Here is a 444,182-nt window from a genome sequence, read left to right as displayed (position 1 = left end):
CTCCGCGGCGGTGGCCGATCCCGACCTGGTGCGCCGCTGCGCCGAGGCCTTCGGCAGCCAGGCCATCGTCGTGGCCATCGACGCGCGCAGGAAGGAGACGGGCGAGGGCTGGGAGGTCTTCACCCATGGCGGCCGCCGCGGCACCGGCCTCGACGCCGTCGAATGGGCAAGGCGCGTCGCCGCCCTCGGCGCGGGCGAGATCCTGCTGACCTCGATGGACCGCGACGGCACCAGGCAGGGCTTCGACCTGCCACTGACGCGGGCCGTGCGCGCGGCGGTGCGGCTGCCGATCGTCGCCTCGGGCGGCGTCGGCGCGCCGGAGCATTTCGTCGAGGGGGCGCGGGCGGGCGCGACCGGGCTGCTCGCCGCCTCGGTGTTCCATTACGGCGCATTCCGCATCGCCGAGGCGAAGGCGGCGCTGGCCGCGGCCGGCCTGCCGGTGCGGCGGCTGCGGCGCCGCATGGAGGGGGGCTGATGGGCAAGGCGGCGAAGAAGAAGCCGGCGGCGGCCAAGGCTGCGGCGGCCAAGGCCGGGCCGAAGAAGAAGGCGGCGAAGAAGGTGAAGCTGCCGCTGCCCGTCGCCGCCGCTCCGCCGGGCGGCCCGGCCAAAGGCAAGCTGCCGAAGCCGCTGCGCAAGGCGGAGAAGCGGGTGCTCGCCCCCCTCGCGCCGGATGTCGCCGGCGCGGATGCCGCCATCCTGGACCGGCTCTGGCAGGTGGTGGAGGACCGCCGGCTCTCGGGCGATGTCGCGCACTCCCATTCGGCGCGGCTGCTCGCCCGCGGCACCGCCAAGGTCGCGCAGAAGCTCGGCGAGGAGGCGGTGGAGTGCGTCATCGAGGCCGCGACCGGCAACCGGGACGCGACCGTGCTCGAGAGCGCGGACCTGCTCTATCACCTGCTGGTGGTCTGGGTGGATGCCGGGATCCATCCGCAGGAGGTCTGGGCCGAACTGGCGCGCCGGCAGGGCATCTCGGGCATCGCCGAGAAGGCGGCGCGGCCGCGCGGCATCATCCGCGCGGCAGGGACGACAAAACTGCCATAGGGCGAGCCCGCGCCGGCGCGCAGCGCCGGGCCGCCGCAAAAGGAAACCCGGCCGCGCGTGAGCACGGCCGGGCGATCTTTCCGTCCTCTCGCGGCCGGATCAGGCGGCGCGGCGGCGCATCGCCATGCCGAGGCCGGCGAGCGCGATGCCGAACAGGCCGAGCGCGGCCGGCGCCGGGATCCGCACCTGCTCCAGCGAGCCGATGCTGAAATCGTCGAAGCCGAAGAAGTCCGTGCCCGCGGCGGTGTTGCCGAAGGTGATGGCGGTGAAGGTCAGCGTCTCGATGATGCCGAAATAGAGCACCCCGCCGCCACGGCCATTCACGGTGTTCGGCACGTTGATGGTCTGCGCCCCGCCCCCGGCCAGCGTCAGCGTCACCTGGCCGCCGAAATCGCCGATGTCGATGCCGTAGAATCCGAAGGCCGCCACCGGGTCGGAGAAGGTGATGGTGAAGTTCTGCCCCGTCTCCCAGTACTTGTCGCCGGAGATCGGGTAGCGGCCGACGCCGTTGGTGCCGGTCGGCACGCTGGCCACGCTGCCGCTGCCACCGAGGGTCGCGGTGCCCGCGGCGCCGAAGCTGACCGCGAGCGGAGCGCCGGTGCCCGCCGCGAAGCCCTCGAAGGTCTCGGTGCCGACGCCGACGAGGTTCGCGAAGAAGGCGTTGCGCGCCGCATCCGCGTTCGGCGTCGCGGCGAGGCGGACAGTCTCGCCCTGGCCGAGATCCTCGCCGAAGAAGGTCAGCGGCGCGGCCGAGCCGCTGCCGGCGGTGCCAATCGTGAGGAGCAGCGCCGCCGATCCCGCCTTGATGATGTGCTGAAAGCCCATGCCGAAGATCCTTGAACGCTGGGGTGTGCGTGGCGCGGTTGTGCCTCGCCAGACCAAGTCTCTGCATGGTTCGTGCCGGAAATATTCGCGAGTGATTCCAGGGATTTGTCGCTGATTGCATGAACTCGGCCGCCCGGGTGTAAGGTTTTCCGACCGTGCAACCGGGGGTTCCCCGCCTTCCCTCGCCGGACGGACATGGCATGGTGCGCGGCGCATCCGCACCCCTTGCCCGGAACCCCGCCATGCCCGTGACCGGCCTGCCGCCATACGACGACGCGAACATCTTCGCCCGCATCCTGCGCGGCGAGATCCCCGCCAGGAAGGTGCACGAGGACGCCCATGCCCTCGCCTTCCACGACATCAACCCGCAGGCGCCGGTGCATGTGCTGGTCATTCCGAAGGGGCGCTACGTCTCGGTCGCCGATTTCGCGGCCACCGCCAGCGCCGAGGAGATCGCGGGCTTCTGGCGCGCGGTGGCGAAGGTGGCGAAGGACCTCGGGCTGGAAGGCCCCGGCTACCGCGTGCTGATGAACATGGGCCGGGACGGCGGCCAGGAAGTGCCGCATTTCCACGTCCACATCTTCGGCGGGCGGCCGCTGGGGCGGATGGTCGCCCGGTCCGAACAGGCCGCATCGGGTGCCGACGGCGATTGACCACGGCCGGCGCCTCCGCGGCGCTTCCGCCGTGAGGATGGCAAGACGCCGCATTCTGGCCGGGATCGCGTTCCTCCTGCCGGCGGCAGCCCAGGCCCAGCCGTCGCGGTCGGATGGGGAGCGGCCACGCGGCCAGGGCGGCGGGCCGCCCGGGGGGCGCGGCAACGCCGGCGGCGGCCAGGGCCGCGGCCAGCCCCAGCCGGGCGGGCCGGCGCAACGGCCGGGGCCGGCCGGCGGACCGCCGCGCCTCGGTGCCGATGCCCAGGGCATCGCGCGGGGCTGGCAGGCCGCCAATCCGGGCTGGTCGCCCCGGCCGCTGCCGCCGGGGCAGATGCGGCAATTGGCGCGCGGGCGCCCGCTGCCGCCCGGCATCGCGCGCCAGGCGGTCCCGCCGGGGCTGCTCGCGCAGCTGCCGGTTCATCCCGGCCATGCCTACGCGATGGTCGGCACCTCGCTCGTGCTGCTCGGCGCCGGCGGCGTGGTGGTGGACATCCTGGGCCTGTTCTGAGCTCGCGCGCCGGCGGTGCAGGGCCGCGGGCGATGGCCGGGGCGGTTCGCGGGCCGCCAGCGCGCACCGGCTCGCGGCGATCAGTCCTCCGGTTCGGCGCGGCCCCCGCCCATGTCCAGCGCCCGCCGGTACACCTCCCGCCTGCTCGCCCCGGTCGCCTCCGCCACGCTCGCCGCCGCGTCGCGCAGGCTGAGCCCCGCCGCCAGCGCCGCGCGCAGCCGGGCATCGAGTTCCTCCCCGCCAGCCGCCTCCGCCATGGCGGGCCCGACGACGATGCAGATCTCCCCGCGCGCCTCGTGCGTGGCGTAATGCGCGGCGAGGTCGCCGAGGCTGCCGCGCCGCACCTCCTCGAAGCGCTTGGTCAGTTCGCGCGCCACCGCCGCCGGGCGGTCCGCCCCCAGGCCCTCGGCCAGCGCCGCCAGCGCCTCGGCCAGCCGGTGCGGCGCCTCGTGGAACACCAGCGTCGCCGAAAGGCCCGCCCGTTCCACCGCCCGCAGCCGTGCCACCTCCGCCGCGCGCGGCCCCGCCTTGGCCGGCAGGAAGCCCAGGAACAGGAAGGGGTGCGGCGGCAGGCCCGAGAGCGCCAGCGCCGTCACCGCCGCGTTCGGCCCCGGCACGGCCGAGACCGCGACACCCGCGGCGATCGCCTCCCGCACCAGGCGGTAGCCGGGGTCGCTGAGCAGCGGCGTCCCGGCATCCGAGACGAGCGCGAAACGCTCCCCCGCCTTCATGCGGCCGACCAGCCTCGGGGCTTGCGCGGCCTCGTTGTGATCGTGCAAGGGGATCATCGTCGCCGCGATGCCGTGGCGCGCGAGCAGGCCGCCGGTCACGCGGCTGTCCTCGCACAGCACGGCGTCGGCGTCCCGGAGCGCCGCGAGCGCCCGCGCAGAGAGGTCGCCGAGATTGCCGATCGGCGTCGCCACGAGCATCAGGCCCGGCCGCGCCGCCGGGTCGTCGGGAGGTTCCGAGGACCGTGCCGCTTCCGCCCCGCCTTCCTCTCCCACGCCGCTTCTCCGTCCTTGCCCTCGGCGCCCTTGTGGGCCTTGCGGCCTGCGGGCCGCAAGCCTCGCCGGTCACGCGCGCCCCGCTGCAGGAGCCGCCGCGCTCGCGCATCGCGCTGCTGCTGCCGCTTTCGGGCGCGCAGGCGCCGCTCGGGGCGGCGATGCAGCAGGCGGCCGAACTGGCGCTGTTCGAGCGCGGCAGCCGCAGCGTGGATTTCCTGCCGATGGACACCGGCGGCACCGCCTCGGGCGCCGCCCAGGCGGCCCGGCGCGCCGCCGCCGAGGGCGCGCGGGTGATCGTCGGCCCGCTGACCGCGGCCGAGACCTCCGCCGCCTCCGGCCCCGCGCGGGCGGCGCGCATTCCGATCCTCGCCTTCACCAACGACGCCGCGCAGGCCGGGGCGGGGGTCTGGACCCTCGGGGTGACGCCGGCGCAGCAGGTGCGCCGGGCGATGGGCGCGGCGATGGCGGGCGGGGCGCAACGCTTCGCGCTGCTCGCCCCCGATGACGCCTTCGGCCGCGCGCTCGCCGCCGCCATGCGCGCCGAGGCCGCCGGCTGGGGCCTGCCCGAGCCGGTGGTGCTGCTCCATGCCCAGCGGGCCTCGGCAGCCTCGGTGGCGCAGGAACTCGCCTCCCGCGCGGGCGGCGGGGTGGATGCGGTGATGCTCGGCAGCACGGGGGCGCAGGCGCGCCAGATCGCCGCCGCACTCGGCCCGGCGGGCCTCGGCGAGCCGGCGCCGCGCATCCTCGGCCATGCGCTCTGGGCGCAGGATGCCGGGCTGGGGCAGGAACCGGCGCTGGTCGGCGCCATCTTCGCCGCGCCGGACCCGCGCAGCCGCGCCCGCTTCGTTTCCCGCTACGAGGGCGCCTTCGGGGAGCGCCCGCCGCGCCTCGCGGGCGTGGCCTATGACGCGGCCGGCGTCGCCGCGCGCGTGGTGCTGACCCCGCGCGGCCAGGCCGGCCCGAACACCGGGGAGGTGTTCGACGGCGTGGACGGCCCGCTGCGCCTGCAGCCCGACGGCGTGGTGCAGCGCGGCCTCGCCCTCTTCGCCGTGGAGCAGGGCGGCGAGCCGCGCATGCTCGAAGCCGCCCCGCGCCCCGGCGCCGCCGGGTCCTGAACCGCCATGCCGGGCGAGGGCCCCCGCCCGGGGGCCTGGCTGCGCGCGAGCCTCGTCGTCGGCGCCGCGCCGGCCACCGCGCTGCTGCTGCTGATGGCCAACGGCGCGCTGGCGCCGCGGCCGGGCCTCGCCGCGCTGCTCGCGACGCTGGCCGGCGCGGCGCTGGTGGCGCGGCTCTGGCTCGGCAACCTCGCGAGGCTCGCCGCGCGCATCCGCGCCGCCGCCGCGGGGGGCGAGGCGCCGAGCCTCTCCGGCACCTTCCTGCTGCCCTCGGTCCAGGAGGTCGCGGACGGGGTGGCGCGGCTCGCGCGCAGCCTCGCCGAGCGCGGCGCGCTGGTGGAGCGGCTGCGCCGCGCCGATGCCGCCATCATCGAGGCGCTGCCCGACCCGCTGCTGGTGCTCTCGGCCGAGAGGGCGGTGCTGCGCGCCAACCGCGCGGGGCGCGAGATGCTCGGCACGCCGGGGGAGGCCGGCGCGCCGCCGCCCGATGCCGCCGCCCTGCTGCGCCACCCGGCGCTGGCCGAGGCGCTGGACCGCGCGCTCGCCACGGGCGCGCCGGCCTCGGCGGACCTCGTGCTGCCGGTGCCGGTGCTGCGCGACCTCGTGGCGCAGGCGATCCCGCTCGACCCGCCGCTGGCCGATGGCGGACGGTTGCTCGTGATCCTCTCCGACCGCACGCGGGAACGCGCGGTCGAGCGCATGCGCGCCGATTTCGTCGCCAATGCGAGCCATGAGCTGCGCACGCCGCTCGCCTCGCTGATCGGCTTCATCGAGACCCTGCGCGGCCCGGCGGCGGACGACCCGGCGGCGCAGCAGCGCTTCCTCGGCATCATGGCCGAGCAGTCGGACCGGATGCGGCGGCTGATCGACGATCTGCTCGGCCTCTCGCGCATCGAGATGACCGAGCACCAGGCGCCTTCGGGCAGCGCCGATGTCGCGCTGATCGCGCGCGCCGAGGCGGAGGCCATGGCGCCGCTCCTCGCCGCGCGGCAGGTGCGCCTCGCGATCGAGGCGCCGGAGCGCGCGATCGCCGCGCCGGCCGATCCCGACCAGGTGGCGCAGGTGGTGCGCAACCTGCTCGACAACGCGATCCGCCACGGGCGGCAGGGGGGCGAGGTGCGCCTCGCCGTCGCCGCCGCGCCGGGGCGCGACGGACGGGCGGGCGTGCTGCTGAGCGTGGCCGATGACGGGCCCGGCGTGCCGCGCGAGCACATCCCGCGCCTGACCGAACGCTTCTACCGCGTGGACAAGGCGCGGGCGCGCAGCGCGGGCGGGACGGGACTCGGCCTCGCCATCGTCAAGCACATCGTCAACCGCCACCGCGGCACGCTCGCGATCGAGAGCGAGGAGGGCGTGGGCACGACGTTTCGCGTGTGGTGGCCGGGTGGCGCCTGATGCCCCGCGGACAAGGGTCGATCCTTCGTCCGCAGGGTGTCAGGGCTTGGTTCCGCGCGCGGCCGCCCCACCAACCCCGCGCGCTGGCATGAGGCCTCAGCGCGCCGGCAGGAAGCCCACGATCTCGCGCGCCTTCGCCACGATCGGCTCGGCGATCGCGCGCGCGCGCTCCGCGCCCAGGTGCAGCGCGGCATCGAGGGCGTAGGGGTCGTCGAGCAGCCGCTTCATCTCCGCCGCGATGGGCGTCAGATGCGCGACCAGCGCCTCGGTCAGCGTGTTCTTGAACTGGCCGAAGCCCTGCCCGCCATGCTCGCGCAGCACGTTCTCGGGCAGCGTGCCGTTGATGGCGGCGAGGATGCCGACGAGGTTGCGCGCCTCCGGCCGGCCTTCGAGGCCCGCGAGGTGGTCGGGCAGCGGCTCGGGGTCGGTCTTGGCGCGGCGGATCTTCAGCGCGATGGTATCCGCATCGTCCGTGAGGTTGATGCGCGACTGGTCCGACGGGTCGGACTTGGACATCTTCTTCGTCCCGTCGCGCAGGCTCATCACGCGCGCGGCGACACCCTGGATCAGCGGCTCGATGGTGGGGAAGAACGCCACGCCGTAGTCGTGGTTGAACTTCTGCGCGATGTCGTTGGCCAGTTCGAGGTGCTGCTTCTGGTCCTCGCCCACCGGCACCTTGGTCGCGTGGTAGGCGTGGATGTCGGCGGCCATCAGGTTCGGATAGACGTAGAGCCCGGCGGAGGCCGCCTCGCGGTCCTTTCCGGCCTTGTCCTTGAACTGCGTCATGCGGTTCAGCCAGCCGATGCGCGCGACGCAGTTGAAGATCCAGGCGAGCTCCGCATGGGCGCGCACATGCGACTGCACGAACAGGATGCAGCGCCGCGGATCGAGGCCGCAGGCGATCAGCGCGGCGGCCATCTCCCGCGTCTGGCGCGTCAGTTCCTTCGGGTCCTGCCACACCGTGATCGCGTGCAGGTCCACCACGCAGTAGATCGCCTCGTGCGTCTCCTGCAGCGGCACCCAGTTGCGGATGGCGCCGAGGTAGTTGCCGAGGGTGGGAACGCCCGAGGGCTGGATGCCGGAGAAGACGCGGGTCATGGAAGGCCTTGGCTGGACGGGTCCGGGCCGTGCATCCCGCGCCGCGGCGGGCGCGTCAAGCAGCGGCGGGGCGGTGCCCGAAGATCGCGGTGCCGATCCGCACATGCGTGGCGCCCTCGGCGATCGCCGCCTCGAAATCCCCGCTCATGCCCATGGACAGCACGCCGAGGCCGTGGGCGGCGGCGAGCGCGCGCAGATAGGCGAAATGCGGGCGCGGGTCCTGGTCCACCGGCGGGATGCACATCAGGCCGGTGACGGGCAGGCCGTATTCCTCCCGCGCGGCGCGGATGAAGGCATCGGCCCCGGCGCGCGGCACGCCGTTCTTCTGCGCCTCGTCGCCGGTGTTCACCTGCACGAGGCAGTCGGGGCGGCGGCCCTCCTTCGCCATGGCATCGGCGACGGCCGCGGCGAGCCGCGGGCGGTCGATCGTCTCGATCACGTCGGCGATGCGCACCGCATCGCGCGCCTTGTTGGTCTGCAGCCCGCCGATGATGTGCAGGCGCAGCGCCGGATGGGCGGCGCGCAGCGGCGGGAACTTCGCCGCCGCCTCCTGCACGCGGTTCTCCCCGAACACCGTCTGCCCGGCGGCGAGCGCGGCCAGCACCGCCTCGGCCGGATGGGTCTTGGAGACGGCGACGAGCGTGACCGCGGCGGCATCGCGGCCGGCGCGGCGGCAGGCCTCGGCGATGCGGGCGCGGATGGCGGCGAGGTTGGCGGCGATGTCGGGCAGGTCGGCCATGGCGGCGGACCCTAGATCACCTCGCGCGGGGCTGGAACCGCCCCGCCGCGCCGGCGCCGATTCCCGTCCCGGCCGATCTGCTCTACACCCCCCGCCGCACGCCACACCCAGGACCCTGCCCGGTGAACACGCCCGCCGACCATCTGCGCGCCGTCGATGCCGCCTTCCGCGCCGGCCGCCCGGCCGAGGCCGAGACGGCCGCCCGCGCCGCCCTGGCCGCCGCCCCGGACGACCCCGCCGTGCAGCACATGGGCGGCATGGCGCTGCTGCGCCTCGGCCGGGTCGCCGATGCCCTGCGCCCGCTCGGCCGCGCCGCCGCGCGGGAGGATGCGCCGCTCGCCTGGATCACCGCCCTGGGCAACGCGCAGATGATGGCCGGGCGGGCGGAGGAGGCGGAGGCCAGTTTCCGCCGCGGCCTCGCGCGCGAGCCGCAGAACGCGGTCCTGCTGCTCAATCTCGGCATCCTGCTGACCGGCCGCGGCGCCTTCGCGGAGGCCGAGCGCGCGCTCGAGGCCTCGCTCGCCGCCCGGCCCGGCCATCCGGGCGCGCTGCTCGCCCTCGGCAATGCCCGCAGCCAGGCGGGCGATGCCCTCGGCGCCGTCGTCGCCTGGCGGGAGGCGATCGCCGCCCGTCCCGACTTCGCCGAGGCGCACGCCAATCTGGGCGGGGCGCTGGCCGAGCTCGGCCAGGCGGCGGAGGCCGAGGCGGCGCTGCGCCGCGCCCTCTCGCTCAACCCGGCCCTGGTCCTGGCGCGGCACCGGCTGGGGGATCTGCTGCTCGGCCTCGGCCGCACCGAGGAGGCCGAGGCCGCGCTGCGCCAGGTGGTCGCGCAGGAGCCGAAGGCGGCGGGGGCGTGGAACAGCCTCGGCCTCGTGCTGCGCGCCCGCGGCCAGTTGAAGGAGGCGATCACCGCCTTCCGCAGCGCCATCGCCGCCGAGCCGGGGCTGGCCGAGGCGCAGGCGAACCTCGCCCTGCTGCTGGCCTGGCTCGGCGACGACAAGGCGGCGAGCGCGGCGGCGGCGCGGGCCGTCGCACTCGCCCCGGCCGACGAGCGCGCGCGCATGGCGAGCGCCGTGGCCGCCGCCGCGCGCGGGGACCTCGCGGCGGCGCGGGCGGATTCGCGCGAGGCGGTGCGGCTGCGCCCCTTCGTCCACATCCCCGCCCGCGGCGCGGCCGAGGCGACGGTGCTGGTGCTGCAGGCCCTGGGCGAGGGGCATTTCGCGCCCGCGCCGGGCGGCGTGAAACTGCCCGAGGGGCACAACAACGCGGTCGAGCATCTCGACCCGGCGCGCTTCGCGCGGGTGGAGCTCTTCGTGGACGCGCTGGAACAGGATCCCGACCTGCTCGACCGCCTGCCGCGCTGCGACGTCATCTACAACGCCATCACCGAGCCCGACGGGATGCGAAGCAGCCTCGCGCTGGCGGAACGGGCGGTCGCGCGGCTCGGCCTGCCGGTGATCAACCCGCCCGGCCGCATCGGGCAGGCGGCGCGCGACCTCGCGCCCGCGCTGTTCGAGGGGATCGAGGGCCTCGTCGTGCCGCGGGTGCTGCGCGTGCCGGCGGCGGCGGACACCGCGGCGGCGGTGCGCGAGGCGATGGCGGCGGCCGGGCTCGGCTTTCCCGTCATCGCGCGCCCGGCCGGCACGCATACCGGGCAGGGCATGACGCTGCTGCGCGATCCGGCGGGCCTCGCCGCGCTGCCGGCGCAGACCGAGATTTTCGTCACCGAGTACGTGGAGTTCCGCGACCCCGACGGCGTGTGGCGCAAGACGCGACTGCTCTGCATCGGCGGGCGCGTGCTGCCCGAGCACTGGGCGGCGGCGGACGACTGGAACATCCACCACCGCAACTCCCGCGCCTACATGGCGCAGCACCCGGAGGAGCAGGCGCGCGAGCAGGACTATCTCGACAACTTCCAGCAGCGCTTCGGCCTCGCGCGGCTGATCGCGGTGGGGGAGATGACGGACCGCCTCGGCCTCGACTTCTTCGGCATAGACGCCGCGCTTCTGCCCGGGGACCGGCTGCTGGTCTTCGAGGCCAACCCCTCGATGCGCGCGATGTTCGCCGAGGCGCGCGAGGGCTTCGAATACCTGCTGCCGCGCATCGGCCGCATCTCGGAGGCCTTCTGCGACCTCGTGCTGCAGAAGGCGAAGCGTGGGTGAGCGGACGCGCCTGATCGTCCTGCCCGGCGGCCGCGCGCGCCGCTTCCGCCCCGCCTTGCGGCGCGGGCGGCCGCTGCCGGCGCTCTGGCTCTTCTCCGACCCGCAGCGCCTGCCGGACCCGCTGGCGGCGGCGGCGCGGCTGCCGCGCGGGGCGGGCGTGGTGGCGCGCGGCGCCGCCCCCTCCGTGCTGCGCGCCCTCGCGTCGCTGGCGCGGCGGCGGGGGCTCGTGCTGCTCGTGGCGGGCGAGGGGCGCGCCGCGCTCGCCCTCCGGGCCGGGCTGCACCTGCCCGAGCGCCGCGGCGCGGCGGGGCTGCTGCCCTTCCTGGCGGCGCGGCGGGCCGGGGCGCCCTTCGCCGCGCTCAGCCTCGCCGCGCATGGCGGGGCGCGCGGGGCGGCGCGGGCGCGTCGGCTGCGGCCGGACCTCGTGTTCCTCTCCCCTCTGTTCCCGACCGCGAGCCATCCCGGCGCGCTGGCGCTCGGGCCGCTGCGCTGGCAGGCGGCGGCGCGGCGGGCGGGGGCGCCGGCGGCGGCGCTTGGCGGGGTGGCGGCGGCGCGGCTGCGGCGGGTGCCGGGGCGGGCGGCGGGGGTGGCGGCGATCGGCGGCCTCGCCACGGGGCCTGTGGCGGCGACGCCACAGTGTCTCAGGTAAGTCGCGAAGCCCCTGCCTGCGCGGTTGCCCGGCGCGGCGGGCTGGGGACATAGTCCGCCCAGGCCACGACGCCGTCCTTCCGTCCTGTCGCGGGAGGGAAAGCGGCGGCGCACCTTGTCCGGGGGGGCAGGGCGGCCGTGGGAACTGCCGGCTCGCCGGCCATGAGGAGGACTAGAATGCGAAAGATTCTCTTGGGGACGACGGCCGTCGTCGGCGCCGCGCTCATCGCGCCCGGCGCCTTCGCCCAGACGCCGCGCCCGGCGGGCACGCAGTCGCCCAGCCTCGCTCCGGGCTCGGCGCCCAGCACCCCGGTCGCCGCGGCGCCGACGCCCGCGCTGGCCGGCGCCGGCGGCGTGAGCGTCCGCCTCGGCGGCTTCTTCGACTTCCAGTACGGCATGATCCAGGACGACTGGGATCAGGGCCGCAGCCGCAACACGGTGGCGCCCGCGGCGAACAACCGCGCCGGCCGCCAGCGCACCGACATGCGCAACGACCTCGAGCTGCACGTGTTCGTTGACGGCCGCGCCGCCAACGGCATGCAGTACGGCGCCGTGATCGAGTTCCAGATGGACAACATCTCGGGCTCCGGCTCGACGGTGGACCTCGACGAGGCCTACGGCTTCCTGCGCTTCCCGAACCTCGGCGAGCTGCGCTTCGGCCAGGAAGACAACGCGGCGAGCCTGCTGCAGGTTCGCGGCCCGGCCTCCAACGCGCTCGGCGGCGACGGCGAGTGGTGGCGCTTCGTGAACAACACGGGCCTGCCCACCTCGTCGAACATGTACCTGACCTCGGGCATCAACGACGGCAACGACGCGACGAAGGTGATCTACCTCTCGCCGCAGTTCGCCGGCTTCGACTTCGCGCTCTCCTACGGCGCGAACCAGGGCGAGGGCCGCCGCACCGACACGCAGCGCGACCGCACGACGAACGAGAACGAGTGGTCGGCGGCCGTCCGCTACCGCGGCACCTTCGGCCCGGTCGGCGTCGCGGTCGGCTTCGGCGCGATGGGCGCCGACTCGCCCAAGCTGACGGCCGATGGCGCGATCATCCCGGCCAACCTGCGCGGCCAGCAGATCGTCGCCTACACCACGGGTGCGGCGATCCGCGCCTATGGCTTCGCGATCGGCGGCGAGTTCACCTGGGGCTCCTACAACGGCACGGTGGGCCGCAACGCCCTCGCGCCGGGTCTGGACGACAGCTACCACTACCTGCTCGGCGCGACCTACACGATCGGCCCGGTGGTGTTCGGCGGCGTGTTCGGCCAGGCCTTCCAGGACAACGGCGTGGCTGTGACCCGCAACGCGGCGGGCGCGATCACCTCGCTCCGCCAGGTCGAGGATCGCCGCCACACCATCTGGGGCATCGGCGCGGCCTACAACCTCGCTCCGGGCCTGATCCTCTACGGCTACTACAACAACGTGAACGACAAGAACGTGCCCGGCGTGGCGCCGTCCGACGGCCGCTACGTGGCCGGCGCGGCGACGGGCACCACCCTCGCGCAGTTCAACGGCGGCAACACCCGCACCATCAACGTGGTGGCCGTCGGCATCCGCATGGCCTTCTGATCAGGCCTGACGGTTGCGCCTCCAGAGGGGCGGCGGGAGCAATCCCGCCGCCCTTCGCCTTTGCAGCATGGCCGATCCGGCGCTAAAAGCCCGCTCATGACGCGTGCCATGCCTCGATCCACCCGCCGCCTGCCGGTTGTCTCATGCTGCCTCGGCGCGCTCGCGCTGCTGGCCGGCTGCTCCTCGGCCAATATCCGCGACGTCGGGCGGGACGAGTACAACACCGGCTCCCGGCGCGACCTCGTGCCCGGCCGCCTGACCGGCGCGGATGACGGCATCATCCTGGTCGGCACCTCGCGCAACCGGCAGGCCGATGCCGGCGGCGGCGCGGGGCTCGGGGTCAACGCCTTCCTGTGGCGCGCGACGCTCGACACGCTCGCCTTCATGCCGCTCGCCTCGGCGGACCCCTTCGGCGGGGTCATCATCACCGACTGGTATTCCCCGCCCGGCGCGACCAACGAGCGCTTCAAGGCCACCGCCTATGTCATGGGCCGCCAGTTGCGCTCGGACGGCGTGCGCATCGCGGTGTTCCGGCAGGTGCGCAGCGGCGCGGGCTGGGTGGATGCGGCGGTGACGCCGGCCACCGCCTCGGAGCTCGAGGACCGGGTGCTCGCCCGCGCCCGCGAGTTGCGGAGCCAGACCGCCAGCCGCTGAGCCGGCGCGGCCACCCCTTCATCCCGGTCCTGCACGAGATCCCCGCCCGGCTTCCCCGGGCGGCTTCCCTGCTGCGGACCGGCGTCCTTCCGGCCGCCTGCGCGCGCGCCTTGCCGCCAACCCTAGGAATCCGGCGCGGCGGGGCTTATGCATCGCTCTCCCTTCCGCTCCTGCATGGCACGAGACGCGCGCGCGCAATGAACGACACTCCCGCTTCCCAGGACAAGGCTGTCCCCCGCTACGATTTCCGCGCCGCCGAACCGCGCTGGCAGAAGGAATGGGAGGCGCGCGGCTGCTTCTCCGTGCCAGACGTGCCGCCGGCGGACGCGCGCAAGTACTACGTGCTGGAGATGTTCCCCTACCCCAGCGGCAAGATCCACATGGGGCATGTGCGGAACTATACGCTGGGCGACGTGGTCGCGCGCTACAAGCGCGCGCGCGGCCACCTGGTGATGCACCCGATGGGCTGGGATGCCTTCGGCCTGCCGGCCGAGAATGCAGCGCGCGAGCGCGGCGTGCATCCGGCGCAATGGACCTACGCGAACATCGCCAACATGCGCGAGGAACTGAAGCGCATGGGCCTGTCGCTGGAATGGGCGCGGGAGTTCGCGACCTGCGACCCGGAATACTACGGCCAGCAGCAGAAGCTGTTCCTCGATTTCTGGCGCGCCGGCCTCGTCGAGCGCAAGGAATCCTGGGTGAACTGGGATCCGGTGGACGGCACGGTGCTCGCGAACGAGCAGGTGATCGACGGGCGCGGCTGGCGCTCCGGCGCGCTGGTCGAGAAGAAGAAGCTCTCGCAGTGGTTCCTCGCCATCACGAAGTTCGCCCCGGACCTGCTGGAGGCGCTGGGCACGCTCGACCGCTGGCCCGAGCGCGTGAAGCTCATGCAGTCCAACTGGATCGGCCGCAGCGAAGGGGCGCGGCTGCGCTTCGCGCTGACGGAAGCGGTGGACGGCATCGCCGATGTCGAGGTCTTCACGACCCGGCCGGACACGCTGTTCGGCATGTCCTTCCTCGCGGTGGCCGCCGAGCATCCGCTGGCCGCCGCCGCCGCGGCGCGTGATCCAAAGGCGGCGGAGTTCGTCTCCGAATGCCGCCGCATGGGCACGAGCGAGGCCGCGATCGAGCAGGCGGAGAAGAAGGGTTTCGACACCGGGATCCGCGTGCGTCACCCCTTCACCGGCGCCGAATACCCGGTCTGGATCGCGAATTTCGTGCTGATGGAATACGGCACCGGCGCGATCTTCGGCTGCCCGGCGCATGACCAGCGCGACCTCGACTTCGCGCGGAAATACGGGCTGTCCGTCACGCCGGTGGTGCTGCCCAAGGGGGCCGATCCCGCAACCTTCAGCATCGGGGACGAGGCCTTCACCGAGGACGGCACGGCGTTCAATTCCGGCTTCCTCGACGGGCTCGACGTGGCCGCCGCGAAGCGCCGCGCGATCGAGGAGCTGGAGCGGCTCGGTGCCGGCACGGGCGTGGTGAACTGGCGCCTGCGCGACTGGGGCGTGTCCCGCCAGCGCTACTGGGGCTGCCCGATCCCCTTCATCCACTGCGACGCCTGCGGCGTGGTGCCGGTGCCCGACGACCAGTTGCCGGTGCGGCTGCCGGAGGATGTGGATTTCTCGAAGCCCGGCAATCCGCTCGACACGCATCCCACCTGGAAGCATGTCGCCTGCCCCGCCTGCGGCAAGCCGGCGCGGCGCGAGACGGACACCTGCGACACCTTCGTGGATTCGTCGTGGTACTTCGCGCGCTTCTGCTCCCCGCGCGCCGATGTGCCGGTGACGCGCGCGGCGGTGGATGCCTGGCTGCCGGTGGACCAGTACATCGGCGGCATCGAGCACGCGATCCTGCACCTGCTCTATTCGCGCTTCTTCGCCCGCGCGATGAAGGCGACGGGGCATCTCTCCGTCGAGGAGCCCTTCGCCGGCCTGTTCACGCAGGGGATGGTGCAGCACGAATCCTACAAGGGTGCTGACGGGCGCTGGCTCTATCCGGAGGAGGTGGAGTTCGCGAACGCGCCCGACGGAACGCGCATCGCCCGCGTGAAGGGCACGGAGGAGCCGGTGACGATCGGCCGCGTCGAGGCGATGTCGAAGTCCAAGCGCAACACGGTGGACCCCGGCGCCATCATCGCGAAATACGGGGCCGACACGGCGCGCTGGTTCATCCTCTCGGACAACCCGCCCGACCGCGACATGGAATGGACGGAAAGCGGCGTCGCCGGGGCCTATCGCTTCACCCAGCGCGTCTATCGCATGGTCGAGGCCGCGCTGTCCTCCCTGCCGCCCGCCGGCACGGCGCCGGAGGCCGAAGCGCGCGCGCTGCGCCGCGCCACGCATCGCTGCATCGCGACCGTCACCGAGGCGCTCGAGACCTTCGCCTTCAATGTCGCGGTCGCGAGGCTCTACGAATTCGCCAATGCCATCGAGGCGGCGAAGGACGCGCCCGGCGGCGCGCGGCGCGAGGCGCTGGAGATGCTCGCCCGCCTCTCCGCGCCGATGATGCCGCACCTCGCCGAGGAGGTCTGGTCGCTGCTGCGCCCGGGCGAGGGGCTGCTGGTCGCGCAACTGCCCTGGCCCGAGCCCGACCCCGCGCTGCTGAAGGCCGAGAGCGTCACGCTTGCCGTGCAGGTGCTGGGCAAGCTGCGCGCGACCATCGAGGTGCCGGTCGGCGCCTCCGAGGAAGCGATCTTCGCCGCCGCCGAGGCCGAGGAGAACGTGCAGCGCGCGCTCGGCGGCAAGCCCGTCAGGAAGCGGATCCACGTGCCCGGCCGGGTGGTGAACCTTGTCGTCTGAGCCCATGCGCGAGGCGCTGAGCGGGCAGCGCCGGGCGCTGCTCGGTCTGCTGCTTCTGGTCCCGGGCTGCGGCTTCCGCCCGCTGCACGGGCCGCGGCCGGAAGGCGCGGCGGCGCCGGGACTCGATGCGGTGCGGGTCGGCCTCATCCCCGAACGCAACGGGCAGTTGCTGCGGCGCGAGCTGGAAGCCCGCCTGGGCAGCCGCGACGGCGGTGCGGCGCGCTACGACCTCAGGGTCGGCCTCGCCTATGGCGTCGAATTGCAGGGCTTCGCGCGGGACGGCACGCCCTCCCGCGTGCGGATCACCGCGACGGCCAACTGGTTCCTCTACGACCTGAATGTGCCGCCGCGCCTTGTCGCCAACGGCACCGAGCGCGCCTTCGACGCCTACAACATCCCGGAGAACCAGTTCTTCGCAGCCGACACCGCGCGCGATGCGACGGAGCGCCGGCTGGTCGAGCAGCTCGCCGAGGACATCGTGCGGCGCCTCGCGATCCGGCTCGAAGCGGCGGCGACGGCAGCGCGCTGAGCCGTGGCGAAGCTCGACGCGCGGCGGATCGCGGGCTTCCTCGCCGATCCGGGTGCGGCGCGCGTGGTCCTGATCTTCGGCGAGGATGGCGGCCTCGTGCGCGAACGCGCCGATGCGCTGGCGCGGGCGGTCGCCGGCGAGGATCCCTTCCGGCTGGTCGAGATTCCGCGCGAGGCGGCAGCCAGGGATGCGGGGCTGCTCGCCGCCGAGGCCGCGACGCCCGCGCTGACGGGCGGGCGCCGGCTGGTGCGGGTGCGGGACGCGACGGATGCCCTCGCGAATGCGGCGAAGGCGGCGCTGGCCGGCGGCGGGCCGGGCGTGGTGCTGCTGGAGGCGGGCGCGCTCGATGGCCGCAAGGGCTTGCGCGCCGCGCTCGAGAAGGCCGGGCCCGAGGCGGCGGTGATCGCCTGCTATGCCGAGACGGGCGCGGCGCTGGAGGCCTCGATCGCGGCGCTGCTGCGCGAGTTCGGCGTCGCCGCGGACCCGCCGGCGCTCGCCTGGATGGCGCAGCGCCTCGGCGAGGACCGGGCGGTGATGCGGCGCGAATGCGAGAAGCTCGCCCTCTATGTCGGCGCCGGCGGGCGGGTGACGGAGGAGGATGCGCTGGCCTCGCTCGCCGAGGGCTCGGCGCTCGACCTCGATGCGGCGCTGCTCGCGGCGACCGAGGGGGATGCGGCGCGGGCCGACCGCGCGCTCGATGCCGCCTTCGCCGAAGGGGCGGCGGCGGTGCAGGTGGTGCGCGGCGCGCTGCGCCATGTGCAGCGGCTGGAAGCGGCGGCGCTGGCCGTGGCGAAGGGCAGCTCGGCGCGCGATGCGGTCGAGGGGCTGCGCCCGCCGGTCTTCTTCAAGTCCCGTCCCGCCTTCGAGCGGGCCCTGCGCCTGTGGCGGCCGGATACGCTCTCAGCCGCCGGCGCGGCGCTGCTGGAGGCGGAGCGCGCGATCAAGACGACCGGCATGCCGGCGGAGGCGGTGGCGCGGGCGGCGGTGCTCGGCCTGGCGCGCGAGGCGGTGCGGGCAAGGCGCGGCTGACCGGGCTGGGCATCGTGCCGGCAAGCGGTGAACGGGGGCCTGGCCTGCGCGCATCACGCGCGGGGCCTGCGGAACGGCCGGATGAAAGGCCAGGTACGGACCGCGTGGCGAGCGCCGGCCGCCCCTCGCCCGGCAAGCCGCGGGGTCTGCTACGGGCCGGAAGGCCGAGCGGGCGGCCGGTTGGCGGAACGGGTCCGGCGGCCAGCACGCCATGGCGGGGGTTGCCTGCCTGCGGGACAGAACGCCGCGACTTCGGGCGAGCGCCCGGCCGCCTGGATCCGCTTGGGTGGGCAGCCGTCATGTCCTGGCTCATGCCCGTGTGCGGGTGGGCGCCATTCTTGCCGAGGCCGGGCGCTGCATGGCCGCAGGGCCAATCGGAAGGCGAGGAGCTCGCCGAACGCGGCGCATCTCGTCAGACGCTCAGACGATTTCGTCAGATTGCCTGCCTGATTCGGTCCGAGGATCGGAAAGCCGCGGCCTTACGGGCCGGGCCGCGAATGGCGCCTCCGGCACGACGCCAAGGGCGGGTTCCGCCGCCCGCTATGCCATGTCCGGGTCGAGCAGCCGCAGCACGCCGTCGAGCTGGTCGAGGTCGCGATAGGTGATCGTCACCTGCCCGCCCTTGCCGCTCGCCTTGATGGCCACCTTCAGCCCGAGCCGTTCGGTCAGCCGCCGCTCGAGCGCGGCGGTGTCGGCGTCGCGCTTCGCGCCGCGGCGCGCGGCGGGGTCGCGCGGGGCGGCCGCGGCCAGCGCCTCGGTCTGGCGGACCGAAAGCCCGCGCACGACGACCAGCCCGGCCAGCCGCTCCGGATCCTGCGCGCCGAGCAGCGCCCGGGCATGGCCGGCGGAGAGCGCGCCGCCGCGCAGCATCTCCCGCACGCGCGGCGGCAGGTTCAACAGGCGCAGCGTGTTCGCGACATGGCTGCGCGACTTGCCGACGACCTGGCCGAGGCTGTCCTGCTTGAGCCCGAACTCGCTGATCAGGCGCGCATAGCCTTCGGCCTCCTCGAGCGCGTTGAGGTCCTCGCGCTGCAGGTTCTCGACCAGGCCGGCGGCCATGGCGGCGCGGTCGTCGAGGTCGCGGATGACGACCGGCACCTCGTGCAGCCTCGCCTGCTGGGCCGCGCGCCAGCGGCGCTCGCCGCCGAGGATCTGGAACCTCCCCGCCGCGCCGGGCTTGGGGCGCACCAGGATGGGCTGCAGGATGCCGTGTTCCTGGATCGAGGCCGCGAGCTCGGCGAGCGCGGCCGGGTCCGGCGCGCTGCGCGCCTGGAAGGGGCTCGGCTCCAGCGCCTCGATGGGCAGGCTGCGCGGGGCGCCGGAGGGCGTCGGGGCGGGCGCGGCGCTGTCGCCCATCAGGGCGGAGAGCCCCATGCCAAGGCGCGCGGGCTTCTTCATGCGGCCGATTTCCTCGCCTTGCGTTCGCGCTTCAGCACCTCGGCCGCGAGTTCCACATAGGCCTGCGCGCCGGCCGAGCGATGGTCGTAGAGGATGACCGGCAGGCCATGCGACGGCGCCTCGCTGATGCGGACATTGCGCGGGATGACGGTGGTGAAGACCTTGTCGCCGAAGAAGGCCCGCACATCGGCAGCGACGAGTTCGGAGAGGTTGTTGCGCTTGTCGAACATCGTCAGCACGATGCCTTCGAGTTCGAGCGTGGGGTTGAGGGCGCGCTTCACCCTGTCCACCGTGCGCGTGATCTGGGAGACGCCCTCGAGGGCGAAGAACTCGGTCTGCAGCGGCACCAGCACCGAATGCGACGCGACCAGCGCGTTGAGCGTGAGCAGCCCGAGCGAGGGCGGGCAGTCGATCAGGATGACATCCGTCCCGGCCAGCGCCGCCGATTGCGCATCGAGCGCGTCGCGCAGGCGGCGTTCGCGGTTCTCGAGGCCGACGAGCTCGATCTCGGCGCCGGCGAGGTCCGGGTCGGCGGGCAGCAGCGTCAGGCCCGGGATGCGGGTCGGCCGCAGAAGTTCGGCGAGCGGCTTCTCGCCCGTCAGCAGCGCATAGGAGCCCGCCCCGCGGTCCTGGCGCGACAGACCGAGGCCGGTCGAGGCATTGCCCTGCGGATCCAGGTCGATAAGCAGCACCTTGCGCTTCGCCGCCAGCGCGGTGCCGAGGTTGATCGCGGTCGTGGTCTTGCCGACGCCGCCCTTCTGGTTGGCCAGGGCGATGATGCGGAGGGACGGGCGCTCATGGGCCGGCACGGCGGATCTCGCTCAGGCGAAGGATGGTGGCCTCGGTGTCCGTGCGGCTCGTGAACCGCTCCGCCGTGAAGTGCCAGTGTGCGGCGGCGATCGTCAACTCCTCCTCGGCGCCGCGGCCCTTGAGCAGCAGGCAGACGCCCCCCGGCGCGAGATGCGGCGCGGCATAGGCGAGCAGGCGATCGAGCGGCGCCAGCGCCCGGGCCGTGATGGCCGCGCAGGGGGGCAGCGCCGCCCGCTCGATCCGCTGCGGATGCACCGTGACCTGGCGGAGCCCGAGCGTCGCCGCCGCCTCGACGAGGAAGGCCGCCTTGCGGCGGTCCGATTCCACCAAATGCACCGCCCGGTCGGGGAGCGCGGCGGCGATGACGAGGCCAGGCAGGCCCGCGCCGGACCCGAGATCGGCAATAGCCCCGGCGCCCGGGACCAGGGGCACCAGTTGCAGGCAATCGGCGATGTGGCGGCGTTCGAGCTCGGCGACGGTTCGCGCGGCGACAAGGTTGATCGTCGCGTTCCAGCGCAGCAGCAGGTCCCGATAGGCTGCGAGCCGCGCCTCCCGCGCGGGGTCGGGAGGCAGCGCCGGGATGGGCTGTTTCACGTGGAACACGCGCCCGCCCGCCGGAGCGCCACGGCCAGGGCCGCAACGGCCGCGGGCGTCACACCCGGCAGCCGCCCCGCTGCGCCGAGCGTCGCCGGACGGGCGGCGGCGAGGCGCTGGCGCATCTCCGTGGAGAGCCCCGGCACACCCGAGAAGTCCATCCCGTCGGGAATGCGCGTCCGCTCCTCCCGCTCGAGCAGGCGCATCTCCGCCTCCTGGCGCCGCAGATAGGGCGCGTAGAGCGCCTCGGCCTCGAGCTGGGTCCGCAGCCCGGGCGAGAGGTCGCGCAGCCAGGGGAAGGCCGCATCCACCTGGGCGGCCCTGACGCCAGGAAGCGCGAGAACCTCGAGCAGGCTTCGCCGCCGCCCGTCCTGGTTCACCGCAATGCCCGAGGCCGCGAGCGCCGCCGGCGTCGCGCCCTCGGCGCGCGCCCGGGCCAGGGCGTCGGCCAGCGCGGAGGCGAAGGTCCGGTGCCGCGCCGCGCGCTCCGCACCGACGCAGCCCCAGGCCATGCCGCGCTCCGTCAGCCGCAGGCCGGCATTGTCGGCGCGCAGCAGAAGCCGGTGCTCGGCCCGCGCGGTCAGCATCCGGTAGGGCTCGGTGACGCCCTGCAGCACCAGATCGTCCACCAGGACGCCGATATAGGCCTCGCCCCGCGTCAGCACCCGGTCGGGGTGCCCGCCCGAGGCGCGCTGCGCCGCATTCAGCCCCGCCATGAGGCCCTGGGCCGCGGCCTCCTCGTATCCGGTCGTCCCGTTGATCTGCCCGGCGAGGAACAGCCGCGGCACGGACCGGACCTCGAGCGAGGGGCCGAGCGCCCGCGGGTCCACATGGTCGTATTCGATCGCGTAGCCGGGGCGGAGGATGCGCGCGCGCTCGAGGCCCGGGATCGAGGCGATCATCGCCGCCTGGACCGCCTCCGGCAGGCTGGTGGAGACGCCGTTCGGATAGACCGTGTCGTCGTCGAGGCCCTCGGGTTCGAGGAACACCTGGTGGCGTTCCCGCTCGGCGAAACGCACCACCTTGTCCTCGATCGAGGGGCAGTAGCGTGGCCCAGCACCCTGGATGCGCCCGCCATAGACGGCGCTCTCCGAGAGATTCTCCCGGATCAGGGCATGGGTCGCCGGCGTGGTCGCGGTGATCCCGCAGACCACCTGGCGGTTGGCGATGCGGTCCGTGAGCCAGGACAAGGGCTCCGGCGGGTCGTCGCCGGGCTGGTGCTCGACGGCATCCCAGTCGATGGTCCGCCCGTCAAGGCGCGGCGGCGTGCCGGTCTTCAGCCGCGCGAGCGGAAGGCCCAGGCGCTCGAAGGCCTGGGCGAGGCCGATGGCGGGCTCGTCGCCCACCCGCCCGGCAGGAATCCTGCGGCGCCCGACATGGATCTCCCCGCGCAGGAAGGTGCCGGTCGTGACGACTGCCGCGCCGCAGGCGAGGCGCCGCCCATCCCCGGTCCGCACCGCAGCCACGGCGCCGTCCGGGCCGATCTCGATGTCCTCGGCCGTCCCGGCAAGGATCGTGAGCCCCGGCTGCGCCCGCAACAGGCCCTGCACCGCGGCACGGTAGAGGCGGCGATCGGCCTGCGCCCGCGGCCCCCGCACCGCCGGCCCCTTCGAGCGGTTGAGCACCTTCACATGGATCGCCGCGGCATCCGCCGCGCGGGCCATGATGCCGTCCAGCGCATCCACCTCGCGCACCAGATGGCCCTTGCCGACGCCGCCGATCGCCGGGTTGCAGGACATCTCGCCGATCGTCTCGATCCGCTGGGTCAGCAGCAGCGTGCGCGCGCCGCAGCGCGCCGCCGCGGCCGCCGCCTCGCAGCCGGCATGGCCGCCGCCGATCACGATCACATCGAAGCTTCCGGTCATGGGCCGCATATACGTCAGCAGGGTTGCGCGGGGGAGGTTCACCTCCCCCGTTCCCCCTCTCTTCTTCGGCCTTGCGCCCTTGACCGAGGCCGGGGCCTATTTGCCGATGCAGAAGTCGCGGAAGACGATGTCCAGCAGATCCTCCACGCCCACGCGCCCGGTCAGGCGGCCCAGGGCGCGCAGGGCGGCGCGCAGGGCCTCGGAGGCCAGTTCCGGCAGGGGGGCGCTTTCGGCCTCCTCGAGCCAGGCGACCGTTTCGGACAAGGCGGCGCGGTGGCGCGGGCGGGTCAGCAGGGCGGCATCGCCGCTGCCGGCAAGGCGCGCGGCCTCCTCGGCGAGGCGCGCGCGCAACGCGTCGAGCCCCGCCCCGGTCAGCGCGGAGACGGGCAAGGGCGCGGTGCCGCCGATGGCCGCGGGCGCAGGTGCCAGATCGACCTTGCTCGCCACCGGCACCGCCCCGCGCGCCACCCAGTCCAGCGTCACGGCATCGGGCGCCACATCCGCGGCGAAGACGGCGAGCACCAGATCCGCCTCCTCCGCCCGGCGGCGCGCGCGGCGGATCCCCTCCTGCTCGATCTCGTCGGCGGCCTCGCGCAGGCCGGCCGTGTCCGCGAGCGTCACCGGCACGCCGCCCAGCACCAGGCGCACCTCCACAACATCCCGGGTCGTGCCGGCGCGGGCGGAGACGATCGCCGCCTCCCGTCCCGCAAGGGCATTGAGCAGGGAGGACTTGCCGGCATTCGGCGCGCCCAGGATGGCGACCAGGAGCCCCTCGCGGAGCCGCTCCCCTTTGCGCCCGTCGGCGAGATGCGCCGTGATCTCGCTGCGCAGCGCTGCGGCCCCCGCCCGTGCCCGGGCGTCGAGATCGGTCGGCAGGCCGTCCTCGGCGAACTCGATCGCGGCCTCCTGATGGGCCAGCAGGCGGGCCAGACGCCCGGCCCATTCGTCGTGCAGCCGCGCGAGCGCCCCATCCGCCTGGCGCAGCGCCTGGCGCCGCTGCGCCTCGGTCTCCGCCGCGATGAGGTCGGCGATGCCCTCCGCCGCCGTCAGGTCCAGCTGGCCATTGAGGAAGGCGCGGCGGGTGAACTCCCCGGGCTCGGCGGGCCGGGCGCCGAGCGCGGCCAGCGCACTGGCCACAGCAGCCACCACGGCCGGGCCGCCGTGCAGATGCAGTTCGGCGCCGTCCTCCCCGGTGTAGGAGCCGGGGCCGGGAAACCAGAGCACCAGCGCCCGGTCGAGGGTTGCGCCCTCCGCATCGCGCAGGCGGCGCAGGCTTGCGCGTCGCGGGGGCGGCAGCCCGCCCGCGATCCCGGCCAGGATCGGTCCGGAAGCAGGCCCGCTCAGCCGCATCACCGCGACCGCCGCCCGGCCGGCCCCGCTCGCCAGGGCGAAGATGGTGTCGGTTGCCGCCATCAGCCCACCCGCGGGTGTTTCACGTGGAACATCACCCCTTCGGCGGGGGCACGTCCTTCTCCGTCAGCATCAGCCGCGCGACGCGCCCGCCGCCGATCACATGGACCTGGAGGATCTCCTCCACATCCTCGACGCTGGTCGGCCGGTACCACACGCCCTCGGGATAGATCACGAGCGCCGGGCCGAACTCGCAGCGGTCGAGGCAGCCGGCCGCATTGACGCGAATGTTCGGGATGCCGAGTTCCTTGGCCCGCGCCTTCATGTAGTCGCGCAGGCGCTCCGACCCGCGCGCCGCGCAGGAGCCGCGCCGGTGGTCATCCGGGCGGCGGTTGGTGCAGACGAAGAGATGCGCCGTGTAGAAGAGCGGCGGGTCCTGATGCGTCACGCTTTCGGCCTCCGGGGATGTGGCGCCGATGTAGCCCTCCCGCCTGCCCGCTCCAAGCCGCGCCGGCCCGCCACGCTTGACGGCCGCCCCGCCCGGGGTCTCACTGCCCGCCGCGAGGACCCATGCCCCAGCTCTCCCTCCTGACGCCGCTCGGCGAGATCACCGTCTCGGAGGAGGACGGCGCCATCGTCGCGCTCGACTGGGGCCGCGGCCGCGACCAGACCGAGACGACGCTGCTGCGCCGCGCCCGCGACCAGCTGCAGGATTATTTCGACGGCACCCGCACCGCCTTCGACCTGCCCCTTGCTCCGCACGGCACGCCCTTCCAGCGCCGCGTGTGGGAGGCGCTGCGCGCCATCCCCCACGGCGAGACCCGCTCCTATGCCGAGGTCGCCCGCGCCGTCGGCTGCCGCGCGGCCCGCGCCATCGGCCAGGCGAATGGCGCCAACCCCATCCCGATCCTGATCCCCTGCCACAGGGTCGTCGCGGCCGACGGCTCGCTCGGCGGCTATTCGGGCGGCGAGGGAGAGGCTACCAAGCGCTTCCTCCTGGACCACGAGCGCACCGCGCCCGCGGTCCCAACCCTGTTCACGGCCGCCCTGCCGGGGGCCCAGCCACGGAACCGCGCCAGATGACCCATGCCATCCGCATCCACGAAACCGGCGGCCCCGAGAAACTGGTGTGGGAGGAGATCCCCCTCCCCGCGCCCAAGCCCGGCGAGGCGCTGGTGCGCCACAAGGCGGTCGGCCTGAACTTCATCGACGTCTATTTCCGCACCGGCCTCTACAAGGCCCCCTCCCTTCCCGCGATCATCGGCATGGAAGGCGCCGGCGTGGTCGAGGCCGTGGGCGAGGGCGTCACCGAGGTCGCGCCCGGGGACCGTGTCGCCTATGCCACCGCCCCCATCGGCGCCTATGCCGAGGCCCGCTGCATCAAGGCCGACCGCCTGGTGAAGCTGCCCGAGGCCATCAGCTTCGAGCAGGGCGCGGCGATGATGCTCCAGGGCATGACCGCCGCCTTCCTCATCCGCAAATGCTATCCCGTCCAGGCGGGCCAGACCGTGCTGGTCCACGCCGCCGCCGGCGGCGTCGGGCTCATCATGTGCCAGTGGCTGAAGCACCTCGGCGTGACGGTCATCGGCGTGGTGAGCACCGAGGCGAAGGCCGCCCTCGCCCGCGAGCACGGCGCCGCCCATGTGCTGCTCACCAGCGAGGACATCCCCGCCCGCGTCAAGGAGATCACCGGCGGCGCCATGCTGCCCGTGGTCTTCGACAGCGTCGGCCGCGACACCTTCAACCTCTCCCTCGACTGCCTCGCGCCCTTCGGGATGATGGTCTCCTACGGCAATGCCTCGGGGCCGGTCGCCATTCCGGATCTCGGCATCCTCGCCGCCAAGGGCTCGCTCTACGTCACGCGCCCCACCCTCGCGACATACACCGCCAAGCGCGAGGACCTGATCGCCCGCGCCAACGACCTCTTCGAGGTGGTCGCCTCCGGCGCGGTCAAGATCCGCGTGAACCAGACCTTCGCGCTGAAGGACGCGGCGGAGGCGCACCGCGCGCTCGAGGCGCGCAAGACCACCGGCAGCACGGTCCTTCTGCCCTGAGGGCGCAGCCCCGCCGCATCACGACCGGCCGAAGCCGCCGTGCTTGCGACCGGGGCGCAGGGCATCACTCCGCCGGCTGCGCCAGCCCCGCCCGCTCGCGCGCGAATTCCGGCGCGCGGGCCCAGAGTTCGGGCTTCAGCTCCTCCTCGCGGTCGGGGAAGGCGAATGCGCAGACCAGCGTCACCATCGCCACCCCCGCCAGCACCACCATCGCGACCGCGAGCGAGCCCGTCGCCTCGTGCAGGAAGGCGATGAGCGGGGAGGCGATCGCCGCCCCCAGGAAGCCCACCGTGAAGCGGATCGAATAGAGCTTGGCCCGCAGCGCCGGCGCGACGTAGCGCGCCGTCATCGTCTCGTTCACCGTCACCTGGCCGAAGACGCAGGCCGCGACCAGCCCCGCCACCGGCAGCACCAGCCAGCCATCGAGGAAGGAGAGCGCGAGCATCCCCGGCACCACCGCGATGCCGAGCGGCATGAAGACGCGCTTCAGGGTGCGGGAATCGATCATCCGCCCCACCGTGTACTGCGTCGCCCCGCCGCAGATCGTCGCCAGGAAGGCCAGCAGCCCGACCACCGGCAGCAGGTCCGGGCTCCCGGCCAGCCGCTCCTCCATCAGCTTCGGGATCAGCAGCGTGTAGGCGTTGAACACGAGCCCCGAGACGGCGGCGATCGAGAGGAGGATGAACACCGCCCGCCGCACCAGCGCGCGCGGGATCTCCGGGAAGGGCCGCGCGCCGCCGCCCGCCTTCACCGCGTCGAAATCCGGCTCGCGCGCATAGAGCAGTCCGGTCAGGAAGCAGGCCACGCCGGGGATGATGAAGGCCCAGCGCCAGCCCAGGCTCGCGGCGATGAAGGCGGTGACGACCGGCGCCGTCGCCACCCCGATATTGCCGAAGACGCCGTTGATCCCCATGGCGCGGCCAACCCTCTCGCCCGCCGCCTCGACCAGCACGGCCGTGCCGATCGGGTGGTAGATCGCCGCGAAGCAGCCCATCAGCCCGAGCGCGATGCCGATGCCGAAGGGGCTGTCCATGAACCCCGCCGCCGCCATGAAGAAGCCCGTGCCGAGGAAGAAGGCCACCATCAGCGCCCGCCGGCCCAGCCGGTCCGCGAGCCATCCCATCGGCAGCGCGCCCAGACCGTAGGTGACGAACATGCCGGTCCCGAGGGCCAGGATCGGCCCGTAATCGGCCCCGAAGCGCTCGCGCTCCTGCGTGACCATGGCCAGCACGGCGGTCGCCAGGATCAGCAGGCAGTAGTGGGTGAAGGTATGGGCGGCGTTGATGAACACCACCTGGCGGGTCGCCGGTGTCATGGCAGGTCCTCTCGCGCGGGCTTCCGCCGCGCCGTGCCGTCAGGCTAGCCTCGTCCGCATGGCGACGTCAGGCCAATCCCTGTCGGCGGACGGACAAAGCGGCGCGCCCCGCCGCGACATCCCGGCGGACCGGGTCAACCGGCCGCTCGCCGCCTTCGCGCGGGACTACCCGGAAGGCGAGGCGGTGCCGCGCCATTCGCACGAGCGCGCGCAGCTCCTCTACGCCACCGCCGGCATCATGCGCATCGCGACCGACGCCGAACGCTTCACCGTGCCGCCCGCGCGCGCGCTCTGGATGCCGGCCGGCATGCCGCATGCCGTCGCCATGCCGCGCGGCCTCGCCATGCGGGCGCTGTTCCTGCGCGCCGACGCGGCGAAGGACCTGCCCTCGCACCCGGCGGTGCTCTCCGTCTCGCCGCTCCTGCGCGAACTCATCCTCGCCGCCTGCGAGGAGCCGCTCGAATGGGACGAGCACGGCCGCGGCGGCCACATCGCGGCGCTGATCCTCGAGGAGATCGCCCGCGCGCCGCGCCTGCCGCTCGCCGTGCCGCAGCCGCGCGACCCGCGGCTCGCGCGCCTCGCCGCCGCGCTGGCCGCCGATCCCGCCAGCCCGCTGACGCTCGAGGACTGGGCGGCGCGCAGCGGCGCCAGCGCCCGCACGCTGCGCCGGCTGTTCCAGGCGGAGACCGGGATGGGCTTCGCCCGCTGGCGGCAGGCGCTGCGCCTTGCCGAGGCCGCGGCGCTGCTCGCCAGCGGCGCGCCGCCCGCCCGCGCCGCCGCCGCCGTCGGCTATGCGAGCGCCCCGGCCTTCGGCGCCGCCTTCCGCGCCGCCTTCGGCACCACGCCCGGGGCCGAGCGGATCGCCGGCGGCGGACGCTCCCCCGCCGCGTGAGCGGGGATGCGGCCGACGGCTTCCCGCCGTGCGTGAAGCGCCGCACCATGGCGCCGTGCCTTCAGCCTTCCTCCCCGGCCTGCGCGAGGCGCTCGGCGCCCCGGGCGTCGCCATGGCCGCGACCTTCCTCGCCTTCGGCGCGGCCGTGCAGGAGGCCGGGCTCTCCCCCGGCTGGGCGCTTCTCGCCTGCTGGGGGATCTACGGCATGCCGGGCCAGCTCGTGCTGGTGCAGGCGGCCGCCACAGGCTGGGCGGGTGGCGTCGGCGCGGCGGTGATGGGCGCGGTCGCGGTCAATGCCCGGTTCCTGCCGATGGCGGTCTCCATCACGCCGGTCCTCGGCGCGAACAGCCGCTGGCGGCTCCTGCCCGCCGTGCCCTTCATCGCCGTCACGCCCTGGGCGGCGGCGATGCGCGCCCTGCCCGCGGTGGCGCGGCCCGAGCGCGTGTCCTGGTTCCTCGGCTTCGGGCTGACCTCCTGGGTGGTGGCAGGGCTTGCGGCGCTGTCGGGCTACCACCTGGCCGGCGCCATGGGGGCGGAGGCGCGGGCGGCGCTGCTCTTCGTCAACCCGCTCTACTACGCCCTGCTGCTCGCGGCCGATCTCGACCGGCCGGCGCCGCGGCGCGCGGTGCTGTGCGGGGCGGCGGCGGCCTCGCTCGCCCTGCTGCTGCCCGCGGCGACGGCCCTGCTGGCGGCGGGGCTGGTCGGCGGGACGCTGGCCTTCCTGCTGGGGCGGCGCCGTGGCGCCGGCTGACCTCGCGCTTGCGGCCACGGCGCTTGCCTGTCTCGCCCTGCGGCTCGCGGGCGTCTGGCTGGCCGGCGGGCTTTCCACCGAGCATCCGGCGATCGCCTGGGCGACCGCCGTGGCGCAGGCCACGCTCGCCGCCTTCGTCACCCTGGCGATCGTCGCGCCGGCCGGTGCGCTCGCGGAGGTGCCCCTGGCGGCGAGGCTGGCGGGGCTCGGCCTGGGGGTGGCCGTGTGCCTCGGCTTCGGCCGGCGCATGCTGCCCGCGCTGCTGGCCGGGCTGGCGGCGATGCTGCTGGTGCGGGCGCTGCTCGCCTGACCGCCCGGCAACGACGGACGCGCCCGCCCTCAGCCCCCCAGCACCCCGTGCTGGCGCAGGAAGCCGAGCAGCGGCAGCAGCGGCAGGCCCAGGATCGCCGCATGCTCCCCCTGCACCGAGGCGAAGAGCTGCACGCCAGGCCCCTCCAGCCGGTAGGCGCCGACCGAGGCGGTCACGCGTTCGCCCTCGGCGGCCAGGTAGGCGTCGAGGAACGCGTCTGAGAAATCGCGCATCACGAGGCGCGGCACCGCCACATGCTGCCAGATCCGCCCGCCCTGGCGATGGCAGACCACCGCCGTGACCAGCTCGTGCCGCCGCCCGCGCAGCGCGAGGAGTTGCGCGCGCGCCGCCGCGAGGTCGGCCGGCTTGTCGAACCAGCGCCCCTCGCAGACCAGGAGCTGGTCGCAGCCGATCACCAGCGCATCCGGGTCGCGCCGCGCGATGCGCTCCGCCTTGGCCTCGGCGAGCATGATGGCGGCATCGGCGGGTACGATGCCCTCCGCCTGGGCCGCTTCCTTGATCGCCGCCTCGTCCACCGCCGCGGCCTGCGCCTCGAAGCGCAGGCCGGCGGATGCGAGCAGGGCGCGGCGCGTCGCGGAGGCCGAGGCCAGCACCAGCCGCGGCGTCGCGGCCTGGATCACGCGCCCTCCGGCCGGCCGAGCACCGCGGCGGCTGGGTCCTCCGGGGCGGTCGCCACCGCGCCGTCCTTGCGGCGCGCGTGCCAGGCCTCCATGAGCTGCAGCACGGTCGCCGCCGTCTCCTCGATGCTGCGGCGAGTCACGTCGATCACCGGCCAGCCGCGCGATGTGCAGAGCCGCCGCGCGGCGATGATCTCCGCCTTCACCGCCTCGGGGTCGATGTAGTCCGTCGCGTCCTGCCGCACACCGCCGGCGCCGATGATGCGCAGGCGGTGGCGGCGGATCTCGATCAGCGCATTCACCTCGATATGCAGCCCCACCACCGGGCAGGGCGGTTCCTCCAGCGCGGCGGGCAGCGGCGCGCCCGGCACGATCGGCACATTGGCCGCCTTGATGCCCCGGTTCGCTAGGTAGAAGCAGGTCGGCGTCTTGCTGCTGCGCGAGACGCCGACCAGCACGACATCGGCATTGCGGATGCCCGCGGTGCCCTGCCCGTCATCGTGCGAGAGCACATAGTGCATCGCGTCGATACGGCGGAAATAGTCGGCGTCCATCACATGCTGCGCGGCGCGCTTCTCCTTCGCGCGCGCGCCGAGCGTGCCCTGCAGCAGCTCCATCACCGGGTCGAGCGGGGAGAGGCAGGGCAGGCCGAGCCGGCCGCAGGCCTCCTCGAGCGCCAGGCGCAGGCTGGAATCCGCCACGGTGTAGAGCACCGGGCCGGGCTCGTGCTCGATGCCTTCCAGCACGCGGTCGAGCTGCAGGCGGGAGCGGACCAGCGACCAGCGGTGATGGACGACATGCTGGTCGTCGAAGCGCGCGAGCGTGGCGCGGGCGATGGAGTTCAGCGTCTCCCCCGTGGAGTCGGAGACGAGGTGGAGGTTGATCTGTCGCGCGGGCATCGGCGGGAGAATAGCGTGGATCCTTGTGGATGACGTGGATGGAATCGCGCCTCGCCGCCGGCCTCCGTGCAGGCCGTGGACAAGCCCGGGGCCGCGCGCCTCCGTGGATGCGACCGGCGGCCTCCGTGCCCCGGATGCGGAAATCCGCGCGGAGCCCGCAGCCTGCCTCGCGCCGCGGCCGGGGAATGCGGTGGACAGGGCTGTGGATGGCTGCGGGACGGGCTGCGTCCCCGTCATCCACAGCCACCCATCACCATCCCTGCCTTTCTTCAATCCCCTTTATCTGCGTAGTTTGGTGCATGGACAGCGAACGACCCGCGGCGCCGGCCAAGCCGCTGCTGCGCGCCCTTTCGGGAGAGGCCGTGTGGCCGCCGCCCGCATGGCTGATGCGCCAGGCAGGACGCTACCTGCCCGAATACCGGGAACTGCGCGCCCAGGCGGGCGATTTCGTCACCCTCTGCATCACGCCCGCACTCGCCGCAGAGGTCACGCTGCAGCCGATCCGCCGCTACGGGATGGAGGCGGCGATCCTGTTCTCCGACATCCTGATGGTGCCCTGGGCGCTCGGCCAGCCGCTCCGCTTCGCGGAAGGCGAGGGGCCGCTGCTCGAGCCGTTGCGCGATGCCGAGGCGATCGCGGCACTCGACCCCGCCGTGGTCGCGGCGCGCGCGGCGCCGATCATGGAGACGGTCGCGCGGGTGCGCGCGGGGCTTGCGGCCGAGGCGCCGCGCACCACGCTGATCGGCTTCGCCGGCGGGTGCTTCACCGTCGCCTGCTACATGCTCGAAGGGCGCGGCTCGAAGGAGTTCGCGGCGGCGCGCGGCCTCGCCTATGCCGACCCGGCGCTGTTCGGCCGCCTCATCCGCACGCTGCAGGAAGCGACGGTCGAATACCTGGTCGCGCAGGTCGAGGCCGGGGCCGAGGCGCTGATGATCTTCGATTCCTGGGCCGGCATGCTCTCCCCCGGGCAGTTCCGGCGCTGGGTGATCGAGCCCACCGCTTCCATCACGCGCGCGCTCCGGCGCCGCTGCCCCGGCGTGCCGCTGATCGGCTTCCCGCGCCTCGCGGGCCCGCTGCTGGCCGACTACGCCGCACGCGCAGGCGTGGACGCGACCGCGATGGACACCGGGATGGACCCGCGCTGGGCCGCGCAGGCGGTGCCGGCAGGCATGGCGCTGCAGGGCAATCTCGATCCGCTGGCGCTGGTGGCCGGCGGCGCGGCGCTGGAGGCGGAGACGCGCTCCATCCTCGCGGCGATGCGCGGGCGGCCCTACGTGTTCAACCTCGGCCACGGGATCGTGCCCCAGACCCCGCCCGAGCATGTCACGGCGCTGATGCGCATCCTGCGCAGCGCCTGATCACCCCTGTCCTTCCGCGAAGGGCGGCTTCAGCCACAGCGCGTCCTTGACCTTGGCGGCGAGGAAGGCGCGGTGCGCGGCGGCGCTCTCCTCGGGCACCGGGATGGGAAGCGGCGTCCATTCGACCGCCTCGCCCGCCGCGACCGCCGCGCCGCCGGCGGCCAGCGTGGCGGCGAGTTCGAAGCCCGGCTGCTTGCCGCCCATCAGTTCGAGATAGACCTGCGCGAGCAGCCGGCAGTCGAGAATGGCGTTGTGCGCGGTCCGCATGGAGTTGTCCACGCCGAGCCGCCGGCACAGCGCATCGAGGCTGTTCGGCATGCCCGGGTAGCGCTGCTTCGCGAGCGCGAGGCTGTCCACCATCCGCGCGCGGTCGAGCGGTGGCAGGCCGCAGCGCAGCAGCTCCGCGTCCAGGAAGCCGAAATCGAAGGGCGCGTTGTGCGCGATGATCGGTGCGTCGCCGAGGAAGGCGAGCAGGTCCTGCACGATCTCCGCGAAGCGCGGCTTGCCTTCGAGGTCGGCATTGGTGAAGCCGTGCACCCGCGTCGCCTCGGCCGGGATGTCGCGCTCAGGATGCACCAGCCGGTGGAAGGTCGCCCCCGTCGGCAGCAGGTTCACGAGCTCGACCGCCGCGACCTCGATGATGCGGTCCCCCTGCAAGGGGTCGAGGCCGGTGGTCTCCGTATCCAGGACGATCTGGCGCATGCGCCGACTCTACCCGCCCCGGCCCGGGGGTCCATCCCGCAGGCGGCTGACCAGCCGGCGGATCGCGGCCTGGGCGAAGTGGCGGCTGAGCCCGGTCGGGATCACGAAGTCCGCGAGGCGGCGCTTGCGCGCATCGGGCATCTGGCGGGCGCGGATGGAGGCGAGCCGCTCCTCCGTCATGCCCGGCCGGCGCAGCACGCGCAGGCGCTGCACCGCGACGGGCGCCGAAACGACGACGACGCGGTCCACCCGCGCCTGCCCGCCCGTCTCGAGCAGCAGCGGCACGTCCAGCACCGCGATGCGCGCGCCGGCGCGCCGGGCACGGGCGAGGAAGCGCCGCTCCTCGTCGCGGACCAGCGGATGCACGATGGCCTCGAGGCGTTTCAGCGCCGCCGGATCGCCCAGCACGGCGCGGCGCAGCGCCTCGCGGTCCACCCGGCCGTCGCGCAGCGTGCCGGGAAAGGCCGCGCCGATCGGCCCCACGGCGCGGCCGCCGCGGGCCTGCAGCCGGTGCACCGCGGCATCGGCATCGAAGACCGGGATGCGCATGCGCCTGAGGCTCGCCGTCGCGGTGGACTTGCCCATGCCGATCCCGCCGGTGAGGCCGAGCACGATCATCGCGGCGGGATGTCCGCGGCGACCACGGCGCGCAGCGCCTCATCCACCCGCGGCGCCGCGCCGAACCAGGCCTCGAAGCCCGGGCGCGCCTGGTGGAGCAGCATGCCGAACCCATCCACCGCGGCGAGGCCGCGCGCGCGCGCGGCGGCAAGGAGCGGCGTCTCCAGCGGCACATAGACGATGTCAGCCACCACGGCGCCGGCCGGAAGCGGCGCGAGGTCCAGCACCAGCGGCGGCTGGCCCTGCATGCCGAGGGAGGTGGTGTTCACCAGCAGCGCGGCATCGCGCATCGGCGGGGCGTCGGCCACGGCGATGGGCCCGCCGAGCTCCCGCGCCAGCGCCTCGGCGCGGTCGCGCGAGCGGTTGACCAGCGTCACGCGCGGGCAGCCGGCATCGAGCAGCGCCGCGGCGATGGCCCGCGCCGCGCCGCCGGCGCCGAGCACCACCGCCGGGCCCGCCCCGGGCCGCCAGCCCGACGCCTGCTCGCGCACGCTTTCCAGGAAGCCGAAGCCGTCGGTGTTCGAGCCCTCGATGCGGCCGTCGCGGAAGACGAGGGTGTTCACCGCGCCTGCCCGGCGCGCCGTGGCGTCCACCGCGTCGCACACGGCGAAGGCCGCCTGCTTGTGCGGGATGGTCACATTGGCGCCGCGGAAGCCGAGATCGGCCAGCGCCCGCACGGCGCCGGCGAAGCGGTCGGGATGGACCGGCAGCGGGAGATAGGCGCCGTCGAGGCCGAGGGTTTCGAGCCAATAGCCGTGCAGCCGCGGCGAGCGCGAATGCGAGACGGGCCAGCCGAGCACCCCGGCGAGGCGCGCATGGCCGCTGAGCAGCCTCATGCCGGCAGCCCCGCGCGGCACCAGGCTGCGGGATGCGGGAGGAAGATCGGTAGCGACGCCATCATGCGCGCAGCAAGCCCCGGCGGCGCGGCCAAGGCAAGGCGGGTTCAGCCGAAGCGCAGCGGCGCGATCCCGTCCTGCGGGCGCACGCGGTAGGCGTAGCGATACGCCTCCTCCATGCCGAGGCGCGCATTCAGCGTCCGGGAGGGGCCGTTGGCGACCGCCACCTGGCAGAAGAGCCATTCCGCCCCCCGCGCCTGCGCCCAGGCGGCCGCGGCCCCGATGGCGCGGGCCGCAAGCCCCCGCCGCCGTTGCTCCGGCCGCACCACGAGGTCGAAATAGCCCGCGACCGGCCCGGCGGCGACGACCGAGACCACGGCCACGGCCTCGGCCCCCTCGCGCAGCGTGATCCACGCGCCGGGCACGGCGAGGAGCGAAGGGGTGCCCTGCTTCTCCTGCCGCCGGGCGGGGCCCTGGTGCTCGGCGGTGGCGATCACGGCCATCCAGTCCGGGTCCGGGGCGCCCAGGACCTCGGCCGCCGGATCGGGACGGGCGAGGCGGGCGACGGGGGCGAGCAGCACCGCCGTCTCGTCCTTCGGCACATAGCCGCGCGCGCCGAGCAGCCCGGCAAGCCCCGGCGGGTCGAGCGGCGTCAGCCGGAAGCGCGGCGGCAGGCCGAGCGCGGCGTAATGCGCCTCGATGCGCGCCACGCGTTCGGCAAGGGCAGGATCCGGCGCGGGATCGAGCGAGGAGGCGGCATTGGCGCGGCCCGTGCCGCCGGCGAAGGCGCGCAGCACGAAGGGCCCGTCGAAGGCGATGCGCGACGCCGGCACGGCGGTCAGCGCCGCGCGTTCCAACGAGGCCACATCCGGCTTCATGGCAGCAGGCCGAGCCGGCCGATCAGCATCTCCTCCATGCGCGTGGATTCCGCGAGGAAGGCGGCATAGGCCGCGCTGTCGCGGTGGTCCTCGGCCATGTCGAAGCGCAGCATCAGCGCGCGCACGGCATCGCTGCGCAGCGCGGTGAGGAAGGCGTCGTGCAGCGTCGCGACGATCCCGCCCGCCATGCCCGGCGGGCCGACGATGCCGAAGGGCGCGGTGACGACCAGGCGGTAGCCGAGCTCGCGCAGAGTCGGCGCATCGGGCCAGCGGGCAAGGCGCTGGGCCGTCCAGACATGCATCCAGACGGCCTCCCCCGCGGTGACGGCCTCCCCGATCACGGCGGGGCCGGCCATCAGGTCGATGTCGCCGGCGAGCAGGGCGTTCACCCCATGCGTCGCGCCGCGGAAGGGGACATGGACGGCCTGCACGCCCTCGCGCAGCAGCAGCCGCGCCATGGTCAGGTGCCCGTTCGAGTTCTGCCCCGCCGAGCCGTAGGAGAGCGCGCCCGGCCTCTCCCGCGCCTCGGCCAGGAAGCCGGCCCAGCCGCCGGGGAAGCGGCCGGCCTTGGCGATGCAGCCGAAGGCGCTGCCGGCAAGGCCGATGATGGGCGTGGTGTCGCGCGCGGCGTCGAAGGGCAGGTTCTCGAGCAGGGCGGTGCGGATGGCCGCCGCCGGCAGCAGCGCGATCAGCCGCCCGTCGGGCGGCGCGGCGACCAGCCCGGCGATGGCGCGCACGCCGCGGCGGCCCGGCTTGTTCTCGACCCTGATCGGCTGGCCGAGGCGACGGGCCGCCTCGGCGGCGAGCAGCCCGATCACCTCGTCAATGCGCCCGCCCGCGGCATAGGGGAGGATGAGCGTCACCGGCCCCGGCAGCGGCGAGGCCGCGCGCGCGCGGCGCGGGAGGGCGGGCAGGGCGAGGGCGACGGCGAGGACCACCCGGCGCGCGATCCCCGGCATGTGGCGATGACCCCAGGAGACGAACGGCGAGCCTATAGCGCGGGATGCCGGGGCTCCGCCAGCGACCGCGCGTTGCATGCCACCCGCGCGGCGGGCGCCGGCCGCCTTGCTTCCGCCCCGAAGCGGGGGCACAGGGCAGGCCATGCTGCGATCCGTGCTGACCGTCGGCGGTTGGACCATGGCGAGCCGGATCCTCGGCTTCGCGCGCGACATGCTGATCGCCGCGCGGCTCGGCGCCGGGCCGGTCGCGGATGCCTTCTTCGTCGCGCTGAAACTGCCCAACCTGTTCCGCCGCCTGTTCGGGGAGGGCGCCTTCAACAGCGCCTTCGTGCCCGCCTTCGCCGGCGCGCTGGCGAAGGAGGGGCGCGCCGCGGCGCAGGACCTCGCGGAACGCATGGGTGCGCTGCTTGGCCTGTGGCTGGCGGTGCTGACCATCGCGGGCATGGTGTTCATGCCGCAGGTGCTGGGCCTGCTCGCGCCGGGCTTCCGCGCGGATGCGGGAAAATTCGCGCTGGCGGTGGAGCTGACGCGCATCACCTTCGGCTACCTGCCGCTGATCTGCCTGACGGCGCTGGTCTCGGGCGTGCTGAACGGGCTCGACCGATTCGCCGCCGCCGCCGCCGCGCCGGTCTTCTTCAACCTGCTGCTGATGGCAGCACTTGTGGGCCTCGCGCCCTACGTCGCGACACCTGGCCATGCGCTGGCCTGGGGCGTGCTGGCCTCGGGCTTCGTGCAGCTCGCGATGGTCTGGGTCGCGGCCCGGCAGGCGGGGATGGCGCTGAACCTCCTGCGCCCGCCGGCGCTGACTCCGGAGGTGCGGACCGTGCTGCGGCGCATGGGCCCGGGCGTGCTCGGGGCGGGCGTGACGCAGCTCAACCTGGCGGTGGACGTGATCATCGCCTCGCTGCTGCCCTCGGGCGCGGTGTCCTTCCTCTACTACGCGGACCGCGTGGCGCAGTTGCCGCTCGGCGTGGTCGGCGCGGCGCTCGGGACGGCGCTGCTGCCGCTGCTCTCCCGCCAGTTGCGCGGGGGGCAGAGCCTCTCGGCCCATCGCAGCATGAACCGCGGGCTGGAACTCGCGCTGCTGCTCGCCCTGCCCTGCGCGGCGGGGCTGGCGGCGGCGGCCGGGCCGATCATCGCCGCCCTGTTCCAGCGCGGCGCCTTCGGCGAGGCGGCGGCGGCGGCGAGCACGGCCGCGCTCATCGCCTATGCCTTCGGGCTGCCGGCCTTCATCCTCGTGAAGGTCTTCGCGCCCGGCTTCTTCGCGCGCGGGGACACGCGCACGCCGGTCAAGATCGGCATCGCGACGGTGGCGCTGAACCTCGCGCTGAACCTGATGCTGATGGGGCCGCTCGGGCATGTGGGCATCGCGCTGTCCACCTCGCTCGCGGCCTGGGCGAATGCGGGGCTGCTGGCATGGCTGCTGGCGCGGCGGCGGCTGTTCGTGGCGGACCGGCGGACACGGCGCGTGCTGCCGCGGCTGGTGGCGGCGAGCCTCGCCATGGGGCTGGGCGTGGCCGCGCTCGGCGCGCTGGCGCCCGCGGCGGAGGGAACGGGGGCGCGCGCCGCGCTCGCCGCGGGGCTGATCGCGGCGGGTGCGGCGGGGTATTTCGCCGCGGCGATGGCGCTGCGCGCCTTCGACCCGCGGGAGGTGCTGCGCATGATGCGGCGGCGGGGCGCGAACGCCGGGACGTGACGGCATCGTGCAACCGAGGGTAGCAATACGCCACCGGTTGGGGCTCCGCGCCGGGCGAAGGATGCCTGTCTGCCTGGCCTTGGAGCCCGGATTCCGGCGCGCGCCCATCCCGCACGGCCTGCGCGGATGCGCGATTCGCCGCGGGGGAGAGGGTGCCGGGGCGACTGCCCCATCCGTCGGATTGCAGCCGCAAGGCCTGCTGCAACCTGATTCGGCGAGCCGCGGAACTACGAAAAAGAGACTGGCCCGCCGCGAACGGGAATGGCATTCACGGCGGGGCAAGACAGGGGTGACACCCTGCGCATCGTCCGGCTGGGCTACCTCACGGCCGCCAGATCCGGCCCGCTGCGGCGACATGCATTGACAGGCGCTTCACCAGGAGACGACCGGACCCATGCCCACCCAGGTCATCACGATGAACAGCGTCACGCCGCAACCGCTGGAGATTCCCGGCGGTCAGGCGACCGTGACCTTCACCATCACCGGGAACTACACCGCGACCATCCAGATCCTCGCCACGCCGGTGGGCGGCGGCACGCCGGTGGTGGTGGGCGAGGTCACCGTCAGCCAGTCCAGTGGCAACGTGACCTACACGCGCGTGATCAACCTCGACACGTCCGACCTCGACCCCAACCTCGACTACAACTTCTCGGCTCTCGACCCGATCAACGGCGTGACCAGCGTCAACGTCGTCGGCCCGGTGGAGGTGATCTGCTTCGCCGCCGGCACCATGATCGCGACCGCGCGCGGCGAGGTGCCGGTGGAGTCCCTGCGCGTGGGCGACCTGGTGGTGGCGCGCCATGGCGGCGCGGCGTTGCAGCCCGTCATCTGGCTCGGGCACAGCCGCGTGGACATCTCCCGCCATCCGCGGCCCGAGCGCGTGGCGCCGGTGCGCATCCGCGCGGGCGCGCTGGCCGAGGGCGTGCCGGCGCGCGACCTGCGCGTCTCCCCCGACCACGGCATCCTGCTCGACGGGCATCTCGTGCCGGCCGGGCTGCTCGTGAACGGCAGCACCATCGTGCAGGAGACCTGGTGCCCGGAAGTCACCTACTGGCACGTGGAACTGCCCGCGCACGGGCTGGTCGTCTCCGACGGCGCGGTGACCGAATCCTATCTCGACAACGGCAACCGCCACCATTTCGACAACCACCCGGTCACCGCCATGGTGAAGGATTTCGGCACGCCGCAGGCCGATGCGCCCCGCGCGCGGGGCTGCCTGCCCGTGCTGCGCGAAGGCGCGCTGCTCGACCGCATCCGCGCGCGCCTCGGCGCGCGGGCGGCGGCGGTGATGGAACCCGGGGCGCCGGCGCTGCGCAGCGCCTGACGCCCCGCGCGCTCAGCCGCGCGGCAGTTCCTGTTCCGCCAGCCGCGCGAAGAGCGAGGCGCCGAGCGGGATCAGGTCGTCGTTGAAGTCGTAGCGCGGGTTGTGCAGCGAGACGGAATGCCGCCCGCCGTCGCCCTGGCCGATGCTGATGAAGCAGCCGGGCCGCGCGAGCAGCATGTAGGAGAAATCCTCCGCCCCCATGCGCGGCACCGGCTTGCGGTGCACCTTCGCCTCGCCCAGCACCGCCGCCGCCGCGAGCGCGGCGCGCTCGGTCTGTTCCGCATGGTTCACCGTGGGCGGGTAGCCGCGCTGGTAGGAGAGTTCCGCCTGCGCGCCATGCGCCTCGGCGGTGGCGCGCACCACCTCGTGCAGGCGGCGCTCGATCATGTCCTGCACCTCGGGGCGGAAGGTGCGGACGGTGCCGCGCAGCTCCGCGGTTTCGGGGATGACGTTGGAGGCTTCCCCCGCGTGGAACTGGCAGATGCTGACCACGGCGGTGTCGATCGGGTCCATCGAGCGCGAGACGATGGATTGCGCCGCGACGACGATATGCGCGCCGACGAGGACCGGGTCCACGCATTGCTGCGGGCGGGAGGCATGGCCGCCCTTGCCATGCACCGTGATGGTGATGCGGTCGGCGGCGGCGAGGGCGGGGCCGGCGAAGATGCGCGCCTCGCCCAGCGGCAGTTCGGGCGAGTTGTGCATCCCGTACACGGCATCGCAGGGGAAGCGGTCGAAGAGGCCCTCCTCGACCATCACGCGGCCGCCGCCGCCACCCTCCTCGGCGGGCTGGAAGATGAAGTTCACCGTGCCGTCGAAGTTGCGCGTCTCGGCGAGGTGGCGCGCCGCGCCGAGCAGCATGGTGGTGTGCCCGTCATGCCCGCAGGCGTGCATCTTGCCCGGCGTGGTGGAGCGGTGCGGCACGTCCGAGGTCTCGGTCATCGGCAGGCAGTCCATGTCGGCGCGGAAGCCGATGGAGCGCCCGGAAGTGCCGTTGCGCAGCACGCCGACCACGCCGGTGCCGGCGATTCCGCGATGGACCTCGATGCCCCAGGATTCGAGCATCCGCGCCACCAGCTCCGAGGTGCGGTGCTCCTCGAAGCCGAGTTCCGGATGGGCGTGGATGTCGCGGCGCGTGGCGGTCAGCTCGCCATGGAACTCGGCGATGCGGTTCAGGATGGGCAAGGCGTTCTTCCCTCGGGCGGTTGCGGGCGGCGCGGACCTTGGCGCCGCGCGCGGCATGGGTCCATGGGCGCAGGATGGATACCGATTATGGCGTGATCGGGGTCACGCGCCGGATACCGCCGCCTCCACCGCCGCGCCGAAGCGCTCGACGATCATGGCGATCTCCTCCGCGGTGCAGACATAGGGGGGCGCGAGGATGACGTGGTCGCCATGCCTGCCGTCGATCGTCCCGCCCATCGGGTAGCAGGCGAGGCCGCGCGCGAAGGCCTCCTTCTTCACCCGCTCGTTCACCGCGAGCGCGGGGTCGAAGGTGGCCTTGGAGGCGCGGTCCTTCACCAGTTCCACCGCCCAGAAAAGGCCGCGGCCGCGGATGTCGCCCACATGCGCGTGGTTGCCCAGGCGCTCGTGCAGCCCCTGCTCCAGCAGCGCGCCCATGGCCTTCACGTTGTCGAGAAGCTTCTCGTCGCGGATCACCTCCTGCACCGCGAGCGCCGCGGCGCAGGCGACGGGATGCGCCTGGTAGGTGTGGCCGTGCTTGAAGGTGCCCGAGCCCCTGGTCAGCGCCTCGATCACGCGGCCATGGACGAGGATGCCGCCGATCGGCTGGTAGCCGCCGCCGAGGCCCTTGGCGATCACCTGGATGTCGGGGCTGATGCCCTCCTGCTCCCAGGCGTGCAGCGTGCCGGAGCGGCCCATGCCGGACATCACCTCGTCCAGGATCAGCAGCGCGCCGTGGCGGTCGCAGATCTCGCGCACCGCGCGGAAATAGCCCGGCACGGCCGTGACGCAGCCGAGCGTGGCGCCGACGATCGTCTCGGCGCAGAAGGCGATGACATTGCCGGGCCCGAGGCGCTGGAACTCGGCCTCGAGCTCCGCGGCGAGGCGCGCGACGTAGTCGGCGTCGCTCTCCCCATCGCGCCGGTCGCGATAGGCGTAGCAGGGCGAGACATGACTGAAGGCGTCCGAGAGGATCGGCGCATAGGGCGCGCGGCGCATGGCATTGCCGCCGGCGGCCAGCGCGCCGAGCGTGTTGCCGTGGTAGGACTGCCGCCGCGCGATGAACTTCGTCCGCTGCGGCTGGCCGCTCTCGATCGCCCATTGCCGGGCGATCTTCAGCGCGGCCTCCATCCCTTCGGAACCGGAGGAGACGAAATAGGCGTGCGTCAGCCCGCCCGGCGCGTGGCCGACCAGCATGTCGGCGAGGCGCTCGGCGCTCTCGGCGGTGAACAGCGCGGTATGGGCGTAGCAGAGCCGCTCGATCTGCGCCTTCATCGCCGCGACCACATGCGGGTGGCCGTGGCCGAGGCAGGCCACCGCCGCGCCGCCCGAGCCGTCGATCACCTCATGCCCCGAGGCGTCGCGCAGCCAGATCCCCCGCCCGGAGGCGGCGACGGGTGGCGCTTCGCGCAGGTTGCGGTGGACGATGTGGGTCATGGGACGGCTCCTTCGCCCCGCCATCCTGCCCCGGCTTCAGGGCGGCGTCAGCACCCCCACCACCGCGCCCGTCATGCAGCAGGCGATGGTGCCCGAGACCAGTGCCGGCAGGCCGAGCCGCACGATGTCGTGCCGCCGCTCCGGGCACATCGCCGTCATGCCGCCCACCATGATCCCGACCGAGCCGAGATTGGTGAAGCCGCACAGCGCATAGGTGAGGATCAGGCGCGAGCGGTCCGACAGCCCCGCCCCGCCCGAGCGCGCGAGGTCGAGATAGGAGACGAACTCGTTCACCACCATCTTCACGCCGAGCGAGGCGCCAACCGTCGCGGCCTCGGCCGCCGGCACGCCCATCGCCCAGGCCACCGGCCACAAGGCCCAGCCCATGACCTTCTGGAGAGTGAGGCCGGTCAGCGGCTCCAGCGCGAGGTTCACCAGCGCGACGATGGCGACGAAGACGATCAGCGAGGCCATGATGCCGAGCAGCAGGCCGAGCCCGTCCTGCGTGCCGCGCACCAGCGCGTCCATCGAGGAATCGTAGAGGCCGGTCGGGATGCCCTCCTCGCCCTCGGTCGCGGCCTCGCCGGGCGCGGGCGGGATCATCAGCAGCGCCGCGAGGATCGCCGCCGGCGCCGAGACCAGGGAGGCCGTCAGCAGCTGCCCCGCCGCATCCGGCACCACCGGGGCGATGACCAGCGCGTAGACCACGAGCGTGTTGCCGGAGATGGTCGCGAGCCCCGCCGTCATCACCACGAACAGCTCCGATCGCGTCAGCCGCGCGAGCCAGGCGCGGATCATCAGCGGCGCCTCGACCATGCCGACGAAGACATTCGCCGCCACGCCGAAGCCCGTCGCGCCGCCGAGGCCGAGCAGCGCGCGCAGCAGCCGCGCCATGCCGCGCACGATCGCCGGCAGCACGCCCCAGTGGTAGAGCACGGCCGAGAGCGCGCCGACCACGAGGACCAGCGGCAGCGCCTGGAAGAACAGGATGAAGGAGGCGCCGGGGAAGGGCTCCTCGAACGGCAGCGGCGCGCCGCCGAGATAGCCGAAGACGAGCGCGGTGCCGGCCTTGGTCGCGGTGGCGAGCGCGTTGACGCCGTCGCCGATCAGCGCGAAGGCGGCGCGCAGCGGCGGGATGTTGAGCAGCGCCGCGGCCAGCCCCAGTTGCAACGCCAGCGCGGTGGCGATCACGCGCGGCGCGACGCCGCGCCGGAAGCCGCCGAGCGCCCAGGCCAGCGCGGGCAGCAGCAGCAAGCCGGCGGCGGATTGCAGCTGCAGCGCGCTCACGATTCGTCGCCTTCGCCGAGGCTCTCCTCCGCCTCGGCCTCGATCTCCAGCAGCGCGGCGGCGCGCGGGCCGTCCAGCGCGTCCACGCCGCGCAGCTTGCGCGCCACGGCGCGGGTGCGGACCTGCGCCGCATCGAGGGTGTTGCCCACCGCCGTCACCTGCTTGCGCAGCCGCGCCAGCACCTCGTCCATCTTCGCCATCTCGGCCTTGGTGGCGCCGAGGAGTTCGCGCACGAGATCAGCCTTCTCGCCGAGCGCGATGGTGACATGCCCCATCTGGATGGTGCGCAGCATGGCCGGCAGCAGCGAGGGGCCGAGCACCATCACCCGGTTCACCCGGCCGATCTCCTCGATCGCGCCGGGGATGCGCGCGATCTCGGCATAGAGCCCCTCGGTCGGCAGGTAGAGCACGGCGAACTCCACCGTCAGCGGCGGGCGGATGTATTTGGCGGCGATCTTCGCCGCCTCGGCGCGGACGCGCTGTTCCAGGGCGCGGCGGGCGGCGCGCTCCGCCTCGACATCGCCGGCCTCGGAGGCGATGACGAGGCGGTCCCAGTCCTCGGTCGGGAACTTCGCGTCCACGGCGAGGAACACCTCGCGCCCGCGCTCGTTCGGCATGCGGATGGCGAATTCCACCGCCTCGGCCGTGTCCTCGGAGAGCTTCTTGTTCGTCTCGTAGGAGCCGGGCGGCAGGATGTCATCGAGCAGCGCGCGCACCTGCGCCTCGCCCCAGCCGCCGCGCGTCTTGACGTTGGAGAAGAGCCGCTTCACGTCGCCGATGCCGGCCGCGACCACCTGCACGTCCGTCATCGCCTTCAGCACCTGCGCGAACTGGTCGGAGACGCGCGCGAAGCTCTCGTTCATCTGCTTCTCGACCGCGCTGCGGAGCTGCTCGTTCACCGTCTTCTGGATCTCGCCGAGTTTCGCCTCGTTGCCCTCGCGCAGCTCGCGCAGCTTCGCGTCCATCAGGTCGCGGCCGCGGGCGTTCTCGGCGGTGAGCGTCTCCTGCAGCCGCGCGAGGCCCTCGGTCAGCGCGAGGCGGATCTCCCCGATGCCCTGCGTCACGTCGCGGCGCAGCAGGGCGGTGTCGTCCTTGTGCTCGGAGAGCGCCTTGACCACCGCCGCGCGCTGCTCGGCCAGCGCCTCGCGCCCGGCCTTCGCGTCGGCGGCGAGCCGGTCGGTCAGCGCGGCCTCGAGGGCGGCGATGCGGTCGGCGATGCGGCCGATGCCCTCGCCCAGCGCCCGGGTCTGGTCGAGCGCCCCGGCGGCCACGCGCTCGCCGATCGCCTGCGCCTCGCGCGCGAGGCCGCGCTCGAACTCCGCGGGCAGGGCGGCGACGCGCTCCCCCTGGCGGTCGAGTGCCGCCTGCAGGTCGGTCAGGCGCTGGGCCAGCACCGGGTCGGTCGGCGGGCGGCGCAGCAGCAGCGCGAGTTGCAGCACGGCGACGAGCGCGAGCGCGCCAAGGATCGCAAGGCCTTCCGGCGCCATTCCCCTTCCCCCGAATCCCGGTCGCGCCAGTCTCGCACCCCGCCCGCCGCGCCGCTACGGCGCGTGGGCGTCGAGCAGCGCGTCGGGCAGCGCCATCACCCGCGCCCCATGGGTCCAGACCAGCGCGCATGCGACCGGGCGGCCGGGGAAGGCGGCGCGCAGCAGGGCGCGATAGGCCGCCATCTGCCGCAGGTAGAGCGGCGCGACCGCCCCGGGCTCGCGCGGCGGCGGGCGGTTGGTCTTGTAGTCCAGCACCAGCACGCGGTCGGGCGCGACCAGCAGCCGGTCCACCTGCCCCGCGATCAGCCTGCCACCCACCCGGCCTGCGAGCGGCGCTTCCGCGAGGCTGCCCGGGCCGAGGGCGGCGGCGAGCAGCGGCTCGGCCAGCAGCGCCATCACCTCGGCCAGCACCTCCGCCTGTTCCGCCTCCTCCAGCCCGTGCCCCGGGCGGGCGAGGAAGCGGCGGGCCATCGCCTCGCGCTGCGCGGGCGGGTGCTCGGGCAGGTGCTGCAGCAGCGCATGGACCAGCCGGCCGCGGCGGAAGCGCAGCCCGCGCGGGTCGTCCGAGGGACGCGGCGGGGCGGCGGGCGTCTCCTCCTCCCCTGGCAGGGCGGAGGGCGCGACGGCGCCGGCGGGCGCCTCGGGCGGGGCGGGGCGGCGCGCCCAGCCGGGCAGGGCGGCGGCGCCGGCGCGGGCGCGGGGCGGATCCTCGCCACGGGGCGGCACCTGCTGCGGGCAGGCGAGGCGGCGCAGCACCCCCCCGGCCGGCACGCCATCGGCGGGCGCGCCGAAGGCGGCGGGGTCGAAGGGCGCCTCCTCCACGCCCGGGAGGCGGCCGAAGCCGGCCTCGACCAGGCGGTACCAGGCGCCGTCCGGCACCTCCTTCGCGCCCTTCCAGCCGCAGACGATCAGCCGGTCCTCGGCGCGGGTCAGCGCGACATAGAGCAGGCGGTGGCGCTCCTTTGCGTCCGCCTCCTGGTCCGCCGCGCGGCGGGCGGTGAAGGCGCTGGCGGCGAAGCCCTCCTGCCGCGGCGCCCAGGCGGGGATGTCCTCTGCCAGCCAGCGCAGCGCGGTCCGGTCGGGCGGCTCGGCGGTGGTGTCGGGCAGGATGACGATGGGCGCCTGCAGCCCCTTCGCGCCATGCACCGTCATGATGCGCACGGCATCCCCCGCCCCTTCGGATTCGCGCTTCACCTCCGCCTCACCCTGGCGCAGGGCATGCACGAAGCCCTGCAGGGAGGGCGGATGGGCGCGTTCATGCGCGAGCGCGGCCTCGAGGAACTCGTCCAGCGGATCGGCCGCGTCGGGGCCGAGCCGGGCGAGCATCCTCGCCCGCCCCGCCCGCGCATCGAGCGGCCCCGGCCCGCCCAGCACGGCCGCGAAGAGGGCATGCGGGCTCACGCGGTCGGCGAGCTCCATCCGCGCCGCGAGCCAGTCCGCCACGCGCCCGAAGCGGGAATCCGCCCCGCGATGCGCGGCGAGGGCGGCCCAGAGCGGGCCCGCCCGGGGCGGCGCGAGCGCGATCAGGTCGTCGTCGTCGAGCCCGATGAGCGGCGACTTCAGCAGCGCGGCGAGGGCGAGGTCGTCCTCGGGCAGCAGCAGCACCTCGGCGAGCGCGAGCATGTCCTGCACCGCGATCTGCTCGGCCAGCACCATGCGGTCCACGCCGCCCACCGGCACGTCGCGGTCCTTCAGCTCGCGCACCAGGGCGGCCATGAAGCCGCCGCGCGCGCGGGCGCGCACCAGCACGAGGATGTCGCCCGGCCGCACGCGCCGGCCGGCGGGCTGCTCGGCCTCGCGCCCCTTCTCGACGCGGGCGGGCAGCGTCTCGTGGTCGAGCATGTGGCGGATGCGCGCGGCGAGCAGGGCGGCGAGGCGCTGCGGCGCGCCGGTCGCGGCCTCGGGGCGCGCGGGCGGCGCCCAGGGCGGCGGCTCGGCGGCGTCCTCGGCCGCGAGCAGCGGCCAGATCTCGACCGCCCCGGCATGGCCGGCGCGGTCGGCGTAGTGGCGCAGGCTCGCCCCCGGCGCGACCACGCCCTCGCGCGCCGCGCCCTCGGCGAAGACCGCATCCACCAGCGCGAGCACCGGCGCGGTCGAGCGGAAGGAGACGTCGAGCGTGACCGCGCGGAACTCCTGCCCGGCGGCGGGCACGGCGGCGGCGTAGTGGCTGCGCTCCCGCGCGAAGCCGTCCGGGTCCGCGCCCTGGAAGCGGTAGATGGACTGCTTCTCGTCGCCCACGGCGAAGATGGTGCGCCCGGCCTCGCGCGCGCCGGTCCCGGCGAAGAACTCGCCGGTCAGCGCGCGCACGATGCCCCACTGGTCAGGGTTGGAATCCTGCGCCTCGTCCAGCAGCACGTGGTCGAGCCCGCCATCGAGCTTGAACAGCACCCAGGCGCTGCCGGGGTCCTCCAGCAGCCGCTCGGCGCCGCGGATCAGGTCGTCGTAGTCGAGCATCCCGGCGCGGCGCTTCGCATCGTCGTAGCGGCGCAGCACGGGCGCGCCGATGGCCAGCAGCGCCATGGTGGCGGCGAGCAGGCGCGTGGCGGCGCGGGCCTCCTCGGCCTCGGCCACGCGCGCGGCCTCGGCGGCCAGGATCTCCTGGATGCAGCCCTGCTCGGCCCCCGCCTGCCTGGTCGCGAACTGCTTGCGCGGGGTGTTGGCGTTGGTCAGCAGCAGGCCGCGCCAGTCCTCCCAATGCGTGGCGCGGCCGGCAAGGTCGCGGGCGAGCCAGGCGGCGATCGCCTCCCCGCGTGCGCGGTCATTGGCGTTGCCGGACAGGCGGAGCAGCGCGCCCGCGCGGGCGAGCGGCCCGTCATCGGTCGCGCAGGCGGCGCGCAGCACCGCCTCCTCGCTCGTCTGGCCCGGCGCGAGGCCGAGGGCGCGGCCGAGCGCGGGGGCGAGCCCGGCCAGCCCCTGCCGCCCCTCCACCGCGCGCAGCAGCCGGCCGCGCTCCTGCGCCAGCGTGCCGAGCACCTCGGCGAAGCGGCTGGGCGGCACCAGCCGCGCGAGATGCGCGAGTGCCGCACCATCCGGGGCGGCGGCCAGCACCGCCTCGCGCTCGCGCGCCAGCATCGCGCGCGCCTCCCGCTCCTCGACCACGGCGAAATGCGGGGCGAGGCCCGCTTCCAGCGGGAAGGCTCGCAGCAGGGATTGCGCGAAGGCGTGGATGGTGGAGATCCGCATCCCGCCCGGCTGCTCCAGCACGCGGGCGAAGAGGGCGCGGGCGGCGGCGATCTCCTCGGGCCCCGGCACGCGGCCGGTCAGCGCGGCGAGCGTGGCGGAGAGCGCCTGCCCATCCGCCGTGGCCCAGGCGCCGAGGGCGCGGGCGAGGCGCGTCGCCATCTCCGCCGCCGCCGCCTTGGTGAAGGTCAGGCACAGGATGCGCCCGGGCTCCACGCCCGCCAGCAGCAGGCGCAGCACGCGGTCGGTCAGCAGCTTGGTCTTGCCCGAGCCGGCCGAGGCCTCCACCCAGGCGGAGGCGGCCGGGTCCGAGGCGCGCGCCTGCGCGGCCTCGGCGCGCGCGCGGGGCGTGGCCGCGCTCATGCCGTCGGCTGCCGTCCCAGGTTGCGGCGGGCCCTCATGCCGGCGCGCAGGGCCGCTGCGCGCGGAAGTAGGGGTGGCTGCCTGGCGGACAAGGGTCCGGCGGCGCGGGTCAGAACGGCCGCCCGGCCAGCGACTGGCCGATCCACGGCGCGACGGCATTGGCGAGATGCGCGAACAGCGCCGCGTCGTCCGTGCCGTGGCGTTCGCAGCTCAGCATGGCGGTCCAGACCACGCGGCCCGAGGCGCGCTCCCGCAGGTCCACGATGCCGGAGACGCGCAGCGTCGGGATGCGGCGGCCGCCCATGCGCGGCAGGTCGTGCGTCCAGGAGAGGTCGTCGCCCTCGCGGAAGGCGCGGCCCTGCATGGTGTCGCCGAAGCCGCCGAAATTGTCACCCTCGGCCGAGATGCCGCCGCGCCAGGACAGGATGTAGGGCGCGTTCGCATCCACCCGCCGGCCGGCATTGGCGAGCGCGTCGAGCACGGCGGCGCGCAGGCGGCGCTCGTTCTCGGTCTGGGCGCGGTCGGGCACCGCGATGGCGGCGTTGCGAGGCACCGGGGCGAAGGCGTTGGCGGACAGGCGCCCCGGGCAGACGGATTGCGCGAGGGCCGGCGTGGCGGTGGCAAGCAGGGCGGCGAGGAGGATCGGACGCAGGACAGTGGCGCGCATGGGGTCTCCCCGTCGGGCGGCGTTGACCGCAGCCTAGAGGAGAGGGGCGCGGGGTGGGAACCGCGGGGCGGAACGGGCCCGGGCGCTGGCCGGCGCGAAGCCGGATGCCGGTGGAGAAGGTCCGGACCCCCTCGCCCGCCGGAAAGGGTGCCGGATGGCCCGGGAAGGGAGGGCCGGGGAAGCGCGGCCTCTCCCCCGGCCCGCGCGTCAGAGCGCCCCGCCGCGCCGGCCCGCCATCGCGCCGAGCCGCAGCCGCAGCGCGTTCAGCTTGATGAAGCCCTGGGCGTCGAACTGGTCGTAGGCGCCCTGGTCGTCCTCGAAGGTCACGTGCTTCATCGAGTAGAGGCTGTTGGGCGACTGGCGGCCCGTGACGATGGTGTTGCCCTTGTAGAGCTTGAGCCGCACCGTGCCGGAGACGCTCTTCTGGCTCTCGTCGATCAGCGCCTGCAGCATCCGCCGCTCGGGCGCGAACCAGAAGCCGTTGTAGATCAGCTCCGCATAGCGCGGCATCAGGCTGTCCTTGAGGTGCGCGGCCTCGCGGTCGAGCGTGATGGATTCCATCGCGCGATGCGCGACATGGAGGATGGTGCCGCCCGGCGTCTCGTAGCAGCCGCGGGACTTCATGCCGACGAAGCGGTTCTCCACCAGGTCGAGCCGGCCGATGCCGTTCTCGCGGCCGAGCGCGTTCAGCCGCGTCAGCAGCGTGGCCGGCGACATGCGTTCGCCATTGATGCCGACGGCGTCGCCGCGCTCGAACTCGATGGTGATCTCGGTGACCTCGTCCTTGGCGTCCATCGGGCTGATGGTGCGCTGCCAGACCATCTCGTCCGGCGCGTCCCAGGGCTCCTCGAGGATCTTGCCCTCGCTGCTGCTGTGCAGGAGGTTTGCGTCCACGCTGAAGGGCGCCTCGCCGCGCTTGTCCTTGGCGATCGGGATCTGGTGCGCTTCGGCGAACTCGATCAGCCTGGTGCGGGAGGTGAGATCCCATTCGCGCCAGGGCGCGATCACCTTCACGTCGGGCTTGAGCGCGTAATAGGACAGCTCGAACCGCACCTGGTCGTTGCCCTTGCCGGTCGCGCCATGGGCCACGGCATCGGCGCCGACGGCTTCGGCGATCTCGATCTGGCGCTGGGCGATCAGCGGCCGGGCGATCGAGGTGCCCAGCAGATACGTCCCCTCGTAGAGCGCGTTCGCGCGGAACATCGGGAAGACGAAGTCCTTCACGAAGGTCTCGCGCAGGTCGTCCATGAAGATGTTCTCGGGCCTGATGCCGAGCAGCAGCGCCTTCTCGCGCGCGGGGCCCAGCTCCTCGCCCTGGCCGAGATCGGCGGTGAAGGTCACCACCTCCGCGCGATAGGCGGTCTGCAGCCATTTCAGGATCACGCTGGTGTCGAGCCCGCCGGAATAGGCGAGCACGACCTTCTTCACGTCCTTCACGCGCATCGGGCGCTCCCAGGTCTCGGAAAACCGGGGCGGTATGACGCCGGGGAACGAAGGACGCAAGGCGGGGGGAGAATGGAACGTCTCCCCCCGGAGCCGCCCTCAACCTCCTTTTGAACGGGGCTGCGGGCGCCGGAGAGGTCTCCCCGCCCGGCCATTCGTCAAATCCGGAGCGTGCCGTTCCGCGCCGCCTCGTAGCGCGCCGCGATCCTCTCCCAGTTCAGCACGTTCCACCATGCGGCGAGGTAGTCCGCCCGGCGGTTCTGGTAGCGCAGGTAGTAGGCGTGCTCCCACACGTCGTTGCCCATGAGAACGCGCCCGCCTTCCATCAGCGGCGTGTCCTGGTTGGGCCGCGTCACGATGGACAGCCCGCCCGCCGGCGTGACCGCGACGAACACCCAGCCCGAGCCGAAGACGCGCATGCCCGCGGCGTTGAAGTCCGCGCGGAACTTCTCCATGCCGCCGAGGTCGCGATCGATCGCGGCCTTGAGCTCGCCCGAGGGCTCCCCGCCCTGGCCGCCCATGATCTCCCAGAACATGGCGTGGTTGGCGTGCCCGCCGCCATTGTTGCGGATGGCGGTGCGCACCGTGTCCGGCACCTGCGAGAGCCGCATCAGCAGGTCGTCGAGCGGCATCTGCGCCAGCGCGGAATGCTCGCGCAGCGCGGCATTGAGGTTGTTCACATAGGCCGCGTGGTGGCGCCCGTGATGGATCTCCATCGTCAGGGCGTCGATCGCCGCCTCGTTGGCGTTCGCCGGATAGGGCAGCGGGGCGAGCGTGTGCGGGCCCGCGGGCGCCTGGGCGAGGGCCGGGCGGCGCGCCGCGGCAAGGGCGGCGAGCCCGGCGGCCCCGAGCATGAGGCCGCGGCGGCTGGTCTGGTTCATGGCATCTCCCCTTCGTGCCGGATGGCGGGGGAGAGGTGGGCGGCCGGACCGGCCGGCGCAACGGGCCGCCGGCCTGTGCCCCGTGGACGAAGGCCGGGCCTTCGTCCGCCGGGGATCAGTTCTCCTCGTCGCGGTCGGCCTCGACCTCGATGTCCTCGCCGATGCCCTCGGCGTCGTCCTCGAGCTCCTCGGCGTCCTCGATCGCCTCGTCGCCCTCGACGTCCTCCACCTCGATGTCGTCGGCCTCCACATCCCCCGCGGCGGCGCGCTTCTTCAGCTTCTCGTCCGGGGCGGCGGTGGCCGCGGCGCGGCGCAGGCGGGGCTGCTCGGCCGGCTGCTCGGTGCCGCATTTCGGGCAGACGGCGGGCGTGCGGGCGAGGTCGTAGAAGCGCGTGCCACAGGCGACGCAGGTACGCTTGAGACCGAGTTCGGGCTTGGCCATCCGGCAGACCTCAATGGGCGACCTGCCCGCGCGCAGGCCTGGCGTGGCGGCTTCGCGCGGACCGGTCCGAAACGGGTGCGGCGCATTGCCACGCGATGCCGGGCCATGTCAAACGCCGCCCATGGCTCATTCCGAACCCCGCCCCTTCCGGGCCGCCGCGCCGTCCGCCCCGCTGGCCGGCAGGCTCGGCGTGCCCGGCGACAAGTCCATCAGCCACCGCGCCCTGATGTTCGGCGCCATCGCCGTCGGCACCACCGAGATCGCGGGCCTGCTGGAGGGCGAGGACGTGCTGCGCACCGCCGCGGCCATGCGCGCGCTCGGCGCGGAGGTCGAGCGCACCGGCCCCGGCGCCTGGCGCGTGGCCGGGCGAGGCGCGGGCGGGCTGGTGGAGCCGGCCGATGTGCTCGACATGGGCAATTCCGGCACCGCGGCGCGGCTGCTGCTGGGGCTGCTCTCGGGCCACCCGCTGTTCGCCGTGATGACCGGGGATGCCTCCCTGCGCCGCCGCCCGATGAAGCGCGTGACCGACCCGCTCTCGGCCACCGGCGCGCAGTTCTGGACGCGCGAGGGCGGGCGCCTGCCGCTCGCGGTGCGCGGCGCGGCCGACCCGCTGCCGATCGACTACGTGCTGCCGGTGGCCTCGGCCCAGGTGAAGAGCGCCTGCCTGCTCGCCGGCCTCTGCGCGCCGGGCACCACCCGAGTGGTCGAGCGCGAGCCGACCCGCGACCACACCGAGAACATGCTGCGCCATTTCGGCGCGACCGTCGCGGTCGAGGACACGCCCGAGGGCCGCGTCGTCACGCTGGAGGGCCAGCCGGAACTGGCCGCCGCACCGGTGCTGGTGCCGGGCGATCCCTCCTCCGCCGCCTTCCCCATCGTCGCGGCGCTGCTGGTCCCGGGCTCGCGCGTGGTGGTGGAGAATGTCGGGCTCAATCCGCTGCGCACCGGCCTCTTCACCACGCTGCGCGAGATGGGCGCGGCGCTCAGCATCGAGAATGCGCGCATCGCCGGCGGCGAGCCGGTGGGCGACATCGTCGCCGAACATGCCGAGCTGCGCGGCGTCGAGGTGCCGCCCGGCCGCGCGCCCTCGATGATCGACGAATACCCGGTGCTGGCCGTGGCCGCCGCCGCGGCGCGCGGGGTGACGCGCATGCGCGGCCTCGCGGAACTGCGGGTGAAGGAGAGCGACCGCCTCTCCGCCACCGCCGCCCTGCTGGCGGCCAACGGCGTGCGCGCCGAGATCGAGGGCGACGACCTGATCGTGCACGGCACGGGCGGGGCCATCCCCGGCGGCGGCACGGTCGAGACGCACATGGACCACCGCATCGCGATGGCCGCGCTGGTGATGGGCCTTGCCGCCCGCGCCCCGGTCGCGGTGGACGATGCGGCCTTCATCGACACCTCCTTCCCCGGTTTCGCGGCGCTGATGAACGGCCTGGCCGGCGGCGCGGCGATCGGGCCGGCCTGAGGCGATGCCACGATCCGCCGGGGCCGCGCGCGCGCCATGACGCAGGGCGCGACCGTCATCGCGGTGGACGGGCCCGCGGCGGCGGGCAAGGGCACGCTGGCCCGCCGCCTCGCCGAGGCGCTGGGCCTGCCCTTCCTCGACACCGGGCTGCTCTACCGCGCCGTCGGGCGGCGCGTGCTCGATGCCGGGGCCGACCCGCGCGACGCCGCCATTGCCGAGGCCGCCGCCCGCGCGCTGACGCCGGCCGACCTCGAACGGACCGACCTGCGCGGCCCGATGGCCGACATGGCGGCGAGCGCGGTGGCCGCCATCCCGGCGGTGCGCGCCGCGCTGCTTGACTTCCAGCGCGCCTTCGGCCGCGCGCGCGGCGCGGTGCTGGACGGGCGGGACATCGGCACCGTCGTCTTCCCCGATGCGCGGGTGAAGCTGTTCGTCACCGCCAGCGTGGAGGAACGCGCCCGCCGCCGCTTCCTGGAACTGCGCGGCCGCGGCGTGGCCGCCGACCCCGCGCAGGTGGAGGCCGAGATCCGCGACCGCGACGCGCAGGACGCGAACCGCCCGGTGGCGCCGCTGCGCCCGGCGGAGGATGCGGTGATCCTCGACACCACCGCGCTCGATGCCGAGGCGGCCTTCGCCAAGGCGCTGGCGCTGGTGCGCGAGAGGCTGGACGCGGGCCGGGCCTGACGCGCTGCGGCGCGCCGCGGTATAAGCCCGGGGCCCCAACGGGACCGCCGCACCGGCATGAAACGCTCCACCGCCGCGCTGCTCACCGCGCCGCTGCTGATCTTCCTGCTGCTCGCCTTCGTCGCGCCGATCATGGCCTTCCTCTGGCGCGGCGTCTCGGATGCCGAGGTGCGCCCGGTGCTGCCGCGCACCGTCGCCGCGCTCGCGCAATGGGACGGCGCCGGCCTGCCGGGCGAGGAGGCCTTCGCCGCCCTCGTCGCGGATCTGCGCGAGGCGCGCGCGGGCAATGCCGCCGGCCTCGCCCGCGCCGCGACGCGGCTGAACGCCGACCAGCCCGGCCTGCGCGGCCTGCTGCCCATGACCGCCCGCCGCCTTGCCGCCCCCTTCGACGGCCCGGCGCACGAGGCCGTGCTCGCGGTCAGCGAGGACTGGGCGCAGCCCGAGACCTGGGGCGCCATCCGGCGCGCCGGCGGGCCGCTTTCCGCCTTCCATCTGCTCGCCGCGCTCGACCTGCGCCGCGACGCCGCCGGGGCGCTGGTGCAGGCGCCGGAGGAGAGCCGCATCTTCCGCGCCGTGCTCGCGCGCAGCCTCTGGATCGCGCTGCTGGTGACGGCCTGCTGCCTCGCGCTCGGCTGGCCGCTCGCCTGGCTGATCGCGACCGCCCGCGGCTGGGTCGCGACGGCGCTGCTGGCGGCGGTGATGCTGCCCTTCTGGATCTCGCTCGTGGTGCGCACCGCGGCCTGGATGGTGCTGCTGCAGCGCGAGGGCGTCGTCAATGCCGCGCTCGGGGCCTTCGGGATCGGGCCGCTGCCGCTGATGATGAACCGCTTCGCCGTGGTGCTCGGCATGGTCCATATCCTGCTGCCCTTCATGGTGCTGCCGCTGGTCGCGGCCTTCCGCGCGCTCGACCCGCGCCTGCCGCGCGCGGCGGCCTCGCTCGGCGCGGCGCCGTGGCGGGTGTTCCTGCGCGTGACGCTGCCGCTCGCCCTGCCGGGGCTCGGCGCGGGCTGCCTGCTGGTGTTCATCCAGGCGCTCGGCTTCTACGTCACGCCGGCGCTGCTCGGCGGGCCGAACGACCAGATGCTCGCCTGGTTCGTCGGCTTCTATGCGACGCGCAGCGTGAACTGGGGGCTCGCCGCCGCGCTCTCGATCCTGCTGCTGGTCGCGGTCGGGCTGTGCGTGGCGCTCTACGGCAGGCTGGCCGGCTTCCGCCGGCCGGGGGCGGCGTGATGGCGCGCGCGGCGCTGTGGGCGGCAGGCGTGCTGGTGGCGCTGTTCCTGCTGGCGCCGATCCTCGCCATCCTGCCGCTGTCCTTCTCGGCCGGGTCCTTCCTGTTCTACCCGCTGCCGGGGCTGTCGCTGCGCTGGTATGCGGATTTCTTCGCCTCCGACTTCTGGCTGCCGGCGCTGTGGAACTCGCTGGTGATCGGGCTGGCGGCGGCGGCGCTGGCGACGCTGCTCGGCACGCCGGCCGCCTTCGGGCTGTGGCGCATGAAGGGCGCCTTCCGCGCGGTGGCGCTCGGCGTCGTGCTGGCGCCGATGGTGGTGCCGGTCATCGTGGTGGCGGTGGCGCTGCTGCTGGCCTTCGGGCCGCTCGGGCTGGTGGCGACGCATGCCGGGCTGATCATCGCCCATGCCGCGCTCGGCGTGCCCTTCGTGGTGGTGACGGTGCTGGCGTCCCTGGAGGGCTTCGACCCGGTGCAGTTGCGCGCGGCGGCGGCCTGCGGGGCGGGGCCGCTGCGGGCCTTCTTCCGCGTCTGCCTGCCGCAGATCGCGCCGGGCGTGGCGGCCGGCGCCGTCTTCGCCTTCGCGACCTCGCTGGACGAGGTGGTGGTGGCGCTGTTCATCGCCGGGCCGGCGCAGCGCACCCTGCCGCGGCAGATGTTCGCCGGGCTGAACGACCAGATCAGCCTGACCACCGCGGCGGCGGCGGGGCTGCTGGTGCTGGCCTCGGTGCTGCTGCTGCTGGTGGTCGCCTGGCTGCAGGCGCGCGGGGCGCGGCGCGGCGGGGGCTGAGCCGGGGATCAGCCCCGCGCGCGGCGCCGCGCGGCGGCGAGGCCGATCAGCCCCGGGCCGAACAGCGCGAGCGACATGGGTGCGGGCACCGGCGTGCCGCGCTCGCCCTCGAGGCGGAAGGCGGCCGACTGGTCCTCGTGGAAGCGGTTCCCCTCCTGATACAGCGACCGCCCCGGATTGGCGTAGCCGGGCACGCCGAGGTTCTCCGGGTTGTAGAAGCTGATGAAGTAGGTCCCGGCCCCGAGCGCCCAACCGCCGGCCGGCGCCACGCTGACCAGCGTGGTGTCGAAGGGCGTGTCCTGCGTGATCAGCTCGGCAGCCGCGAAGACCTGGGAGAACAGCGCCGCGTCCGGCCGCCCGTCCTCGACCCCGTGGATGCTCACCGTGACGTCGGTGGGGAAGTAGTAATTGGACAGCACGGCGAAGGTGATGCCCTGCACCACCGCATCCTCGCCCAGGGTGAAAAGGTCGAAGATCCGGAAATCGCCGAAGCAGGAGGAGCACCAGGCGTTCTGCACGGGCTCCACCGTGAGGTCCGGGATGGACTGGAAGAGCACGGCCGCGCGGGCCTGCGGCGCCGCCGCCATGCCGCCGACCAGGGCCAGAACGAGGAACAGACGCCGCATCACCGTCTCCTGCGAATCCCTCTGCCGCCGCCGGGAAATCCTCCGGGCCGCCCGGCTTCCTGGCCGCCGCGACGACCGCCTCGGGACCAGGCGGCCACAACTCCCGATTGCGCACTGCCGACCAATAGGCAACTCGCATGCCGCGCGGACAGACCTTTGAAAAATCAGCCATTCCGGTATCGCGTCAGCGTGAGCGGGCGGCGAGTGTAAGGAATCCCGACACCCTGACCGCCGGGGCGGCGCGGTCAGGACAGGCCAAGCGCCGCGAACAGCCGCGTGCTTGGCGGCCAGGCCTCCATGACCCGCGCCCGGAAGACCACCAGCGCCAGGGCGCCGAGCACCACCACGGCCACCGAGGCCGCCCAGGCCCAGGCCAGGGCGTCGGGCGGCGGGGCCTCCTCCACGCGGCGGGCGAGGGGCTGCGGCGCGGGCTCCTCGGGCGCCGGGGTCGTGGCCGGCACGGCGGGCGGGGCCGTATGCTCAGGCGCGGCGGGCTCCGGCGGAAGCGGTTCGGGTGGGGCGCCGGCCGTGCTGTCAGGCTGCGGCGGCGGGGATGGCGGGGCGGCGGGCTCGGGTTGCGCGGGCGGCTCGGCCGGGGCCGGCGCGGCCTGCGCGGGCAGGGAGAAGCTCGCCCCGCAGCGCGCGCAGCGCAGCAGGCGCGGCGCCCCGGCGAGCAGCCGGTCCGGCACCTCGTAGGCGGCCGCGCAGGCGGGGCAGGCGATGCGCATGGCCTTCCTATCCTCCTCCCGCGGCCCGGCGGCAAGCGGTGGTTGAGGGCGGGCGCGCGTGCAGGCACAACATCCCCATGGTGCGCTTCTCCCGCGTGGCCCTCGCCTATCCCGACGCACGCGGCCGCCCCGGTCCGGAGGTTCTGCGCGACCTCTCCTTCACGCTCGGTGAAGGCTCCTTCACCTGGATCCTCGGGCCTTCCGGCGCGGGCAAGACCTCGGTGCTGCGGCTGATGCAGGCGGCGCTGCGCCCGACGGCGGGGGAGGTCGAGCTGCTCGGCATCCCGCTCTCGCGCGCGCGGCGGCGGGATCTGCCGCCGCTGCGCCGGCGCATTGGCACCGTGCACCAGGAGTTCCGCCTGCTCTCCCACCTCTCGGCCTGGGACAATGTGGCGCTGCCGCTGCGCCTCGCCGCCATCCCGGAGAGCACGGTGCGCGAGGATGTCGCCGAGCTGCTCGACTGGATCGGCCTCACCGGCAAGGAGGACCGCCGCCCCGAGGAACTCTCGGGCGGCGAGCAGCAGCGCCTGACCATCGCCCGCGCCGTGGTCACGCGGCCGGCGCTGCTGGTGGCCGACGAGCCGACCTCCGAGCTCGACGCGAGGCAGGCGCGCCGCGTCCTCGCCCTGCTGACCGAGATGAACCGGATGGGCACCACCGTCGTGGTCGCGACCCATTCCGAGGACCTGCCCGAGCGCCATCCCGCCCGCATGATCGCGCTCGAGGGCGGGCGGCTGGTGGCCGATGGCTGAGCGCCGCCGCCGGCTCGCCCGCGACCCGCTCGGCCTGCGCCGGGCGCTGGCCGACCGGCTGCTGATCGGCCTGGTCGCGGCGATGGCGCTGCTCGCCGCGCTCGCGCTGGCCGGGCGCTCGGGCGCCGACCGCCTGGCCCAGCGCTGGCGCGAGGGCGCGGCCGCCGCCGTCACCGTGCAGGTGCCCCAGCCGAGCCCCGAACGGATGGAGCGCGCGCTCGCCGTGCTGCGCCGCCAGCCCGCGGTCGCCGAGGCCACCGCGGTGGACCCCGCCCGCATGGCCGAGCTGCTGCGCCCCTGGCTCGGCGGCGCGGAGGGCCTGCCGGTGCCCGGCGTGATCGAGATCCGGCTGGCCGACCTCTCGGCGGACACGGTGCTGCTGGGCGATGCGGTGGCCGCCGAGGTGCCCGGCGCGGTGACCGAGGCGCATGGCGTCTGGGTCGGCCACCTCGCGGCCCTGGCCCGCGCGCTGGAGGGCCTTGCCTTCGCCGTGCTCGCGCTGGTGGCGGGGGTGGCGGCGGCGGTGGTCGGCGTGGCGGTGCGCGCGGGGCTCTCGGCGCGGCGGGATGCGGTGCTGGTTCTGCACGGGCTCGGCGCGACCGATGCCGATGTCGCCGGCCGCTTCGCCCGCCGCGCGGCCTTCCTCGCCGGGATGGGCGCGGCGGGGGGCACGCTGCTCGCGCTGCCGGCGCTGGCGGCGCTGACCAGCCTCGCCGGGCCGCTCGCCGAGGGCCTGTCCTGGCACGGGCTGCCTTGGCTCGACCTCGCGCTCGTGCCGCTGATGGCGGCCGGTGTGGCCTGGCTGTCCACCCAGGCGACGGTGCGCCGCTGGCTGCGGCGGCTGCCGTGAGCCGGAGGCGGCTGCCGTGAGCGAGATGGCGGCGGCGCCGGGCCGCCGGTTGCGGTGGCTGCTGCTGCCGCTGGTGCCGCTGCTGCTGCTGCTCGCGGGCTTCGTCGCCTTCGTCGCGCGCGCGCTCGATCCGCCGCCGCCGCCGGGCGGGCGCAGCGAGGCGATCGTGGTGCTGACCGGCGGCAGCGAGCGCGTGGCCATGGGCTTCCGCCTGCTCGCCGAGGGCCGCGCGGACAGGATGCTGATCTCGGGCGCGCATCCCGAGGCGGGCCTCGCCGAGATCGCCGCGGCCGCCGGGCTCGACCCCGCGCCCTTCGCCGGCCGTGTGACCATCGGCCATGCGGCGGCGACCACCCGCGGCAATGCCGCCGAGACCGCCGCCTGGCTGCGGGCCGAGCCGGCGCGCTCGCTGCGCGTGGTCACCGCCGGCTACCACATGCCGCGGGCGATGCTGGAGCTGCGCCGGGCGCTGCCGGGGGTGGAACTGCTGCCGCATCCGGTGCCCTCGGCGGCGCTGCGCGCGCCGGGCGCGCTGTGGCGGCCGCGCATCTGGGGCCTTCTGTCCGGCGAATACGGGCGCTACCTGCTGGCCCGCGCCGGGCTCTCCGCCCTGGCGCCGCCGCGGCGGGAGGCGCGGGAGGGATGACCATTCTGCGCTCGGCGCTGTTCAATCTGCTGTTCCTGGGCGGCTCGGCGGCCGCGGCGGTGGCGGCGCTGCCGCTGCTGCTGGCCCCGACATGGGTGGCGATCGGCTATGTGCGCGCCTGGTCGCGGCTCGTGATCGGGATGCTGCGGGTGATCTGCCGCATCCGCGTCGAGGTGACGGGGCTCGAGCGCATCCCGCCGGGCGGCGCCATCATCGCCGCCAAGCACCAGTCGGCCTTCGACACGGTGGTCTGGCTCGCGCTGCTGCCCGCACCGGTCTACGTGTTGAAGAAGGAACTGCTGGCGGTGCCGGTCTGGGGCTGGTTCGCGCGGCGCTGCGGGCATGTCGGGGTGGACCGCGCGGGCGGCGGGGCGGCGCTGCGGCGCATGGTGCGCGAAGCGGTGGCGAGGCTCGCCGAGGGCCGGCCGGTGGTGATCTTCCCCGAGGGCACCCGCACCGCGCCCGGCCAGCGGCGGCCCTACCAGCCGGGCGTTGCGGCGCTGGCCGCGGCGGCGCGCGTGCCGGTGGTGCCGGTGGCCACCGACAGCGGCATCCTCTGGGGGCGCAGGGCCTTCCTCAAGCGGCCGGGGACCATCCATGTCGCGGTGCTGCCGCCGCTGCCGCCGGGCCTGCCCCGCCCTGCGCTGATGGCGGCCCTCGAAGAGGCGATCGAGGCCGAGACGGACCGGCTCTGCGGGCCTGGCCAGGCTGTGGAAAACTCTGGGGAAAGCGGGCCTGTCATTCCTCATTCCGACCGGGAGCGGGGCCCATCAACCATCTGAAAACACGCCGTTTTGCTTCGGCGCACGGCCCGTGTGGATGAACGGCGCTCACCCCGCCGGCAGCAGCCCGGCGATGCGATCGAGCCCGGCATCGCGCACCCCCATCTCGCGCAGGTGGCGCAGCGTGTTCAGCAGGTACTCGCGGTTGGGGCCCATCTGGCCGTGGCCGGCGGCGATCGCCGCCGCCGCGCGCTCGGGCGAGAGCCGCCCCACGTAAAGACGGCAGCCGCGGTTCGCGACATAGGCCACGGCCCGCACCATCCGCCCGGAATCGAGCAGCCGCAGCGGCAGCATGCGCCGGTGATAGACCTGCTCCGCCCCGTCCGGCAGTTCGCGGTCGTCGAGATAGGCGAGGACCGCCGCCGCCTCGCGCCCCGCCACCCGGTAGGCGAGGCCTCGGCAGGCGCCGCCGCGGTCGAGCCCGAGCACGAGGCCCGGGCGCTCGGGCGTGCCGCGATAGCGGTGCGACCACAGGCAGAAGCGGCGATGGAAGCCGCGCAGCAGCGCCGGATGCGCCGCCGCATGGGCGAAGCCCGGCCGCCAGATCAGCGAGCCGTAGGCGAAGATGTAGAGATGCCCGTCCGCATCGAGGCAATCGCCGATCGCGTGATCGTCGTGGCGCATGGCAGGTTCCGCAGGAAGCCGCGCGGGCGTCGCGCCGCCGCGGGCGCGGCGCTATACCGCCCGCCGCCATGAGCGCCAAGGCCGAGACGCGACGCCCCTCCCGACGCCGGCCGCTGCGCGGCGCGGCGCTGACCCTGCTGGTGCTGCTGGCGCTGGCGGCCGGCGCGCATGCGCTCGCCTGGCGCTGGACGACGGATGCCATCGCCGCCGGGCTGGCCGACTGGACGGCGCGGCAGCGCGCGATGGGCTGGACGGTCGAGCACGGCCCGCCGGCGCGCGCCGGCTGGCCCTTCGAGGCGCGGATCGAGCTGGCGGCGGTCACGGTCTCCGGCACCGCGCCCGCCCTGCCCCGCGGCTTCACCTGGGAGGCGGCGCGCGTCGCGCTTGCCGTCGCGCCGCCGCGGCTCGACGCGCTGGCGATCTCCGCGACGGGCGCGCAGCGGCTGCGCCTGGATGCGGCGGTGGTGCCCTTCACGGCCCATGCGCTGCGGGCGCGGGTGCCGCTCGACCCCGCCGCGCCGGCCGGCAGCGGCGAGATCCTTGCCGAGGGGCTGGTCGCGATGCTGCCCGAGGGGCCGCTGGCCGCGGCGCGGATCGCCGCCGTGGCGGCCCCGCGGCCGCTAGATGGCGCGCTCGCGCTCTCGGCGCGTGCCGAGGATGTGCTGGTGCCGCCGGTGCCTGCCGCCGCCGCCTTCGGCCCGCGCATCGCGCAGGCCCGGCTGGAGGCGGCGATGACCGGGCCGATGCCGCCGCCCGGGCCGCCGGCGCGCGCCGCCGCGGCCTGGCGCGATGCCGGCGGCGCGATCGAGCTCGGCGGCCTCGCGCTGCGCTGGGGGCCGCTGGCGGCGGAGCTGAACGGCGTGCTGCGCCTCGACGCCGCGCTGCAGCCGGCGGGCGAGGGACGGCTCGCCGTCGAGCGGCCGCAGGAGGCGCTGGCCGCGCTGGTCGAGGGCGGGTTGGTGCCGAGGCGCGAGGCGGGCACGCTGCAGGCCGTGCTCGCGCTGACGGCGCGCGCGCCCGCGGGCGGCGGCGCGCCGCGCGTCGAGGTGCCGGTGAGCGTGGCGAATGGCGCCATCGCCGCTGCGAGGATCCCGCTGCTGCGCCTCCCGCCGCTCGCCTGGCCCGGCGCGGCGCCCCCCACGCGCTGACCGGCCGGCCGACCAGCGGCCACGCCGCGTGCGCGCGCACGGCGCAACGAGAGCGATGGCCGCGCCCTCGGTTGCGATGCGCGCAATCCCGGCGGCGCGGGGAACCGACGGAACGCACGGCCGCGCCATGCGGCATTGGTTCGATACCCGGCGGACAGATCATCACCCTTGCTCGCCGGGCGCGAGGACTGGGCGTGATGCGCGGCCGCCCGATCAGCGCCGCGCGCATCGCCGGCGGCGACTGGGTCCATTCTTTTCTTTCGACTGCTGGCATGAACGCCCCGCTCGGCGTGGCCTTTCAGGCCGCGCCGAAGTCCGCGGGCGACGTGGTCGACAGGCGCCCTGCCTGCGACGCGAATGCCGCGGAGCGACAGCGCGCGCGCATCATTTCGCCCCTCGCGCGAGCGATCGCGAGAGCCCCGTTAAAACGCCGTCAATGCGCGTGGATCGCCCGTGATGGCCCTGTCGCCTGCCGCCAGCGCAGCGTTAAAGGAAGTATCACCCACCTCACACCTCTGTTCGCTGACCGGTGGGAAGGGGCATCGAGAGACGCGCATGACGACCGACGATTCATGGACCAGATTGGCGGGCGAAAGCGCCGACAGGGACGCCATGGTGGCGATCCTCGCGGAGATCGAGGCGGAGTGCCGCCGGCTTGGCGAGGCCGAGGCCGCCAGCCACCTCGCCAGCGCCATGTTCCTGCTGCCGCTGCCCGGTTCCTCGGGCGCGCAGCTCCGCTCCGCGGCCGGCGGCAGGCGCGTGGCGCGCTGCGCGATGCTGCCGATGCTCGTCTATGTCGCCGCGGAATGCCGCCGGCTCGGGGAAGAGATGCCCGCGCGCCATGTGCTCGAGGCGATAAGCCTGCTCGCGCCGCAGGAGACGGGCGGGGGCCGGGCGCATCTCGCCCCGCCGGTCGCCGACCGCCCGGCCGCGCCGCTGCATTGAGGCGCGCCTCGCCGCGCGGTGGTCAGCCCGCGCGGCGCAGCTGGAACAGGGCCTGTTCGCCGAACAGGTTGGCGAGGCGCACCGAGCGCCGCCACGGCGCCTTGAGCCCGCGCTCGTCCACCGCGAGCCATTTCTCCACGCGGTAGCCCTCCATCTCGCACAGCGCCATGAAGTCGAGGATGGTGCAGGGGTGGATGTTCGGCGTCTCGTACCAGGGGCGGTTCCAGGTCTCGGTGTCCGGCATGCGGCCGCTGACGAGCAGGCGCCAGCGCATCTGCCAGTGGCCGAAATTGGGGAAGGAGACGATGGCATGCGCGCCGATGCGCAGCATCTGGCGCAGCACCTCGCGCGGCTTCTCCACCGCCTGCAGCGTGCGCGAGAGCACCACGTAGTCGAAGCCGCCATCGGGATAGAAGGCGAGGTCGTGGTCGGCATCGCCGTGGATGACCGCAAGGCCGGAGGAGACGGCCCTCGTCACCTCGGCCATGTCGATCTCGATGCCGCGCGCATCCGCGCCCTTCTCGCGCGCCAGGTGCTCGATCAGCGCGCCGTCGCCGCAGCCGATGTCGAGCACCTTCGCCCCGTGCGGGATCATCTCCGCGATCAGGCGGAGATCGAGGCGCATGTTCTTCGCGACGTAGCGGATGTCGGCGGGGGCTTCGGGCATGGGCGGCACTTCGGATCGCCTGGGGCGGAGGCCGGTCAGGCGGAAGCGCCGGACCGGGCGACGACGCTCGTGGAAACAACCGGCCGGAGCCGCCGCCGCGCGCGCGGTCGGACGGGAGCAGCCCCGGCACCCCGGGCGTAGTCGGGACAGGCCGCGATGTCCAGCACGACGGCGCCGCCTTGTGGTGCGGATGCCCGCAAGCGGGCGCGGCTGCCTCCCGCCCGTGTCAGTCGGAGGAGGTCACCGCCGGCGCCAGCGCGGCGAGGCGGCAGGCCGGGTGCGAGGGGTTGCGGAAGCGCAGCTCGCCCTCCGGCGCCGCGTCGGGCGGGGCCATGCCGAACATTTCCATGCGCGAGGCGCAGGCGGCGGCGACCACGCGCCGGCCCGCCGGCTCGGTGAGGAAGCGGCGCACCGCGCCTTCCAGTTCCAGGGTCTCGCGCAGCGAGCGCCATTCGGCGCGGTCGAGGTCGTCCACGAAGACCGAGAGGATGCCCGGCGCCGCGCCGCTCAGCCGCGTCTCGGCCGCGAGGCGCATGCGCGCGGTCACGGCCTCGGCCACCGCGTTCTCGCGCCCCGCCCGCGCGGCCATGACGAAGACGCTGCCGCCCTTGGGGTCGGTGGTGACGGCGAGATGCGCCTCCGGCCCGAACTGCGCGCGCAGGCTCTGCGGCAGCGCCGCGCCGGCCTGCGCGCCGGCCAGCACGAGCGGGTCGAGCTTCAGCACCGCGTCCGCGCTGCTGTCCTGCCGCTTCTGCGCGGCGAGCAGGGCCATGATCCGCTCCTGCAGCGCGAGCGCCTTGCCGGGCCCGTCCAGCCCCTCGGGCAGCGTCATCTTCAGCAGGTAGCGGCCGGGATGGGCGGCGAGCCAGGTCTGCAGCCCGGGATGCACGCGGTCCACCAGCGCGCACCAGTCGCCGCGATGCACGGGGCGGCCTTCCTCGGCCGAGACGGTCTCGCAGGCCACTTCCGCCACCGTCCCGTCGCGCGTGATGCGCAGGTCGAAGGGCGCCTCCTCCGCGAGGCCCGCGAACTCCACCGCAAAGCCGCGCGCGCGATACAGCGCGGCGCTGCGCAGCAGGTGGAACAGCGGCATCAGCGTCGCCTCGCCCGTCAGCCCCTCCTGCAGCAGGGAGCGCAGGCGCGCGCGGGGCCCCTCGGGCAGGCTGCGCGCGAGGCGCACGGCCTCGGCCGCGAAGGCGAGCACGCGGCGCTCCGCCGGGCTCGCCTTGGCGAGCGCCGCCTGGTCCGCGGCGCGCCCGATCGCGAGTTCGAGGGCATGACGCTGCTGCGCCGCGCGGCCCGAGAGCGGCCCGGCCTGGGTGCGGCGGGCGATGTCGGCGAGGCGGCGGGACCACGCGCGGCTGCCCACGAGGCGGACGAAGGCGGCGGGGACGGAGGCGGCGGGCTCAGCATCGGTGAACGGCATGGCGCAACCTTCGAACACGTTGCGGTCCCCGCGGCGCGCAGGCGCGCGGAACACCAAGGTTTGCCTAGCCCACCCCCGATCGGCCGGGCCGCGGCTGCGGCCGATGACGGGCCCGGTCTTGCCGCCGGTCGCCCCTTCCTAGCCCGCCGGCCCGGGGGCGCGTCAAGCGCCGCGGGCGCGGCAACCGCGCGTCAATGCTTTTCGCCCATGCTGGCGCGGTGCGCCCCTTGCTGGCCCTGCTTGCGCTCGCCGCCCTTCCCGCCTTCGCGCAGGAGGCACCCGCCTGCGGCCCGGAACGCGAGGGGCAGACCGCCTGCCTCGCCGGCAAGCTCTGCCTCTGCCGATTCGAGCGCGGTGGGCAGCTCACCGGCCGGGGCGACCGCTTCGCCTGGGATTGCGGCGCGCTCAGGCCGCTCTGCCCGCCGGAGCAGAACGTCGTGCAGCCGCCGGGCTGGATGCCGCCCGCCGGCATCTGGGTGGCGCCTGGGCCGAGGCCGCGGCACTGAAACCCCGCGCGGCGGATCAGAACAGCAGGCCCTTGCGCAGCATCCCGTGCACGCCCTTCTCCCCGTTCACCGTCTGGGTGACGCGGAAATCCACCGCCAGCGAGCAGAACTGGTAGGCATCGGCGTCCGAGAGGTTGGTGCGCGAGCAGATGAAGGCGATCATCTCGCGCAGCGCCTGCTTCATCGCGAGGTCGAGATCCTCGTGCATGCCCATGGTGATGTAGTGGGTCTTCGTCTCCGCGCGCGGCCACTTCAGCACCGGGTCCCGCGGCCCGCCGCCCTTGACGAGCGAGAGGCGGAAATGCCCGGTCAGGCACATCTCGAGCGCGTTGATGCAGACCTCGCCGTCGCCCTGCACGCCGTGGCCGTCGCCGGCCGAGAACAGCGCGCCCTCGTTGAAGACCGGCAGGTAGAGCGTGGCGCCCTCGGTCAGTTCCTTGTTGTCGAGGTTGCCGCCGATGGCGCGCGGCTCCTTGGTGTTGATCATCCCCCATTCGCGCGGCGGGGCCACGCCCATCACGCCGAAGAAGGGGGCGAGCGGCAGGTCCATCCCGCCCTCCTTCGGGCCGAAGGGCAGGCGGCAGGTCATGGCCTGCCGGTCAACCGGGATGTGCAGCGTGCGGCGATAGGGGAAGTCCTCCGGCAGCGTGCCGAAGAGCGGGCGGAAGCCGCAGAAGCCCCAGTCGGCGCCGAGCTCGATCCTCTCGATGTCCACGCGCAGCGCGTCGCCGGGTTCCGCACCGCGCACCTCCACCGGGCCGGTGATGATGTGCGCGCCGAGGCGCGGGAGCTTCGCATGGATCTCCCGCAACGCCTCGGGCACCGCCATCATCTTCTCCTGCGGCGGCATCACCTCCGGCCCGCCCGAGAGGCATTCGAGGATGACGACCTCGCCCGGGTCGATCGAGGCGACCGGCGGGAAGGAGGCGTCGAAGGCGCCCCAGCGGCAGGTGGCGACGGAGGCGGGGACGCGGGTCGGTTCGGCCATGTGCTTCGGTGTCCTACAGCCAGCCCTTGCGGCGGAAATAGACGATGGGAAGGATCGCGCTGACGATCATCATGACGACGGCGAGCGGATAGCCGTAGTCCCATTTCAGCTCGGGCATCAGCTCGAAGTTCATGCCGTAGATGCTCGCGATCAGCGTCGGCGGCATCAGCGCGACGGACGCCACGGTGAAGGTCTTGATGATGTTCGACTGCTCGGCGTTGATCAGGCCGAGCACCGCATCGAGCAGGAACTGCGCCTTGCTGTTCAGCACGTTTGCGTGGTCCACGAGCGAGCGCACGTCGCGCACCAGCGTCTTGAGGATGTGCTGGTTCTCCTTGCGGATCGCGCTCGCCTTCTCGGCGCCGACGAAGGTGAGGATCCGCGTCAGGCCGAGCAGCGTGTCCGAGGCCCGCATCGTCATCTCCCCGACCTGGCCGAGCGTGACCAGCGTCATCTTGAGCTGGTCGTCCTTGCGGTTGGCCTTGAGGTTGGCGCGCGCGGTGCGGAAGGTGCGCTGGGAGGCGCGGTCCATGTCGGCGCCGATCTTCTCGAGCACGTCGGCGAGGCGGTCCACGATCTGCTCGAACAGGTGCAGCATCACCGCATCGGCCGAGCCGAGGAGCTGCGCCGGCTGGCGCTGCGCCCGCGCGCCGAAGACCGAGAAGGCCTTGGGCGTGGCGTGGCGCACCGTGATCAGGGAGGTGTTGGTCAGCACGAAGGAGATCGGCGTGGAGGCGTATTCCCCCTGCTCGACCCCGTGCAGGAAGTTCGCGGTCAGGAACAGCGCGTCGCCCTCGCGGTAGAGGCGGGAGGAGCTCTCGATCTCCTGCATCTCCTCGCGCGTCGGCATCTCGATGGCGAGAGCGGCCTCGACGGCGCGGACCTCCTCGGCCGTCGGGTTGAGCAGGTCTATCCAGACCGCGCGGCGCAGCGCCTCCGGGTCCGCCACGGCGGCGGCGGCGGCGCGCGCCTCGGGCGCGGGCAGGGCGGCGGTCACGGCCGAGATGGCGCCGTCGCGCACGCGGCAGGCCCCGTCCTCGACCGACCAGGTCGTCAGCATGGCGGGCCTCCTGCGGTTCGGGTTGCGGGGTGCTGGGCGGGTTCTAGAGCAGATCGCGCGCGGGCGGTATCGGCCCCGCGCGCCTCGCGGGCATCACGCCGCGGGCAGGCCATGCAGGCGCGCGACGGCGGGGAAGTCCGCCGCTTCCGCATGCCGGCCCGAGGCGCGCGTGCCGTCCGCCGCGCGCACGAGCTGGCAGGTCATGAGGCCCGCCTCGCGCGCCGCGTCCAGCTCCTCCGCCACGTCGGAGAGGAACAGGACCGCGCCCGCATCAAGGCCGAGCGCGGCGGTGATCGCGGCATAGGAGGCCGCCTCCCGCTTGCCCCCGACCCTGGTGTCGAAGAAGCCCGAGAGCAGCGGCGTCAGGTCGCCCGCGACGGAATGGCCGAACAGCAGCCGCTGCGCCGCGACCGAGCCAGAGGAATAGATGGCGAGCCGCACGCCCGCCGCATGCCAGGCGCGCAGGCAGGGCGCGACATCGGGCCAGAGATGGCCCTTGAGCCGCCCGTCCTCGAAGCCCGCGCGCCAGATCAGCCCCTGCAGCGTCTTGAGCGGCGTGACCTTCGCGTCCTCCGCCATCCAGCGGCGCAGCGCGGCGCGCGGCTCCTCGCCCGGTGCGGTCGCGCGCACCTCCTCGAGGATGGCGGCGACCTCCGGCTCCCGGCCATGGGCGTCGAGGAAGGCGTCCAGCTCGGCCTCGGCGAAGGGGAAGAGCGTCTCCTTCACGAAGGCGATGGCGCTGGTCGTGCCCTCGATGTCCATCAGGACGCAGGCGGGCGCCGCCACGCGCTCAGCCCACCGTGACCGGGATGCGGGAGGCGATGTCCGAGCCGGTGTAGTGCGGCGTCCAGCCCGAGGTGTCGGTGAAGACGCGCAGCGCGGTGACGTGCGGCACCTCGCCCGCGTCGAACCAGTGCCTGGTGTTGGCGGGCACGCTGATCAGGTCGCCGCGGGTGCAGTGCGCGTCGTAGATCTTCCCGTCCACATGCATGACGAAGTTGCCCGCGCCCTCGTGGAAGAAGCGGACCTCGTCCTCGGTGTGGATGTGCTCGGAGAGGAACTTCGCGCGGATCGCGTCCTTCTGCGGGTGGTCCGCGGTCAGGCGGATGACGTCGGCGGTGCCGGCCTTCGTCTCCTTCAGGAAGGCGTCGAGATGCGGGCGATAGGCTTCGAGCACCGCATCCGGCTCGGCGCCGGCGGGCAGGTCGGCGACCGGCCAGCGCTCGAAGCGCACGCCGATGGGCGCGAGCGCCTCGGCGATCTTCGCCGCGTCGTCGGTCTTGAGGATCTCGGCGCCGGTGGCGGCGTCGCGGATGGTGAGCAGGCTCATCGCATGGGCCTCCCTTCCTCGAGGTGACAGAGCAGCATGAACTCGAGCGCCTCGAGCCGGGCCATCGCCGCGTCCATGCCGGGGCCCCATACATAGACCCCGTGGCCGCGGATCAAATAGCCCGGAGGGGGCTCGGGCGTGGCGTCCCACAGCGCATCGAGCGCGGCCTGCAGGCGGGCGATGTCCTGGTCGTTGTCGAGCACGGGCAGGTCCACCGCCGTCTCGTGCGTCGGCCCGCCGGGAAAGACCTTCAGCAGTTCGTAGCCCGCGAGGCGGATCGCATCCCCCGCCCGCCGCGAGAGCACGGTATTGGCGACCGAATGCCCGTGCAGCACCGCCCCCGCGCCGGGGAAGCGGCGGTAGATGCCGCAATGGAGCAGCGTCTCGTAGGAGGGGCGCGCGCCCGGCTCGATCGCCGCGCCGGCGGCGTCCACCGCCATCACGTCGCCCGCCTCCAGCATTCCCTTGTGCCGGCCCGACCGCGTGATGGCGATGCGGTCCGGCCCGAGCCGGACGGAGATGTTGCCCGCCGTCGCCGGCACCCAGCCCAGGGCGTCCATGCGCCGCCCCGCCGCGACGATCGCCGCGGCGGCCTCCGCCGGGATGCTCATGCGCGCGCAGCGCCCCGATGGGCGCGCGCCTGCCAGGCGATGATGAGCACCGCGGCGGCGAGGCCGATCAGGTCAGTGGCCCTCTCGGGCACCATCAGCGCCATGGCGGTGACGGCGGCGACGATGCGCAACGGCCAGGCGAGCGGCCCGCGCAGCATCCACCCTTCGGTCGAGGAGGCGAGCAGCCAGACCCCGAGCAGCGCGGTGGCGACCGCCTGGACCACCTCCATCGTGGTGCCGTGGCCGAGCAGGGCCGGCGACATCCAGAACATGTAGGGCACGATGAAGGTCGCGAGGCCGAAGCGCACCGCGGTCATGGATGTCTTCCACAGGTCGCCCCCGGCCATGCCGGCCGCCGCGAAGGAGGCCAGGGCGACCGGCGGCGTGATGGCCGAGAGCACCGCGAAGTAGAAGATGAACATGTGCGCGGCCAGCGGCTCGATGCCCATGCGCGTCAGGCCCGGCGCGACCACGGCGGCGGCGATGGCATAGGCGGCGGTGGTCGGCACGCCCATGCCGAGGATGATCGCCACCAGCATGGCGAACATCAGCGCCGCGATCGGCAGGCCCGAGGCGATCTCGAGCAGCAGGGAGGCGAAGCGGCCGCCGATGCCGGTCAGCCCGATCACGCCCGCGACGATGCCCGCCGCGGCGCAGACCGCGATGAGCTGCAGCACCTCCCGCACCGAGCCGTGCAGCGCGCCGTAGCAGGCGCGGATCGTCTCCACCACCGCGGCCGGCAGGGCGGCGACGGGGTTCTGGCCCTGGATCAGGACGCGGTGCAGCAGCGCCGTCACCGCCATGATGACGATGGCGAGCGCGATGCCCCAGGCCGCCGCCCGGAAGGGCGAGAAGCCCGAGAGCAGCATGACGATCAGGATCACGAGCGGGCTCAGCAGGTAGAAGCGCCGCGCGAGGTCCACGAGGCGCGGCAGTTCCGAGCGCGGCAGCCCGTGCAGCCCCGCCTTCCGCGCATGCAGGTCGCAATGCATGTAGACCGCGAAGTAGAAGAGCAGGGCGGGAATGATGCCGGCCAGCGCGATCTCGGTGTAGGGCACGCCCAGCACCTCGGCCATGATGAAGGCGCCCGCGCCCATCACCGGCGGCGCGAGCTGCCCGCCGGTGGAGGCGGTGGCCTCGACCGCGCCGGCCGTCTCGCGGTCGTAGCCGCCGCGCCGCATCATCGGGATGGTGAAGGTGCCCGAGGCCACGACATTGGCCACCGAGGAGCCCGAGACGGTGCCGAACATGAAGGAGGAGACGACGGCCACCTTGGCCTGCCCCCCGCGCGCCCAGCCGACCAGGCCCATGGCCAGTTCGTTGAAGTAGTCCCCCGCGCGGCTGGCCTGCAGGAAGGCGGCGAAGGTGACGAACATGATGATGAAGGTCGCCGAGACCTGCACGATCGTGCCGAGCACCCCGTTGTTGTTGAACAGTTCGGAGACCGCCTGTTCGAGCGGCACGCCGCGGTGGAACAGGATGCCCGGCATCCAGGGCCCGACGAAGACGTAGGCGATGAACACGCCGGCGATGATCGGCATCGCGAGCCCGGCCGTCCGGCGGGCGAATTCGAGCACGAGCAGGATGCCGACGCCGGCCGCGATCACGTCGGCCTGGTTCGGGCCCATGAAGGTCCGCATCTCGATCCCCTCGGCATCCGTGATGTAGTGCAGCGGGATGGCGAGGCTGGCGGCGATCAGCACGAGGTCGAGGATGCCGATGCGGCGGCGCGCGGCGCGCGGCGTGGCGGCGAAGGCGGCGAAGCCGAGCGCGGCGCCGACGAAGACGTGAACGGCGCGCGAGACGGTCGGGTCGAGCGGGGCGACCAGCAGGATCCAGAGGTGCCAGAGCACGAAGATCGCCGCCAGCGCGCGCCAGAGATGGCCGTGCCAGCCCTCGAGGTCGCGGCGGAGGGAGCCGAACTCCGCCTCCTCGGCGGCCGCGGCCGCGGCGCGCGCGCTTGTCTCGGTCTCAGCCATGCTGTTCCGCTCTCCCCAAAGCCAATGCGCCGGCCCTGTCAGCCAGGGTCGGCGCGCTGGCCGGCGCTTGGCGCCGGCTCACGTCTCCCGGCCGTCCCTTAGACCACAATCGGTCCCGCGGGAACGGCCGGATGGGGATGCGGGGATCAGGCGGCGGGGCGGTTGCCGGCCTGGGGCTGGGCCTCGGTGGCCGCGGCCTGGCCCTGCTGCGGGCCGGGGATGGTGCCGGCCGGCGCCTGCGGGGCGGCCTGCGCCTCCATGGAGGCGTCCTTCTCGTCCTCCTTGATGTTCTGCTTGAAGGACTTGATGCCCTTGGCCAGGTCGCCCATCAGGCCGCTGATCTTGCCGCTGCCGAACAGCAGCAGGATGACCAGCAGCACGACAAGCCAGTGCCAGATGCTGAACGTACCCATGGCGGCGCCTCGATCCCGTTGCGGGCGCCCCCGGCGGGGCGGCCCTCCTGCGTATGAGCGGGGCGCAACCTAGTGGCCCGGCGGCGCCCATGCAAATCCACATGGGCCATCGCGGCCTTCGCCGCAACCGGTCTTGACGCGGGCGGGAGGGGAATCCATCTCCAGGGCTGATCCGGGCCCCTCTGGCGGCCGCGCGCGCTCCCGGCGCGGCGTCCGCGATGTCGGATCGCGTGGGAAGTCGCGCGATCACGGCCCCCTGCGGCGCGTCGTGTTCGTGCCGGAGCGGAGATCATAGGGGATGGAATTCCTGTTTGCCGAATGGATCGGCAAGCCCGTCTGGATGTGGACGGGCTTCCTGTCGGTCGTGCTGGTGCTGCTCGCCTTCGACCTCGGCGTGCTGAACCGCAAGAACCGCGAGCTCGGGATCGCGCAGAGCCTCTGGCTCTCGACCTTCTACATCGGCTTCGCCTGCGTCTATGGCGTGGGCATCTGGTGGGCCTACGAGACGGGGCGGCTGACCACCAGCGACGGCACCCATGCCGGCATCGCCTATTTCACCGGCTTCTTCATCGAGAAGGCGCTGTCCATCGACAACGTCTTCGTCATCAGCCTGATCTTCTCCTACTTCGCGATACCCCGGAAATACCAGTACCGCGCGCTGGTCTGGGGCATCATCGGCGTCATCGTGCTGCGCGGGATCATGATCGGCCTCGGCGCGGCGCTGGTGCAGCAGTATGCCTGGGTGCTCTACATCTTCGGCGCCTTCCTCATCGTCACCGGCATCAAGATGCTGGTGGTGCCGGAGGGCGAGCAGGACATCTCGCAGAATCCGGTGGTGAAGTTCATGCGCAGGCACATGCGCGTGTCCGACACCCTGCACGGCCAGAAGTTCTTCGTCCGCGAGGCCGACCCGAAGACCGGGCGGATGGTGCGCGTGGCGACGCCGCTGTTCCTCGCCCTCGTGGTGATCAACATCGCCGACCTGATCTTCGCGGTGGACAGCGTGCCGGCGATCTTCGCCATCACGACCGACACCTTCATCGTCTACACCGCGAACATCATGGCCATCCTGGGCCTGCGCGCGCTCTACTTCGCGCTGGCGGCCATGGTGCACCGCTTCCACTACCTGAAGTACGCGCTCGCGCTCGTGCTGGTGTTCATCGGGGCCAAGATCTTCTGGAACCAGATCGTGGGGAAGGTGGACCCGGCCATCTCGCTCGGCGTGACCATGGCGATGATCACGGGCGGCGTGCTGTTCTCCCTGTGGAAGACCCGCAGGGACTCGCCGCAGGCCGCCGCCTGAGCCCCGCCGGGGACGGTGCCTGCCGCGGCGGGCGCCGCTCTCCGGGCAGCGGAAGCCTTGCCACGGCGCGCGGTGCCTTGCCGCGCGCCGTTTTCGCTTCGGCGTGGCGTGCCGCGGGCGCGATCCGCGGCGCGATGGCGAGCGCCGCCAGGCCTCTGGGCAGGGGAGCAAACCTGTCGCCCGCCTGGATCGCGGCCCGGGCCTGCGGGGCGGCCGCGCGCGCAGGCAGGTCGTTGATGCCCGGCCGGCAACCGTGTCCGCAAGGGATCGCATCGGCCGGGTGAGGGCGTGCGCCCGTCGCCGGCCGGCATCGCGCATGGGAGCCCCGCCGGACCAAGGCAGGCGGCGGAGGATCAGGCGTTCCGCGCGCTGGCATCGCGCGCGGGGCTGTTGGGGCGGCCGCGCGCGGAACCAAGTCCTGATGGCCGCGGACAAAGGATCCACCCTTGTCCGCGCGGCATCAGCCCTCCGGCCGCAGCCCCAGCCGGCGGATGATGCCGCCCCAGCGCTCCACGTCGCTCGCCACCTGGGCGCGCAGCACCTCGGGGGCGCTGCCGACGACGACGAAGCCCGCCGTCTCCAGCGCGCGGCGCTGTTCGGGCTCGGCGAGCGCCCGGCCCGCCTCGGCGGCGACGCGGGCGATGCGCTCGGCCGGCGTGCCGGCGGGGGCGAAAAGGCCGATCCAGGCGACCACCGGATCGGCGTTCACCCCCGATTCCCGCATCGTCGGCACGTCCGGGATGGCGGGGAAGCGCTCGCTGCTCGTGACCGCCAGCGCGCGCACCTGGCCTTCGCGGATCTGCGGCAGCACGCCGCCCGAGGCGGCGAAGAAGGCCTGGATGCGCCCGGCCACGAGGTCGAGCACCGCCTGGCCCACCGCGCGGTAGGGCACATGCACCGCCTCGAAGCCCTCGCGCGCGGCCATGTCCTCCATGGCGAGGTGCGAGAGCGTCCCCGGCCCGGTCGAGGCGTAGGAGATCCGCCCCGGATTGGCCTTGGCATGGGCGACGAACTCGGCCGCCGTGCGCGCCGGCACCGAGGGATGGACCACCAGCACGAAGGGCAGCCGCGCCAGCAGCGAGACGGGCATGAGGTCCGTCACCGGGTCGTAGCCGAGCGCGGGGTTGAGGATTTTCCCGGTGCTGCCCGGCCCGCCGATGGTCACGCCGAAGGTGTGCCCGTCGGTGGCGCGGGCGATCGCCTCGGTGCCGAGATGCCCGCCGCCGCCGGGGCGGTTGTCCACCACCACCGGCTGGCCGAGCGCCTGGGCGAGATGCCCCTGCACCGCGCGGGCCGCGAGGTCGGGCGTGGAGCCGCCGGGGAAGGCGACGATGATGCGCACCGGCCGTTCCGGCCAGGTGGCCTGGGCGCCGGCGGCGGCGGGCAGCATGAGGGCGGGCAGCGCGGCGAGGCCGCGGCGGGTCAACAGGGCCATGACGTGTCCTCCGGCAGGCGCGCGGGCGCCGAATCCTCGGGCGGTTGCAGCACGGGGCGGGGCGGCTCGTCCAGCGGCGAGGAGTCGCCTGGCGCGGGGAACGGGCGGCCAGGATCGGCCCGTCCCGCGGCATGGGGGCGCGTCATGCCGGCACGGTTGCGGGCCCTGCTTGTCCTGGCTGCCCGCGGTGCGCCCCGCGCCTCGGCCGCGATGCCGGGCGAAGGACGGCGTCGGGTCATGCGCCGCGGTCAGTTCGCCTCGGCTATCAGCCGCCCGCCATGGATGAAGCCGTAGGTCGGGAAGGCCGTGCGCCCCAGACCGTTCGCCGGCGGATACCAGACCCGCACCAGCGACCAGTCGTTGTTCGGCGAGACATCCACCACCGGCTGGTCGCGCGCGATCTGCCCGCGCGCCCGGCCGCTCGCCCAGTTGGCGTGGTCCACGCGGATCTCGCGCGGCGAGACCACCCGCGTGACGACCGAAAGATGACCGCTGCGGTTGCGCGAGGTGCGCATGAACACCAGCACCGAGCCCACGCGCGGGCTGCGGGAGCGGTCGTAGCGCCCGCTCTGCGCCGCCGCGTCCCACCATTGCCAGGCATCGCCCTGCAGGGCGATCCCCGAACGCGCCCGCGCATAGGGCACGCAGGAGATGTCGCCGCCCGCATAGCCGGGCACGCCGCCACCCCCGCCGCGCGTGCTGCCGCAGGCGGCAAGGCCGAGCATCGCCAGCATCGCGATCATGCGAAGCACGTCGCGGAACCCCCTGATATCCCCCGTGAAACACTCTAGCACGGCACACGTGGCGATGCAGCAACAGCGGCCGGGAATCCACCGGGCGCATCGGCATGGGCGCCCCGCCGCGCAGGCCCGGCGCCCGTTGCCGCCTCGCCGGAATGGCGGCATCAAGCGGGGCAGCAGGGAGAGGGGCTCGCGTGGTCCAGGCGCTGTTCATCCACCAGAACTTCCCGGGCCAGTACCGGCACCTCGCCCCCGTCATCGCCCGCCGCAAGGGCGCGCGCGTCATCGGCCTCGGGGAGCGCGCCAATGCCTGCCCGCCGGGCCCGACGCATCTGCGCTACCCCGCCCCGGAAGGCGCGGGGGAGAAGACGCACCGCTACCTCCGCCCGGTCGAGGCCGCGGTGCGCCGCGGCCAGCAGGTCGCGCGCGCGCTGATGGGGCTGAAGCAGAAGGGCTTCGTGCCGGACATCATCTGCTGCCATCCCGGCTGGGGGGAGGGGCTGTTCCTGCGCGACGTCTATCCGGACGCGAAGCTGCTGCAGTACTGCGAGTTCTACTACCGCGCGGCCGGTGGCGATGTGGGCTTCGACGCGGCGCAGGAGGTCACGCTCGACGAGATGGCGCGCATCCGCGTGCTGAACATGACGCAGCTGCAGTCCCTCGAGGCGACGGACTGGGGCGTCTCCCCCACGCTGTGGCAGCGCAGCCGCTATCCGCGCTTCATCCGCGACAAGGTCTCGGTGGTGCATGAGGGGGTGGACGCCGCCTTCGCCACGCCGGACGGCCCGAGCACCGTGCGCCTGCCCGACGGCACGACGGTGGCCAAGGGCGACGAGGTGCTGACTTCGTCTCGCGCAACCTCGAACCCTATCGGGGCTTCGACGTGTTCATGCGCGCCCTGCCGGCGATCCTCGCCCGCCGGCCGCAGGCGCGCGCGGTCATCGTCGGCGGGGAGGAGAGAGGCTACGGCCGCATGCCGGCCGATGGCCGCTCCTGGAAGGCGGTGATGATGGAGGAGGTGGGCGCGAAGCTCGACATGGCGCGCGTGCACTTCACCGGCCGCATCCCGCATGAGGGGCTGGTGGCGCTGTTCCGGCTGACGCGCGCGCACATCTACTACACCTACCCCTTCGTCCTTTCCTGGTCGCTGGTCGAGGCGATGGGCTGCGAGGCGCTGATCATCGGCTCGGACACGCCGCCGCTGGCCGAGGTGATGCGCGACGGGGAGAACGGCATCCTCCTGCCCTTCTTCGACCATGAGCGCCTCGCGGATGCGGTGGTGGAGGCGCTGGCCCACCCCGACCGCTACGTGCCGCTGCGCAAGGCGGCGCGGCGGACCATGCTGGAACGCTTCGACCTGCACGCGCATTGCCTGCCCAAGCAGGTCGCGCTGTTCGACGCGGTGCTGGAGGGCAGGCCCGGCACCGATGCCATTCCCGCGCCGGAGACCGCGCCATGACCCTTCCCTTCGTGCCGATGGCCGAGATCCGCCGCGGCGGCATTGTCGAAAGCCTGCACCACGGCGCGGCCGTGGTGGCCGATGCCGAGGGGCGCGTGCTGCTCTCCTGGGGCGATCCGCGCTTCGTCACCTTCCCGCGCTCCTCGCTCAAGCCGTTCCAGGCGATCCCGCTGGTGGAAACGGGGGCGGCGGATGCGGCGGGGCTGACGGAGGAGCATCTCGCCCTCGCCTGCGCCTCCCATGCGGCGGAGGATTTCCAGGTCGCGCTGGTGCGCGGCTGGCTCGAACGGCTGGGGCTGACGGAATCGGCGCTGGTCTGCGGCCCGGACATGCCGCGCGGCCAGGCCGACCAGGCGAAGGTCTGGCGCACGGGCGGGGACCGCTCGCGCGTCTTCCACAACTGCTCGGGCAAGCATTGCGGCTTCCTGACGCTGTCGAAGCACATCGGCGCGCCGATCGCGGGCTATGACGACCCGGCGCATCCGGCGCAGCGCCTCTATCTCGAGGCCTTCTCCGAACTGCTGGGCGAGGATGCCGCGCGCCTGCCGCGCGGCGTGGATGGCTGCGGCCTGCCGGCCCTGGCGCTGCCGATCGCCGCGATGGCCAGGGCCGCCGCGCGCTGGGCCGCGGCGAAGGTGGCGACCGAGGCGCGCCGCGCCGCCATCCGCCGGCTGCAGGCGGCGATCCGCGCGTATCCTGACCATCTCTCGGGCCGCGGCTCCGCGACCGGGCAGGTGGTGCGGGCGACGCAGGGGCGCGTGCTGCTCAAGGGCGGGGCGGAGGGTTACGTGGTCGGCTTCGTGCCGGATCGCGGCCTCGGCATCGCGGTCAAGCTCGCCGATGGCGCGACGCGGGCGAAGATGGGCGTGTTCGTCGCCATCCTCGGCCGGCTCGGGCTGGTGGAGGCGGCGGATGCGCTGGCCGCGGCGGTCGAGGGCGAGATCCGCGACAGCAACGGCAAGCCGGTCGGCGCGGTGCGGGTGGTGCTGCCCGAGTGAGGGTTCCCGAAGGCCTTCCGGCCTGCGGGGGGCGGCGCCGCTGCAGCGCTCACGCGCTGGCGAGCACCTTGCGGAACACCGGCACCGCCGCCGCAAGATCGGCCACCGCCACGCATTCGCGCGGCGTATGCGCGGTGGCGATGGACCCCGGGCCGAGCACGATGCAGGGGGCGATTTCCTGCAGCTCGCTCGCATCCGTGCCGTAGGGCGCGGTGCGCGGCGCCTCTCCGGTGATCCCCGCCGCGAGGCGCACCAGCGGGTGGTCCTCCGGCAGTTCGGGCGGCGTGCCTTCGCGCTTCTCGGTCAGCGCCACGCCGGCGCGGGCGGCGGCCTCGCGCACCGCCGCCTCGATGGGGGCGTAATCGATGCGCCGGCTGCGGCGGAACTTGATGCGCGCGGTCGCCTTGCCGACCGTGACGTTCACCGCCGTGCCGTGGTTGTCGATGATCAGGTTGAAGTCGCTGAAGGGCGGGTCGTAGGCCTCGTCCCGGAAGGCGGGGTCGTGGCGCAGGCGTTCGAACACCGCCTTCATCTCGGCGAGGAACGGGATCAGCGCCCAGTTGGCGTTGGTGCCGAGGCCGGTGGAGGAATGCGCCTGCACGCCCGTCGCGACCGCGGTGTATTCGATGTGGCTGCGATGCCCGCGCACCGGCGCGAGGCCGGTCGGCTCCGCCACCACGATGCCCTTGAGGCCGAGCCCGCGCGCGGCCTCGGAGGCGGCGATGGCGCGCGCGCCCTGCTTCGTCGTCTCCTCGTCGGTGGTCAGCAGCAGCGTCACGGGCGTGCCCTCGGGCATGCCGCGCGCGGCGACGATGCAGGCGGCGAGCGGCCCCTTCATGTCCACCGCGCCGAGCCCGTGCAGCACGCCGCCCTCCGCGCGCGGGGTCCAGGGCTGGTCGGTCCAGCCGGTCTCGGGCACCGTGTCCATGTGGCCCGAGAGCGCATAGCCGCCGCGCGGGCCGCGATGGGCGACGAGCGCGCGCTTGGCCACGCCGTTCGCATCCGCATAGTCCACGCGCGCGATGTCGAAGCCGGGCAGTTCCGCCTCGATCCGTTCCGCGAGCGCGAGGTTGGAGACGGAGGAGCGGCTGTCGATCGCGACCAGGTCGCGCGCCAGGCGCAGCACGGCATCGGCATCGTCTGTCATGGCGCGAGCATCCCTTGCCCTGCGCGGCGCGGCAAGCGAGGCTCCGCCCCATGACCGACACCGCCTATCTCGACCCCCGCACGGGGCGGACCTGGCCGCTGGATACGCCGCGCTGGTGCGGCGAGGGCCGCGCGCCGCTGCTGCTGACGCCGCTGCCCGGCATCACGCGGGATGCGATCCGCACCGAGGAACGCTCGATCTGGCGCTATGCCGCCGCCCTGCCCTTCGCGCCGGAGGACCCGATCAGCATGGGCGAGGGCTGCACGCCGCTCGTGCCGCGCGTGATCGCCGGCGCCTCGGCGCTGCTGAAATGCGAATGGTTCATGCCGACCGGTTCCTTCAAGGACCGCGGCGCATCGGTGATGCTCTCGCTGCTGCGGGCGCAGGGTGTGACGGAGGTGCTGGAGGACTCCTCCGGCAATGGCGGCGCGGCCGTCTCGGCCTATGCCGCCGCGGGCGGGATGGCGGCGACGATCTTCGTGCCCGAGAGCACCTCGCCCGCCAAGACCGTGCAGGCGCGCGCGGCGGGCGCGGCCATCCGCCTCATCCCCGGCAGCCGCCAGGACTGCGCCGACGCCGCGCTGGCCGAGGCCGAGCGCATCTTCTACGCCAGCCACAACTGGCATCCCTTCTTCCTCGAGGGCACCAAGACGCTCGCCTACGAGCTGTGGGAGGATCTCGGCTTCGCCGCCCCCGACAATGTCATCGTGCCCTGCGGGGCGGGCTCGAACGTGCTCGGCTGTGGCATCGGCTTCGCGGAACTGGTCCGCGCGGGGGAGATCGCGAAGCCCCCGCGCATCTTCGCCGCCCAGCCCGCGAACTGCGCGCCGATCGCGCGCGCCTTCCTGGGCGAGGCGCCGGCCGCCGCCAGGCCGACCATCGCCGAGGGGACCGCCATCGCTGAGCCGCTCAGGCTTGCGGAGGTGAACGAGGTGCTGCGCCGGACCGGCGGCGGCGCGGTGATGCTGACGGAGGAGGAGATCGCCGCCGCCACGCTCGACCTCGCGCGCACGGGCATCTACGTGGAACCGACCTGCGCCCAGGCGGCGGCGGCCTTCGCGCGGCTGCTCGAGGCCGGGACCATCCGCGCCGACGAGACGACCGTGATCGTGCTGACCGGCACCGGCCTCAAGGCCACGCCGCGCATCGCGGAGCTGCTGGGCCTGGCGCTCTGATCGGCCGTGGGGGGTTTCCGGCGCTGCGCCGGCTGTGCTGCGCGGGGCTGGCGGGTCGGCTGATCGCGCAGCGCATGGCCGCGCGACGCGCGCGGCATGAGACCCTGTCCGGCCGGGAGGACCGCCCGCCTTGACACCGGAATCGCGCCTCGCCGCCCTGTTCCGGCTCGATGAGGAAGGCTGGGCGCGGCATTCCAACCCCTGGAGCGGCTGGACGCGCCTCGCCACCCTGCCGCTCCTGCCGCTGGTGGGCTGGAGCCGCGTCTGGATCGGCCATTGGTGGCTGCTGCTGCTCGTGCTGCTGGTCCTCTGGCTGTGGGCGAACCCGCGCCTGTTTCCGCCGCCCGCGCGGCGCGATGCCTGGATGACCCGCGGCGTGCTGGGGGAGAGGCTGTGGGCCGCGCGCGACCGCGTGCCGGTGCCCGCGCATCACCGCCTCGCGCCGCATCTGCTCAGCGCCGCCGCCCTCGCGGGCTTCGCGCTGATGATCTACGGCATCGCGGCGCTCGCCCCGTGGCCGATGCTGGCGGGGATGCTCGCGACGCTGATCGGCAAGCTGTGGTTCATCGGCCGCATGGTCCGGCTGCATGACGACATGACGAAGGATCCCGCATGACGCCCCGCATCGCCCTGCTCGGCTTCTCCATCGAGTGCAACCGCTTCGCCCCGCCCGCGACGCGTGCCGATTTCGATCGGCGCTGCTGGCTCGAAGGCGAGGCCATCCTCTCCGATGCGCGCGCCCCGGTGCCGCGCGCGCTGGCCGAGATGCCGGGCTTCGTGGCCGACATGGACGCGGCCGGCCCGTGGGAACCGGTGCCGATCCTGCTCGCCATGGCCGAGCCGAACGGCCCGGTCGAGGCCGGCCTCTTCGCCGCGATGATGGCGATCTGGCGCCGTGGCCTGGAAGCGGCGAAGGGGCGGGTGGACGGCGTCTATTGCGTGATGCACGGCGCGGGCCTGACCACCGCGGACCACGACCCCGAGGGCACGCTGCAGGCCCTGGTGCGCGAGGTGCTGGGCGATGTGCCCTTCGTCTGCTCCTACGACCTGCACGCCAATGTCTCCGACCGCATGGTGGAGACGGTGGACGCCTTCGTCGGCTACCGCACCAACCCCCATCTCGACCTGCGCGAGCGCGGCGCGGAGAGCGCGCAGCTCCTGCGCCGGCTGATCGCGGGCGAGCGCTTCCACCGCGCCTTCCGCCGCCTGCCCATGGTCGCGCCCACCGTCTCCCAGCTCACGGCGCAGGGGCCCTATGCGGAGGTGATCGGCCTCGGCCAGGACCTCGCGGCGCAGGATGCGCGCATCGCCAATGTCTCGGTGATGGGCGGCTTCGCCTATGGCGACACGCCCTTCAACGGCATGGCGGTGATCGTCACCGCGACCGACGCCGCGGCGGCCGAGGCCCTGGCCGACCGCCTGGCGCGGGCGGCCTGGGAGCGGCGGCACCGCTTCGTCGCGCATCTGACGCCGCTGGAGGAGGCGGTGCGCCGCGTCCTCGAAAGCCCCGTGCCGCTGGCTCTGGCCGATGTCGCGGACAATCCCGGCGGCGGCGCCGCCGGCACCACGGTCTGGATCCTCGAGGCGCTGCACGCGGCCGGGGCGCGGGACGTGCTGGTGGGCATGCTGCTCGACGCGCCCCTCGCCATCGAGGCGCATGGCCTAGGGCCCGGCGCGCGCTTCACCGCGCGCTTCAACCGCGACGCCGCGCCCGACGCCCCCTTCAGCCGCCCCTTCGCGGCCGAGGCGGTGGTGCGCGCCGTCTCCGACGGCCGGGTCACCGGGCGGCGCGGCATCTATGCCGGCATGGCGATGACGCTGGGGCGGACGGCGTGCCTCCAGATCGGCGGGCTCTCGGTGGTGGTGACCGAGGGCCGCGCGCAATGCGCCGACCCGGTCTTCTTCGAGCATCTCGGCCTCGACATCGGCGCGGCGCGGGCGGTGGTGGTGAAGTCGCGCGGGCATTTCCGCGGCGGCTTCGACGAGTTCTTCTCCCACGACCGGATCATCGAGGTGGATTGCCCGGGCCTCACCTCGCCCATCCTCTCGCGCTTTGACTGGCGGCACATGCCGCGGCCGGTGCTGCCGCTCGATCCGGAGGCGCGCTGGCCCTGAGAGACCGTTCGAGAATGCCGGCACCGGCCCGCTCCCCCACCCGGCCACCCATCCAGGATACTGTCGTTGGGTGGCCGGGTGGGGGAGCGGGCCGGTGCCGGACTGCAGAATGCGCCCGTCGGCGCATTCGCAAACGGTTTCCGAGGCCGCCTTGCCGCCGCGCCGGCCCGGCGCGACAAGGGCGCATGACCCTCGACGACCTGCCCACCCCCTGCCTCGTCCTCGACCTCGGCATCCTGAAGCGCAACCTCGCCCGCATGGCGGCGGCGGTGGCGCGGCATCCGGGCCTCGTGCTGCGCCCGCACATGAAGACCGCGAAGTCGCTCGCGGTGGCCGAGCTCGCCGCGCCGGGCAAGGGGCCGATCACGGTCAGCACGGTGGCGGAGGCCCGCTACTTCGCCGGCGGCGGCTTCCGGGACCAGATCTACGCGGTCGGCGTCACGCCGGCGAAACTCGACGCCATCGCGGCGCTGAACGCGCAGGGTGCCGATGTGAAGGTCATCACCGACGACGCCGATGCCGCCGCGGCCATCGCCGCCCATCCCGGGCTGCTGCGCGCGCTCGTCGAGGTGGATTGCGGCGAGGGGCGCGGCGGCGTCGCCCCCGACGGCCCGCTGCTGACCGAGATCGCCGGCCGCCTCGGCGCCCGCTGCGCGGGCGTGATGACCCATGCCGGGCATTCCTATGCCGAGCGCAGCCTCGCCGGCATGGAAGCGGTGGCCGAGGCCGAGCACCGCGGCGCCGTGCTCGCCGCGCAGCGCCTGCGTGCCGCCGGGGTGAGGGTGGAGGTGGTCTCGCTCGGCTCCTCCCCCACCGCGCTGCATGGGCGGGACATGGCGGGCGTCACCGATGTCCGCGCCGGGGTCTACATGTTCGGGGACCTGTTCCAGGCGCAGATCGGCACGCATGGCCTCGAGGACATCGCGGTGACGGTGCTCGCCGCCGTCACCGGCCGCAAGCCGGAGCGCAACGCGGTGCTGGTGGATGCCGGGGCCATCGCGCTGTCCAAGGACCGCAGCACCGAGAAGGCGCCGAAGGACTACGGCTTCGGCCTGATGCTCGACCGCGAGGGCCGCGCGACCTTCGGGGAGGCCATCGTCCAGCGCACCCACCAGGAGCATGGCGAGGTGCGCGGCGAGGCCCCCCTGCCCTTCGACCGCCTGCCCATCGGCGCGCTGGTGCGCATCGCGCCCAACCACACCTGCCTGACGGTCGCGGCCCATGACCGCTATTACGTGGTGGATGGCGGGGCGGAGGTGATCGCCGTCTGGGACCGGGTGAACGGCTGGTAGGCGCGGCGGCCTGTCAACCGCGCCGGACGGGTCCGGCCGCAATCGAGTGTTGCCTTCCGCCCGCGCGCCCCAACATCCTGGCGGTCGGAAACGGCTGGGAAGGCGACGGGCTATGCGTGTGGTTCTGGCGCAGCCGCGCGGGTTCTGCGCGGGCGTGGTGCGCGCGGTGGAGATCGTGGAGCGGGCGCTCGTCCGCTACGGCCCGCCCGTCTATGTCCGCCACGAGATCGTCCACAACCGCCATGTCGTCGAGGACCTGCGCGCGCGCGGCGCCGTCTTCGTCAAGGAGGTCGAGGAGATCCCCGAGGGCGCGGTCGCCGTCTTCTCGGCCCACGGCGTCTCCCGCCGGGTCGAGGGGGAGGCCGCGCTGCGCCGCCTCGACGTGCTGGACGCCACCTGCCCGCTGGTCACCAAGGTGCACAACGAGGGCCGGCGCTATGCCGCGCAGGGCCGCGCCGTCATCCTCGTCGGCCATGCGGGCCACCCGGAGGTGATCGGCACCATGGGCCAGATCGACGGGGAGGTGCACCTCGTCGCCACCCCCGCCGAGGTCGAGGCCCTGCCCATCCCGCGGGAGCGGCCCGTCTCCTACATCACCCAGACCACGCTTTCGGTGGACGACACGCGCACCGTCATCGCCGCCATCCGGCAGCGCTTCGACGACGCCGTCGGGCCGGACACGCGCGACATCTGCTACGCCACGCAGAACCGGCAGACCGCGGTCAGGGAACTGGCGCGGATCGCCGAGGTCGTGCTGGTGGTCGGTGCCGCGAATTCCTCCAACTCCAACCGCCTGCGCGAGATCGCGGCGGAATGCGGCGCGCGCGCCTATCTGATCGCCGACGCCTCGGCGCTCGATCCCGCCTGGCTCGAGGGCGCGGGCACGGTCGGCGTGACCGCCGGCGCCTCCGCGCCCGAGCGGCTGGTGGAGGAGCTGGTGGCGCGGCTCGGCGCGCTCGGCGCCACCTCGGCCGAGGCGCTGCCCGGCATCGTCGAGGACGTGACCTTCCGCCTGCCGTCGAAGCTCGCCGCCGAATAGCCGGCGCCGGCGCCATGCCCGGCGGGTGAGGGCGCACCCTTCGCGCGCTGGCATGGCGCGCGGGGCTGGCGGGGCGGCCGCGCGCGGCACCCGGTTCCGATGGCCGGCGGGGGAAGGTTGATCCCTTGTGCGCCGGGCATCAGCCCTGCGCGGCCGTGCCCTCGGGCGCGTGCGCGAATTCCGGCACCAGCCGGCCGAGCTGCGCCAGCGCGCTGCGCGGGTTGCCCGCCCGCGCCGCGGCGGCGATCTCGTCTATCGCGCGGCCCACCACGGCGGCGTCCGCCGTGCGCGGGGTCGCGACCAGCAGGCCCGGATAGGCGGTCGGCCGCGGCGCCTCCTTGCCGTGGAACAGCTCCTCGAACAGCTTCTCGCCGGGGCGCAGGCCGGTGAAGCGAATCTCCACATCCTCGTCCGGCCTGAGCCCGGCGAGGCGGATCATGCGCCGCGCGAGATCCACGATCTTCACCGGCTCGCCCATGTCGAGGACGAAGATGCCGCCCTCGGCGAGTTCGGGGGGCATGTTCTCGGGGTCGGTGGTGCCCACCACCGAGGCCTGCAGCACGAGGCCCACCGCCTCGCGCACGGTCATGAAATACCGCCGCATGTCGGGATGGGTGACGGTCAGTGGCCCGCCGCGCTCCAGTTGCCGGCGGAACAGCGGCACGACGGAGCCGGTCGAGCCCAGCACATTGCCGAAGCGGACGGTGATGCAGCGCATGCCGTCCCGCCCGTGCCGGGCATCACGGTCGAAGGCCTGGCAATACATCTCCGCCAGCCGCTTCGACGCCCCCATCACCGAGGTCGGGTTCACCGCCTTGTCGGTGGAGATGAACACCATCGCGGTGGTGCCCACCGCGCGCGCCGCATCGGCGACGATGCGCGTGCCGAGCGCGTTGGTGAGAAGCCCCTCGAGCGGGTCGTTCTCGACCATCGGCACGTGCTTGAGCGCGGCGGCGTGGAAGACGAGCTCGGGGCGGATCTCCTCGAACAGGCGCTGGATGCGCGGCTCGTCGCGCACATCGGCGAGCACGGCGCGGCGCGCGACCTCGGGGTGCTTCTCGCGCAGTTCGAGGTCGATCTCGTAGAGCACGAACTCCCCATGATCGAGCAGCGTCAGGCTCGCCGGCCCCAGCGCGGCGACCTGGCGGGCCAGTTCGCCGCCGATGGTGCCGCCCGCGCCGGTCACCAGAACGCGGCGGCCCTGGATCAGCCGCGCCATGCCCTCGCGGTCGAGCGGCACCTGCGGGCGGTCGAGCAGGTCCTCGATCGAGACCGGGCGGAGTTCCACCTGCCGCCCCTCCTGCCCGCCGGCCGGGGCGAGGGTGGTCGGCGCCGGGGCGCGGCGCACCGGCACGCCGTGGCGGTCGGCGGCGTCGAGCACGCGCTCCAGCGCCGGGCCGGGCAGGCCCGAGGCCAGCACGATCACCGCCGGCAGCCGCCCCTCGGCGCGCAGCGCATCGAGCACCGCCTCGGTCTCCTCGACCGTGCCGAGGATGGGCGTGCCCTGCATCCGCCGCCCGGCCTGGCGCGCGCGCAGCGAGAGAATGCCCGTGACGCGGTAGGGCGCGCGCCGGTCGCGCGAGAGGGCGCGCAGGAACAGGTCGGTGCCCTCGGCGGCGCCGATCAGCAGCACGTTCTGGGCATCCGGCGCCGCCTCCCCCGCGCGGCGGGCGGCCTGAAGCAGGCTCGCCACCCGCCCGCCGCCGAGGAGCAGGCCGAGGGTCGCGGCATGGATCAGCGGGAAGGCGTCGTTGGGCGGCCGCCAGGCGCCGGTGGCGAGCAGGCCGAGGCTGAACAGCAACGCCGCCGCGACGGCCGCCGCCGCCACCGCCATCAGGTCGCGCGGGCCGACGAAGCGCCAGTATTGCAGCGGCAGGCGCAGCGGCGCGCCGGCGGCGGCCAGCGCCAGCACCGCCCCCGGCAGCGCCCACCCCCACCAGCCCGCGGGCGGCCAGGCGCCGGGCGCGGCCGCCCAGACCGCCGCGGGCAGCGCCGCCGCGGCGAGCAGGCTGTCGAGCGCGAGGTTCAGCAGGATGCGGAAGGAAGGGCCGCGGGCCATGCCGGGGCTATAGGCCCGCCGCGCGTGCCGGGCCAGTCCCGGCTGGCCGGATGCCGAGGCCGCGATAGAGGGCGCGGAGCCGCGCCGCCTCCCCCTCCCAGGCGAAGGGGCCGCGCGCGGCGCGCCATCCGGCCTCCCCCATCGCCTGCCGGCGCGCCGGGTCGGCCAGCGCCGCGACCGCCCGCGCCACGGCGGAGGCGTCGGCGCTGTCCACCAGGAGGCCGCAGCCCGACCGCCGCAGCACGGCGGCGACCTCCTCGGCGAAGGCGGGGGCAATCACGGGCAGCCCCGCCGCCATGGCGTCGAAGAGCTTGTGCGGCAGCGCGAGGCGATGGTTCTCCTCGCGGGGCTGGAACAGCACCAGCGCGATGTCGCAGCCGCGCAGCCTCTCGATCGCCTCGGGCTGGGGCAGCCAGCCCGTCACCTCGACGCGCCCGGCAAGGCCCAGCGCGGCGGCGCGGGCGTGGAAGGCGGCCTCGCTGCCGTCGGTGAAGCGGCCGACCAGGCGCAGCCGCGTGCCGGGCGGGCAGAGCGCCAGCGCCTCCAGCATGCAGCCCCAGCCCCGGCCGGCCGTCATAGCGCCGAGATGGCCGAGGGTCAGCGGCCCCGGCCCATGGCGCCGCGGCGGCGCGACCGGCGCCGGGGCGTAGTTGCGCACCGCGACGATGCGCGCGCCGGGGAAGGCGTCGTCCAGCCCGTCCTTGGCCACCACCACGGCATCGGCCGCCCGCCCCATCGCCCGGCAGGCGAGGCGGATCGCCGCGCGCGCCAGCGGCCGCAGGGGCGCGGGCAGGCGGGCGTCGAGCCGCGAGGGGTAGTGCTCGTGCACGTCGAGCACCACGCGCGCCCCGCAGCGCCGCGCCGCGAGCAGCGCGGCGAGCCAGGCGTCGGGCTCCGAGGCGTGGATCGCCGCGGGGCGGAGCGCCGCGGCCTCGCGCGCCAGCGCCAGGAGGCCGCGCAGCCGTTTGTGGCGATGGGTGCGGATGGCCACACCCTCCACCGCCGCCGGCGCCGTCGCGTCGCCGGGCGCGAGGTGGACCACGCGATGCCCCGCCGCGGCCAGCGCCGCGCCCTCCTTGCGGACCACGCGCGTATCGGCGGGCGGATGCGCGGCCGAAAGCAGCAGCACCGGGCGCGGTGCCCCGTCCATGGCGGCGTCAGGCTGCACGGATCGCGGCCCCTCCCGGATGGGCCGGACCGACCGGGCGGATGCGGATGCCCGCGCAAGCGTGCGCGAAGCAGGCGCGGCGGCGCGCCGGGGCGACGGGCGCCGGCCGGCGCGCCGCCTTCAGCGGCATGGTGCGAGCACCTCGGCCAGATGCGCGCGCATCCGCGCCCCCGCCTGCCCGTCCCAGAGCGGGATGGGCGCCGCGCGGCCAGGCGGCAGCAGCACGGCGGCGGGCAGCTCCTCCGGCGTCACCAGCCGGTTGCCGCCGGCAGCCAGCGTGACCGGCCGCTCGGTCGAGGCGCGCAGCGTGAGGCAGGGCAGGCCGATCGCCGCCGCCTCCTCCTGCACGCCGCCGCTGTCGGTGGCCACCAGCCGCGCCCCTGCCATCAGCGCCAGGAAGTCGAGGTAGCGCAGCGGCGGCAGCATCCGCACGTTGCGCGGCGGCACGAGGCCGAAGGCCTCCATGCGCGCGCGGGTGCGCGGATGCAGCGGCCACGCGAGCGGCAGGCGCTCGGCGGCGCGCTCCACCGCCCCGATCAGGTGCAGCAGCCTCTCGCGCGAATCCACATTCGCCGGGCGGTGCAGCGTGACGATGCCGTAGCCGCCCGGCGCGAGGCCCGGCGGCAGCGGCCGCGCGCGGGCGGCGGGCAGGTGGCGCAGCAGGCTGTCCACCATGGCGTTGCCGACCGCGCGCACGCGCTCGGCGCCATAGCCCTCGGCGACGAGGCGCACCGCGGTCGCCGCGTCGGGCGCCCAGAGCAGGTCGCTGATGGCATCGAGCGCGCGGCGGTTGATCTCCTCGGGCATGTCCGCCTCGCCCGAGCGCAGCCCGGCCTCGAGATGCGCGAGCCGGATGCCCAACTTGCGCGCGGCGAGCCCCGCGGCGAGCGCGCCGTCCACGTCGCCCGCCACCACCACCAGCGCCGGGCGGCGCGTGCGCCAGGCGGCCTCGGCGGCGATCATGGTGCGGCCCGTCAGTTCGGCATGGCTGCCGCCCGAGACGCCGAGGGAGATCGCCGGCGCCGGCAGGCCGAGATCCTCGAGCAGGTCGCCGAACATCGCGCGGTCGTGGTGCTGGCCGGTATGGACCAGCAGCGGCGCGCAGATGGGCGGCGCCTCGGCCAGCGCGTGCCACAGCGCGGCGAGCTTGGGCAGGTTCGGCCGCGCGGCGGCGACGAGATGGACCTCCGGCAGCGGCGGCGCGCCGCCCTTCGGGCAGGCCCGCCCGCCCGCATCGGCGGGCGGCGTGCGGCCGGGCCCCTCGGGCGTCATGCCGCCGCCGCCTCGGCGATGGCGCAGAAACGCTCGGCAAGCAGGCGGCGGTCCCATTTCGCCACCGCCTGGCGCCGGGCGGCGAGGCCGAGGCGCTCGCGCAGCGCGGGCCCGGCGGCGAGCCGCGCCAGCGCCTCGGCGAGCAGCGCCGGTTCGCCGGGCGGCACGGCGATGCCGCACGGGCCCTCGGCCACGATGCGCGCGGCGCGGCCGGGCTGGTTCGTCACCACCGGCCGCCCGGCGGCGAGCCCGTCCATCAGCTTGTTGGGCGAGGTCCATTCGGCGAAAGCCGGCACGCCCGCGAGCAGGTGCAGCACGATCTGCGCCCCGGCATGCAGCGCGCCCACCGCGGCGCGCGGCTGGGCCGGGAGGAAGGTGACATTGGCCAGCCCCTCCCGCGCCGCGCGGGCCATCAGCGCGGGCTTCTCCGCCCCCTCGCCCACCAGCAGGATGCGCAGGCGGCGCTCGCCCCGCGCCTGCAGGATGGCGGCGGCGTCGAGGAGCGCCCCGAGCCCGTTCGCCCGCCCATGCGCCCCGGCATAGAGCGCGAGGCATTCCCACGGCGCCGCCTCGGGCGGGCGCCAGGGCGCGACATGCGGGCCGAAGAGGTGCAGGTCGCAGCCATTCGGCACGACATGCACGCGGGCGGGATCGGCGCCGCGGGCGATGGCGGTCTCGGCCATGCCCTCGGACAGGGCGATCACGGCGGCGGCGCGGCGGCAGGCGGCATCGGCCAGCCGCTCCATCGCCGCGAGCACCGGCCCCGGCACGCCGCCCATGGCGCGCGGCAGTTCCGGCCAGGGGTCGCGGATCTCGAACAGGAAGGGCGTGCCCGCCAGGGCCCGCGCGGCGAAGGCGGGCAGCGCCACGGTCAGCGGCGTGGAGGAGGCGACCACCAGGTCGAAGCGCCCGCCCGCGGCCAGCGGCGCGGCGCGCGCGGCATAACGCAGGAAGGCCGCAGAGCGTGCCGCGAGGCCCATGGCATTGCCGCAGGGGATGTCGAACTCCACCACCCGGTGCCGCCCCGCCGGCCCCTCGCGCCGCCCGCGCCGGAAGGGGCCGGAGAGGCCGGTCTCGGCGCCCTCGTAGCGGCCGCAGGCGATGGTGACGGCATGGCCGCGCGCGGCCAGCGCCTCGGCGAAGGCGTGGCTGCGCGTCGCGGTGCTGCCCGCAGGCGTGGAGTGGTGCTGGTGCAGGTAGAGGATGCGCAGCGGCCGTGCGGCCCCCTGCTGATCCCGTGCGCGCGCGGCCCCGTCGGCGTCGCCGGGCGGGTGCTCGCGCCGCGCGGGGCGGCCCCCGTCATGCTGCGCGTGGGAAGGGCCGTGCGCCGCGTGATCGGCGGGCGGCGCGGGTGCCGCCGCGACGCGGATGGCCGGCGCGGGCAGGCCCGTCGCGGGCGAGGGCAGGGCCGGCGCCTCCGCCGGCGCCGGACGGGTGGCGCCCCCCGGCATCACGCGCGGCAGGCCCCGCGGATGGCGGCGATCACGCGCTCCTGCTCGGCCTCGGTCATGCCGCTGCCCGAGGGCAGGCAGAGGCCGGCGGCGAAGAGCGACTCCGCCACCGCGCCCCCCGCGCGCGGCGCGTCGCGGAACACCGGCTGGGCGGGCAGCGGCTTCCACACCGGCCGGCTTTCCGCCCCCGCGGCGGCAAGCGCGAGGCGCAGCGCCTCCGGCCCCGCGCCGAAGCGGGCGGGATCCACCAGCACCGCGGAGAGCCAGCGCGTCGCGCGCCCCCAGGGAGCCTCGGGCATGAAGGCGAGGCCCGGCAGGTCCGCCAGCGCCTCGGCATAGCGCGCGAAGACCGCGCGCCGCCGCGCCACGCGCTGCGGCAGGGCGGCGAGCTGCGCGGCCCCCACGGCGGCGAGCAGCGAGGACATCCCGTAGGCATGCCCGGTCTCGCTGTGCTGGTAGTGCGGCGCGGGGTCCTTCGCATGGCTCGCGAGGTGGCGCGCGCGGGCGATCAGCACCGGGTCGTCGGAGGCCAGCGCCCCGCCGCCGCCCGCGGTGACGATCTTGTTGCCGTTGAAGGAGAAGGCCGCGAGCCGCGCCCCGCGCCCGGCATGGCGCCCGCGGATGGTCGCCCCCAGGCCCTCGGCGCTGTCGCTCAGCACCGGCACGCCCCAGCGGCCGCAGGCGGCGAGGATGGCGTCGAGGTCGGCCGCCTGCCCGTAGATGTCCACCGGCACCACGCAGCGCGGCAGCCGGCCCCGCCGCGCCGCCGCCGCCAGTTCCCGCCGCAGCAGGTCGGCATCGAGCGTCCAGGAGCCGGGCTCGACATCGAGGAAGCGCGGCACCGCGCCCATCTGCACCGCCGGGGCCACGGTGGCGACGAAGGTGAAGCCGGGCGCCCAGACCTCGTCCCCCGGCCCGATGCCGAGCACGCGGTAGGCGAGGTGCAGCGCCGCCGTCCCGGAGGCGGTGGCGAGCACATGCGGGAAGCCGGTGGCCGCCGCGACCGCGTCCTCGAACGCCGCGATGGCCGGCCCCGCCGGGGCCACCCAGCCGCTCTCGAGCACCGCCTGCAGCGCCGCGCCCTCCCGCCCCGTCAGATGCGGGGGCGAGAGCGGGATCGGCGCGCCCCGCGCGGCCGCGGGGGCCTCCGTCACCGGCGGCGATTCGAGCCGCAAGGGCGCCAGGACCGTCACCGGAAAAGGATAGAATCGAGTTTCTAAATCAACCAGAGGTTATTCCTCGCCGCCCGCGAATTCCGGCATCGAGGCATGGCCGGGCGCGGTCGCGCCGCGCGCGGCGAGCGCGAGGGCGGCGCAACGCAGCAGCAGCGCGGCGTCGCGGCGCAGGCGCGGCGGCGCCTCGGCATAGCGGGCGTCGAGTTCCAGCCGCTCGGCCCAGGGCACGGCGTTGCGGCCCGCCGCCTGCGCCAGCCCCGCGAGGCCCGGCCGCACCGCGAGCCGCAGCGCCTGGCGCGGCGAATAGCGGGCGATGTAGCGGCAGGGCAGCGGCCGCGGGCCGACGAGGCTCATCTCCCCGCGCAGCACGTTCACGAGCTGCGGCAGCTCATCCACCGCCACCGCCCGCAGAAAGCGCCCGAGCGGCGTCATGCGCGCCGCGTCCTCGCCCGGGCCCTCGCGCAGCGTCCGCAGCTTGAGCAGCGTGAAGGGGGCGCCGCCGCGCCCGGCGCGTTCCTGGCGGAACAGCACCGGCGGGCCGAGCGCGAGCCGCACCGCGAGCGCCGCCGCGCCGATCAGCGGCGCGAGCAGCGCGAGCAGCAGCGCGGCGAGGAGGATGTCGCAGGCCCGCTTGCCGAAGCGCGCATACATCGCCCGCGCCTCAGGCCCGCGCGTCCGCCTTGCGCGGGTGATCGGCCGCTGCGCTCACGGCCCGGCCTCGCGCACGGGTGGCAGCCGATGGGGTGCCGTCGCCGACGCTGCGACGAGTGGGACCGCCGCGGCCGCCTCGAACGTCGTTCGAGTCCCACCGCGCCCGGCATCGCGCGCCGCCGCTGCGGCAGTCGGGCGCTGCCGCGATGCTGGCCGCGCGCCGCGCCGGGCCGCAACGCATGCCGCCACGGTGCGGCAAGCGGCCGAGCCCGCGCGATCGCGCCCGGCCGGTCATCGGCCGCTGCTTCCCGCGCCTCGATCGCCGAGCGGCTCCGCCATGCCGCGCGGCCCCGCCGCGACGCCCAGGCCCAGCGCCAGGCCCAGCGCGAACCACGCCATGCGGTTGCCGAGGTCGGTCGAGACCATCACCGTCAGCGCCATCGGCAGCACCAGCGCGGCCACGCGCGCCGCCCGCCCCGGCGCGGCCCGCGCCCCGAAGCGCAGCGCCGCCGCGGCCGCGCCGCCGAAGGCCGCCAGCCACAGCGCGAAGCCCGGCAGCCCGCCCTCGGCCAGCGCCTCCAGCGCATGGTTGTGCGGGTGCAGCCCGCGCCGGTCCCCATGCCCCGCCGCGATGGTGAAGCCGCCGGTGCCGAGGCCCCAGGGCATCGCCGCGCCCCCCTGCCCCAGCGCCGCCTGCCACAGCGGCAGGCGGCCGGAGGATTGCCCGACCTCGCCCTCGGTCAGCCGCTCCACCGTGCGCAACCCGCTCGCCAGCGGGGGGTTCGCGAGCACCACGGCCAGCCCCGCCGCGGCACCCAGCGCCGCCGCCCCCGGCCAGAGCAGCCCCGCGAGCGGCCGCCCGCCGCGCCAGAGCAGGACCGCCGGCGCCAGCGCGACGGCGAGCGCCAGCGCCGCAAGCGCCGCCCGCCCGCCTGGCAGCAGCGCCGCCGCCCCCAGCAGCGCGACGAGGCCGAGCCAGCCCAGCCGCGCCGCGCCCCGCGCCTCGATCGCCCGGAGCGCGGCCAGCGCCGCGGCCGAGGCGATGGCGAGGCCGGCGATCTGGTACTGCACCCGCACCTGCTCCGGGCTGGCGCCGGGCGCGCCGCCGAGCACCACCCGGTCGGTCGCGATCCCCCAGGCCACCGACGCCGCGGTGAAGGCGCCGATGGCCAGCGCGGCGGCGGCGCAGGCGCGCAGCGCGCGCTCCTCCCCCGCCACCGCCATGCCGGCCGCGACCATCACGGGCCCGACCAGCACCGCATCGGCGAGCCGCGCCGGCAGCACGGCGCGCGAGGCGCTCCAGGCCCCCGCCAGCACCATCCACAGCCACAAGGCGCCGAGCGCGGCGAGCGGCAGGGCGAGCCCCGGCGCGAGCCGCCAGTCCCGCCCGGCGAGGTGCATCGGCAGCAGCGCGAGCAGCAGCAGCGCCGCCGCCGCGGTGAGGTCGAAGGGCAGCGCGGCGAGCGGCGGCGCCGATTTCAGCGCGCCCGCGAAATGCAGCACCGCCGCGAGCGCGCCGCAGCCGACGGCGAGCGCGCGCGGGAGGGCCTCCGCCGTCACGGCGCGCGGCCCGGCGGCGGCGCGACCGGCGGCGGCGGGCGCTCGGGCGGCCCGGCGGCGGCGAGGGCGGGCTCGCGGCGCGGGCGGGACGGCGCGGGCGCCTCGGCGGCGGCCGCGACCATCCGCACCGGGTCGTGGCGCGCCAGCAGCCAGGCCGCGGCGGCGAGCAGCACCGCGAGCGGCACCGCCACCGCCAGCAGCGCCAGCAGCAGCGGGCGGTTCGGCAGGGAGGGGCGCGCCTCGACCATCGGCGCCGAGACCAGCCGCGCCGCCACCGCCTCGTCCGCCGCCACCACCAGCCCGGCGCGCTGCTGCTGCGCCAGCAATTCGTAGAGGCTGTTGCGCAGGAACACGTCGCTCTCGCGCGCGATGCGGCGTTCGAGCGCGGCGACGCGGCGCGCCGCCTGGTCGGCGAGGTCGGCGCGCACCTTCGCCTCGGCGAAGCCGTGCAGGCGCTGCAGCACGGCGAGCGCCAGCGCCGGGTCGGCATGGGCGATCTCGATCGTCCAGGTCACCGAGGCGAGCGAGGGCGTGACCGCGAGGTTGCGCGTCAGCCAGGCCAGCACGTCGTCGGCATCGGCCTCGCGATCCGCGCCGAGCAGCGCGCGCAGCGCGGCGCCGGGGCCGGCGCGGCGCTCGGCGGTCAGCGCCTCGGCGATGCGGGTCTGCCCGGCCAGCATCCGCGCCGCCTCCGGGCTGCGCAGCGCGCCGAGATAGACGGCGAAATTGCCGGTCGGGCGCGTGTCGAGCAGCCCGCCCGGCGCGAAGGGCGTGGGCGCGAGCAGGGAGGAGACGGCGAAGGAGGTCGTCTCGGCCGGGGCCACCACCGCCTGCGCCACATGCGCGCGCGGCGCGAGCAGCACCGCCGCCGCCCCCGCCGCCCACAGCGCCGCCATCGCCGCGAGCAGGCGGCCGCGCCACCGCCACAGCCCGGCGAGCAGCAGCGGCAGCGGCATCACGCCGCCTCCACCACGGTGACGAGGCGCGAGACCGGCGCCGCCGCGCGCGCCTCGATCACCTCCGCGGGCTCGACCACGCCATAGGCCGGGCTGTGCCAGCCCTGGGCGAGGCGCAGGCGCAGCGGCGCATCGGCCTCGATGCGGATGCGCCCGCGCGGGCCCTCGGCGCCACGCGGGCCGGCGCGCCATGGCCCGGGGCCGAGCCGCCAGCGGAGCGCGAGGCCGGCGAAGGGCCCGCGCACCGTGTCCTCCACCACGAGGCTGCGGCCGATCAGGCGCAGGCGCCGCTCCTGCACCCGGCCGCGCGAATCGGTCAGCCGCGCGCCGGCGGGCAGCGCCTCGCAGCGTGGCCAGGCCGCGAGCAGGAAGCGGCCGAGGCGGGGCATCTGCTCCTGCCCGTCGAACTGGATGGTGTTGTGCGCGGCGGTGCCCCAGAGCGCCTCCATCCACCACGCATCCCCGGGGGCGGGGTTGTAGGCGCCGGTGCCGCCATCCATGAGCAGCGGCGCACCATCGGCCCAGAGATCCAGATGCAGCAGGTCGCACTGCGCGGGGCGGAAGGGCAGGCCCGCGCCGCTGCGCAGCAGCACGCGCAGCCGGCCGGCTTCCTCGCCCATCCATCCCGCGCTGCGCCAGGGCCCGCCGCGCGCAAGGCGGGCCGCGGGCGGCGGCAGGCCGAGCCAGGCGCAGCCGGGATCCTCCGGCACGTCGGCGCCCATGCCACAGAACAGCCGTGCCGCGCGCTCGACGCTGCCGCGCGCGTCCTGCGGGCCGCGCAGCGAGAGGTCGGCGAAGGCCGAATCATCCACCGCGCCGCAGCGCGGCAGGGCGCCGGTCGCGGGCTCGGCGACGCGGTGCAGCCAGCGCGTCGCCGCCTCGGCCCGCGCGGCGAAGGGTGCGGGGAACGGCGGCGCGCCATGGCGGCGGCGGAACCATTCGGCGATGGCAAGCGTGTCAAGCAGCAGCCGGTGATAGCCCGGCGAGGCCTGGGCGAAGGCCCCGCAGGGCAGCACGAGCCGCGCCACCGCGCGCGCGAGGCGCCGCGCGCCGCGCCGCGCCAGCGCGCCATCCCCGAGCACGAGGCCGATGACGAAGAGCCCCGCCGCCTCGCTGATGGCGTGGTTGTTGTCCTGCGCGGCGGCATAGGCCTGCGTCGCCGCGATGCGCCGGGCATGGGCGGCGAGCAGCGCGCGCATCGCCGGCCCCGGCGTGGCATCGAGCAGCGCGAGCGCGAGGCAGAGATGCATCGCGCGCAGCGCCGCCTCCTGCCCGCAGGCCCAGGCGGGGCCGCGGAAGGGGGGGTTGGCGGCGCGCCATTCCGCGAGCAGGGCGCGCGCCGCCGCCAGATGCCCGTCCGCCGGCGCGAGGCGCGCGGCCATGGCGAGCAGCGGCAGGGCGAGCAGGCGGTTCCTCTCCCAGACCGGCCTGATGTCCCCGGGGCCGAAGAGGTCGAGCCTCGCCGCCGGCGTCGCCGGGTCGAAGCCGCCATGCCAGTCGCGCGGGATCGCCGCCGCGGCGGCGGCGAGCGCCGCGGCATCGCCGGGCAAGGCCGCGGGTGCTGCGGATGCGGGCAGAAGCGGGCCGTCCGGCAGTGCCCGCGGGCGCAGCGCCCAGGCCACCAGGCCCGCCCGCAGGCGGAGCCGGTGCCAGGCGAAGAGCGCCGAGGCCCGAGGGCCGAGCCGCCAGGCGGCATCGGCCAGCAGGCGCGCGCGGCCGGGGCTGCCCGCGGGCGGCGCCGGGCGCGGCGCGGAGGACGCGATCAGGGCGCTTTGCGACAGGGCGCGCTCCGGAGACGTGACGGACTCACCAATAAGTTGTATATCTCTTTTCCAAATTGCCGCCAGACGTTTCGCCGCCCTTGCCCTTCGCCCCGATCGCCGCAGCCCTGCGCCGCCTGACACGCCCGATCCTGGCGGCGCTGGCGCTGGCCGCGCTCCCGGCGGGCGGGCTGGCGCAGACCGGGCCGCCCGCCTCGCCGCTGCTCGCGCCGCCGACCCTGCCCTCGCTGCTGCCGCAGGGCGGGCCGCTGCCGGTGCTGCCGCCGGGCGGCCAGGCCGAGGCGCTGCAGCGCCTGCTCGATGCCGGGGCGACGCGCGGCCCGCCGCCCGGGCTGCCGCGCACCGCCCCGGTGCCCGCCCCCGCCGCCCAGGCCCTGCCGCCGCCGCTGCCCGCCGGGCCGCCGGAGGAGCCGCTCTCCTCGGCCGAGGCCTTCTTCGCCGCCCGGATCGAAGGCCCGCCGCTGCGGCAGTTCGGCTACGAGACCTTCCGCCACGCCCCGCCCGCCCAGCAGGGTTTCGGGGCCCTGCCCGAGGACTACGTGCTCGGGCCCGACGACGAGCTGATCGTCGCCTTCCGCGGCCGCGCCCGGCAGACGCTGACCCTGCGCGTGGGCCGCGACGGCAACCTGCTGCTGCCCGACCTCGCGCCCATCCCTGCCGCCGGGCGCAGCCTGAAGGACCTGCGCGCGCATCTGGAGGGGCTCGCGACGCGCGACCTTGGCGGGTCGGAGGTCTTCGTCTCCATCGGCCAGGTGCGCCAGCTCAGCGTCTTCGTCGCGGGCGAGGTGATGCGGCCGGGATTCCAGCCCCTGAACGCGCTCTCGACCGTGCTCGACGCGCTCTCGGCCGCGGGCGGGGTGCGCAAGACCGGCTCGCTGCGCGCCATCCGCATCGAGGGGCCGCGCGGGCGGCGGGTGGTGGACCTCTACGCCGTCATCGCCGATGCGCCGGGCGAGGCCGATCTCAGCCTGCGCGAGGGCGAGCGCATCGTCGTCCCGCCGGTGGGCGGGACGGTCGCCATCGCCGGGGACGTGGCGCGGCCGGGCATCTACGAACTGCCCGCCCGCGCTTCCGGCGCGCCGGTCGCCGAGATGCTGGCGCTGGCCGGCGGCACCATCCGCCCCGGCGGCAACCGGCTGCTGGTGCAGCAGAACGACGGCGCCGGGCGGCGCGCCTTCGCCGAACTCGCCCCGGGCTCGACGCTCAGGCGCGGCGATGCGCTGCTGGTCCAGCCCGGTGCCGACGTGGTGGCGAACCAGGTGCGGCTCGCCGGGCATGTCGCCGTGCCGGTGCTGCGCGCGGCCGGCGGCGGGCGGCAGGGCCAGACGCTGCGCGGGCTGATCTCCGACCCGCGGCTGCTGCGCAACGACCCCTATGTGCGGCTCGGCGTCGTGTGGCGGGCGGATGCGCGCACCGGCAGCCGGCGCTTCATCCCCTTCGACCTCGGCCGCGTGCTGGAAGGCCGGGCGAACATGGCGCTGCAGGAAGGCGACGAGGTGATCGTCTTCGCCCGCTCCGACATCGCCTTCCTCGCCTCGCCCGCCGCGCTCACGGCGCTGCGCGGGGAGGCCCCCGCCCCGCCCGCGCAGGGCGCCGCGCCCGCGCCCGACTGCCCGGCGCTGACCGCCCTCGCGCTCGCCTCCCGCGCCTCGCCGCAGCGCTTCGCCCATGCCAAGGGGGCGGGCTTCCCGGAGATCGGCGCGGCCGCCTGCCCGCAGGTCTTCCTCGACTACCCCGACCTGCCGGCCTTCCTGCTCGACCAGGCGGTGGTGCTGACCGGGGAGGTGCGCTCCCCCGGCCTCCTGCCGATCACGGACGACACCGGGCTCGATCTCGCCATCGCGGCCGCGGGCGGGCTGTCGGACGCGGCCGACCTGCGCGTGGTGGAGTTCGCGCGCGAACCGGCCGACGCCTCGGGCAGCATCCCCCTGCAGCGCACGCGGCTCGACCTCAGCAGCCGCAACTTCGCCGCGATCCGCCTCTCGCCGCGCGACACCATCCGCATCCCGCGCGGCTTCGGGGACCGCGAGAACGGGCCGGTCATCCTGGTCGGCGAGTTCCTCCGCCCCGGCACCTACGACATCCGGCGCGGGGAGCGCCTGTCGGAGGTGATCGCCCGCGCCGGCGGCCTCACGCCCCAGGCCTATCCCTACGGCGCGGTCTTCACCCGCGAATCCGTGCGCCAGCGCCAGCAGGAAGGGTTCCAGCGCACCGCCCGCGAACTCGAGACCAGCCTGATCCAGGTCGCGGCGGGCCAGGCGGTGGCGGGCACGCGCGGCGCCTCGGTGGATCTGGGCTCGGCCATCACCGCCGGGCGGGAACTCGCCAACTCCCTGCGCGAGGCCCGCGCCGCCGGGCGGATGGTGGTGGAGGCCAACCCCGTCATCCTCGCCGCGCGGCCGGAACTCGACGTGCTGCTCGAACCCGGCGACGTCATCGCCATGCCCAAGCGGCCGAACGAGGTGACGGTGGTGGGCTCGGTGCTCAACCCGGGCTCGCTGCAGTTCCGCTCGGGCTGGCGGGCCTCGGACTACGTGCGCGCCTCGGGCGGGCCGCAGCGCTTCGCCGACCCCTCGCGCGCCTTCATCGTGCTGCCCAACGGGCAATCCACCGCCGCCGGCCTCTCTGCATGGCAGCAGGGCGGCCCACCCGTCCCGCCCGGCAGCCTGGTCGTCGTCCCGCAGGATCCCAGCCCATACGAAACCTGGGGCTTCGTGCGCGACCTGACCCAGGTGCTCGGCCAGGTCTCCGTCTCCGCCGCCGCGCTGGCCGTGATCGCGCGCGAGGCGAACCGGTAACGGGGAGGGCGGCGCGGATGGGGAGCGCGGATCGGGGGGCCAGCCCCCCGGACCCCCCGCTGGGGGGCCACCGCCCCCCAGACCCGGGGCCACTCGATGGCCGGTTCGCGGGAGGGGCATCGAGCGCCCTTCGCGACGGCTGCGCCGACGGGCCCCTCCCGCGAACCGGCCATTCTGTTCCCGCGCGTCCGGGGGCACGCATGCCCCCGGCGGGAGGGTTCGGGAGGGCAGCGCCCTCCCGATGCGCCCTCGCCCTCCTCGCCGTCCTCCTGTTCCCGGCGGCTCCTGCGCGTGGCCAGGGTCTGCCGGTGGAGGGGACGGGTTCGAACTGGGGTGGTGTCGGCCTGATCGAGATGCGCAATGCGCGGTTCCGTGCCGATGGCGTGCTCGAGGCGGGGGCGGCGTTGCGGCATCAGCGGCGGTTCTGGTTCCTCGGCTGGCAGGCGCTGCCGTGGCTCGAGACGACCTTCCGTGTGAGCGAGAGGCTGAACGGCACGACGGGTGCGGGGATGGTCTCGGACCGGTCCTTCGACGTGAAGCTCCGGCTGTGGCAGGAGAATGACTGGCGGCCGGCGCTCGCGGTCGGCATCCAGGACATCGCGGGGACGGGGATCTATGGCGGCGAGTATCTCGTCGCCTCGAAGCGCTTCTGGGATCTCGACCTCAGCCTCGGGATCGGCTGGGGGCGGCTCGGCACCTACGCCGATGGCGACAATCCGCTGACCGATCTGTGGTCGGGCTTCGGGGAGCGGCGGCGCGATGTCGGCCAGGGCGGGCGGCTGCGCTGGGGGTCGTATTTCCGTGGCGAGGATGTCGCGCTGTTCGGCGGCGTGGAGTGGACGGTGCCGCCGGCGGAGATGCCCTGGGGCGTGCTCGACGGCCTGCGCGTGAAGGTCGAGTTCAGCGGCGACCGGCTGCGCGACGAGCGCGGCGGCTATCCGGCGCGCACGGTGAACCTTGGCGGATATGCGCGGGCGCGGGTGAATGCCGGGCTGCAATGGTCGAATGACTGGCTCGATCTCGGCGTGCATTGGGTGCACGGGACGGATGTGCTGCTGCGCGCCTCCTTCCGGCTCGATCCGCAGGACCCGCCGCGCGCGCCGCCGCCCGCCCCGCCCGCCATGGCGCCGCGGCCCGATGGGGGCTCGGCGCGGGCGCGCGCGGCCGCGCCGGCCATTTTCGCCGCGCTGCGCGAGGCCGGGCTGCGCGGCACGGCGGTGGCGATCGAGGGGGCGGAGGCGCGCATCGCCGTCTCCGGCGGCCGCTTCCGCACCTTCGCGCAGGTGGCGGGGCGCGTGGTGCGCGCGGCGCAGCCGCACCTGCCGCCGGAGGTCGAGCGCGTGGTCATCGCCTGGTCGCGCGAGGGGCTCGAGGTCGGGCGCGTGATGGTGCTGCGCGCGGCGATGGAGGCGGCCGCGCGCGGCCATGGCAGCGCGGAGGAGGTCTTCGCCACCGCCCTGCTGATGGCGCCGGGCGAGGGCTTCGCGGATGCGGCGCGGGCGCGGGGCCCGTTCCTCGACTGGGGCGTCGAGCCGCGGCTGCGCCTCGTGCTGGGCGACCCGTCGCGCACCGTGCTGTGGCAGGCCTCGGTGGCGGGCCATGCGCGGCTCGGCCTCGGCGCGGGCTTCGCGCTGGCCGGCGCGGTGTCGCAGGTGGTGGCGCAGAACCTCGACGATGCCGCGCCGTCCGACAGCGTGCTGCCGCGCGTGCGCTCGGACTATGCGCGGTATGCGCGGGACGGGCGGAACCTCGCCATTCCCGCGCTCTATGCCGAGCGGCTGTGGTCGCCGGCCGAGGATGTCTTCGCGCGCGTCACCGCGGGTTATCTCGAGCCGATGTTCGCCGGCGTCTCGGCCGAGCTGCTGTGGCGGCCGCGCGAGAGGCCCTTCGCCATCGGGCTCGACATCAACCACGTCGCGCAGCGCGAGACCGACCAGCGCTTCGGCCTGCGGGACTATCGCGTCACCACCGGGCATCTCTCGGTCTATGCCGACCTTCCCTGGTGGAACCTGACGGCGACGCTGCGCGGGGGGCGGTATCTCGCCGGCGACTGGGGCGGGACGCTCGAGATCGGGCGCCGCTTCGACAGCGGCATCGAGGTCGGCGCCTTCGCCACCATCACCGATGTCTCGGCCGCGCGCTTCGGGGAGGGATCCTTCGACAAGGGGATCTATATCCGCATCCCGCTCGACCTGTTCGGGGTGCAGAGCCGGTCCTCGGTGGGCGCGGTGATCCGCCCGACGCAGCGCGACGGCGGGCAGCGCCTGGCGGTGGACAACCCGCTGTGGGAGCTGACGCGCGACGGGCGGGCGGAGGCGCTGGCGCGCGGCGCGGGCTGGTTCACGCGCTGATCGGGTCGCGCGGGAAGGCGCCGGGAGGCAGGCGCGGCCCGCGCTTCCGCCGGCCCGCCCAGCGTGCCGTCGCGGGCCGCCGGGCCCAGGTGGCGGGCCGCCGGCGGCAGAGGACACGCCGCGCCCTACCGCCCGAGCATCCGCGCCAGCGTGCCGCGGCCGCGCCGGTGGTGGTGCAGCGCCGCCGCCGCATGGCCCGCCGCGAGGAGGACGAGCGCCCAGGCCGCCCCCTGGTGGACGGGGCGGATCAGGGCGTGAAGCGCCTCGTCCGGCGGCAGCGCGTGCGGGACCGGCACCAGCAGGAACAGCGTGGTCTCGATCTGGCCCGGCGCGGTGCTGGCGGCGAGGTATCCGAGCAGCGGGACCGCCAACAGCAGCGCGTAGAGCGCGCCGTGCGTGGCCGCCGCCGCGCGGTGCTGCCAGGCCGGGATGGCGGGATCGGGCGCCGGCCGCCCGCGCCGCGCGCGCAGCCAGAGCCGCCACAGCACCAGCGGCGGCACCAGCAGCCCGAGCGTCTTGTGCGCCTGGTAGGCGATGATCTTCTCGAGCAGCCGCGTCAGCGGCAGCGCGACCATCACGAGGCCGATGGCGAAGGCCGCCGCGACCAGCAGCGCCGCGGCCCAGTGCAGCCGCCGCTGCGCCGCGCTCCAGCCCTCAGACGAGGATGCGGACACGGACCGTCAGGCGGATCTCGTCCGAGATCGCCGCCTGCTCCGCCGTCATGCCGAATTCCGAGCGGCGCAGGGTGCCGCCGGCGCTGAAGGCGGCGACCTCGCGCCCGAGCGCGGGGTCCTGCCGGCGCTCGACGAGCCGCGCCTCCATCCGGTGCGGGCGCGTGATGCCGCGGATGGTCAGCTCGCCGGCCAGGGCGAAGCGTTCCAGGCGGCCCTCGCCGGTGGCGCGGCCGGAGAAGCGCGCCTCGGGGAAGCGCTCGACATCGAAGAAGGCGGGCGAGCGCAGGAGGTCCACCGCGCCGGGATAGGCGAGCGCGACGGCGGCGGTCCGCACCGTGACCGCCACCTGGCTGGTCAGCGGGCGCTCGGGGTCGATCAGCAGCTCCGCCTCGAAATCCTCGAAGCGCCCGGTGGAGGTGAGCACGCCGAGATGGCGGGCGGTGAATTCGAGCTGCCCCGCGCGCGCATCGAAGACATAGCGGCTGCGCGCCGCGGCGGGCCGGGCCGGCGCCCCCGCCAGGGCGCCGAGGCCGGCGAGCAGGCCGCGCCGCGATGTCGCCCCCATCCGCATGCCCGAGACCCTCCTCGACCGGTGTCGCGGCCATGATCTCGGCCGGCCCGCCCGGCCCGCAACCCCCGCTTGCATCCGGCCGGGCGAAGTGTCATGAAGCGGTTCGACAACTCATCCGGACCGACGGGGGGTGGCCTTGAAAGGGGCCGCCTTTTTTGTTGCTTGAACGACACCGACGACCTGCCGCGCCATGAGGGCCTCGAGGCCCGCATCGCCGAGTCCATCCTGCCGACGCTGACGCATATGGGCTACGAGCTCGTGCGCGTGCAGGTCTCGGGCAAGGAGCGGCCGACGGTGCAGGTCATGGCCGACCGCGCGGACGGCGCCGCCTTCACCGTCGAGGATTGCGAGGCGATCAGCCACGCCATCGGCGCCGTGCTCGACGTGGCGGACCCGATCCGGGGCGAATGGAACCTCGAGGTTTCCTCGGCCGGGATCGACCGCCCTCTGACGCGCGCGAAGGACTGGAACCGCTTCGCCGGGCATGTCGCGACGGTCGAGCTCGCCATCCCGCAGGACGGGCGGAAGCGCTTCCGCGGCGTGGCGCTGGGCGCGGATGCCGAGCACGCGCGCCTGCGCCTCGACGACGGCAGCGAGATCGCCCTCCGCCGCGACAACATCCGCCGCGCCAAGCTGGTGCTGACCGACGAACTCATCGCCGCCACCGCGGCGCCGCCAACGAAGAACTGAGAGGGACACACCCATGGCCATCGATGTCGCCATCGCGAGGCCCGAACTGCTCCAGGTCGCCGACGCCGTCGCGCGCGAGAAGATGATCGAGCGCGACGAGGTGCTCGAGGCGATGGAGCAGGCCATCCAGAAGGCCGGCCGCGCCAAGTACGGCCACGAGAAGGACATCCGCGCCACCATCGACCGCAAGACCGGCGAGGTGAAGCTCTCCCGCTGGACCGAGGTGGTGGCCGAGGAGCCGGTGGAGAACGAGGCGACGCAGATCCCGCTGCGCATCGCGCAGAAGATCAAGCCCGGCATCCAGGTGGGCGAGTTCATCGTGGACCCGCTGCCGCCCATCGACTTCGGCCGCATCGCCGCGCAGACCGCCAAGCAGGTGATCGTGCAGCGCGTGCGCGAGGTCGAGCGCTCCAAGCAGTACCAGGAATACAAGGACCGCGTGGGCGAGATCATCAACGGCATCGTCAAGCGCACCGAATACGGCAACCTGATGGTGGACCTCGGCCGTGCGGAGGCGCTGCTGCGCCGCGACGAGACCATCCCGCGCGAGGCCTTCCGCAACGGCGACCGCGTGCGCGCCTACATCTACGACGTGCGCGAGGAGCCGCGCGGGCCGCAGATCTTCCTCTCCCGCACGCATCCGGGCTTCCTCGCGAAGCTGTTCGCGCAGGAGGTGCCGGAGATCTACGACGGCATCATCGAGATCAAGGCGGTCGCCCGCGACCCCGGCTCGCGCGCCAAGATGGCCGTGATCAGCCGCGATTCCTCCATCGACCCGGTCGGCGCCTGCGTCGGCATGCGCGGCTCGCGCGTGCAGGCGGTGGTGGCCGAGCTCCAGGGCGAGAAGATCGACATCATCCCCTGGTCGCCCGATTTCGCGACCTTCATCGTCAACGCGCTGGCGCCGGCGGAAGTCTCCAAGGTCGTGCTCGACGAGGAGAACAGGCGCTGCGAGGTGGTGGTCCCCGATGACCAGCTCAGCCTCGCCATCGGCCGGCGCGGGCAGAACGTCCGCCTCGCCTCCCAGCTCACGCGCTACGACATCGACATCCTGACCGAGGCCGAGGAGAGCGAGCGCCGTCAGGAGGAGTTCCGCAAGCGCACGGGCCTCTTCGTCGAGGCGCTGGACGTGGACGACGTGATCGCCGGCCTGCTGGTGCAGGAGGGCTTCTCGACCATCGAGGACATCGTGCAGGTCGAGGACGAGGAGCTCGCGAACATCGAGGGCTTCGACGAGAGCGTCGCGGCCGAGCTCAAGCGCCGCGCGGCCGCCTTCATCGAGAAGCGCGACGGCGAGCTCGACGCGAAGCGCCGCGAGATGGGCGTGGACGACGTGCTGGCCGAGATCGGCGGCTTCAGCCCGGCGATGATGGTCACGCTGGGCGAGAAGGGCGTGAAGACGCTCGAGGATCTGGCCGACCTCGCCGGCGACGAGCTGATCGAGATCCTGGGCGAGGAGGTGGTGGACGAGGAGACCGCCAACGCCATCGTCATGGAGGCGCGCCGCCGCGCCGGCTGGCTCGGCGAGGAGGAGGAAGGCGCTGAGCCGGGTGAGCCGAACGCCTGACGATCCCGCCGCGGGGCCGGAGCGGGAGGACGAGCCGGAGACCGGCCCGCTCCGCCGCTGCATCATGACCCGCGCCGTGCTGCCCAAGGAGCGGATGATCCGTTTCGTCCTCGGGCCGTCGCGCGAACTGGTGCCGGACCTGGCCGGCAAACTGCCCGGCCGGGGAATGTGGTTGAGCGCGCGGGGCGATGTGCTAGAAGGCGCGTTGAACCGCGGGGCCTTCATGCGGGCCGCGCGCGGGCCGGTCACGTTTCCCTCCGACCTTCGTGCGCGGATCGAGGACGGTCTGCGCGCCCGCATCCGCGACCTGCTGGGCCTGGCCCGGCGGGCAGGCCAGGCGGTTTCGGGCTGGCAGGCGGGCCGGGAATGGCTCCAGGCCGGCCGCGCGGGGCTGCTGGTCCAGGCGTCGGACGGCAGCCCGGCGGAACGCGCGCGCTTCGGCGGGCGCGGGCTTCCCGCGGTGCAGCCCCTGGCGGCCGCGGAACTGGGCATGGTCTTCGGGCGGGACCATGCCGTGCATGTCGTCGTGGCGCCCGGCCGGCTGGCGAACGCCATCCGGGACGAGGCGGAACGGCTGGCGGGCTTTGCCGGCACACCGCCGGGAACTGCGTGAGGGGCACGCGCCGCGTGTCCCTGGATGGTGTCTTTTGGGATCGGGTTCGGATCGGCGGATGAGCGACCAGAACGAGCAGGACGCGGGCAAGAGCAGGCTGAGCCTTCGGCCCGGCGGACGGCTTGAACTCGGCAAGACGGTGGATGCCGGCAGCGTGCGGCAGTCCTTCAGCCATGGCCGCAGCAAGACGGTCCAGGTCGAGGTGGTGAAGAAGCGCGTCGTCACGCCCGCGGCCAAGCCCGGCGTCGCTGCCCCTGCGGCGCGGCCGGCCGGCCCGGCCTCGGCGAAGCCCGCCGCGCCCTCCGCCCCCGCGGCGCGCGGGCCCGCGCCCGGCGGCCGCCCGCTGACCCAGGCCGAGATCGCGCTGCGCCAGAAGGTGCTCGAGGAGAATCGCCGGCTCGAGGCGCAGCGCCAGCGCGAGGAGCGCGAGCGCCAGGCGCTGATGGTCCGCTCCGCCGCCGAGGAGGCCGCGCGCCGCGCCGAGGAGGAGCGCCGCGCCGCCGAGGAGGCCGCCGCCCGCGCCGAGGAGGAGAAGCGCGCCGCCGAGGAGGCCGCCGCCCGCGCCAAGGCCGCCGAGCAGGCCCGCAGCGCCGCCGAGGCCGCCGCGGCCGCGACCGCCGCCGCCGCCAAGCAGGCCGGCGCGCCGGGTGCCCGGCCCGCCGCCCCGGCCGCGCCCGCCGCCCGCAAGGCCGATGCCGAGGCGCCGGCCGCGCGCCTCACGCTCAAGGCCCGCGCCCCGTCGGATGACGACGAGGAGACGCGCCGCCCCGCGCTGCGGCGCCCGGGCGGCCCGGCCGGCGCGCCCGGCCGCCGGCCCATGCCGGTGCCGGTCAAGAAGGCCGCGCCTACCGGCGACCGCCGGCGCGAGGGCCGCATCGACGTGCTGGCCGCGATCGAGGGCGAGGACGAGCGCACGCGCTCCATCGCCTCGCTGCGCCGCGCGCGCGACCGCGAGCGCCGGCAGCAGGAGCTCGCGCGCCTGCGCTCGGGCGCCGAGCGCGTGGTGCGCGACGTGGTGGTGCCCGAGACCATCACCGTGCAGGAACTGGCCAACCGCATGGCCGCGCGCGGCGGCGAGGTGGTGAAGGCGCTGTTCCGCATGGGCGTGATGGCGACGCTGACCCAGTCCATCGACGCCGACACCGCCGAGCTGGTGGTGCAGGAGTTCGGCCACCGCGTGAAGCGCGTGGCCGACAGCGACGTGGAGATCGGCCTCGAGGGCGCGGAGGACGCGGAGACCGACCTGCAGCCCCGCCCGCCCGTGGTCACCATCATGGGCCATGTGGACCACGGCAAGACCAGCCTGCTCGACGCGCTGCGCAAGACCGATGTCGCCGCGCACGAGGCCGGCGGCATCACCCAGCACATCGGCGCCTACCAGATCACGGTGCCGGACGGATCGAAGGTCACCTTCATCGACACGCCGGGCCACGAGGCCTTTACCGCGATGCGCGCGCGCGGCGCCTCGGTCACCGACATGGTGGTGCTGGTGGTCGCCGCCGATGACGGCGTGATGCCCCAGACGATCGAGGCCATCCGCCACGCCAAGGCGGCGGGCGTGCCGCTGATCGTGGCGGTGAACAAGATCGACAAGCCCGGCGTCCGGCCCGAGCGCGTGAAGCAGGAGCTGCTGCAGCACGAGGTCGTGGTCGAATCCCTCGGCGGCGAGACGCAGGAGGTCGAGGTCTCGGCCACCCAGCGCATCAACCTCGACAAGTTGCTCGAGGCCATCTCGCTGCAGGCCGAGGTGCTGGACCTCAAGGCCAACCCGAACCGCGCCGCCGAAGGCACGGTGATCGAATCCAAGCTCGACCGCGGGCGCGGCCCGGTGGCGACGGTGCTGGTCCAGAAGGGCACGCTGCGCCAGGGCGACATCGTGGTGGCCGGAGCCGAGTGGGGCCGTGTGCGCGCCATGCTCGACGACAAGGGCCGCCAGCTCAAGGAGGCGCCGCCCTCCCTGCCGGTGGAGATCCTGGGCCTTTCCGGCGTGCCGGCGGCGGGCGACAACTTCATCGCCGTCGAGAACGAGGCCCGCGCGCGCGAGGTCAGCGAGTTCCGCCAGCGCCGGGCGCGCGAGAAGGCCTCCGCCGCGGCTGGCGCGCGCGGCAGCCTGACCGACATGCTCGCGCGCATCCAGGCGGGCGAGCAGAAGGAGGTCGCCGTCGTCGTGAAGGCCGACGTGCAGGGCAGCGCCGAGGCGATCGGCGTCACCCTCGGCAAGCTCGGCAACGAGGAGGTGAAGGTCCGCGTGCTGCACTCTGCGGTGGGGCAGATCACGGAATCCGACATCCAGCTCGCCAAGGCGTCGGACGCGGTGATCGTGGCGTTCAACGTGCGCGCCACCGCGCAGGCGCGCGACCTCGCGCAGCGCGAGGGCGTGGACATCCGCTACTACTCGATCATCTACGAGGTCGCGGACGACATCGAGAAGCTCTACAAGGGCAAGCTCGCGCCCGTGCAGCGGGAGAAGTTCCTGGGCTACGCGCAGATCCTGCAGGTCTTCGAGGTCAAGAAGGTCGGCAAGGTCGCGGGCTGCCGCATCACGGAAGGCGTGGTCAAGCGCGGCGCCGGGGTGCGCCTGCTGCGCGACGGCGTCGTGATCCACCAGGGCGAGCTGTCCACGCTCAAGCGCTTCAAGGACGACGTGCGCGAGGTGGGCAACGGCCTCGAATGCGGCATGTCCTTCGCGAACTACGACGACATCCGCGTGGGCGACCAGATCGAGTGCTACGAGGTGGAGACCGTCGCGGCGGCTTGAGCCGCCACGACGGGTTTCGTTCGCCCTCAGGCGCCGGGCGGCCGCATCCGCGGCCCTGGCTCGCGCGCCCTGGGCCGTCGCATCGGCGGCAAGCGGCGGTCTGGGCGCGGTCGCGCTTCGCGCGCCCGGCGCGGCTTCACCGCGCCGCAGGGTGCGCCCGAGTTGAACGGGTAGGTTCCCGATGAGCAAGCACCATCACCGCGGCCATGCCGAAGGCCCTTCGCAGCGGCAGCTCCGCGTCGCGGAGGAGATCCGCCACGCGCTCTCGGCCGTGTTCACGCGCGCGGAGTTCCGCGACCCGGACCTGCATGGCGTGCATGTGACGGTGACCGAGGTGCGCGCCTCGCCCGACCTCAAGCACATGACGGCCTTCGTCTCGGCGCTGGGCAAGGATCTCACGGCGGTGCAGATGGCCGCGCTGAAGCGCGCCTCGCCCTACCTGCGGCGGGAGGTGGCGCAGGCCGTGCGCCTGAAATACGCGCCCGACCTGCATTTCCAGCCCGACACCGCGCTTGGCTACGCGATGCACATCGACGAGGTGATGCGCCGGCCCGAGGTGCAGCGCGACCTCGCGCCGAAGAAGGACGGCGAGGAATGAGCGCCGCCCCGCCCCGCGAGGCCCCGCAGGTCCGCGTCATCGCCATGCCGGCGGACGCCAACCCGGCCGGTGACATCTTCGGCGGCTGGCTGATGGCGCATATGGACCAGGCCGGCGCCTCGGTCGCGCTGCGCCGCGCGCGCGGGCGCGTCGCCACCGTCGCGGTCGAGGCCATGGCCTTCCACCTGCCGGTGCGCGTCGGCGACGAGGTGAGCCTCTATGGCCGACTGCTCGGCGTCGGCCGCTCCTCGATCCGCGTCCATGTCGAGGCCTGGCGGCGCGACCGCACGGCCGAGGACGCGGCGCGCGTCACTGAGGCCACCTTCACCTTCGTGGCGCTGGATGCCGATGGGCGTCCGCGCCCCGTGCCGCCCGAAGCCGCCTGATCAGGAGGCACAGCTGAAGACCTGCAGCACGAGCAGGATGCCGAGGAGAAACCCCGGCACCATGAATCCCAGCGCCGCGACCGGCGCCGCGACGAGCGCGCCGACCAAGGCCCCGCCCCAGCCTCCGCCCGCCGCGGCGCCGATCGCAGCCCCGCCCGCCAGCACGATCGCCGCGATCAGGGCGCGGGCCCAGAGCGGGTGATCGCGGCCGGCGGCTTCCGCTTCCTCGCCCTGCATCGCCGTCGCTTTCCCTCTCCCGGTGCCACCTGACACCATCGCGGATCATCACATGGCCCATCACCGCCACCGCAAGCCCAAAGGCCGGCCGATCGACGGCTGGCTGATCATCGACAAGCCCACGGGGATCGGCTCGACCGATGTCGTGACCCTCTGCAAGCGGGCCTTCCAGGCGCAGAAATGCGGCCATGGCGGCACGCTCGACCCGCTCGCCACGGGGGTTCTGCCGATCGCCTTCGGCGCGGCGACCAAGACCGTGCCCTATGTCATGGACGGCACGAAGCAGTACCGCTTCACGCTGCGCTTCGGCGAGGCGCGGGATTCCGACGACGCCGACGGCAAGGTCGTCGCCACCAGCGACGCACGCCCGACCGATGCGCAGATCCGCGCCGCCCTGCCCGCCTTCATCGGCGACATCATGCAGGTGCCGCCCGTATTCTCGGCCATCAAGGTGGCGGGGGAGCGGGCCTACGACCTCGCCCGCGCGGGCGAGCAGGTGGAACTCGCCCCGCGCCCGGCGCGGGTGGACCGCTTCGAGCTGATCGAGCGCCCCGACGCCGACACTGCGGTGTTCTTCGTGGAGAGCGGCAAGGGCGTCTACATGCGCTCGCTCGCGCGGGACATCGCCCGCGCCTGCGGCAGCCTCGGCCATATCGCAGCCCTGCGCCGGCTGCGGGTCGGACCCTTCCTCGAGAAGGATGCGGTTCCGCTGGACAGGATCGCGGTTTCCGGCGATACCCCGCCCCCTTCCCCGGACCTGCTGCTTCCGGTGACGACCGCGCTGGCCGACATCCCGGCGCTGGCCCTCACCGAGGCCGAGGCCGCCCGCCTGTCCTTCGGCCAGCCCATCCCGCTGGTCGAATTGATGGGCCGGGTTCCGCGCGAGGCCAACCCCGACGGGGGCCTGGCCAGGGCGATGGCGGGGGGGCGCCTGATGGGCCTCGCCCGCTTCGAGGACGGCTTGCTGAAGCCGGAGCGGTGGCTGGGCCAGGGCGGTTCCTGAACCTCCTCACGCAAGGAATACGCACGATGTCGATCACCGCGGAGCGCCGCCAGGCGCTGATCAAGGACTACGCGACCAAGCCGGGCGACACCGGCAGCCCGGAAGTGCAGGTCGCCATCCTCTCCGAACGCATCGCGAACCTGACCGAGCACCTCAAGACCCACGCGAAGGACTTCCATTCGCGCCGCGGCCTGCTTGTGCTGGTCGGCCAGCGCCGCGGCCTGCTCGACTACCTCAAGCGCAAGGACCAGAAGCGCTACGAGACGCTGATCGGCCGGCTCGGCCTGCGCCGCTGACCGTGGCGGAGGGGCCCGGCCCCTCCCGCCTCCGCCCCGCAACGAGAGCCCCGCGCTGCCCCGCGCGGGGCTTTCGGCGTTGATGGGCCGCCCTTGACCCGTGCCCGCGCGGCGCGTAGTAACCAAGCGGTTACCGTGTTCCGGGGGGAAACGCGTGGGTCTCAGGCGAGAGGATTTGCCGCCGGCTGTGGCCGCGCGTCTGGCGGCGGGCTGCGTCATCCCGGCCCATCCGCTGGCGCTCGACGCGTCCCGCGCTCTCGATGCGCGGCGGCAGAAGGCGCTCTCGCGTTACTACCTAGATGCCGGGGCGGGCGGCCTCGCGGTCGGCGTCCACACCACGCAATTCGCCATCCGCGAGCGCGGCCTCTTCGAGCCGGTGCTGCGCATCGCCGCCGAAGCGGCGGCCGAACACGCCGCGGCGCCGATCCTGGTCGCCGGCGCCATCGGCCGCACGGCGCAGGCGGTGGCCGAGGCGCGGATCGCGCGCGGGCTCGGCTACCATGCCGTGCTGCTCTCCCTCGCCGCCTGGAAGGGTGCGACCGAGGACGAGATGATCGCGCATTGCGAGGCGGTGGCGGCCGAGATGCCACTGTTCGGCTTCTACCTCCAGCCCGCAGTGGGTGGGGTGCCGCTCTCGGCCGCCTTCTGGCGCCGTTTCGCCGCCATCGGCAACGTCGTCGCGATCAAGATCGCGCCCTTCAACCGCTACGCGACGCTCGACGTGCTGCGCGGCGTGCTGGAGGCGGGGGCGCAGGACCGCATCGCGCTCTACACGGGCAATGACGACCACATCGTGGCCGATCTGCTCACGCCCTTCACGCTGGTGCACCGGGGCGTGCCGACGACGCTGCGCATCGTGGGCGGGCTGCTCGGGCACTGGTCGGTCTGGACGCGCGCGGCGGTGGAGCTGCAGGCGCGCTGCGCCGCCGTGCGGGGCGCCATCCCGGCGGAGCTGCTCGCCCTCGATGCCGCGGTCACGGAGATGAACGCCGCGGTCTTCGACGTGGCGAACGCCTTCCATGGCGTGATCGCCGGCTGCCACGAGGTGCTGCGCCGCCAGGGGCTGCTGGAAGGCATCTGGTGCCTCGACGAGCATGAGACGCTCTCGCCCGGGCAGGCGGAACTGCTGACCGCCGTCGCGCAACGCTACCCGCTGCTGACGGATGACGGCTTCGTCGCCGCCAATCTCCATCGCTGGCTTTCGTAAGGGATCCTCGCACATGGCGGAACGCCGCATCGGCCTCATCATGAACGGCGTCACCGGCCGGATGGGGATGAACCAGCACCTGATCCGCTCCATCGCCGCGATCCGCGCCGATGGCGGCGTGCGGCTCGCGAACGGCGACACGCTGATGCCCGATCCGGTGATCGTCGGGCGCAACCGCGCGAAGCTGGAGGCGCTGGCGCGCGCGCACGGCATCAGCCGCGTCAGCACCGACCTCGATGCCTGCCTGGCCGACCCGAAGGACGAGATCTTCTTCGACGCCGCCACCACCCAGATGCGCGCGGGGCTGCTGCGCAAGGCGATCGCCGCGGGCAAGCATGTCTATTGCGAGAAGCCGACCGCCGACACCCTGGCCGATGCGCTCGATGTCGCGCGGCTGGCGAAGGAGAAGGGCATCAAGAACGGCGTGGTGCAGGACAAGCTGTTCCTGCCCGGCCTGCGCAAGCTGAAGATGGTGATCGATTCCGGCTTCCTCGGGCGCATCTGCTCGGTGAAGGGCGAGTTCGGCTACTGGGTCTTCGAGGGCGACCTGCAGCCGGCGCAGCGCCCCTCCTGGAACTACAAGAAGGCCGAGGGCGGGGGCATCATCCTCGACATGCTCTGCCACTGGCGCTACGTGCTGGACAACCTGTTCGGCAATGTGGAGGCGGTCTCCTGCCTCGGCGCCGTGCACATCCCCGAGCGCATCGGCGAGGACGGCAAGCCCTACAAGGCGGATGCCGACGACGCCGCCTATGCGACCTTCCAGCTCGAAGGCGGGATCGTCGCGCACATCAACTCCTCCTGGGTCACGCGGGTGCGGCGCGATGATCTCGTCACCTTCCAGGTGGACGGCACGCACGGCTCCGCCATCTGCGGCCTGCACAAGTGCTGGACGCAGAGCCGCGTCGCCACGCCCAAGCCGGTGTGGAACCCCGACCAGCCGCAGACCATCGACTTCTTCGCCGGCTGGCAGGAAGTGCCGACCACGCAGGACTACCCCAACGGCTTCCGGGTGCAGTGGGAGGAGTTCCTCAAGCATGTCGCGGGCGAGCGCCCCGACTATCCGTGGAACCTGCTGGCGGGTGCGAAGGGCGTGCAGCTCGCGGAAGCGGGCCTGAAATCCTGGGCCGAGCGCCGCTGGATCGACCTGCCGAGGCTGGAGGTCTGAAGATGCCGACGATCAACCTGCCGAACGGCGATCGCATCGAGGCCTTCGCAACCTCCGCGCCGCGCGACTTCCCGAAGGCGACACCACCCTTCCCGCGCGTGGCACTCGCCGCCGCGCATGTCGTGGCCGATCCTCTCGCCGAGCAGGATCCCTGGCTCGACGTGAAGATCGACTGGGACCGCACCATCGCCTACCGGCGCTACCTCTGGTCGCTCGGCCTCGGCGTGGCGGAGGCGATGGACACCGCGCAGCGCGGCATGGGCCTCGACTGGACGGGCGCGCAGGAACTGATCCGCCGCTCGCTCGATGCGATGAAGGAGGTGCCGGGCGCGGTGATGGCGAGCGGCGCCGGCACCGACCATCTCGCCCCCGGCCCGGACGTGACCGTGGACGACGTGATCCGCGCCTATGAGGAACAGTGCGAGGCCATCGAGGCCATGGGCGGGCGCATCATCCTCATGGCCTCGCGCGCGCTGGCCAGGGCCGCGCGCGGGCCCGCGGACTACGAGCGCGTCTATGGCCGCATCCTGTCGCAGGTGAAGCAGCCGGTCATCATCCACTGGCTCGGCGAGATGTTCGACCCCGCGCTGGAAGGCTACTGGGGCAACCACGACCACATGGCGGCGATGGAGACGGCGCTTGCCGTGATCCATGCCCATGCGGACAAGGTGGATGGCGTAAAGATCTCGCTGCTCGACAAGGACAAGGAGATCGCGATGCGCCGCCGCCTGCCGCGCGGCGTGCGCATGTACACCGGGGACGACTTCAACTACGCCGAGCTCATCGCCGGCGACGAGCAGGGCTACAGCGACGCGCTGCTCGGCATCTTCGACCCGATCGCGCCGGCGGTGGGCGGGGCGCTGGCGGCGCTGTCGCGCAACGACCTGTCCACCTTCCACGACATCCTGGCGCCGACGGTCCCGCTGTCGCGCCACATCTTCCGCGCCCCCACGCGCTTCTACAAGACGGGCGTGGTCTTCATGGCCTGGCTGAACGGCCACCAGGACCATTTCGTGATGGTCGGCGGCCAGCAATCCACGCGCAGCATCCAGCATTTTTCCGAACTCTTCCGCCTCGCCGACAGGGCGGGGCTGTTGCGCGACCCCGAGATGGCGGTGGCGCGGATGAAGACGCTTCTTGCCTTGCACGGGGTGGCGTCGTGAGGGTGCGTCGCCCCCTCCCACGCTGCCGCCGGGCGCGCGCGGGTATCGGCTTCCAAAGGCCTTTCGGCCTTTGGTGGGGGGAGTGCGAGGGGGGCAAAGCCCCTCTCGCGGACAGCCGCGCATGAAGCCCCCCGGCCCGCTCAGCCTCAACACCATCACGGTGAAGGCGCTGAGCCTCGCGCAATGCATCGAGGCCTGCGCGCGCCACGGCATCCCCGGCATCGCGCCCTGGCGCGACGTGCTGCAGGCGATGGGCACGCAGGCCGCGGCGAAGCACATCCGCGATGCCGGGCTGCGCGTCACCGGCCTGTGCCGCGGCGGCATGTTCACACTGGGCGATCGCGCCGCCGCCATCGAGGACAACCGCCGCGCCATCGAGGAAGCCCACGCCATCGGCGCCGACTGCCTCGTGATGGTCTGCGGTGGCCTGCCCCAGGGCAGCAAGGACCTGCCCGCCGCGCGCGAGATCGTCCGCGAGGGCCTGCACGCCATCCTGCCCGAGGCGCGCGCGGCGGGCGTGACGCTTGCGCTCGAACCGCTGCACCCGATGACCTGCGCGGACCGCTCGGTGCTGTCCACGCTCGGCCAGGCGCTCGACCTCTGCGACGAACTCGGCGCTGGCACGGGCGTCGCGGTCGATGTCTATCACGTCTGGTGGGACCCCGACCTCGCGCGGCAGATGGCGCGCGCGAAGGGGCGCATCGCCGCCTTCCATGTCTGCGACTGGAAGGTGCCGACCGCCGATCTCGTGCTCGACCGCGGCCTTCCGGGCGAGGGCGTGATCGACATCCCCGCCATCCGCGCCATGGCGGAAGCCTCGGGCTGGACCGGCGGCGTCGAGGTCGAGATCCTGTCGAGCCACTGGTGGGCGCAGGACCCCGAGCATGTGCTGCGCGAGGTCAAGGCCCGCCACGCCTTCTGCTGAACGACAACGATACCGGGAGGACAAGCCATGAACGCCACACGCCGCGCGCTGATCGCCGCCACGTTGCTCGCCCCCGCCGCCGCGCGGGCGCAGGCCTGGGCGCCGACGCGCGCCATCCGCTTCGTCGTGCCCTTCCCGGCGGGCGGGGCGACGGATGTCGTCGCCCGCGTGCTGGGCGAACGCATGCAGGAGACGCTGGGCCAGCCCGTGGTGGTGGAGAACCGCACCGGCGCGGGCGGCAATATCGGCGTCGAGAACGTCGTGCGCAGCCCGGCCGACGGCCACACCATCCTGATGGGCACGACCGGCACGCTGACGGTCAACCCGCATCTCTACAGCACGCTCGGCTTCGACCCGCTGCGCGACCTCGCGCCCGTCTCGATGGCCTTCACCACGGACCATGTGCTGATCGTGAACCCGCAGGTGCCGGCGCGGACGGCGCAGGAGTTCCTGGCCCTGGTGCGCGGGCAGCCGGGGCGGCTCTCCTACGGCTCGGCGGGCGCGGGCTCGTCCACGCATACGGTGCCCGAGCTGTTCAAGCTCGCCGCACGGGTGGACATCACGCATGTGCCCTATCGCGGCAGCGCGCCGGCGCTGAATGACGTGGTGGCGGGCAATGTGCAGGTGATGCTCGACCAGATTCCCTCGGCCATCGGCCAGATCCAGGCGGGCCGCGTGCGCGCGCTGGCGGTCACGGGCGCGCGCCGCTCCGCGCTGCTGCCCGATGTGCCGACCATGGCCGAGATCGGCCTGCCCGAGGCGCAGGCGACCTCCTGGGGCGCCGTGATGGCGCCCGCGGGAACGCCGGCGCCGGCCATCGCGCGGCTGAACGCGGCGATCCGCGACGCGCTGGCGCAGCAGGCGGTGCGCGACCGGCTGGCGGCGGCGGGGGCGGAGGGCGTCGCATCCTCGCCCGAGGAACTGGCCGCCTATCTGCGCGCGGAATCCGAGAAATGGGCGCGCGTGGTGCGTGAGGCCCGCATCACCGTGAACTGATACCGGCAGGGCTGGCGGGGCGGCCGCGCGCGGAACCAGATACCCTGCGGACAAAGGTCGATCCCTTGTCCGCAGAGGGTGAAGCAGGGGCGGGCATCGCCGCCGCCCGCGGATTGCCGCGGCGCCCGGCGCGGCATCGGCGGGCGCCGCACCCGCGCCATGCCGCCATCCGGAGGGCCGAGCCCATGCTGCTTCGCTTCGAGGAGTTCACCGCCCGGCCGGGCCGCGCCGCCGCCCTGCAGGCGCGGCTGCGCGCGGTTCCCGGCGGCCGCCTGTTCGGCCTCTGGCGCGCGCAGATCGGCGCCTCCATGAACCTCGTCACGCGCGCCTCGCTGTGGCCGGGCGAGCCGCCGCCGGCGCCGGAACGTGCCGATCCGGATGTCGCGGCGCTGCGCCTGCGCGTGCTTCGCATCCTCGCCCGCGGCGAGACCCCGCCCGACCCCGCGCGGGGCGGGATCGTCACGCATCGCTGGTTCCTCCTGCCCGCCGAGCGGGTCGGCGAGATGGTCGCCATCACGACGGAGGCCTGGCAAGGCTTCGAGGGCGACACCGGCAGCGAGCCGCTCGGCCTCTGGCAGGACCGCGCCGAGGCCGCGCCGGCCCATGTGCTGCTGATGACCTGGTATCCCTCGCTCGCAGCCTGGGAGCAGAGCCGCTTCTGGAACGCCGCGGCGGCCGGCGCGAACCAGGCGCAGCGCGCCCGCTGGGGCGCGCTCTTCGCGCGGCGGCGGGAGATGCTGCTCGACACCTGGGTGACCGTCCACGGCGCCGAGGCCTGATCCCGGCGGGCGGACGCTTCGACCCTTCACGCGCCGGCATCGCGCGGGAGCGCGAGGCCGGCGGGGGACGACCGGACCGTCAGCGCGGCGCGAAATCCATCGCCTGGGTGTACTGGTCGAGGCGCGGCCGGTGCGCGATGCCGCTGCGGTGCGCCCAGGTCGCGGCCTCGAAATGCAGCGGGATCAGCGCGCGTTCGCCCATCGCGCGCGCCGAGGCCAGGCGCAGCAGCGCCTCGCGCGGGGCGTCGGCGGCGGTGCGCAGCGCCTCGGCCAGCAGCGCGTCGAAGCGCGCATCCGACCAGCCCCCGCGGTTGGAGGCGCCGAGCCCCGTCGCCGCATCGCGCGTGGCGAGCAGGCCGCGCAGCGGCGAGGAGGCCTCCCCCGTCCCCGCGCCCCAGCCCACCAGCATCAGGCTGAACTCCGGCCGCTGGCTGCGCGCGGCATAGGCGGCCCAGGGCAGGGTCTCGACGCGGGCGCGGATGCCCACGCGCTCGAGCATCGCCCCGATCGCCTGCAGCACGGCGGCGTCGCGCAGGAAGCGGTCATTCGGCCCGTGCAGGGTCAGCACGAAGCCGTCCGGGAAGCCCGCCTCGGCGAGCAGCCGCCGGGCGCGCGCGGGGTCGTGCGGATCCGGGCGCAGCGCGGGATCGGCGCCGAAGAAGCCCTCCGGCACCACCTGCGCGGCCGGCACGCCCTCCCCGTTCAGCACGCGCTCGACGATGGCGGCGCGGTCGATGGCGAGGCTGATCGCCTCCCGCACGCGCGGATCGCGCAGCGGGTTGGGCCGGATCGGCCGGCCCTGCGCGTCGGTCACGAAGGGCGTCGGATCGCGCCCGACATCGGGAAAGAGGAACACCACCTTGTTCGAGGCGCTGCGCGACAGCACGATCCCGCCCTGCCCGGCGAGGCGGTCGAGCAGCTCCGGCGCGGGCGCCTCGATCGCATCCACGTCGCCGGCGAGCAGTGCGGCCACGCGGGCGGCGCCGTTGCGCATCACGCGCTGCTCGACCCGCGCCCAGGGTTGCGGCCCTTCCCAATGCGCCGGGTTGCGCTCCAGCACCAGGCGCTGGCCGGCGCTGAAGGCCGCGAAGCGATAGGGCCCGGTGCCGATGGCCGCGATGCCGCGGTCGAAGGCCTCGCTCGCCGCGCTGGCGTGGCGGGCGGCGATGACGGGCACGAGCGAGAGGTCGTTCGGCAGCAGCGGATGCGGATGCCGCGTCGTGATCCGGAGGGCGAGCGGCCCGGTCGCCTCAACGGCCGCGATGGCGCGGGTGTAGAGCGCGAAGGAGGAGGGCGAGCCCTGCAGGCTGCCCGCGCGCCGGATGCTCGCCGCCACGTCCTCGGCGGTGAGGGGCGTGCCGTCGTGGAAGGTCACGCCGGCGCGCAGCGTGATCTCCCATTCCGTCGGGCCGGCGGCGCGCCATTGGGTGGCCAGCCCCGGCACGAGGCGCTGCCGCGCATCCTGGCGGATCAGCGTCTCGAAGACATGGCGCGAGGCCGCGTTGTTCGAGGAGGTGTTGTGGAAATGCGGATCGGCGGAGGTGACATCGGCCGCGAGGCCGATGGCCAGCGTCTGCGCCGCCGCCGCCCCTGCCAGGAAAAGCGGCAGCAGCGCCGCCGCGATGCGCAGACCCATCGCTACTCCCTGACCGGCACGAGGCGCGTGATCCTCGGCGGGTTCTGCTCGCTGAGGTAGATGCAGCCATCCGGTGCACGCCACATGCCATGCGCGCCGTTCAGCACCGGGCGGCAGCGCCCGCGGATCATCCCGTCCGGCCCGAGCAGCGAGAGCTGCGGCACCTGGTCGGTCACGTAGAGCCCGCCGCCCGGCGCGCCGTGCACGCTCATGGGCTTGTGGTTGCCGCGCCAGTCCGCGAGCCACATGCCCTCGGGCGTGAAGACCTGCACGCGGTTGTTCTCCCGGTCGGCCACCGTGACGCGGCCATCGGGCAGCACCCAGACCGAATGGGGCGTGCTGAACTGGCCCGGCCCGCTGCCCTCGCTGCCCCAGCGGCCGAGCGGCGTGCCCTCGGCGCTGAAGCGGTGCACCACCGAGGCGGCGTAGCCATCGGCGACGTAGATCGTGCCGTCGGGCGCGAAGGCGACATCGCAGGGCGCGTTGAAGGGCTCGCCCGGATGGTCGCGCCGCCCGATGCCGCCCATGCGCCTGCCGTCGCGGCTGAAGACGATGACCTCCTGCGCGTCGCGGTCCACCACGAAGACGCGCCCGTCGGGATGGACGGAGAGCATGTGCCCGTCCGCCACCTCCGCCCCGCCCCAGGCATCGAGGCGCCGCCCGTCGGGGGCGAGCACCACCACCGCCGGGCCTTCGGGATCGGCCATCGGATCCTGGCGCAACAGCACATGGACGCGGCCTTCCGCGTCGCAGGCGACATCGCTCGGCACGCCCGCGCCCTGGGGCACCTCGCCCCAGGGGCGCTCGACGCGGTAGCGCGTCTCGCCGAGGCGGACGAAGAGCTGGTGGCGGGGCATGGCGCGTCCTTCCTGCTGCGCGGCCAGCGTGGCGCGCGGGGGCGGGGCGGGCAACCGGGGGCGGCTTGACGCGACGCGGAGGCCCCGCGCACACCGGCAGCACCGTGGCCGCACCGCCCGCACCGCCGCCGCCCGCCCGCCAGGAGCCGCCCGCGCGGATCGGCCCGGCGCTGGTGCTGTTCGCGGTGCTGCTGGTGGCGCTGATGAATCTCGGCGGCCTCGCCGGGTGGAATGCGGGGCTGCTCGACGGGCGGCTGGTGGACCCCGACAGCTACCTCCGGCTGCTGACCATCCTGGAACTGCGCGAAGGCGCCCCGTGGTTCGAGGACGTGACGCCGCGCCTCGCCGCGCCGGATGGGCTCGTCAACCAATGGACCCGGCCGCTCGACCTGCTGGTGCTGCTGCCGGCGCTGGCGATCGAGGCGCTGGCCGGCCTGCCCGGGCGCGAGGCGCTGGTGTGGTCGGGCATCCTCGTCTCGCCGCTCACGCATGTCGCGGCCATCCTGGCCGCCGCCTGGGCGGCCGGCATCGCCTGGGGTGGGCGGGCACCCTGGTATGCCGCGCTGGTCATGGCCGGGACGCCGGCGGTGGCGACCTACAGCGCGCTGGGCCGGCCGGACCATCACGGGCTGATCATCGCCCTGCTCACCCTCGGCCTCGGCGCGGCGCTGCGCGCGGCGATGCCGGGCGGGCGGGCGCGCGATGCCGCGCTGGCGGGCGCGGCCTTCGGCCTCGCCACCTGGAGCGGGCCGGAGGCGCTGATCGTGGCCGTGCCGGCGCTGGCGGCCTTCGGCCTCGCGGCGCTGCTGGCCGAGGACGGGCGGCCGCTAGCGCGGCGGGGGCTTGCCTGCAGCCTCGGGCTGGCGGCGGCCTGCGCCATCGGCATCGCCGCCGAGCACCGCCCCGCCGCCTGGCTGGTCGCCGAATACGACCGGCTGTCGGTGCATCACCTCGGCCTCGCGTTGCTGGCGGGCGCGGTCTTCGCGGTGGCGGCGGCGGCCGGGGCGCGGCCGCGGCCGATGCGCGCCGCGCTGGCCGGCGCGGCCGGCCTTGCCGCCTTCGCCGCGCTGCTGGCGCTGTTCCCGGGCACGCTGCGCGGGCCGCTGGCCAATGCCGATGCCGCCTATCTCGCGCTGTTCCACCCGACCATCCAGGAGAACCAGCCGCTGCCGCCCTTCGGCCCCGGCGACCCGTGGGAGGCGGCGATCTACATCGCCGGCGGCGCGCCGCTCGGGCTGCTGGCGCTCTGGCTCGCGCTGCCCGGCTGGCGGCGGGACGGGCGCTGGCCGGCGGCGCTGGTGCTCGCCCTGCCGCTGCTCGCCGGGTTGGCCGCGACCTTCGGCGCGCGGCGCTTCGGCATGGACCTCGCCCCGCCCGCGGCGATCGCGGCGGCGGGGCTGGTGGGGCTGGTGCTGCAGGCGCGCCGGCCGCGATCCGAGGCGCTGCGCGCATCCCTCGCGACGCTGCTGTTCTTCGGCGCGCTCGCCGTGCCCTTCCTCGGGCTGCGCGCGCAGGAGACCCCCGGCTCGACGGCGGTGCGCGCCGAGGCGACGGCGCGCTGCGACTGGACCGCGATGGGCCGCTGGCTGGGCGCGGCGCGGCCGGGCGTGGCGCCGGGGGCGCCGGCGCCGGTGCTGATCGCCTCGGACGTGTTCGAGGGGCCGGAACTGGCGTGGCGGACGCCCTATCGCGTGGTCGCCACGCCGCATCACCGCGCCGGCCGGGCCATCGAGGACACGCTCGGCTTCTTCGCCGCGACCGACCCCGAGGCCGCGCGGGCCATCGCCGCGCGGCGGCAGGTCGCGCTGGTGCTCGCCTGCGTGGCGAGGGGCTCGGAGACGATCCCGGCGGGCAGCCTCGCCGCCCTGCTGCGCGATGGCGCGCCGCCGCCCTGGCTCGCGCCCGTCGCGCTGCCGCCGGGGCTGTCGGGGTTCCGGCTGCTCGAAGTGGTGCGCTGATGCGCGCGGGGACGGGGATCGGGCTTCGCCCGCCGGTGCCGCGCGCGGCCGGCGCAACGGTTCCGGCGCGGCGCGAACCGCTCTAGGCTGAGCCCATGCAGGACGATGCCCCGCGGACCCGCCGCGCCTCCGCCCCGACAGCGATCCTCGCCTGCGCCCTGCTGGCGCTGGCCGGTTGCGGCCCCGGCGGCGAGGGCGGCGGCGGCCAGCCGGGCGCGGCCGCGCCGCCCCCTCCGCCCGCCGCCCAGGCGCTCGCGCGCATGAGCGCCGCGGCCCAGCGCGGCGCCTGGGACGCGGTGGTGGCCGAACAGGTCCCGGCCTGCGAGGGCGCCGCCGACAAGCCCTGCGCCGAGGCCCAGGCGCTGCGCGCCCGCGCCTGCCGGCGCCTCGCCGCAACGGCGCCGGAGGCGGCCCGCGCGGGCTACCGGGATTGCGCGGTGCAGGCGGGCCAGGCCGCGCTCGCGGCCGGCGGCGCCAATACCCAGGCCGAGCGCAACGCCTGGCGGGCGGAACTGCTCCAGGCGCTGTTCGACCGCCGCGCCGTGACGCCGCGCGCCGGCATCTGCCCCGACAACGACCTGATGCGCGCCGAGGCCGACCGGCTGCTGCGCGACTCCCCCGGCAATGCGGTGGCGCGCTTCCATGCCGGCAATGCGCGGATGCTCGGCGTCTCGGTGTCCTGCGGCGCGGAGGACCAGCGCTGCGCGGACCTCGCCGAGGCGGCGCGGCTGCTGACCCCGCCCCAGGCCGATCCGCGCTGGATGCAGACGCTGGAAGGCGTCAGGACGCTGCAGCGCGTGGTGGTGGGCTGCCCGGAGGGCTGAGGCGCGGCGCCTCGGAGGCCGCCCTCGGGCCGGGGATGGTTGGGGCGCCAGGATTCGAACCTGGGAATGGCGGTACCAAAAACCGCTGCCTTACCGCTTGGCTACGCCCCAGCCATGCCGCGTCATAGCCCTGCGGCGCCGGCGGCGTGAAGCCCCCCGCCCCAGCGCCACCATCCCTCGGGCAGCGCCGCCGTCGCCGCCGCCGCATCTTCCGGCGCATCGAAGAGGGCGAAGCAGGTCGCGCCCGAGCCGCTCATGCGCGCCAGCCGGCAGCCCGGCAGCGCGCGCAGCGCCGCCAGCACGGACGCCACCGCCGGGCAGAGGCCGATCGCCGCCGCCTCGAGGTCGTTGCCCCAGCCCGCGAGGTCCCGCGCCAGCGCCGCCGCATCCGCCCAGCCCGCCTCGGGCAGGGCGGCGGCCGCGCGGAAGCCGCCGGCGCGGGCCCGGAACACCGCGGGAGTGGGCAGCGCGATGCGCGGATTGGCGAGCACCAGCCCGCAGCCGGGCAGGGGCGGGGCGGGGCGCAGCACCTCGCCCACCCCGGCCATCACGCAGGGGCGCGAGGCGAGGCAGGCCGGGATGTCGGCGCCGAGCGCGAGCGCCAGCCCGGCCAGCCGCGCCTCGCTCCAGCCCAGGCCCCAGAGGCGGTTCAGCGCCCGCAGCGCCGCCGCGGCGTCGGCGCTGCCGCCGCCGATGCCCGAGGCGACCGGCAGGCGCTTGACCAGCGTCAGCGCCGCGCGCGGGACGACGCCGGCGGCCTCCGCCAGCGCGCGCGCCGCCCGCAGCACGAGGTTGTCGGCCTCCCCGGCCAGGGCGGATGCCTCAGGCCCCTCGAGATGCAGGCTCAGCCCCTCCGCGATGCGCGCGCTGAGCGCGTCCGCCGCGCCGGCGAAGACCACGAGGCTGTCCAGCAGGTGGTAGCCGTCCGCGCGGCGGCCGGTGACGTGCAGGTGCAGGTTGACCTTGGCCGGGGCGGCCTCCAGCACGGTTCCGCTCAGCGGCGGTTCTCCGCCACGGGGGGCGTGGGCAGGCCGTCGCGGATCTTGGCCTCGATCTTCGGCCCCTCGTCCCCTTCCGGCCCCAGGGCGAGGGCGCGGCGCCACTGGAACTGCGCCTCGCGGAAGCGCCCCGCCGCCCAGTAGGCGTCGCCCAGGTGGTCGTTGATGACGCTGTTGCGCGGCTCGAGCTCGACGGCGCGTTCGAGCCAGCGGATCGCGCCGGGGATGTCGCCGAGCTTGAACAGCGCCCAGCCCAGGCTGTCGGCGATGTTGCCGTCCTGCGGCCGCAGCCCGACCGCGCGTTCGAGCATCCGGCGCGCTTCCTGGAGGTTCTCGCCGCGCTCGACCCAGGTGTAGCCGAGATAGTTCAGCACATAGGGCTGGTCGGGCTGGAGCTCGAGCGCGCGGCGGAAATCGGCCTCGGCGGCGGGCCATTGGCCGGCGCGCTCATGGGCGATGCCGCGGCCGTAGAACAGCGTCCAGTGCGCGGCCTGCGGCTCGTGGATGCGGCGGATCGCCTCGCCGTAGGCCTCCGCGGCCTCCTGCCAGCGGCTGCGCATTCGGAACATCTCGCCGAGCCGCGCATGCGGCTGGGCGGCGCGGGGATTCGCTTCGGCGATGGCGCGGAACTGCGCGATCGCCTCCTCCGTGCGGTCGAGCCTGTCGAGCGCGCTGGCCCGGCGCAGCCCGGCCACCGCGGCCAGCGGATCCCCGGGCGGCACCTGGTCGAGCATGGCGATGGCGGCGGCGTATTCGCGCTCATCCGCGAGCGCGTCGGCGGCCATGAGCAGCGCCGGGGCGAAGCCCGGGCGCAGGCGCAGCGCGAGCCGCGTCAGCGCGAGCGAGAACTCGGCCGCCTCCTGCCGGCGCAGCGAGCCGGCCAGGGCGAGATAGGCCTCGGCCATGCCCTCGAGCGGGCCCGCGACCGCGCGGGTGGCGAAGAACTCGCGCTGCGCGGCGGGGGTTGCCGGCACCAGCAGGTCCTCCTGGCCGCGGCCGAGCGCATCGAGCAGCCGCTGCGCCTCCTCCTCCCGGCCCGCGCGGTGCAGGATGCCGCCCGCGATCTGCGCAAGGCGCAGCGTCACCGGCTGCTCGCCGCCGATGGCGATGCGCGCGAAGCGTTCGGCCTCCCGCTGGCGGCTGGCGAGGTCGCAGATCAGCGCCGCATGCAGCGCGTAGAGGGTGCGCAGCCGCCCGCTTTCCGCAAGCGGGCGGAGCAGCGCCAGCGCCTGCTCGGTCTGGCCCTTGCCGTGCAGCGTCCAGGCGAGGAGCATCGGCTGCAGGATCGGCGAGGCGCCCTGGCGCGGCAGGCCGCGGATGCGCTGCTCGGCGCGGTCCCAGCGGCCGGCCTGCGCGTCGGTGCCGGCGAGCAGCATGGCCGCGAGCGGGTTGTCCGGCACGCGCCGGGCGAGCCGCACGGCTTCCGGCCGGCCGTCGAGCAGGGTCGCGACGAAGGCGCGCTGGATGACCTCGGGCTGGTCGGGGTCGGCGCGCAGCACCGCGAGCAGGCTGTCGGCGGCGGTGCGCGTGTCCGTCTGCGAGGTCGCGAAGCGGCCGGCGAGATAGGCGCCGAAGGCGTTGCCCGGGGAGGGCGTGAAGCCAACCTCCTCCGCCATGCCGGCATCCGCCGCGGCGCAGGCCGAGAGAAGGGCGATCACGAGCAGGGTCAGGCGGCGCTGCGGGGCGGGACGGCTCATGCGCGGCATCCTAGCGGCCGGCGACATGCCGCACCACGGCGGATCTGGCGCCGCCGCGGCGCGGGCGCAAGCGCGGCGGGGCCGGGCGATCAAGCCTGCGTGGGCGCCCCGGCCGATCCGCCCCCGCCATGCCCGTGCCGCGGGGCCCGCCTCCTGGCCCGGCGGGCGGCGCGGGGCTAGGGTGGGCCAACACCCGGCCTGGAGGAACTCGCCGATGTCCTATCCGAATGTCCTGCTGCACGTGAACGGGGAGTGGCGCGCCGCGCGCTCCGGCAAGACCATCAACGTGCTGAACCCCGCGACCGAGGAGGTGATCGGCACCGTCGCCCATGCCGAGAAGCCCGACCTCGACGAGGCGCTGGCCGCCGCCGACAAGGGCTTCGCCACCTGGAAGAAGGTGCCGGCCTTCGAACGCTACAAGCTCATGCGCAAGGCCGCCGACATCTTCCGCTCCCGCGCCGAGGAGACCGCGCGGCTGCTCACGCTCGAGCAGGGCAAGCCGCTCGCCGAGGCGAAGATGGAGGTGATGGCCGCCGCCGACATCATCGACTGGTTCGCCGAGGAAGGCCGCCGCGCCTATGGCCGCGTCATCCCCGCGCGCGGGGAGGGCATCTACCAGCTCGTGATCAAGGAGCCGGTCGGCCCCGTCGCCGCCTTCACGCCGTGGAACTTCCCGATCAACCAGGTGGTGCGCAAGCTCTGCGGGGCGGTGGCGACGGGCTGCTCGATCATCGTCAAGGCGCCGGAGGAGACGCCGGCCTCGCCCGCCGAGCTCATCCGCGCCTTCGTGGATGCCGGGCTGCCGCCGGGGGTGGCGAACCTCGTCTATGGCGTGCCCTCCGAGATCAGCGAATACCTCATCGCCCATCCGGTGATCCGCAAGGTGACCTTCACCGGCTCGACGCCGGTGGGCAAGCTGCTCGCGGGCCTCGCCGGCCAGCACATGAAGCGCGTGACGATGGAGCTCGGCGGCCATGCGCCGGCCATCGTGTTCGACGACGCGGACCTCGATCTCGCGGCGAAGACGCTGGCGGGTGCGAAGTTCCGCAACGCCGGCCAGGTCTGCGTGAGCCCGACGCGCTTCCTGGTGCAGGAGAAGCTCTATGACGGCTTCGTCGAGAGGTTCGTCCAGCATGCCAAGGCCGTGAAGGTCGGCGACGGCCTCGCGGAGGGCACCACCATGGGCCCGCTTGCGCATGAGCGCCGCGTGCCCTGGGTCGAGACGCTGGTGCAGGACGCGCAGGCCAAGGGGGCCAAGGTGCTCACGGGCGGCAAGCGCATCGGCAACAAGGGCTATTTCTACGAGCCGACGGTGATGACCGACGTGCCGAAGGAGGCCCGCGCCATGAACGAGGAGCCCTTCGGCCCCGTCGCCATGATCGCCCGCTTCAAGGACTTCGACGAGGTCGTGACCGAGGCGAACCGCCTGCCCTACGGCCTCGCGGCCTATGCGTTCACCAGGAGCGCCAAGACCGCGAACGCCATCGCCTCGCAGGTCGAGAGCGGGATGATGACCATCAATCATCTCGGCCTCGCGCTGCCGGAAGTGCCCTTCGGCGGGGTGAAGGACAGCGGCTACGGCTCCGAGGGCGGCTCCGAGGCGATCGAGGCCTATCTGAACACGAAGTTCGTCTCGCAGGCGGGGCTCTGATGGCGCCGGGCGGGGGGCCTCGCCTCCCGCCCGCACGCCCCGCGCGCGCAATCGGCGGCCAACGCCGCGGGGCATTCGTCCCCGGCCGGGCGGTTCCGCCTCGCCGTTTTCCGCCTAGGCCGCCGGCAGCCGCACCACGAAGCGCGCGCCGAGCACCTTGCCCGCCGCGTCGCGGCGGTTCTCCGCGGCGATCTGCCCGCGCAGCCCCTCGACGATCTGGCGGCTGATGGACAGGCCGAGGCCCGAATGCTGGCCGAAGCGCTCGCCGCTCGGGCGCTCGGAATAGAAGCGTTCGAAGATGCTCTCGAGCTTCTGCTCGGGGATGCCGGGGCCTTCGTCCTCGATCGCGACCTCGACCATCGAGCCGGCCTGGCGCGCGCGCATCCAGACCGTCCCGCCCGGCGGGCTGAAGGAGAGCGCGTTGCCGAGCAGGTTGCGGAACACCTGCACGATGCGCCCCTCCACGCCGCGCACGACGAGCGGGCCGGGTGGCGCCTCCAGCACCACATGCGGCGCGTCCTCGCCGCTGCGCGTCGCCTCGTGCAGCTCGGCCAGCGCCGAGAGGATGGGCGCGATGTCCACGGGCGTGGTGACGGTGCGCGAAAGTTCCGCATCCACCCGCGAGGAATCGCTGATGTCGGCGATGAGGCGGTCCATCCGCACCGCATCCTCGGCGATGATGTCGAGCAGGCGGTTGCGGCTCTCGGGGTTCTCGACGCGGCGCAGCGTCTCGAGCGCGCTGCGCACGCTGGTCAGCGGGTTGCGCAACTCGTGCGCCACATCGGCGGCGAAGCGTTCGTTGGCGTCGATGCGCGCCCACAGCGCGCGGGCCGAGTTCTGCAGGTCGCGCGCCAGCACGCCGATCTCGTCGTTGCGCGCGAGCAGGGGGGCGGGCACGGAGCCGGCGCGGCCCTCGCCCTCGCGGATGCGCTGGGTGGCGCGCGCGAGGTCGAGCATCGGCGTCGCGATGGTGCGCGCGAGGTAGAAGGAGAGCAGCACCGTCAGCGCCAGCGCCGTGCCGAAGAGCATGAGCACCGAGGCGCGGATCTCGAACAGGCGGCGGTCCACCTCCCGCGCGTCGCGGGTCAGCAGCACGATGCCCACGCCCTGCCCGGCGCGCAGCGCGGGCTCGGCCACCGAGACGAGCAGCCTGCCGTCGCCGGTGCGGCGGATGTAGGGCCGCACCCCGCCCTCGAGCGCGAGGCGCAGCTCCTCCCGCCGGTCGGGGCCGATGTTCGGCTGCCAGTCGAAATCCGGCGCGTCGGGGCCGATGTCCACCGCCACGCCGCCCGCGCCGCCGCCGGTGCGCAGCGGGCCGGGCAGCACCGCGACCAGGCGGTCATAGACGCCGGCGACGGTCGAGGTCAGCGCGCCGCGGGGCTCGGGCGGGGGCAGCGGCTCGGTGGTCACGGCGCCGCCGGGACCCTCCCGCACCCGGCTGTCGGCGACCAGCAGGCCGGTATTGTCGAACAGCCGCGCCTGGGTGTTGGGCGAGGGCTCGACCAGCCGGCGGAGCAGCGGGCGCGCGGCCTCGGGCACCAGCACGGCGCGGTCGCCCTCCAGGCGCACGGCGGCCTCGGCGATGCCGCCGGCATAGATGCGCGCCTGGGTCCGCAGCGCCTCCACCTCGGCGGCGAGCAGCCCGTTCTGATACTGGTCGAGGTAGAGCAGCGAGGCCGCGAGCAGCGCCGGCGGCACCGCATTGACCAGCAGGATGCGCCGCAGCAGGGGCGAGAAGCGCCGCCGCGCGCGCGGCGGCGGCGGCGCGCGCCCGGCCTGCGCCTCGGCCGCCGCGGGGCGCGTCGCGCTGCCGTCAGGCATGCCGGGGCGCGGTCATGTCAGGCTTCCTTGTAGCGGTAGCCGATGCCGTAGAGCGTCTCGATCTGGTCGAAATCGGGGTCCGCCTGGCGGAACTTCTTGCGGATGCGCTTGACGTGGCTGTCGATGGTGCGGTCGTCCACGTAGATGTTCTCGCCATAGGCGGCGTCGATGAGCTGGTCGCGGTTCTTGACCATGCCGGGCCGCACCGCCAGCGCCTTGACCAGCAGGAACTCGGTGACCGTGAGCTGCACCTGCCTGCCCTTCCAGACGCAGGTGTGCTTGGTCTCGTCGAGCACGAGGTCCCCGCGCGCGATCACGCCGCCCGGCGGCGCGCCCGAGCCCTCGGCGCGGGAGGCCTCGTTGCGGCGGAGCAGGGCGCGGATGCGCTCGAGCAGCAGGCGCTGGCTGAAGGGCTTGGTGATGTAGTCGTCGGCGCCGAGGCGCAGGCCCATCAGCTCGTCCACCTCCTCGTCCTTCGAGGTGAGGAACACCACCGGCATGTTGGAGCGCTGGCGCAGGCGCTGGAGCAGCTCCATCCCGTCCATGCGCGGCATCTTGATGTCGAGCACCGCGAGGTCGGCCGGCTTGGCGAGCAGGCCCTGCAGCGCGCTCTCGCCATCGGTGTAGGTGCGCACGGCATAGCCTTCGGCCTCCAGCGTCATCTGCACGCTGGTCAGGATGTTGCGGTCGTCGTCCACGAGGGCGATGGTCTGGGGCATCTCTCTTTCCGGTGCTGTCGCCGTCGCGGGGGGCGGCGGCGGTTGCGCGCCCCCCGTCCCGGTTCCACCTTCGCGCGCGATTGTGGCACGGAACGGGCCGGAGAGGGACATGGCGACGGAACAGGGCGTGCGCGAGGCCAGGGCGCTGATCCGCGGGGCGGGCTCGGCGACGCTCGCCACATCCGCCGGGGGGCAGCCCTTCGCGAGCCTCGTCACCCCCGCCCCGGCGCCCGATCTCTCCCCGCTGCTGTGGCTCTCGGCGCTGTCCGAGCACACGCGGCACCTCGCGGCCGAGCCGCGCTGCGCGCTGCTCTTCACCGGCGCCGCCGAGGGGCCGAACCCGCAGACCGCCCCGCGCGTGACGGTCACGGGCCTTGCGGAGCGGGTGCCCGAGGCCGAGGCGCCGGCGCTCAAGGCGCGCTGGCTCGCCCGCCACCCCTATGCCGCGCTCTATGCGGATTTCGCGGATTTCGCGCTGTGGCGCGTCCGCATCGGGGCCGCGCTGCATGTCGGCGGCTTCGCCCGCGCCGAGCGGATCCGCGCGGCGGAACTCGCCCCCGACCCCGCCGCCGTCGCGGCGATCGCGGCCGCCGAGGCCGGGATCGTCGCGCATGTCAACCGGGACCACGCCGACGCGGTGGCCGCGATCGCCGAAGGGCTGCTCGGGGCCGGGCCGGGGGCATGGCGGCTCGCCACGGTGGATGTGGATGGCTGCGACCTGACCGAAGGTAACCGGACGGTTCGTCTTGCGTTCTTAGCGCAGGTAAGCGATGCCGGGGCCGTCCGCGCGGCGCTGGTCCGCGCGGCGCGGGAGGGACGGTCGCGCCTCGGCCAGGCGGTCTGAAACGCTGCGCAGCCCTGGGCGGGCCGCCGCAATTCTGCCGCCGCCGTCATCGAAACGGCGCCTTCCCTGCCCCGGTTGGTCGCGTCCAGGAGAAGTGCAGCGCATGTCGTCTTCCGAGTCCCCGCTCGCCGGCACCGGCGTGACGCCGCGCGGCGAGGTCCACGCCAATCTCGCCGCCCCCGCGCTCGTCGCGCATGCGCTGCGCCGCGGGGAGGGAAGGCTGTCCGCCGAGGGCGCCTTCATCGCCGTGACCGGCCAGCACACCGGCCGCTCGGTGCAGGACAAGTTCGTGGTCGAGGAACCCTCGACGCGCGAGGCCGTGTGGTGGGGCAAGGTGAACCAGCCGCTGCCGGCGGAGAAGTTCGCCGCCGTCGCCGCGCGCGTGCGCGCCTGGCTCGGCCAGAAGGCGGAACTGTTCACCCAGGACCTGCATGCGGGGGCTGACCCCGCGCACCGCATCCGCGTGCGCCTCGTCACCACCAACGCCTGGCACGCGCTTTTCGCGCGCAACATGTTCATCCGCCCCGCGGCCGAGGCGCTCGCCGCCTTCGCGCCCGACTGGACCATCCTGCACGCGCCGGAATTCGAGGCCGACCCCGCGACCGACGGCTGCCGCAGCACGACGCTGATCGCCCTCTCGCTCGAGACGCGGACCATCCTGATCGCCGGCACATCCTATGCCGGGGAGATCAAGAAGAGCATCTTCACGGTGATGAACTGGCTGCTGCCCGAGCGCGGCGTGCTGCCCATGCATTGCAGCGCGAATGTCGGGCGCGGCGGCGACGTGGCGCTGTTCTTCGGCCTCTCGGGCACCGGCAAGACGACGCTGAGCAGCGACCCCGAGCGCGCCCTGATCGGCGACGACGAGCACGGCTGGTCCGATGCCGGCGTCTTCAACTTCGAGGGCGGCTGCTACGCCAAGGTCATCCGGCTGTCGAAGGAGGCCGAGCCGCAGATCTGGGCCGCCTCCCACCGCTTCGGCACGGTGCTCGAGAACGTGGTGGCCGATGGGGCCGGCGTGGTGGACCTCGACGACGGATCGCTGACCGAGAACACGCGCTCCTGCTACCCGATCGACTACATCCCGAACGTGGTGCCCTCGGGCACCGCGGGCCTGCCGAAGAACGTGGTGATGCTGACGGCGGATGCCTTCGGCGTGCTGCCGCCGATCAGCCGGCTCTCGGCCGCGCAGGCGATGTACCACTTCCTCTCGGGCTACACGGCGCGGGTCGCGGGCACCGAGAAGGGGCTGGGCAAGGAGCCGCAGGCGACCTTCTCGACCTGCTTCGGCGCGCCCTTCCTGCCGCGCCACCCGGAAGTCTATGGGCGGATGCTGTCGGACCTGATCTCGCGCCACGGCGCGGATTGCTGGCTGGTCAACACCGGCTGGTCGGGCGGCGCCTACGGGACCGGCAGCCGCATGCCCATCCAGGTCACCCGCGCCCTGCTGCGCGCGGCGCTGGACGGCTCGCTCGCGCGCGCGGAATTCGTGCGCGACCCCTTCTTCGGCCTGATGATGCCCAAGGCCGCACCCGGCGTCCCCGCCCAGATGCTGAACCCGCGCGAGACCTGGGCCGACAAGGCCGCCTACGACCGCACCGCCCGCCACCTCGTCGGGCTGTTCGAAGCCAACTTCCAGACCTTCGCCGGCGCGGTGAGCGAGGACGTGAAGGCCGCGGCGATCCGCGCGGCGGCGTGAGAGGCGCGGGGGGTCGGGGGAGGGTGCCGCCCTCCCCCGGAACCCCCTCCCGCCAAAGGCCCAAGGCCTTTGGAAACCAGGACTTCAATCGGGGAAGCCGGGGAGGGGCATGGCACGCCTCCGATCGAAGGCTCTCCAGCGGTGCCGTTCCCCGTCTTCCCCGGCTCCGTTCCGGTGTCCAGAGGCCTTTCGGCCTCTGGTGGGGGGAGGTCCGGAGGGGGCAAAGCCCCTCTCCGCCCCCCTTCACCCCGCATTCGCCGTGTCGTTCATGTCGAAGTTCAGTTCCACCCGGAGGCCGAAGGGGTCGGTGACGAAGAGCTGGTGGATCGGCATGCCCGGCAGCGGGGCCTCGGTGAAGGCGAGGCCGTGCGCGCGCAGGGACCGGCGGATCGCGGGCAGGCCGCGGTAGCGCAGCGCGATGTGCTCGAAGGCCGCGCCGGGCGCGGGGCCGGATGGCGGGGCGGCGCCTTCGCGCCCGACCAGATGCACCACGGCCCGCCCGCCCGCGTAGAGCCAGGCGCCCGGGAAGTCGAAATCCGGCCGCGGGCCTTCGGCGAGGCCGAGGATGTCGCGGTAGAAGCGCAGCGCCGCGGGCAGGTCCTGCGGCCTGCAGCGCAGCGTCACGTGGTCGAGCCCATCGGGCCGCATCCGGTCCCTCCCGTCCTGGCGTGATCCGGTCTAGAGCCTCGCCATGACAGGCGTTCAGCCCCTCGAGAGCAAGCCCGTCCCGCCCGCCGAGGGCGCGACGCCGGCGCTCGCCCAGTGGTTCGCCGCCAAGGCCGCGCATCCGGACGCGCTGATCTTCTTCCGCATGGGCGACTTCTTCGAGATGCTGTTCGGCGATGCCGAGATCGCCGCGCCCGCGCTCGACATCGCGCTCTCCTACCGCGGCGAGCATCGCGGGGAGCCCGTGCCGCTCTGCGGCGTGCCGGTGCATGCCTCCGAGACCTATCTCGCGCGGCTGATCCGCCAGGGCTACCGCGTCGCGATCTGCGACCAGACCGAGACGCCGGAGGAGCAGAAGCGCCGCAAGGCCCCGACCATCCGGCGCGAGGTCACGCGCATCGTCACCCCCGGCACGGTGACGGAGGAGGCGCTGCTCGAGGCCGCCCGCCCCGCCTGGCTGCTCGCCCTCGCCCCGGCGGGGGAGAGGCTCGGCGCCGCCTGGCTCGACGTGACGACCGGCGCCTTCGGCACGGCAAGCCTCGCCGCCGCCGACCTGCCCGCGCTGCTCGCGCGGCTCGAGCCCGTGGAGGTGCTGGCGCCCGAGGCGCTCGCGCGCGGGCCGGCGCTGCTGCCGCTCGCCGGGCGCATCGCGCATCAGGAGCCGCCGCGCGACGGCGCGCGCAGGCTCGCCGAGGCCTTCGCGGTGGCGACGCTGGAAGGCTTCGGCGCCTTCTCGGCCGAGGAGGTCGCCGCCGCCGCCATGGCGGTGGAGTATGTGCGTCTGACCCAGGCCGGCGCGATGCCGCGCCTCGCGCCGCCGGTGCCCTCGGGCGGGCGGGGGCTGCTGCAGATGGATGGCGCGACGCGGCGCAGCCTCGAGATCCTGCGCAGCGAAAGGGGCGATGCGCGGCATTGCCTGCTGGGTGCCGTGGACCGGACGGTCACGCCCGCGGGCGCGCGCGAGCTCGCCGCGCGGCTCGCCGCCCCGCTGGCCGAGGCCGCGCCGATCGCCGCGCGCCACGATGCGGTGGGCTTCCTGCTGGCGGCCGGGGATGTGCGCGCGGCGCTGCGCGCGGCGCTGAAGGGCGCGCCGGACATGGCGCGCGCGCTCGCGCGCCTCTCGCTCGACCGCTTCGCCCCGCGCGACCTCGGCGCGATCCGCGACGGGCTGATGCGGGCGGAGGCGATGGAGAGCGCGCTCGCCGCCGCCGCGGGGGTGCCGCCGGTGCCGGCGCTGGTCGCCGAGGCGGCGCGCGCGCTGCGCCCGGCATCGAGCCCGCGGGCGGAACTGGCGCGCGCCCTGGCCGACCCGCTGCCCGCGCGGCTCGAGGATGGCGGGCTGGTGGCGGCGGGCTACGACGGCGAACTCGACGCCCTGCGCCGCTTGCGCGACGGCGCGCGGGAGGCGATCGCGGCGCTGCAGATGGATCTTGCGGCCGCCTGGGGGGTCGCGAGCCTCAGGATCCGCCATCACCAGCAATTCGGCTTCCTCGCCGAGGTCCCGGCCGCGGCCGGGGAGAGGCTGCTGCGCGAAGGGGTGAAGGAGGGGCCGCAGGCGCCGGTGCATCGCCAGACCATGGCCAATGCGATGCGCTTCACCTGCGCCGCGCTGGCCGAGCTGGACCGCCGCGTGGCCGAGGCGGGGGAGCAGGCGTCACGGCGCGAGCGGCTGATCGCGCAGCATCTGCGCCGGCTCTGCCTCGATGCCGCGCCGGGGATCGCCGCCGCCGCGGCGGCGATGGCCGAGCTCGACGTGCATGCCGCGGCCGCGGAACTCGCCGCGCGGGGCGGATGGGCGCGGCCCGAGATCACCGACCGCGCCGATTTCGCGGTGACGGCGGGGCGGCACCCGGTGGTGGAGGCGGCGCTGGCGCGCGCGCGCGGCCCGGCCTTCGTGCCGAACGACTGCGACCTCTCGCCCGGGCGGCGGCTCTGCCTGCTCACCGGGCCGAACATGGCGGGCAAGTCCACCTATCTGCGGCAGAACGCACTGCTGGTCATCCTCGCCCAGGCGGGGCTCTTCGTGCCGGCGGAGGCGGCGCGGCTGGGGCTGGTGGACCGGCTCTTCTCGCGCGTCGGCGCGGCGGACGACATCGCCGGCGGGCGCTCGACCTTCATGGTCGAGATGGCCGAGACGGCGGCCATCCTGAACCAGGCGACCGCCCGCTCGCTGGTCGTGCTGGACGAGGTGGGGCGCGGCACCGCGACCTGGGATGGCCTCGCCATCGCCTGGGCCGTGCTCGAGGCGCTGCACGACCGCATCCGCTGCCGCACCATCTTCGCCACCCATTTCCACGAGCTGACGGCGCTGGCCGGCAAGCTGCCGGACCTCGCGCCGGCGCATATGCAGGTGCGCGAATGGCGGGGCGAGGTGGTCTTCGAGCACCGCGTCGGCCCCGGTGCGGCCGAGCGCTCCTGGGGCGTGCATGTGGCGCGGCTTGCGGGCGTTCCGCGGCCGGTGCTCGCGCGCGCGCAGGAGGTGCTGAAGGCGCTGGAGGCCCGCGCGCGCGGGCTCGATCCGCTGTCGGAGGAACTGCCGCTCTTCGCCCGCCCGCCGGCCCCCGTCCCGGCCCCGGCGGCCCATCCGGCGCTGGCGGCGCTGGCGGAACTCGATGCCGACTCGCTCAGCCCGCGAGAGGCGCTCGATGCGATCTACCGCATGAAATCGCTGCTGGGGCCTGTCGCGGACGGCGCGGAGTAGGTAGTCTCGCCGGCCGATGACCTCACTGGACGCCGCCGGAGCCGCCGAGGACCCCGCCGAGGGCCCGGCTCCGCGCCACCGCCGCATGGCAGGGGAGCAGCCTGTCGTGCTCGACGCGCTGCTCGCCGACCTGATCCCCGGCGGGCGGCCGGTCGCGCGCGAGGAGGCGGTGACGCTGCTGCGGCGGCATCTGGGGCGCATCCAGCACCGCGTGCAGCAGGCCTTCGAGGCGCACGAGGTATCGGGCCTCGCGGCGGCGCGCTGGCTCGCCTCGCTGACCGATGTGGTGATGGCCGGCATCCACGCCTACACCGAGGCGACGCTGCCCAAGGCGGCGGGCGACAAGCCCTGGGCGCTGGTGGCCACGGGCGGCTACGGGCGCGGCGTGCTCGCGCCCTATTCCGACATCGACCTGCTGTTCCTGACCGATTCCGGCATGGGCCCGCGCGGCCGGCAGGCGGTGGAGTTCATGCTCTACCTGCTGTGGGATCTCGGCCTGAAGGTCGGCCACGCCACGCGCTCGCGCGCCGACTGCCTGGTGGATGCCAAGGCCGACGCGACGGTGCTGACGGCGCTGCTCGACGCCCGCCCGATCGCCGGCGAGGAGGCGATCTTCCATCGCTTCGAGGCGGCCTTCCGCGCCGCCCGCGCCGAATGGGGCCTCAAGCCCTTCCTCGCCGCCAAGCGGGCCGAGAGGCAGCAGCGCCACGCCCGCTATGGCGAGAGCCCCTTCCAGGTGGAGCCGCATGTGAAGGAGGGGCGCGGCGGCCTGCGCGACCTGCAGACGCTCTACTGGCTCGCCCGCTACGCCTTCAACGTGCAGCGCATGCCCGAACTGGTCGGCCCGGAATCCCCCGGCGGCGGGCTGCTCGTGGCGCAGGAGGCGCGCGCCATCCGCCGCGCCTGGGACTTCTTCTGGACGGTGCGCTTCCACCTCCATCTCGTCACCGGCCGGGCCGAGGAGCGCCTGACCTTCGACCTCCAGCCCGTGGTGGGCGCCCGCATGGGCTACACCCGCCACGGGCTGCAGGACGGGGTGGAGCGCTTCATGAAGCACTTCTTCCTGATGGTGCGGGATGTCGCGCGCTACACGCGCATCCTGGAACCGGCCATCGAGCGCGCATCGCTCGGCCCCCCCGCGGTGGTGCCGGCCTCGGACAAGGCGCTGACGGCGGCGGGCTTCGCGCTGGCCGACGGCAAGGTGATCGCCGCCCCCGGCCACGACTTCACGATCGACCCGGTGCTGATGCTGCGGATCTTCCGCATGGCGCGGGACCGCGGGCTCGACATCCACCCCCTCGCCTTCCGCGCCATCGTCCGCCATGCCCGCCATGTCGTGAGGCTGCGGGGCGAGCGCGAGGCGAGCGCGGAGTTCCTCGACCTGCTCTCGGGGCGCGATCCGGCCACCTGGCTGCGCCTGCTGAACGAGGCGGGGCTGATCTCCCGCCTGCTGCCGGACTGGCAGCGCATCGTCGGGCTGATGCAGTTCGACACCTACCACGTCTTCACCGTGGACGAGCACACGATCGAGGCGGTGGGCGTGCTCGCCGCGCTCGAGCGGGGGGACCTCGCCGAGGTGGCGCCGGTGGCGAGCGAGCTGGTCGGCCAGCTCCAGTCCCGCCGCGCGCTCTATGTCGCGGTGCTGCTGCACGACATCGCCAAGGGGCGCGGCGGCGACCATTCGGAACTCGGCGCGGAACTGGCGCAGACGATCTGCCCGATGCTCGGCATGACGCCGGAGGAGACCGAGACCGTCTCCTGGCTCGTGCTGCATCACCTGCTCATCAGCCAGACCGCCTTCAAGCGCGACATCGAGGATCCCAAGACCATCCTCGACATCGCCGAGGTGGTGCAGTCCCCCGAGCGGCTGCGGCTGCTGCTGGTCCTCACGGTGGCCGACATGCGCGCGGTCGGCCCCAAGGTGTGGAACGGCTGGAAGGCGACGCTGCTGCGCGAACTCTACTGGCGCGTGGCGGAGGTGCTGGCCGGCGGGTTGTCGGTGCCCGAGCGCGACGTGCGCGTGGCGCGCGCCAAGGAGGCGGCGGCGCTGCTGCTCGCCGACCGGCCGAAGGAGGAGGTCGCGGCCTTCCTCGACCTCGGCTATCCCGGCTACTGGCTTTCCTTCGACCCCGAGACGCATGCCCGCCATGCGGCCATGATCCGCGAGGCGAAGGAGGCGGGCGCGCCGCTGACCGTGCGCACCCGCGTCCTCGAGGCCCGCGCGGTGACGGAGGTGACGGTCTACTGCACCGACCATCCCGGGCTGTTCAGCAAGATCGCCGGCGCGCTCGCGGTGGCCGGCGCCTCCATCGTGGATGCGCGCATCCACACCATGACCGACGGCATGGCGCTCGACACCTTCTGGGTGCAGGACGCGCAGGGCGGCGCCTTCGATGCGCCGCACCGGCTCGCGCGGCTCGCGGTGCTGATCGAGCAGGCGCTCTCGGGCCGGCTGAAGCTGCGCGAGGAGATCCGCAAGCTCAAGCGCGAGCCCGCCCGGCTGCGCGCGGTCACGGTGCCGCCGCGCGTCGTCATCGACAACCACGCCTCCAATACCCACACCGTGATCGAGGTGAACGGGCGCGACCGCCCCGGCCTGCTGCATGACGTGACGGCGGCGATCAGCGACCAGGGCCTGCAGATCGCGAGCGCGCACATCACCACCTACGGCGTGCGCGCGGTGGACGTGTTCTACGTGAAGGACGTTTTCGGGCTGAAGGTCGAGAACGAGCGCAAGCTCGCCTCCCTGCGGCGGGCGCTCGAAGCGGCGCTGGAGGCGGCCGAGCGGCCGGGAGGCGGCGGCGTGGCACGGCGGGCGGCGGCCGAGCCGGCCTGAGGGCGGCGCCCGCCGCGGCCGGCGACCCGATCAAGAAGGCGAGAGGTCCGGCCCATCGCGGGGTGGCGCCCGCCCCGGCGGATGCCCGGAACCGCCGCCGGCCGCCGGTGCACGGCGCGCAGATCGCACCTTCCGGCCCGGACATGCAATCCGGGGCTGCGCCCGGCGCTGTCCCGGCCGGATGCGCGTGCCGGCCACCCACCGCCGCAATCCGTGGTTACACCGCCGGGCCCGATGCGCCCGTTCCGCCCCGGAATCGCCGTGCAGAAAACAACCGCACGTTCGTTTAACTCCGGCGAGCGCTGTGGCTTGATCTTTTTGGAGGCGGCTTCACCCCCCTTGCTGTCTCCAGCCTGACCCCCCCGATGGCGGCGGTGCTGCGCGATGCGGAGCACCGCCGTCGAAGGGCACGGAGCGGAACCGCGCGATGCCCGGACCTGCCGGCGCCCGACAGGGTGCCTGCCTGCCACCTGCCGCCGGCGCGCCGGTCTGCTTCGCGGCGGGCACGCGCATCGCGACCGAGGCGGGCGAGGTGCCGGTCGAGCGGCTGCGGCCGGGCGACCGGGTGCTGACCGCGCATGGCGGGCCGCTGCTGCAACCGCTGGTCTGGGTCGGGCGCATCCATGTGGCGTTGTTCCGCCTGCGCGAGCGTGCGCGCGTCGCGCCCATCCTGTTTGCGGCGGGCTCGCTCGGCGATGGCGTGCCGTATCGCGACCTGCGGGTGAGCCCGAGCCACGCCCTGTTCCTCGGCGGGCGGCTGGTGCCCGCCGCGCTGCTGGTCAACGGCCGCACCATCGTCCAGGAGGCCTGGTGCCGGGCCGTCACCTATCATCACATCGAACTCGAAAGGCACGGGCTGGTGGTCGCCGAGGGCGCGGTGACCGAGACCTATCTCGACGACGGCAATCGCTGGCTGTTCGAGGAGAGCGACATCGCCGCCCTGTCGCTCGATTTCGCCGCGCTGCGCGGCAACGGGCGCTACGCCGCGGGCGTCTGCGCGCCGGTGCTGGCGGAGGGCGATCCGGGGCTCGAGATCATCCGCCGGCGGCTTGCCGGCGCCATGCGCGGGGCCGGGTGAGGCCTTCGGGCGCGACCTCAGGGTGCGACCAGCCAGACCCAGAAGGGCAGGGTGATGATCGCCGCGATGTGCTCGGTGGTGGTGATGGCGGCCATCAGCGGCGCGTCCCCGCCCATGGCGCGCGCCATCACGTAGGAGGTCGCGGCCGTCGGCAGCGCCATGAACACCACCGCGACGGCGGTGGCGAGCGGCGGCACGCCGAACAGCAGGCACAGGGCCCAGGTCGCGGCCGGCATGACCATCAGCTTCAGCACGCCGGTCAGCGCCTGGGTGGGCACGCGGTCGGAGAAGGATTGCAGCGACAGCGCCGCGCCCACGCAGAGCAGGCCGAGCGCCACCGAGGCGCGCCCCAGCGCCTGCACCGTCGGCGCGAGGCCCGGCGGCAGGCCGCCCAGCGCCGCGACGGCGAAGCCCAGCACCACCGCGATCATCAGCGGGTTGATGGCGAGCTGGCGCAGCACCGAGAGCGGCCGCGGCGGGCCGCGCTTGCCGTCGAAGGCGAAGGCGAGCGTCGTCGCGCCCTGCACGAAGGGCACGATGATGCCGGTGGCGACCGCGCCGAAGCCCGTGCCGGCGGCGCCGAACAGCGCGCCGACGATGGCGAAGCCCATCAGGTTGTTGAAGCGGATGCCGCCCTGCAGCACCGAGGTCATGGCCGCGTGCCCGTGCCCGAGCGCGCGGGCGAGCAGCACGGAGGCCACCGTGCCCAGCGCCAGCGCACCCCAGATCGCCGCCGCGATCCGCCCGAGCGGCAGTTCCGCGAGATTGAGCGGCGCGAGCGCCGAGACGATCAGCGAGGGCAGCAGCACCCAGTAGATCAGCCTCTCCATCCCCGCCCAGATCGTGTCGTCGCGCAGCAGCCGCCGCTTGAGCAGCGCGCCGAGGGCGAGCAGCGCGAAGGCAGGCACGAAGGCGTCGAGCCAGGCGCTCATGCGGGAGGGAACCGCGCTTCGCGGGCGCGCCCATCGAGGGCCGGGCGCGGGTGGCTGCCCATGGGTCGCGCCGCATCACCGCTGGCATGCGGCATCCGGACCATCGGCGCTGCGGGCCGCCCGCGCGGCCCTTCGGCGTGGAACGCCATGTCCGGCCGCGCCGGCGTGCGGGGCCGGATCGACCGCCGCGCCTCGCCGCCGCCATGCCGGGCGCGCCGAGGCGCCAGACTTGCGGCACGCGGCGCGCGAGGGCCGGGGCTTCGGCGGCCGCCGATCATGCCCGCCGCCCCGTCCCGGGCCAGGGTGCTGTGGCCGGGGCGGCGGCGATGGCCGCGAGGCAGGCCGCCTCGGTCACCGCGCCGCCCTCGGCCAGCGCCCGGGCGGCGGCATGGGCGACCCGCAGCGCGCCGCCCTCGGCATAGAGGATCACGTCGAGCCGGCAGGCGGGGGCTTCATAGAGCCAGATCTCGGCATCGCCATCGGCGCGGCTGAGGGAGGGCTCGCCGAGCATCCGGCGGAGATCCTCCGCCCGCGCGCCCATCAGGGCGGCGGCCGAGGCCGGCGGCGCCACGCCGCGCGCGCGGGGCGCGCCGGGCTGCGGCAGGGCGGCGGGCAGGGCCGGGGAAGCGGCGCGTGCCGCGGGCCGCGGGGCGTCAGCCGGGGCCGCCGCGGGCGCCGGCGCCACGCCGGCCAGGGCGAGGCTGGCCCGCGTGCTCGCCAGCGCATCGCGCATCGCCGCTGCGGCCTCCTCCGGCCCCTCGGCGGCGCAGCCGAGGGCGAGCAGGGGCAGCAGGCAGGCGAGCAGCGGCGCCGCTGTCGGCACGCGGATCCTCCGGCGGCCGCCCGCGGCGGCAAGCTGCGCGGCCCGCCCATGCCAGCGGGCGAAAGGCCTGATATTTCGGCCGCTGGCATGGCGCGCGGGCCGGCCGCGCGCGGAAGCGAGGACTGACGATACCCGGCGGATGAAGGCCGATCCTCCGTCCGCCCGGGATCAGGCGTCGGCGGGCTCGGAGGTCCGGGCGGGGGCCAGCGGCAGCCGGGCCTGGGGCGCGCCGTCGGAGAGCATCTCCATCTTGCCGGAGACCTGCCCGCCCTCCTCCACCGAGAGCTTGCGCGTCCGCGCCGTGCCGAGCAGCCGGCCGGTGGAGCGGATCACGAGGCTGCCCGTCGCGGTGATGGAGCCGTCGAAGGTGCCGGCGATCTCGGCATCCTCGACCTGCACCTCGCCCTTGAAGACGCCGGCATGGGTGATGACCAGTTCCTGCGCCTGCAGGAGCTGGCTTTCCATGGTGCCCTCGATGACCAGCCGCTCGGCCTCGGTCACCGTGCCCTGCAGGCTGATGCCCTTGCCGACCACGAGGGTGCGGCGCTCGGGCTGCGCGGCGGGCGCGCGCGGGGCGGTGGAGGCGGGCGGCGTCGGCGCGGCGCCGGCGACGCGGGTCACGCCGGCGGCCGTGGCCGGGGGCGCGTTGGGCTTGGGCGCCGCCGGGCCGACGGCGGGGGCCGCGCCGGCCGGCTGCGTGGCGGCGGCGGGGCGGAAGGGCGGCACGGCGAGATCGGGGTCGCGCGCGGCGGGAATGGTGGTGGAGCCGGTATCGGCGCCAGGCTCGTCCTTGCGGCGGAACAGCGACATCGTGGTCCCCTTCGATTCCCTGCGAGTGGCGTGAAGCCCCGGGGCTAGCACGCGGGCTTTCCCCGCCACAACGCCGCGCCCCGGCTTATCCCCAGGATTCGCGCAATCACGATGATGTGGAGCGTTGCAGAAGGTGAACGGAGGCCGCCGTGCCGAGCACCGGCACGAGCAGGTTCAGCAGCGGAACGAGCGCCATCAGCGCCAGCAGCAGCCCGAGCACCCAGCCCGAAAGGCGCAGCCGCCGCCACGCCGCGCGCGCCGCCGGCGCCTCCATCCGCAGCAGCGCGGTCTGCTGCACCATCCCCGCCCCCAGCGCATGGGCCGAGACCAGCAGCGCGAGCGAGAAGCCGACCACCGGCACCAGCAGCAGCGGCAGCAGCAGGATCTGGATGGCCAGCAGCCGCAGGCCGAAGCGCAGGCCGAAGGCGACCTGCGCCGCCACCGAGGCGCCGCTCGCCGGCGGCAGATGCGGGTAGTGGCGGCGTTCCACCGCGTGCGCCACCGGCTCGACGAGCTGCGCGGCGATGGCCGCCGCGACCGGCAGGAACAGCCACCAGGCGAGCAGCAGCGCCGCCGCCCCGCCGCCGGCCTGCGCGAGCCAGGAGAGCCAGCCCGTGCCGCCCGCCGCCCAGGCCGCGGCCTCGATTGCGCCCCAGGCGAGCAGCCCGATGGCCAGCAGCGCGCCGAGCACGCCGAGGATCAGCGGGCGGCGGAAGGCGGGGTCGCCGATCTGGCTGAGGGCGAGGAACAGGGCGGCAGGCACGACCGCTGCTTATCCGGCGCGGGCGGGGCTGGCGAGGCCCCCGCCCCTTGGCGCGGCGCGCCGCCGGACGCAGATTGCGGCCGGATTCGGCAGGAGCGGACGATGTTCGGACGGCGCGCGGCGATCGGCACGGCTTTCGGGCTCGCGGCGGGGCAGGCGCTCGCGCAGCCCGCCTGGCCGGAACGGCCGCTGCGCCTCGTCGTCGGCTATCCGGCGGGCGGGCCGTCGGATGTGTTCGCGCGGCTGGTGGCGGCGCAGATGGTCCCGCGGCTCGGCCAGCCGGTGCTGGTGGAGAACCGCCCGGGCGGCGGCGCGGTGCTCGCGAGCGAGACCGTCGCCCGCGCCCCGGCCGACGGGCATGTGCTGATGCACGTGGACAACGGCATCCTGGTCTACAACCCGGCGCTCTATGCCCGCCTGCCCTACGACCCGGACCGCGACTTCGCGGGCATCGGCTTCATCGGCATGTTCCCGCTCTACATCGTCTGCCGCGCCGATGCGCCTTGGGCGGATTTCGCGGCGCTGCTGGCGGCGAGCCGGAGCCGTGCGCCGACCTATGGCAGCCCGGCGGTGGCCTCCCCGCATCATCTGGCGATGGAGCTGGTCAAGCGGCGCAGCGGCCTCGCCGCCGACCACGTGCCCTATCGCGGCGGGCAGGCGGCGATGCAGGATCTGCTCGGCGGCAGCGTGGACCTCGTGATGATCGACACCGCCACCGGCCTGCCCTTCATCCGCGACGGGCGCGTGCGCGCGCTGGCCGTGCTGACCGCCGCCCGCACCGCCGAGGCGCCCGCCGTGCCGACGCTGCGCGAGATGGGCCACGACGCGGTGGCCTTCGGCTGGCAGGGGCTGAGCGCGCCGCGCGGCACGCCCGCGCCGGTGATCGCTAGGCTGAACGCCGAGCTGGTGCGTGCCATGGCCTCCGAGGAGGTGCAGGCGCGCACGCGCGCCCTCGGCATCCAGACGACGGACTGGGACGCGGCGCGCTTCGACGCCTTCGTGCGGGAGGAGAACGCGACCTGGCGGCCGCTGATTCGCGAACTGGGGATCCGGCTCGATTCTTGACCCGGCGGCCGGGATTGCCCAGGTAGCGGCCATGAGACGGCGAGACTGGATCCTCGGCCTGATGGCCGCGACCCTGGCCGTGCCTGCCTCGGCCGAGGGTGTGGTGCAGCGCGCGGGCCGCCGCACCGAACGGGTTGCCAAGCGCGCCGCCGCGGCGGTCGAGCGCGGCGCGCGACGGACCGGCGAGGGGCTGGAGCGCGGGGCGAAACGCACCGGCTCGGCGCTCGGGCGTGCCGCGGACTGGACCGGGACGCGGCTGCGCCGGGCCGGGGAATGGGCCTTCGGCCCGTAGCGCAGCGCCGCGAGGTTCGCCACCGGGGCGCGGCCGGGGGCCGCTCGCGCTCTGTTCGGCCGGGGGCAAGGCTTGCGGCGCATCGTCCCGCGACCGGGCGCGCGCGGATCATCGGGGTCTGCCGCGGCCTCGCGTGTCCCGGCGCGGAGGGCCGTCATCGGGGCGGCGCCCCCTGCCCCGTTGTTGCCGCAGGCCCGGCGCATCATTTCCGTGACGCGCGGCCCCGGCTGGCGGCCGCGCTGCCGAGCCCGGAGGTCGCCATGCGGATCATCCCCCTCGTTGCCCTGGCCGCGCTTGCCGCCCCGCCCGCGCTGGCGCAGCAGGCCGGCAGCCTGCCGCCGCCCGTGCCCCGCCCGGCCGAGCCCGCCGCGCCGGCACAGTCCGCTCCGCTCGCCGCGCAGCCGCGCCAGCCGGGCCTTGGCGAGCGCACCGGCGCCGCGATCGACCGCGCGGCGGGGCAGACCGGCCAGGCGCTCGAACGCGCGGCGGAGAGCACGGGCGAGGCGGTGGGCCGTGCGCTGCGATGGACCGGCCAGCAGATGCAGGGCGCGGGCGACTGGACGGCGCGCCAGGGCGAGCGCCTGACCGGCCAGTCCGGCACGGCGGCCCAGCCGGGCGCGCCCGCCCAGCCCGCGGAACCGCCGCCGGCCTCGCGCTGAGAGACTGTTCGAGAACGCGCCGGCGGGCGCATTCTGTGGTCCGGCACCAGCCGCTCGCCCTCCGGGCCACCCATCCAGGATACGTGCGTCGGGTAGCCGGGTGAGGGAGCGGACCGGTGCCGGCATTCCGAAACGGTCTCCGAGCCCGGGCGGGATTTGGACCGGCCATCACCCTTCGCGAGCAATCGCCCGGCGGCCGAGGGTCAGGCCCCGTGCACGCCGTGCATCAGCCCTCGATGTCACACGCGGCCGCCCCGCGCGTGCCACTGGCGGGCGAAGGGCCTGCCACTTGCCGGCATGCGGCTCCGGTTCCGCGCGCGCGGCCCCTGGCCCGCACCGCGCAGGCCACCCGGCGGCCGCGGGGCGGCACGCCCGCCTGTGGGCCTGACGCCCCCGCGCGGCGCGGCGCGCCCTCAGCGTGACGTCGCGGCGTGGGCGGCGAGGCAGGCGACGTCCAGGATCTGGTTGACCCCGGCCTGCATCGGCACGATCTGCACCGAATGCGACAGGCCCGTGAGCAGCGGGCCGATCACCGTCGCGCTGGTCAGCCGCGGCACGGAGCGCGCCAGGATGTGCGCCGCGTGCAGCCCCGGCATGATCAGCACATTCGCCGGCCCGCTCAGGCGGCAGAAGGGATAGAGCGAGGCGCGCAGGCCGGGATCGAGCGCGACATCGGCGGCCATCTCGCCGTCGAACTCGAAATCCGCGCCCTTCTCCGCGAGGAGTTTCACCGCGTCGCGGATGCTGCCCGGGATGGTCCCGCGCGGATCCCCGAAGGTGGAGAAGGAGAGGAAGGCGACGCGCGGCTCGAGCCCGAGGCGCCGCGCGGCGGCGGCGGAGCCGCGCGCGATACCGGCCAGCGTCTCGGCGTCCGGGCGCTCATGCACCGCCGTGTCGGCCACCAGCACGGTGCCGGCGCGGCGGGAGACGATGATGGACACGCCGAAGACGACGCGGCCCGGCACCGGGTCGATCGCCATCGAGATGCCCTCCATCGCTACCGAGAAGGAGCGCGTGGTGCCGGTGACGACCGCATCCGCATCGCCCATCGCCACCATGCAGGCGGCGAAGACGTTGCGGTCCTGGTTGACCAGGCGCTGGCAGTCGCGGAACAGGAAGCCCTGGCGCTGCCGCTTGGCGTAGAGGAACTCCGCGTAGCGCCGGTTCGAATCGGAGACGCGCGCGTTCTGGAACTCGATCCCCTCGGGCAGCGGGATGCCGAGGGCGGCGGCGACGGCGTTGATGCGCTCCTCCCGCCCGACCAGCACCGGCGTGCCATAGCCCGCGTTGCGGAAGGCGATGGCGGCGCGGATGACCTTCTCCTCCTCGCCTTCGGCGAAGACCACGCGCCTCGGGTTCTGCCGCACCGATTCCGCGATGGCCTCGAGCGCGCCGACGGTCGCGTCCAGCCGGTTCGCGAGGTCGCGCGCATAGCGCTGCAGGTCCATGATCGGCCTGCGCGCCACGCCGGTGTCCATCGCCGCCTTGGCGACGGCGGGCGAGACGCGGGAGATCAGCCGCGGATCGAAGGCGTTGGGGATGATGTAGTCCGGGCCGAAGCGCAGCGCCTTGCCCGCGCCGGCGCCCGAGACCTCCTCGGGCACGTCCTCGCGCGCGAGCATGGCGAGCGATTCGGCGGCGGCGATCTTCATCGCGTCGTTGATGGTGCTGGCGCGCACATCGAGCGCGCCGCGGAAGATGAAGGGGAAGCCGAGGACGTTGTTCACCTGGTTGGGGTAGTCCGACCGGCCGGTGGCGATGATGGCATCCGGCCGGGCGGCGCGCGCCTCGTCGGGCGTGATCTCGGGGTCGGGGTTGGCCATGGCGAAGATGATCGGCTTGTCCGCCATGGCGCGCACCATCTCCTGCGTCAGCGCGCCCTTGACCGAGAGGCCGAAGAACACGTCCGCGCCTTCCAGCGCCTGAGCCAGCGTGCGCGCGGATGTCGTGACCGCATGGGCCGACTTCCACTGGTTCATGCCTTCCGTGCGGCCACGCCAGATCACGCCCTTGGTGTCGCAGAGGATGACGTTCTCGGGGCGCATGCCCATCGCCTTGACCAGCTCGGCGCAGGCGATCGAGGCGGCGCCGGCGCCGTTTATGACGAGGCGCGTCGTCGCGATGTCGCGGCCCGTCAGGTGCAGCGCGTTGATCAGCCCGGCGGCGGCGACGATGGCGGTGCCGTGCTGGTCGTCATGGAACACCGGGATGTCCATGAGTTCGCGCAGGCGCTGCTCGATGACGAAGCACTCGGGCGCCTTGATGTCCTCGAGGTTGATGCCGCCGAAGGAGGGGCCGAGGTAGCGCACCGCGTTGACGAAAGCGTCCACGTCCTCGGTGTCCACGCAGAGGTCGATCGAATCCACGTCCGCGAAGCGCTTGAACAGCGCCGCCTTGCCTTCCATCACCGGCTTGGAGGCCAGCGCGCCGAGGTTGCCGAGGCCGAGCACGGCGGTGCCGTTGGAGACGACGGCGACGAAATTGCCCTTCGCCGTGTAGTCGTAGGCGAGCCGCGCGTCGCGCGCGATGTGCAGGCAGGGCTCGGCGACGCCGGGCGAATAGGCGAGGCTGAGGTCGCGCGCGGTGATGAGCGGCTTGGTCAGGCGGATCTCGAGCTTGCCGGGCCGCCCCTCGGCATGCATCGCCAGCGCCTCCTCGGCGGTCACGCGGGCGGTGCGCGTGTCTTCGACGGGCGGCTGCTTGGCGTCATCCATTGTTCTGTCTGTCCCCGGTAAGCGACGGTCTCGTCTCCCCATTCTGGCCCCGGGCGGGACGGCTTGCGACCCCCCGGCTTCGCACCCGCGGCAGAGGCGCGGCTTCAGCGCGCGCGCGCATAGGCCAGGGCGGCGGCGGCGAGGTCCTCGCCGGCCCAGCCGACCGACTTGAACACGGTGACCTCGGCGGCCTCGCGCCGGCCGGGATGGGCGCCGCGGCAGAGCTCGGCGAGGTCGGCCGCGACATGCGCGGCGGTGATCGCGCCCTCGGCGATGGCCTGCACGATGTCCCCGGCCTCGGCCATGGCGCCGGCGCGCGTGTCCACCACCAGCGTCGCGCGGGCGAGCAGCGCGCCGTCGCTCTCGCGCATGTCGGGGCGATAGGCGCCGACGAGGTCCACATGCGTGCCCGGCCGGACATCCGCCCCGCGCACCAGCGGCTCGACGGCGAGCGTGGCGGCGGAGACGATGTCCGCCGCTGCCGGATCGGGGTGCGGCGTGGCGCGGGCGGGCAGGCCATGCGCGGCGAGGTCGGCGGCGAGGCGCCCGGCGCGCGCGGCGCTGCGCGACCAGATGGCGATGTCCTTGAGGGCGAAGCAGGCGGCGTAGCCTTCCGCGAGCGCGCGGGCGACCTTGCCGGCGCCGAGCAGCAGCAGCCGCGCGCTGTCCGCCCGCGCGAGGTGACGGGCGGCGAGCAGGCTGGCCGCGGCGGTGCGCCGGTCGGTCAGCTCGCCGCCATCCATCAGCGCGAGCGGCGCGCCGGTCGTCGCGTCCGAGAGCAGGTAGGCGGCATGCACCGCCGGTTCCCCGCGCGCCGCATTGCCGGGCGCGACATGCACGATCTTGACGCCGGTATGCCCATGGGCGCGCCAGGCGGGCATCAGCAGCAGCGTGTTCTCGGCCCCGCCCTCGCCGGGCATGGTGTGGCGATGGCGCAGCGGCGCCTCGCAGCCCTCGCGGAACATGGCGGCGAGCGCCTCGATCAGCGCGTCCCAGGGCAGGGCGGCGCGCAGGGCGTCGCGGTCGAGCTGCAGCATGGTCCTCATCCCCTCCGCCCCCGGCTGGCGGGGCGGGAAAGGTTTGCCCCCACGGCCCGGAGTTTGCTAGGCCCCGCGGCCGGAGGCCTGCCGGGCGGCGGGGCGTGATCCGCGTTGATCCCCGCCCCGCCGTGGCGCAGCATGGCTGCCTGGCCTTCGGACAGGCCCGACCGGCGGACCCGGCGGGCGCAACGAATGGGAGACAGAGTGTGAGAAAGCCTGCACGGCCCTTCCTGCGGCGCGTCCTCGGCGCCGCCGCCCTGGCGACGGTGGTCACGATGCCCGCCCTGGCGCAGCAGCCTGCCCCCGCGGCTGGCACCTCGCCCACCCTGGATGCGATCCGCGCCCGCGGCACGCTGATCTGCGGCGTCAACACCGGCCTCGCCGGCTTCGCGCAGCCCGACAGCCAGGGCGTGTGGCGCGGCTTCGACGTGGACTACTGCCGCGCCGTCGCCATCGCGCTGTTCAACGACCCCGAGCGCGTGCGCTTCGTGCCGACCACGGCGCAGAACCGCTTCACCGCGCTGCAGTCGGGCGAGGTGGACATGCTCTCGCGCAACACGACCTGGACGCTGTCGCGCGACACCAGCCTCGGCTTCGACTTCACCGGCATCAACTTCTACGACGGCCAGGGCTTCATGGTGAAGGCGAGCCTTGGCGTGCGCACGGCGCGCGAGCTCGACGGCGCGACCATCTGCGTGCAGCCCGGCACCACCACCGAGCAGAACCTGACCGACTGGGCGCGCTCGAACCGCATCAACTTCCGCCCCGTTGTCATCGAGCGGCTCGAGGAAGTGGTGCAGGCCTACCTCTCGGGCCGCTGCGACGCCTACACCACCGACGTCTCGGGCCTCGCGGCCACGCGCTCGGTGCAGCCGCGCCCGGCCGACCACGTCATCCTGCCCGACGTAATCAGCAAGGAGCCGCTCGGGCCGCTGGTGCGCCACGGCGACCAGCGCTTCGCGGACCTGCTGCGCTGGATCCATTTCGGCCTGCTGACCGCCGAGGAACTGGGCGTGACCAGCCAGAACGTGCAGCAGATGCTGAACGACAACCGCCCCGACGTGCAGCGCCTGCTCGGCCGCACGGGCGGGCTCGGGCAGATGCTCGGCGTGGACAACGCCTTCATGGTCAACATCGTCTCGCGCCTGGGCAACTACGGCCAGATGTTCGAGCGGAACCTGACCCCCATCGGCATCCAGCGCGGGCCGAACGCGCTCTGGACGACGCCGGGCGGGCTGCAGTACGCGCCGCCCTTCCGCTGATGTGAACGGCCGCGGGGCGGAGGCTTGATCCCCCGCCCCGCGGCGCCCCCCCGCCCCCCGAGGCGGGCAACAAGACAGAGAGGCCGATCGAGAATGTCCGACGCGACCGCGGACCCCCGCTACCGGCGCAAGCCGCCGAAACGGCCGCTGCGCCTTTCCTGGGCCGACGAGCGTGTGCGAGGCATCGTCTGGCAGATCGTCGTCGTCGGCATCGTCGGCTCGATCATCTGGTGGCTGTGGTCGAACACCGTCCACAACCTCGAGGTCCGGCGCATCGCCACCGGCTTCGGCTTCCTCCAGCGCGAGGCCGGGCTGCCGATCGCCGAGAGCGTGATCCGCTACGACCCGACCGACACCTACCTGCGCGCGCTGACCGTGGGCGTGCTGAACACGCTGAAGGTCTCGCTCATCGGCATCGTGCTCGCGACCATCCTCGGCACGCTGATCGGCATCGCGCGGCTGTCGAAGAACTATCTCGTCGCCAAGCTCGCGGCCTTCTATGTCGAGGTGATCCGCGACCTGCCGCTGCTGCTGCAGCTGCTGTTCTGGTACACCATCATGCAGGGCTTCCCGGGCCCGCGGCAGGCGCTGAACCCCGTCGAGGGCGTGTTCCTCTCGAACCGCGGGCTGAAGTTCCCCGCGCTCGTCTGGGAGAGCGCGCACACCGCCGCCCTGCTCGCCTTCCTCGCGGGCATCGTGCTGACCTGGCTCTACGCGCGGGCCGCGCGGGCGCGGCAGATGGCCGATGGCCAGCCGCGCAAGGTCTGGCCTGCCGCGGTCGCGCTGCTGATCGGCCTGCCGCTGCTGGTCTGGCAGGTGATGGGCGCGCCCTGGCAGATCGACTGGCCGGCGCTGCGCGGCTTCAACTTCCAGGGCGGCATGACCATGAGCCCGGAATACGCCGCGCTGCTGATCGGCCTCGTGACCTACACCGCAGGCTTCATCGCCGAGGTGGTGCGCGCGGGCATCCTCTCGGTCAACCAGGGGCAGTGGGAGGCGGCGCAGGCGCTCGGCCTCAGGCACGGCCAGGTGCTGCGGCTGATCGTCATGCCGCAGGCGCTGCGCGTCATCATCCCGCCCATGACCTCGAACTACCTGAACCTGACCAAGAATTCCTCGCTGGCGGTGGCGATCGGGTACCAGGACATCGTCTCCATCGCCAACACGACGCTGAACCAGACCGGCCAGGCGATCGAGGGCATCGCCATCATCATGATGGTCTACCTGACGATCAGCCTGTCCATCAGCCTGTTCATGAACTGGTACAACGCGAAGATCGCGTTGGTGGAGCGGTGAGGACACCATGAGCGACATCACCGCCAACACCTCCGTCCCCCGCAGCGCGCCGCGGCGCGAGGCGCCGGTCGCGACGACCGGCGCGCTCGCCTGGCTGCGCGCCAACCTCTTCTCCGGCTGGCTTTCCACCGCGGTGACGCTGGCGCTCGGCTACCTGATCGTGCGCGCGGTCATGGGCCTCGTGGACTGGGCCTTCATCAACGCCATCTGGTCGGTGCCCATCGCGCCCAACGGCCAGGCGCAGACCCAGGCCTGCCGCGAGCTGCAGGGCAGCGGCGCCTGCTGGGCCGTGGTGACCGAGAAGCACCGCTTCATGCTGTTCGGCACCTATCCCTACGAGCAGCACTGGCGCCCGGCGCTGGTCTGCGTGCTGTTCGTCGGGCTCTACGTCGTCTCGGCGATGCGGCGCTTCTGGAACTGGACGCTGGTGCCGATCTGGATGGGCACGCTGACCGTGATCGGCATCCTGATGTGGGGCGGCGTGTTCGGCCTGCCCTATGTGCCGCAGGAACGCTGGGGCGGGCTGCCGATCACGCTGATCCTCGCCACCTTCGGCCTCGCCTTCGCCTTCCCGCTCTCGATCCTGGTGGCGCTGGGGCGGCGGTCGAACCTGCCCGCGATCAAGGTTCTCTGCGTGCTGTATGTGGAGCTGATCCGCGGCGTGCCGCTGATCAGCCTGCTGTTCATGGCCTCGGTCATGTTCCCGCTGTTCCTCCCCGAGGGGATGAACATCGACAAGCTGCTGCGCGCGCAGATCGCCTTCATCCTCTTCGCCGGAGCCTACCTCGCGGAGGTGGTGCGCGCCGGGCTGCAGGGCCTGCCGAAGGGGCAGTACGAGGCCGCGGACGCGATGGGCCTCTCCTACTGGCAGAAGACCGGGCTGATCATCCTGCCGCAGGCGCTGCGCATGGTGATCCCGCCGCTGGTCAACACCTTCATCGGCTTCTTCAAGGACACCTCGCTGGTGCTGATCATCGGCATCTTCGACCTGCTGACCGCGGGCAAGACCGCGATCGTCGAGCCTGCCTGGCAGGGCTTCGGCGTCGAGGTCTATGTCTTCGTCGGCCTGATCTACCTGGTGTTCTGCTTCGCCATGTCGAAATACAGCGCGGGGCTCGAGGCCGACCTCAACAAGCACCGCCGCCGCTGACCCGCAACGACGATCTGGGACACGAGACTCCGATGAGCGCAGCCCTCGAGACGACGGAAGGCCACATCGCCTCCGCCATGCGCACGGACGCCCCGCCGGCGATCGTGCTCGACAAGGTGAACAAGTGGTTCGGCGCGCTGCATGTGCTGCGCGACGTGGACCTCCAGGTCGCGACCGGGGAGCGGGTGGTGGTCTGCGGCCCCTCGGGGTCGGGCAAGTCCACCATGATCCGCTGCATCAACCGGCTGGAGACGCACCAGGAGGGGCGGATCATCGTGGACGGGATCGAGCTGTCGGACGACCTCCGCGCGCTTGATGCCATCCGCCGCGAGGTCGGGATGGTGTTCCAGTCCTTCAACCTGTTCCCGCACCTCACGGTGCTCGAGAACTGCACGCTGGCGCCGATCTGGGTGCGCAAGATGCCCAAGAAGGAGGCCGAGGAACTGGCGATGGAATACCTGACCCGGGTCAAGATCCCGGAGCAGGCGAAGAAGTATCCCGGCCAGCTCTCGGGCGGGCAGCAGCAGCGCGTGGCGATCGCCCGCGCGCTCTGCATGAAGCCCAAGATCATGTTGTTCGACGAGCCGACCTCCGCCCTCGATCCCGAGATGATCAAGGAGGTGCTCGACACCATGGTCATGCTGGCCGCGACCGGCATGACGATGATCGTCGTGACGCACGAGATGGGCTTCGCCCGGCAGGTCGCCGACCGCGTCGTGTTCATGGACCAGGGCGAGGTGGTCGAGGTCGGCACGCCCGACCAGGTGTTCAACGACCCCAAGACCGACCGGCTGAAGCTGTTCCTCAGCCAGATCCTGCGCGGGCACTGACGGGGCCGGGGCGGCGGGCGCCATCCCCGCCGCCGGCGCTCCCGCCATGCGCGCGGCACATCGCGGCAGGATTGCGGCAGGCGGGCGTAAGGCCCTATGCCTTGCCACCATGACGCAGCGCAGCGAGCCCGCGTGAGTCCCCCCGGCCACGGCCAGCCCAGGCCTCTGCGGCCCGCCCTGATCCTGGGCGTGCTCGGCGTCGTCTATGGCGACATCGGCACCTCCCCGCTCTATGCCATGCGGGCCTCGCTGATCCATTTCCAGAGCGAGGGCACCAACCCCGAGGCGGTCCTCGGCATCCTCAGCCTGATCTTCTGGTCGCTCATCGTCGTCGTCACGGTGAAGTATGTCGGCTTCATCCTGCGCGCCGACAACCGCGGCGAAGGCGGCATCATCTCCCTCATGGCGCTCGCGCTCTCGGCCCTGCCCGAAGGGACGTGGCTGCGGCGCGCGGCGCTCGTCATCGGCATCGTGGGCGCGAGCCTCTTCTTCAGCGACGGGATGGTGACACCCGCGATCTCTGTGCTCTCGGCCGTCGAGGGGCTGAAGGTGGTTGACCCCATCTTCGAGGACGCGGTGATCCCCCTCGCGCTCGTGGTGCTGCTCGCGCTGTTCCTCGTGCAGTATCGCGGCACGGGCAGGATGGGCGCGATCTTCGGGCCGGTGACGGCGGTCTGGTTCGGCACGCTCGCGCTGCTCGGCATCGCGCAGATCGTGCAGAACCCGGCCGTGCTCGCCGCGCTCTCCCCGCACCATGCGATCGAGTTCGCCGCAACGCATCGCGTGGTCGCCTTCATCGCGCTCGGCGCGGTGGTGCTGGCGGTGACGGGCGGGGAGGCGCTCTATGCCGACATGGGGCATTTCGGCGCGAGGCCGATCCGCTTCGCCTGGCTGTTCATCGTGCTGCCCGCGCTGGTGCTGAACTATTTCGGCCAGGGGGCCCTGCTGCTCGCCAACCCTGCGGCGATCGAGAATCCCTTCTTCCTGCTGGCGCCCGAGGCGCTGCGCCTGCCGCTCGTCTTCCTCGCTACCATGGCGACCGTCATCGCGAGCCAAGCGATGATCTCGGGCGCCTTCTCGGTGGCGCGGCAATGCGTGCAGATGGGGCTGCTGCCGCGCCTCGTGGTGCGCCATACCTCGGAGACGGAAGAGGGGCAGATCTACCTGCCGCAGATCAACTTCGCCCTGCTGATCGGCGTCATCATCCTGGTGCTGGAATTCCGCGATTCCGACAGCCTCGCCGCCGCCTACGGCATCGCCGTGACGGGCACCTTCGTCTGCACCAGCCTGCTCGCGGCCATCGTGTTCTGGAGGCACTTCCGCTGGCCGGCGGTGGTGGCGCTGCCGCTCTTCGGCGCCTTCTTCGTGATCGACGCGACGTTCTTCGCGGCCAACCTGCTGAAGGTGCCGCAGGGCGGCTACTTCCCGGTGCTGCTCGGCATCACGCTGTTCCTGATCATGACGACGTGGAAGCAGGGGCGCGAACTGCTCTTCGCCCGCTTCCGCCAGGATGGCCTGCCGCTCAAATCCTTCATCGCGCGGCTGCCGCAGTCGCGCACCATCCGCGTGCCGGGCATGGCGGTGTTCATGACGAGCCAGGCCGATTTCCTGCCCGGCGCGCTGCTGCACAACCTCAAGCACAACAAGGTGCTGCACGAGCGCGTGCTGTTCGTCACGGTGCTGAACGAGCCCGTGCCCTTCGTCGCCCCCGAGCGGCGGCGGGAGGTCGAGGCGCTCGCCCCCGACATCCACCGCGTCGTGCTGCGCTACGGCTTCCAGGAGAGCCCGCACATCCCGAAGGAGCTCGAGGCGCTGAAGGAGGAAGGCATCCGCTACGAGCCGATGCAGACCTCCTACTTCCTCGGCCGCGAGACGGTGGTGGCGGCCGCGGTGCCGAAGATGTCGCGCTGGCGGCAGTGGCTCTTCACCATCATGTCGCGCAACGCGGTGCCGGCGACCGAGTTCTTCCGCATCCCCTCCGACCGGGTGGTGGAGCTCGGCGTGCGGGTGGCGATCTGAGCATGGCGAAGGTGACGGTGATGCTGGCGCTGGCGGCCGGGCCGGGCTTCCCCGAAGGCAGCCCGGAGCACCGCTACGAGATCGAACTCGGCCTCGATCCCACGGGCCGGCCGGATGCCGCCGCCTGGGCCGCGGACCCCGAGCCCTGGCGGGCCCGGCGCATCCGGCCCGGCGCCGAGCCGCTGCGCGGGGACGTGCAGCACGACCCCGACCATGGCTGGTCCATCCGCTTCTTCGAGGCGGCCGCGGACAGCCCCGACGCCCCGGAGACGCGCTTCGACTGCGGCCCCGACCCGGTGCGCCCGGGCGAGCATGTGACGGTGACGGAGCCGGACGGGACGGCCTTCGCCTACCGGGTCGTGGGCATCGGCTGATCGGCGGCGGGCCGGCGCGCGGCGCGAGGGGCTGCTGCCCGGGCGGGCCGGGACGCGGGCAGGATCAGGCGGCCAGGGGCGCCTTCGCGCGGTAGGCGCGGAAGATGCCGAGCTGGATCTCGCAGCGGACCTCGGTGAAACCAGCGCCGGCCAGCGCCTCCTCGATCGCGGCGGCGGGCACGCAGGCGTCGATCGTGTCCCAGAAGTAGCGCATCATCCGCCGTGCATCGCGCCCGCCGCCGAGCCAGCGGGAGAGCGAAGGCACCACGTGCCCGAGGTAGAAGCGCAGCGCCGCCTGGCCGAAGGCGCTTTCGGGGTGGTCGATCTCGAGCAGCAGCACGCCGCCGCCGGGGCGCAGGACGCGGCGGAACTCGGCGAAGGCCGCCCCGAGATCGGCGAAGTGGCGCAGCGCATAGCCGACCGTGACGAGGTCCATGCTGGCATCGGCGAGCGGGATGGCCTCGGCCTTGGCCTGGACCAGCGGCAGGCCGAGGCTGCGCGCCTCGCGCAGCATGCCGGGGCTGACATCGAGGCCGACGAGATCCTCCGCGCGGCCGAGGATGCGCAGCGCCTCCCGCGCCACGAGGCCGGTGCCGATCGCGACGTCGAGCATGCGCTGGCCCGGCGCGAGGCCGCTGCGCATCAGGGCCTCCCGGCGGTAGCGCGGGCCGGTGCCGAAGGAGAAGACGGCGTCGATCTGGTCGTAGGAAGGCGCGCCGCGGTCAAAGAGGGTGCGCACGAAGGGCTCGCGCGCCGCCTCGCTGCCATAGTGCTGGGCGAGCGGCGGATGGGGCGGCAGGCGGCTCATGGGCAGGCCTGCACGCGCCTGGACCGGGCGCGGCATGAGGCGAATGGGCTGGGGTGCTGCACGGCGCGACGGCCTTCGCTGCGGAGGGGCGAGCAGGCTAGCCGAGCGCGGCCGGAGGACCAAGCGGCCGCTCTGGCGCGGCCATCAGCGGAAGCCGGGGCGGGGTGGTGGAGCCAAGGGGAGTCGAACCCCTGACCTCTTGAATGCCATTCAAGCGCTCTCCCAACTGAGCTATGGCCCCCCGGGAAGAGGCGCGCGGTATAGCCTTCGCCCGCCGCACCCGCAAGGGGGGGCTCGCCCCCTTCCGGCGCGCCGCGCGGAACGGTAGGGAGGGGGCCTCACGTCACGGTTCCGGGGGCACCCATGGGCAAGGTCTATCCTGACGCGAAGGCGGCGCTGGCCGGCGTGCTGCGCGACGGCATGGTGATCCATTCCGGCGGCTTCGGCCTGTGCGGCATCCCCGCCCTGCTGATCGAGGCGATCCGCGAGAGCGGCGTGAAGGACCTCACGGTGGTGTCCAACAACGCGGGCATCGACGATGCCGGGCTCGGCCTGCTGCTGAAGACGCGGCAGATCCGCAAGATGATCTCCTCCTATGTCGGAGAGAACGCGGAATTCGCCCGCCAGTACCTCGCCGGGGAGCTCGAGATCGAGTTCAACCCGCAGGGCACGCTCGCCGAGCGCATCCGCGCCGGCGGCGCGGGCATCCCGGCCTTCTTCACCCGCACCGGCGTCGGCACAGAGGTGGCGAAGGGCAAGGAGACGCGCGAGTTCGACGGCGAGACCTACGTGATGGAGCGCGGCATCTTCGCCGACCTCGCCATCGTGCACGCCTACATGGGCGATACCGAGGGCAACCTCGTCTATCGGAAGACGGCGCGGAACTTCAATCCGATGATGGCCACCGCGGCGAAGGTGACGGTCGCACAGGTCGAGCACCTGGTCCGCCCCGGCGAGATCGACGCCGACCACATCCACACGCCCGGCATCTTCGTGAAGCGGATCATCGCCTGCCCGCCGGGCTACGAGAAGCGGATCGAGCAGCGCACGGTGCGCAAGCGCGAGGCGGCCGCCGCCGCCGGTGAGGAGGTCTGAGCGATGCCCTGGACGCGCGACGAGATGGCGGCCCGCGCCGCCCGCGAACTGCAGGACGGCTTCTACGTCAACCTCGGCATCGGCATCCCGACGCTGGTGGCCAACCACGTCCCGCCGGGGATGAACGTGCAACTCCAGTCCGAGAACGGCATGCTCGGCCTCGGCCCCTTCCCCTATGAGGGGGAGGAGGATCCCGACCTGATCAACGCCGGCAAGCAGACCATCACCCAGCTTCCGACCTCCTCCTTCTTCGACTCCGCGACCTCCTTCGGGATGATCCGCGGCGGGCACATCGACCTCTCGATCCTTGGCGCGCTGCAGGTGGCGGCGAACGGGGATCTCGCGAACTGGATGATCCCCGGCAAGATGGTGAAGGGGATGGGTGGCGCGATGGACCTCGTGGCCGGGGTGAAGAAGGTGATCGTGCTGATGGAGCACACCGCCGGCGGCAAGCCGAAGCTGCTGAACCGCTGCACCCTGCCGCTGACCGGCGCGCGGGTGGTGGACATGGTGGTGACCGACCTCGGCGTGTTCGAGATCGCGCGCAAGGGGCCGGAGCGGCTGGTGCTGACGGAACTCGCGCCGGGGGTGAGCCTCGAGGAGATGCGCGAGAAGACGGAGGCCGCGTTCGAGGTGGCGGCGAAGCTCGCGGCCTAGGACACCGCCGGATGGCGGGGACCTAGCCCCCGCGCGGGTAGGTCAGATCGCGGATGTCGTCGAGGATCGGCCTGTCAAGGCCCGCGGGCGCGAGAAGTTCCGTCTCCGCGCGATCCGCATGAAGATGGTGCAGGAGCGCGCCGCACAGCCGCTCCCCAGGCAGGCCCGGCTGCTCGTCCGGATGGACCAGGAAGGAGAGCGGCGGGGCCCAGGCGAACGCAACCCGGCCGCGCTCGAAGCGGTGATGCAGGTGCAGATGGCCTGATCCGACGAGCCTCAGGGCCGGGTGGTCGAGGACCGGTGCGAGGGCCGGCCGCGCCGCCGGCGGCACCGACCAGTAGTCGAAGGTCGGATCCTCCGGCGCGGTGACGAAGACCGGCTTGTGCAGGAACAGCGCGATGCGCCGCTCGCCCGCATCCGCGAGAAGCCCAGGCAGCGTCGCCGCCTGCTCCGCCTCCTCCGCGAGCCCCGTGCCCATCACCTCCGAGTTCAGGCCGATGACGCGCCAGCCCGGCAGGTCCACCACGCCGCGACCCGGGCCGAGATGGGCGCGGAAGCGGTCCAGCCGAGCCGCATCCACAGGCTGGCGCGGCATTGTGCGGGCATGGCTGCCGACATCGTGGTTGCCCGGCAGGGCGAGCAGTGGCGCGGGAAGGTCGGCATGGAGTTCGGCGGCGAATGCGAGGTCCTCCTCGTGGTCCGCGCCGTCGAGGGAAAGATCGCCAGTCGCCACCACGAGGTCCGGCGCCAGCGCCTCGGCCAGCGCCCGGATTCGGGCGAAGTTCTCCCGGAACAATGGGCTGCGCGGGGAGAGGTGGGCGTCGGAGATCTGCAGGATGGTGGGCATCGTGGCCTTCGTCGCTGCTTCGTTTCGGTGCGTCAGGCCGGCAGGCGCAGCACGGCCTCGGCCTCGACGGCAAGGCGGAGGCGGCTGCCCGGCATCGGTGGCGAGGCGGCGATCTCGAAGGTGATCTCGGAGTCCCCGCCCTCGGGCAGCGCGATGACACGGTAGCGCCCCCCTTCGAAGAAGCAGGCCCGCACCGTGGCGGGGATTGCCCCGCCCGGATCCACGCGCAGCGCTTCGGGCCTGCAGAAACGGTCCTGCCCGAGATGGTTCAGCGTGCCGAGGAACTGGCCGACGAAGCGCGTGGAGGGGCGGCGGTAGACCTCCTCAGGCGTGCCAGTCTGCGCCACGCGCCCGGCTTCCATGACGACGATCCGACGCCCGAGTGCCATGGCCTCGGCCTGGTCGTGCGTGACGAAGACGGCGGTGACGCCGAGCGCCTCGAGCAGCGCCGCGAGCTCGCCGCGCAATGTGTCCCGCAGCCTCGCATCGAGGGCACCGAAGGGTTCGTCCAGCAGCAGCAGGCCGGGCGCGGGGGCGAGCGCGCGGGCAAGCGCGACGCGCTGCCGCTGCCCGCCCGAGAGCTGGTCTATGCGGCGCGAGGCGAGGCCCTCGAGCCGCGTCAGGCGCAGCATCTCGGCCACGCGCCGGTCCCGTTCGGCGCGGCTCACGCCCCGTACCTCGAGCCCGAAGCCGATGTTTCCTGCGACGTCGCGGTTGGGGAACAGGGCGTAGCCCTGGAAGACCATGCCGATGCCGCGCTTCTCGACCGGAAGGCGCGTCACGTCCTGCCCGTCGAAGAGCACGCGCCCGCCGCGGTCAGGCGCGGCGAGGCCGGCGAGCAGCCGCAGCGTAGTCGTCTTGCCGCAGCCCGAGGGCCCGAGCAACGCGGTGACGGATCCGGCGGGGAAGTCGAGCGTGGTCGGATGCAGCCCGACCGTGCCGTCGGCGAAGGTGCGGGCGCAGGCTTCGAGGCGCGCGGAGATGCTCATCGCGCGACCCTGTCCGCGACCGCCTGGAGAAGGAGCATGGGCGGCACCACCAGGAGCAGGAAGACAAGCGTGAAGGCCGAGCCGATCTCGAGCCGCATCGAGGCATAGGAATCGGCGAGGCCCACCGGCAGCGTCATCGTGAAGGGCGTGGCCAGCAGCAGCGTCGTGTTGAACTCGCCGAGCGAGAGCGCGACCACCATCAGGCTGCCGGCCAGTATGCCTCGCCGCGCATTCGGCAGCACGATGCCGACGAAACGCTGGCGGAAGCCCGCCCCGCAGGCCCGCGCCGCCTCCTCGAGCGTGACGAGGTCAGTGCTGCGCATGGCCGCAAGCGTGGCCCGCAGCATGAAGGGCAGGGTGAAGACGATATGCCCGATCAGCACGAAGCCCCAATGCGTCCGGATGTTGCCGACCGCGCCCCACAGCAGGATGAGCCCGAGCGCGGTGGCGAGGCCTGGCACGGCGAGCGGCAGGGTGAGGAGCTCCTCGACCAGCCGCGGCCAGCGTCCTTCCGAGCGTGCCAGCGCATAGGCGGCGGGGACGCCGAGCAGCAGTGTCGCGATCAGGCAGCAGCAGGCGATCCAGGCGGAGAGCGCGATGGTGTGGGCGTAGAGTTCCCATACGCGCTCGATCCAGCGCGTGGTGAAGCCCCCCGCGATTCCGAGGAACCAGTTCGCCGTCACGCCGGCCAGCGCCGAGAGCAGCACCGGCACCAGCAGGAAGGCCGCGACCAGCAGCGTGACGAGGCCGGCGAGGAGGCGCATCACGCCTGCGCCGCGACGGAGCCGCCGCCGAAGATGCGCGCGATTGCGAGCGCCAGCCAGGTCACCACGCCGAGCAGCACCGAGAGCGCCGCCGCGGTGGCGAAGTTCGTCGCCAGCGTGAACTCGGTATAGATGACCATGGGCAGCACGCGGATGTCGGTCGCCAGGGTGAAGGCGGTGCCGAGGGCACCCATGCAGGTCGCAAAGACGATCGCGCCAGAGGCGACTAGGGCGGGCGCGAGGCCGGGCAGGATCACGTCGCGCACCACGCGCCACGGGCCAGCGCCGAGGCTGCGCGCCGCTTCCTCGAGTGCCGGGTCGAGCCCTTCGGCCGCGGCCATCACGGTCACGACGCAGCGCGGCAGGGAGAAGTAGAGATAGCCGAGCGCGAGGCCCGCGAGCGAATAGGCGAAGACCAGGCGCTCGCCCGTCAGCGCCTCGGTCGCGCCGCCGATCACGCCCTGGCGGCCGGCCAGCAGGATGACCATGAAGCCGACCACGACGCCCGGGAAGGCGAGCGGCAGCGTCATCAGCGCGACCAGCAGCCTGCGCCCGGGGAAGCGGCGCCGCGCGAGCACGGTGCCCACCACCGCCGCAAGCGCGACGGAGACGAAGGCGACCGCGGCCGAGAGCAGTACCGTGTCACGCAGTGCGACGAGGTGGCGCGGTTCCGAGAGTGTCGCGAGATACCCGACGGCGCCACCATTCTCCCAGCCCGCCGCGACGAGGCGCGCGAGCGGCAGCAGGAAGAAGGCGAGCAGCGCGGCGAGCGCGGGCGCGAGCAGCGCGAGGCGGAGGCTCAGGCGCCGACCTCCGCGCGATAGCGCGCCACGAAGCCTTCCTGCGCCGCCACCATGGCCGCGATGTCGATGACCCGGGCGCGGGCGTATTCGCTTGCCGGCAGGAAGCGGGAGGCGGTCTCGGCCGGCATGGCGGCGGGCCGCACGGGGCGCAGGAAGGCGTTCGCCCAGATGCGCTGGCCTTCGTCCGAGAGCGTCCAATCGAGCACGCGGCGGCCATTCTCCGGATTGGGGCCGTTCGCAACCAGGCCCATGATGTAGGGGAAGGAGACGGTACCCTCCGCCGGCAGCACGAAGCGCGTATCGGCGCCGTCGGTGAACTGGGCGCGCATCGCATTGAAGTCGTAGTCGAAGAGGATCGGGATCTCGCCCGAGACGACGCGGGCGTAGGAGGTCTGCAACGGCACCACCGCGCCATTGGCGCGCAGCGCCTTGAAGAACTCGATGGCCGGCGTGAAGTCCGAGTAGCCGCCGCCGAGGGCGACATTCACCGCCACCATGCCGACCTGCCCGACAGCGGCCGAGGTCGGGTTCAGATAGCCGACCATGCCGCGGTACTCGGGCTTGAGCAGGTCGCGCCAGCCCGTCGGCATGGGGCGGCCGCGCAGCGCGCCGCGGTTGACGAAGAGACCGAGCGTGCCGGAATGGATGGCGAACCAATAGCCGTCCGGGTCGCGCATGTCCGCCGGCACCTCCTCGATCCGCGCGGGGCGATAGGGGGCGAATACGCCCTCGGCGCGGGCGCGCGGGCCGAAATTGCCGCCCATGTAGGCGACATCGGCGACCGGGCGGGCCCGTTCGGCGATCAGCGCCGCGAGCGCCTGGCCGGAATTCTTGTTGTCATGCGGCATGGCGATGCCGAGGCTGCCGCGGATCGCGCGCAGCGCGCCGGCCCAGTCGGCCCATTCCGGCGGGCAGTTGTAGCAGACGGCGCGCGCTGCCTGCGCCTGGGCCTCGTTCCAGTGGGCGGCGGCGAAGGCGATGGCCGGGGCGCCGAGAAGCTGGCGGCGGTTCATGCTCGTGTCTCCGTGCGATAGGATGCTTCTCGCCGCGCCGCGTTGCGGTCGTGCTGCGGTCCGGTGACGGGCCGATGAAGTTCCGCCGGCACGGGCCGTGGGCGCCGGCGGATCAAGGCTCCGCGCCCGCTTTCCCTTGACTCTTTTCCCACCAGAGCCTATGCGCGCCGGGTTCTTCCATGACCGGAAGTTCATGCCCCGCCAGCCGGGGCCGGAAGAGGGCGGACCGTCACGCGCCCACCCATCGGATCCGCCCCGGCAGCCGCATCAGGCGCGGCGGATCAAGCCGTTCCCGCCTCGGGCGGGCGCGCAGGCCGCATCTCCCGCCGCGCTGGCGGGCCGATACCGGAAAGCACAGGACTGCATGGCCACCATCACCGCCGACCGCGCGGGCAGCGAGGATTTCGCCGCCCTTCTCGATGCCACACTCGGCCCCGACACCGGCTTCGCCGGCTCCGTCGTGACGGGCCGCGTCATCCGGGTGGATGACGATGTCGCGGTCGTCGATGTCGGCCTCAAGAGCGAGGGGCGCGTGCCCCTCAAGGAATTCGCCGCCCCCGGCCAGAAGCCCGAGGTGAAGCCCGGCGACCTGGTGGAGCTCTTCGTCGAGCGCTACGAGGACCGCGACGGCTCGATCGTGCTGAGCCGCGAGAAGGCGCGGCGCGAGGAGGCCTGGACCAACCTCGAGAAGTCCTTCCAGGCGAACCAGCGCGTCAACGGCGTGATCTTCGGCCGCGTCAAGGGCGGCTTCACGGTGGATCTCGGCGGCGCGGTGGCCTTCCTGCCCGGCTCCCAGGTGGACATCCGCCCGGTGCGCGATGTCGGCCCGCTGATGGGCACGCCGCAGCCCTTCCAGATCCTCAAGATGGATCGCGCGCGCGGCAACATCGTCGTCTCCCGCCGCGCCGTTCTCGAGGAGACGCGCGCCGAGCAGCGCAGCGAGCTGATCCAGGGCCTCAAGGAAGGCATGATCCTCGACGGCGTTGTGAAGAACATCACCGACTACGGCGCCTTCGTGGACCTCGGCGGCGTGGACGGGCTGCTGCACGTCACCGACATCGCCTGGCGCCGCATCAACCACCCCTCCGAGGCGCTGACCATCGGCCAGCCGGTGAAGGTGCAGGTCATCCGCTTCAACCCGGAGACGCAGCGCATCAGCCTCGGCATGAAGCAGCTCATGTCCGACCCGTGGGACGGCGTGGCGCTGAAGTACCCGGTGGGGGCCAAGTTCTCCGGCCGCGTGACCAACATCACCGACTACGGCGCCTTCGTGGAGCTGGAGCCGGGGGTCGAGGGCCTCGTGCACGTGAGCGAGATGTCCTGGACCAAGAAGAACGTCCATCCGGGCAAGATCGTCTCGACCTCCGAGCAGGTGGACGTGATGATCCTCGACGTGGACGAGCCGAAGCGCCGCATCTCGCTCGGCCTCAAGCAGGCGCAGGGCAACCCCTGGGAGCTGTTCCTGGAGGCCCACCCGCCCGGCTCGATCATCGAGGGCGAGATCCGCAACATCACCGAGTTCGGCCTCTTCATCGGCGTCGGCCCGGACATCGACGGCATGGTGCACATGTCCGACCTCTCCTGGGACGAGCCGGGCGAGGTGGCGATGCAGAAGTACTCCAAGGGCCAGGTCGTCAAGGCGAAGGTCCTCGACGTGGATGTCGAGAAGGAGCGCATCTCCCTCGGCATCAAGCAGCTCGAGGCCGACCCGGCCGCCGAGGTGCTCGACCGCGTGCGCAAGGGCGACATCGTCACCTGCGTCGTCACCAAGATCGAGCAGAACGGCATCGAGGTGAAGGTGGACGACGTGCTCACCGGCTTCATCCGCCGCGCCGAGCTCGCGCGTGACCGCGCCGACCAGCGCCCCGACAAGTTCGCGATCGGCGAGAAGGTGGACGCCCGCGTCACCGCCGTGGACCGCGCCGCCCGTCGCCTCGCCCTGACCATCAAGGGCAAGGAGATCGAGGAGGAGCGCGAGGCGATGCGCGAATACGGCTCGGCCGACAGCGGCGCCTCGCTCGGCGACATCCTGGGCGCGGCCATCCGCCGCCGCCGCGAGATGGCCGGCGAGGAATAAGGCCCGCGCGCCGGCAGGGCGTGACGGAACGGACCCCCGGGGCGGCAACGCCCCGGGGGTTCGCGTTTGGGGGGGCGGGACGCCTCGCGGACCCTTGCCCGCGCGGGGGCGGATCGCCATTGAGGGGGCATGTCGCTCGAACCCGACCTCCTCGCCGATCGCCGCCGCCTGCGCCGCCGCCTCGGCCTGTGGCGCGGGCTCGCCATCCTCTCGGTCTTCGGCGCCATCGCCCTGCTGGCCACGCTGCGCGGCCAGGACTCCATCCCCGGCGGGGCGCATGTGCTGCGCCTGCCGGTCTCGGGCTTCATCGCCGAGGACCGCCGCGTCCTCCAGGCGCTCGACCGCGCGGCGAGCGATTCCTCGGTCCGGGCGCTGATCGTCGCCATCAACAGCCCCGGCGGCACCATGGCGGGCGGGGAGGCGCTGCACGCCGCCCTGGCCCGTGTCGCCGAGCGCAAGCCGGTGGTCGCGGTGATGGGCGCGACCGCCGCCTCGGCCGGCTACATGGTGGCCCTGCCCGCGCACCGCGTCATCGCGCGGGAATCCACCGTCACCGGCTCGATCGGCGTGCTGATGCAGTCCTTCGAGGTCTCGGAACTGATGGAGCGCGCCGGCATCCGCCCGCAGGTGCTGACCACCGGCCCGCTCAAGGACCAGCCGAGCCCCTTCCGCCCGCTGACCGAGGAAGGCCGCGCCGCGCTCCAGCGCGTGATCGGCGACCTGCACGGCCAGTTCGTCGCCATGGTCGCCGCCGGCCGGCGCATGGACCCCGCCCGCGCGCAGGAGGTGGCGGATGGCCGCGTCTTCACCGGCCGCCAGGCGATCGAGGCCGGGCTGGTGGACGCGATCGGCGGCGAGCGCGAGGCGCGCGCCTGGCTCGCGGCCGAGCGCGAGGTGCCCGAGAGCCTGCCGCTGCGCGACATCCAGACCCGCGGCGTGGCCGAGCGCCTTGTTTCCTCCGCCGCCGAGGGCCTGATGAAAAGCCTTTTTTCGGAATGGCTTGGCGTTGACGCCCCCCGCGCCGTTTGGCAGCCTTCGCGCTGAATGAGGCAAGGCGCCGCGCGCGGTTCCCCGGGCGCGCGAGGGAAAGGCCATCCATGACGAAGTCCGAGCTGATCGCGCATCTCGCCGGGGCGAACCCGCATCTGCGCCTGCCGGATATCGAGCTGATCGTCGCCACCATCTTCAACGAGATCACCGAGGCGCTCGCGCGCGGGGACCGGGTGGAGCTGCGCGGCTTCGGCGCCTTCTCGACCAAGACGCGCGACCCGCGCACCGGCCGCAACCCGCGCACGGGGGAGGCAGTGGCCGTCACCGCCAAGTCCGTTCCCTACTTCAAGCCGGGCAAGGAACTGCGCGAGCGCATCAACCGCACCGCCCCGCCGCCGCGCGCGGCCGCGCGCGCCAGCACCGCCGCCTGAAGGCCCCGCCCATGCGCTGGCTTCTCTTCCTGCCCCTCGCCGGGGTCGTGGCGTTGTTCGCCCTGTCGAACCGCGATCCGGTGGCGCTGCGGCTCTGGCCCTTCGAGCCGTCGCTGCATCTGCCGCTCGGCATCGCGGTGCTGCTCGCCGCCGCGGCGGGCTTCCTGCTCGGCGCGGTGATCGTCTGGCTGTCGGACCTGCCCGCGCGCAGCCGCTCGCGCGCCGCCCAGCGCCGGGCCGCATCGCTCGAACGCGAACTCGACGGCCTGCGCGCGCGCGAGCGCAGCGACGCCGCCGACCGGCTCGCCGGGCGCGCGACATGATCCCCCGCCCCGCCGGCGGCGCGGCGCGCCTCATCCCCGCCCTCGACACCGGCGATGCGGCGCGGGCCGGCGCGCTCGCCGCCGCCCTCGCGCCGCATTGCGGCGTGCTCAAGGTGGGGCTCGAGCTGTTCTGCGCCGCGGGCCCCCCGGCGGTCGCGGCAATGGCGCGGCACGCGCCCGTCTTCCTCGACCTCAAGCTGCACGACATCCCCAACACCGTCGCCGGGGCCATCCGCTCCCTGCTGCCGCTGCGCCCGGCCATGGTCACGCTGCACGCCGCGGGCGGGAAGGCGATGATCGCCGCGGCGCGGGCCGAGGCCGGCAAGGCCGGCGCGGAGCGGCCCATGCTGCTCGCCGTCACGGTGCTGACCAGCATGGACGCCGCAGCCCTTGCCGCAACCGGCGTGCCGGACGCACCGGCGGAGCAGGTTCTGCGCCTCGCGCGCATGGCGGTCGAGGCCGGCGCCGACGGGCTGGTCTGTAGCCCGCAGGAGGCGGCGCTGCTGCGCCGGGCGCTCGGGACCGGCCCGGCGCTGGTCGTGCCCGGCGTGCGCCCGGCCGGCAGCGCGGCCGGCGACCAGGCGCGCACCGCCACCCCGGATGAGGCGGTCGCCGCGGGTGCGGACTGGCTCGTCATCGGCCGGCCGATCACCGGCGCGCCCGATCCCGCCGCCGCGGCCGCGGCGATCGCCGCCTCGCTGCCGGGCTGAGCGCGTGGCGGTCGAGGTCAAGATCTGCGGCATCCGCGATGCCGAGGGCTTCGACGCGGCGGTGGCGGCCGGGGCGGACCTGATCGGCTTCGTCTTCTTCCCGCCCTCGCCGCGCTTCGTCGAGCCGGCGCAGGCGCGGGCGCTCTCCGCCCGCCATGCCGGGGGGGCCTTGCGCGTCGGCCTCTTCGTGGACCCGGCGGACGAGACGCTCGCCGCCACGCTCGCTGAATGCCCGCTCGACATCCTGCAACTGCACGGGGAGGAGACGCCGGCCCGCCTCGCCGCCATCCGCGCCCGCTTCGGCATGCCGGTGATGAAGGCGCTGGGCGTTGCCACCGCCGCCGACCTCGATGCCGTCGCCGCCTTCGCCCCGGTGGCCGACCGCTTCCTGTTCGACGCCAAGCCGCCGCCCGGCGGCCCGCTGCCCGGCGGCAACGCGCAGCCCTTCGAATGGCGCCTGCTGGCCGGGCGGGCCATCCCGCGGCCCTGGCTGCTCGCCGGCGGGCTGACGCCGGACAATGTCGCCGAGGCCATCCGCTGCGCCGGCGCGCCGGGGGTGGATGTCTCCTCCGGCGTCGAGCGCGCGCGCGGCGTGAAGGATGCCGCGCTGATCCGCGCCTTCGTCGCGGCGGCGAAGGGCGCGGCCTGAGGCCGGCTCCCGGCCGCCCCGGGGCCGTTGACGCCGCCCCGCGCAGCGGTGGACCGTGACGCGCCGAGACGGAGGACCGCCATGCGCCTGCTGCCGATCGCCCTCGCCCTGCTGCTCGCCGCCTGCGGCGGCGGCCCGCGGCCCGATCCGCTGACCTATACCGGCGCCGGCGGCCAGCCCATGGCGGCCGAACTGCATCTGCCCGAGGGCACGGAGCGCGTGCCTGTCGTCATCCTCTCCCACGACGTGCGCGGCAAGCGGGACGCGCATCTGGCTGACTATGTGAACGCGCTCAAGGGCATGGGCGCGGCGGTGGTGGTGCTCGACCATTACGGGCCGCGCAGCATCGATCCCTCGGGCCCGCCGGCCGGCCGGGCCTGGTTCACCGCGCTCGATTTCGCGCTCGATGCCTATGGCGCGCTCGACGCCGCGGCGGCGCATCCGCGCATAGACCGCCGCCGCGCGGGGCTCGTGGGCTTCGGCGTGGGCGGGGGCGGCGGCGCGCTGCTCGCCGCGCATACCTGGGCGACCCAGGGGCGGGCGGCCGATGCGCCGCGCTTCCTCGCCTTCGCGGCGGTGGCGCCGGAATGCTCCTACCGGCCGGGCAACCGCGACACCGCGCGGCGGCCCATCCGCATCATCGTGGGCGACCGCGACAACCGCACCGGCCGGGCGGCCTGCGACGACCTCGCCGGCTTCCTCCGCGCCGCGGGCGGGGACGTCTCGGTCAGCGTCTACCAGAACGCCCGCCACGGCTTCGACGACCCGCCCGGGCCGCTGCGCGCCGACCCGCAGGGGGAGAACATCACGCGCTGCGTCTGGCAGCAGGGGCCGGACGGGCTGTGGCGCGAACGCGCCTCGGGCGTCTCGGGCGCCTCGCTGTTCCGCATCGGCGCGAACGAGCAGACCAACGCCGCCTTCGCCCGCAGCCTGGAGGGCTGCCGCACCCTCGGCACCGAGACGCAGGGCGATGCCGCGCTGCGCGGCCGCGCGGTGGGCGAGGTGGCCGGCCACATGCGGCAGCACGTGATCAGCGTGCGGCCGCGCTGAATGGGTCGGTGGGCGCGGCCGGTGCCAGCGGCCGCGCCGCCACCTCCCCGAAATCAGGCACGCCGAGGGCGCGCAGGAGCAACGCCGCGATGGCCTCCGCATGGCCTGGACCGGCTTCTCCCTGCAAAACTGAACGCATTCCCATCAGCCCGGCGCCGAGCACAAGATCCTGCGCCGCCTGCGGTGTGATGCCGGCGAAGCGGCCTGCGGCAAGCCCCTCGGCGAGGTCGCGGGCGAGATTCGCGCGCATCGCAGCCCCCAGCGGGGCGGCGACGAGGGCCATGCGCACGACCGCCCAGCCCCATACCGGATCCGCCGCCGCGCCGCGGATATAGGAGCGGACGGCGCGGGCGAGGCGCTCCGCCGGATCGGGCAGAGCGCGGTCGGGGGCGAGGCGCGCCTCCATTGCCTCCGCCGCGTGGATGGCGACGGCGACGAGCAGCGCCTCGCGCGTGGCGAAGTGGTTGTAGATCGTGCCGCGGGCGACGCCGGCCTCCGCCGCGATGTCCTCGAGGGCAGGGCTGTCGGGGCCCATGCGGGCGAAGACTCGCAGAGCCGCGTCGATGAGCGCGGCGCGGGTGCGCTCGCGCTTGGTCTGCCCCATCGCGGCCTTCGGCCTGGCCATGCTGCGTGGCGCCCCCGGCGGCCATGACGGCGCCACGGGAAAATTTCCTGGCGCCTCTGTCAAATTGACGATACCGTCAATTTCTACAGACCCCGCAAAAGGCCGTCCAGCCATGACTGCAGACCCGAAGCCCACCCCCACGCGCCGGGCCATGCTGGCGGGCCTGGCGCTCGCCACGTCGGCGGGGCAGGCCGGGGCGCAGGCGCCGGCGGCGCCGGGAATCGCGCCGCGGGCGCCGCGGGACGGGCGGCCGAACCTGCTCTTCGTCTTCACCGACCAGGAACGCTACCTGCCGCGCTGGCCGGCGGGACTGTCCCTGCCGGGGCATGAGCGGCTGATGCGCGGCGGCGTCACCTTCCATGCCCACCACTGTCCGGCGGTGATGTGCACCTCCTCCCGCGCTGTCCTGATGACCGGGCTGCAAACCCCGGACAACCGAATGTTCGAGAATGCCGATGTGCCCTGGGTGTCGAAGCTGCCCGCGGAGATCCCGACCATCGGGCACATGCTGCGCCGGGCGGGCTACTACACGGCCTACAAGGGCAAGTGGCACCTCAACGACAGCTTCGATTCCGAGGAGCCCGAGCGAATCTTCACCCGCGAGATGGACGCGCACGGCTTCGCCGACTACAACGGGGTCGGCGATGTCATCGGCCATGCGTTGGGCGGCCATCATTTCGACCACCTGATCGTCGGCAGCGCCGTGACCTGGCTGCGGCGGCACGGGCAGGGGCTGCAGGAACGCGGCCAGCCCTGGGCGCTCTTCGTCAGCCTCGTGAACCCGCATGATGTGATGTACTTCAACACCGACCTGCCCGGGCAGGCGGTGCAGGATACCGGCACCTTGATGCGCGCGCCGCAGCGCGCGCCGGACCACCCGATCTACCGCGCCACCTGGGACACGCCGGTCCCCGCCACGCTGCACGAACCCTTCGACGCGCCGGGCCGCCCCGCAGCCCACGGGGAATTCCAGGCGATGTGGGACATCGTGCTCGGCCACATCCCTCGCGAGCCCGACCGCTGGCGGCGCTTCCACGACTACTATGTCAACTGCATTCGCCACGTGGACGTCTCGCTTGCGGCGCTGCTGGGGGAACTTGACCAGCTGCGCCTCGCCGACCGCACGGCGGTGATGTTCACCTCCGACCATGGGGAGATGGCGGGCGCACACGGGCTTCACGGCAAGGGGCCGTTCGCGTACCGGGAGTGCATCCATCTGCCGCTTCTGGTGACCCATCCCGACGTGAGGGGCGGCCAGGCGTGTCGCGCGCTGACCGGGCATATCGATCTGGTGCCGAGCCTGCTCGCCATGGCCGGGGTGGCGCCAGGGCGCATGCCGGAACTCGCGGGGCGCGACCTGCCTGGCAAGGATCTGACGCCGTTGCTCGCGAACCCCGGGGCCGCGGGGGTGCATGCCCTGCGGGAGGCGGTGCTGTTCACCTACTCCGGCCTCAGCACCAACGACGCGGCGCTGTGGCGCATGGTGGCCGCGGCACGCGCCGCCGGCAGGGATCCGCAGGAGGAGATCCGCCGTCAGGGCTTCGCGCCCGACCTGACAAAGCGCGGCAGCCTGCGTTCGGTCTTTGACGGGCGGTACAAGTTCACCCGCTACTTCGCGCCGACGCGGCGGAACCGGCCGGAGACGCTGGAGGAGTTGTACCGCTGGAACGACGTCGAGCTGTTCGACCTGGAGGCGGACCCGCTGGAGACGCGCAACCTGGCGGCTGACCCGACCGCCAACGCCGCGCTGGTCGCGGCGATGAGCGCGAAGCTCGAGCGCGCCATCGCGGCCGAGATCGGCGCCGATGACGGGCGCGAGATGCCGGACTTCCCTCGGATCGCGTGGACGATCGACCGGGTGGACCTGTAGGCGGTCGGGCGTCACCTCTGGCCGCGGCGGCCCCCTTCGGGTAAACGGCGCCTTGTCCCGGGAACGCCGAGAGAGCCCGCCTTGAACAAGCCCCTGCCCAATTCGCTCCGCCAGGGCCCCGACGCCCGCGGGCGCTTCGGCCCCTTCGGCGGCCGCTTCGTCGCCGAGACGCTGATGCCGCTGATCCTCGAGGTCGAGCGCGCCTACGACGCCGCGAAGAAGGACGCCGCCTTCCAGGCCGAATGGCGCCGGCTTCTCACGCACTATGTCGGCCGCCCCTCGCCGCTCTGGTTCGCCGAGCGTCTGACCGCGCATCTGCGCAAGGCCGCCGCGCCGGGCATGGGAGCCAAGGTCTATTTCAAGCGCGACGAGCTGAACCACACCGGCGCGCACAAGATCAACGCGGTGCTGGGCCAGATCCTGCTGGCGAAGCGCATGGGCAAGACGCGCATCATCGCCGAGACCGGGGCCGGCCAGCACGGGGTGGCCACCGCCACCGCCTGCGCGCTGTTCGATCTGCCCTGCACGGTCTTCATGGGCGCGACCGACGTGGAGCGCCAGCAGCCCAACGTCTTCCGCATGAAGCTGCTGGGCGCGGAGGTGGTGCCCGTCACCTCCGGCGCCGCCACGCTCAAGGACGCGATGAACGAGGCGCTGCGCCACTGGGTCGCGAACGTTCAGGACACCTACTACTGCATCGGCACCGTCGCCGGCCCGCATCCCTATCCGGCGATGGTGCGCGACTTCCAGTCCGTGATCGGGGAGGAGGCGCGCGAGCAGATGATGGAGGCCGAGGGCCGGCTGCCGGATGCGCTGGTGGCCGCGATCGGTGGCGGCTCGAACGCCATGGGGCTGTTCTTCCCCTTCCTCGACGACGAAACCGTGGCGATGTACGGCGTGGAGGCAGCGGGCCGCGGCGTGGACACCGAGGAACACGCCGCGTCCCTGACCAAGGGCCGGCCCGGCGTGCTGCACGGCAACCGCACCTATCTGCTGCAGGACGAGTTCGGCCAGATCCTCGAGGCGCACTCCATCAGCGCCGGCCTCGACTACCCCGGTGTCGGCCCCGAGCACGCCTGGCTGCACGAGCTCGGCCGCGTGAACTACGTGCACGCGACGGACGACGAGGCGCTGGCCGCCTTCCAGCTCTGCTCGCGCCTGGAAGGGATCATCCCCGCGCTCGAGCCGGCGCACGCGCTGGCCTATGTGATGCGCCAGGCGCCGGCCATGCCCGCCGACAAGGTGATCGTGATGAACATGTGCGGCCGCGGCGACAAGGACATCTTCACCGTCGCCCGCCACCTGGGCGTGAAGCTGTGACGCGCCGCCCCGGCAATGCGGCCCGCGCCCCCGCGCGGGCCGGGAGCGCACGGCGCGGCCGCGCCCCGACCATCCGTTGCGCCGGGCGCTCCCGTGCCTGGCGCGAGGGCACGCCGGCCGGACGGCCGGCGCCCGCCGTCTGAGGGCCCAGACACATGTCCAGGATCGCCGCGCGCTTCGCCGCGCTGAAGCAGGAAGGGCGCAAGGCCTTCATCCCCTTCCTCGAGGCCTACGACCCCGACCCCGCCACCTCGATGGCGCTGCTGCGCGGCTTCCCGCGCGCCGGCGCCGACCTGATCGAGATCGGCGTGCCCTTCACCGACCCCATGGCCGACGGCCCGACCGTGCAGCGCGCCGGCCAGCGCGCGCTCAAGGCCGGGGCGACGCTGGCCGGCACGCTCGCCATGGTGCGCGACTTCCGCCGCGAGGACGACGCGACGCCCATCATCCTGATGGGCTACTACAACCCCATCCTCTCCTACGGCGTGGAGCGCTTCTGCACGGACGCCGCGGCCTCGGGCGTGGACGGGCTGATCATCGTGGATGTGCCGCCCGAGGAGGCCGACGAGGTCGAGCCGGCGGCGCGCGCCAACGGCCTCGACCTGATCCGCCTGGTGGCGCCGACCACCGACGAGGAGCGCCTGCCCCGCGTGCTCGCCGCCACCACGGGCTTCGTCTACTACGTCGCCATCACCGGTATAACCGGCACGCGCAGCGCGACGACCGAGGCGCTGGCCGCCGCCATCCCGCGCGTGCGCCGGCACACTGCCCTGCCGATCGCGATCGGCTTCGGCGTGCGCACGCCGGAGCAGGCGGCCGAGGCGGCGCGCATCGCCGATGGCGCGGTGGTGGCCTCGGCGCTGATCGACACCCTCGCCGCGAACCTCGACGAGCAGGGCCGCGCGAAGCCGGATGCCGTGCGCAAGGTGCTCGACCAGGTGCGCGAACTGGCCGAGGCGGTGCACGCGGTGACCGCCCCGGCCTGAGCCGGGGCGGCGCGCGGGCCTCGGTTGCGCGGGTGGCCGTCCGGGTCTATGGCCCGGCCGCCATGACCGACCTGCTTCCCATCCGCCGCGCCCTCCTCTCCGTCTCCGACAAGACCGGCCTCGTCGCCTTCGGCCGGCTGCTGGTGGAGCGGGGGACCGAGATCCTCTCCACCGGCGGCACCGCCCGCGCGCTGCGCGAGGCCGGGGTGCCGGTGAAGGACGTCTCGGAGCATACGGGCTTCCCCGAAATCCTGGACGGCCGCGTCAAGACGCTGGTGCCGCAGGTCCATGGCGGCATCCTCGGCCGCCGCGACCTGCCCGGGCACCTGGCGCAGATGCAGGCGCACGGCATCGCGCCGATCGACCTCGTGGCGGTCAACCTCTACCCCTTCGAGGCGACGGTCGCCTCCGGCGCGGCGGAGGAGGACTGCATCGAGAACATCGACATCGGCGGCCCCGCCATGATCCGCTCGGCGGCCAAGAACCACGCCCATGTCGCGGTGCTGACCGAGGCCGCGCACTTCGCCACCGTGGGCGATGAGATCCGCGCCACGGGCGGGGTCAGCCTCGGCACGCGGCGCCGCCTCGCCGCCGCGGCCTATGCCCGCACCGCGGCCTATGACGCGGCGATCGCAGCCTGGTTTGCCGCGCGCGAGGGCGACCCGCTGCCCGACGTGCTGCCGGTCCATGGCCGCCGCCGCCAGTCGCTGCGCTATGGCGAGAACCCGCACCAGATCGCCGCCTTCTACGTGGACGGCAGCAACCGGCCCGGCGTCGCGACGGCGGTGCAGGTGCAGGGCAAGGAACTGTCCTACAACAACATCAACGACACCGACGCCGCCTATGAATGCGTGGCCGAGTTCGACCGCCCGGCCATCGTGATCGTCAAGCACGCCAATCCCTGCGGCGTGGCCATCGCGGGCAGCCTCGCGGAGGCCTGGGACAAGGCGCTGCTGTGCGACCCCGTCTCGGCCTTCGGCGGCATCGTCGCGGCCAACCGCCGGCTCGATGCCGCGGCGGCGGAGAAGATCACCGCCATCTTCACCGAGGTCGTCATCGCCCCCGATGCCGACGAGGAGGCGAAGGCCATCTTCGCGCGCAAGAAGAACCTGCGCCTGCTGCTCGCCGGCGGCCTGCCCGACCCGGCGGCGCCGGGGCGTGCGCTGAAATCCGTCGCGGGCGGGCTGCTGGTGCAGTCGCGCGACGACGGGCAGGTGACGGAGGAAACGCTGAAGGTCGTCACGCAGCGGGCCCCCTCGCGGGCCGAGATGGCCGACCTGCTCTTCGCCTTCCGCGTCTGCAAGCACGTGAAGTCGAATGCGATCGTCTATGCCAAGGGCCTCGCGACCGTTGGCATCGGCGCGGGCCAGATGAACCGGGCGGAGAGCAGCCGCATCGCCGCCTGGAAGTCCGAGGCCGCGGCGAAGGCGGCGGGCCTTGCCGAGCCGCTCGCCCATGGCAGCGTCGTCGCCTCGGACGCCTTCTTCCCCTTCGCCGACGGGCTCGAGATCGCGGCCTCGGCCGGGGCGACGGCGGTGATCCAGCCGGGCGGCTCGATGCGCGACGCCGAGGTGATCGCCGCCGCCGACAAGGCGGGGCTTGCCATGGTGTTCACCGGGATGCGCCACTTCCGGCACTGATCCCGGCCTGGTCAAGGCGGGGGAGGAGCGCCTCCCCCGGCTTCCTCAGTAGCGGTACTGCTCCGCCTTGAACGGCCCCTGCGGCGAGACGCCGATATAGTCCGCCTGCGCCTGGGTCATCTTCGTCAGCGTCGCGCCCACCTTGGCGAGATGCAGCGAGGCCACCTTCTCGTCCAGGTGCTTGGGCAGCACGTAGACCTTCTTCTCGTACTTGCCCGGGTTGGTCCAGAGCTCGATCTGCGCGAGCGTCTGGTTGGTGAAGGAGGCCGACATCACGAAGGAGGGGTGGCCCGTCGCATTGCCGAGGTTCACCAGCCGCCCCTCGCTCAGCAGGATGATGCGCTTGCCGTCGGGGAACTCGATCTCGTCCACCTGCGGCTTGACGTTGTCCCACTTGAAGTTGCGCAGGGCGGCAACCTGGATCTCGCTGTCGAAGTGACCGATGTTGCACACGATGGCGCGGTGCTTCATCGCGCGCATGTGGTCCACGGTGATCACGTCCACATTGCCGGTCGCGGTGACGAAGATGTCGGCCACCGGCGCGGCCTGCTCCATCGTCACCACCTGGTAGCCTTCCATCGCTGCCTGCAGCGCGCAGATCGGATCGACCTCGCTGACCATCACGCGGCAGCCGGCATTGCGCAGCGAGGCGGCCGAGCCCTTGCCCACGTCGCCGAAGCCGCAGACCATCGCGACCTTGCCGGCCATCATCACGTCGGTGCCGCGGCGGATCGCGTCCACCAGCGATTCGCGGCAGCCGTAGAGGTTGTCGAACTTCGACTTGGTGACGGAATCGTTCACGTTGATGGCGGGGAAGAGCAGCCTGCCCTCCTTCGCCATGGTGTAGAGGCGGTGCACGCCCGTCGTCGTCTCCTCCGAGACGCCGACGATGTTCTTCGCCAGCGTCGCGAACCAGCCCGGCTTGGTCTTCAGGCAATCCTTGATGAGGGCGAAGAAGACCTCCTCCTCCTCGTTTGTCGGCTTGTCGAGGAAGGCGGTGTCGCCCTGTTCGGCGCGCAGGCCGAGATGGACCAGCAGCGTCATGTCGCCGCCGTCATCCAGCAGCACGTTCGGCGTGCCGCCATCGCCCCATTCCAGGGTGCGCTTCACGTACTGCCAGTATTCCGGCAGCGTCTCCCCCTTCACCGCGAAGACCGGCGTGCCGGTCGCCGCGATCGCGGCCGCCGCGTGGTCCTGGGTCGAGAAGATGTTGCAGGACGACCAGCGGACATCGGCGCCGAGATGCTTCAGCGTCTCGATCAGCACCGCGGTCTGGATGGTCATGTGCAGGCAGCCAGCGATGCGCGCGCCCTTGAGCGGCTGCGAGGGGCCGTATTCGGCGCGCACCGCCATCAGGCCGGGCATCTCGTCCTCGGCCATCGAGATTTCCTTCCGGCCCCAGCCGGCCAGGGACAGATCCTTCACGACGTAGTCGGCGGCGGCAGCGGACATGCGCTCTCTCACTCTCTCACCCATGGGATGGGCGGGCGGGTAGCACGCCGCTCCGGCCGAGGCCAGAGACTACCGCGACTCATAAGGATATCTTTATGCGCCCGGGCGGCGCCGGAAGGCGCTCAGCCCTCCTCGCGCGTGTCCCGGCTGGCCTCGTCCTGCCCCTCGCGCACGCGCTCCGCGACGGCCCGCTCGGCCCGGGGCGCGCGATCGCTGCAGCAGACCCCGCCGGCGTCGGCGGCGGGCGCCGGCAGCGGCGCCAGCCACATGGCGAAAAGTCCGGTCACGGCGGCGCGGCGGATCGAGCGCATGGCGGTCCTGTTCCTTCGGCATGGTCAGCCTTGCCCGCGCATCGGGCGAGGGCGGGGCGCAACCATGGCGCCCGCATGGCATGGCGCGCCCGGGGCCGGGCCGACATGAAGCGTTTCGCAGCGGCGCGAGGGACGAGCGCGGCGGCTCTCATGGCCGGCGGAGCAGGGACCGGCCGCATCGCCGCCCGCTGCGCGCGCTTCCGTTCCGGCGGGCGCGACCGCAGGCGTCAGTCATCCTCGCGCCAGCGCCGCCAGCCGCGGCTGCGCGGCTCGTGCCATTCCCAGCCGCGCAGCGAGGGCGGCCGCCACCCATCCTCGCGCCAGCGCTGTTCCCGCACCCAGCCGCGCCGCCCGTGGCGGTCCTCGACGGTGTAGCGGTCCACCCGGGTGCAGCGCCCGTTCGAGCAGTTCGAGGAGGAATCCGAGGACTGGCTGCCCGCCACGGCCGGTGGCGGCGCCAGGATCATCGCGGTGGCCAGGATCACGAGGCGTGGGAAGGGGCTCATGGCGGGTATCTCCTCCGTGCGGAGGAGAACGCTGCGCCCGGCGCGTGTCTTCCCCGGCGCGGGAAGGGGGCCGGAATGCGGCGCCCGCTCGCGGGCCGCGGTGCGGCCTAGGCCCGCTCCGTCACGCCTTCCGCGAAGCCCGCCACCAGCTCGCGGATGCGCGCCGGGTCGGACTGCTCCATCACCCGCCGCGCGAAACGCGCGCAATCGCCGATGTCGAGCGCGCGCACCGCCTGCTTCACGCGCGGGATGGCGCTCGCGTTCATGGAGAAGGTGCGCAGCCCGATGCCGAGCAGCAGCGGCGTGAGCTGCGGATTGCCCGCCATCTCCCCGCAGACCGAGACGGGCATGCGCAGCCGGAGCGCGGCCTCGGTCGCGAACTGCACCAGCCGCAGCACGGCCGGGTGCAGCGGGTCGTAGAGATGCGCGACCTCCGCCTCCCCGCGGTCCACCGCGAGCGTGTACATCGCGAGGTCGTTGGTGCCGATGGCGAAGAAATCCGCCTCCAGCGCGATCGCGTCGGCGGCCAGCGCCGCGCCCGGCGTCTCGATCATCGCGCCGAGCAGCGGCAGCTTCTCGGGCAGCTTTTCCCCGCGCCGGCGCAGGCGCCGCGCGACGCGCTCGTAGATCTCGCGCGCGGCGCGCACCTCCTCGGGCACCGTCACCATCGGCAGCAGCAGTCGCACGTCGCCATCCCCCGCGGCGGCGGCGACGCGCAGCACGGCGGCGAACTGCACCTCGAGCAGCTCGGGCCGCTTCAGCAGCATCCGCAAGCCACGCAGCCCGAGTGCCGGATTGCCCCCGGCATGGACCGGCGCCACGCCCTCGGCCAGCGCCTCCATGTCCTTCTCGCCGCCCCAGTCGAGCACGCGGATGGTCACGGGCTGGCCTTCCATCGCCTCGACGATCTGGGTGTAGGCCTCGACCTGCGCTTCCTCGTCCGGCAGGTCCTCGCGGTTCATGAACAGGAACTCGGTGCGCAGCAGGCCGATGCCCATCGCGCCGGCCTGGGCGATCAGCGGCAGTTCCTGCGGGATCTCGAGATTGGCCTGCAGCTCCACCTGCTCGCCATCGGTCGTCTCGGCGGGCAGGCGGCGCAGCTTGGACAGCTTCGCCCGTTCCTTCGCGAAGGCGGCGAGGCGGTCCTTCGCCGCGGCGAGCGTCGCCGCGCTCGGGTGCAGCGTGACCACGCCGGCCGCGCCGTCCAGCACCGCCGGGTCGCCGCGCTTCGCCGCCTCGGTCAGCCCATGCGCGCCGAGCACGGCCGGGATCCCGAGCGCGCGCAGCATGATCGCGGTGTGCCCGTCCGCCCCGCCTTCCTCGGTCGCCACGCCGGCCACGCGCGCGGGGTCGAGCAGCGCGGCATCGGCCGGGGTGAGTTCCTCGGCCACCAGGATGCAGCCCTCGGGCAGGTCCTTGAGGCTGCGGAAGGGGGTGGCGGTCAGGTTGCGCACCAGCCGGCGCGCGATGTCGCGCACCTCGCCCGCGCGGCGGGCCAGCCCCGCCTTGTCGTCGTCCTTGAGCGCGACGATCGCGGTGGCGATCGCCTCCGCCTCGTCGCCCACCGCCGTCTCGGCGCCCAGCAGCTCGGTCTCGATGCGCTTGCGCGCGCCGCGGATCAGGCGCGAATTGCCGAGCATCATCAGATGCGCGTCGAGCAGCGGCGCGATCTCCTCCTGCGCCTCCTCGGGCAGCACGGCGATGCGCGTCTTGAGCTTGGCCACCTGCTTGCGGGAGAAGGCGATGGCGCCGGCGAGCTTCTGCTTCTCCTGCTCGACCTCGCCGGCCTCGATGGCGCGGCGCGGCGCCTCCGCCGGCGGGTCGGTGGTGTCGAAGACCGGCCCGATCGCAACCCCGGGGGAGACGGGGATGCCCGCGACCGCGACCTCGCGCGGCCGCGCCTTGCCCTTGCCCTTCGCGGCCTCGGTCCTGCCGGCCTCAGTCTTCATGGAAGCCGGCCTCGACCAGGCCGGCGACAGCCTCGAGCGCCTCCTTGGCGTCCCAGCCCTCGGCCTCGATGGTGATCTCGGCCCCCTGGCCCGCGCCGAGCATCATCAGCCCCATGATCGAGCAGGCCGGCACGCTCTCGCCGTTGCGCACGACATTGACGCAGGCGGAGAAGCGCTCGGCCGTGGAAACGAGCTTGGCCGCGGCGCGCGCATGCAGCCCGCGGGAATTGCGGATCGTCACCGTCCGGCGCAGCACCATCCCCGAATCCCCGGGGTCGCAGCCGCATTCCGGGGCGGCCGGCGCGCCCTCGCCGGCCACCTTGGCGCCGGGCTCGTCGGGCCATTCGTTCAAGCGCCGTTCCTCCTCCCCGCGGCGGGCGGCACCACCGCGGCGCCGGCGGCGACCTCGCGGCCGCTTGCGATGTATTTTCGCCCGGCGGCCACGGCATGGTCCACCGCTTCCGCGAGCGGTTCGGTGCCGCGCAGCTTGGCGAGCTTGACCAGCAGCGGCAGGTTGACCCCGGCCAGCACCTCCACCGGCCGGTCCCCCGTCGCCATCTGCATCGCGAGGTTGGAGGGCGTGCCGCCGAACATGTCGGTCAGCACCACCACGCCGTCGCCCTGGTCCACCGCGGCGATGGACCGCCCGATCTCGGCCCGCGTCACCTCGAGCGCGTCGTCGGGGCCGATGCACACCGTCGCGACGGCCTGCTGCGGGCCCACCACATGTTCCATGGCGTGCCGCAGCTCCTCGGCCAGCCGCCCATGGGTGACCAGAACCATGCCGATCATGATGCCTGCGTCAGGGCCTCCCGCCCCGCTTCGCGGCCGGCGGCGCGCGCCCCCGCCGCGCCGGCCATCAGCTCGCGGTGGAACAGTTCCACGCGCCAGCCTTGGGTTTGGAGATGGTGCGCCAGCCGTTCCGCCGCCAGCACCGAACGGTGCCTGCCGCCGGTGCAGCCGAGCGCAATCGTGAGATACTTTTTCCCCTCCTGGACGTAACGCGGCAAGAGACGTTCCAGCATTCCGGTCATGCAGCGCCAGAAGGGGGGGAAGTCGGGGTCGGCCTCGACATAGGCGGCAACGCCCGCATCGCGGCCGGTCAGCGGCCGAAGCGCCTCGACATAGTGCGGGTTGTGCAGGAAGCGCAGGTCGAAGACGAGGTCCGCCTCCCGCGGCAGGCCGCGGGCATAGGAGAAGGACACGACCGAGACGCCCATCCCCGCCGCGCCCTCGATCCCGAAGCGCCGCTCGATCATCCGCCGCAGCTCCGGCAGCGGCAGGTCGGAGGTGTCCACCACCATGTCCGCGGCTTCGCGCAGCGGGGCCATCAGCGCCGCCTCCCGCGCGATGCCCTCCGACACGCTGGCGCCGAAGGGGCCGCCCGGCGCCAGCGGGTGCCGCCGCCGCGTCTCGGTGAAGCGGCGCAGCAGCACGTCCTCCTCGGCGGTGGCGAAGACCAGCGTCACCGCGATGTCGGCTCGCTGGCGCAGCCCTTCCAGCAGCCGGATGGCCGCGCCCGGCTCGAAATCCCGGGTGCGGCTGTCCACCCCGGCGGCCAGCGGCTCGCGCCCGTCTCCGACCAGCGCCTCCAGGATGCCGAGCGGCGGGTTGTCCACCGTCTCGTAGGAGAGATCCTCGAGCACCCTCAGGATCGAGGCCTTGCCCGCGCCCGAGAGGCCGGTCACCAGCACCACCTGCCGCCGCGCCACGGGTGCGGCCGCGCTCATGCCGCGAAGGCCCCGGCGCGCTGCGCCGCGCGGCCAAGCGCGGCATCGAGCGCCCAGGCCACCTTGTCGCAGGCCGAAGCCTCGAAGGCCGCGAGCGCCACGCGCGGAACGCCCGCCGGCGCCCAGCAGGCGGGTTCGGGCAGCCGCGCCACCGCGCCGGGCGGGACGAGTTCGACCACGAGCGCCAGCCGCGCCTCCCGCGCCACCGCCACACCCTCGAAGATGCCGAGGCCGCGCACCTCGATCATGCCCGCGAGCGCCGGGTCGGGTGCGACCGCGAGGCCGTCCAGCACCACCTGGTCATCGGCCACGAGCGACCAGCCGCGGCCGATCAGCCGCAGCAACAGGTCGGATTTCCCGGCGCCCGGCGGGCCGAGGATCAGCACGGCCGACCCGTCCCGGGCGGCGCAACTCCCATGGACCTGCATTCCCAGCGAGGCCGTTCCCTCAAGACGCGGCGGACCATGGCAGAAATGGGGCAGCGGGGAAAGCGCCGCGCCCGGCCGTTGCCCACCCGGCCCGGGGGTGCCACCTTCCGCCCCCATGCCGACCCAGGACGAGATTCGCGCCGCCGCCGGGCGGATCGCCCCGCATATCCGCCGCACCCCCGTCATCCGCCTCGCGCCCGCCGAGACGGGGCTCGAGCATCCGCTGGTGCTCAAGCTCGAGCATCTGCAGGTCACCGGATCCTTCAAGCCGCGCGGCGCCTTCAACCGCATGCTCTCGGCCGCGGTGCCGGAGGCCGGGGTGGTGGCGGCCTCGGGCGGCAACCACGGCCTGGCCGTCGCCCATGCCGCCCGCAGCCTCGGCATCCGGGCCGAGATCTTCGTCCCCGAGATCACGCCCGAGGCCAAGCGGGCGCGCATCGCCGCCACCGGCGCCACGCTGACGGTCGGCGGCGCCGCCTACGACCAGGCCCGCGAGGCGAGCGAGGCCCGCGCCGCCGAGACCGGCGCCCTCATCGTCCATGCCTACGACCAGCCGGAGATCCTCGCCGGCCAGGGCACCATCGGCATGGAGCTCGAGGAGGATGCGCCGGAACTCACCCATGTCGTGGTCGCGGCGGGCGGCGGCGGCCTCTATGGCGGCATCGCCTCCTGGTATGACGGGCGGGTGGGCATGGTCATCGCCGAGCCCGAGCAATGCCCTACGCTGATGGTCGCGGGGCTGATGGGCCAGCCGACCGACGTGCCCGCCGGCGGCATCGCCGCCGACAGCCTGGGCGCGCGGCGCGTCGGCGACCTCGCCTTCGCCGTCATGATGGAACAGGGCGGCCGTGCCGTCGCGCTGGCCGACGAGGCGATCCGCACCGCCCAGCGCTGGCTGTGGGACCGCCTGCGCATCGCCGCCGAGCCCGGCGGGGCCGCCGCGCTCGCCGCGGTGCTCTCCGGCTCCTGGACGCCGCCCGCCGGCGCGCGGGTGGGCGTGGTGGTCTGCGGCGCGAATTGCGACCCCGGATCGGTCGCGGGCTGATGCCCTGCGGACAAAGGCCGATCCTTTGTCCGCAGGGCATCAGGCTTCGGTTCCGCGCGCGGCCGCCCCACCAGCCCCGCGCGCCATACCCGCGGGCGCGTCAGCCCGCCGCGCGCGGCCGCGACCATCGCCAGCCGAGCACGGCGCCGAGCACCGCGCCGATGCCGATCCCCGGCAGCAGGAAGAGGAAGAACATGGCATAGCCGGCGGCGCCTTCGAGCGTGCTGACGCGGGCCATGGTCACGTAGAGCTCGCCAAGCCCGAGCCCGATCACCGCGCCCGCCACGCCGCCCAGCACCAGCCCGGCGAAGGCGCTCGCCGCCCGCTCCGCCGTGCTGCCGGGCGTGACGACATGCCGGCGCAGGGCGAAGCCCGCCGCGCACCAGGCGAGCGGCCCGGCAAGGCCGGCGAGCAGCGCCAGCCGGACCAGCGGTGTGTGCTCCAGCATGCCGCCCGGCAGCGTCGTGGCCACCAGCACGCCATGCATCACCACCGCCGCCAGCACCACCTGCCACCAGCCGCGGCATAGCCATCCCAGCACCAGGCCGCCCAGGATGTTCGTCGGCGCCGTCAGCGCGGCGGTGACGCTCATCATCAGCAGCATCGCCAGCGGCAGCCCATCGGTTTCAGGGTTCATCACACCGCCTCCGTGTGGCGCGCTGCGCCGCCATGCCCGCCGGCCCGGTCCCCGCGGAGGATGACCGTCCCGGCCCGGCCCGCGGCCTTGCCGTCCGCCTTCCCTCGCCGCGCAACGCCTCCGCCCGCCCGGCTCGGCGCGGGATCGGGGCGAACCGCTGCGCGAATCCGCCGACCGGGCATCAACCGGCCGAGGGCCGACGCTTTGCGAAGCCGCGCATCCGGCCGGGTCATCCCACCCGACCGTCTTCTTCCCTACACCCCCGCGGCGATGACGAAATAGGGCGGAATCGGCGGCGGCCACACCTCCATCGCATTCGGCGTCAGGTCCGGCCGGTCCTCGATGCGCGCAAAGCCGGCCTCGCGCAGCATCCGTCGCGCATCGCCGGCGGTATGGAAGTGGAACTCCGTCGGGCTCCACAGGCTCTTCACGGCCGAATAGACCGTCTTGGCAACCACCTCGACGCGCCCGATCACCCCTTCCGGGTCGGGCTCGGCCACCAGCAACGTCCCGTGGCCCCGCAGGCGCCGCCTGATGTCGCCGAACAGGCCGAGCAACGGCTCGGGCGGGAGATACATCATCACGCCGAACAGCATGGCGAGGTCGAACCCCTCCACCCCTGCCGGTATGTCCGAGACATAGGCGTAGTCCGCGCCCACCCCCTGCTCGGGGTTGGCGATCACCACCACCGCATCGGCCGGAAGGGCGTCCGCGCCCGCGGCCGCGAAGCCCCGCGCCGTCCCGCCGACATCGAGGATGCGGACAGGCCGGAAGGGGCAGGGTGTGACATAGTCGGCGACGATCCGCGCGACGCAGCACGCATGGCTCGATGGCGAAGCGCGGTTGAAGGCGGACCCGCCGCCGAACCCGACCCGCATGGCGCGTCTCCTCCACCCCGGATGCCGGGCGGCCGCCGCGCTGGCCGCGGCCGCAACCCGATCAGCTTCGGGCGACGCAGCCGCCTGCGCCATGATCTGGCGCACGCTCCGTCACCCCCCCTTGCGGCCCCGCCGCCCCCCTGCGATGCACGCGCCATCCCATCCGGAGACGTTCCATGCCGATCACCCCCGCCCAGAAGACCGCCCTCGAAGGCGTCACCACCGCCACGCTGACCACCGTGCTGCTCAAGAAGGGCGTTCGGTTCTGCTACATCGCGGGCTCGCGCCCGATCGTGCCCGGCAACACGAAGCGCATCGTCGGCCCGGCCTTCACGCTCCGCTTCACCCCGACGCGGGAGGATCTCGCGACCGTCGATTCCTGGTCCTCCCCGCGCAGCACGCGCGCGGCCATCGAGGCGATGCCCGAGGGCTGCGTCGCGGTGGTCGACGCCATGGGCAACACCGCGGCGGGCATCTTCGGCGACATCCTCTGCGCGCGCATGGCGAAGAAGGGTGTCGCCGGCCTCGTGACCGACGGGATGGTGCGCGACGGCGCGGGCGTGATCGGCACCGGCCTGCCGGTGTTCTGCCAGGGTTACGTCGCCCCCGCCTCGGTCGCCGCGCTGAACTTCGTGGGCTGGGAGGAGACGATCGGCTGCGGCGGCGTCACCGTCGTGCCCGGCGACATCATCGTGGCCGATGCCGACGGCGCGGTGGTCATCCCGCAGGCGATGCTCGATGCGGTGGTCGAGGCCGCGGTCGAGCAGGAGCGCCTGGAAGCCTGGATCATGACCGAGGTGGAGAAGGGCGTGCCGCTGCCCGGCCTCTACCCGCCCAATGCCGAGACCAAGGCGCGCTACGAGGCGACGCGCGGCTAGGCCGGGCCGCGCGGCCGATCAGGGCGGGATCGGCCGCGCCCCGCGCGCTTGGAATGCGGGGCGGCGCATTGACGCCCCGCGGCGTGCGCCGCCATCCTGCCTCCAGCCAGTGCCAGGAGGGGCGTTCCATGACCGCAGCGCCGCAGCGCGGTCGTTTCCTCGAGGATTTCCGCGTGGGCGAGGTGATCGCCCATTGGCCCGGCCGCACCGTGACCGAGGCCGACAACATCCATTTCAGCCTGCTGACCATGAACCAGCACCCGCTGCACTGCGACGCGGCCTTCGCCGCGACCAGCGAGTTCGGCAGGCCGCTGGTGAACTCGACGCTGACGTTGGCCATCGTCACCGGCATGACGGTCGCCGACATCAGCCTCAACGCCATCGCCAATCTCGGCTGGAAGGAGGTGCAGCTCACCGCGCCCGTCTTTCCCGGCGACACGCTCTATGCGCGCACCGAGATCCTCGCCGTGCGCGAAAGCCGCTCGCGCCCGGGCCAGGGCGTGGTCACGACCCGCACCGAGGGCTTCAAGCAGGACGGCACCGTCTTCCTGACCTTCGAGCGCGCGAGCCTGATGCCGAAGCGGCCTGCCGCATGAGCGAGACCGACGACGACGCCATTCTCGACGCGGTGGACCGCTTCCTCGCGCGCGAGGTGCGGCCTGTGGCGATGCGCCTCGAACACGCCGACGAATACCCCCATGCGCTGGTCGAGGGGATGAAGGCGCTCGGCCTGTTCGGCGCGACGATCGGGGCGGAGCATGGCGGGCTCGGCCTCTCGCCCGTCACCTATGCCCGCATCGTCGAGCGGGTGGCGGCGGAGTGGATGTCGCTCTCGGGCATCTTCAACTCCCACCTGATCATGGCCTGGATCACCGAACGCCTGGGCACGGAGGCGCAGAAGCGCGCCTTCCTGCCGCGCTTCGCCACCGGCGAGCTGCGCGGCGGCCTCGCGCTGACGGAGCCCGATTGCGGCACCGACCTGCGCGCCATCCGCACGACCGCGCGCAGGGATGGCGACCACTACGTGGTCAACGGCACCAAGACCTGGATCAGCAACGGCATCGAGGGCTCCTGCTACGCGCTGCTGGTCAAGACCGGCCCGGCCGGCAGCCGCGAGGCGCAGCACATCTCCATGCTGCTGGCCGAGAAGGGGCCAGGCTTCACGGTGGGCCGCAGGCTCGAGAAGCTCGGTTACAAGGGCCTCGATTCCGCCGAGCTCGTCTTCACCGACTACCGCGTGCCGGCGGACCGCCTGATCGGCGGGGTGGAGGGGCGGGGCCTCGCCTGCGCGCTGACGGGACTCGAGCTCGGCCGCGTCAACGTCGCCGCGCGCGGGGTGGGGATCGCGCAGCGCGCGCTGGACGAGGCGCTCGCCTATGCGAAGACGCGCCGGACCTTCGGCCGGCCGATCGCCGAGCACCAGGCCATCGCCATGAAGCTCGCCGACATGGCCACGCGCACCGAGGCCGCGCGGCTGCTGACGGAGAAGGCCGCGCGCATGCTCGCCTCCGGCGCGCGGTCGGACCTCGAGGCGGGGATGGCGAAGCTGTTCGCCACCGAGGCCGCGGTGGAGAACAGCCTGGAGGCGATGCGCATCCACGGCGGCTACGGCTATTCGAAGGAATACGTGGTCGAGCGGCTCTACCGCGACGCGCCGCTGCTGGTGATCGGGGAAGGCACGAACGAGATCCAGCGCCTCGTGATCGCCAAGCGCCTGGTGGGGGAGGGCTGAGCCATGGCCGCACCGCTCGCGGGCCTGACGGTGCTGGCCGTGGAGCAGTATGGCGCGGGGCCGTTCGGCTCGATGCTGCTCGCCGATCTCGGCGCCGAGGTGTTCAAGATCGAGAACCCGCGCGAGGGCGGCGATGTCGGCCGCCATGTCGGGCCGCATTTCTTCGGCCCCGGCGATTCGCACTTCTTCCACGCCTTCAACCGCAACAAGCGCTCGGTGGCGCTCGACCTCAAGCATCCGGAGGGGCGCGCGGCCTTCCGCGAGCTCGCCCGCGGCGCCGATGCGGTGCTCGACAACCTGCGCGGCGACCAGGCCGAGCGCCTCGGCGTCACCTACGAGGCGCTGAAGGAGGTCAACCCCGCCATCGTCTGCGCGCACCTGTCCGCCTATGGCCGCGAGGGCTCGCGCAAGGCCTGGCCCGGCTACGACTACCTGATGCAGGCCGAGGCCGGATACCTCGCCGTGACCGGCGAGCCGGACGGCCCGCCGACGCGCTTCGGACTTTCGGTCGTGGACATGATGACCGGGCTGATGGCGGCCTTCGCGCTGGTCTCGGGCGTGCTCGGCGCGCGCGCGACCGGGCGCGGGGCGGACATGGACGTGAGCCTGTTCGACACCGCGCTGCACAACCTGACCTACCTCGCCGCCTGGCACGCCAATGCCGGCTACACCCAGGGGCGGGAGAAGCGCGGCGCGCATCCCTCGCTCGGCCCCACCCAGCTCTACCGCACGCGGGACGGCTGGATCTTCATCATGTGCAACAAGCAGAAATTCTGGCCGCTGCTGGCCGAGCGCCTCGGCCGGCCGGAATGGGCGACCGACCCGCGCTTCGCCGACTTCGCCGGCCGGCTCGCGCATCGTGACGAGCTGACGGTGCTGATGGACGAGGCCTTCTCCGCCCGCACCACCGCCGAATGGCTCGCGATCCTGCAGGGCGTGGTGCCCGCGGCACCCGTGCTCGACGTGGCGCAGGCGATGGAGAACCCCTTCGTCGCCGAGCGCGGCGCCATCGCCGATTTCGCCCGCCGCGAGGGCGGCGCGCCGGTGCGGATGCTGCGCGGCCCGGTGCGCGTCAACGGCGCCCTGCCGCCTGCCGTCGCCGCCCCCGCGATGGGCGAGGCGACGGAGGAAGCCCTGCGCCGCGCCGGCTTCGACGAGGCGCGCATCGCCGCGCTGCGCGCCGCCGGCGCGATCGGCTGATCAGCCGATGCCGGGCGGCAGCCCATCCCAGGCTTCCTCGAGCCCCATCCCGCGCGGCAGCAGCCCCTGGTCCAGCGCGTAGCGCGCCGCGAGATCGATCGCCGGCGAGAGCGCCGCGCGCCCCTGCGGTAGCGCCGCTTCGCCGGCGGCCTCGCGCAGCATCCGCACGATCTCCGCGACCACCTCCGGCGCCTCGCGCGCGAGGGACTGCCGCACCACCACGAGATGGTTCACCGGCACGAAGCCATGCGCGGCGAGGAAGGCGCGCCCCGCCGCATCGGGGTCGGGAAACACCGTGCGCAGGGCGGGATCGGCCGGCGTGTCGTTGCCGAAGACCGCGGCATCCAGCGCGCCCGCCTTCAGCATCGCGAGCATCTCCTGCCCCGGCGCGGCGCGTTCGACGAAGGGCGGGTCGCGATATTCCGCGACATGCGCGTCCTCGAAGGTGACCCAGGCGATCTCCTCCGGCCGCACGCCATGCGCCTCGGCCATGCGGCCGCGCAGCCACAGCCCGGTGGTCTGCGAATAGGCGCGCACGCCGACGCGCTTGCCGCGCAGGTCCTCCGGCCCGCTGATGGCGCTGCCGGCGCGGCACAGCAGCGCGGCCTCCTGGAAGCGCGCCGCGACGCAGACCGGCAGCAGCACCAGCGGCTTGCCCCAGGCCTTCGCCATCAGGAAGGTGGCGATCGCCATCTCGCTGACGTCGTAGCGTCCCTCGCGCACCATCGGCGCGAAGGCCCGGCTGATCGGCTTCACCTCCTGGATGTCGAGCGCCACCAGCGGCGAGGCGACGCGCCCGTCGAGCAGCGCGGCCGTATGCGGGTAGCGCCCGAGCGCGGCGGAAAGCCTCACGCGAGGCTCTCGACCACATGCGGGAAGACGGACTGGTAGCCCTCCCCCCACACGATCTTCTTGTCGGAATTGCGGGCCGCCTGCGCGCCGCGCTGCTGGGCGACGCGGGTGTAGTATTCCCAGAGGTGCTCCTGCCCCTCCATGCATTCGATCGCGGCGCGCTTCTTCTCCCAGACCGGCCCGATGTCGAGCAGGACGTCGGGCTTCCAGTTGCACTGTTCGGGCTGGTGCGGCTCGAACAGGAAGACGGGTGGCGCGCCGAGCACCTTCTGCCCGGGATTGTGCCCATGCGCCTGCGCGGTGATGCGCGCATTCTGCGCCCAGGCCGAAACCGCCGGGTGGTCGTGGTTGTAGAGGTCCTCCTTGCTGTGGGTCAGCATGAAGGCGGGATGGATGGCGCGATAGACATCCACCAGCCGGAAGAAGGCCTGCTCCGTGAGGTTGATGGGATAGTCGCCGAGATCCCAGAACTGGATGTCGTGCACGCCGAGCACGGCGGCGGCCTTCTTCGCCTCCGCCTCGCGCGCGGCCTTCACGCGCTCGAGCGTCATGCCCGCCTGCCGCCAGAGCTTCGCGGATTCGCCGCGCTCCCCGTAGGAGAGGCAGATCACCGTCACCTCGAAGCCCTTCGCGGCGTGCAGCGCGATCGCGCCGCCGCAGCGCCAGACGAAATCGGCCGAATGGGCGCTCACCACGAGCGCGGTCCTGCTGGTCATCTCCTGCCCCTCCTTCCGCGGCGATGCCGCCGCCTAGCCCAGCCCGCGCCGCGCGTCGAGGCGCCCCGCCTCAGCGCGGGGAGAGACCGTCGAGCAGCATGGCGAGGAAGCGTTCCGCGATCTCGGTGCCCGAGAGCGGCCCCTTGGGGTCGAACCACTTCGGCATCCAGTTCAGCGCACCGAAGATGAGCCGCCCGGCCATGCCGATATCAGCGATGCGGAACACCCCCGCCTCGACGCCATCGGCCAGGATGCCGCGCAGCAGCGCCTCGTGCCGGTCGCGCCACTCGATGCGCTGGCGGCGGTGGCGGAGCTTCGGGTCGGTCCAGAACACGGTGGAGGAGACGATGTAGGCCCAGCGGTGCTGCTCGAAGAAGCGCACGCTTTCGGTCATGAAGACGCGCAGGCGCTCCACCGGCCCGGCATCCTGCGGCAAGGCGGCGGCGACATGCAGGTGCAGCGCGCGCGTGATGCCGAGCACGAGCGGGCGCAGGATCGCGTCCTTGTCGGGGAAGTAGTGGTACAGCGTCGCCTTCGAGATCCCGCATTCCTCGGCGATGTCGCGCACCGAGACGCCGTCGAAGCCGCGCGTGGCGAAGAGCCGGCAGGCCTCGGTGAGGATCTGCAGCATGCGCTCGCTCGGCGGCCCCTCCGCCGGGTCGAAGTCGAGGATGTCGGCGAGGTTGCCCATCGGATCCGGCGCGACTGTGCCGCCGATTCGCGGGGCCGCCAAGGCGCGGCTAGCGCAGGAACTCCCGCAGCGCCGCGAGCGTCTCGGCCGGCCGTTCCTGCTGCACCCAGTGGCCCGCGCCGGGCACCAGATGCGTGCCGCGCCAGTCCGCGGTCGCGACCGTCTCCATCTTCCGCAGCGCGCCGGGCACCTGCTGCACGCCCCAGTCGCGCGCGCCGCCGATGAAGCAGGCCGGCACCGCGATGCGCGCGCCGGCGAAGGCTTCCATCTCCATGTTGGTGCCGGTGAAGCGCGTGCGGTAGCCGTTCAGCCCGCCCTGGAAGCCGCTGCGCCCGTATTCCTGCGCATAGACCGCCATCTCGGCCTCGGTCATCCAGGCGCAGGCGGCGATCTGCTCCGGCGAGGGCATCTCGTGCGCGACGGTCTGCGGCATCGTCTCGTGCAGGTCCATCACGTAGTAGGTCGGCAGCTTCGCGAGCTCCTCCGCCGTCCAGCCCTGCAGCGGATGGACGTCGTTGCCCGGCCAGTCGCCGGACTTGTGGTGGTAGTAGGCGCGGAAGAAGGCGTGCAGCCCTTCCGGGCAGGTCATCAGGTCGGCATTGGCCTGCCGCGTCGCGTAGTACCAGTGGTAGTGCTTGCGCGGGCGCGGCAGCGCGGCGAGGTCGGCGGCGATGTCGCGCGCCGGCGCGCTCATGCTGGTGCCGAGGCCGGGCGGGCCGGGGAAGGGCGCGCTCATCAGCGCGACGCGGCGGAACACGTCGGGCCGCACCAGCGCGCAATGCGCCGCGACGGGCGAGCCGAAATCGTGCCCGATCACCGCATGCACCGCCGCGATGCCGAGCGCGCGCAGCAGCGCGAGCTGGTCGCGCACCAGGTTCAGCATCGCGAAGGGCCTGAGGTCGGCGTCATAGGCGTCGTCCCAGCCCGTGGTGCGGCCATAGCCGCGCTGGTCGGGCGCGACGACGTGAAAACCCATCTCCGCGAGCGGCAGCATCACCTTGCGCCAGGAATAGGCGAGCTCGGGGAAGCCGTGCAGCAGCAGCAGAGCGGGCCGGCCCGCCTCGCCCGCCTCCAGGACATGCATGGCCAGGCCGTTGATCCCCTCGACCATGCGGCTGCGGATGCCCTCGGGCAGGCTGGGGTGGCGAAGCGGGTCCATGGCGCGTCCTCTTGCGTGCTTGCGCGCATCCGGCACGCGAAGCGCGCGCCGATCAAGCCCCGCGGTTTGACGCCAGCCGCCCCGCCCGCGAACCTCGCGTCCATGCGGGACGGAATCGCCTGGTCCAACGACCTTCTCACCCTCGCCGCGCGCTTCGCCGCGCGCGTCGCGGTCACAGACGGGCGCGCCACCCTGTCCTATGCCGCGCTCGCGGCGCGCGCCCATGGGCTCGCGCGGCGGCTGCGCGAGGCGGGCATCGTGCCGGGCGCGCCGGTGGCGACGCTGGTGCCCAACGGCATCGAGGCGCCCTGGGTCAGCCTTGGCGTCACCGTCTCCGGCGCGGCGGAGGTGCCCATCAACGCCAACTCGACGGACGAGGAGATCCTCTGGTTCGCGCAGCTGGCGGGCTTCCGCCGCATCGTCGCGCCGCGCGCGCAGGCGGCGCGGCTCGCGGCACTCGGGCTCGATCCCTGGCCGCTCGAGGACATCGCGCCCGATCCCGCCGCCAAGGCCCTGCCGCCGGTGCCCGCCGAGGCCTGGGGGCGCATCATCTTCACCTCCGGCACCACCGGCCGGCCCAAGGCCATCCTGCACACCCATGGCGGGCGCTGGACGGCCCACCTGCTGCAGCGCGCGGTGCTGCCCTTCACACCCGGGCGCGGCGACCGCGTCCTGCTGATGACGCCCTATGTCCACGGCGCCTCCCTCCTCACCGCCGCCTGGCTCGAACAGGGCGGGGAGGTGGTGCTGCAGGACGGCGTGCGGGCCGATGCGGTGGAGCCGGTCCTCGCGGCGCGGCCCTCGGCGGTCTTCGCGCCGCCGACCGTGCTCGCGAAGATCCTCGCGCTGTTTCCGGGCCGGCGATTCGAGGGCGTGCGCTGCATCTTCACCGGCACCTCGACCCTCTCCCGCGCGCTGTGGCGGCAGGCGGCGGAAGCCTTCGGCCCGGTGGTGCGCGTCACCTACGGCATGAGCGAATGCTTCAACCCGATCACCGTCCTCGAAGCCCCGGAGGTGGCCGAGGCGATGGCCGAAGCCGATGACGGCCTCGGCGCCCATCTCGGCTGGCCCGCCCCGGGCGTGGAGATCGCCATCCGCGGCGAGGACGGCGCCGCGCTGCCGCCGGGCGAGACGGGCGAGATCTGGCTGCGCGCGCGCCACATGAATGCCGGCACCATCACCGCCGCCGGCCTCACGGCGCGCCCGCCCGGCGCCTGGCACCGCACGGGGGATCTCGGCGCGCTCGACGCGCGCGGGCGGCTGCGCCTGTCGGGCCGCGCGGCTGATGTGATGAAGTCCGGCGGCTACCGCATCCATCCGGGCGAGGTCGAGGCCGCGCTCGACGGCGTGGCCGGCGGGCGGGCGATCTGCGTCCTCGGCATCCCGTCCGACTACTGGGGCGAGGTCGTGGTCGCCGTCGCCGAGGCCCCGCCCGAGGGCTGGGTGGCGGAGGCCGAGGCGCGCGTCGCCGCCCTCGCCCGGCCCAAGCGCCCGCGCGCCTGGCTCGCCCTGGCGGAACTGCCGCGCAACGCGCAGGGCAAGGTGGTGCGCGCGCGGGTGCGGGAGGCGATCCTCGCCGCCCATGTCCTGGAGGATGGCCCGCATCCCCGCCTTGTGGCGCGCACGCCGCAGTGGGAGGGCGGCGCGGCGCTGCAACCGGCGGAAGGTTGCGCGACGGCCCGGAAGGCGGAATGATCCGCCTTGCCACATTTGCGGAGGGGGGCAATGTTTTCGAGACGGATCCTGATGGCCGCGACGGCGCTGCTCGTGCTCGGCGCCGGCGGCGTGGCGGCGCAGAACTGGCAGCTCCGCCCCTCTTTCGGCACCTACAACCTGCGCTTCAACTTCCAGCCCGACCCCTATGTCATCAACGTCACCGCCGGCGGCAACATCCCGGCCGAGCGGATTGGCGGCGCGGGCTGCGTCGGTTCGATCGCCCAGGCGCCGGATGTGCGGCTGAACTACCAGGCGGGCGGCGGGCTGCCGCTCTACATCGCGGCGCAGTCGCGCTGGGACGTGACGCTGGTGGTCAACCTCCCGAACGGGCAGTGGGTGTGCAACGACGACTTCATCGGCACCAACCCCGGCATGGTGTTCCGCCAGCCCATGTCCGGCCAGTACGACATCTGGGTGGGGCATTACGACCGCGGGCGCGGCGTGCCGACCCAGCTCATCATCTCCGAGATCCCGCCGGGCTGACCGGCCGGCCCGCCCTGCCGCCCCGCGCGGCAGGGCCCGCGCGCCGGCTGCCCGGCCCGCGGGCAGGGCACGCCCCGCCCTTCGCAAAACCGCAACGGAGCGCCTTGATCCTGACACGGAGCCGGGGGATTCTCCGACCTCCATGAGACCCCTCATCGGCATTTCCTGCTGCCAGAAGGCGTTCGGCATCTTCGCGACGCCGAACCACGCGGCCTCCGACACCTACATCCGCGCCGTGCGCGGCCCCGCGCGGGGCACGCCGGTGCTGCTGCCCGCCGCTGGGGAGGATCTTTCGGGCGAGTTGCTGCCCCATCTCGACGGGCTGATCCTCACCGGCAGCCGCTCCAATGTCTGGCCGGGCCATTACGACGGGCCGCCGCACGCTGAGGGCACGCCCGAGGATCTGCAGCGCGACGCCACCACCCTGCCGCTGATCCGCGCGGCGATCGGGCAGGGCGTGCCGCTGCTCGCGATCTGCCGCGGGATGCAGGAGCTGAACGTGGCGCTGGGCGGCAGCCTCGACCAGCGCATCCAGGATTTGCCCGGCCGGATGGACCATTCCACGCCCTCCGACCAGCCCATCCCACGCGTGCGGACGGGCAAGGCGCATGCGGTGCGGATCGAGCGCGACGGAGCGCTGGCGAGCGTGATCACGCCGGCCTCGCGCGCTGCCGGGCGGCTCGCCGTGAACTCGCTGCACAACCAGGGCGTGCAGCGCCTCGCGCCGCGGCTGGTGGCCGAGGCCTGGGCGCCCGATGGCACCATCGAGGCCGTGCGGGTGGACGGGGCGACGGGCTTCGCGCTCGGCGTGCAGTGGCATCCGGAATACGACTGGGAACGCGACGCCGACAGCCGCGCCATCTTCGAGGCTTTCGGCCGCGCCTGCGCGGCGCACCGGGCCGCCCGCGCAGGCCACGGGCCCATCGCGCAGGCGGCCGAGTAGGCGGCGCCGCGCTCCATCCTTGGTTGCGTGACGCGCGTCACGCCGCAGTCACGTTTTGTCTTTTGATTTCCGGCCTACGTGGCGGTAATCTTTCCAAACCGGCCAGACTAAGCCGGTGGTCGAGCCCCGGTGTCCCCTGCCGGCTCGCCCGACCCATTCCGATCGGAATAAAAATGGCGCCCGGTCACCCCCCTGACCGGGCGCTTCCTTTTGCGCGGGCCGGCGCGCTTCGCGTGGGGCCCGCCCCTCCTTCCGGCCCCGCGCTTCCGGCTGTATACGGCCGCATCCCAAGCCTGGTCCGGAGCCCTTGCCGCATGGTGTCCTACGTCGTCCCACCGCCGCCCGTCGCCGCCATCCCCGTGAAGGGCAGCGAGGCGATGTTCCCGGTCCGCCGCATCTTCTGCGTCGGGCGCAACTATGCCGAGCACGCGATCGAGATGGGTTCCGACCCGACCCGCGAGCCGCCCTTCTACTTCGCCAAGCCCGCCGATGCGGTGGTGATCAACGGCGCCGACATGCCCTATCCGAGCGTCACCAAGTCCCTGCACCACGAGATGGAGCTGGTGGTCGCGATCGGGGTGGGCGGGCGGAACATCCCCGTCGCCGAGGCGCTGAAGCATGTCTGGGGCTATTGCGCGGGCCTCGACATGACCCGCCGCGACATCCAGAACGAGGCCAAGAAGACCGGCCGGCCCTGGGACATGGGCAAGGGCTTCGACCATTCGGCGCCGATGGGCGACCTGGTTCCGGCCGCCGGCGTGGACCCCTCGAAGGGCAGGATCGAGCTGAAGGTCAACGGCAAGGTCGTGCAGTCTTCCGACCTCTCCAAGCTGATCTGGTCGGTGCCCGAGGTCATCGCGAACCTCTCCGAACTCGTCGAGCTCGCCCCGGGCGACTTGATCATGACCGGCACGCCGGAAGGTGTGGCGGCGGTGGTCAGGGGCGATGTCCTGGAAGGCTTCGTCGAGGGCGTGGGCGAGGTCCGCACCCGGATCGTCTGACGCCGGAGGGCGAAGGCCGCGGCCTTTCGCCCGGACGGATCGCGCGCGGGGCCGGCGGTGCGGCCGCGCGACACCCGGGCTGATCCCCGCCGGACGGAAGCGCGGTTTCGCCGGAGGGCATGGCTTGCTGTGCGGCCCTCGCCACGCCCGGCCGGGGTGAGCCAAGACCGCGCGGGGCGCAGCCGCCGGCGGTGATTGGCCCCGTGCCGCCCCGTGGGCGTGGATCGGGCCTAGCGGCCTTGCGGCGAGCGCATCGGCGCCGGAGCGGGCGGCGGCGTCGGCCGTTCCCGCTGCTCGCCCATGAGTCGAAAATCTTTACACATCCCCGCGGATCACGGGATCGCGATGGACCGAACCGCGGCCATGTCCCGGTTTTTTGTATGGCACACGGCTTGCGTAACGGTTGTGCGCGGCACGGGGGTGCCGCGTCGGGCGGGCATCGCCCGGATGCACATCGCTCCAGATGGGGATTTCGATGAACCGCCTCAAACTCCTCGCCGGCGCCGGGCTTCTCGCCCTCGGCCTCGGCGTGGCGGCCGAAGGCCATGCCGCGCCGGCCTGGACCTTCGAGAGCACCAATATCAATTTCACCAACGGAAGCTGGAACTTCGGCAACAACTTCGAGGTGCTGAGCACGGTCACGGTCTCGGGCCTCGGCTATTACGCCGACCCGAACACCGGCAACGTCGCCGGCAACCCGGTGGCGCTGTTCCAGTGCGACAACGCGGCCTGCAATACCACTGGCACGCTGCTCGCCTCCGCGGTTGTGGACAACAGCCACCCGCTGACGAACTTCTTCCGCTTCGTCACCATCCCGGCGATCACGCTCGCGCCGGGTTTCTACCAGGTCGTCGGCGTCAGCAACCAGGACAGCTACACCTGGAACACCAACGGCTTCGCCACCGACCCGGCCATCCGCTACGTCGCCAACACCTGGCAGACCACCGGGGTCGGCAGCCAGCCCTTCTTCATGAACTTCGTGCAGAACGACCAGACCGACGGCTACTGGGGCCCGAACCTCTTCCTCGGCGCGCCCACCTTCGTGCCGACGCCCGGCGCCCTCGCGCTGTTCGGGATCGGGCTGCTCGGCCTCGCCGGGCTGCGCCGCCGCGCCTGACCGCCATGCCCGGGGCGGCCCCGCCGCCCCGGCACCGGCCGGACGCCCCCTTGACGCCCCGGCCCCCGCCCGCTTTCTGGCGCGACCTTCCTCGGCCGGACGCGCCCGCCGCGCCCGGCCAGCGCCGGAGAAGCGACGCCGCCGATGCCCGAGACCGCCCGCACCACCCCACGGCGCCGTCCGGCCGCGCGAGCCCCGCTCCGCATCGCCACCTGGAACATCAACAGCGTGCGGCTGCGCCTGCCGCTGCTGCGCGACCTCGTCGCCGCGCTCGAGCCCGACGTGCTCTGCCTGCAGGAGACGAAGTGCCCGGACGAAGCCTTTCCGCATGAGGGCGTCGCTGCCCTCGGCTTCGCCCACCGCCTGGTGCGCGGCATGAAGGGCTACAACGGCGTCGCCATCCTCTCGAAGCGCCCGATCCTTCTCCGCGAGGACGACCCCGACTGGTGCGGCAAGGGCGATTGCCGCCACCTCGGCGCCGCGCTCGACGCCCCGGGCGGGCCAATCGAGCTGCACAACTTCTACGTCCCCGCCGGCGGCGACATCCCCGACCGCGCGCAGAACCCGAAATTCGCCCACAAGCTGGATTTCGTCGCCGAGGGCACGGCGTGGTCCGCCGCCCGGCCCGCGCGGCGCGCCATCCTGGTCGGCGACCTCAACATCGCGCCCCTGGAGCACGATGTCTGGTCGCACCGGCAGTTGCTCGACGTGGTCTCCCACACCCCGGTCGAGACCGAGGCGCTGACCCGCTGGCAGCAGGCCGGCGGCTGGCACGACGCGCTGCGCCACTTCGTCCCGCCCACCGAGAAGCTCTACACATGGTGGTCCTACCGCGCGCGAGACTGGCGCGCGACGGATCGCGGGCGGCGGCTGGACCACATCTGGGTCAGCCCCGACCTCGCCGGCGGGCTGCGTCGCCATGCCGTGCTGAAGGACGCGCGGGACTGGCCGCAGGCGAGCGACCACGTGCCGGTCATGGTGGAGCTGGCCGCATGACCCGCCGCGCCCTCCTTCTGGCCATGCTCGCCGCCCTCGGCGCCTGCGCCGCGCCCGAGCCCCCCACGCCCACCGTGCCCTCCGACCCGGACCCGGACCCCGAGACGGTCTACACCCCAGGCCCCATCCCCTGGGCGAACCTGACCGAGGAGCACAAGCGCCGCGCCCGCCAGGCGCTGACGCGGCTCGGCGAGGACATCCCGGACGAGGAGACGCTGCAGGCGCGCTGGATGACCATGTCGCCGGCCCAGCAGCGCTACATGATCCGGCGCCCGCCGCCCCCGCCGCCGCGCCCGGCGGCCCGCAGCCCGGCGCCGGCGCGCGGCCGCGCGCCGGCCCGCGCAACGACGCCGGCACGGCGGACGACCACGACGACGACGACCCGGCGGCGGCGATGAGAGGCGGGAGGGCGCTGCCCTCCCGCACCCTCCCGCCGAGGGCCGAAAGGCCCTCGGAACCCGGGACCGGGGCGTCGTCTCCGCCCGCTGCGCGCGTTCCGAACGGACGGAGGCGTTGCGGGGCACGGAGACGGCGTGGTGGCCGCATCGCGAGGCGACTCGCTCGGCTTGGCGGGCACCCTCGGCGCGTCCTGGGCCGCCAGCGACGGGTTCCTTCCGCGCGTTGCCGTTCCGCTGCGCCCTGCGCCTGAACTGCATCCACGTTCCGTGCTTCCGCAAGGCGCGTGGCCGTGATGCCGCGCATGTCGCGGGGCGGGACATGAGCAGCGTCGCCGCCATCGGCCTTGTTCGCACGCCCCTCGGCCGCGTGCGGCCTGCGCGGGCTCGATTCATGAACAATCAGAAACGTTGACTCGGTTCGTGGCGCGGCGCGAGCATGGCCGCGTCAAACACCCATCGGGAGAGGCTTTCACCATGCTCGGACGCGGTCTGGCAGCGATGCTTGCCGTCCTTGGCGCGACGATCGGCGGCGCGCTCGCGCAATCCACCACCCCGAGCCCGACGCTCGATGCCGTGCGCGCGCGCGGCATGCTGAACTGCGGCATCCATACCGGCGTCGCCGGCTTCGCCCTGCCGGATTCGCGCGGCGTGTGGCAGGGGCTCGACGTGGATCTGTGCCGCGGCCTCGCCGCCGCGATCTTCAACGACCCCTCGAAGGTGCGCTTCATCCCGCTCTCCTCCTCCACGCGCTTCACCGCGCTCGGCTCGGGGGAGATCGACGTGCTGTTCCGCACCTCCACGCAGACGATGCTGCGCGACACCACGCTCGGGCTGCGTCACGTCACGACCTATTTCTACGACGGGCACGGCTTCATGGTGCGCGCCAATCTCGGCGTGACGCGCGTGCGGGACATGGCGGACGCGACCATCTGCCTGATCCAGGGCACGACCAACGAGCAGGTGACGGCGGACTACTTCCGCTCGGTGAATGTGCGGTTCCAGCCGGTGGTGTTCGAGCGCACGGACCAGGCGGTGGCGGCGCTGCAGGCCGGGCGCTGCGACAGCTTCGGCACCGATGCCTCGCAGCTCGCGGGCGTGCGCTCCGCCATGCCCAACCCGCGCGAATGGACCATCCTGCCCGAGCGGTTCAGCAAGGAGCCCTACGGCGCCTATGTCCGCCGCGGCGACGACAACTGGTTCGACATCGTCCGCTGGTACACCACCGCGGTGATCGAGGCGGAGGAGCAGGGCATCACCCGCGCCAATGCCGAGGAGATGCGGCGCACCAGCACCAACCCGAACACGCGGCGGCTGCTCGGCGTGACGCCCGAGCTCGGACAGTCGCTCAAGCTCGATCCGCTCTGGGCCTACAACGCCATCCGCGCGATCGGGAACTACGGCGAGCTCTACGAGCGCCACATGGGCGAGAGCACGCCGGTGGCGCTGCCGCGGGGCCCGAACAACCTGCACACCAATGGCGGGCTGCTCTACGCCCTGCCGATGCGCTGAGCGCGGCGCGGGGGAGGGCGCCCTCCCCCGCCCGGCGGCTCAGGCACGGACGATCAGCGCATCCACCGCCACCGCCTCGGACCCCGCGACGATCAGCGGGTTGACGTCGAGTTCCGCGATCCGGTCGCGCTGGTCCGCCACGAACTCCGACAGCCGCACCACGATCCCGGCCAGCACGTCGAGATCCGCCGCCGGCGCGCCGCGGAAGCCTTCCAGCGCGGCGCGCCCGCGCAGGCGCTCGAACATCGCGCGCGCCTCGGCGGGTGTCACGGGCGCCAGCGCGAGGGCGGAATCGCGCATCAGCTCGACCAGCACGCCGCCGAGGCCGGCGACGATCAGCGGGCCCATCAGCGGGTCCACGCGGCCGCCGACCATCACCTCCACGCCCGGCTTCGCCATGGGCTGCACCAGCACGCCGTTGATGCGCGCATCCGGCGCGTGGCGCTTCGCATTCGCCATGACGGCGCGGTAGGCCTCGCGCACCTCCGCCGCGTCCTTGAGGCGCAGGCGGATCACGCCGGCCTCGGTCTTGTGCGGCAGGTCGGGGCTTTCGACCTTCATGGCGACGGGGAAGCCGAAGCCGGTCGCGGCGGCGACCGCCTCCTCCTCGGACTGCGTCAGCCTCTCCGGCACCACCGGCACGCCGTAGGCGGCGAGCACCGCCTTGGCCTCGCGCTCGGTCAGTGTGCGGTCCTGGGCGGCGGCGATCAGCGCCGCGGCCTCGGCCGCCGCCTCGGGCCGCGACAGGCGCGTGTAGCGGCGCGGCCCCGCGGCGCGGCGCGCCTGCCGCGCATGCCAGTGCGCGAGCGCGGCGAAGCAGCGGTCCATCGAGCGGAACAGGCCGATGCGCGGGTTCTGCTCGGCTTCCTTCGAGCCGAATCCCTCCAGCCATTCCGTCGTCCAGACCACGCAGATCGGCTTGCCGGCCTTCTCCGCGATCGCCGCCAGTTCCGCCGGACGCTTGGCCGAGAGTTCGGTGGAATAGATCTGCGCGTAGATCAGCGCGCCGTAATGCTCCTCGCCGAGCATCGCGCCGGCGCAGACGGTCAGGCTCTCGGGGTCGTTCGCGACCTGCGCCGTCACGTCGCACGGGTTGCGGGCCGAGCCGAAATCCGGGATGCGCGATTCCAGGATCTGCCGCACGGGCGGGGAGGGCTGGGGCAGGGGCACGCCATGCGCCTCGGCCTTGTCGGCGGACATGATGGCCGCCCCGCCCGAGACGGCGACGACCGCCACGCCGCGCGCCTTTGGTGCCGGCGCCTTGGCGAGGAAGCAGGCGGTCTCCACCAGCGCCTCGAAATCCTTCACCACCACCGCCCCGCCACGCTCGAAGGCGGCCATGTAGGCGGCCGTCTCGCCGGCCAGCGAACCGGTGTGCGACATCGCCGCCGCCGCGCCCGCCTCACCCGTGCCGAGCTTGAAGACCACCAGCGGCTTGTTCGCGCGATCGGCCACCTCGGCCGCCTGGATGAAGCGGAGCGGTTCCGGCATGCCCTCGAACACGCAGGCGATCGCCGCGCAGTTCGGATCATCGGCGAGGAAGGATACGCAGTCCGCCACGTCCACATCCGAGGAGTTCCCGGTGGTCAGCAGGTGGCTGACCGAGACGCCGCGCATCACCGCCTGCGCCAGCGAGAAGCCGAGCGCGCCGGACTGGCTGACGATGCCGATGGCATGGGGCAGCGGCGCTTCCATCGGCGGCGGGATCATGAAGGTGACCCCCGCCCGGGTGCGGAAGTTCAGCATGCCGATGCAGTTCGGCCCGACGATGCGCATGCCCGCCTCGCGTCCGATGGCGGCGAGGCGCTGCTGCGCGGCGATGTCGGCCTCCCGCCCCGTTTCGGCGAAGCCGGAGGCGTAGATCATGATGCCGCCGACGCCCGCCCTGGCGCAGTCGGTCGCGATCTCCTCCACCGCGTCCTTGGCGGCGACGACGATGCAGCAATCCGGCACCTCGGGCAGCGCGGCGACGGAGGGGAAGCAGGGTCGCTCGCCGATCGTCTCGTAGCGCGCATTCACGAGGTAGAGCCGGCCCGTATAGTCCTTCAGCGCCTGGATGGTGCGGTCCGCGAAGGAGCCCGGACGGGGGCTCGCGCCGATCACGGCGATGGAGGCGGGATCGAAGAGGCGGCCCATCTCCGCGTGGCGATAGACGGCGCGGCGCGTGGCACTCATGCGGTTCCTTCCCTCGCTTCCTCCCGGCGTCTGCTGGCCGGCGCGCGAAGCCTAGGGCGGCGGCCGCGATCCGTCACCCCTCGGGCGGCGCCGCGGCAGAGGCGAGCGCCGCAGTCGCATAGCGCGGATCCTCGGTGACCTCGCGCCCGGCCCAGCAGGGCAGGACCAGCCGATGGCCGGGATGCGGGAGTTCGACCTCCGCGATGACGAGGCCGGCGAGCGGGCCTTCGAACACGTCCACCTCCCACATCAGCCCGCCATGCGGCACGTCGTGGCGCGTCTTGTCGAGGCGGCGGCCGGTGCAGAGGCGCTCGAGCATCTCCGCCGCCTCCTGCGGCGGCAGCGGGTAGTCGTATTCCGGGCGCACCAGCCCGCCAGGGCCCTTGATCGTCAGCCGCGCCGCGCCGGGCTCGAGGCGCAGGCGCACGGTCACGCCGCCTTCCCGCGCGAGGTAGCCCTGGCGGAGCCGCCGCGCGCCGGTGGCGGCGTCGCGCCAGGACCCGCCGCGCACCAGGAAGCGGCGCTCGATCTCAATGCCCATCGGCGCTCACTTCATCAGCACGTAGGTGCCGGGCGCATCCTCGAGCGGCGGCAGCCCGCGCGCGGGCGCGCCCATGGGCGGCGGGACCGTCTGCTCAGCGCTGCCGGCCGCGCGCAGCCACTCCGCCCAGGCGGGCCACCAGGAGCCTTCCTGCTGCGGCGCGATGGCGGCCCAGGAATCGGGGTCGAGGTAGCGCTCGTCATGGCTGCGCGTCATCATGCGGAAGTGCCGTCCGTCCTTGCCCGGCGGGCTGACGATGCCCGCGTTGTGCCCGCCCGAGGTGAGCACGAAGGTCACGTCGGTGTCGCTGAACAGCGAGATCTTGTAGACCGAGCGCCAGGGCGCGATGTGGTCCTTCAGCGTGCCGACCGCGAAGATCGGCGCGCTGATGTCCGAGAGCGCGATGACGCGCCCCTCCACCGCGAAGCGGCCCGCCGTCAGCCGGTTCTCGAGGAAAAGGCCGCGCAGGTATTCGGCGTGCATGCGCGCGGGCATGCGCGTCTGGTCGCTGTTCCAGGCGAGAAGGTCGGTCATGCCGTTCCGCTCGCCGAGCACGTAGTCGCGGATCAGCCGCGACCAGACGAGCTCGTTCGAGCGCAGCGCCTGGAAGGCGCCGGACATCTGGTGGGTGTCGAGGTAGCCGCGGTCCCACATCATGTCCTCGAGGAAGGAGAGCTGGCTCTCGTCCACGAAGAGCATCAGCTCCCCGGCCTCGGCGAAGTCGGTCTGCGCGGCGAAGAGCGTGAGGGAGGCGAGCCGGTTGTCGCCGTCGCGCGCCATGGTCGCCGCGGCGATCGCGAGGATGGTCCCGCCCAGGCAGTAGCCGCAGCCATGGATGCGCCTGTCCGGCAGGATGGCCGAGACGGCGTCGAGCGCGGCCATCACGCCCTTGCGGCGGTAGTCGTCGAGCCCCGTCTCGCGGTCCCGCGCATCGGGGTTCTTCCAGGAGACCATGAAGACCGTGAAGCCCTGCGCCACCAGCCAGCGCACCAGCGAGTTCTCCGGGCTGAGGTCGAGGATGTAGTACTTCATGATCCAGGCCGGCACGATCAGCACCGGCTCGGCCTGCACCTTCGGCGTGGCGGGTGCGTACTGGATCAGCTCCATCAGGTCGTTGCGGAAGACCACGCGGCCCGGGGTGACGGCGACCTCGTGGCCGGGGCGGAACTTCTCGGTGCCGGGCGGCGGCGCGCCGGACAGCGCGCGCTCGATGTCGTCGAGCCAGTTCCCCGCGCCGCGCACCAGGTTCATCCCGGCCTCGGCGGCGGTGCGCTGCGCGATGGCGGGATTGATCCAGGGCAGGTTCGAGGGCGAGAGGATGTCCGTCATCTGCCGCATCATGAAGGCGACCTGGTCGGCGTGCCGGCGCGACAGGCCGGGCACGCCGCGCGTCGCCTCCATCCACCAGGACTCGGTCAGCAGATGCGCCTGGGCGAGGGCGTTGTAGGGGAAGGCGCGCCATGCCTCGCCGGCGAAGCGCGCGTCGCCGTTGGTGGGCTGCACGAGCGGCGGCGGCGCGCCGTCGCCCATCGCATGGCGCAGCCAGAGCAGCCAGCGCAGCCCCTGGATCCATGCGCGGGCGGCGAGTTCCATGCGCTTGCCGGGCGCGCGGGCGAGGTGCACCGCCCAGTCGAGCCAGGCGCCGCTGATCGCGGTGGGCGAGAGGCCCTGCGTCAGCCGCGCCTCGGCCGCGCGCAGCGCACGGTCGAAGGTGTGGAAGGTGGGGCCGAGACGCGCCTCGGCGGGCTGCGGCGGCGTGGCGGCAGGCGGGTGCGGCGCGGGCGGCGCCACGGGCGCCGGTGCAGGCGCCGGCGCGGCGTTCGCCGCGCGGCGGGTCTGGCGGGGCTTCTTCATGATGCGCAGTCTAGCGCGGATGGCACCGCGAAGGCTTGCGCGGGCGCAAGGCGGGGCTCAGCCCTGGCCGGCGGCCTCGGCCAGCCAGTCCATCGCCGCCGCCACGCCGCCCGGATTGTGCGGCACGCCGGCCAGGCGCAGCGCCATCTCGACCGAGGCCAGCGTGCCGAGGATCATCGGCTCGTTCAGGTCGCCCAGATGGCCGATGCGGAACACCTTGCCGCCGAGCCGCCCGAGCCCGCCGCCGAGGGAGACGTTGAAGGCCTCGAGCGCGATGCGGCGCACCCGTTCGGCGTCGTGGCCCTCCGGCAGCAGGATGGCGGTGACGGAATCGGAATACCGATCGGGCGAGAGGCAGAAGAGCTGGGGCCCGTCATTGCCCGACCAGTGCCGCACGCAGCGGCGCACCGCCTCCGCGAGCCGCGCATGGCGGGCGAAGACCTGCTCGAGCCCCTCCTCCTCGATCAGCCGCAGCGATTCCTCGAGGCCGTAGAAGAGCGAGGTCGGCACGGTGCCGACGAAGGAGCGGTGCCGGCGCGCCAGCATGTTGGTCCAGTTGAAGTAGGATTTCGGCAGGCGGGAGGTGGCGTGCGCCGCCATCGCCCTGGCCGAGACGCCGGTGAAGGACATCCCGGTGGGCAGCATCAGCCCCTTCTGGCTGCCGCCCACCGCGACATCCACGCCCCATTCGTCCATGCGGAAATCGAGCGAGCCGAGGGAAGAGATGGTGTCGGCGAGCAGCAGCGCGGGATGCCCGGCGGCATCCATCGCGGCGCGGATCGCGGGCAGCGGCAGGACCATGCCGGTCGCGGTCTCGTTGTGCACTGCGCAGACCGCCTTGATCTCGTGCGCCGCATCGGCGGCGAGCGCGGCCTCGACGGCGCCGATCTCGGCGCCGCGCCGCCAGTCCGCCGCGACGCTGCGGACCACGAGGCCGAGATCCTGCGCCATCCTCGCCCAGTTCTCGGAGAAATAGCCGCTCTCGATCACCAGCAGCGTGTCGCCGGGCGAGAAGAGGTTCACCATCGAGGCTTCCCAGGCGGCATGGCCGGAGCCGGTGTACATGAACACCGACTGCTCCGTGCGCAGCACGCGCTTCAGCCCCGCCACGCAGCGGTCATAGACGGCGAGGAAGGCCGGGTCGTTGAAGTCCACCGTGACATGCGCGACCGCGTGCAGGATGGAATCGGGGATGTTGGTCGGGCCCGGATTGGCGAAGAACTGGCGGCCGCGTGGCAGGCGGGGCTTCACGTCCATGGTCGTTTCCTCGTTCTCAGCGCGCGAGTTCGCGCGCCATCGCCTCGAGCCCGGCGAGCGTCAGCGGATACATCCGGTTCTCCATCAGCCGCTGCATGATGGTGATGGACTGGGTGTAGCGCCAATGCGCCTGCTCCACCGGGTTGAGCCAGGCGGCCTTGCGGAAGTGGCGCGTCAGGCGGCCCATCCAGACCTGGCCGGCCTCCTCGTTCCAGTGCTCCACGGAGCCGCCGGGCTGGATGATCTCGTAGGGGCTCATCGTGGCGTCGCCGACCAGCACGAGCCGCCAGTCGGGGCCGTAGGTGCGCAGCACTTCGAGCGTGGGCCGCTCCGTCTCCCGCCGGCGGCGATTGGTGCGCCAGAGGCGCTCATAGGGGCAGTTGTGGAAATACCAGAACTCGAGGTGCTTGAACTCGGAGCGCGCGGCGGTGAACAGCTCCTGGCAGATGCGGATGTGGTCGTCCATGGAGCCGCCGATGTCCATCAGCAGCAGTACCTTCACCGCGTTGTGCCGCTCGGGGACCATGTGCAGGTCGAGCGAGCCGCCGTTGCGCGCCGTCGCGCCGATGGTCCCCGGCAGGTCGAGCTCGGTCGCGGCACCCGTGCGCGCGAAGCGGCGCAGGCGGCGCAGCGCCACCTTCATGTTGCGCGAGGACAGCGCCTCGTCCTCGTCGAGGTCGCGGAACTGGCGCTGGTCCCACACCTTCACCGCGCGGCGGTGGCGGGATTCCGCCTGGCCGATGCGTACGCCCTCGGGGTTGTAGCCGTAGGCGCCGAAGGGCGAGGTGCCGGCGGTGCCGATCCATTTCGAACCGCCCTGGTGGCGGCCCTTCTGCTCGGCCAGGCGCTGCCGCAGCGTCTCCATCAGCGTCTCGAAATCGCCGAGCGCCTTGATCTGCTCCATCTCCTCCGGTGTCAGCACCTTCTCAGCAAGCTTGCGCAGCCATTCGGAGGGCAATTCGCGGGGGGCCTCGCCCTGCGGCGTCTCCAGGCCCTTGAAGACCTCCCCGAAGACGCGGTCGAAGCGGTCGAGGTGGCGCTCGTCCTTGACCAGCGCGGCGCGGGAGAGGTGGTAGAAATCATCCACGCTGAAATTCGCCACGCCTTCCTTCATCGCCCGCAGCAGCGCGAGATACTCGGTGATCGAGGCCGGCACGCCGGCGGCGCGCAGCGCCAGGATGAAGGGGGCGAACACCGCCCTACCCGCCGCGCCGCCGCGCGAGGAAGGCGAGGCGCTCGAACAGGTGGACATCCTGCTCGTTCTTCAGCATCGCGCCATAGAGCGGCGGCAGGGCGGTCTTCGCATCGGAGGAGCGCAGCGCCTCGGGCGGCATATCCTCGATGGTCAGCAGCTTCAGCCAGTCGAGCAGCTCGCTGGTCGCGGGCTTCTTCTTGAGTTCGTTCACCTCGCGGATTTCGAAGAAGACGTTCAGCGCCTCGCGCAGCAGGTCGCGGCGGATGTCGGGGTAATGCGCGCGGACGATCATCTCCATCGTCTCGCGGTCCGGGAAGCGGATGTAGTGGAAGAAGCAGCGTCGCAGGAAGGCGTCCGGCAGCTCCTTCTCGTTGTTCGAGGTGATGATCACCACCGGCCGGTGCTTCGCCTGCACGGTCCGCCGCGTCTCGTAGACGAAGAACTGCATGCGGTCGAGTTCGAGCAGCAGGTCGTTCGGGAACTCGATGTCGGCCTTGTCGATCTCGTCGATCAGCAGCACGACCGGAACCTCGCTCTCGAAGGCGTCCCACAGCTTGCCGCGCACGATGTAGTTGGCGATGTCGTGCACGCGCGGGTCGCCGAGCTGGCCGTCGCGCAGGCGGGAGACGGCGTCATACTCGTAGAGCCCCTGCTGCGCCTTGGTGGTGGACTTGATGTGCCACTCGATCAGCGGGTAGCCGAGTGCCTTCGCGATCTCCTGCGCCAGCACGGTCTTGCCCGTGCCCGGCTCGCCCTTGACCAGCAGCGGCCTCTGCAGCGCGACCGCGGCATTGACCGCGACCTCGAGCTCGCGGCTGGCGACATATGTGCTGGTGCCCTTGAACTGCGCCACCTTGCGTCCCCTGGCTGTACGGGAAGGAGGGTCGGGCCGCGGCGGGCTTCGCGCAAGCCCCGGCTCAGTCGAGCGCCTCCGCCGCCAGGCGGAACAGGGCGGCGGCGAAGGCGCGCATGTTGGCCTCCCGCCCGGCCATGCCGGTCGCGACCGTGACCACGCGCTCGACCGGCCCGGAGACGGCGAGGCAGGCATGCCCCGCCGCATCCCCGTAGCGGTTGCCCGCGGGGCCGGCGGCGCCGGTCTCGGCGAAGCCCCAGTCCGCGCCGAGACGTTCGCGCACCCGGCGGGCCATCAGCAGCGCATAGGCTTCCGACGCGGAGCGCATCCCCGCCATGTCGGCCTCGGTGATGCCGAGCAGCCCCTCGCGCGCCGCGCGCGTATAGACCACCGCCCCGCCGAGCATGTAGGCCGAAGCCCCCGGCACGGCGAGCAGCGCGGCGGCGATGAGCCCGCCGGCGGAACTCTCGGCCACGGCGACCGTCTCGCCCCGGGCCTTCAGGCGCGCCCCGATCGCGCGCGCCGCGGGCAGCAAGCCTTCCATCTCGGTCCCTCCTGGCGCCGGATCGCAGCCTCCCCGATTACGGCAGCGGCGGGAAGGGATCAGATGCGGCGCCACCAGGGGCGCGCGAGGGCCAGCGCGGCCAGGCCGCACAGCCCCATGGCCGCGGTCGCGGCCGAGGCGCCGAGGAGTTCCGCAAGGCCTCCGAGCAGCAGGAACCCCGCCGGCCCCAGGCCGATGCAGACCGAGAGCAGGCCGAGCACGCGGCTGCGCATCTCGGGCGGCGTCGCGAGGAAGACGAGCGTCGGCTGCATGATCGCGAAGCCCGCGCCGCCCAGGCCGGTCAGCATCAGCGCGGCGCCCGCGAGCAGCGGGTCGCGGGACAGCGCGAAGACCGTGAGCATCGCGAAGTAGAGCGCCGTGCCGCCAAGATAGATGGCGCGATACTGGCCCGGCCGCGCCAGCAGCGCGATCGCCACCGCGCCGAGGAAGGCGCCGATGCCGTCCATGCTGGCGAGGATGCCGATGCCGGTGGGACCGAGGCCGAGCCGGTCCTGGCCGAGCACCGGGATCATGGCGGTGAAGGGCCAGCCGAAGAGATTGAACAGCAGCGTGACGAGCAGCGTGCCGACCAGCCGGGGCTCGCGGCGCAGGAAGCCGAAGCCCTCGGCGATGCTGGCGAGCACGGGCGGCGCCGCCGTCTCCCGCGCGGGCGGCGTGGCGGGCAGGCGCAGCACCGCGACCACGGCTGGGATGTAGAGCAGGACCGAGAGCATGAAGGCCCCGTCCAGCCCGATGGCCGCAAGCACCGCGCCGCCCAGCACGGGGCCCGCCATGCGGCTCGCATTGTTGGTGCCGACATCCACCGACATCGCCACACCCATGCGCGCCAGCCCGGCAACCTGGCCGATCATCGCCCGGCGCACGGGATTGTCGGACGCCCAGGCGATGCCGTTCATGAAGGAGGCGAGCGCGAGGTGCCAGACCTCGACCGCGCCGGCGAGCGCGAGCAGCGCCACCGCCGCCGAGGTCGCCACCTGCGAGAGGATGACGGCGAGCAGCGCCGCGCGCCGGTCCATGCGTTCGGCCACCGCCCCGAGGAAGGCGCCGAACAGCCCCATCGGCAGGATCCGCAGCATGAGCAGCATCGCGACGACGAAGGCCGAGCCCGTCGCGTTGTAGGCGAAGACGCCGATCGCGAGGGTCTCCAGCCAGCGGACGACGAAGACGCAGAGGCCCGCGGTCCAGAGCCTGCGGAAATCGGCTTCGCGGAACAGGGCGCGCCAGGCCGGCTCCGTCATGGCGGGCAGGGGCGGCGCGGCGCCGCCCCTATCCTCGTGATCGCAGCCAGTTGAGCAGCAGCACGGGCGCGGCAAGCCCCGCCCCGAGCGCCGTCATGGGCAGCGAGGGCGAGATCATGAGCAGGGACGACACCACCAGCACCGCCTTGGAGGCGGCGCCCATATGCGTGAAGGCATAGCCGGTCATGCCGATGCCCAGCACCAGCACGCCGATGGCGCAGCTCGCCACGGTGAAGAGGAAGGCGCCCCAGGTGAAGTCGGGCACCACCACCAGCATCACCGGCGCATAGGCGAAGACGAAGGGCACCGTCGCCTTGGCCATGCCGAGGCGGAAGGCCGTGAGCCCCGTGCGGAACGGGTTGGAGCCCGCGATGCCCGCGGCGGCGTAGGCCGAGACGCAGACCGGCGGCGTCAGGTCCGCGAGGATGCCGTAGTAGAGGATGAAGAGATGCGCCGCGATCGGCGGCACGCCGAGCTGCTGCACCGCCGGCGCGGCGATGGCCGCGAGCACGATGTAGAGCGCCGTCGTCGGGATGCCCGCGCCCATCGCGACGCAGACCAGCGCGACGAAGACCAGCGTCACGAACAGCGTCAGCCCCTCCATCGAGCCGAAGCCCGGTGGCAGCATCTCGACCACCGGGCGGAACACCTCCGCCGTCTGCGCCGCCGCCTGGGTGACGATGAAGCCGATGCGGAAGCCCGCCCCGGTGAGGGTGACGACGCCGACCACGATGCCGACCGCCGCCGCCGCCGCCCCGACCGCGAGCGCATAGCGGGAGCCGAGGTCGAAGGCGTCCCACAGATCCTTGATCGTGAGGCGGTTCCTGGGATTGAGGAAGCCGACCACGATGCAGGCCGTGATGCCGGCGAAGGCCGCGTAGTAGGGCGTGTAGCCCTGCACGATCACCGCGACCAGCAGCACGAGCGGGATCACCGTCGGCCAGCCGTCGCGGATGGTGGGCCAGAGCCGCGGGATCTCGTGCTCCTCGAGACCGCGCAGGCCGAGGCGCTTGGCCTCGAAATGCACCTGGACGAAGACGCCCCAGAAATGCATCGCGGCGGGGATCGCGGCGGCGATCAGCAGGGTGGTGAGCGAGATCTCGAGGAACTCGATCATCACGAAGGCGGCGGCACCCATGATCGGCGGCGTGATCTGCCCGCCCGCGCTCGCCGCGGCCTCCACCGCGCCGGCGAAATGCGGCTTGTAGCCGATGCGCTTCATCGCCGGGATGGTCAGCGATCCGGTGGTGACGGTGTTGGCGATGGAGGAGCCGGAGATCGAGCCGAACATCGCCGAGGACAGCACCGCCACCTTCGCCGGCCCGCCCGCGTAGCGGCCGCCGATGATCGAGGCGATGTCGATGAAGAACTGCCCGAGCCCCATGCGCGTGGCGAGCACGCCGAACAGCACGAAGTGGAAGACGAAGGTCGCGACCACCTTCACCGGGATGCCGAAGATGCCTTCCTGCGTCAGGTAGACGTGGCTGAGGAAGCCTTCCCAGCTCGAACCCGGATGCGCCAGCACGCCCGAGAGGTGGTTGCCGAACAGGCCATAGAGGATGAAGACGATCACGATCGCCGGCAGCACCCAGCCCATGGCGCGGCGCGTGGCCTCCAGCACCAGCACGATCATGACCGTGCCCATCAGGATGTCCCAGCCGTTGGGCATGCCGATACGGAAGGTGAGCTCGTCGAAGACGATCGGCAGGTAGAAGCAGGCGGCGGCGATCACCAGCGCCAGCACCCAGTCGTGCACCGGCACGCCGCCGATCTTCGGCGGGAAGTCCAGCCGCGTCGGGAACATGATGAAGATGAGGCCGAGCACGGCGGCGAGGTGGATGGATTTGTGCCAGTGCTCGGTCAGGATGCCGAAGCCCGCCGTGTAGTAGTGGAACACCGAGAGCGCGACGAGCAGCGTGGAGACGATCACCGCCGTCGCGCCCCGGAGCGGGCGGAAGGTGATCTCGGTGTCGTACTTCTTCTCGAGCTCGGCCGCGGCCTCGAGGTCGAGCCGGGTGGCGGGGGATGCGGCCGTGCCGCGCGGATCGGATGCGGACACGGCCGGGCTCCGTCAGGTCAGCGCAGGATGCCGGCCTCGCGGTACCAGCGCTCGGCGCCGGGGTGGAAGGGGATGACGCCGCGGCCGTTCAGCGCGTTCTCGCGCACGATCTCGCGCCCCTTGGCGTGGCCGCGGTCGAGCAGGCCGCGGGTGGTCTGCGACCACAGCGCGCGGGTGATGTTGTAGACGAGGTCATCCGGCAGGCTGTCGCGCACCACCAGCACGGCGGAGACCGTCAGCGTCGGCACGTCCTCGGTCAGCCCTTCATAGGCGGTGCGGGGGATGACGCCGCGGCCGTAGAAGGGTGCGCGCTCGATCACGCGGTTGGCCTCGGCCTCCGGGATCGGCAGGAAGCGGCAGCCGGTGCGGGCGCAGAACTCGGTGAAGGCGGCGGCCGGGTAGCCGACGACGGTGATCGTCGCGTCGAGGCCGCGGTCCTGCATGCGCTCGGTGCCCTGGGCCTGGTTCAGGTACTCGGCCGTGAAGTCGCGACCGGCCTGGAAGCCGTAGGCCGAGAGGATGAGCTCCGAGCCGATGCGCGCGCCGGAGGCCTGCAGGCCGATGGCGATGCGCCGGCCGCGCAGGTCGTTGAAGGACTGTATGGGGCTGTCGCGGCGCACCGCGGCGTGGATGTGCTCGGGGAAGAGATGGGCGACGAAGCGCAGCCGGTCGGTGCGCGGGCGGCCCTGGAACAGGCCGGTGCCGGTGTAGGCCCAGTGCGTCACGTCGGACTGCGCGAAGCCCGCCTCCGCATTGCCGGCCTGCACCAGCGCGACGTTCTGCACGCTGCCCTGCGTCGCCTGCGCCACGGCCACCATGCCGGGGATGCCGTCGGTCGCCCCGGCGGTGTTGCATGGCGCGCCGGGCGGGCAGGAGAGCGCGTTCGCGATGATGCCGCCGATCGGGTAGTAGGTGCCGCCCGCGCTGCCCGTGCCGATGCGGAAGAAGGAGGGCGCCTGCGCGGAGGCCGCGCCGGGAAGGGCGATCGCCGCCGCCGCTGCGGCGGCGAGGATGCTGCGTCGGAGTGTCATGAGGGGGCCTCCCGTTCGGACGTGAAGCCCGGACCCTAGATCACTTCCCGATGCGGTCAAACCCGGCCGTGGCGCGCCGCCGCCGCCTCAGAACGAGCCGCCGGTGCGGAAGCCGCCGCCCTGGTCGGACTTGCCGCCGGTCGAGAAACCGCCGCCATCGCCACCGGGCCAGCCGCCCTTGGTGCCGCCGTCGCCCGCCCCCGGCTTGCCTCCGCCACCCCAGGGCGAGGCGCCGTGGTCCGTGCCCCACCAGCCGCCGCCGGCCGGCGGCGCCTTGGACCAGGGGCCGGGCGCGGGCCGTTCCCACGGGCCGGGCAGCGGACGGCCCCAGGGGCCCGGCTGGCTCGACCCGCCCATCGGGCCCGGCATGCGCTGGCGTTCCAAGCGGTCCCAGAAGCCGTCGCGCGAAAGGGCGCCGCGCAGCAACTCGCTCAGCAGCGCACCGACCATCGCGCCGGAGGCGAAGCCCCAGTCGCTGCGCTCGACGCCGCGGCTGCGCATCTCCCGCTGCAGGGACTGCATGTCGGCGAGCCGCCGCCGCGCCGCCTCGGCCGAGGCCTGCGCGTCCGCGAGCGCGCGTTCGAGCCGCGTGCGCTCGGCCGCCGCGATCTCGAGCCGCGCGACGATCGCGTCATCCTCGCGGGTCGGGGTGCGATAGGCCTCCTCGCGCAGCGCGCGCAGGGAGCGCGCGCCGATCGCCGCCTCCAGCGCGCGGATCGCCTCCTGCGAGGCGGGATCCTCGCCATTGGCGAGCACGCTGCGTGCGGCCTCGGCCTCGGCCAGGGCGGCGCGGGCCTTCTCCACCGCGTCCTCGGCGGCGGCCAGCGCCTCGGTCGAGGGACGCGCCTCCTCGGCGGGCAGGCCGGCGATGGCGCGGCGCCGCTCGACCATGGCGCGGATCGCGGCATCGGCCTCGGCGCGCATCCGCGCCGCATGGGCCGTCATGTGGCCCGGCAGTTCCGACAGGAGCTGGTAAGCGCGGCGCGCGGGCTCGAACTCGATCAGCCGGGCCACCCAGGCGTCGATCATCCGCGCGAGCGGGAAGGCGCGGTAGCGCGCGGTGCCGTAGCCGCGGTCCCACAGATACGCGAAGAGCGGATCGGCCCGGTAGGGGCGGCCCTTCTCCTCGAAGTCGTGCGCGGCGAAGGAGGCCTTCTGCTCCGCGTGCTGGGCGATGCGCTCGGCCTCCTCGGCAGCGGCGGAGAGGCGCTGGAACTCGGCATCCTGCGCGGCCTTCGCCTCGGCGTCGCGCAGCGCGGCGGCCTCGGCCTCCTGCGCGGCGCGCAGGCGCGCGGCCTCGGCGTCGCGGCGCGCCTCGGCGGCAGCGAGCGCATCGCGCGCGGCCAGCACGGCGGACTGCGCGGTCTCGAGCTCGGCGGCGCGGCGGCGCAGGCTCTCCTGCACGCGCGCGCCGGCGGAATCGAGCGCCTCGAGCGCGGTGCCGCCATCGGCCATCTCGCGCAGGCGGAGGCGGGCGAGCGCGCGCAGCGCCTCCGCCTCCTCCGCGCGCAGCCCGTCGCGCTCGGCGGCGAGGCGGTCGGCCTCGGTCTGCGCGGCGGAGGCCTCGCGCTGCGCGGCGGCGAGGTGGGCGTCCATCTCCTGCAGGATCGCGCTGCCGCTCACCATGACAGGATGGCCCTTCCGGTGGTGTCCACGGTCCATTCGGTGTCCAGCGTGCCGGCGCGCTTCCGGCCGATCTCGGGCTGGTCGATGATGCCGTCGGCGAGCTTGTCGCGGCGCACGCGCTCGAACTCCGCCTCCGGGACGCGCAGCCCCCAGCGGCTCACGCGCGCGGTGCGGCCGTCCTCCTCGCTGGTCACCTGCACCTCCACCGGGCGCCCGGTGCGGTCCACCGCCTCGACCACCAGGTAGTAGTTGCGCGCGCGGGGATTGGCCGCGGGCACGCGCCAGACGGCCGAGGGCTCGCCCGGGCGGTTGACGATCCGCACCGTGTATTCCTGCGCAAGGCGCGTCGCGAGATCCGCGAGCGCGGCGCGGCGCGCGCGCGCCTCCGCCGCGTTGCCGGCGCGCGCGGCGGCCTCGCCCTCGGCCAGCAGCCGGGCTGCCTCGGCGCGCGGCCCGGCCTCCTGCGTGCCGGCCAGCACGCGGTCGTGCTCGGCGCGCAGCGCGCGCGGCAGGTCGTGCTGCAATTCGCGCGCGATGGCGGCGGCCTCGCGCTGGGCCGGCAGCGTCACGGTGGCGAAATGCACGCCCCAGCCGAGCACCACCACGCCCAGCCCGATCAGCGCGAACTTGCCCCAGCGCCCGCGCGTCGCCCAGGCGGTGGCGAGGCTGCGCCGCCAGCCCTCGCCCTTCGGCGTGTAGGCGAAGCGCTTCTCCTCGAGCGCGGCGATGCCGGCATCGAGGACATGGTCGGCGACCTCGATCCCCTGCGAGGCGTAGATCTCGCGCAGGCGCTGACGGAGCCGCGCCTGGCGCTCGGTGCCGGCCAGCTCGCGCTCCACGAGGCGATCGGCGTGGCGGATGGTGTCCACCACGTCCATCGCGAGCATCGTCTCGTCGAGCGCGGGCGCGCCCGCGCGGGCCTCAGGCATTCGCGGCGGCGACCGCCGAGGCGCGCTGCTGCAGCCGCGCCATGCGCTGCTTCGCCTCCTCGACGGAGCGGCGGATCTCCTCGCTGTTGCGCGTCGCGGCGTCGCGCATCTCCTCGATGATCTCGCGCGAATGCTCCTGGTAGGAGACGACGCTCTCGACCAGCTTCTTGACCGCATCGGCGCGGATGGTCGGGCCGTAGCCGGCCCGCAGCGCGGCCTCCTGCACCTTGCCGCCGATCTCGGCCAGCGTCTCGAGCGACTGGTTCACGCCCTCCTTCATCGCCTCGAGCGTGCGGGTGCTCTCGTGCAGCCCGTGCATGCCGGTGAAGGAGGCGGTGAGCGCGGTCAGCACCGCCTCGTTGGTCGAGAAGAAGGAGACCGACTGCTGGTAGACGCGCTCTTTGGCCGTGGTGATCTGCACGAGGCGAGCCATGATCACCTCGGAGGTGTTGTAGGAGACGGTCAGGTTGTCCGAGAGATCCTTGGCGATCTGGTACTTGCCTTCCTCGAGCTGCAGGGCGCGCAGGGCCTCGTCGCGCGCGAGCTCGAGGCGGGCGCGCTCGGCCGGCTCGAGGCTGCCTGCGCCGTCGGCGGCCTTCACCGCGGCCTCGGTCGCCTCCTTGGCGGCGTTCAGCCGGCCCTCGGCGGTCTTGAGCACCTCGAGCGCCAGCACCTCCGCCTGCTTCAGCGCGCCGCGGAAGTCGCGATAGGCCTCGAGGATGGCGTGCTCGCGGTCGATGTTCTCCTTGGTGTCCTTCGAGACTTCCAGATATGTGTCGCGGATCTTGTTGAAGCGCGAGGCGATGTCGCCGCGCGTCGCCTTCTGCCAGATGTTGGACAGCCTCTCCATGGTGGAGATCTTCCCGTCCTCCATCTGCGCGACCATGTTGCGCGCGTCGTCGCGGATGGAGTTGAAGGCGTTGGTGATGGTCTGGTAGCGCTCGCCGATCTCCATCGCCTTGATCTGCTCGCGCACCACCTCGTTGAAGGTGGTGGCCTGGTTCAGCACGCGCGCGATCAGCGTCACGCGGTCCTGGTCGACCTCCATGATCTTGGACAGCAGGCCGGTGATCGGGCTCTCCTGCGCGGAGGCCTCGGGCAGCGGCAGGCCGAGGTCGCGCAGCGCGCCCATCGCCTTGTCCAGGTAGCGCATGGGCTGCATGGTGATGGCGGTCTCGCTCATCCGGTCCGGTCTCCTGGCGTGGTCCGGCCGCACTCATAGCGCGCCGGGCGGGCCGGCTGCCAGCCTGTCATGCCGGTCGCGCAGCGGTTCCCGCGCCGGCGCCGGGCCGCGCGCCGCTATTCCGGCGGAGGGGCCGATGCGGCACAGTGGCGCCGGCGGCGCCGCCCGATGCGGCGCATCCGGCCGCCGCCGATGGCTGGAGGAATACGGATGCGACGGGGCGCAGCGCCGCTTTCGCGGATGGGCAGAGGTGTGCCCGCGCTGGCGAGCCCTGCCGCCGCCGGGCCGAAAGGACGCGCCGTCGCGCCGTGAGCAACGCCGGCGACCATCCGCGGTTCTTCCGCGACTTCCTGCGCCTCGGCGGCGGCTTCTGGCTGCGCGGGCCGCAGCGCTGGTCGGCGCGCGGATGGACGCTCGCGATGGTGCTTCTCTGCGTCGCGCAGGTGGCGCTCGCGATCCGCCTCAATGTCTGGACCGCCGACCTGTTCGACGCGCTGGAACGGCGCTCGATGGATCGGTTCCTCGCCCAGATCGGCGTGTTCGCAGCCATCGTGGCGGGGCTGGTGCTGTCCAACGCCTTCCACATGGTGGCGCGGCGGCGGGTCAACCTCGCCTGGCGCGCCTGGCTCACGGCGCGCGTCGTGGGGGACTGGATGGCCGAGGCGCGGCACTACCAGGTCGCGCAGATCCCCGGCGACCACGACAACCCCGACGGGCGCATCGCCGAGGATGTCCGCATCGCCACGGAATACGCCGTGGACCTCGCGCATACCCTGCTCTACGCGACGCTGCTGCTCGCCGCCTTCATCGACGTGCTGTGGCGGCTCTCGGGCACGGTCGAGGTGTTCGGCATCGCGCTGCCGGGCCACATGGTCGCCCTGTCCATCGCCTATGCGGCGGCGGGCTCGACGGTCGCCTTCCTGCTCGGCCGGCCGCTGGTGCGCGCGACCGACCTGCGCCAGACCAGGGAGGCGGACCTGCGCTTCGGCCTCGTGCGCGCGCGCGAGGCCGCGGAGGCCATCGCGCTTGCGCGCGGGGAGGCGCTGCAGCGCGACCGCCTCGCCCGGCTGTTCGATGCGATCGGCCCCGCCTGGGCGGCGCAGACGCAGAGTCTCGCGCGGCTGACAGGCTTCTCGGCGGGCTACATCGCGCTCGCGCCGGTCTTCCCGATCCTGGTGGCGACGCCGCGCTTCATCGGCGGGACCATCACCCTCGGCGTGCTGATGCAGACCGCGCAGGCCTTCCAGCAGGTCACGGCGGCGCTGTCCTGGCCGGTGGACAACCTGCAGCGCATCGCCGAATGGCGCGCCTCGGTCGAGCGCGTGCTCTCGCTCGAGGACGGCATCCGCATCGTCGCCACCGAGGCGGCGCGCGAGGGGCCGGACGCCATCGTGCTCGACCGAGGGCCGGGCGTCGGCATCGGCGCCGTCTCGCTCTGCGTCGCCGCACCCGACGGCACGGCGCTGCTGTCCGACATCACGGTCGAGGTCGGCCCGGGCGAGCGCGTCCTGGTGGATGGCGACGCGGAAGCGGCGCAGGCGCTGTTCCGCGTGCTGGGCGGCATCTGGCCCTGGGGGCGCGGCATCGTGCGCCTGCCGCCGGACGGCGCGCTCGCGGCGATCGGCGAGCGGCCCTACCTGCCCGAGGCGACGCTGCAGGAGGCGATCGCCTTCCCGCACCCGGCCACGGCCTGGCCGCACGAGACGATCGAGCGCGCGCTGCTCGTCACGGGGCTCGCCGGCCTCATCGCCCGGCTCGACGAACATGCGGACTGGCCGGGCCTGCTCGGCACGGTGGAGCTGCAGCGCCTCGCCTTCGCGCGGCTGCTGGTGCAACGGCCGCGCTGGATCCTGCTCGGGGACACGAGTTCGGCGCTCGAGCCCGAGGAGGCGGACCGCATGATCGCGCTGCTCGCCGCCGACCTGCCTGACTCCGGGCTGCTGCTTCTCGGCCGCCATCCGGGATCGCCTGATCGCTTCACGCGGCGCCTGACGCTGCGGCGGCTGCCCGATGGCGAGGTGCTGCTGCGCGAGATCCACGAACGCCGCCGGGCGGCGCGCCAGCCGCGCCCAAGGCCGTTGCCACTGGTGGACTGGCTGCGCCGCGGCTACGAGCACCGAAACCAGTATTAGCACGTGATCCGCGGTTGGCCTGCCGCGGCGCGGCGGTCCTTCCCGCCTTGCCGCGAACAGGTGATGAAACCTCAAGCCCCGAGCCGCCCGCGCCCGTTCCATGGAACCAGGCAGCCGCTCCGCGCCAAGGGCGGCTGCCTCTAGGCCAGCCGCTCCGGCGTCAGGCTCGCGTAGATGTCGCCGCTGTTCGCCGCATGGGGCAGGCCCATCAGCCAGTCCGCCATGCGCGCCGCCTCCACCGGCACCGGATGGACGAAGGCCATGCTCTCGCCCAGGCAGGCGTTGAAGCGCCGGTAGCCCAGTGCGCCGAGCAGGCCGAGGCATTCCAGCGCGACCTCGCGCTGGATGGTGGTGAACTCGAAGGAGAGGGCGCGCGGCGGGCGCGAGAGGCCGCGCAGCACCGCCGCCTCGAACCCCTCCACGTCGATCTTCACGAAGGCGGGCAGGCCGTGGCGCGCGGCGAGCGCGTCGAGCGTCGTCACCGGCCGCGCGATGGCGGCGTCCCAGCGCTGGCCCTCCCATCCTTCCGCGCCATCGGCGGCGGCGATGAAGGCGTCGGAGGCCGTGGCGACGGTCGGGTTGGCGGTGTTGAGCCGCAGCATCGCCTCGCCCGGCTCGGCGCCGACCAGCGCCTGCACAAGCGCCACGCCGGGGTCGCGCCGGAAGATCAGGCGCAGCGCGCGGGCGAGGCGGGGCTGCGGCTCCACAGCCACCACCCGCGCGCCCAGCCGCCGGAAGGCGGCGGTGCGGTCGCCGACATGCGTGCCGACATCGAAGGCGAGATCCCCCGCGGCGAGAAAGCGCGCGTAGAAGGCATCGAGCAGCGCCGCCCGCCCCGGCGCGTAGTAGGTGCGCAACGAGGCGCCGACGGCCTTCGCGAAGCCGCTCATGGCCTGCGCGCGGGCTTGAGGTCGAGCAGCGGCGTGCCGTCCACGCAGTCGAGGCCGCACACCGTCGCGCCCGCCTCGTCCACCGCCACCACCTCCACCACCGATGTCGCGATCGGGTTCGGCCGGTTGGGCGAGCGCAGCGCGAAGGTGCCGGCCGGCGCGCGCCCCTTCGGCGCCTGCACCAGCAGGTCGCGCCGCGCGAGGTGCATCCAGTAGAGCACCTCCAGCCGGTCGCCCGCCGCGATCCCGCGCAGCGCCGGGCGCCAAGGCGCCTCGACCTCGATGCGGCATTCGGGACCGTCCGGCGTGCCGCGGTGGGGGCAGTCCGCGCGCGTCGCGAAGGGCGTGCGGATGCGGCCGATGAAGGTGAGCGTCGCATCCGCGCGGTCCGGCGCGCCGCCTTCCACCTCGCCCGGGCGCGTCGCGTGCCAGGCGGCCTCGCTCATGCGAAGACCACCGCCGCGCCGGCGGCGTGCTCGGGCGGCACCATCAGCCCTGCCGGCGCCGCGCGCGTCGGGATGCCGGCCAGCACCTGCCGCGCGGCGGCGGCGCCATCCTCGGTGCGTATCACCATGCCGGCCATGAAGGGCGAGGCCGGCGCCGTCACGCCGGGCAGCACGGTGGGCAGCGATTCCTCGGCCAGCACGCGCACGCGCGTCTCCATCGACGGTGCGAAGGGGCCGGCCGCGCGCGCCGCGCCGGGCAGGCGCAGCAGGAAGCCGCCGGCCGGGTCTGGCTCGACCGGCAGGCCCGCGACGCGGGAGAGCCGCGCCGCCGTCTCCGCCGGCTCGCGCGCGCAGAGGATCGCCTCCTCCAGCGCCACCGCCTTGTTGGCGTGGTTCATCCAGCGTTCCTGCCAGACCAGTTCGGGCGTCAGGTGGCGGATGAGTTGCACGCGCCCTTCCGGCGGGTCGGGGAAGGGCAGGCGGGCGAATTTCGCGATCGGCCCGCCCGGCTCCACCGGCCGCTCGAGCCAGGCGACGCCGGGGATCTCGATGCCGGCCGCGCGCATCCGCGCGAGGTTCGCCTCCTCGTCGGTGATGGCGAGCGCCAGGATGTGCATGCCCGGATAGCGCGCGAGGAAGCGGTTGAGCGTGTTGTCGTAGAGCGCCGGATCGAGGATCGCGATCAGCTCGATGTAGCCGTGCCTGAGGAAGGCGCAGCGATTGCCCGAGCCCCAGGGCTCGACCGGCAGGTCCGGCCGCCGCCGCCCCGATTGCTGCGCGACGGGCGAGAGGGCGAAGCCCAGCCTCTCATAGGCGGCGGCCATGGGGGCGAGCTCGCGCGCGGCGACGCCGACATGGTCCAGAGCGACGGCGGTGTTCATGCGGGATTCTCGTACTTGTCGAGCAGCCAGGCCGCCGGTTCGCCGGCGGCCTCTGCATACCAGCGTTCGATCAGCGGATGCGCGCGCACCGCGGCGACATAGGCGCGCGACGCCGCCGAAAGGTCGGGCGCCCAGGTGAGGAAGCGCGTCACCACCGGCGCGTACATCGCATCGGCGAGGCCGAAGGCCTGGCCGAACAGGAAGGGGCCGCCATGGGCGCCGAGCGCCTCGGCCCAGATCGCCTCGATCCGCGCGACGTCGGCCAGCGCCTCCGGCGTCCGGCCGCGGCCCGGGAAGCTCCGGCCGAGATTCATCGGCATGGCGATGCGCAGGCTGCGGAAGCCGGCATGCATCTCGGCGGCGATGGCCCGCGCATGGGCGCGCGCGGTGCGCTCGGCCGGCCAGAGGGAGGGCTCGAACTCCGCGCAGTATTCGGCGATGGCGAGGCTCTCCCAGATGCGCGCGCCCTCGTGCTCCAGATAGGGCACCATGCCGTTGGGGGAGACGGCCTTGATCGCCCCGGTCGCGCCGCCGGCGAGCGGGATCACCACCTCCTCCACCTCCAGCCCGGCCAGCTGCACCGCCAGCCAGCCGCGCAAGGACCACGAGGAATAGCGTTTCGTGCCGATGACGAGGCGCCCCTTGGTCATGCCCGCGCCCTCCTTCCCGGCGCGGGCCGACCATGCCATGCGGCGCGCGGGTCGCGAAGCCGCCGGCGCCCATTCCGGCCCGGGCGCTTGCCCCGAAGGCCCGCGGCGTGTTCCCTGCACCCCTGCCGTGCCCCGGAGAGCCCGATGAACGAGATCAGCGTGCCGCGCCCCAATTCCCTCGACGCCTTCTGGATGCCCTTCTCCGACAATCGCTATTTCAAGGGCGACACGTCGCGGATGCTCGCCCGCGCCGAGGGCATGTCCTACTTCACGCCCGAGGGGCGGGAGATCCTCGACGGCACGGCGGGGCTGTGGTGCTGCAATGCCGGCCACGGGCGGCGCGAGATCACCGAGGCGATCCAGCGCCAGGCCGCCATCCTCGACTTCGCGCCGACCTTCCAGCTCGGCCACCCGATCGCCTTCGAGGCCGCCGCGCGCGTGGCCGAGCTGACGCCCGAGGGGCTCGATCGCGTCTTCTTCACCAATTCGGGCAGCGAGAGCGCGGACACCGCGCTCAAGATCGCGCTCGCCTACCACAAGGCGCGCGGGGAGGGGACGCGGGTCCGCCTGATCGGGCGCGAGCGCGGCTACCATGGCGTCGGCTTCGGCGGCATGTCGGTCGGCGGCATCGGGCCGAACCGCAAGCAGTTCGGCGCGCTGCTGCCCTATGTGGACCACCTGCCGCACACCCATGGCCTCAAGGAGAACCTCTTCGCCAGGGGCCAGCCGCAGCACGGCGCGACTCTGGCCGATGCGCTCGAGAACCTCGTCGCCCTGCACGGGGCCGAGACCATCGCCGCGGTGATGGTCGAGCCGGTGGCCGGCTCGACCGGCGTGCTGGTGCCGCCGGTCGGATACCTCCAGCGCCTGCGCGAGATCTGCGACCGCCACGGCATCCTGCTGATCTTCGACGAGGTGATCACCGGCTTCGGCCGCCTCGGCACGCATTTCGGCGCCGAGCGGCTGGGTGTCACGCCTGACATCATGACGATGGCCAAGGGCCTGACCAACGCGGCGGTGCCGATGGGCGCGGTGGCCGTGCGGAACGGCATCTACGACGCCATCGTGGACGCGGCCGGGCCGGGCATCGAGTTCTTCCACGGCTACACCTATTCCGGGCATCCGCTCGCCGCCGCGGCCGCCATCGCGACGCTCGAGCTGCACAAGACCGAGGACCTGCCCGGCCGCGCGCGGGCCATCGAGCCCTATTGGCAGGAGGCGGTGCACAGCCTGCGCGACGCGCCGAACGTGATCGACACCCGCGACATCGGCCTGATCGGCGGCATCGAGCTCGCGCCCCGCCCCGGCAAGCCCGGCGCCCGCGCCACCGCGGTGTTCCGCCGCTGCTTCGATGCCGGCGTGCTGGTGCGCGTCACCGGCGACATCGTGGCGCTGTCCCCGCCGCTGATCGTCGAGCGCCCGCATGTGGACCGCATCATTGGCACGCTGGCCGAGGCGATCCGCGCAGAGGCCGCCTGAGGCGAGCCATGGCGCAGGACGACTCCCCGCCGCCGCTGCGCGTGCTGGTGGTGGACGCGATCTCCAGCACGCGCAGCACCGTGATGCGGATGCTCGAGGAACTTGGGCACGAGCCCGTGGCCGCGCTCGACTGGCCGGCCGCCGAGCAGGTGCTGCTGCTGCAGGAGATCGGCGCCGTCGTCATGGCCTTCGGCGTCGAGGGCGGCTTCGACGGCGCCGCATCCGCCGCCCTGCTGCGCGAGCGCCTGCCGCCGCAGGGCGAGCTGCCGCTGATCGGCACCTCCTCCGGCCTGCGCCGGAACGAGGAGCAGGAGGCGCTGGAGGCGGGCTTCGACGCCCTGCTTCTGCGCCCCTTCGGCCCGGAGGACCTCGCCGCAGCGCTCGAGAGGGCGATCCGCGACCGCACCCCGCCGCCGGACCTCGACCCCGAACGCCGCGCGGCGCTGCGCCGGGCCCATGGCCCCGCGGCCCTGGAGGCGCTGGACGCCCGGGCGCTCGAGGCCCCCGCCACGCTGCTCGCCCCGCTCTTCGAGAGCGGCTCGGCGGAGGATCTTGCCGCCGCGGGAACCGCCATCGCCGAGGCGATGGAGGCGATCGGCGCCGTCAATGCCGCGAGCTGGGCCCGGCGCCTGGCCCAAAGCCCGGGCCAGCGCCTGATGTTCCCGCTCATGAGCGCCGTGGTGAAGGCCCGCGGCGCCCTGGCGAAGGACCGGGTGACCGCGGCGGCCCAAGACCCCATATGGGCGGCAAGCGACGCCCCGAGGGGCGACACACCTCCTGGAGAAACCCCGTGAGCGAGACCACCGCCCGCGAACCCGTGCCCGTGACCGTGCTGACCGGCTATCTCGGCGCCGGCAAGACCACGCTGCTCAACCGCATCCTCACCGAGAACCACGGCCGCAAATTCGCCGTGGTGATCAACGAGTTCGGCGAGCTCGGCGTGGACAACGACCTCGTGGTGGATGCCGACGAGGAAGTGTTCGAGATGAACAACGGCTGCATCTGCTGCACCGTGCGCGGGGACCTGATCCGCATCCTCGGCGGGCTGATGAAGCGGCGCGAGAAGTTCGACGGCATCATCGTCGAGACCACCGGCCTCGCGGATCCTGCCCCGGTCGCGCAGACCTTCTTCGTGGACGAGGACGTCAAGCGCGCGACGAAGCTCGACGCCATCGTGACGGTGGTGGACGCGAAGCATTTGCCGGCGCGGCTGGCCGACAGCAGCGAGGCGCAGGAGCAGATCGCCTTCGCCGACATCGTGGTGCTGAACAAGATGGACCTGGTGACCGCGGAGGAGGCGGCCGAGGTCGAGCGCCGCATCCGCGCCATCAACCCCTATGCCGAAATCCGCCGCGCGACGAAGTCCGACGTTCCGATCGAGGCGGTTATCGGGCGCGACGCGTTCAACCTCAGCCGCATCCTCGAGCGCGAGCCCGAGTTCCTCTCGGGCGAGGACGACCACGAGCACGATTCGGAGGTGAACAGCGTCGCCTTCGAGGTGGAGCGGCCGATCGACCCCGAGCGATTCAATGCCTGGATCACCCAGGTGCTGGCGTCCAAGGGCCAGGACCTTCTGCGCACCAAGGGCGTGCTGTATTACGAGAACGACAGCCGCCGCTTCGCCTTCCAGGCGGTGCACATGATCGCCGATGGCGATTTCATCGGCGAGGTGAAGGCGGGCGACCCGCGCCGGTCGAAGATCGTCTTCATCGGGCGCGACCTGAACCGCCCTTGGCTGCGCAAGGGCTTCGAGGCCTGCCAGGCCGGCGAGGACGAGGCGAGGATCCAGGCCGAGATCGCGCGCTGGACCCCGCCGCCGGGCTGAGGGGCGCGCCCCTCGCCACCGCGCCGGCACGGCGCGACACACCCGTCAGCGACAGGATGCGGATGCTGCGATGAGCGCCACCGAAGCCGATTTCCTCCTCGACACCCGCGGCCGCGCGCAGGATCTCGGCGCCTGGGTCGTTGGCGTCGCCTTCGGGCGCGAGGACCGCTGCTGCGCCTTCGCCCTCGGCGACGGCACCGTGCGGCTGGCCGAGGGCTGGCGCAGCATCGCCGCACATGACGGTGCCTGCCTCTCCATCGCGCCCGACTGTGCCGAAGGCGTCATCACCGGTGGCGACGACGGGCGGCTGATGCGCATCGCGCCGGACGGCACGGCGAGCGAACTCGCGCGATACGGCAGCAAATGGGTCGAGCATGTCGCGACGCACGAAGCGGGCGTGCGCGCCGCGGCGGTGGGCAAGGCGGTGCATCTGCTCGATGGCGGGGGCGCGGCGCTGAAATCCCTCGCCCATCCCTCGACCGTGACGGGCATCGCCTTCGACGCGAAGGGCAAGCGCATCGCCGCCTCGCACTACAACGGCGCCTCGCTGTGGTTCGTGGGCGCGAAGGAGGGCACGCCCCGGCTGCTCGAATGGAAGGGCAGCCATACCGGCGTGGTGATCAGCCCGGACGGCACGCATGTCGTCACCTCCATGCAGGAGAACACGCTGCATGGCTGGCGCCTCGCCGATGGCCAGCACATGCGCATGGCGGGCTATCCGGCGAAGACCAAGTCCATGGGCTTCACCGCCAAGGGGCGGTGGCTGGCCACCGCCGGGGCGGATTGCGTCGTGCTCTGGCCGTTCTTCGGCGGCGGGCCGATGGGCAAGGCGCCAACCGAACTCGCGGGCGGCGATGGCGTGCTCTGCACCGCAGTCGCCTGCCATCCGAGTCAGGAGGTCGTGGCGGCCGGATTCGGCGACGGGCTGGTGCTGATGGCCGAGATCTCCTCCGGCCGTGTCGTGCCGATCGCCGCGCCGCGCGGCTCGGCCATCTCGGCGCTGGCCTGGAACGGGGTGGGCACGCAGCTCGCTTTCGGCACCGAGGGCGGCTTCGCGGGGATCGTGGACCTCGCCCGGCGCTGAATGCGCCGGCTCCCGTCTTCGCGCGATCCGCTCAGCCCGCGACCATCAGCAGGATGACCGCCCCGGCGGCGTGCAGCGCCGCCATGCCGAGGGAGAGGGGACGGCGCAGCGTGAGCCACCAGGCCGGCGCGATCCCCTCCATGCGCAGGCGCCGGTCGGTCGGCAGCAGCGCCGCGAAGAGCATGGCGAGGACGAGGTAGCCCGTCGGGTAGGGCACCAGCACGGCCGGCCAGGCGACGAGGCTCGGCACCACGGAGAAGACGAGGTGCCGTGGCAGGGCCTCGGCCGGGGCGCGGGCGCAGGCGAGGCCCCACCAGGCGCCGCCCACGAAGCTCGCGATCACCGCGCCATAGGCCACGCCGGCCCCGGCCGCGATGGCCCGCCATTCCGGCAGCAAGGCCAGGACGCCGAGCGCGGCGATGCTCGGCAGCAATCCGTAGAGCCCGAGCCAAAGGGCGGCACGCGGGAGAGGCGAATCGCTCATCGGGGCACCTCGCGCCCTTTCTGCGGGAGGGGCGGGGGTGTTGCCAAGCCGATCAGGCGCGGATCCAGGTTTCCGAGAAGGCGAGCATCGCCGTGCTGATCCGCTGCCCGGCGATCTCGCGCGGGACCGGCGCGCCCGGGCGGGCACGGCCGTTGATCGTGACGCTCGCCGTCGTGCAGCCGACGAAGAGGGTCGGCATGTGGTGCGCGCCGGTGGCCGAGGCCGCCGGGCCGAGCGCGAAGCAGAAGGGCTTGCCGAGGCCCGACCAGGTGAGCGCGACCGTCGTCTGCCCCGCGACGACGGTCTCGGTGTAGGAGGTGATGGCGTCGCCGCTGCTGCGCACGCTGTCGAGCCCGCGATACTGCAGGCCCTTCAGCCCCGGCAGCCCGCGCCAGGCGCCGAAATGCGAGACGTAGCCGCCGACGAGCCATCGCGCGAGCGGCTCGTTGTCGGTGAAGCAGAGATTGGCGCGCTCGGCCGGCGGCGCCTCCTCCTGCGGCGAGAGCATCAGCACCAGCGCGTGGCCCCGGCCATGCGGGGAGAGCACGACGCGGAAGAAGGAGGCGAGCGTCGTGAACGGCCCCGCCGGGTCGGTCTTGAGCGAGATGCCGGGGTTCTCCCCCGACCATTCGACGGTGCCGGGGAAGAGCATGGTGTCGGCCATGGCGCGCGTTCCTGTAGCAGGCGTGCAGCCTGCGCCGCGCGGGCGCCGGGATCAATGCCGGCCGGGCCAGGGGCCTTCGAGGGCCGCGCGCGTCTCCGCCACGCCGGCGGCCCAGATGCGCAGCATGGCCTCGTCCGGCATCTGCCAGGGGCCGCCGAAGCTGCCGTCGCCGAGCATGGCGCGTACCGTGGCGGGCGGGCTCGCCTTCATCAGCGCCATGTCCACCGCCGGCTTGGCGCCCGGCGGCGCGGGGGCGTGGGGCAGGCGCGTCCAGGGGAAGTTCTCCATCCAGTTGCCGTGGCTGCCCGAGGGGTCCACCTCCATCGCCGCCGCCCAGGTGCGCGGCGCATTCCACCAGTTGTGGAAGCGGATGGACAGGCGCGGGTCGGCGGCCATGATCTCCTGCGCGAGGGCGCCCACCGGCGCGTTGCCGCCGTGGCCGTTGACGATGAGGATGCGCCGGAACCCCGCCTGCGCGACCGAGGCGATGAGGTCGCGCGCCACCGCGAGCAGCGTCTCGACCCTGAGGCTGATGCTGCCCGGGAAGGCGGCGAAATAGGGCGCGAGGCCGAAGGGCATGGCGGGATAGACCGGCACGCCGAGCGGCTCCGCCGCCTCAACCGCCACGCGCTCGGCGAGGATGGCGTCCACGCAGAGCGAGAGCTGCGCGTGCTGCTCCGTGCTGCCGAAGGGCAGCACGCAGCGGTCGTCGCGCGCGAGATAGGCCTCGATGTCGGCCCAGTTGCAGTCGGCGATCCTCATCGTGCGGCCGGCGTCAGGTCCCAGGCGTAGGTCTCCTCGTCGCTGCGGCCGACGCGCAGCGAGACGCGGTCGCGCCGCATCGCCCAGGCGGAGCCGACGGCGGCGATCGGGATGACCACGCGCTCGGCGGTGAAGAGCGCGCCGACCTGGCGGAGCAGCTCCTCGCGCTTCGCGTCGTCGAGCTCGACATTCGCGGCCTGGATCAGCCGGTCGATCTCGGGGTTGGAGAAGCCGGTCCAGTTGAAGGCGCCGAGGCGGAGCTGCGGATTGTTCGTGTGCGCATTTGCCGCGTAATAGTAGTTGGCCTCGCCCGTCAGCGTGCCCCAGCCGGCCATGATGTTGGAGAGTTCGCCGCGCGCGCGGGCGGGGAAGATCACCGCTGCGGGCTGGCCTGCGGCCTGCACCTCGATGCCGATGCGCGCGAGCATCTGGGCGATGGAGGTGCCGACATTCGCATCCCCCGGCAGGCGGTTGTTGGTGAAGTTCAGCACCATGCGGAAGCCGTTGGGGTAGCCGGCCTCGGCCAGGAGGGCGCGAGCGCGCGCGATGTCGGGGCGCGGGATCTGCAGCGCCGGGTTGAAGCCGAAGATGCCGGGCGTCACCATCTGGCTGACCGGCGTGCCCATGCCTTCCATGGCGATCTCGGCCAGCGCGCGGCGGTCTATGGCGAGGTCGATCGCCTCCCGCACGCGGGGGTCGCGATAGGGGTTGGCGGCGAGGCGCGAGCCGTCGCGCGCCGTGACCTGCGGCGTCGGTTCGCGCTGGTCGAGCGCGAGGTTGAACACATAGACCGTCTCGGCCTTGACCACGCTGATGGTGCGGTCGCGCTCGAGCGTCGGGACGTCGGCCGCGGGCACGCGCACGATCATGTCCACCTGGCCGGTGCGGAGCTGCGCGACGCGCGCGGCGGGGTTGGCGATCTCGCGGCGCGTCACCCGCGCCCAGGCCGGGCGCGCGCCCCAGTAGCCGTCGTTGCGCTCCACCGTGAACTGCTCGCGCGGCGTCCAGGATCCGAGGCGATAGGGGCCGGTGCCGATCATGGCGCGGCCGGCGTTGAAGGCCTCGTTGGAATTCTCGGGCGTCAGGCCCGCGGTGGCGCGGGCCGAGGTGATGAAGAGGCGGATGAAGTCGTTGGGCAGGGTCGGGGCCGGCCCGTCGGTGACGATCCGGATCGTATGGGGATCGACGATGCGCACTTCCTGGACGCGGCGGACATAGATCCGCGTGGGGTTGGGGCCGGAAAGCTGCTGCATTCGCCGGATCGAGGCCGCGACGTCCTCGGCCGTCATGTCCGAGCCGTCGTGGAACCGCACGCCGCGGCGCAGGCGGAACTCCCAGGTGTTGGAATCGATCACGCGCCAGGATTCCGCGAGCCCGGGCTCGATCTGCAGCCGGTCGCCGGAATGGGTCAGGGTGTCGAAGACGTGCTTCAGCGCCTCGGCATGGGTGCCGGTGGCGGTGAAGTGAGGGTCGAGACTCTCGGGGCCGGCGATGACGCCCATGGTCAGGGTCTGGGCCGGCGCCGGGGCGGGCAGCAGGGCTGCCGCGCCGGCAAGCAGCGCGATGCGGAAGCAGGCAAGACGGATCATGGTTGTGGCCCCCTGTCGGTGGGGGGATGCTAGGGACGGCTTGCGGCGGCTGTCCATGCCCAACAGACTGGGCGGATGCTCGGCTACGTCATCCAGCGCCTGCTGCAATCCGTCCTCGTCATGCTGGCGATGTCGGCGCTGGTCTTCGTCGGGGTCCACGCCATCGGAAACCCGATCGACGTGCTCATCTCCCCCGACGCGACCCAGGACATCCGCGCCGAGGCGATCCGCCGCTACGGTCTCGACCTGCCGCTGTGGCAGCAGTACCTCGCCTTCCTCGGCCGGCTGCTGCGCGGGGATTTCGGCACCTCCTTCGTGTTCGGCATGCCGGTGCTGGAGCTGATCCTCTCGCGCCTGCCGGCGACGCTGGAACTGGCGCTGGCGGCCGTCCTGGCGGGCACGCTGATCGGGGTGCCGCTCGGGATCTACGCCGGCTACCGGCCGGACGGCATCCTGGCGCGGGGCATCATGGCCGTCTCGGTCCTCGGCTTCTCGGTGCCGACCTTCTGGGTCGGGCTGATCCTGATCCTGACCTTTGCGGTCAATCTCGGCTGGCTGCCGGCCGGGGACCGCGGGCCGGTGATGGAGGTGTTTGGCGTCGGCTGGTCCTTCCTGACGCTCGAGGGCCTGTCCTTCATGCTGCTGCCGGCGCTGAACCTCAGCCTGTTCAAGCTGGCGATGATGATCCGACTCTCCCGCGCCGGCACGCGGGAGATCATGCTGACCGACACCGTGAAGTTCGCGCGCGCGGCGGGGCTGTCCGACCTCACCATCCTGCGCCGCCACGTGTTGCGGCTGATCGCCATTCCGATCGTCACCGTATTCGGGCTGGAGCTCGGCTCCACCCTCGCCTTCGCGGTGGTGACCGAGACCATCTTCAACTGGCCCGGCGTGGGGAAGCTGATCATCGATTCCATCACCGCGCTCGACCGCCCGGTGATGGTGGCCTACCTGGTGCTGGTGGCGTTCCTCTTCGTCACGATCAACCTGGTGGTGGATCTCTCCTATGCGCTGCTCGATCCGCGGCTGCGTCGCGGGGGTGCGGCGGCATGAGCGGCTTCTGGCGCGAATATGCCGAGAACCGCATCGCGCTGCTGGCGCTGTTGGTGGTGGCGGTGCTGGTCGGCGCCGCGCTCGGCGCGCCCTGGATCGCGCCGCAGGATCCCTACGACCTCGCGGGGCTCGACCTGATGGACGCGCGGCGCCCGCCGGGCCATGTGGGGTCGGGGGGGTATGTGCATCTTCTCGGCACCGACGCGCAGGGACGGGACCTGTTCTCGGCCATCCTGTACGGGCTGCGCATCTCGCTGCAGATGGGCCTTGTCGCCGGCGCGGTGGCGATGAGCATCGGCGCGCTGCTCGGCATCCTCGCCGCCCAGGCCGGTGGCTGGGTCGAGACGGCGATCATGCGCGTGGTGGACCTGCAGCTTTCCTTCCCCGCCATCCTGCTCGCGCTGGTGCTGGTGGCCGTGCTCGGCCAGGGCAAGACACAGCTGGTGATCGCGCTGGTCGCCGCGCAATACGCCTATTTCGCGCGCACCGCCTATGGCGCGGCCAGCGCCGAGCGGCGCAAGGACTACGTAGAGGCCGCGGCGGCCACGCCGCTGTCCACCGCGCGCATCGTCCTGCGCCATGTGCTGCCGAATGTGATGCCGCCGCTGATCGTCGTCGGCACGGTGCAGGTGGCGAATGCGATATCGCTCGAGGCGACGCTGTCCTTCCTGGGCCTCGGCCTGCCGCCGACCGAGCCCTCGCTCGGCATGCTTATCGCCAACGGCTTCCAGTACATGATGAGCGGGCGCACCTGGATCTCGGTTTATCCGGGCATCGCGCTGATCGTGCTGATCATCGCCATCAACCTCGTCGGCGACCAGCTTCGCGACCAGACCAATCCGAGGCTGCGGCGATGAGCGCGCCGCTGCTCGAGGTGCGCGACCTGCGCACGCATTTCCTGACGCGCGCGGGGGTGGCGAAGGCGGTGGACGGCGTGTCCTTCTCGCTCGGTCGCGGCGAGATCCTCGGGCTGGTCGGCGAGTCGGGCTCCGGCAAGTCGGTCACCGGCTTCTCGCTGCTCGGCCTCGTGGATCCGCCAGGGCGGATCGTCGGCGGCTCCATCCGGTTCGACGGCCGCGAACTGGTCGGGCTGCCGCCGGCGGAGATGCGGGCGCTGCGTGGCCGGCGGCTCGCGATGGTCTTCCAGGATCCGCAGGCGACGCTGAACCCCGTGCTGAGCATCGGCGCGCAGATGGCCCTCGCCGTGCGCGCGCACGAGGCGGTCTCGGAGCGTGCCGCGCTCGCGCGCGCCGCCGCGGTCCTGGCGCGCGTCGGCATCCCCGACGCTGCCCGGCGGCTCGGCGCCTATCCGCACGAATTCTCGGGCGGGATGCGCCAGCGCGTCGCCATCGCGACGGCGCTGCTGCACGGGCCGGACCTGATCGTGGCGGATGAGCCGACCACCGCGCTCGACGTCTCGATCCAGGCGCAGATCCTGGCCGAGATGAAGTCCCTCGCGGCCGAATCGGGCACCGCGCTGATCTGGATCAGCCACGACCTGGCCACGGTCTCCGCGCTCGCGGACCGCGTGCTGGTGATGTATGCCGGGCGCATCGTCGAGACGGGGCCGGTCGGCGCGGTGCTGCGCGCGCCGATCCATCCCTACACGCGCGGTCTGCTCGACAGCCTGCCGGCGATGGCCGCTCCGGGCCAGCGGCTGCGGCAGATCCCCGGCACCGCGCCCTCGCTGCTCGCCGTGCCGGCAGGCTGCGCCTTCGCCCCGCGCTGCCCCCGCGCCGATGCCGCCTGCGGCGCGCCGCCGCCCGAGGCGCGGCTGCCGGACCGCCTCGCCCTTTGCCATCACCCGATCGAGGTGGCGGCATGACCGGGCTCGTGGTGGCCGAGGGGCTGACGCGACGCTTCGATCCGCGGCTGTCGCTCGGCGACCGCATCGCCGCGCTGCTCGGCGCGGCGGTCGAGACGCGGCCGGTGCGCGCGGTGACCGACGTCTCCTTCGTCGTCCGGCAGGGCGAGACGCTCGGCCTCGTGGGCGAGTCGGGCTGCGGCAAGTCCACGCTCGGGCGGATGGTCGCGGGCATCCTGCCGCCGACTTCGGGGACGGTGCGGATCGGCGGCGCCCCTGTGATGCGCGGCGGGCGCAAGACCACGACGCGCATCCAGACGGTGTTCCAGGACCCCTTCGCCTCGCTCAATCCGCGACGGCGGATCGGCAAGATCATCAGCGAGGGGCCGCTCGCCCATGGCCTCGTCACGCGCGCGAGGGTGCCGGCCTTCGTCGCGGAGTGGCTGGCGCGCGTGGGCCTTGATCCTGCCGTCGCCACGCGATTTCCGCACCAGTTCTCGGGCGGGCAGCGGCAGCGCGTGGCGATCGCGCGCGCGCTCGCGATGAAGCCGGACATCCTGGTCTGCGACGAGCCGGTCGCCTCGCTCGATGTCTCCATCCAGGCGCAGATCCTGAACCTGTTCCTGGAGCTGCGCGAGGCGCTGGGGCTCACCTGCCTCTTCATCTCGCACGACCTTTCCGTCGTGCGGCACGTCTCGCATCGCGTGGCGATCATGTATCTCGGGCGCATCGTCGAAGTCGGCCCTGCCGCGCAGGTCTATGCGGCCCCGCGCCATCCCTACACGCGCGCCCTGCTCGACAGCGTGCCGCGCCTGCGCCTCGACGATGCCGCCGTCTCCTTCCGGCCGATCGCGGGCGAGTTGCCCTCCCCGCTTGCGCCGCCGCCAGGATGCGCCTTCCATCCCCGCTGCCCGCGCGCGAGCGAGCGGTGCCGCCGCGAACGGCCCGAACTCGCCGCGTCCGCGGAAGAGGCCGCGGTCGCCTGCCACCATCCTCATGAGGACCCTGTCGCATGACCAACCCCGTGATCGAAGGCGTCAAGGCCTGGCTGCCGGAACTCGCGGCCATCCGGCAGGACATCCACGCCCATCCCGAGCTCGGCATGGAGGAGACGCGAACGGCCGCGCTGGTCGCCAAGGAGCTGCGCGCCCTCGGCATCGAGGTGACGGAGGGCGTGGGCAAGCTCGGCGTGGTGGGGACCATCCGCGGCACGCGGCCGGGCAACCGCAGCGTCGGCCTGCGCGCCGACATGGATGCGCTGCAGATCACGGAACAGACCGGCAAGCCCTATGCGTCGAGGAACGCAGGCGTGATGCATGCCTGCGGGCATGACGGACACACCACGATGCTGCTGGGCGCCGCGCGCTGGCTCGCGCGGAACCGGGACTTCGCCGGCACCGTCCACCTGATCTTCCAGCCTGCCGAGGAGGGCCGCGGCGGGGCGCGCGCGATGATCGAGGACGGCCTCTTCGAGCGGTTTCCCTGCGATGCCGTCTATGGGCTGCACAACGCGCCGCGGATGCCCATGGGCGTCTTCGGCACGCGGCCGGGCCCCGCGCTCGCCGCCTCGGACCGCTTCATCGTCACCTTCCGCGGCACCGGCGGGCATGGCGGCTCGACGCCGCATCTCGCCACCGACGTCACGGTGGTGCAGGCGCATTTCGTCCTCGCGCTGCAGACCATCATCGGGCGCAATGTCCCGGCGCTGGATTCGGCGGTGCTGAGCGTAGGCTCGATCCAGGGTGGCTCGCCCGTCTCGCCCAATGTCATGCCGGCAGAACTGACGATCACTGGTACGGCGCGGAGCTACACGGCGGCGGTGCGCGATTTGCTCGAACGCCGCATCCGCGAACTCGCCGCGGGGCTTGCTGCGTCCTACGGCGTCACCGCGGATGTCACCTATCGCCGCGGCACGCCGGCCACGGTGAACCATCCGGAGCAGACCGAGATCGCGTTCCGCGCCGCCCGCGCCGTCGTCGAGGAGAAGGCCGTCACGACGATATCGCCCGTGACCGGCGCCGAGGATTTCGCGCTGATGCTCGAGGCGCGGCCCGGCGCCTTCATGTTCCTCGGCGCCGGCACCGGGCCAGATGGGCGCTCGCCGGAGGTCCATACGCCGCTCTACGACTTCAACGACGAGATCATCCCGCTCGGCGTCGCCTATTGGGTGAGCGTGGTGGAGCAGGAACTCGGCGGCGGCTGAGGGATTCCTGATGCGGGGGACGCCGTCGCCGCATTAGGCTCCCCGGCGGGCGCCGGCCGCGTCTGCGGCCGCCTTCCGGGGAGAGAGCCATGACCGAGGACCATCTTCGCTCGCTGATCGGCCGCGTGAAGCGCGGCACGCTGAGCCGGCGCGGCTTCGTCAGGCGCGTGGCGGCGCTGGGGCTGACCGCACCGATGGCGACGCAGCTCCTCGCCGTCACGGGCGCCGCGCCGGCGGCCGCGCAGGCCGTGCCCGCCTTTCCGCAGCGCGTGCGCGGCGGCGGCGGGGGCGCGTTGCGCATCCTCTACTGGCAGGCGCAGACCCTGCTGAACCCGCATTTCGCGGTTGGCACCACCAACCAGGACGGCAGCCGCGTCTTCTACGAACCGCTCGCGGGCTGGGCGTCGGACGGCACGCTGCACCCGATCCTCGCCGCCGAGATCCCCTCGGTCGAGAACCGCGGGCTGAGCGAGGACGGCCGCGCCGTCACCTGGAAGCTCAAGCGCGGGGTGAAGTGGCACGACGGCCAGGACTTCACCGCCGACGACGTGGTGTTCAACTGGGAATATGGGCGCAACCCCGCCACCTCGGCGGTGACCATCGGCAGCTATCGCGGCGTGAACGTCGTGAAGGTGGACGACTACACGGTGCGGGTGGAGTTCGAGCGCCCGACGCCGTTCTGGGCGGACGCCTTCGTCGGATCGCGCGGCATGATCATCCCGCGCCATGTGTTCAAGGACTACACGGGCGCCGCCTCGCGCGATGCGCCGGCCAACATCCGGCCGGTGGGCACAGGGGCCTACCGCTTCGTCAGCTTCCAGCCCGGCGATACGCTCCGCGGCGAGGCGAACCCCGCCTACCACGCGCAGGGGCGGCCCTTCTTCGACACGATCGAGGTGAAGGGCGGGGGCGATGCGGCCTCGGCCGCGCGCGCGGTGCTTCAGACGGGCGATTACGACTTCGCCTGGAGCCTGCGCGTGGATGACGAGATCCTCAAGCGCCTCGAGGCGGCCGGACGCGGCCAGGTGAGCTTCCTGCCGACCGGCGCGATCGAGCACATCCAGCTCAACGCCGCCGACCCGGCGCGCGAGGTGGATGGCGAGCGGTCTCATCCCTCGACGCAGCATCCGATCTTCCGCGACCCGGCGGTGCGGCAGGCGGTGGCGCTGGTGGTGGACCGCGATTCGATCCAGCGCTTCATCTACGGCCGCGGCGGCGAGGCGACCGCGAACTTCCTGAACAACCCGCCGCGCTTCCGCTCGCCCAATATGCGCTACGAGTTCAACATCCAGAGGGCGAACGAGATCCTCGACGCCGCCGGCTGGGTGCGCGGGCGCGACGGCATCCGCGTGAAGGACGGGCGGCGGCTGAGCCTCCTGTTCCAGACCTCGGTCAGCGCGCCGCGGCAGAGGGCGCAGGCCATCATCAAGCAGGCGGCGCAGCGGGCGGGCATCGAGATGGAGCTGAAGTCGGTTGTGGCGTCGGTGTTCTTCTCCTCCGACGTCGCCAACCCCGACACCTACACGAAGTTCTATGCGGACATGCAGATGTACAACACCACCATGCCGCAGGCCGATCCGCAGCTCTTCATGAACCAGTTCACGTCATGGGAAGTGGCGAGCCAGGCGAACCGCTGGCAGGGGCGCAACATCACGCGCTGGAGGAACGAGGAGTACGACCGCATCTTCCGCGAGTCCGAGGGGGAGATGGACCCGGTCAAGCGCGCCGCGCTGTTCATTCGCATGAACGACCTGATCGTGGGCAGCAACCACGTCATCCCGCTGTTCAATCCGCAGCTCGTGAACGGGCATGCGAACAATCTGCGGCCCGTGCTGAGCGGCTGGGACAACACCTTCTGGCTGCTGCGCGACTGGCATCGCGTATGAGCCGGCCGATGCCGCGCGGGCGGCGGAACGAAAGGGGTATGCGCCGCCGGCGGGGTTGCGGTAACCTTCGTTTCATGGAGAGGTTCGCCGGGGGTTGGCGACCGGCGGAACGCGCCGGCGCAGCGATCCTGGCAGGTTTGGGAGAGTGGGCATGACGGAAGACGATCTCCGCCAGATGATCGGCCGCGTGAAGCGCGGGACGCTCAGCCGGCGCGGATTCGTGCGGCGGATGGCCGCGCTGGGCCTGACGGCGCCGATGGCGACGCAGCTTCTGGCCATCACCGGGGCGGCGCCGGCCGCGGCGCAGTCGGTACCCGAATACCGGCCCACGCGCGCGGGCGGCGGCGGGCCGCTGCGCATCCTCTACTGGCAGGCCTCGACGCTGCTGAACCCGCATTTCGCGGTCGGCACCACCAACCAGGATGCGAGCCGCGTCTTCTACGAGCCGCTGGCCGGCTGGGCGGCGGACGGCACGCTCTATCCCATCCTTGCTGCCGAGATTCCCTCGATCGAGAATCGCGGCCTGCGCGAGGATGGGCGCGAGGTCACCTGGAAGCTCAAGCGCGGCGTGAAGTGGCATGACGGCCAGGACTTCACCGCCGACGATGTCGTGTTCAACTGGGAATACGCGAAGAATCCCGCGGTGGCCGGCGTCAGTTCGGGCAGCTATCGCGACGTGAATGTCGTCAAGGTGGACGACTACACGGTGCGGGTGGAGTTCCAGCGCCCGACGCCATTCTGGGCCGATGCCTTCGTCGCCTCGCGCGGCATGATCATCCCGAAGCACCTGTTCAAGGACTACAACGGCGCGAATGCGCGGGACGCGCCCGCCAACCTGCGCCCCGTCGGCACCAGCGCCTTCCGCTTCGCGAGCTTCGCGCCGGGCGACACGCTACGCGCCGAGCGCAACCCGAACTACCACATGCCGAACCGGCCGTTCTTCGACACGCTGGAGGTGAAGGGCGGCGGCGATGCGGTCTCGGCCGCGCGCGCGGTGCTGCAGACCGGCGACTACGACTATGCCTGGAACCTGCAGGTCGAGGACGAGATCCTCAAGCGCCTGGAAGCGGCCGGGCGTGGCCGCGTGAACATCGTCGAGGGCGGCAACATCGAGTTCGTGCAGCTCAACGCCACCGATCCGAACCGGGAGGTGGACGGCGAGCGCGCCCATATCAGCACCCAGCACCCCGCCTTCCGCGACCCCACCGTGCGCGAGGCGATGAGCCTGCTGATCGACCGCAACGCGCTCGAGCAGTTCATCTACGGCCGTGGTGGCCCGGCGACGGCGAACTTCCTCAACAACCCGCCGCGGTTCCGTTCGCCCAACATGCGCTGGGAATTCAACATCCAGAAGGCGAACGAGATCCTCGACCGCGCCGGCTGGGCGCGCGGGCGCGACGGCATCCGAGCGAAGGACGGCGTGCGTCTGCGCTTCGTCTTCCAGACCTCGGTCAACGCGCCGCGCCAGCGCACCCAGGCAATCTACAAGCAGGCGGCGCAGCGTGCGGGCATAGACCTCGAGCTGAAGTCGGTGACGGCCTCGGTCTTCTTCTCGGCGGATGTGGCGAACCCCGACACCTACACGAAGTTCTACGCCGACATGCAGATGTACACCACGACCATGACGCAGGCTGACCCCCAGCTGTTCATGAACCAATACGTGTCGTGGGAAATCTCCGCCCGGGCGAACAACTGGCAGGGCCGCAACATCGTCCGCTGGCGCAATGAGGAGTACGACCGCATCTTCCGCGAGGCGGAGAACGAACTCGACCCTGTGAAGCGTGCCGCGCTGTTCATCCGCATGAACGACCTGATCGTGGGCAGCAACCACATCATCCCGCTGGTCCGCCGCCCGCTGGTCAGCGCCAGCCTGAACAACATCCGCCCCGTGCTGAGCGCCTGGGACAACACCTTCTGGCTGCTCAACAGCTGGTACCGCGAGACCTGATCCTGCCCGCGTGACCCAGTACCTTATCCGTCGCCTTCTGATCGCGATCCCGAGCCTGCTCGGGATCAGCGTGATCCTGTTCACCGTGCTCGCGCTCGCGCCCGGTGATCCCTTCGAGGAACTGGCGACGAATCCCGCCATCCCGCCCGAGGTGCGCCAGCAGCTGCGTGCGAGCCTCGGGATGGATGACCCGATCCACATCCGCTACTTCAGCTGGCTAGCCGCCATGCTGCGCGGCGAATGGGGCTATTCCTTCGTCAGCCGCATCCCGGTGGACGACCTGATCCTGCAGCGGCTGCCGACAACCATCGCAGTGATCGGCGCCTCGCAGGTTCTCGCATTGTGCATCGCGCTGCCGGTCGGCGTCTATTCGGCGACGCGGCCCTACTCGATCTTCGACCAGATCGCCAACACGCTCGCCTTCATCGGCTTCTCGCTGCCGACCTTCTTCACGGGCCTGCTGTTCATCCTGTTCTTCTCGATCTACCTGGACTGGCTGCCCTTCGTCTACAACGCGAACATCAACGCCACCGGCTGGAAATGGTGGTGGGAGCAGATCCGCCAGTCGATCATGCCGGTCGCCGTGCTCGGCCTGTTCCAGGGCGCGGCCTGGACGCGCTACGTGCGCTCCGCCGTGCTCGACGTCATCCGGCTGGACCACGTGACCACGGCGCGTGCGAAGGGGCTCCCGGAATCGCGCATCACCATGCGCCACGTGGTGCGCAACGCCATGATCCCGGTGGTGACGCTGGTCGCGCTGCAGATGCCCGCGGTGTTCGGCGGCGCGATCGTGACCGAGCAGATCTTCCGCGTGCCCGGCATCGGCTCCCTGCTGATCAGCGCGATCCTGGCGAACGACACGCCGGTGATCATGGCCGTCACCTTCGTCCTGTCGGCCCTCGTGATCTTCTTCAACCTGGTTGCGGACATCCTCTATGGCTGGCTCGATCCCCGCATCAGCTACCGCTAGCCCTGCGGCGGCCTCGCGGCCCCGGGTCGGGCCGTGGAAGGAAGCCTGGCGGCGGTTCCGCAAGCACCGCCTCGCGGTGGTGAGCGCCGTCGTCCTGGCGATGCTCGTGCTCGCGGTCCTGATCGGGCCTTTGGTCTGGCGCGTGCCGATCGACGAGATCGACTTCACCGCGCGCCTTGCGGGCCCGAGCTGGGAGCACCCTCTCGGCACCGACGATCTCGGGCAGGATCTGCTCGCGCGCATGCTCTATGGCGGGCGCATCTCGCTCGCGGTGGGTGTCACGGCGATGTTCGTCGCCGTCGGGCTCGGCGTGCTGATCGGCAGCATCGCCGGCATGGCGGGCGGCAAGCTCGACGCCGCGCTGATGTGGGTGACGGACCTGTTCCTTTCCCTGCCGCAGCTCCCGGTGCTGCTGCTGATCATCTACCTGTTCCGCGACAGCCTGAAGGATGTGGTGGGGCCGGAGATGGGCGTGTTCATCCTGATCGTCACTGTGATCGGGCTGTTCAACTGGATGCCTGTGGCCCGGCTGGTGCGCGCGCAGTTCTTCTCCCTGCGCGAGAAGGAGTTCGTCGAGGCCGCGCGCGCCCTGGGCGCCTCCCGCATCCGGCTGGTGGTGCGCCATATCCTGCCCAATGCGCTCGGCCCGGTGATCGTGGCCGCGACCATCGACGTCGCGGCCGCGATCATCGCGGAGAGCACGCTCTCCTTCCTCGGCCTCGGTTTCCCGCCGGACATCCCGACCTGGGGCCGGCTGTTGTTCGATGCGAAGGACAATCTCGACTTCGCGCCGCATTGGGCCCTGTTTCCCGGGCTCGCGATCTTCCTGGCCGTCGTGACCATCAACTTCGTCGGTGACGGCTTGCGCGACGCCCTCGATCCGAGGCGCGTGCAGTGAGTGCACCCCGCCTTCTCGAGATCGCCGGCCTCAAGGTCCACTTCAAGACCGATGACGGCTGGGTGCGCGCGGTGGACGGCGTGGACATCGGCGTGGATGCCGGCGAGACGCTGTGCGTCGTCGGCGAATCCGGCTGCGGCAAGACCGTCACGGCCAAGACGATCCTCAAGCTGATCGACATGCCGCCGGGCAGGATCGTTGCGGGCAGCATCACCTGGCAGGGCCGCGACCTCGTGCCGATGACGGGCGCGCAGATGCGGGCGATCCGCACGAAGCAGATCGGCTTCATCTTCCAGGAGCCGATGACCTCGCTGAACCCGGTCTACACGGTGGGCGAGCAGATCGCCGAGGCGGTGCGCATGCATGAGGGTCTGTCGCGGCGCGCGGCGATGGACCGTGCGGCCGAGATGCTCTCCCTCGTGCACATCCCCAACGCCGCGCGCCGCGTGCATGACTATCCGCACCAGTTCTCGGGCGGCATGCGCCAGCGCGTGATGATCGCGATGGCCTTGTCCTGCAACCCGAAGCTCATCATCGCCGACGAGCCCACCACCGCCCTCGATGTCACGATCCAGGCGCAGATCCTGGATCTGATGAACGAGATGAAGGAGAAGCTCGGCACCGCCATCCTGCTGATCACGCACGCGATGGGCGTGGTGGCCGAGACGGCGCAGCGCGTCGTCGTGATGTATGCGGGCAAGGTGGTTGAGGAGGCGCCGGTCGGCCCGCTCTTCGCAACACCCCGGCATCCCTACACGCAGGGGCTGATCCGCTCGATCCCGCGGCTCGATCTCGCGGCGACCGAGCACAAGCGGCTCGAGGCGATCCCCGGCACGGTGCCCTCGCTGCTCGACCCGCCGCCGGGGTGCCGCTTCGCCGCGCGCTGCCGCTTCGCGCAAGCCGAATGCCGCAGCGCCGAGCCGCCGCTGCGCGAGCTCGCCACCGGCCACAAGGTCGCCTGCCATTTCGCGGAGAGCATCGCCGCATGAGCCAGCCCCTGCTGCGCGTGCAGGATCTCGTGAAGCGCTTCCCGGTGAAGGGCGGCATCTTCCGGCGCACGGTGAACGAGGTGCATGCCGTCTCCGGCGTCTCCTTCGATCTCGCGCGGGGAGAGACGCTCGGCCTCGTCGGCGAATCCGGCTGCGGCAAGTCCACCACGGGGCGGCTGATCCTGAGGCTGATCGAGCCCACCGCCGGGCATGTCTGGTTCGAGGGGCGCGACATCACGCCGCTCTCCGAGAAGGAGATGATCGCGCTCCGGCGCGACATGCAGATCATCTTCCAGGACCCCTTCGCCTCGCTCAATCCGCGCATGACGGTCGGCGCCATCATCGCCGAGGCGCTGATCATCCACGGCCTCGCCCGGACGCCGCAGGAGCGCGAGGAGCGCGTGGTCGAGCTGCTGGAGACGGTCGGCCTCGCTCCCGATCACATGCGACGCTTCCCGCATGAGTTCTCCGGCGGGCAACGCCAGCGCATCGGCATCGCGCGCGCGCTCGCAGTCTCGCCCAAGCTCGTGATCTGCGACGAGCCGGTGAGCGCGCTCGATGTCTCGATCCAGGCGCAGGTGGTCAACCTGCTGGAGGACCTTCAGGAGAAGTTCGGCCTCACCTTCCTCTTCATCGCGCACGACCTCTCTGTGGTCGAGCATATCAGCGACCGTGTCGCGGTGATGTATCTCGGCCGGATCGTGGAGATCGCGCCTGCGCGGGAGCTCTACACTTCGCCGCTGCATCCCTACACCGAGGCGCTGCTATCCGCCGTGCCGATCCCGGACCCCACGGTGAAACGGCAGCGCATCCGCTTGCAGGGCGACGTGCCGAGCCCGCTCAACCCGCCATCGGGCTGCCATTTCCACACGCGCTGCCCCATCGCCGATGCCGGGGCCTGCCGTTCCGAGGCGCCTCCGCTGCGCGAGATCAGGGGCGGGCATTTCGTCGCCTGCCACAAGCGCGGCTGAGGCCGGCCCTCCATGCGCATCCGCAGCGTCGAAGCCGTCATCGAGCAGCTCGCGGGCGTGGAGGGCGCGCGCGGCTACTCCGGGCTGAACGCGGCCGCCTTCGTCCGCTGCCGCATCGTTACCGAGGATGGCCTTGTCGGCAGCGGCGTGACGGGACGGTTCCTCGCCGGGCAGGTCGCGGCGCTGCTCGGCGGCGCGATGGCCGAGGCGGTCGCGGGCCGCGATGCACGCGACATCGAGGCCCTCCGGCGCGACCTCGCGGAGCGGTTCGCTCCACGGGGCGGTGTCGGCGTCTTCACCGCGGCGCTCTCGGCGCTCGACATGGCGCTGTGGGACCTGCGCGCGCGCGCAGCCGGGGAGCCGCTGTGGCGCCTGCTCGGTGGCGCGCGGCAGGTGGTGCCGTGCTACGCGACGGTCGGCCTGCCCGGCTATGACGAAGCGCGGCTCGTCGAGGCGTGTCGCTCTGCGGTCGCCGCCGGCTTCCGTGGCGTGAAGATGCTGGTCGCCGCAGGCGGGCGCGGCGTGGAGGAGGATGCCGCGCGTGTCCGCGCCGTGCGCGCCGCGATCGGCCCGGCAGCGTGGCTGATGCTGGACGCCAATTGCGGCATGACGGTCGCGGATGCGAAGCGCCTCGCCCTTCTCGTCGAGGAATGCGACATCGCCTGGTTCGAGGAACCGGTGCTCGACAACGACATCGCGGCCCTGGCCATGCTGCGCCGGTCCATCCGCATCCCGCTCGCGGCGGGGCAGATGATGCAGTCGCCCGCGTGGTTCCGCGATGCGCTGGTGCAGGGCGCGGTGGATTGGCTGCAATGCAACGCCGCCTTCTGCGGCGGCATCAGCGCCATGATGCGCATCCTGGCGATGGCGGAGGCGCATGGCGTGCCGGTCTCGCATGCCGGCGGCTGGGACATCGCCAATGCCGCGATGATGGCCGGGCACGCGCATGGCGGGCTGCTCGAGATGCATGGCGCGCAGCTCGCCCTGCGCGCGCGCCTCGCCGAGGACATGGTGCCCGAGGGCGGCGCGATGGCGCTGCCCGACCGGCCTGGGATCGGTTTCGCCTTCCGGGAATCCTAGCGCCGGCCCGGCGCGGCACCCGCGCCGATGTCCCACCAGATCCCCGCCATGAGCCCGAGGCCTTCGCGCAGCAGCGGCGCCAGGGCGTGCTCGTCCGGGCCGTGCTGGTTGCAGCCGGCATAGGAGTTCGGCACCCAGATGACGGGCGTGCCGAGTTCCTCCATGAAGATGTTGGACGGGTTGGAGCCCGAGGAGTTCGGGATGACGTTCGGCGCCCGGTTCGCCGTGCGCGCCATGGAGGCCGCGACCATCCCGACCCAGGGATCGGCCGGATCCGTGCGGGAGGCACCGAAGGCGTCGCGCTCCATCACCGGCACCACCTCGACCATCGGGAAGCCCTCGGCGTCGAGATGCGCGCGCAGGGCCGGGATCACCGCCTCGCCCGCGATGTCCACCGTGTGGCGCACCTGCAGCCGGGCGCGGGCCTCGGGCTGCACCGCGTTCGTCGGCGCGTCGGGGTGGCCGGTGATCTGCGCCAGCACGATGACGCTGGTCCAGGCGAAGATCTTCTCGGCCTTGGAGAGACCCGGCTCGCCCCAGTCGGGATCGGCCTCGGGCAGGTTCGGGATGTCCTCGAAGACGATGCCGCGGCAGGCCTGCAGCACGCTCTCCGGCACGCGCTCCGGAAGCCAGCCCTTCACGCGGATGCTGCCGTTCGGCGTCACGATGCTCGCCATGGCGTGGGCGAGGATGAAGCCGGGGTCGGTCAGCACCCCGCCCCAATGGCCCGAATGGTGCGCGTGCTCGCGCAGGCGCACCACCAGGTCGAAGGCGACTCCGCCGCGCGCGCCGAGCTTCAGTTCCGGCATGAAGGTGGTCTGGCGGGGGCCGTCGAGGCCGATGAAGACATCCGCCGCGAGCAGCGCGCGGTCCCGCCGCAGCATGGCCCGCAGGCCGGGCGAGCCGACCTCCTCGCCGGTCTCCACGAAGACCTTGGCGTTGAAGCCGAGCCGCCCGCGCTCGGCGATCACCGCGCGCAGCGCCTCGATGGCGATCAGGTGCTGGCCCTTGTTGTCCACGGTGCCGCGCCCGTACCACCGCTCGCCCGCCTCGCCGACCGCCCAGGGGTCGCGGCCCTCGGCCCAGCGGCCGGCAAGGCCCCGCACCACGTCGCCATGGCCATAGACCAGCACGGTAGGTAGGGCGGGGTCCTCGATGCGGCTGGCCAGCATCGCCGGGCCGCGCCCCGCGCTCGGGTTCTCCAGCAGCCGGATCGCGAAGCCCATGCCCTTCATCACCGATGGCAGGGTATCGGTGCAGTAGCGCCGCAGGTCGGGCAGGCGCTCAGGCATCTGGCTTTCGGTCGGCACGGCAACCAGGCGGCGCAGATGCGCGAGGTAGGTGCCGTCGTCGAACAGCCGCCGCGCCGCAGCGATGGCGCCTTCCCGTGTACCGGCCATGACCCGCCCTCCGTCCCGTGGCGGCTGAGCCTCGCATCGCCGGAGGGCGCGCGAAAGCCCGCTTGCGGCGGCACCGGCGGCGGTGCAGGAATGGCACCACCAGCAGGAGAGGTGACGATGAACCGTCGAGGAATGCTCGCCGCCGGCGGCGTGGCTGCGGCCGCTGCCGGCCTCGCCGCGCCGGCGCTGTCGCAGGGGCGGATCGAGTGGCGGATGGTGACGCTCTGGCCGCGCAACCTGCCCGGCCCCGGCGTCGCGGCGCAGAAGGTCGCGGACCGCATCGGGGCGGTGACGGCGGGGCGCATCACGGTCCGCCTCTTCGCCGCGGGCGAGGTGGTGCCCGCGCCCGGCGCCTTCGACGCGGTGGCGGCCGGCACGGCGGACCTCTATCACGGCGTGCCATCCTTCTGGATCGCGAAGTCCCCCGCGATCGGCTTCTTCGGATCCTTCCCCTTCGGCATGACCGTCTATGAGCGGCAGGCCTGGATGATGCACGGCGGCGGGCAGGCGCTCTACGACGAGGTCTATGCCCGCTTCGGCGTGAAGCCCTTCAACACCGGGGATTCCGGCCCGCAATGGCTCGGCTGGTTCCGCCGCGAGATCAACTCCATCGAGGATTTCCGTGGCCTGCGCTTCCGCACCGCGGGGCTCGGCGGGGAGATGTTCCGCCGCGCCGGCGCCTCGGTCGTGACGCTGCCCGCGGGGCAGATCTTCGCCGCGCTGCAGTCGGGCACGATCGACGCGGCCGAGTTCCTCGGCCCCTTCTCCGACGCGCCGCTCGGCCTGCACCAGGTGACCAAGAACTACTACTGGCCGGGCGTGCAGGAGCCCTCGAGCGCGGAGGAGATCGGCATCAACATGGCGCGCTGGAACGCGCTGCCGGACGACCTCAAGAACGCCGTGCGCTTCGCCTGCCAGAGCGTGGCCGAGGAGGTCACGACCGAATACGACGCCAACCATCCGCGCGCGCTGGCCGAGCTCGTCTCCCGCCACGGCGTGATCCCGCGCGAGGTGCCGCGCGACGTGCTGATCGCGCTGGGCAACTCGGCCGGCGAGATCCTGGCCGAGTTCCGCGGCCACCAGGACCCGATGGTCAAGCGCGTGGCGGATTCCTACACGGAGTTCCGCAACCGCAGCCAGGGCTACATGATGCAGTCCTACGGCGCGAACTTCCAGGCGCGCGCGCTGCCGATCCGCTGGGGTTGAGCCTGCGCGCGCTGCTCCGCCTGGCTGATGCGCATGACGCCGCGAGCCGCTGGCTGGCCCGCGGCGTCATGTGGCTGGCGCTTGCCACCGTTCTCGTGCAGTTCGCGGTGGTGGTGCTGCGCTACGCCTTCGCCTCCTCCTTCGTGATGATGCAGGAGAGCGTGATCTACCTGCACGCCACGCTCTTCATGCTGGCCATCGGCTACACCTACCTGGTGGACCAGCATGTGCGCGTGGACGTGCTCTATGCGCGCTGGAGCGCGCGGCGCCGCGCGGCGGTGGATCTCGCTGCCATCCTCGTCGCCGTGCTGCCCTTCTGCGCGCTGGTGGTCTGGGCGTCCTGGGGCTACGCGGCGCGATCCTGGGCGCAGAACGAGGGGCCGATGGCCTATGGTGGCGTGCCGCTGGTGCCGGCGCTGAAATCGCTGATCCCGCTGATGGCGATCCTGCTCGGGCTGCAGGCGGCCTCGATCGGCGTCCGCTGCGTCGCCGTCCTGGCCGGGCGTGCCGCGACGCACCTGCCGCACGCCGCGCACCAGGGCGGCGCATGAGCACATCCGCCATCGGGCAGGTCCTCGACCTGCTCATGTTCGCCTCGCTGTGCCTGCTGATCCTCACCGGCATCCCGGTGGTCTTCCTGCTGACCGGCTGCGCCATCGTGTTCGGCGCGCTGGGCGTGGCCTTCGGCGTGTTCGACACCTTCCTCCTGGCCGCGCTCGCGCAGCGCATCTTCGGCACCATGACGGCCGAGACGCTGGTCGCCATACCGCTCTTCGTCTTCATGGGCATCATGCTCGAACGTTCGCGCATCGCCGAGGAACTGCTCGAGGCGATGGGCCGGCTGTTCGGCACGGTGCGCGGGGGGCTCGCGATCAGCGTCTCCGTGGTGGGCGCGCTGCTCGCCGCCTCCACCGGCATCGTCGGCGCGACGGTGGTGACCATGGGGCTGATGGCGCTGCCCGCGATGCTGCGCCGCGGCTACGACAAGCGCTTCGCCTGCGGCACCATCTGCGCGGCCGGCACGCTCGGGCAGATCATCCCGCCCTCCACCGTCATGGTCATCCTGGGCGAGGTCATCTCCGCGGCCTATCAGCAGGCGCAGCTCGCTCAGGGGAAGTTCTCGGTCGAGACCGTCTCGGTCGGGCAGCTCTTCGCCGGGGCGATGGTGCCGGGGCTGATGCTGGTGGGATTCTACATCCTCTACCAGCTCGTCCTCGCCTTCCTGCGGCCCGAGATGGCGCCCGCCATCCCGCGCGAGGAGGCCGGGCGCGTCGCATCGCGCGACCTCGTGCGCGCGCTCGTCCCGCCCATCGTGTTGATCGTCGCAGTGCTGGGCTCGATCCTCGCCGGTGTTGCGACGCCGACCGAGGCGGCGGCCGTGGGCGCCATCGGCGCGACGCTGCTCGCGGGGCTGCGGCAGGAGGGACGGGCTTGGCCGATCCTGCTCGGCGCGCTCTGCGCCGTGGCGCTGGTCGTGCTCGGCGCGCTGTTCGACCTGCGCCTGGGCCGGGCGGAGCCGCCGCTCGCCGATCGCATCGCGCTCGGCGTCGCGGCGGTGCTGGTGGCGGGGCTGTCGGCCGGGGTCATCGTCGCGCTCGTCCGCACCTTCCGCGCCGGCATCCTCCCGGCCGTGTCGCATTCCACCATGACGATCACGGCGATGATCTTCGCCACCCTGATCGGCGCGACGCTGTTCTCCCTCGTCTTCCGAGGCCTGGGCGGCGAGGAGACGGTCAAGGAGCTGCTCTCGGCGATTCCCGGCGGGCAGTGGGGCGCGCTGCTCGCGGTGATGGCGGTGATGTTCCTGATGGGCTTCTTCCTGGATTTCGTGGAGATCACCATCATCGTCGTGCCCATCGTGGGGCCGGTGCTGCTCGCCATGGGCATAGACCCGATCTGGCTGGCCGTGCTGATCGCGCTGAACCTGCAGACGAGCTTCCTGACGCCGCCTTTCGGCTTCTCGCTCTTCTACCTGGGCGGGGTGGCGCGCGAATGGGTCGGCACGGGGGACATCTACCGCGGCGTTGTGCCCTTCGTGCTGCTGCAGATCCTCGCCCTCGCGACGGTCATGGCCTTCCCCGGCCTCGCGACCTGGCTGCCCTCCGTCCTGTTCTGACCGGCGTCAGTCGCCGCCGGGAACGCCCTTGGTCGTCGAATACTCGAAGTGCAGCGCCTCCCCGGGGAAGACTCGCGGATGGATGGCGTGCGCCGCCATCGCCGCCTCGCTGAAGCCCTGCAGGATCAGCTTCAGCTTGCCCGGATACGTCGCGATGTCGCCGATGGCGAAGACGCCCTCGACATTCGTCGCGCAGGTCGCGGGCTCCACGGCGATGTGGTTGCGATCCAGCGCGAGGCCCCATTGCGCGATCGGGCCGAGCTCCATGGAAAGCCCGTAGAAGGGCAACAGCACATCCGCGGGGATGGCCTTCTCCTCGCCCTTCAGCGTCGCCACCACCACGGCTTCGAGCGTGCTTCCGTCGCCCTTCAGCGCATGGAGCTGATAGGGGATCGCCATCTCCACCTCGCCGCGCGCGGCGGCGGCGTCGAGCTGCGCGGCGGTCTCCGGGGCTGCGCGGAACTTGGGGCGCCGATGCACCACCGTCACGCGCGCCGCCACCTGCTTGAGGCTGAGCGCCCAGTCCACCGCCGAATCGCCGCCGCCGGCGATGACCACGCGCTTGCCGCGGAAATCCTCGCGCCGCGTCACCATGTAGCGCACCGCGCCGGAGGCCTCGTAGCCCGCCAGCCCGTCCAGCGGCGGGCGGTTCGGGCCGAAGGCGCCCGCGCCGGCTGCGATGATCACGGCCTTGCAGCGGATCGTGTCGCCCGCGCTGGTGCCGAGCGTCAGCATCCCGTCCGCGCGTTCGAGCCGCTCCACGCGCCGGCCGAGCAGGTAGATCGGCGTGAAGGGCGCGGCCTGCTTCTCCAGCGCGGCGATCAGGGCCTGCGCCTCGATCTGCGGGTGGGCCGGAATGTCGAAGATCGGCTTCTCGGGGTAGAGCGCGCTGCATTGCCCGCCCACCGCGTCGAGCGCATCCACCACCACGGATTTCATGCGCAGCATGCCGCATTCGAACACCGCGAACAGGCCGACCGGCCCTGCGCCGATGATCGCGACATCCGTTTCGATGACGGCCGCCATGGGCACTCCCCCGACTCTGGCCCCGCGTGATAGACGGAACCGCCCGAGGATCAAAGCGGGCAGCCCCCTCGCCATGCCGCGGACCCTCACGCTGGACCTGCCCGACCTTCCCGCCACCCATGCGCTTGCGGCGCGCCTCGCCGGGCTGCTGCGCGCGGGCGATGCGGTGCTGCTGGAAGGCCCGCTCGGCGCGGGCAAGTCGGAACTCGCCCGCGCCGTGCTGCGCGCCGCCGCGGGCGATCCGGCGCTGGAGGTGCCGAGCCCGACCTTCACTCTGGTGCAGTCCTACGACCTGCCGGCGGGCCCGGCGCACCATTTCGACCTCTACCGGCTGGACGGCCCCGAGGGGCTTGCGGAACTCGGCTGGGAGGAGGCGCGGGAGGGCATCGTCCTGGTCGAATGGCCGGACCGCCTGGGCGAACAGGCGCCGGCGGATGCCCTGCGCATCGCGCTCGCGCCCGGCGCGGCCGAGCAGGCGCGCCGGGCCGTGCTCTCGGGCTGGGATGCGCGCCTCGCGCGCCTCGCGCGCCTCGCCGCATGAGGGACGCGCGCGCCTTCCTGGCTGCCGCGGGCTTCGGCGCCGCGATGCTTTCGCCGCTGCCCTCCGATGCGTCGCACCGGCGCTATGCGCGGCTGTCCGGCGGCCCGCTTCCCGCGCTGCTGATGGACGCGCCGCCGCCGGAGGATGTCCGCCCCTTCCTGCGCGTCGCCCGCCACATCGCCGGCATCGGCCTGTCCTCGCCCGCGATCATCGCCGCGGACGAGGCGGCGGGCTTCCTGCTGATCGAGGATTTCGGGGAGGCGACGCACGCCGCGCTGCTCGATGCCGGCGCCGATCCGCTGCCGCTCTATCTCGAGGCGGCGGAGACGCTCGCCGCCCTGCACGAGGCCGCGCCGCCCGCGAACCTGCCGGCCTGGGACGCGGCCGCGATGGCGCGCGCCACCGCGGCGACCTTCCTCGACTGGTGGTGGCCCGCGGCGATGGGCGCGCCCGCCGATGCGCAGCTCCGCGCCGGGCTGGACGAGGCGCTGCGCGCCATGCTCGCGCCGCACGCCGAGCAGCGCGGCTTCGTGCATCGCGACTACTTCCCGGCCAACCTGATGCGGCTGGACGATCGCGACGGCCCGCGGCGGACCGGGCTGCTCGATTTCCAGGACGCCGCGCTCGGGCACCCGGCCTATGACGTCGTCTCGCTCGTCGAGGATGCGCGCCGCGACGTCGCGCCGGAGATCCGCTCGGCGGTCGTCGCCCGCTACCTCGAAGCGCGCGGCGGCCTGGACCGCGAGGCCTTCGCGGCCGCCTTTGCCGCCTGCGCGGCGCAGCGGCACCTGCGCGTCGCCGCGCTGTGGGTGCGCCTCGCGCGGCGCGATGCCAAGCCGCACTACCTGGTGCATGGACCGCGCTGCTGGCGGCTGCTCGGCGCCGCGCTGGAACACCCGGCGACGCGTCCTCTGCGCGAGTTCCTGGACGCGCATGTGCCGCCAGCGCTGCGCCGCAACCCCGTGGCCGTGACGGAGCCCGCATGATCACGCTCACCCATGCCATGGTGCTGGCCGCCGGCCTCGGCACGCGCATGCGCCCGCTGACCGACGACCGGCCGAAGCCGCTGCTGGAACTCGACGGCCGCTCGCTGCTCGACCATGCGCTGGACCGGCTGGAGGCGGCCGGCGTCGCGCGGGCCGTGGTGAACGCGCATTGGTATGCGGAGAGCATCGTCGCCGCCATGGCCCGGCGCACGCGGCCCGAGATCGTGATACAGCGCGAGGAGGCGCTGCTCGAGACCGGCGGCGGCGTGGCGATGGCGCTGCCGCGGCTCGGCGATGCTCCCTTCGCCGTGGTGAACGGGGATGCGTTCTGGCTCGACGGGCCGACGCCCGCGCTCACGCGCCTCTCGGCCGCCTTCGATCCCGATGCGATGGATGCGCTGCTGCTGATGGTGCGCACCACCCAGGTCGAGGGCGCGGTCGGCAGCGGCGATTTCCTGCTCGATCCGGTCGGGCGGATGCGGCGGCCGAAGGAGCGCGAGATCGCGCCCTACCTCTTCGCCGGCGTGCAGATCCTGGCGCCGGGCCTCTTCGCGGACGCACCCGGCGGGGCCTTCAGCCTGAACCGCCTCTACGACCGTGCGGCGGCGCAGGGGCGGCTTTTCGGCCTGGTGCATGACGGGGTGTGGTTCCACCTCTCCACGCCCGAGGATCTGCGCCATGCGGAGGAGACGCTGCGCGCGGGGCTCGCGCGCGCGTTGTTCTGAGCGCGCGGAGCGCCGGTCAGCCGCCCGGGCCGAAGGCCCCGCGGGCGCGCAGCGCGGCGATCGCCGCCGCGTCGTAGCCGAGCATCTCTGCAACCGCCTCGGTATCCGCGCCGAGGGCGGGCGCGGGCCGATCCGGCTGCACCGGCAGGCCAGGAAAGACGACGGGCTGGCGGGCCGAGCGCGCGAGGCCGCTGCCGTTCGGCGCGAAGAAATCCACATCCTGCAGATGAGGGTCGGTCAGCAGATCCTCGAGGCGATTGACGCGGGCATGCGGGATGTCGAGATCCTGCAGCACGCGCAGCCATTCCCCGGTGGTTCGCTGCGCCATCTCCTCCGCGAGCACGGCGTAGAGTTCGGCGATATGGGCGCTGCGTTCGCCGGGATCGGCGAACCAGGGAGCGTCGAGCACGTCGTGCCGCGCGGTGAACTCGAGCACGCGGCGCCATTGCTGCTCGGTGTAGGGGAGGGCTGCGATCCAGCCATCCCGCGTGCGGTAGGGGCGGCGGTCGGGCGCGAACATGCGGTGATAGCCCGCGGCCTGCGGCGGCCCGCCGAAGGCCGCGGCGGCGAGATGCTCGTTCAGCACGAAGGCGACGACGGATTCGAACATCGCCGCCTCGACCTCGATCGGCCCGGTGCGGCCGCGGGCCCGCGCGGCGATCGCGGCCATCACGCCGTAGGTCGCGGTCAGCGCCGCCACCTTGTCGGCCACGACGCCCGGCACATAGGCGGGATCCTCGCCGCGATAGGAGGGCAGCGCGGCGATGCCGCCCGCGGCCTGGATCACGTCGTCGAAGGCCGGGCGGCCTGCATAGCGCCCGCCGCGGCCGAAGCCCACCGCGGCGCAGTAGATGATCTCCGGGTTGATCGCCGCGGCGGCAGCGAAGCCGAATCCCAGCCGATCGAGCGCGGCGGGGCGCATGTTGTGGACGAAGACCTCCGCCCAGCGCAGCAGCCGCGTGAAGACCTCGCGCCCCGCCTCGGCCTTGAGGTCGAGCGCGATGCTGCGCTTGTTGCGGTTGTTGCAGACGAACATGGCGCTGTCGCCCTGCGGGCCGCGCGGCTGGATGGCGCGGGCGAGTTCGCCCTCCGGCGGTTCGACCTTGATCACCTCGGCGCCCAGATCGCCGAGCACCTGACCGACCAGCGGCCCGTAGATGATGCTGGTGAGGTCGAGGACCCTCAGGCCCGTCAGCAGCGGCACCATCGCAGGGTCAAGCGGGCCGGTTGCCGGGCATGGAAGCAGCGCCCGGCGTCGGCCGCACGGCGGATGCGTCCGTGCTGGCGGCAGGCGCGGCGTGAGCGGGTAACGCCACGCGGCAGCGCGTGCCCGTGAGGAGCCAGGCACCGGACGTTTGCGGGCCGGCGTCACGCGGCGCCAGCAAGAACCCCGGGGTGATCTCGAACTCCGCGACATGCGGCGCGTGCATGATCGTCTCCTCGCGCGGGTTCTCGCCGGGGCTGGGTGGCGCAGCCAGGGCCTTGCAATTCCCGAACCTCGTATTGCGGAACGAAAGCACCGTCGCGCGCAGCGGACAAGCGCGAGGCGGCACGCCGCGAAAGCGGGCCGGTTCGCCGCTGCCGCCCGTTCAGCACTCCTGCCCGATGCCGAGTTCGCGCATCCGCTTCCACAGCGTGGTGCGCGAGATGCCGAGCCGCTGCGCGGCCCCGGCCCGGCTGCCGCCCGAAAGGCGGAGCGCATCGAGGATGGCCGCGCGCATCGCCTCGCCGAGCGCGGCGTCCAGCGTGGTGCCGGAGGGCGGAACGGGGCCGTCCTCGCGGTCGAGGGAGAGTTCAGGAAAGAGATCGCCGGGCCCGACATCCTCGCCCTCGGCGAGCGCGACGCCGCGCTCGATGCGGTTGCGCAGCTCGCGCACATTGCCCGGCCAGTCGTGATCGGCAAGCGAGGCCAGCGCGGCGGGCGTGAGGCGCCGCGGCCCGAGGCCGAAGCGCGCCGCCGCCTCGGCGACGAAGCGCCGGGCCAGCGGCTCCAGATCCTCCTGCCGCCGGCGCAGCGGCGGGATCGTCACCGAGATGACGTTGAGGCGGAACAGCAGATCCTCGCGGAAGGCGCCCGCGCGCACCCGTTCCGCGAGGTCGGCATGCGTCGCGCAGACGATGCGGGCCGCGAAGGGCCGCTCGGCCGCGGCGCCGACCGGCAGGAAGCGGCGCTCCTGCACGAGACGCAGCAGTTTCGGCTGCAGTTCGGCGGGCAGCTCGGCGATCTCGTCGAGCAGCAGCGTGCCCTCGCCGGCACGCTCCGCGAGGCCGGTGCCGCGCGCGACCGCGCCGGTGAAGGCGCCGCGTTCGTGGCCGAACAGCGTGCTCTCCGCGAGCTCGCGCGGGATGGCAGCGCAGTTCACGGCGACGAAGGGATGGGCCGCGCGCGGCGATGCCGCGTGCAGGAAGCGCGCGGCGACCTCCTTGCCCACGCCGGTCTCCCCGGTCAGCACCACCGGCACATCCACGCGCGCGGCCTTGCGCAACGTCGCCTCCACGGCGCGCATGGCCGGCGAGACTCCGAGCTCCGACGCCGGAGCTCCACCGGTGGGCGATGCCGTCGCCAGGGCATCGCGCAGCGCCGCCATCAGGCGGTCCACGTCCACCGGCTTGGTCAGGTAGTCCTGCGCGCCGGCGCGGACGAGGCGGATCGCCTGCGCCACCTCCCCGAAGGCCGTCATGAAGAAGGCGGGCAGCGCACCAACTTCTGCGAGCAGCCGGCGGAACACCTCCTCGCCCGACATGTCGGGCAGGCGGATGTCGCTCAGGACGGCATCGGGGCGCAGTCCGGCCGCCTCCCGCAGGGCCTCCGCCCCGGTCGTCGCGAGACGCGGCCGGAAGCCTTCGAGGCGCAGCCGCTGCACCAGCGCGGGGCCCAGAACCGGATCGTCCTCGACGACCAGCACGACGCGGCCTCCGCTCATGCCGGCGTCTCCGCGGCGGCGGATCGGGCGCGGAGCGGCGCGGCAAGGCGGATCACCGTGCCGCCGGAAGGCCGTTCGGTCACCGAGGCGCGCGCATCGAGCGAGCCGAGCAGCCCGACCACGACGCCGAGGCCGAGCCCGCGCGCGCGGCCAGGCGGCGCGCCGTCCTGCCCGGTCAGGAGCGTCGCCTGTGCCGCATCGAGTCCCGGCCCGCTGTCGCTGATCTCGCACAGGAGTTCCTCGGCCTCGCGCCACACGCGCAGTCCGACGGTGCCGCCGGGTGGCGTCGCCTCGCAGGCATTGAGCAGCAGGTTGAGCAGCACCTGGCGCAGCGCGCTCGCGCCGGGCGCGACCTCCCCCTCCGGCAGGTCGAGCTCGATGGCGAGCGCGACGCCATGCCGCTGGGCCGCCGGTCGGAGGAGCACCGCCATGTCCTCGAGGTCGCGGCGGGTGAGGTGCCGGTCCTCCTCCGGGCGGTAGAAGTCGAGCGTGCTTGTGACGGTGCGCTCCAGCGCGGCGATGCCGCGGTCGAGGAAATCGAGCGATTCCTCGCGCACCGCGGGGTCCGCGCCGAAGCGGCGCAGGGTGGAGACCGTGGTGGCGAGGCCGCCGAGCGGGTTGCGCACCTCGTGCGCGATGGTCGCGGCGAGGCGCCCCAGCGCGGCGGCCTGCTCGCGGTCGGCCAGTTCGGCGGCGAGCCTCTCGCGCTCGCGCATGCCTTCGACCATGCGGTTGTAGGCGAGGATGACCTTGGCGCTCGCCGGATCCGCACGGGCCAGCACCGCGTCCGGCACGCGGGCGGGCGCGCGGCGCTCGCCCTCGGAGAGCTGCGCGACCAGCACGCGCAAGGGCTGGCCCAGCCGGTACAGGACGAACCACGTCAGCAGGGCGCAGAGCCCGGCGAGGGTAAGATCCACGGCCACCACCATCCAGGCCAGCCGCCTGCGCGCGGCGAGGATGGGGCCGATGTCGAGCGCGGCGACGACGCGGCCGATCTCTCCCTCCGCGCCGTGAACGGTGCGGGATGCCCAGGCGGTGCTCTTGTCGTCGTCCAGCCGCCACCCGTTCGGCGGCAGCGCGGCGGCCTCGGCTTCCGACAGAGTCTCATCGCCGTGGCGCGCGATCAGCCTGCCGTCGGCGGCGAAGGCGAAGAGACCGCGCTCGGCGATGCCGCGCTGCTCGATGAAGGCGCGCGCAAGGCGTTCGGTGGTGTAGGCGAGGTCTCCGCTCTCGAGCCCGCCGCGGACGCTGGAGGCGATGCCGTCGAGATAGACCTGGCCGAGCAGTTCGAGCTGCCGGTCCGCCTGCCGGTTCGTGACATGCAGGGCGATCTGCGTCGTCACGACCGCGACGGCAAAGACGACGGCGCCCGCCGCGGTGGGAATCCGCAGGGCGGGCGGCAGGGCCGGCCTGCGGCGCCGTGCGGCATCCTGGCGTTCGGTGGCGGGCGTCATCGCCGGGTCGGTCTCCTCATCGGGGACGACCCTGCCCGGCGCGGCGGCGTCACCGCAAGGGCGTCACGGCAGCAGCGTGATCGGCACCGTGTCCGCAACGGTCTCGAAGGCGCAGAGGCGCAGGCTGTCGAGAAGGCCGCCGTTGCGGCTCGACAGCTGCGCCATCACGGCGGCGTCGAAGCGCGCGAGGAGCTGGCGCGCCTCCGTGATGTCGAAATCGGCCTCGAGGGCCGGCAGGATGGCGACGCGCCGCCCGTGCTGGCGCAGCAGCTCCGCCTGCTGCTCGACCATCGCGACGACGCCGGGGCGTTCCTCGGCAACCGGCAGGATCGAGACCGGGGCGGTGGACCACAGGCCGCTGCGCAGCATGCCGGCCGCAAGCGCGCCGCAGGCGGGCGATTCGCCCACCACCAGCAGCACCGCGCGCACCCGGCCCGGCCATTGGCGGACGCGCAGCACCGGCACCACGCCGGCCTTGGCGAGCGAGGCCGCGATCTCCTCCCCCGGTTCGGCCGGCATGCCGTGCGGGCCGGCGCCGGCGGGCAGGATTGCGAGATCCTGCCCGGCCAGCAGCCTCGCGAAGTCGGCCGCGCCCGTCTCCTCGTGCCGCGCGACGGCATCGAGATCGCTCGCGCCGGCGGTGAGGGACTGGAACTCCTCAAGCGCCTCCGCGCAGTTCTGGCGGATGCGCGCGCGGCTGCGGGTGGTGAGCCAGTCCGACCAGAAGCTGCCGCCGATGGGCAGCGGCCCGCGCCATGCGCGCGGCTCGAGCCCGGCGCCGGACAGGCCCGTCACCTGCGCGCCCGTCGCCCGGCCGAGGTCGAGCGCGGCCTCGGTGGCGGCGCGCTGCGCCTCGCCGCCGACGAGGCAGCAGAGGATGCGCCGCGCCGGCGCCGGTTCGAGGGCAGCCGAATCGCGCCCGGCTTGATCGGCCGGCCGCCGGAACTCGGGGATGGCGGTCATGGCGTAGTCCTCCCTCGGTGAGAGACGCTGGGCGCTCCGCGGCCGCGCGGTGCGGCCCGGATCGATGTCGAAGACGCGGCGGTCGAGAATCCCGGCGAGCGCATCGGCCACGCGCGCGGCGCCGAGCGGCGCGCCGGCGACGTAGGCGGCACGACCGAGCGTGTGCGAGGCGAGCGGTGCGGTCAGCACGAGGAAGGCGACCGCCGCCACGGCAGTCAGGATTGCGCCCGTCGTGCCGAAGGCGAGGCCGGTGCCCAGCAGCAGCAGCCCCGCCCCCGCCACCCCGGCCTTGGCGGCCGCGTGCATCCGGCTGAACGGATCCGGCAGCCGCGCCACGCCCAGGGCGGAGAGCGCGACGATCACCGCGCCGCCGACGAGCAGCAGCGCGGCGAGGATCTCCATCGCGGCCCTCATTCGGCCGGCTCCGACGCGGCGGCCGCGCTTGCGCGTTCGAGCAGCCGCGCGAAGGCCACGGCGGCGAGGAAGCCGACCAGGGCGATGCCGAGCGCGACGTCGAGGAACGCGACATGGCCTGCGAGCAGCGCGGTGAGCGCGGCGAGGCAGACGCCGAGCAGCCCCAGCATGTCGGTCGCGATCGCCCTGTCCGCGGAGGACGGGCCGGCGATCAGCCGCCAGGCGACGGGGACGAGGCCGAGGGTGACGATGGCGGCCGCGAGCGCCGCCGCCCAGGTCATGAGGCCGGTCATGGCAGGACCTCCCTTGCGCGGGCCTCGAGCGTGGATTTCAGGCCGGCGACCGCGGCTTCCCGATCCGGGGCGTGCAGCGCGTGGACATAGAGCGTGCGACCATCGGCGGAGACGTCGAGGCTCGTGGTGCCGGGGGTGAGCGTGACCATGTCCGCGAACAGCGCGGTGCCTGCCTCCGACCGGATATCGAGCGGCACGGCGAGGATCGCGGGCCGCAGCCTCTCCGTCGGGCCGAGCACGGCGCGGATGGTCGCGGCGGTGGACTTCGCGAGTTCCGTGACGAAGGTGGCTGCGACATGAAGCCAGGCGATGGCGCGCCTCATGGCACGGCCTCCGCGAAGCGCGGCATCGGCGCGCCGAGCACCGCGGTGATGTAGCCGTCCCGGTCGAGCAGCGATTCCGCCGCGGCGATGGAGAAGGCGGCGAAGGGCTCGGTCCAGAGGCCGATGGTGAGCGTCACGCCGCACAGCAGGAGGATCGGCGCGAAGGTCGCGATGCGCTGCGCGCGGCTCCAGGCGGCGGGCTGCGGCGCGGGTTCGGGTGCGGCCTTCCAGAAGGCCTCGTTCCAGATCTTGATCATGGAATAGAGCGTCAGCAGCCCGACCGCGAGCGCGACGAAGGCGAGGAGATACGCCTCCGCCTCGAGGCCCGAGCGGATGACCACGAGCTTGCCCCAGAAGCCGGAGAGCGGCGGGATGCCGGCGAGCGAGAGCGCCGGCACCAGGAACATCAGGCCGAGCAGCGGGCGGCTGGCCCAGAGGCCGCCAAGGCGGGCCAGCGCGAAGGAGCCCCCGACCTGGCGCATCGCGCCGGCCACGAGGAAGAGGTTCGCCTTCACGACGATGTGGTGGATGACGTAGAGCACGCTGCCCGCGATCGCGAGCGGGGTCATCAGCGCCACGCCGACCAGCATGTAGCCGATCTGGCTGATGATGTGGAAGCTGAGGATCCGCCGCACGTCGTAATGCGCGGCCGCCCCCAGCACGCCGACCACCATGGTCGCCATCGCGATGACGCCGACGATGGGGCCGAACAGGGCGTGGTCGTGCGCGAAGACCAGCGTGAAGACGCGGATGATGGCGTAGACGCCGACCTTGGTGAGCAGCGCGGCAAAGATGGCCGCCACTGGCATGGAGGCGGTATGGTAGGAGGCCGGCAGCCAGTTGAACAGCGGAAAGACGGCGGCCTTGGCGCCGAAGGAGATCAGCAGCAGCGCCGCCGCGGCCGCGAGCGCACCCTGGTTGCCGACATCCGGCGCGACGCGCGCGAGATCCGCGAGGTTCAGCGTCCCGGTCAGGCCGTAGAGGAGGCCGACCGCGATGAGGAAGAAGGTGGTGCCGACGAGGTTGAGCATGACGTAGCGGACGCCGCCGTCGAGCTGCTCCTTCGTGCGGTCGAGCACGAGCAGGCCGAAGGAGGCGATCAACATCACCTCGAACCAGACATAGAGGTTGAACAGGTCGCCTGTTGAGAAGGAGCCGGTCACGCCCATCAGCAGGGCGTGGAAGAGCGGCTGGAAGCCTGCGCGGTCGCGCTCCTGCGCGCCGGGGCCCATCGCGTAGACCGCGACGGCAAGCCCCATCAGCCCGGTGATGACGAGCATGGCCGCGGAGAGGTGGTCCACGACCAGCGCGATGCCGAAGGGCGGCGGCCAGTTGCCCATCCGCCCGACGAGCATGCCGCCCGAGACCACCTCGGCGAGCAGCGCGAGCGTTGCGGCCAGGAGCAGCACCGCGGCGGCGAGACCGATGCGGCGCTGCGCCATGGGGCGGCGCCACAGCAGCGCCGTGACGGCCGAGGCCGCGAGCGGGATCAGGATCGGTGCGGCGAGCAGGACCTGGCGCATCACACCACCTCCCGCAGCGGGCGGGCGGGGGCACGGGCGGGCTGGCGCACGAAACCGGTTTCGGGCGGCGCCGGCGCAGCCTCGGTGCACGCCGGTGGCTCGGCCGCGTCCATGTCCTCCGACCGTGCGCTGCCGAAGGCGGCATGGGCGCGCATGACGAGCACCAGAGCGAAGGCCGTGAGCCCGAAGCCGATCACGATGGCGGTGAGCACGAGCGCTTGCGGCAGCGGATTCGCCGCGCCGGCGGCGAGCGCGGTCGCGCCAGGCTCGACCAGCGGCGGCGTCATGGTGCCGATCCGCCCGGCGGCGAAGATCACGAGATTCGCCGCGGTGCCGAGCAGCACGAAGCCGATCAGCCCTCGCGGCAGATCGCGCGCGAGAAGCAGGTAGGCGGCAGCGGCGACAAGCACGCCGATGGCAGCGGAGAGAGCGATCTCCATCGGCTAGTCCTCCGCGACCAGGGCGAAGGACATGGCGGTGATCGTGCCGACCACGACGAGATAGACGCCGATGTCGAAGAGAAGGGCGGTGCCGATCGGCAGGGTCACGCCGACATCCGCGAACCACCAGCGATGCGTGAGGTAGCCGGCCTGCGGATCCAGCCAGGCGAGCAGCCCGCTCGCGGCGGCGAGAAGCAGGCCGAGGCCGCACCAGGAGGCGGGCGGCAACCGCATGACGCGCAGCGCCGCCGCATGGCCGCGCGCGATGGCGTGGAACACCAGCCCGGCGGCGCCGACGAGGCCGCCGACGAAGCCGCCACCGGGGTCGTTGTGGCCGCGCAGGAGGAGATAGAGCGACAGGGCCATCGGCACCCAGAGCAGCAGCGGTGCGGAAACCCGCAGGATAACGGTCGCGTCCATCGTCTCAGCCCCCCGCCTGCCGCTCGGCCTTCGTGCCGCGCAGCAGCGCCAGCACCGCGAAGGCGGCGATGGCGAGCACGGCGATTTCGCCGAGCGTGTCGAGTGCGCGGAAATCCACCAGGATGACATTGACGACGTTGCGGCCATGGCCGCCCGGGACGCTCTGCGCCCCGAACCATTCGGCCAGCCGCGGATCGAAGGGCTCGGCGAGAACCGCCATGAGCGCGAGGGTGACCGAGAGGCCGACCACCCCCGCCACGGCAGCGTCGGCGCCGCGCTGGCGGGCGGTGCGGCTGTCGCGCGCACGGACGGGCAGGCGGATCAGCACGGTCGCGAGGATGACGACCAGCAGCACCTCGACGGTGAACTGCGTCAGCGCCACGTCCGGCGCGCCGAAGGTGAGGAAGACCACCGCGGTCGCGAAGCCGACCAGGCCGAGCGCCATGACCGCGGCGAAGGTGCCGCGCGCCAGCGCGCAGGCGATGGCGCCGAGGGCGATCAGCAGGAAGGCCAGCGCCCGGGGATCGAGCGGCGCGCCCTCCGGCCGCGCGAGGCCGCCGCGCCATGCGAGCAGCGCCAGCGGCACCAGCGCGCAGGTGAGCAGGAGAACGCGCATGTAGCCGCGCAGGCTGCCGTGCTGCACGGTGCGGGTGGTGCCGTCGGACCAGGACACGATCCCGGCCAGGGCGGCCTCGTAGCCGCGCGCGGTGTCGAGACGGTCGAGGGCGGCCGTGCGCCGCAGGCGCGGCATCAGCCTCTCCCACAGGATCAGCAGGAGAAGCCCGAAGCCGATGGTGGCGACACTGAGCGCGAGGACCGGCGTGAACCCATGCCAGAACTTCAGAGGTGCCGAAGCGGGCGCGCCGAGGATCGAGGCCACCGCCCCGTCCACCAGCCACTCGCCGAGCAGCGAGGGCGCGGCGCCGGCCAGCAACCCGAGCGTGGCGAGCAGGATGGGGCCGGCGAGCATGGATTTCGGCGGGTCATGCGGGACCTGCGGCGTCGGCCGCCGAGGGCCGAAGAAGAGGCGCCAGGACATGAGGCCCGCGACCGCGACCATGGCGGCATTGACGAGGAACCCCACCATCGCCGCCGGGCCGGCGAGGCTGCCGGAGGCGAGCTTCGCCTCGTAGACGATCTCCTTCGCGACGAAGCCGACGAAGGGCGGCAGGCCAGCCATCGAGAAGGCGGCGAGAACCGCGGCGAGGGCCGTCAGCGGCATGGCGTGGCGCAGCCCGCCGAGCGCGGCGGCGTCGCGCGTGCCGGTTTCATGGTCCACGATGCCGGCGACGAGGAACAGCGCCGCCTTGTAGAGCGCATGCACCACCAGGAAGGTGACGGCGGCCGTGGCCGAGAGCGCCGGTGCAAGACCGATCAGCATGGTGAGGGTGCCGAGCGCGGTCACCGTCGTCCAGGCGAGCACGCGCTTGAGGTCGCTCTCGCGCAGCGCCATCAGCGCGCCGGTCGCGGTGGTCAGCAGCCCTGCCGTGGTCAGCACGTCCTGCCAGAGCGCCTCGTGCTGATAGATCGGGTTGAGGCGCGCGAGGAGATAGACGCCGAGCTTCACCATCGTCGCCGAATGGAGGTAGGCGCTGACCGGCGTCGGCGCGGCCATGGCGTTGGGCAGCCAGAAATGGAAGGGGAACTGCGCCGACTTCGTGAAGCAGCCGAGGATGATCAGCAGCATCGCCGGAGCGGCGGCAGGGTGGGCGAGCACCGCTTCGCGCGCCGCGATGATGCCGGACAGGCTCGTGGTCCCGGCGGCGACCGCGGCCAGGATCAGCCCGGCGAGAAGCGCGAGGCCCCCGCCCGCCGTCACCAGCAGCGCCTGAAGGGCGGCCTTCCGCGCTCCCGGCTTCTCGTGGTCGTAGCCGACGAGGAAGAAGGAGGCGAGGCTCGTCAGTTCCCAGAACACGAAGAGCGTGACGACATCGTCCGCCGTCACGGCGCCGAGCATCGCCACCATGAAGAGAAGCAGGAGCGTGATCAGCCGCGGCAACCGCGGATCGCCCTTCAGGTAGCGCCCCGCATAGAGCAGCACGAGGGCGCCGATGCCCGCGATGAGCAGGACGAAGACCAGCGACAGGCCGTCAAGCCGGAGGCCGCCGGCAATGCCGAGCGATGGCACCGCCCAGAAGCCGGCACGCAGCCCCTCGGGTTCCGCGGCGCCGGGGGCGGCGAGGAGATAGACGAGCAGCGCGACCGCTGCGGTGACCGCGCCGAGCTGCGCCGCGCCCCGCCCACGCATCGCCGGGACCGCGGCGGCGGCGGCGAAGCCAAGCCCCAGCGGCAACGCCAGGAGGAAAACGGGTGCGATGGACATCGCCCTTCGCTCTCCAAGCGCCGTGCCAGGAGGGAGCCGTGGCGGAATGCCGGAGAATCAGGGCCTTGCGCCGGCCAGGGCGGCATCCGTGTTCACGATCGGGAACGCGTGAACGCCGCGGCGTTCACGAAGGTGAACGCGGCAGGCGTCTGTCGCTTCCCTGCGGGCATGGCGGGCTCGGGGTCGGCGCCCCGTCCCGCTGCTATCCCCGCCAGCGCTGGGTGAGACGCCCGAGCAGCGCGCCGAGCGCGAGTTGCGCGAGCTTCGCGCTGACGGTCACGCCCAGGATCGCCATCGCCATGGCCGCCGCGGCGCTGGCCTGGCCCGCCTCGTCCATGTGAACCACGGCGACCGAGGCGGGCTTGGTCTCGGGGCCGTAAAGGAAGATCACCGCGCTCACGGTCGTCATCGCATTGACGAAGAGGTAGATGGCGATCTCGAGGATCGCCGGCAGGCACATGGGGACCGTCACGCGCCCGAAGGTGATCCAGACCGGGACGCGCATCGAGGCGCCCACCGATTCGAACTCGGGGTCGAGTTGGCGGATCGCCGTCACCGCGGTCAGGTGGCCGACGGTGTAGAAGTGGACGATCGAGTTCACCACCAGGATCGCCGTGGTTCCATAGAGCACGCCGAGCGGATTGGCCGGGTGGTTGAAGAACAGGATGTAGGCGAGGCCGAGCACCAGCCCGGGCACCGCCAGCGGCACCGTCGCGGCGAAGCGGGTCAGGGCGGGCAGGGCGCCCTCTTGCGGGCCGCGCTCCAGCACATAGGCCACCAGGAAGACGATGGCCGTGCCGATCACCGCGGCGAGGGCCGCCATCCGCACCGAGAACCACAGCGAGCCCCAGCCGGCGGAATCGAAGCGGCCGAAGTCGTAGTTGTCGAGGGTCAGCGCGAGGTTGTAGGGCCAGAAGCGGATCAGCGACCCCCAGGCGGCGACGCCCACGATGCCCAGCAGCAGAAGCGCGACCACCAGGCAGAGCACCAGCAGCGGGCGGTCTCTCGCCGGGCGCGGCTCTGGGCGCAGCGGCACCGCGCGGCCCGAGAAGGTGGCCGCGCGCTGGCGCGTCGCCCAGCGGTCGAGCAGGAAGGCACCGACGGCAGGCACCAGGAGCACGATTCCGACCACCGCGCCCATGTTGAAGTCCTGCAGGCCCACCACCTGCTTGTACACGTCGGTCGCAAGCACCGGGAACTGCCCGCCGATGACCTTCGGGATGCCGAAATCCGTCACAACCAGCGTGAACACGACGACGAAGGCCGACACCAGGCCGTAGCGCGAGCCCGGCAGCGTGACCGTGTGGAAGATGCGCAGGCGCGATGCCTTGAGCGCCGCCGCCGCCTCGTAGAGCCGCGCATCGGCCGAGGAGAGCGCGACTGAAAGGATGATCACTGCCGCCGGGAAGCAGTAGAACACTTGCGAGGCGACGATCCCCATCGGCCCATAGATGCTGCCGCCCCCCAGCATCCAGCGCAGCATCCCCTGGTTGCCGAAGAGGTAGATCATGGCGAGCGCGGGCAGCAGTGACGGCGCCAGAAGCGGCAGCATCATCACCGCGCGGAAGGCGGCCTTGAACGGGATGCAGGACCGCGTGAGCGCATAGGCATAGGCAAAGGCCAGCGGCACCACGATCACCGCTGTCAGCGCCGCGGTCCAGAGGCTGTTCCATGCCGCGGCGAGCAGCGCCGGCGTGGTCGCATAGGTGCGGAAATTCGCAAGGCCCGCGAAGCCGCCATCGGCCGTCTCGAAGGCACGCAGGAAGAGGGCCGCGAGCGGCATCACCAGGAACAGCGCGAGGAAGGCGACCGCCAGCGCGAGGGATGCGCGCATCGCCTTCTGGTCGGCCGAGAGGCGCGGGCGCATCGGTGCGCCGGCCAGCGCGCCGTCACTCATCTGCGGGAAAGACCAACAGCCGGTCGGCCGGAAGCACGGCCGCGATCTCGCCACCCGGCATGGCGCCGAGCGCCCCGATCTCCTGCGGCGCGACCGCTGCGAGCAGAGGGAGCCCGCCCGCCTCGACCGACACGCGGCAGACCGCGCCGAGATACTCGAGCGCGGTGACGCGTCCCGTCAGGGCGCCGGGTGGTGCGGCATCGGCGCGATGCAGAAGGACATGCTCGGGCCGGATGAAGACGGTCACACGGGCGCCATAGAGCAGGGAACGTGCTGCCGTCGCGGCGAGCCTGTGCCCGCGCGCGACAACGAAGCCCGGCGGCGAATCCACCACCGCCTCGAAGCGGCTGGAATGGCCGATGAAGGCGGCGACGAAGGGGGATGCGGGGGCGTCATAGACCTCGGCGGGCGTGCCGATCTGCTCAATCCGGCCGCGCGCCATCACCACGATGCGGTCGGAGACGCCCATCGCCTCCTCCTGGTCGTGCGTGACCATCACGGTGGTCACGCCGAGCCGCTGCTGAAGGGAGCGGATCTCCTGCCGCAGGTGCTGGCGCACGATGGCATCGAGGGCGGAGAGGGGCTCGTCCAGCAGCAGCAGGCCGGGCTCATTCGCCAGCGCGCGGGCGAGTGCGACGCGCTGCTGCTGCCCGCCGGAGAGCTGCGCGGGATACTTCGCCGCCTGATCGGAGAGGCCGACGATATCGAGAAGCTCGGCCACCCGCTGCCGCGCGCGCGCCTTCGGCCAGGCCGGGCCGCGCAGGCCATAGGCGACGTTCTGCGTGACGCTGAGGTTGGGAAACAGCGCGTAGGACTGGAAGACGATGCCGAAGTCGCGCTCGGCAGGGGGCAGGAAGGTGATGTCCCGCCCCGCCTGCCGGATCCGCCCGCTGGTCGGCGGATCGAGCCCGGCTATGCCGCGCAGCAGCGTCGTCTTCCCGCAGCCCGATGGGCCGAGGAAGGTGACGAACTCGCCCGGCTGCACGCTCAGGTTCACGCGGTGCAGCGCGACGAAGGTCCCGAACTGCTTGCCGACCTCGATCACCTCGAGATACGGGGCGGCGGCGGCGTTGGATGCCGGCCGGGCCGCCACCGCCGCATCCGGCGGCGCTGCCATTGTCACCTTCGCCGCCCGCGCCGCCGCTCAGTTCCTCGGCGCCGACTTGCCGTCGAAACGCTGCGCCCATTCGCGCAGCAGCCTCTCGCGCTGCGTGGCGATGGCGCGGAAATCCGCGCTGACCAGACGCTCCGCGAAGTCGGCCGGGTAATTGCGGACGGTCGGCTCCACGCCCGGCAGGGCGAGCAGTGCGTAGTAGCGGCCATAGAGTTCCATCGCCGGGCGGGAGACCGCGAAATCGGCCAACCTGCGCGCTGCGGCGAGGTTGCGCGTGCCGCGCAGGATGGCGGTGGCCTCGAGGTCGAAGCCGACGCCGTCGCTCGGCACGATGATCTCGATCGGCGCGCCCTGGTTGCGCAGCGTGACGGAGCGCATGTCGAAGGAAATGCCCACGGCGAACTCGCCGCGCGCGGCGTTGTTGCAGGGCGCCGAGCCGGAATGGGTGTAGACCTGGATGTTCTCGTGCAGCCGGGTCATGAAGTCCCAGGCGCCCGCCTCGCCGCGCGTGCCGATCCAGCCGGCCATCGTCAGGAAGCCGGTGCCCGAGGAATTCGGGTTGGGCATCACAACCTGGCCGCGGAAGGCGGGGTTCAGCAGGTCGTTCCACGTGGTTGGCCGCGGCAGGTTGCGCTGCTGCGCCACCACCGTGTTGAAGCAGATCGCGGAGACGAAGGCGTCCATGCCCGTCCAAGTCATCGGGCTGCGGTCGGAGCGCATGTTGGCGCGCAGCGCCTCCGCGCCCTGCGGCGTGTAGGGCTCGAGCATGTCGAGCGCCTCCATCTGCAGCAGCGAGAAGACGGACAGGCCCCAGATCACGTCGGCGCGGGGGTTCTGGCGCTCGGCGATGAGGCGGGCGGTGATGATGCCGGTGCTGTCGCGGACCCAGGCGATCTCGATGTCGCGCAGCGCGGCCTCCGCGGCCTGCTTGAACGGGGCGAGCTGCTCGTTCTCGATCGCCGTGTAGACGGTCAGGCGGGTGCGCTGCTGCGCCTCGGCCGCCGGGGCGAGGCCGATCAGGGCGCAGGCGAGCAGGGCAAGGCGGCGCATGGGCGGACTCCCGTGATTTGATTCTCCCGGTCCCTAGCCTCGCGGCCGCGACACTGGTGTGACCGTGGCATTGCGGTTCCGTGTCATGGCGCCGCTGCAGCGCACCCTGGAACCTTGCCGGTCCTTGTCATTGCTGCGTAACCTTCCCCGCAAGGCGGCAGAGGTGGCGATGGCGGGGTATTCGGGCTTCCGCATTCTGCTCGAGGGGCTGCGCGGCAACAGCGGCTGGCGCGAGGCCTGGCGCAAGCCCGACCCGAAGCCGTCCTACGACGTCATTATCGTCGGCGGCGGCGGTCATGGTCTCGCCACCGCCTTCTACCTCGCCGAGGTGCACGGCATCCGCAACGTGGCGGTGCTCGAGCGCGGGCTGATCGGCCAGGGCAATACCGGGCGCAACACGACCATCGTGCGCTCCAACTACCTGCTGCCCGAGAACAACAACTTCTACGAGCATTCGCTGAAGCTGTGGGAAAGGCTCGAACAGTCGCTCGGCTACAACGTGATGATGAGCCAGCGCGGCGTGCTCAACCTCTTCCACAACGATGCGCAGCGCAATGCGGCGATGCGCCGCGGCAACTCGATGCGGCTGAACGGGATCGACGCCGAGATCCTCGACCGCGAGGGCGTGAAGGCGATGTGCCCGCTCGTGGACCTCGACAACGGCCGCTACCCGGTGATGGGCGGGCTGCTGCAGCGGCGGGGCGGAACCGCCCGGCACGACGCCGTGGCCTGGGGCTTCGCGCACGCCGCCGATGCGCGCGGCGTGGACATCATCGAGCATTGCGAGGTGACGGGCATGATCCTGGAGGGCGGCGCCATCCAGGGCGTGCGCACCACGCGCGGCGAGATCCGCGCGCCCAAGGTCGGCCTCGCCGTCGCGGGCCATACCAGCACGCTGACCGCGATGGCCGGCTTCCGCGTGCCGATCGAGACGCATCTGCTGCAGGCCTTCGTCAGCGAGGGGCTGAAGCCCTTGATCGACTGCGTCGTCACCTTTGGCGCTGGCCATTTCTACATCAGCCAGTCGGACAAGGGCGGGCTGGTCTTCGGCGGGGGGCTGGACGGCTATCCTTCCTACGGCCAGCGCGGCACGCTGCCGGAAGCCGAGCACGTCTATGCCGCGGGCGTCAGCATGATCCCCGCGCTGGGGCGGCTGCGCGGGCTGCGCTCCTGGGCGGGGGTGATGGACATGACGCCGGATGGCTCGCCCTATATCTGCCGGACGCCGGTGCGCGGCCTCTATATGACCGCGGGCTGGTGCTATGGCGGCTTCAAGGCGACGCCGGCCTCGGGATGGTGCCACGCCTGGACCATCGCGAAGGACGAGCCGCACTCTCTGAACGCGGCCTTCACGCTCGACCGCTTCCGCGAGGGGCGCATGCTCGACGAGCGGGGCAACGGGCCCCATTTCTGGGCGCAGTAGCATGCTGCGCATCCCCTGCCCCCATTGCGGCGCGCGCGACGAGGCGGAGTTCAGCTACCGCGGCGACGCGACGGTGACCCGCCCGGGCGCGGATGGCGACATCGCCGCCTTCCATGACTACCTCTACACGCGGACCAATCCGCGCGGCTGGCAGGTGGAATGGTGGCAGCATGCGGCGGGCTGCCGCGCCTTCCTCAAGGTGCTGCGCCACACCGTGACGCACGAGATCCGCGCCGTCGTCACCGCGACCGGGACGCTGGAGGTGCCGCCGGCATGAGCCAGCCCCATCGCCTTCCCACCGGCGGCCACATCGACCGCGCCACGCGGCTCGCCTTCACCTTCGACGGGCGGCGCTACGAGGGGCATCCGGGCGACACGCTGGCGTCTGCGCTGCTTGCCAACGGCGTGCGGCTGGTCGGGCGATCATTCAAGTACCATCGGCCGCGCGGCATCTTCTCTGCCGGGGTCGAGGAGCCGAACGCGCTGGTCGAGCTGCGCGAGGGCGCACGGCGCGAGCCGAACACGCGCGCCACCGTCATCGAACTGTTCGACGGGCTCGTCGCGCAGAGCCAGAACCGGCGCGGCTCGCTCGCCTTCGACTGGATGGCGGCAGCGGGGCTGCTCGCCCCCTGGCTCGGCGCCGGCTTCTACTACAAGACCTTCATGTGGCCCGCCGCGTGGTGGGAGCGCGTCTATGAGCCGATGATCCGACGCGCGGCGGGCCTCGGCCGCGCCTCGGGCCTGCCGGATCCCGACCGCTACGAGGCCGCGCACGCCCATTGCGACGTGCTGGTGGTCGGCGCGGGCGCGGCCGGCCTCGCGGCGGCCCGCGCGGCGGGCGCTGCCGGCGCGCGGGTGATCCTGGCCGAGCAGGATGCCCTGCCCGGCGGCGACCTGCTGAACGAGCCGGCGCTGGAGGGCTGGCGGCGCGCGGCCCTCGCCGCGCTCGATGCGATGCCCGAGGTCACGGTGATGCCGCGCACCACCGTCTTCGGCTTCTACGACCACGGCGTTCTCGGCGCGGTGGAGCGCGTCTCGGACCATCTGCCGGAACCGCCGCCGCACCTGCCGCGCCAGCGCGCCTGGACCATCCGCGCGCGCGAGGTGGTGCTGGCGACCGGCGCGCATGAGCGCCTGATCGCCTTCCCGGGCAACGACCGGCCCGGCGTGATGCTGGCCGGCGCAGCGCGCGGCTATGCGCGCCGCCATGGCGTGCGCGCGGGCGAGGCCGCGGTGCTCTTCGCGACGCATGACGGCGCCTATGAGGCCGCGCACGCCATGGCCGAGGCGGGGGCGCGCATCGTCGCCATCGTGGATCCGCGCCAGGACAGTGCGGCGATGCAGCGCGCGCGGGAGGCGGGCTTCGATGTCCGCGCCGGCAGCGAGGTCTGCGGCACGGTCGGTCATGCGGCCTTGCGCGGCGTGTCGGTGCGCCGCGTGGGGGCGGCGGGGCGCGGCGATGCCTTCGCCGCCGATCTGCTGATGGTCTCGGGCGGATGGAATCCGGCGGTGCATCTCGCGAGCATGTCGGGTGCGCCGCTGGTCTGGGATGAGGCGCTGCTCGCCTTCATCCCCGGCGCGCCGGTCCAGCGCGAACGCAGCGCCGGCGCCTGCCGTGGCGTGCACGGCATCGCCGCGGCGGCGGCCGATGGCGCGGCGGCCGGCCGGGCGGCAGCCGAGGCGGCAGGCTTCGCCGCGTCCCCCTCCTTCGCGCTGCCCGAGGCGCCGGCGGCGGATTGCCGCCCCTTCGCACTGTGGGAGGTGAAGGGCCGCGGCAAGGCTTTCGTGGACCTGCAGGACGACGTGACGGCGGCGGACATGCGCCTCGCGCACCGCGAGGGTTTCAGCCATATCGAGCACGCCAAGCGCTACACCACGCACGCGATGGGCACGGACCAGGGCAAGAGCGGCGGCATCGTCGGCGCCGCGGTTCTGGCCGAGGCGCGCGGCGAGCCGGTGGCGCGCGTCGGCCTGCCGCGCTTCCGCCCCTACACCGCGCCCATCGCCTGGGGGGCGATGGCGGGCGAAGGCGTCGGCCGTCACTTCCAGCCGACGCGGCGCACGGCGCTGCATGCCGTGCACGATGCGCTCGGCGCCGTCTGGCTCGATGCGGGGATCTGGAAGCGCCCGGCATACTACCCGCGCAAGGAGGATGCCGATGCCTGGGCGAGCGTGCTGCGCGAGGCGCGCGCTGTGCGCGAGCGTGTCGGCATCTGCGATGTCTCGACGCTCGGCAAGATCCTGGTGGAGGGGCCCGATGCGGCGACGTTCCTCGACCGTATCTACGCCAACACCTTCTCGACGCTGCCTGTCGGCCGCGCGCGCTACGGGCTGATGCTGCGCGAGGACGGCATCGTCTTCGACGACGGGACCACCAGCCGCATCGGCCCCGAGAGCTGGTTCGTCACCACCACGACGGCGCAGGCCGGGCCGGTGATGCAGCATCTCGAATTCCACCTCGCGAGTGCCTGGCCGGAGCTTGATGTCAGCCTCGCGAGCGTGACCGACCAATGGGCGGCCATCGCCATCGCCGGGCCGCGCGCGCGCGAGGTCGTCGCCGGGTTCGTGCAGGGGATCGACCTCTCGAACGAGGCCTTCCCCTTCATGGCGGTGGCCGACTGCACCGCCGCGGGCGTCCCGGCGCGGCTGTTCCGCATCTCCTTCTCCGGCGAGCTGGCCTATGAGATCGCGATGCCTGCCGGTTACGCGACTCATGTCTGGCAGGCGGCGATGGCAGCGGGCGCGGCGCACGGCATCGAGCCCTATGGCATGGAGGCGCTCGGCCTGCTCCGCATCGAGAAGGGGCATGTCGCCGGGCCTGAGCTGAACGGGCAGACCACCGCGCAGGATCTCGGCCTCGGGCGGATGCTGAAGAAGAAGGGCGATTTCATCGGCCGCGTCCTGGCGCAGCGGCCGGGACTCACGGATCCGTCCCGGCCGCGCCTGGTTGGCCTGCGCAGCGTTGATCCCTCGCGGCAGATCCGGGCCGGATCGCATCTGCTGCTGCCGGACGGGAAGGGGCGCAGCGAGGGATGGATCACCAGCGCGACGCGATCGGTGGTGGAGCCGGGCTGGATCGGCCTCGGCCTCCTGCGCGAAGGCGAGGCGCGCATGGGCAGCGAAGTCATCGCCGCCAATCCCCTGATGGGCGAGGAGGTCCGGATGAGGGTGGTCAGCCCGCACATGCATGACCCGGAGAACATCCGTGTCCGCGCCTGAGCCGACGCATCCGCTGGCCGCCTGCGCCACGCCGGGACGGCACGGCGCGCCCGGCGATGCGCCGCTGCGCGTGACCCTGCCGCGGCGCGACATGGTGCAGGTGATGGCGCGGCGCGGGCGCGAGGATGCCCTGGCCGAGGCGGCCCGCGCGGCCTTCGGCCTCGCCCTGCCGCCTGCCGGACAGGCGGCGGCGGCCCCCGACGCGACGGCCGTCTGGATCCAGCCCGGGCACTGGCTGTTTGCCGCGCCGCGCGGCATGGAGGGCGCGCTCGCGGCGCGGGCGGCGGCGGCCTTCGCGGGTCTGGCGGCGGTGGCCGACCAGAGCCACGGCCGCACGACCATCGCCGTCTCGGGCCCTGCGGCGCGGCGCGTGCTCGCGCGCGGGTGCCGGCTGGACCTGCACCCGCGGGCCTTCGGGCCGGGCCGCGCGGCGGCGACGCAGATCGCGCATGTCGGCTGCCTCATCCATCAGACGGATGAGGCGCCTGTCTTCGAACTGACGGTCTTCGCGACCCTCGCCGAGCCCTTCTTCCATTGGCTGATGGAAGCGGGCGCGCAGGACGGGGTGTTGATCGAATGACCGGGCCGCCGCGCGTTGTGAGGGGCGCGCCATGCGTGCCATGCTCGGCGGCGTGACGGCGACGGCGACCCTTCCCCGCGACGCGCCGGCAGCCTCGCCGGAGGCGCCGCTGCTCTCGGTGCGCGGCCTGACGCTGCACATCCCCGTCCCGCCCCATACGCTGCGCGCGGTGGACGGCATCTCCTTCGATCTGCGGCGCGGAGAGACGCTCGGCCTCGTCGGCGAGAGCGGCAGCGGCAAGACGCTGACCGCGATGGCGGTGATGCGGCTGCTGGAGCCGCCGCTCTCGGACCTGCCGCGCGGCAAGGTGCTGCTGGAAGGCCGCGACCTGATGCGGCTGAGCGAGACGGAGATGTCGACGCTGCGCGGCCGCGCGCTGTCGATGATCTTCCAGGAGCCGATGACCTCGCTCAACCCGGTGATGACCGTGGGGAGGCAGATCGCCGAGCCGGTGGTGCGGCATCTCGGCCTCTCGGCCCGGCAGGCGGCGGCGCGGGCGGAGGAGATGCTGCGCCTGGTCGGCATCCCCGATCCGCCGCGCGTGGCGCGGGCCTATCCGCATCTGCTCTCGGGCGGGATGCGGCAGCGCGCGATGATCGCGATCGCCCTTGCCTGCCGGCCCTCGCTGCTGATCGCCGACGAGCCCACCACCGCGCTCGATGTCACGGTGCAGGCGCAGATCCTCGACCTGCTCGCCGGGCTGCAGCGGGAGATGGGAAGCGCGGTGCTGCTCATCACCCACGACCTCGCAGTGATCGCCGAGACGGCCCATCGCGTCGCGGTGATGTATGCCGGGCGCATCGTGGAGGAGGCGCCGGTCGGATCACTCTTCGCCGCGCCGCGCCACCCCTACACGCGCGGCCTGCTGGCCAGCATCCCGCTGATCGCGCGCGAGCGGCCGGAGACGCTGCCCGAGATCCCCGGCATGGTGCCCGGTCCGGGGGACCGGCCTGCGGGTTGCGCCTTCGCCCCGCGCTGCGGCCGCGCACTGCCGCGTTGCGCGCAGGATGTCCCGCCATTCGCGCCGCTGGCGCCGGGCCATCACGCCGCCTGCTGGAATCCCTGCGATGGCTGAGCCGCTGCTGCAGGTGCGGGGCCTCGAGGTCCACTTCCCCATCCGCTCGGCGATGCTGCGGCGGCGCATCGGCACGGTGCGCGCGGTGGACGGCGTGGATCTGGAGGTGGCGCGCGGCGAGACGCTGGCGCTGGTGGGCGAAAGCGGTTGCGGCAAGACCACCACCGGCAAGTCCATCCTGCGGCTGATCGAGCCGACCGGCGGCAGCATCCGCTTCGCCGGGGAGGAGATCGCGCGGCATCCGCCAGCGCGGCTCGCGCCATTCCGGCGGCGGATGCAGATCGTCTTCCAGGACCCCTACGCAAGCCTCAATCCGCGCATGACGGTGGGCGGCATCCTGGCCGCGCCCTTCGAGATCCATCGCATCGGCGATGCGAAGGACCGCGCGGAGCGCGTGGCCGCGCTGCTGCGCACCGTCGGCCTGCCGCCCGAGGCGGCGCGGCGCTACCCGCACGAGTTCAGCGGCGGCCAGCGCCAGCGCATCGGCATCGCGCGCGCGCTCGCGCTGGAACCGGAGCTCGTCATCGGCGACGAGCCGGTCAGCGCGCTCGACGTCTCGATCCAGGCGCAGATCATCAACCTGATGAAGCGGCTGCAGGCGGAACTCGGCCTCGCCTACATCATGATCTCGCACAACCTCGCCGTGGTCAGTCATGTCGCGGACCGCGTGGCGGTGATGTATCTCGGCCGCGTGGTCGAGACGGCGCCGCGCGAGGCGCTGTTCTTCGACGCAAGGCACCCCTATACCCAGGCGCTGCTCTCCGCCGTGCCGGAGCCGGTGCCCGGGCGCCGCCGCGCGCGGCAAGTGCCGCAGGGCGACGTGCCGAGCCCCGCCAATCCGCCCCCGGGCTGCCATTTCCACCCGCGCTGCCCGCTCGCCATCGCGCGCTGTGCGCAGGAGGCGCCGGCGCCGCGCATCGTGGCACCCGGCCATGCGGTCGCCTGCCATCTGGTGTCGCCATGATCGGCTTCGTCGCGCGCCGGCTGCTGCAGGCCATCCCGCTGCTGATCGGCGTCTCGCTGATCGGGTTCGGGCTGATGCATCTCGCGCCCGGCGGGCCGCTCGCGGTCTATACGCTGAACCCGACGATCCAGGCGCAGGACATCGAGCGCATCCGCATCATCTTCGGCCTCGACCAGCCCATTCATGTGCAATACGTGAAATGGGCGACCGGAATCGTCAGCGGCAACTGGGGCTACACCTTCTTCGGCGGGCGGCCGGTGCTCGATGTCATCCTCGAACGCCTGCCCGCGACCATGCTGCTGATGGGCAGCGCGCTCTCGGTCGCGATCCTTCTCGGCCTGTCCATCGGCATTCTGGGCGCGGTGCGGCGGTATTCGGTCTTCGACGTGCTGGCGACGACTGGGGCGCTCTTCGCGCTCTCCTTCCCGACCTTCTGGTTCGGGCTGATGGCGATCTACGTCTTCGCCATCCAGCTCCGCTGGCTGCCTTCGGGCGGAATGTGGGAACTGGGGGAGGAGGGCAACATCCTCTCCCTGCTGCGGCATCTGGTGCTGCCGACCATGGTCCTCGCGCTGGTCATAACAGCAACCTGGAGCCGCTACTCCCGCTCGGCGTTCCTCGAGGTGATGCACCAGGACTACATGCGCACCGCCCGCGCCAAGGGCCTGCCGCCGCGCCAGCGCCTGCTGCGCCATGCCTTCCCGAACGCGGCGAAGCCGTTGATCGCGCTGCTCGGCGTCGAACTCCCCTTCCTCTTCTCCGGCGCGCTGGTGACCGAGACGATCTTCGGCTGGCCCGGCATGGGCCGGCTGTTCGTGGATGCGCTGAACATGAAGGAATACCCGGTGCTGATGGGGATGATGATGTTCACCGCCATCTTCGTCATCATCGGCAACCTGCTGGCGGACATCGCCATCGCGGCGATAGACCCGAGGGTGCGCCTGCAATGAGCGCCGCCGTCTCCGCGCCGGAGGGGCAGCTCGCGCGCGTATGGCAGCGCTTCCGACGCCATCGCCTGGCGCTGGCCGGCGCCTTCGTGGTCGCGCTGCTGATGGCCTCGGCGCTTTTCGCGTCCGTCTTCGCGCCGCAGGATCCGACGCTGCTTGACACCTCGCTGCGCTTCGTGCCGCCCTTCACGGACTGGCGCTATCCGCTTGGCACGGATGAGCTCGGCCGCGACACGCTGTCGCGCCTGCTGCATGGTGGGCAGGTGTCGCTCACGGTAGGGCTGGTGGCGATGGTCACCACGGTGCTGACCGGCGCGCTGATCGGCATCGCGGCCGGCTATCTCGGCGGCATCGCGGATACGCTGCTGATGCGCTTCGTGGACACCATGCTGTGTTTCCCGCAGGTCTTCCTCCTGCTGGTGGTCGCCGCCTTCGTGCCGCCGACGCTTCTCTCGATCTCGCTGGTGATCGGCCTGACCTCCTGGATGGAGGTGAGCCGCATCGTCCGTGCCGAGATCCTGCATCTGAAGGAGCAGGACTTCGTCGCCGCGGCGCGCGCGCTCGGCGCCTCCCGCACGCGCATCATGGTCCGCGAGCTGCTGCCGAACGCCGCGGCGCCGATTCTGGTGGCCGCGACGCTGAAGGTCGCCTCTGCGGTGCTGATGGAGAGCTACATCTCCTACCTCGGCTACGGGGTGCAGCCGCCGCTCGCCTCCTGGGGCAACATGCTGACCAATGCGCAGGGGTATTTCGACACCGTGCCCTGGCTCGCCATCCTTCCAGGAGCGGCGATCACGCTGACGGTGATGGGCTTCAACTTCCTCGGCGACGGCCTGCGCGACGCGCTCGACCCGCGGCTGAGAATGGATCCGTGACCACCAACAGGAAGGAGGCTGGAGACGTGACCATCACCATCACCCGCCGCGCCGCACTGGCGGCAGGTTCCGGCGGCGCCGCGCTGCTCGCCGCCCCGACCGTCTGGGGCCAGTCCATCAACCGCGAGCGCGTCATCCTCGCCATGACGCAGGAGCCGGTGCAGTTCAATCCGCTGCTCTACGTGAATGCAGGCACGGAGAACGTGCCCGAGGCCTGCATGTTCGACGCGCTGTGGGACGTGAACGACCGGGGCGAGTTCATCCCGAACCTCGCCGCGCAGGTGCCCTCGCGGCAGAATGGCGGCATCTCGGCCGATGGCCTGACCTGGACGGTCAACCTCAAGCGCGACGTGAAATGGAGCGACGGCCAGCCCTTCACCGCGCGCGACGTCGAGTTCACCTACCAGACCATCATGAACCCCGCCGTCGCGGTGCGAAGCCGCTCGGGCTTCGACCTGATCAAGGCCTTCCGCGTCAAGGACAGCCACACCATCGAGATGGAGCTGTCGCGCCCCTTCGTGCCGTTCCTCTGGGCGTGGCAGAACATGCACATCGTCCCGCACCACATCCTCTCGCGCGAGGCGAACATCCAGACCGCGGCCTTCAACAGCCAGCCCGTCGGCACCGGGCCCTTCGTGCTGCGCAGCCGCACCGCCGGCAGCCACATGGTCTATGAGCGCAACCCGAACTACCATCGCGGCCCGGCCAAGCTGCGGCAGTTCATCCACAAGTTCGTGCCCGACCAGATGGCAGCCTACGGCCAGGCGCGCACCGGCGAGGTGGACTATTTCGCGCTGTCGGGCGTGCCGAACGACCGCTGGCGTGAGGCGCGCGCCTTCCCCGACCGCGACTTCCTCGTCTATCCCACACCGAACGTGCAGTTCATCTACTACAATTGCGGCAAGCCGCAGTTCGCCGATCCGCGCGTGCGCAAGGCGCTGACCATGGCGACCGAGATGCAGAAGTCGATCGACGACATCTACCACGGCACCTGGCCGCGCACGCTGTCCTACCTGCAGCCGACGCATTGGGCCTACAACAGCAACCTGCGCGACTACACGGCCGACCCTGCCGGCGCCGAGCGCCTTCTGGACGAGGCCGGCTGGCGGCGCGGGCCGAACGGCATCCGCCAGAAGGACGGCGTGGAGCTGAAGTTCACCATGTCCACCACCGCCGGCAATGTCGCGCGGCAGGGCTGCCAGGCGCTGTTCCAGCAGAACTGGCGTCGCATCGGCGTGGAGATGGAGATCCGCAACATGCCGGCCTCGGTCGTCTGGGGCGAGTTCACCACCCAGTCGCGCTTCGACACGCTGCTTGTCGCCTGGGATCCGACGGTCGGGCTCGATCCCGACTACACCGCGCGCTGCCATTCGCGCATGATCCCGGTGAAGCACCGCCAGGGCAGCAACTATGTGCAGTACGAGAACGCCGAGGTGGACCGGCTGCTGGAGCTCGGCGTGACGCAGACCGAGCAGGCCGATCGCATCCGCACCTATCACCGCATCCAGGAGATCCTGCACGAGGAAGTGCCCTTCGCCGCGCAGGGCGGCTCGGTGCAGGGGCACCTCAAGCGCCGGCAGTTGCAGGGGCCGGCACCCAACCAGTACGTCACGGACATCACCTGGAACGTCTACGACTGGCACTGGGCCTGACGCCGCGCGCGGCGCGAGTCACACCGGCAGGGCGTCCCAGCCCTGCCGGCTGCGCCAGTCGAGCGGCAGGTTGCCGAAGCGCGACAGCTTCAGCTGCGACAGGTCGGCGAAGTCGCAGCGCCCCTGCAGCACGAGTTGCGCCAGCGCCCGCCCCGTCGCGGGCGAGAGGCCGAAGCCGACCGAGGACATGCTTGCCACCACAACATTCGCCGGGTCCTCCAGCCGGTCGAGGATCGGCCGCCCGTCCGGCGTGTTCTCCACGATGCCGCCCCAGGAGCGGATAACGCGGACATGGCCGAGGCGTGGGAACATTTCCTGCAATCGGCGCGCGAGGCCGGCCATGACCGGCGTGTTCACCGGTCTCGGCGTCGCCTCGCCATCGAGGTCGATCCATTCATGGGGCCCGCCGCCATAGGCGAGGTTGCCGCGCAGCGTCTGCCGCCCGTAGAGGCCGTTGCCGTCCACGCCGCCCATGGCGATGGGCGGCAGCGGCTCGGTGACGATCATCTCGACCCGCGCGGGGGCCATGGGCACGCGATGGCCGAGCGGTTGCGCCAGCGCCGCCGTATGCGGGCCCGCGGCGATGACGACGGCATCGCAGCCGATCTCGCCCGCGCTCGTCTCCACGGCCACCGCGCGCCCGCCCCGCGTGCGGATGCCACGCACCGTCGTGTGCTGCAGGATACGTCCGCCATGGCGCTCCACCGCCCAGGCATAGGCCTGGCTGGTGCGCTGCGGATTGGCATGGCCGCCATACTTCCACAGGATGCCGCCCACCGCGTTCTCGCCCACCCAAGGCACGAGGTCGCGCAGCGCGGCGCGGTCGAGCACCTCCGCGGCGAAGCCCTGGTCGGTGGCGAGTCTCGTGCTCTTCCACAGCCGGTCGAGTTGCCCTTCGTCGAGCGCGACCTTGATGCGGTTCGGCCGCCATTCCGTCGGGTGGCCGAGCAGGTCGTCCATCATCGGCCAGAGGCGCTGCTCCTCGCGGAACAGCGGCGAATAGGGATGGGTGCAGCCGCCGCCGTTCCGGCCACTGGCTTCCCAGCCGACGATGCCCTTCTCGACCACAGTGACGGCATGGCCTTCGCGCGCCAGCCAGAAGGCGGTGGACAGGCCAGTGACGCCGCCGCCGATGATGACGATCACTTCACCACATCCCCTCCGCTGAGACGGCCGCCGATGTATTCCGCATCGGGCGGCGCGGGTTCCCAATGCGGCAGCCATTGCGCGGCGATGCCGAACCAGCCGGTCCAGTTCGCGCGCAGGGCGGGATCCTCCTCCAGCGCGGCAAGCACCGAGAGCGGCAGCGGCCGCAGCGGCGCGCGGTGCGAGGCGAGCGGCGCCGGACGTTCGCGCGAGAGAAGCGCATGCACGCTCTCGCGGCAGCGGCGGCCCTGGCAGGCCCCCATGCCGGCGCGGGTCAGGCGCTTCACCTGGTCCTGGTTGGGCGGGCCGAGCCGCGCGAGCCCGGCTTCAGGCCCTTCCGCAGCGAGGTAGCGCGGCGGGCGCAGCGCACGCAGGTCGGCTGCGCTCACCTCCTCGCAGGCGCAAACCAGGGCCTCGTCGGCGGCCAGGGCGAGATCGAGCCACGCGGCCCGCTGCGCTGCCGCCGTGCCCGCGGCCTCACCGCGGACGGCAATGCCATCGAGGCTGCTGCGGCCCTGCGCATCCACCACGGGCGCGAAGCCGCCATGCGCCGGATCCCAGCCGATCGCGCAGCCGAGCAGGTCGGGCAGTTCCACCATCGGCACGGTGTCCACGGCCAGCACCACGGTGTCGCAGGCCGCCTCCCGCCAGGCGCCATCCTGCTGCCAGGCGAGGCCGGTCACCTCCTCTCGTCCGAGGATTCTCAGCGGAGCGGGCGCGGCGACGCGCAGCGCGACATCGAGGCCGGTGCCCCGCGCCGCCGCCTCTGCCTGCTGGGCGAGCGCGCCGCCGCCGATGATCGCGATCCGCCGTCCGCTGAAGGCGCCGTAGAGGCGCAGCGCCGCGTCGAACCCCTGCGCGCCCATCACGCCCGGAAGGGTCCAGCCGGGGAAGGGCAGCGCGACATCGCGCGCGCCGGTGGCGATGGTCATGCGCTCGAAGCCGACCAGCCAGGCGGCGTCCCGATCGGCGAGGCCGAGCATCCGCACCGGCAGCGCGCGGCTCGACGGACCCTTCACGAAGGCACCCCAGGCCGCGGTCCCGATCGCGACCTCGACGCCTTCCTCCATCGCCTGGAGCAGGCCTGGGCGCGCAGCGACGATGCGTTCCTCCATCCGCGCCGCCTGGCGCGTCGAGGCGTCGAGCCGGCCACCGAAGAGGTAGGGAATGTCTAGGCCGAACAGGCCGGGATCGAGCGGATGCTCGTCCACCAGCAGCGCGCGCTCGCCGGATGCGGCGGCGGCGCGCGCGGCGGCGATGCCGGCCTCGCCCGCGCCGATCACCACATGCGTGAAGGAATCACGCAGCGGAAAGCGCTTGCCGGCGATCGAGGTCGGGTCCGCATGCGTCATGCGGCCGAGACTAGAGCAGGAACGCGCCGGATGGCACGGGTGCGTCGCGGTCGCCCCTCGAGGCCCGCTGGCGTCACTCCCGCGGCGGGCTGCCCGCCTGCTCGGCCGTCGCGCGCGGCAGGACGCCGCGGAGCTCGTCCAGCCCGGTCGCCTCCGCCATCGGCGCGCCGCCGACATAGGCCGCGCGGCCGAGAGCATGGGAGGCGATCGGCACGGTCATCAGCAGGAACCACAGGATCAGCCCGACGCGCAGCCATGTGCCCCAGCCGCCATCGGCCACCGCGATGCCGAGCAGCACCAGCCCGGCGCCGAGCACGCCCGCCTTGGTCGCGGCATGCATCCGCAGGAACGCGTCCGGCAGGCGGACCATGCCGATCGCCGCGATCAGCGCGATGCCCGAGCCGCCGAGGACGAGGATCGCGGCCAGCACCTCAGCCATCGCGCGCCCCCTTCGCCGCGCGCGCGCCGGCGCGCTCGATGAATCCCGCAAGGCCGATCGCGCTGACGAAGCCCACCAGCCCGAGCCCGAGCGCGACATCGAGCAGCGCCAGATGGCCGGTGACCAGCGCGATCATCCCGGTCGCGGCCACCGCGAGCAGGCCGAGCAGGTCGAGCGCCACGGCGCGGTCCGCGAGCCCCGGCCCGCGCAGCATCCGCCACCCGGTCAGCGCGACCGCGGCAACGAGCATCAGTCCGGACGGGATCAGCACGATGTCGAGCAGGCTCATGGCAGCACCCTCATCGTCGGGCGCTCGAGCCTCTCGGTGATGGCCCGGCGCACGGCCTCGGGGTCGCGGGCATCCATCGCATGGACGTAGAGGATGCGCTCGTCCTTCGAGACATGCAGCGAGGTCGTGCCCGGCGTGAGGCTGACCATGTTGGCGAGCCAGGTGATGCCGAGGCGCGAACGCAGCCGCAGCGGCGCCGCCACGACACCCGGCCGCAGGTCCGGACGCGGCGCGAGCGTGGCGCGCATCACGTCGAAGGCCGAGAGCACGAACTCGCGCAGGAAGATCACGCCGAGCCAGATCCAGGCCAGCAGGTTCCACGGTCGTGCCCGGCTCATCTCGCACCTCCCAGCACGGCGGCGATGTAGGCCTCGCGGCCGGCGAGCTCGTTCCCCGCCTCCAGCGCGAAGGCGGCGAAAGGCTCCGTCCAGAGGCCGATGGTCAGGGTGACGAGGCCGAGCGCGGCGATCGGCAGCAGCATCAGAAGGCGTTCGGGCCCGCTCAGCAAGAACTCCGGCGTGCCCTCCGGCGGCTCTTTCCAGAACGCCTCCATCCAGATCTTCACCATGGAATAGAGGGTGAGGATGCCGGTGCCGAGCGCGATCGCCGACAGCCAGTACCAGCCGGCGTCGAAGCCGGACTTCACCACGAACAGCTTCGCCCAGAAGCCCGAGAGCGGCGGCAGCCCGGCGAGCGAGAGCGCCGGTATCGCGAACAGGATCCCAAGCCACGGATCGCGGCGCCACAGCGCGCCCAGTTGCGCGAGCGAGAAGGAGCCGCCCGCCCGCCGGATCGCGCCCGCCACCAGGAACAGGTTCGCCTTCACGACGATGTGGTGGAGGATGTAGAGCACCGCACCGGCCAGCGCGAAGGGCGTGGCGATGGCGATCCCGACGATCATGTAGCCGATCTGGCTGATGATGTGGAAGGAGAGGATCCGGCGGATCTCCCAATGCGCCGCGGCGCCGAGCACGCCGACCACCATCGTGCCGGCGGCCACCACCCACAGCACCGGGCCGATCCAGCCCTGGCCTTCCGGAAAGACCAGCGTGACGATCCGCAGCATCGCATAGACGCCGACCTTGGTGAGCAGGGCCGCGAAGATGGCCGCGACCGGCGCGATCGCCGTGTGGTAGGCGGCGGGCAGCCAGAAGAAGAGCGGGAAGACCGCGGCCTTGGCCCCGAAGGCCGCGAGCAGCAGGAAGGCCACCGCGCCCGCAGCACCCTGGTTCTCCACCGCCGGCATCTTCCGCGCCATGTCCGCAAGGTTGAGCGTGCCGGTCAGGCCATAGGCCATGGCGATGGCGACGAGGAACACCGTCGTCGCCGTCAGGTTCAGCACCGCGTATTTCAGCGCGGCGTCGAGCTGCTCGCGGCCTCCGCCCAGCACCAGCAGGCCGAAGGAGGCGATCAGCATCACCTCGAACCAGACATAGAGGTTGAACAGGTCGCCCGCGAGGAAGGAGCCCGCGACGCCCGCCACAAGCGCGGCGAGCAGCGGATGCCAGTAGGCCTCCTGCCCGGCCATGTCCGGCTCGGCGCGCGCGAAGACCGCGACGGCGGCGTACATCAGCGCTGTGATCAGGACCATCGCCGCGCCCAGACGGTCGGCGACCAGCGTGATGCCGAAGGGGGCCGGCCAGTCGCCGGCCTGCGTCGCGATCACGCCGCGCGCGACAACCTCGGCCACCAGCGCGATGGCGCCGAGCAGCAGCAGCGCCGAGGCGGCCAGGCTGACCAGGCGCTGCGCGGCGATGCGGCCGTGCAACGCCGTGGCCAGGGCGCAGGCCCCAAGGGGCAGCAGCACCGGCAGCGCGAGCAGCCAGTCGGTGCGGGATGCCATCATGGCCGCGCCTCCGGCGGTTCCGCAGCCGCCGCAGCGGCGGCACCGGCCGCGGGCAGGCCCGGCGGCTCGGCGAGGCGCAGCTCCTCGGCATCCAGCGTCCTGGTCTCGCGCCAGACCGCCCAGACGAGCACCATGACGAAGGCGCCAAGGCCGAAGGCGATGACGATCGCCGTCAGGGCCAGCGCCTGCGGCAGCGGGTTGGCCGCGCCCGCGGCGAGCAGCGTCTCGCCGGAGGCGACCAGCGGCGGCGCGGTCCCGATGACGCGCCCGCCCGCGAGGATGGCGATGATCGCCGCATTGCCGAGAAGGATGAGGCCGAGCAGCACCCGCGGCAGCGAACGCGCGAGCATGAGATAGATCGCGGCGCCGAACAGCGTGCCGAACAGCAGGGCGAGGAGTGCTTCCATCACGCCTCGTCCTCGACGAAGGGCAGCACGAAGCCGAGCGCGAAGCCGAGCACCACCAGATAGACCCCGAGATCGAAGATGATCGTCGTGCCGAGCGGCGTGCCCTCGATCCATTGCTGGGTGAGGAAGGGCTCGCCATGGAACAGCAGCGCCGGGATGCCCGACACCGCGGCGATCACGAGCCCCCAGCCGCCGACATGCAGCGGCGGCAGGCGGAGCCTCGCGCGCGCCGCCTCCGCGCCCATCGCCAGCGCGTAGAAGACGAAGCCGAGCGCGCCGATCAGCCCGCCGATGAAGCCGCCGCCGGGCTCGTTGTGCCCGCGCAGCAGCACGAAGACCGAGAGCGCGAGCGCGGCCCAGAACACCCAGGGCGCCATGCCCCGCATGATGAGGCTGTCGTTCATCGCCGCGCCTCCCGCACCCGCTGGACGAGCAGCACGGCGGCGATGACGGCGATCAGCAGGACCGCGATTTCGCCCAGCGTGTCGAGCGCACGGAAATCCACCAGCACGACATTCACGACGTTGCGCCCCTTCGCCTCCGGCACCGAGGCGCGGCCCATCCAGTCGGGGATGGTCGTGTCCACCGGCGCCGACAGCACCGCGAGCAGGACCGCCGCCGCGACCGCGCCGCCGAACACCGCGACGGCGGCGTCCCGCCTGCGGTCTCGCGCATCGCGCCCGTCATCGGCCGTGTAGGGCAGGCGCGCGAGGATGGCGACGAGCAGCACGAGGCTGATCGCCTCCACCGTGAACTGCGTGAAGGCAAGGTCCGCGCCACCCAGTGTCAGGAACAGCAGCGCCATGCCGAAGCCGACGATGCCGACCGCCATGAGCTGCGCCATCAGCGCCCGCAGGCGGCAGGCCGCGACAGCGCCCGCGGCGAGCAGCGCGGCGAGCGCCCATTGCGGTGCCCGCGGCGCCGGGCCCTCGCCCGGCCACGCCAGGCCGCCGCCCGCGACCAGCACGAGCGCCGCACCGCCCATCATCAGCACCAGCGTCGCGGCGAGGTAGAAGCGCAGGCTGCCGGTCTGCACACGGCGCGTCACCGCGCCGGAGACGCTGCCCACCGCGGCCAGCGCGGCCTCGTAGGCGCGGCTCGGGCCGAGGCTGTCCATCCAGCGCTGCCCCGCCAGCGTCGGCTGCACGTGGCGCCAGCCCAGGAAGACGATGATGCCGATGCCGAGCGCGGCCAGCGACAGATAGGCCACCAGCGTATCCGCCTGCTTCTCGCCGAGGCCGACCTCGGTGGGCCGGCCGAGGATGGCGGCGGCGGCGGGCTCGACGAGGCTGTCGGCGATGAGATGCGGGGCGATGCCGAAGGCAAGGCCGAGCACGCCGAGCAGCAGCGGCCCTGCCAGCATCCCCCAGGGCGGGTCGCGCGCGTCGCGGTCGCTCTCCATCTCGGCGCCGAGGAACGGGCTGGCGGCGACCATGCCCGCGACCACCACCATCGCCGCATTGGCGGCGAGCGCGATGACCGGCAGCAGCCCCGGAATGCCGAACTGCGCCGTCACCACCAGATCCTTCGAGAAGGAGCCGATGAAGCCCGGGATCCCCGCCATGGAGAGCCCCGCCAGCAGCGCCGCGAGGGCCGTCAGCGGCATCCGCCGCCCAAGGCCCGAGAGCAGCATCGCATCCCGCGTGCCGGCCTTCTTGTCGAGGATGCCGACGGCCATGAACAGGCACGCCTTGTAGAGCGCATGCACGAGCAGGAAGACCACCGCAGCGGTGGCCGCGAGCGGCTGCTCGAGCCCGATCAGCGTCGTCAGCGTGCCGAGCGAGACGACGGTGGACCAGGCGAGCTTGCGCTTGAGGTCGCGCTCCCGCAGCGCCAGCACCGCGCCCGAAAGCATGGTCAGTCCGCCCGCGCCGGTCAGCAGCGCGAGCCACAGCACCTCGTCCTGGAAGGCGGGGTTGAGGCGCGCGAGCAGGAACACGCCGAGCTTCACCATGGTCGCGGAATGCAGGTAGGCCGAGACCGGCGCTGGCGCGGCCATCGCCCCGGGCAGCCAGAAATGCAGCGGGAACTGCGCGCTCTTCGCGAAGCAGCCCGCGCAGATCAGCACCACGATCCAGGGCGTGAAGGCATGCTCGGCCAGGAACCCGGGATTGGCGAGGATCGCGGACAAGCGGAAGGTCCCGGCCGCCGCCCCGAGCAGGAGAATGCCCGCGAGCATCAGCAGCCCGACGCCGACCGTCACCAGAAGCCCCTGCTGCGCCGCCTTGCGCGATTCCTGCTTGGCCGCGTCGAAGCCGATCAGCAGGAAGGAGGCGAGGCTCGTCACTTCCCAGAACACGAAGAGCAGCATCAGGTCGTCGGCCAGCACGGCGCCGAGCATCGCCGCCATGAACAGCGCCAGCACCGCGAGGAAGCGGTGCAGCTGCGGGTGCCCCTTCAGGTAGCCGGCCGCATAGAGGAAAATGCCGGCGCCGATGCCGGTGATGAGCAGCGCCATCAGCCGCGCGAGCCCATCCATGCGGAACGCGATGGCGATGCCGAGCGCAGGCAGCCAGTCATGCGCGACGACCGTGCCCGGCGGCACGGCAAGAACCATGCCGAAGAGCCCGAGCGGCACGAGCGCGGCGAGGCCCGCCCAGGCGGGCACGCGCGCCACGCCCCAGGCAATGGCTGGGATCGAGGCGAGCGCAAGCAGCGGGATGAGAGGCAACAATTCCGGCATTGGGGCGCTATGTAAGAGACGCGGCGCCGCGCGCAAAGTCCTGACAGCCAGGGAATCGGCCCAGGACCGTCCGGTGCCTTGCCCGCGCCGCCGGCAGGGCGCGGTCCTGGAGGACTAGAGTCCTTCCAGCACGACCTTGCCGATCATCGTGCCGCTTTCGACCAGCGCATGCGCCTCGCGCAGTCGCGCCGCATTCGCGGGCCCGAGGTTGCGCGTCATGGTGTGGCGGATGCGGCCATGGTCCACGAGATCGGCGATGGCGTCGAGCAGGTGGTGCTGCTCGATCATGTCCGGCGTGCCGAACATGGGCCGGGTGAACATCAGCTCCCAGTGCAGCGAGACGGATTTCGGCATGAGCTGGCGCGCATCGATCGGCGCCTGGGATTCGATCAGCACGATCGCGCCCTGCGGCGCGACGCTCGCGACGATCTGCTCCCAGTTGCGCGCGGTGGTGTTGGTCGAGAAGACGTAGCGCGGCTTCACCCCGAGAGCCTTGAGCTGCGCGGCGATGTCGCCCTTGTGGTCCACCACGTGATGCGCGCCGAGGCTGCGGCACCACGCCGCGCTTTCGGGGCGCGAGGCGGTCGCGACGATGGTCAGCGCCGTGCGCTGCCGCGCGATCTGCGTCACCATGGAGCCGACGCCGCCCGCGCCGCCGATCACCAGCAGCGCCTCCCCCGCCCCGGCGCCTTCATGGATGCCGAGACGGTCGTGCAGCCCTTCCCAGGCGGTGATGCTGGTCAGCGGCAGGGCCGCGGCCTCGGGGAAGGAGAGCGTCCGCGGCTTGCGCCCGACGATGCGCTCGTCCACGAGCTGCAGCTCGGCATTGCTGCCGGGCCGGTTCACGACGCCTGCGTAGAACACCTCATCCCCGGCGCGGAACAGCGTGCAGGCGGGCCCGACCGCGCGCACGACGCCGGCGGCGTCGAAGCCGAGGATGCGCGGGCCATCCTTCGGCTCCTCGCTGCGCCGGCGCTTGGTGTCCACGGGGTTGACCGACATGGCGCGGACCTCGACGAGGATGTCGTGCCCCTGCGGCGCCGCCGGCGCCGGGATGTCGAGATCAAGCAGCGCCTCCGGGTGGTCCACCGGATGGCATTTCAGGTAGCCGACGGCCTTCATGGGATCCTCCGCATCGTTGCGGAGGGTATAGCGCCCTTCAGCCGACCCGCAGAAGGGCAGGGCCGTTGTCGCGCAGCCAGTCCTGCGCCGCCTCGCGGTGGGGCGTGAGCCTCTCGACATGGGCCCAGAAGCGCGGCGAGTGGTTCAGTTCGCGCAGATGCGCGACCTCGTGCGCAACCACGTAGTCCAGCACCCAGTCCGGCGCCATCACCAGGCGCCACGAGAAGGCCAGCGTGCCGTCCGGCGCGCAGGAGCCCCAGCGGCTGTTGGTGTCCTTCAGGCGGATGGCGCGGATCCTGACGCCCAGCGCGGCGGCATGGCCTTCGGCCAGCGCGGCGATGCGGCGCTTGGCTTCCGCGCGCAGGAAATCCTTCACGCGGCGTGCGAGGAACTCCGGCCGCCCGGAGACCACGATCGTCGCGCCGTCGAGGAAGGCGCCGCCGCGCGCGGCCGGATCGTGGCGGATGACATGTGGCCGGCCGCCGAGCAGCACCTCGGCCCCCGGCGCGAGCGCGACCGGCGGCGCGAGCGCGGCGAGGCGCTGCATCACCCAGGCCGCATGCGTGGTCAGCAGCGCCATGCCGGCACGGCGGCCCTCGCGCATCGGAAGCGTCACGACGACCTCGCCCGCGCGCGGGTCGATGCGAAGGCTGACGCGCCGCGCGCGCGCTGAACGGCACCAGCGCACCGGGCAGCCCACAGGCGGGCCGAGCACGCCGGGGCGCAGCACGACGGTTTCCGAATCGGAGGAGTCCATGGCCCCAACATGGCGCAGCCGGATGACGCGGTTCAACCGCTTGACAGCAACGCGCGACGCATCGCCACTCGCGCAATGACGGATGCGCTGCGACCGCTGCCGCCACTGTTGCTGCTGGGCACGATCTGGGGCGCGACGCCTGTCTTCGTGAAACATCTCGGCGCGCTCGGCTGGCCGCCGATGCTGATCGCGGCCTGGGCCGGCACCGGCAGTGCTGCGATCCTGCTTGCCATCTGCCGCCTCGGCGGCATCACGGTGCCTCTCTCGCGCGCGCATCTGCGCCACTACGCGGTGTCCGGCCTGTTCGGCATGGCGCTCGCCAATCTCGTCGGCTTCACCAGCCTCCAGCACGTCCCGGCCGGATTCTTCGCCCTGCTGGTGCCGCTCTCGCCCATGCTGACGGTGCTCGGCGCGGCCGTGTTGGGAATGGAGCGCGCGACGCGGCGGCGCGTGCTCGGCACGGCGCTGGGCTTCGCGGGCGTGCTGCTGGCGATGAGCCCGGGCGCGGCGCTGCCGGACCCGGCCATGCTGCCCTGGGCGCTGCTCGCGGCGCTGACGCCGGCCTGCTACGCGGCCTCGAACCTGCTCGCCGTCCGGCTCGCGCCGCAGGGCACGCCGCCGCTCGCCCTCGCTACCGGAACGCTGGTCGCGGGCGGCATCCAGGCGGCCGTCTTCGCGCTGCTGACAGGCCAGATGCAGCTTCCTGCCGCGCCCGGCCTGCCGGTTGGGCTGCTGCAGGTCGGCGTCACCGCCGCGGCCTTCCTTCTGTATTTCCGTTCGCTCGCCGCGCATGGCGGCGTCGTCACGTCGCAGACCGGCTACATCGTCACGCTGACGGGCATCGCCTGGGGCTGGGTCCTGTTCGGCGAAAGGCCGGGATGGCTGACCATCCCGGCCGCCGGCTTGGTCTTTGCCGGGCTGGCGCTGGTCACGCTGCCCGGACGGAGGCTCAGCCGATGAGGTGCTTCAGTTCCGTCTCGACGAAGGCGAAGGGCGTGTCGCCGGCATTGATGACGTTGTGCTCCACCCCCGCGGCGCGGGCATAGGCGACGCCGGCCTTGAGCTCGTTCGTCATCGTCTGCCCGCCGGGCAGTTCCAGCAGCATCTTCCCGTCGGTCACCGGCACGACGACATAGGCCATGCCGTGCCGGTGCCAGCCGGTCTCGGAGCCCGGCGGGAAGTCCCAGCGTGTGACGCGGACATTCGCGTCGTCCACCTGCACGGTGGCGATCGCGGGCGGGCGGCAGCGCAGCGGCTCGGTCATCACTCGGCCGCCTTCGCCGGCGCGAGGCCCGGCAGCGGAATGGCGCCGGCCGCGCTCCAGGCGGCCCAGACCTTCTCCGCCTGCTCCTGCGTCAGCGGCAGATGCGGCGGGCGGATGACGCGCCAGCCGGCATCGCCGGTCGAGCGCGCGATGATCTCGCGCAGGCCCGGGATCAGCGGCACCGAGGTCGCGGCGCGGCGGGTCGCGGTCAGCATCGCCTGCGCGGCATCGGCCTCGGGGCCCGTGCGCTTCGCATAGACGATGCCGCCCCAGTGGCTGTTGGCGTTGGAGGCGGCGGTGATGCAGCCCGCGCCGCCTTCGGCGAGGATCTGCTGGAGGAACTCGTCGCTGCCCGAATAGACCTCGAAGCCGTCCTTCGCGAAGGCGCGCACCATCGCCTGCATGTTGGCGTAGTCGCCCGAGGAATCCTTCACGCCCTTGATGACGCCGGGGAAGGCCTTGAGCAGCCGGCCGATCAGGTCGAGGCTGAAGGGCACCGCCGATTGCTGCGGGAAGTGATAGAGGTAGATCATCACCCCGCCGCCGACGCGGTTCACCACTTCCGAGAAATAGGCGAACAGCCCGTCGTCGCTTGGGTTCTTGTAGTAGAAGGGCGGCAGCATCAGCACGCCGGGGCAGCCGGCGTCGCGCGCGTGCTTCGTCAGCTCCACGCTGTCGGTCAGGCTGGCGCAGCCGGTGCCGGGCATCATCCGCGCCGCCGGGATGCCGCGCGCGATCAGGCCTTCCAGGATCTGCTTGCGCTCATGCAGGCCGAAGGAATTCGCCTCCCCGGTCGTGCCGAGCACGCCGAGGCCATTGCAGCCATTGGCCAGCAGCCAGCGCGCATGGGCCGCCATGCGGTTGAGGTCGGGCGAGAGGTCCGGGCCCATCGCCGTCAGCACCGCGGCATTCACGCCGCCATAGATCGCATCCTTCATCCGGCTCTCCTCCGGTCCTTCGCAACAGGGGGCGTGCGCGCCCCGGCCGGCCAGCGGCCGGGCCAGGACACCACGTGGTCCTCGAAATCGCCCGCGTCCCGCTCCGCCACCGCGCGGCCGCGGACCGAGACCCCCGCTTCATGCACCGTTTCGGGCCGCCCGGATACCAGGGGGTGCCACCAGGGCAGGTCCTTGCCTTCCGCGACCAGGCGATAGGCGCAGGTCGGCGGCAGCCAGTCCACCGCGGCGATGCGCCGCGGCGTCAGCTTCACGCAATCCGGCACGCGGCGCCTGCGGTTCGCGTAATCCTTGCAGCGGCAGGTCTCGAGGTCGAGCAGCCGGCAGGCGACATCGGTGTAGGCGATGCGGTCGGTGTCCTCGTCCCGCAGCTTGTGCAGGCAGCAGCGGCCGCAGCCGTCGCAGAGCGACTCCCACTCGGCGCGCGTCATCGCGTCGAGAGGCTTCGTCTTCCAGAAAGGGGCTTGCTGCGTCACCCCGGCAGTCTAGGGCGCGAGGCCCCCGCCTTCCAGCCGGGCCCCGTGGCCCCGGCCGCCCCCTTCGCGCCGGGTGCCCGCTTGCGCATAGTGGCGCCCGTGCAGCGCGCGACGCGCGAGAAGGGGGAAACGGACCATGCAAGGCGGCCACGCCCGGTGAGCAGCGCTGCGCGCGCCTCCATCCTCGCGCCCTTCGGGCAGCGATCCTTCCGCTTCCAGTGGCCCGCGGACCTCGCGACATCCTGGGCCTTCGAGATGGAGACGCTGATCCTCGCCTGGTTCGTGCTGAACGAGACGGGGTCCGTGGTCTGGCTGACCGCCTTCGCGGCGCTGCAGTTCCTCGGCACGCTCATCTCGCCCATGGTCGGCGTGATGGGCGACCGCATCGGCCAGCGCCGCGTGCTGATGGCGATGCGCGCCACCTATGCGTTGCTCGCCGCGCTGCTCGCGGCCATGGCGCTGACCGGTACGCTCGGCATCGTCGCGGTCTTCTGCGTGGCGCTCCTGGCCGGGCTGGTGCGGCCATCGGACGTGGGCATGCGCAGCGCGTTGATCGGCGCGACCATGCCGGCCCCGCTGCTGATGGGCGCGATGAGCATCTCCCGCACCAGCGCGGACGGGGCGCGGGTGCTGGGCGCGCTCAGCGGCGCGGCCCTGGTCGCCTGGCTCGGGATCGGCTTCGCCTATCTCGCCGTGCTCGGCTTCTACCTGCTGAGCGTGGCGCTGATGTTCGGCATCCGCGAGGTGCCGCCGGACGCGACGCGCGCGCCGCTCGGCGCGGTGTGGGGGGAACTCGCCGAGGGGGTGTCGCATGTGCGCGCGAGGCCGGCGCTGATCGCCGCGCTGGCGATGGCCTTCCTCGCCAATGCGCTCGCCTTTCCGCTGAGCGGCGGCCTGCTGCCGCACGTGGCGCGCGATGTCTACGGCATCGGCCAGACCGGCCTCGGCGCGCTGGTGGCGAGCTTCGCGGGCGGGGCGCTGGCGGGTTCGATCCTGCTCGGCGCGCGGGGCGCGCGGCTGCCGCCGGGGCGGACCATGCTGGTCGCGTCTCTCGCGTGGTTCCTGCTGCTGATGGCCTTCGCGCTGATCCGCGCGCCGGCCGTGGGGATGGTGGTGCTGGCGCTGGCCGGCTTCGTGCAGTCCTTCTGCATGGTGCCGATGGCGGTGCTGCTGCTGCGCGTCTCGCAGGAGCGGTTCCGTGGCCGTGTCATGGGGTTGCGGATGCTGGCGGTGTATGGGCTGCCCCTCGGCCTGCTCGCCTCGGGGCCGCTGATCGCACGCTTCGGCTTCGCCCCCACGGCCTTCGGCTATGCCGCGGCGGCGCTGGCCTGCGCTGGGCTGATCGGCTGGCGCTGGCGCGGGCACATCTGGTCGCGGAACGCCCCGGCCAACGCCACCCAGTCCTGACCGCGGGCGCGGGCCAGCAAAGGGCGAGGCTGCGCCCGACCTGCCCGCTACGCGCCAGAGCCGGCGGATGTCCCGCCATCGCTGCCCCGCGCGGGCGCCGCGGCGAAGGGATCGGCCGGCCCGCCATAGGGGTAGAAGTCGGCGATGCGGAGATGCCGGTAGGGCAGCGCCTCGAGCCGCACAGTGCCGAGGAAGGGCTGGTCCGGCTCCACCAGCAGGATGGTCGGCGCGAAGCCGCTGTCGTCGAAGCCGCGGCGGAAATGCACGCGCGACTTGATGGCGATGACGTCGAATGCCTCGGCGCGCAGCCCGAGGGACCACAACTCCTCCGGTTCCATGATCTGCACGAGGAAGGGGCTGAGCAGGACCACATTGCCTTCCCCGAAGCGGATGGCGATCCAGGACTGCCCCGTGCCCTGCGCGCGGCGCGACGTGGCGCCGGCGACGAGCAGCACCTCCCCCGTGATCCGAACGGCTTCCCCGGCGGAGGGGTCCACGCGCCCGCCGACTTCCACCTCGACCGCATCGCCGGGCCGCGCGCCACGCGCGGTCAGCCTGGCGATGGCCTCCGGCGCCGCGATGGTCGCGACCAGCGTGCGCGAAAGCCCTTGCGCGATCACCTCCCGCAGCACCCAGGTGGCGTAGCCCGAGCGGTCGCTGTGGTCGGCGAGCACCACCGGCCCGCGCCCTTCCGCCACCGCCTGCTTCGCCATGGCGACGCCGTCGGCGATGCGATGCACCGTCGCGCTGGCGAGCAGGTCCGCACGGCGCCGCCACGCCCAGCGCGCCATGTCCTCGGCCACGCGGCGGGCGAGTGCGGGATCGCCGTTCGTCATCACCTGGAAGGTCATCCCGGCATCGGGCACGTCCGACCACGGGAAGCCGAAGAAGACGTTGACGAAGAGGTCGGGCTCGCGCGCCTCCCAGGTGAGCGCGCGCTGCACCAGCTCCGACCAGGGCGGCGCGCCGGTCCATTGCAGCACGGTGGGCGAGAGGATCGGCAGCTTGCGCGTCACCGTCGCCGGCGCGTAGTCGCCGCGGATGGCGCGCACCAGCATCCGCGCGGCGCGCTCGCCCTGCAGGTGCATGTCGTAATGCGGGAAGTACTTCACGCAGAAGGCCATGTCCGCGTGGCGGAGGAACTCCTCGTCCTCGTTGCCATGCGGGTCGAAGGTCGCGGCGATGCGCGCCTGCGGCCCCAGCGCCTCGCGCACGCGGCGGGCGATCTCGGCCTCGGGCCGCGGCACGCCGCGCACGCCCATCGCACCATGCAGCGCGAGATAGGCGCCGTCGAAGGGACCGAGCGCGCGGAGCTGTTCGACCTGCCGGCCGAGGAAGGTCTCGAAGGCGTCGTTGGTGATCCAGCCCGAGCCCGTGCCCGTCCTGGGCCAGAGCGGGGATTCGATGCCGACCAGCTCGACGCCCTCGTATTCGCGCGCCACCTGCACGAAGCCGCCCATGTAGCCCTTGGGATCGGTCGCCAGCAGCGCCTCCCCCGCGGCGGGCGAGCCGGGACAGCGGAAATCCTCCTCGGTCGTGTCGAAGGGCAGGAAGGTGACGGTCTCGTGCGCGAATTGCAGGACGGCGATGCGCATCGGCTCAGAACCTGTCGGCGCGATAGGGCGTGGGGTCGATGAAGGGCGTCTCGCCCGCCATCATCTCGGCGATCAGCCGCCCGGTGGTCGGCCCCAGCGTGAAGCCCTGATGCGCGTGGCCGAAGGCGCACCACGCATCCTTCTGGCCGGGCAGCGGCCCGATGATGGGCAGCATGTCCGGCGTGCAGGGGCGGATGCCCATCCAGGGCTGCTGCTCCACCTGCTCGCCGAGCGGCAGCAGCGCGCGCGCGAGCGGCTCGGCGCGCGCGAGCTGCACCGGTGTCGCGGGCGCGTCGGCCGGCGCGAACTCCGCCCCCGTGGTCAGGCGGATGCCCGCGCGCATGGGCGCGAGCACGAAGCCGCCGGCCGTGTCCACGATGGTGTGGTTCAGCACCGCATTGCCGCGCAGCGCGTAGTGGCGGTGGTAGCCGCGCTTGCCGAACAGCGGCGGGGCATAGCCGAAGCGGCGCGTCACCCGATCCGCATGGGTGCCGAGCGCGATCACCACCGCGGCGGCCTCGGCCCTGCCCTCGGAGGTCTGCACCGACCAGCCGGCGGTGCCGCGCGTCAGCGTCGTCGCGTCGCCATGCACGAAGCGGCCGCCGGCCTCGGCGAAGCGGCGGAAATAGGCCATCACCAGGCCGTGCGGGTCGGTGACCGAGACCGGATCCGTCCAGTGGATGGCGCCGGCGCGGGGCTGCTGGAGATGCGGCTCCGCCGCGGCGAGGCCGCGCGCGTCGAGGGCCGCGAAATTCACCCCGTGCTCGCGCCGCATCGCCTCGGCCTCGGCGATGCCGGCCTCGAGCTTCGCCGCATCGGCATAGACGCGCAGCCAGCCCACCGGGCGCATCAGCGCCATGGCCTCGGTGTCGCGGGCGATCGCCATGTGCTCGTCGAGGCAGGTGCGGATCAGCGCCGCATAGGCATCGGCGATGCGCGCAAAGCGCCCGGGCTCCGAGTTCCACCAGTAGCGCAGCAGCGGGGAGACGAGGCCCGGCAGGGCGCGCAGGTGGTAATGCGCGTCCACCGAGCGGTTGCGCGCGATGCGCAGGATCTCCGACATCTCGCGCGGGAAGGGGTGGGGATGGACGGCCTCGCGCTGGATCAGGCCGGCATTGCCGAAGGAGGCGCCGAGGCCTGGATCCTGCCGGTCCACGAGCAGCACGTCGCGCCCCCGCCGGCGCAGGTGCAGCGCCACCGAGACGCCGACCATTCCCGCGCCGAGCACGATCACCGAAGCCGACATGCCGCAGAAGACTCCCGGGAAGCGAAGGCCCGATCCTGGGCACGCCTGCCGCGGGCGATCAACCCGGCGCGCTCAGTCTCCTTCCTCGAGCCGCGCGATATCCTCGTCCGAGAGGCCGAAATGGTGGCCGATCTCGTGGATCAGCACGTTGCGCACGAGGCGGAAGAGGTCCTCCCCCGTCTCGATCCATTCGAGCAGGATCGGCTCGCGATAGAGCAGGATGCGGTCGGGCTCGCGCGGGATGTCGCCGAGGGATTTGTGCGTCAGCGGCACGCCCTGGTAGAGCCCGGTGAGTTCCCAGGGGCTTTCCAGGCCCATCTCGCGCAGCGTCTCGTCGTCCGGCATGTCCTCGACCAGGATCGAGGTGCCGCGCACGAGGTCGCGCAGCGGGGCGGGGATTGCGGCGAGCGCGTGCTCGGCCATCTCCACGAGGTCATCGAGGCCGGGCGGGGTCGAGAAGCGCATGGCGCGTCATGCGCGGCCCGCCCGGCCGCCGTCAAGCAAGAGGAGGCACCCATGGTCGAGAGGCTGGACGCCGAGGCCCGCGCCGCCCTGGCGCGGGAGCTTCCGGGCTGGAGCCCGGTGGAAGGGCGGGACGCCATCGCCCGCAGCTTCCGCTTCGCGGATTTCGGCGAGGCCTGGGGCTTCATGGCCCGCGTCGCGCTGCTGGCCGAGAAGCAGGACCATCACCCGGAATGGTTCAACGTCTGGAACCGGGTGGACATCACGCTCACCACCCACGACGCGGGCGGGCTGAGCGCGCGGGACGTGGCGCTGGCGAAGGCGATTGACCGGCTGCTCGGCTGAGGCGCGGCGCTCAAAGCGCCCGCCACCCGATGTCCCTGCGGCAGAACCCCTCCGGCCAGTCGATCGCATCCACCGCGGCATAGGCGGCGGCCTGGGCCTCGCGCAGCGTCGTGCCGGTGGCGGTCACGGCCAGCACCCGCCCGCCGGTGGCGATCAGCGCGCCATCCTCCCGCCGCGCCGTGCCGGCGTGAAAGACCTGCACGCCCGGCACCTGCGCCGCGCGCTCGATGCCGCGGATCTCCGTGCCCTTCGCATAGGGCCCGGGGTAGCCCCTGGCGGCCATCACGACGACGAGCGAATGCACCGGTTCCCAGCGCAGGTCGAAGGCCGCGAGCTCGCCGTCGCAGGCCGCGAGCAGCGCCGGCAGCAGGTCGCTCCTGAGGCGCACCATCAGCGCCTGGCATTCGGGATCCCCGAAGCGGACATTGAACTCGATCAGTCGCGGCCCGTCCGCCGTGATCATCAGCCCGGCGAAGAGCACGCCGCGGAAGGGCGCGCCGCGGCGCGCCATCTCGGCGAGCACCGGCCTGACGATGCGCGCCATCGTCTCCTCGAGCAGCGCGTCCGTGAAGACGGGCGGTGGCGAATAGGCGCCCATGCCGCCCGTGTTCGGGCCGGTGTCGCCCTCGCCCACCCGCTTGTGGTCCTGCGCGGCGCCGAGCGGGATCGCGGTGGTGCCGTCGCAGAGCGCGAAGAAGGACACTTCCTGGCCGATCAGGCACTCCTCGATCAGAACCGTGGCGCCGGCGGCGCCGTGGATGCGGTTCTCCATGATGTCGGCGATGGCGGCCTCGGCTTCCTCCACGCTCGCGGCCACCACCACGCCCTTGCCGGCGGCCAGGCCATCCGCCTTGACCACGATCGGCGCGCCCTGCGCGCGGACATAGGCGCGGGCGGCGGCGGCGTCCTCGAAGCGGCGCCAGCGCGCGCCCGGCGCACCGGCGGCGTCCGCCACCTCCCGCGTGAAGGCCTTGCTGGCCTCGAGCCGCGCCGCCGCGGCACTCGGCCCGAAGCAGCGGATGCCGGCCGCCGCGCAGGCATCCGCGAGGCCGAGGGTCAGCGGCGCCTCCGGCCCCGCCACCACCACGTCCATGGCGTTGTCGCGCGCGAAGGCGACCAGGGCGGCGATGTCCTCCGCGCCGATCGGCACGCATTCCGCCACCTCGGCAATGCCGGCATTGCCCGGCGCGCACCACAGCTTCGTGAGCAGCGGAGAGGCGGCGATCGCCCAGCACAGCGCATGCTCCCGCCCACCGCCGCCGACCACCAGCACCTTCATCGCCAAACCCCGCTCCTGAAAGCCCGCACCCTTCTGAAAGCGGGCGGCTTAGCATAGGGTGCGGCCATGGACACCCCGGCGGCGAGCAACATCCCGGAATACGGCGTCTCGGACCTCGCGGGCGCGATCCGGCGCACGCTGGAAGGCGCCTTCGGCCGCGTGCGCGTGCGCGGCGAGATCACCGAGATGAAGCGGTATCCCTCGGGTCACATCTACCTGTCCCTGAAGGACGCCGATGCGAAGATCGAGGCGGTGATCTGGAAATCCGCCGTCCGCAACCTCGGCACCCTGCCGGAGAACGGCGTCGAGATGATCGCGACGGGCCGCATCTCCACCTATGCCGACCGCTCGAAGTACCAGCTCGTCATCGAGCGACTGGAGTATGCCGGCGAGGGCGCGCTGCTCGCGCGCATCGAGGCGCTGCGCAAGCGCCTGCTTGCCGAGGGCCTGTTCGAGGAGGCGCGCAAGAGGCCGCTGCCGCGCCTGCCCGCCGTGATCGGCGTGGTGACGAGCGAGAAGGGCGCCGTCATCCAGGACATCCGCACCACCATCGCCCGCCGCTTCCCGCGCCGCATCCTGCTGTGGCCGGTCATGGTCCAGGGCCAGGGCGCGGCCGAACAGGTCGCCGCCGCCATCCGCGGCTTCGACGCCATCGCCCCGGGCGGGCTGGTGCCGCGGCCCGATGTGTTGATCGTCGCGCGCGGCGGCGGCTCGCTCGAGGACCTGATGGCCTTCAACGAGGAGATCGTCGTCCGCGCCGCCGCCGCCTGTTCGATCCCGCTGATCAGCGCGGTGGGGCACGAGACCGATACGACGCTGATCGACTTCGCCGCCGACCGGCGAGCGCCGACGCCGACCGCGGCGGCGGAACTCGCCGTGCCGGCGCGCGTCGAACTGCAGGCCGCCCTCGCCCAGACCGGCGCGCGGCTGGCCCAGGCCGCGGCCGGGGCGCTGAATGCCGCGCGGCTGCGCCTGCTGCGCGCCGAGCGCGGCCTGCCGGACGTGCCGGCGCGGATCGCGCAGTCGCGCCAGCGTCTCGACGACATCGGGGAGAGGCTGCCGCGGGCGCTCGCCTCGCTCCTGGCCGCGCGGCGGCAGGCGCTCGCCGCGCTGCGCGTGCCGCATCCGCGCGAAGGCATCCTCGCGCGACGGGCGGCCGTGCAGGCGCTGGCGCTGCGGCTCGGCGCGGCCTGGGGGCGGCAGCGCGATGCGTGGGCGTCCTCGCCGGCGCTGGCGCGGTTCTCGCCTGCGCCGGTGCTCGCGCTGGTGCGGCAGCGGCGGGCCGTGCTGGAGGGCCTCTCGGCGCGGCTCGATAGCGCCTCCTACCAATCGGTGCTGGCGCGCGGCTTCGCGCTGGTGCGCGACGCGGAGGGCCATGCCGTGACCGCGGCCGCGCGTGTGGCGCCCGGGCAGCCGCTGCGCCTGACCTTCGCGGATGGGGAGGTGCGCGCCCATGCCGAAGGCGCGCCGCCGCGAAGGAAGGGACAGGCGCCGGGACAGGGGTCGCTGCTGTGACGGAGACGCGCGATCGGAGAGGGGCTTCGCCCCTCTCCGCACCTCACCCCACCAAAGGCCGCAGGGCCTTTGGAAACCGTGACATCGCGCAGGATGGCCCGGCGGGCGCGCCATCCGTCCTGGGTCCTGGTGTCCAGAGGCCTTTCGGCCTCTGGCGGGGTGGCGCGGAGGGGCAGCGCCCCTCCGCAGTATCACGCCGCGCCATCCTCGCCGCGCCGGCCCTGCTGCTCGCCCGCCCCGCCTCGGCGCTGGCGATCCCTGAGCGCGGCCTCGCCCAGGGCGGCTTCGTGCTCGGCCGCGCCGCGCCCGGCACGCGGCTCGCGCTCGATGGCCGCGCGGTGCGCGTCGCGGCGGATGGCGCCTTCGCCTTCGGCTTCGGGCGCGACCACGCGGCCAGCGCCACGCTCTCCGTCACGCATGCGGACAACCGGCGGGAGGAGAAGCGCCTCGCCATCGCGCGCCGCCAGTGGCGCGAGCAGCGGATCGACGGCCTGCCGCCCGCGCAGGTCGAGCCGGATGCGGAGACGCTGCGGCGCATCCTGCGCGAACGCGAGCGCCTTGCCGCCGTGCGCGCGACGGATTCGGCGCTGACCGGCTTCGCGCAGGGCTTCGTCGCGCCGGCGACGGGCCGCATCTCCGGCGTCTTCGGCAGCCGGCGCATCCTCAACGGGCAGCCGCGCCAGCCGCATTACGGGCTCGACTTCGCCGTCCCGACCGGCACGCCGCTGCTCGCGGCCGCGGCGGGCCGCGTGACGCTCGCGGATTCCTTCCACTTCTTCGGCGACCTTCTGGTGATCGACCACGGCCATGGCGTGAACACGCTCTACGCGCATCTCTCGCGCATCGAGGTGCGGGAGGGGCAGATGGTGGCGCGCGGCGAGCGCGTCGCGCTGTCCGGCGCCACGGGCCGCGTGACGGGGCCGCATCTGCATTTCTCGCTGTCCTGGTACCAGACCTGGCTCGACCCCCAGCCCGTGGTGCTGCCGGCATGAGCACATCCCTCGCCTGGGACGAACGCTACGCCAGTGGCGAGTTCGTGTTCGGCGAGGCGCCGAACCTCTTCCTGCTCGGCCAGGCGCACCGGCTGCGACCGGGGATGCGCGCCCTGGCGGTGGGCGACGGGGAGGGGCGCAACGGCGTGTGGCTGGCGCAGCAGGGCCTCGTCACCACGTCGCTGGACTGGTCCGCGGTGGGGCTGGCCAAGGCGCGCGCCCTGGCCGAGGCGCGTGGCGTCGCGCTCGCCACCGTCACCGCCGACCTCACGCGCTGGGAATGGCCGGTGGCGGGCTTCGACGTCATCGCCTGGATCTTCGTGCACCTCCCGCCCGCGGACCGCGCCATCGCCTGCGAGGGCGTGCTGCGCGCGCTCGCGCCGGGTGGCCTGCTGCTGATGGAATGCTTCACGCCGGCGCAGGAGGGGCGGCGCAGCGGCGGCCCGAAGGACCCCGCGCTGCTGTGGTCGCGCGCGCTGGTCGAGCAGCATTTCGGAGGGCTCGAGGTGCTCGAACTGCTCGAGGGCACGGTGCTGCTGGATGAAGGCCCGCGCCATCAGGGTGCGGCGGAGGTGGTGCGTGCCGTCCTGCGCCGGCGCTGACGCGCATACCGCGCCGCGGCGGGGCGGCTAGGGACGGCGCCGTCCGGACGGATCGTCATGAACACCGCCACCCTGGCCGGCTGCGGCGCGCTGCTGCTGTGGGCCTTCCTCGCGCTGCTGGCGCGGCTCGCCGCCGGCGTGCCGCCGCTGCAACTGACGGCGCTGGCCTTCGCCACGGGCGGCGCGATCGCGCTCGGCGTCGTCGCGGCGCAGGGCAGGCTGCGACTGCTGCGTCAGGGGCCGCTCGCCTGGGCGCATGGCGTGGGCGGGCTGTTCGGCTACCACGCGCTGTACTTCGCCGCGCTGGCGCTGGCCCCGGCGGTGGAGGCGAACCTGCTGAACTATCTCTGGCCGCTGCTGATCGTGCTGCTGTCGGGCCCGATCCTCGGCCTCGCGCTCGGGCCGCGGCGCCTTGCCGGCGTCGGGCTCGGCTTCGCGGGCTGCGCGCTGCTCGTGGGCGCGGGTGCCTCCTTCCCGCCCGGCGCGGCATGGGGCTTCGCCAGCGCGATCGGCTGCGCCGTCGTCTGGGCGGTGTATTCGGTGACCTCGAAGCGCATGGCCGCGGTGCCGACCGAAGCGCTGGCCGGCTTCTGCCTCGCCACCGCGCTGCTCGCCGCGTTCGCGCATGCGCTCTTCGAGACGACCGTCGCTCCCGATGCGCGGCAGTGGCTCGCGGTGCTGCTGCTCGGCGCCGGGCCGCTCGGCGCGGCGTTCTTCCTGTGGGATGCCGGCATGAAGCGCGGCGACCCGCGGCTGCTCGGCACGCTGGCCTATGCGACGCCGGTCGCCTCGACACTGCTGCTGGTGCTTGCTGGGGAGGGCGCACTGGACGGGCGCGTGGCGCTGGCGGCGCTGCTCGTGGCCGGTGGCGGGCTGCTCGCCGCGACCGCGCGCGATCCGGTCAGCCCGTCTCGTCGCTGACCACGCGCCCGTCCACGAGGTGGATGCGGCGCGTGGCGCGCTGGGCGAGTTCGGCATCGTGGGTGACGACGATCACCGCGCGCCCTTCCTCCAGCGCGAGGCGTGCGAAGATGTCGAACACGGCGGCCGCGTTCCGCGTATCGAGATTGCCGGTCGGCTCGTCGGCCATCAGCAGCACGGGATCGTTCGCGAGCGCGCGGGCGATCGCGACGCGCTGGCGCATCCCGCCCGAGAGCTGCTCCGGCATCTTCGCCGCGGCCTCGGCGAGGCCGAGCGAGCCGAGCAGCGCGAGCGCGCGGGCCTTTGCCTGGGCGGGCGGCAGAGCGCCCAGCCGGCGGATGGGGATCAACACATTGTCGCGCGCCGAGAACTCCGGCAGAAGGAAGTGGAACTGGAAGACGAAGCCGAGCCGCGCGAGCCGCAGCGCGGCGAGCTCCGGCGGCGCGAGGGTCGCCGTATCGCGCCCTTCGAGCAGGATGCGTCCCGCGCTTGGCCGGTCGAGCAGGCCGAGCAGATAGAGCAGCGACGACTTGCCCGAGCCCGAGGGGCCGGTGATGGCGACGAACTCCCCGCGCCCGATGCTCAGCGAGATGTCGGAGACCAGGGTGACGCCTTCGGGCAGGGTCCGCGTCACGCCCTCCGCGACGAGGAGCGGCGCCTCGCTCACGCCGCGCCGCGCACGATCTGCACGGGGTCGAGCCGCGCGGCGCGACGCGCCGGAATGACCGCCGCGAGCGCGGCCGAGGCCACGGCGAAGAAGGAGGCGACGGCGAAGATCCGCCAGTCCCGCGCCAGGAGGAAGCGATCGTTGCCCGCCGGGGTCTCGGTGCGGAAGCGCACCTGCGCGAGCGCCTCGATCATCACCTGCCCGAGCAGGCAGCCGAGAATCGCGCCGAGCAGCCCCGCGATGATGCCCTGCACAAGGAACAGCCTCTGCACATCCCCTTCCGTGAAGCCGAGAGACTTCAGGATGGCGATGTCGCGCGTCTTCTCGAACACCACGGTCGAGATGATGTTGTAGATGCCGAAGGCCGCGACCAGCAGGATGGCGCCAGTCACGCTGTACATGATGGCGTTCTGGATCACGAACACGGTCAGGATATTGCGGTTCTGCTCCTCCCAGGATTCCGTGCGGTCGCCGAAGCGGGCCTCGATCTCGCGCGCGAGCGGCTCGGCGCGCGTCACGTCGTTCAGGCGCAGCAGGATCTGGTTCACGACGTTCGGCCGGTCCTGCAGGATCTGGTTGACCTTCAGCAGCGTGTATCCGGCGGAGAGATCGAGGCTCACCAGGCCCGTGTGGAACAGCCCGACCACCTTCATCTGCAGCGAGACGCCGCGCGGCGAGACGGCGACGACCGTATCGCCCAGCTGCACCCCGAGCCGCTGCGCCAGCGCCGCCCCGATGATCAGCCCGTTGGCCGCTGCGCGCAGGTCCTCGAGCCGGCCCTGCAGCATGTCCTTCTCGAGATTGGCGACCCGGCGGTAGCGGTCGGGCTCGATGCCCGTGACGGTGATGGTCACGTCGCGCGAGCCGAAGCGCAGCAGCGCCGCGCCGGTGAGGATGGGCGCGACAGCGGCGCCGGGGATCGCCTCGAGCATCGCGATCTTCTCGCCGGCCGAGCGGATCCCGCGCACGCGCTCGCGCGGCTTGACGTTGTTGATGGCGACCGCGCCTTCCGGGATGGCGAGCTCGGCCGCCTGGGGCAGCGGGTTGCGCGTCTCGTCCTTCAGGACGATGTGCGGCTGCACATCAATCACCTGCTGGATGAAGTAGGTCTGGAAGCCCCGCATCAGCGACGCGATGGCGATGAAGAAGGCAACGCCGAGGGCGACGCCGAGCACGCTCACGAGCGTCTGCCGCCGCCGGCGCGAAAGCATCCCGCGCGCGAGGTCGAGAATGAGCCTCATGGCCTGAGGCGCACCGCCTGGCCGTCCGCGAGGCCGGTGGGCGGGTCGAGCACCACGGCCTCCCCGCGCGCGAGGCCGTGCCGCACCTCGACCGCGCGCGGGCCTTCGATGCCGAGCTCGACCGTGCGCCGCTCGACCACCTGCTGGCGCACCACGAAGACGCGCCCGTCGCGCACCGCAGCGGGCGGCACCAGCACGGCATCCTCAGTCCTGCGCAGGACGATGTTCGCCTCGACCGTCATGCCGATGAGCAGCGGCGTGTCCTCCGGCAGGGCGAGGCGCACGCGGTAGGCCTTGCGCGTCGCATCGCCCTTCGGCGTGATCTGCGCGACGGTCGCAGTCAGCACGCGGCCGGGGAAGGCGTCCGCGCGCAGCAGCACGTCCTGTCCTTCGCGCACCTGGGCGATGTCCTCCTCGTCCACCTCGGCGGTGACGCGCAGCGGGCGCGGCTCGCCGATCCAGAACAGCGCGGCGGGGGTGTCCACGACCTCGCCGACCTCGGCGTCGCGGCGCAGCACGAGGCCGTCTGCGGGCGCGCGCACCACGTAGTCGTCCAGGCGCCGGCGGGCGGCCTCGGCTGCCGCGCGCACCGCGCGGGCCTCGGCCTCGGCGCGGTCGAGGCTGGCGCGCGCGGCGATGTCGCGCGCGACCAGGGTGCGGATGCGCGCCAGTTCCTCCTCGGCAAACCTCGCGCGGGCCTCGGCCTCCTCGACGCGATGGACGGCTTCGCGGTTGTCGAGCCGCGCCATGGCCTGGCCTTCGCTCACGCGCTGGCCTTCCTCGACCAGAACCTCCGTGATGCGGGCGCGGAGCGAGGGGCCGACCTTCGCCCAATGGACCGGCTCGACGCTGCCCGTGGCGTAGACGGCGCGCAGCGCCGGCCCCTGCGTGGCCATCGCGATGGCGACCGCGGGGGGCATGGTCCACCAGATCCATCCCCCCGCCGCGAGCAAGGGGACCAGAAGGAGCAACAGGACGCGCCGACGCATGGTGCGGCATGGATAGCACGGACCGGCGCTCCTGCGGCCGGGAATGCGCTGCCGGGTTGCGGCGCGGCCGCCCTGCGGCTAGAAGGCGCCGCCCAAGCGCGCGCAGCGGCGCGGCGGCAGGGGCCGGCATAGCTCAGCGGTAGAGCAACTGATTCGTAATCAGTAGGTCCGCGGTTCAAATCCGCGTGCCGGCACCATGTTGCCCCACGGTTTCAGCATGCTGTGGCTGGGGGGCGGCCGCAGGCGCTGTGCCACGAGGCCTTCCCGTCCGGAGCGGTGCCTCGGCCTTCCCTGCGCCAGGCGGCGAGCGGCTGGGCACGTTGCTGTTCTGCGACGGCTCTTGCCGAGCGCCACAACGGCGCAAGGCCCATCGGGTCAGCCTCCAGCAACCCCGGAAAGACCCTCAGCGGCGGTCTCCGCCTCCCCGCCTCGTGCCCCAGGGATCGCGCTGGCCACGGTCAGACCTTCGCCAGCGTCGGGTCGGCTGCCTGGCCGACGACCGTGGCAGTCAGCCCCTGATCCCCATCGCGCGCGAGGGACCACCCCGCCTCACACGTCCAGGTTCGCAACCTTCTGCGCATTGCCCACGATGAACTCGCGCCGCGGCTCGACAAGGTCGCCCATCAGCGTGGAGAAGACCTGCTCGGCATCCTCCACATCCTCGATGCGGACCTTGAGCAGCGTGCGCGCCGCAGGGTCGAGCGTCGTCTTCCAGAGCTGGTCTGGGTTCATCTCGCCAAGCCCCTTGAAGCGCTGGATGGCGAGGCCCTTGCGCCCCTCGGCGATCAGCCGCTCGAAGGCCTGTAGCGGGCCATGCGCATGGAACTCGCTGCTGCCCAGCACCAGGATGGCGGGCGCGGCGCCGAAATCGCGGGCAAGCCTTTCGCGGCGCTCGTCGAGCCAGCGGGCCTCGGTGCTGCGCAAGGCGGTGGCATCGAGCGAATGCCGCTCCGCGACGCCGCGCACGGTTCGCGCGAGCGTCAGGCCGCCTTCGCCGGTGCTCGCCACCCAGCCGCGTTCATTCACCGGCGCCAGCGCATTGAGGCGCGCCGCGAGCGCCTGCGCCGCCGCCGTGGCGCGATCGGCTTCGAGCGTCAGCGCGCCCACGACTGCGGCCTGCTCAACGATCGCGTCCGGCACCTGGCCGGAGAGACGGCGGATGCGCGCCGAGGCCTGGCGAAGGAACTCCTGCTCCGCCCGCAGCGCCTCGCCGCTCAGCAGCCGCTCGTCGGCGAAGCGCAGCGAGGCCCCCGCGAGGGCCTTCTCGATCAGGAAGTCCTCCAGCGCGCGGTCGTCCTTGAGGTAGCGCTCCTCGTTGCCGCGCTTGGCGCGGTAGAGCGGCGGCTGGGCGATGTAGAGATGCCCGCGCGCGATCAGCTCGGGCATCTGGCGGAAGAAGAAGGTCAGCAGCAGCGTGCGGATGTGCGAGCCGTCCACATCCGCGTCGGTCATGATGACGATGCGGTGGTAGCGCAGCTTGCCGATGTCGAAGCCGCCCTCGCTGGCATCGCCGCGGCCGATGCCGGTGCCGAGCGCGGTGATCAGCGTGCCGATCTCGGCGCTGGAGAGCATGCGGTCGAAACGCGCGCGCTCGACATTCAGGATCTTGCCCTTGAGCGGCAGGATGGCCTGGAAGGCGCGGTCGCGTCCCTGCTTGGCGGACCCGCCGGCCGAATCGCCCTCGACGATGAACAGCTCCGACTTCGCCGGGTCGCGCTCCTGGCAATCGGCGAGCTTGCCGGGCAGGGAGGAGACGTCGAGGACGCCCTTGCGCCGCGTCAGCTCGCGCGCCTTGCGCGCCGCCTCGCGCGCCGCGGCCGCATCGAGGATCTTGCCGACGACGTCCTTCGCCTCCTTCGGATGCGTCTCGAACCAGTGGGTCAGCGCGTCGGCCACGGCGGCATGCACCACCGGCTGCACTTCCGAGGAGACGAGCTTCTCCTTCGTCTGGCTGCTGAACTTCGGGTCCGGCACCTTGACGGACAGGACGGCGGTCAGCCCCTCGCGCATGTCCTCCCCGGCGAGGGCCACCTTGTCCTTCTTCGCCAGGCCCTCGGCCACCTTGCCGAGCACGCGCGTCAACGCCTGCCGGAAGCCCGCGAGATGCGTGCCGCCATCGCGCTGCGGGATGTTGTTGGTGAAGCAGAGCATCGTCTCGTGGTAGGAATCCGTCCAGCGCAGCGCCAGTTCCACGCGGATTCCGTCCTGCTCCTTCGGCACGACGCTGATCGGCTGGGCGAAGAGCGGCGTCTTGCCCTTGTCGAGCCACTCGACGAAGGCGATGAGGCCGCCGTCGAAGTGGAACACGGTCTCCTGCACCTCGGCATGGCGCTCGTCGCGCAGCGTGATGCGCAGCCCCGAGTTCAGGAAGGCCAGTTCGCGCAGGCGGCGTTCCAGCACGGCGAAGTCGAACTCCGTGCGCGTGAAGGTCAGGGCCGAGGGCTTGAACGTCACCTCGGTCCCGGTCGGGTGGTCGGAGGGGCCGACCACCGTGCAGGGCTGGACCGTCTCGCCGTGCTCGAAGCGCAGGAAATGCTCCCGGCCGTCGCGCCAGATGCGCACCTCCATCCATTCGGAGAGCGCGTTGACCACCGCGGCGCCGACGCCGTGCAGACCGCCCGAGACCTTGTAGGAATTCTGGTTGAACTTGCCGCCGGCATGCAGCCGCGTGAGCACCACCTCGGCCGCGCTCACGCCCTCCTCCGGATGGATGTCCACCGGGATGCCGCGCCCGTCGTCGCGCACGGTGACGCTGCCGTCGCCGTTCAGCGTGACGTGGCAGGCGGTGGCATAGCCGGCCTGCGCCTCGTCCACGGCGTTGTCGATGATCTCGAAGGCCATGTGATGCAGGCCCGAGCCGTCGTCGGTGTCGCCGATATACATGCCGGGCCGCTTCCGCACGGCCTCGAGGCCGCGCAGGACGGTGATGGAGGCGCTGTCGTAGGCGTCGGATTCGGGACGCGCGGGCTCGCTCATGCGGCGCGCTCACTCCTGTCTGGAGGGGGGCGGAAAGGAGCCCTGAATATAGGCTTTTCCGGCCCTCAGCGCGACCCGGTTTCGCCTTCGGGGATGAGCTTTCCGTCCGCCGCGCGGAACATCGCCGCGATGCCCGCGAGCGGGCGGAAAACCTCGGCCTCCGTGCCGGTCAGGAAGCTCTGCGCCGGCAGCGCGGCGAGGGCGGCGAACAGCGCCTCCCGCCGCGCCTGGTCGAGATGCGCGGCGACCTCGTCCAGCAGCAGCAGCGGGGCGAATCCGCGCGCATAGGCGATCAGCGCCGCATGGGCCAGGACCACCGAGACCAGCAGCGCCTTCTGCTCCCCGGTCGAGCACAATTCCGCGGGCTGGTCCTTGGGCAGGTGCACGAGCGTCATGTCGGCCCGGTGGGCGCCGCGCGCCGCCCCCCCGGCCGCGGCATCGCGCCGGCGGTCGGCCGCAAGGCCCTCGCGCAGCGCGTCCTCGACCGCCAGGGCCGGCCGGTCGGCCAGCGCCGCCGCGATCGGGCAGAGCAGGTCCATCCGCGCCGCCGGGAAGGCGCCGCCGGTGGCCGCCGCCGCCATCGCCGCGTTCAGTCGCAGCGTCAGCGCCCGCCGCGTCGCGGCGGCGGCGACGGCGTGACGCGCCATCGCATCCTCGAGCGCGGCGAGCCAGCGCGGCTCCGCCCGCCCCTCCGCCAGCAGCCGGTTGCGCTGCGCCATCGCATTGTCGTGCGCGGCGACGTCGCGCGCATGGGCAGGCTCCAGCGCCCAGGCGAGGCGGTCGAGGAAGCGCCGGCGTCCCGCCGCCCCCTCCTGGAACAGGCGGTCCATCTGCGGCGTCAGCCAGACCGCGGCGACGCGGTCGGCCAGTTCGGCCTGCACGCGCACCGGCTGCCCGTCGAGGCGGAAGGCGCGCCGCTCGGAGGCGCCCTCCGGGTCCGAGCCCGTGCCGATGTCGAAAACCCCATTCGGCGACGTGAAGCGGCCGGCCACCGCCCAGGGGCGCGCGACACCGTCCACGCGCCGGCCGAGCTCCGCCATCCGCGCCCCGCGCAGGCCGCGGCCGGGCCCGAGCAGCGAGATCGCCTCGAGCAGGTTGGTCTTGCCCGCGCCGTTCTCGCCGGCGATGGCGACGACCGGCGCGTCGAAGCGCGCCTCGAGCGCAGCCCAGGAGCGGAAGTCGGTAAGGCGCAGGCGGGTGAGGCGGAGCATCGCGTGCCGCGTCAGGGCGAGAGGAGGCGCAGCAGGCCCGCGGCCAGGGAGGCTGCCTTTTCCCTCAGCGCGCTGCAGGCGGCGGCATCGTCGGCTTCGGGAGCGCCGGTCTGGCGCCTGCAGGTCAAATCCGCACCTCGATCCGTCGCCAAGCCGAGCACCGCCCCGTCGAGCGGCCGGATACGCAGCGCCGCGCCGTGCTGGCAGGTTGTGTGACGGCAATGCGCACCGGCTGACAGCAGATCCAGGATGAGATCCGGTACGCCCCAGGCAGGCAGCCGTCCAACCGCCACCATGCGATCCCCGTCGAGAACCAGGAGTGGCGTTTCGTGGAGCAAGGCGCTGTGGGCTGTCCGCACGCCGGCGGGCGGCATGCGCCCGCCAAGCCGATAGCCGGCAAAGTTGGCGCCGAGCGGCGGGTTGTGGTCGCCCAGGATCACGATGAGCGCCGCGGGATCGTCGTTGCGGATCGTCGCGACGTGCTCTTCGACGGCGAGGGCGTTGTAGTGCGCGGCGTTCGCCCAATCTCGGATGAGTGCATCCTCGGGTGTCGGGCTGATGCGATCCGGGCGGCGGGCCCTGTCGCGATCATAGGGAAAGTGCCCGGCATTTATGAATGTGTAGGCAAAGACGGGCCGTGCCGGCTCACGCGCCCGGACGCGCCCTATCGCTTGGCGCATCTGAGCCAGCGTGGAGCTGGCCGACAGCCAGATCCCGTCCAGGTCGCTCATGTCAAGATCATCGGCGAACAGGGCGGGCGCGAATCCTACCGCTCGGAAAGCGTTGCTCGCGCGGAAGAAGGCTCCGGAGCTCGGCACGATTGAGATCGCAGCATGGCCCCGTGCAGCCAGCAGGCGTGGCAGGCAAGCCAGCTCCGCCCCCGTGCCGATGCGCATGAAGGTGACGCCCGCCGCGCCCCCGGCGGCGGGGAGTCCACACAGAACCTCGAACTCCGTGTCGGAGGAGCGGTTGCCGAAGACCGGCACGACCGCCGTGCTGAGCGAATCGGACCGCCAGCGGCCGAACAGGGGCGACAGCGGCTCCGGTGGCCACGAAAAGCCCGTCAACCAGAGCGGATCGATCAGGCTCTCGACGACGATGACGTGCAGGTTGCGCGCATCGAGGGGCACCACCAGCCGGTCACGGAGCAGCGGTGCCGTCGGCACGTCGAGCACCGCCCGCCGCATCGCCCGTTCCTCGGCAGCATCCTGCGCGGCCGTGACGAAGTGGCCGTAGAAGGGAAAATCCGAAACGCGGTGAGGCAGCAATCCTAAGCCGCGGTCAACCCAGCGTCCGCCATGCGGCAGAACCAGGATTGCCGCGCCGAGACCGGCGAGCCCAAGTCCGGGAAGCACCCAGGCGCGCAGGGCGCTCCGGTCAATTCTCATGTTCGCGAGAAACGCGAGGAGGACAACGCCGAAGGTGAGGTCGGTGAGTAGCGCCTGCCGCGGTTCGAGCGTGCGACGGAGATCCAGCAGCAGTGCCGCATCGCTGAACAGCGCCGACCGTCCGAGCATGACGAACTTGGCGGACGAGGCGGCGAGCATGACGAGGGGGACCGCGGCCGCAAGCAGCACGCCGAGGAGGTTCGGACGCTGAAGCGCGCGGATCGCGAGCGCGACGAGCAGCGCCAGAGGGATGTCCAGGCCGAAGAACAGCAGTGCGATGATCGTCGGCGGCCAGCTTCCAAGATGTGCGGCAAACAGCCAGTCGCCGATGACGACCGCGCCGGCGGCAATCACGAGGACAAGGAGGCCACCGTAGGCGCCACGCCGATCAGCAGCCTGACCGCCTCCCTTGCTCATGCCGAAAAGGGCGCGGACCCTATGGCAGGGACCATCACACCCGCATCGGCATCAGCACGTAGAGCGCCTCCGGCTTCGCCTCGTCCTTGACGATGGTGGGCGCCGCGCCGTCGGCGAAGTGGAACTCCACCGTGGCGCCGATCTGCGCCGTGATGTCCGTCAGGTAGCGCGCCTGGAAGCCGATCTCGAGCGGGCTGCTCTCGTAGGACACCGTGTCGGAGTCCAGCTCCTCCTGCGCCTGGCCCTGCTCCGGGCTGTTGGCCGTCAGCAGCAGGTTGTTGCGGGAGATGGAGAGCTTCACAGGCCGCGACCGCTCGCTGCTGATCGCGGCGACGCGGTTCACCGCGGCCTCGAAGGCATCCTTCGGTACGGTCAGCTTCTTGTCGTTGCCGCGCGGGATGACGCGCTCGTATTCGGGGAAGGTGCCGTCGATCAGCTTGCTGGTCAGCGAGACGGTGCCGAAGCCGAAGCGGATCTTGGTGTCGGAGAGGCGGATCTCGATCTCGTCCTGCGTCTCCTCCGCGAGCTTGCGCACCTCGTTCACCGTCTTGCGCGGCACGATCACGCCGGGCATGCCCTTCGCACCCTCGGGCAGCGGCTCCTCGACGCGCGCGAGGCGATGCCCGTCGGTCGCGACCGCGCGCAGAACCGGCGCGCCATCCACCTCGCCGGCATGCAGGTAGATGCCGTTGAGGTAGTAGCGCGTCTCCTCGGTGCTGATCGCGAAGCGCGTGCGGTCGATCAGGTCGCGCAGCACGCCGGCCTTGATGCTGAACTTCGTCGGCAGCTTGCCCTCGGTCATGGAGGGGAAGTCGTCCACCGGCAGCACCGCGAGCGTGGTGTTGAACTTCCCCGCGCGCAGGCTGAGCGGCCCGTCGCCGCCGCCGTGGTCGAACTCGATGCGCGCGCCCTCGGGCAGCTTGCGCACGATCTCGTAGAGCGTGCCGGCCGGCGCCGTGGTCCGCCCGCCGCGCGCGACCGTGACGCCGGCGACCTCCTCGACCACCGCGATCTCCATGTCGGTCGCGGTCAGCGTGAGGCTGCCGTCGGTCTTCGCATCCACCAGCACATTGGCGAGAATGGGGATGGTGTTGCGGCGCTCGACCACGCTCTGCACATGCGCGAGAGCCTTGAGCAGCACCGCCCGGTCCACCGTGAACTTCATCGCAGCCCGACGCCCCGATCCTGTGGGCGGTCCCTGCCGGGCCCGGCATGGGCGCGGCGGGACCGCCTGTGTCCCCCTCAGCCCCGCGGCCCGGCCGGGGCCGCGAATCGGCCCGCACGGCCCCTGCCGAGGGGGCCGCACCATATCAGCGTGATTCGGGGCGGGAAAGCGGGGAGTACTGCCGGGAAACCCGCGGATTCCCGCGGCATGGGGCGGCCCGGGCGGCCGGCGGCCCGGCGCCGGGCCTCAGCTTTCGAGCATGCGGCGCAGCAGCTCGACATCCTCGGCGAAGGCGGCATCGGCCTGCATCAGCTCCGAGATGCGCGAGACCGCGTGCATCACCGTCGTGTGGTCGCGGTTGCCGAAGCGCCGCCCGATCTCGGGCAGCGAGCGCGAGGTGAGCTGCTTGGCGAGATACATCGCCACCTGCCGCGGCCGGGCGACGTTGCGCGCGCGCCGCGCGCTGCTCATGTCGGTCAGGCGGATGTTGTAGTGCTCGGCGACCTTGCGCTGGATCTCCTCGATGGTCACGCGCCGGTCGTGCGCACGCAGCAGGTCGTGCAGCACCTCCTGCGCGGATTCCAGCGTCACCGCCCGGCCGAACAGGTTGGCGTGCGCGATCAGCCGGTTCAGCGCGCCTTCCAGCTCCCGCACATTCGAGGTGATCTTGTGCGCGAGGAACTCGACCACGTTCTTGGGCACCGCCACGCCCGCCGCCGTCGCCTTGGCCTGCAGGATGGACAGGCGCAGCTCGTAGGTCGTGGCGTGGATGTCGGCGACCATCCCGCAGCCGAGCCGCGTGCGCAGCCTGTCCTCGAGCCCGTTGAGGTCGGAGGGCGACTTGTCGGCGCTGATCACGATCTGCTTGCCGGCGTCGATCAGCGCGTTGAAGGTGTGGAAGAACTCCTCCTGCGTGTTGTCCTTGCCGATCAGGAACTGCAGGTCGTCCACCATCAGCACGTCCACCGACCGGAGCGATTCCTTGAACTCCATGGTGGACTGCGTGCGCAGCGCCGCGATGAAGCGATACATGAACTTCTCGGCCGACATGTAGGCGACGTTGCGCCCGCCCTCGCCGTCGCGGATCGCCCAGGCCACGGCGTGCATCAGATGCGTCTTGCCCAGCCCGACGCCGCCGTAGAGGAACAGCGGATTGAAGCCCGGCAGGGCCGGCTTCTCCGCCACGCGCCGCGCGCAGGCATGGGCGAACTCGTTCGGCTTGCCGACGACGAAGGTGTCGAAGGTGAAGCGCGGATCGAGCGGCGCGGACCACTCGCCGCGCCCCTCTCCCGCGCTCCGCGCGCCGCCGTTGCGCGCCGAAAGGGATTCCGCGAGCCCGCCTTGCGCGGGCGCGGAGGCGCCATTGACCGCTTCCTCGCCGTCGGAGGCCGCCGCGCCGCGCGGCTGCGGCCCGACGCGCACATCCACGCGGCGCACCGCCGGCACCTCCTGCTGCCAGAGCGCCCGCAGCCGGTCGCCGTAGTGGCTGCGCACCCAGTCGCGCAGAAACCGCGTGGGGAGATGGACGATCGCCTCGTCGCCCTCGATGCCCGCGAGCGTCATCTGCCGCAGCCAGGTGCGGTATTCGACCTCGCCGACCTCGTCTCGCAGGCGGCCACGGATGCGGGCCCAGGATTCCTGGAGGGACGCTGCGGAGCGCGCGGAATCCGTACCGGCCTGCTTCTCCATCGCCATCCCCCACTTGCTCTTCCGCTTCGGCCCTGGCGGCATTCGTGCCCGCTGACCAGGCGACGCTGCGGAAGAGGAAACACCCCCCAACGTCCCGAACAGTAGCGCGTCGCACCCCTGTCGCAAGCCGCTAAAGCGACGTGACCACGTGACGATCAAGTCATGACGAGACCGCGCAGGAACGCGCGACCCCACGCCGTCCGAAGACGCAATACGATGATGTCCGGTAGCCGCCGCCCAGCGCGGCGGTGGAGCTCAGCCCTGGGCGGCGCCGAGGGCCTTCACGCGCGCGGAGAGCCGCGACACCTTCCGCGCGACCGTATTGGCATGCAGGACGCCCTTGGTCGCCGCGCGCTGCAGCTCGGGCTGCGCCGCGCGGAACGCGTCCTGCGCCGCGGCCTTGTCGCCCGAGGCGATCGCCTCCTCCACCTTGCGCACGAAGGTCCGCACGCGCGACTTGCGCGCCTTGTTGCGCGCGGTGCGCTTCGCGGTCTGGCGGATGCGCTTGCTCGCGCTGTCGGTGTTCGCCATGGGGCTTCCGGTCAGTTCACTTCGATTGGTTCTGTCGGCCGCGGGCGGCAACCGGCCGCGGCGAAGGCCGGGGTTCTAATGCCCCGCGCCTCGGCCCGTCAAGCGCCGAGGCGCCGCGAATTCCATGAACGGCGCCCGCAACCCTCAGGCGAAGGCCCGTGCGGCGCCCTTCGCCCGTCCGCGCGGGCCGCAGGCGCGCTACCGGTTGCGGAAGGCGGGCTTCCGCTTCTCCGCGAAGGCCGCCATGCCCTCCTTCTGGTCCTCGGTCGCGAAGAGGCTGAGGAACAGCCGCCGCTCGGTCCGCACGCCCTCGGTCAGGGTGCTCTCGAAGGCGGCGTTCACCGCCTCCTTCGCCATCGCCACCGAAGGTGCCGAGAGGCTCGCGATCTTCTCGCCGATCTTCACCGCCTCCGCGATCAGGTCGGCCGCCGGCACGACACGGCAGACGAGGTTCGACCGCTCGGCCTCCGCCGCGTCCATCATCCGGCCCGTCAGGATCATCTCCATCGCCTTGGACTTGCCGATGGCGCGCGTCAGGCGCTGCGACCCGCCCGCGCCGGGGATGATGCCGAGGTTGATCTCGGGCTGGCCGAACTTCGCCGTGTCGGCTGCGATGATCAGGTCGCACATCATCGCGAGCTCGCAGCCGCCGCCGAGCGCGAAGCCGGCCACCGCCGCGATCACCGGCTTGCGGATCTCGAGCACCGTCTCCCAGCGCTCGCCGATGAAGTCGTTGAGATAGACCGCGGGGAAGGTGCGGTCCTTCATCTCCTTGATGTCGGCGCCCGCGGCGAAGGCCTTCTCGCTGCCGGTCACCACGATCGCGGCGATCGCCGGGTCGGCGTCGTAGTCGCGCAGCGCCTGGCCGAGCTCGGTCATGAGCTGGTCGCACAGCGCGTTCAGCGCCTGCGGGCGGTTCAGGCGGATCAGGCCGACCCGCCCCTGCGTCTCGGTCAGGATCATCTCGTAGGGCATGCGCCGCGTTCCTCGCCTCGTGTGGTGGTCCTGCCTGTAGCCCAGCCGCGGTGTCCCCTCAACGCTGCCGCCGCGGGCAGAAGAAGGTCGAGCGCCCCGCCTGGACGATCCGCCGGATGCCCGGGCAGGGCGGCACGCCAGGGCAGGCGGGGCAGGGCTCGCCCTCCCGCCCATAGACGGCGAAATTCTCCTGGAAGCGTCCGACCTCCCCGTCCGCACGCACATAGTCGCGCAGCGAGGAGCCGCCCGCGCCGATGCTCTCGGCCAGCACGGCCTTGATGGCGGGCACCAGCCGTTCCGCCCGCGCCCCGGCGACGCTCGCCGCCACCCGCCGCGGAGAGATGCCGGCGCGGAACAGCGCCTCGCAGACATAGATGTTGCCGAGCCCCGCCACGACGCCCTGGTCGAGCAGCGCCGCCTTGATCGGCGTCCGCTTGCCCCGCAGCGCGGCGGACAGCACGGCGGGGGTGAAGGCCTCCTCCAGCGGCTCGGGGCCGAGGCCCTGCAGCAGCCGGTGCGCGTCCTCCTGCGCCGTCGGCACGAGGTCCACGGCGCCGAAGCGGCGGGGATCGACGAAGCCGACGCGCCAGCCATGGTCCGTGACGATGACAAGGTGTTCATGCGCCTCGGGCGGGGCATTGTGGCCGCGCGCGTCGGAGGCGGCGCCCTGGGGCGCGATGCGCCGCGCCGGCACCTCCCCCGCGCGGCGCGCCACCATGCGGCCGGACATGCCGAGGTGGATCAGCACGCTCTCGCCCCCTTCCAGCCGCATCAGCATGTACTTCGCCCGGCGCCGGAACGAGAGCACGCGCCGCCCTTCCATCCGCCGCGCCAAGTCCTTCGGGAAGGGGAAGCGCAGGTCGTGGCGGCGGACCTCCACCTCCGTGATGCGGTGGCCCTGAAGCACGGCGGCGAGGCCGCGCATCACCGTCTCGACTTCCGGCAGTTCGGGCATGGTCCCTCCCGCATTACCCGCCGCCACGCTATGGTGCCGCCACGATGAGCGACAGCCCCCAGGACAGCGCCGATTTCGGCTTCCGCACCGTCCCCCGCGCCGAGAAGGCCGGGCTGGTGCGCCAGGTCTTCGAAAGCGTGGCGCCGCGCTACGACGTGATGAACGACCTGATGTCGCTCGGCATCCATCGCGTCTGGAAGCGCATCTTCGTCAACGCGATCGGCTGTTCGCCGCGCGAGACGCTGCTCGACCTCGCCGGCGGCACCGGCGACATCGCCTTCCTCGCGAAGGAACGCGGCGCCGGCCGCGTCATCCTCACCGACATCAATCCCGCCATGCTGGAGGTGGCGCGGAAGCGCGCGCTGGACCGCGGCCTCGCGGCCGGCCTCGACTTCATGGTGGTGGACGCGGAGCGCATCCCGCTGCCCGACCGCAGCGTGGAGAAGGTTTCCATCGCCTTCGGCCTGCGCAACTGCACCGACAAGGACGCCGTGCTGCGCGAGGTGCGCCGCGTGCTGCGCCCCGGCGGGCGCTTCCACTGCCTCGAATTCTCGCGCCTCGAGGTCTCGGCGCTCGTGCCACTCTACGATGCCTGGTCGTTCAAGGCCCTGCCCGCCATCGGCGAGCGCGTGGCGAAGGACCGCGAATCCTACGAATACCTGGCCGAGAGCATCCGCATGTTCCCCGACCAGGAGACGCTGGCGGGGATGATGCGCAAGGCGGGGATGGAGCGGGTGGAGTACCGCAACCTGTCAGGCGGGATCGTGGCGATCCATACGGGCTGGCGGCTGTGAGAGGCGGGCCGGGGCGAAGCGAACCCCCCCCGGCTGCTGGCGTAACGGTGGCGGAGGCCGGCATCTTCCGCGCCGGACCGTCGCGCGCGCGGCCCCGTGCCGCCCTGACCGTGGGCGCATGTCTGCCAGCCAGGCCGCGGCGCGCGCCTCAACCCGAGGCTTCGGCCCGCCGGCCGACCCGGCCGAGATGGGTGACACCGAATCCCACAGGGGACTTCAGCCCGTAGCCCAGGGCGCGGTCAAAGCCGATATGCGCCAGCCAGATCAACGCGAGCGGCAGCGCCGTCGGCCACCATGCCCAGCCCGCCGCGGCGAGCGCCAGCGGGCCGATCGTGCTGTGCCCGGCGTTGTAGAGCGCCGCCCCCAGCCTCGCATCGCGCAGATAGCCCAGCATGGTCAGGTCAGGCGCCAGGAACAGCAGCGCGAAGGCCCACCAGTTGCCGCCCAGGCCCGCGTAGGCGCCGACCGCCAAGATCATCAGCGCCATGCCTTCCGCCCGCAGCCACCACCGCGCCGTCACCATCTCCGCCGCTGGCGCCATCGTCCGCCCCTCGCCTGCCTCGCCGCGCCGGGCTAGGGTCCGTCCCATGCTCGCCGGCCGTAGGATCCTGCTCATCGTCTCCGGTTCCGTCGCCGCCTACAAGGCGCTGGAACTCGCGCGCCTGCTCCGCAAGGACGGCGCCGAGGTGGCTTCCATCCTCACCGCCGGCGGCGCGCGCTTCGTGACGAAGGAGGCGCTCGCCGCCATCACCGGCGCGCGCGTGCATGACGACCTCTGGGCGGCGGAGGCCGAGATCGGCCATATCCGCCTCGCCCGCTGGCCCGACCTTGTGGTCGTCGCGCCGGCCTCGGCCGACCTGATCGCGAAGATGGCCCATGGCCTCGCCGATGACCTCGCCACCTGCGTGCTGCTCGCCACGCGCGCCAAGGTGCTCGTCGCGCCGGCGATGAACCCGGCGATGTGGGAACACCCCGCGACGCGGGCGAATGTCGCGGCGCTCACCGCGCGCGGTGTCATCCTCGCCGGCCCCGAGGAAGGGCCGATGGCCGAGCCCGAGAGTGGCCCCGGCCGGCTGATGGAACCGGATCGCCTGCGTGCCGCCATTCATGCCGCGCTCGCCGCCGGCCCGCTCGCGGGCAGGCATGTCCTCGTGACCAGCGGGCCGACGCATGAGGCGATCGACCCGGTGCGCTACATCGCCAACCGCAGCAGCGGCCGGCAGGGGCACGCCATCGCCGCCGCGCTCGCCGCCCTCGGCGCGCGCGTCACGCTCGTCAGCGGCCCTGTCGCGCAGCCCGACCCGCCGGGGGTGACGGTCGCGCGCGTGGAATCCGCCCGCGACATGCTCGCCGCCTGCGAGGCCGCTCTGCCCGCCGATGCCGCGATCTGCGCCGCCGCGGTGGCGGACTGGCGCACCGCGCGCGCGGCCGACCAGAAAATGAAGAAGGTGCCGGGCGAGGTGCCGCCGCCGCTCGATCTCGCGCTCAACCCGGACATCCTGGCGACGCTCGCCGCACCCGGGCCGCGCCGCCCGCGCCTCGTCGTCGGCTTCGCGGCGGAGACCGAGGCGGTGGTCGCCAACGCCCTCGCCAAGCGCGCGAAGAAGGGCTGCGACTGGATCGTGGCCAACGACGTCTCGGGCGACGTGATGGGCGGCGCGGAGAACGCCGTCCACCTCGTGACGGCGGCCGGCGTCGAGGACTGGCCGCGCATGGCGAAGGAGGAGGTCGCGCGCCGCCTCGCCGCGCGCATCGCGGAGGCGCTGGCATGACGAACCCGGTGATCGAGGTGGTGCGCCTGCCCCATGCCGAGGGCCTGCCGCTGCCCGCCTACGCCACCGAGGGCGCGGCGGGGATGGATCTGCTCGCCGCTGTGATGTCGCCCGTCACCATCCCGCCCGGCGGGCGGATGCTGGTGCCGACCGGCCTCTGCATCGCCCTTCCGGCGGGCTACGAGATGCAGGTCCGCCCGCGTTCCGGCCTCGCGCTGAAGAACGGGATCGTGCTGCCCAACAGCCCCGGCACCATCGACGAGGATTATCGCGGCGAGGTCGGCGTGATCCTGCTCAATGCCGGCGATGCGCCCTTCACCGTCGAGCGCGGCATGCGCATCGCCCAGGCCGTCATCGCCCCCGTCATCCGCGCCGCCTGGCGCGAGGTCGCCGAGCTGCCCGCGACGGCGCGCGGGGCCGGCGGCTTCGGCTCCACCGGAAGCTGAAGCCGGCCCCCGCGCGAACGGGGCGAGGGAGGAGGACACCCGTGACCACCGACGCCCAGGGCCTTGTCATCACCGCCGCCTCGGACGCGGTCGCCCGCGCCTATGACCATGTGATCGAGGGCTATCTGCGCTACCGCGCCGATGCCGGCCTGCGCCTGAACGCGCTGCTCGAAGCGGATGCGGAGATGCCGATGGCGCAGGTGCTCAAGGGCGCCTTCGCCATGCTGGCCTTCAACCAGGGCACGGTGCCGCGCGCGCGCGATGCCGCCGCGCAGGCCGCGCGCCTGGCCGGCACGGCGCGCGAAGGCGCCCACGCCGCCGCGCTCGCCGCCTGGGCCGAGGGCGAGCTCGACGCCGCCCTCTCGGCCTGGGAGGCCATCATGGCCGACCACCCGCACGACATCCTCGCCTTCCGCCTGCACCATTTCTGCGCCTTCTGGCTCGGCCGCGCGGGGCAGATGCTGCGCGCGGTGGATGCCGTGGCGCCGCGCTGGTCGGCGGCCATTCCCGGATTTGGCAGCATCCTCGCGTGCCGCTGCTTCGCGAACGAGGAATGCGGCAACTACCAGGTGGCGGAGGAATCCGGCCGCGCCGCCGTCGCCCTCGACCCCGCCGATCTTTGGGCCACGCACGGCGTTGCGCACATCCTGGAGATGCAGGGCCGCCGTGGCGAGGGCATCGCCTGGCTCAAGGCGCTGGAGCCGCACTGGGACGGCGGCTCCAACCTGCTGCACCACCTGTGGTGGCACCGCGCCATGTACCACCTCGAACGCGGCGAGCACGAGGAGGTGCTGGCGCTCTACGACCGCGGCTTCCGCAACCTCGCGAGCCCGCTGACCCAGGCCGTGCCTGATCTCTACATCGACGTGCAGAACGCGGCCTCCATGCTGTTCCGCCTTGCGCGCCACGGCGTGGATGTCGGCGACCGCTGGGTGGAACTCGCCGACAAGGCCGAGGCGCGCATCGGCGACTGCCTCTCCGCCTTCACCCTGCCGCATTGGATGATGGCGCTCGCCGCCACCGGCCGCTTCCAGGCGGCATCCCGCATGCTGGACGCCATGCGCGACGCGGCGCGGCGGCCCGGCACCGTCGCCCCCATCCTGCGCGATGCCGCCATTCCGGTCTGCGAGGCCGTGCTCGCCCATGCCCGCGGCGACCATGCCGGGGCGGTCGCGGCCATGCGTCCCGCGATCGGCGTGATGCACCGCATGGGCGGCAGCCACGCGCAGCAGGACGTGCTGGAACAGCTCTTCCTCGACGCGGCGATGAAGGCGGGCGCCGAGGAGGATGCGCGCATGCTGCTCGAACGCGTGGCCGGGCGGCACCCCGTGCCGCCGGAGCGGCGCGTGGGCTATGCGGAGGCAGCGCGTGCGGTGAGGCACTGATACCCGGCGGTCACCGGTCAGAGCGGTATCCGCCGGGCACAGCCCGGTGTTTCGGGCGCTGGAATCGCACCCCCTGGCCAGCCTTTTGTCTGGACTTTTGGCCCGATATGTCCATGTCTGGCGCGGCGGTGGCGCCGCGCCCCGCGCCCGCCGCCCCGCGCCGTGGCCCGGCTCATCGGCGGGAGGATCACGGGGCAGCCAGGGACGGGACGTGACGGCCACCTATCGCGAGATCAAGGCGGACATCCTCGGCAGGATCACCCGCGGCGAGTGGAAGCCCGGCAGCCCCATTCCGGCCGAGCGGGAACTCGCCGAGGCCTACGGCTCGGCCCGCGCGACGGTGAACCGCGCCATGCGCGAACTCGCCGAGGACGGCATCATCGAGCGCAAGCGCAAGGCCGGCTCCCGCGTGCGCCTCGCGCCGCTGCGCCAGGCGCGTTTCGACATCCCGCTGGTGCGGCGCGAGATCGAGGACCAGGGCGCGGCCTACCGCTATGCGCTCGTGCAATCCGAGGTGGGTCGCGCGCCGGACTGGGTGCGCGCGCGCATGGGCCTGCCGGCGGGGGCGAAGGTGCGCCACGTCGTCTGCCTGCATTTCGCCGATGCCGCGCCCTACCAGCACGAGGACCGCTGGATCAACCTCGCGGTGCTGCCGCAGGCGCGCGATGCCGATTTCTCCGCCTCCGGGCCGAATGAATGGCTCGTGGCGCATGTCCCCTTCACGGAGGCCGAGATCAGCATCTCCGCCACCGCGGCCGATGCCGGCCTCGCCGCGCATCTCGCCTGCGCGCCCGGCGATCCGCTCCTGCAGATCGAGCGCTGCACGCGCTGGAACGGCCGCGCCGTGACCTTCGTGCGCCTCGTCCATCACCGCGGCCATCGCATGACCGCGCGCTATTGAAGGCGGTCATGGCAGCGGGCGGGAGGTCAAGCATATCGCCAGCCTTCCTTGCGCGCGGGGGTGGGCCGGCCGCGCGCGAAACCACGGGCAGATAGCGTCGGACGAGGGCCGAAGCTTCGGCCGCCGCGTTTCAGAGCGCCTGGCGCAGCGGCCGCACCGCGCGCCGGTAGGCGGCGGTGATGGCATCGCGGCGGATGTGCCGCCCGCCCCGCACCACATGCCGCCCGGCCGCCCAGACCTCCGCGACCATGCCGTTGTCGCCCGAGAAGGCGAAGGCATCGAGGATCGCATCGCCGCGCAGCCCCTCGAGATCCACATGCGCGGTGTCGAGCGCCAGCAGGTCCGCCCAAGCGCCCGGCTCGATCCGCCCGCTGCCGCGCCCCGCCGCGCGCGCCCCGCCCGCCGCCGCGGCCTCGAGCAGCCTGCGCCCGGTCGAGCGCTCCTCCGTGGCCAGCGCGGCGCGGCTGTGGTCGCGCAGGCGCTGCGTGGTGTCGAGTTGCCGCATCTCCTCGGCGAGCGAGATGCGGATGTTGCTGTCCGACCCGAGCGAGATCGCGCCGCCCGCCTCCATCCAGCGCAGGCCGTCGAAGATGCCGTCGCCGAGGCTCGCCTCGGTCAGCGGGCAGAGCCCCGCGACGACGCCGCTGCGCGCCAGCGCCACCGTCTCGTGCGGCTGCATCTGCGTCAGATGGATCAGGGACCAGCGCGGCGAGGGCCTGACATGCTCCAGCACCCATTCGACCGGCCGCGCGCCGAGCGCGCCGCGCACCTCCTCCACCTCGCCGATCGTCTCCGCGACATGCATGTGGATCGGCGCCTCGGGCCGCAGTGCCGCGAGGCCGGGCAGGTCCTCGGGCGCCACCGCGCGCAGCGAATGCGGCGCGACGCCGAGCACGGCATCCGCCGGCAGCGCCGCCATGGCGCTTCCCGCGCCTTCCACGAGGCGCGCGAAGCGCTCGGGGTCGTTGCCGAAGCGCCGCTGCCCCGCACCGAGCGGCCGCCTGTCGCAGCCGCCGAAGCGATAGGCGACGGGCAGCAGCGTCAGGCCGATCCCGCTCTCCCGCGCTGCGGCGACGATGCGCGCGGACATCTCGGCGAGCTCGGCATAGGGCGTGCCGTCGGGCTGGTGATGGAGGTAGTGGAACTCGACATTCGTCGCGAAGCCCGCTTCCAGCATTTCCATCTGCACGAAGGCGGCGATGGCCTCGGCCTGCTCGGGCGTGATCGCCTCGAGGAAGCGGTACATCAGCCGCCGCCAGGTCCAGAAACTGTCCGAAGGATCGGGCCCGCGCCGTTCCGTCAGCCCGGCCATGGCGCGCTGGAAGGCGTGCGAATGGCTGTTGGCCGGCGCGGGCACCAGGGCGCCGACGCGCAGCGCCGCGTCGGCCGGCTGGCCGTGGGCGACGGCGGCGATCCGCCCATCCGCGCGAGTCTCGACCAGCACGCCGTCCCGCCAGCCCTCGGGGAGCAGAGCCTGTTCCGCCCAGATCCGCTGCATGGATGGTTTCGCCTTGACAGGTTATTATGTGCAGACATAAAACACGAACCGTCAGACAAAACAAGGCCCCTATGACGACCATCCTCCACAACGCCACGCTGGCCACCATGACGGAGGGCTACGGCCTCGTCGAAGGCGGCGCGGTGGTCATCGAGGGCGAACGCATCCTCTGGGCCGGCCCCGAAGGCGCGATGCCCGCCACGCCGGGCGAGCGCCTCGACCTCGGCGGCCGGCTCGTCACGCCGGGGCTGATCGACTGCCACACGCATCTCGTCTTCGCCGGCGACCGCGCCCGCGAGTTCGAGATGCGGCTGAACGGCGCCACCTATGAGGAGGTCGCGCGTGCCGGCGGCGGCATCCTCTCCACCGTCCGCGCCACGCGCGAGGCGAGCGAGGAGGCGCTGCTCGCCGCCGCGCTGCCGCGCGTGGACGCGATGCTGGCCGAAGGCGTGGCGGTGATCGAGGTGAAGTCCGGCTACGGCCTCGACATCGCGACGGAGCTGCGCATGCTGCGCGCCGCGCGCCGCATCGCTGAGCAGCGGCGCGTGCGGATCGTCACGAGCTTCCTCGGCGCCCATGCCCTGCCGCCCGAGTATGCCGGCCGGCATGACGACTACATCACCGAGGTCGCGCTGCCCGCGCTGCGCGCCGCCCATGCCGAAGGGCTGGTGGATGCGGTGGACGGCTTCTGCGAAGGCATCGCCTTCAGCCCCGCGCAGATCGCGCGCGTCTTCGCCGAGGCGCGCGTCCTCGGCCTGCCGGTCAAGCTGCATGCCGAGCAGCTCTCGAACCTGCATGGCGCGGCGCTCGCCGCGCGCCATGGCGCGCTGTCGGCCGATCACCTCGAATACCTGGACGAGGCCGGCGTCCGTGCCATGGCCGAAGCCGGCACGGTGGCGGTCATCCTGCCCGGCGCCTTCTACACGCTGCGCGAGACGCAGCCGCCGCCGATCGCGCTGCTGCGCCGCCATGGCGTGCCGATGGCTGTCGCGACGGACTGCAACCCCGGCTCCTCGCCCATGACCTCGCTCACGCTGGCGATGAACATGGCCTGCACCCTGTTCCGCATGACGCCCGAGGAAGCCCTGGCCGGCGCCACGCGGCACGCGGCGAAGGCGCTGGGCCTTGCGGATTGCGGCCGCATCGCGCCGGGCTTTCGGGCCGACCTCGCGGTGTGGGACGCGGCGCACCCGGCGGAACTCGCCTACCGCATCGGCGCCACGCCTTTGCATGCGCGCTTCTTCGGAGGCCGCCGTGACGCCTGAGATCCTCGTCCCCGGCGCGGTCACGCTCGCGCAGCTCGAACGCATCTGGCGCACGGAGGCGCCGGCCGTGCTCTCGCCCGATGCGCGGCCTGCGGTCGAGGCCGCCGCCGCGCGCGTCGCCGAGGCCGCCGCCGGCAGCGCCGCTGTCTATGGCGTGAACACCGGCTTCGGCAAGCTCGCCAGCCTCAAGATCGCGCCGCGGGACACGGCGACGCTCCAGCGCAACCTCATCCTCTCGCATTGCTGCGGCGTGGGCGAGGCGGTCTCGCGCCGCCACACGCGGCTGATGATGGTGCTGAAACTCGTCTCGCTCGGGCGTGGCGCCTCCGGCGTACGCTGGGCGCTGATCGAACTGCTGCAGGAGATGCTGGCACGCGGCGTCACGCCCGTGGTGCCGGCGCAGGGCTCGGTCGGCGCCTCGGGCGACCTCGCGCCGCTCGCGCACATGACCGCCGTGCTGATCGGCGCGGGCGAAGCCGAGTACCAGGGCCGCATCCTGCCCGGCGCTGAGGCGCTGGCCGCGGCCGGCCTCGCGCCCATCCCGCTCGGGCCCAAGGAAGGGCTCGCCTTCATCAACGGCACGCAGTTCTCGACCGCCTTCGCGCTGGCCGGGCTGTTCGATGCCTGGGCGGCGGCGCGCGCGGCGCTGGTGGTCTCGGCGCTGTCCACCGACGCCATCATGGGCTCGACCGCGCCGCTGCAGCCCGAGATCCACGCGCTGCGCGGCCATGCCGGGCAGATCGAGGCCGCCGCCGCGCTCCGCGCGCTGCTCGACGGCTCGGCCATCCGCGAGAGCCATCGCGAGGGCGACAGCCGCGTGCAGGATCCCTACTGCATCCGTTGCCAGCCTCAGGTGACGGGCGCGGCGATGGACGTGCTGCGCCAGGCCGCGCGTACGCTGGAGATCGAGGCGAATGCCGCGACCGACAACCCGCTGGTGCTGACGGAGGCCGGTCTGATCGTCTCGGGCGGCAACTTCCATGCCGAGCCCGTGGGCTTCGCGGCGGACATGATCGCGCTCGCCGTCTCCGAGATCGGCGCCATCGCGCAGCGGCGCGTCGCGCTGATGGTGGACCCGACGCTCAGCTTCGACCTGCCGCCCTTCCTCACGCCCGATCCCGGGCTGAACTCCGGCTTCATGATCGCCGAGGTGACGACTGCGGCGCTGATGAGCGAGAACAAGCACCTCGCCACACCCTGCGTGACCGATTCCACGCCCACCTCCGCCAACCAGGAGGATCACGTCAGCATGGCCGCCCATGGCGCGCGGCGCCTCGGGCCGATGCTGCGCAACCTCCAGCGGATCCTCGGCGTCGAGCTGCTCTGCGCCGCGCAGGGGATCGAGTTCCGCGCCCCGCTCGAGACCTCCGCGCCGCTGCGCCGCGTGCTGGCGCGGCTGCGCCGGGATGTCGCGACGCTGGGCGAGGACCGCTTCCTCGCGCCGGACCTCGAGGCCGCGGCACGACTCATCGCGGACGGCGCCATCGCCGAGGCCGCGGGACTGCCGCTGCCCGCCCTCGCGCCTTGACCCCCGCACCGACCCACCCGAGCGAGGCCGCCATGACGAACCCGCGCCACAACATCCGCGACGTCTTCCCGCCCACCGGCCCCGAGAAGACCGCCCGCACCTGGGGCGGCGAGGCCGCGATGCGGATGCTGATGAACAACCTGCATCCGGACGTGGCCGAGAACCCGCACGAGCTCGTCGTCTATGGCGGCATCGGCCGCGCGGCTCGGAGCTGGCAGGACTTCGACCGCATCGTCGCCGCTCTGAAGGATCTCGCGGAGGACGAGACGCTCGTCGTGCAGTCGGGCCGCCCGGTCGCCGTCGTGCGCACCCACGCCGATGCGCCGCGCGTGCTGATCGCGAACTCCAACCTCGTGCCGCACTGGGCGACCTGGGAGCACTTCAACGAGCTCGATCGCAAGGGCCTGATGATGTACGGCCAGATGACGGCGGGCTCCTGGATCTACATCGGCACCCAGGGCATCGTGCAGGGGACCTACGAGACCTTCGCCGAGGCCGGGCGCCAGCACTACGGCGGGAACCTCAAGGGGCGCTGGATCCTCACCGGCGGCCTCGGCGGGATGGGCGGTGCGCAGCCGCTCGCCGCCGTGATGGCCGGGGCCTGCTGCCTCGCCGTGGAATGCGACGAGACGCGCATCGATTTCCGCATGCGCACCCGCTACCTCGATGCCAAGGCGCATTCGCTCGACGAGGCGCTCGCCATGATCGCCGACTGGACCGGCCGCGGCGAGGCGAAGTCGGTCGGGCTTCTCGGCAATGCGGCCGAGGTCTTCCCCGAACTGCTGCGCCGGATGAGGGCCGGCGGCCCACGCCCCGACATCGTGACCGACCAGACGAGCGCGCATGACCCGCTGCATGGCTACTGCCCCGCCGGATGGTCCGTCGAGGAATGGCGCGCGAAGCAGGAGAGCGCGCCGGCCGAGGTGGAACGCGCGGCCCGTGCCTCGATGCGCGCGCATGTCGAGGCGATGGTCGGCTTCTGGAACGCGGGCGTGCCCACGCTCGACTACGGCAACAACATCCGCCAGGTGGCGAAGGAGGAGGGCTTCGAGAACGCCTTCGCCTTCCCCGGCTTCGTGCCGGCCTATATCCGCCCGCTCTTCTGCCGCGGCATCGGCCCGTTCCGCTGGTGCGCGCTCTCCGGCGACCCGGAGGACATCTGGCGCACCGACGAGGCGATGAAGCGGCTCTTCCCGGAGAACGCGCATCTGCACCGCTGGCTCGACATGGCGCGCGAGCGCATCGCCTTCCAGGGCCTGCCCGCGCGCATCTGCTGGATCGGGCTGGGCGAGCGGCACCGCGCCGGGCTGATGTTCAATGAGATGGTGGCGCGCGGCGAGCTCAAGGCGCCGATCGTGATCGGGCGCGACCACCTCGATTCCGGCTCCGTCGCCTCGCCCAACCGCGAGACGGAGGCAATGCGCGACGGATCGGACGCCGTCTCCGACTGGCCGCTGCTGAATGCGCTGGTCAACACCGCCTCGGGCGCGACCTGGGTCTCGATCCATCATGGCGGCGGCGTCGGCATCGGCTTCAGCCAGCATGCGGGCGTGGTGATCGTGGCCGATGGCACGCCGGAGGCCGCGCGGCGCCTCGAGCGCGTGCTGTGGAACGACCCGGCCTCGGGCGTGTGGCGCCACGCCGATGCGGGCTACGAGGCCGCGATCCAGTGCGCGAAGCAGCACGGGCTGCGCCTGCCGGCCATCCTCGGCAACTGAACGGGCCGGGGCGGCACCCGCGCGGCGACGGGCGCGCTGCGCCGGCGCGCATGCCGGGCCGCCGCGGGTCGAGACCTTGGCGGTCCGGCCAAGCCCTCGGCCCCTCGCGCACCGTCCAGGGAGCCCCGAGGGGCATGCGGTCGGGCGAGGCGCCGCCATCAGGTCTCGGCGCCGCCGTTCACCTGCAGCATCTGCCCGTTCACATAGGCGCCGCCCTCGCTCACCAGCATGCGCAGCACGGCCGCCACTTCGGCCGGGGTGCCCTCGCGCCCGACCGGCACGCGCGCGACCGCCTTCTGGCGATAGGCGATGGCGGCGGGGTCGGTGCGCTCCTCGTCCGAGGCGATCGGGCCGGGACTGATCGCGTTCACGGTGATGCCCCGCGGGCCGAACTCCTTGGCCAGCGCCTTGGTCAGCCCCCACACGCCGTGCTTCGCCACGCTGACCGGCGCGCGCCCGGCATAGCCATGGATCGCGTTCATGCCGGTGAAGTTGACGATGCGCCCCCAGCCGCGCGCGAGCATCCCCGGCAGGCAGGCGCGGCTCAACCACACCGCCGCGTCGAGATCCACGGCGATGACGCGCCGCCACGCCTGCTCCTCCATCTCGAGGAAGGGTGCCGCCGGCCGCAGGGCGGCGTTGTTCACCAGAACGTCCACCGCGCCGAAGCGCGCGATCGCCTCCGCGGCCAGGGCGCCGCAGGCCTCGGCGCTGCCGATGTCGGCCATGACGACCAGCGCCTCGACGCCGAAGCCGCGCGCGGCCTCGGCCACCGCCTCGCAGGCCGCGCGGTCGGCGGAGCCGTTCACCACGACGTTGAACCCGTCCTGCGCGAGGCCCAGCGCGACCGCGCGGCCGATGTTGCGCCCCGCGCCGGTGACCAGCGCCGTCCTTCGTGTGCTCATGCGACGAACCCCCTTTGCTGGGGCGCGCTTACAGGTCGTCCGCTGCCGAGGATAGAGGGCGGGAGTCTCGCCCCGGCATGGCGCGGACGATGATGAAGAGGCCGGCTCGCGTTCTCGGCACGGGGACGCAGGCGCGATCGCGCCTGTGGCGGACTCCCGCCGGAGGGCAGGATCGGCGCCGAAGCCCGGGACTCAGCCGGGTGGCCCGCCGGTCTCGACGCGCAGGATGCGCCCCGCCTCGTCATGATGGACCACCATGCGCCGGGCGGCGCGCCAGAGCGGAAGGTCGTGCGCCGCGACGCCGAAATCGGCGGCGATCTCCTCATCGGCCGGCCGCGGGAAGGCGCGGCGGCGGTCCTCGCCGCGGAAGCGGCGGCGCTCGACGATCACGCGCACGAGGAAATAGGCCACAAGCGCCGCGGCGAACAGCGCGCAGCCCAGGGCGATCCGCAGCACGCTCCATGGGCTTTCGGGCGGCTCCACCGGCAGCATGTGATGCACGAAGGGCGGCACCCACACCGCGCCGATCGCGGCGACGAGGAGGTAGAGCCAGCAGCACCACAGCACCGTCGTGACCAGCGCATCCCGCCGCCGCGCCGCGACCGGGCGCGAGGCGGCGTCGAGGATCAACGGCGGGACGAAGGGCTGCGGCTCCATCAGCGGAACCCCCGGTCGGGGCTGGTCCAGCGCGCCCGCCGCCCGCTGCGGCGGAAGACCGCGCGCGGGAAGCCCACCGCGGCCGAGGCCGCCGTCAGCATCCAGAACGCCACCGGATACCAGATCACCCACAGCAGCGGACGGAAGGCCTGCGCGTTCGAGACCTCGTGCCGGCGGTCGATCCACAGCGCGACGCAGAACTGCACGAGGCAGGCGACCGAAAGCACCATCCCCCAGCCCGAGAGCAGCGAGGCGCTCGGCGCGAGCCCCGGTGCCAGCAGCCCGAACGCGCCGAGTGCGGTCAGCGCCAGCGTCAGCACCAGCGCGTAGCACCACAGGGTGGACAGCGCATACTCCGCCATCACCCCCCACATCCGCCGCGCATGCCAGTTCAGGAAGTCGGGCGCATAGCGCAGGAAGGTCTGCGCCCCGCCCTCGGACCAGCGCAGCCGCTGCTTCCACAGCCCGCGCAGCGTCTCGGGCATCAGGATGTAGGAGAGCGCGTTGGGCTCGAAATGCACCACCCAGCGGCGGCGCTGCAGCTTCCAGGTGACGTCCACATCCTCGGTCAGGTTGTCGTCCGTCCACCAGCCCACGTCGCGCAGCGCCGCGAGGCGGAAGGCGACCACCACGCCCGAGACGGTGAAGACGCGGCCCGTCAGCCGCTGCGTGCGCTTGATCAGCCCGATGGTGGCCGAGAACTCCCCCACCTGCAGCAGCCCGAGCAGCGAGGAGCGGTTGCGGATGCGCGGATTGCCGGTGACGGCGCCGAGCCGCGGGCGGTTGGCGAAGCGCCGGACCAGCCAGGCCACGCAATCCGGGTGCAGGATGGCGTCGCCGTCTATGCAGACCAGGATCTCGCCCGAGGCGACCATCGCGCCGGCCCGCAGCGCCATCGCCTTGCCCTGGTTCTGCGCGAGCTGCACCACGCGCAGGCGCGGGATCTCGGCGAGCAGATTGTCCAGCACCTCCGCCGTGCGGTCGCGCGAGCCGTCATTCACCGCGATGATCTCGAAATCCGGCCAGGACTGGGCGGCGCAGGCGCGGATCGTCTCGGCGGCGTTGTCCTCCTCGTTGTAGCAGGGGATGAGGATGCTGACGCGCAGCCCGGCGGGCATGTCGGGCGGCGCGCCGGACTGCCGCGCGCCGGCCTCGTGCAGGCGGTAGAAGACGAGGCCGCCGATGGTCCAGACCAGCATCATCAGCAGCGGCCAATAGCCGACGAAGGCGTAGAGCGCGGGCAGCGCCAGGGCCAGCGCCTCGGTCATGACTCAGCGCCGGAAGGGGAAGGAGCGGGCCGAGATCACGTCGAGCATGGTTGCCGCATCCGGCGCGCCGGCGACGAAGTCGTCCGGGTACCAGCCCATGTGGTGGGCGCCGAGCCGCTGGAGCAGGCGCATCTGCGCCCGCAGCCGCGCGGCCGGGACGGGCCGGGCGGGGCGGTGCCGCCAGTCCACCGCCTGCAGTTCGAACACCGTGCCCTCGACGCCGCCCGGCGTCGCGGCGACGCGGGCGAAGAGGTCGCGCAGGAAGGCGTCCGGGTCGCGCGCCTGCTCCATGTAGGGCATGGCCATGATCGCGGTGCGGTCATAGGCGGCGAGGAAGGCCGGCAGGGACTGCGCGAACCATGCCTCGGCCGCCGGTTCGAGGACGGGGCGCGCGAACAGGTTGCGCGCGGTCGCGAGCGGCGCCCGCCAGCGCCGCGCGCGTTCGGCGAGTTCCTGGGTGAAGCCGATCAGCGCCTGCGTCTTGAAGGCGGTCCAGCGCGCCATCAGCGCGGGATCGGCGCGGATGGCGGCGACATCGCCCGGCAGGCCCGCGGCGCGATAGGCCGCGAGCGCGGGGGCGGAGGCGTCCTCGAAATCGGTCAGCACCGCGTCGTCGTGGAACAGCAGGCCGGCGAAGGCGGCGTGCTTGGCGAGGTCCTCGTAGATCTCCCCGATCACGGCGCGGGCGCGCGGCGAGAAGGGCGAGAGGCGGTGATACTGGTCAGGATCCGGCGCGGGCGCCCCGCCGCGGACGGACAGCACCCGATCCGCCACCGCGGGGATGCGGAAGGCGAGCACCGGCATCCAGGCGAAGACCTGCGCCCCGGCGCGGGAGGCGATCTGCCAGGCGACGCGGTTGAACAGGTCCGCGCGCATCGGCAGGTGGCGGTTCGGGAAATAGAGCGCCTCGGCCACGCCGTCGCCGTCCGGGTCCGCGAAGGCCTGCAGATAGACGTGGCTCGGGCCGAGCCGCGCGACGCGCTCGATCAGCGCATCGAGGTTGCGCGCCGCCTGGGCGGGGTCGTCGTCATGCACGTGGTCGAGGTCCACATGCAGCACGCGCTCGCGCACCGGCGCGTCGAAACGCATCATCCGCGCGATGTCGGCCGCGCGCGGGTCGGCCATGGTCAGCAGCCGGTTGATGCGGTCCGGCCGGTCCACCCGCGCCGGGCCGGGGTCGAGCGTCAGCGTCACCGGCATGCCGAGGCGGCGCGCGATGCCGACCGCCTCCATGTTGTAGCGGCCATAGGGCCAGACGAGGCTGCGCGGCCGGCGGCCGAGCTCGCGCGCCAGGATGGCGGAGGCGCGGGCGAGGTCGGATTCGATGCGCCGCGTCCATTCCGCGTCGGTCTCGTAGCGCGCGCCGTCCCAGATGCGCGTCACCGCCGCGGGCTGGACATTGCCCTGCGGGTTCGCCGGCACGCCGCGATGGAGGTCGTGGCTGTGCGAGGCGAACTCGCAGAAGCCGCCTGACTGCATCGCCCGCGCCTGCGCCCAGCTCATCAGCGCGCCGCGCGGCATGGGCTGCCCGCCATAGTCGAAACTGCCGCCCGGTGGCGTCTCCATCCAGGAGGTGACGAGCGCGAACACTGCCGGCGCGCGGAAGGCCGAGAGCAGCGGCATGACGCGCGTGTAGTAGTCGTCGTAGCCGTCGTCGAAGGAGAGCAGCACCGCTTTGCCCGGCAGCGGGCGGCGCCCGTCGCGCGCGGCGAGGATCTCGTCCAGCCCGACGAAGCGCCAGCCGTCCTGCCGAAGGAAGGAGAGGTGCTGGACGAGCATGCTCTCGGAGATCGAGTAGTGCCGCTCCCGCCCGTCCTCGCCGACCTCGTGATAGGCGAGGGAGGCGAAGCGGCCCGGCCCGGGCTCGGCGGCGCTGCCGCGCGGCAGCGCGAGGGCGCCGGCGAGGCAGAAGGCGCCGCGGCGCGTCAGGGGCAGGAGCCGCATCAGAACCTCCAGCGCAGGGCGCCGAGCATGGAGGCGCTCTCCTCCGCCCGCCCGTCGTAGTCGCGCCGCACCCAGCCCGCGCCGTAGGAGAAGGAAAGCGTGTCCGACAGCGCGTGCTGGTTCTCCCACCGCAGCGCGATCACCGGCGACCAGCCGAAGCCTTCCTGCCAGTAGCTGCCGCCGGTGGCGGCGAGGCGGATGCGGAGCTCGGGATCGTAGCGCTTCCAGGCGATCCAGGTGAGCGCGGCGGTCAGGCCGAGTTCGAGGTCGCTGTCCGGGTTGAAATAGGGCGCGCCCTCGCGGCTGTTGCGCGTGGCATAGGCATAGGGCTGCAGGTCGAGTTTCCAGTCCGGCTCGTTGAGCACGCGCTCCTGGAAGCGCGCGAAGCCGATCAGCCGCGTGTTGTCGTCAGAGAAGCGCATGACGCGCACCGAGGCCGCGGCCTCGCGCAGGTCGGAATGCCGCCATGTCAGGCCGAGGGAGGCGGCATCGGCATGGATGCCGGCGGCGAGCGCGGCGAGCGGCGTGTCGGCCGCGCTCGCCTCCGCCGCCCCCTCGATCCGCCACTGGTCGGACAGGCGCAGCGCGAGGGTGAGGAAGGCGCCGCCGCGGTCCACGCCCTCGCGGTCGAGCGTGGCGCCGGCGGTGACGACGGCGCGCGGCCCGCGCCATTCGAGGCCCGCCAGCGCCCGCCAGGTGGTCAGCCGCCCCGAGGGCGTGTCGCCGGTGCGCAGCCCGGTGCCGGCGAAGAGGCGCCAATCCTCCGCGATCGGCGCGGAATAGAGGCGCAGCGAGAGGTCGAACTCCGGGTCGCGCGCGCCGCGTTCGAGGCCGCCGCGCGCGGCGAATTCGAGCTCGCGCATGTCGTGCCGCGCGAGCCGCCGCGCCAGGCGCCGCACCGCCGCATTCTCCGGGAATTCGGCGGAGAGCGCCGCGATCGCGGCCCGCGCCTCGCGCCAGCGGCGGGCATCGAGCAGCGCCTCGGCATGGCCGAGGCGGAGGTCGAGCGCATCCGGCCCGTTGGTCAGCGCCGTCTCGTATTCCTCGAGCGCCCTGTCGGTCCAGCCGCGCAGGCGCCAGATGTCTCCGCGCATCGCGCGCAGGGAGGAGTTCATCGGCGCCGCGGCGGCGAGCGGGCCGACGATCGCCTCCGCCCCTGCGAGGTCGTCCCCCCAGATCCGCCGCAGCGCGGCGGCGGTCACCGCGTCGATGCGTTCCCAGTTCTCGGCCGGCGGCTCGGGGCCACGCAGGGGCAGGAAGGCCGGGATGTCGCGCTCCAGGCGGTCGGTGATGGCGCGCGCCTCGGCCCAGCGGCGCTGTTCCGACAGGGCGTAGAACAGGCCGAGCGTGGCGGTGAGCGAGCCGGGATCGGCCTCGAGCGCGGCGCGGTACTCGGCCTCGGCCTCCGCGGGGCGGCGGGCGTCCATCAGCGCATCGCCGACCGCCTCGCGCGCATAGCCGGGCAGTTCGCCCTGTTCGCGCAGGGCGGCGGCCTCGGCCAGCACATCGGCCATGCGGCCGCGGTCGCGCAGCGCCACCAGCCGGTCGAGCCGCGCATTCCGCACGGCGGCGGCCGCTTCGGGCAGCGGGGCCCAGGCGGCGATGGCGGCCTCCAGCGCGGCGATGGCGGCATCGGTGCGGGCGTGGCGCGCGGCGCGGTTGCGCGGCGTCGGGCTCGCCACCTGCGCGCCCCAGCGCACCAGGAAGGCGTGCGCCGCGCCCTCGATGCGGCGGCGTTCCTCGGCGTTCAGCGTGTCGCCGCCGCGGGCCAGCGCCAGTTCCGGCGCGCCGGCCGCGGCCAGCGCCAGCGCCTGGCGGCGGCGCAGCGCGGCGTCGCGCGGGGCGGCGCGCAGCGCGGGTTCGAGCAGCAGCAGCGCGTCGAAGGGCCGCCGCGCGGCGAGCGCCGCGTCCACCTGCGGCAGGATGGCAGGCGGCGGCGCCGGCCGGGCGATGTCGGCGGAAACCTGCGCGATGCGCGGGTTGCCGGGGTCGCTCGCCGAGGACTGGGCGAGCGTGGCGCGCGCGGCGGCGGCATTGCCGGTGGCGGCGAGCGAGAGGGCGAGGCCGAGCCGGGTCTCGGTGCCGGCCTCGCCGCCGGCGATGGCGCGGCGATAGAGGGCGATGGCGCGTGCCGCCTGCCCGGTGCGGCGCGCCGAGACCGCCGCCGCGGCCAGCGCATAGGCCGGCGCGCGGTTCACCCCGAGCGCGGCGAAGCGGCGCAGCGCCTCGCGGTCCCGCCCGGCCCAGGAGAGCACGACGACGAGGTCGGCGAGCGTGCCGGCATCCCCCGGCGTGGCGGCGAGGGCGGCTTCCAGCAGGCGCCGTCCCTCCGCGAGGTTGCCGGCCCGCGCCGCGGCGACGCCGCTCGCCCGCAGCGCAGCCGGATCATTCGCCAGGGCGGGTTCTGCGCCCGCAAGCGCGAGGGCGGCCAGGAGGGCCGGCAGGAGCCGCTTGCTGCGGCGGGGGCGGCGGTCGGCGGGCGGCAGGGCGCGAGTCCCAGGATTTGTCTGTTCCCGATTCGGGCTTCTTCTACCGCATGTTAGCGCGCGATTCTCACCGCGATCTTAGCGTCGCGCGCGAGAAGCCCCGACCTGTTGCCGCAAGATCGCGTGAGGTCACCTCTGGGCCTGCCAGGCCTCCATGATGCCCGAGGCGGTGGCCGGCCAGACCCCGCCGCGCGCCAGGATGGCGTCGAGCAGCCTCTCGAAGGCGCGGATGCGGTGCGGCTGGCCCATCAGCCAGGGCGTGACCGAGAGGGTGAGGATGCGGCCGCCGCCCGTGGCCCGTGCCTCGGCGTCCAGCACGGCATGGGCGGCGAGGATCGCGTCGGTGAAGTCCTCCGTCGCCATGGTCTGCTGGAACAGCATGCGCTGGTCCGCGAGGTCCTGGGAAAGCGGCATGGCGGCGAGCGTGCCGGCGCGGGTGGCGAAGGCATAGGGCATGTCGTCATTCGCCCAGGCGGCTGTCCAGGCATAGCCCGCCTCCGCCACCAGGTCCGGCGTGCGGTGCGATTCGGAATGGGCGGGGGAATGCCAGCCGCGCAGCGCGCCGCCGAAACGCCCGCGCAGCAGCGCGGTCGCCTCGGCGATCCAGGCCCGCTCCTCGGCCTCGGCGACGCCGCCGTGATGCAGATGGCCCATGTCGAGCCCCGCGCAGGCCGGCTCCCATCCGGCGGCGGCGATGTCGTCCATCAGCACCGGGTATTCGCGCGCGAGCGCTGCGCTGATCAGCGCCGTGCCCGGCACGCCCCGCGCGGCCATGGCGCGCATCAGGCGGTAGATGCCGATGCGGTTGCCGTAGTCGCGCTGGGTGTAGTCCCAGAAGGAGGGGTAGGGCCGCTCCATCCCGCCCGGCGCGATGAAGGGCTTGAGCGGCATGTCCAGCGGGAAATGCCCGACATGCACCGCCACCCAGAGCGCGATGCGCGCCCCGCCCGGCCACTGCACGGGCGCGGTGCGCGGCAGGATGCGGAAGGGGTAGCGGTCGTGGTCCATCCCCCGCCTGCGGTGGGGATAGGCGAGATAGTCGTCCGGCAGCCCGCTCATGGCGTGCCCTCCGCGATCCAGGCCTCGTGGGCGGCAAGGTGGTGCGCGATGTAGTGCTTCGCGATCTCGCGCCCCGTCGCGAGCCAGACCTTGTCGTGGCCGGTGACGTGGCGCAGCACCTCCTCGAGCGCGGCGACGCGGTGCGGCTGGCCGACGAGGTAGGGATGGATGGGCAGGCACATCACCGTGCCGGACTCCGCCCCTTCCTCGTAGAGCGTGTCGAACTGCGCCTTGCAGATCGCGGCATAGCGCGCCGGCGGCGTGTTGCGCATGACGAAGAGCGGGACGTCGTTCACCTCCAGCGAATAGGGGATGGAGACGAGGCGCTGGCCCGAGCGCGTGACGAGCGGCGTCGGCTGGTCGTCGTGCAGCAGGTCGAGGGTGTAGAGGATGCCTTCCTCCGCCAGGATGTGCTGCGTCGTCTCGTCGTTGGAGATGGCGGGTGTCAGCCATCCGTCCATGGACTGGCCGGAGGCGCGCAGGATGGCCTCCCGGTTCTCGCGGATCACGGCGCGCTGCTGGTCCTCGCTCATGCCGTAGAAGTAGCGGGTGTTGTAGGTGCCGTGGCTGAACAGCTCCCAGCCCAGTTCGCAGCAGCGTTCGATGATCTCGGGATAATGGTCGCAGACCGCGACGTTGAGGCTGACCGAGCCGCGCACGCCGTGGCGCGCCATCACCTCCGCCATGCGCCAGAAGCCCACGCGGTTGCCGTAGTCGCGCCAGGAATAGCCGGCGATGTCGGGCAGCGGGCGCGGCCAGGGCATGCGGCGGGCATTGGGCGGGGGGTCGTATTCGTAGTGCTCGATGTTCGGCACGACCCAGAAGGCGATGCGCGCGCCGCCGGGCCAGGTGATGCGCGGCCGGCGGCGCCAGGGCATGAAGGCATAGTGGCCGGGGGTCTTCAGCATCGACGGAGCCTCCTGCTGCCCGCGGGGACGGTTCCATGCCGCGCGCCCCCGATCAAGGCGAGCCCGCCCCCGGATGCGGCGCGGCGCGGCGCCGGAACCCCGGCCGCCCGCCCCGCGCGGGCAGGCCCCGCCCGTTGACGGCCGGGCTGGCATTATCGGTTCCGCGACCGTAAATTAGGGGATCGACTTCACGGGACGGGGTCGGCGCGGTAGGTGCGGTTCCGCGCGTCGCCGCGGCCAGGACCGGGCACGCGGCGGCCGCGGCGAGGAATGCCGGCACGCCATTCGGAGCGACAGATGGAGACTATCACCGAGGCGGTCGTCGCCACGAACCACTCAGCCGCCGCTGAGATGGAGGAGCACGCCGCCGCCGCGGCCGCGATGCTGCGCCTGCTCGCGAGCGAGCGCCGGCTGATGGTGCTCTGCACCCTGATCGCCGAGGGCGAGGCGCCGGTGGGGCGGCTCGCCACCCGCGCAGGCCTGTCGCAGCCGGCCATGTCCCAGCATCTGGCGAAGCTGCGCGAGGACGGGCTGGTCGCGACGCGGCGCAACGGCACCACCATCTTCTACCGGATCGCCGACCCGCGCGTGGCCCGCATCATGGCCACGCTGCACGAGGTATTCTGCGGCGCCGAGGACTGACGCCCGGCGGACGAAGGCCAGGCCCTTCGCCGCCTCGCCTCCGCCCCTGATGTCGCGCGCGGCCGCCCCGCCAGCCCCGCGGATGATGCCGGCGGGCGAAAGGCCCGGCGGTTCCTTCCCTGGACACGAGGCGTGGCCTTCGCGAACACCCCGGACGGCGCGGCCGCCAGCCTGACGTCGGCCCGCGCCATCCACCCGCGATCACGGCAAGCCGCCGAACCTCCGCTCCGAAAGCCTCCCGGGCGCGGCGCGCATGGCGCCATGAGCGCCACGCCATGGCGCGCCGCCGCCCGCGCTGCCATGCTGCCCGGGCCGGGAGGGAACGCCGTGACGGATCATCGTGGCTGAGGCGCTGACGGATTCGCGCACCGCCTGGGGGCGGCTGGCGGCGGCGGTCATGCTCTCGATGCTCGGCAGCGCGCCGATGTGGTCGGTGGTGGTGGTGCTGCCGGCGGTGCAGGCGGAGTTCGGCACCGCGCGCGCGGGCGCCTCCCTGCCCTACACCATGACGATGGTGGGCTTCGTGGTTGGCGGCGTGCTGATGGGCCGCCTCGCGGACCGCTTCGGCGTGATGGTGCCGGCGCTGATCGGCGCGGTCTCCCTCGCGCTGGGCGGCGTGGCGGCGGCGATGGCGCCGAGCCTGCTCGTCTTCGGCCTCGCCTATGGCGTGCTGATGGGCTGCTTCGGCGCCGCCGCCGTGTTCGGGCCACTGATCGCCGATGTCTCGCTGTGGTTCGAGAGGCGCCGCGGCATCGCGGTGGCGCTGGCGGCATCGGGCAACTACTTCGCCGGCACGGTCTGGCCGCCGCTGCTGCAATGGGGCATCGCGACCATCGGCTGGCGCAACGCGCATCTCGCCATGGGCCTCACCTGCGTGGTGCTGATGGTGCCGCTGGCGCTGCTGCTGCGCCGCCGGCCGCCCATGCCCGCCCCGGCCGCGCGGCCGTCCGCCGGGCAGGCGCCGCCAGCCGCCCCGGGCGGCGAGGCGCCGGCCCGGCCGCTCGGCATGTCGCCCAATGCTCTGCAGGCGGTGCTGGGCTTCGCGGGCGTGGCCTGCTGCGTGGCGATGGCTATGCCGCAGGTGCATATCGTCGCCTATTGCGTCGATCTCGGCTTCGGCGCGCAGCGCGGGGCGGAGATGCTATCGGTCATGCTCGCCACCGGCATCGTCTCGCGCCTCGTGTTCGGCATGGTGATGGACCGGATCGGCGGGATCCGCACGCTGGTGCTGGGCTCGGCGCTGCAGGGCGTCGCGCTGTTCCTGTTCCTGCCGGCGGACGGGATGGTGGCGCTGTTCGCCGTCAGCGCGGTGTTCGGGCTGTTTCAGGGCGGCATCGTGCCGTCCTACGCCATGATCGTGCGGGAGCATTTCCCGCCGCGGCAGGCGGGCACGCGCGTGGGCATCGCGCTGTCCTCGACGCTGGTGGGCATGGCGCTCGGCGGCTGGATGGCGGGCGCCATCTTCGACGCCACGGGGTCCTATCAGGCGGCGATGTGGAACGGGATCGGCTGGAACGTCGTCAACCTCGCCATCGCGCTGTGGCTGCTGCAGCGCGCGCGGGGCGGGCGGTGGCGGCTTCCCGCGCGCGCCGCCGCGCCGGCGGCGGGGAACTGACCGAACCCCCGCATCCGGCGGGGCGGGGCCGAACCGGCCGGGCTGCGAGCGGCGTTCCTCCGCCGCGATGGACCCGGCGCCGCGGCCGCCCTCCCCAGCCGCGCCCGTGTCTCACTCCAGCGCCGCCGTCCGGAACAGCCGCACCCGCAGCCCCCCATGCGGCACCGGGGGGTCGCCCGGCAGGAAGGGCAGGCCGGTCGCGCGGGCGAGGCGCGCATCGGCGGCGACGAGTCCGACGCGCCAGCCCCTGAAATGCGCCGCCAGCGTGCGCCCGAGCGCCTGGTAGAGCGGCGCGAGGCCGCGCGCCTCGCCAAGGCGCCCGCCATAGGGCGGGTTGACCATGACGAGGCCGGGCGGGCCCTCCGGCGGCCGGGCCTCGCTGACCGGGGCCTGGCGGAAGCTGGTCCAGGCCGCGACACCGGCGCGTTCGGCATTGGCGCGGCTCATGGCGACGGCGCCGGCGTCGCGGTCGCTGCCATGGAACCGCACCGCCGGGACGCGGCCGGGATTGGCCGCGCGCATGCGCTCCCAGGCCGCGGCATCGAAGGTGGCGAGGCGTTCGAAGGCGAAGGCCCGGGCGCGGCCGGGGTTGAGGCGCGCGGCGATCTCCGCGGCCTCGATCACGAAGGTGCCGGAGCCGCACATCGGGTCGAGGACCGGCTCGCTCCCGTCGAAGCCGCATCGCCGCAGGAACAGCGCGGCAAGCGTCTCGCGCAGCGGGGCGGCGTTCACCTCCGCCTTGAAGCCGCGCTTGTGCAGCGGCTCGCCCGAGGTGTCGAGGCTGATGGTGCAGAGATCGTGGTCCAGGCGGGCCATGACGGCGACCTCCGCCCCGGGGTCCTCCGTCGCGCCGGTCGCGGCGCGGATGGCCCTGGCGATGCGTTCCGCCGCCGCGCCCGAGTGGTAGATGCGCGACTTCGTGCAGCTGGCCTCGACGCGGAAGGGGATGTCGGGCCGCAGCCAGTCGCGCCAGGGCATGGCGCGGGCGCGGGCGTCGAGCTGCGCGAGATGGGTGACGGGAAAGGCCGCCAGGCGCGCGAGGACGCGGTTCGCGCCGCGGATCCAGAGATTGGCGCGCCAGACCTCGGGCCAGCCGCCGCGGGTGAGGACGCCGCCGGGCACGGTCCTCGGCCGCTTGAAGCCCTTGAGGCGGACCTCCTCGGCCAGCACGGGCTCGAGGCCCGGGGCGGTGGCGAGGAAGATCTCGAAATCCTGGTCTCGGGGCATGCCGCGGCGATGTAGCGCGCACGCCCGCGGGTTCCGAGGGCCTTCGCGCAGCCGCGGGCCGGCCGCGCGGCGGGCGCACGCTCCCCGCCCTCCGTCGCGATGGGCCGACGCGCCGTGCCGCGGGGCAGGGCACCTCCGATCCCGCGAGGTCCTGCAGGCTTCACCGGCCGGCGCGCGTATGGCACCGCAGCCGGCACGCCGCCCGCCATCGCCCTCAGCCGGCGGCGCCAGGCTGGCCGCGGCCCATGCCGGCGGGATGTTGCACCCGCCGGGATCGCGCGCGGCGCCGACGGGAAACCGCGCGAAATGGAAGGCGGGAGCCCCGCCGGTGAAGCTCGCTCCGGCGCCCGCCGGGCATCACGCCGCGCGCGCGAACTCCTCCGCCGCCTCCCAGGCGAGGCCCGGGCGGTAGCGGTGGGCGATGCGGCCCTGTTCGAGCACGAGCAGATGCAGCCAGCCATTGTCGAACAGCGCGCGCACGCCGGGATGGCGGGCGAGGATATCGGCGATGGCCGCCGGCGGCGCCTCGACCAGCACCGAGAGCCGGTGCGGCTCATGCGCGAGGCGCTCGCCGTCATGCACCGCCTGCCAGGGCAGGCCGGCACGCAGCATGCCGCCATTGCCCTCCACCACGCCGATGCCGCCGGTGACGTTGTGGATCAGCTTGTTGCCGCCGCCGAAGGCCTCGGGCGCGACCGTCGAGCCGTAGTATTGCAGGCTGATCCAGCTCGCCACCACCACCGGCGCGGTCAGGACCAGCTCCAGCGTGGCGAAGCCCTCATCCGCCCGCCAGTCGTAGTCGTGCAGGAAGGCGCGGCCGCCGAGATCGGCCCCGGCGGTGGCGCCGCGCGGGGCGGCGATGAAGGCGGCGCAGCCGGCGAGCCCCCATTCGGGCCGGATCTCGGCCCAGTTCCGCGCGCGGCCGGCCACCGTGGCGGGCGTGGCCCCCGGCAGGCGCAGCGCCCGCTCGGCCCGCGCCATCGCCCCCGCCTGCGCGAGCCAGGCCCGCGCCCGATCGAGACCCGCCGCGCCCTGCGGGGCGTCGAACAGCGTCACGCTGTCGGTCGTGGTCTCGTGCAGGCCGGCGACGAACACGGTGTCCTCGGGCAGGGCGATGCCGTGGGCGGGAAGGCCCGCGCGCGTCTCGGGGTCGTTCAGCAGCCGTGCGAGCAGCCGCGCCGAGACCGCGCCGGTCTGCCCGCCGCAGGCGCCGCAGTGATAGGCGCTCTCGTGCGGGTTGTTGGCGACGCGGGCGCCGTGGCCGAGCAGCAGCACGAGCGGCGCATGGCCTGCCGTCATGCTCATCGCCTTCAGCACGGCCGCCGCCGCGGCGGCCTTCTGCGCCGCCGTCAGCCCGGGCTCGAAGCGCGGCGCGGGCTCGGCCTCGCAGCGGAGCGAGAGGCCCAGCGCGTCCTTCACCAGCTTGCCCGCATAGGCGAGGCCCGCCGCCTCGACGAAGGCGAAGGAGGAGACCGCCGCCTGCCGGAACCGCCCCCAGGCGCGGGTGGTGCGCGCCGCGATCCGCCGGGCATGTTCCTCCGCCGGCGCGGCATGGCTCGTCGAGGCGAGGGCCGGCGTCAGCAGCACCGGCAGATGCGCCTGCGCCGCGTCGGTGCCATGCGGGCGATGCGACACCGCCAGCCCGAAGAAGCCCGCGAAGCCCTTGGTCTCGATCCCCGGATCGAGGCGTTCGAGGGCCCGGCGGAAGACCTCGGAGCGGACATCGATGCAGAACACCGCCTGCAGCGCCGGCCGGCCCGACCGCGGCGCGGCACCCGCCAGGGCGGCGGCGAGGCGCCGCTGGTAGGCGCGCTCGGAGGCCTCCTGCAGGATGGCGTCCAGCACCTGGTCCGCCGTCGGCGCGACGGGCGCGGCATGGGCGGCGAGGGTCGCCGCCCAGTCCGCCGCGACCGCGGGCGCGTGGGCGAGCAGCGCCTCCTCCCACACCAGCCGGATGGCGAGCAGGTCGGTCAGCGTGCCGTCGGTGCCGCCCTCGAGCTCGGCCTGCCACAGCAGCCAGCGGGCATGCTGCGCCCAGCCGCCGAGCTCGGTCAGCAGCCGGTGGAAGGCGGTGGGCGCGGCCGCTTCCCCGATGCCGAGCCGGTCGGCCGCGCGCAGGATGGCGCGCTCGGGCGTGTCGGGGGCGGCGGCGACATGCGCGCAGAAGCCCGCGAGGCCGGCGACCTCGGGCGTCAGGTCGTGGGTGGCCCATTCCCGCCAGGCGGCGAAGGCGGTCCTGCCCGGGGCGGGCGACCACAGCGCCTGGCCGCGGTCGAAATGCCCGGCGGCCCAGAGGCCGAAGCTCCGCGCGATCACCGCCGGCCAGTCCGTCCCGTCCGCCGTCGCCGCGAGGTCGGCCACGGTGGGCAGCGCCCGCGGCGCCGGGCCCTCCTCCGCGAGCCGGGCCTCCAGCGCGGCAAGGTCGCGCGGCTTCAGCGGCGAGGCAGAGGCGGCGAGCGCCGCGGCGAGGTCCTCCCGCGCGATCCTGCCGGCGGCGAGGTCCGCGGCGTAGTCGGCGCGCCGGCGGGTCACCCGCATCCCGGCCACGCGGGCGAGGCGCGCGGCACAGGTGGCGAGGTCCTCCCCGGTCTGGCCGAGGAAGGGGTTCACCGCCACCGTCGCGTCGAGCGGGAAGGCGGGCGGGATCGCCCGCGCCGCGGCCTCGGCGGCGGCGAGCAGCCCGGCGACGCGGGCGGGGGCGATGTCGAGGGCCTTGGCGAGCATGGGCGTCTCCGCGCGTCTGGGCGTGTCAGAGGGGTTTCGCGGTCCGCAGCCCGCCGATCACCCGGTCGAGCAGCGCGTTGAGGTAGAAGCCGTTGGCGAGGTGCACGCGCAGCCCCGCCGAGGCCGGGTGGTGCGCCCAGTGCGGGAACAGCGCCTGCGCCAGCGCGACCAGCCCGAAGGAGCCGAGCGCGAGCACGATCAGCGCCCATTCCAGCGCGCCGGGGGCGGGCGGGGCGGGCAGGCCGGCGCCCCACAGCGCCTCGGCCAGGACATGGAAGCCGAAATAGGCGACGGCGACGCCGGCCGAGGCGGCGAAGGTGCGACGCGAGAGATCCCGCGGCGCGGCATCCGCCATGCCCTGCGCGACGAGATAGGCGACGCCGAAGATCAGGATGGCGCCGAGCGCGAGCGCCTGGGCCGACTTGCCGCCGACCGCCACGGCGAAGCCTGCGGCGACCGCGGCATAGAGCAGCAGCGCCAGCGCGAAGGAGCGCACCACCGCCCCGCGCCCGGGAATGGCCACCGGCCCCGGCTTGCGGATGGCGTTCACCGCCGCCACCGCCGTGCCCGAGCCGAGGAAGGCATGCGCCTTGTAGAGCGAATGGGCGACGATGTGCAGGAGCGCGAGCGTCCAGAGCCCGAGCCCGCATTGCAGCAGCATGAAGCCCATCTGGCTGACGGTGGACCAGGCGAGCGACGTCTTGACCGCGCTCTGCGTCAGCATCACCGCCGCGCCGAACAGCGCGGTGAGGCCGCCGAGCATGACGAGGGCGGCCATCGCGCCCGTGCTCGCCTGCACGAGATCGGCCAGCCGGATCATCAGGAAGCCGCCGCCATTGATGATGCCCGCATGGAGCAGGGCGGAGACGGGCGTGGGCGCCTCCATCACCTCGGTGAGCCAGCCGTGCAGGGGGAAGGCCGCCGTCTTGAGCAGCGCGGCGAGGACGAGGAAGCCGACCGCCAGCTGTGCGGCCGGCGGCAGCCCGCCCGCCGCGGCGGCCGAGATGCGCGCGAGGTCCGCCGTGCCGAAGGCCGCCCAGAGCAGGCCGGCGGCGACGACCAGCGCCGCATCGCCCGCGCCCCACACCAGCGCGAACTTCGCCGCCGCCCGCCGCGCCTCCGGCCTCTCGCGGTAGTGCAGCAGGAGCAGCCGCAGCCCCGCCCCCACCGCGAGGAAGGCGAGCACCAGCACCGCGAGGCTGCCCGCCTGCACGAGCAGCAGCACCGCGCCGAGGGTGGCGAGCAGCAGGCCGTGGAACGCCCCTTCCCGCGCATCGCCGTCGAGGTAGCTGCGGGCGTAGCGCACCACCACCCAGCCGACGAAGGCGACGAGCAGCGCCATCGTCGCCGAGACGGCGTCGAGCCGGATGGCGAGCAGCCCCGCGCCGCGGCCGATGCCGAAGGTTCCGCCGCCGGCGGCGATCAGCTGGACGACCCCCGCCCCGGCGAGGGCGAGGGCGGCCAGCGCCGCCGCCTCCGCGAGCCGCGGCAGCCCGCCCGGGCGACGGCCGGGGCGGGCCAGGGCGAAGGCCGCGGCGGCGAGGAGCACGAGCGGCGCGGCAAGGGACAGGGGCGGCAGGCTGGTCATCTCCGGCTCCGTCGAGGCTGGACGGCGCCGGAGGTAGCCGTTGAAACACTTCGAGAAAATTATATGTTTTGCGAGTAAACGTTCTATATGATCGAATAATGGCGTCGCTCAACCTCCATCATCTCCGGCTGTTCCGCGCCATCGCCACCGACGGCACGCTGACCGGCGCCGCGCGCCGGCTGAACATCTCGCCCTCGGCCCTGTCGAGCCAGGTGCGGGCGCTGGAGGACAGCCTCGGCCACGCGCTGTTCGAACGGCGCGGACGCCGCCTGGTGCTGACCGAGGCCGGCCGCGTCGCGCTCGACCACGCGGAGGTGATCTTCCGCACCGCCGAGGATCTCTCCGCCATCCTGCGGGAGGCAGGCCGGGCGCGGCAGGCGCTGCGCGTCGGCGCGCTGGCCACGCTCTCGCGCAACTTCCAGCTCCGCTTCCTGCGGCCGCTGATCGGGCGCGCGGATGTCGAGGTGGTGCTGCGCTCGGGCAGCCAGGCGGAGCTCCTGCGCGGGCTCGAGGCGCTCGCCCTCGACGTGGTGCTGACCAACCTGCCGCCCCCCGCCGATGCCGCGAGCCCCTGGCTCGTGCATCGCCTGGCCGAGCAGCCCGTCAGCCTCGTCGGCCATCCGCGGCGGCTGGGGGCGGGCGGGCGGGGCCTCGCCGCGCTGCTCGCCGCCGAGCCGCTGGTGCTGCCGACGCGCGAGACGGCGATCCGCGTCGCCTTCGACGCGCTCGCCGCGCGGCTCGGCGTCGCGCCAATGATCGCCGCGGAGGCCGACGACATGGCGATGCTGCGCCTGCTCGCGCGCGAGGATCTCGGCCTCGCGGTGCTGCCGCCGATCGTGGTGCAGGACGAGATCGCCCAAGGGGCGCTCGTCGTGGCCGCGCAGCTCGAGGGCATCACCGAGACCTTCCTCGCCGTCACCCGGGAACGCCGCTTCGCCAATCCGCTGCTCGCCGGGCTGCTCGGCCGGTGATCCCGGCCGGCGGGAAGCGGGCGGCCGCGCGGCGGCGCGGTTTCCCGCACGGCCCGATCTGCTCTAGGAAGCAGCCATGCGCGACAGGCCGCTGATCGGTGTGACGTTGGATTCGGAGCCGGCCGGGGGCTGGTCGAAACTGCCCTGGTACGCGCTGCGCCAGAACTACTTCGCGGCGGTCGTCGCGGCGGGCGGGCTGCCGGTGGCGCTGCCGCACCACCCCACGCTGGCCGGGGCCTATCTCGACGAGGTGGACGGGCTGCTGGTCACGGGCGGCGCCTTCGACGTGGACCCGGCGCTGTGGGGCGGCGGGCCGCCCCATCCCAAGGTGACGCTCAAGCCCGGGCGGACGGATTTCGAACTCGCCGCGACGCGCGCGGCGCTGGCGCGCGACAAGCCGGTGCTCGGCATCTGCGGCGGGCAGCAATTGCTGGCCGTCGCCTTCGGCGGGACGCTGATCCAGCACATCCCGGACGAGGTCGCGGGTGCGCTCGCGCATGAGCAGCCGAACCCGCGCACCGAGCCGGGGCACGAGGTGGCGATCGCCGAGGGCACGCTGCTCGCGCGCATCGTGGGCAGCGCGCGCATGGCGGTGAACTCGGCCCATCACCAGGCGGTGGCGAGCGCCGGCTCGGGCGTGGTGAACGCGGTCGCCCCCGATGGCGTGATCGAGGGCGTGGAGCATCCGGGCCATCGCTTCGCGCTCGGCGTGCAGTGGCATCCGGAATACGCGGTGGATCCGCGCGACCCCGCGATCTTCGCCGCCTTCGTGGAGGCCTGCCGGTGAGCGGGGACGGCGACGACCCGAAGCGCGGCGAGCGCATCGCGAAGTGGCTGGCGCGCGCGGGCGTCGCCTCGCGCCGCGATGCGGAGAAGATGATCGCCGAGGGACGGGTGAAGCTCGGCGGCAAGGTGGTCGAGACGCCCGCGACCTTCATCGCGCCGGGCGACCACGTGACGGTGGACGGCAAGCCCGTCGCGCCGCCCGAGCGCACGCGGCTGTTCCGCTACCACAAGCCCGACGGGCTGGTGACGACGCATCGCGACCCCGAGGGCCGGCCGACCGTGTTCGAGAAGCTGCCGCCCGGCCTGCCGCGGCTGGTGAGCGTGGGCCGCCTCGACCTGACCAGCGAGGGGCTGCTGCTGCTGACCAATGACGGCGCGCTCGCGCGCAGGCTGGAACTGCCCTCGAACGGCTGGCTGCGGCGCTACCGCGTGCGGGTGCACGGGCGGGTGGACGAGAAGGCGCTGGCGGCGCTCGCGCGCGGCGTGACGATCGAGGGCGTGCAGTACGGGCCGATCGAGGCCGGGCTCGATGCGCGGCAGGGCACGAATGCCTGGCTTACCGTCTCGCTGCGCGAGGGCAAGAACCGCGAGATCCGCCGCGTCATGGCGCATCTCGGCCTCGAGGTGACGCGGCTGATCCGCACCGCCTACGGGCCGTTCCAGCTCGGCATCCTGCCGCGCGGGGCGGTGGAGGAGGTGAATGCGAAGGTGCTGCGCGAGCAGCTCGGCATTGATGCGCCGAAGCGGCTGCGCGAGGCGGCGGCCGCGCCGCTGCCCGAGCCGCCGCCCGAGGGGCCGCGGCGCGTGCCCCGGGCGCGCAGCGCGCGGATGGGCTCGCGCCGCCCGGTGCGCGGGCGGGAGGGCCCGCGGGGGCGCGAATGACCCGGCCGCCACTTCCTCGGATCGCTGCTCCGCCGCGACCAGGGAGCGCACGGCGCGCGCGCGCCCAGGCAATCAGCCGCGCCGGGAACGCGAGCGCAGGGCGCGAAGGCAAGCGAGGGAGGTGGCCCGCACACGCGCGCTGCGCGCACGCACCACCTCTTCGGATCGCGGCCCCGCCGCCACCAGGGAGCGCACGGCGCGCCCGCGCCCAGGCAATCAGCCGCGCCGGGAACGCGAGCGCCAGACGCGAAGGCAAGCCGGGCGGATGCCCGGCGCCCGCCGTCTGAGGGCCTAGGAACGTGCGCATCATCGCCGGGCGGCATCGCGGGCGCACGCTGCGGGCGCCGGAGGGTGCGGCGACCCGCCCCACCGCGGACCGCGTGCGCCAGGCGCTGTTCGACATGCTGTGGCACGCCGCCTGGGGCGGGCGGATGGCGGTGCAGGACCAGCTCGTGCTCGACGCCTTCGCGGGCACCGGCGCGCTGGGGCTGGAGGCGCTCTCGCGCGGGGCCGACCACTGCACCTTCATCGAGAAGGACCGCACCGCGCTCGCCGCGCTGCGCGCCAACATCACCGCCTGCGGGGAGGATGCGCGCAGCGCCGTGCTCGCCGCCGACGCCACGCGGCCGCCCGCCGCGCGGGTGCCCTGCGGGCTGGTCTTCCTCGACCCGCCCTACGGCAAGGGGCTGGTGCCGCGCGCCGTCGCCGCGCTGGAGGCGGCGGGCTGGATCGCCCCCGGCGCGCTGCTGATCGCCGAGACGGGTGCCGCGGAGGCGCTGGACCTGCCCGGCTGGGAGAGGCTCGCCTCGCGCAGCCACGGCGCGGCCTGCCTGCATGTGCTGAGGAAGCCGGAGACGGGATGAGGCCGGCGGGCGAAGGATCCGCCGATCGCCAATGGCATCGCGCCCGGGGCTCGTGAGGCGGCCGCGCGAGAAGCATCGCGACGATGCCCGGCGGCGGAATCGTCATCCTGTGCGTGCCGGGCATGCGCCCGCATGATGTCCCGCCGGCAACGGGACTTCGTTCTGCGCGGGGCCGCCCCGCCAGCCCCGTGCGCGATGCCAGCGGACAAAACTTCGACCTTTCGTCCGCCGGCCTCACCTCCTGCTTCCGCAGCCGGCCGCCCCGCCCGGCCCGCGCGCGATACCGGGGCCGGAAGTCGAGCCGCCCGCCAGCATCACCGCCGCCCGAACATCCGCTCCAGCGCCGCCGCGTCGAGCCGGAGCACGGTGGGCCTGCCGTGGCTGCATGTTGCGGCGCGCGGCGTCGCCTCCATCGCGCGCAGCAGCGCGTCCATCTCCGCGGGCGCGAGGCGGCGGCCCGCGCGCACGCTGCCATGGCAGGCAAGGCGCGCCACCGCGGCGTCGAGGCGGCGTTGCAGCGAGGCGGCCTCCCCGAGTTCGGCGAGTTCCTCGGCCAGATCCCTGAGCAGCGGCGCGGGGTCGGGCGCGCCCAGCAGCGCGGGCAGGGCGCGCACCAGCACGGCGGCGCCGCCGAAGGATTCGATCTCGAGGCCGAGCCGCGCCAGCGCCTCCGCCTCGGCCAGCAGGCGCGCCGCGTCGGCGGGCGGCAGGTCCACCACGGCCGGCAGCAGCAGCGGCTGGGCGCGCACCCCGCCCTCGAGGAGCTGCGCGGCGAGGGCCTCATGCGTCAGGCGCTCATGCGCGGCGTGCTGGTCCACCAGGATCAGCGCGCCGTCCGGCGCTTCGGCGAGGATGTAGGTCTCGAGGATCTGGGCGAGCGCGCGGCCGAGCGGCTGCGCCTCGGGCGCGCGCTCCGGCTGGGCGGCGGGGCGCGGCGGCGGGGGCGCGAGGCCGAGGGCGCGCTGGAGGGCCGGTGCATGCGGCACGGCGGCGGGCAGGGCCTCGGCGAAGCCCGGCGGGGCGGGCCAGGCGGCGGCCGGCCAGGAATGCCCGGCGGCGGGCGAGGCATCCTGCCGGTCTGCCGCGGGGGCGCCCGCCTCTGTTGCGGCGGGCCAGGCCGGCGCGGCGGGGCTCCAGGCGTCTCCGGCGCGCCCCGGCTGCCCGCCCGGCGCGGCCCAGCCGCGCCCGTCGGCGGGCACGAAGCCCGGCACCGCCACCGCCGCGCCGGCGCCGACCGCCAGCGCCCGGCGCAGCGCGTTGATCAGCGTGCCGCGCACCGAATCGGCCTCGCGGAAGCGCAGCTCGGTCTTCATCGGATGGACGTTCACGTCCACGCTCTCGGGCGGGAGGTCGAGGAACAGCGCGGCGGCGGGGTGGCGGCCCTGGCCGATCACGTCCCGGTAGGCGACGCGCAGCGCCACGCGCAGCAGCGGGTCGCGCACCGGCCGGCGGTTCACCACGAGATGCTGCCCCGCCGTGGTCGGGCGCGTGTAGGAGGGCAGGGCGGCGAGGCCGCGCAGGTCGAGGGCGATGCCCACCGCCTCCACCGGCACCGCGGCGGCGGCGAAATCGGGGCCGAGCACCTGGCGGATGCGGCTTTCCCAGTCGGTCGCGGGCAGGTTCAGCGCCTCCCGCCCATCCGCCTCGACGCGGAAGGCGACGGCGGGCCAGGCGAGCGCGAGGCGGCGGACGGCCTCGATGGCGTGCTCGGCCTCGGTGCGCGGCTGGCGGAGGAACTTGCGCCGGGCGGGGGTGGCGAAGAAGAGGTCGCGCACCTCGACCCGCGTGCCCGGCGCGCCGGCGGCCGGGGTGACGGGCCCGACGCGCCCGCCCTCCACCGTGATGCGGTGCGCCGCCCCGCCCGGGGGGCGGGAGGTGATGGACAGCCGCGCCACCGCGCCGATGGAGGGCAGCGCCTCGCCCCGGAAGCCGAGGGTGGCGATGCGGAACAGCGTCGCCTCCTCGGGCAGTTTGGAGGTGGCGTGGCGTTCCACCGCCAGCGCGAGGTCGGCGGTGCCCATGCCGTGCCCGTCATCCTCGACCAGGATGCGGTCCATCCCGCCGCCTTCGAGCAGCACGGCGACGCGCGCCGCCCCGGCATCGAGGGCGTTCTCGACCAGTTCCTTCACGGCCGCGGCGGGGCGCTCCACCACCTCGCCGGCGGCGATGCGGTTGGCCGTGGTCTCGGACAGGCGACGGATGACCGGGCGCGGGGGCGACTCGGTCTCGGCGGCGGACATGGGCGAAGCCTAGCACGCGCGGCGCCGGGCTTCCCCCCGCCGGGCCGCCGGCAGCCGCGCCGCCCCGCTCGCGCGCCTAGGGTTGCGCGGCGAGCCGCCCGATCTCCGCGACCAGCGCCGCGGTCGCCGGGTCCTTCGCCCTGGCGCGGCCCTCCAGCGCCGCGAGCGTGCCGCCCGCGAGCTGCTTGCCCAGCTCCACGCCCCACTGGTCGAAGGGGTTGATGCCCCACAGCGCGCCGAGACAGGCGACCTTGTGCTCGTAGAGCGCGACGAGCTGGCCGAGCGTGCCGGGATCGAGGCGCGGCAGCAGGATGGTGACGCTCGGCCGGTCGCCGGTGAAGACGCGGTGCGGCAGCAGGCGGGCGATTTCCGCCTCCGCCGCGCCGGCGGCGCGCATCTCGGCGGCCACGGCGGCGGCGTCCTTGCCGTGCAGCAACGCCTCGGCCTGGGCGAGGCCGTTGGCGAGCAGCGTGCGGTGGCTCTCCGCATGGGGGTGGTCGGGCCGCGCGACCAGGATGAAGTCCACCGGCACCGGGCGCGGGCCCTGGTGGATGAGCTGCATGAAGGAATGCTGCGCGTTGGTGCCGGGCTCGCCGAAGACGACGGGCCCGGTGGCGCGCGGCGCGGGCGTGCCGTCGGCGCGGACGGCCTTGCCGAGGCTCTCCATCTCGAGCTGCTGGAGATGGGCGGGGAAGCGCGCGAGCCGCTCGTCATAGGGCAGCACGGCGCGCGCGGGATAGCCGAGGCCGTTGACATGCCAGACCTCGGCGAGCGCGAGCAGCAGGGGCAGGTTGCGCCCGGGGGCGGCGGTCAGCGCGTGCTCGTCCATCATGCGCGCGCCGGCCAGCAGCCGGGCGAAGGCCTCCCAGCCCAGCGCCAGCGCCAGCGACAGGCCGATCGCGCTCCACATCGAGAAGCGCCCGCCCACCCAGTCGCGGAAGCCGAAGACGCGGTCGGGGGCGATGCCGAAGGCGGCGGTCGCCTCGAGGTTGGTCGAGAGCGCGGCGAGATGCGCGCCGGCGCAGGCCTCCCCCAGCGCCTGGGCGAGCCAGGCGCGGGCGAGGGCGGCATTGGCCATCGTCTCCTGCGTCGTGAAGGTCTTGGAGGCGACGAGGACCAGCGTGCGCGCGGGATCGAGCCGGGCGCGGATCTCCTCGAAGGCATGGGCGTCCACATTGGCGAGGTAGTGCGCGCGCATCGGCGCGACCGGCGTCCAGAGCGCGCGCGCGGCCATGGCCGGGCCGAGGTCGGAGCCGCCGATGCCGATGTTCAGCACGTCGGTGAAGCGCGCCCCGGTCGCGCCGCGCAGCGTGCCGTCATGCACCTGCGCGGTGAAGCGGCGCATGGCGGCGAGTGTGCCGTGCACGGCGGCGGAGGCGTCCTCCTCGCCCGCGCGCATGCGCACGCCCTCGGGCGCGCGCAGGGCCATGTGCAGCGCGGCGCGGCGCTCGGTGGCGTTCACCGCCTCCCCCCGCGCCATGGCGGCGAGGAAGCCGGGCGCGCCGGTGGCCTCGGCGAGCGCGAGCAGGGCCTCGAGCACGGCCGGGGAGACGGCGCTGCGCGAGAGGTCGAGCAGGATATCCCCCGCCCGGTGGGTCATGCGGGCGGCGCGGTCGGGGTCGGCGGCAAAGAGGGCGCGGATGGCGCCCGCGCCGGGTTCGCGGGCGAGGCGGTCGAGTTCGGCCCAGGCGGCATCCGCGTGCGTGTCCGGCATCGTTCTCCCTTTCCACGGCGTGAGGGCGGCGGGCCCCGAGCCGGACCCGGGGAAGCGGGCGGGGCGGCCGCGCGCGGACCCTTGCCCTGTCACCCGGCCGGCGGAGGCCGCGCCGTCATCAGCCTTACGCCATTGTGCCACGGGGTTGGCGGCGCGTCAGACCGGGGGCACATCCCGCGCATGAGGCGTCGTCCCGTCCTGGTCCTGGCTGCGCTCCTCGCCCTGCCCGCGCCGGCGGGGGCGGAGCGCCTGCGCGCGATGGTGCCCGAATCGGCCGAGGGCGCGGCGCTGGTCGCGGCGCTGCGCGGCGGCGGGCATGTGCTGTTCTTCCGCCATGCCGACACGCGCGGGGAGAACTGCGACATCACCTACCGCATCGGCGACCGCGCCGGGCAGCGCAACATCTCGGCCGAGGGGCGGGCGCAGTCGGCGCGGATCGGCCAGAGGCTCGCCGCGCTCGGCGTGCCGGTGGCCTTCCCGGTGCTGGCGGGGCCGGTCTATCGCGCCCGGGACACGGCCGAGCACGCCTTCGGCGCGGCGCGGGTGCGGGTGACGGACGGGCTGCTGGCCGACGACTATGCCGGGCCGCGCCTCTCCTGGGTGCTGGCCGAGCACCGGCGGCTCTTCGCCGAGCCGGTGCCGGCGGGGGTGAACCGCGTGCTGGTGGGCCACCGGACGCCGGCGATCATGGTGGCGGGCGATGCGGTGGGCGGCCGCGCCTTCCCCGAGGGCGCGGCGCTGGTGATCGCGCCCGGCGGGCCGGACGGATTCCGGGTGCTGGGCATCCTGGAGCTCGCGCCGCTGCCGGGGGGCGGCTTCCACGATTGCGGCTGATTGCCCGCCTCCGCCAGGTTCGGCCCTGCCCTGCCGGCCATCGGGGCCGCGTGTGGCGCGCGGCGGCCCCGCCGGCCCCGCGCGCCGTGCTTACAGCCCCACGGGCTGCCCCGCGATGGTCACGGCCAGCGCCTCGGGCTTGAGCAGCGAGGCCGCCACGCGCCTGGCCTCGGCGGCGGTGATGGCCTCGAGCCGCGCGGTGCGGCCGTTCAGCCAGTCGAGCGGACGGTCGTTCCGCCGCATCGCCAGCAGCGTGGCGGCGATGCGCCGGCTGTCGGTGAACTGCAGCGGCAGCGAGCCGGTGAGATAGGCGACCGCCTCCTCCACCTCGGCGGCGCTCGGGCCCTGCGCGGCGAGCTCGGCCCAGACCGCCTTGGAGACCTCCAGCGCCTCGGCGACGCGGGCATTCTCGGTGGCGAAGGCGCCGGTGATGACGCCACCGCGGAACAGCGTGTCGAGGCCGACGCCAATGCCGTAGGTCAGGCCGCGCTGCACGCGCACCGCCTCCATCAGCCGGGAGGAGAAGCCGCCCCCGCCGAGGATGCGCAGCACGACCTGCGCGGCCTCCCAGTCCGGGTCCTGCGGGGGGATGCCGGGCTGGCCGATCACCACCTGGGACTGCGGCGCGGCCACCGGCACCACGCTGCGCCCGAAGGAGGCGAAGGCGGGCAGCGGCGGCGGCGCCTCGGGCGCGCCCTCGGCCAGCGGGCCGAAGAGCTCGGCGAGCAGCCGCGCCAGCGCCTCCGGGCGGATGGCGCCGGAGGCGGCGACGAGCAGCCCGTCGCGGCGGATCTGCCCGGCAAGCGCGGCGCGGATGGCCTCGGGCGGCACGGCGGCGAGGCTCTCCGCCGTGCCGGTGGCCGGGCGCCCGGCCGGATGGCCCGGGAAGGCGGCGGCCCAGAAGGCGCGCCCGGCCTGGCCGCGCGGGGATTCGAGCGCCTGCCGCGCGGCGGCCACGGCGCGGGCGCGGACCCGCTCCAGCGCCTCGGCGTCGAGGCGCGGGGCGGTCATGGCGAGGCGGGCGAGGCGCAGTGCCTCGGGCAGCGCGTCCGCGAGGCAGCGGAAACTGCCCTCGAAACTGTCCCGCCCGGCGGTGAAGCCGAGCTGGATGGCCGAATCCCGCAGCGCATCGGCGAAGGCGAGGGCCGGCATGTCCCCCGCCCCCTCGGTGAGCATGGCGGCGGCCAGCGCCGCGGTGCCCTCCCCGCCCGCGGGGTCGAGCGCCGCCCCGCCCGGCCAGGACCAGGCGAGGGAGACGACCGGCACGGTATGGTCCTCGACCAGCCAGGCGGAGTGGCGGCCGGCCTCGACGACCTGGATGGGCAGGGTGAAGGGGGCGGCCATCACGCGGCCTCCGGCAGCAGCCAGCCGGTGGTGTTCGGCGCCGCGCCGAGCACGGCGCGCGCGGCCTGCTCGACCTGCTCGCGCGTCACGGCGCGCAGGCGGGCGGGCCAGAACTCCACCACATCGGCGGGCAGCCCGATGGCGAGGACGCCGCCCAGCATGCGCGGCGCGGCGCCGAAGGAATCGAGCGCCAGCAGCGCGCCGGCGGAGAGCTGGCGGGTCGAGCGCGCCACCTCGGCCTCGGTCGGGCCGTCCTGCAGCAGGCGGGCGAGCACGGCGGCGGCCTCCTGTTCCAGCCGCTCGGGGCTGACGCCGCGGCGGGGCATGGCCCAGAAGGTGAACTCCGTGATGCCCGATGCCTCCCCGTCATAGGAGGCGCCGGCGGCGACCGCGAGGCCGGCCTCGACCAGGGCGGCATGGAGCCGCGAGCCCTGCCCGCTGCCGAGCAGATGGGCCAGCACCTCGAGCGGCAGGGCGTGGCGCGCCTCGGGCGTGGTGAGCGAGGGGGCCTTCCAGGCGCGCATCATCACCGCCTCGCGCGCCTGAGGGTCGCGGCGGAGCAGGCGTGGCTCGTGCGGGAGGTCCGCCGGGACGGGGCGCGCCCTGCCGGCCCCGGGGCGGGCGGGGGCGCGGCCGTAATGCTCCTCGACCAGCGCACGCAGCAGCCCCTCCTCCACCGCGCCGGCGATGACGAGCGTGGCGTTGGAGGGCGCGTAGAAGCGGTCGTAGAAGCCCAGCAGGTCGTCGCGGGTGGTGGCGCGGATCTCCTCCTCCCAGCCGATGATCGGCCGGCCGGGCCAGGATTGCGGGCCCCAGAGCGCGGCGCGGAAGGCCTCCCCGAAGCGGCCGCGGGGGGTGCTGTCGGTGCGCTGGCGGCGCTCCTCGAGGATGACGTTGCGCTCGCTTTCCAACTCGTCCTGCGGGATCAGCGCGGCGGCGAAGCGGTCGGCCTCCATCGCCATGACGAGCGGCAGGCGGGAGGCCTCGACCTGCTGGAAGTATGCGGTCACGTCGCGCGAGGTGAAGGCGTTGTCGTTGCCGCCTTCGCGCGAGACGCGGCGGGAGAAGGCGCCCGAGGGAACGTTCGGGCTGCCCTTGAACATCATGTGCTCGAGGAAATGCGCCACGCCCGAGCGGCCGGGCGGGTCCTCCCCGCCGCCGGCGGCGTAGTAGAGATACTGCGCGACCACCGGGGCGCGGCGGTTCTCGACGAAGGCGACCGAGAGGCCGTTCGGCAGCCGCCAGAGCCTGGCGCCGAACAGCGGGCGGTCGGCCGCGGGGGCCGGCGCCTGGGCGGCGGCGCGGCCGAGCGGCGTGGCGGCGATGGCCGCGGCGGCCGCGGCGAGGGTGTGGCGTCGGGTGATGAGCGGCATGTCCGGGCAGATGGGGCCGCGCCCCCGGCAGGGGAAGCGGCCCTACGAAACCGTAAGGCGACGGCGGACCTGCCGCCGCCCCTCAGAAGCCGAGGCGTTCCAGCAGGCTGCGCTGGCGCGGCTGGACCACCGGCGTCGCGCCGGCCCCGGCGTCGCGGCCGAGGGCGGCGTTCTCGCGCAGGCGCTGGGCCTCGCGCTCGGGGTCCACGGCGGTGCCGGGCGGCGGCGGGTCGCGCCAGAAGATCAGCCGGTCCGCGAGGGTGCGGCTCGGCTGGTCGAGGCGCAGGCTCTCCTCGTCCACGCGGCGGCGGATGTCGTCCGGCACGTCGGGGCCGGCGCGCTGGAGCAGGGCCGTCTCGCCCACGCTCTGGCGCACGCCCGGGGCGCGGCGCGGGTCGTCGAGCGAGAGGCCGGGGACCAGCAGCGCCTCGGCCTGTTCGCGGGCTGAGCGTTCCTGCGGGCGCGGCGCGCCGGGGCGCGGCGTGGGCAGGGTGGTCATGTCCGGCGGCATGGAGAGCGGCGCGCGGGTGGTGACCTGGAATTCGTCCGGCGCGTCGCGCACCAGCCCCAGGCTGCGGGCGGTGTTGTCGCCGCAGGCCGGCAGGAGCGCGGCCAGGGCGAGCGCGGCGAGGGTGGGGGACAGGCGCTTCCTCATGGCCCCTCCTTAGGCCCGGGCTTGGGCCGGAACAAGGCATCCGCGACCAGGGCGGCGACGCCGCAGACGATGGCGGCGTCCGCCACGTTGAACACATACCAGTGCCAGCCCCAGGCGTGGGCATCCACGAAATCCACCACCGCGCCGAAACGGATGCGGTCGATGACATTGCCGACCGCCCCGCCCACCACCGCGCCGAGGGCGATGGCGGTCAGCCGGTTCTCGGCCCGCGCCATCCAGCGCAGCAGGAAGGCGGCAATGGCCGCGGCGAGCAGCGCCAGCGCGAGGTGATGCCACGACCCCTCGCCCGAGAGCAGGCCGAAGGTGACACCCCGGTTCCACACCATGGTGAGGTCGAGCCCGAACGGCCCGGCCGAGAGCAGCGGGATGTGCTGCACCGCGGGCAGGCGGGCCACTTCCAGGATCCACCACTTGCTCGCCTGGTCGGCGGCGAGGATGCCGGCGGCGACCGGCAGGCCGAGGCGCAGGCTCATGCGGCGGCCCTGCCGGTCAGGGCGTGGGTGGCGGCCCAGCCGATCATCAGCGCCGCGCCGCCGATGATGGCGAGGTCGGCGAGGTTGATGGCGATGCCGATGTCGCCGCGGCGGATCACGAGGTAGTCCACCACCGAGCCGAGGCGCATCCGGTCCGCGAGGTTGCTCGCCGCCCCGCCGACCACGAGGCCGCGGCCGATGTTCAGCAGCACGCGGCGCGAGCCGACCATGCGCAGCAGCATGACCACGGCGACGAGCACGACCAGCGTGAGCACCATGAACTGCGGCCAGCCGCCCGCGGGCAGCAGCGTGCCGAGGAAGATCCCCGGATTGTGCACGAGGGCGAGGCTGAGGCCGAAGGGCATGCCCTCGGGCAGCGGCAGCGGCCAGCCGGGCGGGGGCGGCGCGGCGGCGATGGCCCAGAGCTTCGCCGCCTGGTCGGGCAGGGCGACGGCCAGCGCGGCGAGAAGACCCGCGCGCAAGGTCAGGCGGCCCGCGGCGCGCGCGGGCGCCTCATGCCTGCGACTCCACCGCATCCTCGCAGCGCAGGCAGAGGGTGGGGTGTTTCGCGGACCTGCCGACCTCGGGCAGGACGCGCCAGCAGCGCGCGCATTTCGCCCCGGGCGCGGGGGCGAAGGCGGCGGAGGGCGCGGCACCCTCCGGCGCGGCCAGCACCGCGAAGCCGGAGGTGATCGCCACCTCCGCCCAGGCTTCGGGCGCGAGGAGGCCGGCATCGGGCCCGGCGAGGCAGAGGCCGGGCGCGGCCTGCAGGCTCGAACCGATGGTGCCCGCGGCGCGCGCCTTCTCGAGCTCCGCCGTCACCAGGCCGCGCAGCTCGCGGATGCGCGCCCATTTCGCCGCCAGCGCCTCGTCCTTCCAGCCTTCGGGGACGAACATGAAGTCGAGCAGGTGGACGCTGCCTTCCTCGTCCGGGAAGCGGGCGAGCCAGGCTTCCTCGGCGGTGAAGACCAGCACCGGGGCGAGCCATTTGCACAGGCAGCGGTGCAGCACGTCCAGCACCGTGCGTGCGGCGCGGCGGCGGGCGCTGTCCGGGCGGTCGCAGTAGAGCGCGTCCTTGCGGATGTCGAAGTAGAAGGCGCTGAGGTCGGTGGCGCAGAAATGGTGGATCTCGGGATAGACGCCGGTCCAGTCATGCGTCTCGACCGCGCGGCGGATGCGGGCGTCGAGTTCCGTCAGCCGGTGCAGCACCCAGCGTTCGAGCTCGGGCAGTTCGGCATAGGGCACGGTCTCCGCATCGCTGAACCCGTCCAGGCTGCCGAGCAGCCAGCGCAGCGTGTTGCGGATGCGGCGATAGAGCTCCGCCTGCTGCTTCAGGATTTCGGGGCCGATGCGCTGGTCCTCGGTGACGTCGGTGTTCATCACCCACAGGCGCAGGATGTCCGCGCCGTACTGCTTCAGCACGTCCTGCGGGGCGGTGGTGTTGCCCAGCGACTTCGACATCTTCCGGCCCTGCTCATCGAGCGTGAAGCCGTGCGTCAGCACCGCCTTGAAGGGGGCGACGCCGTTGGTGCCCACGCTTTCGAGCAGCGAGGAATGGAACCAGCCGCGATGCTGGTCGGAGCCCTCGAGATAGAGGTCCGCCGGGAAGGGCAGGCCGCGCTGGCGCAGGACGAAGGCGTGGGTGGAGCCTGATTCGAACCAGACATCCACGATGTCCATCACCTGCTCGTAGAGCGCGGGGTCGCGGTCGGGGCCGAGGAAGCGCGCCGCAGCGCCCGGCTTGTACCAGGCATCCGCGCCCTCGGCGCGGAAGGCCTCGACCACGCGTTCGATGATGGCGGGGTCGCGCAGCGGCTCGCCCGACTGCTTCGACACGAAGACCGGGATCGGCACGCCCCACGCGCGCTGGCGGGAGATGCACCAGTCCGGCCGCGCGGCGATCATGGAATCGAGCCGGTTGCGCCCGGCCTCGGGCACGAAATGCGTGCGCGCGATGGCCTCGCGCGCCTTCGCGCGGATGGCGTTCGCGTCATCCATGCCGATGAACCACTGCGGCGTCGTGCGGAAGATCACCGGCTTCTTGGAGCGCCAGGAATGCGGGTAGGAATGCGTGAGCTTGCCGGTCGCGGCCAGCGTGCCGGCCTCGCGCATCGCCGCGTAGATCGCGGTGTGGGCCTTGAAGACGTGCAGCCCCTCGAAGCCCGGCGCGTGCATGGTGAAGGTGCCGTCGTCGTTCACCGTCTCGGGGATGGGCAGGCCGAACTGCCGGCCGAGGTTGAAGTCGTCCTCGCCATGGCCGGGGGCGATGTGCACGAAGCCGGTGCCGGCCTCGGTGGTGACGAAATCGCCGGGCAGGAGCGGCACGTCGAAATCGTAGCCGCGGCCGCGCAGCGGGTGGGCGGCGATGGCGCCTTCGAGCTCGGCGCCCTTCAGCACGCGGCGGACGGTGTGCGCGCCGATGCCGGCCTCCTTCTCGAAGCCGGGCAGCAGCGGCAGCGCCACCAGCAGCCGGTCGCCGACCTTGAGCAGCGAGCCCTCGGCCACGCCTTCCACATGCAGCAGCGCGTAGTCGACCTCGGGCCCGTAGGCGACGGCGCGGTTGCCCGGCATGGTCCAGGGCGTGGTGGTCCAGATCACCACATCCGCGCCCAGCAGATCCTTCGCGGCCGCCTTCAGGATGCGGAACTTCGCGTGCAGCGTCGGGCTGACATGGTCGTGGTATTCGATCTCGGCCTCGGCGAGAGCGGTCTTTTCCACCGGGCTCCACATCACGGGCCGCAGCCCGCGATAGAGCGAGCCGTTGAGCAGGAACTTGCCGATCTCGCCCGCGATCGCCGCCTCGGAGTCGAAATCCATCGTGGCGTAGCGGTTGGCCCAGTCGCCGAAGACGCCGAGGCGGATGAACTCCTCCCGCTGCACATCGAGCCAGTGCTGCGCATAGGCGCGGCATTCGGCGCGGAAGTCGAGCACCGGCACCGCGTCCTTGTCGCGGCCCTTGGCGCGGTATTCCTCCTCGACCTTCCATTCGATCGGCAGGCCGTGGCAGTCCCAGCCGGGGACGTAGTTCGCATCCTTGCCGGCCATCTGCGCGGCGCGGTTGATGACGTCCTTGAGGATCTTGTTCAGCGCGTGGCCGATATGGAGGTTGCCGTTGGCGTAGGGCGGGCCGTCATGCAGCACGAAGGTCTCGCGGCCCTTCGACTGCGCGCGCAGCCTCTCCCAGATGTTCAGCCGCGCCCAGCGTTCGAGCATGGCGGGCTCGCGCTTCGGCAGGTCGCCCTTCATCGGGAAGGACGTCTTGGGCAGGAAGACGGTGCCGCGATAGTCGCGGGCCTCGGCGGGGCTGTCGGTCATCGGTGCCTGTCTCGGTGCGCCGGGCGCCTGGCGGGATGGGGCGGGCGGCGTGTCGTGGGATGTGCGCGCAGACGGACCCGGCCCTCAGCGGAGGGCCGGGACGGTAATTCGCGCAGGCGCGTTCCAGGCCATGGCCCGCATATGCGGAGGCACCCGGCGGCGCGTCAAGCCGCCTCCGGCGCGGTCAGGGCGCGGCGGCGCGGCTGAGGTGGAGCGGCGGGACGAGGGCGGCGCGGCAGGCCTGGGCCACGGCCGGCCCGCCCGTCGCGGCACCCACGGCGTCGCACAACAAGGGCGCGCGCAGGCGCCAGCCTTCGGTCAGCGGCGGCGGCGGGCCGGCGGCGAAGGCGGGGGGCGCCCCCTCCGGCAAGGCCATGCCGGCGGCAAGGCGCGGGCCGGCGGGGCCGAGGTAGCGCCCGGCCACCTCCTCCTGCGCCGCGGCCAGAGCGGCCGGGCCGGCCTGGCCCACACCGATGGCGACGACGAGACCGGCGCCGACCTGCACGCCCAGGTCCTGCAGCGCACCCAGGACCTCACCCACCTGGTCGCTCTCGCGCAGCGCGCAGCCTTCGGCGGGGCCTGAGGGAAACTCCAGGACGGCGGCCGCTTCCTGCAGCAGGGCGGCCGTCAGGTGGCGCTGCGCGCGAAGGGCGGCATCGTCCTCGGCGAACAGGATGACCGCCGCATCGCCGGCGGACCAGGCTCCGGGCAGGTTCAGCATCAGCAGCCGGGCACAGCCCTGCCCCGCCCCCGCTTGCGCCTGCGCGCGCACCCACAAGAGGCTCACGGCGGCGAATCGGTCCTGCGCTTCGGCGAACTGCGGCGCGGCAAGAACGCAGGGCGCGGCGACCAGGACGCGAATCCCCAAGCTGAGGAGAGGGAACGACCGCATGGCACGCCTCCCGCGTCGGTGAGCGGGCGGAACACTACGCCTGCGCGCCATTCGGCGGTGCGCCTTTTGTCACATGGCGCGCGGGCTTCAACCCAGGGCTGCGCGTGCATCCTCCACATCGCGCGCGATGGCCTCCTTCAGTTCGTCGAGGCCGGCGAACTTCGCGTCGGGGCGCAGGAAGCGGATCAGGCGCACGCCGATCTCCTGGCCATAGAGATCGCCCTCGAAGTCGAAGATGTGGGTCTCGAGCCGCGTCTCGGGATCGCCGCCGAGGGTGGGGCGGCGGCCGACATTCGCCACGCCCTTGGCCTCCCGCCCGCCGGGCAGGCCGACCGTGACCGCATAGACGCCGCGGGCGGGTTCGAGGTGCCGGCCGAGCCAGATGTTCGCGGTGGGCCAGCCGAGCACCCGGCCGAGCTTGTCGCCATGCACGACGGTGCCGCGGATCTCCCACGGGCGGCCGAGCTTCTCGGCGGCGCGGTCGGGGTAGCCGTCCTGCAGCAGGCGGCGGATGCGCGTGGAGGAGATGGGCTCGGATCCGTCGAGCAGCGGGGGCACCACGGTCAGGCCCATGCCGCGGCGCTCGGCCTCGCGCTGGAGGAAGGCGACATCGCCGCCGCGGCGGTGGCCGAAGGCGAAGTCGGGGCCGCAGGCGAGGTGCCGCGCGCCGAGGCCGCGATGCAGGACGTGCTCGACGAAATCCTCCGCCGTCATGGCGGCGAAGGCGTCGTCGAAGGGCAGGGCGAAGACGAAGGTGGCGCCGGCATCCTTGAGCGCCGCCGCCTTGGCGGGCAGGAGCGTGAGGCGGAAGGGCGGATCGTCGGGGCGGAAATGCTCGCGCGGGTGGGGCTCGAAGGTGAGGGCCGCAAGCGGCAGGTCGGGGCGCGCGGCGTGGGCGGCGTGCAGCACGGCGCGGTGGCCGAGATGCACGCCGTCGAGGTTGCCGAGCGCGATGGCCGCGCCCCGGGCCTCCTTCGGGATGTGGTGCCAAGTCTGGATGATCATGCCGCAACCCGGCCCCTTCGGCCCTGTCCCCGATGCCCGGCGCCATGCATCGCCGTCAGTCCCTGAACGTCAAGGAAGGTCGAGGGAGGGCCGGGGGGAGAAGTGCCCTTCTCCCGCCGGCTCACGCCTCCCCTGGCCGGAGCCATCGCGGCACCTCGGGCGGCACGAAGGCGGCGAGCGCGTCGAGCGCGGCCTCGGCATCGGGCGCGAGCATCGCCATGGGGCGCATCTCGGCCCTGAGCAGGCCTTCCGCGACCATGTGGTCGAGCATCGCCATCTGCCGCGACCAGAAGCCCAGCGTGTTGACGAAGACCACGCCCTTGCGGTGGATGCCGAGTTGCAGCCAGGTGAGGGCCTCGACCGCTTCTTCCAGCGTGCCGAAGCCGCCGGGCAGAACGACGAAGCCGTCCGAGAGCTCGGCCATCAGCGCCTTGCGTTCGTGCATGGAGTCCACGATGCGCAGGTCCGCGAGGTCGCGCGCGCCGGCCTCGCGCGCCACCAGCCCGTGCGGGATGATGCCCGTGACCGGCGCCCCGGCGGCCTGCGCGGCGCGGGCGACGATGCCCATCAGCCCCACCGCGCCGCCGCCGAAGACGAGGCCCATGCCGCGCGCGGCGATGGCGCGGCCGAGGGCCTCGGCCTCGCGCGCGTAGTCGGGGCGCGCGCCGGCGGCCGAGCCGCAGAAGACGCATACGCGGCGCATGGGCTCTAGTCCGCCGCCGCCTTCGCGCGGGAGGCGCGGGAGGGCACGGAGACATAGGCCTCGCCCTCCAGCACCGGCTCGCCCCTCACGGTGCAGACGGTGCGCAGGGTGGCGCGGTGCTTCTCGGGGTGCAGGGCCGTCACCTCGACGGTGGCGGTGACGGTCTCGCCGATCTTCACCGGGGCGCGGAAGCGCAGCGACTGGGACATGTAGATGGTGCCGGGGCCGGGGAGCTGGGTGCCGAGCACCTTGGTGATGAGGCCGGCGGCGAGCATGCCGTGGGCGATGCGCTCCTTGAAGATGCTGCCGGCGGCGTATTCGGCATCGAGGTGCATCGGGTTGGTGTCGCCGGTGACGGCGGCGAAGAGGACGATGTCGGCCTCGGTGATGGTCTTGGAGAACCTCGCGGTCAGCCCGACCGAGAGGTCCTCGAAGAAGTAGAGCTCGTACATGGGCGGTGGCGGTCCCCGTTGTGCGCTGCGGCGGGGTCGTTACCGGCGCGGGGCGGGATGGACAAGGGAAAACCCCGCTGCCAGAAGCCGGGGCTTCTTCGCCAAGGGGACAGGTCGCATGCCACGCACCGAGATCGGCACCTCCGAACGCCTGCTCGAGGAACTCAAGGGCTGGGTGCTGCACGAGACGCCGACCACGGACGCGGCCGCGGTGAACGGGCTGATCGGCAAGGCCGAGGCCGAGTTGCGGGCGGTGGGTGCCGCGATCGAGCGCATCCCCGGCCGGGACGGCTACGGCGACACCCTGATCGCGCGCACCCCGGGGGAGGGGCCGCCGGTGGTGGTGGCCGGGCATCTCGACACGGTGTGGGACCACGGCACCCTCGCCTCCTCCATGCCCTGGAGGGTGGAGGGGGAGAAGGCGCATGGCCCCGGCATCTACGACATGAAGGCGGGCTCCTTCTCCGCCTTCCATTCGGTGCGCGAGATCCTGCGCCAGAAGGTGAAGACGAAGCGCCCCATCATCCTGCTGCTGACGCCGGACGAGGAGGTGGGCAGCCCGACCTCCCGCGCGCCGATCGAGCGCGCCGCGACGGGCGCGCGCGCCGTGCTGATCCCGGAACCGGCCGGGGCGGGCGGGGCCTGCGTCACCGCGCGCAAGGGCGTCGGCCGCTTCGTGATGAAGGTGCATGGCGTCTCGGCCCATGCCGGGGGCAACTGGCAGGACGGGCGCTCGGCGGTTGTGCCGCTGGCGCGGAAGATCCTCGAGATCCACGCGCTGACCGACCTCGCCTCCGGCACCACCACCAATGTCGCGCCCATCTGGGGCGGCACGCGCCCGAATGTGGTGCCGCCCGAGGCGGGCTGCGAGATCGACTGCCGCGTCACCTCCGTCCCCGAGGGCGAGCGCATCGAGCGCCTGATCCACGCCATGGCGGGCGAGGCGGATGGCATCCGCATCGAGGTCGAGGGCGGCATGAACCGCCCGCCCATGGTCGAGACGCCGGAGATCGCGGCGCTGCACGAGATGGCCCGCGGCATTGCGGCGAAGCACGGCTACGACCTGCCGAAGATGCATCGCGGCGGCGGCTCGGACGGCAACTTCACCGCGGCGATGGGCATCCCGACGCTCGATGGCCTCGGCTGCACGGGCGCGGGCGCGCATGCGCCCCACGAGCACATCCTCTGGCGCGACCTCGCGCCGCGCTGCGCGACGCTGTGCGAACTGCTCGAGACGATCGAGTGAGGCAAGCGGGCGGAGGGGCCGGCCTTCCGCCCTCCGGCGCCGCGCCGTTGAAGGCACGATCCCAAGGCCCGCAGGACCGGCCTTCCCCTGCGGCCGCTCGCGCGCCCGCCATCCGGCGGGCATGACGACGACGGCTGCGCTATTCGGCGGCGCTGACGGTGATCTCCACCGTCGCCTCGCTCTCGATCTCGGCGAGGGCGTTCCCCTCGCGGCCTTCCTGCTCGGCGGCGATGGCATAGGTCCCCGGGGCGAGGCGGATCATCGCCACCTCCTCCTCCGGACGGTCGTCGAAGACCGGCGTGTCGGCATTCTCCGGCGTGATGGTCACGCGCGGCATGGCCGGGCCGAAGCCCTCGCGGCGGAGGGCGAGGGTGCCGAAGCGGATGGGCAGTCGCAGCACCACCGTCTCGCCGGCGGCGACCTCCGCCTCGGCGGCGGCCTCCGCATTGCCGGTCCGCGCCAGGAGGCCGTGCCGCCCCGCGGGCACCAGGAAAGCGGATCCTGACGGGCGCGCGGCGGTGCCGCGCTGCTCCTCGGGCAGCGGCGCGAGGGGCCGCCATTCGAGGCGGACGCTGTCCGTCACGTCGTGGCCCGAGGGCTCGGTGCGGACATCGGCGACCAGCCAGCCGGCATCGAGGATGATCTCGGCACGGCCGATGCCGCTCGCCTCCAGCGTCACGAGCACGGGCGGGCGGCGGAACAGCGGGGTCTCGGCCTGGACCGTGTAAACGCCTGCGGGCAGGTCGAAGAAGCGGCCGAAGGGGTCGCCATCGGTGGCGATCAGCGTGTCGCCGCGGCGGAGCAGGATGCGCGCCTCGCCATTGATCGGGTCGCACCCCTCGCAGAGGCGCAGGGTGACGGTCAGGCGCGGCGGCGGCACCGGCTCGGCGCGCGGCGCGGCGGCGCGCGGGCCCGGCGCGGATGCGGCGGCGGCGCGGGCCAGGGCTTCCGTCAGCTCGGCGGCGTCGCGGGCGGTGAAGGCACGCCCGCCGGTCGCCTCCGCCATGCAGCGGAGCTGCGCGAGGCCGGTGGGATCGCCGAGCGCGAATGCGATGCCGTGCACCACCAGCCGCGGATTGCCGCGCGCGAGTTCCTGCGCGACGGCGCAGGGGTCGGGGTGGCAGGTCTCGATGCCGTCCGAGACCAGGATGACGCTGCCGCCGGCGGTGCCCAGGGCGGCGGCGGCCTGGCGCAGCGCCTCGGCCATCGGCGTGCGGCCGCGCGGAATGAGGCCGGAGGCGGCGGCGATCACGGCAGCCGGCGCGGCAGCCGGGGGGACAAGGAGTTCGACATCCGCGCAATCCTGCGCGCGCCGGTGGCCATAGGCCACGAGGCCGAGCGGCCGGCCGGCGGGCCAGCGGCCCAGCGCCTCGGCCAGCGCGTCCTGCGCGACGGCGATGCGGGGCCGGTCATCGAGCCGCGCCCACATGGAGCCGGAGGCGTCGAGCACCAGCATGGCCGGCTGGGCGGTTGGGGCGCCGGCGAGCAGCAGCAGGCAGAGGCACGAGGCCGCGACGGTCTTGAGCATGGCGGTTCCGCGGATGGTCCCGCCGTTTTGGACCATGCGCCGCGAAGCCTTGGCAAGGCGGATGCGAGGGCGGTGCCGCGACGCGCATGCCCGCGCCGCCATCGGCATCACCCTGGGCCATCACGACGGATCGCGCCGCGATGACGGCCCGCGGCGGCGGCCTAGGAAGCCTTCCGGGGCCGTGGTAGGGCGGCGCCGTGCTGTTCCAGGGCCAGGCCTTCATCCTGCTGTTCCTGCCGGTGACGCTCGCGCTCTACTACGCCGCGGCCGGCAGCCGTACGCTGCGGCAGATCGTCGCGGTGGCGGCCTCGCTCGTCTTCTACGGCTTCTGGGACGTGCGCTTCGTGCCGCTGCTCGCCGGGCTGACGCTCGCGAACTGGCTGTTCGGCCGCTGGCACATCGCGAACCCCAGGCGCGACTGGGCGGCGATCGGCATCGCGCTGAACCTCGCCACGCTCGGCGTGTTCAAGTTCACCAACTTCTTCGCCGCCTCCTTCGCGGCGGTGCTGGGCGCCACGGCGCCATCCTTCGACATCATCCTGCCGCTCGGCATCTCCTTCTTCACCTTCCAGAAGATCTCCTACCTGATGGACGTGCGGCGGGGGGACCGGCACGCCTACGGGCTGCTCGACTTCTTCATGTTCGTCACCTTCTTCCCGCAACTCGTCGCCGGCCCGATCGTCCGGCACAACGAGATCATCGCGCAGTTCGCCACCGATCCGCGGCGGGCGGAGATGTGGGAGAACCTCTCGCGCGGGCTCGCGCTGTTCTGCATCGGGGCGGCGAAGAAGCTGCTCATCGCGGACCATGTCTCGGAGGTGGCGGACCGGCTCTTCGCGCAGGCCGCGGCGGGGCCGCTCGGCGCGGCGGAAGCCTGGGGCGCGGCCTGGGCCTTCACGCTGCAGATCTACTTCGACTTCTCCGGCTATTCGGACATGGCGATCGGGCTCGCGCTGATGTTCGGGCTGCGCCTGCCCTACAATTTCGACGCGCCCTATCGCGCCACCTCGATCCGCGACTTCTGGCGGCGATGGCACATGACGCTGTCGCGCTTCCTGCGCGACTACCTCTACATCCCGCTCGGCGGGAACCGCGGCGGCGGGCTGCTGCAGGCGCGCAACGTGGTGGTGACCATGCTGCTCGCCGGGCTGTGGCACGGCGCCGCCTGGACCTTCGTGGCCTGGGGCGGGCTGCACGGCGTGGCGCTGGCCATCAATGGCGCCTGGCAGCGCGCGGGGCTGCGGATGCCGGCGGTGATGGGCTGGGCGCTGACGCTGCTGTTCGTGATGGCGGGCTGGGTGCTGTTCCGAGCACCGGATTTCGCCACCGCCATAACCATCTGGCGCGGCATGGCGGGGCTCGAGGGGCTGGGCGGCGTGAAGCTCGACCACCTCGCGGCCTTCCTCGCGGGCAGCGCGGCGGCGCTCCTCGGCCCGACCAGCCAGCAGGCGGCGCTGATGCGGCTGCGCCCCGCCCCTTGGCTCGCGGTGCCGGTGGGCGTCGCGCTGCTGCTCCTCATCCTGCAATCCGGCACCAGGGCGCCCAGTGAGTTCATCTACTTCCAGTTCTGAGGCCGAGACGCCCGCCGCCTGGCGGCGCTTCTTCCTCCGCGCCGTCGCGGCGGCGGCGGCGGGCTGCGCGCTGCTCTACGGCTTCGTCGTGCTGGTGGACCCCTGGGGCGTGCTGCCCTTCCGCATCCCCGCCGAACGGCCGCCGGTCTCGACCAATGCGCGCTATGCCTTCGCCGGCCTGGCGCGGGAGGCGCGCTTCGACGCGGCGATCATCGGCACCTCGACCAGTCGGATGCTGCGGCCGGAGGCGCTGAACGCGCCCTTCGGCGCGCGCTTCGCGAATCTCTCGATGAACGCGGCCACGGCCTACGAACAGTCCCGCGTGCTGGAGGTGTTCCTGCGTCACCGCCGCGCGCCGCGTGCGGTGGTGATCGGCCTCGATCACGTCTGGTGCGAGGCCGGGCCGCTGCAGCGCTACACGCCGCGGCCCTTCCCGGAAGCCTTCTATGCCCGCGCGCCCTGGGGGGCCTACCGGGAGATGCTGTCCTTCTACGCCATCCAGGAGGCGGCGAAGCAGGCGGTGGTGCTGGCGGGCCTGATGCGGCCGCCCTATGGCCGCGACGGCTACACGCGCTTCCTGCCGCCGGAGGAGGCCTATGACGCCGCGCGGGCGGCACGCGGCCTGCCGCCCATCCCGCCCGGCGCGGAGGACCCGCCGCCGCCGCCCGCCTGGCAGGGGGAGATCCCGCCGCTTGCCCTGCTCGCCGAGCGGGTCGCGCAGGTGCCGCATGAGACACGTCTCGTGCTATTGTTCATGCCGCTCTGGCTCGGCGCGCAGGGCGCGCCGGGCAGCGAGGGCGCGGGCCGGATCGCGGCCTGCAAGGCGCGCGTGGCGGAGATCGCGCGCCGGCATCCGAACGCCGTGGTGCTCGACTTCATGCGCGCCAGCCCGATCACGCGGGAGCCGCTGAACTACTGGGACCCGATGCACTACCGCGACGCCATCGCCGAGCGCATCGAGGCGCATCTCTCCCGTGCCGCGCGCGGCGATCCCGGGCCGAGCGAGGACTACGCCATCCTCAGCCGGTAGCGCGGCGGCCGAGGCGCGGCATCATCCGTGCCGCGACATCGTCGCGCCGGACGAAGGCGTGCCACAGCGTCGCCGCGACATGCAGCGCCACGGCGGCGAGCATGGCGTTGGCGAGCAGTTCGTGCACCTCCTTCACCGTGCGGCGCAGGCCGGTGCCCGCGAAGGCGTTGGGTATGGTGAGCAGGCCCAGGACATCGAAAGGCGCGCGGCCGGTCAGCGCCGTCGCGACGCCGCTCAGCGGCAGCGCCACCATCAGGGCGTAGAGCAGGAGGTGCGCGGCCAGGGCGAGGCGCGCCTCCCAATCCGGCGTGCCCTCCGCCGCGCCGGGCGACGGGCCCAGCAGGCGCGCCAGGATGCGCGGCAGCAGCAGCGCCAGCACGCCGAGGCCGAACAGCGCGTGCGTGCCGACAAGGAATGCCCTCCCCGCGCCGCGCGGCAGCATCTCGGCCATTTGCACGCCTGCCCAGGCGAGCAGGATGGCGAGCGCCATCGTCCAGTGCAGAACGATGCTCGGAAGGGAATAGCGGGCCTGGGTCATGGGGCGGTTCTCCTGACCGGAGGACCGCAGCATCGGCACGTCTCGTCCCGATGTCGCTGATGTAACGCAAGGCTGCGGCCGCCCGCCCGGGAAGCCGCAGCCCTGCCGGGCGGCGTCAGTGCGAGGGCCTGCCGCGCTGCCCGCAGGCCCAGCCATGCGCATGGACCAGGCCGTCGTCATGGTCCTCGGCCGGGGCCTTGATCACCCGCGGCTGCGGGCGGCGGGGCGGTTCGGTGGCCCAGCCATGGGAATGCACGAGGCCGTCGTCGTGGCGGTCGTTGCTCATGGATCGCGTCCTCCCTGTCAGTGCGCGGGTTCGTGCTGGAACTGCGCGGTTTCGGTGGAATGGGCCATCGCGGTGGTGCTCGCCCGGCCGCCGCTCGCCGCCATGGCGACCGCGTCGAAGTAGGAGACGCCGACCTCGCGCTGGTGGCGCACGGCGGTGAAGCCGTTGGCCTCCTCGGCGAATTCGGCCTGCTGGAGTTCGCTGTAGGCGCCCATGCCGCGCTCGGCATAGCCGCGGGCCAGCCTGAACATGCTGAGGTTCAGCGAGTGGAAGCCGGCCAGCGTGACGAACTGGAACTTGTAGCCCATGGCGCCGAGTTCGCGCTGGAAGCGCTCCGCCGCCTCCACGCCCATCTTCCGCTGCCAGTTGAAGGAAGGGCTGCAGTTGTAGGCGAGCATCTTGCCGGGGAACTCGCGATGGATCGCTTCCGCGAAGTCGCGCGCGTCGTCCAGGTCGGGGTCCGAGGTCTCCCACCACAGCAGGTCGGCGTAGGGGGCATAGGCCAGGCTGCGCGCGATCGCATACTGCTTGCCGACGCCGGGCTTGATGCGGAAGAAGCCCTCCGGCGTGCGCTCGCCGGTGATGAAGGGGCGGTCGCGCTCGTCCACGTCGGCGGTCAGCAACTGGGCGGATTCCGCGTCGGTCCGGCAGAGCAGCACGGTCGGCACGCCTTCCACGTCGGCGGCGAGGCGCGCGGCGTTCAGCGTGCGGATGTGCTGGCTGATCGGCACCAGCACCTTGCCGCCGAGATGGCCGCACTTCTTCTCCGAGGCGAGCTGGTCCTCGAAATGCACGCCGGCCGCGCCGGCCTCGATCATGGCGCGCATCAGCTCATAGGCGTTGAGCGCGCCGCCGAAGCCGGCCTCGGCATCGGCGACGATCGGCGCCATGTAGTGGGTGCGGTCGTCGGCCTTGCCGTCGAGGCGTTCCATGGTCGCGATCTGGTCGGCGCGACGCAGCGCGGCATTGATGCGGCTGACCACCTTCGGCACGGAATCGACCGGATAGAGCGACTGGTCCGGGTACATCTGCCCGGCGGAGTTCGCATCCGCCGCCACCTGCCAGCCGGAGAGGTAGATCGCCTTCAGCCCGGCCTTGACCTGCTGCAGCGCCTGCATGCCCGTCAGCGCGCCGAGGGTGTTCACATAGGGCTCGCTGCGCAGCAGGTCCCACAGCCGGCGTGCGCCGTTCTCGGCGAGCGTGTGGCGCACGCGGAAGGAGCCGGCGAGGCGGGCGACATCGGCCTCGGTGTAGTCGCGCCGGATGCCGGCGAAGCGGTTGGGATCCTGCGGCGGCAGGCCGCCTCCGGTGCCGTCCGGGGCGAAGCAGGGCGAGGTGTTCGGGCGCATGGCGATGGTTCTGACTCCAGGCCGGACCGTCCGGCGCCCGTGAATAATTCACATTGCATTGCCGAAGATCACCAGGGAATCTGGGTGCGGCGCAGCAAGATCGTGGAGCGTTTCACGGTCGCGCCGCCGGATCTGTGAAGGTTGTAAAGCCATGGCGCGGCCCCTGATCGGCCGGACCGTCCGCCGCCTGCGCGCCGAGCGCGGGCTGACGCAGCAGGCGCTGGCCGCGCGGCTCGGCATCTCCGCGAGCTACCTGAACCTGATCGAGCACGACCAGCGCGCGGTGACCGCCTCGCTGCTGATCAAGCTGACCGAGACGCTGGACGTGGACCTCGCAGCCCTCTCGGGCAGCACGGAGCGCCAGCTGGAAGCCGGGCTGCGGGAGGTGCTGTCGGACCCGATGCTCGGCCTCGCGGAAGTGCCGGAGCAGGAGGTGGCGACGCTCGCCGCCTCGGCGCCCAATGCGGCGCGCGCGGTGCTCGCGCTCTACCGCGCCTGGCGCGTGGCGCGGGAGGATTCCTCGGGCCTCGCGCTGCCCACCGGGCGGCGCGTCCTGCTGCCCACCGAGGAGACGCGCGACTTTTTCCACGACCGCGCCAACCACTTCCCCGCGCTGGAGGCGGCGGCCGAGGCGATCGGGCGCGAGATGGGCGCGCGGCCGGCGGAGATGAACCACGCCATCGCCGAGCGCCTGCGCCGCCTGCACGGCCTCGCGGTGCTCGTCGGGCCGATGGAGGGCACGCTGCGCCGCCATGATGCGGCGGCGCGGGTGCTGCACCTCTCGGAATCCCTGCCTCGCGAATCCCGCGGCTTCCAGATGGCCTTCACGCTGATGCTGCTGGAAGCGCGCGAGGCGGTGGAGCAGGCCATGGCGGGCGCCGAGCCCTCGACGCCCGAAGCGGCGCAGATGATGCGCATCGGGCTGCTGAACTACGCGGCGGCCGCGCTGCTGATGCCCTATGCGCCCTACCTCGCCGCGGCGCGCGAACTGCGCCACGACATCGAGGCACTGGCCGCGCGCTTCGGCGTCTCCTTCGAGCAGGCGGCGCAGCGGCTTTCCACCCTGCAGCGCGAGGGCGCGCGCGGCGTGCCCTTCTTCTTCCTGCGCGTGGATCCGGCCGGCAATGTCGGCAAGCGCTTCTCCGCCGCGGGGTTTCCCTTCGCGCGCTTCGGCGGCTCCTGCCCGCGCTGGGTGGTGCATGAGGCCTTCGCGACGCCGGGGCGCATCCGCGTGCAGGTGGCGCGCCTGCCCGATGGCGCGACCTTCCTGACCATCGCGCGCAGCGTGCAGGGCCGCGCCGCGCATTGGGGCGAGCCGCCGCCGACGCATGTCGTGGCCATGGGCTGCGACATCGCCCGCGCGAGCGAACTCGTCTATGCCGACGGCATCGAGCCGGAGACGGCGGCGGTCGGGATCGGCCTGTCCTGCCGGCTCTGCGACCGCGCCGATTGCCGCTCCCGCGCCTTTCCGCCGCTGGAGCACCGCCTGGTGCTCGATCCGGCGGAGGAGGGGGCCGCGCCCTACCGCTTCGAGGCGCCGGGGCGCGCGGCGCTCAGCCCAGCAGCCAATCCGGCGTCACCGGGAAGGGATCGGGCTCCGGCGGCACGGCGCCGGCCTCGCTGAGCCAAAGGTCGAGCAGCGCGTCGGGGTCCGCCGCGGGCGCGCTGCGCAGCGCGGCTTCGAAGGTCATCGGGTCGTCGGCAAGGACGGGGTCGAGGCCGAGCACGGCGAGCATGGCCGCGCGCTCCTCCGCGGTCGGGGCCGGGCGCGGGGCGGCGGCGATGGCGTCGAGGATGGCCTCGAGCGCGGCGAGGGACGGAAAGGCGGCGGGGGGCGGTGGCGTGTGGGTCGGCGCGGGCGCGCCGCTGCTCGCGACCGCATCCGCTGCGGCGGGCTCCATGGCGGGCGGGTCACCGGCTTCCATGCCGGGGATGGGCAGCCCGGCGAGAGCGCCCGTCTCGCCGGCATCGGACGCGGCAGCCTCGGGCGGCTGCGGCACGCCGGGCAGTGCAGCATCCGGCGCGGCTGCCGGGGCCGGCATCGGCACGGGGCCGCTGCCGCCGGGAACCAGGATCTCGCGCGGCAGGTTCGGCAACTCGGACAGGAGGTTGGCGATCGGCGGCGGCAACAGGTCGGCCATGGCGAAATCCGCTCGGGCAGAGGGGCGCGGCGTCCTGCCGCCGTCAGCGCCCGCGGTGGCGGGCCTTAACCATGCGGCAACCTATGCCATGTCACGCGCAGACCTTAACCCACAATCGTGCGAGATTAACGAAAAACACCCCAGGGTTGAGCGCGCACCGCGAAACCCACCCTGGCGCAAAGCCGCTCGGGGTGGCACCACGGGGGCAAGCGGTCCGCCCGGACCAACCAGCCAGGAAGCACGCCCATGACCCGGAGCCTGCGCGTCGCGGTCCAGATGGACCCGATCGAGAGCATCAACATCGACGCCGATTCCACCTTCGCCCTGATGCTCGAGGCGCAGGCGCGCGGGCACAGGCTGTGGCACTACCATGTGCGCGACCTCGCGCTGCGCGGCGGGCGCGTCACCGCCTGGGCGAAGCCCATCGAGGTGCGGCGCGCATACGGCAACCACTTCACCTTCGGGGCGGAGGAGGAACTCGACCTCGGCGAAGGGGCGGATGTGGTGCTGATGCGCCAGGACCCGCCCTTCGACATGGCCTACATCACGGCGACCCACATCCTCGAGCACATCCACCCGCGCACGCTGGTGGTGAACGACCCGGCCTCGGTGCGCAACGCGCCGGAGAAGTTGTTCGTCACGCATTTCCCGGAGCTGATGCCGGTCACGATGGTGACCTCGGACCGCCGGCGGATCGCGGCGTTCCGGCGCGAACACGGGGACATCATCATCAAGCCGCTGTTCGGCAATGGCGGCGCGGGCGTGTTCCACCTGCGCCCCGACGACCCGAACATGAACGCGCTGGTCGAGATGTTCACCGAACGCTCCCGCGAGCCGCTGGTGATCCAGAAATACGTCCCCGCCGTGCGCGAGGGCGACAAGCGCATCATCCTGGTGGATGGCGTGGCGATGGGCGCCATCAACCGCGTGCCCGCGGCGGGCGAGGCGCGCTCCAACATGCATGTCGGCGGCCGCCCCGAGCCCACCACGCTGACGGAGCGTGAGCGCGAGATCTGCGCCGCGATCGGCCCCGAGCTGAAGAAGCGCGGCATGATCTTCGTGGGCATCGACGTGATCGGCGGCTACCTCACCGAGATCAACGTGACCTCGCCGACGGGCCTGCAGGAGATCGCGCGCTTCGACGGCGTGCATCTCGAACGCGCCATCTGGGACGCGATCGAGGCGAAGATCCTCGCGCGCTGATCCGGGCCGCCGCCCCGGTTCATTCGCAGGGCGGCACCGTCCCCGGCCGCGGCTCGATCGGCAGCAGCCGGTCGAGCCCGGAGAGGCGCTCGAACAGCGCGGCCACCTGCAGCGCCCTCGCATCCTGGCGCGGCGGGGCCACCACCTGCAGCCCCACCGGCCGGCCATGACGGTCGAATCCGCAGGGCACCGCCACGGCGGGGCAGGAGGCCAGCGTGGCGAAGGCGTTGACCAGCGAGCCGCCCATGTAGTTCTCGAGCGGCCTGCCGCCGATCCGCTCCGGCGCGCGCAGCATCACGTCGAAGGCGGGCGTCGAGGCGCCGGGCGTGACCAGCACGTCGCAGCGGGCGAAGATGTCGCGCATGGCGCGGAAGAAGCGCGCGCGCTCGTGCTCGGCCCAGGCGAGGCGGGAGGGCGTCTCCTTCAATCCGCGCTCGGTCTGCCAGATGATGTCGGGCTTGAGCAGGTGGCGCCTGGTGGCGAGCAGCGCCTCGCGGTCCACGACGAAATGCTGGCTGCGGAGAACGAGGAAGGCCTCGTTGAGATCGCCGAGTTCGGGATGCGCCTCCTCCACCGCGATGCCGAGGGTCTCGAAGCGCCGCACCTCGCGCGCGCAGATCTCCGCCGTCTCGCGGTCCATCGGCAGGGCGCCGCCGAAATCGGCGGTGAAGGCGATGCGCAGGGGCTTCTCCGCCTCGGCCGCGGCGACGGCATCAGCGTAGGAGCGCGCCGGCGCGTCGTAGGTCATCGGGTCGTCGGGATCCCATCCCGCCATGGTGTCGAGGAACAGCGCGAGGTCGGGGATGTTGCGCGCCATCGGCCCCTGCACCGAGAGCGGCGACCACAGATCCTCCTGCGGGCCGCGCGTCACGCGCCCGGGCGAGGGGCGCATGCCGACGACGGAGCAGTAGGTCGCCGGCCGCCGCAGCGAGCCGCCGTGATCCGAGCCGTGCGCGAGCCACACCTCCCCGGTCGCCAGCGCCACCGCGCCGCCGCCCGTCGAGCCGCCGCAGGTCAGCGACGTGTTCCAGGGGTTGCGCGTGCGGCCGAAGACCTCGTTGAAGGTCGAGCCGCCGGCGCCGAATTCCGGCGTGTTGGATTTCGCGATGACGATGCCGCCGCGGCGCTCGATCCGCTCGACGATCGGGTGGCTGCGATCGGGCACGTGGTCGGCGAAGATCGGGCTGCCATAGGTGGTGCGCACGCCCGCCACCTCCGTCAGGTCCTTGATGGCCACGGGCAGGCCGGCGAGCCAGCCGGGCTCCTCCTCCGCCTCGCGCCGCTCGCCGCGCATCAGCGCCTTGGCGTGCTCGCGCGCGCGGTCGAGGCAGAGGGTGGGCAGGGCGTTGACCGCGGGCTCGACCGCGGCGATGCGCGCGGCGGCGGCCTCGATCAGTTCGAGCGGGGAGACCTCCCGCGCGCGGAGCAGCGCCACCGCCTCGCGCGCACCCAGGCGGATCAGGTCCTGCGTCATGGCGCGCGTCAGTCCAGCGGGATCTCGGCCTCGACCACATGGTTCAGGCCGGGTGCGTCGGGCGAGGTCAGCGCCATGCGCAGCCGCAGCACCTTGCCCTTCACGCCGCCCTCGCGCGCCACGCGCTCGATCTCGCGCTGCGAGGTCACGCCGACCTGCTTGAGGAACTTGCGCAGATCCAGGTTGAAGCGGTCCTCGTCCATGGCGGCGCCTCCGGCTGGTGTGGCACGCGCCATCCTGCGACGGACCGGGCCGGCGGGCCAGGGGCGCCATGGCGGTGTCGCCCCGGGCCGCAGCGGGCATCGCGCCTCCGCCGCGCCCGGCGCACGGCGATCCGCCTGCCGCCTTACGCGGCGCGGCGCAGCGCCTGCTGCCAGGCCATCATGGCCTGGGTGAGATCGGCCGAGGCGGAGGCGAAGGCCCCGCCCGGGCGCAGCGCCGCCTCGGCCTCGGCGCGGCGGCCCGCGCGCGCGTCGCGCAGCACGTCGCAGGCGCAGCGGTGGAAGGCGGCATGCAGCGTCCTGATGCGCTGGTAGTGCGGCCCGGCCTTCTCGGCGGGCGGGATCGCGGGGCCGGCGAGGAAGCGGCCGAAATCGCAGGCGTCGTCCCGGGCCACGGTGGCGGGATCGAGCCCCTGCTCGCCACCGGCGATGGCGGCGGCAAGCCGCCCCTTCCACAGCCCGTGCGCGCCGATCGCGCGGGTGATGTCGTCGATGATGCTGCCTGCCATGCTGCGGCCTCCAGCGCCTGTGTCTTGTCCCGGCGCGCTGGACCATGGCGGGCGTTCGGTTAAGGAATCGCGCAGCCGTCCCGGAGCCAGCCGATGTACACCCCGCCCGCCTTCCGCGAGGACCGACCCGAGGTGCTGCGCGCGATCATGCGCGCGGCGCGACTCGCGCTGCTGGTCTCGGCCGCGCCGGATGGCGGCGCGCCGGAGGCGACGCATCTGCCGCTGCTGCTGGACGAGGCGGAAGGGCCGCATGGCACGCTCTACGGCCATCTCGCCAAGGCGAATCCGCAGTGGAAGGGGCTGGCGGCGGCGGGCGTGGCGCGCGCCGTCTTCCCGGGGCCGGAGGCCTATGTCTCGCCCTCGCTCTACGCCGCGAAGCGCGAGCACGGGCGGGTCGTGCCGACCTGGAACTACGTCGCCGTCCACGCCATCGGGCCGGTCGAGGTGTTCGAGGATCCGGCGCGGCTGCATGCGGTGGTCGCGCGCCTCACCGACCGCCACGAGTCCGCGCGCGCCGAACCCTGGGCGGTGACCGACGCCCCCGCGCCCTTCGTCGCTGGCCAGTTGAAGGGCATCGTCGGGATCGCGCTGCGGATCGGGACGCTGATCGGCAAGCGCAAACTCTCCCAGAACCGGGCCGAGGCCGACCGCGAGGGGGTGATCGCGGGGCTCGCGGCCAGCGACGATCCGGCCGACCGCGCGGTGGCCGGGGCGATGCGCGAAGGCTGATCAGCGCCGGCCCTCAGCCGCCGCTGCGGCGCTCCACGCGCTCGAGCATCGCCTTGAGGGTTTCGATCTCCGCCGCCTGGCGACGCAACGCCTGGCCGATGGCGGCGATGCCGAGCAGCGCCAGCGCCGGGATCGCGCCCGCGCCGGCATAGAGCAGGCGGCCGCGCGCCCAGCCCTCCCCGCCCCAGGGCGTGGCCTGCCAGGCGAGATGCGCGCAGGCGAGGATGCCGAGCACGCCGACCACCTGCATCGCGCGCCAGAGGATCATGCGCCCCCCCGCCGCGCGATGGCGGCATCGAGCGTGTTCTCGAGCAGGCAGGCGATCGTCATCGGCCCGACGCCACCGGGCACGGGCGTGATGGCGCCGGCCACCGCGGCGGCCTCCTCGAAGGCGACATCGCCGGCGAGCCGCCCATCCGGCAGGCGGTTGATGCCGACATCCACCACCACCGCGCCGGGCGCGATCCAGTCCCCGCGCACCAGGCCGGGCCGGCCGACGGCGGCGATGAGGATCTCGGCGCGGCGGCATTCGGCGGCAAGGTCGCGGCTGCGCGAATGCGCGATGGTCACGGTGCAGTCCGCCCCGAGCAGCAGCTGCGCCATCGGCCGGCCGACGATCTGCGAGCGGCCGAGCACGAGGGCGCGGGCGCCGCGCAGCGCCACGCCCGCCTCGGCCAGGATGTGCATCACCCCGCGCGGCGTGCAGGGCACGAGGCCCGGCTGCCCCGCGGCCAGCCGCCCGGCATTGAGCGGGTGGAAGCCGTCCACGTCCTTGGCCGGGTCCACCGCGGCGATGGCGGCCTCGGTGCGGATCTGTGGCGGCAGCGGAAGCTGCACCAGGATGCCGTCCACCGCCGGATCGGCATTGAGCACGGCGATGGTGGCGAGCAGCTCGGCCTCGGTGGCGGAGGCCGGCAGGTGCAGGGTGGCGCTGTCGAAGCCGGCCTCCCGCGCCGCCTTGTCCTTGTTGCGCACATAGACGCCCGAGGCCGGGTCCTCGCCCACGCGCACCACGCGCAGGCCGGGGCGGAAGGGCAGGGCCGCGACGCGCGCCGCGAGGCCCGCGCGCAACCGCGCAGCGATCGCCTTGCCGTCGAGGATGCGGGCGGTCATGCCAGGGCCTCCAGCCTTGCGCCGAGCAGGGCGGGGTCGCCGGCCACGCGCAGCAGCTTCTCCCGCGCCGCCGCACCCTGCACGCAGGTCACGGCCGAGGGCGCGACATCGAGCGCGGCGGCGAGCGCCTCGCAGGCGGCGCGGGTGGCGCGGCCATCCGCGGGCGCCTCGCCCACCGCGATCCGCAGCCGCGGGCCGTCCGCGCCGGGCTGGGTGCCGGCCAGGCCCGGCCGCCGCGCGCGCGGCTGCACCTTCACGCGCACCAGCACCCCGCCGGGCTCCGCGCGCCAGGCGCTCACCAGCCGGCGCCGCCGCGCATCAGCCCCACCTGGATCTCGGCCAGCAGGATCCTGAGGGCGGAGAGCAGCAGGATGAGCACGAGGGGCGACAGGTCCACGCCGCCGAGATTGGGCATCCGCCGGCGGATCGGGCGCAGCGCGGGCTCGGTCACGCGGTAGAAGAAGTCGGCCACCGTCCAGACGAAGCGGTTGCGCGTGTCCAGCACGTTGAAGGCCAGCAGCAGCGACAGCACGGCCCCGATGATCAGGGCCCAGATGTAGAGGCTGATCACCGTATCCAGCAGCCAGAACAGCGCGCGCATGGGCCCTCCTCGGTTGGGCGGGAACCTAGTGAGCGGCCGGGCGGCGGGCAAGGCGGCCCGCCGGCTGCGCGGCGGCGCGAGGCGCCTTGACTTCCCGCCCGGCCTGGGGCACTCAGCGCGCCTCGCGCGGCGGGGCTGTAGCTCAGATGGGAGAGCGCCTCGTTCGCAATGAGGAGGTCAGGGGTTCGATTCCCCTCAGCTCCACCACCGCCCGCGACGCACCTTCCGGCACGACGGTTCCCCGCGACGATGAGCCACAGGCCGCACGGCAAAGCCATGCGCGGCCATCGCCATGGCCGCGACGACCCGTGCGCCGCGGCCGGGGATCAGTCCGAGACCGCCACCAGGGAGAACTGGCAATCCTGCGGCAGCGCCGAGACGAAGCGGCGCAGCGCAACGAGGCGCGGGGGTTCCTCCGCGCCGGTGCCGTAAAGTTCCTCGATCAGACCGGCGATTTCGGAGGGGGAGACCAGGGCGCACCAGCAGGCCGCCGCGGTCTGCCGGCCGATCAGCGCGCCGGCGCGGATGCGCTCCACCACCGCGGCGAAGATGTCCGGCGGGGCGGGCGGGAAGAAGGGGCTGATGCGGTAAGGCGCCCCCTCGACCGGAGGCACGGCGCCGCGCAGGACGGGGGCCACGAGATCCGGCCCCCCGATATAGACATCCCTGTAGCGCGTGCCGCCCATCGCCTCAGCCGACGCGGTTGTCGATCAGCTCCTGCACCACGCCCGGATCGGCGAGGGTGGAGGTGTCCCCCAGCCCCTCCGTCTCGTTCGCGGCGATCTTGCGCAGGATGCGGCGCATGATCTTGCCCGAGCGCGTCTTGGGCAGGCCGGGCGCCCACTGGATCGCGTCCGGTGTGGCGATCGGCCCGATCTCCTTGCGCACCCAGGCGACCAGCTCCTTGCGCAGCACCTCGGTCGGCTCGACGCCGGCCTTCAGCGTGACATAGGCGTAGATGCCCTGGCCCTTGATGTCGTGCGGCATGCCGACCACGGCGGCCTCGGCCACCGCCGGGTGCGCGACGAGGGCGGATTCCACCTCGGCCGTGCCCATGCGATGGCCGGCGACGTTGATCACGTCGTCCACGCGGCCCGTGATCCAGTAGTAGCCGTCGGCGTCGCGCCGCGCGCCGTCGCCGGTGAAGTACATGCCCTTGAAGGTCGAGAAGTAGGTCTGCCCGAAGCGCGGATGGTCGCCATAGATGGTGCGCATCTGGCCCGGCCAGGAATCGAGCAGCACCAGGTTCCCCTCGGCCGCGCCGTCGAGGATGCGGCCTTCACCGTCCACGATGGCCGGCTTCACGCCGGGCAGCGGCAGGGTGGCGGAGCCGGGCTTCTGCGCGACGGCGCCGGGCAGCGGGCTGATCAGGATGCCGCCCGTCTCGGTCTGCCACCAGGTGTCCACCACCGGGCAGCGTTCCTCGCCCACCACGCGATAGTACCAGAGCCAGGCTTCCGGGTTGATGGGCTCGCCCACCGAGCCGAGGATACGCAGGCTGCTGCGGTCGTGATTCTTCACCGGCGCCTCGCCCTCGCGCATCAGGGCGCGGATGGCGGTGGGCGCGGTGTAGAAGATGTTGACCTTGTGCTTGGCCACCACCTGCCAGAATCGCCCGGCATCGGGCCAGGAGGGCACGCCCTCGAACATCAGCGTGGTCGCGCCGTTCGCGAGCGGGCCATAGACGATGTAGGTGTGGCCCGTGACCCAGCCGACATCGGCGGTGCACCAGTAGATCTCGCCCTCGCGGTAGTCGAAGACGTTCTGGTGCGTGAAGGACGCCCAGACCATGTAGCCGCCGGTGGTGTGCAGCACGCCCTTGGGCTTGCCCGTGCTGCCGCTGGTGTAGAGGATGAACAGCGGGTCCTCGGCGTTCATCCGCTCGGGCTCGCAGCTCTCGCCCTCGCCTTCGGTGATGGCGTGCCACCAGTGGTCGCGGCCTTCCATCATCTCGACCGCGCCGCCGGTGTTCTTCGCGACGATGACGTGGCGGATGGTGGGGCAGGTCAGCAGCGCCTCGTCCGCATTGGCCTTGAGCGGCACGCGCCGGCCGCCGCGGCGGCCCTCATCGGCGGTGATCAGCAGCGAGCAGGCGGAATCCTGGATGCGCGAGGCGAGGCTGTCGGGCGAGAAGCCGCCGAACACCACCGAATGGATGGCGCCGATGCGCGCGCAGGCGAGCATGGCGACCGCCGCCTCGACGATCATCGGCAGGTAGATGCAGACGCGGTCGCCCTTCTTCACGCCGAGCCGGCGCATGGCATTGGCCAGCTTGCAGACGCGCGCGTGCAGCTCGCGGTAGGTGACCTTGGCATCGGTGGCCGGATCGTCGCCTTCCCAGATGATCGCCACCTGCTCGCCGCGCCCGGCCGCGATGTGGCGGTCGAGGCAGGAGACGGAGGCGTTCAGCTCGCCGTCCCAGAACCACTTGATCGAGATGTCGCCGGTGAAGTCCACCGACTTGATCTTCGTGGGCTCGCGCATCCAGGCGATGCGCTTCGCCTCGTTGCGCCAGAAGGCGTCCGGGTCTGCCGCCTCGGCGGCGATCATCGCCTCGCGCTTCGCGGCATCCACATGCGCGCGCGCGGCGATCTCGGGTTTCACGGCGATCAGTTCGTCTGCCATGGGCGGCCTCCCTGCCTGGTTCCCCTGATGATCGGGGATTTGCGATGCCGATTTGATCCAGGTCAACATTAGCGATGGCGCGGATTTGAATCGCGCGATGGGGCGGACAGGCGCGGAGCGCCCGGCGGCCTAGAGCCCGGCATCCGCCGGCACGAGCACCCGGCCCTCGGCATCCACGCGCGCCGGCACCGCCTCCAGCGCCTCGCCGATGCAGGGGCCGGTGGTGCAGACGCCGTCCTCGATGCGGAAGCGCGCGCCATGCGTCGAGCAGACGATCGCCTCCCGCTTGCGGTCGAGGAAGCGGTCCGGCACGGGGTCGAGCGGCACGCCGATATGCGGGCAGGAATTCACATAGACCCAGACGCGATCGCCCCGCCGCACCGCGAAGAGGCCGAGGAAGCCCCCCGGCGCCGCGGCGAAGCCCTTGGACTGGCCGTCGGGGATCTCCTCGAGCGCGCAGAGCACGCGCTCGGCCGGGGGCGGCGTCACTTGCCCTTCCACCCGCCCATCTCCGCCAGCACCGCCCAGTGCTCGGGCGCGATGGGCATGACCGAGAGGCGGGACATGCGCACCAGCGCGATGCCTTCGAGCCTCGGCTCGGCCTTGATGGCGGCGAGGCTGACGGGCCTCGGCATCGGCCCGACCGTCTTCATGTCCACCGCGACCCAGGGGCTGCCGGGCTCGGCGGTGGGGTCGGGGTAGGCCTCGCGCACCACCTCGACCACGCCCACGATCTCCTTGCCGATGTTGGAGTGGTAGAAGAAGGCGCGGTCGCCCTTCCTCATCGCCATCAGGTTCGCCTTGGCCATGTGGTTGCGCACGCCGGTCCAGGGCTCGATGCCGTTGGCGACCTGCTGGTCCCAGGAGAAGGCGTCGGGCTCGGATTTGACGAGCCAGTGGTTGGTCACGGTGTTCGTCCCTCAAGCGGCGGGCGGCGGCCATGCGGCGCAGACCCACCAAGGCTGCGGAGCAACGCCCAAGGAACCCCGGCCGCCTTGCCTTCCCGCCCTGTGCCGGACCGCTTGGGGCCGCGGATGGCTCGGGCGCGGTCGCGCCGTTCGCTCCCGGCCCGCCGCCGGCAGGCCGCCTTTGGCCGCGCGGCGCTCATTCCGCCTTCGCGCCGTCCTTGAACACGATGCGGTAGGGGTTGATCGAGACCCGCGCGAAGCAGCCCGCCCGGGCGAAGGGGTCGCCCTCGGTCAGCGCCTCCACCGCCGCGCGGTCCGGCGCCTCGATCACGCGGACCGAGCCGATCGAGTTCCCCTCCGCATCCATGATCGGCCCGGCGATGACCAGCATCTCCCGGTGGCGTTCGAGCCATGCGATGTGCTCCGCCCGCACGGCGCGGCGCGTCGCGGCCATGCCCGGCTTGTCCTCGATGGTCACGGCGAAAAGCATCGCATCCCCCGTCCGCGCCCCGGCCCCGGGGGGCTCGGCAACGTGTCGGCACGTAACGCCGACCGGGCGCGGCTTCAATAACCGGGGTTGTTCCCCTAGTTTGTCGGCGTGGATGGACGCCTGACAGCCGGCACCGGAGCCTCCCCCGCCCCGCGCGCCGCGGCCGGGCGGAGCCTGCACCGTTTCGCCAATCCCGGCCGCTTCCTGCGCGCGACGGGACGGCTGCTGCCCGTGCTGTGGGCGGCGGCGCTGCTCGTGCTGGGCACGGGGCTGGTCTGGGGGCTCGCGCTCTCCCCGCCCGACTGGCAGCAGGGCGAGACCGTCCGGATCATGTATGTCCACGTCCCGATGGCCTGGCTGGCGATGGGCGGCTACACCGGCCTCGCGGTGCTTTCGGTGATGGCGCTGATCTGGCGGCACCCGCTCGCGGATCTGACGGCGCGGGAACTCTCCCCCGTCGGCGCGGCGGCCACCGCCCTGTGCCTCGCCACCGGCAGCCTCTGGGGCAAGCCGATGTGGGGCACCTGGTGGGTTTGGGATGCGCGGCTGACCTCCGTGCTCGTGCTGTTCTTCCTCTGGCTCGGCCATGCCGCGCTGGTGCGCGCCTTCGACGACCCCGAGCGCGGCGCGAAGGCCGGCGCCATCCTGGCGCTGGTGGGCTTCGTCAACGTGCCGATCGTGAAGTTCTCGGTGGATTGGTGGAACACGCTGCACCAGCCGGCCTCCGTGACGCGGCTCGACACGCCGGGGATGCATGTGGACATCCTCTACCCGCTGCTGACCTGCGCGCTGGGCTTCACGCTGCTCTTCGCGGCGGTGGTGCTGGCGCGCACGCGCGCGGCGGTGATGGAGCGCCGGGTGCGGGCCCTGCAACTGGCCCGCGCGCGGCGGGAGGATGCGCCGGCATGACCCTGCACTGGTGGCACATCACGGCGTCCTACGTGCTGACGCTCGGCACCTTCGGCGCGCTGGCGGTCGGCGCGGCGCTGCGGCACCGCGCGGCCAGGCGCCTGCTGGCGACGCTCGACCCGCGGGGAGAGCGCGCATGACCCGCGCCGCCGCACCTGCCGGCGCCACCGTGCCCGGACCGGCACCCGCGCCGGGCACGCCAGTGCGCGGCGCGAAGGCAGGCCGGCCGGATCGCCCGCCGTCTGAGGGCATGAGACAGTGACACGCAAGAAGCGCCGCCTGATGGTCCTGCTGCTCGCCGGCCTCGGCCTCGGCACCGCCACGGCCCTGACGCTGACGGCCTTCCAGGACAACATCGTCTTCTTCTTCTCGCCCTCCGATGTGCTGGCGAACCCGCCCGCGAGCGACCGCGCGATCCGCCTCGGCGGGCTGGTCGAGGCCGGCTCGGTCGAACGCCGCACCGGCAGCGACGGGCGGCCGGCCGCGACCTTCCGCGTCACCGACGGGGCGAACGCCATTCCCGTGACCTATTCCGGCGTGCTGCCGGACCTGTTCCGCGAAGGGCAGGGCGTGGTCACGCTCGGCCGCCTGCTGCCCGACGGCAGCTTCCGCGCCACCGAGGTGCTCGCCCGCCACGACGAGACCTACATGCCCCCCGAAGTCGCCGACGCGCTGCGCCGGGCCGGGCACTGGAACCCCGCCGAAGGCCCCCCGCCGCCCGCCGAGACCTGGAACACCGCGCCACGCCAGCGCGAGGGACGGAGCGGGGGATGATGCCTGTGGTGCCGGTGGCCGCGGGCGCGGCCAGGGGGCGCCGCCCCCTGGACCCCCGCCGGGGAGGCTGCGGCCTCCCCGGCCCCCGCGCCCCATGGAATCGAGGGTCCGGGAGGCCTTCGCCTCCCGGCCGGGGGTTCGGGGGGCTGGCCCCCCGGGACGCCCGCAGCGACCGGAGCCACCCCGCATGATCCCCGAACTCGGTCATTTCGCCCTGGCGCTGGCCTGCGTGCTGGCGGTGGCGCAGTCGGTGCTGCCGCTCGTCGGGGCGTCGCGGCGGGACGTGCGTTGGATGGGCACGGCGGGGCCGCTGGCGGCGGGCCAGCTGGTCGCGGTCGCGGTGGCCTTCGGCTGCCTCGTCTGGGCCTTCGTGGTGAACGACACCACCGTGTCCAACGTCGTGGCCAACAGCCATTCGGCCAAGCCGATGCTCTACAAGGTCACGGGAACCTGGGGGAACCACGAGGGCTCGATGGTCCTCTGGGTCCTGATCCTCGCGCTGTGCGGCGCGGCGGTGGCGGGGTTCGGCCGGGACCTGCCGACCGCGCTCAAGGCCCGCGTCATCGCGGTCCTGGGCTGGGTCTCGGTGGGCTTCCTCGCCTTCATCATCTTCACCTCGAACCCCTTCGACCGCGTCTGGCCGCCGCCGCCGGACGGGCAGGGGCTCAATCCGGTGCTGCAGGACATCGGCTTGGCGCTGCATCCGCCGATGCTCTATGTCGGCTATGTCGGCTATGCGGTGACCTTCGCCTTCGCTGTGGCCGCGCTGCTGGAGGGGCGCGTGGATGCGGCCTGGGGGCGCTGGGTGCGGCCGTGGTCGCTGGTGGCCTGGGCGTTCCTGACGCTCGGCATCGCGCTGGGATCCTGGTGGGCCTATTACGAGCTCGGCTGGGGCGGCTACTGGTTCTGGGATCCGGTGGAGAACGCCTCGCTGCTGCCCTGGCTGGTGGGCACGGCGCTGCTGCATTCGGCCATCGTCGTCGAGAAGCGCGACGCGCTGAAGATCTGGACCGTGCTGCTCGCCATCATGGCCTTCGCCATGAGCCTGCTCGGCACCTTCCTGGTGCGCTCGGGCGTGCTGAACAGCGTGCACGCCTTCGCCAACGACCCGGCGCGCGGCGTCTTCATCCTCGCGCTGCTGATGATCTACGTCGCCGGCGCCTTCGGCATCTTCGCCTGGCGGGCCAACCGGCTCGCGCCGACGGGCATCTTCGCGCCCATCTCGCGAGAGGGCGCGCTGGTGCTGAACAACCTGCTGCTGTGCTCGATCGCGGCGGTGGTGCTGGCCGGCACCTTGTGGCCGCTGTTCGCCGACATCCTCACCGGGGCGAAGATCTCGGTCGGCCCGCCCTTCTTCAACGCGGCGACCGCGCCGCTCGCCATCCCCCTGGTGCTGGCGATGCCGATCGGCGCGATGCTGCCCTGGAAGCGCGGCGACGCCTGGGGCGCGCTGCAGCGCCTGTGGTGGGCGGCGGTAGCCTCGCTGGCGGTGGGCTTCCTCCATCTCGCGGCGCTCGGCTACCCGGTCTGGCCCGCGATCGGCATGGCGCTCGCGCTATGGCTCGTGGCGGGTGCGGCGGCCGACATCGCCGACCGCATCGCGCTCTTCCGCCGCCCCGGCCAGGCCTGGCAGCGCGCCCGCGGCCTGCCGCGCGCGGCCTGGGGCGCGGCCGTCGCCCATGCCGGGATGGGCGTCACCATCGCCGGCGTCGCGGGCATGGGTGTGGCCACCGACGCGCTGGTGGCGCTGAAGCCGGGCGAGAGCGCGCGGCTCGCCGGCTACGAATGGCGGCTCGAACGCATCGAGGACCGGCAGGGGCCGAACTTCACCTCCCGCCAGGCCACCGTGACCGTCACGCGCGACGGCGCGGTGGTGACCGTGCTGCGCCCCGAGCGCCGCACCTTCACCGTGGACCGCCAGACCACCACCGAGGCCGCCATCCACACCAACGCCATCCGCGACCTCTACGCCGTGCTCGGCGAGGAGCGGGAGGGCGCCGGCGTGCTGCGCCTGCACCACAATCCGCTCGCGCCCTGGATCTGGTTCGGCGCGCTGATCATGGCGCTGGGCGGCGGTCTCTCGCTGTCGGACCGGCGGATGCGCGTGGCCGCCCCAGCACCCAAGGGAGCGACCGCCCCGGCATGAGCGACACCCCCGCCCCCCGCCCGCGCCGCTGGATGCTGTTCGCGCCGCTCGGCCTCGCCGTCGGGGCGGGCGCGGGCTTCTACGCCATGCTGCGCGGGCTGCAGACCGGGGACTACGACCCGCGCGGCGTGCCCTCCGCCCTGATCGGCCGCCCGCCGCCCGAGTTCAGCCTGCCGCCTCTCGAGGCCGCGGGCCTGCCGGCGCTCTCCTCGGCCGATCTGCGCGCGCCGCTGCCGCGCCCGGTGATCGTGAACTTCTGGGCCTCCTGGTGCGTGCCCTGCATCGTCGAGCACCCGGTGCTGATGCGCCTCTCGCGCGAAGGCGTGCCGGTGCTCGGCATCAACTACAAGGACCGCGCGACCGACGCGGCCGCCTTCCTGCAACGCCACGGCAACCCCTATGCGAGGCTCGGCCGCGACGAACCGGGCCGCACCGCCATCGACTGGGGCGTGTACGGCGTGCCCGAGACCTACCTGATCGACCGCCAGGGCCTGATCCGCTGGCGCTTCGCCGGCCCCGTCACACCGGACGTGCTGGACCGCGACCTCAGGCCCCTGCTGCGGAGGTTCGCGTGAGCGGCCGCGGTCGGCGCAGGGAGGGCTCCGCCCTCCCCGGAACCCCACCCGCCAAGGGCCTGAGGGCCCTTGGAACCCGATACCTGGGCGGTCGGCGGGAGGGGCTCCGCGCGCGCGCCTTGCGCGGTGGTCGTCCCGTGCCCCTCCCTCCGACCGCCCAGTTCGTGGTGTCCAGAGGCCTTTCGGCCTCTGGCGGGGTGAGGTCCGGAGAGGGGCGGAGCCCCTCTCCGCTCCGCCGCACCGCTCTCGCGTCCCTTCTGCTGCTGGCCCTGGCCGGTCCGGTCTTCGCCGCCGTCGGCAGGCCGGAGGATCGGCTGCCGGATCCGGCGCTGGAGGCGCGGGCGCAGGAGATCGGGCGCGAGTTGCGCTGCATGGTCTGCCAGAACCAGTCCATCGAGGACAGCGATGCGGATCTCGCGCGCGACCTGCGGCGCCTGGTGCGGGAGAGGGTGGCGGCGGGCGATGACCGGGCGGCGGTGGTGCGCTTCGTCCACGAGCGCTATGGCGATTTCGTGCTGTTGCGCCCGCCCTTCAACGCGGTGACGGCGCTGCTCTGGGCGATGCCGGTGCTGGCGCTGGGCGGCGGATTGCTGGTGATCCTGACGCGGCGGCGGCGCGCGGCGGGCCTCGAGCCCGTGCCGCTGAGCGAGGCCGAGCGGCGGCGGCTCGCGGAACTGGAGCGTGGCGGCGGCGCATGACGGTCTGGATACCGCTGATCCTGCTGGCGCTTGCCGCCTTGCTGCCGCTCGGCGCCGCGGTGCTGCGGCCGCGCGCGGCACGCGGCCGGCGGGAGGCCGATGTCGCGCTCTATCGCGCGCAACTGGCCGAGCTCGACCGCGAGCGCGAGGCCGGGCGGCTCGACGAGGCCGGTCACCGGGCCGCGCGCGTCGAGGTGCAGCGCCGCCTGATCGCCGCCGCCGATGCGGCGGAGGAGGAGGCCTCGGCCGCGCGCAGCCCGGCGCTGCTGGTGGCGCTGGTGCCGCTGATCGCCGCCGGCGCGGCCGGGCTCTATTTGCTGCGCGGCACGCCGGGGATGCCCTCCGCGCCCTATGACATGCGCGCCGAGGCGCTGGCGCGCGACGAGCAGATCCTCGCCACGCTGCGCGAGCGCCTCGCGGGGCTTGATCCGCGCAGCGAGCAGGCGCGGCAGGGCTGGGTGCTGCTCGGCAATGCGGAGCGCAGCCGCGGCCGGGCGGATGCCGCCATCGCCGCCTGGACGCGCGCGATCGAGGCGCGCTTCGATGCGGGCCTTGCGGGCGACATCGCGGAGATGGAGATCGCGCGTGGCGCGCCCGAGCGCGCGGCCGGGTGGATCACGCGCGGGCTGGCCGAGGATCCGGGCGACCCGCGCCTGCGCTTCCTGGCCGGGCTGGTGGAGGCGGAGAGCGGCCGGCCGGCCAATGCGCGCGCGCTGTGGCAGGCGCTGCTCAACGAGTCCCCGCCCGACGCGCCGTGGCGCGGCCTGCTGGAGCGCCGCCTCACCGGCCTGCCGTAGCGCCCGGTGGGCGGGCCGGGGCCACACGAGCGCCGTCGAGCACGGCGAGGCGGTCCAGCACGAGGCGGTGCAGCGCGGGGTCCTTCTCGATGGACAGGTGCGAATGGCCGTTGACGAGGCGGTTCTCGATCGTGCCGTCGAAGCCATTCTCCGGTTGCAGGCGCCGCGAATAGCCGTCGCGGTCCTGGTGGAAGTTGAGCACGCGCCGTGGCCCGCGCGGGACGGCCAGGATCCAGCTCGGGTCGAAGGTGACGAGCAGGTCCGTCGCGATGCCGCGCGCGCCGAGCCGCCCGGTGAAGAGGATGGCCGCATCCGCGCCGAAGGAATGGCCGATCACCACCAGCGGGCGCGGCAGCCCGCCGTCCCGCGCCTCCGCCGCGGTGCGGTCGGCGAGGCCGCGCCAGGCGCTGTGGTTGTGCGTCGTGGCGCTCCAGCCGGCCTGGCGCAGCGAGGCCGCGAGCACGTCGATGCCGGTCGAGAACAGGTTGAGCAGCCCGCGGAACAGCACGACGCGCCCGCGCGCGGCCGGGGCGGGGTGCGGAGGGCGAGCGGTGCCGCAGGCCGCGAGCGCGGGCAGCAGGAGCAGCGCCGGCCGGCGTCGCAGGGGGTGGGATGGTCGGTTCATGCGGGTGCGGATGTCGTCCGGCATCTGCCTGGCCTGAAGGGTCGCGCGGCCTCGGCGCGCCGCTTGAGCGCGGGCGCTTGGCGCCTCACGCCCCGCGCGGCGGCGGCAGGAACGGGATGACGCGCGGCGTGCGCGCGGCATAGGCATCCCAGGCGGCGCCGAAGGTGCGCCGCATCAGCGCCTCCTCCCGCCCGACGCGCAGCAGGTAGAGCGTGCCGAAGCCGATCAGGCCCGCCGGTCCGGCCAGCCAGTTCTGCAGGGTCAGCGCCTGGGCGATGGCCCAGAGCCAGAAGGCCGAATACATCGGGTGGCGGACGAAGCGGTAGACGCCGCCGGTCACCAGCGCATGGTCCTGCCGCACCGCCAGCGTCACCGACCAGTTGCGGCCGAGCGCCTTGTGCGTCGCGTGGAACAGTGCCAGCGCGGCGACGAAGACCAGGAGGCCCGCCGTCGCGCGCAGCGGCGAGAAAACCTGGTCCAGCGCGGCGGGAAAGCCGGTGACGATGTAGATCGCCGGCACCACGCCGAGGCCGGTGAGCGAGATGCCGAGCAGCAGCGTCTCGCGCAGGTCCATCGCGTCCGTCACCAGGACGTTGCGCTTGGATTTGCGCTCGAAGGGCCGGCGGATCGCCCACCAGGCGATCATGCAGAGGGCGTGCAGAAGTTTCGCGGTCAGGGGTGTCACGCGGTGCGGCTTCCTTTCGCCGGTGTGCGGAGGCGGGCGCTCATGCCGCCGCGCCACGGGGGCGGGCCAGCGCCCCATCGGGGCCGAGCAGGCGGTCGGGCGGTGCGTCCCGCCCCGCCGCGCCGGGGCCGCAGGCGATCATGCCCCAGTCATAGAAGTAGCGCCGCGCATTGCCGGCGAGATAGGCGCGGTGGGCGCGCAGCATGGAGAAGCGCGCGCGTCGCCACTGCGCATCGTCGAGCATGGAACGGGGATGGATGCTTTCCCGCCGCGGGCCCCCGGTAGCGATGCCGAGCATCCGCATCACGTCGGCGCGATGGAAGGAGAGCAGGTCGCGGCGCGAGGTGTATTCGACCCAGGCGAGGCGCGGCGTGGCGGCAAGGCGTGCGAGCGCCGCGCGCAGCCGGTCCGCGCCCGGCATCAGCGCGATCTTCGGCACCGAGGAGCCGAGCCCGACCAGCGCCAGCCGCGGCGCGGGGCGCGGCGGCTCCGGCTCCGCGGCGAGCGCCTCGGCCAGCGCCTCGACCAGCAGCACCATGCCGAGGCTGTGGCCGCAGAGGACCACCTCCTCCACGTCGCGCCGGCGGCGGGCGGCCTGGATCTCGGCGGCGAAGCGGGCGATGCGCGCGGCCGCATCCCGGCGCCGGCCGCGCGCGAGGTCGGCGGCGAAGATCCAGTCGGCGAGGAGATGGCCGAGATGCAGCCGCCGGTCCGCCGCGAGGATCACGAGTGCCGAGACACCGGCCCCGAACACCAGCCCCGCCCAGCCGCCGAGCGCCAGCCCCGCGGCGAGGCCCGCGAGCAGCGCCGCGCCGAGCAGCGCGACCGGCAGCGCGACGAAGGCGAGGTAGCGTCGCTGCGCGCGGCCGTAGCGGCCGAGCGTGCCGTCCACGAGCAGCCGGCCCAGCACGGCGAGGCCGCGCGCGATGCGCGCGGGCAGCGGCATGGCGAGGTCGCGGGCGATCAGGTCGTCCCAGGCGAGGATGCGGATCTCGGCCTCGGTTTGCCAGTCCGGCCCCTGCAGGCGGGCATGCAGGGTGGCGGCGCCCTCCGGCCCGGCTGCCTCGCCGATGCTGGCGCGCAGCCCCCAGCAGGCCGCCGTGCGCGCGATGGCGCGGGCGAGGCGGCGGCGCTGCGCCTCGGGCGGCAGCGGCTCGTAGCCCGGCACATGCAGCACGAGCCGCCGCCGGACCGGCAGGACGGGCATGGCGGGCGCGCTGGTCATACCGGGGCGTGGCGGGCCGGGTCCGGCATGGGCGGGCTACTCCCTCGCGGGCGGTCCGGTGCGCGGCGCCGCCTTGCCAGGCAACGCGCAGCCCGGCCAGGGGTTGCGCGGGGCGCTCATGCGCGGCCCGGGGCCGCCGCGGCGGCGGTGAGGCGGCGGATGGCGGCGACGAATTCCGGCGCGTCCCAGGCGGCATCGCCTTCGAGCCGCGCGCGCTCCCGACCGGCCCGGTCCACGATGACGGTGGTGGGCAGGCCGCGGGCGCCGAGCGCGCGCGCCGCCGCGCCGCGCGGGTCGAGCCAGAGGCCGAGGTGGCGCACCCCGGTCCGTTCGTAGAAGGCCCGCACCGCGGCGGCGCCGCCGCGATCGGAGGAAAGCGGCAGGACCAGGACCCCTTCGGCCGCCAGCATCGCCGCGAGCCGGTCCAGCGCGGGCATCTCGGCCACGCAGGGGGGGCACCAGGTCGCCCAGAGGTTGATGACCAGCCCGCGCCCGGCGAAATCGGCGATGCCGTGCGGCTTGCCCTCGGCATCGGTGAAGGTGAGCTCGGGCAGCGCCGCCGTGCCCTCGCGCAGGCGGGCGAAGCCGTGCGGGGCGGCCATGGCTGGACGCGCCGGAAGCCCCGCCTGTATCAGGGCGGCGGCCGCCGGCGCCGTGGCGGCCTTGAGGACGGAACGGCGCGTCGGATCCAGCACGAAAGACACCCCCAAGGTGAGCAGCAACGCCAACCGGCAATGGGGCGGGCGCTTCGCGGAAGGCCCCTCCGCCATCATGGAGGCGATCAATGCCTCCATCGGCTTCGACCGCAAGATGTGGCGCCAGGACATCCGCGGCTCGCTTGCCCATGCCGCGATGCTCAAGCATGTGGGGATCATCTCCGCCGATGACGAGGCCGCCATCCGCCGCGGCCTCGCCGACATCGCCGCGCGCATCGAGAAGGGGGATTTCCCCTTCGACGAGGCGCTCGAGGACATCCACATGAACATCGAGGCGCGGCTGTCGGCCATGATCGGGGATGCCGGCAAGCGCCTGCACACCGCGCGGTCGCGCAACGACCAGGTGGCGCTGGATGTGCGCCTCTGGGTGCGGGATGCGATCGACGGGCTTTCGGGGCAGATCGAGGACGTGATGCGCGCCCTGGTGGAGCGCGCCGAGGAACATGCCGGCACGGTGATGCCGGGCTTCACCCACCTGCAGCCGGCCCAGCCGGTCACGCTCGGGCATCACTTCCTGGCCTATGTGGAGATGCTCTCGCGCGACCTGTCGCGCTTCGCCGATTGCCGGGCGCGGCTGAACGAATGCCCGCTCGGCGCCGCCGCACTGGCCGGCACCGGCTTCCCGATCGACCGGCACATGACGGCCAGCGCGCTCGGCTTCGACCGGCCGACGCGCAACAGCCTCGATTCCGTGGCCTCGCGCGACTTCGCCGCGGAGTTCCTGTTCTGCTGCGCGATGTGCGCGACGCATCTCTCGCGGCTGGCCGAGGAGATCGTGATCTGGACGAACCCCTATTTCGGGTTCGTGAAGCTCTCCGATGCCTTCACCACCGGCTCCTCGATCATGCCGCAGAAGCGCAACCCGGATGCGGCGGAGCTGGTGCGCGGCAAGACCGGGCGCGTGGTCGGCGCGCTGGTGGGCTTGCTCACGGTGATGAAGGGCCTCGCGCTGACCTATTTCAAGGACATGCAGGAGGACAAGGAAGGCGTCTTCGACGCCGCCGAGACGCTGACGCTCTGCCTCGCCGCGACGGCAGGGATGGTCCGCGACCTCAAGCCCGATGTCGCGCGGCTGGCGGCGGCGGCGGGCGCGGGGTTCTCGACCGCGACCGACCTCGCCGACTGGCTGGTGCGCGAGCTGAAGATGCCCTTCCGCGACGCGCATCACGTCACGGGCGCGCTGGTGGCGAAGGCGGAGGGCCTGGGCGTGGACCTCGCCGGGCTCTCGATCGAGGAGATGCGCGCGGTCGAGCCGCGCATCCATGAGGGGGTCTACGACGTGCTCACCGTCGCGGCCTCGGTGCGCTCGCGCACCTCCTATGGCGGCACGGCGCCGGCCAATGTCGCGGCCATGGCCGCCGAGTGGAAGGCGCGGCTGGCATGAGGCGCGCCCGCTTGCCGGGGAGTGCAGCCGCGCCGTCCCGCGCCGCCGGCGGGCCGCTTGGGGGCGAGGCCGCGCCGGGCGGGCGGCGGGCGGCCGCGCGCGCCGTGCTCGGCGGCTGCGCGCTGGCGCTGCTGCTCGCCGCCTGCGGCAAGGTCGGCCCGGTGCGCGCGCCCGGCCCGCCGGAGCAGGTCACCCATCCCCGGCAGTATCCGAACCGCTGATATCCGGGGCCGACCATCAACCCTCGCCCGGCCGCTATGCGGACGGGTTTCGCGCGCCGCCATCCCGCCAGCCCCGCGCGCTGCATCCGCGCGCGATGGGTCGAAGCTCCAGCGCGCAGGCATGAGCCGTCCCGTCGCGCATGGCGCCGGTCGCGCCGCCCCGTGCTCGCCGGCGCGCCTGCCTCCGCGTGAGCCCCGCCGCGCTGCGGGCATCACCCCCCGGCCGCGACGCGGGCCGAGCAGGCGGGCGGCTCGACGATCCCCCATCCGAACACCGGGTCGCGGCCGGGCGCGCCGGCGTCCCGGGCTTGCGCGGCCAGCCGTCCGACAAGGTCCCCGCCGGTCCCGGGCAGCGCGGCGATGGCGGCGGTGACGAGCGGCGCCGCGAAGGAGGTGCCTGACCAGCGCCGCGGCGGCGCCGCCGCGGCCGGCTGCAGGCGCAGCTCGACCCCATGGGCGGCGAAGACGATGTGCGGGCCCGTCGCCGAGCGCGGCCAGGGCCGCCCCTGCGCATCCACCGCGCTGACCGCGACGGTCCAGGGATAGGCGGCGGGGTAGAGCGGCCGCGCGCGCGGCCCGTCATTGCCGGCCGCGGCCACGAACACCACGCCCTCCGCCGCCGCCTGCGCGCCGAGCCGGTCCACCACCTCGTTGGCCGGCCCGACGAAGGAGACATTGGCGAGGCGCGCCCCGGTCTGGCCGATGCGCGCGAGCGCGGCGGCGATGTCGAAGGCGTCCGCCGCCTCGCCATCCGGGCCGAGATGGAAGGCGTCGAGCACGGCGATCCGCAGCCCCGGCGCCGCGCCGGCGAGGCGCAGCGCCACCGCCGTCCCATGGGCGGTGCGCGCCGGGCGGCGGCCGGGACCGCGCAGGGTCTCCTGGCGCGCGATGCGGCCTTCGAGTTCCGGATGGCTCGCATCCACGCCCGTGTCGATCAGCGCGACCAGCGGCCCGCCGGCATCGCCGCAGATCCCCGCCGGGCCGGGGTGCGGGGCTGGCGCGGCCTCCGCTGCCGTCTCCGCGGTGCCGGCCTCGTCCCGCGCCAGGCGGTAGCGGTCGTTGCGGGCGGCGATGGCGCCGGGGGCGAGGCTGCGCAGCCGGGCGAGCGCCGCGGTGGGGCCGAGCCCGGCCGGCCCCTGCAGGCGCACCAGCCCTGCGGCGTCACGGCTCGCCACCGGCACGAAACCCTGCTGCCGGAGCCGGGCCAGCGCCTCGGGCGCGAGGCCGAGCGCGACGAGATCGGCGCGCGCGGGCGGGGCTGGCCGTGGCGGCGGGTTCGCGCCGAACAGCCGTTCGAGCCGCCGCTCCCAGGCCGGCGGCATCGGGATGCGGCCGGGATTGGGCCCGAGATCGAAGCGGCGCGCGCCCGTGCTGCCGTCGCCCTCGCCCGAGGGGCCGCCGCCCGGCGCGCCCGCCGCCCCGGCGCTGCCGCCCCCGCCGTCATCGTCGTCGTCGGCGCGCGCCGGGCCCGAACCGAGCGCCGCCGCGACCGCCGCCGCGGCGAGCAGCAGGGCAGCCCGCCGCCACCATTCCGCCCCTGTCGTCATGCCCATCATGATCCGATATGTGGTGCCGGGGCGCGACCGCCATGCGCCGGGGCCTGGAGAACCGATCGCGTGCCGTCCTCCTTCCAAGCGGATCTGGTGGCGCTGCTGCCCCGGCTGAGGCGTTTCGCCAGGGCGCTCGCGGGCGATCCGGACACCGCCGACGACCTCGTGCAGGGCGCCTGCGAGCGGGCGCTGCGCGCGCAGGACAGTTTCGCGCCGGGCACCCGCTTCGATTCCTGGATGTTCCGCATCCTGCGCAACCTCTGGCTGGATTCGCACCGGCGCCGCGCGGCGCGCGGGGGCTCCCACGAAACGCTGGAGGCGGCCGAATCCATCCCCGGTGCGGCGGGCGCCGAGGCCACGATCGGGCGCGTCGCGCTCCGGGAAGCGGAGGCCGCGCTGCTGCGTTTGCCCGAGGAGCAACGCGAGGCGCTGGTGCTGACATGCATCGAGGAGTTCACCTATGCGGAGGCCGCTGCCCTGCTCGGCCTGCCGCCCGGCACGGTGATGAGCCGCGTCGCGCGCGGGCGCATCGCGCTGGCGCGGATGCTGCGCGGCGATGGGGAGGCTGAGGCGCCATGAGCATCCCCGACGAGACCCTGATGGCCTTCGCCGACGGCACCCTGCCGGAGGCCGAGGCGATGCGCGTGGTCGCCGCGATCGAGGCCGACCCCGCGCTGGCCGAGCGCGTGGCGCTGCTGGCCGAGGGGCGCGAGGCGCTGCGCGGCGCCTTCGCCGGCGTGCTCGCGGAGGCGCCCCCGGCGCGGCTGCTTGCCGCCGCCGGCGGCACGGCGCCGCCCGCCCGGCCCGCGGGCGCCGTCCCGGCCGCAGGCAACGACAATGCCCCGCCCCGCTGGCGCGTCGCCGCCTGGGCGGCGGCGGCGAGCCTCGTGCTCGGCGTGATGCTCGGCACGCAGGTGCCGCGCGCGCCCGCGCCGGGCGGGCTGCTCTCCCCGGCCGTGCTGGCCGCGCTGGAGGGCAGCGCCACCGGCGCGCCCGGCCCGGTGCAGGTGAGCGGCACCCATGTCGCGGAGGGCGGGCTGGTCTGCCGCGCCTTCGCGGCGCCGGAGGAGGGCGGCACGCTGCTCGGCCTTGCCTGCCGCGAGCCCGCGGGCTGGCGGCTGCGCGCGGCGGTGGCGCGGGGCCCGGGCAGCGGGTTCCAGCCCGCCTCCGGCACGGATCCCCTGATCGCGGAGGTGCTGGAACGGCTCGGTGCCGGGCCCGCGCTGGCGGCGGAGGAGGAGGCGGCAGCGCGCCGCCGCGGCTGGCGGGCGCCGTAGCGCGGCGGGCGATCCCGCGCCGGCCTGCGCGGCGCCGGGGATGCCGAACCCGCCGGCAGTGCCGGATCGGCCCGCCGCCCCGCGTCAGCCGCCCTCGGGCACCCCGGCCGACCACTCCTCGATGCGCGCGAGGTGGTCGTAATCCCCGCCCATCGCCCGGCGCGCCGGATGCGGGCGGGAGGCAAAGGGCGCCTCGCCCAGCAGCCAGGTCTCGGCGAGCATCGCCAGCCGCTCCGCGGCGAGCTGCGCGAAGGGCGTGCCGTCCTCCCCGGCGGTCTCGACCCGCTTCACCTCGCCCGGGACGTCGCCGCCCTTGAGCTCCCAGTAGAGCAGCTCGGTCGCCTCGCCGGGGCCGCCCGGGAAGGCGCCCTGGGCGAGCAGCCAGGCCTCGATGGGCAGTTGCGGCGCGGCGCCGGAGGCGAGGTCCCTGGTCCTGGGCGCGGCGCCGGTCTTGTAGTCCACCACGCGCCAGCCGCCGCCGGGCAGGTGATCGAGCCGGTCGGCCCGCGCCTCGATCTCGACCTCGCCGCCCGGCAGGCGCAGCACCGCCTTGCCGCTCGCCTCGACGAGGCAGGCGCGCAGCGGGGAGGCGGCGCGCAGGGCTTCCTCCTGGGTCAGCACGAAGCCGCCGATATTGGCGAGGCGCGGGGCCCAGAAGGCGAGGATTCCCGGACGGTCGCGATAGGCGCCGAGGGCGGCCTCGCTCGCCCGCGCCCAGGCCTGCGCGGCGGCCTCGCGCCCCGGCCAGCGGGTGCCGATGGCGCGCAGGAAGCCGGCCATGGCGGCATGGACGAGGTTGCCGTAGTCGAGCGCGCCGACCTCCTCCTCCAGCGGCTTGAGCGGGTTGAGGCGCAGCACGCGCTTCGCGTGGAAGGCGTAGGGATCTGCGATCAGCAGCCCGACATCCGAGACCGAGAGCCGGCGCGGCCGCAGCGCGCGCGGCGGCGCGGGGGCGGGGCGCGGGCAGGGGCGCACCGCCTCGGGCGCGTCGAGCGCGGCCGCCCAGGCGGCGGCGGGGGAGGCCGGCAGGGCGAGCCCCTCCTGCCCGGCGAGGAAGGTGTCGAGCCGCACGGTCCAGCGCGCCGGCACGCTGGGCGAGCCGCCGCGCCGCGCGGCGGAGGAGAGCACCGCCTCGGGCGCGGCCGCGGCGGCATAGAGGAAATCCGCCGCCACCCGGCCGATGCGCGCCTCCGGCTCGGGCAGGCCGAACTCGGCCCGCATCGGGCGGCTCATCCAGGGGCCGGGCTCGGTCGCCTGCGGCCAGACGGATTCCTCCAGCGCGCCGAGCACCACGCGGTCGAAGGAGAGCAGCCGCGCCTCCAAGAGGCCGAGGATGGCGATGCGCGGATGCGCCGCATCCCCCCGCCCGCGCACCGCGCGCAGCGAGGGCGCGACGGGGCCGGCGAGCGCGGCCTCGAACAGGTCCGGCCAGTCGGCGGGCGCGATCGGCGGGTGGTGCGCCAGCGCCTCCTCCATCTCGTGCAGGTGGCGGGCGAGGGGCTCGCCCTCCTCCCCGGCATAGAGGCGCAGGCCGCCGGGCAGGCCGGGCGTCGAGGCCAGCGCCTCGGCCGCGCGCATCTGCGCGCGGAGCAGCTCGGCGGGCGGGCGGGCGGGGGCGCCGGGCAGGGTGGCAAAGCCGTCGAGCGCGCTCTCGAGCGCCCCGAGCAGCGCCGCGATGCCGGCGGAGGCCGTGGCCTTCGCGGCTTCGGCCGAGGCGCGCAGCCCGGCAAGCCCCGGCGCGGGGCGCGGGCCGCGCAGGGCGACGCGCTCCAGAAGCCGCGCCGCGGCGAGCCAGTCCCGCCGCTCCATGCCCCCGGCGCAGAGCGGATGCTTCAGCACCGCGAGCAGCGGCACCGGGGCGAAGCCCTCGGCCACCATGCGCGCGAGCAGGCGCAGGAAGGCGGCGGCGGGGGTCTCGGCCAGCGGCTCGCCGGCGGAATCGTCGGCGGTGATGCCGTGGCGGGCAAGTTCGGCCGAGACCCGGCGGGCGAGGTCGCGGTCCGGCGTGATGAGCGCGGCCCGGGCGCCCGGCGTCTCGAGGCTCTCGCGCAGCAGCAGCGCGATGGCCGCGGCCTCCTGCGGGGCATCGGCGGCCTGCAGCCGCGCGAGGCCGGCCATCGCCGCCCGCCAGCGCGGCGGGTCGCGCTCGATCCAGGCGGAGAGGCCCTCGGCCGGATGCAGCGCGCGGCCGAGCAGCACCGCGCGGTCCGGGGCGGTGCCGGCAATGCCGCCCTCATGCCAGGGGCGGAGATCCTCCGGGGCCGCGCCCATCGCCGCGAGCAGCCGCGCCTGGCCGGCGAGCGGATGCGTCGGCGCGCGGCCGATCGCCTCCCACAGCGCGGGATCCACCGGCTCGGGCAGGCCCTGCAGCACCACCGCACCCTGCGGGGCGGCGGCGAGCACGCGCAGCAGCTCCGCCGCGGCGGGGATGGTGCCGCCGGCGCCGATGCCGGCGGCGATGGTGGGGTGCCCGGGCGGCGCGGCGCGCCAGGCGGCGGCCTGGGCGGCGAGGGCCTTCACGCGCCGCACGCCGATGTCGAGCAGGCCGCGATCCTGCAGCCAGCGGTTCCAGTCCTGCGCCACGGCGCGCAGCACGATGGTGGTGATCTGCCAGTGCTCGGCATGGCGTTCGGGCACCAGCGCCTCGAGCCGCGCCAGCCAGGCCTCGGCGAAATCCTCCGCCGCGGCGTGTTCGAGCATGGCGAGGTCGCGTTCCTCGAGGGCGATCTCGTCGAACAGCCGGGCGAGTTCGCCGGCCAGCATCCAGGCCTGCTCCGGCGTCGCGGGGCCGCCGCGGGCGCGCGGGACGCGGGCGGCCATGCCGGCCAGCACCGCCTGGCGCGTGAGCGGGGCGACGGCGGGCGGCAGGTCGAGCAGGTCGGGCAGGGCGAGTTCGTCGGCCTCCTCGGTGGAGAGGCCCGCCAGCGCGCGCATGCGGGGCAGCAGCATCGCGCGCCCGCCGGCGGCGCGCAGGAAGGCCTCGCGCAGGCCGCGCGCGGCGCGGCGCGTGGGCAGCAGGATGGTGACGCGCGCCAGCGCCTCGGGCGTTGCGGCCGGCAGCCGCGCCAGCACCCCGGCGGCGAGCACGTCGAGGAAGGGCAGGTGCGGCGGGATGGCGTGCAGATTCATGGGTGCGGGGTGCGGCGCGGCCCGGGCGCGGTTCAGTGCAGCGGCAGGGACAGCGGCGCGATCTCGTCCCCGCTGCGGCCGCGCCAGTCGCGCCCGCGCGCGTCGCGCAGCATCCTCGCCTGGCTTTCGGCGAGGATGCCCGCGGCCTCCGCGACATCGAGCCGCGTCGGCCTGCCCTCCGCGAAGACCGTCTCGCCCGCCACGATCACGCGCTTCACCGCGCGGTCGGCGGCGTGGAAGAGCAGCGCGCGCAGCGGGTCGCGCGGCGGGCTCATCAGCGGATGGGCGAGGTCCACCAGCACCACATCCGCCGCCGCACCCTTCTCGAGGCGGCCGAGATCGGGGCGGCCCAGCGCCTCCGCCCCACCGACGGTGGCGGCGTGGAACACGCTGTTGGTGTCGGCTGCCGCGATGTCGCGCACGGCATTGCGCGCCAGGACGATGGCGAGGCGCATCTCCTCGATGATGTTGTGCGGGGCGCAGTCGGTGCCGAAGCCCATGTTCACGCCGCGCGCGCGATACTTGCCGAAATGCTTCAGGTGCTCGCCATAGAGGGCGAAGGGCGTGGGGCAATGCGCGACCGTCGCGCCGTGCTCGGCCACGAGGCCGATGTCGCGCGCGGTGTGCCAGCCGATGGAGGAGTGCTCGTCCACGAAGATCGCGTGGCCGAGGATGCTGCGCGGCGTGAGCAGGCCGATCTTCGCCGCCCACTGGATGGGCGTGATGCCGTGGCGTCGGATCATCTCCCGCACCTCGACCACCGCCTGGGCGATGTGGGTGGTGAAGGGGCGGCCTGTTTCGCCCGCATGGGCGATGGCCTCGCGCAGCAGGTCCTCCTCCACCGTGTCGATCTGGGCGGGGAAGACGATGCCGTGCAGCCGGCCGGAATTGTCGGCATCGGCCTCCTGCATCACGCGCTTGGCGGCCTCGAACTGCGCGCGGCCGTTCTCGCGGTTCCACATCCAGGTCACGGTCTGCGGCGCGGCCATGCCCCATTGCGCGTCGGCGAAGCCGGGCCCGGCCCAGACGCGCAGGCCGCTTTCGCGCATGATGGCGAGCCAGTCGGGGAAGGGCTGCGAAAGGTCCACCACGCTGGTGACGCCGGCCGACATCAGCTCGGCATAGGCGAGGCGCATGCCCGCCGCCTGGCCCTCCTGGTCGATGCGGAAGGCCTGCAGGCGCTCGAACAGCCCTGTCATCTGCTGTTCCGGCACGCCGTGGTCCTCGCGCACGCCGCGCGCGGGCAGCGCCGAGGTCGGGTGGGTGTGGATGTTCACGAGGCCCGGCATCACCAGCAGGCGCCGGCCGTCCACCACCTCCGCCCCGGCGGGCACCGGCGCGTCGGGGTCGTGCCGGGCGATGGCGGCGACGCGGCCATCCTGCAGCAGCACGTCCATGCCGCGGGCATAGGCGTGCCGCTTCGCCGGCGCGTCCCACACCACGGCCCAGGTGGCGTCGCGGATCAGCAGCGGTGCGGGCATGCGGGGGTCTCCGGTCCGGTGGGGCGGGGCGTCATCGGGCACCCTTCGCGCCGCCCGCGCAAGCCTTTCCGTCCGCGCCGGCCCGGCTATCCTGCGCCGGCGCGAAGGAGGAGGGGCGACGCATGACGGCCGATCTGCTGCTGGCCCTCGACCAGGGCACGACGAGCACGCGGACGATCGCCTTCGACGCGGCGCTCACGCCCCGCGCGACGGCGCAGGAGGAACTGCCGCAGCATTTCCCCGCCCCCGGCTGGGTGGAGCACGAGCCCGAGGACATCTGGCGCGGCAGCCTCGCGACGCTGCGCGCCGCGCTGGACGGCGCGGGCGGGGATGCGGCGCGCGTGGCGGGCATCGGCATCACCAACCAGCGCGAGACGGTGCTGCTGTGGGACCGCGCGAGCGGCCGCTGCCTGCACCGCGCGATCGTCTGGCAGGACCGCCGCACGGCGGCGCACTGCGCGCGGCTGCGCGCCGAGGGCGCCGAGACGCTGCTGACCGAGCGCACGGGGCTGCTGGCCGACCCCTATTTCTCCGCCACCAAGCTCGCCTGGCTGCTGGAGGAGGTGCCGGGCGCGCGGGCGGCGGCCGAGCGCGGCGCGCTCGCCTTCGGCACGGTGGACTGCTTCCTGCTCTGGCGCCTGACCGGCGGGCGCGTGCACGCCACCGACGCGACGAATGCGGCGCGCACCATGTTGTTCGACATCCGGCGCGGCTGCTGGGACGAGGAGCTGCTGCGGCTGTTCCGCATCCCGGCGCCGATCCTGCCCGAGGTGCGCGACTGCGCGGCCGATTTCGGGACCACGGAGGCCTCGCTGCTCGGCGCCGCGGTGCCGGTGCGCGGCATGGCGGGGGACCAGCAGGCGGCGACCGTCGGCCAGGGCTGCTTCGAGCCCGGCATGGTCAAATCCACCTACGGCACCGGCTGCTTCGCGCTGCTCAACACCGGGGCGCGGGCGGTCGCCTCGCGCTCGCGCCTCTTGACCACCATCGCCTACCAGCTCGGCGGGCAGCGGACCTATGCGCTCGAGGGCGCGATCTTCGTCGCGGGCGCGGCGGTGCAGTGGCTGCGCGACGGCCTCGGCATCATCGCCCATGCCGCGGAGGCGGGCACGCTCGCGGCGCAGGCCGACCCGGCGCAGCAGGTGGTGCTGGTGCCGGCCTTCACCGGCCTCGGCGCGCCGCACTGGGATGCCGAGGCGCGCGCGGCGATCTTCGGCCTCACGCGCGGCTCGGGCCGCGCCGAGCTGTGCCGCGCCGCGCTCGAATCCGTGGCCTTCCAGACGCGCGACCTGGTGGACGCGATGCGCGCCGACTGGCCGGAGGCGACGGAGACCGTGCTGCGCGTGGATGGCGGCATGGTCGCCTCGGACTGGACGATGCAGTTCCTCGCGGACCTGCTCGGCGCGCCGGTGGACCGGCCCTCGGTGCGGGAGACGACGGCGCTGGGGGCGGCGTGGCTTGCCGGCATGCAGGCCGGGCTCTGCCCGCCGCCCGGCGCGGCGACGACGCATTGGCGGCTCGACCGCCGCTTCATGCCCGCCATGACGCGCGCGGAGGCGGCGCGGCGTCACGCCATCTGGCAGGATGCGGTGCGCCGCACCCTGACGCGCTGAGCGCGGGCGCAGGGCGGGGCGGGAGAGGCGATGTCCGAAGCCTGGGTGATGCTGGAACTGGCCGGCGGGGCGGCGCTGCTGCTGTGGGGCCTGCACATGGTCCAGAGCGGGGTGATGCGCGCCTATGGCAGCCGGCTGCGCCAGCGCCTCGGCGCGGGGCTCGCCAGCCGGCGCACGGGTTTCGCGGCGGGCCTCGCGGTGACGGCGCTGCTGCAGTCGAGCACGGCGACGGCGTTCATGGTCGCCTCCTTCTGCGCCGGCGGCGCGGTGGCGCTGGTGCCGGGGCTCGCGGCGATGCTGGGGGCGAATGTCGGCACCGCGCTGATCGTGCAGGTGCTCTCCTTCGACGCATCGGCGCTCGCGCCGCTGCTGGTGCTGGCAGGCGTCGTCTCCTTCCGCAGCGCGCGGCATTCGCGGGCGCGGGACCTGGGGCGCGCGGCGATCGGCCTCGGGCTGATGCTGATCGCGCTGGAGATGATGGGTCGCACCATGGCGCCGGTCGCCGAGGCGCCGGCGATGCGCGCGCTGCTCGGCGCGCTGACCGGCCATCCGCTGGCGAACATGCTGGTGGCGGCGGTGCTGGCCTGGGCGATGCATTCCTCGATCGCGGCGGTGCTGTTCGTGGGCTCGCTGCACCTCGCGGGCGTCATCGGCACGGAGGCGGCCATCGCCATGGTCGTCGGCGCCAATCTCGGCAGCGCTCTGAACCCCGTGCTGGAGGCTGAGCGCGGGGAGTGGTCGCGGCTGCGCGTGCCGGTCGGCAACCTGGTGAACCGCCTCGCGGGCGCGGTGCTGGCGCTGGCGCTGCTGCCGGTCCTGGAAGCGGCGCTCACGCGGCTCGACCCCGACCCGGCGCGGCTCGTGGCCCATGCGCATCTCGGCTTCAACCTCGCGATGGCGCTGCTCGCGCTGCCGCTGCTGCCGGCGCTGGCGGGGATGCTGAAGCGCGTTCTGCCCGATGGCCCTTCCGGCGCGGACCCCGCCGCGCCGCGCTACCTCGATGCCGCGGCGCTGCGGACGCCGCCGGTCGCCCTCGCCAATGCCGAGCGCGAGGCGCTGCGGCAGGCCGATGCGCTCGAGGAGATGCTGCGGACGCTGGCCGCCGGCTTCCGCAGCGAGGACCGCGACCTCGCGCGGCGCGTGGCGCGGCTGAACGAGGTGGTGGACGGGCTGAACCGCGCGGTGCAGGCCTATCTCGCGGGGCTGCGCGCCGATCTGCTGGGCGAGGAGGAGCAGCGGCGGATCGCCGAGATCCGCGCCTTCGCGCTCAACCTCGAAAGCGCGGGCGATGTGCTGGAGCGCAGCCTCGCGCGCGTCGCCTCGCGCTGGGCGCGCGAGGGGATGGCGCTGCCCGGGGGCATGATGGAGAGCATCCAGGCGATGCATCTGCGCGCGCTCGAGCAGCTCCATCTCGCGGTGGCCGCCTTCATGCGGGAGGATGCGGTGGCCGCGCGCCGCCTGATCGCCGAGAAGGAGCGGATGCGCATCGAGGAGGCGGAATCCGCCCGCGCCTTCGCCGATGCGCGCGGCGCGGCGGCGGTCGCGGCGCAGGGCCTGCTGCTCGAGGTGGTGCGCGACCTCAAGCGCGTCGGCGGCCATCTGGCGGCGACGGCGCATCCGCTGCTCGAACGCATCGGCGCGCTGCGCGCGAGCCGGCTGAACGACCCGGGCGGTGATGCGAGCGAGGGGCTGACGCCGGCATGAGCGGGGACTGGTTGGGCGCGCCGCGCGTCATCAACGCCTATGGCACGAACACGCGGCTCTCCGGCGGCATGATGGCGCCGGAGGTGGTCGAGGCGATGGCCCGCGCCGCGCGCGGCTGCGTCGAGATGCATGCGCTGCAGGCCGCGGCCAGCCGCGCCATCGCCGAGGCCACGGGGGCCGAGGCCGGCATCGCGACCTCCGGCGCGGCGGCGGCGCTGATGCTCGGCGCAGCGGCCTGCATGGCAAGGCTCGATCCCGCCGCGATGAACCGCCTGCCGGATTCCGCAGGGATGCCCAACGAGTTCGTCGTCCCGCGCAGCCAGCGCAACATGTACGACCGCGCCATCGCGCTCGCCGGCGGGCGCATCGTCGAGGTGGGGATCCCGGACCGCCTCTCCGGGCCCGGGGTGCGCGACGCGAGTGCGGGCGAACTCGCCGAGGCGATCACGCCGCGCACGGCGGCCGTCTTCCATCTCGCCGGCGAGCAGGCGGAGCCGCCGCTGCCCGAAGTGGTGCGCGTGGCCCATGCGCGCGGCGTGCCGGTGCTGGTGGACGCCGCGGCGCAACTGCCGCCGGCGGAGAACCTGCGCCGCTTCATCGCCGAGGGCGCGGACCTCGTGTGCTTCTCGGGCGGCAAGGCGCTCGGCGGGCCGCAGGCGAGCGGCATCCTGGCCGGGCGGCGCGATCTCGTGAGCAGCGCGCTCATCCAGATGCTCGACCTCGACCTGCCGGAGGAGCAGTTCGTGGCGCCGCCGGAGTTCGCGCCGCTGAACCAGCTCCGCTTCCTGCCGCATCACGGCATCGGCCGGGTGGCGAAGCTGGGTAAGGAGGAGGTCGTCGGGCTGGTGACCGCGCTGCGGCGCTTCGTCGCGGCCGACCCCGGGGAGCGCACGGCGCGCTGGACGGCGCGCCTTCTCGCGCTGCAGGCGGCGCTGCCGGGCGCGGTGCTGGTGCCGGATGGCGCCAAGCCGGGGCTGCCGCTGCTCGAGATCCGCTTCGCCGGCCGCGCCGAGGCGCAGCGCGCCGACGCGGCGCTGCGCGGGCGCGAGCCGGCGGTGCATCTCGATGCGTCGCGCATCCGCCTCGGCGTGCTCGCCGTCAACCCGATCGCGCTGGACGATGGCGACCTGCCGCTGCTCGCGGCGGCGCTGAAGGAATGCTGTGCATGAGCGACCTCTTTCTCGTCGGCAATGGCGCCGGCTTCTCGGGCGACCGGGTGGATGCGCCGGTGCCGGTGGTGCGCGAACTGGTCCGTCGCGGCCTGCCGGCGGCGATGTTCTTCGAATGCCTCGCCGAGAGGACCATCGCGCTCGCGCAGATCGAGAAGCGCCGCGACCCGGAGGCCGGCTACGAGCCCATGCTCGAACGCCTGCTGGAGCCGATCCTGGCCGATTGCGCGCGCGCGGGCATTCCCATCCTCGGCAATTTCGGCGCGGCCAATCCGCCCGCGGCGGCGCGCTGCGTGGCGCGGCTCGCGCGCCGGCTCGGGCTTCCGGAGCTGCGGATCGGCGTGGTGAGCGGCGATGACGTCTCGGGCAGCGTGGATCTCGCGGCGCTGAGCCCGCATGAGGCGGATGCGGGCTTCGACATGTCGGCCTGGTCCATGGTCTCCGCCAATGCCTATATCGGCGCGGCGCCGCTCGCCGAGGCGCTGGGGCGGGGCGCGCAGGTGGTGGTGGCGGGACGGACGTCGGATCCTTCGCTCGCCGTCGCGCCGCTGATGCACCATTTCGGCTGGGCGGAGGATGACTGGCAGGCGCTCGCGCTCGGCGCTGCCTGCGGGCACCTGCTCGAATGCGGCAGCCAGGTCACCGGCGGCGTCTTCTGGGATCCGGGCTTCAAGGACATCCCCGACCCCGCGAATATCGGCTTTCCCATCGCCGAGGTCGGGCGCGGGGGTGGCCTCGTCGTAACCAAGCCGGAGGATACGGGCGGGCTCGTGGACCTGCGCAGCGTGAAGGAGCAGCTCCTCTACGAGCTGCACGACCCCGCCGCCTACATGACGCCCGATGTGGTGATGGACATCACCGGCGTGACGCTCGAGCAGCAGGGCCGGGACCGCGTGGCGCTGCGCGGCGTGCGCGGCCATCCGCGCCCGGAGCGGCTGAAGGTGACGGCCTGCTACGAGGGATCCTGGCTCGGAGAGGGCGAGGTCTCCGTCGCCGGTCCGAACGCGCTGGCCCGCGCGCGCGCCACCGCCGATGTGCTGCTGCAGCGCGTGAAGCGACGCGGACTCGCCCGCCGCGCGCGGGCGGACCTGATCGGCATCTCCTCTGTCCACGATTCCGACGATGGCGCGCTGTGGCGGTCCTATGACGGCCCGGAGCCGCCGGAGGTCCGCATCCGCCTCGCGGTGGAATGCACCTCGCGCGAGGATGCCGACCAGGCGGCGCGCGAGGTGCTGGCGATGCTGTGCTGCGGCACCGCCGGGACATCCGGCGCGCGCTGGCGCGTCACGCCGCGCATCCTGACGCGCTCCTTCCTGGTGCCGCGGGAGATGGTGCCGACGGAGGTGACGGTGCGGGAGGCACGCGCATGGAACTGATCGAGGTGCCGCTGCATGCGGTCGCGCATTCCCGCGCCGGGGACAAGGGCAACCGCGTCAACCTCTCGCTGATGCCCTATGATCCGGCCCTCTATCCGCTGCTGGCCGAGCAGGTGACGGAGGAACGGGTGCTCGCGCTGTTCCGCCACCGCGGCGCGACGCGCTGCAGGCGCTACGACCTGCCGCTGATCCACGCCTTCAACTTCGTGGTGGACGATGCGCTGGAGGGCGGCGTGAACGGCGCCCTCAACCTCGACGGGCACGGCAAGAGCCTCTCCTTCCGGCTGCTCGCCCTCACCGTGCGCGTGCCGCGCGAGGCTATCCGCCGGCCACCCCCTGGGTGTTGACATAGCAGGCATAGAGCGACTGCGCCGCGGCCATGAAGAGCCGGTTGCGGTGCCGCCCGCCGAAGCAGACATTGGCGCAGCGCTCGGGCAGGTGGATGTGTCCGATCGGCGCGCCCGCGGCGTTGAACACGCGCACGCCGTCGAAGGCCGCCGACATGCCCCAGCCGCACCAGAGGTTGCCGTCCATGTCCACGCGGAAGCCGTCCGGCGTCTCGCCCGGCTGGCCGGCGACGAGGATGCGGCGGTTCCTCAGCCGAGCCCCGTCCACGTCGTAGGCGAGGATGTTGCGCGGCTCGGAGCGGCTCTCGACGATGTAGAGGATGCTCTCATCCGGGCTGAAGGCGAGGCCGTTGGGGTGGTTGATGTCGTCGGCGACCAGGGTGATCTCGCCGCTCTGCCCATCCACGCGATAGACATTGGTGGGCGGCAGTTCGGGCTCGTGCCTCTCCCCCTCGTAGTAGCCGAGGATGCCGAAGGGCGGGTCGGTGAACCAGATCGAGCCGTCGGACTTCACCACCACGTCGTTCGGGCTGTTGAGCCGCCTGCCCTGGTAGTGGCTGGCGATGACGGTGATGGCGCCGTCGTATTCGAAGCGGACCACGCGCCGCCCGCCATGCTCGCAGGCGATGATGCGGCCCTGGCGGTCGCGGGTGTGGCCGTTCGCGTTGTTGGAGGGCTTGCGCCAGAGGCTGACCGCGCCGGTCTCCTCCTCCCATTTCAGCACGCGGTTGTTCGGGATGTCCGACCACAGCAGGCAACGTACGTCGCCCAGCCAGACCGGCCCCTCGCCCCAGCGCGTGCCGTGATGCAGCCGCTCCACCGCCGAGAGCGGCAGGTGGTAGCGCCGGAAGGACGGGTCGAGCGCGACGATGGCGGGATCGGGGTAGCGCTGGCTCGGCTGCCAGCGCGGTTCTTCGGTCATGGCGGTTCTCCTCCTCGGCGTGGCGTGCGGATGGGGGCCATCAGGCCGGTGGCCACGCGGCCCTGGGCATCGGGTCCATGGCCTGCGTGTCGGGCTCGATGGCCGCGCCGAGGCCGGGCGCATCCACCACCGAGCCGAGGTCGAGCATGCCTTCGCGGATGGCGAGGCGCGGGCCATGCGGCGTGTCGGCATAGAGGTCGGGATGCGCCTCCATGAAGCGCACCGCCTCCGCCTTCGGCCGGCCGGAAAAGCCGTCCACGAAGTGGTGCCCGTTGCGCTCGACATGAACGAGGCCCATGGCCGAGACCAGCGCGAGATCCTGCTGCACGCAGACGCCGGCAAGCGTCGTCAGATCCTCCGCGCTCATGAAGTAGCGCGGTTCCGGCAGCGTCGCGTTCCAGGCGCGGCAGCGCGCGAGGTTGATGAGCGAGCGCCAGACCCCCTTGCACGCCTTCGACGAGATGCCCGTGTAGCCCAGCGACTTCGCCTGCACGAAGGCATCGAGCGGGCCGTCGCTCTCGTCCACGATCACCGGGCGCTCGGCCGCCAGCGCGCCCATCGCGCCGTCGAGCGCGCGCGCACGCTTCACCGGCTGCTCGATGAAGGCGATGGAGGCGTTCAGGCGGGCGAGACGCGGCTCGGCCTGCATGGCGCGCCACAGGGCGAGCACGCCCTCCGCATCCTCGTACTGCTCGTTGCCGTCGAGCGAGGCATGGTAGCCGTGCAGCCTGTCGAGCACCGCGGCGATCCGGCAGAGGCGATCCACATCGGCCCGCACATCGCCGCCGACCTTCAGCTTCCACCAGGCGTGGCGGTAGGTCGCGGCGACCTCCTCGACCGTCTCGGGCAGGCCGTCATCCACGCGCTCGGACTGGTCCGCGGCGGTGATCGGGTCCACGAGGCCCACCGTATGGCGCGCGTGCATCCGCCGCGCGGGCGTCAGCGAAGCCAGCATCGCGGCGAAATCGTAGCCCGCCAGGTCCGGCACCGCGGCGTGCGGCGCCATGCCGCCGAGATTCGCGCGCATCCCCGCAGCGAAGGCCAGCCCCTTCGCCTTCAGCAGCGCATCGAGCATGGCGCGGTCGAGCAGCGCACGGCCGTAGGCGGCGACCAGCGGGTTCAACCCCTCCGCCCCGCAGGCGGCGACATGCCCGGCGTAGGCGTCCGCAAAGTGCCCGAAGGCCGTGTTCGGGCCGGCGGCGAGCGTGGCCGCGCAGGCGATCTCCAGCGCGCGGCGCAACTGGTCCTCGTTCTGCGCGTCGGTCCAGCGCGGATCCTTGTCGAACCACTTCGCGGCCAGCGTCTCCGCCGCCACTCCCCAATGCTCGGACCCGTCCTCCAGGGCGATGCGCGCGCGGATCACCGCTTGGCGGCCGTGCGTCACGGTGATGACGCCGAAGCGGAAGGGCATGCGCAGCCTGAACGGCGATTCGAAGCGCTGCGTCTCGACAAGGCGGAAGCGGGGCGCGGTCATGCGTGTCCTTCCTCGAGCGCGCGGAGATAGCCGATGGCGCGCGCGGCGCTGGTCGGGCCATCGGGGACGTATTCGAAGGGCTCGACGGCGGCGAACCCGGCATACCCGGTCCGCCGCAGCGCATCGAGCACCGGGCCGAAGCGGTCGCCGCCCTGGCCGGGCGCGCGCTTGTTGCGGTCGTTGAGATGCACATGCGCGATCATGCCGCCCGGCACGAAGCGTTCGAGCAGCGCGACGACGGTGTCGCTCTCGCCATTGCCGGCCGCGCAGGTGTCGAGCATGGTGCGCAGCGCCGGGTTGCCGATGCGCGCGACGATCGCCGCTGCCTCCGCGACCGTCGTGCACCAGTTCGTCTGCCCGGCATCGAGCGGCTCCAGGCAATAGGTCACGCCGTGGGCCGCCGCCCATTCGCCCGCGCGCGCCATCGCCTCCTCGGCCCGCGCCGCGTCGCCCTCGCCCGCGACGCGCCGCTGCCCCGGCGAGCCGTGCACGAGCAGCGTCGCGCCGAGATCCGCGGCCAGAGCCACCAGCCGCTCCATGACGTCGAGCGTGCGCGCGCGCAGCGACGGATCCGGCGTGGTGATGGAAAGGCCCGCCGGCGCGACGAGCAGCCAGTGCAGCGAGGTGATCGCGATGCCCGCATCGGCCGCGGCGCGGCGCAGCGCCGCGCGCCGCGCGGCGGGAAGCAGGTGCGGCGCCTCGGCATCGAGCGTGAAGGGCGCGACCTCCAGCCCGTCATAGCCGAGCCCGGCCGCCAGCGCGCATTGCGCGGCGAAGTCGAGGCCGCGCACGACCTCGTTGCACAGGCTGATGCGCATCAGGCGATCTCCTCGAGCGCGACCACGCGCCCTTCAAGCGCGGAACGCCGCGCCGCGTCCAGGATGCGCGCCGGGGCCAGCGCGCCGGTGCGCAGCCCCGCCTCGGGCGGGCGCCGGTCGCGCACCGCCTCGATGAAGGCGGCGAGTTCCGCGGCAACCACCGTCACCGGGTCCGCGGCGGCGATGCCGGGATCCTCGCGCGGCCCGTGCCGCGGCAGCCAGGCGCCCTGCTCGGCCGGCTCATGCGCGCCGCGCCGCAGCGCGAAGGTCTCGGCGGCGAAATCCACCTCGGCGAGCGCGGCGCGGCCGGCGACGACGATTTCCTTGCGCGTCTCCGCCCCCGGCACCACCGCATCCGGCCAGCGCCCGGGCAGCACGCAGCCGGCCTCGATCAGCGCCGTGAGGCCAGAGGGGAACATCATCTGGATCACCGCGAGATCCTCCCGCCCGCGGCCGAGCGGGTCGGCCAGCGTCGCAAACACGCGCGCCGGCGCCTCGCCGGCGATCCAGGGCAGCAGATCGGCGAAATGCACCGCGTCGTTGAGCAGCGCGCCAGAGTCGCCGCGCGCCCGCTTCAGCCCCGAGAAGCGCGCCGCGAGGTAGTGCAGGTGTCCGAACTCGCCCGCCGCCACCATCCGTCGCAGCGCAACCGCCTTGGGATGGAAGCGGAAATAGAGGCCGACCTGCGCGATGCGTCCGCCGCGTTCCGCCAGCGACGCGAGGGCGGCGGCCTCGGCGGCCGTCTCGGTGGCCGGCTTCTCGAGGAAGAGATCGCACCCCGCGGCGAGCACCGTGCTGGCGAGCGGGACATGCGTCGGCACCGGCGTCGCGACGATGGCGGCATCGCAGGCGGCAAGCCCTTCGGCGAGCGTCGGCGCGATTGGCAGCCCCGTGGCCTCCGCCGCCGCCGCGTCGGGGTCGAAGGCCTGCGCTGGCGCCTCCAGGCGGCGCAGCGCAGCCGCGTGCACGCGCCCGAAGGCGCCACAGCCGATCAGCAGGATGCGCGGCATCGCCATGCGCGCGAGTGGGCGGCGGCGCGGCGCGCGCGTCAAGCGCTTGACGGCCTGCACGCGGCGGCGTCGCATCGCCGGATGGAGATGCGAACGCTCTCGCCCGCCGACCTGCCGCGCGGCGCGGCACTCTCGCGCCTCGTCGGCTGGAACCAGGTGGAGCGCGACTGGGCGCTGTTCCTCGCCGGGGGCGAGGGCCGCGCGCTGGACGACGGGCAGGAGGCGCTGGCCGCGACGGCGGCCGTGATCCGCTACGGGCCGGACCTCGCCTGGATCTCGATGGTGCTGGTGCGGCCGGACATGCGGCGCCGCGGCCATGCGACGGCGCTCATGCGCTGGGCGGTCAAGGCGCTGCGCGGCATGCGCTGCGCCGCGCTGGACGCCACGCCGGCAGGGCGGGAGGTGTATCGCCGGCTCGGCTTCCGCGACCTCTGGGGCTTCGCGCGATGGGCGCTGCCGGAGGGCCTCGCGGCCGGTGCCGGCGTGCGGCCGATGCGCGAGGCGGACTGGCCCGCCGTGCTGGCGCTCGACGCCGCGGCCTTCGGCGCGCCGCGCGAGGCGCTGCTGCGCGACTTCGCCGCGCGCATGCCGCGCGCGGCCTTCGTCGCCGAGGATGGTTCGGGCTTCGCGCTCGCCCGCGACGGCGCGCGCGGCCCGCAGATCGGGCCTGTCGTGGCGGCGGGCGAAGGCACCGCCCGCGCGCTGATCGCCGCCGGACGTGCCGCCCTGCCGGGAACGGTGGTGCTGGACCTGCCCGATGCGCGCCTCGGCCTCGCGGAATGGCTCGCGGTGCATGGCGGGCGGGCCCAGCGCCCCTTCACCCGCATGGCCCTGGGCGCGGACACGCCCGGCGATCCCGCGCTGCTCGCCGCCGTCGCCGGGCCCGAGTTCGGCTGACACCGCCGCGCGCTTGACGGCGGCGGAAGGACGGCAGCACGATGCCGGGTAACCGCCGGGTTACCGAGGCGCGATGCCGCGATGCACGCGGCATGCAGATGAGGGAAGGGTCCAAGGACATGCTGCGCAGGCACATTCTCCTCGCCACCGCCGCGGGGCTCGCGGCGCCCGCAACCTTGCGCGCGCAGGGCACATGGCGGCCCGAGCGCCCCGTCACCATCATCGTGCCCTGGGCCGCCGGCGGCTCGACCGACCAGATGGCGCGCATCGTCGCGGCCGAGCTCGAAGGCCCGCTCGGCCAGCGCGTCGTGGTGGTGAACCAGCCCGGCGCCTCGGGCTCGATCGGCACGCGCAACGCGATGGAGGCGGCGCGGGACGGGCTGACCTGGGCCGCGGGCGCGGCGGTGGATGTCGGCTGCTACAAGGTGCTTGGCCTGCTCGACACGCAGCTGAGCGACTGGCACCTCTTCTTCGCCGTGGCCAATGTGAACATCCTGGTCGCGAACCCGCAGTCGGGCTTCCGCGACTTCGGCGCGGCGCTGGAGGCGCTGAAGTCGCGCGGCCAGGGCATCGGCGTCGCCACCGCGGGCGTCTCCTCGGCCGGGCACAACATGATGGAGGCGCTGCGCGCCGCGACGCAGCTGCAATACCGCCACGCCACCTATGACGGCGGCAACCCCGCGATGATCGCGACCGTGAGCGGCGAGACGCCGCTCGGCGCCGTGCTGCTGGTGGAGGCGGCGGAGATGATCCGCGCGCGCCGGCTGATCCCGCTGGCGGTGCAGGCGGAGAACCCGGTTACGCTGGCCGCGCAGGGCAACGTGCCGGCGATCGAGATCCCCTCGGTGCGGCGCTGGATCCCGGGCATTCCCGCGCCGCTGAACTACTTCGGCATCTGGGCGCCGAAGGGCGTGCCGCAGAACGTGGTCGCGACCATGACCCAGCTCTGGACCAGCACCATCGCGAACTCCCAGCGCCTTAAGGACTACGCCAATGCGCGCGCGGCGCTGTTCACGCCGCTGCATGGCCAGCAAGCGCATGACGAGGCGTGGAAGATGGTGCGCCAGACCGCCTGGCTCTACTTCGACGGCGGCAAGGCGCGCGTCTCGCCCGACACGCTCGGGATCCAGCGCCTTTGAGCGAGGCCGAGGCCGCGTCCCCCTTCGCCGGGGAACGCGCGCCCGCCTCGCCGCGCGCGGACCTCGTCACCGCTGCGGTGCTGTTCGCGCTGGGTGTCGCCATCGTCCAGCAGTCCCTGGCGATGCCGCGCTTCGTCGAGCAGTCCGGCACGGGGCTGACGGCGCCCGGCATCGTGCCCGGCTTCTATGGCGTGATGATCGCCGCGCTGTCGCTGCTGCTCGGGCTGCGCGCCATCCGGCGCGGCGGCTGGTCGGCCGGCGGCGCGGCGCGGCGCGGTGCGGGCGAGGGGCGGCGCCTGCTGCTCGCCGCGGCCCTGGGCGTGCTCTATGCGGGCGTGCTGGTCGGGCGCGTGCCGTTCTGGCTGGCCTCGGCCCTCTTCGTCTTCGCCTTCACAGCCGCCTTCGAATGGAACCGCGGCCCCGAGCGGCGGGCGCGCCGGATCCTGGAGGCTGCGCTGATCGGCCTCGGTACCGGGCTCGCCGTCACGCTCGTCTTCGAGAAGCTGTTCCTGCTGCGCCTGCCGTGACCGACGCCTTGTCCATGCTGGCCGGCGGGTTCGGCCATGTGTTCTCGGGCGGCGCCGCCTTCCACGCGCTGTGGGCGACGCTGATCGGCATCGTCATCGGCGCGCTGCCCGGCCTGACGGCGACCATGGGCGTCGCGCTGCTGACCACGCTGACCTTCGGCCTGGGCTCGGATGTCGCGATGCTGGTGCTGGTCTGCGTCTATGTCGGCGCGATCTACGGCGGCTCGCGCAGCGCCATCCTGCTCAACATCCCGGGCACGCCGGCCTCCGCGGCCTCCACGCTCGACGGGTTCCCGCTGGCGCGGCAGGGGCTTGCGGGGCGCGCGATGGGCATCTCCACCGCGGGCTCGTGGCTCGGCACGCTGTTCGGCGCGCTGATGCTCGCCCTCTTCGCGCCGAGCTTCGGCGAGTTCGCGCTGCAGTTCGGCTCCTACGAGATGGCCTGGGTCGCGCTGTTCGGCATCGTGATCGCCGGCTCGCTCTCGGGTGGGGATCCGCTCAAGGGCTACATCGCGGGCTTCCTCGGGCTGTTCGTGGCGACCATCGGGCAGGAGGCGAACCACGCCTATGCGCGCTTCGCCTACGGCAATGCGGACCTCGCGGGCGGGCTCGGGCTGCTGCCGGTGCTGGTGGGCGTCTTCGGGGTGGCGGAGGTGCTCTCCGCGATGCGCGGGCCGGCGGTGCGCGCGGTCTCCTCGAAGATCGATTCCGTCATCCCGCGCATCCGCGACGTCACGACCTATTGGCGCACCATCCTGCGCTCCGGCGCGCTCGGCACCTTCATCGGCGCCATGCCGGGGCTAGGCGAGGACATCGCCGCCTGGACCTCCTACGCCGCCGCCAAGCGCGCCAGCGCCGAGCGCGAGAAGTTCGGCAAGGGCAGCATCGAGGGCCTGATGGCCGCCGAGACGGGCGAAAGCGCCTGCGTGCCCGGCGCCATCATCCCGGTGCTGACGCTCGCGGTGCCGGGCTCGGCGCCGGCGGCGGTGCTGATGGCGGCGATGATGATCCACGGGCTCAACCCGGGACCGATGCTCGCGATCACGGCGCCCGAGTTCATCTACCAGATCGTCGCCATGCTGATCGTCGCCGATGTCGTGAAGCTGTTCTACGGCCTCGTGCTGGTGCGGCCGCTGCTGTGGATCCTGCTCATTCCGCGCGAACGCCTGATGCCGGTGGTCTTCGTGCTGTGCACCGTGGGCGCCTTCGCCATCACCTCGCGGCTGTTCGACATCTGGGTGATGCTGGGCGCAGGCCTGGTCGGCTTCGTGCTGCGCGAGCTGCGCTTCCCGATGGCGCCGCTGGTCCTCGGCATCGTGCTCGGCGACCTGCTCGACAAGAACCTGCTGCGCGGCCTGGTGCTGTCGGGCGGCGACATCACGCCCTTCTTCACGCGGCCGATCAGCATGGTGCTCTGCGCGCTGACGCTTGCCGCGGCGCTGTGGTCTGTCCCTGGCGTGGGTGCGCTGTTACGGCGGCGTCAGGCCCCGATGCCGAAATAGGCAGCCGCGAGCCGCGCCTGGCCCTCGAACATGTCGCGGCCGGTCGCGGTGGCGCAGCCTGCCGCGCGCGCCGCGGCGATCAGCGGCGTGACCTCCGGGTTCGGGATCACATCCGCCACCGAGACGCGCGGGGAGAGCGTCGCGGGATCGAATGGCAGCGGGTCGTTGACCGAAAGGCCGAGCGGCGTCGCGTTCACCAGCAGGTCGGGCTCGCCCCCGCGCGCGACGGCGGGGAAGGTCGCGGCGACCTCGGCCGCGAGCGATGCCGCGCGATCCGGCGCGGCATCCTCTAGCGCAAGCGAGGCCACCCCGGCGCGGGCCAGGGCGAAGGCGATCGCGCGCCCAGCGCCGCCGCAGCCCTTCTGTCGCACATGCCGCCCTTCCGGCGTGATGCCGCGCGCGCGCAGCCCGGCGACGAAGCCCTCGCCGTCGAACATCTCGCCTTCCCAGCCGCCGTCGGGCAGGCGCCGCACCGTGTTCACCGCGCCTGTCAGCCTGGCCGATCCGCCCAGCACATCGACCAGCGGCACCGCGGCCTGCTTGTGCGGCATGGTCAGCACCAGACCGTCGAGATTGCCGATCGCGCGCAGCCCTGCCCAGGCGCGCGGAAGATCGGCCGCGCCGACCTGCATCGGCACGAAGACCGCATCGCGGCCGGCGCGCGCGAAGAGCGCATTCCACCATCCCGGACTCCGCACCACCGAAACCGGGTCGCCGAGGATGGCGAAGAGCCGCGTCCTGCCGGAGATGCTCACGGCGTTTCCTCCCGCCCGCTTGCGCTGCTCGCGAGCCAAGCCTCGATCAGCCGCTGCACCGGCAGGCCGGTGGCGATGTCGTTCGCGGGGTCGCGGCCCTGCGCGATGGCATCCAGCATCTCGGCGATCATCGCTCGGTGCGGGCCATGGTCGAAGGCCATCGGATCGGCGCCGCCGCCGCCGGCGCTGCCGCGGTCGAGCACCTCGGCCGGCGCGCCGGCGAGGTGCAGTTCCAGCCGCTCGGCGGCCAGCACCGCGCTGCCTCGGGTGCCGGCGATCTCGATCCGTTCAGGGAAGCCCGGTCGCGCCACCGTCGTCGCATCCACCGCCCCGATCGCGCCGCTGGCGAAGCGCAGCGCGGCGGCGGCGATGTCCTCGGTGTCGATCGCCCGCAGCGGGGAGGTGCGCGCGATGCCGCGCACGCCCGCCACCGGCCCAGCCAGATGCAGCAGCAGGTCGATGCTGTGGATCGCCTGGGTCAGCAGCACGCCGCCGCCGTCGCGCGCCTTCATCCCCCGCCCCGGCGTCGCGAAATACGCCTCGTCGCGCCACCAGCGGATGGAGGCGGAGGCGGAGAGGATCTCGCCCAGCGCACCTTCCGCGATCGCCTGCTTCAGGCGCAGCGCGGCGGGGCGGAAGCGGTGCTGGAACACCACGCCGGCGCGGCGGCCCGCGCGGCGCGCGGCCTGCACCAGCGCCTCGGCGCGCGCCGCGTCCCATTCGACCGGCTTCTCCACCAGGATGTGCCTGCCCGCCGCCAGCGCCTGTTCAGCGAGCGGCAGATGGGTGCGCGGCGGCGTCAGGATCAGCACCAGATCGAGACCGGGCTGCGCCAGCAGCGCCGCTGCCGAATCGAAGACCGGCCAGCCCCAGGCCGCGGCGAAGGCGGCGCGGCGCTCGGCCGAGGGCGCATGACCGCCGATGACGCGCGCCACCCCCGCCTGTTCGAGTTCGCGCAGCGCCAGCGCATGCGGCTTGACCGCCAGCCCCAGCCCGATGATGCCGACACCTATCACGGCCAGCGCACCCCGATCCGCGCGAGGCGATGCGCCGCCGCGGCATTGACCGCGTTCTCCGGCATCTCGCCCCGCGCCAGCGCGGCCACCTGGCGCACCGTGTCCATCGCCTGGTGCTCCATGGCCTCAGGCGTCATGCCGCCGACGTGCGGCGTCGCCACAACATCGGCCCGCTGCGCGAGGAAGGGTGAGGGCCGCTGGTCCGGCGCGCGCCCGACATCCATCGCCGCGCCGGCGAGATGCCCGCTGTCCAGCGCCGCGGCAAGCGCCGCCTCGTCCACCAGTTCCCCGCGCGAGAGGTTGATGAAGCGCGCGCCCCGCTTCATCCGCGCGAAGGCCGATGCGCCGAACAGGTCGCGCGTGCCGGCATCCGAGATGGCGAGGCAGACGACGATGTCGGAGGCGGCGAGCACATCCTCGAAACCCGCCTGGACGATGCGCGGGTCCTCGGCCCTGGCGACGGGGTCGCTCACCAGCACGCGCATGCCGAGCGCGAGCGCCACCTCGGCCAGCCGCCGCCCGATGCGCCCGTAGCCGACGATGCCGAGCGTCGCCGCGCCGAGCTGCAGGCCCATGCGGCCCTGCGGTTCCTCGCCGCGGCGATAGGCCTGCACATGCCCGGAGACGCCGCGCGCGAGGTCCACCATGAAGCCGAGGGCAAGTTCCGTCACGCTGTCCACGAAGCCCGGCGTGGCGCGGGTGACGAGCACGCCGGCGGCGCTCGCGGCCGCGACGTCGATGGTGCTGATGTCCACCGCGACGCGCAGGAAGGCCACGAGGTCGGGGGCGGCGGCGAAGGTCTCGGCGGTGCCGGGGGTCGCACGGTCGGCGACGATGGCCTCGCAGCCGCGCGCGGCCTCGGCCAGCGCGGCGCCGGCCAGCACCGCGGCTCCGGGGTTGCGCACCACCTCCGCATGCTGCCGCAGCGCCGCGAGGGCGCGCGCGCCGTAGTAGCCCTCGAACATCTCCGGCGTATGCGCCAGGAACACGCGCAGCATGGCCGCTTCCTTCCCTCGTTCGCCGCCGAGCCTACCCGCTCCCTGCGGGTCGGTGTCAGGGGGGTGGGCGCACCGAGGGCGGCGCGCCCTGCATCTGCCATTCGCGCACGGACTCGATCGGCCAGAGCAGCATCAGCACGTTCAGCGCGAGGTTGTCGCGGATCATCCACGCCGCGAGCCCCTCCATGCCGATGACGAGGGCGACAGAAACGGCGACCGGCAGCCGCGCGGCGAGGAAGAAGCCCGCCAGCATCGCCACACCGTCGCCGAAGGAATTGAGGATCGAGTCGCCGAAATAGTCGAGCGAGGCCGTCACGTCCCGGTAGCGGTTGATCACCAGCGGGGTGTTCTCCATGACCTCCCACGCGCCTTCGATCAGCAGCGCGGCGACGGCGCGCCAGGCGAGGCTCCAGCCTGGCCGCAGCCAGCGCAGGATGGCGTAGAAGATGAAGCCATGGGCGAGGTGCGAGAGCGTGTACCAGTCGGTCAGATGCTGCGAGTTGCCCGAGGACCAGACCTCGCCCTCCCACAGCTTCACGTAGCCGCAGGTGCAGATCGGCGGCTGGCCCATGGCGAACTGGGTGGCCGCGACGGCCGCCAGGATGCCCGCCATCACCGCCCAGGGAAGCCGACGCGCGCTCATGCCCGCCAGCGTGCCAGCAGCATCATCCCGCCCCCCGCGAGCAGGCCCCAGAACGCGCCCCCGATGCCGAGGAAGGCCACGCCCGAGGCGGTGACGACGAAGCAGACCAGCGCCGCCTCCCGCCCCTGCGGCGCCTGCACCGCGCCGAGCATGGCCGCCCCGAACGGCCCGAGCAGCGCGAGCCCCGCCACCGCCTGGATCAGCACCGGCGGGGCGGCGGCGAAGAACACCGTGACCGCGCCGGCGAGCAGCCCGAACACGACATAGACGGCGCCGGCCACGACCGCGGCCACCCAGCGGCGCGACGGATCCGGCCCCGCCCCTTCGCCCGCGCAGAGCGCCGCGGTGATGGCGGCGAGGTTCACCGCATGCGCGCCGAAGGGCGCGGCCAGCACCGTGAAGGCCCCGGTCGCCGCGAAGAGCGGGCCGGCTTCCGGCCGGTAGCCATTGGCCGAGAGCACCGCGAGGCCCGGGATGTTCTGCGAGGCCATGGTCACGATGAAGAGCGGCAGCGCGATGCCGCTCAGCGCGGCCAGCGTGAAGGACGGCGCGACCAGCACCGGCTCGGGCAGCCAGCCTGAAGCGGACAGCGGCGCCGAGGCGGCGATCACCCCGATGGCGACGACGACCGCCGCCGGCACCGCGAGCAGCCTGTTCAGCCGCGCCACCACCGCCCAGGCCAGCACGATGGCGAGCCCCGCCAGCGGCTGTTCGGCCACCGCGCGCACCGGGGCGAGGCAGAGGGTGAACAGGATCCCCGCCAGCATGGCGTTGGCGAGCGGCGCGGGGATGGCCGCCACCGCCCGGCCGAGCGGCTTCCACAGCCCCGCCGCCGTCAGCAGGGCGCCGCAGACGAGGAAGGCGCCCACCGCCTCGGCGAAGCCCCCCGCGGGCGCGGCGGTGGCGGCGAGCAGGGCCGCCCCCGGGGTGGACCAGGCGACGCTGACGGGCAGGCGCAGCCGCAGCGAGAGCAGGATGCCCGCCAGCCCCATCGCGACCGAGAGCGCCATCAGCCCCGAGGCCGCCTGCGCCGGGCTCGCGCCCACCGCGGACAGCCCCTGCAGCACCACGGCGAAGGAGGAGGCGAAGCCGACGAATCCCGCGAGCAGCCCGGCCGGCACGCCCTGCATCAGCGCCGCCCCTTCGGCAGCGAGTCGAGCACCTGCGCCATGCGGGCGGCGGCCTCCGGCGTGACGAGGCGGATGTCGCGCGCGAGGCGGTTGGCGAAATCCGTCACCTCCGGCGCGAGGCCGGCCGTGTCGAGCACGACGCGCGGATGGGACTGCCGGGCGAGGCGGGCGAGTTCCTCGGCATCGTCCCAGATCAGGCCGAAGAACTCGTTGACCTGGTGCACGAGGCCGGGCGAGGGCCGGCCCCGCCGCCCGTGCTCCAGCGCCGAGAGATAGGCCGCCGAGACCTGCAGCGCCGCCGCGAGGTCCTTCAGCGTCACGCCGCGCTGGGCGCGCAGTTCGCGCAGCCGCGCGCCGAAGGGCGTCATCCGGCGCACCGCCCGTCCCGCACGGGATCGTCGTGATGGCGCGATGGCATGCCGGCGCTCATGCGGCGCGGCGGCGGATGCCGGTCGGGTGCAGGCTCAGGGCCAGGCGACCTCCGGCGGCAGCGACATCAGGATGGCCTCGACATTGCCGCCGGTGCGCAGGCCGAACAGCGTGCCTCGGTCGTGGATCAGGTTGAACTCGACGTAGCGGCCGCGCCGGATCAACTGCCTGCGGCGTTCATCCGCCGTCCAGGGCTCGTGCATGCGCCGGCGCACGATGGCGGGATAGGCCTCGAGGAAGGCGAGGCCGACATCCTTCGTGAAGGCGAAGTCGGCCTCCGGCCCGTGGCCCGGGGTGCGGTCGCCGAGCCAATCGTAGAAGATGCCGCCCAGGCCGCGGGGCTCGTTGCGGTGGGGGAGGAAGAAATACTCGTCGCACCACTGCTTGAAGCGCGGGTAGTAGCCGGGGTCGGCCTTGTCGCAGGCGGCCTTGAAGGCGGCGTGGAAGCCGGCCGCGTCCTCGGCCGCCTCGGGGCTGTCGGGGAACATCGGCGTGAGGTCGCCGCCGCCGCCGAACCACGCCCGGGTGGTGACGATGAAGCGCGTGTTCATGTGCGCGGCCGGCACGCGGGGGTTCCGCATGTGGGAGACGAGGGAGATGCCGGTGGCGAGGAAGCGCGGATCCTCCTCCGCGCCCGGGATCTGCTTGCGGAAATCGGGGGAGAACTCGCCGAAGACGGTCGAGACGTTGACGCCGACCTTCTCGAAGACCCGGCCGCGCATCACCGACATCACGCCGCCGCCGCCCTCGGGGCGGGTCCAGGCGGTGCGTTCGAAGCGGCCCGGGGGGAGGTCGCGGTGCGGGCCGTCGCGCAGCTCGTCCTCGATCCGTTCGAACTCGGCGCAGATGCGGTCGCGCAGCGATTCGAACCAGGCCCGGGCGGGCGCGGCCAGGGGATGCGCCTCGGGTGCCGGGCCGCGTGGCGCGGGCGCAGTCGCTTCGCTCATGTAACACTCCTCAGCCGGCGCCGGGTGGCATGGACACTCCGCGCAACGCCCCCTTATAAGGGCCGCCGCGCGGACTGGGCAGCGTGCGCGAACGTGCGCCCATCGCCCGCGCTGCGCGCCGGATGCCGGCGCCGGGGCTCGAGCGATGCGGCCGCCGCGGACTGGCGCGCGGCGGCGGAAGGGATGGTGAGGCATGGCTGAAACTGGCGAGGCCACCGCAGGCGGACCGCCGCGGCGCGACTTCCTCAACCTTGTGACGACGGCCTTCGCCGCCGTGGGCGTGGGCGCGGTCGCTTGGCCCTTCATCGCCTCCATGCAGCCGGCGCGGGACGTGCTGGCGCTCGCGAGCACCGATGTCGAGCTCGAGCCGATCGCCGAGGGCCAGGCCGTCACCGTGATGTGGCGCGGCAAGCCGGTCTTCGTGCGCCACCGCACCGCGGCCGACATCGCCGCCGCGCGCGAGGTGCCGCTCTCCCAGCTGCCGGACCCGCAGCCGGACCAGGCGCGGGTGCAGCGGGACCAGTGGCTGGTCCTTCTCGGCATCTGCACGCATCTCGGCTGCGTGCCGCTCGGCCAGAAGCCGACCGACGCGAAGGGGGACTACAACGGCTGGTTCTGCCCCTGCCACGGCAGCCACTACGACACCTCCGGGCGGATCAGGAAGGGCCCGGCGCCGCGGAACCTTGAAGTGCCGCAATACGCCTTCACCTCCGACACCAAGATCCGCATCGGCTGAGGGACGCGAGAGATGGCGATCGGCCTGCACGACAGCGACTTCAAGAACCCGGTGGTGCGCTGGATCGACCAGCGCATGCCCATCTTCACCATGATGCAGAAGGAGTACGGCTCCTTCCCGACGCCCAGGAATTTCAACTATTTCTGGAACTTCGGCGCGCTCGCCATGGTCAACCTGATGATCATGATCGCGACCGGCATCTTCCTCGCCATGCACTACACGCCGCACACCGCGCACGCCTTCGACAGCGTGGAGCGGATCATGCGCGACGTGAACTTCGGCTGGCTGATCCGCTACGTCCACATGAACGGCGCCTCGATGTTCTTCATCGTGGTGTTCATCCACATCTGGCGCGGCATGTATTACGGCTCCTACAAGGCGCCGCGCGAGCTGCTGTGGATCCTCGGCGTCGTCATCTTCCTGCTGATGATGGCGACCGCCTTCATGGGCTACGTGCTGCCCTGGGGGCAGATGTCCTTCTGGGGTGCGACAGTCATCACCAACCTGTTCAGCGCCTTCCCCTTCGTGGGTGACTGGATCGTCAGCCTGCTCTGGGGCGGGTTCAGCGTGGACAACCCCACGCTCAACCGTTTCTTCTCGCTGCACTACCTGCTGCCCTTCGTGATCGTCGGCGTGGTGTTCCTGCATGTCGTCGCGCTGCACATCACGGGCTCGAACAACCCGCTCGGCATCGAGCCCAAGGGGCCGAAGGACACGCTGCCCTTCCACCCCTACTACACGGCGAAGGACAGCTTCGGGCTGGTCATCTACTTCATCGTCTTCGCCGCGCTGGTCTTCTTCGCGCCGAACTACCTCGGCCATGCGGACAACTACATCCCGGCCGACCCGCTCGTGACGCCCGCGCACATCGTGCCGGAATGGTACTTCCTGCCCTTCTACGCGATCCTGCGCGCGGTGCCCGACAAGCTCGGCGGCGTGCTGCTGATGTTCGGCTCCATCGCGGTGCTGTTCGTGCTGCCCTGGCTTGACAGCAGCCCGGTGCGCTCGATGCGCTTCCGCCCGATGGCGCGCATCGCGCTGTTCCTCTGGACCATCTCCTTCTTCGTGCTGATGTACTGCGGCGCGATGCCGGCCGAGGAACCCTATGTGACGATCAGCCGCATCGCGACCGCCTACTACTTCGCGTATTTCCTCGTGATCCTGCCGCTGCTCGGGCGGCTCGAGAAGCCGCTGCCGCTGCCCGAGAGCATCGCGCGCGCGGTGCTGGGCGGCGGCGGGCCGCTGCCCGCCGGCGCCGCCGCGAAGCCGATGGAGAAGGCCTGACCATGGTCCGCAACACGCTCAAGGCCTTCGCCCTGCTCGGCGGCCTGCTCGCCGCATCGGCCGCGCCCGCCCTCGCCGCGGGCCCGACGGTGCCGATCCCGGACACCCGCTTCTCCTTCGACGGGATCTTCGGGACCTACGACCGCGCGAGCGCCCAGCGCGGATTCCAGGTCTACAAGGAGGTCTGCGCCGCCTGCCACGCCATGCGGCTGCTCTCCTACCGCAACCTGCGCGAGCTCGGCTTCACGGAGCAGCAGGTCGCGGCCATCGCCTCGCAGTTCCAGGTGATGGACGGGCCGAACGACGAAGGCCAGATGTTCGAGCGGCCGGCGCGCGCCTCGGACCGCTTCCGCAGCCCCTTCCCGAACCAGCAGGCGGCGCGGGCGGCGAACAACGGCGCCTATCCGGTGGACCTCTCGGTCATCACCAAGGCGCGCATCGGCGGGGCGGACTACATCTACGCCCTGCTGACCGGCTACCAGGACCCGCCCCCCGGCGTCACGCTGATGGACGGGATGCACTTCAATCGCTACTTCCCGGGCCAGCAGATTGCCATGGCGCGGCCCCTCAACCCGGACCAGGTGGAGTACGCCGACGGCACGCCCGCCACCATCGAGCAGATGGCGCGGGACGTGACCACCTTCCTCGCCTGGGCGGCCGAGCCCGAACTCGAGCAGCGCCGCGCCATGGGCGTGAAGGTCATCATCTTCCTGACGATCCTCGCCGGGCTCGTCTATGCCGTGAAGCGCAAGGTGTGGGCTGACGCCCACTGACCAGCGCCCCGGCGAAGGACCATCGCGCGACGGCCCGCGGCGCATGCCCGGGCCGTTCGTCGTTTCGCCCCCCGCTGCCGGCGCGCCGTGATGCTTGGCGCAAGGCCCGGAATCCTGCCAGATTCGTGGGTGACGGCCCGGGCGGCGATGCCGTGCCGGCGCCCAGGGAGAGCGCGATGAAAGTGAACATGGGCGGCAAGACCCCGCGGCACATCTCGGCGGCAGAGGCCGCCGCGCTGGTCAAATCGGGCGACTGGCTGGACTACGGCGTCATCACCGGCCAGCCGGACGTGTTCGACGCCGCGCTCGCGGCGCGCGCGCCCGAGCTGCGGAACGTGAAGATCCGCAACTGCCTCTCGCTCCGCCCCCGCGCCGTGCTCGAGGCCGACCCGCGCGGCGAGCACTTCCTGTGGTTCTCCTGGCACTTCTCCGGCTACGACCGGAAGAAGCACGACGCCGGGATCAGCCACTACATCCCGGTCAATCTCGGCGAGATCCCGGACTACTACCGGCGCTTCAACGACCCGGTGGATGTCGCGATCATCCAGGCCCGGCCGATGGACGCGAACGGGGTGTTCAATTTCGGCGGCGCCAATCTCTGGCACCGCGCCATCGTCGAGATGGCGCGCATCGTCATCATCGAGACCAACCCCGCCATCCCGCTCTGCCATGGCGAGGACAACGGCGTGCATGCGAGCGAGGTGGATTTCGTCATCGAGGGCAACGGCGCCCCGCCCGCGGAACTGCCCGGCACGACGCCGACCGAGGTGGACCGCGCCGTCGCCCGGCACATCATGAACGAGATCGAGGACGGCGCCTGCCTGCAGATCGGCATCGGCGGCATGCCGAATGCGGTCTGCACGCTGCTGCTCGAAAGCGGCGTGCGCGACCTCGGCATCCATACCGAGATGCTGACCGATGGCCTCGCGGAACTCTACCGCGCCGGGCGGGTGACGAATGCGCGCAAGCGGCTGCATCCCGGCCGCAGCGTCTATTCCTTCGCCCTCGGCACGCGGGCGCTCTACGACACGATCAACGACAACCCGGACTTCGCCTGCCTGCCGGTCGAGCACACCAACATGCCGCACATCATCATGCAGAACGAGAAGGTGGTGGCGATCAACAACACCACGCAGATCGACCTGCAGGGGCAGGCGGCCTCGGAATCCGATGGCCACCGGCACATCAGCGGCACCGGCGGGCAGTTGCAGTTCGTGCGCGGCGCCTATGCCTCGCCGGGCGGGAAGTCCTTCATCTGCCTCTCCTCGACCTACGAGAAGCGCGGGGAACGGCGCAGCCGGATCGTGCTGAACCTCACGCCGGGCAACATCGTCACGGCGCCGCGGTCGGACATGATGTATGTCGTGACCGAATACGGCATCGCGAACCTGAAGGGGAAATCGGTGGCGGACCGGGCGAAGGCGATGATCGGCCTCGCGCATCCGGAGTTCCGCGACACGCTGCACCGCCAGGCGCGCGAGCATGGGCTGATCCCGCGCGGATATTGATGGCCGATCCAGCCGCCGGGGCGAAGCGGGCCTTGGCGACGCGGCGGCCCGGGCAACGCCCCCGGCGGAGACGCCGATGGGGCGGCGTCACCTGACCGGGCAGGGATGCCCGCCGCGACAGCGCATCGAGCCGCGGCGAACGCGAATGCCCCGCAGCGCATCCGCCCCGATGGCGGCACCCTGCTCCAAGCGCCGGCGCGGCCGTCCCGCTCAGCCGCCGCCCGGTGCGGTCGCGGCACGCCCGGGCCGCGGCGGAAGGCGCGCGGCCCCGCCGATCTCGCGCTCCGCCGCGCAGGAGCAGACGGTGCTGCCATCCGCAAGCTCGTTGGGCTGCGTCGGCTCCCCGCAATGGGGGCATTCGACGGGATCGCGCCGCGCAGTCATCACAGCATTCGCATCAGCGTGCCGTCCTTGCGGATGGCGTGGTGGAAGATCGCCGCGCCGATGTGGGCGACCAGCAGCACCAAGAGCATGTAGCCGCCGATGGTGTGGCCCCAGGACAGCACGGTGGCGATGCCGGTCGAGGCCTCCATGAACCTGGGCAGGTCGATCAGCCCGAGATAGGCCGTCCGCCCCTGCATCGGGAAGCCCCAGGCGTTGGTCGCGAGGAAGCCCAGGATGGGCTGGACGATCAGCAGCGCATAAAGGGCGTGGTGCGTCGCGGTCGCGGCGATGCGCATCGGCGCCGGCAGGCCGGGCGGGTGCGGCGGCGGCGGGTTGCGGCGCTTCCACAGGATGCGCGCGATGGCGACGAACAGGATCGTCAGCCCGGCGCTTTCGTGGATGGCGTAGAAGGCCATCTTGTAGGCGCCTTCCGCCTCCCCGGTGATGAACTTGATGACGAAGCCCGTCGGCAGCGCGACGGCCATGAGGCCGACCGTGATCCAGTGGAACCATTTCGCGGCGCGCCCGTATTGCCCGTCCGGATGCGCGGCGTCCTGGCCGGGCAGGGTGGCGGCGTGGGTGGCGTCCATGGCGGGGCTCCATCGCGTCGGTGTCGCAGCCTGTCGCAGGCGGAATGGCATATGGGGATGATCGCCGCCCATGCCGACTGGAGCACGGATCCGCGCAAGCGCTGGGTCTGCGTGGCCCGCCGCGGGGTGCGCGGCTGGCGGGCCGAGGCACCCGCGCCGGTGGGCGATCCGGCGGCGCTGGCCGCGGCCCTGATCGCCGAGGGCGGGCCGGTCGCGATCGGGCTCGACCTGCCCCTCGGCGTGCCGCGCGGCTTCGCGGAGGGGCGCAGCGAGTCAGGCTTCGTGGACTTCCTCGGCGCCCTCGCGCAGCGCCCGGGCTTCTTCGCCGTGGCGGAGCGGATCGAGGAGGTCTCGCGCGAGCGGCCCTTCTACCCCGCGCGCGGCGTGAAGGGCATGACGCGGGCGGCCCATGCGGCGGCCCTGGGCCTGCCGGATGCCCGCGCCCTGTCGCGCCTGTGCGACCGCGCCACCGCCGAGCGGCCGGCCGGCGCGCCGGTGTTCTGGACGCTGGGCGCCAACCAGTCGGGCAAGGCGGCGATCGCGGCCTGGCGGGACTGGCTGGCGCCGCGCCTCGCCGGCGGCGCGCCCTACGCGCTCTGGCCCTTCGCGGGCGGATTGCACGGGCTGCTCGCGCCCGGCCGCGCCGTGCTGGCCGAGGTCTATCCGGCCGAGGCGCTGCGGCATTGTGGCCTCGCGATGCGCGGCTCCAAGCGCGTGCGGGCGGACCGCGCGGCGCTCGCCCCGGCGCTGCGCGCGGCGATGGCGGCGCGGCGCGTCCTGCCCTCCCCCGCGCTGCGCGACGCCGTGGCGGAGGGCTTCGGCGCCGACGCGGCGGGCGAGGACCGCTTCGATTGCGTGGTCGGGCTGCTCGGCCTGATCGGCGTGCTGGACGGGCTGCGGCCCGATTTCGTGCCCGAGGACGAGGCGGTGCGGCGCTGGGAAGGATGGGTTCTGGGCCAGACCGCGCTGCCGGACGCCGCCGCGCGGGGGTGACGGGCGCCGCCTGATCGGCGATGACTCGGGCGGATCCTGCAAGGGGCGGCTCGATGCGCATCGCGGTCATCACGGACATCCACGGCAATGCCGCCGCGCTCGAAGCCGTGCTCGCGGACATCGAGGCGCGGGGCGCGGATGCCACGATCTGCCTCGGCGACATCGCCTCGGGCGCGGGCTGGCCGGCGGAGACGGTCGAGATGCTGCAGGAGCGCGGCATCCCCTGCATCCGCGGCAACCACGACCGGTGGATCACCGAGCGCGCGGGCCCTGCGATGGACATGCAGGACCGCATCGCCCATGCCGGGCTGAGCGCCGCGCAGCGCGCCTGGCTGATGGATCTGCCGCCGACGCTCGAACCCGCGCCCGGGCTGCTCGCGGTGCATGGCACGCCGGAGAGCGACCTGCAGAACCTGATCGAGGAGGTGGTCGCCGGCCGTCTCCGCCCCGCGCCCCTGGCGGTGCTGCGGGAAAGGCTCGGCGCGCGGGGCATGGCCGCGCGCGTGGTGGTCTGCGGCCACAGCCACCGCCCCGGCATGGTGCAGGTGCCGGACGGGCCGCTGGTGGTGAACCCCGGCGCGGTGGGGCTGCCGGGTTTCCGCATCTCGCGCGAGCCGGCGCACCGGCAGGAGGCCGGCACGCCGCATGCCCGCTACGCCATGCTGCGGCTCGACGGTGCCGCGACGAGCGTGGAGATGCTGGCCGTCGCCTACGACTGGGAACGCGCGGCGCGCCGGGCGGAGGAGCACGGCGCGAACCCGGCCTGGCCGCACATCATCCGCACGGGCCTTCTGCCGGAGAGCGCGTGAGCGCGGCGGCGCGGGAACGCGCGGGATGATCCGCGCCATCGCCATCGGGCTGATCGTTCTCGTGGCGTCGGGATTCCTCCTGCCGCGGATCCTGCCGTGGCTGTCCGAACAACCCATGGGCGGCAGCGGCCCCACCACGACCGAACAGCGCGTCGCCGCGCGGCTGCAGCGCGGCCTCGCGGAGTACAACCAGCGCCTGCCGCGCCTCGCCTCGCCGGAGGTGACGCCGCAGGAGGCGCGGTTGAGCGGCCAGTCCGTGACTTTCCCCTTCCAGTACAACGGCATGATCGCGCCAGGCAGCCGCAACGAGCTCGCCCTCGCCATGCGCCGCAAGACGCTGCCCGCGGTGTGCCGGGAGTTCGGTTTCGCGCTGCGCCAGGGCTGGCGCTTCACCTTCGTGTTCAGCGACCTCGCCGGGGCGCAGATCCGCGCTGCCGTGGCGGCGGGGGATTGCGATCGCGCCTCCTGAGCCGGATGGATTCCGGGTAGCCCCCGAGCAGGACGTTCAGATCATCCTGACGCGGCACGCCCGGGGCTCGACGGGCGGCCCGATGCTGAAGACTTGGTGTTCATGGCTGCGCGATGGGCCGTCCTCGGCACGGCCCGGCCGCACGGGCGGCGGCGCGCAGGGTCTCGCCCCGCCACCACGCGAAGGGCGTCGTGCGCCCGGCATGGCGCTTCAGTCGGCCATCCGGACGCGCGGCCGGCCGCGGGACGGCGCGCCGCGCGATCAGGCCGCCCGCGTCAGAGCCGCGCGCCGGTCGTCGTGAAGGCGGCGGTGGCCGTCTGCTGGAACCGGGAATCGAGAACATAGGCCGCGCCCACCGCGACGATCACGGCGATGGCGATGCCGGCGACGATGGCCTTCATGCGAGGCGCTCCCCTCAACCCTTTGGCTCTTCTATGGCGAGGCGCTGCGCGCTTTGCAACATGGGCAGCAGGCGCTCCGCCTCGGCGAGGTCCTCGGGCGCATTGGCGTTGAAGAAGGGGTCCACCGGATCCGCCGGCCAGTCGCAGGCCGCGCAGCCGTGGCGCGCGGTCCAGCGGTCGATCTTGCGCTCGCCGCCCAGCAGGGCGGCGCGCAGGTCGTCGCGCAGCGCCACCGGCCAGAGCCCGACCGGGGGATGTGCCTGGCCGGCGGAGCGTGCGCAGGCGAGCGGCACGCCCTGCGCCGCGCGGGCGGCCTGCAGGCGCGCCACCAGGTCGTGCGGGATGAAGGGCGAATCTCCCGGCACCGAGACCACCCAGGCCAGGTCCGGGCGCTGCCCCGCCGCCCAGTCCAGCGCCGCGAGGATGCCGGCCAGCGGCCCGGGATGGTCGGGCAGCCCGTCCGCCACGACCGGCAGGCCGTGCCCGGCGAAGCGCGCCGGGTCGCCATTGGCGTTCAGGATCATGCCCGCCACCTGCGGCGCGAGGCGCGCGAGCACATGGTCCAGCATCGGCCGGCCGCCCAGCAGGCGCAGCGGCTTGTCCCCGCCGCCCATGCGCCGCGCCAGCCCGCCGGCGAGCACGACGCCGAGCGTGTCATCCCTCATCGCCGGCCGCCATCGCCTCGGCGCTGTTCTTGCGCCAATGCTTCGCGCTCTCCTCGGGCACATAGGCGAGGTCGGCATCGAAGACGATGCGCTCCTGCCCCGCGAGGGCGACGAAGCGCTTGCCCTTGCAGCGCCCGATCAGCGTGAGGCCGGCCTCGCGCGCCAGTTCCACGCCCCAGGCGGTGAAGCCCGAACGCGACACCAGGATCGGGATGCCCATGCGCACGGTCTTGATGACCATCTCCGAGGTCAGGCGGCCGGTGGTGTAGAAGATCTTGTCGTCCGGCGTTTCGCGGTTGCGGAACATCCAGCCGGCGATCTTGTCCACCGCGTTGTGGCGGCCGACATCCTCCATGTAGACGACCGGCTGGTCGCGCACGCACAGCGCGCAGCCATGGATGGCCCCGGCCTCGAGATACAGCGTCGGCAGCGTGTTGATCCGGTGCAGCAGGCGGTAGAGCCAGGAGGTCCGCAACTCGGCCCGCGGCAGCCGCACCTGCGCGAAGCCCTCCATCAGGTCGCCGAAGGCGGTGCCCTGGGCGCAGCCGGAGGTCAGCGTCTTCTTGCGCAGCTTCTCCTCGAAGTCGGTCCGCTCGGGCGTGCGAACCACCACCACGCCAAGGTCGTCGTCGTAGTCCACGCCGGTCACCACGGCATCGGGCTTCAGCATCCCCTGGTTCAGCAGGTAGCCGAGTGCGAGATCCTCCGGGCGGTCGAGGATGGTCATCATGGTCACGATCTCCTGCCCGTTCAGGTAGAGGGTGAGCGGGCGCTCGACGGTGACGGAGGTCTCGATCGGCTGGCCGGTGTGGTCGATGCCGGCGACGCGGCGCGTCAGGCGCGGGTCGGCGGGGTCGGGCTGGACGCGGAGGGCGTTTTCCATGGCGCCCGACATGGGGGAAGGCGCGAGGGGACACAAGCGGGGCGCCGCCGCGCAGGCTGCCAGGGCTTCGCCCTGGACCCGCCACGGGTGCCCATCGGCGTTGCCGCGCAACACCGACGGGGCCCGCGCAGGCCGAAAGGCTTTTCGCAACCGATACCCGGCACCGGCGCGGATGTGGTCCGACTCCGCCGCCCTGCGCCACGCCAAGAACGGTCCGCGACGGCCCTTCGGCCTTTGCCGGAGTGGTCCGGAGGGGCGGCGCCGCTCTGGCTACGCTCCGCGCAGCGCGATCCCCCGGCCCGCGTAGAACCGCGCGAAGATCTCGACCGGCATGCGCATGTCCCGCTGCGACGCGGGCGTGTCGCCGGACGGGTTGTTCAGCCTCAGCGCGCCGCCCGTCGCTCCGAACACCAGCACGAGATGCCCGCCGCGCGCGGGCGGCACGCGCTCGGGCCAGCGGATCCAGGGATGCACCGAGGCGATGAAGAGGCCGCCCTCGCCCACCAGCGCCGGGACATCCGTGGCCGCCACATCCACGCGGACCTCGGCGGGCAGGCGCACGGCCTCGCGCAGCCAGGTGACCGCCGGCGCGTAGATCAGCCCCCGGATGGCCCCGTCCGGCTGCACGACATAGCCGCCGCGTGCCGTGATCTCTCGCGCCAGGTCGAAGGCGCGCGGCGGGGTGATGCCGCGCGCGGCGAGCACCATGCGCAGGCAGGCCACGCCGCAGAGATGGTCGGCCCAGCGCGCATAATCCGCCGCCCCGGCGGCGCCGGAGCGCGGCCAGAGCGGGTCATCCTCCGCGGCGAGCGCGCCCGAGAGGATCTCGCCGATGCGCCCGGCCGATTCCCATTGCCCGAAGAAGGGCGGGATCACCGCGGGCCTTGCGCCCGCCCGCGCCGCCACACATCGTCGGGTGGGGACCAGTTGGCAGGCTCGCGCAGCTCGCGCGCCAGCCCCTCGGCCATCGCCTCGAAGATGACGCGGCCCTTCTCGGCGGTCGCGGCGCGGGCATCGCCGCGCACGCCGGTGACGGGCGCGCGCTCGCTGAACGACCAGAAGCGCGAGGAGACCTGCTGCCCGGCGTCGAAATTGCCCGGCGAGACGGAGTTGGCGATCTCCTCCTGCCGCACCTGGGCGGGGTCGAGATGCAGCCAGAGGCTCGTCTCGCCCTCGCAGGCGTGGTGGATCGCCTTCTGCGCCGTCAGCGTCGCCGCGATCGCGGCCGGTGCGACCTTGGTGATGGTGGTGGTCAGCACCGGGATGCCGAATTCATGCGCGAGTTCACGCGCGCTGACCGCGAGCGGGTCGATGTTGCCGCCATGCGAGTTGAACAGCATCACCTTCGAGAACCCGTCCGCCAGCAGCGAGCGGACGATGCAGCGCAGCACCCCGGCGAAGGTCGCGTAGTCCAGGCTGATCGTGCCGCCGAAGGGGAAGTGGTGCTCCGACAGGCCGAGCCACATCGGCGGCAGCACGACCGCCGGCAGGTCGGCGCAGAGTTCGGCGGCGCGCACGCTCACCGAATGGCCGATGAAGGAATCCGTCCAGACCGGCAGATGCGGCCCGTGCTGCTCGAGGCTCGCGACCGGCACCACCACCACGGCGTCGCGTTCGGCGAGCGCGCGCAACTCCGGCGCGGTCAGGCGTTCCCAGCGGACCTCGGGCATCAGCCCCTCCCCATGGCGTAGAACTCATCGTTCGGGCGCAGGTTGGTCACGTTCGCCAGGCGGTTCGACATGCCGAAGAAGGCGGCGATGGCGGCGATGTCCCAGATCGCCTCGTCGTCGAAGCCGGCGGCGCGCAGGGCCTCGTGGTCGGCCTCGTTCACCTCGTTGGCGCGGTCGGTCACCTTGATGGCGAAGTCCAGCATCGCGCGCTGCTTCTCGGTGATGTCGGCCTTGCGCCAATTCGCCGCGATCTGGTCGGCGATCAGCGGGTTCTTCGCGCGGATGCGCAGGATGGCGCCATGCGCCACCACGCAGTACTGGCACTGGTTGCGCGAGGAGACGGCGACCACGATCATCTCGCGCTCCGCCTTGGACAGCCCCTCGGACTTGTCCATCAGCGTGTCGTGATAGGCCATGAAGGCGCGGAACTCCTCCGGCCGGTGGGCGAGCATCAGGAACACGTTCGGGATGAAGCCCGACTTCTCCTGAACCGTCAGGATCCGGGCGCGGATGTCCTCGGGCAGGGCGTTGAGGTCGGGGATGGGGGTGCGGGCGATCGGCTTCATGGGCGGGACCATCCGCCCGAAGCGCGGATCAGTCCAGCCCCAGCAGCCCGCGTGCGAAATCCCGCGCCGCAAAGGGGCGCAGATCCTCGGCCTTCTCGCCCACGCCGACCACGTGCACGGGCAGCCCGTATTCCTGCGCCAGCGCCACCACCACCCCGCCCTTGGCCGAGCCGTCCAGCTTGGTGACGGCGAGGCCGGTGACGTCCACCATCTCCTTGAATACCTTCACCTGCTGCACGGCGTTCTGGCCGGTGGTGGCATCCAGCACCAGCAGCACGGAATGCGGCGCGCCCTCGTCCACGCGGCGGATGATGCGCACCACTTTCCGTAGCTCCTCCATCAGCGCGGACTTGTTGTGCAGGCGCCCGGCGGTATCCACCAGCAGCACGTCGAGCGCCTCCGCGCGCGCCGTGGTCAGCGCGTCGAAGGCGAGGCCCGCGGCATCCGCGCCGGGCTTGGCGGGCGGGAAGAAGCGCGCCCCGGTGCGCTCGGCCCAGACCTGCAGCTGTTCGACCGCCGCGGCGCGGAAGGTGTCCCCGGCCACCATGCCGACGCTGAGCCCCTGGTCGCGATACTGCTTGCCCAGCTTCGCGATGGTGGTGGTCTTGCCGGTGCCGTTCACGCCCACCACCAGCACGACATGCGGCGCGCGGGCGGGCTCGATCGGCAGCGGCTGCGCCACGGGGGCGAGGATGGCGGCGATCTCATCGGCGAGCGTCGCCTTCACCTCCTCGTCGGTGACCTCCTTGCCGAAGCGGGTGCGGCGGAAGCCCTCGACGATGCGGCGCGCGGCGGCGACGCCGAGATCGGCGGCGATCAGCGTCTCCTCGAGCTCCTCGAGCGCGGCGTCATCGAGCTTCCGCTTGGTGAAGAGGCCCGTGACGCTGTCGGTGAGCTTCGCCGTGGAGCGCGCCAGACCGGCCTTCAGGCGGGAGAACCAGCCCCCCGGCGCTGGCGCGGGTTCCGGCTCCTGCCCGGCCGGGGCGGGGGCCGGCGGGGCTTCGGGCAGCGGCGCCACGGCCTCGGCCGGGCCGGTTTCCGGTGTCTGCATGGCGGCCGGCGGTGCGGCGCCGGGCGGTTCCGGCGGGCGGGGCGGCTCCGGCGCGTCGCCGCCGCGCAGGCGGCCGAGCAGGTTCTTCAGCATCAGGCGGCCTCCGCCAGCAGGGCGTCCGCGGTCGCGCCGGTCACGCGCAGGCGGCGAATCTCGCCGGGGGTGGCGGCGCCGCGGGCGAGGCGCAGCGGGGCGAAGTGCTCGGTATGGCCGCGGTCGGCATGCTCGAACAGCACCGCCTCCTCCTGGCCGACCCGGGCGGCGAAGAGGCGCGAGGCGGCCTTGGCCCCGGCCTCGCGCAGGCGGGCGGCGCGTTCCTTGCGGACCGGCACGGGCAGTTGCGGCATGCGCGCCGCCGGCGTGCCGGGCCGTTCGGAATAGGGGAAGACGTGGAGGAAGCTCAGGCCGCACTCCTCGATCAGAGCGAGGGTGTCGGCGAAGTGCTCCTCGGTTTCGGTCGGGAAGCCGGCGATCAGGTCGGCGCCGAAGACCATGCCCGGGCGCAGGCGGCGGGCGCGATCGGCCAGGGCCACCGCGTCCGCGCGCAGATGCCGCCGCTTCATGCGCTTGAGGATCAGGTCGGCGCCGTGCTGGAGCGAGAGATGGAGATGCGGCATCAGCCGCGGCTCCTCGGCGATCAGGCGCCAGAGGTCCTCGTCCACCTCGACCGGATCCAGCGAGGACAGCCGCAGTCGCGGCAGTTCCGGCACCAGCGCGAGCAGCCGCCGCACCATCTGCCCCAGGCTCGGCCTGCCCGGCAGGTCGGGGCCATAGGAGGTGATGTCCACCCCGGTCAGCACGACCTCCCGGTAGCCGGCCTGCACGAGCGCGCGCACCTGCTCGACGATGGCGCCGATGGGCACCGAGCGCGACGGCCCGCGGCCGTAGGGGATGACGCAGAAGGTGCAGCGATGGTCGCAGCCTTGCTGCACCTGCACGAAGGCCCGCGCGCGGCCGGCGAAGTCGGTGACGAGATGCGCCGCCGTCTCGGTCGCGGCCATGATGTCGGTGACGGGGGCGGGCGGGGCGTCCAGCGCCGCCCAGGTCTCGGGCTTGAGCTTGTCGGCATTGCCGATGACGCGCTCCACGCCGGGCAGCGCGGCCCAGCGTTCGGGCGCGATCTGCGCCGCGCAGCCGGTGACGATGATGCGCGCGCCGGGATTGTCGCGGTGCGCGCGGCGGATGGCCTGGCGCGCCTGGCGCTCCGCCTCGGCCGTGACGGCGCAGGTGTTGACCACGATCGCCCCCGCCTGGCCGGCCTTCGCCGCGAGGTCGCGCATCGCCTCGGATTCATAGGCGTTGAGGCGGCAGCCGAAGGTCAGCACCTCGACGCTCATGCGCCGAATGCCTCGAGGTCGAGCGTGCCGGTGAAGACCGTCGCGACCGGGCCGGTCATCAGCACATGGCCGTCGCTCTCGCGCCATTCCATGGTCAGGTCACCGCCGGGCATGGTCACGGTGGCGCGCCTCTCGGTCAGGCCGCGGCGGACGGCGTTGACGATCGCCGCCGAGGCGCCCGAGCCGCAGGCGAGCGTCAGCCCCGCCCCGCGCTCCCAGATCACCAGCCTCAGATGGGTGCGGGAGAGCACCTGCGCGAAGCCGATATTGGCGCGGTCGGGGAAGAGCGGGTCGGTCTCGAGCCTCGGGCCGAGCTCGGCGACGGGGATCGCGTCGAGATCCTGGACGAAGAAGGTCGCGTGCGGATTGCCCATGGAGCAGGCCGCGGGGTCGGCCACCGGGCCGAGCGCGAGCGGCAGGTGCAGCGTGTCCGCCTTGTGCGCCAGCGGCACGTCGTCCCAGCGCAGCCTTGCCGGGCCCATGTCGGCCCGCCACAGCCCGCCGGGCATGCGCTCGACCCGCAGGTCGCCCGCGACGGTGCGGACCACCACCCGGTCCTTGCCGGTCTCGGCCGCGACGAGGGAAGCGACGCAGCGCGTCGCGTTGCCGCAGGCCCCGGCCTCGGACCCGTCCGGGTTGCGGATGCGCATGAAGACATCGGCGCCGGGCGGCGGGGGTTCGAGCACGATGAACTGGTCGCAGCCCACGCCGAAATGGCGGTCGGCGATGGCGGCGACGCGGGCAGGCGTGATCGGCAGCGCCCGGTCGCGCCCGTCCAGCACGACGAAGTCGTTGCCCAGGCCGTGCATCTTGCGGAAAGGGGTCATGCTGCGGCCGATATGCCCCGCCCCGCGCCGCGATCCAAGGGCGGCCCGCGCGGGGCTGCCCTGCCGGGCGTGTCGGTCAGCCGCCGAGGAGGCGGTCGATCTCCGCCTGGGCGAGGTCGGGGCCGGCGGCGGCCTCGTTCGCCACGGTCTGGGCATGGCCACGGACCGTCACGCGGTCGGTCCGCTCCGGCGCGCCGCCAGGCATCAGCTCTTCGAGCATGCTCTCGACCTGCTGCAACTGCCGGATGGCGCGGCGGATGCGCTGGCCGGTCAGGTCCTGGAAGGAGCAGGCCTGGAAGATGGCGTTCACCCTTTCGGTCAGGGCGGCGATGGCCTCGGCGTCGCGGGCGCCGTGGTCGAGCCAGGCCTGGATCGCCTCCGCGGCTTCGAGGATGGTGTCGGCGGCGGCCTCCGTGGCCTGCACCACGGCCTCCAGTTCCATCCCCGAGGTCCGGGCGCCGGTGGCCGGGATGGCGATCAGCCGCGCGATCTGGCCATGGACCTCGGCGATGCGGGCGGTGATCGCCTCCTCGCTCATGCCCATGAGCTGGACCGAGGAGGCGAGTTCGGCGCTGAGCTCGGCGATGCGGCGGTCCATGAAGGCGCGCAGCGCGGCGAAATGGGGGGCGAGGGCCTTGTCGAGGGCATCGGCGGACAGGGCGATGGCGGTCTGCAAGGGGTGCGGTCTCCCGGGGCCTGCGGCGGGGCGGGGGAGGAGGAGACACCCGAACCCGTGAAGGCCCGGTTGCCGCCGGAAGGGGTTGCGGGCGGCCCTGCCGGGGGCTATACGCCCGCCTCCCGCGTCGTGGCCCCCTGGACATGCCCGGCCGGGAAAGCGCGTCCGCCTCGCATGGTGCGATGACCCCGGACGCCCCGACCCCGCATCAGGAGGGCCAAATGTCCAAGATGAAGACGAAGTCGAGCGTGAAGAAGCGCTTCCGGCTGACCGCCACCGGGAAGGTGCGCGCCGGCGCGGGCAACAAGCGCCACTGCCTGACCGCCAAGACCACCAAGATGAAGCGGCAGAACCGCGGCATGTTCGTGATGGACAAGCAGGACGGCGATACCGTGAAGCAGTGGCTGCCCTACGGGCTGGACCGGTAAGGAGGGGGACGCACCATGGCTCGTGTGAAGCGCGGCGTCACCAAGCACGCCCGGCACAAGAAGGTCCTGAAGCTCGCCGAGGGCTATGTCGGCCGCTCCTCGACCGCCTATCGCCCCGCGCTCGAGCGCGTCGAGAAGGCCCTGCAGTACGCCTATCGCGACCGGCGCAACAAGAAGCGGGATTTCCGCGGCCTCTGGATCCAGCGCATCAACGCCGCGGTTCGAGAGCACGGCCTCACCTACTCGCGCTTCATCGCCGGCGTGAAGGCGGCGGGGATCGAGATGGACCGCAAGGTGATGGCCGCCCTCGCCTTCGATGAACCGGCGGCCTTCGCGGCGCTGGTCGAGCAGGCGAAGGCGAAGCTCGCCTGAACCCCCGGTCCCGGGCTTTCCCGGGGCCGCAACAGCGTCTAGCAGAGGGCCGCATCCCGGATCAGCCGGGACGCGGCCCTTCCTGCTTTCCGGACATGGTGCCAATGACCGACGACCTCGCTTCCCTGCAGGCCGAGACCGAGGCCGCCCTCGCTGCCGCCGCCGACCTGCGCGCGCTCGATGCGGTGCGCGTCGGCGTGCTCGGCAAGTCGGGCAGCCTCACCGCGCTGCTCAAGGGCCTCGGCGCGGTGCCGGCCGAGCAGCGCAAGGAGCGCGGCGCGGCGCTGAACCGCCTGAAGGCCGCCATCGAGGCCGCCATCGAGGCGCGCCGCGCCGTCCTCGACGCGGCGGCGCTGGATGCGCGCCTCGCCGCCGAGCGGATCGACGTGACGCTGCCCCCGCGCGCCTCGGCGCCGGGCACGGCGGCCGAGGGCGGCATCCACCCGATCGCCCGCACCATGGAGGAACTCACCGCCCTGTTCGGCGCCATGGGCTTCGCCGTGGCCGAGGGGCCGGACATCGAGGGGGACTGGTTCAACTTCGGCGCGCTCAACATCCCCGACCACCATCCGGCGCGGCAGGACCACGACACCTTCTACCTGCCGGAAGCCGAGGGGCGCCGGCCGGTGCTGCGGACCCACACGAGCCCCGTGCAGATCCGCACCATGCTGAACCAGGAACCGCCGATCCGCGTCATCGTCCCCGGGCGCACCTACCGCGCCGACCATGACGCGACGCATTCGCCGATGTTTCACCAGGTCGAGGGGCTGGTGATCGACCGCGGCATCACGCTCGGGCATCTCAAGGGCTGCCTGATCGACTTCCTGCGCGCATTCTTCGGCATCGCCGACCTGCCGGTGCGCTTCCGCTCCTCCTACTTCCCGTTCACCGAACCCTCGATGGAGGTGGACATCGGCTGGAGCCGCAAGACCGGCGAACTGGGCAAGGGCGGGGACTGGCTCGAGATCCTGGGCTCGGGGATGGTGCACCCGAAGGTGCTGGCCAATTGCGGCATAGACCCGCGCGAATGGCAGGGCTTTGCCTTCGGCATGGGGATCGAGCGCATCACCATGCTCAAGCACGGCATCCCGGACCTGCGGCCTTTCTACGAGGCCGACATCCGCTGGCTGCGCCACTACGCGAGCAGCCCGCTCGCGCCGGCGATGCTGCATGAAGGGGTGTGACCGGCGAGGGGGCACCGCCTCCTCGCGCCCCCCCGCCTGGGCTCCCATGGGCCGAGAGGCCCTCGGAACCAGATTCTGCGCCAGCCGCGGAGGTCCGGCGCCAGGCGATGGTTTCCACAGGCCTTTCGGCCTTTGGCGGGGTGGTTCGGAGGGGCGGCGCCCCTCCGTCTTGAACACGCAGGACTGACCCGATGAAGTTCACGCTCTCCTGGCTGCGCGACCACCTCGACACGGAGGCATCCGTCGAGGAGATCGCCCGCACGCTGAACGCCATCGGCCTCGAGGTCGAAGGCATCGAGGACCGCGGCGCGGCGCTCGCCCCCTTCCGCATCGCCCGCGTGATCGAGGCGGTGCAGCACCCCAATGCCGACCGGCTGCGCCACCTGCGGGTGGATGTCGGCGACGGCGTGGAGCGTTCCGTGGTGTGCGGCGCGCCCAATGCGCGCACCGGCATGATGGGCGTGGCGGCACTCCCCGGCGCTTTCATCCCGGGCACCGGCATCACGCTGAAGGCGGGCGAGATCCGCGGCGTGAAGTCGGAGGCGATGATGCTCTCCGCGCGCGAGATGGGCCTTGGCGACGACCATACCGGCATCGTGGACCTGCCGGCCGATGCGCCGCTGGGCGAATCCTACGTGAAGTGGGCGGGCCTCGATGATCCGGTCATCGAGATCAGCGTGACACCCAACCGCGGCGATGCGCTCTCGGTGCGCGGCATCGCGCGCGACCTCGCGGCGGCGGGGCTCGGGACGCTGAAGCCGTGGTCCGCGCCGCGCGTGGCGCCCGCCTACGACTCCCCGCTGAACTGGAAGATCGAGGATCCCCGCGCCTGCCTCTGGGTGCTCGGCCGCGCCGTGCGGGGCGTGCGGAACGGCCCCTCACCGAAATGGCTGCAGGACCGGCTGACGGCGATCGGCCTGCGGCCGATCAGCGCGTTGGTGGACATCACCAACTTCTTCACCTTCGACCTCGGCCGCCCGCTGCATGTCTTCGATGTGGCGAAGGTGAAGGGCACCGACCTCGTGATGCGCATGGCGCGGGAGGGCGAGAGCCTCGTCGCGCTGAACGGCAAGACCTATGCGCTGAGCCCCGAGGATGGCGTGATCGCCGACGCCGCCGGGCCCGAGGCGCTGGGCGGCGTGATCGGCGGCGAGCATTCCGGCTGCGACGAGGCGACGACGGAGTGCTTCATCGAATGCGCGCTGTTCGACCCGGTGCGCATCGCGCTGTCGGGCCGGCGCCACGATGTGCGCACCGATGCGCGCGCGCGCTTCGAGCGCGGCCTCGACCCCGCCTTCCTGCCCGATGCGCTGGAGGCGGCGACGCGCATGATCCTCGACCTGTGCGGCGGCGAGGCGAGCAGGATCAGCATGGCCGGCGCGGAGCCGGCCTGGCGGCGGTCGGCTACGTTGCGCTTCGGCCGCGTGCGCGACTACGGCGGTCTGGACCTGCCCGCCGAGGAGTCCGTCGCGCGGCTGGAGCGCCTCGGCTTTGCGGTGCAGGCGCGCGATGCGGCGAGCGTGACCGTTGCCGTGCCGTCCTGGCGCAACGACGTCGCCTCGGACCTCTCCGCCTATCGTGCGGGCGGCGGCGCGCTGACGCAGTTCGCGGGCCTCGACCCCGAACGCGCGGCCCGCGCGGCCGAAGGCTGCGCCGCGATCGAGCCGGAATGCGACCTCATCGAGGAGGTGCTGCGCCTCGGCGGGCTCGATGCGGTGCCGCCGGTCTCGCTGCCTGCCGTCGCGGTCATCCCGCCGCCCGCCTTCACCGCGCGGCAGGCGCGCGCGGCGCTGGCCCGCCGCGTGCTGGCGGCGCGGGGGATGCAGGAATGCGTCACCTTCGCCTTCATGGAGGCGAAGACAGCCGCGCTGTTCGGCGAGACGCCCGAGGCCCTGCGCCTTGTGAACCCGATCGCCGCCGATCTCGACCAGATGCGGCCGACGCCGGTCGCCTCGCTGCTGCTGGCCGCTGCGCGGAACGCCGCGCGCGGCTTCGCGGACGTGGCGCTGGCCGAGCTCGGCGCCACCTATCGGGACATCACGCCGGAGGGCCAGGTCTCGGTGGCCGCGGGCGTGCGCCATGGCGCGACGCCGCGGCACTGGGCGGAAGTCGCGCGCGGCATGGACGCCATGGACGCCAAGGGCGACGCGATGGCGGTGCTGGAGGCGCTCGGCGTGCCGATGGCCGCGCTGCAGGTCACGGCCGATGCGCCGGGCTTCTACCACCCCGGCCGCTCGGGCACGGTGCGGCAGGGGCCGAAGCTGGTCCTCGCGACCTTCGGGGAGGTCCATCCGAAGGTGCTGGAAGCCCTCGACCTGCCGGGCCCGGCCGTGGCCTTCGAGGTGTTCCTCGATGCCGTGCCCGAGCCCAAGCGGCGGAGGAAGGGCGCGCCCGACCTGCCCGCCTTCCAGCCGGTTCGGCGCGACTTCGCCTTCATCGTGCCGGAGGGTGTCGCCGCGGATGCGCTGCTGCGCGCGGCCCGTGGCGCCGAGAAGGCGCTGATCGCCGATGTCGCGCTGTTCGACGTCTATCGCGGCAAGGGCGTGCCGGAGGGGTCGAAGTCCCTCGCCATCCAGGTCACGATCCAGCCGCGCGAGGCGACGCTGACCGACGCGCAGATCGAGGCCGTCGCGGACCGCATCGTCGCCGCGGTGGCCAAGGCGACGGGGGCGACGCTGCGCGCCTGATGGCCCGGCGGCGTGGGTGGCCGCCGGACGGCGATCACCCGCGCCGCGTGGCGCGTGACGGGCGGGGATGCACGCTGCACGCCGCCGTGCAGGCAGCACCGGTGGCGGCCGGTTCAGTCCGTGCCGAGATAGGCGGTCGCGTCGATCTCGACCAGCGCGTCGGGCGGGCCGAGGCCGCTGACGATGCAGGAGACGCGGTGCGGCGGGTCCTCCGCGAAATGGGCGAAATAGACCTCGTTCATCGGCGCCCAGTCCTCGCGGGAGGTGACGTAGACGGTGCATTTCACCACGTCGCGCAGGCTGCCTCCGGCCTCCTCGATCAGCGCGCGGATGTTCTCGATGGCCTGGCGCGTCTGGGCGCGCACGTCGCCGGTGGCGAAGCGGCCCTGCCGGTCCACGCCGGTGCAGCAGACGAACATGAAGCCGCCCGCGATGGTCGCCTGGGCGAAGGGGATGGACGGCTTGCGCACGCGGTCGGAGGCGATGGCGCGCTTGGGCATGGGCCGGGCTGCCTTTCTCTGCTCGTGCCCGAGCCTAGTCGCTGGCGGAATCCGGGAACAGGGCCGGGCGCCCCTTGCCGGAAAGGTTGGACTTCAGGCGCTTCTGCCCTATCTCCCCCGGGCAGATGGCCCGGCGATGCCCGGCGCCGGCCCTTGCCCGGAATCCCATGACCGACACGCCCCTCGAACTGATCCGCAACTTCTCGATCATCGCCCATATCGATCACGGGAAGTCCACCCTCGCCGACCGCCTGATCCAGGCGACCGGGGCGCTGTCTGCGCGCGAGATGAAGGATCAGGTGCTCGACAACATGGAGATCGAGCGCGAGCGCGGCATCACCATCAAGGCGCAGACCGTGCGCCTGACCTACCCGGCCAAGGACGGCAAGACCTACGTCCTGAACCTGATGGACACGCCGGGCCATGTCGATTTCGCGTATGAGGTGAGCCGCTCGCTCGCGGCCTGCGAGGGCTCGCTGCTGGTGGTGGACGCCTCCCAGGGCGTCGAGGCGCAGACGCTGGCGAATGTCTACCAGGCGATCGATGCGGGGCACGAGATCGTGCCCGTGCTGAACAAGATCGACCTGCCGGCCGCCGAGCCCGACCGCGTGAAGCAGCAGATCGAGGACGTGATCGGCCTCGACGCCTCCGACGCGGTGATGATCAGCGCCAAGACCGGGCTGAACATCGAGGGCGTGCTGGAAGCGATCGTGACGCGCCTGCCGCCGCCAACCGGCGACGCCAATGCCGCCACCAAGGCGTTGCTGGTGGATTCCTGGTACGACGCCTATCTCGGCGTGGTCATCCTGGTGCGGGTGAAGGACGGCCATCTGCGCAAGGGCCAGCGCATCCGCATGATGTCCACGGGCGCGGTGCACACCATCGAGCAGGTCGGCGTCTTCAAGCCGAAGCTCGTGCCGGTGGACAGCCTGGGGCCGGGCGAGATGGGCTACGTCACCGCGGCCATCAAGACGGTCGCGGACACCAATGTCGGCGACACCATCACCGACGACCGCAACCCCGCGGCCGAGCCGCTGCCGGGCTTCAAGCCCTCCGTCCCCGTGGTGTGGTGCGGCCTCTATCCGGTGGATGCGGATGATTTCGAGAAGCTGCGGGAGAGCCTCGCGAAGCTGCGCCTCAACGATGCCTCCTTCCACTATGAGACGGAGACCTCGGCGGCCCTCGGCTTCGGCTTCCGCTGCGGCTTCCTCGGACTGCTGCACCTCGAGATCATCCAGGAACGCCTGTCGCGCGAGTTCGACCTCGACCTGATCGCGACTGCGCCCTCGGTCGTCTACAAGGTGCACAAGACCAACGGCGAGGTATTCGAGCTGCACAACCCCGCCGACATGCCCGACGGCAGCGTCATCGACCACATCGAGGAGCCCTGGATCAAGGCCACCATCATGCTGCCGGACGAGTATCTCGGGCCGGTGCTGGCGCTGTGCAACGACCGCCGCGGGCAGCAGGTGGAACTGACCTATGTCGGCTCCCGCGCCATGCTGGTCTATCGCCTGCCGCTGAACGAGGTGGTGTTCGACTTCTACGACCGGCTGAAGTCGGTCAGCCGCGGCTATGCCTCCTTCGACTACCAGATGGACGGCTATGCCGAGGGCGACCTCGTGAAGATCTCCATCCTGGTGAACAACGAGCCGGTGGACGCGCTCTCCTTCATGGCGCATCGCAGCCAGGCCGAGCGGCGCGGGCGGCAGATCTGCGAGAAGCTGAAGGAACTGATCCCCCGCCAGCTCTTCAAGATCCCGATCCAGGCGGCGATCGGCGGGCGCGTGATCGCGCGCGAGACGATCAGCGCGCTGTCGAAGGACGTGACCGCCAAGTGCTACGGCGGCGACATCACCCGCAAGCGCAAGCTCCTCGAGAAGCAGAAGGAAGGCAAGAAGCGCATGCGGCAGTTCGGCAAGGTCGAGATTCCGCAAAGCGCCTTCATCGCGGCGCTGAAGATGGACGCCTGATCCGGCGAATCCAGCCCGCCGCGAGACCCGCGGGGCCGGTCGGCGAGGCGCAGGTCCGGGAAGAACGCGAAGCGGGCACGCGATGCCCGCCAGAGAAGGAGGTGTTTCGCATGAAGGTTCTCACTCGCCGCGGCCTCGCTGCGGCCGTCGCAGCCGGGGCGGCGGCAGCAGCCGCGCCGGCGCTTGCGCAGGCTCCGTTCCCGAGCCGCCCGGTCAGCATGGTCATCCCCTTCGCGGCGGGCGGGCCGACCGACACGGTCGGCCGGCTGATCGCGCAGGTCATGAGCGCCGATCTTGGGCAGCCTGTCGTGGTGGAGAATGTCGGCGGCGCCGGAGGCACGCTCGGCGCGCAGCGCGTCGCGGGGGCGCGGCCGGACGGCCACACCATCCTTCTGCACCACATCGGCATGGCGACGATCCCGACGCTCTACCGGCGTCTGGCCTATGATCCGATCAACGGCTTCGAGACGATCGGCCTCGTCACCGAGGTGCCGATGACGCTGGTCGCGCGCCGCAACATCGAGGCGACGAACCTCTCCGAACTCGTGGCGCTGATCCGCCGGCGCGGGGAGGCGCTGAACTACGCCAATGCCGGCATCGGGGCCGCGAGCCATCTCTGCGGCCTGCTGTTCATGCAGGCGGTGAACACGCGCATGACGACGGTCTCCTATCGCGGCACGGGACCGGCCATGAACGATCTGGTCGCCGGCACGGTGGACCTGATGTGCGACCAGACGACGAACACCACCGAGCATATCCGCGCCGGCACGATCCGCGCCTTCGCCGTGACCACGAGCGAGCGGGTGCCCTCGCTCGCCGACATTCCGACCGCGACGGAGGGCGGGCTGCCGGGCTTCGAGGTGAGCGTCTGGCACGGGCTCTATGCGCCGCGGGGCACGCCGGCTCCGGTCATTGCGCGGTTGAACCAGGCGTTGCTGAAGGCGCTGCAGGATTCCGGCATCGCGCAGCGCTTCGCCGACCTCGGCACCGCCCCGGTGGCCCCGGCGCGGGCGACGCCGCAGATCCATCGCGAGTTCTGGCAGGCGGACATCGCGAAATGGCGGCCGCTGATCCAGGCGGCGGGCCAGTTCGCCGACTGATCGAGCGGGCGCGGCCACGGGTTGCCCTCGGGCCGCGCCCTGACTATCTTCCGCGCCCCCGGACAGGTGGCCGAGCGGTCGAAGGCGCGCGCCTGGAAAGTGCGTATACGTCAAAAGCGTATCGAGGGTTCGAATCCCTCCCTGTCCGCCAGTTCCCATACGAGCCGTTCTCTCCGCCAGACCGACCGCCGCGCTGAGTGGCAGGTTTCCTGGGGTGTTCGGGGCAGACCCGTTGACTGGCTCGGCGCGGAGACGGCGGAAAATCGCTCTCCGGAGGCCAATTCTCTCCGGACCTCCTGACTTTGCTGTTTTAGTACGGAACTCAAAAACCCAGTTAAATGGCCGGTTTTAGCGCGCTCGTCGCTTGCTCTGGTTCGAACCCCACTTGGACACCTCGAATAACCTGGTCTTTGGGCGCTGTTGAGTGCCGCTGATAGCCCTGATGGGCGTGAAGCGGCCGTCTCGCATGGCCTGTTCCGCCTTTGAGCGGCGGTCGGCGTGGTGTTTTCGGCGCCGGGATCGGTCAGGCGGGCACAGCTTGCCCCTCGATCCACGCCAGGCGGCGCATGTTGTAGGCGAGGTTGGCCAGCGTGATCCGCGCCGTGGCGCGGACCAAGCCGATGCAGCGCACGACGAGACCCATGCGCCGCTTCTCGGCGGCGAAGACATGCTCGACGAGGCCGCGCACTCGCGCTCGCGTCGCATTGCCGCGGGCGATGTGGGCGGGCATCGGCCGCCCGCGCGGCTTGGCGCGCTGGAACTCGGGCCGCAGGCCGCGCCGGTCCAGCAACTCGAGGTTCGCCTTGCTGCGGTAGGCGGTGTCGGCCCAGACGCCGCTGCCGGTGTTGGCGGAGTCGAGCACGGCGCCGAGCTGGGCGCCGTCGTGCCGCGCTGCGTCAGTGACCACGAAGCGGCGGATGAACCCGTGGCCGCGGTCGATGCCGAGGTGGTTCTTGTAGCCGAACATCGGCACCGCGATCTCGGTCGCCTGGCGCGGCGCGCCTTCGGGCGGCCTGGCCTTGCGGCCGCGCTTGATGGTCCAGCGCCCGTCGCGGTCGATCTGGCGCGTGCGCGCCTTCGACCAGCCTGCCGGCGTGCCGCCGTCGCGCAGGGTCTGCTTCTCCTCCCTGGTCAGCCGGGATCGCCGGGCCTCGACCACGGTCGCATCGACGATCTGCCCGCCCATGGCCAGGAAGCCGCGCTCGGCGAGCACCGCGTCGAAGCGCTCGAACAGCTTCGCCAGGGCGCCGGCGCGCGTCAGCTGCTCGCGGTAGAGCCAGATCGTCTTGGCGTCGGGCACCACGTCCTGCAGGGCCAGGCCGACGAAGCGCATGAAGCTGAGCCGGTCGCGCAGCTGGTACTCGGCCTGATCGTCCGACAGCGTGTAGAGCGCCTGCAGCACGAGGACGCGGAACATCAGCACCGCGTCCCAGGGCGGGCGCCCGCCGCGGCTGCGCTCGGCGCGCGGCAGCGCCGCCTCCAACTCCGCGCGGAACGCCTCGAAGTCCACCACCGTGCGAAGGCGTTCCAGCGGATCGCCCGAGGCCGACAGCCAGCGCAGCCGCTCCTCCGCGTCAAAGAAACCGGGCTGCCCCGCCATCCCCGCCTCCGCCATCAGCACCGACAGCGAATCACCTCAGCCCGCGTCGGAGACCTCTGCGAAACGCCTTGCTGAGGGCCGCTGTTGTTGATTCGCTTTGTGGGTCGGCAACGGTGGCGAGGCGGGGATGGGTCAGCGGCGGA

419 protein-coding genes and 5 tRNA genes (1 of these 424 running past the window's edge) are annotated in these 444,182 nt (G+C 73.4%); 196 read left to right on the top strand and 228 right to left on the bottom strand.

Annotated elements, in window-relative coordinates; all coding sequences use genetic code 11:
• A protein-coding gene (gene hisF, locus FHS88_RS02110; protein ID WP_184480801.1) for an imidazole glycerol phosphate synthase subunit HisF crosses the window boundary here: on the top strand, positions 1-475 show its 3' portion. Its footprint begins 308 nt before the window's first position; 475 of the gene's 783 nt are visible here — the last part of the coding sequence; its start codon lies beyond the left edge, outside the window; its stop codon occupies positions 473-475.
• Positions 475-1,041: a phosphoribosyl-ATP diphosphatase gene (locus FHS88_RS02105; protein WP_184480799.1), complete on the top strand. Its 567-nt coding sequence runs from the start codon at positions 475-477 to the stop codon at positions 1,039-1,041. The genes hisF and FHS88_RS02105 overlap by 1 nt, the downstream gene beginning before the upstream one ends.
• Positions 1,042-1,140: 99 nt before the next feature.
• On the opposite strand, the gene FHS88_RS02100 is transcribed toward FHS88_RS02105, so the two are convergent.
• A complete protein-coding gene (locus FHS88_RS02100; RefSeq protein ID WP_184480797.1) occupies positions 1,141-1,866 on the bottom strand; it encodes a PEP-CTERM sorting domain-containing protein in 726 nt (241 codons plus the stop codon).
• Positions 1,867-2,108: 242 nt separating this feature from the next.
• Here FHS88_RS02100 and FHS88_RS02095 point away from each other — a divergent pair, with 242 nt between their 5' ends.
• Together FHS88_RS02095 and FHS88_RS02090 are read left to right on the top strand one after the other, a co-directional pair.
• The gene (locus tag FHS88_RS02095) at positions 2,109-2,519 is read left to right on the top strand and encodes a histidine triad nucleotide-binding protein (RefSeq protein ID WP_184480795.1); all 411 of its coding nucleotides are present in this window, start codon (positions 2,109-2,111) and stop codon (positions 2,517-2,519) included.
• A gap of 340 nt (positions 2,520-2,859) precedes the next feature.
• Positions 2,860-3,027 (top strand): hypothetical protein, encoded by a 168-nt coding sequence (locus FHS88_RS02090; protein WP_184480793.1) that lies wholly within the window; start codon positions 2,860-2,862, stop codon positions 3,025-3,027.
• Between the two features lie 80 nt (positions 3,028-3,107).
• On the opposite strand, the gene rsmI is transcribed toward FHS88_RS02090, so the two are convergent.
• Positions 3,108-3,956 (bottom strand): 16S rRNA (cytidine(1402)-2'-O)-methyltransferase, encoded by an 849-nt coding sequence (gene rsmI / locus FHS88_RS02085; protein ID WP_184481316.1) that lies wholly within the window; start codon positions 3,954-3,956, stop codon positions 3,108-3,110.
• Between the two features lie 44 nt (positions 3,957-4,000).
• Here rsmI and FHS88_RS02080 point away from each other — a divergent pair, with 44 nt between their 5' ends.
• Together FHS88_RS02080 and FHS88_RS02075 are read left to right on the top strand one after the other, a co-directional pair.
• Positions 4,001-5,146, top strand: a complete 1,146-nt coding sequence (locus FHS88_RS02080) for a penicillin-binding protein activator (protein WP_184480791.1) — start codon at positions 4,001-4,003, stop codon at positions 5,144-5,146.
• Positions 5,147-5,152: 6 nt separating this feature from the next.
• Positions 5,153-6,541 (top strand): ATP-binding protein, encoded by a 1,389-nt coding sequence (locus FHS88_RS02075; protein WP_184480789.1) that lies wholly within the window; start codon positions 5,153-5,155, stop codon positions 6,539-6,541.
• A 96-nt stretch (positions 6,542-6,637) separates the two neighbouring features.
• Here FHS88_RS02075 and trpS read toward each other — a convergent pair whose 3' ends face one another.
• Positions 6,638-7,639: a tryptophan--tRNA ligase gene (gene trpS, locus FHS88_RS02070; RefSeq protein WP_184480787.1), complete on the bottom strand. Its 1,002-nt coding sequence runs from the start codon at positions 7,637-7,639 to the stop codon at positions 6,638-6,640.
• A 55-nt stretch (positions 7,640-7,694) separates the two neighbouring features.
• Positions 7,695-8,378: a YggS family pyridoxal phosphate-dependent enzyme gene (locus FHS88_RS02065; RefSeq protein WP_184480785.1), complete on the bottom strand. Its 684-nt coding sequence runs from the start codon at positions 8,376-8,378 to the stop codon at positions 7,695-7,697.
• A gap of 122 nt (positions 8,379-8,500) precedes the next feature.
• On the opposite strand from FHS88_RS02065, the gene FHS88_RS02060 reads away from it, so the two are divergent.
• From FHS88_RS02060 to holA, 7 genes are all read left to right on the top strand, one after another.
• On the top strand, positions 8,501-10,540 hold the full coding sequence (locus tag FHS88_RS02060; protein ID WP_184480783.1) for a tetratricopeptide repeat protein: 2,040 nt from the start codon (positions 8,501-8,503) through the stop codon (positions 10,538-10,540).
• Positions 10,533-11,189, top strand: coding sequence for a thiamine phosphate synthase (locus FHS88_RS02055; RefSeq protein WP_338146347.1), 657 nt, complete (start codon positions 10,533-10,535; stop codon positions 11,187-11,189). The genes FHS88_RS02060 and FHS88_RS02055 overlap by 8 nt, the downstream gene beginning before the upstream one ends.
• 176 nt (positions 11,190-11,365) lie before the next feature.
• Positions 11,366-12,754: a porin gene (locus FHS88_RS02050; RefSeq protein WP_184480781.1), complete on the top strand. Its 1,389-nt coding sequence runs from the start codon at positions 11,366-11,368 to the stop codon at positions 12,752-12,754.
• 108 nt (positions 12,755-12,862) lie between these two features.
• Positions 12,863-13,408, top strand: coding sequence for a DUF3576 domain-containing protein (locus tag FHS88_RS02045; protein ID WP_184480779.1), 546 nt, complete (start codon positions 12,863-12,865; stop codon positions 13,406-13,408).
• A 197-nt stretch (positions 13,409-13,605) separates the two neighbouring features.
• The gene (gene leuS / locus FHS88_RS02040; protein ID WP_184480777.1) at positions 13,606-16,212 is read left to right on the top strand and encodes a leucine--tRNA ligase; all 2,607 of its coding nucleotides are present in this window, start codon (positions 13,606-13,608) and stop codon (positions 16,210-16,212) included.
• A gap of 4 nt (positions 16,213-16,216) precedes the next feature.
• The gene (lptE, locus tag FHS88_RS02035) at positions 16,217-16,741 is read left to right on the top strand and encodes an LPS assembly lipoprotein LptE (RefSeq protein WP_184480775.1); all 525 of its coding nucleotides are present in this window, start codon (positions 16,217-16,219) and stop codon (positions 16,739-16,741) included.
• Between the two features lie 3 nt (positions 16,742-16,744).
• The gene (gene holA / locus FHS88_RS02030) at positions 16,745-17,770 is read left to right on the top strand and encodes a DNA polymerase III subunit delta (RefSeq protein ID WP_184480773.1); all 1,026 of its coding nucleotides are present in this window, start codon (positions 16,745-16,747) and stop codon (positions 17,768-17,770) included.
• A 540-nt stretch (positions 17,771-18,310) separates the two neighbouring features.
• On the opposite strand, the gene FHS88_RS02025 is transcribed toward holA, so the two are convergent.
• The 6 genes from FHS88_RS02025 to FHS88_RS02000 form a co-directional block, all read right to left on the bottom strand.
• Positions 18,311-19,168: a ParB/RepB/Spo0J family partition protein gene (locus FHS88_RS02025; RefSeq protein WP_246419176.1), complete on the bottom strand. Its 858-nt coding sequence runs from the start codon at positions 19,166-19,168 to the stop codon at positions 18,311-18,313.
• Positions 19,165-19,977 carry an AAA family ATPase gene (locus FHS88_RS02020; protein WP_184480771.1) on the bottom strand — a complete coding sequence of 271 codons (813 nt, stop codon included), beginning with the start codon at positions 19,975-19,977 and terminating at the stop codon, positions 19,165-19,167. The genes FHS88_RS02025 and FHS88_RS02020 overlap by 4 nt, the downstream gene beginning before the upstream one ends.
• Positions 19,964-20,581, bottom strand: a complete 618-nt coding sequence (rsmG, locus tag FHS88_RS02015) for a 16S rRNA (guanine(527)-N(7))-methyltransferase RsmG (protein ID WP_338146346.1) — start codon at positions 20,579-20,581, stop codon at positions 19,964-19,966. Before rsmG ends, FHS88_RS02020 begins: the two co-directional genes overlap by 14 nt.
• Complete coding sequence (gene mnmG / locus FHS88_RS02010) at positions 20,569-22,437, bottom strand: tRNA uridine-5-carboxymethylaminomethyl(34) synthesis enzyme MnmG (protein ID WP_184480769.1); 1,869 nt, start codon at positions 22,435-22,437, stop codon at positions 20,569-20,571. The genes rsmG and mnmG overlap by 13 nt, the downstream gene beginning before the upstream one ends.
• Before the next feature lie 96 nt (positions 22,438-22,533).
• A complete protein-coding gene (mnmE, locus tag FHS88_RS02005) occupies positions 22,534-23,850 on the bottom strand; it encodes a tRNA uridine-5-carboxymethylaminomethyl(34) synthesis GTPase MnmE (RefSeq protein WP_184480767.1) in 1,317 nt (438 codons plus the stop codon).
• 31 nt (positions 23,851-23,881) lie between these two features.
• Positions 23,882-24,235: a (2Fe-2S) ferredoxin domain-containing protein gene (locus FHS88_RS02000; protein ID WP_184480765.1), complete on the bottom strand. Its 354-nt coding sequence runs from the start codon at positions 24,233-24,235 to the stop codon at positions 23,882-23,884.
• A gap of 122 nt (positions 24,236-24,357) precedes the next feature.
• Between FHS88_RS02000 and FHS88_RS01995 the strand changes: the two genes are divergently transcribed.
• Entirely contained in the window at positions 24,358-24,870 is a 513-nt protein-coding gene (locus FHS88_RS01995) for a methylated-DNA--[protein]-cysteine S-methyltransferase (protein ID WP_184480763.1), read from the top strand.
• Positions 24,867-25,841 carry a quinone oxidoreductase family protein gene (locus tag FHS88_RS01990; protein WP_184480761.1) on the top strand — a complete coding sequence of 325 codons (975 nt, stop codon included), beginning with the start codon at positions 24,867-24,869 and terminating at the stop codon, positions 25,839-25,841. The genes FHS88_RS01995 and FHS88_RS01990 overlap by 4 nt, the downstream gene beginning before the upstream one ends.
• 64 nt (positions 25,842-25,905) lie before the next feature.
• On the opposite strand, the gene FHS88_RS01985 is transcribed toward FHS88_RS01990, so the two are convergent.
• Entirely contained in the window at positions 25,906-27,156 is a 1,251-nt protein-coding gene (locus tag FHS88_RS01985; protein ID WP_184480759.1) for an MFS transporter, read from the bottom strand.
• A gap of 58 nt (positions 27,157-27,214) precedes the next feature.
• Here FHS88_RS01985 and FHS88_RS01980 point away from each other — a divergent pair, with 58 nt between their 5' ends.
• The 3 genes from FHS88_RS01980 to FHS88_RS01970 are packed head-to-tail and all read left to right on the top strand — an operon-like array spanning position 27,215 to position 29,109.
• Positions 27,215-28,048 carry a helix-turn-helix domain-containing protein gene (locus tag FHS88_RS01980; RefSeq protein WP_184480757.1) on the top strand — a complete coding sequence of 278 codons (834 nt, stop codon included), beginning with the start codon at positions 27,215-27,217 and terminating at the stop codon, positions 28,046-28,048.
• A 28-nt stretch (positions 28,049-28,076) separates the two neighbouring features.
• A complete protein-coding gene (locus FHS88_RS01975) occupies positions 28,077-28,799 on the top strand; it encodes an AzlC family ABC transporter permease (RefSeq protein WP_184480755.1) in 723 nt (240 codons plus the stop codon).
• Complete coding sequence (locus tag FHS88_RS01970; RefSeq protein ID WP_184480753.1) at positions 28,786-29,109, top strand: AzlD domain-containing protein; 324 nt, start codon at positions 28,786-28,788, stop codon at positions 29,107-29,109. Before FHS88_RS01975 ends, FHS88_RS01970 begins: the two co-directional genes overlap by 14 nt.
• Positions 29,110-29,138: 29 nt before the next feature.
• Here FHS88_RS01970 and FHS88_RS01965 read toward each other — a convergent pair whose 3' ends face one another.
• Positions 29,139-29,750 carry a Maf family protein gene (locus tag FHS88_RS01965; protein ID WP_184480751.1) on the bottom strand — a complete coding sequence of 204 codons (612 nt, stop codon included), beginning with the start codon at positions 29,748-29,750 and terminating at the stop codon, positions 29,139-29,141.
• Complete coding sequence (locus FHS88_RS01960; protein WP_184480749.1) at positions 29,747-30,646, bottom strand: pyruvate, water dikinase regulatory protein; 900 nt, start codon at positions 30,644-30,646, stop codon at positions 29,747-29,749. The genes FHS88_RS01965 and FHS88_RS01960 overlap by 4 nt, the downstream gene beginning before the upstream one ends.
• 299 nt (positions 30,647-30,945) lie before the next feature.
• Here FHS88_RS01960 and hemE point away from each other — a divergent pair, with 299 nt between their 5' ends.
• The gene (hemE, locus tag FHS88_RS01955; protein WP_184480747.1) at positions 30,946-32,004 is read left to right on the top strand and encodes a uroporphyrinogen decarboxylase; all 1,059 of its coding nucleotides are present in this window, start codon (positions 30,946-30,948) and stop codon (positions 32,002-32,004) included.
• On the opposite strand, the gene dnaQ is transcribed toward hemE, so the two are convergent.
• From dnaQ to FHS88_RS01930, 5 genes are all read right to left on the bottom strand, one after another.
• Entirely contained in the window at positions 32,005-32,706 is a 702-nt protein-coding gene (gene dnaQ, locus FHS88_RS01950; protein ID WP_184480745.1) for a DNA polymerase III subunit epsilon, read from the bottom strand.
• Between the two features lie 9 nt (positions 32,707-32,715).
• Complete coding sequence (gene coaE, locus FHS88_RS01945) at positions 32,716-33,324, bottom strand: dephospho-CoA kinase (RefSeq protein ID WP_184480743.1); 609 nt, start codon at positions 33,322-33,324, stop codon at positions 32,716-32,718.
• Positions 33,321-34,160 carry a shikimate dehydrogenase gene (locus FHS88_RS01940; protein ID WP_456306769.1) on the bottom strand — a complete coding sequence of 280 codons (840 nt, stop codon included), beginning with the start codon at positions 34,158-34,160 and terminating at the stop codon, positions 33,321-33,323. The genes coaE and FHS88_RS01940 overlap by 4 nt, the downstream gene beginning before the upstream one ends.
• A gap of 107 nt (positions 34,161-34,267) precedes the next feature.
• Positions 34,268-35,038: a GNAT family N-acetyltransferase gene (locus tag FHS88_RS01935; RefSeq protein WP_184480741.1), complete on the bottom strand. Its 771-nt coding sequence runs from the start codon at positions 35,036-35,038 to the stop codon at positions 34,268-34,270.
• Positions 35,035-35,997 (bottom strand): tripartite tricarboxylate transporter substrate binding protein, encoded by a 963-nt coding sequence (locus FHS88_RS01930; protein ID WP_184480739.1) that lies wholly within the window; start codon positions 35,995-35,997, stop codon positions 35,035-35,037. Before FHS88_RS01930 ends, FHS88_RS01935 begins: the two co-directional genes overlap by 4 nt.
• 142 nt (positions 35,998-36,139) lie before the next feature.
• On the opposite strand from FHS88_RS01930, the gene murJ reads away from it, so the two are divergent.
• Positions 36,140-37,693, top strand: a complete 1,554-nt coding sequence (gene murJ, locus FHS88_RS01925; protein WP_184480737.1) for a murein biosynthesis integral membrane protein MurJ — start codon at positions 36,140-36,142, stop codon at positions 37,691-37,693.
• Between the two features lie 394 nt (positions 37,694-38,087).
• Positions 38,088-39,017 (top strand): Hint domain-containing protein, encoded by a 930-nt coding sequence (locus FHS88_RS01920; protein ID WP_184480735.1) that lies wholly within the window; start codon positions 38,088-38,090, stop codon positions 39,015-39,017.
• Positions 39,018-39,029: 12 nt separating this feature from the next.
• On the opposite strand, the gene FHS88_RS01915 is transcribed toward FHS88_RS01920, so the two are convergent.
• From FHS88_RS01915 to FHS88_RS01875, 9 genes are all read right to left on the bottom strand, one after another.
• Positions 39,030-40,202, bottom strand: coding sequence for a M20 aminoacylase family protein (locus FHS88_RS01915; protein ID WP_184480732.1), 1,173 nt, complete (start codon positions 40,200-40,202; stop codon positions 39,030-39,032).
• 102 nt (positions 40,203-40,304) lie between these two features.
• Complete coding sequence (locus tag FHS88_RS01910; protein ID WP_211842575.1) at positions 40,305-41,636, bottom strand: aspartate aminotransferase family protein; 1,332 nt, start codon at positions 41,634-41,636, stop codon at positions 40,305-40,307.
• A gap of 36 nt (positions 41,637-41,672) precedes the next feature.
• The gene (locus tag FHS88_RS01905) at positions 41,673-42,923 is read right to left on the bottom strand and encodes a nucleoside transporter C-terminal domain-containing protein (protein WP_184480728.1); all 1,251 of its coding nucleotides are present in this window, start codon (positions 42,921-42,923) and stop codon (positions 41,673-41,675) included.
• The gene (gene rmuC / locus FHS88_RS01900) at positions 42,920-44,410 is read right to left on the bottom strand and encodes a DNA recombination protein RmuC (RefSeq protein WP_184480726.1); all 1,491 of its coding nucleotides are present in this window, start codon (positions 44,408-44,410) and stop codon (positions 42,920-42,922) included. Before rmuC ends, FHS88_RS01905 begins: the two co-directional genes overlap by 4 nt.
• A 54-nt stretch (positions 44,411-44,464) precedes the next feature.
• The gene (gene addA / locus FHS88_RS01895) at positions 44,465-47,953 is read right to left on the bottom strand and encodes a double-strand break repair helicase AddA (protein WP_184480724.1); all 3,489 of its coding nucleotides are present in this window, start codon (positions 47,951-47,953) and stop codon (positions 44,465-44,467) included.
• A gap of 109 nt (positions 47,954-48,062) precedes the next feature.
• Complete coding sequence (locus FHS88_RS01890; RefSeq protein WP_184480722.1) at positions 48,063-48,620, bottom strand: hypothetical protein; 558 nt, start codon at positions 48,618-48,620, stop codon at positions 48,063-48,065.
• 207 nt (positions 48,621-48,827) lie between these two features.
• The gene (locus FHS88_RS01885; protein WP_184480720.1) at positions 48,828-50,063 is read right to left on the bottom strand and encodes an argininosuccinate synthase; all 1,236 of its coding nucleotides are present in this window, start codon (positions 50,061-50,063) and stop codon (positions 48,828-48,830) included.
• A 158-nt stretch (positions 50,064-50,221) separates the two neighbouring features.
• Positions 50,222-50,944 (bottom strand): superoxide dismutase, encoded by a 723-nt coding sequence (locus tag FHS88_RS01880; protein WP_184480718.1) that lies wholly within the window; start codon positions 50,942-50,944, stop codon positions 50,222-50,224.
• A gap of 115 nt (positions 50,945-51,059) precedes the next feature.
• Positions 51,060-51,386, bottom strand: coding sequence for a TIGR02300 family protein (locus tag FHS88_RS01875; protein WP_184480716.1), 327 nt, complete (start codon positions 51,384-51,386; stop codon positions 51,060-51,062).
• Between the two features lie 121 nt (positions 51,387-51,507).
• Between FHS88_RS01875 and aroA the strand changes: the two genes are divergently transcribed.
• Genes aroA through FHS88_RS01855 form a run of 4 tightly spaced genes read left to right on the top strand, consistent with a single transcriptional unit; the run spans position 51,508 to position 55,553 of the window.
• The gene (aroA, locus tag FHS88_RS01870; protein WP_184480714.1) at positions 51,508-52,854 is read left to right on the top strand and encodes a 3-phosphoshikimate 1-carboxyvinyltransferase; all 1,347 of its coding nucleotides are present in this window, start codon (positions 51,508-51,510) and stop codon (positions 52,852-52,854) included.
• 36 nt (positions 52,855-52,890) lie between these two features.
• Positions 52,891-53,538: a (d)CMP kinase gene (cmk, locus tag FHS88_RS01865; RefSeq protein WP_184480712.1), complete on the top strand. Its 648-nt coding sequence runs from the start codon at positions 52,891-52,893 to the stop codon at positions 53,536-53,538.
• Positions 53,539-53,595: 57 nt separating this feature from the next.
• Positions 53,596-54,768 (top strand): ABC transporter permease, encoded by a 1,173-nt coding sequence (locus tag FHS88_RS01860; protein ID WP_184480710.1) that lies wholly within the window; start codon positions 53,596-53,598, stop codon positions 54,766-54,768.
• Positions 54,768-55,553 (top strand): ABC transporter permease, encoded by a 786-nt coding sequence (locus tag FHS88_RS01855; protein WP_184480708.1) that lies wholly within the window; start codon positions 54,768-54,770, stop codon positions 55,551-55,553. Before FHS88_RS01860 ends, FHS88_RS01855 begins: the two co-directional genes overlap by 1 nt.
• A gap of 8 nt (positions 55,554-55,561) precedes the next feature.
• Here the strand turns inward: FHS88_RS01855 and FHS88_RS01850 are convergent, their stop codons facing one another.
• Both FHS88_RS01850 and FHS88_RS21025 read right to left on the bottom strand, forming a co-directional pair.
• Positions 55,562-56,179, bottom strand: a complete 618-nt coding sequence (locus tag FHS88_RS01850; protein ID WP_184480706.1) for a hypothetical protein — start codon at positions 56,177-56,179, stop codon at positions 55,562-55,564.
• Between the two features lie 245 nt (positions 56,180-56,424).
• A complete protein-coding gene (locus FHS88_RS21025) occupies positions 56,425-56,907 on the bottom strand; it encodes a zinc-ribbon domain-containing protein (protein ID WP_184480704.1) in 483 nt (160 codons plus the stop codon).
• Positions 56,908-56,984: 77 nt separating this feature from the next.
• Between FHS88_RS21025 and FHS88_RS01840 the strand changes: the two genes are divergently transcribed.
• Genes FHS88_RS01840 through FHS88_RS01825 form a run of 4 tightly spaced genes read left to right on the top strand, consistent with a single transcriptional unit; the run spans position 56,985 to position 59,937 of the window.
• On the top strand, positions 56,985-57,659 hold the full coding sequence (locus FHS88_RS01840) for a cell division ATP-binding protein FtsE (protein ID WP_184480702.1): 675 nt from the start codon (positions 56,985-56,987) through the stop codon (positions 57,657-57,659).
• Entirely contained in the window at positions 57,652-58,509 is an 858-nt protein-coding gene (locus FHS88_RS01835; RefSeq protein ID WP_184480700.1) for a cell division protein FtsX, read from the top strand. The genes FHS88_RS01840 and FHS88_RS01835 overlap by 8 nt, the downstream gene beginning before the upstream one ends.
• 25 nt (positions 58,510-58,534) lie before the next feature.
• Positions 58,535-59,155, top strand: a complete 621-nt coding sequence (locus FHS88_RS01830; protein WP_184481307.1) for a YdcF family protein — start codon at positions 58,535-58,537, stop codon at positions 59,153-59,155.
• Positions 59,152-59,937 (top strand): lysophospholipid acyltransferase family protein, encoded by a 786-nt coding sequence (locus FHS88_RS01825; RefSeq protein ID WP_184480698.1) that lies wholly within the window; start codon positions 59,152-59,154, stop codon positions 59,935-59,937. Before FHS88_RS01830 ends, FHS88_RS01825 begins: the two co-directional genes overlap by 4 nt.
• A 48-nt stretch (positions 59,938-59,985) precedes the next feature.
• Here the strand turns inward: FHS88_RS01825 and FHS88_RS01820 are convergent, their stop codons facing one another.
• Positions 59,986-60,561, bottom strand: a complete 576-nt coding sequence (locus FHS88_RS01820) for a gamma-glutamylcyclotransferase (RefSeq protein WP_184480696.1) — start codon at positions 60,559-60,561, stop codon at positions 59,986-59,988.
• 68 nt (positions 60,562-60,629) lie between these two features.
• On the opposite strand from FHS88_RS01820, the gene FHS88_RS01815 reads away from it, so the two are divergent.
• Both FHS88_RS01815 and FHS88_RS01810 read left to right on the top strand, forming a co-directional pair.
• Positions 60,630-61,709 (top strand): DUF2125 domain-containing protein, encoded by a 1,080-nt coding sequence (locus FHS88_RS01815; RefSeq protein WP_184480694.1) that lies wholly within the window; start codon positions 60,630-60,632, stop codon positions 61,707-61,709.
• A gap of 555 nt (positions 61,710-62,264) precedes the next feature.
• Positions 62,265-62,654: a hypothetical protein gene (locus tag FHS88_RS01810; protein WP_184480692.1), complete on the top strand. Its 390-nt coding sequence runs from the start codon at positions 62,265-62,267 to the stop codon at positions 62,652-62,654.
• A gap of 22 nt (positions 62,655-62,676) precedes the next feature.
• Here FHS88_RS01810 and metW read toward each other — a convergent pair whose 3' ends face one another.
• Together metW and FHS88_RS01800 are read right to left on the bottom strand one after the other, a co-directional pair.
• The gene (gene metW, locus FHS88_RS01805) at positions 62,677-63,279 is read right to left on the bottom strand and encodes a methionine biosynthesis protein MetW (protein ID WP_184481305.1); all 603 of its coding nucleotides are present in this window, start codon (positions 63,277-63,279) and stop codon (positions 62,677-62,679) included.
• A 268-nt stretch (positions 63,280-63,547) separates the two neighbouring features.
• Positions 63,548-64,747 (bottom strand): hypothetical protein, encoded by a 1,200-nt coding sequence (locus FHS88_RS01800; protein WP_184480690.1) that lies wholly within the window; start codon positions 64,745-64,747, stop codon positions 63,548-63,550.
• A gap of 218 nt (positions 64,748-64,965) precedes the next feature.
• Here FHS88_RS01800 and FHS88_RS01795 point away from each other — a divergent pair, with 218 nt between their 5' ends.
• Positions 64,966-65,253, top strand: a complete 288-nt coding sequence (locus FHS88_RS01795; RefSeq protein WP_184480687.1) for a hypothetical protein — start codon at positions 64,966-64,968, stop codon at positions 65,251-65,253.
• Between the two features lie 16 nt (positions 65,254-65,269).
• Here the strand turns inward: FHS88_RS01795 and FHS88_RS01790 are convergent, their stop codons facing one another.
• The 7 genes from FHS88_RS01790 to FHS88_RS01760 all read right to left on the bottom strand — a co-directional run bounded on the left by FHS88_RS01790 (position 65,270) and on the right by FHS88_RS01760 (position 71,634).
• Positions 65,270-66,241, bottom strand: coding sequence for an acetamidase/formamidase family protein (locus FHS88_RS01790; protein WP_184480685.1), 972 nt, complete (start codon positions 66,239-66,241; stop codon positions 65,270-65,272).
• 13 nt (positions 66,242-66,254) lie between these two features.
• Complete coding sequence (gene corA / locus FHS88_RS01785) at positions 66,255-67,301, bottom strand: magnesium/cobalt transporter CorA (RefSeq protein WP_184480683.1); 1,047 nt, start codon at positions 67,299-67,301, stop codon at positions 66,255-66,257.
• 93 nt (positions 67,302-67,394) lie between these two features.
• Complete coding sequence (mtnC, locus tag FHS88_RS01780; protein ID WP_184480681.1) at positions 67,395-68,063, bottom strand: acireductone synthase; 669 nt, start codon at positions 68,061-68,063, stop codon at positions 67,395-67,397.
• A gap of 28 nt (positions 68,064-68,091) precedes the next feature.
• Positions 68,092-68,631, bottom strand: a complete 540-nt coding sequence (locus tag FHS88_RS01775; protein ID WP_184480679.1) for a 1,2-dihydroxy-3-keto-5-methylthiopentene dioxygenase — start codon at positions 68,629-68,631, stop codon at positions 68,092-68,094.
• Positions 68,628-69,242, bottom strand: a complete 615-nt coding sequence (locus FHS88_RS01770) for a methylthioribulose 1-phosphate dehydratase (protein WP_184480677.1) — start codon at positions 69,240-69,242, stop codon at positions 68,628-68,630. The genes FHS88_RS01775 and FHS88_RS01770 overlap by 4 nt, the downstream gene beginning before the upstream one ends.
• Positions 69,239-71,221, bottom strand: coding sequence for a TRAP transporter permease (locus tag FHS88_RS01765; protein ID WP_184480675.1), 1,983 nt, complete (start codon positions 71,219-71,221; stop codon positions 69,239-69,241). The genes FHS88_RS01770 and FHS88_RS01765 overlap by 4 nt, the downstream gene beginning before the upstream one ends.
• A 146-nt stretch (positions 71,222-71,367) precedes the next feature.
• On the bottom strand, positions 71,368-71,634 hold the full coding sequence (locus FHS88_RS01760) for a twin-arginine translocase TatA/TatE family subunit (protein ID WP_184480673.1): 267 nt from the start codon (positions 71,632-71,634) through the stop codon (positions 71,368-71,370).
• Positions 71,635-71,932: 298 nt separating this feature from the next.
• On the opposite strand from FHS88_RS01760, the gene FHS88_RS01755 reads away from it, so the two are divergent.
• Entirely contained in the window at positions 71,933-72,937 is a 1,005-nt protein-coding gene (locus tag FHS88_RS01755) for a TerC family protein (RefSeq protein ID WP_184480671.1), read from the top strand.
• 460 nt (positions 72,938-73,397) lie between these two features.
• On the opposite strand, the gene FHS88_RS01750 is transcribed toward FHS88_RS01755, so the two are convergent.
• Positions 73,398-74,372 carry a Bug family tripartite tricarboxylate transporter substrate binding protein gene (locus tag FHS88_RS01750; protein ID WP_246419171.1) on the bottom strand — a complete coding sequence of 325 codons (975 nt, stop codon included), beginning with the start codon at positions 74,370-74,372 and terminating at the stop codon, positions 73,398-73,400.
• A gap of 248 nt (positions 74,373-74,620) precedes the next feature.
• Entirely contained in the window at positions 74,621-75,115 is a 495-nt protein-coding gene (locus tag FHS88_RS01745; RefSeq protein ID WP_184481301.1) for a CHAP domain-containing protein, read from the bottom strand.
• Positions 75,116-75,306: 191 nt separating this feature from the next.
• On the opposite strand from FHS88_RS01745, the gene FHS88_RS20505 reads away from it, so the two are divergent.
• From FHS88_RS20505 to FHS88_RS01735, 3 genes are read left to right on the top strand one after another with little or no spacing between them, the layout of a single operon-like run.
• On the top strand, positions 75,307-76,119 hold the full coding sequence (locus tag FHS88_RS20505) for a glycosyltransferase family protein (protein WP_211842412.1): 813 nt from the start codon (positions 75,307-75,309) through the stop codon (positions 76,117-76,119).
• Positions 76,002-76,571 (top strand): glycosyltransferase, encoded by a 570-nt coding sequence (locus FHS88_RS20500; RefSeq protein WP_211842411.1) that lies wholly within the window; start codon positions 76,002-76,004, stop codon positions 76,569-76,571. The genes FHS88_RS20505 and FHS88_RS20500 overlap by 118 nt, the downstream gene beginning before the upstream one ends.
• A complete protein-coding gene (locus FHS88_RS01735) occupies positions 76,568-77,569 on the top strand; it encodes an asparaginase (RefSeq protein ID WP_184480669.1) in 1,002 nt (333 codons plus the stop codon). The genes FHS88_RS20500 and FHS88_RS01735 overlap by 4 nt, the downstream gene beginning before the upstream one ends.
• Before the next feature lie 49 nt (positions 77,570-77,618).
• Here the strand turns inward: FHS88_RS01735 and FHS88_RS01730 are convergent, their stop codons facing one another.
• Positions 77,619-78,716, bottom strand: coding sequence for a M20/M25/M40 family metallo-hydrolase (locus FHS88_RS01730; protein ID WP_184480667.1), 1,098 nt, complete (start codon positions 78,714-78,716; stop codon positions 77,619-77,621).
• Between the two features lie 50 nt (positions 78,717-78,766).
• Here FHS88_RS01730 and FHS88_RS01725 point away from each other — a divergent pair, with 50 nt between their 5' ends.
• The 5 genes from FHS88_RS01725 (at position 78,767) to ispH (ending at position 84,337) form a co-directional block, all read left to right on the top strand.
• Positions 78,767-79,891: a threonine synthase gene (locus FHS88_RS01725; RefSeq protein WP_184480665.1), complete on the top strand. Its 1,125-nt coding sequence runs from the start codon at positions 78,767-78,769 to the stop codon at positions 79,889-79,891.
• A gap of 130 nt (positions 79,892-80,021) precedes the next feature.
• Positions 80,022-80,507: a DUF6653 family protein gene (locus FHS88_RS01720; RefSeq protein WP_184480663.1), complete on the top strand. Its 486-nt coding sequence runs from the start codon at positions 80,022-80,024 to the stop codon at positions 80,505-80,507.
• Positions 80,504-82,006 carry a M81 family metallopeptidase gene (locus FHS88_RS01715; RefSeq protein ID WP_184480661.1) on the top strand — a complete coding sequence of 501 codons (1,503 nt, stop codon included), beginning with the start codon at positions 80,504-80,506 and terminating at the stop codon, positions 82,004-82,006. The genes FHS88_RS01720 and FHS88_RS01715 overlap by 4 nt, the downstream gene beginning before the upstream one ends.
• A gap of 185 nt (positions 82,007-82,191) precedes the next feature.
• Complete coding sequence (locus FHS88_RS01710; protein ID WP_184480659.1) at positions 82,192-83,298, top strand: alanine racemase; 1,107 nt, start codon at positions 82,192-82,194, stop codon at positions 83,296-83,298.
• Positions 83,299-83,410: 112 nt separating this feature from the next.
• On the top strand, positions 83,411-84,337 hold the full coding sequence (ispH, locus tag FHS88_RS01705) for a 4-hydroxy-3-methylbut-2-enyl diphosphate reductase (RefSeq protein ID WP_184480657.1): 927 nt from the start codon (positions 83,411-83,413) through the stop codon (positions 84,335-84,337).
• 139 nt (positions 84,338-84,476) lie between these two features.
• Here ispH and FHS88_RS01700 read toward each other — a convergent pair whose 3' ends face one another.
• From FHS88_RS01700 to FHS88_RS01660, 9 genes are all read right to left on the bottom strand, one after another.
• Positions 84,477-86,396, bottom strand: coding sequence for a polysaccharide biosynthesis protein (locus FHS88_RS01700; protein ID WP_184480655.1), 1,920 nt, complete (start codon positions 86,394-86,396; stop codon positions 84,477-84,479).
• 7 nt (positions 86,397-86,403) lie between these two features.
• Complete coding sequence (locus tag FHS88_RS01695; RefSeq protein ID WP_184480653.1) at positions 86,404-87,546, bottom strand: glycosyltransferase; 1,143 nt, start codon at positions 87,544-87,546, stop codon at positions 86,404-86,406.
• A gap of 138 nt (positions 87,547-87,684) precedes the next feature.
• Entirely contained in the window at positions 87,685-88,836 is a 1,152-nt protein-coding gene (wecB, locus tag FHS88_RS01690; RefSeq protein WP_184480651.1) for a non-hydrolyzing UDP-N-acetylglucosamine 2-epimerase, read from the bottom strand.
• Positions 88,833-90,287: a glycosyltransferase family 4 protein gene (locus tag FHS88_RS01685; RefSeq protein ID WP_184480649.1), complete on the bottom strand. Its 1,455-nt coding sequence runs from the start codon at positions 90,285-90,287 to the stop codon at positions 88,833-88,835. Before FHS88_RS01685 ends, wecB begins: the two co-directional genes overlap by 4 nt.
• Positions 90,287-91,480 carry a DegT/DnrJ/EryC1/StrS family aminotransferase gene (locus FHS88_RS01680; protein WP_338146341.1) on the bottom strand — a complete coding sequence of 398 codons (1,194 nt, stop codon included), beginning with the start codon at positions 91,478-91,480 and terminating at the stop codon, positions 90,287-90,289. Before FHS88_RS01680 ends, FHS88_RS01685 begins: the two co-directional genes overlap by 1 nt.
• 39 nt (positions 91,481-91,519) lie before the next feature.
• On the bottom strand, positions 91,520-92,113 hold the full coding sequence (locus tag FHS88_RS01675; RefSeq protein ID WP_184480647.1) for a sugar transferase: 594 nt from the start codon (positions 92,111-92,113) through the stop codon (positions 91,520-91,522).
• A 291-nt stretch (positions 92,114-92,404) separates the two neighbouring features.
• Positions 92,405-93,673: an O-antigen ligase family protein gene (locus tag FHS88_RS01670; RefSeq protein ID WP_184480645.1), complete on the bottom strand. Its 1,269-nt coding sequence runs from the start codon at positions 93,671-93,673 to the stop codon at positions 92,405-92,407.
• Positions 93,670-94,629, bottom strand: a complete 960-nt coding sequence (locus FHS88_RS01665) for a hypothetical protein (RefSeq protein ID WP_184480643.1) — start codon at positions 94,627-94,629, stop codon at positions 93,670-93,672. Before FHS88_RS01665 ends, FHS88_RS01670 begins: the two co-directional genes overlap by 4 nt.
• Positions 94,629-96,179, bottom strand: coding sequence for a heparinase II/III family protein (locus FHS88_RS01660; RefSeq protein WP_246419167.1), 1,551 nt, complete (start codon positions 96,177-96,179; stop codon positions 94,629-94,631). The genes FHS88_RS01665 and FHS88_RS01660 overlap by 1 nt, the downstream gene beginning before the upstream one ends.
• 311 nt (positions 96,180-96,490) lie before the next feature.
• Here FHS88_RS01660 and FHS88_RS01655 point away from each other — a divergent pair, with 311 nt between their 5' ends.
• Both FHS88_RS01655 and FHS88_RS01650 read left to right on the top strand, forming a co-directional pair.
• Complete coding sequence (locus FHS88_RS01655; RefSeq protein WP_246419166.1) at positions 96,491-99,208, top strand: SLBB domain-containing protein; 2,718 nt, start codon at positions 96,491-96,493, stop codon at positions 99,206-99,208.
• Positions 99,209-99,516: 308 nt separating this feature from the next.
• A complete protein-coding gene (locus FHS88_RS01650; protein WP_338146340.1) occupies positions 99,517-101,559 on the top strand; it encodes a YjbH domain-containing protein in 2,043 nt (680 codons plus the stop codon).
• A gap of 125 nt (positions 101,560-101,684) precedes the next feature.
• On the opposite strand, the gene FHS88_RS01645 is transcribed toward FHS88_RS01650, so the two are convergent.
• Both FHS88_RS01645 and FHS88_RS01640 read right to left on the bottom strand, forming a co-directional pair.
• Positions 101,685-102,233: a cytochrome b/b6 domain-containing protein gene (locus tag FHS88_RS01645; RefSeq protein ID WP_184480639.1), complete on the bottom strand. Its 549-nt coding sequence runs from the start codon at positions 102,231-102,233 to the stop codon at positions 101,685-101,687.
• Positions 102,214-102,804 carry a YceI family protein gene (locus FHS88_RS01640; RefSeq protein ID WP_184480637.1) on the bottom strand — a complete coding sequence of 197 codons (591 nt, stop codon included), beginning with the start codon at positions 102,802-102,804 and terminating at the stop codon, positions 102,214-102,216. Before FHS88_RS01640 ends, FHS88_RS01645 begins: the two co-directional genes overlap by 20 nt.
• A 162-nt stretch (positions 102,805-102,966) precedes the next feature.
• Between FHS88_RS01640 and rimP the strand changes: the two genes are divergently transcribed.
• The 6 genes from rimP (at position 102,967) to FHS88_RS01610 (ending at position 109,416) form a co-directional block, all read left to right on the top strand.
• Entirely contained in the window at positions 102,967-103,494 is a 528-nt protein-coding gene (rimP, locus tag FHS88_RS01635) for a ribosome maturation factor RimP (RefSeq protein ID WP_246419163.1), read from the top strand.
• Between the two features lie 13 nt (positions 103,495-103,507).
• Positions 103,508-105,061, top strand: a complete 1,554-nt coding sequence (gene nusA, locus FHS88_RS01630) for a transcription termination factor NusA (protein ID WP_184480632.1) — start codon at positions 103,508-103,510, stop codon at positions 105,059-105,061.
• On the top strand, positions 105,045-105,674 hold the full coding sequence (locus FHS88_RS01625) for an RNA-binding protein (RefSeq protein ID WP_408903957.1): 630 nt from the start codon (positions 105,045-105,047) through the stop codon (positions 105,672-105,674). Before nusA ends, FHS88_RS01625 begins: the two co-directional genes overlap by 17 nt.
• Positions 105,675-105,732: 58 nt before the next feature.
• The gene (gene infB / locus FHS88_RS01620; protein ID WP_184480630.1) at positions 105,733-108,432 is read left to right on the top strand and encodes a translation initiation factor IF-2; all 2,700 of its coding nucleotides are present in this window, start codon (positions 105,733-105,735) and stop codon (positions 108,430-108,432) included.
• A gap of 181 nt (positions 108,433-108,613) precedes the next feature.
• Entirely contained in the window at positions 108,614-109,030 is a 417-nt protein-coding gene (gene rbfA, locus FHS88_RS01615; RefSeq protein WP_184480628.1) for a 30S ribosome-binding factor RbfA, read from the top strand.
• On the top strand, positions 109,027-109,416 hold the full coding sequence (locus tag FHS88_RS01610; RefSeq protein ID WP_184480626.1) for an acyl-CoA thioesterase: 390 nt from the start codon (positions 109,027-109,029) through the stop codon (positions 109,414-109,416). The genes rbfA and FHS88_RS01610 overlap by 4 nt, the downstream gene beginning before the upstream one ends.
• Here the strand turns inward: FHS88_RS01610 and FHS88_RS01605 are convergent, their stop codons facing one another.
• A complete protein-coding gene (locus FHS88_RS01605) occupies positions 109,417-109,653 on the bottom strand; it encodes a hypothetical protein (RefSeq protein ID WP_184480624.1) in 237 nt (78 codons plus the stop codon).
• 52 nt (positions 109,654-109,705) lie between these two features.
• On the opposite strand from FHS88_RS01605, the gene truB reads away from it, so the two are divergent.
• The 8 genes from truB (at position 109,706) to FHS88_RS01565 (ending at position 117,190) form a co-directional block, all read left to right on the top strand.
• Entirely contained in the window at positions 109,706-110,656 is a 951-nt protein-coding gene (truB, locus tag FHS88_RS01600) for a tRNA pseudouridine(55) synthase TruB (protein ID WP_184480622.1), read from the top strand.
• 26 nt (positions 110,657-110,682) lie between these two features.
• Entirely contained in the window at positions 110,683-110,952 is a 270-nt protein-coding gene (gene rpsO, locus FHS88_RS01595; protein ID WP_184480620.1) for a 30S ribosomal protein S15, read from the top strand.
• Between the two features lie 187 nt (positions 110,953-111,139).
• Positions 111,140-112,159, top strand: coding sequence for a dihydrodipicolinate synthase family protein (locus tag FHS88_RS01590; RefSeq protein ID WP_338146337.1), 1,020 nt, complete (start codon positions 111,140-111,142; stop codon positions 112,157-112,159).
• Positions 112,160-112,172: 13 nt separating this feature from the next.
• On the top strand, positions 112,173-113,327 hold the full coding sequence (locus FHS88_RS01585; RefSeq protein WP_184480616.1) for a Gfo/Idh/MocA family protein: 1,155 nt from the start codon (positions 112,173-112,175) through the stop codon (positions 113,325-113,327).
• A gap of 2 nt (positions 113,328-113,329) precedes the next feature.
• A complete protein-coding gene (locus FHS88_RS01580) occupies positions 113,330-114,490 on the top strand; it encodes a dihydrodipicolinate synthase family protein (RefSeq protein WP_184480614.1) in 1,161 nt (386 codons plus the stop codon).
• A gap of 121 nt (positions 114,491-114,611) precedes the next feature.
• Positions 114,612-115,415 carry a sugar phosphate isomerase/epimerase family protein gene (locus FHS88_RS01575; RefSeq protein ID WP_184480612.1) on the top strand — a complete coding sequence of 268 codons (804 nt, stop codon included), beginning with the start codon at positions 114,612-114,614 and terminating at the stop codon, positions 115,413-115,415.
• A gap of 27 nt (positions 115,416-115,442) precedes the next feature.
• The gene (locus tag FHS88_RS01570; protein WP_184480610.1) at positions 115,443-116,411 is read left to right on the top strand and encodes a Bug family tripartite tricarboxylate transporter substrate binding protein; all 969 of its coding nucleotides are present in this window, start codon (positions 115,443-115,445) and stop codon (positions 116,409-116,411) included.
• A gap of 185 nt (positions 116,412-116,596) precedes the next feature.
• A complete protein-coding gene (locus FHS88_RS01565; RefSeq protein WP_184480608.1) occupies positions 116,597-117,190 on the top strand; it encodes a hypothetical protein in 594 nt (197 codons plus the stop codon).
• 79 nt (positions 117,191-117,269) lie between these two features.
• Here the strand turns inward: FHS88_RS01565 and FHS88_RS01560 are convergent, their stop codons facing one another.
• Together FHS88_RS01560 and FHS88_RS01555 are read right to left on the bottom strand one after the other, a co-directional pair.
• Positions 117,270-118,826 carry an ABC transporter substrate-binding protein gene (locus FHS88_RS01560; RefSeq protein WP_184480606.1) on the bottom strand — a complete coding sequence of 519 codons (1,557 nt, stop codon included), beginning with the start codon at positions 118,824-118,826 and terminating at the stop codon, positions 117,270-117,272.
• A 2-nt stretch (positions 118,827-118,828) separates the two neighbouring features.
• Positions 118,829-119,683, bottom strand: a complete 855-nt coding sequence (locus FHS88_RS01555) for an NHL repeat-containing protein (protein WP_184480604.1) — start codon at positions 119,681-119,683, stop codon at positions 118,829-118,831.
• A gap of 65 nt (positions 119,684-119,748) precedes the next feature.
• On the opposite strand from FHS88_RS01555, the gene FHS88_RS01550 reads away from it, so the two are divergent.
• Together FHS88_RS01550 and FHS88_RS01545 are read left to right on the top strand one after the other, a co-directional pair.
• Positions 119,749-121,641: a hypothetical protein gene (locus tag FHS88_RS01550; protein WP_184480602.1), complete on the top strand. Its 1,893-nt coding sequence runs from the start codon at positions 119,749-119,751 to the stop codon at positions 121,639-121,641.
• Between the two features lie 95 nt (positions 121,642-121,736).
• Positions 121,737-122,465 carry a hypothetical protein gene (locus FHS88_RS01545; protein WP_184480600.1) on the top strand — a complete coding sequence of 243 codons (729 nt, stop codon included), beginning with the start codon at positions 121,737-121,739 and terminating at the stop codon, positions 122,463-122,465.
• Positions 122,466-122,501: 36 nt separating this feature from the next.
• Here FHS88_RS01545 and FHS88_RS01540 read toward each other — a convergent pair.
• From FHS88_RS01540 to FHS88_RS01530, 3 genes are all read right to left on the bottom strand, one after another.
• A tRNA-Gln gene (locus FHS88_RS01540) sits at positions 122,502-122,576 on the bottom strand.
• An 11-nt stretch (positions 122,577-122,587) separates the two neighbouring features.
• Complete coding sequence (locus FHS88_RS01535) at positions 122,588-123,451, bottom strand: 4-(cytidine 5'-diphospho)-2-C-methyl-D-erythritol kinase (RefSeq protein ID WP_338146335.1); 864 nt, start codon at positions 123,449-123,451, stop codon at positions 122,588-122,590.
• Positions 123,452-123,459: 8 nt separating this feature from the next.
• A complete protein-coding gene (locus tag FHS88_RS01530; protein ID WP_184480598.1) occupies positions 123,460-125,160 on the bottom strand; it encodes a tetratricopeptide repeat protein in 1,701 nt (566 codons plus the stop codon).
• Positions 125,161-125,374: 214 nt separating this feature from the next.
• Here FHS88_RS01530 and FHS88_RS01525 point away from each other — a divergent pair, with 214 nt between their 5' ends.
• Entirely contained in the window at positions 125,375-126,811 is a 1,437-nt protein-coding gene (locus tag FHS88_RS01525; RefSeq protein ID WP_184480596.1) for an NAD-dependent succinate-semialdehyde dehydrogenase, read from the top strand.
• Between the two features lie 114 nt (positions 126,812-126,925).
• Here the strand turns inward: FHS88_RS01525 and FHS88_RS01520 are convergent, their stop codons facing one another.
• Positions 126,926-128,632 carry a stimulus-sensing domain-containing protein gene (locus tag FHS88_RS01520; protein ID WP_184480594.1) on the bottom strand — a complete coding sequence of 569 codons (1,707 nt, stop codon included), beginning with the start codon at positions 128,630-128,632 and terminating at the stop codon, positions 126,926-126,928.
• A gap of 17 nt (positions 128,633-128,649) precedes the next feature.
• Positions 128,650-129,351, bottom strand: a complete 702-nt coding sequence (locus tag FHS88_RS01515) for a response regulator transcription factor (RefSeq protein WP_184480592.1) — start codon at positions 129,349-129,351, stop codon at positions 128,650-128,652.
• 109 nt (positions 129,352-129,460) lie between these two features.
• Between FHS88_RS01515 and FHS88_RS01510 the strand changes: the two genes are divergently transcribed.
• Both FHS88_RS01510 and FHS88_RS01505 read left to right on the top strand, forming a co-directional pair.
• Complete coding sequence (locus FHS88_RS01510; RefSeq protein WP_184480590.1) at positions 129,461-130,195, top strand: HugZ family pyridoxamine 5'-phosphate oxidase; 735 nt, start codon at positions 129,461-129,463, stop codon at positions 130,193-130,195.
• Positions 130,196-130,298: 103 nt separating this feature from the next.
• On the top strand, positions 130,299-131,894 hold the full coding sequence (locus FHS88_RS01505; protein ID WP_184480587.1) for a phosphoenolpyruvate carboxykinase: 1,596 nt from the start codon (positions 130,299-130,301) through the stop codon (positions 131,892-131,894).
• Between the two features lie 243 nt (positions 131,895-132,137).
• On the opposite strand, the gene FHS88_RS01500 is transcribed toward FHS88_RS01505, so the two are convergent.
• Positions 132,138-132,542 carry a VOC family protein gene (locus FHS88_RS01500; RefSeq protein WP_184480585.1) on the bottom strand — a complete coding sequence of 135 codons (405 nt, stop codon included), beginning with the start codon at positions 132,540-132,542 and terminating at the stop codon, positions 132,138-132,140.
• 43 nt (positions 132,543-132,585) lie between these two features.
• Between FHS88_RS01500 and mutS the strand changes: the two genes are divergently transcribed.
• The 3 genes from mutS (at position 132,586) to FHS88_RS01485 (ending at position 139,175) form a co-directional block, all read left to right on the top strand.
• Positions 132,586-135,261, top strand: coding sequence for a DNA mismatch repair protein MutS (gene mutS / locus FHS88_RS01495; protein ID WP_184480583.1), 2,676 nt, complete (start codon positions 132,586-132,588; stop codon positions 135,259-135,261).
• Between the two features lie 16 nt (positions 135,262-135,277).
• A complete protein-coding gene (locus tag FHS88_RS01490) occupies positions 135,278-138,097 on the top strand; it encodes a [protein-PII] uridylyltransferase (protein ID WP_211842730.1) in 2,820 nt (939 codons plus the stop codon).
• Between the two features lie 427 nt (positions 138,098-138,524).
• Entirely contained in the window at positions 138,525-139,175 is a 651-nt protein-coding gene (locus tag FHS88_RS01485) for a Hint domain-containing protein (RefSeq protein WP_184480581.1), read from the top strand.
• A gap of 17 nt (positions 139,176-139,192) precedes the next feature.
• Here FHS88_RS01485 and FHS88_RS01480 read toward each other — a convergent pair whose 3' ends face one another.
• The 4 genes from FHS88_RS01480 to FHS88_RS01465 all read right to left on the bottom strand — a co-directional run bounded on the left by FHS88_RS01480 (position 139,193) and on the right by FHS88_RS01465 (position 142,503).
• Positions 139,193-140,107, bottom strand: coding sequence for an AEC family transporter (locus tag FHS88_RS01480; protein WP_184480579.1), 915 nt, complete (start codon positions 140,105-140,107; stop codon positions 139,193-139,195).
• A gap of 274 nt (positions 140,108-140,381) precedes the next feature.
• Positions 140,382-140,930, bottom strand: a complete 549-nt coding sequence (locus tag FHS88_RS01475) for a hypothetical protein (protein WP_184480577.1) — start codon at positions 140,928-140,930, stop codon at positions 140,382-140,384.
• A 168-nt stretch (positions 140,931-141,098) separates the two neighbouring features.
• On the bottom strand, positions 141,099-141,740 hold the full coding sequence (locus FHS88_RS01470; RefSeq protein WP_184480575.1) for a bactofilin family protein: 642 nt from the start codon (positions 141,738-141,740) through the stop codon (positions 141,099-141,101).
• Positions 141,741-141,846: 106 nt separating this feature from the next.
• On the bottom strand, positions 141,847-142,503 hold the full coding sequence (locus tag FHS88_RS01465; RefSeq protein WP_184480573.1) for an EI24 domain-containing protein: 657 nt from the start codon (positions 142,501-142,503) through the stop codon (positions 141,847-141,849).
• 102 nt (positions 142,504-142,605) lie between these two features.
• Between FHS88_RS01465 and FHS88_RS01460 the strand changes: the two genes are divergently transcribed.
• The 3 genes from FHS88_RS01460 to FHS88_RS01450 all read left to right on the top strand — a co-directional run bounded on the left by FHS88_RS01460 (position 142,606) and on the right by FHS88_RS01450 (position 144,519).
• The gene (locus FHS88_RS01460; protein ID WP_184480571.1) at positions 142,606-143,568 is read left to right on the top strand and encodes a Bug family tripartite tricarboxylate transporter substrate binding protein; all 963 of its coding nucleotides are present in this window, start codon (positions 142,606-142,608) and stop codon (positions 143,566-143,568) included.
• A gap of 61 nt (positions 143,569-143,629) precedes the next feature.
• Positions 143,630-143,860, top strand: coding sequence for a hypothetical protein (locus tag FHS88_RS01455; RefSeq protein WP_184480569.1), 231 nt, complete (start codon positions 143,630-143,632; stop codon positions 143,858-143,860).
• A 260-nt stretch (positions 143,861-144,120) separates the two neighbouring features.
• Positions 144,121-144,519: a hypothetical protein gene (locus tag FHS88_RS01450; RefSeq protein WP_184480567.1), complete on the top strand. Its 399-nt coding sequence runs from the start codon at positions 144,121-144,123 to the stop codon at positions 144,517-144,519.
• A 413-nt stretch (positions 144,520-144,932) separates the two neighbouring features.
• Here FHS88_RS01450 and FHS88_RS01445 read toward each other — a convergent pair whose 3' ends face one another.
• Both FHS88_RS01445 and lhpI read right to left on the bottom strand, forming a co-directional pair.
• The gene (locus FHS88_RS01445) at positions 144,933-147,233 is read right to left on the bottom strand and encodes an NADP-dependent malic enzyme (protein ID WP_184480565.1); all 2,301 of its coding nucleotides are present in this window, start codon (positions 147,231-147,233) and stop codon (positions 144,933-144,935) included.
• Positions 147,234-147,337: 104 nt separating this feature from the next.
• A complete protein-coding gene (gene lhpI, locus FHS88_RS01440) occupies positions 147,338-148,270 on the bottom strand; it encodes a bifunctional Delta(1)-pyrroline-2-carboxylate/Delta(1)-piperideine-2-carboxylate reductase (RefSeq protein ID WP_184480563.1) in 933 nt (310 codons plus the stop codon).
• A 278-nt stretch (positions 148,271-148,548) separates the two neighbouring features.
• On the opposite strand from lhpI, the gene FHS88_RS01435 reads away from it, so the two are divergent.
• The 6 genes from FHS88_RS01435 to FHS88_RS01410 all read left to right on the top strand — a co-directional run bounded on the left by FHS88_RS01435 (position 148,549) and on the right by FHS88_RS01410 (position 155,204).
• Positions 148,549-149,535 carry an amino acid ABC transporter substrate-binding protein gene (locus FHS88_RS01435; RefSeq protein ID WP_184481288.1) on the top strand — a complete coding sequence of 329 codons (987 nt, stop codon included), beginning with the start codon at positions 148,549-148,551 and terminating at the stop codon, positions 149,533-149,535.
• Between the two features lie 93 nt (positions 149,536-149,628).
• A complete protein-coding gene (locus FHS88_RS01430; protein ID WP_184480561.1) occupies positions 149,629-150,831 on the top strand; it encodes an amino acid ABC transporter permease in 1,203 nt (400 codons plus the stop codon).
• 7 nt (positions 150,832-150,838) lie between these two features.
• On the top strand, positions 150,839-151,981 hold the full coding sequence (locus FHS88_RS01425; RefSeq protein ID WP_184480559.1) for an amino acid ABC transporter permease: 1,143 nt from the start codon (positions 150,839-150,841) through the stop codon (positions 151,979-151,981).
• A gap of 32 nt (positions 151,982-152,013) precedes the next feature.
• On the top strand, positions 152,014-152,811 hold the full coding sequence (locus FHS88_RS01420; protein WP_211842439.1) for an amino acid ABC transporter ATP-binding protein: 798 nt from the start codon (positions 152,014-152,016) through the stop codon (positions 152,809-152,811).
• A gap of 96 nt (positions 152,812-152,907) precedes the next feature.
• A complete protein-coding gene (locus FHS88_RS01415) occupies positions 152,908-154,830 on the top strand; it encodes a potassium transporter Kup (RefSeq protein WP_184480557.1) in 1,923 nt (640 codons plus the stop codon).
• A gap of 2 nt (positions 154,831-154,832) precedes the next feature.
• Positions 154,833-155,204: a hypothetical protein gene (locus tag FHS88_RS01410; RefSeq protein WP_184480555.1), complete on the top strand. Its 372-nt coding sequence runs from the start codon at positions 154,833-154,835 to the stop codon at positions 155,202-155,204.
• 64 nt (positions 155,205-155,268) lie between these two features.
• On the opposite strand, the gene FHS88_RS01405 is transcribed toward FHS88_RS01410, so the two are convergent.
• Together FHS88_RS01405 and FHS88_RS01400 are read right to left on the bottom strand one after the other, a co-directional pair.
• On the bottom strand, positions 155,269-156,012 hold the full coding sequence (locus tag FHS88_RS01405) for a class I SAM-dependent methyltransferase (protein ID WP_211842438.1): 744 nt from the start codon (positions 156,010-156,012) through the stop codon (positions 155,269-155,271).
• A 165-nt stretch (positions 156,013-156,177) separates the two neighbouring features.
• Positions 156,178-156,253: transfer RNA gene (locus FHS88_RS01400), tRNA-Ala, on the bottom strand.
• A gap of 122 nt (positions 156,254-156,375) precedes the next feature.
• Between FHS88_RS01400 and FHS88_RS01395 the strand changes: the two genes are divergently transcribed.
• Together FHS88_RS01395 and FHS88_RS01390 are read left to right on the top strand one after the other, a co-directional pair.
• Positions 156,376-157,107 (top strand): CoA transferase subunit A, encoded by a 732-nt coding sequence (locus FHS88_RS01395; protein WP_184480551.1) that lies wholly within the window; start codon positions 156,376-156,378, stop codon positions 157,105-157,107.
• Between the two features lie 3 nt (positions 157,108-157,110).
• Entirely contained in the window at positions 157,111-157,764 is a 654-nt protein-coding gene (locus FHS88_RS01390; protein ID WP_184480549.1) for a CoA transferase subunit B, read from the top strand.
• 22 nt (positions 157,765-157,786) lie between these two features.
• Here the strand turns inward: FHS88_RS01390 and FHS88_RS01385 are convergent, their stop codons facing one another.
• The 5 genes from FHS88_RS01385 to FHS88_RS01365 form a co-directional block, all read right to left on the bottom strand.
• Positions 157,787-158,611, bottom strand: coding sequence for a metallophosphoesterase family protein (locus FHS88_RS01385; RefSeq protein ID WP_184480547.1), 825 nt, complete (start codon positions 158,609-158,611; stop codon positions 157,787-157,789).
• A 32-nt stretch (positions 158,612-158,643) separates the two neighbouring features.
• Positions 158,644-159,600 carry an ABC transporter ATP-binding protein gene (locus tag FHS88_RS01380; protein ID WP_184480545.1) on the bottom strand — a complete coding sequence of 319 codons (957 nt, stop codon included), beginning with the start codon at positions 159,598-159,600 and terminating at the stop codon, positions 158,644-158,646.
• Positions 159,597-160,364, bottom strand: coding sequence for an ABC transporter permease (locus FHS88_RS01375; RefSeq protein WP_184480543.1), 768 nt, complete (start codon positions 160,362-160,364; stop codon positions 159,597-159,599). The genes FHS88_RS01380 and FHS88_RS01375 overlap by 4 nt, the downstream gene beginning before the upstream one ends.
• A complete protein-coding gene (locus FHS88_RS01370; RefSeq protein WP_338146331.1) occupies positions 160,364-160,954 on the bottom strand; it encodes an ABC transporter permease in 591 nt (196 codons plus the stop codon). The genes FHS88_RS01375 and FHS88_RS01370 overlap by 1 nt, the downstream gene beginning before the upstream one ends.
• A gap of 209 nt (positions 160,955-161,163) precedes the next feature.
• Complete coding sequence (locus FHS88_RS01365) at positions 161,164-162,180, bottom strand: extracellular solute-binding protein (RefSeq protein WP_184480540.1); 1,017 nt, start codon at positions 162,178-162,180, stop codon at positions 161,164-161,166.
• 364 nt (positions 162,181-162,544) lie between these two features.
• Here FHS88_RS01365 and rpsA point away from each other — a divergent pair, with 364 nt between their 5' ends.
• The 7 genes from rpsA to FHS88_RS01330 all read left to right on the top strand — a co-directional run bounded on the left by rpsA (position 162,545) and on the right by FHS88_RS01330 (position 168,410).
• Positions 162,545-164,257 (top strand): 30S ribosomal protein S1, encoded by a 1,713-nt coding sequence (gene rpsA / locus FHS88_RS01360; RefSeq protein ID WP_184480538.1) that lies wholly within the window; start codon positions 162,545-162,547, stop codon positions 164,255-164,257.
• Between the two features lie 129 nt (positions 164,258-164,386).
• Positions 164,387-165,301: a signal peptide peptidase SppA gene (gene sppA / locus FHS88_RS01355; protein ID WP_184480536.1), complete on the top strand. Its 915-nt coding sequence runs from the start codon at positions 164,387-164,389 to the stop codon at positions 165,299-165,301.
• Complete coding sequence (locus FHS88_RS01350) at positions 165,298-165,678, top strand: integration host factor subunit beta (protein ID WP_272872788.1); 381 nt, start codon at positions 165,298-165,300, stop codon at positions 165,676-165,678. Before sppA ends, FHS88_RS01350 begins: the two co-directional genes overlap by 4 nt.
• 11 nt (positions 165,679-165,689) lie before the next feature.
• The gene (locus tag FHS88_RS01345) at positions 165,690-166,001 is read left to right on the top strand and encodes a lipopolysaccharide assembly protein LapA domain-containing protein (RefSeq protein ID WP_184480531.1); all 312 of its coding nucleotides are present in this window, start codon (positions 165,690-165,692) and stop codon (positions 165,999-166,001) included.
• The gene (pyrF, locus tag FHS88_RS01340) at positions 165,998-166,711 is read left to right on the top strand and encodes an orotidine-5'-phosphate decarboxylase (protein WP_184480529.1); all 714 of its coding nucleotides are present in this window, start codon (positions 165,998-166,000) and stop codon (positions 166,709-166,711) included. Before FHS88_RS01345 ends, pyrF begins: the two co-directional genes overlap by 4 nt.
• Before the next feature lie 4 nt (positions 166,712-166,715).
• The gene (locus tag FHS88_RS01335; RefSeq protein ID WP_211842371.1) at positions 166,716-167,360 is read left to right on the top strand and encodes a phosphoribosylanthranilate isomerase; all 645 of its coding nucleotides are present in this window, start codon (positions 166,716-166,718) and stop codon (positions 167,358-167,360) included.
• 81 nt (positions 167,361-167,441) lie between these two features.
• Complete coding sequence (locus tag FHS88_RS01330; protein ID WP_184480525.1) at positions 167,442-168,410, top strand: dienelactone hydrolase family protein; 969 nt, start codon at positions 167,442-167,444, stop codon at positions 168,408-168,410.
• Here FHS88_RS01330 and FHS88_RS01325 read toward each other — a convergent pair.
• Positions 168,391-169,035 carry a TetR/AcrR family transcriptional regulator gene (locus tag FHS88_RS01325; RefSeq protein ID WP_184480523.1) on the bottom strand — a complete coding sequence of 215 codons (645 nt, stop codon included), beginning with the start codon at positions 169,033-169,035 and terminating at the stop codon, positions 168,391-168,393. The genes FHS88_RS01330 and FHS88_RS01325 overlap by 20 nt on opposite strands.
• A 112-nt stretch (positions 169,036-169,147) precedes the next feature.
• Here FHS88_RS01325 and FHS88_RS01320 point away from each other — a divergent pair, with 112 nt between their 5' ends.
• The 4 genes from FHS88_RS01320 (at position 169,148) to purH (ending at position 174,851) form a co-directional block, all read left to right on the top strand.
• A complete protein-coding gene (locus FHS88_RS01320) occupies positions 169,148-170,905 on the top strand; it encodes a sulfatase-like hydrolase/transferase (protein WP_184480521.1) in 1,758 nt (585 codons plus the stop codon).
• Positions 170,906-170,986: 81 nt separating this feature from the next.
• A complete protein-coding gene (trpB, locus tag FHS88_RS01315) occupies positions 170,987-172,225 on the top strand; it encodes a tryptophan synthase subunit beta (protein WP_184480519.1) in 1,239 nt (412 codons plus the stop codon).
• A 155-nt stretch (positions 172,226-172,380) separates the two neighbouring features.
• Positions 172,381-173,211: a tryptophan synthase subunit alpha gene (gene trpA, locus FHS88_RS01310; protein ID WP_184480517.1), complete on the top strand. Its 831-nt coding sequence runs from the start codon at positions 172,381-172,383 to the stop codon at positions 173,209-173,211.
• A gap of 62 nt (positions 173,212-173,273) precedes the next feature.
• Positions 173,274-174,851 carry a bifunctional phosphoribosylaminoimidazolecarboxamide formyltransferase/IMP cyclohydrolase gene (gene purH, locus FHS88_RS01305; protein WP_184480515.1) on the top strand — a complete coding sequence of 526 codons (1,578 nt, stop codon included), beginning with the start codon at positions 173,274-173,276 and terminating at the stop codon, positions 174,849-174,851.
• Positions 174,852-174,896: 45 nt separating this feature from the next.
• Here the strand turns inward: purH and ahcY are convergent, their stop codons facing one another.
• The 8 genes from ahcY to FHS88_RS01265 form a co-directional block, all read right to left on the bottom strand.
• Positions 174,897-176,303, bottom strand: a complete 1,407-nt coding sequence (ahcY, locus tag FHS88_RS01300; RefSeq protein ID WP_184480513.1) for an adenosylhomocysteinase — start codon at positions 176,301-176,303, stop codon at positions 174,897-174,899.
• Between the two features lie 122 nt (positions 176,304-176,425).
• Entirely contained in the window at positions 176,426-176,614 is a 189-nt protein-coding gene (locus FHS88_RS01295; protein ID WP_184480511.1) for a hypothetical protein, read from the bottom strand.
• A 227-nt stretch (positions 176,615-176,841) separates the two neighbouring features.
• Positions 176,842-177,120, bottom strand: a complete 279-nt coding sequence (locus tag FHS88_RS01290) for a hypothetical protein (RefSeq protein ID WP_184480509.1) — start codon at positions 177,118-177,120, stop codon at positions 176,842-176,844.
• A 107-nt stretch (positions 177,121-177,227) separates the two neighbouring features.
• Positions 177,228-179,069, bottom strand: a complete 1,842-nt coding sequence (ptsP, locus tag FHS88_RS01285; protein WP_184480506.1) for a phosphoenolpyruvate--protein phosphotransferase — start codon at positions 179,067-179,069, stop codon at positions 177,228-177,230.
• The gene (locus tag FHS88_RS01280; RefSeq protein WP_184481282.1) at positions 179,059-179,328 is read right to left on the bottom strand and encodes an HPr family phosphocarrier protein; all 270 of its coding nucleotides are present in this window, start codon (positions 179,326-179,328) and stop codon (positions 179,059-179,061) included. The genes ptsP and FHS88_RS01280 overlap by 11 nt, the downstream gene beginning before the upstream one ends.
• 89 nt (positions 179,329-179,417) lie before the next feature.
• Positions 179,418-179,852: a PTS sugar transporter subunit IIA gene (locus FHS88_RS01275; RefSeq protein ID WP_456306768.1), complete on the bottom strand. Its 435-nt coding sequence runs from the start codon at positions 179,850-179,852 to the stop codon at positions 179,418-179,420.
• Between the two features lie 5 nt (positions 179,853-179,857).
• The gene (gene rapZ / locus FHS88_RS01270; RefSeq protein WP_184480502.1) at positions 179,858-180,799 is read right to left on the bottom strand and encodes an RNase adapter RapZ; all 942 of its coding nucleotides are present in this window, start codon (positions 180,797-180,799) and stop codon (positions 179,858-179,860) included.
• Positions 180,796-181,185: an HPr kinase/phosphorylase gene (locus FHS88_RS01265; protein ID WP_408902318.1), complete on the bottom strand. Its 390-nt coding sequence runs from the start codon at positions 181,183-181,185 to the stop codon at positions 180,796-180,798. The genes rapZ and FHS88_RS01265 overlap by 4 nt, the downstream gene beginning before the upstream one ends.
• Positions 181,186-181,342: 157 nt before the next feature.
• On the opposite strand from FHS88_RS01265, the gene FHS88_RS01260 reads away from it, so the two are divergent.
• Positions 181,343-182,272: a threonine/serine dehydratase gene (locus FHS88_RS01260; protein ID WP_184480498.1), complete on the top strand. Its 930-nt coding sequence runs from the start codon at positions 181,343-181,345 to the stop codon at positions 182,270-182,272.
• Positions 182,273-182,372: 100 nt separating this feature from the next.
• Here the strand turns inward: FHS88_RS01260 and FHS88_RS01255 are convergent, their stop codons facing one another.
• The gene (locus tag FHS88_RS01255) at positions 182,373-182,909 is read right to left on the bottom strand and encodes a hypothetical protein (protein ID WP_184480496.1); all 537 of its coding nucleotides are present in this window, start codon (positions 182,907-182,909) and stop codon (positions 182,373-182,375) included.
• 254 nt (positions 182,910-183,163) lie between these two features.
• Positions 183,164-183,787 carry a hypothetical protein gene (locus tag FHS88_RS01250; protein ID WP_184480494.1) on the bottom strand — a complete coding sequence of 208 codons (624 nt, stop codon included), beginning with the start codon at positions 183,785-183,787 and terminating at the stop codon, positions 183,164-183,166.
• Between the two features lie 176 nt (positions 183,788-183,963).
• On the opposite strand from FHS88_RS01250, the gene FHS88_RS01245 reads away from it, so the two are divergent.
• The 4 genes from FHS88_RS01245 (at position 183,964) to FHS88_RS01230 (ending at position 187,597) form a co-directional block, all read left to right on the top strand.
• Entirely contained in the window at positions 183,964-184,665 is a 702-nt protein-coding gene (locus tag FHS88_RS01245) for a ribonuclease activity regulator RraA (protein ID WP_184480492.1), read from the top strand.
• 128 nt (positions 184,666-184,793) lie between these two features.
• Complete coding sequence (locus FHS88_RS01240; protein WP_184480490.1) at positions 184,794-185,261, top strand: MaoC family dehydratase; 468 nt, start codon at positions 184,794-184,796, stop codon at positions 185,259-185,261.
• Positions 185,258-186,397: an acyl-CoA dehydrogenase family protein gene (locus FHS88_RS01235; protein ID WP_184480488.1), complete on the top strand. Its 1,140-nt coding sequence runs from the start codon at positions 185,258-185,260 to the stop codon at positions 186,395-186,397. Before FHS88_RS01240 ends, FHS88_RS01235 begins: the two co-directional genes overlap by 4 nt.
• A gap of 3 nt (positions 186,398-186,400) precedes the next feature.
• Entirely contained in the window at positions 186,401-187,597 is a 1,197-nt protein-coding gene (locus FHS88_RS01230) for a CaiB/BaiF CoA transferase family protein (protein WP_184480486.1), read from the top strand.
• Here the strand turns inward: FHS88_RS01230 and FHS88_RS01225 are convergent, their stop codons facing one another.
• From FHS88_RS01225 to FHS88_RS01210, 4 genes are all read right to left on the bottom strand, one after another.
• Positions 187,598-188,449: an ABC transporter substrate-binding protein gene (locus FHS88_RS01225; protein ID WP_338146326.1), complete on the bottom strand. Its 852-nt coding sequence runs from the start codon at positions 188,447-188,449 to the stop codon at positions 187,598-187,600. It abuts the gene before it with no gap.
• Positions 188,446-189,165, bottom strand: a complete 720-nt coding sequence (locus FHS88_RS01220; protein ID WP_184480482.1) for a PIG-L deacetylase family protein — start codon at positions 189,163-189,165, stop codon at positions 188,446-188,448. Before FHS88_RS01220 ends, FHS88_RS01225 begins: the two co-directional genes overlap by 4 nt.
• 70 nt (positions 189,166-189,235) lie before the next feature.
• A complete protein-coding gene (locus FHS88_RS01215; RefSeq protein WP_184480480.1) occupies positions 189,236-189,856 on the bottom strand; it encodes a TetR/AcrR family transcriptional regulator in 621 nt (206 codons plus the stop codon).
• Between the two features lie 49 nt (positions 189,857-189,905).
• Complete coding sequence (locus FHS88_RS01210; RefSeq protein ID WP_184480478.1) at positions 189,906-191,015, bottom strand: alpha/beta hydrolase; 1,110 nt, start codon at positions 191,013-191,015, stop codon at positions 189,906-189,908.
• A 102-nt stretch (positions 191,016-191,117) separates the two neighbouring features.
• Here FHS88_RS01210 and FHS88_RS01205 point away from each other — a divergent pair, with 102 nt between their 5' ends.
• The 8 genes from FHS88_RS01205 to FHS88_RS01170 all read left to right on the top strand — a co-directional run bounded on the left by FHS88_RS01205 (position 191,118) and on the right by FHS88_RS01170 (position 199,178).
• On the top strand, positions 191,118-192,710 hold the full coding sequence (locus FHS88_RS01205) for a class I adenylate-forming enzyme family protein (protein WP_184480476.1): 1,593 nt from the start codon (positions 191,118-191,120) through the stop codon (positions 192,708-192,710).
• Between the two features lie 30 nt (positions 192,711-192,740).
• Entirely contained in the window at positions 192,741-193,214 is a 474-nt protein-coding gene (locus tag FHS88_RS01200) for a peptidase S1 (protein ID WP_184480474.1), read from the top strand.
• A 142-nt stretch (positions 193,215-193,356) separates the two neighbouring features.
• Positions 193,357-194,157 (top strand): gamma-glutamyl-gamma-aminobutyrate hydrolase family protein, encoded by an 801-nt coding sequence (locus FHS88_RS01195; RefSeq protein WP_184480472.1) that lies wholly within the window; start codon positions 193,357-193,359, stop codon positions 194,155-194,157.
• Positions 194,158-194,471: 314 nt separating this feature from the next.
• Complete coding sequence (locus tag FHS88_RS01190; protein ID WP_211842369.1) at positions 194,472-195,158, top strand: fumarylacetoacetate hydrolase family protein; 687 nt, start codon at positions 194,472-194,474, stop codon at positions 195,156-195,158.
• 475 nt (positions 195,159-195,633) lie between these two features.
• Entirely contained in the window at positions 195,634-196,275 is a 642-nt protein-coding gene (locus tag FHS88_RS01185; RefSeq protein ID WP_184480470.1) for a hypothetical protein, read from the top strand.
• Between the two features lie 144 nt (positions 196,276-196,419).
• The gene (locus FHS88_RS01180; protein WP_184480468.1) at positions 196,420-197,271 is read left to right on the top strand and encodes an exodeoxyribonuclease III; all 852 of its coding nucleotides are present in this window, start codon (positions 196,420-196,422) and stop codon (positions 197,269-197,271) included.
• A complete protein-coding gene (locus FHS88_RS01175) occupies positions 197,268-197,669 on the top strand; it encodes a hypothetical protein (RefSeq protein ID WP_184480466.1) in 402 nt (133 codons plus the stop codon). The genes FHS88_RS01180 and FHS88_RS01175 overlap by 4 nt, the downstream gene beginning before the upstream one ends.
• 474 nt (positions 197,670-198,143) lie before the next feature.
• Positions 198,144-199,178: an amino acid ABC transporter substrate-binding protein gene (locus FHS88_RS01170; protein WP_246419159.1), complete on the top strand. Its 1,035-nt coding sequence runs from the start codon at positions 198,144-198,146 to the stop codon at positions 199,176-199,178.
• Between the two features lie 39 nt (positions 199,179-199,217).
• Here the strand turns inward: FHS88_RS01170 and FHS88_RS01165 are convergent, their stop codons facing one another.
• The 13 genes from FHS88_RS01165 to FHS88_RS01105 all read right to left on the bottom strand — a co-directional run bounded on the left by FHS88_RS01165 (position 199,218) and on the right by FHS88_RS01105 (position 215,684).
• On the bottom strand, positions 199,218-201,353 hold the full coding sequence (locus FHS88_RS01165; protein WP_184480465.1) for an acetate--CoA ligase family protein: 2,136 nt from the start codon (positions 201,351-201,353) through the stop codon (positions 199,218-199,220).
• 73 nt (positions 201,354-201,426) lie between these two features.
• Complete coding sequence (locus FHS88_RS01160; protein WP_184480463.1) at positions 201,427-201,894, bottom strand: CYTH domain-containing protein; 468 nt, start codon at positions 201,892-201,894, stop codon at positions 201,427-201,429.
• A gap of 6 nt (positions 201,895-201,900) precedes the next feature.
• Positions 201,901-203,748, bottom strand: coding sequence for a PHA/PHB synthase family protein (locus FHS88_RS01155; protein WP_184480461.1), 1,848 nt, complete (start codon positions 203,746-203,748; stop codon positions 201,901-201,903).
• A gap of 57 nt (positions 203,749-203,805) precedes the next feature.
• Positions 203,806-205,005, bottom strand: a complete 1,200-nt coding sequence (locus tag FHS88_RS01150; RefSeq protein ID WP_184480459.1) for a pyridoxal-phosphate-dependent aminotransferase family protein — start codon at positions 205,003-205,005, stop codon at positions 203,806-203,808.
• 16 nt (positions 205,006-205,021) lie between these two features.
• Positions 205,022-206,257 carry a vWA domain-containing protein gene (locus FHS88_RS01145; RefSeq protein ID WP_184480457.1) on the bottom strand — a complete coding sequence of 412 codons (1,236 nt, stop codon included), beginning with the start codon at positions 206,255-206,257 and terminating at the stop codon, positions 205,022-205,024.
• The gene (locus tag FHS88_RS01140) at positions 206,205-207,053 is read right to left on the bottom strand and encodes an AAA family ATPase (protein ID WP_184480456.1); all 849 of its coding nucleotides are present in this window, start codon (positions 207,051-207,053) and stop codon (positions 206,205-206,207) included. Before FHS88_RS01140 ends, FHS88_RS01145 begins: the two co-directional genes overlap by 53 nt.
• A gap of 64 nt (positions 207,054-207,117) precedes the next feature.
• Complete coding sequence (locus FHS88_RS01135) at positions 207,118-207,597, bottom strand: CinA family protein (RefSeq protein ID WP_184480454.1); 480 nt, start codon at positions 207,595-207,597, stop codon at positions 207,118-207,120.
• Between the two features lie 59 nt (positions 207,598-207,656).
• Positions 207,657-208,856, bottom strand: coding sequence for an MFS transporter (locus tag FHS88_RS01130; RefSeq protein WP_184480452.1), 1,200 nt, complete (start codon positions 208,854-208,856; stop codon positions 207,657-207,659).
• Between the two features lie 28 nt (positions 208,857-208,884).
• Positions 208,885-210,915 carry a TRAP transporter fused permease subunit gene (locus tag FHS88_RS01125; RefSeq protein WP_184480450.1) on the bottom strand — a complete coding sequence of 677 codons (2,031 nt, stop codon included), beginning with the start codon at positions 210,913-210,915 and terminating at the stop codon, positions 208,885-208,887.
• Between the two features lie 17 nt (positions 210,916-210,932).
• Positions 210,933-211,946 carry a TAXI family TRAP transporter solute-binding subunit gene (locus FHS88_RS01120; RefSeq protein ID WP_184480448.1) on the bottom strand — a complete coding sequence of 338 codons (1,014 nt, stop codon included), beginning with the start codon at positions 211,944-211,946 and terminating at the stop codon, positions 210,933-210,935.
• A gap of 87 nt (positions 211,947-212,033) precedes the next feature.
• Positions 212,034-213,569, bottom strand: a complete 1,536-nt coding sequence (locus tag FHS88_RS21020) for a hypothetical protein (RefSeq protein WP_184480446.1) — start codon at positions 213,567-213,569, stop codon at positions 212,034-212,036.
• Positions 213,566-214,501 (bottom strand): DUF6384 family protein, encoded by a 936-nt coding sequence (locus tag FHS88_RS01110; protein WP_184480444.1) that lies wholly within the window; start codon positions 214,499-214,501, stop codon positions 213,566-213,568. The genes FHS88_RS21020 and FHS88_RS01110 overlap by 4 nt, the downstream gene beginning before the upstream one ends.
• A complete protein-coding gene (locus tag FHS88_RS01105) occupies positions 214,494-215,684 on the bottom strand; it encodes a cell surface protein (RefSeq protein WP_184480442.1) in 1,191 nt (396 codons plus the stop codon). Before FHS88_RS01105 ends, FHS88_RS01110 begins: the two co-directional genes overlap by 8 nt.
• A 308-nt stretch (positions 215,685-215,992) precedes the next feature.
• On the opposite strand from FHS88_RS01105, the gene FHS88_RS01100 reads away from it, so the two are divergent.
• Positions 215,993-217,816, top strand: a complete 1,824-nt coding sequence (locus FHS88_RS01100; RefSeq protein WP_184480440.1) for an ABC transporter ATP-binding protein/permease — start codon at positions 215,993-215,995, stop codon at positions 217,814-217,816.
• A 140-nt stretch (positions 217,817-217,956) separates the two neighbouring features.
• Here FHS88_RS01100 and FHS88_RS01095 read toward each other — a convergent pair whose 3' ends face one another.
• Genes FHS88_RS01095 through FHS88_RS01080 form a run of 4 tightly spaced genes read right to left on the bottom strand, consistent with a single transcriptional unit; the run spans position 217,957 to position 220,683 of the window.
• Positions 217,957-218,706, bottom strand: coding sequence for an FkbM family methyltransferase (locus FHS88_RS01095; protein ID WP_184480438.1), 750 nt, complete (start codon positions 218,704-218,706; stop codon positions 217,957-217,959).
• Positions 218,703-219,152, bottom strand: a complete 450-nt coding sequence (locus tag FHS88_RS01090) for an SAM-dependent methyltransferase (RefSeq protein ID WP_184480436.1) — start codon at positions 219,150-219,152, stop codon at positions 218,703-218,705. The genes FHS88_RS01095 and FHS88_RS01090 overlap by 4 nt, the downstream gene beginning before the upstream one ends.
• Positions 219,149-220,033, bottom strand: a complete 885-nt coding sequence (locus FHS88_RS01085) for a VOC family protein (protein ID WP_184480434.1) — start codon at positions 220,031-220,033, stop codon at positions 219,149-219,151. Before FHS88_RS01085 ends, FHS88_RS01090 begins: the two co-directional genes overlap by 4 nt.
• On the bottom strand, positions 220,030-220,683 hold the full coding sequence (locus FHS88_RS01080; protein WP_184480432.1) for a glutathione S-transferase family protein: 654 nt from the start codon (positions 220,681-220,683) through the stop codon (positions 220,030-220,032). The genes FHS88_RS01085 and FHS88_RS01080 overlap by 4 nt, the downstream gene beginning before the upstream one ends.
• A 144-nt stretch (positions 220,684-220,827) precedes the next feature.
• Here FHS88_RS01080 and FHS88_RS01075 point away from each other — a divergent pair, with 144 nt between their 5' ends.
• The 4 genes from FHS88_RS01075 (at position 220,828) to FHS88_RS01060 (ending at position 225,071) form a co-directional block, all read left to right on the top strand.
• The gene (locus FHS88_RS01075; protein WP_184480431.1) at positions 220,828-222,162 is read left to right on the top strand and encodes an aspartate aminotransferase family protein; all 1,335 of its coding nucleotides are present in this window, start codon (positions 220,828-220,830) and stop codon (positions 222,160-222,162) included.
• 8 nt (positions 222,163-222,170) lie between these two features.
• Positions 222,171-222,956: a response regulator gene (locus tag FHS88_RS01070; RefSeq protein ID WP_184480430.1), complete on the top strand. Its 786-nt coding sequence runs from the start codon at positions 222,171-222,173 to the stop codon at positions 222,954-222,956.
• Positions 222,953-223,987, top strand: coding sequence for a CobW family GTP-binding protein (locus tag FHS88_RS01065; RefSeq protein ID WP_338146322.1), 1,035 nt, complete (start codon positions 222,953-222,955; stop codon positions 223,985-223,987). Before FHS88_RS01070 ends, FHS88_RS01065 begins: the two co-directional genes overlap by 4 nt.
• A 70-nt stretch (positions 223,988-224,057) precedes the next feature.
• On the top strand, positions 224,058-225,071 hold the full coding sequence (locus FHS88_RS01060) for a WD40 repeat domain-containing protein (protein ID WP_184480428.1): 1,014 nt from the start codon (positions 224,058-224,060) through the stop codon (positions 225,069-225,071).
• Positions 225,072-225,102: 31 nt separating this feature from the next.
• On the opposite strand, the gene FHS88_RS01055 is transcribed toward FHS88_RS01060, so the two are convergent.
• Genes FHS88_RS01055 through FHS88_RS01040 form a run of 4 tightly spaced genes read right to left on the bottom strand, consistent with a single transcriptional unit; the run spans position 225,103 to position 228,570 of the window.
• The gene (locus FHS88_RS01055; protein ID WP_184480427.1) at positions 225,103-225,555 is read right to left on the bottom strand and encodes a DUF3429 domain-containing protein; all 453 of its coding nucleotides are present in this window, start codon (positions 225,553-225,555) and stop codon (positions 225,103-225,105) included.
• Between the two features lie 52 nt (positions 225,556-225,607).
• Complete coding sequence (locus FHS88_RS01050) at positions 225,608-226,219, bottom strand: hypothetical protein (RefSeq protein ID WP_184480426.1); 612 nt, start codon at positions 226,217-226,219, stop codon at positions 225,608-225,610.
• A gap of 51 nt (positions 226,220-226,270) precedes the next feature.
• Positions 226,271-226,981 carry a creatininase family protein gene (locus FHS88_RS01045; RefSeq protein ID WP_184480425.1) on the bottom strand — a complete coding sequence of 237 codons (711 nt, stop codon included), beginning with the start codon at positions 226,979-226,981 and terminating at the stop codon, positions 226,271-226,273.
• Complete coding sequence (locus FHS88_RS01040; RefSeq protein WP_184480424.1) at positions 226,978-228,570, bottom strand: ABC transporter substrate-binding protein; 1,593 nt, start codon at positions 228,568-228,570, stop codon at positions 226,978-226,980. Before FHS88_RS01040 ends, FHS88_RS01045 begins: the two co-directional genes overlap by 4 nt.
• A gap of 75 nt (positions 228,571-228,645) precedes the next feature.
• Between FHS88_RS01040 and FHS88_RS01035 the strand changes: the two genes are divergently transcribed.
• The 12 genes from FHS88_RS01035 to FHS88_RS00980 all read left to right on the top strand — a co-directional run bounded on the left by FHS88_RS01035 (position 228,646) and on the right by FHS88_RS00980 (position 242,372).
• Positions 228,646-229,623, top strand: a complete 978-nt coding sequence (locus FHS88_RS01035; protein ID WP_184480423.1) for an ABC transporter permease — start codon at positions 228,646-228,648, stop codon at positions 229,621-229,623.
• A complete protein-coding gene (locus tag FHS88_RS01030) occupies positions 229,620-230,480 on the top strand; it encodes an ABC transporter permease (RefSeq protein WP_184480422.1) in 861 nt (286 codons plus the stop codon). The genes FHS88_RS01035 and FHS88_RS01030 overlap by 4 nt, the downstream gene beginning before the upstream one ends.
• Entirely contained in the window at positions 230,477-231,448 is a 972-nt protein-coding gene (locus FHS88_RS01025) for an ABC transporter ATP-binding protein (protein WP_184480421.1), read from the top strand. The genes FHS88_RS01030 and FHS88_RS01025 overlap by 4 nt, the downstream gene beginning before the upstream one ends.
• Positions 231,445-232,443 (top strand): ABC transporter ATP-binding protein, encoded by a 999-nt coding sequence (locus tag FHS88_RS01020; protein ID WP_184480420.1) that lies wholly within the window; start codon positions 231,445-231,447, stop codon positions 232,441-232,443. The genes FHS88_RS01025 and FHS88_RS01020 overlap by 4 nt, the downstream gene beginning before the upstream one ends.
• A complete protein-coding gene (locus FHS88_RS01015; protein WP_184480419.1) occupies positions 232,440-233,630 on the top strand; it encodes a M20 aminoacylase family protein in 1,191 nt (396 codons plus the stop codon). The genes FHS88_RS01020 and FHS88_RS01015 overlap by 4 nt, the downstream gene beginning before the upstream one ends.
• A gap of 89 nt (positions 233,631-233,719) precedes the next feature.
• The gene (locus FHS88_RS01010) at positions 233,720-235,516 is read left to right on the top strand and encodes a peptide ABC transporter substrate-binding protein (protein ID WP_184480417.1); all 1,797 of its coding nucleotides are present in this window, start codon (positions 233,720-233,722) and stop codon (positions 235,514-235,516) included.
• A 151-nt stretch (positions 235,517-235,667) separates the two neighbouring features.
• Positions 235,668-237,464, top strand: coding sequence for a peptide ABC transporter substrate-binding protein (locus FHS88_RS01005; protein ID WP_184480415.1), 1,797 nt, complete (start codon positions 235,668-235,670; stop codon positions 237,462-237,464).
• Between the two features lie 10 nt (positions 237,465-237,474).
• A complete protein-coding gene (locus FHS88_RS01000) occupies positions 237,475-238,434 on the top strand; it encodes an ABC transporter permease subunit (protein ID WP_184480413.1) in 960 nt (319 codons plus the stop codon).
• A complete protein-coding gene (locus FHS88_RS00995) occupies positions 238,400-239,332 on the top strand; it encodes an ABC transporter permease (RefSeq protein WP_184480411.1) in 933 nt (310 codons plus the stop codon). The genes FHS88_RS01000 and FHS88_RS00995 overlap by 35 nt, the downstream gene beginning before the upstream one ends.
• Positions 239,329-240,321, top strand: a complete 993-nt coding sequence (locus FHS88_RS00990; RefSeq protein ID WP_184480409.1) for an oligopeptide/dipeptide ABC transporter ATP-binding protein — start codon at positions 239,329-239,331, stop codon at positions 240,319-240,321. The genes FHS88_RS00995 and FHS88_RS00990 overlap by 4 nt, the downstream gene beginning before the upstream one ends.
• Positions 240,318-241,292, top strand: a complete 975-nt coding sequence (locus tag FHS88_RS00985) for an ABC transporter ATP-binding protein (protein ID WP_184480407.1) — start codon at positions 240,318-240,320, stop codon at positions 241,290-241,292. The genes FHS88_RS00990 and FHS88_RS00985 overlap by 4 nt, the downstream gene beginning before the upstream one ends.
• A gap of 12 nt (positions 241,293-241,304) precedes the next feature.
• Positions 241,305-242,372, top strand: a complete 1,068-nt coding sequence (locus FHS88_RS00980) for a mandelate racemase/muconate lactonizing enzyme family protein (RefSeq protein WP_184480405.1) — start codon at positions 241,305-241,307, stop codon at positions 242,370-242,372.
• Here FHS88_RS00980 and FHS88_RS00975 read toward each other — a convergent pair.
• Positions 242,369-243,772 (bottom strand): M20/M25/M40 family metallo-hydrolase, encoded by a 1,404-nt coding sequence (locus tag FHS88_RS00975; protein WP_184480403.1) that lies wholly within the window; start codon positions 243,770-243,772, stop codon positions 242,369-242,371. The genes FHS88_RS00980 and FHS88_RS00975 overlap by 4 nt on opposite strands.
• 117 nt (positions 243,773-243,889) lie before the next feature.
• Here FHS88_RS00975 and FHS88_RS00970 point away from each other — a divergent pair, with 117 nt between their 5' ends.
• Genes FHS88_RS00970 through FHS88_RS00960 form a run of 3 tightly spaced genes read left to right on the top strand, consistent with a single transcriptional unit; the run spans position 243,890 to position 247,094 of the window.
• Complete coding sequence (locus FHS88_RS00970; protein WP_184480401.1) at positions 243,890-244,978, top strand: TRAP transporter substrate-binding protein; 1,089 nt, start codon at positions 243,890-243,892, stop codon at positions 244,976-244,978.
• Entirely contained in the window at positions 244,975-245,529 is a 555-nt protein-coding gene (locus FHS88_RS00965) for a TRAP transporter small permease subunit (RefSeq protein WP_211842251.1), read from the top strand. Before FHS88_RS00970 ends, FHS88_RS00965 begins: the two co-directional genes overlap by 4 nt.
• Entirely contained in the window at positions 245,526-247,094 is a 1,569-nt protein-coding gene (locus FHS88_RS00960) for a TRAP transporter large permease (protein ID WP_184480399.1), read from the top strand. Before FHS88_RS00965 ends, FHS88_RS00960 begins: the two co-directional genes overlap by 4 nt.
• A 6-nt stretch (positions 247,095-247,100) precedes the next feature.
• On the opposite strand, the gene FHS88_RS00955 is transcribed toward FHS88_RS00960, so the two are convergent.
• Positions 247,101-248,120 carry an NAD(P)/FAD-dependent oxidoreductase gene (locus tag FHS88_RS00955; RefSeq protein ID WP_184480397.1) on the bottom strand — a complete coding sequence of 340 codons (1,020 nt, stop codon included), beginning with the start codon at positions 248,118-248,120 and terminating at the stop codon, positions 247,101-247,103.
• Positions 248,121-248,193: 73 nt separating this feature from the next.
• On the opposite strand from FHS88_RS00955, the gene tsaE reads away from it, so the two are divergent.
• Genes tsaE through FHS88_RS00940 form a run of 3 tightly spaced genes read left to right on the top strand, consistent with a single transcriptional unit; the run spans position 248,194 to position 250,372 of the window.
• The gene (gene tsaE, locus FHS88_RS00950; protein ID WP_184480395.1) at positions 248,194-248,661 is read left to right on the top strand and encodes a tRNA (adenosine(37)-N6)-threonylcarbamoyltransferase complex ATPase subunit type 1 TsaE; all 468 of its coding nucleotides are present in this window, start codon (positions 248,194-248,196) and stop codon (positions 248,659-248,661) included.
• Positions 248,658-249,647, top strand: coding sequence for an aminoglycoside phosphotransferase family protein (locus FHS88_RS00945; RefSeq protein WP_184480393.1), 990 nt, complete (start codon positions 248,658-248,660; stop codon positions 249,645-249,647). Before tsaE ends, FHS88_RS00945 begins: the two co-directional genes overlap by 4 nt.
• Positions 249,644-250,372: a nucleotidyltransferase family protein gene (locus tag FHS88_RS00940; RefSeq protein ID WP_184480391.1), complete on the top strand. Its 729-nt coding sequence runs from the start codon at positions 249,644-249,646 to the stop codon at positions 250,370-250,372. The genes FHS88_RS00945 and FHS88_RS00940 overlap by 4 nt, the downstream gene beginning before the upstream one ends.
• Before the next feature lie 16 nt (positions 250,373-250,388).
• Here FHS88_RS00940 and FHS88_RS00935 read toward each other — a convergent pair whose 3' ends face one another.
• The 13 genes from FHS88_RS00935 to FHS88_RS00875 all read right to left on the bottom strand — a co-directional run bounded on the left by FHS88_RS00935 (position 250,389) and on the right by FHS88_RS00875 (position 265,510).
• Positions 250,389-251,579: a CaiB/BaiF CoA transferase family protein gene (locus tag FHS88_RS00935; protein ID WP_184480389.1), complete on the bottom strand. Its 1,191-nt coding sequence runs from the start codon at positions 251,577-251,579 to the stop codon at positions 250,389-250,391.
• Positions 251,580-251,961: 382 nt separating this feature from the next.
• The gene (locus FHS88_RS00930) at positions 251,962-253,296 is read right to left on the bottom strand and encodes a sigma-54-dependent transcriptional regulator (RefSeq protein ID WP_184480387.1); all 1,335 of its coding nucleotides are present in this window, start codon (positions 253,294-253,296) and stop codon (positions 251,962-251,964) included.
• Positions 253,293-254,750: an ATP-binding protein gene (locus FHS88_RS00925; protein ID WP_184480385.1), complete on the bottom strand. Its 1,458-nt coding sequence runs from the start codon at positions 254,748-254,750 to the stop codon at positions 253,293-253,295. Before FHS88_RS00925 ends, FHS88_RS00930 begins: the two co-directional genes overlap by 4 nt.
• 63 nt (positions 254,751-254,813) lie before the next feature.
• The gene (locus FHS88_RS00920; protein ID WP_184480383.1) at positions 254,814-256,127 is read right to left on the bottom strand and encodes a cation:proton antiporter; all 1,314 of its coding nucleotides are present in this window, start codon (positions 256,125-256,127) and stop codon (positions 254,814-254,816) included.
• Complete coding sequence (locus FHS88_RS00915) at positions 256,124-256,420, bottom strand: monovalent cation/H+ antiporter complex subunit F (protein WP_184480381.1); 297 nt, start codon at positions 256,418-256,420, stop codon at positions 256,124-256,126. Before FHS88_RS00915 ends, FHS88_RS00920 begins: the two co-directional genes overlap by 4 nt.
• The gene (locus tag FHS88_RS00910; RefSeq protein ID WP_184480379.1) at positions 256,417-256,743 is read right to left on the bottom strand and encodes a Na+/H+ antiporter subunit E; all 327 of its coding nucleotides are present in this window, start codon (positions 256,741-256,743) and stop codon (positions 256,417-256,419) included. Before FHS88_RS00910 ends, FHS88_RS00915 begins: the two co-directional genes overlap by 4 nt.
• Positions 256,740-258,266 carry a Na+/H+ antiporter subunit D gene (locus FHS88_RS00905; protein ID WP_184480377.1) on the bottom strand — a complete coding sequence of 509 codons (1,527 nt, stop codon included), beginning with the start codon at positions 258,264-258,266 and terminating at the stop codon, positions 256,740-256,742. Before FHS88_RS00905 ends, FHS88_RS00910 begins: the two co-directional genes overlap by 4 nt.
• The gene (locus tag FHS88_RS00900) at positions 258,266-258,706 is read right to left on the bottom strand and encodes a sodium:proton antiporter (RefSeq protein WP_184480375.1); all 441 of its coding nucleotides are present in this window, start codon (positions 258,704-258,706) and stop codon (positions 258,266-258,268) included. Before FHS88_RS00900 ends, FHS88_RS00905 begins: the two co-directional genes overlap by 1 nt.
• Positions 258,707-258,709: 3 nt before the next feature.
• Positions 258,710-259,126, bottom strand: coding sequence for an MnhB domain-containing protein (locus tag FHS88_RS00895; protein ID WP_184480373.1), 417 nt, complete (start codon positions 259,124-259,126; stop codon positions 258,710-258,712).
• Positions 259,127-259,130: 4 nt separating this feature from the next.
• Positions 259,131-261,449 (bottom strand): hydrogen gas-evolving membrane-bound hydrogenase subunit E, encoded by a 2,319-nt coding sequence (gene mbhE, locus FHS88_RS00890; protein WP_184480371.1) that lies wholly within the window; start codon positions 261,447-261,449, stop codon positions 259,131-259,133.
• Positions 261,450-261,651: 202 nt separating this feature from the next.
• Positions 261,652-263,346 carry a putative 2-aminoethylphosphonate ABC transporter permease subunit gene (locus FHS88_RS00885; RefSeq protein ID WP_184480369.1) on the bottom strand — a complete coding sequence of 565 codons (1,695 nt, stop codon included), beginning with the start codon at positions 263,344-263,346 and terminating at the stop codon, positions 261,652-261,654.
• A complete protein-coding gene (locus FHS88_RS00880; protein WP_184480367.1) occupies positions 263,339-264,463 on the bottom strand; it encodes an ABC transporter ATP-binding protein in 1,125 nt (374 codons plus the stop codon). Before FHS88_RS00880 ends, FHS88_RS00885 begins: the two co-directional genes overlap by 8 nt.
• Positions 264,464-264,490: 27 nt before the next feature.
• On the bottom strand, positions 264,491-265,510 hold the full coding sequence (locus FHS88_RS00875; RefSeq protein WP_184480364.1) for a putative 2-aminoethylphosphonate ABC transporter substrate-binding protein: 1,020 nt from the start codon (positions 265,508-265,510) through the stop codon (positions 264,491-264,493).
• 169 nt (positions 265,511-265,679) lie between these two features.
• Between FHS88_RS00875 and FHS88_RS00870 the strand changes: the two genes are divergently transcribed.
• From FHS88_RS00870 to FHS88_RS00830, 9 genes are read left to right on the top strand one after another with little or no spacing between them, the layout of a single operon-like run.
• Positions 265,680-266,933 (top strand): sarcosine oxidase subunit beta family protein, encoded by a 1,254-nt coding sequence (locus tag FHS88_RS00870; RefSeq protein WP_184481274.1) that lies wholly within the window; start codon positions 265,680-265,682, stop codon positions 266,931-266,933.
• Between the two features lies 1 nt (position 266,934).
• Entirely contained in the window at positions 266,935-267,210 is a 276-nt protein-coding gene (locus FHS88_RS00865) for a sarcosine oxidase subunit delta (protein ID WP_184480362.1), read from the top strand.
• Positions 267,207-270,152 (top strand): sarcosine oxidase subunit alpha family protein, encoded by a 2,946-nt coding sequence (locus FHS88_RS00860; RefSeq protein WP_184480360.1) that lies wholly within the window; start codon positions 267,207-267,209, stop codon positions 270,150-270,152. Before FHS88_RS00865 ends, FHS88_RS00860 begins: the two co-directional genes overlap by 4 nt.
• Positions 270,139-270,732 (top strand): sarcosine oxidase subunit gamma family protein, encoded by a 594-nt coding sequence (locus FHS88_RS00855; RefSeq protein ID WP_184480358.1) that lies wholly within the window; start codon positions 270,139-270,141, stop codon positions 270,730-270,732. Before FHS88_RS00860 ends, FHS88_RS00855 begins: the two co-directional genes overlap by 14 nt.
• Before the next feature lie 40 nt (positions 270,733-270,772).
• Entirely contained in the window at positions 270,773-271,807 is a 1,035-nt protein-coding gene (locus FHS88_RS00850; RefSeq protein WP_184481272.1) for an ABC transporter ATP-binding protein, read from the top strand.
• Complete coding sequence (locus FHS88_RS00845) at positions 271,800-272,771, top strand: ABC transporter ATP-binding protein (protein WP_184480356.1); 972 nt, start codon at positions 271,800-271,802, stop codon at positions 272,769-272,771. Before FHS88_RS00850 ends, FHS88_RS00845 begins: the two co-directional genes overlap by 8 nt.
• Positions 272,768-273,721 (top strand): ABC transporter permease, encoded by a 954-nt coding sequence (locus FHS88_RS00840; RefSeq protein WP_184480354.1) that lies wholly within the window; start codon positions 272,768-272,770, stop codon positions 273,719-273,721. The genes FHS88_RS00845 and FHS88_RS00840 overlap by 4 nt, the downstream gene beginning before the upstream one ends.
• Positions 273,718-274,593 carry an ABC transporter permease gene (locus FHS88_RS00835; RefSeq protein ID WP_184480352.1) on the top strand — a complete coding sequence of 292 codons (876 nt, stop codon included), beginning with the start codon at positions 273,718-273,720 and terminating at the stop codon, positions 274,591-274,593. The genes FHS88_RS00840 and FHS88_RS00835 overlap by 4 nt, the downstream gene beginning before the upstream one ends.
• Entirely contained in the window at positions 274,590-276,245 is a 1,656-nt protein-coding gene (locus tag FHS88_RS00830) for an ABC transporter substrate-binding protein (protein ID WP_184480350.1), read from the top strand. The genes FHS88_RS00835 and FHS88_RS00830 overlap by 4 nt, the downstream gene beginning before the upstream one ends.
• Before the next feature lie 18 nt (positions 276,246-276,263).
• Here the strand turns inward: FHS88_RS00830 and FHS88_RS00825 are convergent, their stop codons facing one another.
• The 11 genes from FHS88_RS00825 to FHS88_RS00775 form a co-directional block, all read right to left on the bottom strand.
• Positions 276,264-277,391: an NAD(P)/FAD-dependent oxidoreductase gene (locus FHS88_RS00825; RefSeq protein WP_338146318.1), complete on the bottom strand. Its 1,128-nt coding sequence runs from the start codon at positions 277,389-277,391 to the stop codon at positions 276,264-276,266.
• A complete protein-coding gene (locus FHS88_RS00820; protein ID WP_184480346.1) occupies positions 277,388-278,743 on the bottom strand; it encodes an NAD(P)/FAD-dependent oxidoreductase in 1,356 nt (451 codons plus the stop codon). The genes FHS88_RS00825 and FHS88_RS00820 overlap by 4 nt, the downstream gene beginning before the upstream one ends.
• Positions 278,744-278,816: 73 nt before the next feature.
• Positions 278,817-279,182, bottom strand: a complete 366-nt coding sequence (gene mnhG, locus FHS88_RS00815) for a monovalent cation/H(+) antiporter subunit G (protein ID WP_184480344.1) — start codon at positions 279,180-279,182, stop codon at positions 278,817-278,819.
• Positions 279,175-279,471 carry a monovalent cation/H+ antiporter complex subunit F gene (locus FHS88_RS00810; protein WP_184480342.1) on the bottom strand — a complete coding sequence of 99 codons (297 nt, stop codon included), beginning with the start codon at positions 279,469-279,471 and terminating at the stop codon, positions 279,175-279,177. The genes mnhG and FHS88_RS00810 overlap by 8 nt, the downstream gene beginning before the upstream one ends.
• Positions 279,468-279,809 (bottom strand): Na+/H+ antiporter subunit E, encoded by a 342-nt coding sequence (locus tag FHS88_RS00805; protein ID WP_184480340.1) that lies wholly within the window; start codon positions 279,807-279,809, stop codon positions 279,468-279,470. The genes FHS88_RS00810 and FHS88_RS00805 overlap by 4 nt, the downstream gene beginning before the upstream one ends.
• Complete coding sequence (locus FHS88_RS00800) at positions 279,806-281,317, bottom strand: proton-conducting transporter transmembrane domain-containing protein (protein WP_246419154.1); 1,512 nt, start codon at positions 281,315-281,317, stop codon at positions 279,806-279,808. Before FHS88_RS00800 ends, FHS88_RS00805 begins: the two co-directional genes overlap by 4 nt.
• Entirely contained in the window at positions 281,314-281,724 is a 411-nt protein-coding gene (locus FHS88_RS00795) for an NADH-quinone oxidoreductase subunit K (protein ID WP_184480338.1), read from the bottom strand. The genes FHS88_RS00800 and FHS88_RS00795 overlap by 4 nt, the downstream gene beginning before the upstream one ends.
• Positions 281,724-282,128, bottom strand: a complete 405-nt coding sequence (locus FHS88_RS00790) for an MnhB domain-containing protein (protein WP_184480336.1) — start codon at positions 282,126-282,128, stop codon at positions 281,724-281,726. The genes FHS88_RS00795 and FHS88_RS00790 overlap by 1 nt, the downstream gene beginning before the upstream one ends.
• Positions 282,125-284,395 carry a hydrogen gas-evolving membrane-bound hydrogenase subunit E gene (mbhE, locus tag FHS88_RS00785; RefSeq protein ID WP_184480334.1) on the bottom strand — a complete coding sequence of 757 codons (2,271 nt, stop codon included), beginning with the start codon at positions 284,393-284,395 and terminating at the stop codon, positions 282,125-282,127. The genes FHS88_RS00790 and mbhE (FHS88_RS00785) overlap by 4 nt, the downstream gene beginning before the upstream one ends.
• 126 nt (positions 284,396-284,521) lie before the next feature.
• Positions 284,522-285,529, bottom strand: a complete 1,008-nt coding sequence (locus FHS88_RS00780) for a zinc-binding alcohol dehydrogenase family protein (protein WP_184480332.1) — start codon at positions 285,527-285,529, stop codon at positions 284,522-284,524.
• Positions 285,530-285,566: 37 nt separating this feature from the next.
• On the bottom strand, positions 285,567-286,286 hold the full coding sequence (locus FHS88_RS00775; RefSeq protein ID WP_184480330.1) for a M48 family metallopeptidase: 720 nt from the start codon (positions 286,284-286,286) through the stop codon (positions 285,567-285,569).
• A 75-nt stretch (positions 286,287-286,361) separates the two neighbouring features.
• Between FHS88_RS00775 and FHS88_RS00770 the strand changes: the two genes are divergently transcribed.
• The gene (locus tag FHS88_RS00770) at positions 286,362-287,246 is read left to right on the top strand and encodes a DMT family transporter (protein WP_184480328.1); all 885 of its coding nucleotides are present in this window, start codon (positions 286,362-286,364) and stop codon (positions 287,244-287,246) included.
• Here FHS88_RS00770 and FHS88_RS00765 read toward each other — a convergent pair.
• The 3 genes from FHS88_RS00765 to FHS88_RS00755 are packed head-to-tail and all read right to left on the bottom strand — an operon-like array spanning position 287,236 to position 288,982.
• Positions 287,236-287,550, bottom strand: coding sequence for a cupin domain-containing protein (locus tag FHS88_RS00765; protein ID WP_184480326.1), 315 nt, complete (start codon positions 287,548-287,550; stop codon positions 287,236-287,238). The two genes, FHS88_RS00770 and FHS88_RS00765, sit on opposite strands and share 11 nt — an antisense overlap.
• Positions 287,550-288,488 (bottom strand): dihydrodipicolinate synthase family protein, encoded by a 939-nt coding sequence (locus tag FHS88_RS00760; protein ID WP_184480324.1) that lies wholly within the window; start codon positions 288,486-288,488, stop codon positions 287,550-287,552. The genes FHS88_RS00765 and FHS88_RS00760 overlap by 1 nt, the downstream gene beginning before the upstream one ends.
• Positions 288,485-288,982, bottom strand: a complete 498-nt coding sequence (locus FHS88_RS00755) for a YcgN family cysteine cluster protein (RefSeq protein ID WP_184480322.1) — start codon at positions 288,980-288,982, stop codon at positions 288,485-288,487. The genes FHS88_RS00760 and FHS88_RS00755 overlap by 4 nt, the downstream gene beginning before the upstream one ends.
• 156 nt (positions 288,983-289,138) lie before the next feature.
• Here FHS88_RS00755 and FHS88_RS00750 point away from each other — a divergent pair, with 156 nt between their 5' ends.
• The gene (locus FHS88_RS00750; protein ID WP_184480320.1) at positions 289,139-290,389 is read left to right on the top strand and encodes an MFS transporter; all 1,251 of its coding nucleotides are present in this window, start codon (positions 289,139-289,141) and stop codon (positions 290,387-290,389) included.
• 47 nt (positions 290,390-290,436) lie between these two features.
• On the opposite strand, the gene FHS88_RS00745 is transcribed toward FHS88_RS00750, so the two are convergent.
• The 3 genes from FHS88_RS00745 to FHS88_RS00735 all read right to left on the bottom strand — a co-directional run bounded on the left by FHS88_RS00745 (position 290,437) and on the right by FHS88_RS00735 (position 293,695).
• Positions 290,437-291,984 (bottom strand): M81 family metallopeptidase, encoded by a 1,548-nt coding sequence (locus FHS88_RS00745; protein WP_184480318.1) that lies wholly within the window; start codon positions 291,982-291,984, stop codon positions 290,437-290,439.
• A 4-nt stretch (positions 291,985-291,988) separates the two neighbouring features.
• Entirely contained in the window at positions 291,989-293,230 is a 1,242-nt protein-coding gene (locus FHS88_RS00740) for an NAD(P)/FAD-dependent oxidoreductase (RefSeq protein WP_184480316.1), read from the bottom strand.
• Between the two features lie 72 nt (positions 293,231-293,302).
• Positions 293,303-293,695: a metallopeptidase family protein gene (locus FHS88_RS00735; RefSeq protein WP_184480314.1), complete on the bottom strand. Its 393-nt coding sequence runs from the start codon at positions 293,693-293,695 to the stop codon at positions 293,303-293,305.
• A 51-nt stretch (positions 293,696-293,746) separates the two neighbouring features.
• Here FHS88_RS00735 and FHS88_RS00730 point away from each other — a divergent pair, with 51 nt between their 5' ends.
• Entirely contained in the window at positions 293,747-294,037 is a 291-nt protein-coding gene (locus FHS88_RS00730; protein ID WP_184480312.1) for a 4a-hydroxytetrahydrobiopterin dehydratase, read from the top strand.
• Positions 294,038-294,047: 10 nt separating this feature from the next.
• Here the strand turns inward: FHS88_RS00730 and purD are convergent, their stop codons facing one another.
• Complete coding sequence (purD, locus tag FHS88_RS00725; RefSeq protein WP_184480310.1) at positions 294,048-295,316, bottom strand: phosphoribosylamine--glycine ligase; 1,269 nt, start codon at positions 295,314-295,316, stop codon at positions 294,048-294,050.
• A 66-nt stretch (positions 295,317-295,382) separates the two neighbouring features.
• Here purD and xseA point away from each other — a divergent pair, with 66 nt between their 5' ends.
• The 4 genes from xseA (at position 295,383) to yddG (ending at position 299,346) form a co-directional block, all read left to right on the top strand.
• Positions 295,383-296,831 (top strand): exodeoxyribonuclease VII large subunit, encoded by a 1,449-nt coding sequence (gene xseA / locus FHS88_RS00720; protein WP_184480308.1) that lies wholly within the window; start codon positions 295,383-295,385, stop codon positions 296,829-296,831.
• Between the two features lie 287 nt (positions 296,832-297,118).
• Positions 297,119-297,823, top strand: a complete 705-nt coding sequence (locus FHS88_RS00715; protein WP_338146316.1) for a M23 family metallopeptidase — start codon at positions 297,119-297,121, stop codon at positions 297,821-297,823.
• Positions 297,820-298,425 carry an SAM-dependent methyltransferase gene (locus tag FHS88_RS00710; RefSeq protein WP_184480306.1) on the top strand — a complete coding sequence of 202 codons (606 nt, stop codon included), beginning with the start codon at positions 297,820-297,822 and terminating at the stop codon, positions 298,423-298,425. The genes FHS88_RS00715 and FHS88_RS00710 overlap by 4 nt, the downstream gene beginning before the upstream one ends.
• A 57-nt stretch (positions 298,426-298,482) precedes the next feature.
• On the top strand, positions 298,483-299,346 hold the full coding sequence (gene yddG, locus FHS88_RS00705; RefSeq protein WP_211842577.1) for an aromatic amino acid exporter YddG: 864 nt from the start codon (positions 298,483-298,485) through the stop codon (positions 299,344-299,346).
• Here yddG and FHS88_RS00700 read toward each other — a convergent pair.
• From FHS88_RS00700 to FHS88_RS00690, 3 genes are read right to left on the bottom strand one after another with little or no spacing between them, the layout of a single operon-like run.
• Positions 299,327-300,013: an ATP-binding cassette domain-containing protein gene (locus FHS88_RS00700; protein ID WP_184480304.1), complete on the bottom strand. Its 687-nt coding sequence runs from the start codon at positions 300,011-300,013 to the stop codon at positions 299,327-299,329. The two genes, yddG and FHS88_RS00700, sit on opposite strands and share 20 nt — an antisense overlap.
• Positions 300,010-301,254, bottom strand: a complete 1,245-nt coding sequence (locus FHS88_RS00695; protein WP_184480302.1) for an ABC transporter permease — start codon at positions 301,252-301,254, stop codon at positions 300,010-300,012. Before FHS88_RS00695 ends, FHS88_RS00700 begins: the two co-directional genes overlap by 4 nt.
• A complete protein-coding gene (locus FHS88_RS00690; protein ID WP_184480300.1) occupies positions 301,251-302,174 on the bottom strand; it encodes an efflux RND transporter periplasmic adaptor subunit in 924 nt (307 codons plus the stop codon). The genes FHS88_RS00695 and FHS88_RS00690 overlap by 4 nt, the downstream gene beginning before the upstream one ends.
• A gap of 191 nt (positions 302,175-302,365) precedes the next feature.
• Between FHS88_RS00690 and FHS88_RS00685 the strand changes: the two genes are divergently transcribed.
• A tRNA-Thr gene (locus FHS88_RS00685) sits at positions 302,366-302,440 on the top strand.
• A gap of 352 nt (positions 302,441-302,792) precedes the next feature.
• Here FHS88_RS00685 and gyrB read toward each other — a convergent pair.
• The 8 genes from gyrB to mutM form a co-directional block, all read right to left on the bottom strand.
• The gene (gyrB, locus tag FHS88_RS00680) at positions 302,793-305,219 is read right to left on the bottom strand and encodes a DNA topoisomerase (ATP-hydrolyzing) subunit B (protein ID WP_184480298.1); all 2,427 of its coding nucleotides are present in this window, start codon (positions 305,217-305,219) and stop codon (positions 302,793-302,795) included.
• A gap of 65 nt (positions 305,220-305,284) precedes the next feature.
• On the bottom strand, positions 305,285-306,430 hold the full coding sequence (gene recF / locus FHS88_RS00675; protein ID WP_184480296.1) for a DNA replication/repair protein RecF: 1,146 nt from the start codon (positions 306,428-306,430) through the stop codon (positions 305,285-305,287).
• 11 nt (positions 306,431-306,441) lie between these two features.
• Positions 306,442-308,235: a sulfatase-like hydrolase/transferase gene (locus tag FHS88_RS00670; RefSeq protein WP_184480294.1), complete on the bottom strand. Its 1,794-nt coding sequence runs from the start codon at positions 308,233-308,235 to the stop codon at positions 306,442-306,444.
• Between the two features lie 34 nt (positions 308,236-308,269).
• Complete coding sequence (gene dnaN, locus FHS88_RS00665) at positions 308,270-309,400, bottom strand: DNA polymerase III subunit beta (protein ID WP_184480292.1); 1,131 nt, start codon at positions 309,398-309,400, stop codon at positions 308,270-308,272.
• Positions 309,401-309,646: 246 nt separating this feature from the next.
• Positions 309,647-311,089, bottom strand: coding sequence for a chromosomal replication initiator protein DnaA (dnaA, locus tag FHS88_RS00660; RefSeq protein WP_246419268.1), 1,443 nt, complete (start codon positions 311,087-311,089; stop codon positions 309,647-309,649).
• 255 nt (positions 311,090-311,344) lie between these two features.
• Complete coding sequence (rpsT, locus tag FHS88_RS00655; protein ID WP_184480288.1) at positions 311,345-311,620, bottom strand: 30S ribosomal protein S20; 276 nt, start codon at positions 311,618-311,620, stop codon at positions 311,345-311,347.
• A gap of 198 nt (positions 311,621-311,818) precedes the next feature.
• Entirely contained in the window at positions 311,819-312,595 is a 777-nt protein-coding gene (locus tag FHS88_RS00650; RefSeq protein WP_184480286.1) for an enoyl-CoA hydratase, read from the bottom strand.
• A gap of 58 nt (positions 312,596-312,653) precedes the next feature.
• Positions 312,654-313,550, bottom strand: coding sequence for a bifunctional DNA-formamidopyrimidine glycosylase/DNA-(apurinic or apyrimidinic site) lyase (gene mutM / locus FHS88_RS00645; protein ID WP_184480284.1), 897 nt, complete (start codon positions 313,548-313,550; stop codon positions 312,654-312,656).
• Positions 313,551-313,594: 44 nt separating this feature from the next.
• Between mutM and FHS88_RS00640 the strand changes: the two genes are divergently transcribed.
• Positions 313,595-314,344 carry a class I SAM-dependent methyltransferase gene (locus tag FHS88_RS00640; protein WP_184480282.1) on the top strand — a complete coding sequence of 250 codons (750 nt, stop codon included), beginning with the start codon at positions 313,595-313,597 and terminating at the stop codon, positions 314,342-314,344.
• Between the two features lie 148 nt (positions 314,345-314,492).
• Here the strand turns inward: FHS88_RS00640 and FHS88_RS00635 are convergent, their stop codons facing one another.
• A complete protein-coding gene (locus FHS88_RS00635; RefSeq protein WP_184480280.1) occupies positions 314,493-314,885 on the bottom strand; it encodes a DUF4260 domain-containing protein in 393 nt (130 codons plus the stop codon).
• A 46-nt stretch (positions 314,886-314,931) separates the two neighbouring features.
• Here FHS88_RS00635 and coaBC point away from each other — a divergent pair, with 46 nt between their 5' ends.
• The 4 genes from coaBC (at position 314,932) to FHS88_RS00615 (ending at position 318,848) form a co-directional block, all read left to right on the top strand.
• Positions 314,932-316,116, top strand: a complete 1,185-nt coding sequence (coaBC, locus tag FHS88_RS00630) for a bifunctional phosphopantothenoylcysteine decarboxylase/phosphopantothenate--cysteine ligase CoaBC (RefSeq protein WP_184480278.1) — start codon at positions 314,932-314,934, stop codon at positions 316,114-316,116.
• Positions 316,113-316,562 carry a dUTP diphosphatase gene (dut, locus tag FHS88_RS00625; RefSeq protein WP_184480276.1) on the top strand — a complete coding sequence of 150 codons (450 nt, stop codon included), beginning with the start codon at positions 316,113-316,115 and terminating at the stop codon, positions 316,560-316,562. Before coaBC ends, dut begins: the two co-directional genes overlap by 4 nt.
• Positions 316,563-316,603: 41 nt before the next feature.
• Positions 316,604-317,947, top strand: coding sequence for a tetratricopeptide repeat protein (locus FHS88_RS00620; protein WP_184480274.1), 1,344 nt, complete (start codon positions 316,604-316,606; stop codon positions 317,945-317,947).
• Positions 317,948-318,158: 211 nt separating this feature from the next.
• Complete coding sequence (locus tag FHS88_RS00615) at positions 318,159-318,848, top strand: UTRA domain-containing protein (protein ID WP_184480272.1); 690 nt, start codon at positions 318,159-318,161, stop codon at positions 318,846-318,848.
• A 130-nt stretch (positions 318,849-318,978) separates the two neighbouring features.
• Here FHS88_RS00615 and FHS88_RS00610 read toward each other — a convergent pair whose 3' ends face one another.
• Complete coding sequence (locus FHS88_RS00610) at positions 318,979-320,346, bottom strand: formimidoylglutamate deiminase (protein WP_184480270.1); 1,368 nt, start codon at positions 320,344-320,346, stop codon at positions 318,979-318,981.
• A gap of 71 nt (positions 320,347-320,417) precedes the next feature.
• Here FHS88_RS00610 and hutI point away from each other — a divergent pair, with 71 nt between their 5' ends.
• The 3 genes from hutI to hutU are packed head-to-tail and all read left to right on the top strand — an operon-like array spanning position 320,418 to position 324,857.
• Positions 320,418-321,611 carry an imidazolonepropionase gene (hutI, locus tag FHS88_RS00605; RefSeq protein WP_184480267.1) on the top strand — a complete coding sequence of 398 codons (1,194 nt, stop codon included), beginning with the start codon at positions 320,418-320,420 and terminating at the stop codon, positions 321,609-321,611.
• The gene (gene hutH, locus FHS88_RS00600; RefSeq protein WP_338146314.1) at positions 321,601-323,139 is read left to right on the top strand and encodes a histidine ammonia-lyase; all 1,539 of its coding nucleotides are present in this window, start codon (positions 321,601-321,603) and stop codon (positions 323,137-323,139) included. Before hutI ends, hutH begins: the two co-directional genes overlap by 11 nt.
• Positions 323,140-323,171: 32 nt before the next feature.
• Positions 323,172-324,857 carry a urocanate hydratase gene (hutU, locus tag FHS88_RS00595; protein ID WP_184480260.1) on the top strand — a complete coding sequence of 562 codons (1,686 nt, stop codon included), beginning with the start codon at positions 323,172-323,174 and terminating at the stop codon, positions 324,855-324,857.
• A gap of 158 nt (positions 324,858-325,015) precedes the next feature.
• On the opposite strand, the gene FHS88_RS00590 is transcribed toward hutU, so the two are convergent.
• The 7 genes from FHS88_RS00590 to FHS88_RS00560 all read right to left on the bottom strand — a co-directional run bounded on the left by FHS88_RS00590 (position 325,016) and on the right by FHS88_RS00560 (position 334,084).
• Positions 325,016-325,762 carry an SDR family NAD(P)-dependent oxidoreductase gene (locus FHS88_RS00590; protein ID WP_184480257.1) on the bottom strand — a complete coding sequence of 249 codons (747 nt, stop codon included), beginning with the start codon at positions 325,760-325,762 and terminating at the stop codon, positions 325,016-325,018.
• A 192-nt stretch (positions 325,763-325,954) separates the two neighbouring features.
• Positions 325,955-326,419: a poly-beta-1,6-N-acetyl-D-glucosamine biosynthesis protein PgaD gene (gene pgaD, locus FHS88_RS00585; RefSeq protein ID WP_184480254.1), complete on the bottom strand. Its 465-nt coding sequence runs from the start codon at positions 326,417-326,419 to the stop codon at positions 325,955-325,957.
• Positions 326,419-327,687 (bottom strand): poly-beta-1,6-N-acetyl-D-glucosamine synthase, encoded by a 1,269-nt coding sequence (pgaC, locus tag FHS88_RS00580; protein WP_184480251.1) that lies wholly within the window; start codon positions 327,685-327,687, stop codon positions 326,419-326,421. Before pgaC ends, pgaD begins: the two co-directional genes overlap by 1 nt.
• A 3-nt stretch (positions 327,688-327,690) precedes the next feature.
• Complete coding sequence (gene pgaB / locus FHS88_RS00575) at positions 327,691-329,631, bottom strand: poly-beta-1,6-N-acetyl-D-glucosamine N-deacetylase PgaB (RefSeq protein ID WP_184480247.1); 1,941 nt, start codon at positions 329,629-329,631, stop codon at positions 327,691-327,693.
• The gene (gene pgaA / locus FHS88_RS00570) at positions 329,631-332,063 is read right to left on the bottom strand and encodes a poly-beta-1,6 N-acetyl-D-glucosamine export porin PgaA (protein WP_272872785.1); all 2,433 of its coding nucleotides are present in this window, start codon (positions 332,061-332,063) and stop codon (positions 329,631-329,633) included. Before pgaA ends, pgaB begins: the two co-directional genes overlap by 1 nt.
• Before the next feature lie 183 nt (positions 332,064-332,246).
• On the bottom strand, positions 332,247-333,176 hold the full coding sequence (locus FHS88_RS00565; protein WP_184480244.1) for a polysaccharide deacetylase family protein: 930 nt from the start codon (positions 333,174-333,176) through the stop codon (positions 332,247-332,249).
• On the bottom strand, positions 333,173-334,084 hold the full coding sequence (locus FHS88_RS00560) for a polysaccharide deacetylase family protein (protein WP_184480241.1): 912 nt from the start codon (positions 334,082-334,084) through the stop codon (positions 333,173-333,175). The genes FHS88_RS00565 and FHS88_RS00560 overlap by 4 nt, the downstream gene beginning before the upstream one ends.
• Before the next feature lie 297 nt (positions 334,085-334,381).
• Between FHS88_RS00560 and FHS88_RS00555 the strand changes: the two genes are divergently transcribed.
• Both FHS88_RS00555 and FHS88_RS00550 read left to right on the top strand, forming a co-directional pair.
• Complete coding sequence (locus FHS88_RS00555; protein WP_211842853.1) at positions 334,382-334,726, top strand: ArsR/SmtB family transcription factor; 345 nt, start codon at positions 334,382-334,384, stop codon at positions 334,724-334,726.
• Between the two features lie 340 nt (positions 334,727-335,066).
• Positions 335,067-336,341 carry an MFS transporter gene (locus FHS88_RS00550; RefSeq protein ID WP_338146311.1) on the top strand — a complete coding sequence of 425 codons (1,275 nt, stop codon included), beginning with the start codon at positions 335,067-335,069 and terminating at the stop codon, positions 336,339-336,341.
• A gap of 111 nt (positions 336,342-336,452) precedes the next feature.
• Here FHS88_RS00550 and FHS88_RS00545 read toward each other — a convergent pair whose 3' ends face one another.
• The 3 genes from FHS88_RS00545 to FHS88_RS00535 all read right to left on the bottom strand — a co-directional run bounded on the left by FHS88_RS00545 (position 336,453) and on the right by FHS88_RS00535 (position 341,880).
• On the bottom strand, positions 336,453-337,568 hold the full coding sequence (locus tag FHS88_RS00545) for a THUMP domain-containing class I SAM-dependent RNA methyltransferase (RefSeq protein ID WP_184480238.1): 1,116 nt from the start codon (positions 337,566-337,568) through the stop codon (positions 336,453-336,455).
• A gap of 357 nt (positions 337,569-337,925) precedes the next feature.
• Positions 337,926-340,292 carry a putative inorganic carbon transporter subunit DabA gene (locus FHS88_RS00540; protein ID WP_184480235.1) on the bottom strand — a complete coding sequence of 789 codons (2,367 nt, stop codon included), beginning with the start codon at positions 340,290-340,292 and terminating at the stop codon, positions 337,926-337,928.
• Between the two features lie 25 nt (positions 340,293-340,317).
• A complete protein-coding gene (locus tag FHS88_RS00535; RefSeq protein WP_184480232.1) occupies positions 340,318-341,880 on the bottom strand; it encodes a proton-conducting transporter transmembrane domain-containing protein in 1,563 nt (520 codons plus the stop codon).
• 98 nt (positions 341,881-341,978) lie between these two features.
• On the opposite strand from FHS88_RS00535, the gene FHS88_RS00530 reads away from it, so the two are divergent.
• From FHS88_RS00530 to rsmD, 4 genes are all read left to right on the top strand, one after another.
• Positions 341,979-342,851 (top strand): LysR family transcriptional regulator, encoded by an 873-nt coding sequence (locus tag FHS88_RS00530; protein WP_184480229.1) that lies wholly within the window; start codon positions 341,979-341,981, stop codon positions 342,849-342,851.
• Between the two features lie 76 nt (positions 342,852-342,927).
• The gene (locus FHS88_RS00525; protein ID WP_184480226.1) at positions 342,928-343,638 is read left to right on the top strand and encodes a gamma-glutamyl-gamma-aminobutyrate hydrolase family protein; all 711 of its coding nucleotides are present in this window, start codon (positions 342,928-342,930) and stop codon (positions 343,636-343,638) included.
• Positions 343,635-344,519: a pseudouridine synthase gene (locus FHS88_RS00520; protein ID WP_184480223.1), complete on the top strand. Its 885-nt coding sequence runs from the start codon at positions 343,635-343,637 to the stop codon at positions 344,517-344,519. Before FHS88_RS00525 ends, FHS88_RS00520 begins: the two co-directional genes overlap by 4 nt.
• 299 nt (positions 344,520-344,818) lie before the next feature.
• Positions 344,819-345,382 (top strand): 16S rRNA (guanine(966)-N(2))-methyltransferase RsmD, encoded by a 564-nt coding sequence (rsmD, locus tag FHS88_RS00515; RefSeq protein ID WP_184480220.1) that lies wholly within the window; start codon positions 344,819-344,821, stop codon positions 345,380-345,382.
• A gap of 314 nt (positions 345,383-345,696) precedes the next feature.
• Here the strand turns inward: rsmD and mutL are convergent, their stop codons facing one another.
• Both mutL and pgi read right to left on the bottom strand, forming a co-directional pair.
• Positions 345,697-347,622 carry a DNA mismatch repair endonuclease MutL gene (gene mutL, locus FHS88_RS00510; protein ID WP_184480217.1) on the bottom strand — a complete coding sequence of 642 codons (1,926 nt, stop codon included), beginning with the start codon at positions 347,620-347,622 and terminating at the stop codon, positions 345,697-345,699.
• 76 nt (positions 347,623-347,698) lie between these two features.
• Positions 347,699-349,336: a glucose-6-phosphate isomerase gene (pgi, locus tag FHS88_RS00505; RefSeq protein WP_184480215.1), complete on the bottom strand. Its 1,638-nt coding sequence runs from the start codon at positions 349,334-349,336 to the stop codon at positions 347,699-347,701.
• A 180-nt stretch (positions 349,337-349,516) separates the two neighbouring features.
• Here pgi and FHS88_RS00500 point away from each other — a divergent pair, with 180 nt between their 5' ends.
• On the top strand, positions 349,517-350,170 hold the full coding sequence (locus tag FHS88_RS00500) for a histidine phosphatase family protein (protein ID WP_184480213.1): 654 nt from the start codon (positions 349,517-349,519) through the stop codon (positions 350,168-350,170).
• A gap of 90 nt (positions 350,171-350,260) precedes the next feature.
• On the opposite strand, the gene FHS88_RS21010 is transcribed toward FHS88_RS00500, so the two are convergent.
• The 10 genes from FHS88_RS21010 to FHS88_RS00450 form a co-directional block, all read right to left on the bottom strand.
• Complete coding sequence (locus tag FHS88_RS21010; protein ID WP_184480210.1) at positions 350,261-351,514, bottom strand: M16 family metallopeptidase; 1,254 nt, start codon at positions 351,512-351,514, stop codon at positions 350,261-350,263.
• Positions 351,514-352,887 carry a M16 family metallopeptidase gene (locus FHS88_RS00490; protein WP_184480207.1) on the bottom strand — a complete coding sequence of 458 codons (1,374 nt, stop codon included), beginning with the start codon at positions 352,885-352,887 and terminating at the stop codon, positions 351,514-351,516. The genes FHS88_RS21010 and FHS88_RS00490 overlap by 1 nt, the downstream gene beginning before the upstream one ends.
• A gap of 82 nt (positions 352,888-352,969) precedes the next feature.
• Entirely contained in the window at positions 352,970-353,542 is a 573-nt protein-coding gene (locus FHS88_RS00485) for a DUF3035 domain-containing protein (protein WP_184480204.1), read from the bottom strand.
• Entirely contained in the window at positions 353,539-354,036 is a 498-nt protein-coding gene (lspA, locus tag FHS88_RS00480) for a signal peptidase II (RefSeq protein WP_184480201.1), read from the bottom strand. Before lspA ends, FHS88_RS00485 begins: the two co-directional genes overlap by 4 nt.
• The gene (locus FHS88_RS00475; protein ID WP_184480197.1) at positions 354,033-354,518 is read right to left on the bottom strand and encodes a signal peptidase II; all 486 of its coding nucleotides are present in this window, start codon (positions 354,516-354,518) and stop codon (positions 354,033-354,035) included. Before FHS88_RS00475 ends, lspA begins: the two co-directional genes overlap by 4 nt.
• Before the next feature lie 31 nt (positions 354,519-354,549).
• Positions 354,550-357,351 carry an isoleucine--tRNA ligase gene (ileS, locus tag FHS88_RS00470; RefSeq protein WP_184480194.1) on the bottom strand — a complete coding sequence of 934 codons (2,802 nt, stop codon included), beginning with the start codon at positions 357,349-357,351 and terminating at the stop codon, positions 354,550-354,552.
• 184 nt (positions 357,352-357,535) lie between these two features.
• The gene (locus FHS88_RS00465; RefSeq protein ID WP_184480189.1) at positions 357,536-358,138 is read right to left on the bottom strand and encodes a hypothetical protein; all 603 of its coding nucleotides are present in this window, start codon (positions 358,136-358,138) and stop codon (positions 357,536-357,538) included.
• Positions 358,139-358,330: 192 nt separating this feature from the next.
• Entirely contained in the window at positions 358,331-359,248 is a 918-nt protein-coding gene (locus tag FHS88_RS00460) for a bifunctional riboflavin kinase/FAD synthetase (RefSeq protein WP_184480186.1), read from the bottom strand.
• Between the two features lie 121 nt (positions 359,249-359,369).
• Complete coding sequence (locus FHS88_RS00455; protein ID WP_184480183.1) at positions 359,370-359,951, bottom strand: LOG family protein; 582 nt, start codon at positions 359,949-359,951, stop codon at positions 359,370-359,372.
• A 5-nt stretch (positions 359,952-359,956) separates the two neighbouring features.
• On the bottom strand, positions 359,957-360,403 hold the full coding sequence (locus tag FHS88_RS00450) for a MaoC family dehydratase (RefSeq protein WP_184480181.1): 447 nt from the start codon (positions 360,401-360,403) through the stop codon (positions 359,957-359,959).
• A 118-nt stretch (positions 360,404-360,521) separates the two neighbouring features.
• On the opposite strand from FHS88_RS00450, the gene FHS88_RS00445 reads away from it, so the two are divergent.
• Entirely contained in the window at positions 360,522-361,649 is a 1,128-nt protein-coding gene (locus tag FHS88_RS00445) for a M20 family metallopeptidase (RefSeq protein ID WP_184480178.1), read from the top strand.
• Between the two features lie 139 nt (positions 361,650-361,788).
• Here the strand turns inward: FHS88_RS00445 and FHS88_RS00440 are convergent, their stop codons facing one another.
• The gene (locus FHS88_RS00440; RefSeq protein ID WP_184480176.1) at positions 361,789-363,177 is read right to left on the bottom strand and encodes a vWA domain-containing protein; all 1,389 of its coding nucleotides are present in this window, start codon (positions 363,175-363,177) and stop codon (positions 361,789-361,791) included.
• A 197-nt stretch (positions 363,178-363,374) separates the two neighbouring features.
• Here FHS88_RS00440 and FHS88_RS00435 point away from each other — a divergent pair, with 197 nt between their 5' ends.
• Positions 363,375-364,748 carry an MBOAT family O-acyltransferase gene (locus tag FHS88_RS00435; RefSeq protein WP_184480172.1) on the top strand — a complete coding sequence of 458 codons (1,374 nt, stop codon included), beginning with the start codon at positions 363,375-363,377 and terminating at the stop codon, positions 364,746-364,748.
• A complete protein-coding gene (locus tag FHS88_RS00430; RefSeq protein WP_184480169.1) occupies positions 364,723-365,778 on the top strand; it encodes a hypothetical protein in 1,056 nt (351 codons plus the stop codon). Before FHS88_RS00435 ends, FHS88_RS00430 begins: the two co-directional genes overlap by 26 nt.
• Here the strand turns inward: FHS88_RS00430 and FHS88_RS00425 are convergent.
• The 3 genes from FHS88_RS00425 to aceA form a co-directional block, all read right to left on the bottom strand.
• The gene (locus FHS88_RS00425) at positions 365,768-366,316 is read right to left on the bottom strand and encodes a cytochrome b (protein ID WP_184480166.1); all 549 of its coding nucleotides are present in this window, start codon (positions 366,314-366,316) and stop codon (positions 365,768-365,770) included. The genes FHS88_RS00430 and FHS88_RS00425 overlap by 11 nt on opposite strands.
• 115 nt (positions 366,317-366,431) lie before the next feature.
• Positions 366,432-366,602, bottom strand: coding sequence for a hypothetical protein (locus FHS88_RS00420; protein WP_184480163.1), 171 nt, complete (start codon positions 366,600-366,602; stop codon positions 366,432-366,434).
• Positions 366,603-366,619: 17 nt separating this feature from the next.
• Entirely contained in the window at positions 366,620-367,951 is a 1,332-nt protein-coding gene (gene aceA, locus FHS88_RS00415) for an isocitrate lyase (protein WP_184480161.1), read from the bottom strand.
• Between the two features lie 151 nt (positions 367,952-368,102).
• Between aceA and FHS88_RS00410 the strand changes: the two genes are divergently transcribed.
• Positions 368,103-369,575 carry a helix-turn-helix domain-containing protein gene (locus tag FHS88_RS00410; RefSeq protein ID WP_184480158.1) on the top strand — a complete coding sequence of 491 codons (1,473 nt, stop codon included), beginning with the start codon at positions 368,103-368,105 and terminating at the stop codon, positions 369,573-369,575.
• On the opposite strand, the gene FHS88_RS00405 is transcribed toward FHS88_RS00410, so the two are convergent.
• Entirely contained in the window at positions 369,505-370,092 is a 588-nt protein-coding gene (locus FHS88_RS00405; RefSeq protein ID WP_184480155.1) for a hypothetical protein, read from the bottom strand. The genes FHS88_RS00410 and FHS88_RS00405 overlap by 71 nt on opposite strands.
• Before the next feature lie 246 nt (positions 370,093-370,338).
• Between FHS88_RS00405 and gshB the strand changes: the two genes are divergently transcribed.
• A complete protein-coding gene (gshB, locus tag FHS88_RS00400; RefSeq protein WP_184480153.1) occupies positions 370,339-371,295 on the top strand; it encodes a glutathione synthase in 957 nt (318 codons plus the stop codon).
• A 19-nt stretch (positions 371,296-371,314) separates the two neighbouring features.
• Here the strand turns inward: gshB and FHS88_RS00395 are convergent, their stop codons facing one another.
• The 3 genes from FHS88_RS00395 to FHS88_RS00385 form a co-directional block, all read right to left on the bottom strand.
• Entirely contained in the window at positions 371,315-372,769 is a 1,455-nt protein-coding gene (locus FHS88_RS00395) for an amidase (RefSeq protein ID WP_184480150.1), read from the bottom strand.
• A gap of 8 nt (positions 372,770-372,777) precedes the next feature.
• Entirely contained in the window at positions 372,778-372,972 is a 195-nt protein-coding gene (locus tag FHS88_RS00390; RefSeq protein ID WP_184480147.1) for a DUF6494 family protein, read from the bottom strand.
• Positions 372,973-373,115: 143 nt separating this feature from the next.
• Positions 373,116-373,499, bottom strand: a complete 384-nt coding sequence (locus FHS88_RS00385; RefSeq protein WP_184480144.1) for a CZB domain-containing protein — start codon at positions 373,497-373,499, stop codon at positions 373,116-373,118.
• Positions 373,500-373,592: 93 nt separating this feature from the next.
• Here FHS88_RS00385 and FHS88_RS00380 point away from each other — a divergent pair, with 93 nt between their 5' ends.
• On the top strand, positions 373,593-374,228 hold the full coding sequence (locus FHS88_RS00380) for an FMN-binding negative transcriptional regulator (protein WP_184480141.1): 636 nt from the start codon (positions 373,593-373,595) through the stop codon (positions 374,226-374,228).
• Between the two features lie 13 nt (positions 374,229-374,241).
• Here the strand turns inward: FHS88_RS00380 and FHS88_RS00375 are convergent, their stop codons facing one another.
• From FHS88_RS00375 to FHS88_RS00360, 4 genes are read right to left on the bottom strand one after another with little or no spacing between them, the layout of a single operon-like run.
• A complete protein-coding gene (locus FHS88_RS00375) occupies positions 374,242-374,496 on the bottom strand; it encodes a hypothetical protein (RefSeq protein WP_184480138.1) in 255 nt (84 codons plus the stop codon).
• The gene (folD, locus tag FHS88_RS00370) at positions 374,493-375,341 is read right to left on the bottom strand and encodes a bifunctional methylenetetrahydrofolate dehydrogenase/methenyltetrahydrofolate cyclohydrolase FolD (protein ID WP_184480135.1); all 849 of its coding nucleotides are present in this window, start codon (positions 375,339-375,341) and stop codon (positions 374,493-374,495) included. Before folD ends, FHS88_RS00375 begins: the two co-directional genes overlap by 4 nt.
• The gene (locus FHS88_RS00365) at positions 375,338-375,640 is read right to left on the bottom strand and encodes a DUF167 domain-containing protein (protein WP_338146308.1); all 303 of its coding nucleotides are present in this window, start codon (positions 375,638-375,640) and stop codon (positions 375,338-375,340) included. The genes folD and FHS88_RS00365 overlap by 4 nt, the downstream gene beginning before the upstream one ends.
• Complete coding sequence (locus FHS88_RS00360) at positions 375,637-375,942, bottom strand: YggT family protein (RefSeq protein ID WP_184480131.1); 306 nt, start codon at positions 375,940-375,942, stop codon at positions 375,637-375,639. The genes FHS88_RS00365 and FHS88_RS00360 overlap by 4 nt, the downstream gene beginning before the upstream one ends.
• 131 nt (positions 375,943-376,073) lie before the next feature.
• Here FHS88_RS00360 and FHS88_RS00355 point away from each other — a divergent pair.
• A tRNA-Ala gene (locus tag FHS88_RS00355) sits at positions 376,074-376,149 on the top strand.
• A 119-nt stretch (positions 376,150-376,268) separates the two neighbouring features.
• On the opposite strand, the gene FHS88_RS00350 is transcribed toward FHS88_RS00355, so the two are convergent.
• The 5 genes from FHS88_RS00350 to FHS88_RS00330 all read right to left on the bottom strand — a co-directional run bounded on the left by FHS88_RS00350 (position 376,269) and on the right by FHS88_RS00330 (position 379,953).
• Complete coding sequence (locus FHS88_RS00350) at positions 376,269-376,628, bottom strand: hypothetical protein (protein ID WP_184480128.1); 360 nt, start codon at positions 376,626-376,628, stop codon at positions 376,269-376,271.
• A gap of 4 nt (positions 376,629-376,632) precedes the next feature.
• Positions 376,633-378,567 (bottom strand): acetate--CoA ligase, encoded by a 1,935-nt coding sequence (gene acs / locus FHS88_RS00345; protein ID WP_184480126.1) that lies wholly within the window; start codon positions 378,565-378,567, stop codon positions 376,633-376,635.
• Between the two features lie 129 nt (positions 378,568-378,696).
• A complete protein-coding gene (locus tag FHS88_RS00340; protein ID WP_184480123.1) occupies positions 378,697-379,056 on the bottom strand; it encodes a Rieske 2Fe-2S domain-containing protein in 360 nt (119 codons plus the stop codon).
• The gene (locus FHS88_RS00335; protein WP_184480120.1) at positions 379,053-379,475 is read right to left on the bottom strand and encodes an EVE domain-containing protein; all 423 of its coding nucleotides are present in this window, start codon (positions 379,473-379,475) and stop codon (positions 379,053-379,055) included. The genes FHS88_RS00340 and FHS88_RS00335 overlap by 4 nt, the downstream gene beginning before the upstream one ends.
• Positions 379,476-379,671: 196 nt before the next feature.
• Positions 379,672-379,953, bottom strand: coding sequence for a YciI family protein (locus FHS88_RS00330; RefSeq protein WP_338146306.1), 282 nt, complete (start codon positions 379,951-379,953; stop codon positions 379,672-379,674).
• A 120-nt stretch (positions 379,954-380,073) separates the two neighbouring features.
• On the opposite strand from FHS88_RS00330, the gene FHS88_RS00325 reads away from it, so the two are divergent.
• The 7 genes from FHS88_RS00325 (at position 380,074) to ccmI (ending at position 385,864) form a co-directional block, all read left to right on the top strand.
• Positions 380,074-380,874 (top strand): heme ABC transporter permease, encoded by an 801-nt coding sequence (locus tag FHS88_RS00325; protein ID WP_408902316.1) that lies wholly within the window; start codon positions 380,074-380,076, stop codon positions 380,872-380,874.
• Positions 380,871-381,014 (top strand): hypothetical protein, encoded by a 144-nt coding sequence (locus FHS88_RS00320; RefSeq protein WP_184480113.1) that lies wholly within the window; start codon positions 380,871-380,873, stop codon positions 381,012-381,014. Before FHS88_RS00325 ends, FHS88_RS00320 begins: the two co-directional genes overlap by 4 nt.
• Before the next feature lie 118 nt (positions 381,015-381,132).
• Positions 381,133-381,648: a cytochrome c maturation protein CcmE gene (ccmE, locus tag FHS88_RS00315; RefSeq protein ID WP_184480109.1), complete on the top strand. Its 516-nt coding sequence runs from the start codon at positions 381,133-381,135 to the stop codon at positions 381,646-381,648.
• 187 nt (positions 381,649-381,835) lie between these two features.
• On the top strand, positions 381,836-383,794 hold the full coding sequence (locus FHS88_RS00310) for a heme lyase CcmF/NrfE family subunit (protein ID WP_184480106.1): 1,959 nt from the start codon (positions 381,836-381,838) through the stop codon (positions 383,792-383,794).
• Complete coding sequence (locus FHS88_RS00305; protein ID WP_184480103.1) at positions 383,791-384,369, top strand: DsbE family thiol:disulfide interchange protein; 579 nt, start codon at positions 383,791-383,793, stop codon at positions 384,367-384,369. The genes FHS88_RS00310 and FHS88_RS00305 overlap by 4 nt, the downstream gene beginning before the upstream one ends.
• A 197-nt stretch (positions 384,370-384,566) precedes the next feature.
• Positions 384,567-385,067 carry a cytochrome c-type biogenesis protein gene (locus FHS88_RS00300; RefSeq protein ID WP_338146305.1) on the top strand — a complete coding sequence of 167 codons (501 nt, stop codon included), beginning with the start codon at positions 384,567-384,569 and terminating at the stop codon, positions 385,065-385,067.
• Positions 385,064-385,864 (top strand): c-type cytochrome biogenesis protein CcmI, encoded by an 801-nt coding sequence (gene ccmI, locus FHS88_RS00295; protein ID WP_184480100.1) that lies wholly within the window; start codon positions 385,064-385,066, stop codon positions 385,862-385,864. Before FHS88_RS00300 ends, ccmI begins: the two co-directional genes overlap by 4 nt.
• On the opposite strand, the gene FHS88_RS00290 is transcribed toward ccmI, so the two are convergent.
• The 4 genes from FHS88_RS00290 to FHS88_RS00275 form a co-directional block, all read right to left on the bottom strand.
• A complete protein-coding gene (locus FHS88_RS00290; RefSeq protein WP_184480097.1) occupies positions 385,848-386,513 on the bottom strand; it encodes an alpha/beta fold hydrolase in 666 nt (221 codons plus the stop codon). The two genes, ccmI and FHS88_RS00290, sit on opposite strands and share 17 nt — an antisense overlap.
• Positions 386,514-386,574: 61 nt before the next feature.
• The gene (locus FHS88_RS00285) at positions 386,575-387,174 is read right to left on the bottom strand and encodes a protein-S-isoprenylcysteine O-methyltransferase (RefSeq protein WP_184480094.1); all 600 of its coding nucleotides are present in this window, start codon (positions 387,172-387,174) and stop codon (positions 386,575-386,577) included.
• Positions 387,175-387,214: 40 nt separating this feature from the next.
• On the bottom strand, positions 387,215-388,381 hold the full coding sequence (locus tag FHS88_RS00280; protein ID WP_184480091.1) for a hypothetical protein: 1,167 nt from the start codon (positions 388,379-388,381) through the stop codon (positions 387,215-387,217).
• A gap of 134 nt (positions 388,382-388,515) precedes the next feature.
• Positions 388,516-389,001, bottom strand: coding sequence for a TlpA family protein disulfide reductase (locus FHS88_RS00275; RefSeq protein ID WP_184480088.1), 486 nt, complete (start codon positions 388,999-389,001; stop codon positions 388,516-388,518).
• A 109-nt stretch (positions 389,002-389,110) separates the two neighbouring features.
• Here FHS88_RS00275 and argH point away from each other — a divergent pair, with 109 nt between their 5' ends.
• Both argH and FHS88_RS00265 read left to right on the top strand, forming a co-directional pair.
• Complete coding sequence (gene argH, locus FHS88_RS00270; protein ID WP_338146303.1) at positions 389,111-390,499, top strand: argininosuccinate lyase; 1,389 nt, start codon at positions 389,111-389,113, stop codon at positions 390,497-390,499.
• Positions 390,496-390,720 carry a hypothetical protein gene (locus FHS88_RS00265; protein WP_184481352.1) on the top strand — a complete coding sequence of 75 codons (225 nt, stop codon included), beginning with the start codon at positions 390,496-390,498 and terminating at the stop codon, positions 390,718-390,720. Before argH ends, FHS88_RS00265 begins: the two co-directional genes overlap by 4 nt.
• Positions 390,721-390,932: 212 nt before the next feature.
• Here FHS88_RS00265 and FHS88_RS20670 read toward each other — a convergent pair whose 3' ends face one another.
• Positions 390,933-392,267 carry a S8 family serine peptidase gene (locus tag FHS88_RS20670; protein ID WP_246419145.1) on the bottom strand — a complete coding sequence of 445 codons (1,335 nt, stop codon included), beginning with the start codon at positions 392,265-392,267 and terminating at the stop codon, positions 390,933-390,935.
• 69 nt (positions 392,268-392,336) lie between these two features.
• On the opposite strand from FHS88_RS20670, the gene FHS88_RS20665 reads away from it, so the two are divergent.
• Both FHS88_RS20665 and FHS88_RS00250 read left to right on the top strand, forming a co-directional pair.
• Complete coding sequence (locus tag FHS88_RS20665) at positions 392,337-392,849, top strand: sigma-70 family RNA polymerase sigma factor (protein WP_211843037.1); 513 nt, start codon at positions 392,337-392,339, stop codon at positions 392,847-392,849.
• Positions 392,846-393,547, top strand: a complete 702-nt coding sequence (locus FHS88_RS00250) for an anti-sigma factor family protein (protein ID WP_184480076.1) — start codon at positions 392,846-392,848, stop codon at positions 393,545-393,547. Before FHS88_RS20665 ends, FHS88_RS00250 begins: the two co-directional genes overlap by 4 nt.
• 84 nt (positions 393,548-393,631) lie before the next feature.
• Here the strand turns inward: FHS88_RS00250 and addB are convergent, their stop codons facing one another.
• Both addB and FHS88_RS00240 read right to left on the bottom strand, forming a co-directional pair.
• Positions 393,632-396,676 (bottom strand): double-strand break repair protein AddB, encoded by a 3,045-nt coding sequence (addB, locus tag FHS88_RS00245; protein WP_184480073.1) that lies wholly within the window; start codon positions 396,674-396,676, stop codon positions 393,632-393,634.
• 32 nt (positions 396,677-396,708) lie between these two features.
• Positions 396,709-398,157 (bottom strand): amidohydrolase family protein, encoded by a 1,449-nt coding sequence (locus tag FHS88_RS00240; protein WP_184480069.1) that lies wholly within the window; start codon positions 398,155-398,157, stop codon positions 396,709-396,711.
• Between the two features lie 122 nt (positions 398,158-398,279).
• Here FHS88_RS00240 and glpK point away from each other — a divergent pair, with 122 nt between their 5' ends.
• Genes glpK through FHS88_RS00215 form a run of 5 tightly spaced genes read left to right on the top strand, consistent with a single transcriptional unit; the run spans position 398,280 to position 404,366 of the window.
• A complete protein-coding gene (glpK, locus tag FHS88_RS00235; protein WP_184480064.1) occupies positions 398,280-399,770 on the top strand; it encodes a glycerol kinase GlpK in 1,491 nt (496 codons plus the stop codon).
• 30 nt (positions 399,771-399,800) lie between these two features.
• Positions 399,801-401,474 (top strand): Na/Pi cotransporter family protein, encoded by a 1,674-nt coding sequence (locus tag FHS88_RS00230; protein ID WP_184480061.1) that lies wholly within the window; start codon positions 399,801-399,803, stop codon positions 401,472-401,474.
• The gene (locus FHS88_RS00225) at positions 401,471-402,643 is read left to right on the top strand and encodes an aminotransferase class V-fold PLP-dependent enzyme (RefSeq protein WP_184480058.1); all 1,173 of its coding nucleotides are present in this window, start codon (positions 401,471-401,473) and stop codon (positions 402,641-402,643) included. Before FHS88_RS00230 ends, FHS88_RS00225 begins: the two co-directional genes overlap by 4 nt.
• Positions 402,640-404,019, top strand: coding sequence for an acyclic terpene utilization AtuA family protein (locus FHS88_RS00220; RefSeq protein WP_184480055.1), 1,380 nt, complete (start codon positions 402,640-402,642; stop codon positions 404,017-404,019). The genes FHS88_RS00225 and FHS88_RS00220 overlap by 4 nt, the downstream gene beginning before the upstream one ends.
• Entirely contained in the window at positions 404,010-404,366 is a 357-nt protein-coding gene (locus tag FHS88_RS00215) for an AtuA-related protein (protein WP_184480052.1), read from the top strand. Before FHS88_RS00220 ends, FHS88_RS00215 begins: the two co-directional genes overlap by 10 nt.
• Here the strand turns inward: FHS88_RS00215 and FHS88_RS00210 are convergent.
• Genes FHS88_RS00210 through FHS88_RS00195 form a run of 4 tightly spaced genes read right to left on the bottom strand, consistent with a single transcriptional unit; the run spans position 404,338 to position 408,596 of the window.
• On the bottom strand, positions 404,338-405,288 hold the full coding sequence (locus FHS88_RS00210; RefSeq protein WP_184480048.1) for an SMP-30/gluconolactonase/LRE family protein: 951 nt from the start codon (positions 405,286-405,288) through the stop codon (positions 404,338-404,340). The two genes, FHS88_RS00215 and FHS88_RS00210, sit on opposite strands and share 29 nt — an antisense overlap.
• 40 nt (positions 405,289-405,328) lie before the next feature.
• The gene (locus tag FHS88_RS00205) at positions 405,329-406,762 is read right to left on the bottom strand and encodes a mandelate racemase (RefSeq protein WP_184480045.1); all 1,434 of its coding nucleotides are present in this window, start codon (positions 406,760-406,762) and stop codon (positions 405,329-405,331) included.
• Entirely contained in the window at positions 406,759-407,580 is an 822-nt protein-coding gene (locus FHS88_RS00200) for a sugar phosphate isomerase/epimerase family protein (protein WP_184480043.1), read from the bottom strand. The genes FHS88_RS00205 and FHS88_RS00200 overlap by 4 nt, the downstream gene beginning before the upstream one ends.
• Entirely contained in the window at positions 407,580-408,596 is a 1,017-nt protein-coding gene (locus FHS88_RS00195; RefSeq protein ID WP_184480041.1) for a Gfo/Idh/MocA family protein, read from the bottom strand. The genes FHS88_RS00200 and FHS88_RS00195 overlap by 1 nt, the downstream gene beginning before the upstream one ends.
• Positions 408,597-408,671: 75 nt before the next feature.
• On the opposite strand from FHS88_RS00195, the gene FHS88_RS00190 reads away from it, so the two are divergent.
• From FHS88_RS00190 to FHS88_RS00175, 4 genes are all read left to right on the top strand, one after another.
• A complete protein-coding gene (locus FHS88_RS00190) occupies positions 408,672-409,487 on the top strand; it encodes a GNAT family N-acetyltransferase (protein ID WP_184480039.1) in 816 nt (271 codons plus the stop codon).
• A 119-nt stretch (positions 409,488-409,606) separates the two neighbouring features.
• Positions 409,607-410,626 (top strand): tripartite tricarboxylate transporter substrate binding protein, encoded by a 1,020-nt coding sequence (locus tag FHS88_RS00185; RefSeq protein WP_184480037.1) that lies wholly within the window; start codon positions 409,607-409,609, stop codon positions 410,624-410,626.
• Positions 410,623-411,153 (top strand): tripartite tricarboxylate transporter TctB family protein, encoded by a 531-nt coding sequence (locus FHS88_RS00180; protein WP_184480035.1) that lies wholly within the window; start codon positions 410,623-410,625, stop codon positions 411,151-411,153. Before FHS88_RS00185 ends, FHS88_RS00180 begins: the two co-directional genes overlap by 4 nt.
• Positions 411,150-412,655, top strand: a complete 1,506-nt coding sequence (locus FHS88_RS00175) for a tripartite tricarboxylate transporter permease (RefSeq protein ID WP_338146301.1) — start codon at positions 411,150-411,152, stop codon at positions 412,653-412,655. Before FHS88_RS00180 ends, FHS88_RS00175 begins: the two co-directional genes overlap by 4 nt.
• Here FHS88_RS00175 and FHS88_RS00170 read toward each other — a convergent pair.
• The 7 genes from FHS88_RS00170 to hemF form a co-directional block, all read right to left on the bottom strand.
• Positions 412,634-413,410 carry a shikimate dehydrogenase gene (locus FHS88_RS00170; protein ID WP_184480032.1) on the bottom strand — a complete coding sequence of 259 codons (777 nt, stop codon included), beginning with the start codon at positions 413,408-413,410 and terminating at the stop codon, positions 412,634-412,636. The two genes, FHS88_RS00175 and FHS88_RS00170, sit on opposite strands and share 22 nt — an antisense overlap.
• The gene (locus FHS88_RS00165; RefSeq protein ID WP_184480029.1) at positions 413,407-414,426 is read right to left on the bottom strand and encodes a Gfo/Idh/MocA family protein; all 1,020 of its coding nucleotides are present in this window, start codon (positions 414,424-414,426) and stop codon (positions 413,407-413,409) included. The genes FHS88_RS00170 and FHS88_RS00165 overlap by 4 nt, the downstream gene beginning before the upstream one ends.
• Positions 414,423-415,424, bottom strand: a complete 1,002-nt coding sequence (locus FHS88_RS00160) for an NAD(P)-dependent oxidoreductase (RefSeq protein ID WP_184480026.1) — start codon at positions 415,422-415,424, stop codon at positions 414,423-414,425. Before FHS88_RS00160 ends, FHS88_RS00165 begins: the two co-directional genes overlap by 4 nt.
• 55 nt (positions 415,425-415,479) lie before the next feature.
• Entirely contained in the window at positions 415,480-416,067 is a 588-nt protein-coding gene (locus FHS88_RS00155) for a DUF2585 domain-containing protein (protein ID WP_184480023.1), read from the bottom strand.
• Positions 416,064-417,197, bottom strand: coding sequence for a benzoate/H(+) symporter BenE family transporter (locus FHS88_RS00150; protein ID WP_184480020.1), 1,134 nt, complete (start codon positions 417,195-417,197; stop codon positions 416,064-416,066). The genes FHS88_RS00155 and FHS88_RS00150 overlap by 4 nt, the downstream gene beginning before the upstream one ends.
• Positions 417,197-417,565 (bottom strand): helix-turn-helix domain-containing protein, encoded by a 369-nt coding sequence (locus tag FHS88_RS00145; protein WP_184480017.1) that lies wholly within the window; start codon positions 417,563-417,565, stop codon positions 417,197-417,199. The genes FHS88_RS00150 and FHS88_RS00145 overlap by 1 nt, the downstream gene beginning before the upstream one ends.
• Before the next feature lie 96 nt (positions 417,566-417,661).
• On the bottom strand, positions 417,662-418,573 hold the full coding sequence (hemF, locus tag FHS88_RS00140) for an oxygen-dependent coproporphyrinogen oxidase (protein ID WP_184480015.1): 912 nt from the start codon (positions 418,571-418,573) through the stop codon (positions 417,662-417,664).
• Positions 418,574-418,766: 193 nt separating this feature from the next.
• Between hemF and petA the strand changes: the two genes are divergently transcribed.
• The 4 genes from petA to FHS88_RS00120 all read left to right on the top strand — a co-directional run bounded on the left by petA (position 418,767) and on the right by FHS88_RS00120 (position 422,874).
• Positions 418,767-419,309 carry a ubiquinol-cytochrome c reductase iron-sulfur subunit gene (gene petA / locus FHS88_RS00135; protein WP_184480012.1) on the top strand — a complete coding sequence of 181 codons (543 nt, stop codon included), beginning with the start codon at positions 418,767-418,769 and terminating at the stop codon, positions 419,307-419,309.
• 12 nt (positions 419,310-419,321) lie between these two features.
• Positions 419,322-420,593, top strand: a complete 1,272-nt coding sequence (locus FHS88_RS00130; RefSeq protein WP_184480009.1) for a cytochrome b — start codon at positions 419,322-419,324, stop codon at positions 420,591-420,593.
• A 2-nt stretch (positions 420,594-420,595) separates the two neighbouring features.
• The gene (locus tag FHS88_RS00125) at positions 420,596-421,366 is read left to right on the top strand and encodes a cytochrome c1 (RefSeq protein WP_184480007.1); all 771 of its coding nucleotides are present in this window, start codon (positions 420,596-420,598) and stop codon (positions 421,364-421,366) included.
• A gap of 188 nt (positions 421,367-421,554) precedes the next feature.
• Positions 421,555-422,874 (top strand): acetyl-CoA hydrolase/transferase family protein, encoded by a 1,320-nt coding sequence (locus FHS88_RS00120; RefSeq protein ID WP_184480005.1) that lies wholly within the window; start codon positions 421,555-421,557, stop codon positions 422,872-422,874.
• A 210-nt stretch (positions 422,875-423,084) separates the two neighbouring features.
• Here the strand turns inward: FHS88_RS00120 and FHS88_RS00115 are convergent, their stop codons facing one another.
• Together FHS88_RS00115 and FHS88_RS00110 are read right to left on the bottom strand one after the other, a co-directional pair.
• Positions 423,085-423,258, bottom strand: a complete 174-nt coding sequence (locus FHS88_RS00115; protein WP_184480003.1) for a hypothetical protein — start codon at positions 423,256-423,258, stop codon at positions 423,085-423,087.
• On the bottom strand, positions 423,258-423,848 hold the full coding sequence (locus tag FHS88_RS00110; protein ID WP_184480001.1) for a cytochrome b: 591 nt from the start codon (positions 423,846-423,848) through the stop codon (positions 423,258-423,260). Before FHS88_RS00110 ends, FHS88_RS00115 begins: the two co-directional genes overlap by 1 nt.
• Positions 423,849-423,899: 51 nt before the next feature.
• Here FHS88_RS00110 and FHS88_RS00105 point away from each other — a divergent pair, with 51 nt between their 5' ends.
• The 3 genes from FHS88_RS00105 to FHS88_RS00095 are packed head-to-tail and all read left to right on the top strand — an operon-like array spanning position 423,900 to position 426,119.
• Positions 423,900-424,841 (top strand): hypothetical protein, encoded by a 942-nt coding sequence (locus FHS88_RS00105; RefSeq protein ID WP_246419141.1) that lies wholly within the window; start codon positions 423,900-423,902, stop codon positions 424,839-424,841.
• A 53-nt stretch (positions 424,842-424,894) separates the two neighbouring features.
• Positions 424,895-425,650 carry a metallophosphoesterase family protein gene (locus FHS88_RS00100; protein WP_184479999.1) on the top strand — a complete coding sequence of 252 codons (756 nt, stop codon included), beginning with the start codon at positions 424,895-424,897 and terminating at the stop codon, positions 425,648-425,650.
• 25 nt (positions 425,651-425,675) lie between these two features.
• The gene (locus FHS88_RS00095) at positions 425,676-426,119 is read left to right on the top strand and encodes a hypothetical protein (RefSeq protein ID WP_184479997.1); all 444 of its coding nucleotides are present in this window, start codon (positions 425,676-425,678) and stop codon (positions 426,117-426,119) included.
• Between the two features lie 275 nt (positions 426,120-426,394).
• Here the strand turns inward: FHS88_RS00095 and FHS88_RS21005 are convergent, their stop codons facing one another.
• From FHS88_RS21005 to FHS88_RS00050, 10 genes are all read right to left on the bottom strand, one after another.
• Positions 426,395-426,520 (bottom strand): hypothetical protein, encoded by a 126-nt coding sequence (locus tag FHS88_RS21005; RefSeq protein WP_272872773.1) that lies wholly within the window; start codon positions 426,518-426,520, stop codon positions 426,395-426,397.
• A gap of 14 nt (positions 426,521-426,534) precedes the next feature.
• Positions 426,535-427,185 carry a molybdenum cofactor guanylyltransferase MobA gene (gene mobA, locus FHS88_RS00090; RefSeq protein WP_184479994.1) on the bottom strand — a complete coding sequence of 217 codons (651 nt, stop codon included), beginning with the start codon at positions 427,183-427,185 and terminating at the stop codon, positions 426,535-426,537.
• Positions 427,175-428,068, bottom strand: a complete 894-nt coding sequence (gene fdhD, locus FHS88_RS00085) for a formate dehydrogenase accessory sulfurtransferase FdhD (RefSeq protein WP_184479993.1) — start codon at positions 428,066-428,068, stop codon at positions 427,175-427,177. Before fdhD ends, mobA begins: the two co-directional genes overlap by 11 nt.
• A gap of 270 nt (positions 428,069-428,338) precedes the next feature.
• On the bottom strand, positions 428,339-428,944 hold the full coding sequence (locus FHS88_RS00080; RefSeq protein ID WP_184479991.1) for a cysteine peptidase family C39 domain-containing protein: 606 nt from the start codon (positions 428,942-428,944) through the stop codon (positions 428,339-428,341).
• Positions 428,941-429,738: a creatininase family protein gene (locus tag FHS88_RS00075; protein WP_184479989.1), complete on the bottom strand. Its 798-nt coding sequence runs from the start codon at positions 429,736-429,738 to the stop codon at positions 428,941-428,943. The genes FHS88_RS00080 and FHS88_RS00075 overlap by 4 nt, the downstream gene beginning before the upstream one ends.
• On the bottom strand, positions 429,738-430,304 hold the full coding sequence (locus FHS88_RS00070) for a peroxidase-related enzyme (protein WP_246419138.1): 567 nt from the start codon (positions 430,302-430,304) through the stop codon (positions 429,738-429,740). The genes FHS88_RS00075 and FHS88_RS00070 overlap by 1 nt, the downstream gene beginning before the upstream one ends.
• Before the next feature lie 28 nt (positions 430,305-430,332).
• On the bottom strand, positions 430,333-431,448 hold the full coding sequence (gene ftsY / locus FHS88_RS00065) for a signal recognition particle-docking protein FtsY (protein ID WP_246419134.1): 1,116 nt from the start codon (positions 431,446-431,448) through the stop codon (positions 430,333-430,335).
• Entirely contained in the window at positions 431,448-432,692 is a 1,245-nt protein-coding gene (mtaB, locus tag FHS88_RS00060) for a tRNA (N(6)-L-threonylcarbamoyladenosine(37)-C(2))-methylthiotransferase MtaB (protein ID WP_184479985.1), read from the bottom strand. The genes ftsY and mtaB overlap by 1 nt, the downstream gene beginning before the upstream one ends.
• Positions 432,689-433,519, bottom strand: a complete 831-nt coding sequence (gene dapF / locus FHS88_RS00055) for a diaminopimelate epimerase (RefSeq protein WP_184479983.1) — start codon at positions 433,517-433,519, stop codon at positions 432,689-432,691. Before dapF ends, mtaB begins: the two co-directional genes overlap by 4 nt.
• 76 nt (positions 433,520-433,595) lie before the next feature.
• The gene (locus FHS88_RS00050; RefSeq protein WP_184479981.1) at positions 433,596-434,195 is read right to left on the bottom strand and encodes a protein phosphatase CheZ; all 600 of its coding nucleotides are present in this window, start codon (positions 434,193-434,195) and stop codon (positions 433,596-433,598) included.
• Positions 434,196-434,416: 221 nt separating this feature from the next.
• Between FHS88_RS00050 and rpmI the strand changes: the two genes are divergently transcribed.
• The 4 genes from rpmI to pheT all read left to right on the top strand — a co-directional run bounded on the left by rpmI (position 434,417) and on the right by pheT (position 438,866).
• Positions 434,417-434,623 carry a 50S ribosomal protein L35 gene (gene rpmI, locus FHS88_RS00045; RefSeq protein ID WP_184479979.1) on the top strand — a complete coding sequence of 69 codons (207 nt, stop codon included), beginning with the start codon at positions 434,417-434,419 and terminating at the stop codon, positions 434,621-434,623.
• A gap of 15 nt (positions 434,624-434,638) precedes the next feature.
• Positions 434,639-434,995, top strand: a complete 357-nt coding sequence (gene rplT / locus FHS88_RS00040) for a 50S ribosomal protein L20 (RefSeq protein ID WP_184479977.1) — start codon at positions 434,639-434,641, stop codon at positions 434,993-434,995.
• 104 nt (positions 434,996-435,099) lie between these two features.
• Positions 435,100-436,179, top strand: a complete 1,080-nt coding sequence (gene pheS, locus FHS88_RS00035; protein WP_184479975.1) for a phenylalanine--tRNA ligase subunit alpha — start codon at positions 435,100-435,102, stop codon at positions 436,177-436,179.
• Positions 436,180-436,370: 191 nt separating this feature from the next.
• On the top strand, positions 436,371-438,866 hold the full coding sequence (pheT, locus tag FHS88_RS00030) for a phenylalanine--tRNA ligase subunit beta (RefSeq protein ID WP_184479973.1): 2,496 nt from the start codon (positions 436,371-436,373) through the stop codon (positions 438,864-438,866).
• A gap of 113 nt (positions 438,867-438,979) precedes the next feature.
• Here the strand turns inward: pheT and FHS88_RS00025 are convergent, their stop codons facing one another.
• The gene (locus tag FHS88_RS00025; RefSeq protein WP_184479971.1) at positions 438,980-439,366 is read right to left on the bottom strand and encodes a RidA family protein; all 387 of its coding nucleotides are present in this window, start codon (positions 439,364-439,366) and stop codon (positions 438,980-438,982) included.
• A 167-nt stretch (positions 439,367-439,533) separates the two neighbouring features.
• Between FHS88_RS00025 and lepA the strand changes: the two genes are divergently transcribed.
• From lepA to FHS88_RS00010, 3 genes are all read left to right on the top strand, one after another.
• Positions 439,534-441,339 (top strand): translation elongation factor 4, encoded by a 1,806-nt coding sequence (gene lepA, locus FHS88_RS00020; RefSeq protein WP_184479969.1) that lies wholly within the window; start codon positions 439,534-439,536, stop codon positions 441,337-441,339.
• A 110-nt stretch (positions 441,340-441,449) separates the two neighbouring features.
• The gene (locus FHS88_RS00015) at positions 441,450-442,439 is read left to right on the top strand and encodes a tripartite tricarboxylate transporter substrate-binding protein (RefSeq protein WP_184479967.1); all 990 of its coding nucleotides are present in this window, start codon (positions 441,450-441,452) and stop codon (positions 442,437-442,439) included.
• Positions 442,440-442,499: 60 nt separating this feature from the next.
• Positions 442,500-442,590, top strand: a tRNA-Ser gene (locus tag FHS88_RS00010).
• Between the two features lie 372 nt (positions 442,591-442,962).
• Here FHS88_RS00010 and FHS88_RS00005 read toward each other — a convergent pair.
• Positions 442,963-444,039: an IS5 family transposase gene (locus FHS88_RS00005; protein ID WP_184479965.1), complete on the bottom strand. Its 1,077-nt coding sequence runs from the start codon at positions 444,037-444,039 to the stop codon at positions 442,963-442,965.
• Positions 444,040-444,182: the final 143 nt, after the last annotated feature.

The sequence above is a fragment of the Neoroseomonas alkaliterrae genome (assembly GCF_014199195.1).
GTDB lineage: Bacteria > Pseudomonadota > Alphaproteobacteria > Acetobacterales > Acetobacteraceae > Neoroseomonas > Neoroseomonas alkaliterrae.
The sequence above is the reverse complement of the archived record's forward strand: the minus strand, read 5'-3'. Positions and strand labels throughout refer to the sequence as shown.

Bases quoted from the DNA above. Each gene is read 5' to 3' on its own strand.
- FHS88_RS02105 (WP_184480799.1), top strand. From the start codon at position 475: ATGGGCAAGGCGGCGAAGAAGAAGCCGGCGGCGGCCAAGGCTGCGGCG.
- FHS88_RS02100 (WP_184480797.1), bottom strand. From the start codon at position 1,866: ATGGGCTTTCAGCACATCATCAAGGCGGGATCGGCGGCGCTGCTCCTC.
- FHS88_RS02095 (WP_184480795.1), top strand. From the start codon at position 2,109: ATGCCCGTGACCGGCCTGCCGCCATACGACGACGCGAACATCTTCGCC.
- rsmI (WP_184481316.1), bottom strand. From the start codon at position 3,956: ATGCTCGTGGCGACGCCGATCGGCAATCTCGGCGACCTCTCTGCGCGG.
- FHS88_RS02075 (WP_184480789.1), top strand. From the start codon at position 5,153: ATGCCGGGCGAGGGCCCCCGCCCGGGGGCCTGGCTGCGCGCGAGCCTC.
- trpS (WP_184480787.1), bottom strand. From the start codon at position 7,639: ATGACCCGCGTCTTCTCCGGCATCCAGCCCTCGGGCGTTCCCACCCTC.
- FHS88_RS02065 (WP_184480785.1), bottom strand. From the start codon at position 8,378: ATGGCCGACCTGCCCGACATCGCCGCCAACCTCGCCGCCATCCGCGCC.
- FHS88_RS02050 (WP_184480781.1), top strand. From the start codon at position 11,366: ATGCGAAAGATTCTCTTGGGGACGACGGCCGTCGTCGGCGCCGCGCTC.
- FHS88_RS02045 (WP_184480779.1), top strand. From the start codon at position 12,863: ATGCCTCGATCCACCCGCCGCCTGCCGGTTGTCTCATGCTGCCTCGGC.
- leuS (WP_184480777.1), top strand. From the start codon at position 13,606: ATGAACGACACTCCCGCTTCCCAGGACAAGGCTGTCCCCCGCTACGAT.
- lptE (WP_184480775.1), top strand. From the start codon at position 16,217: ATGCGCGAGGCGCTGAGCGGGCAGCGCCGGGCGCTGCTCGGTCTGCTG.
- FHS88_RS02025 (WP_246419176.1), bottom strand. From the start codon at position 19,168: ATGAAGAAGCCCGCGCGCCTTGGCATGGGGCTCTCCGCCCTGATGGGC.
- mnmG (WP_184480769.1), bottom strand. From the start codon at position 22,437: ATGACCGGAAGCTTCGATGTGATCGTGATCGGCGGCGGCCATGCCGGC.
- mnmE (WP_184480767.1), bottom strand. From the start codon at position 23,850: ATGGCGGCAACCGACACCATCTTCGCCCTGGCGAGCGGGGCCGGCCGG.
- FHS88_RS01995 (WP_184480763.1), top strand. From the start codon at position 24,358: ATGCCCCAGCTCTCCCTCCTGACGCCGCTCGGCGAGATCACCGTCTCG.
- FHS88_RS01990 (WP_184480761.1), top strand. From the start codon at position 24,867: ATGACCCATGCCATCCGCATCCACGAAACCGGCGGCCCCGAGAAACTG.
- FHS88_RS01985 (WP_184480759.1), bottom strand. From the start codon at position 27,156: ATGACACCGGCGACCCGCCAGGTGGTGTTCATCAACGCCGCCCATACC.
- FHS88_RS01980 (WP_184480757.1), top strand. From the start codon at position 27,215: ATGGCGACGTCAGGCCAATCCCTGTCGGCGGACGGACAAAGCGGCGCG.
- FHS88_RS01960 (WP_184480749.1), bottom strand. From the start codon at position 30,646: ATGCCCGCGCGACAGATCAACCTCCACCTCGTCTCCGACTCCACGGGG.
- hemE (WP_184480747.1), top strand. From the start codon at position 30,946: ATGGACAGCGAACGACCCGCGGCGCCGGCCAAGCCGCTGCTGCGCGCC.
- dnaQ (WP_184480745.1), bottom strand. From the start codon at position 32,706: ATGCGCCAGATCGTCCTGGATACGGAGACCACCGGCCTCGACCCCTTG.
- coaE (WP_184480743.1), bottom strand. From the start codon at position 33,324: ATGATCGTGCTCGGCCTCACCGGCGGGATCGGCATGGGCAAGTCCACC.
- FHS88_RS01940 (WP_456306769.1), bottom strand. From the start codon at position 34,160: ATGAGGCTGCTCAGCGGCCATGCGCGCCTCGCCGGGGTGCTCGGCTGG.
- FHS88_RS01935 (WP_184480741.1), bottom strand. From the start codon at position 35,038: ATGAAGCCGGATGTGGCCTCGTTGGAACGCGCGGCGCTGACCGCCGTG.
- FHS88_RS01930 (WP_184480739.1), bottom strand. From the start codon at position 35,997: ATGCCGGGGATCGCGCGCCGGGTGGTCCTCGCCGTCGCCCTCGCCCTG.
- murJ (WP_184480737.1), top strand. From the start codon at position 36,140: ATGCTGCGATCCGTGCTGACCGTCGGCGGTTGGACCATGGCGAGCCGG.
- FHS88_RS01920 (WP_184480735.1), top strand. From the start codon at position 38,088: ATGCCCACCCAGGTCATCACGATGAACAGCGTCACGCCGCAACCGCTG.
- FHS88_RS01910 (WP_211842575.1), bottom strand. From the start codon at position 41,636: ATGACCCACATCGTCCACCGCAACCTGCGCGAAGCGCCACCCGTCGCC.
- rmuC (WP_184480726.1), bottom strand. From the start codon at position 44,410: ATGGCGCCGGAAGGCCTTGCGATCCTTGGCGCGCTCGCGCTCGTCGCC.
- addA (WP_184480724.1), bottom strand. From the start codon at position 47,953: ATGAGCGCGGCCACGCCCCGCGCGCGCGCCGAGGCCGCGCAGGCGCGC.
- FHS88_RS01890 (WP_184480722.1), bottom strand. From the start codon at position 48,620: ATGCGCGCCACTGTCCTGCGTCCGATCCTCCTCGCCGCCCTGCTTGCC.
- FHS88_RS01885 (WP_184480720.1), bottom strand. From the start codon at position 50,063: ATGCGCGTGAAGGACGTGAAGAAGGTCGTGCTCGCCTATTCCGGCGGG.
- FHS88_RS01880 (WP_184480718.1), bottom strand. From the start codon at position 50,944: ATGAACCAGACCAGCCGCCGCGGCCTCATGCTCGGGGCCGCCGGGCTC.
- FHS88_RS01875 (WP_184480716.1), bottom strand. From the start codon at position 51,386: ATGGCCAAGCCCGAACTCGGTCTCAAGCGTACCTGCGTCGCCTGTGGC.
- aroA (WP_184480714.1), top strand. From the start codon at position 51,508: ATGGCTCATTCCGAACCCCGCCCCTTCCGGGCCGCCGCGCCGTCCGCC.
- cmk (WP_184480712.1), top strand. From the start codon at position 52,891: ATGACGCAGGGCGCGACCGTCATCGCGGTGGACGGGCCCGCGGCGGCG.
- FHS88_RS01860 (WP_184480710.1), top strand. From the start codon at position 53,596: ATGAAACGCTCCACCGCCGCGCTGCTCACCGCGCCGCTGCTGATCTTC.
- FHS88_RS01855 (WP_184480708.1), top strand. From the start codon at position 54,768: ATGGCGCGCGCGGCGCTGTGGGCGGCAGGCGTGCTGGTGGCGCTGTTC.
- FHS88_RS01850 (WP_184480706.1), bottom strand. From the start codon at position 56,179: ATGCGGCGTCTGTTCCTCGTTCTGGCCCTGGTCGGCGGCATGGCGGCG.
- FHS88_RS21025 (WP_184480704.1), bottom strand. From the start codon at position 56,907: ATGCGCATCGCCTGCCCCGCCTGCGCGGCCGCCTACGAGGTGCCGGAC.
- FHS88_RS01840 (WP_184480702.1), top strand. From the start codon at position 56,985: ATGGTGCGCTTCTCCCGCGTGGCCCTCGCCTATCCCGACGCACGCGGC.
- FHS88_RS01835 (WP_184480700.1), top strand. From the start codon at position 57,652: ATGGCTGAGCGCCGCCGCCGGCTCGCCCGCGACCCGCTCGGCCTGCGC.
- FHS88_RS01830 (WP_184481307.1), top strand. From the start codon at position 58,535: ATGGCGGCGGCGCCGGGCCGCCGGTTGCGGTGGCTGCTGCTGCCGCTG.
- FHS88_RS01825 (WP_184480698.1), top strand. From the start codon at position 59,152: ATGACCATTCTGCGCTCGGCGCTGTTCAATCTGCTGTTCCTGGGCGGC.
- FHS88_RS01820 (WP_184480696.1), bottom strand. From the start codon at position 60,561: ATGCGCCACGACGATCACGCGATCGGCGATTGCCTCGATGCGGACGGG.
- FHS88_RS01815 (WP_184480694.1), top strand. From the start codon at position 60,630: ATGAGCGCCAAGGCCGAGACGCGACGCCCCTCCCGACGCCGGCCGCTG.
- FHS88_RS01810 (WP_184480692.1), top strand. From the start codon at position 62,265: ATGACGACCGACGATTCATGGACCAGATTGGCGGGCGAAAGCGCCGAC.
- metW (WP_184481305.1), bottom strand. From the start codon at position 63,279: ATGCGCCTCGATCTCCGCCTGATCGCGGAGATGATCCCGCACGGGGCG.
- FHS88_RS01800 (WP_184480690.1), bottom strand. From the start codon at position 64,747: ATGCCGTTCACCGATGCTGAGCCCGCCGCCTCCGTCCCCGCCGCCTTC.
- FHS88_RS01790 (WP_184480685.1), bottom strand. From the start codon at position 66,241: ATGGCCGAACCGACCCGCGTCCCCGCCTCCGTCGCCACCTGCCGCTGG.
- corA (WP_184480683.1), bottom strand. From the start codon at position 67,301: ATGCTGACGACCTGGTCGGTCGAGGACGGGGCCTGCCGCGTGCGCGAC.
- mtnC (WP_184480681.1), bottom strand. From the start codon at position 68,063: ATGGACATCGAGGGCACGACCAGCGCCATCGCCTTCGTGAAGGAGACG.
- FHS88_RS01775 (WP_184480679.1), bottom strand. From the start codon at position 68,631: ATGAGCCTGCTCACCATCCGCGACGCCGCCACCGGCGCCGAGATCCTC.
- FHS88_RS01770 (WP_184480677.1), bottom strand. From the start codon at position 69,242: ATGAGCATCCCGGCGGAGGCCGCCGCGGCGATCGTCGCGGCGGGGCGG.
- FHS88_RS01765 (WP_184480675.1), bottom strand. From the start codon at position 71,221: ATGGCTGAGACCGAGACAAGCGCGCGCGCCGCGGCCGCGGCCGCCGAG.
- FHS88_RS01760 (WP_184480673.1), bottom strand. From the start codon at position 71,634: ATGGGTACGTTCAGCATCTGGCACTGGCTTGTCGTGCTGCTGGTCATC.
- FHS88_RS01755 (WP_184480671.1), top strand. From the start codon at position 71,933: ATGGAATTCCTGTTTGCCGAATGGATCGGCAAGCCCGTCTGGATGTGG.
- FHS88_RS01750 (WP_246419171.1), bottom strand. From the start codon at position 74,372: ATGGCCCTGTTGACCCGCCGCGGCCTCGCCGCGCTGCCCGCCCTCATG.
- FHS88_RS01745 (WP_184481301.1), bottom strand. From the start codon at position 75,115: ATGATCGCGATGCTGGCGATGCTCGGCCTTGCCGCCTGCGGCAGCACG.
- FHS88_RS20500 (WP_211842411.1), top strand. From the start codon at position 76,002: ATGCGCGCCCTGCCGGCGATCCTCGCCCGCCGGCCGCAGGCGCGCGCG.
- FHS88_RS01735 (WP_184480669.1), top strand. From the start codon at position 76,568: ATGACCCTTCCCTTCGTGCCGATGGCCGAGATCCGCCGCGGCGGCATT.
- FHS88_RS01730 (WP_184480667.1), bottom strand. From the start codon at position 78,716: ATGACAGACGATGCCGATGCCGTGCTGCGCCTGGCGCGCGACCTGGTC.
- FHS88_RS01725 (WP_184480665.1), top strand. From the start codon at position 78,767: ATGACCGACACCGCCTATCTCGACCCCCGCACGGGGCGGACCTGGCCG.
- FHS88_RS01715 (WP_184480661.1), top strand. From the start codon at position 80,504: ATGACGCCCCGCATCGCCCTGCTCGGCTTCTCCATCGAGTGCAACCGC.
- FHS88_RS01710 (WP_184480659.1), top strand. From the start codon at position 82,192: ATGACCCTCGACGACCTGCCCACCCCCTGCCTCGTCCTCGACCTCGGC.
- ispH (WP_184480657.1), top strand. From the start codon at position 83,411: ATGCGTGTGGTTCTGGCGCAGCCGCGCGGGTTCTGCGCGGGCGTGGTG.
- FHS88_RS01700 (WP_184480655.1), bottom strand. From the start codon at position 86,396: ATGGCCCGCGGCCCTTCCTTCCGCATCCTGCTGAACCTCGCGCTCGAC.
- FHS88_RS01695 (WP_184480653.1), bottom strand. From the start codon at position 87,546: ATGGACGGGGCACCGCGCCCGGTGCTGCTGCTTTCGGCCGCGCATCCG.
- wecB (WP_184480651.1), bottom strand. From the start codon at position 88,836: ATGACGCCCGAGGGGCCCGGCCGCACGCCGCCCGCCGATGCGGGCGGG.
- FHS88_RS01685 (WP_184480649.1), bottom strand. From the start codon at position 90,287: ATGCCGGGGGGCGCCACCCGTCCGGCGCCGGCGGAGGCGCCGGCCCTG.
- FHS88_RS01675 (WP_184480647.1), bottom strand. From the start codon at position 92,113: ATGTATGCGCGCTTCGGCAAGCGGGCCTGCGACATCCTCCTCGCCGCG.
- FHS88_RS01665 (WP_184480643.1), bottom strand. From the start codon at position 94,629: ATGCCGCTGCCGCTGCTGCTCGCCGGGCTGTGGCGGTGGCGCGGCCGC.
- FHS88_RS01640 (WP_184480637.1), bottom strand. From the start codon at position 102,804: ATGCGGATGGGGGCGACATCGCGGCGCGGCCTGCTCGCCGGCCTCGGC.
- nusA (WP_184480632.1), top strand. From the start codon at position 103,508: ATGGCCATCGATGTCGCCATCGCGAGGCCCGAACTGCTCCAGGTCGCC.
- infB (WP_184480630.1), top strand. From the start codon at position 105,733: ATGAGCGACCAGAACGAGCAGGACGCGGGCAAGAGCAGGCTGAGCCTT.
- rbfA (WP_184480628.1), top strand. From the start codon at position 108,614: ATGAGCAAGCACCATCACCGCGGCCATGCCGAAGGCCCTTCGCAGCGG.
- FHS88_RS01610 (WP_184480626.1), top strand. From the start codon at position 109,027: ATGAGCGCCGCCCCGCCCCGCGAGGCCCCGCAGGTCCGCGTCATCGCC.
- FHS88_RS01605 (WP_184480624.1), bottom strand. From the start codon at position 109,653: ATGCAGGGCGAGGAAGCGGAAGCCGCCGGCCGCGATCACCCGCTCTGG.
- truB (WP_184480622.1), top strand. From the start codon at position 109,706: ATGGCCCATCACCGCCACCGCAAGCCCAAAGGCCGGCCGATCGACGGC.
- rpsO (WP_184480620.1), top strand. From the start codon at position 110,683: ATGTCGATCACCGCGGAGCGCCGCCAGGCGCTGATCAAGGACTACGCG.
- FHS88_RS01585 (WP_184480616.1), top strand. From the start codon at position 112,173: ATGGCGGAACGCCGCATCGGCCTCATCATGAACGGCGTCACCGGCCGG.
- FHS88_RS01580 (WP_184480614.1), top strand. From the start codon at position 113,330: ATGCCGACGATCAACCTGCCGAACGGCGATCGCATCGAGGCCTTCGCA.
- FHS88_RS01575 (WP_184480612.1), top strand. From the start codon at position 114,612: ATGAAGCCCCCCGGCCCGCTCAGCCTCAACACCATCACGGTGAAGGCG.
- FHS88_RS01570 (WP_184480610.1), top strand. From the start codon at position 115,443: ATGAACGCCACACGCCGCGCGCTGATCGCCGCCACGTTGCTCGCCCCC.
- FHS88_RS01565 (WP_184480608.1), top strand. From the start codon at position 116,597: ATGCTGCTTCGCTTCGAGGAGTTCACCGCCCGGCCGGGCCGCGCCGCC.
- FHS88_RS01560 (WP_184480606.1), bottom strand. From the start codon at position 118,826: ATGGGTCTGCGCATCGCGGCGGCGCTGCTGCCGCTTTTCCTGGCAGGG.
- FHS88_RS01555 (WP_184480604.1), bottom strand. From the start codon at position 119,683: ATGCCCCGCCACCAGCTCTTCGTCCGCCTCGGCGAGACGCGCTACCGC.
- FHS88_RS01545 (WP_184480600.1), top strand. From the start codon at position 121,737: ATGCAGGACGATGCCCCGCGGACCCGCCGCGCCTCCGCCCCGACAGCG.
- FHS88_RS01530 (WP_184480598.1), bottom strand. From the start codon at position 125,160: ATGAGCCGTCCCGCCCCGCAGCGCCGCCTGACCCTGCTCGTGATCGCC.
- FHS88_RS01525 (WP_184480596.1), top strand. From the start codon at position 125,375: ATGTCCTATCCGAATGTCCTGCTGCACGTGAACGGGGAGTGGCGCGCC.
- FHS88_RS01520 (WP_184480594.1), bottom strand. From the start codon at position 128,632: ATGCCTGACGGCAGCGCGACGCGCCCCGCGGCGGCCGAGGCGCAGGCC.
- FHS88_RS01515 (WP_184480592.1), bottom strand. From the start codon at position 129,351: ATGCCCCAGACCATCGCCCTCGTGGACGACGACCGCAACATCCTGACC.
- FHS88_RS01510 (WP_184480590.1), top strand. From the start codon at position 129,461: ATGGCGACGGAACAGGGCGTGCGCGAGGCCAGGGCGCTGATCCGCGGG.
- FHS88_RS01505 (WP_184480587.1), top strand. From the start codon at position 130,299: ATGTCGTCTTCCGAGTCCCCGCTCGCCGGCACCGGCGTGACGCCGCGC.
- FHS88_RS01500 (WP_184480585.1), bottom strand. From the start codon at position 132,542: ATGCGGCCCGATGGGCTCGACCACGTGACGCTGCGCTGCAGGCCGCAG.
- mutS (WP_184480583.1), top strand. From the start codon at position 132,586: ATGACAGGCGTTCAGCCCCTCGAGAGCAAGCCCGTCCCGCCCGCCGAG.
- FHS88_RS01490 (WP_211842730.1), top strand. From the start codon at position 135,278: ATGACCTCACTGGACGCCGCCGGAGCCGCCGAGGACCCCGCCGAGGGC.
- FHS88_RS01485 (WP_184480581.1), top strand. From the start codon at position 138,525: ATGCCCGGACCTGCCGGCGCCCGACAGGGTGCCTGCCTGCCACCTGCC.
- FHS88_RS01480 (WP_184480579.1), bottom strand. From the start codon at position 140,107: ATGAGCGCCTGGCTCGACGCCTTCGTGCCTGCCTTCGCGCTGCTCGCC.
- FHS88_RS01470 (WP_184480575.1), bottom strand. From the start codon at position 141,740: ATGTCGCTGTTCCGCCGCAAGGACGAGCCTGGCGCCGATACCGGCTCC.
- FHS88_RS01460 (WP_184480571.1), top strand. From the start codon at position 142,606: ATGTTCGGACGGCGCGCGGCGATCGGCACGGCTTTCGGGCTCGCGGCG.
- FHS88_RS01455 (WP_184480569.1), top strand. From the start codon at position 143,630: ATGGCCGCGACCCTGGCCGTGCCTGCCTCGGCCGAGGGTGTGGTGCAG.
- FHS88_RS01450 (WP_184480567.1), top strand. From the start codon at position 144,121: ATGCGGATCATCCCCCTCGTTGCCCTGGCCGCGCTTGCCGCCCCGCCC.
- FHS88_RS01445 (WP_184480565.1), bottom strand. From the start codon at position 147,233: ATGGATGACGCCAAGCAGCCGCCCGTCGAAGACACGCGCACCGCCCGC.
- lhpI (WP_184480563.1), bottom strand. From the start codon at position 148,270: ATGCTGCAGCTCGACCGCGACGCCCTGCGCGCCGCCCTGCCCTGGGAC.
- FHS88_RS01435 (WP_184481288.1), top strand. From the start codon at position 148,549: ATGCCCGCCCTGGCGCAGCAGCCTGCCCCCGCGGCTGGCACCTCGCCC.
- FHS88_RS01430 (WP_184480561.1), top strand. From the start codon at position 149,629: ATGTCCGACGCGACCGCGGACCCCCGCTACCGGCGCAAGCCGCCGAAA.
- FHS88_RS01425 (WP_184480559.1), top strand. From the start codon at position 150,839: ATGAGCGACATCACCGCCAACACCTCCGTCCCCCGCAGCGCGCCGCGG.
- FHS88_RS01420 (WP_211842439.1), top strand. From the start codon at position 152,014: ATGAGCGCAGCCCTCGAGACGACGGAAGGCCACATCGCCTCCGCCATG.
- FHS88_RS01415 (WP_184480557.1), top strand. From the start codon at position 152,908: ATGCCTTGCCACCATGACGCAGCGCAGCGAGCCCGCGTGAGTCCCCCC.
- FHS88_RS01410 (WP_184480555.1), top strand. From the start codon at position 154,833: ATGGCGAAGGTGACGGTGATGCTGGCGCTGGCGGCCGGGCCGGGCTTC.
- FHS88_RS01405 (WP_211842438.1), bottom strand. From the start codon at position 156,012: ATGAGCCGCCTGCCGCCCCATCCGCCGCTCGCCCAGCACTATGGCAGC.
- FHS88_RS01395 (WP_184480551.1), top strand. From the start codon at position 156,376: ATGGGCAAGGTCTATCCTGACGCGAAGGCGGCGCTGGCCGGCGTGCTG.
- FHS88_RS01390 (WP_184480549.1), top strand. From the start codon at position 157,111: ATGCCCTGGACGCGCGACGAGATGGCGGCCCGCGCCGCCCGCGAACTG.
- FHS88_RS01385 (WP_184480547.1), bottom strand. From the start codon at position 158,611: ATGCCCACCATCCTGCAGATCTCCGACGCCCACCTCTCCCCGCGCAGC.
- FHS88_RS01380 (WP_184480545.1), bottom strand. From the start codon at position 159,600: ATGAGCATCTCCGCGCGCCTCGAAGCCTGCGCCCGCACCTTCGCCGAC.
- FHS88_RS01375 (WP_184480543.1), bottom strand. From the start codon at position 160,364: ATGCGCCTCCTCGCCGGCCTCGTCACGCTGCTGGTCGCGGCCTTCCTG.
- FHS88_RS01365 (WP_184480540.1), bottom strand. From the start codon at position 162,180: ATGAACCGCCGCCAGCTTCTCGGCGCCCCGGCCATCGCCTTCGCCGCC.
- rpsA (WP_184480538.1), top strand. From the start codon at position 162,545: ATGGCCACCATCACCGCCGACCGCGCGGGCAGCGAGGATTTCGCCGCC.
- sppA (WP_184480536.1), top strand. From the start codon at position 164,387: ATGTCGCTCGAACCCGACCTCCTCGCCGATCGCCGCCGCCTGCGCCGC.
- FHS88_RS01345 (WP_184480531.1), top strand. From the start codon at position 165,690: ATGCGCTGGCTTCTCTTCCTGCCCCTCGCCGGGGTCGTGGCGTTGTTC.
- pyrF (WP_184480529.1), top strand. From the start codon at position 165,998: ATGATCCCCCGCCCCGCCGGCGGCGCGGCGCGCCTCATCCCCGCCCTC.
- FHS88_RS01330 (WP_184480525.1), top strand. From the start codon at position 167,442: ATGCGCCTGCTGCCGATCGCCCTCGCCCTGCTGCTCGCCGCCTGCGGC.
- FHS88_RS01325 (WP_184480523.1), bottom strand. From the start codon at position 169,035: ATGGCCAGGCCGAAGGCCGCGATGGGGCAGACCAAGCGCGAGCGCACC.
- FHS88_RS01320 (WP_184480521.1), top strand. From the start codon at position 169,148: ATGACTGCAGACCCGAAGCCCACCCCCACGCGCCGGGCCATGCTGGCG.
- trpA (WP_184480517.1), top strand. From the start codon at position 172,381: ATGTCCAGGATCGCCGCGCGCTTCGCCGCGCTGAAGCAGGAAGGGCGC.
- purH (WP_184480515.1), top strand. From the start codon at position 173,274: ATGACCGACCTGCTTCCCATCCGCCGCGCCCTCCTCTCCGTCTCCGAC.
- ahcY (WP_184480513.1), bottom strand. From the start codon at position 176,303: ATGTCCGCTGCCGCCGCCGACTACGTCGTGAAGGATCTGTCCCTGGCC.
- FHS88_RS01295 (WP_184480511.1), bottom strand. From the start codon at position 176,614: ATGCGCTCGATCCGCCGCGCCGCCGTGACCGGACTTTTCGCCATGTGG.
- FHS88_RS01290 (WP_184480509.1), bottom strand. From the start codon at position 177,120: ATGAGCCCCTTCCCACGCCTCGTGATCCTGGCCACCGCGATGATCCTG.
- ptsP (WP_184480506.1), bottom strand. From the start codon at position 179,069: ATGAAGACTGAGGCCGGCAGGACCGAGGCCGCGAAGGGCAAGGGCAAG.
- FHS88_RS01280 (WP_184481282.1), bottom strand. From the start codon at position 179,328: ATGGTGCTGCGCCGGACGGTGACGATCCGCAATTCCCGCGGGCTGCAT.
- FHS88_RS01275 (WP_456306768.1), bottom strand. From the start codon at position 179,852: ATGGTTCTGGTCACCCATGGGCGGCTGGCCGAGGAGCTGCGGCACGCC.
- rapZ (WP_184480502.1), bottom strand. From the start codon at position 180,799: ATGAGCGCGGCCGCACCCGTGGCGCGGCGGCAGGTGGTGCTGGTGACC.
- FHS88_RS01260 (WP_184480498.1), top strand. From the start codon at position 181,343: ATGCCGACCCAGGACGAGATTCGCGCCGCCGCCGGGCGGATCGCCCCG.
- FHS88_RS01255 (WP_184480496.1), bottom strand. From the start codon at position 182,909: ATGAACCCTGAAACCGATGGGCTGCCGCTGGCGATGCTGCTGATGATG.
- FHS88_RS01250 (WP_184480494.1), bottom strand. From the start codon at position 183,787: ATGCGGGTCGGGTTCGGCGGCGGGTCCGCCTTCAACCGCGCTTCGCCA.
- FHS88_RS01245 (WP_184480492.1), top strand. From the start codon at position 183,964: ATGCCGATCACCCCCGCCCAGAAGACCGCCCTCGAAGGCGTCACCACC.
- FHS88_RS01240 (WP_184480490.1), top strand. From the start codon at position 184,794: ATGACCGCAGCGCCGCAGCGCGGTCGTTTCCTCGAGGATTTCCGCGTG.
- FHS88_RS01235 (WP_184480488.1), top strand. From the start codon at position 185,258: ATGAGCGAGACCGACGACGACGCCATTCTCGACGCGGTGGACCGCTTC.
- FHS88_RS01230 (WP_184480486.1), top strand. From the start codon at position 186,401: ATGGCCGCACCGCTCGCGGGCCTGACGGTGCTGGCCGTGGAGCAGTAT.
- FHS88_RS01220 (WP_184480482.1), bottom strand. From the start codon at position 189,165: ATGACCAGCAGGACCGCGCTCGTGGTGAGCGCCCATTCGGCCGATTTC.
- FHS88_RS01215 (WP_184480480.1), bottom strand. From the start codon at position 189,856: ATGGGCAACCTCGCCGACATCCTCGACTTCGACCCGGCGGAGGGGCCG.
- FHS88_RS01210 (WP_184480478.1), bottom strand. From the start codon at position 191,015: ATGGACCCGCTTCGCCACCCCAGCCTGCCCGAGGGCATCCGCAGCCGC.
- FHS88_RS01205 (WP_184480476.1), top strand. From the start codon at position 191,118: ATGCGGGACGGAATCGCCTGGTCCAACGACCTTCTCACCCTCGCCGCG.
- FHS88_RS01200 (WP_184480474.1), top strand. From the start codon at position 192,741: ATGTTTTCGAGACGGATCCTGATGGCCGCGACGGCGCTGCTCGTGCTC.
- FHS88_RS01195 (WP_184480472.1), top strand. From the start codon at position 193,357: ATGAGACCCCTCATCGGCATTTCCTGCTGCCAGAAGGCGTTCGGCATC.
- FHS88_RS01190 (WP_211842369.1), top strand. From the start codon at position 194,472: ATGGTGTCCTACGTCGTCCCACCGCCGCCCGTCGCCGCCATCCCCGTG.
- FHS88_RS01185 (WP_184480470.1), top strand. From the start codon at position 195,634: ATGAACCGCCTCAAACTCCTCGCCGGCGCCGGGCTTCTCGCCCTCGGC.
- FHS88_RS01180 (WP_184480468.1), top strand. From the start codon at position 196,420: ATGCCCGAGACCGCCCGCACCACCCCACGGCGCCGTCCGGCCGCGCGA.
- FHS88_RS01175 (WP_184480466.1), top strand. From the start codon at position 197,268: ATGACCCGCCGCGCCCTCCTTCTGGCCATGCTCGCCGCCCTCGGCGCC.
- FHS88_RS01170 (WP_246419159.1), top strand. From the start codon at position 198,144: ATGCTCGGACGCGGTCTGGCAGCGATGCTTGCCGTCCTTGGCGCGACG.
- FHS88_RS01165 (WP_184480465.1), bottom strand. From the start codon at position 201,353: ATGAGTGCCACGCGCCGCGCCGTCTATCGCCACGCGGAGATGGGCCGC.
- FHS88_RS01160 (WP_184480463.1), bottom strand. From the start codon at position 201,894: ATGGGCATTGAGATCGAGCGCCGCTTCCTGGTGCGCGGCGGGTCCTGG.
- FHS88_RS01155 (WP_184480461.1), bottom strand. From the start codon at position 203,748: ATGAAGAAGCCCCGCCAGACCCGCCGCGCGGCGAACGCCGCGCCGGCG.
- FHS88_RS01150 (WP_184480459.1), bottom strand. From the start codon at position 205,005: ATGGACGTGAAGCCCCGCCTGCCACGCGGCCGCCAGTTCTTCGCCAAT.
- FHS88_RS01145 (WP_184480457.1), bottom strand. From the start codon at position 206,257: ATGTCCACCTGTTCGAGCGCCTCGCCTTCCTCGCGCGGCGGCGCGGCG.
- FHS88_RS01135 (WP_184480454.1), bottom strand. From the start codon at position 207,597: ATGGAAGGCTTGCTGCCCGCGGCGCGCGCGATCGGGGCGCGCCTGAAG.
- FHS88_RS01130 (WP_184480452.1), bottom strand. From the start codon at position 208,856: ATGACGGAGCCGGCCTGGCGCGCCCTGTTCCGCGAAGCCGATTTCCGC.
- FHS88_RS01120 (WP_184480448.1), bottom strand. From the start codon at position 211,946: ATGACACTCCGACGCAGCATCCTCGCCGCCGCAGCGGCGGCGGCGATC.
- FHS88_RS01110 (WP_184480444.1), bottom strand. From the start codon at position 214,501: ATGCCTGAGGCCCGCGCGGGCGCGCCCGCGCTCGACGAGACGATGCTC.
- FHS88_RS01105 (WP_184480442.1), bottom strand. From the start codon at position 215,684: ATGAGCGAGACCGCCATCACCATGCAGCCCATGCGCTACCTGGACAAG.
- FHS88_RS01095 (WP_184480438.1), bottom strand. From the start codon at position 218,706: ATGAGCGGCTTCGCGAAGGCCGTCGGCGCCTCGTTGCGCACCTACTAC.
- FHS88_RS01090 (WP_184480436.1), bottom strand. From the start codon at position 219,152: ATGAGCGAGGCCGCCTGGCACGCGACGCGCCCGGGCGAGGTGGAAGGC.
- FHS88_RS01085 (WP_184480434.1), bottom strand. From the start codon at position 220,033: ATGAACACCGCCGTCGCTCTGGACCATGTCGGCGTCGCCGCGCGCGAG.
- FHS88_RS01080 (WP_184480432.1), bottom strand. From the start codon at position 220,683: ATGACCAAGGGGCGCCTCGTCATCGGCACGAAACGCTATTCCTCGTGG.
- FHS88_RS01075 (WP_184480431.1), top strand. From the start codon at position 220,828: ATGAACGAGATCAGCGTGCCGCGCCCCAATTCCCTCGACGCCTTCTGG.
- FHS88_RS01070 (WP_184480430.1), top strand. From the start codon at position 222,171: ATGGCGCAGGACGACTCCCCGCCGCCGCTGCGCGTGCTGGTGGTGGAC.
- FHS88_RS01060 (WP_184480428.1), top strand. From the start codon at position 224,058: ATGAGCGCCACCGAAGCCGATTTCCTCCTCGACACCCGCGGCCGCGCG.
- FHS88_RS01055 (WP_184480427.1), bottom strand. From the start codon at position 225,555: ATGAGCGATTCGCCTCTCCCGCGTGCCGCCCTTTGGCTCGGGCTCTAC.
- FHS88_RS01050 (WP_184480426.1), bottom strand. From the start codon at position 226,219: ATGGCCGACACCATGCTCTTCCCCGGCACCGTCGAATGGTCGGGGGAG.
- FHS88_RS01045 (WP_184480425.1), bottom strand. From the start codon at position 226,981: ATGAGGATCGCCGACTGCAACTGGGCCGACATCGAGGCCTATCTCGCG.
- FHS88_RS01040 (WP_184480424.1), bottom strand. From the start codon at position 228,570: ATGATCCGTCTTGCCTGCTTCCGCATCGCGCTGCTTGCCGGCGCGGCA.
- FHS88_RS01035 (WP_184480423.1), top strand. From the start codon at position 228,646: ATGCTCGGCTACGTCATCCAGCGCCTGCTGCAATCCGTCCTCGTCATG.
- FHS88_RS01030 (WP_184480422.1), top strand. From the start codon at position 229,620: ATGAGCGGCTTCTGGCGCGAATATGCCGAGAACCGCATCGCGCTGCTG.
- FHS88_RS01025 (WP_184480421.1), top strand. From the start codon at position 230,477: ATGAGCGCGCCGCTGCTCGAGGTGCGCGACCTGCGCACGCATTTCCTG.
- FHS88_RS01020 (WP_184480420.1), top strand. From the start codon at position 231,445: ATGACCGGGCTCGTGGTGGCCGAGGGGCTGACGCGACGCTTCGATCCG.
- FHS88_RS01015 (WP_184480419.1), top strand. From the start codon at position 232,440: ATGACCAACCCCGTGATCGAAGGCGTCAAGGCCTGGCTGCCGGAACTC.
- FHS88_RS01010 (WP_184480417.1), top strand. From the start codon at position 233,720: ATGACCGAGGACCATCTTCGCTCGCTGATCGGCCGCGTGAAGCGCGGC.
- FHS88_RS01005 (WP_184480415.1), top strand. From the start codon at position 235,668: ATGACGGAAGACGATCTCCGCCAGATGATCGGCCGCGTGAAGCGCGGG.
- FHS88_RS00995 (WP_184480411.1), top strand. From the start codon at position 238,400: ATGGCTGGCTCGATCCCCGCATCAGCTACCGCTAGCCCTGCGGCGGCC.
- FHS88_RS00985 (WP_184480407.1), top strand. From the start codon at position 240,318: ATGAGCCAGCCCCTGCTGCGCGTGCAGGATCTCGTGAAGCGCTTCCCG.
- FHS88_RS00980 (WP_184480405.1), top strand. From the start codon at position 241,305: ATGCGCATCCGCAGCGTCGAAGCCGTCATCGAGCAGCTCGCGGGCGTG.
- FHS88_RS00975 (WP_184480403.1), bottom strand. From the start codon at position 243,772: ATGGCCGGTACACGGGAAGGCGCCATCGCTGCGGCGCGGCGGCTGTTC.
- FHS88_RS00970 (WP_184480401.1), top strand. From the start codon at position 243,890: ATGAACCGTCGAGGAATGCTCGCCGCCGGCGGCGTGGCTGCGGCCGCT.
- FHS88_RS00960 (WP_184480399.1), top strand. From the start codon at position 245,526: ATGAGCACATCCGCCATCGGGCAGGTCCTCGACCTGCTCATGTTCGCC.
- FHS88_RS00955 (WP_184480397.1), bottom strand. From the start codon at position 248,120: ATGGCGGCCGTCATCGAAACGGATGTCGCGATCATCGGCGCAGGGCCG.
- tsaE (WP_184480395.1), top strand. From the start codon at position 248,194: ATGCCGCGGACCCTCACGCTGGACCTGCCCGACCTTCCCGCCACCCAT.
- FHS88_RS00945 (WP_184480393.1), top strand. From the start codon at position 248,658: ATGAGGGACGCGCGCGCCTTCCTGGCTGCCGCGGGCTTCGGCGCCGCG.
- FHS88_RS00940 (WP_184480391.1), top strand. From the start codon at position 249,644: ATGATCACGCTCACCCATGCCATGGTGCTGGCCGCCGGCCTCGGCACG.
- FHS88_RS00935 (WP_184480389.1), bottom strand. From the start codon at position 251,579: ATGGTGCCGCTGCTGACGGGCCTGAGGGTCCTCGACCTCACCAGCATC.
- FHS88_RS00930 (WP_184480387.1), bottom strand. From the start codon at position 253,296: ATGAGCGGAGGCCGCGTCGTGCTGGTCGTCGAGGACGATCCGGTTCTG.
- FHS88_RS00925 (WP_184480385.1), bottom strand. From the start codon at position 254,750: ATGACGCCCGCCACCGAACGCCAGGATGCCGCACGGCGCCGCAGGCCG.
- FHS88_RS00920 (WP_184480383.1), bottom strand. From the start codon at position 256,127: ATGAGGGCCGCGATGGAGATCCTCGCCGCGCTGCTGCTCGTCGGCGGC.
- FHS88_RS00915 (WP_184480381.1), bottom strand. From the start codon at position 256,420: ATGACCGGCCTCATGACCTGGGCGGCGGCGCTCGCGGCCGCCATCGTC.
- FHS88_RS00910 (WP_184480379.1), bottom strand. From the start codon at position 256,743: ATGAGGCGCGCCATCGCCTGGCTTCATGTCGCAGCCACCTTCGTCACG.
- FHS88_RS00905 (WP_184480377.1), bottom strand. From the start codon at position 258,266: ATGCGCCAGGTCCTGCTCGCCGCACCGATCCTGATCCCGCTCGCGGCC.
- FHS88_RS00900 (WP_184480375.1), bottom strand. From the start codon at position 258,706: ATGGAGATCGCTCTCTCCGCTGCCATCGGCGTGCTTGTCGCCGCTGCC.
- FHS88_RS00895 (WP_184480373.1), bottom strand. From the start codon at position 259,126: ATGGACGCGACCGTTATCCTGCGGGTTTCCGCACCGCTGCTGCTCTGG.
- mbhE (WP_184480371.1), bottom strand. From the start codon at position 261,449: ATGTCCATCGCACCCGTTTTCCTCCTGGCGTTGCCGCTGGGGCTTGGC.
- FHS88_RS00885 (WP_184480369.1), bottom strand. From the start codon at position 263,346: ATGAGTGACGGCGCGCTGGCCGGCGCACCGATGCGCCCGCGCCTCTCG.
- FHS88_RS00880 (WP_184480367.1), bottom strand. From the start codon at position 264,463: ATGGCAGCGCCGCCGGATGCGGCGGTGGCGGCCCGGCCGGCATCCAAC.
- FHS88_RS00875 (WP_184480364.1), bottom strand. From the start codon at position 265,510: ATGCGCCGCCTTGCCCTGCTCGCCTGCGCCCTGATCGGCCTCGCCCCG.
- FHS88_RS00870 (WP_184481274.1), top strand. From the start codon at position 265,680: ATGGCGGGGTATTCGGGCTTCCGCATTCTGCTCGAGGGGCTGCGCGGC.
- FHS88_RS00865 (WP_184480362.1), top strand. From the start codon at position 266,935: ATGCTGCGCATCCCCTGCCCCCATTGCGGCGCGCGCGACGAGGCGGAG.
- FHS88_RS00860 (WP_184480360.1), top strand. From the start codon at position 267,207: ATGAGCCAGCCCCATCGCCTTCCCACCGGCGGCCACATCGACCGCGCC.
- FHS88_RS00850 (WP_184481272.1), top strand. From the start codon at position 270,773: ATGCTCGGCGGCGTGACGGCGACGGCGACCCTTCCCCGCGACGCGCCG.
- FHS88_RS00845 (WP_184480356.1), top strand. From the start codon at position 271,800: ATGGCTGAGCCGCTGCTGCAGGTGCGGGGCCTCGAGGTCCACTTCCCC.
- FHS88_RS00840 (WP_184480354.1), top strand. From the start codon at position 272,768: ATGATCGGCTTCGTCGCGCGCCGGCTGCTGCAGGCCATCCCGCTGCTG.
- FHS88_RS00835 (WP_184480352.1), top strand. From the start codon at position 273,718: ATGAGCGCCGCCGTCTCCGCGCCGGAGGGGCAGCTCGCGCGCGTATGG.
- FHS88_RS00820 (WP_184480346.1), bottom strand. From the start codon at position 278,743: ATGACGCATGCGGACCCGACCTCGATCGCCGGCAAGCGCTTTCCGCTG.
- mnhG (WP_184480344.1), bottom strand. From the start codon at position 279,182: ATGGCTGAGGTGCTGGCCGCGATCCTCGTCCTCGGCGGCTCGGGCATC.
- FHS88_RS00810 (WP_184480342.1), bottom strand. From the start codon at position 279,471: ATGAGCCTGCTCGACATCGTGCTGATCCCGTCCGGACTGATGCTCGTT.
- FHS88_RS00805 (WP_184480340.1), bottom strand. From the start codon at position 279,809: ATGAGCCGGGCACGACCGTGGAACCTGCTGGCCTGGATCTGGCTCGGC.
- FHS88_RS00800 (WP_246419154.1), bottom strand. From the start codon at position 281,317: ATGATGGCATCCCGCACCGACTGGCTGCTCGCGCTGCCGGTGCTGCTG.
- FHS88_RS00795 (WP_184480338.1), bottom strand. From the start codon at position 281,724: ATGGAAGCACTCCTCGCCCTGCTGTTCGGCACGCTGTTCGGCGCCGCG.
- FHS88_RS00790 (WP_184480336.1), bottom strand. From the start codon at position 282,128: ATGAACGACAGCCTCATCATGCGGGGCATGGCGCCCTGGGTGTTCTGG.
- FHS88_RS00780 (WP_184480332.1), bottom strand. From the start codon at position 285,529: ATGAAGGCCGTCGGCTACCTGAAATGCCATCCGGTGGACCACCCGGAG.
- FHS88_RS00775 (WP_184480330.1), bottom strand. From the start codon at position 286,286: ATGGACTCCTCCGATTCGGAAACCGTCGTGCTGCGCCCCGGCGTGCTC.
- FHS88_RS00770 (WP_184480328.1), top strand. From the start codon at position 286,362: ATGACGGATGCGCTGCGACCGCTGCCGCCACTGTTGCTGCTGGGCACG.
- FHS88_RS00765 (WP_184480326.1), bottom strand. From the start codon at position 287,550: ATGACCGAGCCGCTGCGCTGCCGCCCGCCCGCGATCGCCACCGTGCAG.
- FHS88_RS00760 (WP_184480324.1), bottom strand. From the start codon at position 288,488: ATGAAGGATGCGATCTATGGCGGCGTGAATGCCGCGGTGCTGACGGCG.
- FHS88_RS00745 (WP_184480318.1), bottom strand. From the start codon at position 291,984: ATGCGCATCGCCGTCCTGCAATTCGCGCACGAGACCGTCACCTTCCTG.
- FHS88_RS00740 (WP_184480316.1), bottom strand. From the start codon at position 293,230: ATGTCGGCTTCGGTGATCGTGCTCGGCGCGGGAATGGTCGGCGTCTCG.
- FHS88_RS00735 (WP_184480314.1), bottom strand. From the start codon at position 293,695: ATGCGCTTCTCGACCCCGCCCGGCCTCGATGACCTCGTGGAGATGGCC.
- FHS88_RS00730 (WP_184480312.1), top strand. From the start codon at position 293,747: ATGGTCGAGAGGCTGGACGCCGAGGCCCGCGCCGCCCTGGCGCGGGAG.
- purD (WP_184480310.1), bottom strand. From the start codon at position 295,316: ATGAAGGTGCTGGTGGTCGGCGGCGGTGGGCGGGAGCATGCGCTGTGC.
- xseA (WP_184480308.1), top strand. From the start codon at position 295,383: ATGGACACCCCGGCGGCGAGCAACATCCCGGAATACGGCGTCTCGGAC.
- FHS88_RS00710 (WP_184480306.1), top strand. From the start codon at position 297,820: ATGAGCACATCCCTCGCCTGGGACGAACGCTACGCCAGTGGCGAGTTC.
- yddG (WP_211842577.1), top strand. From the start codon at position 298,483: ATGAACACCGCCACCCTGGCCGGCTGCGGCGCGCTGCTGCTGTGGGCC.
- FHS88_RS00695 (WP_184480302.1), bottom strand. From the start codon at position 301,254: ATGAGGCTCATTCTCGACCTCGCGCGCGGGATGCTTTCGCGCCGGCGG.
- FHS88_RS00690 (WP_184480300.1), bottom strand. From the start codon at position 302,174: ATGCCCCCCGCGGTCGCCATCGCGATGGCCACGCAGGGGCCGGCGCTG.
- gyrB (WP_184480298.1), bottom strand. From the start codon at position 305,219: ATGAGCGAGCCCGCGCGTCCCGAATCCGACGCCTACGACAGCGCCTCC.
- recF (WP_184480296.1), bottom strand. From the start codon at position 306,430: ATGCTCCGCCTCACCCGCCTGCGCCTTACCGACTTCCGCTCCTGGGCT.
- FHS88_RS00670 (WP_184480294.1), bottom strand. From the start codon at position 308,235: ATGAGCAAGGGAGGCGGTCAGGCTGCTGATCGGCGTGGCGCCTACGGT.
- dnaN (WP_184480292.1), bottom strand. From the start codon at position 309,400: ATGAAGTTCACGGTGGACCGGGCGGTGCTGCTCAAGGCTCTCGCGCAT.
- dnaA (WP_246419268.1), bottom strand. From the start codon at position 311,089: ATGGAGAAGCAGGCCGGTACGGATTCCGCGCGCTCCGCAGCGTCCCTC.
- rpsT (WP_184480288.1), bottom strand. From the start codon at position 311,620: ATGGCGAACACCGACAGCGCGAGCAAGCGCATCCGCCAGACCGCGAAG.
- FHS88_RS00650 (WP_184480286.1), bottom strand. From the start codon at position 312,595: ATGCCCTACGAGATGATCCTGACCGAGACGCAGGGGCGGGTCGGCCTG.
- mutM (WP_184480284.1), bottom strand. From the start codon at position 313,550: ATGCCCGAACTGCCGGAAGTCGAGACGGTGATGCGCGGCCTCGCCGCC.
- FHS88_RS00640 (WP_184480282.1), top strand. From the start codon at position 313,595: ATGAGCGACAGCCCCCAGGACAGCGCCGATTTCGGCTTCCGCACCGTC.
- FHS88_RS00635 (WP_184480280.1), bottom strand. From the start codon at position 314,885: ATGGCGCCAGCGGCGGAGATGGTGACGGCGCGGTGGTGGCTGCGGGCG.
- coaBC (WP_184480278.1), top strand. From the start codon at position 314,932: ATGCTCGCCGGCCGTAGGATCCTGCTCATCGTCTCCGGTTCCGTCGCC.
- dut (WP_184480276.1), top strand. From the start codon at position 316,113: ATGACGAACCCGGTGATCGAGGTGGTGCGCCTGCCCCATGCCGAGGGC.
- FHS88_RS00610 (WP_184480270.1), bottom strand. From the start codon at position 320,346: ATGCAGCGGATCTGGGCGGAACAGGCTCTGCTCCCCGAGGGCTGGCGG.
- hutI (WP_184480267.1), top strand. From the start codon at position 320,418: ATGACGACCATCCTCCACAACGCCACGCTGGCCACCATGACGGAGGGC.
- hutU (WP_184480260.1), top strand. From the start codon at position 323,172: ATGACGAACCCGCGCCACAACATCCGCGACGTCTTCCCGCCCACCGGC.
- FHS88_RS00590 (WP_184480257.1), bottom strand. From the start codon at position 325,762: ATGAGCACACGAAGGACGGCGCTGGTCACCGGCGCGGGGCGCAACATC.
- pgaD (WP_184480254.1), bottom strand. From the start codon at position 326,419: ATGGAGCCGCAGCCCTTCGTCCCGCCGTTGATCCTCGACGCCGCCTCG.
- pgaC (WP_184480251.1), bottom strand. From the start codon at position 327,687: ATGACCGAGGCGCTGGCCCTGGCGCTGCCCGCGCTCTACGCCTTCGTC.
- pgaB (WP_184480247.1), bottom strand. From the start codon at position 329,631: ATGCGGCTCCTGCCCCTGACGCGCCGCGGCGCCTTCTGCCTCGCCGGC.
- FHS88_RS00565 (WP_184480244.1), bottom strand. From the start codon at position 333,176: ATGAGCGGGCTGCCGGACGACTATCTCGCCTATCCCCACCGCAGGCGG.
- FHS88_RS00560 (WP_184480241.1), bottom strand. From the start codon at position 334,084: ATGCTGAAGACCCCCGGCCACTATGCCTTCATGCCCTGGCGCCGCCGG.
- FHS88_RS00555 (WP_211842853.1), top strand. From the start codon at position 334,382: ATGGAGACTATCACCGAGGCGGTCGTCGCCACGAACCACTCAGCCGCC.
- FHS88_RS00545 (WP_184480238.1), bottom strand. From the start codon at position 337,568: ATGCCCCGAGACCAGGATTTCGAGATCTTCCTCGCCACCGCCCCGGGC.
- FHS88_RS00540 (WP_184480235.1), bottom strand. From the start codon at position 340,292: ATGCTCGCCAAGGCCCTCGACATCGCCCCCGCCCGCGTCGCCGGGCTG.
- FHS88_RS00535 (WP_184480232.1), bottom strand. From the start codon at position 341,880: ATGACCAGCCTGCCGCCCCTGTCCCTTGCCGCGCCGCTCGTGCTCCTC.
- FHS88_RS00530 (WP_184480229.1), top strand. From the start codon at position 341,979: ATGGCGTCGCTCAACCTCCATCATCTCCGGCTGTTCCGCGCCATCGCC.
- FHS88_RS00525 (WP_184480226.1), top strand. From the start codon at position 342,928: ATGCGCGACAGGCCGCTGATCGGTGTGACGTTGGATTCGGAGCCGGCC.
- mutL (WP_184480217.1), bottom strand. From the start codon at position 347,622: ATGTCCGCCGCCGAGACCGAGTCGCCCCCGCGCCCGGTCATCCGTCGC.
- pgi (WP_184480215.1), bottom strand. From the start codon at position 349,336: ATGCCGGACACGCACGCGGATGCCGCCTGGGCCGAACTCGACCGCCTC.
- FHS88_RS00500 (WP_184480213.1), top strand. From the start codon at position 349,517: ATGAGGCGTCGTCCCGTCCTGGTCCTGGCTGCGCTCCTCGCCCTGCCC.
- FHS88_RS21010 (WP_184480210.1), bottom strand. From the start codon at position 351,514: ATGGCCGCCCCCTTCACCCTGCCCATCCAGGTCGTCGAGGCCGGCCGC.
- FHS88_RS00490 (WP_184480207.1), bottom strand. From the start codon at position 352,887: ATGCCGCTCATCACCCGACGCCACACCCTCGCCGCGGCCGCCGCGGCC.
- FHS88_RS00485 (WP_184480204.1), bottom strand. From the start codon at position 353,542: ATGAGGAAGCGCCTGTCCCCCACCCTCGCCGCGCTCGCCCTGGCCGCG.
- lspA (WP_184480201.1), bottom strand. From the start codon at position 354,036: ATGAGCCTGCGCCTCGGCCTGCCGGTCGCCGCCGGCATCCTCGCCGCC.
- ileS (WP_184480194.1), bottom strand. From the start codon at position 357,351: ATGACCGACAGCCCCGCCGAGGCCCGCGACTATCGCGGCACCGTCTTC.
- FHS88_RS00460 (WP_184480186.1), bottom strand. From the start codon at position 359,248: ATGATCATCCAGACTTGGCACCACATCCCGAAGGAGGCCCGGGGCGCG.
- FHS88_RS00455 (WP_184480183.1), bottom strand. From the start codon at position 359,951: ATGCGCCGCGTATGCGTCTTCTGCGGCTCGGCCGCCGGCGCGCGCCCC.
- FHS88_RS00450 (WP_184480181.1), bottom strand. From the start codon at position 360,403: ATGTACGAGCTCTACTTCTTCGAGGACCTCTCGGTCGGGCTGACCGCG.
- FHS88_RS00445 (WP_184480178.1), top strand. From the start codon at position 360,522: ATGCCACGCACCGAGATCGGCACCTCCGAACGCCTGCTCGAGGAACTC.
- FHS88_RS00440 (WP_184480176.1), bottom strand. From the start codon at position 363,177: ATGCTCAAGACCGTCGCGGCCTCGTGCCTCTGCCTGCTGCTGCTCGCC.
- FHS88_RS00425 (WP_184480166.1), bottom strand. From the start codon at position 366,316: ATGACCCAGGCCCGCTATTCCCTTCCGAGCATCGTTCTGCACTGGACG.
- FHS88_RS00420 (WP_184480163.1), bottom strand. From the start codon at position 366,602: ATGAGCAACGACCGCCACGACGACGGCCTCGTGCATTCCCATGGCTGG.
- aceA (WP_184480161.1), bottom strand. From the start codon at position 367,951: ATGCGCCCGAACACCTCGCCCTGCTTCGCCCCGGACGGCACCGGAGGC.
- FHS88_RS00410 (WP_184480158.1), top strand. From the start codon at position 368,103: ATGGCGCGGCCCCTGATCGGCCGGACCGTCCGCCGCCTGCGCGCCGAG.
- FHS88_RS00405 (WP_184480155.1), bottom strand. From the start codon at position 370,092: ATGGCCGACCTGTTGCCGCCGCCGATCGCCAACCTCCTGTCCGAGTTG.
- gshB (WP_184480153.1), top strand. From the start codon at position 370,339: ATGACCCGGAGCCTGCGCGTCGCGGTCCAGATGGACCCGATCGAGAGC.
- FHS88_RS00395 (WP_184480150.1), bottom strand. From the start codon at position 372,769: ATGACGCAGGACCTGATCCGCCTGGGTGCGCGCGAGGCGGTGGCGCTG.
- FHS88_RS00390 (WP_184480147.1), bottom strand. From the start codon at position 372,972: ATGGACGAGGACCGCTTCAACCTGGATCTGCGCAAGTTCCTCAAGCAG.
- FHS88_RS00385 (WP_184480144.1), bottom strand. From the start codon at position 373,499: ATGGCAGGCAGCATCATCGACGACATCACCCGCGCGATCGGCGCGCAC.
- FHS88_RS00380 (WP_184480141.1), top strand. From the start codon at position 373,593: ATGTACACCCCGCCCGCCTTCCGCGAGGACCGACCCGAGGTGCTGCGC.
- FHS88_RS00375 (WP_184480138.1), bottom strand. From the start codon at position 374,496: ATGATCCTCTGGCGCGCGATGCAGGTGGTCGGCGTGCTCGGCATCCTC.
- folD (WP_184480135.1), bottom strand. From the start codon at position 375,341: ATGACCGCCCGCATCCTCGACGGCAAGGCGATCGCTGCGCGGTTGCGC.
- FHS88_RS00360 (WP_184480131.1), bottom strand. From the start codon at position 375,942: ATGCGCGCGCTGTTCTGGCTGCTGGATACGGTGATCAGCCTCTACATC.
- FHS88_RS00350 (WP_184480128.1), bottom strand. From the start codon at position 376,628: ATGGGCGGCACGCGCTACAGGGATGTCTATATCGGGGGGCCGGATCTC.
- acs (WP_184480126.1), bottom strand. From the start codon at position 378,567: ATGGCAGACGAACTGATCGCCGTGAAACCCGAGATCGCCGCGCGCGCG.
- FHS88_RS00320 (WP_184480113.1), top strand. From the start codon at position 380,871: ATGACCCTGCACTGGTGGCACATCACGGCGTCCTACGTGCTGACGCTC.
- FHS88_RS00310 (WP_184480106.1), top strand. From the start codon at position 381,836: ATGATCCCCGAACTCGGTCATTTCGCCCTGGCGCTGGCCTGCGTGCTG.
- FHS88_RS00305 (WP_184480103.1), top strand. From the start codon at position 383,791: ATGAGCGACACCCCCGCCCCCCGCCCGCGCCGCTGGATGCTGTTCGCG.
- ccmI (WP_184480100.1), top strand. From the start codon at position 385,064: ATGACGGTCTGGATACCGCTGATCCTGCTGGCGCTTGCCGCCTTGCTG.
- FHS88_RS00290 (WP_184480097.1), bottom strand. From the start codon at position 386,513: ATGCCGGACGACATCCGCACCCGCATGAACCGACCATCCCACCCCCTG.
- FHS88_RS00280 (WP_184480091.1), bottom strand. From the start codon at position 388,381: ATGCCCGTCCTGCCGGTCCGGCGGCGGCTCGTGCTGCATGTGCCGGGC.
- FHS88_RS00275 (WP_184480088.1), bottom strand. From the start codon at position 389,001: ATGGCCGCCCCGCACGGCTTCGCCCGCCTGCGCGAGGGCACGGCGGCG.
- FHS88_RS00265 (WP_184481352.1), top strand. From the start codon at position 390,496: ATGAGGCGCGCCCGCTTGCCGGGGAGTGCAGCCGCGCCGTCCCGCGCC.
- FHS88_RS20670 (WP_246419145.1), bottom strand. From the start codon at position 392,267: ATGACGACAGGGGCGGAATGGTGGCGGCGGGCTGCCCTGCTGCTCGCC.
- FHS88_RS00250 (WP_184480076.1), top strand. From the start codon at position 392,846: ATGAGCATCCCCGACGAGACCCTGATGGCCTTCGCCGACGGCACCCTG.
- addB (WP_184480073.1), bottom strand. From the start codon at position 396,676: ATGAATCTGCACGCCATCCCGCCGCACCTGCCCTTCCTCGACGTGCTC.
- FHS88_RS00240 (WP_184480069.1), bottom strand. From the start codon at position 398,157: ATGCCCGCACCGCTGCTGATCCGCGACGCCACCTGGGCCGTGGTGTGG.
- glpK (WP_184480064.1), top strand. From the start codon at position 398,280: ATGACGGCCGATCTGCTGCTGGCCCTCGACCAGGGCACGACGAGCACG.
- FHS88_RS00230 (WP_184480061.1), top strand. From the start codon at position 399,801: ATGTCCGAAGCCTGGGTGATGCTGGAACTGGCCGGCGGGGCGGCGCTG.
- FHS88_RS00225 (WP_184480058.1), top strand. From the start codon at position 401,471: ATGAGCGGGGACTGGTTGGGCGCGCCGCGCGTCATCAACGCCTATGGC.
- FHS88_RS00220 (WP_184480055.1), top strand. From the start codon at position 402,640: ATGAGCGACCTCTTTCTCGTCGGCAATGGCGCCGGCTTCTCGGGCGAC.
- FHS88_RS00215 (WP_184480052.1), top strand. From the start codon at position 404,010: ATGGAACTGATCGAGGTGCCGCTGCATGCGGTCGCGCATTCCCGCGCC.
- FHS88_RS00210 (WP_184480048.1), bottom strand. From the start codon at position 405,288: ATGACCGAAGAACCGCGCTGGCAGCCGAGCCAGCGCTACCCCGATCCC.
- FHS88_RS00205 (WP_184480045.1), bottom strand. From the start codon at position 406,762: ATGACCGCGCCCCGCTTCCGCCTTGTCGAGACGCAGCGCTTCGAATCG.
- FHS88_RS00200 (WP_184480043.1), bottom strand. From the start codon at position 407,580: ATGCGCATCAGCCTGTGCAACGAGGTCGTGCGCGGCCTCGACTTCGCC.
- FHS88_RS00195 (WP_184480041.1), bottom strand. From the start codon at position 408,596: ATGGCGATGCCGCGCATCCTGCTGATCGGCTGTGGCGCCTTCGGGCGC.
- FHS88_RS00190 (WP_184480039.1), top strand. From the start codon at position 408,672: ATGGAGATGCGAACGCTCTCGCCCGCCGACCTGCCGCGCGGCGCGGCA.
- FHS88_RS00185 (WP_184480037.1), top strand. From the start codon at position 409,607: ATGCTGCGCAGGCACATTCTCCTCGCCACCGCCGCGGGGCTCGCGGCG.
- FHS88_RS00160 (WP_184480026.1), bottom strand. From the start codon at position 415,424: ATGCTGCGCGTGTTCCTGGCGCATACGCCGGAGATGTTCGAGGGCTAC.
- FHS88_RS00155 (WP_184480023.1), bottom strand. From the start codon at position 416,067: ATGAGCGCGCGTCGGCTTCCCTGGGCGGTGATGGCGGGCATCCTGGCG.
- FHS88_RS00150 (WP_184480020.1), bottom strand. From the start codon at position 417,197: ATGCAGGGCGTGCCGGCCGGGCTGCTCGCGGGATTCGTCGGCTTCGCC.
- FHS88_RS00145 (WP_184480017.1), bottom strand. From the start codon at position 417,565: ATGACGCCCTTCGGCGCGCGGCTGCGCGAACTGCGCGCCCAGCGCGGC.
- hemF (WP_184480015.1), bottom strand. From the start codon at position 418,573: ATGAGCGAAGCGACTGCGCCCGCGCCACGCGGCCCGGCACCCGAGGCG.
- petA (WP_184480012.1), top strand. From the start codon at position 418,767: ATGGCTGAAACTGGCGAGGCCACCGCAGGCGGACCGCCGCGGCGCGAC.
- FHS88_RS00130 (WP_184480009.1), top strand. From the start codon at position 419,322: ATGGCGATCGGCCTGCACGACAGCGACTTCAAGAACCCGGTGGTGCGC.
- FHS88_RS00125 (WP_184480007.1), top strand. From the start codon at position 420,596: ATGGTCCGCAACACGCTCAAGGCCTTCGCCCTGCTCGGCGGCCTGCTC.
- FHS88_RS00120 (WP_184480005.1), top strand. From the start codon at position 421,555: ATGGGCGGCAAGACCCCGCGGCACATCTCGGCGGCAGAGGCCGCCGCG.
- FHS88_RS00115 (WP_184480003.1), bottom strand. From the start codon at position 423,258: ATGACTGCGCGGCGCGATCCCGTCGAATGCCCCCATTGCGGGGAGCCG.
- FHS88_RS00110 (WP_184480001.1), bottom strand. From the start codon at position 423,848: ATGGACGCCACCCACGCCGCCACCCTGCCCGGCCAGGACGCCGCGCAT.
- FHS88_RS00105 (WP_246419141.1), top strand. From the start codon at position 423,900: ATGGGGATGATCGCCGCCCATGCCGACTGGAGCACGGATCCGCGCAAG.
- FHS88_RS00100 (WP_184479999.1), top strand. From the start codon at position 424,895: ATGCGCATCGCGGTCATCACGGACATCCACGGCAATGCCGCCGCGCTC.
- FHS88_RS00095 (WP_184479997.1), top strand. From the start codon at position 425,676: ATGATCCGCGCCATCGCCATCGGGCTGATCGTTCTCGTGGCGTCGGGA.
- FHS88_RS21005 (WP_272872773.1), bottom strand. From the start codon at position 426,520: ATGAAGGCCATCGTCGCCGGCATCGCCATCGCCGTGATCGTCGCGGTG.
- mobA (WP_184479994.1), bottom strand. From the start codon at position 427,185: ATGAGGGATGACACGCTCGGCGTCGTGCTCGCCGGCGGGCTGGCGCGG.
- fdhD (WP_184479993.1), bottom strand. From the start codon at position 428,068: ATGGAAAACGCCCTCCGCGTCCAGCCCGACCCCGCCGACCCGCGCCTG.
- FHS88_RS00075 (WP_184479989.1), bottom strand. From the start codon at position 429,738: ATGCCCGAGGTCCGCTGGGAACGCCTGACCGCGCCGGAGTTGCGCGCG.
- FHS88_RS00070 (WP_246419138.1), bottom strand. From the start codon at position 430,304: ATGAAGCCGATCGCCCGCACCCCCATCCCCGACCTCAACGCCCTGCCC.
- ftsY (WP_246419134.1), bottom strand. From the start codon at position 431,448: ATGCTGAAGAACCTGCTCGGCCGCCTGCGCGGCGGCGACGCGCCGGAG.
- mtaB (WP_184479985.1), bottom strand. From the start codon at position 432,692: ATGAGCGTCGAGGTGCTGACCTTCGGCTGCCGCCTCAACGCCTATGAA.
- dapF (WP_184479983.1), bottom strand. From the start codon at position 433,519: ATGACCCCTTTCCGCAAGATGCACGGCCTGGGCAACGACTTCGTCGTG.
- rpmI (WP_184479979.1), top strand. From the start codon at position 434,417: ATGTCCAAGATGAAGACGAAGTCGAGCGTGAAGAAGCGCTTCCGGCTG.
- rplT (WP_184479977.1), top strand. From the start codon at position 434,639: ATGGCTCGTGTGAAGCGCGGCGTCACCAAGCACGCCCGGCACAAGAAG.
- pheS (WP_184479975.1), top strand. From the start codon at position 435,100: ATGACCGACGACCTCGCTTCCCTGCAGGCCGAGACCGAGGCCGCCCTC.
- pheT (WP_184479973.1), top strand. From the start codon at position 436,371: ATGAAGTTCACGCTCTCCTGGCTGCGCGACCACCTCGACACGGAGGCA.
- FHS88_RS00025 (WP_184479971.1), bottom strand. From the start codon at position 439,366: ATGCCCAAGCGCGCCATCGCCTCCGACCGCGTGCGCAAGCCGTCCATC.
- lepA (WP_184479969.1), top strand. From the start codon at position 439,534: ATGACCGACACGCCCCTCGAACTGATCCGCAACTTCTCGATCATCGCC.
- FHS88_RS00015 (WP_184479967.1), top strand. From the start codon at position 441,450: ATGAAGGTTCTCACTCGCCGCGGCCTCGCTGCGGCCGTCGCAGCCGGG.
- FHS88_RS00005 (WP_184479965.1), bottom strand. From the start codon at position 444,039: ATGGCGGGGCAGCCCGGTTTCTTTGACGCGGAGGAGCGGCTGCGCTGG.